Source organism: Cobetia sp. AM6 (assembly GCF_009617955.1).
In the GTDB taxonomy this organism is placed as follows: Bacteria; Pseudomonadota; Gammaproteobacteria; order Pseudomonadales; family Halomonadaceae; genus Cobetia; species Cobetia amphilecti.
The window spans coordinates 2,591,578-3,052,950 of the sequence record NZ_AP021868.1 but is presented as its reverse complement, the minus strand read 5'-3'; the positions used below and the strand labels follow the sequence as shown (position 1 = coordinate 3,052,950).

Annotated in this window: 367 protein-coding genes, 7 tRNA genes and 4 pseudogenes (2 of these 378 cut by a window edge); 225 read left to right on the top strand and 153 right to left on the bottom strand. The window is 61.2% G+C overall.

Annotation, left to right across the window (positions count from 1 at the left end; genetic code table 11):
• From CLAM6_RS12830 to CLAM6_RS12815, 4 genes are all read right to left on the bottom strand, one after another.
• Positions 1–725 carry the 5' portion of an IclR family transcriptional regulator gene (locus CLAM6_RS12830; protein ID WP_043331346.1) on the bottom strand. The gene continues 34 nt to the left of window position 1, outside the view, so 725 of the gene's 759 nt are visible here — the first part of the coding sequence; it begins with the start codon at positions 723–725; its stop codon lies beyond the left edge, outside the window.
• Between the two features lie 171 nt (positions 726–896).
• Positions 897–2,174 carry a TRAP transporter large permease gene (locus tag CLAM6_RS12825; protein WP_054555518.1) on the bottom strand — a complete coding sequence of 426 codons (1,278 nt, stop codon included), beginning with the start codon at positions 2,172–2,174 and terminating at the stop codon, positions 897–899.
• Positions 2,175–2,184: 10 nt separating this feature from the next.
• A complete protein-coding gene (locus tag CLAM6_RS12820; RefSeq protein WP_082388272.1) occupies positions 2,185–2,766 on the bottom strand; it encodes a TRAP transporter small permease in 582 nt (193 codons plus the stop codon).
• On the bottom strand, positions 2,766–3,992 hold the full coding sequence (locus CLAM6_RS12815; protein WP_172978708.1) for a TRAP transporter substrate-binding protein: 1,227 nt from the start codon (positions 3,990–3,992) through the stop codon (positions 2,766–2,768). Before CLAM6_RS12815 ends, CLAM6_RS12820 begins: the two co-directional genes overlap by 1 nt.
• A 692-nt stretch (positions 3,993–4,684) precedes the next feature.
• Between CLAM6_RS12815 and CLAM6_RS12810 the strand changes: the two genes are divergently transcribed.
• The 3 genes from CLAM6_RS12810 (at position 4,685) to trxC (ending at position 8,166) form a co-directional block, all read left to right on the top strand.
• Positions 4,685–6,328: a GMC family oxidoreductase gene (locus CLAM6_RS12810; RefSeq protein WP_153636308.1), complete on the top strand. Its 1,644-nt coding sequence runs from the start codon at positions 4,685–4,687 to the stop codon at positions 6,326–6,328.
• Between the two features lie 79 nt (positions 6,329–6,407).
• The gene (locus CLAM6_RS12805; protein WP_242007672.1) at positions 6,408–7,475 is read left to right on the top strand and encodes a YeiH family protein; all 1,068 of its coding nucleotides are present in this window, start codon (positions 6,408–6,410) and stop codon (positions 7,473–7,475) included.
• A gap of 253 nt (positions 7,476–7,728) precedes the next feature.
• Positions 7,729–8,166: a thioredoxin TrxC gene (trxC, locus tag CLAM6_RS12800; RefSeq protein WP_043331344.1), complete on the top strand. Its 438-nt coding sequence runs from the start codon at positions 7,729–7,731 to the stop codon at positions 8,164–8,166.
• A gap of 141 nt (positions 8,167–8,307) precedes the next feature.
• On the opposite strand, the gene CLAM6_RS12795 is transcribed toward trxC, so the two are convergent.
• Positions 8,308–9,129, bottom strand: a complete 822-nt coding sequence (locus CLAM6_RS12795; protein WP_153636307.1) for an SDR family oxidoreductase — start codon at positions 9,127–9,129, stop codon at positions 8,308–8,310.
• A gap of 466 nt (positions 9,130–9,595) precedes the next feature.
• Between CLAM6_RS12795 and CLAM6_RS12790 the strand changes: the two genes are divergently transcribed.
• Entirely contained in the window at positions 9,596–9,964 is a 369-nt protein-coding gene (locus CLAM6_RS12790; RefSeq protein WP_043331343.1) for a hypothetical protein, read from the top strand.
• A gap of 217 nt (positions 9,965–10,181) precedes the next feature.
• On the opposite strand, the gene CLAM6_RS12785 is transcribed toward CLAM6_RS12790, so the two are convergent.
• The 6 genes from CLAM6_RS12785 to CLAM6_RS12760 form a co-directional block, all read right to left on the bottom strand.
• Positions 10,182–10,517, bottom strand: a complete 336-nt coding sequence (locus CLAM6_RS12785) for a zinc ribbon domain-containing protein YjdM (RefSeq protein ID WP_043331342.1) — start codon at positions 10,515–10,517, stop codon at positions 10,182–10,184.
• A gap of 234 nt (positions 10,518–10,751) precedes the next feature.
• Positions 10,752–11,678, bottom strand: a complete 927-nt coding sequence (locus tag CLAM6_RS12780) for a hydroxymethylglutaryl-CoA lyase (protein ID WP_153636306.1) — start codon at positions 11,676–11,678, stop codon at positions 10,752–10,754.
• Between the two features lie 5 nt (positions 11,679–11,683).
• The gene (locus CLAM6_RS12775) at positions 11,684–13,954 is read right to left on the bottom strand and encodes an acetyl/propionyl/methylcrotonyl-CoA carboxylase subunit alpha (protein ID WP_153636305.1); all 2,271 of its coding nucleotides are present in this window, start codon (positions 13,952–13,954) and stop codon (positions 11,684–11,686) included.
• Positions 13,955–14,166: 212 nt separating this feature from the next.
• Positions 14,167–15,006 (bottom strand): enoyl-CoA hydratase-related protein, encoded by an 840-nt coding sequence (locus CLAM6_RS12770; RefSeq protein ID WP_153636304.1) that lies wholly within the window; start codon positions 15,004–15,006, stop codon positions 14,167–14,169.
• Positions 15,007–15,089: 83 nt separating this feature from the next.
• Positions 15,090–16,697 (bottom strand): carboxyl transferase domain-containing protein, encoded by a 1,608-nt coding sequence (locus tag CLAM6_RS12765; protein ID WP_153636303.1) that lies wholly within the window; start codon positions 16,695–16,697, stop codon positions 15,090–15,092.
• Between the two features lie 56 nt (positions 16,698–16,753).
• Entirely contained in the window at positions 16,754–17,923 is a 1,170-nt protein-coding gene (locus tag CLAM6_RS12760; RefSeq protein ID WP_153636302.1) for an isovaleryl-CoA dehydrogenase, read from the bottom strand.
• Positions 17,924–18,415: 492 nt separating this feature from the next.
• Here CLAM6_RS12760 and CLAM6_RS12755 point away from each other — a divergent pair, with 492 nt between their 5' ends.
• The 3 genes from CLAM6_RS12755 to CLAM6_RS17755 all read left to right on the top strand — a co-directional run bounded on the left by CLAM6_RS12755 (position 18,416) and on the right by CLAM6_RS17755 (position 21,142).
• Positions 18,416–19,156, top strand: a complete 741-nt coding sequence (locus CLAM6_RS12755; protein WP_153636301.1) for an ATP-binding cassette domain-containing protein — start codon at positions 18,416–18,418, stop codon at positions 19,154–19,156.
• Positions 19,153–20,730, top strand: coding sequence for a glycine betaine ABC transporter substrate-binding protein (locus CLAM6_RS12750; protein WP_206752248.1), 1,578 nt, complete (start codon positions 19,153–19,155; stop codon positions 20,728–20,730). The genes CLAM6_RS12755 and CLAM6_RS12750 overlap by 4 nt, the downstream gene beginning before the upstream one ends.
• Before the next feature lie 238 nt (positions 20,731–20,968).
• Positions 20,969–21,142, top strand: coding sequence for a hypothetical protein (locus CLAM6_RS17755; protein WP_165873989.1), 174 nt, complete (start codon positions 20,969–20,971; stop codon positions 21,140–21,142).
• A gap of 379 nt (positions 21,143–21,521) precedes the next feature.
• Here the strand turns inward: CLAM6_RS17755 and CLAM6_RS12745 are convergent, their stop codons facing one another.
• The 5 genes from CLAM6_RS12745 to CLAM6_RS12725 all read right to left on the bottom strand — a co-directional run bounded on the left by CLAM6_RS12745 (position 21,522) and on the right by CLAM6_RS12725 (position 26,374).
• Positions 21,522–22,826, bottom strand: coding sequence for a TRAP transporter large permease (locus CLAM6_RS12745; RefSeq protein WP_043331336.1), 1,305 nt, complete (start codon positions 22,824–22,826; stop codon positions 21,522–21,524).
• Position 22,827: 1 nt separating this feature from the next.
• A complete protein-coding gene (locus tag CLAM6_RS12740) occupies positions 22,828–23,385 on the bottom strand; it encodes a TRAP transporter small permease (protein ID WP_043331335.1) in 558 nt (185 codons plus the stop codon).
• Between the two features lie 260 nt (positions 23,386–23,645).
• Positions 23,646–24,665, bottom strand: a complete 1,020-nt coding sequence (locus CLAM6_RS12735; protein ID WP_153636299.1) for a TRAP transporter substrate-binding protein — start codon at positions 24,663–24,665, stop codon at positions 23,646–23,648.
• A gap of 224 nt (positions 24,666–24,889) precedes the next feature.
• Positions 24,890–25,801, bottom strand: a complete 912-nt coding sequence (locus CLAM6_RS12730) for a LysR family transcriptional regulator (protein WP_153636298.1) — start codon at positions 25,799–25,801, stop codon at positions 24,890–24,892.
• A gap of 132 nt (positions 25,802–25,933) precedes the next feature.
• Positions 25,934–26,374, bottom strand: a complete 441-nt coding sequence (locus tag CLAM6_RS12725; protein WP_054555510.1) for a VOC family protein — start codon at positions 26,372–26,374, stop codon at positions 25,934–25,936.
• A gap of 282 nt (positions 26,375–26,656) precedes the next feature.
• Between CLAM6_RS12725 and CLAM6_RS12720 the strand changes: the two genes are divergently transcribed.
• From CLAM6_RS12720 to CLAM6_RS12710, 3 genes are read left to right on the top strand one after another with little or no spacing between them, the layout of a single operon-like run.
• Positions 26,657–27,424, top strand: a complete 768-nt coding sequence (locus CLAM6_RS12720) for a 5-oxoprolinase subunit PxpA (protein ID WP_153636297.1) — start codon at positions 26,657–26,659, stop codon at positions 27,422–27,424.
• Positions 27,424–28,170: a 5-oxoprolinase subunit B family protein gene (locus CLAM6_RS12715; protein WP_153636296.1), complete on the top strand. Its 747-nt coding sequence runs from the start codon at positions 27,424–27,426 to the stop codon at positions 28,168–28,170. The genes CLAM6_RS12720 and CLAM6_RS12715 overlap by 1 nt, the downstream gene beginning before the upstream one ends.
• Positions 28,167–29,129 carry a biotin-dependent carboxyltransferase family protein gene (locus tag CLAM6_RS12710; protein WP_153636295.1) on the top strand — a complete coding sequence of 321 codons (963 nt, stop codon included), beginning with the start codon at positions 28,167–28,169 and terminating at the stop codon, positions 29,127–29,129. The genes CLAM6_RS12715 and CLAM6_RS12710 overlap by 4 nt, the downstream gene beginning before the upstream one ends.
• Before the next feature lie 455 nt (positions 29,130–29,584).
• Here CLAM6_RS12710 and CLAM6_RS12705 read toward each other — a convergent pair whose 3' ends face one another.
• From CLAM6_RS12705 to CLAM6_RS12695, 3 genes are all read right to left on the bottom strand, one after another.
• Entirely contained in the window at positions 29,585–30,580 is a 996-nt protein-coding gene (locus CLAM6_RS12705; RefSeq protein ID WP_153636294.1) for an SAM-dependent methyltransferase, read from the bottom strand.
• Entirely contained in the window at positions 30,577–32,274 is a 1,698-nt protein-coding gene (locus CLAM6_RS12700) for an AMP-binding protein (protein ID WP_153636944.1), read from the bottom strand. Before CLAM6_RS12700 ends, CLAM6_RS12705 begins: the two co-directional genes overlap by 4 nt.
• Positions 32,275–32,638: 364 nt before the next feature.
• Positions 32,639–33,073, bottom strand: coding sequence for a MerR family transcriptional regulator (locus CLAM6_RS12695; RefSeq protein WP_441303527.1), 435 nt, complete (start codon positions 33,071–33,073; stop codon positions 32,639–32,641).
• A gap of 401 nt (positions 33,074–33,474) precedes the next feature.
• Here CLAM6_RS12695 and CLAM6_RS12690 point away from each other — a divergent pair, with 401 nt between their 5' ends.
• From CLAM6_RS12690 to CLAM6_RS12660, 7 genes are all read left to right on the top strand, one after another.
• A complete protein-coding gene (locus CLAM6_RS12690; RefSeq protein ID WP_153636293.1) occupies positions 33,475–35,070 on the top strand; it encodes a CoA-acylating methylmalonate-semialdehyde dehydrogenase in 1,596 nt (531 codons plus the stop codon).
• A gap of 105 nt (positions 35,071–35,175) precedes the next feature.
• The gene (locus tag CLAM6_RS12685; protein ID WP_043331325.1) at positions 35,176–36,342 is read left to right on the top strand and encodes an acyl-CoA dehydrogenase family protein; all 1,167 of its coding nucleotides are present in this window, start codon (positions 35,176–35,178) and stop codon (positions 36,340–36,342) included.
• A gap of 53 nt (positions 36,343–36,395) precedes the next feature.
• Entirely contained in the window at positions 36,396–37,214 is an 819-nt protein-coding gene (locus CLAM6_RS12680) for an enoyl-CoA hydratase (RefSeq protein WP_054555504.1), read from the top strand.
• Complete coding sequence (locus CLAM6_RS12675) at positions 37,211–38,395, top strand: enoyl-CoA hydratase/isomerase family protein (protein WP_153636292.1); 1,185 nt, start codon at positions 37,211–37,213, stop codon at positions 38,393–38,395. The genes CLAM6_RS12680 and CLAM6_RS12675 overlap by 4 nt, the downstream gene beginning before the upstream one ends.
• A gap of 85 nt (positions 38,396–38,480) precedes the next feature.
• Positions 38,481–39,395: a 3-hydroxyisobutyrate dehydrogenase gene (mmsB, locus tag CLAM6_RS12670; RefSeq protein WP_153636291.1), complete on the top strand. Its 915-nt coding sequence runs from the start codon at positions 38,481–38,483 to the stop codon at positions 39,393–39,395.
• A 63-nt stretch (positions 39,396–39,458) separates the two neighbouring features.
• Positions 39,459–39,872, top strand: a complete 414-nt coding sequence (locus CLAM6_RS12665) for a rhodanese-like domain-containing protein (protein WP_054555501.1) — start codon at positions 39,459–39,461, stop codon at positions 39,870–39,872.
• A 120-nt stretch (positions 39,873–39,992) separates the two neighbouring features.
• The gene (locus CLAM6_RS12660) at positions 39,993–41,372 is read left to right on the top strand and encodes an MATE family efflux transporter (RefSeq protein WP_153636290.1); all 1,380 of its coding nucleotides are present in this window, start codon (positions 39,993–39,995) and stop codon (positions 41,370–41,372) included.
• A gap of 135 nt (positions 41,373–41,507) precedes the next feature.
• On the opposite strand, the gene ppnP is transcribed toward CLAM6_RS12660, so the two are convergent.
• Both ppnP and ppsR read right to left on the bottom strand, forming a co-directional pair.
• Positions 41,508–41,795: a pyrimidine/purine nucleoside phosphorylase gene (gene ppnP / locus CLAM6_RS12655; protein ID WP_043331318.1), complete on the bottom strand. Its 288-nt coding sequence runs from the start codon at positions 41,793–41,795 to the stop codon at positions 41,508–41,510.
• A gap of 102 nt (positions 41,796–41,897) precedes the next feature.
• Positions 41,898–42,731 carry a posphoenolpyruvate synthetase regulatory kinase/phosphorylase PpsR gene (gene ppsR / locus CLAM6_RS12650; protein ID WP_043331317.1) on the bottom strand — a complete coding sequence of 278 codons (834 nt, stop codon included), beginning with the start codon at positions 42,729–42,731 and terminating at the stop codon, positions 41,898–41,900.
• Between the two features lie 395 nt (positions 42,732–43,126).
• Between ppsR and ppsA the strand changes: the two genes are divergently transcribed.
• Both ppsA and CLAM6_RS12640 read left to right on the top strand, forming a co-directional pair.
• The gene (gene ppsA / locus CLAM6_RS12645) at positions 43,127–45,514 is read left to right on the top strand and encodes a phosphoenolpyruvate synthase (RefSeq protein ID WP_277876240.1); all 2,388 of its coding nucleotides are present in this window, start codon (positions 43,127–43,129) and stop codon (positions 45,512–45,514) included.
• A 383-nt stretch (positions 45,515–45,897) separates the two neighbouring features.
• A complete protein-coding gene (locus CLAM6_RS12640) occupies positions 45,898–47,178 on the top strand; it encodes a dicarboxylate/amino acid:cation symporter (protein ID WP_197738682.1) in 1,281 nt (426 codons plus the stop codon).
• 91 nt (positions 47,179–47,269) lie between these two features.
• Here the strand turns inward: CLAM6_RS12640 and rraA are convergent, their stop codons facing one another.
• Complete coding sequence (gene rraA / locus CLAM6_RS12635) at positions 47,270–47,770, bottom strand: ribonuclease E activity regulator RraA (RefSeq protein ID WP_043331314.1); 501 nt, start codon at positions 47,768–47,770, stop codon at positions 47,270–47,272.
• Positions 47,771–48,211: 441 nt separating this feature from the next.
• Between rraA and CLAM6_RS12630 the strand changes: the two genes are divergently transcribed.
• Positions 48,212–48,832 carry a porin family protein gene (locus tag CLAM6_RS12630; RefSeq protein ID WP_107336268.1) on the top strand — a complete coding sequence of 207 codons (621 nt, stop codon included), beginning with the start codon at positions 48,212–48,214 and terminating at the stop codon, positions 48,830–48,832.
• 159 nt (positions 48,833–48,991) lie between these two features.
• Here the strand turns inward: CLAM6_RS12630 and acnB are convergent, their stop codons facing one another.
• Positions 48,992–51,595 carry a bifunctional aconitate hydratase 2/2-methylisocitrate dehydratase gene (gene acnB / locus CLAM6_RS12625; protein WP_153636940.1) on the bottom strand — a complete coding sequence of 868 codons (2,604 nt, stop codon included), beginning with the start codon at positions 51,593–51,595 and terminating at the stop codon, positions 48,992–48,994.
• 420 nt (positions 51,596–52,015) lie between these two features.
• On the opposite strand from acnB, the gene CLAM6_RS12620 reads away from it, so the two are divergent.
• The 3 genes from CLAM6_RS12620 (at position 52,016) to CLAM6_RS12610 (ending at position 57,332) form a co-directional block, all read left to right on the top strand.
• Entirely contained in the window at positions 52,016–52,510 is a 495-nt protein-coding gene (locus CLAM6_RS12620) for a DUF1289 domain-containing protein (protein ID WP_153636289.1), read from the top strand.
• 16 nt (positions 52,511–52,526) lie between these two features.
• Positions 52,527–53,339, top strand: coding sequence for a tRNA-(ms[2]io[6]A)-hydroxylase (locus tag CLAM6_RS12615; RefSeq protein WP_153636288.1), 813 nt, complete (start codon positions 52,527–52,529; stop codon positions 53,337–53,339).
• A gap of 78 nt (positions 53,340–53,417) precedes the next feature.
• Positions 53,418–57,332 carry an AAA family ATPase gene (locus tag CLAM6_RS12610; RefSeq protein ID WP_153636287.1) on the top strand — a complete coding sequence of 1,305 codons (3,915 nt, stop codon included), beginning with the start codon at positions 53,418–53,420 and terminating at the stop codon, positions 57,330–57,332.
• A 100-nt stretch (positions 57,333–57,432) separates the two neighbouring features.
• Here the strand turns inward: CLAM6_RS12610 and CLAM6_RS12605 are convergent, their stop codons facing one another.
• Both CLAM6_RS12605 and CLAM6_RS12600 read right to left on the bottom strand, forming a co-directional pair.
• Positions 57,433–58,206 (bottom strand): UDP-2,3-diacylglucosamine diphosphatase, encoded by a 774-nt coding sequence (locus CLAM6_RS12605; RefSeq protein ID WP_153636286.1) that lies wholly within the window; start codon positions 58,204–58,206, stop codon positions 57,433–57,435.
• A gap of 152 nt (positions 58,207–58,358) precedes the next feature.
• Positions 58,359–58,853, bottom strand: a complete 495-nt coding sequence (locus tag CLAM6_RS12600) for a peptidylprolyl isomerase (protein ID WP_043331309.1) — start codon at positions 58,851–58,853, stop codon at positions 58,359–58,361.
• 238 nt (positions 58,854–59,091) lie between these two features.
• Here CLAM6_RS12600 and CLAM6_RS12595 point away from each other — a divergent pair, with 238 nt between their 5' ends.
• Complete coding sequence (locus CLAM6_RS12595) at positions 59,092–60,771, top strand: glutamine--tRNA ligase/YqeY domain fusion protein (RefSeq protein WP_043331306.1); 1,680 nt, start codon at positions 59,092–59,094, stop codon at positions 60,769–60,771.
• A 202-nt stretch (positions 60,772–60,973) separates the two neighbouring features.
• On the top strand, positions 60,974–62,356 hold the full coding sequence (cysS, locus tag CLAM6_RS12590) for a cysteine--tRNA ligase (protein ID WP_153636939.1): 1,383 nt from the start codon (positions 60,974–60,976) through the stop codon (positions 62,354–62,356).
• A gap of 119 nt (positions 62,357–62,475) precedes the next feature.
• On the opposite strand, the gene mtnN is transcribed toward cysS, so the two are convergent.
• Together mtnN and folD are read right to left on the bottom strand one after the other, a co-directional pair.
• Positions 62,476–63,186, bottom strand: a complete 711-nt coding sequence (gene mtnN, locus CLAM6_RS12585; protein ID WP_153636285.1) for a 5'-methylthioadenosine/S-adenosylhomocysteine nucleosidase — start codon at positions 63,184–63,186, stop codon at positions 62,476–62,478.
• 85 nt (positions 63,187–63,271) lie between these two features.
• A complete protein-coding gene (gene folD, locus CLAM6_RS12580; RefSeq protein ID WP_153636284.1) occupies positions 63,272–64,141 on the bottom strand; it encodes a bifunctional methylenetetrahydrofolate dehydrogenase/methenyltetrahydrofolate cyclohydrolase FolD in 870 nt (289 codons plus the stop codon).
• A 607-nt stretch (positions 64,142–64,748) separates the two neighbouring features.
• On the opposite strand from folD, the gene CLAM6_RS12575 reads away from it, so the two are divergent.
• The 10 genes from CLAM6_RS12575 (at position 64,749) to CLAM6_RS12530 (ending at position 74,268) form a co-directional block, all read left to right on the top strand.
• A tRNA-Pro gene (locus CLAM6_RS12575) sits at positions 64,749–64,825 on the top strand.
• Positions 64,826–64,911: 86 nt separating this feature from the next.
• Positions 64,912–64,988, top strand: a tRNA-Arg gene (locus tag CLAM6_RS12570).
• Positions 64,989–65,082: 94 nt separating this feature from the next.
• Positions 65,083–65,157: transfer RNA gene (locus CLAM6_RS12565), tRNA-His, on the top strand.
• Positions 65,158–65,225: 68 nt separating this feature from the next.
• Positions 65,226–65,300: transfer RNA gene (locus CLAM6_RS12560), tRNA-His, on the top strand.
• Positions 65,301–65,615: 315 nt separating this feature from the next.
• Positions 65,616–66,968: a trigger factor gene (gene tig / locus CLAM6_RS12555; RefSeq protein WP_153636283.1), complete on the top strand. Its 1,353-nt coding sequence runs from the start codon at positions 65,616–65,618 to the stop codon at positions 66,966–66,968.
• Positions 66,969–67,090: 122 nt separating this feature from the next.
• Positions 67,091–67,711, top strand: coding sequence for an ATP-dependent Clp endopeptidase proteolytic subunit ClpP (gene clpP / locus CLAM6_RS12550; protein ID WP_043331300.1), 621 nt, complete (start codon positions 67,091–67,093; stop codon positions 67,709–67,711).
• A gap of 84 nt (positions 67,712–67,795) precedes the next feature.
• Positions 67,796–69,085, top strand: coding sequence for an ATP-dependent Clp protease ATP-binding subunit ClpX (gene clpX, locus CLAM6_RS12545; protein WP_043331299.1), 1,290 nt, complete (start codon positions 67,796–67,798; stop codon positions 69,083–69,085).
• Between the two features lie 232 nt (positions 69,086–69,317).
• On the top strand, positions 69,318–71,726 hold the full coding sequence (gene lon / locus CLAM6_RS12540) for an endopeptidase La (RefSeq protein WP_107336273.1): 2,409 nt from the start codon (positions 69,318–69,320) through the stop codon (positions 71,724–71,726).
• 177 nt (positions 71,727–71,903) lie between these two features.
• The gene (locus CLAM6_RS12535; RefSeq protein WP_043331296.1) at positions 71,904–72,176 is read left to right on the top strand and encodes an HU family DNA-binding protein; all 273 of its coding nucleotides are present in this window, start codon (positions 71,904–71,906) and stop codon (positions 72,174–72,176) included.
• 277 nt (positions 72,177–72,453) lie between these two features.
• Positions 72,454–74,268 carry a SurA N-terminal domain-containing protein gene (locus tag CLAM6_RS12530; RefSeq protein ID WP_153636282.1) on the top strand — a complete coding sequence of 605 codons (1,815 nt, stop codon included), beginning with the start codon at positions 72,454–72,456 and terminating at the stop codon, positions 74,266–74,268.
• 218 nt (positions 74,269–74,486) lie between these two features.
• Here CLAM6_RS12530 and CLAM6_RS12525 read toward each other — a convergent pair whose 3' ends face one another.
• Positions 74,487–75,443: a LysR family transcriptional regulator gene (locus tag CLAM6_RS12525; protein WP_052384231.1), complete on the bottom strand. Its 957-nt coding sequence runs from the start codon at positions 75,441–75,443 to the stop codon at positions 74,487–74,489.
• A gap of 264 nt (positions 75,444–75,707) precedes the next feature.
• Here CLAM6_RS12525 and CLAM6_RS12520 point away from each other — a divergent pair, with 264 nt between their 5' ends.
• The 3 genes from CLAM6_RS12520 (at position 75,708) to CLAM6_RS12510 (ending at position 79,740) form a co-directional block, all read left to right on the top strand.
• The gene (locus CLAM6_RS12520) at positions 75,708–76,706 is read left to right on the top strand and encodes an NADP-dependent oxidoreductase (RefSeq protein ID WP_153636281.1); all 999 of its coding nucleotides are present in this window, start codon (positions 75,708–75,710) and stop codon (positions 76,704–76,706) included.
• 427 nt (positions 76,707–77,133) lie between these two features.
• Positions 77,134–78,285, top strand: coding sequence for an iron-containing alcohol dehydrogenase (locus CLAM6_RS12515; RefSeq protein ID WP_107336276.1), 1,152 nt, complete (start codon positions 77,134–77,136; stop codon positions 78,283–78,285).
• Between the two features lie 225 nt (positions 78,286–78,510).
• Positions 78,511–79,740 carry a CobW family GTP-binding protein gene (locus CLAM6_RS12510; protein ID WP_153636280.1) on the top strand — a complete coding sequence of 410 codons (1,230 nt, stop codon included), beginning with the start codon at positions 78,511–78,513 and terminating at the stop codon, positions 79,738–79,740.
• A gap of 29 nt (positions 79,741–79,769) precedes the next feature.
• On the opposite strand, the gene CLAM6_RS12505 is transcribed toward CLAM6_RS12510, so the two are convergent.
• From CLAM6_RS12505 to queC, 4 genes are read right to left on the bottom strand one after another with little or no spacing between them, the layout of a single operon-like run.
• A complete protein-coding gene (locus tag CLAM6_RS12505) occupies positions 79,770–80,057 on the bottom strand; it encodes a YkgJ family cysteine cluster protein (protein WP_153636279.1) in 288 nt (95 codons plus the stop codon).
• Positions 80,054–80,953 carry a 6-carboxytetrahydropterin synthase gene (locus CLAM6_RS12500; RefSeq protein WP_153636278.1) on the bottom strand — a complete coding sequence of 300 codons (900 nt, stop codon included), beginning with the start codon at positions 80,951–80,953 and terminating at the stop codon, positions 80,054–80,056. The genes CLAM6_RS12505 and CLAM6_RS12500 overlap by 4 nt, the downstream gene beginning before the upstream one ends.
• 8 nt (positions 80,954–80,961) lie before the next feature.
• On the bottom strand, positions 80,962–81,654 hold the full coding sequence (gene queE / locus CLAM6_RS12495; RefSeq protein WP_107336280.1) for a 7-carboxy-7-deazaguanine synthase: 693 nt from the start codon (positions 81,652–81,654) through the stop codon (positions 80,962–80,964).
• The gene (gene queC / locus CLAM6_RS12490) at positions 81,654–82,397 is read right to left on the bottom strand and encodes a 7-cyano-7-deazaguanine synthase QueC (RefSeq protein ID WP_043331289.1); all 744 of its coding nucleotides are present in this window, start codon (positions 82,395–82,397) and stop codon (positions 81,654–81,656) included. Before queC ends, queE begins: the two co-directional genes overlap by 1 nt.
• A 733-nt stretch (positions 82,398–83,130) precedes the next feature.
• On the opposite strand from queC, the gene CLAM6_RS12485 reads away from it, so the two are divergent.
• Positions 83,131–84,858, top strand: coding sequence for a putative bifunctional diguanylate cyclase/phosphodiesterase (locus CLAM6_RS12485; RefSeq protein WP_052384227.1), 1,728 nt, complete (start codon positions 83,131–83,133; stop codon positions 84,856–84,858).
• A gap of 220 nt (positions 84,859–85,078) precedes the next feature.
• Here CLAM6_RS12485 and CLAM6_RS12480 read toward each other — a convergent pair whose 3' ends face one another.
• Positions 85,079–86,041 (bottom strand): LysR family transcriptional regulator, encoded by a 963-nt coding sequence (locus tag CLAM6_RS12480; protein WP_043331288.1) that lies wholly within the window; start codon positions 86,039–86,041, stop codon positions 85,079–85,081.
• A gap of 374 nt (positions 86,042–86,415) precedes the next feature.
• On the opposite strand from CLAM6_RS12480, the gene CLAM6_RS12475 reads away from it, so the two are divergent.
• From CLAM6_RS12475 to CLAM6_RS12460, 4 genes are all read left to right on the top strand, one after another.
• Positions 86,416–87,825, top strand: a complete 1,410-nt coding sequence (locus tag CLAM6_RS12475; protein ID WP_347237560.1) for an MATE family efflux transporter — start codon at positions 86,416–86,418, stop codon at positions 87,823–87,825.
• 410 nt (positions 87,826–88,235) lie between these two features.
• A complete protein-coding gene (locus CLAM6_RS12470) occupies positions 88,236–89,495 on the top strand; it encodes a D-amino acid dehydrogenase (protein ID WP_153636276.1) in 1,260 nt (419 codons plus the stop codon).
• A 149-nt stretch (positions 89,496–89,644) separates the two neighbouring features.
• Positions 89,645–90,028: a RidA family protein gene (locus CLAM6_RS12465; RefSeq protein WP_153636275.1), complete on the top strand. Its 384-nt coding sequence runs from the start codon at positions 89,645–89,647 to the stop codon at positions 90,026–90,028.
• A 229-nt stretch (positions 90,029–90,257) separates the two neighbouring features.
• Positions 90,258–91,484: a LysR family transcriptional regulator gene (locus tag CLAM6_RS12460; RefSeq protein ID WP_153636274.1), complete on the top strand. Its 1,227-nt coding sequence runs from the start codon at positions 90,258–90,260 to the stop codon at positions 91,482–91,484.
• A gap of 134 nt (positions 91,485–91,618) precedes the next feature.
• On the opposite strand, the gene CLAM6_RS12455 is transcribed toward CLAM6_RS12460, so the two are convergent.
• The 3 genes from CLAM6_RS12455 to phhA all read right to left on the bottom strand — a co-directional run bounded on the left by CLAM6_RS12455 (position 91,619) and on the right by phhA (position 94,124).
• Positions 91,619–92,812, bottom strand: a complete 1,194-nt coding sequence (locus CLAM6_RS12455) for an amino acid aminotransferase (RefSeq protein ID WP_153636273.1) — start codon at positions 92,810–92,812, stop codon at positions 91,619–91,621.
• Between the two features lies 1 nt (position 92,813).
• Positions 92,814–93,152, bottom strand: a complete 339-nt coding sequence (locus CLAM6_RS12450; RefSeq protein ID WP_054555480.1) for a 4a-hydroxytetrahydrobiopterin dehydratase — start codon at positions 93,150–93,152, stop codon at positions 92,814–92,816.
• Positions 93,153–93,242: 90 nt separating this feature from the next.
• On the bottom strand, positions 93,243–94,124 hold the full coding sequence (phhA, locus tag CLAM6_RS12445) for a phenylalanine 4-monooxygenase (protein ID WP_153636272.1): 882 nt from the start codon (positions 94,122–94,124) through the stop codon (positions 93,243–93,245).
• Positions 94,125–94,551: 427 nt separating this feature from the next.
• Between phhA and CLAM6_RS12440 the strand changes: the two genes are divergently transcribed.
• Positions 94,552–96,105 (top strand): sigma-54-dependent transcriptional regulator, encoded by a 1,554-nt coding sequence (locus CLAM6_RS12440; protein WP_043331281.1) that lies wholly within the window; start codon positions 94,552–94,554, stop codon positions 96,103–96,105.
• A gap of 335 nt (positions 96,106–96,440) precedes the next feature.
• Positions 96,441–96,962 (top strand): MarR family winged helix-turn-helix transcriptional regulator, encoded by a 522-nt coding sequence (locus CLAM6_RS12435; protein WP_052384225.1) that lies wholly within the window; start codon positions 96,441–96,443, stop codon positions 96,960–96,962.
• Between the two features lie 164 nt (positions 96,963–97,126).
• On the opposite strand, the gene cfa is transcribed toward CLAM6_RS12435, so the two are convergent.
• Together cfa and CLAM6_RS12425 are read right to left on the bottom strand one after the other, a co-directional pair.
• Positions 97,127–98,305 (bottom strand): cyclopropane fatty acyl phospholipid synthase, encoded by a 1,179-nt coding sequence (gene cfa, locus CLAM6_RS12430; protein WP_153636271.1) that lies wholly within the window; start codon positions 98,303–98,305, stop codon positions 97,127–97,129.
• A 516-nt stretch (positions 98,306–98,821) separates the two neighbouring features.
• Complete coding sequence (locus CLAM6_RS12425; protein WP_043331278.1) at positions 98,822–99,199, bottom strand: hypothetical protein; 378 nt, start codon at positions 99,197–99,199, stop codon at positions 98,822–98,824.
• Positions 99,200–99,614: 415 nt separating this feature from the next.
• On the opposite strand from CLAM6_RS12425, the gene fdhA reads away from it, so the two are divergent.
• Positions 99,615–100,823, top strand: coding sequence for a formaldehyde dehydrogenase, glutathione-independent (gene fdhA / locus CLAM6_RS12420; RefSeq protein WP_153636270.1), 1,209 nt, complete (start codon positions 99,615–99,617; stop codon positions 100,821–100,823).
• Positions 100,824–101,054: 231 nt separating this feature from the next.
• Positions 101,055–102,293 carry an acetylornithine deacetylase gene (gene argE, locus CLAM6_RS12415; protein WP_242007671.1) on the top strand — a complete coding sequence of 413 codons (1,239 nt, stop codon included), beginning with the start codon at positions 101,055–101,057 and terminating at the stop codon, positions 102,291–102,293.
• Positions 102,294–102,335: 42 nt separating this feature from the next.
• Here argE and CLAM6_RS12410 read toward each other — a convergent pair whose 3' ends face one another.
• Positions 102,336–103,274, bottom strand: coding sequence for a LysR family transcriptional regulator ArgP (locus CLAM6_RS12410; protein WP_153636269.1), 939 nt, complete (start codon positions 103,272–103,274; stop codon positions 102,336–102,338).
• A 135-nt stretch (positions 103,275–103,409) separates the two neighbouring features.
• Here CLAM6_RS12410 and CLAM6_RS12405 point away from each other — a divergent pair, with 135 nt between their 5' ends.
• Both CLAM6_RS12405 and hppD read left to right on the top strand, forming a co-directional pair.
• A complete protein-coding gene (locus CLAM6_RS12405) occupies positions 103,410–104,015 on the top strand; it encodes a LysE/ArgO family amino acid transporter (protein WP_043331275.1) in 606 nt (201 codons plus the stop codon).
• 358 nt (positions 104,016–104,373) lie between these two features.
• Positions 104,374–105,453 carry a 4-hydroxyphenylpyruvate dioxygenase gene (gene hppD / locus CLAM6_RS12400; protein ID WP_153636268.1) on the top strand — a complete coding sequence of 360 codons (1,080 nt, stop codon included), beginning with the start codon at positions 104,374–104,376 and terminating at the stop codon, positions 105,451–105,453.
• A gap of 126 nt (positions 105,454–105,579) precedes the next feature.
• On the opposite strand, the gene CLAM6_RS12395 is transcribed toward hppD, so the two are convergent.
• On the bottom strand, positions 105,580–106,068 hold the full coding sequence (locus CLAM6_RS12395) for an Lrp/AsnC family transcriptional regulator (RefSeq protein ID WP_043331273.1): 489 nt from the start codon (positions 106,066–106,068) through the stop codon (positions 105,580–105,582).
• A 557-nt stretch (positions 106,069–106,625) separates the two neighbouring features.
• Here CLAM6_RS12395 and CLAM6_RS12390 point away from each other — a divergent pair.
• The gene (locus tag CLAM6_RS12390; protein ID WP_043331272.1) at positions 106,626–108,350 is read left to right on the top strand and encodes a 2-isopropylmalate synthase; all 1,725 of its coding nucleotides are present in this window, start codon (positions 106,626–106,628) and stop codon (positions 108,348–108,350) included.
• Between the two features lie 457 nt (positions 108,351–108,807).
• On the top strand, positions 108,808–109,998 hold the full coding sequence (gene gltS / locus CLAM6_RS12385; RefSeq protein ID WP_043331271.1) for a sodium/glutamate symporter: 1,191 nt from the start codon (positions 108,808–108,810) through the stop codon (positions 109,996–109,998).
• Between the two features lie 272 nt (positions 109,999–110,270).
• Here gltS and CLAM6_RS12380 read toward each other — a convergent pair whose 3' ends face one another.
• Complete coding sequence (locus CLAM6_RS12380; RefSeq protein WP_054555474.1) at positions 110,271–111,767, bottom strand: SLC13 family permease; 1,497 nt, start codon at positions 111,765–111,767, stop codon at positions 110,271–110,273.
• Between the two features lie 523 nt (positions 111,768–112,290).
• Between CLAM6_RS12380 and galE the strand changes: the two genes are divergently transcribed.
• The 15 genes from galE (at position 112,291) to ihfA (ending at position 129,549) form a co-directional block, all read left to right on the top strand.
• A complete protein-coding gene (gene galE / locus CLAM6_RS12375) occupies positions 112,291–113,313 on the top strand; it encodes a UDP-glucose 4-epimerase GalE (protein WP_054555473.1) in 1,023 nt (340 codons plus the stop codon).
• A 215-nt stretch (positions 113,314–113,528) separates the two neighbouring features.
• Positions 113,529–114,356, top strand: coding sequence for a 3'(2'),5'-bisphosphate nucleotidase CysQ (cysQ, locus tag CLAM6_RS12370; RefSeq protein ID WP_107336293.1), 828 nt, complete (start codon positions 113,529–113,531; stop codon positions 114,354–114,356).
• A gap of 79 nt (positions 114,357–114,435) precedes the next feature.
• On the top strand, positions 114,436–116,286 hold the full coding sequence (locus CLAM6_RS12365; RefSeq protein WP_172978707.1) for a sulfatase-like hydrolase/transferase: 1,851 nt from the start codon (positions 114,436–114,438) through the stop codon (positions 116,284–116,286).
• Position 116,287: 1 nt separating this feature from the next.
• Complete coding sequence (locus CLAM6_RS12360) at positions 116,288–117,640, top strand: UDP-glucose dehydrogenase family protein (protein ID WP_153636266.1); 1,353 nt, start codon at positions 116,288–116,290, stop codon at positions 117,638–117,640.
• Complete coding sequence (locus tag CLAM6_RS12355; RefSeq protein ID WP_153636265.1) at positions 117,637–118,770, top strand: glycosyltransferase family 4 protein; 1,134 nt, start codon at positions 117,637–117,639, stop codon at positions 118,768–118,770. The genes CLAM6_RS12360 and CLAM6_RS12355 overlap by 4 nt, the downstream gene beginning before the upstream one ends.
• A gap of 231 nt (positions 118,771–119,001) precedes the next feature.
• Positions 119,002–119,514 carry a DUF2489 domain-containing protein gene (locus CLAM6_RS12350; protein WP_082388255.1) on the top strand — a complete coding sequence of 171 codons (513 nt, stop codon included), beginning with the start codon at positions 119,002–119,004 and terminating at the stop codon, positions 119,512–119,514.
• A gap of 20 nt (positions 119,515–119,534) precedes the next feature.
• A complete protein-coding gene (locus CLAM6_RS12345; RefSeq protein ID WP_153636264.1) occupies positions 119,535–120,689 on the top strand; it encodes an amidohydrolase in 1,155 nt (384 codons plus the stop codon).
• Positions 120,690–120,966: 277 nt separating this feature from the next.
• Positions 120,967–121,842 carry an OmpA family protein gene (locus tag CLAM6_RS12340; protein ID WP_043335655.1) on the top strand — a complete coding sequence of 292 codons (876 nt, stop codon included), beginning with the start codon at positions 120,967–120,969 and terminating at the stop codon, positions 121,840–121,842.
• Positions 121,843–122,180: 338 nt separating this feature from the next.
• The gene (gene thrS / locus CLAM6_RS12335) at positions 122,181–124,079 is read left to right on the top strand and encodes a threonine--tRNA ligase (RefSeq protein WP_153636263.1); all 1,899 of its coding nucleotides are present in this window, start codon (positions 122,181–122,183) and stop codon (positions 124,077–124,079) included.
• Positions 124,080–124,113: 34 nt separating this feature from the next.
• Complete coding sequence (infC, locus tag CLAM6_RS12330; protein WP_082388253.1) at positions 124,114–124,653, top strand: translation initiation factor IF-3; 540 nt, start codon at positions 124,114–124,116, stop codon at positions 124,651–124,653.
• Between the two features lie 100 nt (positions 124,654–124,753).
• Complete coding sequence (rpmI, locus tag CLAM6_RS12325) at positions 124,754–124,948, top strand: 50S ribosomal protein L35 (protein ID WP_043335648.1); 195 nt, start codon at positions 124,754–124,756, stop codon at positions 124,946–124,948.
• 45 nt (positions 124,949–124,993) lie between these two features.
• On the top strand, positions 124,994–125,347 hold the full coding sequence (gene rplT, locus CLAM6_RS12320; protein WP_043335644.1) for a 50S ribosomal protein L20: 354 nt from the start codon (positions 124,994–124,996) through the stop codon (positions 125,345–125,347).
• Positions 125,348–125,705: 358 nt separating this feature from the next.
• Complete coding sequence (gene pheS / locus CLAM6_RS12315; RefSeq protein WP_043335643.1) at positions 125,706–126,725, top strand: phenylalanine--tRNA ligase subunit alpha; 1,020 nt, start codon at positions 125,706–125,708, stop codon at positions 126,723–126,725.
• Between the two features lie 56 nt (positions 126,726–126,781).
• Positions 126,782–129,166, top strand: coding sequence for a phenylalanine--tRNA ligase subunit beta (gene pheT, locus CLAM6_RS12310; protein WP_153636262.1), 2,385 nt, complete (start codon positions 126,782–126,784; stop codon positions 129,164–129,166).
• A gap of 26 nt (positions 129,167–129,192) precedes the next feature.
• Positions 129,193–129,549 (top strand): integration host factor subunit alpha, encoded by a 357-nt coding sequence (gene ihfA / locus CLAM6_RS12305; protein ID WP_107336300.1) that lies wholly within the window; start codon positions 129,193–129,195, stop codon positions 129,547–129,549.
• Between the two features lie 137 nt (positions 129,550–129,686).
• Here ihfA and CLAM6_RS12300 read toward each other — a convergent pair whose 3' ends face one another.
• Positions 129,687–131,081 (bottom strand): TrkH family potassium uptake protein, encoded by a 1,395-nt coding sequence (locus tag CLAM6_RS12300; RefSeq protein WP_153636261.1) that lies wholly within the window; start codon positions 131,079–131,081, stop codon positions 129,687–129,689.
• Positions 131,078–131,731: a potassium channel family protein gene (locus CLAM6_RS12295; RefSeq protein ID WP_153636260.1), complete on the bottom strand. Its 654-nt coding sequence runs from the start codon at positions 131,729–131,731 to the stop codon at positions 131,078–131,080. Before CLAM6_RS12295 ends, CLAM6_RS12300 begins: the two co-directional genes overlap by 4 nt.
• 448 nt (positions 131,732–132,179) lie before the next feature.
• On the opposite strand from CLAM6_RS12295, the gene CLAM6_RS12290 reads away from it, so the two are divergent.
• The gene (locus CLAM6_RS12290) at positions 132,180–133,643 is read left to right on the top strand and encodes a sodium-dependent transporter (protein ID WP_153636259.1); all 1,464 of its coding nucleotides are present in this window, start codon (positions 132,180–132,182) and stop codon (positions 133,641–133,643) included.
• 147 nt (positions 133,644–133,790) lie between these two features.
• Here CLAM6_RS12290 and lapB read toward each other — a convergent pair whose 3' ends face one another.
• From lapB to CLAM6_RS12275, 3 genes are all read right to left on the bottom strand, one after another.
• Positions 133,791–134,969, bottom strand: coding sequence for a lipopolysaccharide assembly protein LapB (gene lapB / locus CLAM6_RS12285; protein ID WP_043335632.1), 1,179 nt, complete (start codon positions 134,967–134,969; stop codon positions 133,791–133,793).
• Complete coding sequence (locus CLAM6_RS12280; RefSeq protein WP_054555462.1) at positions 134,970–135,275, bottom strand: lipopolysaccharide assembly protein LapA domain-containing protein; 306 nt, start codon at positions 135,273–135,275, stop codon at positions 134,970–134,972. It lies immediately after the preceding gene.
• 242 nt (positions 135,276–135,517) lie between these two features.
• Entirely contained in the window at positions 135,518–135,814 is a 297-nt protein-coding gene (locus CLAM6_RS12275; protein ID WP_043335630.1) for an integration host factor subunit beta, read from the bottom strand.
• Positions 135,815–136,083: 269 nt separating this feature from the next.
• Here CLAM6_RS12275 and CLAM6_RS12270 point away from each other — a divergent pair, with 269 nt between their 5' ends.
• On the top strand, positions 136,084–136,359 hold the full coding sequence (locus tag CLAM6_RS12270) for an FAD assembly factor SdhE (protein ID WP_043335628.1): 276 nt from the start codon (positions 136,084–136,086) through the stop codon (positions 136,357–136,359).
• Positions 136,360–136,564: 205 nt separating this feature from the next.
• The gene (locus tag CLAM6_RS12265; RefSeq protein ID WP_153636258.1) at positions 136,565–137,179 is read left to right on the top strand and encodes a hypothetical protein; all 615 of its coding nucleotides are present in this window, start codon (positions 136,565–136,567) and stop codon (positions 137,177–137,179) included.
• A 36-nt stretch (positions 137,180–137,215) separates the two neighbouring features.
• Here CLAM6_RS12265 and nadB read toward each other — a convergent pair whose 3' ends face one another.
• Entirely contained in the window at positions 137,216–138,922 is a 1,707-nt protein-coding gene (nadB, locus tag CLAM6_RS12260) for an L-aspartate oxidase (protein WP_153636257.1), read from the bottom strand.
• Positions 138,919–140,238 (bottom strand): FUSC family protein, encoded by a 1,320-nt coding sequence (locus tag CLAM6_RS12255; protein ID WP_153636256.1) that lies wholly within the window; start codon positions 140,236–140,238, stop codon positions 138,919–138,921. The genes nadB and CLAM6_RS12255 overlap by 4 nt, the downstream gene beginning before the upstream one ends.
• 571 nt (positions 140,239–140,809) lie before the next feature.
• On the opposite strand from CLAM6_RS12255, the gene CLAM6_RS12250 reads away from it, so the two are divergent.
• A complete protein-coding gene (locus CLAM6_RS12250; protein ID WP_153636255.1) occupies positions 140,810–142,201 on the top strand; it encodes a class II fumarate hydratase in 1,392 nt (463 codons plus the stop codon).
• Between the two features lie 105 nt (positions 142,202–142,306).
• On the opposite strand, the gene glpD is transcribed toward CLAM6_RS12250, so the two are convergent.
• On the bottom strand, positions 142,307–143,809 hold the full coding sequence (gene glpD / locus CLAM6_RS12245; RefSeq protein WP_153636254.1) for a glycerol-3-phosphate dehydrogenase: 1,503 nt from the start codon (positions 143,807–143,809) through the stop codon (positions 142,307–142,309).
• A 610-nt stretch (positions 143,810–144,419) separates the two neighbouring features.
• Positions 144,420–145,211: a DeoR/GlpR family transcriptional regulator gene (locus CLAM6_RS12240; protein WP_153636253.1), complete on the bottom strand. Its 792-nt coding sequence runs from the start codon at positions 145,209–145,211 to the stop codon at positions 144,420–144,422.
• A gap of 470 nt (positions 145,212–145,681) precedes the next feature.
• Here CLAM6_RS12240 and glpK point away from each other — a divergent pair, with 470 nt between their 5' ends.
• From glpK to CLAM6_RS12210, 6 genes are all read left to right on the top strand, one after another.
• Complete coding sequence (gene glpK / locus CLAM6_RS12235) at positions 145,682–147,214, top strand: glycerol kinase GlpK (protein WP_052384799.1); 1,533 nt, start codon at positions 145,682–145,684, stop codon at positions 147,212–147,214.
• A 2-nt stretch (positions 147,215–147,216) separates the two neighbouring features.
• On the top strand, positions 147,217–147,939 hold the full coding sequence (locus CLAM6_RS12230) for an MIP/aquaporin family protein (RefSeq protein WP_052384798.1): 723 nt from the start codon (positions 147,217–147,219) through the stop codon (positions 147,937–147,939).
• A 216-nt stretch (positions 147,940–148,155) separates the two neighbouring features.
• A complete protein-coding gene (locus tag CLAM6_RS12225; protein ID WP_082388956.1) occupies positions 148,156–148,878 on the top strand; it encodes an MIP/aquaporin family protein in 723 nt (240 codons plus the stop codon).
• A 347-nt stretch (positions 148,879–149,225) separates the two neighbouring features.
• Positions 149,226–149,302 (top strand) — tRNA-Val (locus tag CLAM6_RS12220).
• A 37-nt stretch (positions 149,303–149,339) separates the two neighbouring features.
• A tRNA-Val gene (locus CLAM6_RS12215) sits at positions 149,340–149,416 on the top strand.
• 50 nt (positions 149,417–149,466) lie between these two features.
• A tRNA-Val gene (locus CLAM6_RS12210) sits at positions 149,467–149,543 on the top strand.
• 84 nt (positions 149,544–149,627) lie between these two features.
• On the opposite strand, the gene CLAM6_RS12205 is transcribed toward CLAM6_RS12210, so the two are convergent.
• The 5 genes from CLAM6_RS12205 to CLAM6_RS12185 all read right to left on the bottom strand — a co-directional run bounded on the left by CLAM6_RS12205 (position 149,628) and on the right by CLAM6_RS12185 (position 154,193).
• Positions 149,628–150,677, bottom strand: coding sequence for an alpha/beta hydrolase (locus CLAM6_RS12205; protein ID WP_153636252.1), 1,050 nt, complete (start codon positions 150,675–150,677; stop codon positions 149,628–149,630).
• 164 nt (positions 150,678–150,841) lie between these two features.
• Positions 150,842–151,330 (bottom strand): GAF domain-containing protein, encoded by a 489-nt coding sequence (locus CLAM6_RS12200; protein ID WP_131432461.1) that lies wholly within the window; start codon positions 151,328–151,330, stop codon positions 150,842–150,844.
• A 206-nt stretch (positions 151,331–151,536) separates the two neighbouring features.
• Positions 151,537–152,355, bottom strand: a complete 819-nt coding sequence (locus CLAM6_RS12195; protein WP_153636936.1) for a MetQ/NlpA family ABC transporter substrate-binding protein — start codon at positions 152,353–152,355, stop codon at positions 151,537–151,539.
• Between the two features lie 160 nt (positions 152,356–152,515).
• On the bottom strand, positions 152,516–153,169 hold the full coding sequence (locus CLAM6_RS12190; protein ID WP_107336314.1) for a methionine ABC transporter permease: 654 nt from the start codon (positions 153,167–153,169) through the stop codon (positions 152,516–152,518).
• Entirely contained in the window at positions 153,150–154,193 is a 1,044-nt protein-coding gene (locus CLAM6_RS12185) for a methionine ABC transporter ATP-binding protein (RefSeq protein WP_107336315.1), read from the bottom strand. The genes CLAM6_RS12190 and CLAM6_RS12185 overlap by 20 nt, the downstream gene beginning before the upstream one ends.
• Positions 154,194–154,872: 679 nt before the next feature.
• On the opposite strand from CLAM6_RS12185, the gene CLAM6_RS12180 reads away from it, so the two are divergent.
• The 6 genes from CLAM6_RS12180 to CLAM6_RS12155 all read left to right on the top strand — a co-directional run bounded on the left by CLAM6_RS12180 (position 154,873) and on the right by CLAM6_RS12155 (position 159,722).
• Positions 154,873–155,484, top strand: coding sequence for a riboflavin synthase subunit alpha (locus CLAM6_RS12180; RefSeq protein ID WP_153636935.1), 612 nt, complete (start codon positions 154,873–154,875; stop codon positions 155,482–155,484).
• Between the two features lie 300 nt (positions 155,485–155,784).
• Positions 155,785–157,086, top strand: a complete 1,302-nt coding sequence (locus CLAM6_RS12175; RefSeq protein ID WP_153636251.1) for an NCS2 family permease — start codon at positions 155,785–155,787, stop codon at positions 157,084–157,086.
• The gene (locus CLAM6_RS12170) at positions 157,086–157,631 is read left to right on the top strand and encodes an adenine phosphoribosyltransferase (RefSeq protein WP_043335609.1); all 546 of its coding nucleotides are present in this window, start codon (positions 157,086–157,088) and stop codon (positions 157,629–157,631) included. Before CLAM6_RS12175 ends, CLAM6_RS12170 begins: the two co-directional genes overlap by 1 nt.
• 171 nt (positions 157,632–157,802) lie before the next feature.
• Complete coding sequence (gene gpt / locus CLAM6_RS12165) at positions 157,803–158,300, top strand: xanthine phosphoribosyltransferase (protein ID WP_043335607.1); 498 nt, start codon at positions 157,803–157,805, stop codon at positions 158,298–158,300.
• A gap of 1 nt (position 158,301) precedes the next feature.
• Positions 158,302–159,012, top strand: a complete 711-nt coding sequence (gene ung, locus CLAM6_RS12160; protein WP_153636250.1) for a uracil-DNA glycosylase — start codon at positions 158,302–158,304, stop codon at positions 159,010–159,012.
• 38 nt (positions 159,013–159,050) lie between these two features.
• On the top strand, positions 159,051–159,722 hold the full coding sequence (locus CLAM6_RS12155) for a glycosyltransferase family 25 protein (protein WP_153636249.1): 672 nt from the start codon (positions 159,051–159,053) through the stop codon (positions 159,720–159,722).
• 87 nt (positions 159,723–159,809) lie between these two features.
• Here CLAM6_RS12155 and CLAM6_RS12150 read toward each other — a convergent pair whose 3' ends face one another.
• Together CLAM6_RS12150 and CLAM6_RS12145 are read right to left on the bottom strand one after the other, a co-directional pair.
• Positions 159,810–160,607 carry a sulfotransferase family protein gene (locus CLAM6_RS12150; RefSeq protein ID WP_153636248.1) on the bottom strand — a complete coding sequence of 266 codons (798 nt, stop codon included), beginning with the start codon at positions 160,605–160,607 and terminating at the stop codon, positions 159,810–159,812.
• A gap of 262 nt (positions 160,608–160,869) precedes the next feature.
• Positions 160,870–161,811, bottom strand: a complete 942-nt coding sequence (locus CLAM6_RS12145; RefSeq protein ID WP_153636247.1) for a glycosyltransferase family 8 protein — start codon at positions 161,809–161,811, stop codon at positions 160,870–160,872.
• Positions 161,812–162,005: 194 nt separating this feature from the next.
• Between CLAM6_RS12145 and CLAM6_RS12140 the strand changes: the two genes are divergently transcribed.
• From CLAM6_RS12140 to CLAM6_RS12125, 4 genes are all read left to right on the top strand, one after another.
• Positions 162,006–162,578, top strand: a complete 573-nt coding sequence (locus tag CLAM6_RS12140) for a sulfotransferase family 2 domain-containing protein (RefSeq protein ID WP_172978705.1) — start codon at positions 162,006–162,008, stop codon at positions 162,576–162,578.
• A gap of 196 nt (positions 162,579–162,774) precedes the next feature.
• On the top strand, positions 162,775–163,404 hold the full coding sequence (gene upp, locus CLAM6_RS12135; RefSeq protein ID WP_043335602.1) for a uracil phosphoribosyltransferase: 630 nt from the start codon (positions 162,775–162,777) through the stop codon (positions 163,402–163,404).
• A 120-nt stretch (positions 163,405–163,524) separates the two neighbouring features.
• On the top strand, positions 163,525–164,811 hold the full coding sequence (locus CLAM6_RS12130; protein WP_153636245.1) for a uracil-xanthine permease family protein: 1,287 nt from the start codon (positions 163,525–163,527) through the stop codon (positions 164,809–164,811).
• 190 nt (positions 164,812–165,001) lie between these two features.
• Positions 165,002–166,225: a glycosyltransferase gene (locus CLAM6_RS12125; protein ID WP_242007670.1), complete on the top strand. Its 1,224-nt coding sequence runs from the start codon at positions 165,002–165,004 to the stop codon at positions 166,223–166,225.
• Between the two features lie 109 nt (positions 166,226–166,334).
• Here CLAM6_RS12125 and CLAM6_RS12120 read toward each other — a convergent pair whose 3' ends face one another.
• The 3 genes from CLAM6_RS12120 to CLAM6_RS12110 all read right to left on the bottom strand — a co-directional run bounded on the left by CLAM6_RS12120 (position 166,335) and on the right by CLAM6_RS12110 (position 171,007).
• The gene (locus CLAM6_RS12120) at positions 166,335–166,973 is read right to left on the bottom strand and encodes a helix-turn-helix domain-containing protein (protein WP_242007669.1); all 639 of its coding nucleotides are present in this window, start codon (positions 166,971–166,973) and stop codon (positions 166,335–166,337) included.
• Positions 166,974–167,156: 183 nt separating this feature from the next.
• Positions 167,157–169,433 (bottom strand): cache domain-containing protein, encoded by a 2,277-nt coding sequence (locus tag CLAM6_RS12115; protein ID WP_153636244.1) that lies wholly within the window; start codon positions 169,431–169,433, stop codon positions 167,157–167,159.
• Positions 169,430–171,007: a sigma-54-dependent transcriptional regulator gene (locus CLAM6_RS12110; RefSeq protein WP_153636243.1), complete on the bottom strand. Its 1,578-nt coding sequence runs from the start codon at positions 171,005–171,007 to the stop codon at positions 169,430–169,432. Before CLAM6_RS12110 ends, CLAM6_RS12115 begins: the two co-directional genes overlap by 4 nt.
• A gap of 600 nt (positions 171,008–171,607) precedes the next feature.
• On the opposite strand from CLAM6_RS12110, the gene CLAM6_RS12105 reads away from it, so the two are divergent.
• From CLAM6_RS12105 to CLAM6_RS12060, 10 genes are all read left to right on the top strand, one after another.
• Positions 171,608–172,531, top strand: coding sequence for a substrate-binding domain-containing protein (locus CLAM6_RS12105; RefSeq protein WP_153636242.1), 924 nt, complete (start codon positions 171,608–171,610; stop codon positions 172,529–172,531).
• 26 nt (positions 172,532–172,557) lie between these two features.
• Positions 172,558–173,232, top strand: a complete 675-nt coding sequence (locus CLAM6_RS12100) for an ABC transporter permease (RefSeq protein ID WP_197738681.1) — start codon at positions 172,558–172,560, stop codon at positions 173,230–173,232.
• Positions 173,233–173,352: 120 nt separating this feature from the next.
• Positions 173,353–174,165, top strand: a complete 813-nt coding sequence (locus CLAM6_RS12095) for an ABC transporter ATP-binding protein (RefSeq protein WP_172978704.1) — start codon at positions 173,353–173,355, stop codon at positions 174,163–174,165.
• Between the two features lie 153 nt (positions 174,166–174,318).
• Entirely contained in the window at positions 174,319–175,035 is a 717-nt protein-coding gene (gene mobA, locus CLAM6_RS12090; protein ID WP_107336326.1) for a molybdenum cofactor guanylyltransferase, read from the top strand.
• Between the two features lie 516 nt (positions 175,036–175,551).
• Positions 175,552–176,151, top strand: coding sequence for a molybdopterin-guanine dinucleotide biosynthesis protein B (mobB, locus tag CLAM6_RS12085; RefSeq protein ID WP_153636239.1), 600 nt, complete (start codon positions 175,552–175,554; stop codon positions 176,149–176,151).
• Positions 176,148–177,605 (top strand): molybdopterin molybdotransferase MoeA, encoded by a 1,458-nt coding sequence (locus tag CLAM6_RS12080; RefSeq protein ID WP_153636238.1) that lies wholly within the window; start codon positions 176,148–176,150, stop codon positions 177,603–177,605. The genes mobB and CLAM6_RS12080 overlap by 4 nt, the downstream gene beginning before the upstream one ends.
• Positions 177,606–177,768: 163 nt before the next feature.
• The gene (gene moaC, locus CLAM6_RS12075; RefSeq protein WP_153636237.1) at positions 177,769–178,617 is read left to right on the top strand and encodes a cyclic pyranopterin monophosphate synthase MoaC; all 849 of its coding nucleotides are present in this window, start codon (positions 177,769–177,771) and stop codon (positions 178,615–178,617) included.
• A gap of 1 nt (position 178,618) precedes the next feature.
• Complete coding sequence (locus CLAM6_RS17995; RefSeq protein ID WP_153636236.1) at positions 178,619–179,239, top strand: molybdenum cofactor biosynthesis protein MoaE; 621 nt, start codon at positions 178,619–178,621, stop codon at positions 179,237–179,239.
• Positions 179,236–180,225 carry a GTP 3',8-cyclase MoaA gene (moaA, locus tag CLAM6_RS12065; protein WP_153636235.1) on the top strand — a complete coding sequence of 330 codons (990 nt, stop codon included), beginning with the start codon at positions 179,236–179,238 and terminating at the stop codon, positions 180,223–180,225. Before CLAM6_RS17995 ends, moaA begins: the two co-directional genes overlap by 4 nt.
• A gap of 240 nt (positions 180,226–180,465) precedes the next feature.
• A complete protein-coding gene (locus CLAM6_RS12060; protein ID WP_043336782.1) occupies positions 180,466–180,750 on the top strand; it encodes an H-NS family histone-like protein in 285 nt (94 codons plus the stop codon).
• 209 nt (positions 180,751–180,959) lie between these two features.
• On the opposite strand, the gene CLAM6_RS12055 is transcribed toward CLAM6_RS12060, so the two are convergent.
• Positions 180,960–182,540 carry a ribonuclease J gene (locus tag CLAM6_RS12055; RefSeq protein ID WP_153636932.1) on the bottom strand — a complete coding sequence of 527 codons (1,581 nt, stop codon included), beginning with the start codon at positions 182,538–182,540 and terminating at the stop codon, positions 180,960–180,962.
• A gap of 414 nt (positions 182,541–182,954) precedes the next feature.
• On the opposite strand from CLAM6_RS12055, the gene purU reads away from it, so the two are divergent.
• On the top strand, positions 182,955–183,809 hold the full coding sequence (purU, locus tag CLAM6_RS12050) for a formyltetrahydrofolate deformylase (protein ID WP_043336780.1): 855 nt from the start codon (positions 182,955–182,957) through the stop codon (positions 183,807–183,809).
• A 117-nt stretch (positions 183,810–183,926) separates the two neighbouring features.
• Here the strand turns inward: purU and dinB are convergent, their stop codons facing one another.
• Entirely contained in the window at positions 183,927–184,985 is a 1,059-nt protein-coding gene (dinB, locus tag CLAM6_RS12045) for a DNA polymerase IV (RefSeq protein ID WP_153636234.1), read from the bottom strand.
• Positions 184,986–185,149: 164 nt separating this feature from the next.
• A complete protein-coding gene (locus CLAM6_RS12040) occupies positions 185,150–186,496 on the bottom strand; it encodes a Na+/H+ antiporter family protein (RefSeq protein WP_043336774.1) in 1,347 nt (448 codons plus the stop codon).
• A gap of 330 nt (positions 186,497–186,826) precedes the next feature.
• Between CLAM6_RS12040 and CLAM6_RS12035 the strand changes: the two genes are divergently transcribed.
• Positions 186,827–187,444, top strand: a complete 618-nt coding sequence (locus tag CLAM6_RS12035; protein ID WP_043336773.1) for a YrbL family protein — start codon at positions 186,827–186,829, stop codon at positions 187,442–187,444.
• A 170-nt stretch (positions 187,445–187,614) separates the two neighbouring features.
• Here the strand turns inward: CLAM6_RS12035 and bioA are convergent, their stop codons facing one another.
• Positions 187,615–188,925 carry an adenosylmethionine--8-amino-7-oxononanoate transaminase gene (bioA, locus tag CLAM6_RS12030; RefSeq protein ID WP_242007668.1) on the bottom strand — a complete coding sequence of 437 codons (1,311 nt, stop codon included), beginning with the start codon at positions 188,923–188,925 and terminating at the stop codon, positions 187,615–187,617.
• A 75-nt stretch (positions 188,926–189,000) separates the two neighbouring features.
• Positions 189,001–189,198, bottom strand: coding sequence for a hypothetical protein (locus CLAM6_RS12025; RefSeq protein WP_152965394.1), 198 nt, complete (start codon positions 189,196–189,198; stop codon positions 189,001–189,003).
• A 444-nt stretch (positions 189,199–189,642) separates the two neighbouring features.
• Between CLAM6_RS12025 and CLAM6_RS12020 the strand changes: the two genes are divergently transcribed.
• The gene (locus tag CLAM6_RS12020; RefSeq protein WP_043336770.1) at positions 189,643–190,026 is read left to right on the top strand and encodes a histone-like nucleoid-structuring protein, MvaT/MvaU family; all 384 of its coding nucleotides are present in this window, start codon (positions 189,643–189,645) and stop codon (positions 190,024–190,026) included.
• Positions 190,027–190,256: 230 nt separating this feature from the next.
• Here the strand turns inward: CLAM6_RS12020 and CLAM6_RS12015 are convergent, their stop codons facing one another.
• Both CLAM6_RS12015 and CLAM6_RS12010 read right to left on the bottom strand, forming a co-directional pair.
• Positions 190,257–191,081 carry an anti-sigma factor gene (locus CLAM6_RS12015; RefSeq protein ID WP_153636233.1) on the bottom strand — a complete coding sequence of 275 codons (825 nt, stop codon included), beginning with the start codon at positions 191,079–191,081 and terminating at the stop codon, positions 190,257–190,259.
• Positions 191,078–191,656, bottom strand: a complete 579-nt coding sequence (locus CLAM6_RS12010) for a sigma-70 family RNA polymerase sigma factor (protein WP_043334088.1) — start codon at positions 191,654–191,656, stop codon at positions 191,078–191,080. The genes CLAM6_RS12015 and CLAM6_RS12010 overlap by 4 nt, the downstream gene beginning before the upstream one ends.
• 324 nt (positions 191,657–191,980) lie before the next feature.
• On the opposite strand from CLAM6_RS12010, the gene CLAM6_RS12005 reads away from it, so the two are divergent.
• The 5 genes from CLAM6_RS12005 (at position 191,981) to CLAM6_RS11985 (ending at position 196,566) form a co-directional block, all read left to right on the top strand.
• Positions 191,981–192,865: an NAD(+) kinase gene (locus CLAM6_RS12005; RefSeq protein ID WP_043334090.1), complete on the top strand. Its 885-nt coding sequence runs from the start codon at positions 191,981–191,983 to the stop codon at positions 192,863–192,865.
• Between the two features lie 16 nt (positions 192,866–192,881).
• Complete coding sequence (locus CLAM6_RS12000; protein ID WP_153636232.1) at positions 192,882–193,958, top strand: metallophosphoesterase; 1,077 nt, start codon at positions 192,882–192,884, stop codon at positions 193,956–193,958.
• A 315-nt stretch (positions 193,959–194,273) separates the two neighbouring features.
• Entirely contained in the window at positions 194,274–195,179 is a 906-nt protein-coding gene (locus CLAM6_RS11995; protein ID WP_153636231.1) for a rhomboid family intramembrane serine protease, read from the top strand.
• Between the two features lie 167 nt (positions 195,180–195,346).
• Complete coding sequence (locus CLAM6_RS11990) at positions 195,347–195,622, top strand: YeaC family protein (protein ID WP_043334093.1); 276 nt, start codon at positions 195,347–195,349, stop codon at positions 195,620–195,622.
• Positions 195,610–196,566 (top strand): DUF2797 domain-containing protein, encoded by a 957-nt coding sequence (locus tag CLAM6_RS11985; RefSeq protein WP_242007667.1) that lies wholly within the window; start codon positions 195,610–195,612, stop codon positions 196,564–196,566. The genes CLAM6_RS11990 and CLAM6_RS11985 overlap by 13 nt, the downstream gene beginning before the upstream one ends.
• A 168-nt stretch (positions 196,567–196,734) precedes the next feature.
• Here the strand turns inward: CLAM6_RS11985 and CLAM6_RS11980 are convergent, their stop codons facing one another.
• A complete protein-coding gene (locus tag CLAM6_RS11980; protein WP_347237559.1) occupies positions 196,735–198,330 on the bottom strand; it encodes a RimK family protein in 1,596 nt (531 codons plus the stop codon).
• Positions 198,331–198,498: 168 nt separating this feature from the next.
• On the opposite strand from CLAM6_RS11980, the gene CLAM6_RS11975 reads away from it, so the two are divergent.
• From CLAM6_RS11975 to pepN, 6 genes are all read left to right on the top strand, one after another.
• Positions 198,499–199,140: a GNAT family N-acetyltransferase gene (locus CLAM6_RS11975; RefSeq protein WP_153636230.1), complete on the top strand. Its 642-nt coding sequence runs from the start codon at positions 198,499–198,501 to the stop codon at positions 199,138–199,140.
• Between the two features lie 78 nt (positions 199,141–199,218).
• Positions 199,219–199,707: a YajQ family cyclic di-GMP-binding protein gene (locus tag CLAM6_RS11970; protein WP_054556286.1), complete on the top strand. Its 489-nt coding sequence runs from the start codon at positions 199,219–199,221 to the stop codon at positions 199,705–199,707.
• A gap of 301 nt (positions 199,708–200,008) precedes the next feature.
• On the top strand, positions 200,009–200,851 hold the full coding sequence (locus CLAM6_RS11965) for a CvfB family protein (protein WP_153636229.1): 843 nt from the start codon (positions 200,009–200,011) through the stop codon (positions 200,849–200,851).
• 162 nt (positions 200,852–201,013) lie between these two features.
• Positions 201,014–202,225: a glycerate kinase gene (locus tag CLAM6_RS11960; RefSeq protein WP_153636228.1), complete on the top strand. Its 1,212-nt coding sequence runs from the start codon at positions 201,014–201,016 to the stop codon at positions 202,223–202,225.
• Positions 202,226–202,474: 249 nt separating this feature from the next.
• Positions 202,475–202,900, top strand: coding sequence for a YbaN family protein (locus CLAM6_RS11955; RefSeq protein ID WP_225996323.1), 426 nt, complete (start codon positions 202,475–202,477; stop codon positions 202,898–202,900).
• A gap of 99 nt (positions 202,901–202,999) precedes the next feature.
• On the top strand, positions 203,000–205,651 hold the full coding sequence (gene pepN, locus CLAM6_RS11950; RefSeq protein WP_153636227.1) for an aminopeptidase N: 2,652 nt from the start codon (positions 203,000–203,002) through the stop codon (positions 205,649–205,651).
• Between the two features lie 202 nt (positions 205,652–205,853).
• Here pepN and CLAM6_RS11945 read toward each other — a convergent pair whose 3' ends face one another.
• The 10 genes from CLAM6_RS11945 to CLAM6_RS11900 form a co-directional block, all read right to left on the bottom strand.
• Positions 205,854–206,141 (bottom strand): hypothetical protein, encoded by a 288-nt coding sequence (locus CLAM6_RS11945; protein WP_043334097.1) that lies wholly within the window; start codon positions 206,139–206,141, stop codon positions 205,854–205,856.
• Between the two features lie 61 nt (positions 206,142–206,202).
• Positions 206,203–208,410: an EAL domain-containing protein gene (locus CLAM6_RS11940; protein WP_153636226.1), complete on the bottom strand. Its 2,208-nt coding sequence runs from the start codon at positions 208,408–208,410 to the stop codon at positions 206,203–206,205.
• 233 nt (positions 208,411–208,643) lie between these two features.
• A complete protein-coding gene (nth, locus tag CLAM6_RS11935; protein WP_043334098.1) occupies positions 208,644–209,279 on the bottom strand; it encodes an endonuclease III in 636 nt (211 codons plus the stop codon).
• A 90-nt stretch (positions 209,280–209,369) separates the two neighbouring features.
• Entirely contained in the window at positions 209,370–210,080 is a 711-nt protein-coding gene (locus CLAM6_RS11930; protein ID WP_043334099.1) for an electron transport complex subunit E, read from the bottom strand.
• Positions 210,073–210,852, bottom strand: a complete 780-nt coding sequence (gene rsxG, locus CLAM6_RS11925; protein ID WP_153636225.1) for an electron transport complex subunit RsxG — start codon at positions 210,850–210,852, stop codon at positions 210,073–210,075. Before rsxG ends, CLAM6_RS11930 begins: the two co-directional genes overlap by 8 nt.
• A complete protein-coding gene (gene rsxD / locus CLAM6_RS11920) occupies positions 210,849–211,889 on the bottom strand; it encodes an electron transport complex subunit RsxD (RefSeq protein WP_153636224.1) in 1,041 nt (346 codons plus the stop codon). The genes rsxG and rsxD overlap by 4 nt, the downstream gene beginning before the upstream one ends.
• 91 nt (positions 211,890–211,980) lie before the next feature.
• The gene (gene rsxC / locus CLAM6_RS11915; RefSeq protein ID WP_242007666.1) at positions 211,981–214,947 is read right to left on the bottom strand and encodes an electron transport complex subunit RsxC; all 2,967 of its coding nucleotides are present in this window, start codon (positions 214,945–214,947) and stop codon (positions 211,981–211,983) included.
• Positions 214,947–215,585: an electron transport complex subunit RsxB gene (rsxB, locus tag CLAM6_RS11910; RefSeq protein ID WP_043334101.1), complete on the bottom strand. Its 639-nt coding sequence runs from the start codon at positions 215,583–215,585 to the stop codon at positions 214,947–214,949. The genes rsxC and rsxB overlap by 1 nt, the downstream gene beginning before the upstream one ends.
• A 1-nt stretch (position 215,586) precedes the next feature.
• Positions 215,587–216,168, bottom strand: coding sequence for an electron transport complex subunit RsxA (rsxA, locus tag CLAM6_RS11905; RefSeq protein WP_153636223.1), 582 nt, complete (start codon positions 216,166–216,168; stop codon positions 215,587–215,589).
• A 16-nt stretch (positions 216,169–216,184) separates the two neighbouring features.
• A complete protein-coding gene (locus CLAM6_RS11900) occupies positions 216,185–216,475 on the bottom strand; it encodes a hypothetical protein (RefSeq protein WP_152965392.1) in 291 nt (96 codons plus the stop codon).
• A gap of 29 nt (positions 216,476–216,504) precedes the next feature.
• Between CLAM6_RS11900 and CLAM6_RS11895 the strand changes: the two genes are divergently transcribed.
• Positions 216,505–217,011 carry a DUF3465 domain-containing protein gene (locus CLAM6_RS11895; RefSeq protein WP_043334103.1) on the top strand — a complete coding sequence of 169 codons (507 nt, stop codon included), beginning with the start codon at positions 216,505–216,507 and terminating at the stop codon, positions 217,009–217,011.
• Between the two features lie 124 nt (positions 217,012–217,135).
• On the opposite strand, the gene metG is transcribed toward CLAM6_RS11895, so the two are convergent.
• Positions 217,136–219,187 carry a methionine--tRNA ligase gene (metG, locus tag CLAM6_RS11890; RefSeq protein ID WP_153636222.1) on the bottom strand — a complete coding sequence of 684 codons (2,052 nt, stop codon included), beginning with the start codon at positions 219,185–219,187 and terminating at the stop codon, positions 217,136–217,138.
• 249 nt (positions 219,188–219,436) lie between these two features.
• Here metG and CLAM6_RS11885 point away from each other — a divergent pair, with 249 nt between their 5' ends.
• A complete protein-coding gene (locus tag CLAM6_RS11885; protein WP_052384628.1) occupies positions 219,437–219,910 on the top strand; it encodes a TerB family tellurite resistance protein in 474 nt (157 codons plus the stop codon).
• Positions 219,911–220,322: 412 nt separating this feature from the next.
• Positions 220,323–221,942, top strand: a complete 1,620-nt coding sequence (locus tag CLAM6_RS11880; RefSeq protein ID WP_242007665.1) for an alkaline phosphatase — start codon at positions 220,323–220,325, stop codon at positions 221,940–221,942.
• A 204-nt stretch (positions 221,943–222,146) separates the two neighbouring features.
• Here the strand turns inward: CLAM6_RS11880 and CLAM6_RS11875 are convergent, their stop codons facing one another.
• Positions 222,147–222,824 (bottom strand): cell wall hydrolase, encoded by a 678-nt coding sequence (locus CLAM6_RS11875; RefSeq protein WP_153636221.1) that lies wholly within the window; start codon positions 222,822–222,824, stop codon positions 222,147–222,149.
• 626 nt (positions 222,825–223,450) lie between these two features.
• Here CLAM6_RS11875 and CLAM6_RS11870 point away from each other — a divergent pair.
• The 4 genes from CLAM6_RS11870 (at position 223,451) to CLAM6_RS11855 (ending at position 228,180) form a co-directional block, all read left to right on the top strand.
• Positions 223,451–224,164 (top strand): RNA pseudouridine synthase, encoded by a 714-nt coding sequence (locus CLAM6_RS11870; RefSeq protein ID WP_172978703.1) that lies wholly within the window; start codon positions 223,451–223,453, stop codon positions 224,162–224,164.
• Positions 224,165–224,326: 162 nt separating this feature from the next.
• Complete coding sequence (gene apbC, locus CLAM6_RS11865; RefSeq protein ID WP_276315243.1) at positions 224,327–225,163, top strand: iron-sulfur cluster carrier protein ApbC; 837 nt, start codon at positions 224,327–224,329, stop codon at positions 225,161–225,163.
• A gap of 125 nt (positions 225,164–225,288) precedes the next feature.
• Entirely contained in the window at positions 225,289–225,855 is a 567-nt protein-coding gene (gene dcd / locus CLAM6_RS11860; RefSeq protein ID WP_043334107.1) for a dCTP deaminase, read from the top strand.
• A 345-nt stretch (positions 225,856–226,200) separates the two neighbouring features.
• The gene (locus CLAM6_RS11855) at positions 226,201–228,180 is read left to right on the top strand and encodes an autotransporter outer membrane beta-barrel domain-containing protein (RefSeq protein WP_153636219.1); all 1,980 of its coding nucleotides are present in this window, start codon (positions 226,201–226,203) and stop codon (positions 228,178–228,180) included.
• A gap of 165 nt (positions 228,181–228,345) precedes the next feature.
• Here CLAM6_RS11855 and purN read toward each other — a convergent pair whose 3' ends face one another.
• The gene (gene purN / locus CLAM6_RS11850) at positions 228,346–229,122 is read right to left on the bottom strand and encodes a phosphoribosylglycinamide formyltransferase (RefSeq protein WP_054556275.1); all 777 of its coding nucleotides are present in this window, start codon (positions 229,120–229,122) and stop codon (positions 228,346–228,348) included.
• Positions 229,119–230,201 (bottom strand): phosphoribosylformylglycinamidine cyclo-ligase, encoded by a 1,083-nt coding sequence (gene purM / locus CLAM6_RS11845; RefSeq protein WP_054556274.1) that lies wholly within the window; start codon positions 230,199–230,201, stop codon positions 229,119–229,121. Before purM ends, purN begins: the two co-directional genes overlap by 4 nt.
• A 312-nt stretch (positions 230,202–230,513) precedes the next feature.
• Between purM and CLAM6_RS11840 the strand changes: the two genes are divergently transcribed.
• The 3 genes from CLAM6_RS11840 to CLAM6_RS11830 all read left to right on the top strand — a co-directional run bounded on the left by CLAM6_RS11840 (position 230,514) and on the right by CLAM6_RS11830 (position 232,938).
• Positions 230,514–231,623, top strand: coding sequence for an AI-2E family transporter (locus CLAM6_RS11840; RefSeq protein WP_153636218.1), 1,110 nt, complete (start codon positions 230,514–230,516; stop codon positions 231,621–231,623).
• Between the two features lie 40 nt (positions 231,624–231,663).
• On the top strand, positions 231,664–232,362 hold the full coding sequence (gene hda / locus CLAM6_RS11835) for a DnaA regulatory inactivator Hda (protein WP_043334111.1): 699 nt from the start codon (positions 231,664–231,666) through the stop codon (positions 232,360–232,362).
• A 102-nt stretch (positions 232,363–232,464) separates the two neighbouring features.
• Positions 232,465–232,938, top strand: a complete 474-nt coding sequence (locus CLAM6_RS11830) for a phosphate-starvation-inducible protein PsiE (protein WP_153636217.1) — start codon at positions 232,465–232,467, stop codon at positions 232,936–232,938.
• Positions 232,939–233,301: 363 nt separating this feature from the next.
• Here CLAM6_RS11830 and CLAM6_RS11825 read toward each other — a convergent pair whose 3' ends face one another.
• The 3 genes from CLAM6_RS11825 to CLAM6_RS11815 all read right to left on the bottom strand — a co-directional run bounded on the left by CLAM6_RS11825 (position 233,302) and on the right by CLAM6_RS11815 (position 235,052).
• Positions 233,302–233,805, bottom strand: a complete 504-nt coding sequence (locus CLAM6_RS11825) for a DUF6602 domain-containing protein (protein WP_197738680.1) — start codon at positions 233,803–233,805, stop codon at positions 233,302–233,304.
• Between the two features lie 334 nt (positions 233,806–234,139).
• Positions 234,140–234,559 carry an SMODS domain-containing nucleotidyltransferase gene (locus CLAM6_RS11820; protein ID WP_153636216.1) on the bottom strand — a complete coding sequence of 140 codons (420 nt, stop codon included), beginning with the start codon at positions 234,557–234,559 and terminating at the stop codon, positions 234,140–234,142.
• A 49-nt stretch (positions 234,560–234,608) separates the two neighbouring features.
• Entirely contained in the window at positions 234,609–235,052 is a 444-nt protein-coding gene (locus CLAM6_RS11815; protein ID WP_153636215.1) for a secondary thiamine-phosphate synthase enzyme YjbQ, read from the bottom strand.
• Between the two features lie 323 nt (positions 235,053–235,375).
• Here CLAM6_RS11815 and CLAM6_RS11810 point away from each other — a divergent pair, with 323 nt between their 5' ends.
• Positions 235,376–235,813 carry a hypothetical protein gene (locus CLAM6_RS11810; protein ID WP_153636214.1) on the top strand — a complete coding sequence of 146 codons (438 nt, stop codon included), beginning with the start codon at positions 235,376–235,378 and terminating at the stop codon, positions 235,811–235,813.
• A 296-nt stretch (positions 235,814–236,109) separates the two neighbouring features.
• Here CLAM6_RS11810 and CLAM6_RS11805 read toward each other — a convergent pair whose 3' ends face one another.
• Positions 236,110–237,018, bottom strand: coding sequence for a LysR family transcriptional regulator (locus CLAM6_RS11805; protein WP_043334115.1), 909 nt, complete (start codon positions 237,016–237,018; stop codon positions 236,110–236,112).
• A gap of 717 nt (positions 237,019–237,735) precedes the next feature.
• Between CLAM6_RS11805 and CLAM6_RS11800 the strand changes: the two genes are divergently transcribed.
• From CLAM6_RS11800 to CLAM6_RS11790, 3 genes are all read left to right on the top strand, one after another.
• The gene (locus tag CLAM6_RS11800; protein WP_153636213.1) at positions 237,736–239,757 is read left to right on the top strand and encodes a TonB-dependent receptor domain-containing protein; all 2,022 of its coding nucleotides are present in this window, start codon (positions 237,736–237,738) and stop codon (positions 239,755–239,757) included.
• Positions 239,758–240,219: 462 nt separating this feature from the next.
• Complete coding sequence (locus tag CLAM6_RS11795; RefSeq protein WP_043334117.1) at positions 240,220–240,681, top strand: flavodoxin domain-containing protein; 462 nt, start codon at positions 240,220–240,222, stop codon at positions 240,679–240,681.
• Positions 240,682–240,750: 69 nt separating this feature from the next.
• Positions 240,751–241,167, top strand: coding sequence for a hypothetical protein (locus tag CLAM6_RS11790; RefSeq protein WP_153636212.1), 417 nt, complete (start codon positions 240,751–240,753; stop codon positions 241,165–241,167).
• A 145-nt stretch (positions 241,168–241,312) separates the two neighbouring features.
• On the opposite strand, the gene ppnN is transcribed toward CLAM6_RS11790, so the two are convergent.
• Positions 241,313–242,725: a nucleotide 5'-monophosphate nucleosidase PpnN gene (gene ppnN / locus CLAM6_RS11785; protein WP_277876238.1), complete on the bottom strand. Its 1,413-nt coding sequence runs from the start codon at positions 242,723–242,725 to the stop codon at positions 241,313–241,315.
• A gap of 16 nt (positions 242,726–242,741) precedes the next feature.
• Entirely contained in the window at positions 242,742–243,041 is a 300-nt protein-coding gene (locus CLAM6_RS11780) for a hypothetical protein (RefSeq protein ID WP_043334118.1), read from the bottom strand.
• A 307-nt stretch (positions 243,042–243,348) separates the two neighbouring features.
• Here CLAM6_RS11780 and CLAM6_RS11775 point away from each other — a divergent pair, with 307 nt between their 5' ends.
• Entirely contained in the window at positions 243,349–244,290 is a 942-nt protein-coding gene (locus CLAM6_RS11775; protein WP_043334148.1) for a LysR family transcriptional regulator, read from the top strand.
• Positions 244,291–244,629: 339 nt separating this feature from the next.
• Positions 244,630–246,366, top strand: coding sequence for an acetyl-CoA hydrolase/transferase family protein (locus CLAM6_RS11770; RefSeq protein WP_242007664.1), 1,737 nt, complete (start codon positions 244,630–244,632; stop codon positions 246,364–246,366).
• A 72-nt stretch (positions 246,367–246,438) separates the two neighbouring features.
• On the opposite strand, the gene CLAM6_RS11765 is transcribed toward CLAM6_RS11770, so the two are convergent.
• The 5 genes from CLAM6_RS11765 to CLAM6_RS11745 form a co-directional block, all read right to left on the bottom strand.
• Positions 246,439–246,768: a YkgJ family cysteine cluster protein gene (locus CLAM6_RS11765; protein WP_153636211.1), complete on the bottom strand. Its 330-nt coding sequence runs from the start codon at positions 246,766–246,768 to the stop codon at positions 246,439–246,441.
• Positions 246,769–246,847: 79 nt separating this feature from the next.
• Positions 246,848–249,334: a YjbH domain-containing protein gene (locus CLAM6_RS11760; protein ID WP_153636210.1), complete on the bottom strand. Its 2,487-nt coding sequence runs from the start codon at positions 249,332–249,334 to the stop codon at positions 246,848–246,850.
• Positions 249,335–249,433: 99 nt separating this feature from the next.
• Positions 249,434–250,330 carry a hypothetical protein gene (locus CLAM6_RS11755; protein WP_153636209.1) on the bottom strand — a complete coding sequence of 299 codons (897 nt, stop codon included), beginning with the start codon at positions 250,328–250,330 and terminating at the stop codon, positions 249,434–249,436.
• Entirely contained in the window at positions 250,324–251,112 is a 789-nt protein-coding gene (locus CLAM6_RS11750) for a YjbF family lipoprotein (protein WP_153636208.1), read from the bottom strand. The genes CLAM6_RS11755 and CLAM6_RS11750 overlap by 7 nt, the downstream gene beginning before the upstream one ends.
• Positions 251,112–251,570 (bottom strand): hypothetical protein, encoded by a 459-nt coding sequence (locus tag CLAM6_RS11745; protein ID WP_054556265.1) that lies wholly within the window; start codon positions 251,568–251,570, stop codon positions 251,112–251,114. Before CLAM6_RS11745 ends, CLAM6_RS11750 begins: the two co-directional genes overlap by 1 nt.
• A 1,451-nt stretch (positions 251,571–253,021) precedes the next feature.
• Between CLAM6_RS11745 and CLAM6_RS11740 the strand changes: the two genes are divergently transcribed.
• The 11 genes from CLAM6_RS11740 (at position 253,022) to glmS (ending at position 269,420) form a co-directional block, all read left to right on the top strand.
• Positions 253,022–254,221: a polysaccharide export protein gene (locus tag CLAM6_RS11740; RefSeq protein ID WP_107336354.1), complete on the top strand. Its 1,200-nt coding sequence runs from the start codon at positions 253,022–253,024 to the stop codon at positions 254,219–254,221.
• A 73-nt stretch (positions 254,222–254,294) separates the two neighbouring features.
• A complete protein-coding gene (locus tag CLAM6_RS11735; protein WP_153636207.1) occupies positions 254,295–256,658 on the top strand; it encodes a GNVR domain-containing protein in 2,364 nt (787 codons plus the stop codon).
• A 198-nt stretch (positions 256,659–256,856) separates the two neighbouring features.
• Entirely contained in the window at positions 256,857–258,152 is a 1,296-nt protein-coding gene (locus CLAM6_RS17990; RefSeq protein ID WP_153636206.1) for a sugar transferase, read from the top strand.
• Positions 258,153–258,154: 2 nt separating this feature from the next.
• Positions 258,155–259,222, top strand: a complete 1,068-nt coding sequence (locus CLAM6_RS11725) for an EpsG family protein (RefSeq protein WP_131432419.1) — start codon at positions 258,155–258,157, stop codon at positions 259,220–259,222.
• Positions 259,219–260,610, top strand: a complete 1,392-nt coding sequence (locus tag CLAM6_RS11720) for a hypothetical protein (RefSeq protein WP_153636205.1) — start codon at positions 259,219–259,221, stop codon at positions 260,608–260,610. Before CLAM6_RS11725 ends, CLAM6_RS11720 begins: the two co-directional genes overlap by 4 nt.
• 145 nt (positions 260,611–260,755) lie before the next feature.
• Positions 260,756–262,267, top strand: coding sequence for a polysaccharide pyruvyl transferase family protein (locus CLAM6_RS11715; protein WP_172978702.1), 1,512 nt, complete (start codon positions 260,756–260,758; stop codon positions 262,265–262,267).
• Between the two features lies 1 nt (position 262,268).
• Positions 262,269–263,543, top strand: coding sequence for a glycosyltransferase (locus tag CLAM6_RS11710; RefSeq protein WP_159055859.1), 1,275 nt, complete (start codon positions 262,269–262,271; stop codon positions 263,541–263,543).
• The gene (locus CLAM6_RS11705; RefSeq protein ID WP_043334128.1) at positions 263,536–264,291 is read left to right on the top strand and encodes a glycosyltransferase family 2 protein; all 756 of its coding nucleotides are present in this window, start codon (positions 263,536–263,538) and stop codon (positions 264,289–264,291) included. Before CLAM6_RS11710 ends, CLAM6_RS11705 begins: the two co-directional genes overlap by 8 nt.
• Positions 264,275–265,225 (top strand): glycosyltransferase family A protein, encoded by a 951-nt coding sequence (locus tag CLAM6_RS11700; RefSeq protein WP_153636202.1) that lies wholly within the window; start codon positions 264,275–264,277, stop codon positions 265,223–265,225. Before CLAM6_RS11705 ends, CLAM6_RS11700 begins: the two co-directional genes overlap by 17 nt.
• A gap of 682 nt (positions 265,226–265,907) precedes the next feature.
• Entirely contained in the window at positions 265,908–267,254 is a 1,347-nt protein-coding gene (locus tag CLAM6_RS11695) for a UDP-glucose dehydrogenase family protein (protein WP_153636201.1), read from the top strand.
• Between the two features lie 207 nt (positions 267,255–267,461).
• Complete coding sequence (gene glmS, locus CLAM6_RS11690) at positions 267,462–269,420, top strand: glutamine--fructose-6-phosphate transaminase (isomerizing) (protein WP_153636200.1); 1,959 nt, start codon at positions 267,462–267,464, stop codon at positions 269,418–269,420.
• 439 nt (positions 269,421–269,859) lie between these two features.
• On the opposite strand, the gene CLAM6_RS11685 is transcribed toward glmS, so the two are convergent.
• Entirely contained in the window at positions 269,860–270,621 is a 762-nt protein-coding gene (locus CLAM6_RS11685; protein ID WP_153636199.1) for a sulfite exporter TauE/SafE family protein, read from the bottom strand.
• Between the two features lie 699 nt (positions 270,622–271,320).
• Here CLAM6_RS11685 and CLAM6_RS11680 point away from each other — a divergent pair.
• The 16 genes from CLAM6_RS11680 (at position 271,321) to CLAM6_RS11605 (ending at position 292,805) form a co-directional block, all read left to right on the top strand.
• On the top strand, positions 271,321–272,373 hold the full coding sequence (locus CLAM6_RS11680) for a glycosyltransferase family 2 protein (protein ID WP_107336366.1): 1,053 nt from the start codon (positions 271,321–271,323) through the stop codon (positions 272,371–272,373).
• A complete protein-coding gene (locus tag CLAM6_RS11675; RefSeq protein WP_153636198.1) occupies positions 272,370–273,551 on the top strand; it encodes a glycosyltransferase family 4 protein in 1,182 nt (393 codons plus the stop codon). Before CLAM6_RS11680 ends, CLAM6_RS11675 begins: the two co-directional genes overlap by 4 nt.
• Before the next feature lie 119 nt (positions 273,552–273,670).
• Positions 273,671–274,780, top strand: a complete 1,110-nt coding sequence (locus CLAM6_RS11670; RefSeq protein WP_242007822.1) for a glycosyltransferase family 4 protein — start codon at positions 273,671–273,673, stop codon at positions 274,778–274,780.
• Between the two features lie 1,636 nt (positions 274,781–276,416).
• Positions 276,417–277,535, top strand: coding sequence for a polysaccharide export protein (locus CLAM6_RS11665; RefSeq protein WP_054556249.1), 1,119 nt, complete (start codon positions 276,417–276,419; stop codon positions 277,533–277,535).
• Between the two features lie 90 nt (positions 277,536–277,625).
• Positions 277,626–279,845, top strand: a complete 2,220-nt coding sequence (locus tag CLAM6_RS11660) for a polysaccharide biosynthesis tyrosine autokinase (protein WP_153636196.1) — start codon at positions 277,626–277,628, stop codon at positions 279,843–279,845.
• A 55-nt stretch (positions 279,846–279,900) separates the two neighbouring features.
• A complete protein-coding gene (locus CLAM6_RS11655; protein WP_225996327.1) occupies positions 279,901–281,211 on the top strand; it encodes an exopolysaccharide biosynthesis polyprenyl glycosylphosphotransferase in 1,311 nt (436 codons plus the stop codon).
• Positions 281,212–281,389: 178 nt separating this feature from the next.
• Positions 281,390–282,532, top strand: a complete 1,143-nt coding sequence (locus tag CLAM6_RS11650) for a DegT/DnrJ/EryC1/StrS family aminotransferase (protein WP_054556247.1) — start codon at positions 281,390–281,392, stop codon at positions 282,530–282,532.
• Positions 282,533–282,534: 2 nt separating this feature from the next.
• On the top strand, positions 282,535–283,374 hold the full coding sequence (locus tag CLAM6_RS11645; protein ID WP_153636195.1) for a WbqC family protein: 840 nt from the start codon (positions 282,535–282,537) through the stop codon (positions 283,372–283,374).
• Positions 283,365–284,834 carry a lipopolysaccharide biosynthesis protein gene (locus tag CLAM6_RS11640; RefSeq protein WP_153636194.1) on the top strand — a complete coding sequence of 490 codons (1,470 nt, stop codon included), beginning with the start codon at positions 283,365–283,367 and terminating at the stop codon, positions 284,832–284,834. Before CLAM6_RS11645 ends, CLAM6_RS11640 begins: the two co-directional genes overlap by 10 nt.
• The gene (locus CLAM6_RS11635) at positions 284,828–285,952 is read left to right on the top strand and encodes a glycosyltransferase family 2 protein (RefSeq protein ID WP_107336372.1); all 1,125 of its coding nucleotides are present in this window, start codon (positions 284,828–284,830) and stop codon (positions 285,950–285,952) included. The genes CLAM6_RS11640 and CLAM6_RS11635 overlap by 7 nt, the downstream gene beginning before the upstream one ends.
• 143 nt (positions 285,953–286,095) lie before the next feature.
• Positions 286,096–287,085 (top strand): phosphoribosyltransferase family protein, encoded by a 990-nt coding sequence (locus CLAM6_RS11630; RefSeq protein ID WP_131432407.1) that lies wholly within the window; start codon positions 286,096–286,098, stop codon positions 287,083–287,085.
• Between the two features lie 114 nt (positions 287,086–287,199).
• Positions 287,200–287,997, top strand: coding sequence for a glycosyltransferase family 4 protein (locus CLAM6_RS11625; RefSeq protein ID WP_153636193.1), 798 nt, complete (start codon positions 287,200–287,202; stop codon positions 287,995–287,997).
• Positions 287,998–288,005: 8 nt separating this feature from the next.
• Complete coding sequence (locus CLAM6_RS11620; RefSeq protein WP_052384903.1) at positions 288,006–289,124, top strand: hypothetical protein; 1,119 nt, start codon at positions 288,006–288,008, stop codon at positions 289,122–289,124.
• Positions 289,125–289,356: 232 nt separating this feature from the next.
• The gene (locus tag CLAM6_RS11615; RefSeq protein WP_153636192.1) at positions 289,357–290,523 is read left to right on the top strand and encodes a glycosyltransferase family 4 protein; all 1,167 of its coding nucleotides are present in this window, start codon (positions 289,357–289,359) and stop codon (positions 290,521–290,523) included.
• Between the two features lie 17 nt (positions 290,524–290,540).
• On the top strand, positions 290,541–291,020 hold the full coding sequence (locus CLAM6_RS11610; RefSeq protein ID WP_153636191.1) for a hypothetical protein: 480 nt from the start codon (positions 290,541–290,543) through the stop codon (positions 291,018–291,020).
• Between the two features lie 678 nt (positions 291,021–291,698).
• Positions 291,699–292,805 carry a glycosyltransferase family 4 protein gene (locus tag CLAM6_RS11605; RefSeq protein ID WP_153636190.1) on the top strand — a complete coding sequence of 369 codons (1,107 nt, stop codon included), beginning with the start codon at positions 291,699–291,701 and terminating at the stop codon, positions 292,803–292,805.
• Positions 292,806–292,819: 14 nt separating this feature from the next.
• On the opposite strand, the gene CLAM6_RS11600 is transcribed toward CLAM6_RS11605, so the two are convergent.
• The 3 genes from CLAM6_RS11600 to CLAM6_RS11590 all read right to left on the bottom strand — a co-directional run bounded on the left by CLAM6_RS11600 (position 292,820) and on the right by CLAM6_RS11590 (position 296,328).
• The gene (locus CLAM6_RS11600) at positions 292,820–294,076 is read right to left on the bottom strand and encodes an NAD(P)/FAD-dependent oxidoreductase (RefSeq protein WP_153636189.1); all 1,257 of its coding nucleotides are present in this window, start codon (positions 294,074–294,076) and stop codon (positions 292,820–292,822) included.
• A gap of 285 nt (positions 294,077–294,361) precedes the next feature.
• Positions 294,362–294,934: a carboxymuconolactone decarboxylase family protein gene (locus tag CLAM6_RS11595; protein ID WP_153636188.1), complete on the bottom strand. Its 573-nt coding sequence runs from the start codon at positions 294,932–294,934 to the stop codon at positions 294,362–294,364.
• Between the two features lie 65 nt (positions 294,935–294,999).
• The gene (locus CLAM6_RS11590) at positions 295,000–296,328 is read right to left on the bottom strand and encodes an aspartate aminotransferase family protein (protein ID WP_153636187.1); all 1,329 of its coding nucleotides are present in this window, start codon (positions 296,326–296,328) and stop codon (positions 295,000–295,002) included.
• A 166-nt stretch (positions 296,329–296,494) separates the two neighbouring features.
• On the opposite strand from CLAM6_RS11590, the gene CLAM6_RS11585 reads away from it, so the two are divergent.
• From CLAM6_RS11585 to eat, 4 genes are all read left to right on the top strand, one after another.
• Entirely contained in the window at positions 296,495–297,427 is a 933-nt protein-coding gene (locus tag CLAM6_RS11585; RefSeq protein WP_107336380.1) for a MurR/RpiR family transcriptional regulator, read from the top strand.
• 178 nt (positions 297,428–297,605) lie between these two features.
• Positions 297,606–299,012 (top strand): ethanolamine ammonia-lyase subunit EutB, encoded by a 1,407-nt coding sequence (locus tag CLAM6_RS11580; protein WP_153636186.1) that lies wholly within the window; start codon positions 297,606–297,608, stop codon positions 299,010–299,012.
• Positions 299,009–299,869 (top strand): ethanolamine ammonia-lyase subunit EutC, encoded by an 861-nt coding sequence (gene eutC, locus CLAM6_RS11575; protein WP_153636185.1) that lies wholly within the window; start codon positions 299,009–299,011, stop codon positions 299,867–299,869. Before CLAM6_RS11580 ends, eutC begins: the two co-directional genes overlap by 4 nt.
• 73 nt (positions 299,870–299,942) lie before the next feature.
• Positions 299,943–301,361, top strand: a complete 1,419-nt coding sequence (eat, locus tag CLAM6_RS11570) for an ethanolamine permease (protein ID WP_153636184.1) — start codon at positions 299,943–299,945, stop codon at positions 301,359–301,361.
• A 130-nt stretch (positions 301,362–301,491) separates the two neighbouring features.
• Here eat and thiE read toward each other — a convergent pair whose 3' ends face one another.
• Positions 301,492–302,115, bottom strand: coding sequence for a thiamine phosphate synthase (gene thiE, locus CLAM6_RS11565; RefSeq protein ID WP_107336383.1), 624 nt, complete (start codon positions 302,113–302,115; stop codon positions 301,492–301,494).
• The gene (gene thiM / locus CLAM6_RS11560; protein WP_153636183.1) at positions 302,105–302,944 is read right to left on the bottom strand and encodes a hydroxyethylthiazole kinase; all 840 of its coding nucleotides are present in this window, start codon (positions 302,942–302,944) and stop codon (positions 302,105–302,107) included. Before thiM ends, thiE begins: the two co-directional genes overlap by 11 nt.
• Positions 302,945–303,347: 403 nt before the next feature.
• Between thiM and CLAM6_RS11555 the strand changes: the two genes are divergently transcribed.
• Complete coding sequence (locus CLAM6_RS11555) at positions 303,348–304,433, top strand: endonuclease/exonuclease/phosphatase family protein (protein ID WP_153636182.1); 1,086 nt, start codon at positions 303,348–303,350, stop codon at positions 304,431–304,433.
• 206 nt (positions 304,434–304,639) lie between these two features.
• Here the strand turns inward: CLAM6_RS11555 and yghX are convergent, their stop codons facing one another.
• Positions 304,640–305,527: a YghX family hydrolase gene (gene yghX / locus CLAM6_RS11550; RefSeq protein WP_153636181.1), complete on the bottom strand. Its 888-nt coding sequence runs from the start codon at positions 305,525–305,527 to the stop codon at positions 304,640–304,642.
• Between the two features lie 457 nt (positions 305,528–305,984).
• Between yghX and CLAM6_RS11545 the strand changes: the two genes are divergently transcribed.
• The 6 genes from CLAM6_RS11545 to CLAM6_RS11520 all read left to right on the top strand — a co-directional run bounded on the left by CLAM6_RS11545 (position 305,985) and on the right by CLAM6_RS11520 (position 310,281).
• Complete coding sequence (locus tag CLAM6_RS11545) at positions 305,985–307,067, top strand: FecCD family ABC transporter permease (protein ID WP_153636180.1); 1,083 nt, start codon at positions 305,985–305,987, stop codon at positions 307,065–307,067.
• Positions 307,064–307,915 (top strand): ABC transporter ATP-binding protein, encoded by an 852-nt coding sequence (locus tag CLAM6_RS11540; protein ID WP_153636179.1) that lies wholly within the window; start codon positions 307,064–307,066, stop codon positions 307,913–307,915. Before CLAM6_RS11545 ends, CLAM6_RS11540 begins: the two co-directional genes overlap by 4 nt.
• A complete protein-coding gene (locus tag CLAM6_RS11535; protein ID WP_242007663.1) occupies positions 307,912–309,135 on the top strand; it encodes an ABC transporter substrate-binding protein in 1,224 nt (407 codons plus the stop codon). Before CLAM6_RS11540 ends, CLAM6_RS11535 begins: the two co-directional genes overlap by 4 nt.
• Before the next feature lie 145 nt (positions 309,136–309,280).
• Positions 309,281–309,451, top strand: a complete 171-nt coding sequence (locus tag CLAM6_RS11530) for a hypothetical protein (protein WP_153636178.1) — start codon at positions 309,281–309,283, stop codon at positions 309,449–309,451.
• A gap of 51 nt (positions 309,452–309,502) precedes the next feature.
• Positions 309,503–309,916: a Lin0512 family protein gene (locus CLAM6_RS11525; RefSeq protein ID WP_153636177.1), complete on the top strand. Its 414-nt coding sequence runs from the start codon at positions 309,503–309,505 to the stop codon at positions 309,914–309,916.
• Positions 309,913–310,281 (top strand): Lin0512 family protein, encoded by a 369-nt coding sequence (locus tag CLAM6_RS11520; protein WP_153636176.1) that lies wholly within the window; start codon positions 309,913–309,915, stop codon positions 310,279–310,281. Before CLAM6_RS11525 ends, CLAM6_RS11520 begins: the two co-directional genes overlap by 4 nt.
• A gap of 109 nt (positions 310,282–310,390) precedes the next feature.
• Here the strand turns inward: CLAM6_RS11520 and CLAM6_RS11515 are convergent, their stop codons facing one another.
• The 3 genes from CLAM6_RS11515 to CLAM6_RS11505 all read right to left on the bottom strand — a co-directional run bounded on the left by CLAM6_RS11515 (position 310,391) and on the right by CLAM6_RS11505 (position 314,330).
• Complete coding sequence (locus CLAM6_RS11515; protein ID WP_153636175.1) at positions 310,391–311,485, bottom strand: NAD(P)-dependent alcohol dehydrogenase; 1,095 nt, start codon at positions 311,483–311,485, stop codon at positions 310,391–310,393.
• A gap of 137 nt (positions 311,486–311,622) precedes the next feature.
• The gene (locus tag CLAM6_RS11510) at positions 311,623–312,651 is read right to left on the bottom strand and encodes an HlyD family secretion protein (RefSeq protein WP_153636174.1); all 1,029 of its coding nucleotides are present in this window, start codon (positions 312,649–312,651) and stop codon (positions 311,623–311,625) included.
• 86 nt (positions 312,652–312,737) lie between these two features.
• Positions 312,738–314,330 (bottom strand): MFS transporter, encoded by a 1,593-nt coding sequence (locus CLAM6_RS11505; protein ID WP_197738679.1) that lies wholly within the window; start codon positions 314,328–314,330, stop codon positions 312,738–312,740.
• Between the two features lie 118 nt (positions 314,331–314,448).
• Between CLAM6_RS11505 and CLAM6_RS11500 the strand changes: the two genes are divergently transcribed.
• Positions 314,449–315,198, top strand: a complete 750-nt coding sequence (locus CLAM6_RS11500) for an IclR family transcriptional regulator (protein ID WP_197738678.1) — start codon at positions 314,449–314,451, stop codon at positions 315,196–315,198.
• A 222-nt stretch (positions 315,199–315,420) separates the two neighbouring features.
• Here CLAM6_RS11500 and CLAM6_RS11495 read toward each other — a convergent pair whose 3' ends face one another.
• A complete protein-coding gene (locus CLAM6_RS11495) occupies positions 315,421–316,116 on the bottom strand; it encodes a haloacid dehalogenase type II (RefSeq protein ID WP_153636172.1) in 696 nt (231 codons plus the stop codon).
• 139 nt (positions 316,117–316,255) lie between these two features.
• Between CLAM6_RS11495 and CLAM6_RS11490 the strand changes: the two genes are divergently transcribed.
• Both CLAM6_RS11490 and CLAM6_RS18110 read left to right on the top strand, forming a co-directional pair.
• Positions 316,256–316,405 (top strand): hypothetical protein, encoded by a 150-nt coding sequence (locus CLAM6_RS11490; protein ID WP_153636171.1) that lies wholly within the window; start codon positions 316,256–316,258, stop codon positions 316,403–316,405.
• Positions 316,406–316,521: 116 nt separating this feature from the next.
• Positions 316,522–316,647 (top strand): hypothetical protein, encoded by a 126-nt coding sequence (locus CLAM6_RS18110; RefSeq protein WP_277876236.1) that lies wholly within the window; start codon positions 316,522–316,524, stop codon positions 316,645–316,647.
• Positions 316,648–316,994: 347 nt separating this feature from the next.
• Here the strand turns inward: CLAM6_RS18110 and CLAM6_RS11485 are convergent, their stop codons facing one another.
• A complete protein-coding gene (locus CLAM6_RS11485; RefSeq protein ID WP_043333918.1) occupies positions 316,995–317,510 on the bottom strand; it encodes a lactoylglutathione lyase family protein in 516 nt (171 codons plus the stop codon).
• Positions 317,511–317,752: 242 nt separating this feature from the next.
• Between CLAM6_RS11485 and CLAM6_RS11480 the strand changes: the two genes are divergently transcribed.
• The gene (locus CLAM6_RS11480) at positions 317,753–318,628 is read left to right on the top strand and encodes a LysR family transcriptional regulator (protein WP_153636170.1); all 876 of its coding nucleotides are present in this window, start codon (positions 317,753–317,755) and stop codon (positions 318,626–318,628) included.
• Between the two features lie 120 nt (positions 318,629–318,748).
• On the opposite strand, the gene CLAM6_RS11475 is transcribed toward CLAM6_RS11480, so the two are convergent.
• The 6 genes from CLAM6_RS11475 to CLAM6_RS11450 all read right to left on the bottom strand — a co-directional run bounded on the left by CLAM6_RS11475 (position 318,749) and on the right by CLAM6_RS11450 (position 323,419).
• A complete protein-coding gene (locus tag CLAM6_RS11475; RefSeq protein WP_153636169.1) occupies positions 318,749–319,078 on the bottom strand; it encodes a gamma-glutamylcyclotransferase family protein in 330 nt (109 codons plus the stop codon).
• Positions 319,079–319,154: 76 nt separating this feature from the next.
• Complete coding sequence (locus CLAM6_RS11470; RefSeq protein ID WP_165873978.1) at positions 319,155–320,138, bottom strand: LysR substrate-binding domain-containing protein; 984 nt, start codon at positions 320,136–320,138, stop codon at positions 319,155–319,157.
• A gap of 255 nt (positions 320,139–320,393) precedes the next feature.
• Positions 320,394–320,870 carry a GFA family protein gene (locus CLAM6_RS11465; protein ID WP_054556217.1) on the bottom strand — a complete coding sequence of 159 codons (477 nt, stop codon included), beginning with the start codon at positions 320,868–320,870 and terminating at the stop codon, positions 320,394–320,396.
• Positions 320,871–321,068: 198 nt separating this feature from the next.
• On the bottom strand, positions 321,069–321,395 hold the full coding sequence (locus tag CLAM6_RS11460) for a gamma-glutamylcyclotransferase family protein (RefSeq protein WP_054556216.1): 327 nt from the start codon (positions 321,393–321,395) through the stop codon (positions 321,069–321,071).
• Positions 321,396–321,650: 255 nt separating this feature from the next.
• Positions 321,651–322,250 (bottom strand): HD domain-containing protein, encoded by a 600-nt coding sequence (locus CLAM6_RS11455; protein ID WP_054556215.1) that lies wholly within the window; start codon positions 322,248–322,250, stop codon positions 321,651–321,653.
• Complete coding sequence (locus CLAM6_RS11450; protein WP_054556214.1) at positions 322,250–323,419, bottom strand: TauD/TfdA family dioxygenase; 1,170 nt, start codon at positions 323,417–323,419, stop codon at positions 322,250–322,252. The genes CLAM6_RS11455 and CLAM6_RS11450 overlap by 1 nt, the downstream gene beginning before the upstream one ends.
• Positions 323,420–324,023: 604 nt before the next feature.
• Between CLAM6_RS11450 and CLAM6_RS11445 the strand changes: the two genes are divergently transcribed.
• Genes CLAM6_RS11445 through CLAM6_RS11430 form a run of 4 tightly spaced genes read left to right on the top strand, consistent with a single transcriptional unit; the run spans position 324,024 to position 331,914 of the window.
• Positions 324,024–325,520: a hypothetical protein gene (locus CLAM6_RS11445; RefSeq protein ID WP_197738677.1), complete on the top strand. Its 1,497-nt coding sequence runs from the start codon at positions 324,024–324,026 to the stop codon at positions 325,518–325,520.
• Between the two features lie 2 nt (positions 325,521–325,522).
• Entirely contained in the window at positions 325,523–326,419 is an 897-nt protein-coding gene (locus CLAM6_RS11440) for a hypothetical protein (protein WP_153636167.1), read from the top strand.
• Between the two features lie 2 nt (positions 326,420–326,421).
• Positions 326,422–330,858 (top strand): hypothetical protein, encoded by a 4,437-nt coding sequence (locus tag CLAM6_RS11435; RefSeq protein ID WP_153636166.1) that lies wholly within the window; start codon positions 326,422–326,424, stop codon positions 330,856–330,858.
• A gap of 24 nt (positions 330,859–330,882) precedes the next feature.
• A complete protein-coding gene (locus tag CLAM6_RS11430) occupies positions 330,883–331,914 on the top strand; it encodes a Wadjet anti-phage system protein JetD domain-containing protein (RefSeq protein WP_153636165.1) in 1,032 nt (343 codons plus the stop codon).
• Between the two features lie 191 nt (positions 331,915–332,105).
• Here the strand turns inward: CLAM6_RS11430 and CLAM6_RS11425 are convergent, their stop codons facing one another.
• From CLAM6_RS11425 to CLAM6_RS11415, 3 genes and pseudogenes are all read right to left on the bottom strand, one after another.
• Positions 332,106–332,525, bottom strand: a complete 420-nt coding sequence (locus CLAM6_RS11425) for a helix-turn-helix domain-containing protein (protein ID WP_153636164.1) — start codon at positions 332,523–332,525, stop codon at positions 332,106–332,108.
• 16 nt (positions 332,526–332,541) lie between these two features.
• A complete protein-coding gene (locus CLAM6_RS11420; protein WP_153636163.1) occupies positions 332,542–333,375 on the bottom strand; it encodes a ParA family protein in 834 nt (277 codons plus the stop codon).
• A 54-nt stretch (positions 333,376–333,429) separates the two neighbouring features.
• A pseudogene (locus CLAM6_RS11415) lies at positions 333,430–334,017 on the bottom strand (hypothetical protein).
• 994 nt (positions 334,018–335,011) lie between these two features.
• Between CLAM6_RS11415 and CLAM6_RS11410 the strand changes: the two are divergent.
• Positions 335,012–336,153, top strand: a pseudogene (locus CLAM6_RS11410) (IS3 family transposase).
• 50 nt (positions 336,154–336,203) lie between these two features.
• Here the strand turns inward: CLAM6_RS11410 and CLAM6_RS11405 are convergent.
• From CLAM6_RS11405 to CLAM6_RS11385, 5 genes are all read right to left on the bottom strand, one after another.
• A complete protein-coding gene (locus CLAM6_RS11405) occupies positions 336,204–336,563 on the bottom strand; it encodes an RES family NAD+ phosphorylase (protein ID WP_347237558.1) in 360 nt (119 codons plus the stop codon).
• A gap of 102 nt (positions 336,564–336,665) precedes the next feature.
• The gene (gene parS, locus CLAM6_RS11400; protein WP_153636162.1) at positions 336,666–337,118 is read right to left on the bottom strand and encodes a type II RES/Xre toxin-antitoxin system antitoxin; all 453 of its coding nucleotides are present in this window, start codon (positions 337,116–337,118) and stop codon (positions 336,666–336,668) included.
• 334 nt (positions 337,119–337,452) lie between these two features.
• Positions 337,453–338,457, bottom strand: a complete 1,005-nt coding sequence (locus tag CLAM6_RS11395; RefSeq protein ID WP_153636161.1) for a methylenetetrahydrofolate reductase — start codon at positions 338,455–338,457, stop codon at positions 337,453–337,455.
• Positions 338,454–338,918, bottom strand: a complete 465-nt coding sequence (locus CLAM6_RS11390; RefSeq protein ID WP_153636160.1) for a methylenetetrahydrofolate reductase C-terminal domain-containing protein — start codon at positions 338,916–338,918, stop codon at positions 338,454–338,456. The genes CLAM6_RS11395 and CLAM6_RS11390 overlap by 4 nt, the downstream gene beginning before the upstream one ends.
• 152 nt (positions 338,919–339,070) lie before the next feature.
• Positions 339,071–339,952: a LysR family transcriptional regulator gene (locus CLAM6_RS11385; protein WP_153636159.1), complete on the bottom strand. Its 882-nt coding sequence runs from the start codon at positions 339,950–339,952 to the stop codon at positions 339,071–339,073.
• Between the two features lie 114 nt (positions 339,953–340,066).
• Between CLAM6_RS11385 and CLAM6_RS11380 the strand changes: the two genes are divergently transcribed.
• From CLAM6_RS11380 to CLAM6_RS11355, 6 genes are all read left to right on the top strand, one after another.
• Positions 340,067–341,533, top strand: a complete 1,467-nt coding sequence (locus CLAM6_RS11380; protein ID WP_153636158.1) for an aldehyde dehydrogenase family protein — start codon at positions 340,067–340,069, stop codon at positions 341,531–341,533.
• Between the two features lie 9 nt (positions 341,534–341,542).
• Positions 341,543–342,544 carry a dipeptidase gene (locus tag CLAM6_RS11375; protein WP_172978700.1) on the top strand — a complete coding sequence of 334 codons (1,002 nt, stop codon included), beginning with the start codon at positions 341,543–341,545 and terminating at the stop codon, positions 342,542–342,544.
• 119 nt (positions 342,545–342,663) lie between these two features.
• Positions 342,664–344,280, top strand: coding sequence for a BCCT family transporter (locus CLAM6_RS11370; RefSeq protein WP_153636157.1), 1,617 nt, complete (start codon positions 342,664–342,666; stop codon positions 344,278–344,280).
• 1 nt (position 344,281) lies between these two features.
• A complete protein-coding gene (locus CLAM6_RS11365) occupies positions 344,282–346,081 on the top strand; it encodes a hypothetical protein (protein WP_197738676.1) in 1,800 nt (599 codons plus the stop codon).
• The gene (locus tag CLAM6_RS11360; protein WP_077373930.1) at positions 346,078–346,866 is read left to right on the top strand and encodes a DUF3726 domain-containing protein; all 789 of its coding nucleotides are present in this window, start codon (positions 346,078–346,080) and stop codon (positions 346,864–346,866) included. The genes CLAM6_RS11365 and CLAM6_RS11360 overlap by 4 nt, the downstream gene beginning before the upstream one ends.
• A gap of 99 nt (positions 346,867–346,965) precedes the next feature.
• On the top strand, positions 346,966–347,349 hold the full coding sequence (locus CLAM6_RS11355; RefSeq protein ID WP_077373927.1) for a RidA family protein: 384 nt from the start codon (positions 346,966–346,968) through the stop codon (positions 347,347–347,349).
• Between the two features lie 167 nt (positions 347,350–347,516).
• Here the strand turns inward: CLAM6_RS11355 and CLAM6_RS11350 are convergent, their stop codons facing one another.
• From CLAM6_RS11350 to CLAM6_RS11335, 4 genes are all read right to left on the bottom strand, one after another.
• Entirely contained in the window at positions 347,517–347,729 is a 213-nt protein-coding gene (locus CLAM6_RS11350) for a DUF2474 domain-containing protein (RefSeq protein ID WP_153636156.1), read from the bottom strand.
• 11 nt (positions 347,730–347,740) lie between these two features.
• On the bottom strand, positions 347,741–348,748 hold the full coding sequence (cydB, locus tag CLAM6_RS11345; protein ID WP_153636155.1) for a cytochrome d ubiquinol oxidase subunit II: 1,008 nt from the start codon (positions 348,746–348,748) through the stop codon (positions 347,741–347,743).
• Between the two features lie 17 nt (positions 348,749–348,765).
• Positions 348,766–350,181 (bottom strand): cytochrome ubiquinol oxidase subunit I, encoded by a 1,416-nt coding sequence (locus tag CLAM6_RS11340; RefSeq protein WP_153636154.1) that lies wholly within the window; start codon positions 350,179–350,181, stop codon positions 348,766–348,768.
• A gap of 539 nt (positions 350,182–350,720) precedes the next feature.
• Positions 350,721–352,142, bottom strand: a complete 1,422-nt coding sequence (locus CLAM6_RS11335) for an aminotransferase-like domain-containing protein (RefSeq protein WP_153636153.1) — start codon at positions 352,140–352,142, stop codon at positions 350,721–350,723.
• A gap of 256 nt (positions 352,143–352,398) precedes the next feature.
• On the opposite strand from CLAM6_RS11335, the pseudogene CLAM6_RS18160 reads away from it, so the two are divergent.
• A pseudogene (locus tag CLAM6_RS18160) lies at positions 352,399–355,350 on the top strand (DEAD/DEAH box helicase); the annotation flags it as partial.
• Positions 355,327–355,920 (top strand): DEAD/DEAH box helicase, encoded by a 594-nt coding sequence (locus CLAM6_RS11325; protein ID WP_277876260.1) that lies wholly within the window; start codon positions 355,327–355,329, stop codon positions 355,918–355,920. The pseudogene CLAM6_RS18160 and the gene CLAM6_RS11325, both read left to right, overlap by 24 nt.
• A gap of 86 nt (positions 355,921–356,006) precedes the next feature.
• On the opposite strand, the gene CLAM6_RS11320 is transcribed toward CLAM6_RS11325, so the two are convergent.
• The 4 genes from CLAM6_RS11320 to CLAM6_RS11305 all read right to left on the bottom strand — a co-directional run bounded on the left by CLAM6_RS11320 (position 356,007) and on the right by CLAM6_RS11305 (position 363,067).
• Positions 356,007–358,706: a hypothetical protein gene (locus CLAM6_RS11320; RefSeq protein WP_153636150.1), complete on the bottom strand. Its 2,700-nt coding sequence runs from the start codon at positions 358,704–358,706 to the stop codon at positions 356,007–356,009.
• A complete protein-coding gene (locus CLAM6_RS11315; protein WP_153636149.1) occupies positions 358,703–361,153 on the bottom strand; it encodes a hypothetical protein in 2,451 nt (816 codons plus the stop codon). The genes CLAM6_RS11320 and CLAM6_RS11315 overlap by 4 nt, the downstream gene beginning before the upstream one ends.
• Positions 361,150–361,959 (bottom strand): hypothetical protein, encoded by an 810-nt coding sequence (locus CLAM6_RS11310; RefSeq protein ID WP_153636148.1) that lies wholly within the window; start codon positions 361,957–361,959, stop codon positions 361,150–361,152. Before CLAM6_RS11310 ends, CLAM6_RS11315 begins: the two co-directional genes overlap by 4 nt.
• A gap of 115 nt (positions 361,960–362,074) precedes the next feature.
• Positions 362,075–363,067 (bottom strand): site-specific integrase, encoded by a 993-nt coding sequence (locus tag CLAM6_RS11305; protein ID WP_242007661.1) that lies wholly within the window; start codon positions 363,065–363,067, stop codon positions 362,075–362,077.
• A gap of 649 nt (positions 363,068–363,716) precedes the next feature.
• Between CLAM6_RS11305 and urtA the strand changes: the two genes are divergently transcribed.
• The 14 genes from urtA to zigA all read left to right on the top strand — a co-directional run bounded on the left by urtA (position 363,717) and on the right by zigA (position 377,299).
• Positions 363,717–364,991: an urea ABC transporter substrate-binding protein gene (gene urtA, locus CLAM6_RS11300; RefSeq protein WP_035160076.1), complete on the top strand. Its 1,275-nt coding sequence runs from the start codon at positions 363,717–363,719 to the stop codon at positions 364,989–364,991.
• 134 nt (positions 364,992–365,125) lie between these two features.
• On the top strand, positions 365,126–366,778 hold the full coding sequence (gene urtB / locus CLAM6_RS11295; RefSeq protein WP_242007660.1) for an urea ABC transporter permease subunit UrtB: 1,653 nt from the start codon (positions 365,126–365,128) through the stop codon (positions 366,776–366,778).
• Positions 366,779–366,781: 3 nt separating this feature from the next.
• Positions 366,782–367,951, top strand: coding sequence for an urea ABC transporter permease subunit UrtC (urtC, locus tag CLAM6_RS11290; protein WP_153636147.1), 1,170 nt, complete (start codon positions 366,782–366,784; stop codon positions 367,949–367,951).
• Complete coding sequence (gene urtD / locus CLAM6_RS11285; RefSeq protein ID WP_153636146.1) at positions 367,948–368,775, top strand: urea ABC transporter ATP-binding protein UrtD; 828 nt, start codon at positions 367,948–367,950, stop codon at positions 368,773–368,775. The genes urtC and urtD overlap by 4 nt, the downstream gene beginning before the upstream one ends.
• A gap of 47 nt (positions 368,776–368,822) precedes the next feature.
• Complete coding sequence (gene urtE, locus CLAM6_RS11280; protein WP_153636918.1) at positions 368,823–369,545, top strand: urea ABC transporter ATP-binding subunit UrtE; 723 nt, start codon at positions 368,823–368,825, stop codon at positions 369,543–369,545.
• A gap of 11 nt (positions 369,546–369,556) precedes the next feature.
• Positions 369,557–370,480: an urease accessory protein UreD gene (locus CLAM6_RS11275; protein ID WP_441303495.1), complete on the top strand. Its 924-nt coding sequence runs from the start codon at positions 369,557–369,559 to the stop codon at positions 370,478–370,480.
• A gap of 41 nt (positions 370,481–370,521) precedes the next feature.
• Entirely contained in the window at positions 370,522–370,824 is a 303-nt protein-coding gene (ureA, locus tag CLAM6_RS11270; protein ID WP_024952521.1) for an urease subunit gamma, read from the top strand.
• Positions 370,825–370,835: 11 nt separating this feature from the next.
• Positions 370,836–371,165: an urease subunit beta gene (locus CLAM6_RS17845; protein WP_077375537.1), complete on the top strand. Its 330-nt coding sequence runs from the start codon at positions 370,836–370,838 to the stop codon at positions 371,163–371,165.
• 102 nt (positions 371,166–371,267) lie between these two features.
• Positions 371,268–372,971 carry an urease subunit alpha gene (gene ureC, locus CLAM6_RS11260; protein ID WP_153636144.1) on the top strand — a complete coding sequence of 568 codons (1,704 nt, stop codon included), beginning with the start codon at positions 371,268–371,270 and terminating at the stop codon, positions 372,969–372,971.
• A 48-nt stretch (positions 372,972–373,019) separates the two neighbouring features.
• Positions 373,020–373,640 carry an urease accessory protein UreE gene (gene ureE / locus CLAM6_RS11255; protein WP_153636143.1) on the top strand — a complete coding sequence of 207 codons (621 nt, stop codon included), beginning with the start codon at positions 373,020–373,022 and terminating at the stop codon, positions 373,638–373,640.
• Positions 373,630–374,331 carry an urease accessory protein UreF gene (locus CLAM6_RS11250; RefSeq protein WP_153636142.1) on the top strand — a complete coding sequence of 234 codons (702 nt, stop codon included), beginning with the start codon at positions 373,630–373,632 and terminating at the stop codon, positions 374,329–374,331. The genes ureE and CLAM6_RS11250 overlap by 11 nt, the downstream gene beginning before the upstream one ends.
• 81 nt (positions 374,332–374,412) lie before the next feature.
• The gene (ureG, locus tag CLAM6_RS11245; RefSeq protein ID WP_153636141.1) at positions 374,413–375,051 is read left to right on the top strand and encodes an urease accessory protein UreG; all 639 of its coding nucleotides are present in this window, start codon (positions 374,413–374,415) and stop codon (positions 375,049–375,051) included.
• Between the two features lie 104 nt (positions 375,052–375,155).
• Positions 375,156–375,740 (top strand): HupE/UreJ family protein, encoded by a 585-nt coding sequence (locus CLAM6_RS11240; protein ID WP_153636140.1) that lies wholly within the window; start codon positions 375,156–375,158, stop codon positions 375,738–375,740.
• Positions 375,741–376,054: 314 nt separating this feature from the next.
• Positions 376,055–377,299, top strand: coding sequence for a zinc metallochaperone GTPase ZigA (gene zigA, locus CLAM6_RS11235; protein ID WP_153636139.1), 1,245 nt, complete (start codon positions 376,055–376,057; stop codon positions 377,297–377,299).
• A 154-nt stretch (positions 377,300–377,453) separates the two neighbouring features.
• Here zigA and CLAM6_RS11230 read toward each other — a convergent pair whose 3' ends face one another.
• Together CLAM6_RS11230 and CLAM6_RS11225 are read right to left on the bottom strand one after the other, a co-directional pair.
• Positions 377,454–378,296, bottom strand: a complete 843-nt coding sequence (locus CLAM6_RS11230; RefSeq protein WP_242007659.1) for a metal ABC transporter permease — start codon at positions 378,294–378,296, stop codon at positions 377,454–377,456.
• Complete coding sequence (locus CLAM6_RS11225) at positions 378,296–379,084, bottom strand: metal ABC transporter ATP-binding protein (protein WP_153636138.1); 789 nt, start codon at positions 379,082–379,084, stop codon at positions 378,296–378,298. Before CLAM6_RS11225 ends, CLAM6_RS11230 begins: the two co-directional genes overlap by 1 nt.
• A gap of 126 nt (positions 379,085–379,210) precedes the next feature.
• Here CLAM6_RS11225 and CLAM6_RS11220 point away from each other — a divergent pair, with 126 nt between their 5' ends.
• The 7 genes from CLAM6_RS11220 (at position 379,211) to CLAM6_RS11195 (ending at position 385,146) form a co-directional block, all read left to right on the top strand.
• Complete coding sequence (locus CLAM6_RS11220) at positions 379,211–380,263, top strand: zinc ABC transporter substrate-binding protein (RefSeq protein WP_153636137.1); 1,053 nt, start codon at positions 379,211–379,213, stop codon at positions 380,261–380,263.
• Between the two features lie 92 nt (positions 380,264–380,355).
• A complete protein-coding gene (locus CLAM6_RS18105) occupies positions 380,356–380,481 on the top strand; it encodes a hypothetical protein (protein ID WP_277876234.1) in 126 nt (41 codons plus the stop codon).
• The gene (locus CLAM6_RS11215; protein WP_153636136.1) at positions 380,482–380,784 is read left to right on the top strand and encodes a nuclear transport factor 2 family protein; all 303 of its coding nucleotides are present in this window, start codon (positions 380,482–380,484) and stop codon (positions 380,782–380,784) included. It abuts the gene before it with no gap.
• A gap of 139 nt (positions 380,785–380,923) precedes the next feature.
• Positions 380,924–381,823 (top strand): GTP cyclohydrolase FolE2, encoded by a 900-nt coding sequence (gene folE2 / locus CLAM6_RS11210; protein ID WP_153636135.1) that lies wholly within the window; start codon positions 380,924–380,926, stop codon positions 381,821–381,823.
• A 447-nt stretch (positions 381,824–382,270) separates the two neighbouring features.
• Positions 382,271–383,233 (top strand): TRAP transporter substrate-binding protein, encoded by a 963-nt coding sequence (locus CLAM6_RS11205; RefSeq protein WP_242007657.1) that lies wholly within the window; start codon positions 382,271–382,273, stop codon positions 383,231–383,233.
• Positions 383,234–383,236: 3 nt separating this feature from the next.
• Complete coding sequence (locus tag CLAM6_RS11200; protein WP_197738675.1) at positions 383,237–383,866, top strand: TRAP transporter small permease; 630 nt, start codon at positions 383,237–383,239, stop codon at positions 383,864–383,866.
• Positions 383,863–385,146 carry a TRAP transporter large permease gene (locus CLAM6_RS11195; RefSeq protein WP_153636133.1) on the top strand — a complete coding sequence of 428 codons (1,284 nt, stop codon included), beginning with the start codon at positions 383,863–383,865 and terminating at the stop codon, positions 385,144–385,146. Before CLAM6_RS11200 ends, CLAM6_RS11195 begins: the two co-directional genes overlap by 4 nt.
• A gap of 174 nt (positions 385,147–385,320) precedes the next feature.
• Here the strand turns inward: CLAM6_RS11195 and CLAM6_RS11190 are convergent, their stop codons facing one another.
• On the bottom strand, positions 385,321–386,289 hold the full coding sequence (locus tag CLAM6_RS11190; protein ID WP_153636132.1) for a DMT family transporter: 969 nt from the start codon (positions 386,287–386,289) through the stop codon (positions 385,321–385,323).
• Between the two features lie 177 nt (positions 386,290–386,466).
• Between CLAM6_RS11190 and CLAM6_RS11185 the strand changes: the two genes are divergently transcribed.
• From CLAM6_RS11185 to CLAM6_RS11145, 9 genes are all read left to right on the top strand, one after another.
• The gene (locus CLAM6_RS11185) at positions 386,467–387,393 is read left to right on the top strand and encodes a LysR substrate-binding domain-containing protein (RefSeq protein ID WP_153636131.1); all 927 of its coding nucleotides are present in this window, start codon (positions 386,467–386,469) and stop codon (positions 387,391–387,393) included.
• 322 nt (positions 387,394–387,715) lie between these two features.
• Positions 387,716–389,035 carry an O-antigen ligase family protein gene (locus CLAM6_RS11180; RefSeq protein ID WP_242007656.1) on the top strand — a complete coding sequence of 440 codons (1,320 nt, stop codon included), beginning with the start codon at positions 387,716–387,718 and terminating at the stop codon, positions 389,033–389,035.
• 164 nt (positions 389,036–389,199) lie between these two features.
• A protein-coding gene (locus CLAM6_RS11175) for an IS5 family transposase (RefSeq protein WP_441303492.1) occupies positions 389,200–390,053 on the top strand; the annotation gives its coding sequence in 2 pieces (ribosomal slippage) (positions 389,200–389,560 and positions 389,560–390,053; 855 coding nt in all).
• Positions 390,054–390,783: 730 nt separating this feature from the next.
• Positions 390,784–392,229, top strand: a complete 1,446-nt coding sequence (locus CLAM6_RS11170) for a CDP-glycerol glycerophosphotransferase family protein (RefSeq protein WP_153636130.1) — start codon at positions 390,784–390,786, stop codon at positions 392,227–392,229.
• 16 nt (positions 392,230–392,245) lie between these two features.
• On the top strand, positions 392,246–393,013 hold the full coding sequence (locus tag CLAM6_RS11165) for a hypothetical protein (protein WP_153636129.1): 768 nt from the start codon (positions 392,246–392,248) through the stop codon (positions 393,011–393,013).
• 134 nt (positions 393,014–393,147) lie between these two features.
• Complete coding sequence (locus CLAM6_RS11160) at positions 393,148–395,076, top strand: CDP-glycerol glycerophosphotransferase family protein (RefSeq protein WP_153636128.1); 1,929 nt, start codon at positions 393,148–393,150, stop codon at positions 395,074–395,076.
• 89 nt (positions 395,077–395,165) lie between these two features.
• A complete protein-coding gene (locus CLAM6_RS11155) occupies positions 395,166–395,660 on the top strand; it encodes an adenylyltransferase/cytidyltransferase family protein (protein ID WP_153636127.1) in 495 nt (164 codons plus the stop codon).
• Positions 395,661–395,715: 55 nt separating this feature from the next.
• A complete protein-coding gene (locus CLAM6_RS11150; RefSeq protein ID WP_153636126.1) occupies positions 395,716–397,065 on the top strand; it encodes an undecaprenyl-phosphate glucose phosphotransferase in 1,350 nt (449 codons plus the stop codon).
• Between the two features lie 18 nt (positions 397,066–397,083).
• On the top strand, positions 397,084–398,367 hold the full coding sequence (locus CLAM6_RS11145; RefSeq protein WP_153636125.1) for a hypothetical protein: 1,284 nt from the start codon (positions 397,084–397,086) through the stop codon (positions 398,365–398,367).
• Positions 398,368–398,477: 110 nt separating this feature from the next.
• Here the strand turns inward: CLAM6_RS11145 and CLAM6_RS11140 are convergent, their stop codons facing one another.
• The 12 genes from CLAM6_RS11140 to CLAM6_RS11085 form a co-directional block, all read right to left on the bottom strand.
• Positions 398,478–400,064 (bottom strand): aldehyde dehydrogenase (NADP(+)), encoded by a 1,587-nt coding sequence (locus tag CLAM6_RS11140; RefSeq protein WP_153636124.1) that lies wholly within the window; start codon positions 400,062–400,064, stop codon positions 398,478–398,480.
• 42 nt (positions 400,065–400,106) lie between these two features.
• Positions 400,107–401,177: an amidohydrolase family protein gene (locus tag CLAM6_RS11135; protein ID WP_153636123.1), complete on the bottom strand. Its 1,071-nt coding sequence runs from the start codon at positions 401,175–401,177 to the stop codon at positions 400,107–400,109.
• A gap of 43 nt (positions 401,178–401,220) precedes the next feature.
• The gene (locus tag CLAM6_RS11130) at positions 401,221–402,156 is read right to left on the bottom strand and encodes a YncE family protein (RefSeq protein ID WP_153636122.1); all 936 of its coding nucleotides are present in this window, start codon (positions 402,154–402,156) and stop codon (positions 401,221–401,223) included.
• Between the two features lie 100 nt (positions 402,157–402,256).
• Positions 402,257–403,303, bottom strand: a complete 1,047-nt coding sequence (locus CLAM6_RS11125) for a TRAP transporter substrate-binding protein (protein WP_153636121.1) — start codon at positions 403,301–403,303, stop codon at positions 402,257–402,259.
• A gap of 146 nt (positions 403,304–403,449) precedes the next feature.
• Positions 403,450–404,730: a TRAP transporter large permease subunit gene (locus CLAM6_RS11120; RefSeq protein ID WP_153636120.1), complete on the bottom strand. Its 1,281-nt coding sequence runs from the start codon at positions 404,728–404,730 to the stop codon at positions 403,450–403,452.
• Positions 404,727–405,407: a TRAP transporter small permease gene (locus CLAM6_RS11115; protein WP_197738673.1), complete on the bottom strand. Its 681-nt coding sequence runs from the start codon at positions 405,405–405,407 to the stop codon at positions 404,727–404,729. Before CLAM6_RS11115 ends, CLAM6_RS11120 begins: the two co-directional genes overlap by 4 nt.
• A 145-nt stretch (positions 405,408–405,552) precedes the next feature.
• Positions 405,553–406,581, bottom strand: a complete 1,029-nt coding sequence (locus tag CLAM6_RS11110; RefSeq protein WP_153636119.1) for a TRAP transporter substrate-binding protein — start codon at positions 406,579–406,581, stop codon at positions 405,553–405,555.
• Between the two features lie 112 nt (positions 406,582–406,693).
• A complete protein-coding gene (locus CLAM6_RS11105; RefSeq protein WP_153636118.1) occupies positions 406,694–407,704 on the bottom strand; it encodes an amidohydrolase family protein in 1,011 nt (336 codons plus the stop codon).
• Between the two features lie 37 nt (positions 407,705–407,741).
• A complete protein-coding gene (locus CLAM6_RS11100) occupies positions 407,742–408,740 on the bottom strand; it encodes a TRAP transporter substrate-binding protein (RefSeq protein ID WP_153636117.1) in 999 nt (332 codons plus the stop codon).
• Positions 408,741–408,913: 173 nt separating this feature from the next.
• Positions 408,914–409,921, bottom strand: coding sequence for an AraD1 family protein (araD1, locus tag CLAM6_RS11095; RefSeq protein ID WP_153636116.1), 1,008 nt, complete (start codon positions 409,919–409,921; stop codon positions 408,914–408,916).
• Between the two features lie 10 nt (positions 409,922–409,931).
• Positions 409,932–411,104 carry an L-rhamnonate dehydratase gene (locus CLAM6_RS11090; protein WP_153636115.1) on the bottom strand — a complete coding sequence of 391 codons (1,173 nt, stop codon included), beginning with the start codon at positions 411,102–411,104 and terminating at the stop codon, positions 409,932–409,934.
• A 59-nt stretch (positions 411,105–411,163) separates the two neighbouring features.
• The gene (locus tag CLAM6_RS11085) at positions 411,164–412,192 is read right to left on the bottom strand and encodes a 4-hydroxythreonine-4-phosphate dehydrogenase PdxA (protein ID WP_153636114.1); all 1,029 of its coding nucleotides are present in this window, start codon (positions 412,190–412,192) and stop codon (positions 411,164–411,166) included.
• Between the two features lie 224 nt (positions 412,193–412,416).
• Between CLAM6_RS11085 and CLAM6_RS11080 the strand changes: the two genes are divergently transcribed.
• On the top strand, positions 412,417–413,145 hold the full coding sequence (locus CLAM6_RS11080; RefSeq protein WP_153636113.1) for a FadR/GntR family transcriptional regulator: 729 nt from the start codon (positions 412,417–412,419) through the stop codon (positions 413,143–413,145).
• A 94-nt stretch (positions 413,146–413,239) separates the two neighbouring features.
• On the opposite strand, the gene CLAM6_RS11075 is transcribed toward CLAM6_RS11080, so the two are convergent.
• From CLAM6_RS11075 to CLAM6_RS11055, 5 genes and pseudogenes are all read right to left on the bottom strand, one after another.
• Complete coding sequence (locus tag CLAM6_RS11075; RefSeq protein ID WP_172978696.1) at positions 413,240–413,866, bottom strand: helix-turn-helix domain-containing protein; 627 nt, start codon at positions 413,864–413,866, stop codon at positions 413,240–413,242.
• Positions 413,867–414,116: 250 nt separating this feature from the next.
• On the bottom strand, positions 414,117–414,497 hold the full coding sequence (locus CLAM6_RS11070) for a nuclear transport factor 2 family protein (protein ID WP_153636111.1): 381 nt from the start codon (positions 414,495–414,497) through the stop codon (positions 414,117–414,119).
• A gap of 145 nt (positions 414,498–414,642) precedes the next feature.
• Positions 414,643–416,019: an NAD(P)/FAD-dependent oxidoreductase gene (locus CLAM6_RS11065; RefSeq protein ID WP_153636110.1), complete on the bottom strand. Its 1,377-nt coding sequence runs from the start codon at positions 416,017–416,019 to the stop codon at positions 414,643–414,645.
• Positions 416,020–416,174: 155 nt separating this feature from the next.
• The gene (locus CLAM6_RS11060) at positions 416,175–417,848 is read right to left on the bottom strand and encodes a BCCT family transporter (protein ID WP_172978694.1); all 1,674 of its coding nucleotides are present in this window, start codon (positions 417,846–417,848) and stop codon (positions 416,175–416,177) included.
• A gap of 642 nt (positions 417,849–418,490) precedes the next feature.
• Positions 418,491–419,345 (bottom strand): annotated as a pseudogene (locus tag CLAM6_RS11055) (IS5 family transposase).
• A gap of 445 nt (positions 419,346–419,790) precedes the next feature.
• Here CLAM6_RS11055 and CLAM6_RS11050 point away from each other — a divergent pair.
• The 5 genes from CLAM6_RS11050 (at position 419,791) to CLAM6_RS11030 (ending at position 440,674) form a co-directional block, all read left to right on the top strand.
• Entirely contained in the window at positions 419,791–434,361 is a 14,571-nt protein-coding gene (locus CLAM6_RS11050) for an Ig-like domain-containing protein (protein WP_153636108.1), read from the top strand.
• Between the two features lie 64 nt (positions 434,362–434,425).
• A complete protein-coding gene (locus CLAM6_RS11045; protein WP_172978692.1) occupies positions 434,426–436,240 on the top strand; it encodes a TolC family protein in 1,815 nt (604 codons plus the stop codon).
• 90 nt (positions 436,241–436,330) lie between these two features.
• Positions 436,331–437,131 (top strand): efflux RND transporter periplasmic adaptor subunit, encoded by an 801-nt coding sequence (locus tag CLAM6_RS11040; RefSeq protein WP_153636106.1) that lies wholly within the window; start codon positions 436,331–436,333, stop codon positions 437,129–437,131.
• Between the two features lie 33 nt (positions 437,132–437,164).
• A complete protein-coding gene (locus CLAM6_RS11035) occupies positions 437,165–438,505 on the top strand; it encodes an efflux RND transporter periplasmic adaptor subunit (protein WP_153636105.1) in 1,341 nt (446 codons plus the stop codon).
• Positions 438,506–438,739: 234 nt separating this feature from the next.
• Positions 438,740–440,674: an HlyD family efflux transporter periplasmic adaptor subunit gene (locus tag CLAM6_RS11030; protein WP_172978691.1), complete on the top strand. Its 1,935-nt coding sequence runs from the start codon at positions 438,740–438,742 to the stop codon at positions 440,672–440,674.
• A gap of 16 nt (positions 440,675–440,690) precedes the next feature.
• Here CLAM6_RS11030 and CLAM6_RS11025 read toward each other — a convergent pair whose 3' ends face one another.
• Complete coding sequence (locus CLAM6_RS11025) at positions 440,691–441,773, bottom strand: NAD(P)H-dependent flavin oxidoreductase (protein WP_153636103.1); 1,083 nt, start codon at positions 441,771–441,773, stop codon at positions 440,691–440,693.
• Positions 441,774–442,054: 281 nt separating this feature from the next.
• Between CLAM6_RS11025 and CLAM6_RS11020 the strand changes: the two genes are divergently transcribed.
• Positions 442,055–443,785 (top strand): thiamine pyrophosphate-dependent enzyme, encoded by a 1,731-nt coding sequence (locus CLAM6_RS11020; protein ID WP_153636102.1) that lies wholly within the window; start codon positions 442,055–442,057, stop codon positions 443,783–443,785.
• A 225-nt stretch (positions 443,786–444,010) separates the two neighbouring features.
• On the opposite strand, the gene CLAM6_RS11015 is transcribed toward CLAM6_RS11020, so the two are convergent.
• The 5 genes from CLAM6_RS11015 to CLAM6_RS10995 form a co-directional block, all read right to left on the bottom strand.
• A complete protein-coding gene (locus CLAM6_RS11015) occupies positions 444,011–446,239 on the bottom strand; it encodes a YjbH domain-containing protein (RefSeq protein ID WP_242007655.1) in 2,229 nt (742 codons plus the stop codon).
• Positions 446,240–446,304: 65 nt separating this feature from the next.
• A complete protein-coding gene (locus CLAM6_RS11010) occupies positions 446,305–447,237 on the bottom strand; it encodes a capsule biosynthesis GfcC family protein (protein ID WP_172978690.1) in 933 nt (310 codons plus the stop codon).
• A 109-nt stretch (positions 447,238–447,346) separates the two neighbouring features.
• Positions 447,347–448,117 (bottom strand): YjbF family lipoprotein, encoded by a 771-nt coding sequence (locus tag CLAM6_RS11005; RefSeq protein ID WP_172978689.1) that lies wholly within the window; start codon positions 448,115–448,117, stop codon positions 447,347–447,349.
• Positions 448,092–449,285 carry a hypothetical protein gene (locus tag CLAM6_RS11000; RefSeq protein ID WP_153636099.1) on the bottom strand — a complete coding sequence of 398 codons (1,194 nt, stop codon included), beginning with the start codon at positions 449,283–449,285 and terminating at the stop codon, positions 448,092–448,094. Before CLAM6_RS11000 ends, CLAM6_RS11005 begins: the two co-directional genes overlap by 26 nt.
• 1,114 nt (positions 449,286–450,399) lie before the next feature.
• Positions 450,400–451,389, bottom strand: coding sequence for an IS481 family transposase (locus CLAM6_RS10995; RefSeq protein WP_153635087.1), 990 nt, complete (start codon positions 451,387–451,389; stop codon positions 450,400–450,402).
• Between the two features lie 676 nt (positions 451,390–452,065).
• Here CLAM6_RS10995 and CLAM6_RS10990 point away from each other — a divergent pair.
• From CLAM6_RS10990 to CLAM6_RS10960, 7 genes are all read left to right on the top strand, one after another.
• On the top strand, positions 452,066–453,229 hold the full coding sequence (locus CLAM6_RS10990; RefSeq protein ID WP_277876230.1) for a polysaccharide export protein: 1,164 nt from the start codon (positions 452,066–452,068) through the stop codon (positions 453,227–453,229).
• An 81-nt stretch (positions 453,230–453,310) separates the two neighbouring features.
• Positions 453,311–455,539: a polysaccharide biosynthesis tyrosine autokinase gene (locus CLAM6_RS10985; protein ID WP_242007654.1), complete on the top strand. Its 2,229-nt coding sequence runs from the start codon at positions 453,311–453,313 to the stop codon at positions 455,537–455,539.
• 49 nt (positions 455,540–455,588) lie between these two features.
• Positions 455,589–456,884 (top strand): sugar transferase, encoded by a 1,296-nt coding sequence (locus CLAM6_RS10980; protein ID WP_197738671.1) that lies wholly within the window; start codon positions 455,589–455,591, stop codon positions 456,882–456,884.
• Positions 456,885–456,926: 42 nt separating this feature from the next.
• The gene (locus CLAM6_RS10975) at positions 456,927–458,210 is read left to right on the top strand and encodes a lipopolysaccharide biosynthesis protein (RefSeq protein ID WP_153636098.1); all 1,284 of its coding nucleotides are present in this window, start codon (positions 456,927–456,929) and stop codon (positions 458,208–458,210) included.
• Between the two features lie 99 nt (positions 458,211–458,309).
• Positions 458,310–459,347 (top strand): hypothetical protein, encoded by a 1,038-nt coding sequence (locus CLAM6_RS10970; protein WP_153636097.1) that lies wholly within the window; start codon positions 458,310–458,312, stop codon positions 459,345–459,347.
• A 9-nt stretch (positions 459,348–459,356) separates the two neighbouring features.
• A complete protein-coding gene (locus CLAM6_RS10965; protein ID WP_153636096.1) occupies positions 459,357–460,595 on the top strand; it encodes a hypothetical protein in 1,239 nt (412 codons plus the stop codon).
• A 138-nt stretch (positions 460,596–460,733) separates the two neighbouring features.
• Positions 460,734–461,373 carry the 5' portion of a hypothetical protein gene (locus CLAM6_RS10960; RefSeq protein ID WP_153636095.1) on the top strand. The gene runs 596 nt beyond the window's last position, so the window shows 640 of its 1,236 coding nt (coding positions 1–640); its start codon is at positions 460,734–460,736; the stop codon falls past the right edge of the window.

Here is a 461,373-nt window from a genome sequence, read left to right as displayed (position 1 = left end):
CGCATCAGCGGCGCCCACTCCAGCAGGGAGTCGATGGAGTGGCGCAGGCGCGGCGCGTGGATCGCCAATGTCGCCTGGATCTGGCCGACCTCATCGAAGACCGGCACCGCGATGGCGACCATGCCCTGGATGAACTCCTCATCATCGGTACTCAGCTGGTTGCGCGCCACGGTGTCGAGCGCCTCTTCCAGCGTGGCACGCGAGGTCAGGGTGCAGGGCGTGTGTGCCTCGAGCGCCAGATGGGCGAGCAGGGCGCGGCGACGATGCAGCGGCATCAGCGCCAGAAACAGCTTGCCGCTCGCGGTGCAGTGCAGCGGCAGGCGTGAACCGGGCGCCAGCTGGATGCGCACTGGCCAGTTGGTTTCCACGCGGTCGTAATACATCACCTCGTGGCCATCGAGCAGCGTCAGGTTGCAGGTCTCGCCGACTTCCTTCGCCAGCCGTTCCAGCAGGACACGGCGCGGCACCTTGAGGCCCTCATTGGCCAGTGCGCCCAGCGACATGCGCCGAAAGCGCGGGCCGGGCAGCAGGTGACGGCCATCCAGATCACGGCTGATCAGCTGCTGTTCTTCCAGCTGCTTGAGCAGGCGATGGACAGTCGGCTTGGGGATGTCGAAGCGCTTCTCGAGGTCGGCAGCGCTGACGGCGTGCTGGGTGGTGACGATTTCTTCCAGCAGGCCGAGTGCGCGAAAGAGCGTCGAATTGGTGGGCGTGTCTTTGCTCATCTAGTGTCCTCATCCTGCTGTCAGGCGCATGTCACTCGGGATGACCGGGGCCGACAGGGGCAGGGTGGCAAGGCGTCAGTGCATCGATTCATCACGGCAGCGGACTCCTTGGCGAAGGCTGCCCTGATGAGACGAAGACAGCCCCTCGCGGGGCTGTCGATGAGGCTAGTGTTACAGGTTTACCAGGAACAGGGAAAGGGAAGGCACCAGGCAGATGGCCAGCCAGCAGGCGATCAGCGCGATGAAGTAGGGGATCACGTACTTGACCAGTCGGACGTAGGAAATGCCGGTGATGCTGCTGGCCACATACAGGTTGAGCCCGAAGGGTGGCGTGACGAAGCCGATGGCGGCACCGACCAGGAAGATGACCGAGAAGTGGATCGGGTCGACCCCGGCCTGCTGGGCGATGGGCGCGAGAATCGGCGCCAGGATGATCGTCACCGGCAGGCTTTCCAGAATCATGCCCGCCAGCAGGATGATCAGCATGCAGGTGCCCAGCGTCAGGTAGTAGTTGTCGATGCCGCTGAGCATCTCGCTCAGCGCCTGTCCGGCACCCAACACCGACAGCAGCTGCTGCATGACCACCGAGATGGCGATCAGCGGTGCCAGCATGCCGGCGATCTGACCCGAGCGCAGCATGATGGTCGGCAGCTTCCTGAGGCTGATCTCGCGGGTGATCAACAGCCCCGCGATCATGGTGAAGCCCACGGTGATGGCGGCGGCTTCGGTCGGTGAGAACTTGCCCGAGTAGATGCCGTAGACCACCACGCCGATGGTCGCGAAGCCCAGATAGGCCTTGCGCGCCAGCCTGGCACTGACCCCGGCCTTGAAGGGCTGCAGCTGGCCCCAGCCATTCTTGCGCGCCACCAGATAGCAGGCCCCCATCATCGCGACCACCATCAGGGCGCCCGGCACCATGCCGGCGATGAACAGGTCACTGATCGACAGGTTCATCATGAAGCCGTAGACGATGAAGATGATGCTGGGCGGAATGATGATGCCCACGGTGCCGCCGGAGGCCGCCGTGGCGGCGGCGAAGCGTTCGTCATAGCCGTTCTTGACCATCTCGGGCTGCATGATCGAACCGATGGTGGCGGTGGTGCCGGCGTTGGAGCCGGAAATCGCCGCGAACAGGCCACAGGCGCCGAGGGTCGACATGCCCATCCCGCCGCGCATCCAGCTCAGCGTCGAGTAGGCGAAGTCGGAGAGTCGCTTGGCGATGCCCGCCGCGTTGATCAGGTCCCCCGTGAGGATGAACAGTGGCAACGCCAGCAGGCCGAAGAAGCTCAGCCCCTGGAAGAGGGTGACGCCGACATTGGCCAGCGTGAAGTCGATCACCAGACTGGTGCCGACCACCCACAGGCCGATGACGAGGAAGATGGGCACGCCGAGCAGGAAGAAGGCGGTCACGCCCGCCGTGATCAGGGAGATCCAGATACCGTCTGTCATGCTGACCTCCTCAGTCCATGATGGACGGTTGCAGGTTGAAGGAATCGCCGCGGCGATAGCGCGCCCAGTCGGCGTAGAGGTTCTGCAGTACGCGATAGATGATCATCACCCACGCCAGCGGCGTGGCGAGGTAGAACCACCACTGCATGACATTGTCGGTGCCCGGCACGATGGCGTAGTTGTCATAGGCCAGCGTCACCTGGGTGGTGGTGAAGTAGATCACCATCAGCCCGAAGCCGATCCACAGCACGGCATCGAGGATCAGGCAGGCGAACTGGCCGCCGCGCGGCAGCTTCATGCGTATCTCGTTGAGGCTCAGGTGGGTGCGCTTCTTGACGTTGAGCGAGGCGCCGAACCAGGTCAGCCACAGAAACAGCAGCACGGGAATGCTGGTGCTCCAGGGGGCCTGCAGGCCGAAGAAGAAGCGCCGGATGACTTCGACGAAGATGATGCCGGCCATGCCGGAATAGGCGATCAGGATGACGACCTGTTCCAGATGGGCGTCCAGCCACAGGAAGGGACGCGCCCAGGGCGCGGCCTTCTTGAGGGCAGGTTTCTTGGTTGGTTGGCTGAAAATGGTGGTATCGCCCATTACCCCCTCCACCAGCGCTGCGGCTTGACGTTGACGGCGGCGACATCACGCGGAATCTCGCGCGCGACATCATGGATTTCCTGATAGATGTCGAGACCGCCGGACCACTTGTTGAGGCGTTCACGCCACTGCTCCCACGGCTCGGGATTGAATTCCGGCGAGCACATCTGCTCGGCGCGTGAGCGTTCGGCGTCCGACAGCGGCGCCACGCGCACGTTGTTCTCGGCGAAGACGGTGCCGGCGGCGGGGTGCTCGGTGGCACCGACGATCTCGAAGCGCCCGGCCTCGTTCATGCCCTGGGTGAAGATCTGCGCGCAGTAGGCGGACTCCATCACCTGGTCCTGCAACTCGGAACCGAGGCTGTCGAACTTGGGCAGGCTCATGCCGGTGTGTTCGGTGCCGGCGAAGAAGCGCAGGTCGACCGCCTGGGACACCACCGGTGCCATGCCGGCGTAGGCCACGGCGCTCATCCAGGTCTCGGCGCCATCCAGCAGGCCCTGACGCAGGCCATCGAGGGTCTCTTCCCAGGCGACCGGCACCGGGTTCAGGCCCAGCTGCTCCATCGCGATGCGTCCCATCTGGGTGCCGGTGACGCGATTCTTGGTGCCCTTGAGATCATCGATGCTGGTGACCAGCGGTTTGTCCTGCCACTTGAGGCCGAGCATGATGCCGCGCAGGTCACAGTGGGTGAACAGGAACTGCAGGTTGTGGCGCTGGCGCAGCGGTTCGCGCAGCAGCTGCTCACTCTTCTTGTGATAGAAGAAGTGGAACATCGAGGCGACGGTGGGGAACAGGTAGGCGAAATCGAGCACGTTCAGATACGGCGCGCTGCCCGAGGAATTCTGGGTGGAGGCCGAGTAGATATCGACGATGCCCTGCTGGGTCTTGCCGACGCAGTCCAGCTGGTTGCAGACCTCGTTGCTGCCCATGAACTCGACGCGGATGGCGCCGTTGGTGCGCTCTTCCAGGTCACGCGCGAAGAACAGCTGACCGGATTTCTGGATATCGAGATTGCGCTCATTGAAGCCCGAGGCACCGAAGCGCAGCTGGAACTTGGGCGCTGTCTTGTAGCGTTTCTGCTGCTCCTGGTCGGCGGCGCGCGCCAGCGTGGACGCGGTGAGACCTGCGCCGAGGCCGGTGGCGGCCAGCAGGGTCGAGGTCAGACCGAAGCGACCCGAGATGTCGAGGAAGTCACGGCGTGACAGCTTGCTGAGTGGCGATGGCATGGTAGTGCTCCCGGTATTGTGTTTGCTTTTGTGGTGGGATGCAGGCCTGGCGGCCGGGAAGTGATGTCGTATCACTCGCCCTGTGTTGGCGTTGTTATGGGTCTTGCAGTGCGGGGCTTGCTTCCGCTGCTTGTCTGGCAAGTCGTTCGTTGATCACTTCTTTAGCCAAGTGCTTGTTTATCCGTCCTTATTTGTTGTCTTTATTTGCCCGTCTTTATTTGTCAGACGTTTTCGCAGTGCCTGTTTAAAGTGTGTCTTTTTAGAGAGTGTCTCTTCAGAGAGTGTCTTTTCAGAGCGTGTCTCTTCAGAGAGTGCTGGAGCGCTTGTCAGACATATCCGCTATTTCTTCAAAGCCACTCCAAAGTCTCTTCAAATTCTCTCCGAAGTCTCTTCAGAGTCTCATCAAGCCCTCTTCAGGCTCTCTTCAAGCACGTCTCCAGAGCCCATGAGCCCTGCTTCTGGCCTCTCTGGTGGCTGCCATTGATGGCGGTCTGTGTCGTTCTCACTAGTTCGTCTTACATAGTTGGTCGTATAACGAGACGAAAAGTACCGTTACCAGCGTTTCAAATCTCAATGTAGGGCACTTTTTCAGCTTTGGCAAAGATATTGAGACAATACGTTTCGTATTTGACGAATCCAAATTTTGATACCATGATTATGAGACAATATGTCTCGATATGGTATATAAAATAATGAAAACAACACGTTACGCCAATGCCGACGCATCAGCCGCCTATGACTACATCGTGATCGGAGCGGGTTCAGCCGGTTGCGTGCTAGCCAATCGTCTAACCGAAGACCCCTCCATCAAGGTCTTGCTGCTGGAGGCCGGCGGCTCGGACTGGAATCCGTGGATTCATGTGCCGGTGGGCTACTTCAAGACGATGCATAACCCGGCCACCGACTGGTGCTATCTCACCGACCCTGACAAGGGCATCAATGGTCGTCGGCTGCAGTGGCCGCGGGGCAAGGTGCTGGGCGGTTCCAGCTCGCTCAATGGGCTGCTGTATATCCGTGGCCAGCACGAGGATTACGATGACTGGGCGGCCGCGGGCAATCAGGGCTGGGACTACGCGTCAGTGCTGCCGTACTTCCGCAAGTCGGAGTGTCAGGCGCGCGGCGCCAACCAATGGCACGGCACCGATGGGCCGCTGCATGTCTCTGACCTGCGCCTCAAGCGCGAGATCGCCGAGCGCTTCATCGAGGCGGCGGTGGAGGCGGGGATTCCGCTCAACCAGGACGTCAATGGCGAGCGCCAGGAAGGGGTCGGCTATTTCCAGCAGACCACCTACAAGGGCCTGCGCTGCAGCACGGCCAGGGCTTTCCTGCGCCCGGCGCTCACGCGCAGCAATCTGACGCTGGTCAAGCATGCGCACTGTCGCCGCGTGTTGCTGGAAGGCAAGCGTGCGGTGGGAGTCGAGTACGAGGTGAAGGGCACGATCCACACGGCACGCGCCGAGCGCGAGGTGCTGCTGTCCAGCGGCGCCATCGGCAGCCCGCAGATTCTGCAGTGCTCCGGTATCGGTGAGCCCGAGCATCTGGCCAGTGTCGGCGTCGAATGCCTGCACGCGCTGCCGGGGGTCGGGGAAAACCTGCAGGACCATCTGCAGGTACGGCTGGTGTTCAAGACCCAGTGCCGCACCCTCAATGACGAGGTACGTCATCCGCTCAAGAAGCTGGCGGTCGGCACCCAGTACCTCTTCACGCGTACCGGCCCGCTGACGCTGGCAGCCAGTCAGGTGTGCGCCTTTACCCAGTCGCGCGAGGGGCTGACGCGCCCCGATATCCAGTTCCACATGCAGCCGTTGAGTGCCGACAAGCCCGCCGATGGCGTGCATCCGTTCTCGGCGTTCACGTCCTCGGTGTGTCAGCTGCGCCCGCACAGTCGCGGCCAGGTGCGCATCACCAGCGCCGACGCCAGCATCTATCCTTCCATCCAGCCCAACTATCTGAGCGCCGAGGAAGACCGCCGCGTGGTGGTCGATGCCATCAAGGTAGCGCGGCGCATCGCCCAGGCAGCGCCGCTGGCCTCGGTGATCAGCGAGGAGTACGTGCCGGGCGCGCACTACCAGAGCGATGAGGAGTTGCTGGAAGCCGCGCGTCAGTTCAGCCAGACCATCTATCACCCGGCGGGCACCTGCAAGATGGGTCACGATGCGCTGGCGGTGGTGGATGACGAGCTGCGTGTCCATGGCCTGCACGGCTTGCGCGTGGTGGATGCCTCGATCATGCCGGTGATCGTGTCCGGCAATACCAATGCGCCGACCATCATGATCGCCGAGAAGGCCGCCGACATGATCAAGGCCGCCCAGGTGAACATGGCCCAGGCCAGCTAGCAGGCCTGCGTGCCTGAACGACACATCGCGGCGGGGCAGCTTGCCCGTCACCGCTTGCTGGTCTTCAAGAGGAATCCGCGTGGCCACTGACAACAGTTCATCACTGCACCACACACCCACCCCGCCCACCAGCCTGTGGCGGACCCTGGAAGGGCGCGTGCGCACCATCATGCCGGGCCTGTTGATCTGCATCATCATCGCGCTGGCGACCACCTTCATCGCCGATCATTACGGCGGCCCGACGCTGCTCTATGCGCTGCTGTTCGGCATGTCGCTGCACTTTCTCTCCGAGGAGGGGCCGTGCAAGGCGGGCATCGAGTTCGCCTCCAAGACGGTACTGCGCCTCGGCGTGGCTCTGCTGGGTGTGCGCATCACGCTGGAACAGGTCGCGAGTCTCGGCCTCGGCCCGGTGATCACGGTGGTACTCGGGGTGGTGGCGACCATCCTGTTCGGCGCGCTGCTGGCCCGCGTGATGGGGCTGGACCGCGACATGGGGCTATTGACCGGCGGCTCGGTGGCCATCTGCGGTGCCTCGGCGGCACTGGCGCTGTCGGCGGTGATGCCGCGCAACGCCACCAGCGAGCGCCACACCATCATGACCGTGGTCGGGGTGACGACCCTCTCGACCGTGGCGATGATCACCTATCCGCTGATCGTCAGGCTGCTGGGGCTGGATGATGCCGAGGCCGGCATCTTCCTCGGCGGCACCATCCATGACGTGGCTCAGGTGGTGGGCGCGGGCTACATCATTTCCGAGCACACCGGGGACGTCTCGACCTTCGTCAAGCTGCTGCGGGTGGCGATGCTGGTGCCGGCGGTGATGGTCTTCATGCTGCTGTTCCGCAATGCGCGCCAGGCCAATGGCGATGAGGGCGGCAAGGTGCCGATGTTCCCCACCTTCCTGATCGCCTTCGTGGCACTGGTGTTGATCAACAGCCTCGGCTGGGTGCCAAGCGTCGCCGTGGAAGGCTTCACCGACCTGTCGCGCTGGTGTCTGGTGGCGGCGATTGCCGCGCTGGGCGTCAAGACGTCGTTCCAGAAGCTGGCGGTGGTGGGCTGGAAGCCGGTGATCCTGATGGTGGTGGAAACCCTCTTCCTGCTGGTGCTGGTGACGCTGTGCATCAAGTTCGGGCTGGCCAGCATCTGAGCGACTCCTGGGTGTGCTAAAGCGCGAAGGGCCCCGCCGTGACTGGCGGGGCCCTTCGCGCTTGAGGGCAGGCGGTCGTTCAGGTCAGGCGAGTGTTCCAGATCAGGCGGGCTCATACAGCCAGCCAATCAGGGCGATAAGGTGGCTCAATTGCTTCCTGGCCCACGAGTCGTATGATCTGCGCTTATCGGTACGCGACTGACGGTTGTCCGTCACGTGGCGCGCCGCATCCCCATTTCTCTGGAGTCCGATCATGTCTGAATCCCTCGTGCTGGCCTGTCCGCAATGTCTCGCTCTCAATCGTGTGGCCACCGCGCGTCTGGATGACAACCCCAGCTGCGGCAAGTGCAGCGCCGCCGTGCTGCCCAAGGAGCCGCTGGAACTGACCAGCGACAACTTCGAGGCCTTGGTGGTGCGCAGTGAAATGCCGGTGGTCATCGACTTCTGGGCCAGCTGGTGCGGCCCGTGCAAGATGATGGGGCCGATCTTCAATGAGGTCGCCGCACAGATGGGCACCCGTGTGCGTTTCGCCAAGATCGACACCGAAGCCCAGCAGGCGCTGGCCGGTCGTTTCGGCATCCGCAGCATTCCGACGCTGCTGGTGATGAAGCAGGGCAAGGAGCTGGCGCGCGAATCAGGCGTGATGCAGGCCGGTCAGCTCAAGCAGTGGCTGGCACCGCACGCGGTGTGACCACGGCCCGCGCGAGACAAGTCCGCAGTTGAGCGTTCAGGGAAACCCGGACGCAGCTCAAGAACTGACAACGCCTGACGTGCAATCGCGTCAGGCGTTGTCGTCTCGGTCGGCCTTGTCGTCTCGGTCGGCGTTGTCGTATCAGTCGACGTAAACCATCTTGCGCGTCATGCCGCCATCGACGACATGATTCTGGCCGGTGATGAAGCCGGCCTTGTCCGAGATCAGGAAGGCCACCAGCGCGGCGATGTCATCGACATGGCCGACGCGCCCGACGGGATGCTGGGCATGGTCCTCGTCACTCAACGATTCGGCCTCGCCGCTTTTCTGCAGGGCGCTGACGTCGATCCAGCCTGGGCTGATGGCATTGACGCGAATCTCCGGCCCGAGGCTCATTGCCATGGCGTGGGTGAGGGCGACGATGCCGCCCTTGCTGGCGGCGTAGGCTTCGCTGTGCGGCTCGGACTGCAGGGCGCGGCTGGAGGCCAGATTGACGATGCTGCCGCCAGTCTCGCGCAGATGACGCGCCGCATGCTTGGCGGTCAGGAAGCTGCTGGTCAGGCTGGTATCCAGTACCTGATGCCAGCGCTCGAGTGACAACTCTTCGAGCTTGCCCTGGAAGGGGTCGGCGATCGCGGCATTGTTGATCACCGCGTCCAGCCGCCCGAAGGCCTCGCAGGTAGCCGCGAGGCTGGCGGCCACGGATTTCTCGTCACGCACATCCAGCGTGAAGACGCGCAATCGCTCGCCGATGTCTTCTGCGGGCTGCTCCCCCGACGGCGTTGCAGGCTCCTCTGCGAGACCGCACGCCTGTCGCTTCTTCATCTCCCGATATTGCTGGCCTGCCTCGGCATCGATATCCGCCACGGCCACGCGCCAGCCGTGGGCGAGCAGGTAGTCGCTGATGCCGCGGCCGATGCCTTGAGCACCGCCGGTGATATAGGCCACCTTGGCTGTCTTCATGTCATTCTCCTGATGAGGTGCCGGCAGGGCGATATGACGAAGCGCTTCACACATGCTTCGTCGATGGCGCGGTGTGCCCCTGCGGGCAATGATATAGGTGCGGCGGGCGCGCGAGACAAGGGCGGTACCCGCAGACACCGCGCGGCGACCATGCCTCAGCATGACAGGCCTCAGAGTCGTGATGGGGTTGGCGGGTGGCGCGGCGCCTCACGGCCTGCGTTGAGGGCTGATCCTGATGGCTGATTCTATTGGTCAGGGAGTTATCGCCTCGCGTGGCAGCTGTCAGACTGTGCATGAGTCCACGTCAGGCGTCAGGTGCGTCTGGGTGACCACGAGATATCGCCATTCGATGCGAGGGGCGAGGAACTCGACTGCCGGGCCGTTGCCCGAGTCCCCTCAAGCCGCAAGCGAGTGAATGAGCGAGCGGGTAGCCCCCGATGAAGTATCAGTCGCGCGAGGAATGAAGATGAACAAGGGGATGCAACACTGGCTGGCGATGGTGGCCGTGGCGGTGATGCTGATGGCCACAACGGGATGCGATGGCGTCAATGGCCCACGCCCTACCAGCGTGGCGACGCTGCTGGAACACTCCGAGGCCTGGCAGGGCGAGCAGGTGGCCGTGCAGGGCAGGGTGCGCAGCGAAGACGTGCCCAACCGCTATTGGCTGGAAGGCGAAGGACAGCAGCGCCTGGAACTGCTGCCACCGGAGCGCATCGGTGCCTATATCGGGCGCGAGGTCCAGGTGAGTGGCCGCTTTGAATTCGAGGTCGGCGGTCAGCGCCGCATACGCCTGTCCAAGGTCACGCCGCTCGACAAGACATCGCCTGAGGAGTGAGTGAGCACTTGCTGGGGTGGTGGGCTGGAGCGGGCTTGAGAGGACTGGAGCGTATTGGCGCGGGCCAGGGCTGGCCAGCCCGGGCTGGGCAAGACGCCTCGGCAAGCCGGAAATGACGGACTTGAAACGACAGTCCACAAACGAGAGTCCGCAAACGACGATGCCCCGTCGCGCACAGAGCGCAGGCGGGGCATCGTCGTGTCAGGCAGCAGAGCGATCAGGCTTTCTTGACGAAGATCGACTTGAGCTTCATCGGGCCGACGCCATCGATCTTGCAGTCGATGTCGTGATCACCATCCACCAGGCGGATGTTCTTGACCTTGGTGCCGACCTTGACGACGGAGGAGGTGCCCTTGATCTTCAGGTCCTTGATGACGGTGACGGTATCGCCATCGACCAGCTCGTTGCCGTTGGCATCGCGGAATACCGGGCCGGCTTCCTCGACGGCGGCTTCCTTGGACCACTCATGGGCACATTCAGGGCAGACGTACTGCATGCCGTCGTCGTAGGTGAATTCGGAATTGCAGGCCGGGCAGTTCGGGAGGGCGCTCATCACGGTGTCCTGAAAGCTGTCTCGCGCTTCACCCGCTAAGAAGTCGGGCGAAGATTCAGGCCGAGACATGGTGTTGGAAGGCGCGCATCGGGCTCAAGCGGTGCGCGAACGGCGGCAAGCCTACACCGATTCCATGACAGCGACCATCCAGTGCGGCCCTTGGTCGCAATCAGCGCGCGCCATTGCGGCCTCGCTTGGCAGCGTCTCAAACTACTGGTCTTGAGCCACCCACCCTCAACAACTCGCCATCAGCGCCTGACCGACGCGTGAGCCATTCGGTCGCCCAAGCGTGCGGCTGATCCAGTCACCGGTGCGGGCCAGCGCTGCCAGATCCACCCCCGTCTCGATGCCCATGCCCTCAAGCAGATAGAGCACATCTTCACTGGCGACATTGCCCGAGGCGCCCTTGGCGTAGGGGCAGCCGCCCAGGCCCGCCACGGAGCTGTCGATCACCGCGATACCTTCCTCCAGCACGGCGTAGAGGTTGGCGAGTGCCTGGCCGTAGGTGTCGTGGAAGTGGGCGGCGAGCTGCGCGATCGGCACCTCGCGACTGACCTGCTCCACCATGTGCTTGGCCTTGAGCGGCGTGCCGACGCCGATGGTGTCGCCCAGCGAGACTTCGTAGCAGCCCATGGCCTTGAGCTCGCGAGCGACGGCGGCCACCTCGGCGGGGGCTATCTCGCCTTCATAGGGGCAGCCGAGCACGCAGGACACATAGCCGCGCACACGCACACCGGCCTTGAGGGCGTGTTCCACCACTGGCGCAAAGCGCTCAAGCGATTCGGCGATCGAGCAGTTGATGTTGCGCTGCGAGAAGGACTCGCTGGCCGAGCCGAATACGGCCACTTCGCGCACACCACACTCAAGCGCCGCCTCAAGCCCCTTCATGTTGGGCGTGAGAGCGGAGTAAGTGGTCGCTGACTTGGCGGTTGTTGAATTGGCATGGCTATCGCGCAGCGCCAGCATGATCTCGCGGTGATCGGCCATCTGCGGCACCCATCTGGGCGAGACGAAGCTGGCGGCCTCGACATGCGTAAGGCCGCTGTCGCTCAGGCGCCGGATCAACTCAAGCTTGGTGGCAGTCGCGACCGGCACCGACTCGTTCTGCAGTCCGTCGCGTGCGCCCACCTCGACGATGCGTACCTTGCGGGGAAAGTGCATGCTGACTACTCCTTGTCCGACTCGACCTGCGCGGCCGTGAACTCGAGCAGCACATCGCCCTGGACCACGCTGTCACCGGCCGAGAAGTGGAACTGGGCGACCTCGCCATCGGCGGGGGCATTGAGGGTGTGCTCCATCTTCATTGCCTCCATCACCATCAAGGGCGTGCCCTGCGGGACAAGGCTGCCCGGCGCGACCAGCTGCGCGACCACGGTGCCATTCATCGGCGCATTCAGGGTCGCCTGGGTCTCATGGCGCGCATGGTCCACGGCGTCGGCACGCCGCCACAGCAGGCGTGATTCCCCCTGTGGAGTGCTGCCGGACTGGCTTTGCTGCGCTGACGACAGCACCAGCACTTCTCCGCCGCGCGCCGGCGCGTGGCTTGCCTGGAAGCGACGACGATAGCCATCCAGCGTCACGGCGATGGCGTTGCCTTCAAGGCGAGTGAGTCGGCCGAGATGGCTTGTGGTCTGTCTTTCTTCGCCGCAGTGAGTGGTCACTTCCAGCTGCCAGTCGCCGCGCGAATCGCTCATCGATGGCGTATCTGAGGTGTGCGTATTCATCTGGGAGGCATGTGTTACGGGGCGGCGCGCGATGATATGCGCCACCTTGTCGCTGCGCTCATCGGCATCGGTGTCAGCGGGCAGACACAGCGCCAGGCGCACCTGGTGTGGCAGGCCATTGCGCCAGCCATCGCGGCGCTCCCACGGGCTGGCGCAGAGTGCTTGGCTCCGATGTGATGTGGAGCGCGAAGGTGATGCGTGGCTGGCTTGCTCATTCAGGCGCGAGAGCGCCAGCAAGGCACTGGCCGCCAGGCTGTCGTGATCCAGCGTCGCGCTGGGGAACAGGCTGTCGTGATGGCGTTCGATGAAGCGGGTATCCAGCTCGGCGGCGCGGAAGTCAGCATGACCCGCCAGGCGGGACAGGAAGGCGCGATTGGTGGTGACGCCGCGCACTTCCAGCGCTGCCAGCGCGCGCAGCAGCGTCTTGAGGGCCTGTTCGCGAGTCGGCCCGTAGCTGATCAGCTTGGCCAGCATCGGGTCGTAATGCATCGAGACTTCATCGCCCTCGGCGACGCCGCTGTCCAGGCGTACCTGCTGGGCGCTCAGCCCGGCCCCTGCCAGATCCAGTCGGAAGCGTTCCAGCACACCGGTGGCGGGCAGGAAGTCGTTGTCCGGGTCTTCGGCGTAGAGGCGAGCCTCGAAGCTGTGGCCGGTCAACGTCAGCTCATCCTGCTGGCGCGGCAGGCGTTCGCCCCGCGCGATGCGCAGTTGCCATTCGACGAGGTCTTCGCCGGTGATCATCTCGGTCACCGGGTGCTCGACCTGCAGGCGGGTGTTCATCTCCATGAAGTAGAAGGCGCCGTGGCTTTCGCTGCCCGGCTGCGGTGCGTCGAGCAGAAACTCGATGGTGCCGGCACCGACATAGCCGATCTCGCGCGCTGCCCGCACGGCGGCCTCGCCCATCTCACGGCGCAGCGACGGCGTCAGCCCCGGTGCGGGGGCCTCTTCCAGCACCTTCTGGTGGCGACGCTGGACACTGCAATCGCGCTCGAACAGATAGACACCGCTGCCGTAGCTGTCGCAGAACACCTGGACTTCGACATGGCGCGGCTGGGTCAGGTATTTCTCGATCAGCATGCGCTCATCGCCGAAGGCGGCGCGGGATTCACGGCGACAGCTGGCCAGCGCCGCCGCAAATTCCCGCGCGCTCTCGACCACGCGCATGCCCTTGCCGCCACCGCCGGCGCAGGCCTTGATCAGCACCGGATAGCCCATGCGGTCCGCTTCAGCCTGCAGCAAATCGTCCTGCTGGTCATCGCCATGGTAGCCGGGCACCAGCGGCACATTGGCCGCCTGCATGCGCATCTTGGCGGCGGACTTGTCGCCCATGTCGGCGATCGCGCTCTGGGGCGGGCCGACGAAGATGATGCCGGCCTCGGCCAGCGCGCTGACGAAGGCGGCGTTCTCGGACAGGAAGCCATAGCCGGGATGCACGGCATCGGCACCGCTTTTGCGTGCGGCAGCGATCACCTTTTTGATATCCAGATAGCTTTCGCGGGCGCTGGCGGGGCCGAGACGCACGGCCTCGTCGGCCTCGCGCACATGCAGGGCATCGGCGTCGGCATCGGAGTAGACCGCCACTGTCTGGATGCCCATCGCGCGAGCGGTGCGCATCACGCGTACGGCGATCTCGCCCCGGTTGGCGACCAGCAGCTTGCGGATCTCGCCGCAACCGGCGGGGAGGGTCTGGTCTGTCTCGCGGTTGGCGTTCATGGCAAGCGTCCTGTGGCGAAGGTGGCAAGGGAAATCAGGAGTAGAAAAGTTCGGAAGAGGCAAGTCCGGAAGAGACAAGTCCGGAAGAAGACAGTCCGGCAGTCTCATGGCCGAGGTAGATGTCTGAGATTGATGGCCCAGATTGATGACCGAGAGTGATGACCAGCGCCGAGAGCGTCGACATGCCGTCAGCGGCTTCAGGCCTCTGGTGTTCACGAAGATTTCGACGTCTCGGTTGTTTGGTTCTCGGTCGGCACCCAGGGCGCCGGCGTGCCGGCGAAGAAGGCGGCCAGACCGGCCTGGCCCTGTTCGCTGACGCGCAGCTGGCTGATCACCTCGCAGCAGCGTTCACGGGTCGCGGCGCTGGCAGGTGCCTGAGCCACTTCGCTGAGCAGGGCCTTGGTGGCGCGACTGGCGGCAGGCGAGGTGGCGAGCAGGGTCTGCACCATCTCCGTGACGCGCGCCTCCAGCAGCTCATCGGGGCAGGTCTCGTGGACCAGGCCGATGCGCTGCGCGGTGGCGCTGTCGATCACCTCGGCGCTGAGGGCATAACGGCGCATCTGGCGTGAGCCGATGGCGCGCTGCACGTAGGGACTGATGGCAGCCGGTGCCAGGCCGATGCGCACTTCGGAAAGACAGAAGCGCGCTCGCTCGGCGGCAATCACGATGTCGCAGCAGGCCGCCAGACCGACGGCACCGCCGAAGGTGGCGCCCTGGACACGACACACGCTGGGGCAGGGCAGCTCATCGAGCAGCTGCATCAGTCGCGCAAGCTCGCGTGAGTCGGCGAGGTTATCCTCCAGCGAATACTCGACCATGCGCTGCATCCACTTGAGATCGGCGCCGGCAGAGAAGCTCTTGCCCTCGGAGGCCAGTACCACCACACGCACTTCATCGCGACTCGCCCTGGCGTGCAGGCTCTCCAGATGCTGATTCAGCTCCGCAATCAGCAGATCATCGAAGGCGTTGTGCACCTCGGGGCGCAGCAGAGTGAGGCGGGCGACACCGTGTTGATCTATCTCGAGTCGACTCGATTGGCGCGGATCTGTCATCGTGCTTTCTTCCATTCTGTTAGCTTCAAGACGACTACTTGTGTTCGGTGCAGGTCACAATCATCGTTGTAGCGCTTGACGGGTTACATGCGAAGCACACCGAAGCGACTGTCCTCGATCTCGGCATTCATGGCCGCGGCCAGTGACAGCCCCAGGATGTCGCGGGTCTGCAGCGGGTCGATCACGCCGTCATCCCACAGGCGCGCACTGGCGTAGGTCGGGTGGCCCTGGCGCTCGTACTGATCGCGTACCGGCGCCTTGAAGGCCTCTTCTTCCTCGGCGGGCCACTCGCGCCCCTCGCGGGCATGCTGGTCGCGCTTGACCTGTGCCAGCACGTTGGCGGCCTGCTCGCCGCCCATCACCGAGATGCGTGAGTTGGGCCACATGAACAGCAGGTTGGGGTCATAGGCGCGCCCGCACATGCCGTAGTTGCCCGCGCCGAAACTGCCACCGATCAGCACCGTGAACTTGGGTACCCTGGCGCAGGCCACCGCCGCGACCAGCTTGGCGCCGTGCTTGGCGATGCCTTCGTGCTCGTAGCGCGAGCCGACCATGAAGCCGGTGATGTTCTGCAGAAAGATCAGTGGAATCCGGCGCTGGGTGCACAGCTCGATGAAGTGCGCGCCCTTGAGGGCGCTTTCCGAGAACAGCACGCCATTGTTGGCGAGGATGCCGACCGGATGGCCATGCAGATGCGCGAAGCCGGTGACCAGTGTCTCGCCGTATTCGCGCTTGAACTCGTCGAAGTCCGAGTCATCCACCAGGCGGCCGATCACTTCACGTACGTCGTAGGGTTTCTTGAGGTCGGTGCCGACGATGCCGTAGAGCTCCTGCGGGTCCAGGCGTGGCGGACGCGATTCACGCAGCGCGAGCTGGCCCTTGCGTTGCCAGTTGAGGCGCGACACGGCGCGGCGAGCCAGCTGCAGGGCATGGGCGTCGTTGTCGGCCAGATGGTCGGCCACGCCGCTGATCTTGCAGTGCACCTCGGCGCCACCCAGTGCCTCGGCGCTGATGTCCTCACCGGTGGCGGCCTTCACCAGCGGCGGCCCCGCCAGGAAGATGGTGCCTTGCTCGCGCACGATGATGGACTCGTCCGCCATCGCCGGCACATAGGCGCCGCCTGCGGTACATGACCCCATCACCACGGCGATCTGCGGGATACCCTCGGCAGACAGCGTGGCCTGGTTGTAGAAGATGCGGCCGAAGTGGTCGCGGTCCGGGAAGACCTCGTCCTGGTGGGGCAGATGCGCGCCACCGGAATCGACCAGATAGAGACAGGGCAGGCGATGCTTGCGGGCGATTTCCTGAGCGCGCAGATGCTTCTTGGCCGTCATCGGGAAGTAGGTGCCGCCCTTGACGGTGGCGTCGTTGGCGACGATGACGCACTCCACGCCGCTGACGCGGCCGATGCCGGTGACCAGGCCCGCGCCGGGGACGGGGCTGTCGTAGACGTCGTGGGCCGCCAGCGCGGAGAGTTCGAGGAAGGGCGAGCCTTCATCGATCAGGTGGTCGATGCGTTCGCGCACGAACAGCTTGCCGCGCGACTCGTGACGTTCACGCGCCTTGTCACCGCCACCGGCCGCAACGGTCTCCAGCAGCTGGTGCAGGCGATCGACCTCGGCCTGCATCGCCGCTTCATTGGCGCGGAACTGGTCACTGCGCGGATTGATCAGGGAGGTCAGTATGGCCATCGAGCAAGCTCCAGCGGCGAAGGGTTGCGAAAAAGAGTAGGGGATGACGAGAGGTATCAGGCGCTCTCGTTGAACAGTTCACGCCCGATCAGCATGCGGCGGATCTCGCTGGTGCCGGCGCCGATCTCGTAAAGCTTGGCGTCTCGCAGCAGGCGTCCGGTGGCGTACTCATTGATGTAGCCGTTGCCGCCGAGCAGCTGGATGGCATCCAGCGCCATCTGGGTGGCCTTCTCGGCGCAGTAGAGAATGACGCCCGCGGCGTCCTTGCGTGAGGTCTGGCCGCGATCACAGGCGTTGGCGACCGCATATAGATAGGCGCGACAGGCATTGAGCGTGGTGTACATGTCGGCGACCTTGCCCTGCACCAGCTGGAATTCACCGATGGCCTGGCCGAACTGGCGACGCTCATGCAGGTAGGGCACCACGATGTCCATGCAGGCCTGCATGATGCCGATGGGGCCGGCGGCCAGCACGGTGCGCTCGAAATCGAGCCCGCGCATCAGCACCTTGACGCCACGATTGACCTCACCCAGCACGTTCTCGACCGGCACCTGGCAATCCTGGAAGACCAGTTCGCAGGTGTTGGAGCCGCGCATGCCGAGCTTGTCGAGCTTCTGGGCGGTGGAGAAACCGGGGAAGTCACGCTCGATGATGAAGGCGGTGATGCCCTTGGAGCCGGCGTCCGGGTCGGTCTTCGCGTAGACCACCAGAGTGTGGGCATCCGGACCGTTGGTGATCCACATCTTGTTGCCGTTGAGCACGTAGTGATCGCCGCGCAGCTCGGCCTTGAGCTGCATCGAGACCACGTCAGAGCCGGCACCGGGTTCGGACATCGCCAGCGCGCCGACATGCTCGCCACTCATCAGTTTCGGCAGATAACGTGCCTTCTGCTCGGCGGTGCCGTTGAGCTTGATCTGGTTCACGCACAGGTTGGAATGCGCACCGTAGGAGAGCGCCACCGAGGCGCTGGCGCGCGAGATCTCTTCCATCGCGATGCAGTGCGCCAGATAGCCCATGCCGCTGCCGCCGTCTTCGTCGGGCACGGTGATGCCGAGCAGCCCCATGTCGCCGAACTTCTGCCACAGGTCATCGGGGAAGACATTGCTGGCATCGATCTCGGCGGCGCGCGGGGCGATCTCGTCGCGGGCAAAGGCGTTGACCTGCTCACGCAGCAGGGTGTGTGTCTCGTCGAGTCCGAAATCCAGCGGTGAATAGAGGCTGTGCATGATCTGGCATCCTGTAGATCGGTGAAGCGCGATGAGCAAGGCCCGCCAGGGGCTGTGATGACCTGATGGCTAACGGTCTGTCACGAAGGGCTTATCAAGTCCGCCCGCTATGGGCCGCCTTGGCGTGTGATGGAAATTACTCTAGGTCAAAGTTGACGTTAACGTAAAGGTCATTATGCGACGCTTTGACCAAGGTCGCAGGGCCTGCGGCAGACGGTCAGCAGGGAGACTCGAGAAGAGGAGTGCCAGGTCGAGAAGCTCAAGTCGAGAAAATCAGCTCAGGAAACGAAATTGCTCCGGCATCGCCGAGGTGACTTGATAAGCTGAGACGCTGTAGTCACTGTTGATTGAGGAAGTCGTGAGGGCGTCAGTGGGGAGCATTCCCGTCACCTGCCTGGTGTCACCGGCACTCTTTAGTGTGCAAGTGCGCTGACTCGCCAGCGCTTTTTACCATTCCAGACTCATGCTCACCTGCCTAGAAGGACCTACTCGATGAGTGATGACACCGCCCCGGCAGTCCGCTTCAGCGGCCTGCACAAGGGCTTTGCCGGTCAGCGCCTGTTTGAAGGCATTGATCTCGAACTGCCGCGTGACCGTATCACCGCCCTGGTCGGTGCCAGCGGCTGTGGCAAATCGACCCTGCTGCAGCTGATCAACGGCTTGATCCGCCCGGATGAAGGCGAGGTGAAGGTGTTCGGCGCCGCCGTCGATTACGCCAACCTGCCAGTCATGCGTCGCCGCATCGGCTATGCCGTCCAGCAGATCGGCCTCTTTCCCCATCTCAGCGTACGCGACAACGTCGCCATTCTCGCTGACCGCGAAGGCTGGAGCGCCGAGCGCGTCAAGGCACGCATCGCGCGTCTGTTCCAGATGATGGATCTCGACATGGCGCTGCTGACCCGCTATCCCCACGAGATTTCCGGCGGTCAGGCCCAGCGCGTCGGGCTGTGTCGCGCCATGATGCTGGAGCCACCGTTGCTGCTGCTCGATGAGGCCTTCTCGGCCGTCGACCCGATCACGCGCATCGAGGTGCACGCCCAGTTCCAGCGCATGCAGCAGGAGGAGCCGCGCAGCGTGGTGATGGTCACCCACGACATGAACGAGGCGCTGAGCCTGTCCGATCACATGGTGGTGATGGCGCCCGGCGTGGTGCTGCAGGCCGCCAGCCCCGACACCATCACCACGGCGCCGGCGGATGAGCGCGTGGCCCGACTGCTGGAGGCACGCGCATGAAGACGCTGATGACGACTCCCGTCCTGCAACGCTCGCGCCGCAGGCTGTCTGGCGCGTTGATGGTCGCCGGTCTGGCGCTTGCCAGTCTGGGAGCGCTGGTGTCCAGCCCGCTTGCCAGCGCGGAAGAGCAAGCCGCGACATGGCCCGAGGACAAGCCGATCGTGGTCGGCTCCAAGGCTGACCGCGAAGGGCATCTGCTGGGCGAGATCTTCGCGCAGGTGCTGGAGGACGCCGGCTTCACGGTCGAGCGCCGTCTGGGGCTGGGTCAGACCATCATCACCTATCAGGGGCTGGCGGAAGGCGAGCTGGATGTCTATCCCGAATACACCGGCACCCTGGCCCACGCCATTCTCAAGCTGGATGACGTACCCCCGCTCGAGAAGCTCGATGAGCTGAGTCGCGAGCAGGGCCTGCGCGTGCTCGAGCCGCTGGGCTTCAACAATACCTACGCCGTCAGCATGCGCCGTGATCAGGCCGAGTCGCTGGGCATCAGTACCATCGGCGATATGGCCGATCACCCGGATCTGTCCGTCGCGATGTCGCATGAGTTCATCAAGCGTCCGGATGGCTGGCCGGGACTGGCCGCGGAATACGGGCTTTCCCAGGTGCCGCGTGGCATCGAGCATGGCATTGCCTATCAGGCGCTGCGCGAGAGCAAGATCGACGCCACCGATGCCTATTCCACCGAGGGCGACATCAAGCGCTTCGACTTCGTGCTGCTCGACGATGACAAGGGCTACTTCCCCGAGTATCTGGCGGTACCCTTCGTGAATGCCGCCTTGCCGGAAGATGCCGTCGCGGCGCTCAACCAGCTGGCGGGGAGCCTCGATGAAGACAGCATGCAGGCGCTCAACGCCCGCGTTTCCACCGATGAGCAGAGCTTCGCTCAGGTCGCCAGTCGCTTCATTCAGGAACAGGGCATCACCACCGAGCAGCGTGAAGTCAGCGGCGCCAAGTGGGACAAGCTGGGTACCAATCTGATCGAGCACCTGCAGTTGACGCTCTCGGCGCTGCTGCTGGCGTGTCTGGTCGGCCTGCCGCTGTCCTTGCTTGTCTATCGCAATCCGAAGGTCTCGCGGGTGGTGCTCTACGTCACCGGCCTGCTGCAGACCATCCCCTCCATCGCGCTGCTGGCACTGATGATTCCGCTGTTCGGCATCGGGGTGGTACCGGCGGTGATCGCGTTGTTCGTCTACTCCTTGCTGCCGATCATCCGCGCGGCGATCACCGCGTTGCTGACGGTGGACCCGCTGCTGGTCAAGGTGGCACGTGGCATGGGCCTGACGCGTCGCGAGCAGCTGCGTCACGTCATCCTGCCGCTGGCGACGCCCAATCTGCTCACCGGCATCAAGACCGCCGCCATCATCAATATCGGCACCGCGACGCTGGCAGCCTTCATCGGCGCTGGTGGTCTGGGTGAGCCGATCGTCACCGGGCTTTCGCTCAATGACTATGATCTGGTGCTTTACGGGGCGATTCCCGCGGCATTGCTGGCCATCTGCGCCGAGCTGCTGTTCGAGCTGTTCGAGCGCCTGGTGATACCGGCGCATATGCGGGGCTTGAAGTCGCGCTGAGCCGGAAAAAACGGCGTAGTACATTACACGACAATCATGTCGCAACTCTTGTACAAGGCGTGCAGTAAAAAAGGAAGGCTGCTGCGAAGGTTTAACGTTGGTCGTCGATCAGAGTAATGTGAAGGGGAAAGTAAGGGCTTGCTGACAGGGCTTGCAGACAGCGCTTGCAGACAGCGCCGGGCAATCTTGTACGGCCCAGCCTTGCAGCAGCCTCTACCCCCCTTTGAAGGAGAGATTCATGCGTATCAAAAATCTGTTTCCGATTGCACTGGTCGCCGCGACTCTGGCCCTGAGCGGTTGTGGTCTGTTCGGTCATGGCCACGGCCATGGTGGTCACGGCGGTGGCGGTGGTGGCAAAGGTCACGCGATGATCGACACCCCGGCCAGCGCACCGGCGGATCACCTGTCCTGATCTAGCCTCGCCTGTCGGTTGACGAAAAAGCCGCCCCTTTCTGCCTCACGGCAAGGAAGGGGCGGCTTTTTTGTGTTCGTTTCCGTGTGCGTGTTCGTGTGCCGATCTGAGCTGTGTGTGGCAAGGCCGTGTGTGCGAGGACGGTGCTGTCAGTCGCGATGCTTTCAGTCGCAGTGCTCTGCGAGCGGCGAGCGGCGAGCGCCGAGCAGGTGGCATAAAAAAGACCTCCCCGAGGGGAGGTCTGCAAGCACGTCACCGTATGTCTGCCGTGACGCTCGGCGCCCTTGAGGCAAGGGTCGACCGATAGAGGTGCCGACAGCTGCGGTTCCTGAGTCTGGAAGCGCTACCAGCTGCCATCCATGGCATCGGGGTCAGATGATCAGTTGTTCATGGCCTGCGGAAGATAGAGCACGATCTCCGGGAAGACGTGCATCAGCACGATGGAGAAGATCATCAGCAGGAAGAACGGCAGCGTCGCCTTGGTGATGGTGATGATGTCCTTGCCGGTCAGGCTCTGGATCACGAACAGGTTGAAGCCGACCGGCGGGGTGATCTGCGACATCTCGACCACGATGATCAGGTAGATACCGAACCAGATCAGGTCGAAACCGGCGGCTTCGATGACCGGCATGATGATGGAGGTCACCAGCAGGATCAGCGAGATGCCGTCGAGGAAGCAGCCCAGGATCAGCAGGAACAGCGTCAGTACCACCAGCAGCATGGTCGGCGACAGACCCAGGGTAGCGATGCCTTCGGCCAGCTGCATCGGAATCTGGGTGAAGCTCATCGCCGAGGACAGGAAGGAGGCACCGGCGATGATGAAGGCGATCATGCACGAGGTGCGCAGCGCCGCGAACAGCGATTCCTTGAAGGTGGCGGCGGTCATGTGGCCGTTGAGGCGCGCGATGATCAGCGACAGTACCACGCCGACCGCGGCCGCTTCGGTGGGTGACGCCAGGCCACCGTAGATGCTGCCGAGGATGCCGCCGATCAGTGCCAGCAGCGGAATCAGCTGGGCGCTGTTGCGCAGCTTGGCCATGAAGCCCATGTGCGGCTCGTCATGGCCGGCGCGGCCCTGCGGCTCTCCGACGACCTTCGACCAGATCGCCAGGTAGCCCATGAACAGGGCCAGCAGCAGCATGCCCGGCAGGACACCGGCGATGAACAGACGCGAGATGGACTGCTCGGTGACCACGCCATAGACGATCATCATGATCGACGGCGGAATCAGCAGGCCGAGGGTCGAGGCGCTGGCGAGGGTGCCGATGGCCAGATTGCTGTCGTAGCCGCGACGTTCAAGCTCCGGCAGCGTCATCTTGCCGACGGTGGCACAGGTGGCGGCGGAGGAGCCGCACACGGCGGCGAACAGACCGCTGCCGATGATGTTGGAGTGCAGCAGGCGTCCCGGCAGGCGATTGAGCCACGGTGCCAGCGCGCGGAACATGTTGTCGGCCAGCCCGGAGCGGAACAGGATCTCGCCCATCCACACGAACATCGGCAGGGCGGTCAGGTCCCAGCCGTAGCTGGCGCCCCAGAAATCGGAGGCCAGGATCGGGCCGGTCTCGAAGGTGGAGAAGAAGGTCAGCACGATCCAGCCGGTGCCGATCAGCGAGAAGGCGACCCACACGCCGCTGCCGAGCAGCAAGGCGAGGGCCAGCAGAGTGACGAGGATGAGTGTCAGCATGTCATTCGGCTCCGTCTTCGGGCTCGGGCGCCACGTAGCTTGAGGGCGCGGTGAAGGCGGTGCGCAGCGTGGCGATCAGGGTCTCGAGAATCGCCAGGCACAGCAGGCCGGTACCGGCGACCAGCACGCTCTGCGGAATCCACAGCGGCAGCGCCAGCAGGCCGGAGGAGATGTCGTGGTACTCGAGGCTCTCGCCGACCAGCAGTACCAGTTCATGGGTGATCAACACGCTCAGGCCGAGTGCGATCAGCAGCGCGAGGCTTTCGATCCACACGCGCACGGCGGCCGGCAGGCGATTGATGACCAGCGTCACGCGGATGTGAGCGTGATGCGTGAAGGTGTAGGCGAGGCTCAGGAAGGTGGCACCGACCAGCAGGAAGGCAGCCATTTCCGACACGCCGGAGATTTCGAAGCCGAGACGCTCGGCGCCGAACATCACCATGATGGCGTCGATCAGGCGCAGGAAGACTTGCAGGCTGACGAGGGTGCAGATCAGCAGCATGCAGGCCGCCGCACCCCACGCACCGAGGCGATAGAGTCTGTCGAAGAAATAGGTCATGACGGGCGCTCACAGGGAAGGTGAGGGTGGCCACGCGATGCTGCGCACAGGCTTGTCCGTGGGTCACCTGCCGGCGGACGGCAGGTGTCGGAGTCTCGAGTGGCATATCGCGTGGCGGGATAGCAACGCTGCAGCTGGGGTCAGTCAGGACATCTGCAGCGCTCAGGCAATGCTCAGACGTTGCTCAGGCAGTGCACGGTCGATGCGCTCGGCCGCATGTCCAGCATTCAGGGCCGGGCAGTCGGGCTTGCGAGCGAATCTCAGGTGTCCAGGTCTGCGCGGTAGCGCTCGAGCAGCTGCTGGCCTTCTTCACCGGCACGCGACTTCCAGTCCTGGAACAGCTTGTCACCGGCGGCCTTGAGGTCTTCTGCCAGCTTGGCGTCAGGCTCGCTGATGGTGAAGCCATTCTCGGTCAGCACCTTGGCGCTCTCGTCGGCATCGGCCTTGCTGGCTTCCCAGCCGCGGGTCTCGGCGGCCTTGGCGGCATCGAGCACGGCTTGCTGGGTGCTCTCGTCGAGACGATCGAAGGCACGCTTGTTGACGAAGACGATGTTCTTCGGCAGCCACAGCTTGGCGTCGTTGTAGTGCTTGACGTAATCCCAGGCCGACATGGACTTGCCGGTGGAGCTGGAGGTGATCATCGCGTCGACACGGCCGGTGCTGAAGGCGGTGGGGATGTCGGCTTCTTCGGTCTCGGTGGGCTTGCCGCCGACGTTCTCGACGAAGCGCTGGGTGTTGATGTTGGGCGCGCGGATACGCAGCCCCTTGAGCTGGGAGACGTCGGTCAGATCGAAGTCGGTGTAGATGCCCTGGGCCGGCCAGGCGACCGCGTACAGCGGCATCAGGCCTTCCTTGGCGAACAGCTCGGTGATGTCCGGCTTGGAGGCCTGCCAGAGGGCGAAGGCTTCTTCGTAGCTGGAGGCGACGCCCGGCAGGGTGTCCAGCTCGTAGACCGGCGATTCGTTGGAGAGAATCGACAGGAAGATCTCACCGGCCTGGACGGTGCCGCGACGCACGGAAGGCTTGATCTCGCCGTGGGAGATCAGGGAACCGCCGCTGTGCACGGTCACGGTCAGCTCGCCATCGGTGGCCTCGGTGACGTCCTCGGCGAACTGCTTGGTGTTCTTGGTGTGGAAGCTGGCATCGCCATACGGAGTGGCGAGGTTCCACTGTGCCGCGAGTGCCGAGCCACTGAAGGCCAGGGCACCCACTGTCGCCAGCCAGGCGAAGGACTTGACTGTCGGGGTCTTGCGAGTGAGGGAATCGTTGGGCTTACGCATGTCTTGTTCCTCATTATTATTGAATGTTGTCGGCAGACAATTTCATTCTTCAAGCGACGGGCCATCCCGTCCAATCGTTAATTCTGATGCGTAGTATCGATGAAATCTTTCATAGTGTCGTCGCATGAAAGCCTTTGACGATATTGTTAGACCTTGGTCTGACGCTGATCTGATGCAGGGCAGGGCGCGATCAACCCTGACTCAGCGCATGGCAGGCGGCCTGGTCAGGGATCGGAATGCGCGTGTTGCTGCGAGTAGGTCTCGGCACACTGGCGGCCGAGGCGTGCCACGCTGGCGCAGAAATCGGGATAGTTGGCATTGCGCCAGATGGCTTCATAGACCATTGGCGGCAATGGGGTCTTCAGTGGCAGGCGCACCAGTTCGCCGTGGCTGATGACATCTTCCACCGTGGCGACCGGCAGTACGCCGATGCCGAGCCCTTCGCTGCTCATGCGCAGGATGGTCATCAGGGTGCTGGTGCAGTGCACCTTGGGCTGGGTGATGCCCTGTTCCGACAGATAGCTGACCAGCTCGGTATAGGGGCGCGCCTGCTTGCTGAAGGAGATGAATGGCGTGGAGGCGAAGCGCTCGCCATCCTCGGCCAGCTGCCCGGCGAGGGTCGGCGAGGCGAACATGCCCATCTCGAAGGTGCACAGCGGGGTCTGGGTGGCGTAGGGCCCCATGGCGGCGCTGTCCATCGCGAACAGCATGTCGAGATCATTGTCGGCCAGACGCTGATGCAGGGAGGGCGAGATATCGACGGTCATTTCCAGCGTCAGCTTGGGATAGCGTTCGGCCAGCTGGCGCATGAAGGCGGGGAACCAGCTGTTGGCGATGGTCTCGATCACGCCCAGACGCAGGGTGCCTGAGAAGGCGCCTTCTTCCTGAAACAGGCGCATGGCTTCGTCGCGGCCACTGAGCAGGCGCTCGGCGTGGGCGAAGAACTCTCGCCCGCGCAGGGTGGGCTGGATGGGGCGGGTGGCGCGTTCCAGCAGGGATTCGCCGACGGTGGCTTCCAGGCGGTTGATGCGGTCCGAGATGGAGGGCTGGGTCAGGTGAAGCTTGGTCGCGCCCTTGCGGAACGAGCCAAGCCGGACCACCCAGACGAAGGCCTCGAGTTCCTTGAAGTCGAACATGGCAGATGCCCCGTGATGAATCGTGAAGACCGCCCATCTTGCCGCATGCGGCGCGGGGCGTCAGCTTTCATCACGGGGCATGGCCCGCGTCAGGCCGGGCGCGAGCTCTCCCGCTTGCGCGGGTCGCTTACGTCATTTGCGAAACAGCTGGCTCTCGCGGTCCTTGAAGGCCTTGAATTCCAGTGCATTGCCGGTGGGGTCGAGGAAGAACATCGTTGCCTGTTCGCCGGGTTCGCCCTTGAAGCGGATATGGGGCTCGATCTCGAAGGTGACGCCCTCGGCGATGAGGCGATCCGCCAGTGCCTGCCAGGCGTCCATCTCCAGTACCACGCCGAAGTGCGGCACCGGCACGCCATGGCCATCGACCGGATTGCGGTGCTGAGCGACGGCGCTTGCCGGGTCGGCCAGCGCCGGGTTCAGGTGGCAGACGAACTGGTGGCCATAGAGGTCGAAATCGACCCAGCTGTCGGACGAGCGGCCCTCGGGGCAGCCCAGAAACTCGCCATAGAAGCGGCGTGCCTCGGCGATATCGCGGACCTGGATGGCGAGGTGAAACGGGTCGCTGACGGCCATGGTGAAACTCCTGTTGTTGTTGGGGATTCGGCTGAGCAAAGAATGACTTCAGACCAGCGGTGGGCGGGGTGACAGGCCCTGAAATCACCGCTCGGCTCGCCCAAGACAGAAGCATGACGCGCTCTGTCGGGCAAGCGATACACGGCCGGTGCTTTCATGGCGCAAGATGATGAAAGATTTCACCGATATGACGAATCATAAAATACGATTGGATACCAAGGCGGCCCCTTACATAGAGTGGAGGCATAACAACACACAAGATCTGACCTGTGAGGTTCCGCTATGTCCCGCTCTGCTCCCTCCCTTCCCCTGCTCAACTGCGATATGGGCGAAAGCTTCGGCAACTGGAAGATCGGCCTGGATGAAGAGGTCATGCCCTTCGTCGACTGCGCCAATATCGCCTGTGGTTTCCACGCCTCCGACCCCAGCATCATGCGCCGCACCGTGCGTCTGGCGGTCAAGCATGACGTGCGCATCGGTGCGCACCCGGCCTATCCGGACCTGCAAGGCTTCGGCCGTCGCTCGATGGCGTGTTCGCCTGCCGAGGTCGAGGACATGCTGCTCTACCAGATCGGCGCGCTCGATGGTATCTGTCGCGCCGAGGGCACTCGCGTCCAGTACGTGAAGCCGCATGGCGCGCTCTACAACGACATGGCCGCCGACCCGACGCTGCTGCGCGCCGTCATGCAGGCCGTGGTGCGCTATGACGCCAGCCTGCCGCTGATGGTGATGGCGACCGCCAACCCCGCGCCGATGCAGGCGCTGGCCGACGAGATGGGCATCACGCTGTGGTTCGAGGCCTTCGCCGACCGCGCCTACGACTCACGCGGCCACCTGGTGTCGCGTCGTGAGCCGGGTGCCGTGCATCACGACAGCGAGGTGATCATCGCCCAGTCCGTGACATTGGCGCGTGGTGAAGCACTGACCGACAGCAGCGGCGGTGACCTGGTGCTGTCCGCCGATACGCTGTGCGTGCACGGTGACAACGCCGAGTCCGTGGCCGCGGTGCGTGCCATCCGTGAAGCCTTCGATACGTTGGCGGGTGCCTGATGGCGGGGGCTGACAGCCACGGCCGTGGCACGTCACCGCAACTGCGCCTCGAGACCGTCGGCATGGACTCGCTGATCATCCGGCTGTTCGATCGCATCGAGGAATCCAACATGGCCTGGGTGCTGGCCGCCGACAGTGCGCTGCGTGAGGCCTTCGGCGCGGCGCTGGTCGATCTGGTGCCGTCCTACACCACGCTGCTGCTGCACTACGATGTGGCCGCGCTGGAAGAAGGCGAGGCGCGTGCCCGCATTCAGGCCGCGCTGGCGGATCTCGCGCCGGGCAGTGGCCAGCAGGGCCAGCTGCATGAAGTGCCCGTCTGGTATGACGACAGTGTCGGGCCGGAGCTGGCGCCGATCGCCGCGCGGCTGGGCATCAGCGTCGAGGCGCTGATCGAGCGTCACGGGGCGCATGACTACTGCGTGTTCGCCCTCGGCTTCGCGCCCGGTTTCGCCTTCATGGGCGTGCTGGAAGAGGCGCTGACCACACCGCGCCTCAAGACGCCGCGCCAGAAGATCGCCCCCGGCAGCGTCGGCATCGCCGACCGTCAGGCCGCCATCTACCCGTCCCGTTCACCCGGCGGCTGGAACATTCTGGGCCGTACGCCCATCACGCTGTTCGGGCGCAACGAGGCCGGTGAACCGTCCAGTCGTTTCATGCCCGGTGATCGCGTGCGCTTTGTCTCCGTGAGCCGAGATGAATTCGTTCGCCTGGGCGGCGATGTCACCCCGCTGGAGGAGCGCGCATGAGCGACGTGAAGACGAAGACGACGCTGCGCGTCGAGCGCAGTGGAGCCCTGGCACTGGTGCAGGACGCTGGCCGTCTGGGCGTGCGTCATCTGGGCGTGACCCAGGGCGGCGCGGCGGACTGGGTGTCGCTGGGCTGGGCCAACTGGCTGCTGGGCAACGCCCATGATGCGCCGGGACTCGAGATCACCATGGGCGGCGGCTTGCTGCTCAAGGTCGAACAGGCCGGCACCCTGGCGCTGTGCGGCGCGGACCTGGCCGCAACTCTCGACGGCGAGGCGCTCGCGCCCGGTCAGGCCTTCGAGGTGACCAGCGGGCAGCAGCTCAAGTTCGAGCGTCCCGTTGCTGGCCTGCGCGCCTATCTGGCCTTCCCCGGTGGCCTGGATGTCGCCCCGGTGCTGGGCAGTGCCGCCAGCACGGTGCGCGACGGCCTCGGCGGGCTGGATGGCGAAGGGCGGGCACTGGCCAGCGGTGATGTGCTGACGGCTGCCAGCAATGAGCTGTCGCTGCGCGAGCTGCCGGCCTCGGCACAGGCATGGCAGCAGTCGCTGGCCGCCAGGGAAGGCGAGGCGCTGGAGTTGCCGCTGGTCGTGGGGGCGCAGATCGCCGAGTTCAGTGGCGACAGCCTCTATCGCGCCTTCAACAGCGAATGGGCGGTGGATGGGCGCGCCGATCGCATGGGCGTGCGCCTGACCGGCCCGCGTCTCGAGCGTGAAGGAGCGGGCATGGTGTCCGAGGGCATTCCGCTGGGCGCCGTGCAGGTGCCGGCCGATGGCCAGCCCATCGTATTGCTCAATGATCGCCAGACCATCGGCGGCTACCCGCGCCTTGGCGCGCTGACGCCACTGGCCTGTGCACAGCTCGGGCAATGTGTGCCGGGCACCCGGGTGCGACTGGCGGCCGTGACGCCGGGTCAGGCGCGTCGTGATCACCTCGAGGTGCTGGCCGGCTGGCAGTCGTGATGCGCCGCAGCGGAGCTTTCAGCTCGACGCCTGCAGGCCAGAGCGTCTAGATCTGAACGTGCAGACCTGAGCGACTGGATCGAAGCGTGCAGACAAAAAAAAGGGCCTCCAAGTGGAGGCCCTTTCGGTTTTCCCGTGAGGGAATCTTTGATGCTGTTGGGAGTGATTGATCAGATCACGCCCTTGATGAACAGATTCCCGGAGAAACGTTGCGCGAGCATCGGGAAACGTTGCACTGACTCGTGGGTATCGATGAAACACGAAGCAATGCGGTCATCATGTCGGGCACATTACCCTCACATGCTGACGGGTAACGAACGGCTTATCCCCCGAACGGGACTGTACTGGCAAGAATAACGGTTGAGGCAGGCGGATGCCAGTCATTTGCGAGCGCTGTTTCCTAATTTTTTCCTCGCCGCATCCCTGCGGTGAGTTCTACTGATTCATCGCGCCCTTCACTGCCGAGCAGGACGCTTGCGCAGGCGCCACAGGTGAACCTCCAGCCAGCCGGCTTCCAGGGCCAGCATCAGGTTGCGTTGCATCTGGGAAAAGGCCGGGCCGAACACCAGTTCCGGCGTCAGGCCGCGGGCGGCCAGCATGGCCGGCGAGGGCGCAGGCGCATCATCACGGTAGGCACCGGGCTGCTCGCTGGTGCTCTCGCGCATACGCCGCGCCTGCCAGCTCAGCACCTGATCAGTCAGTTCGACATGGGCATCGACCTCGAAGCCACTGCTGGCCATCGCCTCATGCAACTCCTCGCAACTGGCCAGCTGATCGCCACGCGGTGACAGCGCCCAGGGGAGTGGCAGGGCAGGGCGCTCGCCAAACGCCTGCGCCTGCACGCTGAGCACCGGCTCGTGCAGCAGGAGATAGCCATCCTGCTCGAGACAGTCATGCCACTGGGTGAGCGTGCTGACCTTGTCGCTCAGATGCACCAGCAGGTGCTGGCTGAAGAGGCGATCAAAGCGGCGGCCCGACAGTGCCGGATGCAGCTCGGGGTAGCAGGCGTCGCCCTCCAGCACGCGAATCGACTCGCGCAGTCCGGTGGCCCGGTTGAGGGCGATCGCCAGCTCGCAGAGGCTGCTCGAGAGATCCAGCGTGGTGATGTGGTGGTCCGCGCCGGTGTCACGCGACTGGCTGGCAATATGCCGTGCCAGCCCGCCGAGGCCGGCGCCGAGTTCGAGCATCGCCAGTCCCCGCGACTGGGGTTCCAGCCGGGCGAGGGCCAGCAGCTCGCGGGTGCCTGTCACGCCACCCAGATGCAGTTGGTCCAGCCCGGCCAGTGCCATGATCGGCAGTGCGCCGCTCGGGTGGGCATCGATCAGCGTCTCGAGCGCCTCGTCGAGGGCCGCATGATGGTGACTCGCCGCATAGTGGGCGACCTGCTGACGAGCGCTGCTCAGGTGGCGTGTGGCGGGGGCGTCATCCTCCTCCTCACGTGAGGTGCTCACCTGGCCAGGCCCAGTTCTTGCGTCGCGGCCTCGCGCATCTTGAACTTCTGGATCTTGCCGGTCACGGTCATCGGGAATTCCTCCACGAACTTGATGTAGCGCGGCACCTTGAAGTGAGCGATACGTCCCTGGCAGAACGCCTTGAGCGCCGGTTCATCGAGCTGCTCGCCTTCCTTGAGCTTGACCCATGCCATCACTTCCTCGCCATACCGCTCATCGGGCACGCCGATCACCTGCACGTCCGACACCGCAGTGTGGGTATAGAGGAAGTCCTCGATCTCGCGCGGATAGATGTTCTCGCCACCGCGGATGATCATGTCCTTGATACGTCCCACGATCGTCACGTAGCCGTCTTCATCCAGCGTAGCGAGGTCGCCGGTATGCATCCAGCGGCCGGCATCGATGGCCTTGGCGGTGGCCTCCGGGTTGTTCCAGTAGCCCAGCATCACGCTGTAGCCCCGCGTGCACAGCTCGCCCTTCTCGCCGACTGGCACCACGCGCCCGCTGTCAGGGTCGATGATCTTGAGCTCCAGATGCGGGTGCAGGGTGCCGACGGTGGAGACACGCTTGTCCAGCGGCGCCTCACGCGTGGTCTGCAGGCTGACCGGACTGGTCTCGGTCATGCCGTAGGCAATGGTGACCTCGCGCATGTGCATGCGCTCGATGACCTGGCGCATCACCTCGATGGGGCAGATGGAGCCGGCCATGGTACCGGTGCGCAGGCTGGTGAGGTCGAATTCGGCGAAGCGCGGGTGTTCGAGCTCGGCGATGAACATCGTCGGCACGCCGAACATCGCGGTGGCGCTCTCCTCGCTGACCGCCTGCAGGGTGGCCAGCGGATCGAAGCCCGCTTCCGGATAGACGATGGCGGCGCCGTGGGTCAGGCAGCCCAGATTGCCCATCACCATGCCGAAGCAGTGATAGAGCGGCACCGGCATCACCAGCTTGTCGTGCTCGCTGAGATTCATGCGCTCGGCGACGAAGAAGCCGTTGTTGAGGATGTTGTGATGCGAGAGGGTCGCGCCCTTGGGGGCGCCGGTGGTGCCGGAGGTGTACTGGATGTTGATCGGGTCATCGAAGGTCAGACTGGCCTGCAGCTCGCCGAGTGTCTCGACGGGGACGCTATCGGCACCGCTGAGCACATCCTGCCAGTTGAGCATGCCGGGCAGGGCATCCTCGGCCTCGAAGCAGATCAGGCGCCTGAGGTCCGGCAGCGCGCCATTGTGAATGCCATCACGGCCGCGAGCCTCCCTGGCCTCAGGGAACAGCTCCTCGAGGATCGCCACATAGTCGGACGCCTTGAAGCGGGACTGGAAGATCAGCGTCGCCGCGCCGGATTGCTTGAGGGCGTAGGCCAGTTCATGGCCGCGGTAACTCGGGTTGAGATTGACCAGCACCACGCCGATCTTGGCGGTGGCGTACTGGATCAGCGTCCATTCGGCGCGATTGGGCGCCCAGATGCCGACGCGGTCGCCACGCTCGATGCCCATCGCCAGCAGGCCGCGCGCCACGCGCTCGACCTCTGCGTGCAGTTCGGCCCAGGTGTAGCGCAGTCCCTGATGGCGACTGATCAGGGCATCGCGCTCGGGCCAGCGCGCGCAGATGCGGTCGAGGCAATCCCCGATGGTTTCTCCCATCAGTGGCGTGTCGGAGGTAGCGCTGAGATAGCTGGCTGATTGGCTTGCGTGTGCCATTTCGCTGGCAGGCTGGCGTGTGGCGATGGCGTCCTGTGACATGGTGCTTTCCTGTGTCCTTGGTTGTTATTGGTGAGGCAAGGCTTGTCAGGGGGAGCCGCCTCAGGGAGGCGGTGACGCAGTGTTGTCGTTCTTTTCGTTCTTTTCGTTTTTGTCGTCTGGTCGTGCTGTCGTCTTGTCATGAGTCGCGTGATCAGCGGGCGACGCGCTGCTCTCCGGCAGTCTGCTGTCGCCCGCACTCGCGAGGCGCTGGTCAGTTTTCGACAGACAGTTATCTACAGTCAGTCTAGTCGCTGTCACTTGTGTAGCCGGCAGTTATATAGCTGCTGCTGGCGCGAGTGGGTTCTGGCGTTGTTGATTCCAATCAGCTCTCGCTGTCGCCGGCCAGGCGGGCGAGGGCTTCGCGGGCACGTGTCTCGACGTCATCCAGCTCGCGCTGCATGGCGGTGAGATCGCGCAGCTGTCGCTCAAGGCCCTCACGCTTTTCGCTCAGGATGCCAAGCAGGCGGGTGAGCTGCTTCTCGCCACCGCCGTCGGCGGCGTCGTAGAGGTCGACCACTTCACGAATCTCGGCCAGCGAGAAGCCCAGTCGCTTGCCGCGCAGGGTCAGCTTGAGACGCACGCGGTCCTTGTCGCGATAGACGCGCGTCTGACCGCGCCGCTCCGGGTGCAGCAGACCTTCCTGCTCGTAGAAGCGGATGGTGCGCGTGGTCACGTCGAAATGGCGTGCCAGCTCGCCGATGCTCCAGGTGCACTGGGTCGGACGGATGGCGTCGCTGGTGCTGGTGGTGCTCAGCAGGGACTCCACGCCGGTATCGTGCGTCGTGCCATCAGGCGTTGCCCGGGATTTGGGGTCAGGACTTGGGGTCATCATCGTATCTGTCATGGGCGCTGCCGCTCCGGATGCTGTGCGCGCCAAGGAGAGGGGAATGCTCCTTGGCGCAGTGGGTGCCAGCGGCGTCTGGCCGTGAATTTTCTACAGACTAGCATTGTTTACGTTAACGTAAAGGGTAATAGTATTTGCAGCCAACCAAGCAGATGCTAGGTTGAATCAGATCACAGTCTCGGCTTGCCGTTTTCTGCAGGACGGCCTGGTTCTGCAGAACGTCTTAAGCTCTGCAAGGCGGCTCGCCTGACGACTTCGGCTCTGTTGACACACTGTCTTCCTCCCAATAACAACAGCCACAGGAATGCCACGCCATGTCTTCGACGTCTCTCACGCCCTCTACTGCCGCGCCCTCTACCGGTTCACTGGATCTGCTGTCACGCCTGCGCGCCGTGGTCGCCGGTGACAGCGCGCCGCTGGTGTTGCCTCAGCTGATCAATGGTCAGTTTGTCGAAAGTCGCGCCGATCAGCACCTGAGCGTCACCAACCCGGCCACCAACGGCGAGATCGCCCGCGTGCCCCTGTCACCGCTGAGTGAGCTGGATGAAGCGCTGGACCACGCCGAGCAGGCCTTCCAGCGCTGGCGCAATACGCCGGTGCCGACCCGTGCCCGCCTGATGCTCAGCTATCAGCATCTGCTCAAGCAGCATCATGACGAGCTGGCCGAGATCATCTCCCACGAGCTGGGCAAGACCTTCGAGGACGCCAAGGGCGATGTGTGGCGCGGCATCGAGGTGGTCGAGCACGCCGCCAACATTCCGAGTCTGCTGATGGGCGAGACTGTGGAGAACGTCGCCACCGGCATCGACAGCTATTCCGTGACCCAGTCGCTGGGGGTCTGCCTGGGAATCACGCCGTTCAACTTCCCCGCCATGATACCGCTGTGGATGTTCCCGCTGTCCATCGCCTGTGGCAATGCCTTCGTGCTCAAGCCGTCCGAGCAGGTGCCGCTGACCACGCTGCGCCTGGCGGAGCTGTTCATGGAAGCAGGTGCCCCCGAGGGCATCCTGACCGTGGTGCAGGGCGGGCGCGATCAGGTCAATCACCTGCTCGCCCACGAGATTCCGCGCACCGTCAGCTTCGTCGGCTCGGTACCGGTGGGTCAGCACATCTATCGCACCGCCACCGACAACCTCAAGCGCGCCCAGTGCTTCGCCGGCGCCAAGAATCACATGGTGATCATGCCGGATGCTCCGGCGGACCAGGTCGTCAACGCGCTGGTCGGTGCCAGTGTCGGCGCGGCGGGTCAGCGTTGCATGGCGATCTCGGTGGCGGTCTTCGTCGGTGATTCGAAGGCCTTGATCGAGCGGGTGCGTGATGCGCTGGCCGAGGTGCGCCCGGGCGCCTGGGATGACAAGGACGCCAGCTACGGGCCGCTGATCTCGCCGCAGGCGCTGGAGCGCGTGACTGGCTGGATCCAGCAGGGCGAGCAGGAAGGTGCCGAGCTGCTGCTGGATGGTCGCGGCGTCTCGGTGGCGGGCTATCCCGATGGCAACTGGCTGGGGCCGTGTCTGTTCTCCAGGGTGACGCCGGAGATGGTGCTCTATCGCGAGGAAATCTTCGGGCCAGTGCTGTGCTGCATGGAGGCGGCGGATCTGTCCGAGGCCATCGAGCTGATCAACAACAACCCCTACGGCAACGGCACCTCCATCTTCACGCGCTCCGGCGGCGCGGCACGGCGCTTCCAGAACGAGATCGCGGTCGGTCAGGTCGGCATCAACGTGCCGATTCCGGTGCCGCTGCCGTTCTTCTCCTTCACCGGCTGGCGCGGCAGCTTCTTCGGTGATCTGCATGCCTATGGCAAGCAGGCGGTGCGCTTCTATACCGAGACCAAGACGGTGACGGCGCGCTGGTTCGACGATGCGCCGGCCGAGGGCAATCAGCCCAACTTCTCGATCCAGATGCGCTGATGGCTCTTCAAATGCGCTGATGGCTCCTCAGATGCGCTGAGCCGCTTGGACAGGCCCGGGCGATAGACCCGGGCCGACAGAACAAGGACAACAGGAGGCAGCTGCATGAACTTTTCGCTGACCGATGACCAGCGTGCCCTCCAGGAGGGGGCGCGTGCCTTCGCGGATGCCGAGCTTGCCCCGCATGCCGCCGAGTGGGACGCCACGGCCCACTTCCCCATCGAGACACTTCGCAAGGCAGGCGAGGCCGGCTTCATGGGGCTTTACGTCCCCGAGGAGCACGGCGGCCTTGGCCTGCCACGCCTCGACAGCTCCATCATTCTCGAGCAGCTGGCGACCGGCTGCATCTCGACCACCGCCTACATCACCATCCACAACATGGTGGGCTGGATGATCGCCAGTTTCGCCACGGACAGCTGCCGCGAGCAGTGGGTGCCGGCGATGGTGGCAGGCGACAAGCTCGGCTCCTACTGCCTGACCGAGCCGGGCAGCGGCAGTGACGCCGCCAGCCTGCGCACCCGCGCCGAGCGCGAGGGCGATGACTACTATCTGAGTGGCTCCAAGATGTTCATCTCCGGTGCCGGCGCCACGGACGTGCTGGTGGTGATGGCGCGCACCGGCGAGCCGGACAGCGGCGCGGCGGGTATCTCGGCCTTCGTGGTGCCGGCCGACGCCGAGGGCATCAGCTACGGCAAGAAGGAAGACAAGATGGGCTGGAACAGCCAGCCGACCCGGCTGGTGAGTTTCGATCGCGTGCGGGTTGCGGCGGCCAATCGTCTGGGCGAGGAGGGCGAGGGCTTCCGCTTCGCGATGAAGGCGTTGGATGGCGGTCGCATCAACATCGCCACCTGCTCACTGGGTGCGGCCCAGAAGGCGCTGGAGCTGTCGCGGGATTATCTCGGCGAGCGCAAGCAGTTCGGACGTGAGCTGGCCCAGTTCCAGGCCCTGCAGTTCAAGCTGGCCGACATGGCCACTGAGCTGACCGCGGCGCGCACCCTGGTGCGGCTGGCGGCCTTCAAGCTCGATGAGGGCGACGCCGAGGCCAGCGCCCACTGTGCGATGGCCAAGCGCTTCGCCACCGACATGGGCTTCGAGGTCTGCAATCAGGCACTTCAGCTGCATGGCGGCTACGGTTATATCCGCGAGTACCCGTTGGAGCGGCTGGTGCGTGACACCCGTGTGCACCAGATTCTGGAAGGCACCAACGAGATCATGCGTCTGATCATCGCGCGCCGTCTTCTGACGCCGGGCATGATCGAGTCGCTGGCGTAACGCTGCCTCCACTTCAATTCGTCATTGGTTACCATCTTTCAGGGAGTTACATGATGTCATCCAGTCAAGGGCCATGCCTCGTTCTCGAGAAGGATCGTCATATCGCCCGGGTCACCATCAACAACCCGCCGGCCAACACCTGGACGGAAGCGTCCTTGATCGAGCTGGAGCAGCTGCTCGACGAGCTGGAGGGCGATGGCAGCGTGAGTGCGGTGGTGATCACCGGTGAGGGCGACAAGTTCTTCTCCGCCGGCGCCGACCTCAAGACCTTCGCCGATGGTGACAAGGGCGTCGCCGCCACCATGGCGCGTCGCTTCGGGCTGGCCTTCGAGCGGCTGGCCAATTTCCCGGGCGTGACGATCGCCGCCGTCAATGGCTACGCGATGGGCGGCGGGCTCGAGTGCGCGCTGGCCTGTGACATGCGTATCGTCGAGCGGCAGGCCAGGTTGGCACTGCCGGAGGCCAAGGTGGGGCTATTGCCTTGTGCGGGCGGCACCCAGCACCTGCCGTGGCTGGTCGGCGAAGGCTGGGCCAAGCGCATGATCCTGTGTGGTGAACAGGTGGATGCCGAGACCGCCGGTCGCATCGGGCTGGCGGAAGAGGTGGTCGAGACCGGCCAGAGCTTCGAGCGCGCGCTGGCGATCGCCGAGAGCGTCGCCAACCAGAGCCCGAGCGCCGTGGCACGCTGCAAGGCGTTGATCATGTCGTCGCGCCATCGCGGCATGAGCGATGGCCTGCGCATGGAGCGCGAGCTGTTCGTCGAGCTGTTCGATGACCCCAACCAGAAGGAAGGCGTGAGCGCCTTCCTCGAGAAGCGCGCCCCGCAATGGGTCTCGCGTCAGGAAGAGGTGAAGGGAGGAGGGCGCTCATGAGCCAGATAGAAGGTGTCACCGCCAAGGCCGCGACCGATGTCGAGGCGCCCGTGGTGTTCGAGACGCGTAGCGCCCGTGACGGCAAGCAGTTGGGAATCATGCGCCTGAACGCGCCGCGTTCGCTGAATGCGCTGTCGCTGGCCATGATCGAGCGCATCGAGGCACAGCTGGATGCCTGGGAGCTGGACAGCAGCATCGCCATGGTGTGGCTGGAAGGCGCCGGCGAGCGTGCGCTGTGTGCCGGTGGCGATATCGTGGCGCTCTATCAGGCGATGACCACGGCGCCTGCGAGCGAAGGCGCAGACCCCCTCGAGGCACTGGATGATTTCTTCGCCACCCGCTACTTCACCGCCGAATACCGGCTCGATCACCGCCTGCATACCTTCCCCAAGCCGCTGCTGGTGTGGGGCGGCGGCATCGTGATGGGCGGCGGCATGGGGCTGTTCGCCGGCGGCTGTGAGCGCGTGGTCACCGAGAGTTCACGACTGGCGATGCCGGAAGTCAGCATCGGTCTGTACCCGGATGTCGGTGCCAGCTGGCTGCTCAATCGACTGCCGCGTGGCATCGGAGAATATCTCGGCGCGACCGGTGCGCAGCTGAATGCCCGCGATGCGCTGGATCTTGGCCTTGCGACACGCCTGATTCCCGATGAGCAGCGCGAGGCGCTCAAGCAGGCGTTGTGCGAGGGTGAATTCGGCCGTCACCCGTCGCGTCATCTGAGCCAGGTGCTGAGCGAGTTCGAGCGTCGTGAGCTGGCACCGCCGGGGCAGGTGCTGCCGCTCTTCGATCACCTTCAGCAGCTGGTCGCCGGGCGCGAAGTGCTGAAGGCCTGCCAGCGAATCATCGATGACCCCCAGGCACGCAGTGACTGCAATGCGTGGTTGAACGCCAATCGCGAGCGCCTGCTGGCCGGCTGCCCCAGTTCACCGCATCTGGTATTTCGCATGCTGGCACGCCATCGCCACTCCTCGCTGGCGGAGGCGTTCCGCGACGAGCTGACCCTGTCGGTGCGCTGCTGCATGGGCACCGAGCTTGCCGAAGGGGTGCGCGCCCTGCTGATCGACAAGGACAAGCAGCCGCAGTGGGCCTATGCCTCGATCGCCCAGGTCTCCGAGGAATACATCGACGGCTTCTTCGCGCCGCTGTGGGAAGAGGATGAGCATCCGCTGATGGACCTCTGAGCGCGCTTTTCAGTACAGGCGGCAGGCGCAGACTTGCCGCCGGACGCCAATGACAACAAGAATCTGTTCACAAGGAAGCATTGCCATGACATCCATCGGTTTCATCGGACTCGGCAACATGGGCGGGCCCATGGCGCTCAATCTGGTCAAGGCTGGCCATGCGGTAAGGGTCTTCGATCTGGTCGAGTCGGCCATGAACGAACTGGTCGAGGCGGGCGCCACCCGCGCGGCATCTCCCGGAGAGGTCGTCGAGGGTGTCGAGGTGTTGATCAGCATGCTGCCGGCCGGTCAGCACGTGCGAAAGCTCTATCTGGGTGACAAGGAAGACGGTGCGGGTGGCCTCCTGGCCACGCTCGACCCCTCGGTGCTGGTGATCGACGCCTCGACCATCGCGCCGGATGACGCCCGTCTGGTCGCGCGTCACGCCGCCGAGCGTGGCATCACCTTCATGGATGCCCCTGTGTCCGGCGGGGTCGGTGGTGCGCGTGCCGGCACGCTGAGCTTCATCGTCGGCGGCGAGGCCGACGGCTATGCGCGTGCCGTGCCGCTGCTGGAAGTGATGGGCAAGAATCTGTTCCATGCAGGCCCGGCCGGCAGCGGTCAGGTCGCCAAGATCTGCAACAACATGCTGCTGGGCATCCTGATGAGCGGCACCGCCGAGGCGCTGGCGCTGGGGGTCAAGAACGGACTGGACCCGGCCGTGCTCTCGGAGGTGATGAAGCAGTCATCCGGCGGCAACTGGGCGCTCAACGTCTACAATCCCTGGCCCGGCGTGATGGAAGCCGCGCCGGCCTCCAATGATTATCAGGGCGGTTTCCTGGTCGATCTGATGACCAAGGATCTTGGCCTTGCCTGGGAGATGGCGCTGGGCTCGAAATCGGCGGTGCCAATGGGCTCCCAGGCGCGTAATCTGTTCGTCCAGCATGCCGCCCAGGGCGCAGGGCGTCTCGATTTCTCGAGCATCCAGCGCTTCTATCGCTGTGGCGAGGCGGATGCGTGAGCTGTCACGCAGTCAGCCGCTGACATGCACCCCGAGGACAACATCATCTGCAAGGAGCACCCCATGATTCGACCGGTCAGTGAGCTGGTGGCCGCCGCCGAGACGGAGATCGAGACCCTGTCGCCCCGCGAGCTGCGCGAGGCGCTGGAAGAGGCCCGCACCGGCGGCACGCCGCTGACGCTGGTGGACATCCGCGATGTGCGTGAGCTGGAGCGCGAAGGGCGCATCCCCGGCGCCATCCACGCGCCGCGCGGCATGCTGGAGTTCTGGGTCGACCCGGCCTCGCCCTATCACCGCGCCGACTTCGCACGCGAAGGGCGCTATGTGCTGTTCTGCGCCGGTGGGCTGCGCTCGGCGCTGGCCACCAAGTCGCTCAAGGACATGGGCTTCGGGCCGGTGGCCCATCTGGGGGGCGGCTTCGCGGCCTGGCGTGAGGCGGGCGGAGAGGTCGTCTCGCCCTTCATGCAGGGCAACTGATACAGCGCGGGGAGGCTCGGCGCGATCCGGCGTTGCCCCTCACCTGACACGCTGATGCTTTACACTGTTCGGCCCCGCTGGCGCCTCGCCGGTCGGGGTCGTTTTCTGTCCGGAGCCTGTATGTCTGACCCTGATACCCCTGCCACCCCCAGACGTGCCTCGTCTCGGCGTGGCACGCGCGATCTGGTGCGTGACCCGATCGCCTCGACGCTGGCGCGCATGACGGGGCCGGTGATCGGCGGCATCGTCACCATGATGCTGTTCAACCTGGTGGATGCCTGGTTCATCGCCCAGCTGGGCACGCCGGAGCTGGCGGCGGTGACCATGACCTTCCCGGTCACCTTCGGCGTGATCAGCATCGCCATCGGTCTGTCCATCGGCACCACCGCGGTGGTGGGGCGCCGGCTGGGGCGAGGCGAGCTCGAGACCGTCAAGGCGCGCACCACGGATTCCAGTCTGCTGGGGCTGCTGCTGGGGCTGGTGATGCTGGTGCTGGGGCTTGCCAGCATCGAGCCGCTGTTCGGGCTGCTGGGGGCCGATGATACCCTGATGCCGCATATTCGTGACTACATGCAGGTGTGGTATTTCGGCGCGCCCTTCGTGTTGCTGCCGCGTGTGCTGGGCAGCGTGCTGCGCGCCGAGGGCAATACGCTGGTGCCCTCGCTGGTGATGGCGGCGGCGGGGGTGCTCAATGCGCTGCTCGACCCGCTGCTGATCTTCGGCATCGGTGACTGGCAGGGCATGGGCGTGGCGGGCGCGGCGCTGGCCACGGTGCTGTCGTGGCTGGCGATGACGCTGGGCTTGCTGGCATTGCCACTGCTGCGCGCGCGACTCGATTTTCGTCACCTGAGCGTGACGCGGCTGGTGAAGTCATGGCGCGAGGTCGGGGCGATTGGCCTGCCTGCCGCGATGACCAGCGTGATGACGCCGATTGCCACCGCGCTGGTCACACGTATCGTCAGTCAGCATGGTCACGCGGCGGTGGCGGCGTACGGCATCGGCTCACGCATCGAGTCGCTGGCGCTGATTCTGGTGCTGGCGCTGTCCATGACGCTGTCGCCCTTCATCAGCCAGAACGACGGTGCCGGGCAGCAGAAGCGTGTATGGCGGGCCATCCACGGCGTGCTGGCCTTCATTCTCGTCTGGCAGCTGGTGGTCTGGTTGGGGCTCGGGCTTGGCGGTGAGTGGATCGCGGCGCGCTTCGCCGAGAGCCAGGAGGTCGCGGGACTGGTCAGCACCTATCTGTGGCTGATACCCGCCGCCCTCGGGGCCCAGGGCGTGATCATTCTCGCCAATTCCAGCCTCAATGCGCTGCACAAGCCGCGCCGCGCGATGATGCTCTCGCTGGTGCGTCTGTTCGCCTTGCTGGTGCCACTGGCCTGGCTGGGCGGCGCCTTGTATGGCGTGATCGGCATCTTTGCCGGGGTAGCGACAAGTTACCTGTTGATGGGCGGCATCAGTTATCTGGCGCTGCGTTCGGTCCTCAGGCAGCGCGCCTGAGACTGGTAGCGGGAGACAGTCGTCGTGACGAAAAAGCCGCCGTGACCCGAGAGGGTACGGCGGCTTTTTCATGTCTGGCTTTCAGTGCGTTAGGCGGCTGTTGCCCAGTGCCTTGGGCGGCTGTTTTCCAGTGCCTTAAGCGTCTTCGTACTTGCACAGGTAGGCGGATTCGACCGTGGTGCGCACTTCGAAGCTCTGGTTGGCTTCGACGATGAAGCTTTCACCGGCGGCGAGCTGATACCACTCTTCCGCGCCCGGCAGCAGTACCTGCATGTCGCCGCTGATCAGGGTCATGTATTCGCGTTGGCTGGTGGCGAACACGAATTCGCCGATGGCCATCACGCCGACCGTGGCAGGAAGGTCTGCGCTCTGGAAGGCGATGGAGGCCACCTGGCCGTCGAAGTAGTGGTTGGTGTTGAACATGGGAGGATTTCCTGGGTGAGTAGCGGTGTTGTTGTGGTCGATGTCTGTCGTCGTTGTCGACGTGTGTTGTTGTGTTCGACTTGTGATGATCTGGCGTCGGGATCAGCGCGGTGAGAAGCGGCGTGCCAGGCCGGTCTCGGCGATCATGCGTGTCGAGATCTCTTCGATCGAGAAGCGCGTGGTATCGATGTAGGGCACCTTGGAGCGGCGGAAGAGTGCCTCGGTCTGCTCGACTTCCTGCAGACACTGGTCGATCGAGCAGTAGCGGCTGTTGGGGCGACGCTCGGTACGGATGGCGGCCAGACGACGCGGGTCGATGGTCAGCCCGAACAGCTTGTGACGATATTGCGCCAGTGAAGCGGGCATCTTGAGGGTGCCGGACTCGTCCAGGTCATCCTCGGTCAGCGGGTAGTTGGCCGCGCGGATACCGAACTGCAGCGCCAGATACAGCGAGGTCGGGGTCTTGCCGCAGCGTGAGACGCCGATGAGGATGACGTCGGCCTTGTCGTATTGATGCGTGCGCGCGCCATCATCGTTGTCGAGGGCGAAATGCACCGAATCGATGCGATTCATGTAGACGTCGTCCTGCCCGATGGAGTGGGTCTTGCCGACGCTGTAGGACGAGTGGGTGTCCAGTTCCTCTTCCAGCGGCTTGAGGAAGGTCGAGAAGATATCGACCTTGAAGCCGGAGGATTCGGAGATGATGTCACGGATGTTCTGGTCGACGATGGTGTCGATGATGATCGGGCGCTCGCCGTCATTGGCATGCGCGCTCTCGATGGCCTTGACCAGTGCCGTCGCCTTTTCGGCCGAATCGATGTAGGGCTTGGTCACCATGCGGATGTCGGTATTCTCGAACTGGGCGAGCAGACTGCGTCCCAGTGTCTCGGCGGTGATGCCGGTGCCATCGGAAATGAAGAAGGCGGTTCGGGTCATGACGGGCACTCGTGAAGAACGAATCGAAGACACCAGCCCGCTCAGGCTGTTGTCCCGTGAAGACCCCAAGTGTCGGTGTTCACTGTCGAGCTTGCAATATCCGGCACAGGGCCAGTGGCGCGATATGAGAAATCCCGTGTTCCCGTTCTCTACAAAAGCGTCTCATGACTACATTCCTGTAGCGGCCGTTTCTGGCTTGTCGACATGTTCGCCGACGATGGCGACAGAACGTCTGAAACAGGCTCAGGGTTGTAGTCCTCCTCCACTGACTAGCCGGTTAGACCAATGGCTAATACTAGAGAGAGCTTGTTAGGGTGGCGTCATTGCTGAACGGAAGGCGGTTCATCGTCCTCCATCGGTCATTCGTTTCCATCCATTGGTACCAGGGGGTTCCCTTGTCACAGCAAGCCACATCCGAATACGTCGTCGATTTCGATCAGCTCGGCATGAACGATGTTGATCGCGTTGGCGGCAAGAACGCCTCGCTCGGTGAGATGATCTCCAATCTGGCCGATGCCGGTGTCACCGTGCCCGGCGGCTTTGCGACTACCTCCTATGCCTATCGCGAATTCCTGGCCCACGAAGGCCTCGACAAGCGTATCAATGCCGCCCTCGATGCCCTCGATGTGGACGACGTGGTCGAACTGGCGCGCGTCGGTGCCGAGATTCGTCAGTGGATCATCGACACGCCGCTGCCGCCGGCCTTCGAAGCCGAGATGGAACGTGCCTATGCCGAGCTTCAGGCCAGGCACCCGAACCTGAAGGTCGCCGTGCGCTCCTCCGCCACCGCGGAAGATCTGCCGGATGCCTCCTTCGCCGGTCAGCAGGAAACCTTCCTCAACATCGAAGGCTTCGACAACATCAAGCGTGCGGTTCACGAGGTGTTCGCATCACTGTTCAACGACCGCGCCATCTCCTACCGCGTGCACAAGGGCTTCGATCACTCACTGGTCGCGCTGTCTGCCGGCGTACAGAAGATGGTGCGTTCCGAGACGGCCGCTTCCGGCGTGATGTTCACCCTGGACACCGAATCCGGCTACCGCGACGCCGTCTTCGTCACCGGCTCCTGGGGCCTGGGCGAGACCGTGGTGCAGGGCGCGGTCAATCCTGACGAGTTCTACGTCCACAAGACCACGCTGGCCGCTGGCCGCCCGGCGGTACTGCGCCGCAACCTAGGCTCCAAGCTGATCAAGATGGTCTACACCGACCACACCAGTGCAGGGCGCTCCGTCGAGACCGTCGACGTGCCGGTGCCGGACCGTCACCGTTTCTGCATCAGCGATGCCGATGTCGAGGCTCTGGCGCGCCAGGCCATGATTATCGAGAAGCACTACCAGCGTCCGATGGATATCGAATGGGCGCGTGATGGTGACGACGGCAAGCTCTACATCGTCCAGGCGCGCCCGGAAACGGTCGTCAGCCAGGAAGAGGGCGGCAACCTCGAGCGCTTCCAGCTGCGCGAGAAGGGCCGCACTCTGGTCACCGGACGTGCCATCGGCCAGCGTATCGGCCAAGGCGCGGTGCGCGTGATCGACAACCCGGAGCAGATGGACAAGGTGCAGGTCGGCGACGTGCTGGTCACCGACATGACCGATCCGGACTGGGAGCCGGTCATGAAGCGCGCCTCCGCCATCGTCACCAACCGTGGCGGACGTACCTGCCACGCGGCGATCATCGCGCGTGAGCTGGGCATTCCGGCCGTGGTCGGCTGTGGCGACGCGACCTCGGTGCTGGCCGAAGGCCGCGAAGTGACGGTCTCCTGCGCCGAAGGCGATACCGGTCACGTCTATGACGGTATCCTCAACTTCGACCGCACAGTCACCAGCGTCAACGAGATGCCGGAGATTCCGTTCAAGATCATGATGAACGTCGGCAACCCGGACCGCGCCTTCAGCTTCTCGCGTCTGCCGAATGCCGGCGTGGGCCTGGCGCGTCTCGAGTTCATCATCAACCGCATGATCGGCGTGCACCCCAAGGCGCTGCTCGACTACGCCACCCTGCCCATCGATCTACAGCAGACCATCGATGCGCGCACCGCCGGCTACGCAAGCCCGGTCGACTTCTACGTCGACAAGCTGGTCGAGGGTATCTCCACCCTGGCGGCCGCCTTCCATCCGCAGAAGGTCATCGTGCGCATGTCGGACTTCAAGTCCAATGAGTACGAGAACCTGATCGGCGGCAAGATGTACGAGCCGGGCGAAGAGAACCCGATGCTGGGCTTCCGTGGCGCCTCGCGCTACGTGTCCGATACCTTCCGCGACTGCTTCGATCTGGAATGCCGCGCCCTCAAGCGCGTGCGTGACGAGATGGGGCTGACCAACGTCGAGATCATGGTGCCCTTCGTGCGTACCACCGGCGAGGCGGAGCATGTCATCAAGCTGCTGGGCGAGAATGGTCTGGTACGTGGCGAGAACGGCCTGCGCGTCATCATGATGTGCGAGCTGCCGACCAACGCGCTGCTGGCGGATCAGTTCCTCGAGCACTTCGATGGCTTCTCCATCGGCTCCAACGACCTGACCCAGCTGACCCTGGGACTGGATCGCGACTCCGGCATCGTCGCTCACCTCTTCGATGAGCGTAACCCGGCGGTCAAGCAGCTGATGTCGATGGCGATCCGTGCCTGCAAGGCGCAGGGCAAGTACGTCGGCATCTGTGGTCAGGGCCCGTCGGACCATCCGGAGCTGGCCAAGTGGCTGATGGAGGAGGGCATCGACAGCGTCTCCCTCAACCCGGATTCCGTGCTGGAAACCTGGTTCATGCTGGCGGACAAGGAGCTGGTGTAACCCAGGCTTCCCAGGATGGTGACCTGACGCGCTGAGGCGCAGACGGTCGTTGTCACCCAGGGCGCCCATCGCACTCAACGTGCGGTGGGCGCTTTTCGTTTCGTGCCTGAAACCTGAATGATTGGTCAGTTCAGACATTAGACCAATGGGGGGGAAAGCAGCACAAAGACGCCAGTTAGTAACAAATGGCAACAAAATGATCTCGATTGCGCGACTAAATGATTATCTTTCTACCTTATGTAAAAAAGGCAGTCATTTATAATCCCAGCCACCCCGCTGACCACAATATCCATGGTGGCAATGACGGCAGGCCTCACCGGTAGCCAGCACTGCGGTGGCACGCAACAACCGACCTTTCAGACACAATCCAAGGTAGTCGTAACGTGAAACAGTCTTTATGGAAAAACATCGGCGTCCAGGTAGTCATCGCCATGATCCTGGGTGCAGGTGTCGGGGCGTACATGGGCGAAGACGCCTCGATGTTCGCGCCACTGGGTGAGCTGTTCATTCACCTGATCAAGATGCTGGTCGTGCCGCTGATCGCGGTCTCCATCGTGTCGGGAGCCGCCAATCTGGGCGACAGCCCTTCTGCCGGCAAGATCGGTATCTCCACCTTCGCCTTCTTCATGCTGACCTCTGCCGTGGCCGTGATGCTGGCGCTGGTGATGGGGCATGTCTTCCAGCCGGGCAGCGGGGTGGACCTGGAAAGCGCCAAGGGCATGTTCTCCAATGCCTACGCTGACAAGGGCAGCGTGCCGGGCGTGATGGACACCATTCTGGGCATGGTGCCGACCAATATCTTCGGGGCACTCACCGATGCCAATATCCTGCAGATTCTGGTGTTCTGCCTGTTCCTCGGCATTGGCCTGTCCAAGACCGGTGAGCGTGGCAAGCCGCTGATCGAAGGCCTGAACACCGTCATTGAAGCCTTCGTGTGGATGATCAACGTGGTGATGCTGATCGCGCCGATCGGCGTCTTCGGCCTGATGGCGGACGCCGTCGGCACCTTCGGCTTCGATGTACTGACGCTGGTGATGAAGCTGTTCCTCGTTTACATGGGCGCCATCCTCATCTACGGCTTCGTGTTCTACCCGCTGGTGGTCAAGTTCGGCTCTGACGTGCCGCTGGGCCGCTTCATGTCCGCGATGAAGAAGCCGCAGGCCGTCGCGCTGTCCACGGCGTCCTCCATGGCGACCCTGCCGGTCAACATGGAAGTCTGCGAGAAGGAGCTGGGCCTCAAGAACGCCACCTCTGCCTTCGTGCTGCCGCTGGGCGCGACCATCAACATGAGCGGCAATGCCATCTATTACGGGCTGGTGGCGATGTTCTTCGCCCAGGTCTTCAATGTCGACCTCGGCTTCTCCGCCTACGCCGCCATCGTGTTCACCGCGACTCTGGGTGCCATCGGTCAGGCCGGCGTGCCGGGGCCGTCGTTCCTGGTGGTCGCCGTGCTGCTGGCTGCCGGTATCCCCATCGAAGGCCTGCCGTTGCTGTTCGCGCTGGATCGTATCTTCGACATGACGCGCACCGCGCTCAACATCACCGGTGACGCTGCCTGCGCCGCCGTGGTGGACCGCTTCGCGCGGGCCGATGATGCGGCTGCGGCCTCTCAGGCCAGTGCTCAAGCCGGTTCACAGACCGCTGAGCCTGCCAGCACTCGCTGAGTCCGCGACTTTGAACGCGAAACGCCCCCGCAACCTGCCTGGTTGCGGGGGCGTTTTCATTGCGGCGTGCACCGCGGCGCGAGACGGCGACTCAGGGAGTCGGCTGGGTACGGATCAGCGCTTCCTTGGCGGTGATGACGCCATTGTTGTCGGCGTAGAGATAGTCGCCCGGCACGATGGTGACGCCGGCGAAGGTGACCGGGATATCGCGCTGGCCTTCGCCGCGCTTGATGCTGGGGCGCGGGTAGCAGCCCAGTGCCTGCACGCCGAGGTTGGTGGCGTGGATCTCATCCACGTCGCGGATGCAGCCATACATGATCACGCCGGCCCAGCCACTCTTGGCGGCCTGTTCGGCGAGCATGTCGCCCAGCATGGCGCAGCGCATCGAGCCGCCGGCATCGACGACCAGGACGCGGCCTGCGCCGGGCTCCGCGACGGCTTCCTTGACCAGCGAGTTGTCCTCGAAGCACTTGATGGTCACGACTTCGCCGCCGAAGGACTCGACGCCGCCGTAGTTGATGAACAGTGGCTCGAGCACCTGCACGTCGGGGAACTCATCGCAGAGGTCGGGGGTGGAGATGGGATGCGTCATGTCGGATTCCTTGTGCTGGGCGGCCGGGGCAGGCCGCTTGAGGGACGGAGCGCTTTGATTGCTGCAATGCCACAACCCCGAGAATGCCCGATACGCCAGGGCTTTGCATCTCTACCATGGCCTGGTGGCAAAGTGGCGCCAGCGGCTCGCCAGGCTAGCTGGTGGGCAAGCGGACTGGTGGCTAGACGATTAGGTGGTCAGCCGGGCTGGTGATTAGACGAGCTGGTAGTCAGCCGGGCTGGTGATTGGCCGAGTTGGACGCAAAAGGGCAGCGGCAGGCGAATGTTGCCGGCTTGCGACGTCACAAGTAGTCAAAACGCCACTCTTGAAACACTGTTCTATATCTGCCACGATGCTCCTGCAACCCATGATAGGCGCGGTCTTGCCGTCAGTACCTGGCCGGCAGCTGCCTGTGCCGCCCATTGGATCAAGGAGCAATACATGAGCAAGTCACGTCTTCTGGCCGCCCCGTTGGCTACCGTTTCCTTCGCCGCTCTCGCTCTGGCGCTCAGTGGTCACGCTCAGGCGGCTGGCAATGCCAGCGAAGGGCTCTACATCGGTGCCGGTACCGGTTTCTCCAGCCTTGAGAACGATGATTCCGATGAGGCCGGTGACTTCATCGAATCCGGCAGCGATGACTTCGATGTCGATGATGACGACAACGTCTACAAGGCCTTCGTGGGTTATCAGTACAATCCGTACTTCGCCACTGAGGCCTTCTACACCGACCTGGGGACTGTCCAGCTCAAGGGTAATGACTTCAGCAATACCGATCTCGAGTCCAAGGCCTACGGTGTCAACGTGGTGGGTATCCTGCCCATCGGTCAGTACTTCTCGCTGTTCGCCAAGGCGGGGATGGCCAAGTGGGAAACCGATGTCGATGGCAATCTGGGCAATTCCAGCGTCGATCTGAAGGACAACGACGGCTTTGATCCGGTCTATGGCGCCGGTGCACAGGTCAACCTGGACCCGTTCCTGATCCGTGCCGAGTACGAGCGCTATGACTTCGACAGCGATTATCAGGTGGATGCCTTCACCGCCTCGGTCGGCTACAAGTTCTGAGGCAGGGCGTTTGCACCCACCGAGCTTGTCGCAGGCATGAAAAAACGGGCCGTCCTTTGAGGGGCGGCCCGTTTCGTTGTCTGGCATGACGTCAGTTGGCATGACGCCAATGCTGCTGTCAGAGGGGAGTCATGCAGGGGCGCATGACTCCCCGCCTGATCAGGCTTCCTGGGTGACCGGAATCACGTTGGAAGCGGCGTTCTGGAACTCTTCGATCTCATGGAAGTTCAGGTAGCGATAGATCTCGCCCGCCATGGCATCGAATTCGCCCATGTAGCCCTGATATTCCTCGACGGTCGGCAGACGACCGACCACGGCCGCGATGGCCGCAAGCTCGGCAGAGGCCAGGAAGACGTTGGCGCCGTCGCCCAGACGGTTCGGGAAGTTGCGCGTGGAGGTGGATACCACGGTGGACTTGGCGGCCACACGTGCCTGGTTACCCATGCACAGTGAGCAGCCCGGCATTTCCATGCGCGCGCCGGCACGGCCGTAGATGCCGTAGTAGCCTTCCTCGGTCAGCTGGTGCTGGTCCATCTTGGTCGGCGGTGCCAGCCACAGCTTGGTCTTCAGGCTACCGGCCGGCTGCTTCTCGAGCAGCTTGCCTGCGGCGCGGAAGTGACCGATGTTGGTCATGCACGAGCCGATGAAGACTTCGTCGATCTTCTGACCGGCGACGTCGGACAGCAGACGGGCATCGTCGGGGTCGTTCGGCGCACACAGTACCGGCTGGTCGATCTCGGCGAGGTCGATCTCGATGATCTCGGCGTATTCGGCGTCCTTGTCGGCACGCATCTGGCTCGGGTTGGCCAGCCACTCTTCCATGCCCGCGATACGACGCTCGATGGTACGGGCATCGCCGTAACCGTTGGCGATCATCCACTTGAGCAGGGTGATGTTGGACTTCAGGTACTCGGTCACGCTCTCGTCGGACAGCGTGATGGTACAACCGGCGGCGGAACGCTCGGCAGAGGCGTCGGAGAGCTCGAATGCCTGTTCGGCCGTCAGATCTTCCAGACCTTCGATTTCCAGAATGCGGCCAGAGAAGGCGTTCTTCTTGTTGGCCTTGTCGACGGTCAGCAGGCCCTGCTTGATGGCGTACAGCGGGATGGCGTGGACCAGGTCACGCAGGGTGATGCCCGGGCGACGTTCGCCCTTGAAGCGCACCAGGATGGATTCCGGCATGTCCAGCGGCATCACGCCAGTGGCGGCGGCGAAGGCCACCAGGCCAGAACCCGCCGGGAAGGAGATGCCCATCGGGAAGCGGGTGTGGGAATCACCACCGGTGCCGACGGTGTCCGGCAGCAGCATGCGGTTCAGCCACGAGTGGATGATGCCGTCGCCCGGACGCAGGGAGACGCCGCCGCGGTTCATGATGAAGTCGGGCAGGGTGTGGTGAGTCTCGACGTCGACCGGCTTCGGGTAGGCAGCGGTGTGGCAGAAGGACTGCATCACCAGGTCGGCCTGGAAGCCGAGACATGCCAGATCCTTCAGCTCGTCGCGGGTCATCGGGCCAGTGGTGTCCTGGGAGCCGACGGTGGTCATCTTCGGCTCGCAGTACATGCCCGGACGCACGCCTTCCAGGTTGCAGGCCTTGCCGACCATCTTCTGTGCGAGGGTGAAGCCCTTGCCGGTGTCCTTCGGCTGCTCCGGCAGGCGGAAGACGTCAGACGCCTCCAGACCCAGCTCGGTACGCGCCTTGTCGGTCAGACCGCGACCGATGATCAGCGGGATACGGCCGCCAGCACGCACTTCGTCCAGCAGGACCTGAGTCTTGAGGGAGAAGGTGGAGATGACTTCGTCGGTGTCGTGACGGCAGACCTTGCCTTCGTACGGGTAGATGTCGATGACATCGCCCATGGCCATCTTCTCGACGTCCATCTCGATGGGCAGGGCGCCGGCATCTTCCATGGTGTTGAAGAAGATCGGCGCGATCTTGTTGCCGATGCAGAAACCGCCGGCGCGCTTGTTGGGCACGAACGGAATGTCGTCGCCGAAGAACCACAGCACGGAGTTGGTGGCGGACTTGCGTGAGGAGCCGGTACCGACCACATCACCGACGTAGGCGACCGGGAAGCCCTTGGCCTTCACTTCCTCGATCTGGGCCAGCGGGCCGACGACGCCATCTTCCTGCGGGTTGATGCCTTCACGCGGGTTCTTGAGCATCGCGTTGGCGTGCAGCGGGATGTCCGGACGTGACCAGGCGTCAGGCGCCGGAGACAGGTCATCGGTGTTGGTCTCGCCCGGCACCTTGAAGACGGCCAGCGAGATCTTCTCAGCCAGCGCCGGCTTGGACAGGAACCATTCGGCGTCGGCCCAGGACTGCAGCACGGCCTGGGCGACGGCGTTGCCGGCCTTGGCGCGGTCAGCGACATCGTGGAAGGCGTCGAACATCAGCAGGGTGTGCTTGAGCTGTTCGCCGGCTTCCTTGGCCAGGCTTTCGTCGTCCAGCAGCTCGACCAGCGTGGCGATGTTGTAGCCGCCCTGCATGGTGCCGAGCAGCTTGACGGCATGTGTCTTGTCGATCAGCGGAGAAGCGGCTTCGCCACGTACGATGGCGGTCAGGAAGCCAGCCTTGACGTAAGCGGCTTCATCAACGCCCGGGGGAATGCGATTGGTGAACAGATCGAGGATGAACTCTTCTTCACCGGCCTGCGGATTCTTGAGCAGTTCGACCAGCTCGGCGGTCTGCTCGGCAGTCAGCGGCTTTGCCGGGATGCCCTGCCGGGCGCGTTCTTCAACCTGTTGACGGTAGGCTTCAAGCACGTGGGAGACCCTCATCTGTAATCGTGTCGAAATGCGCGGGCCAGTCGTCTTGAAGACGCAGGGCGGGGCACCTCGAGGCTTCTTGCGGGTAATTCAAGCGTCTTATTGCGAGCGAATCAGGCGCTACGGGGCGAATGCGAGTCTACTCAACTTTGTCGACAATGTTAAGGAGCGCCCAGTGGCGGGGGCTGAGACTTTGGTCGCCTATTGCGGCATAACATTCTGATATTTCATCTGATTGTCAGGAAATCACGCTGAGCAAACACTATGCGGCAACGCTGATGACGCGCTGATGACGCCCAGCGAGGTGCTGACAAGAGGTTCTTTGGGCACCGACGGCGCGATGCTGTCGGCTCTCAGGTACGCACGGTATGATGGGGGTTACCCCGAATCACACTTTCCGCCTCCCCCGAGGGCAACATGAGCCGTATTCTTTCTCCTTGCGTAGGTGTCTGCTCCACTACGGTCGGCGATAGCGTCTGTCGCGGCTGCCAGCGTCATGATCATGAGATCCTGGCCTGGTTCGGCTATGACAGTGACCAGCGCGCCCAGCGCATGCTGGCACTGGACGAGCTGCGCAGCCAGGTCGCCGCCCGCTGGCTGCGTGTCGCCGATGACGCCATGCTGGCCGAGCAGCTGACCCGCCATAGCATCCGTTTCCGTGCCGATCAGTCGGCGCTGTCACGCGCCGTTGAGCTGCTGCGCGTCGGGCGGACCCGCATCAAGGACCTGTCGGCGTATGGCATCGCACCACTGGCCCATGCGCGAGAACTTGAGCCCGAACAGCTTTTTGCCCATATAAACGATGAAATCATGGTGGAAGCGGCAAAGCGTGCCGATAATGATATGAACTCCGTCGTTGAGGTGTCTCCTGTCAGTCAGCAGCAGACGCAAGCGAGCGAGACAAAAGACTGACGTGACAATGAATTCAATGACCGACGTGACCGAGCGCAATGTGATTGCGCCTGAGCAGAGCAAGCAGCATGATGATGTTCATGCTGGGCGGTATGGCGCGAGTGAGGCTGGGGCGCGCGTGATCGCAGCGTCGCAGGGGCCAAGCGATGAAGATACCGATGCCTTGCTGCCGGCGTCGCTGCTGTCCTTTCTGCCCTGCAGGACGCCTCTGAGCTGGGTCGAGGCGGCGCTCGAGAATCCGGAGCTGCTGCTGATTGACCATGCACAGTGCGAGAAGAAAGCCGCCTCCACCGCCATGAGCCTGATGTACCGCTACGTGAACCGGCCACTGCTGTTGACCAAGATGTCACAGCTGGCGCGCGAAGAGCTGCTGCACTTCGAGCAGGTGGTCGGGCTGATGGAGAAGCGGGGCATCGTCTATCGGCATATCAAGGCCTCGCGCTATGCCGAAGCCCTGCGCCAGCAGGTCAGGGACGAAGACCCGCAACGCCTGGTGGACATCCTGCTGATCGGCGCCCTGATAGAGGCAAGGTCGTGTGAGCGCTTCGCGCGCCTCATCCCGTATCTGGAACCAGAGCTTGCAAAGTTCTATCGCACTTTGGTTAAGTCAGAAGGACGTCACTATGAGGATTACCTCATGTTGGCAGAGCAATACACCAATGAACCACTGGAACCCCGTCTCGCGGTGCTACGTGAAGTGGAACGAGAGCTGATCGAAACCCCCGACGCTGTCTTCCGCTTCCACAGTGGTCAGCCGAGCGCACGACGGGCAGCGCGCGCCTCGGCCAGGGTGGGTCGGGACGCGATGGATCAAGGCACGAGAGACTAAGGCAAGGATCAAGGACAGGGGATCACCGGCGCCGTGGCAGGGCTGGCGTTTCGTTCGCGACTTTGAAATGGATGACACATGACGCAGGAAACATCTGGTCAAGCTCAACTGGCACTGCTGGGACATTTCCAGCTGACGTTGGGTGATGACACGCTGACTCAGTTCAGCTACGACAAGGTCAAGGCGCTACTTCTGCATCTGCTGCTGCATGATCAGGCCGTCTCCCGTGCCGGGTTGGCGGAGTTGCTCTGGCCGGATCAGGGACTGTCCTCCGGACGGACCAACCTTCGCCACGCCTTGCACTGTCTGCGTCAGAGTCTCGGCGAAGAGGCCGACAACCTGTTGACGGTGTCGCGTCAGACCATCGCGCTCTCGCTGCCGGAGCACTGGGAACTTGATCTCGACGAGCTCAACGGCCTGCTGCTGGCACCGCCCTCCGTCGCCACCCTGGGGGAGATTCTCACCCTGTATCGTGGCGACCTGGTCGAGGAGCTCTCCTTGACCCAGTGCCCTGACTTCCAGCGCTGGATGATCAAGGTGCGTGGCGAGTGGCGTCAGCGCGTCATCCAGTTCGCCGAGCGGGTGCTGGCCACGGACGAGCCGCTGCCCGATGACGTGCTGCGCACGCTGGTCAGCCGCTTCTCCGGTTACGGCCCCTTCCATGAGCGTCTCGTGCGTCAGCTGGCCGAAGGCGGCCAGTCGGCCGCGGCCCATGAGCAGTTCAATGCCTTCCTGCAGCAGCTGGCGCTCTCCGGCCAGCAGCCGGACCCCGGCTTCCTGCAGCTGGCGCGCTACTGGTCCGATGGCAAGAGCGAGACCATGAGTGCCATGACGCCGCAGGGCGCCATCTCACGGACCCTGTCGCTGGACAGCGCGCCGCTGCGCGAAGAGGAAATCGATCACCGTCAGCTGTCGGTCATGGCCATTCGCCTGAGCGTCAAGGACAGTCATCGTGACCGCGTCTGGGCGCGTGCCTGTCTGACGCTGCAGATCGAGCTGTTGCGCTGGCTGGAGCAGCAGTGTCATCACCTGGGCGGCTTCTGGCTGCCGGGCGCCACGGGTGGTGTGGGTCTGGCATGCTTCGGCACCCACGGCCCGGCGCATCAGCTCGCCGAGCTGGTCGCGCTCTATGAGCACTGCAGCAAGGCGATCCCCGATGAGATCGCCAAGCTGTGGGACGGTGAAGGCAAACCGCCGGCCTTTTCGCTGTCGGCGGGCCTGCACTCCGGTCAGGTCATCTATCTGCCGGAGCGCCAGCTGGCCGACCCGCTGGGGCAGGTCACGCAATATTCCCTCGAGTTGATGACCGCCGCCGAAGGCAGCGAGCTGGTGATCTCCCAGGAAGCCAGTCAGCACATGCCGCCGGCACTGGACCTGCAGCCCCGCTTGACCTCGCGCCTGTTGGCCGCTGACGGTCGCGTGCGTCTGCGTGCGTTGGTGCTGGGCAGCAGTGTCGCCACCCGCGAATCCTCGCTGCCGACCTTGATCGGTCGTGAGGGCGAGCTGCGTCGTCTGCGCGATGCGCTGGCCCGCGCCAGCATCGGCCTGCGCCAGAGCGTGCTGGTCAGTGGCAACTCCGGCATGGGCAAGTCGGCCTTGATGGTCAATTTCCGTCAGCTGGAGCAGAGCCAGGATGTCGGACTGTGCTGGATGCCGACCACGCGCCTCTCGCAGCTGGAGCCCTACAGTGTCGTCACGGCGCTGATTCGCTGGCGTCTGGACGGCAATATCGATCGCGAAAGCGTAGAGCAGCTGTTCGAGTCTTCCGAGGCGTTGCAGGGCATCAGCGAGGAAGTGCGTCGCTCCTTCCATGCGGTGCTCGGCACGGCGGAAGATACTGCCGAAGACGAAGTGCTGATCCAGTCCAGCGAGACGGTCGAACGCGTCGTGCGCGTGCTGCATCTGGTGATCGAGAAGTCAGCCAGCCTGCGTCCGCTGGTGATGATGATCGATGACCTGCAGTGGCTCGACGAGCCGTCGCTCAAGGTGCTGGCTGGCCTGCAGGCGCGTCTGCCGATCAACATCGGCTTCATGCTGGCCGCGAGCCACAACGGTCGCGACAGCCTGGCGGTCAAGCTCAACTGGGACCAGCACATCGCACTGGGTCGCCTCGATCCGATGCAGGTCTCGCGCCTGCTGTCACACCTGTCACGTCGCTATCGCCTGCACCTGAGTCCGCGCATGCGCAGTCAGCTCATCGAGCGCTGCGATGGCGTGCCGCTCTACCTGCAGGAAATCTGCCGGCGTCTCGACATGGACCGCCGCGAAGGGCGTCCGGTGCAGCTCGACGAATTGCCCAAGGGCCTGATCGGTCTGCTCTCCAGTCGTATCGATCAGCTGGAAGAAGGGCGCGATGTCGCCCACACCGCCGCGGTATTGGGGCGTGTCTTCAAGCTGAGCTTCGTGCGCCAGAGCTGTGAGTTCGAGGAGGGCCGCCTCAAGCGCGCCATCGAGAACATGCAGCGCCTGGAGATCATCGAGGCCTGCAGCAGCGACAGTGAATTCGACTACCAGTTTACCCATCAGCTGATCCAGGAAGCGGCCTACCTGTCGTGTCCGCGGGATGTGCGGCGCCGGATTCACCATCAGGTGGTCGCGCTGATCGAGGACAAGTATCCCGCCTGGATCAGTCGTCACCCCGGCTACTTCGCCGTTCACCTGCGCAAGTCGCAGAACTTCAGCCGTGCCGCGCGTTACTTCGAGCTCTCGGCGCGCGAGGCGCTCAAGATCAGCGCCAACCGCACCGCGCTCAAGATGGCGGACAACGGCCTGGCCTGCCTCAAGCATGTCGATGGACAGGAAGAGCGCGAAGTCAGCCTGCTGACGGTACGTGGCCAGTCCGGCTTCGCGCTGGAAGGCCATGGCTCACGCATTGCCCACGAGAGCTTCGTGCAGGCACGCAACCTGCTCAGCAGCCCTGCGCTGGTCGAGGACGACGAGCCGGACCTCGAGCAGGCCTTCATCGTCAAATGGGGCCTGTGGGTCGGCTGCAGCGAGCGTCATGCCCACGCCGATGCCTTCGCGCTGGCCTCGGGCCTCAGCGAGCTGGCGGAAGAGCTTTCCGATGATCGCTATCGTCGCTTGGCTGACTATGCGCGTGCCCACTGCGAGTTCTGGGCCGGCCGCGTGCGTGTGGCGGGCGAGCACCTGGATGAGATCGATCCGGTCAACCATCCGATGGTGCTCGAATGGCTGCCGTTCAGCGACCACCCGCAGGTGGCGGCCTCCTGTCTGCAGAGCTGGACATCGTGCCTGCGCTGCGACTACGTGAAGGCCGAGCAGCAGGCCGAGGCGGCGATTCGCATGGCCGAGCAGATCGGTCAGCCCGGCTCGCTGGCGATGGCGCTGATGTTCTCCACCTCCCTGTATCGCCAGCTGGGTCACACCCATCTGGCGACCCAGCGCGCCGAGCGGGCCCTGGAAGTGACGCGTTCAGCGGACCTTCATCTGTGGCACATGGCCGCGCATGGCGTGCTGGGCTGGGCGCGGGCGATGAACGGCGACCGCGATGGCCTGTCCATGCTGCAGTCGAGCATGAACGAGTTCGCGGAGCTGACCGGTCGCGAGCGTCATCAGCGTCCCAACCTGTGGTACATGGACGCCGTGATGGCACTGGGCGAGCACGCTGCCGCCGAGGAATACATGGAGAAGGTGCTGCTGGTGGCACAGGAGCGCAATTCCTTCTACCTGTCAGAAGTCAGCTATCTGGTCGCGAGCCTGCGCAGTGCTCAGGGCCTGCCGCTGGAGAAGGTGCGCTCCCTGATTGAGCAGGGGCTGTCCTACTCCATCGAGCAGGAAAACACTCACCATGAGGCCATGGGGCTTGCCACCTGGCTGCGTCTTGTCGATGCCCATGATGCCGAGCGGTGTCAGCGTCTGAAGGTGTTGCTGGAAGAGCTGCCGAGCGCCGATGCCCCTGCGGTACTGGGCTGGCATCAGCTGGTGGAGATCGCCGAGGGGCGTGCGCGCCGCAAGGCGTCGTCACCGGCCTGAGCGCAGCGTCTGGCGCAGCGAACCGCCTGACACTGTGAGAGTGTAAGAAAAAGCCCCGCTGCCGTGATCGGCAGCGGGGCTTTTTGGTGTGTGCAAGCGGTCAGCCGTGGGTGATCGCATCGACCAACGGCAGCGCAAATTCACGCAGCTCCGGCCCCTGGCCACGGGCGATGATGTCGAAGGCCTGAGTCGGGCGCCAGTCGCCGAGCACGATACGGCGCGCCGGCTCGCCATCGATCTCGAGTTCATGCACCGCCGGGCGATGCGTATGGCCATGGATCAGCGTGCGCACGTCGTGCTCACGCATCTCGCGCACCACTTCCTCGGGCGTGACGTCCATGATCGCCTCGTCCTTCTCGCTGTTGGTCTCGCCGGACTGCATGCGCAGTGACTGGGCCAGCGCCAGACGCTGCTCCAGCGGCATGGCCAGAATCTGCGCCTGCCACTGAGGGTCGCGGGTCATGGCGCGGAACTTCATGTAGGCCTCGTCGCGGGTGCACATGCTGTCGCCGTGCATCAGCAGCACGCGCTCACCGTCCAGCTCGATCACGCTCGGGTCGGGCAGCAGCGTCACGCCGGCCTCGGTCGCGAAGGTCTCGCCGACCAGGAAGTCGCGATTGCCGTGCATGAAGAAGATCGCGGTGCCGCGCTCGGCGATGCGCTTGAGCGCAGCGCTCATGCTGTCGGTGAAGTCGTTGCGATAGTCATCGCCGACCCAGACCTCGAAGATGTCACCCAGCAGGAACAGACGCTCGACGGCAGGCTGGCAGGTAGCCAGACGTGCCAGATAGTCGAGGAAGCCCTGGGCGATCTCGGGCGTGTCGGGTTGCAGGTGCAGGTCGGAGATGAAGAGGGTGGTGGCAGTCGTGTTCATGGTCGGGGTCCGCGAAGGTGGGCGGTCAGCAGGGCATCGCAAGGGCGCACTGCCGTGGGAGTTCATAACGCAAACCGCCCAGCCTGGCACTCGCGATCACGAGGCAAGGCCGGGCGGCAGGCACGCCTTGCGGCGTGATCAGGCGAAATCGCTTATTCGGTGATTTCAGCGCTGGTGATGATCACGTCTTCTGCCGGCACGTCGGCGTGGCCGTCGCGACGGGTGGTCTTGACCGCTTCGATCTTCTCGACCACGTCCATGCCTTCGACGACCTTGCCGAACACGCAGTAACCCCAGCCCTGGCTGGTCTTGCTGGTGAAGTTCAGGAAGTCGTTGTCATTGACGTTGATGAAGAACTGGGCGCTGGCGGAGTGCGGGTCCATGGTGCGAGCCATGGCCACGGTGCCGCGGTCGTTCTTGAGGCCGTTGTCGGCTTCGTTCTCGATCACGCCATTGGTCGGCTTCTGGTTGAAGTCGGTGTCAAAGCCACCGCCCTGAACCATGAAACCCGGAATGACGCGGTGGAAAAGGACATTGCTGTAGTGGCCTTCACGCACGTACTGCTCGAAGTTGGCCGCGGTCTTCGGGGCCTTCTCGTGGTTGAGTTCGAGGGTGATATCGCCGTAGTTGGTGTGAAGAACGATCATGCGGGCTTCCCGGTCATCTGTCTTGCTCAAGTGTCAGGCAGGCGCGGCTTCATGGCATCGCCTGCGGGCGTCGCGCTATAATAGCGGCTTTGCATCCAGACACGAAAGCCTGAGCGGGCGGCAGGCGCGTGGATGCAGCCCCGATCATCCGTCTTGTTGTCCTTGCGCACGTTCGTTCAACCACATGACGACCCGCAATACGACGCCCAGGAACCACACAGAGGTGCAGCGAAACTTCATGAGTACCGAGACCCAGAGCGCCCCGAACTTCGTGCTTAACCAGATCCGCGAAGAACTCGAGGCCGGCCGTGCCGATAAGGTTGTCACGCGTTTCCCGCCGGAGCCCAACGGCTTCCTGCATATCGGGCACGCCAAGTCGATCTGTCTGAACTTCGGTCTGGCGCAGCAGCTCGGTGGCGATTGTCACCTGCGCTTCGATGACACCAACCCGGCCAAGGAAGAGCAGGCCTATATCGACGCCATCAAGGAAGACGTCGAATGGTTGGGCTTCGAGTGGGCCGGCAAGGTGCGCTTCGCTTCCGATTATTTCGACCAGCTCTATGCCTGGGCCCAGCACCTGGTGCGTGAAGGCAAGGCCTATGTCGATGACCTGTCGCCGGACGAGATTCGTGAATATCGTGGCACGCTGAAGGAGCCGGGTCGCCCGAGCCCTTACCGTGAGCGTAGCCCCGAGGAAAACCTCGATCTGCTCGAGCGCATGAAGAAGGGCGAATTCGGCGAGAGCGAGAAGGTGCTGCGTGCCCGCATCGACATGGCGGCGCCCAACATCAATCTGCGTGATCCGATCCTCTATCGTATCCGCCATGCCAGCCACCACCAGACCGGCGACAAGTGGAAGATCTACCCGTCCTACGATTTCACGCATGGTCAGTCCGATGCGCTGGAAGGCGTGACGCATTCCATCTGTACGCTGGAATTCGAGGACCATCGTCCGCTGTATGAGTGGTTCCTGGCCAACCTGCCGGTACCGGTCACGCCGCGTCAGATCGAGTTCGCGCGTCTGAATCTGGATTACACCGTCACTTCCAAGCGCAAGCTGAAGCTGCTGGTGGACGAAGGCGTCGTCGATGGCTGGGATGACCCGCGCATGCCGACCATCTCAGGCATGCGTCGTCGTGGCTACACGGCCGCTTCCATTCGCAAGTTCTGCGACATGATCGGCGTGAGCCGCGCGGATGGCGGCATGGTCGAGATCGGCATGCTGCACCACGCCATCCGTTCCGACCTGGAAGACAACGCACTGCGGGCCATGTGCGTGCTCAATCCGCTCAAGGTGGTGCTGACCAACCTGCCGGAAGGTCACGAGGAAGTCTTCGAGGTGCCCGGCCATCCGGCACGTGACGACATGGGCACGCGCCAGATTCCGCTGACCCGTGAGCTGTGGATCGACGCCGATGACTTCATGGAAGATGCGCCGAAGAAGTTCTTCCGTCTCGCGCCCGAGAAGGAAGTGCGTCTGCGCAACGGTTACGTCATCCGCTGTGATGAAGTGATCAAGGATGAGGCCGGCGAGATCGTCGAGCTGCGTTGCAGTGTCGATCTCGATACCCTCGGCAAGAACCCGGAAGGCCGCAAGGTCAAGGGTGTCATCCACTGGGTCAGCGCCGAGCACGCGGTGCCGGTCGAGGTGCGTCAGTACGAGAACCTGTTCCTGGAAGCCGAGCCGGACCGTGACAAGGATGTCGACTTCCTTGAGCACCTCAATCCGAACTCGCTGAGCATCGTCAAGGGCTTCGGTGAGCCGAGCCTGCGCAATGCCGCGCCGGAAACGCGTTACCAGTTCGAGCGTATCGGCTACTTCGTCGCCGACCGCCATGACTGCGTCGATGGCGCGCTGGTCTTCAACCGTACCGTCAGCCTGAAGGACGGTTGGGCCAAGGCCCAGAAGAAGGGTTGATGGCAGCCAGGCCTCCTGCGGGAGGCCTGCTGGCATGACTTTTGACCCGCTTCACGGCCCGCAGGCTGATCCTGTACCTTCGATGACGAAGCTGCATGACCGGTCTGCGGGCCGCTCCATTTCGCAAGGCTGACAGCGCACTGTCAGCAAAGTAGCCAAGGGCGATGACTGAATGATTTCACTCGAAGATGCCGCGAGCACACTGTCCATCTACAGTACCCTGAGCCGGACCAAGGCACCCTTCGTGCCATTGGAAGGCAACAAGGTGCGCATGTACGTCTGTGGCGTGACGGTCTATGACCTCTGTCACATCGGCCATGCGCGTGTGATGGTGGCCTTCGACATCATCACGCGTTACCTGCGTGCGCGTGGCTATGACGTCACCTATGTGCGCAACATCACCGATATCGACGACAAGATCCTCAAGCGTGCCGACGAGAATGGCGAAGCCTTCGAGGCGCTGACCGAGCGCATGATCCAGGCGATGCATGAAGACGAGGGGCGTCTGGGGATCCTGCGCCCTGATCGCGAGCCACGGGCGACCGCGCACATCGGCGATATCATCGCGATGACCGAGACGCTGATCGACAAGGGCTTTGCCTACGCGGCCAGCAACGGTGATGTCTACTACCGTGTGCGTCGTTTCGAGGGCTACGGCAAGCTCAACAACCGTCAGCTCGATGACATGCAGTCCGGCGCGCGCGTGGAAGTGGAAGAGGCCAAGGAAGACCCGCTCGACTTCGTGCTGTGGAAGGCCGCCAAGCCGGGCGAGGCCAGCTGGCCGTCTCCCTGGGGCGCGGGCCGTCCGGGTTGGCATATCGAGTGCTCCGCGATGTCGACCTGCTGCCTGGGCAATACCTTCGATATTCACGGCGGCGGGCCGGACCTGACCTTCCCGCACCACGAGAACGAGATCGCCCAGTCCGAAGCCGCCACTGGCCAGCAGTATGCCAACGTGTGGATGCACGCCGGCGCGGTGCGTGTCGGGCAGGACAAGATGTCCAAGTCGCTGGGCAACTTCTTCACGATTCGTGATGTGCTGGAGCAGCACAACCCGGAAGTGGTGCGTTACCTGCTGGTGGCCAGCCACTACCGCAGCGCGATCAGTTACGAGGCCAACTCGCTGGATGAAGCGCGTCGTTCGCTGGAGCGCTTCTACAATGCGCTGGAGAACGTCACGCCCGAACAAGGCGAGGTGTCAGGCGACTGGCGGGCACGCTTCGTGGCTGCCATGGATGACGACTTCAATACGGCCGGTGCGCTGTCGGTGCTGTTCGAGCTGGCTCGCGAGCTGAACCGTGCCAAGAAGGAGGCACCGCAGCAGGCGCCGGCGCTGGCCTTCGAGCTGACCGCGCTGGGCGGTCTGCTGGGACTATTCGGGCAGGACCCGGCGGTCTTCCTCAAGGGCGATACTGCCGCATTGGCGTTGTCGGAAGACGAGATCCAGGCGCAGATCGAGGCGCGTGCTGCCGCCAAGAAGGCCAAGGATTTCGCGGGTGCTGATCGTATTCGTGACGAGCTGGCCGCTCAGGGCATCATCCTCAAGGATTCCCGCGAGGGGACGACCTGGGTGCTGGAAGGCTGATGCAGTTGGCATGACGCATTGTCGCCGCGAAAATGTCACCGCGAAAAAAACCGCCGCCCCTCTCGGGGCGGCGGTTTTTCATGGCCAGTCGGGCGGGGTCGCCGTCGGGCAGCGGCTGATCAGCTGGCGAGGCGTTTGACCATGGCCTCGATCATGCGCGAGGACTGACGCGCGGCGACGTGCAGGAATTCCTCGAAGGACTGGCTGTTGTTGTCCTTGCCGGCGATGTCAGACAGCGCACGGATGACCACGAACGGCATCTCATAGACGAAGCAGGTCTGGGCGATGGCGGCGGCTTCCATCTCGGCGGCCAGCATGTCCGGGAAGCGTGAGCGAGTCAGCGCGACCAGCTCCGGGTCTGCCATGAAGATGTCGCCGGTGCAGATCAGGCCTTCACGTGCCTTGATCTCGCCCTGGGCTTCGACGCACTCACGCGCGATCTTCACCAGTGCCGGGTCTGACGGGTAGGCGGCCGGCATCTGCGGCACCTGGCCGTATTCGTAGCCGAACACCACGGCATCGACATCGTGGTGACGCACTTCGCTGGAGATGACCACGTCGCCGATCTCCAGATCAGAGGCGAAGCCCCCGGCGGAACCGGTGTTGATGATGGCGTCCGGCTGGTAGCGCTCGATCAGCTGGCAGGCGCCCACGGCGGCATTGACCTTGCCGATGCCGGACTGCAGCAGCACTATCTTGAGGCCGTGCAGCTGGCCGACGTGGAAGGTGGAGCCGGCATGTTGAGTCGTGGTGCTGTCTTCCAGCAGCTCGGCGAGGATGGCGACTTCCTCGGCCATGGCGCCGATGATGCCAAGTGTCTTGAGGGACATGGTGAAATCCTGAAGCAGGGCCTGCGGGGTATCCTGTCATGCGATGCCCCGCGGCCAGGGGAGGTGTCAGCGAGAGGGTGCGTGCTTACTTGCCGGCCAGCTGGGCATCGTGCAGCTCGGCGGCGAACAGGGTGTTCTCCAGCAGCGAGGCAACGGTCATCGGGCCGACGCCGCCCGGTACCGGCGTGATCCAGCCTGCGCGCTCCGCCGCCGGGGCGAACTCCACGTCACCGACCAGCGAGCCGTTGTCGAGGCGGTTGATGCCCACATCGATGACGATGGCGCCTTCCTTGATCCACTCACCCTTGACCAGGCCCGGCTTGCCGACGCCGACCACGACGAGGTCTGCCTGGCGGACCTTGCTCTCCAGGTCCCTGGTGAAGCGGTGGCAGACGGTGGTGGTGCAGCCGGCCAGCATCAGCTCCAGTGACATCGGGCGACCGACGATGTTGGAGGCGCCCACGATGGTGGCGTCCATGCCGCGCACCTGCAGGCCGCTCTCGGACAGCAGCGTCATGATGCCCTTGGGAGTGCAGGGGCGCATTACCGGCAGGCGCTGCGCCAGACGACCGAGGTTGTAGGGGTGGAAGCCGTCCACGTCCTTGTCGGTACGAATGCGCTCGAGAATCGGGCGTGAATCGAGATGCGCCGGCAGTGGCAGCTGCACCAGGATGCCGTCGATGCTGGTGTCGTCATTCAGCTGGTCGACCAGAGCTTCCAGTTCCTGCTGCGTGGTGTCAGCGGACAGGCGGTGCTGGGTGGAGAGAATGCCAGCCTTCTCGCAGGCGAGGTGCTTGTTGCGGACATAGACCTCGGACGCCGCGTCTTCACCGACCAGCACGACGGCAAGCCCCGGAATACGTTCACCGGCATCACGACGCGCATCGACCTGACGGCCTACCTGTTGGCGTACGCGTTCGGCAATGGCCTTGCCATCTATCAGTTGTGCTGACATCAGCGATCATTCCTTCTCGTGGGCGATAAATGCAGGAGGGACAACGATGGCCAATTTTCGCATGCCTTGCCCTCCAGTCAACGCCGAATGACGACCTTGGTCGAAAGCTGTCATGGCCGTCAGGTCTTTCACGGGCGCCCGACAGGCCAGAAGGCGGCGCCAGGAGGCAGGCGAGAGTGGGGTCATGCCATGCGGTTGTCGCCTTGACGCTCCCTCTGTAGAGGCGCAAGCAGAGGTAGAAGCAAAGAGAGAGAGACAAAGGGTGAAGCAGAGAGCGGGGTAAGGAGAAGGGTGGGGCAGATGGGAGAGGGCGGATCGCAGAGAGGCAGAAGGCGCGAAGACGATAGTCAGTCCACCGGCGGCGCTCAGCCGTCGCAAGTCATCACTGCGTCAGTGGCAGAAGCGATGACAGGTAAGGCGTCTTGTATCAGCAAGGAGAGATGTTGGGGGCTGCAGGGATGAAAGCCCGCGACATGACATTGGCATGACAGCGCGAGGGGCAAGCGAATCTTTTGGAAAGAATTCACGTAAGGGCTTGACCACAGACGAAAGTTCGGTAGAATACGCCTCGCATCGACGGGGTTCGACGGTCGGTTGAAGACGGTTTCGGGATATAGCGCAGTCTGGTAGCGCGCCTGCTTTGGGAGCAGGATGTCGGGGGTTCGAATCCCTCTATCCCGACCACTTGAATACAACGTATCGCAAGGCTTCGGTCTTCTGGAACAGTATTCAGGGCTTTGTCCGGAGGTTGACTCGCAGCATTAGTTTCTGCGCCTATAGCTCAACCGGATAGAGCAACGGCCTTCTAAGCCGTAGGTTGCAGGTTCGAGTCCTGCTGGGCGTGCCATCGAGATAGCGATTCGTTATCGAAGTGGATGTCGGAATGCTCTTCATTGAGCCTGATGACTGCGACCAGACGATGTGAAGATGTTCATGCAGTGGTGGGTGTAGCTCAGTGGTAGAGCCCCGGATTGTGACTCCGGTGGTCGTGGGTTCGAACCCCATCATCCACCCCATTGCATGTCAGCTTGAGCAGTATCAACGAGATGGAGACGGCAGGCTTTCTGTCCAACCTCCAGAAGTGGTGGGTGTAGCTCAGTGGTAGAGCCCCGGATTGTGACTCCGGTGGTCGTGGGTTCGAACCCCATCATCCACCCCACGTCTCGATGAATATCAGGATGCTGCCTGGCCCACTTGGGCGGGCGGCATGCCGCAAAAGGGGGAGAAGGCCAATGGCTTTCTCCTCCTTTTTTTTGGTTTTTTCGCACTGCTCCATGCATGACGATTCCGGGTTGCCGGGCGCTCCAGGTGCCTGTCTGGCGGGTAGGTGGAGCAGAAAATGGCCGGGGTCCTTGAATAACTTGGACCAAGGCACCATATGAAAGGGTCATATCCGCGCTTGCCAGCGCGTGGCGGGGTTTCTACAATCTTCGCCTTTATGATTCGAACGCCACCAGTGGGTAGAGGAACTTTCATGCAAGCTTCTGTCGCAACGACTTCTCCGATCGAGCGCACGGTCACCATCACGGTGCCGGCTTCTGAAGTCGACCAGGCCGTCAACGCCCGTCTTCTGGAAACCGCCAAGACCGTTCGTCTGAACGGCTTCCGCAAGGGCCACGTGCCGATGGCAGTGGTGCAACAGCGTTACGGCAAGGACGTGCGCAACGAAATCGTTGGCGAGATCATGCGCCAGCATTACGTGACCGCCGTCACCGAAAACGAACTGAACCCGGCTGGCTGGCCGAAGATCGACGCGACCGTCGATGAAGCCGGCAAGGATCTGGAGTTCGTCGCGACTCTGGAAATCTACCCGGAAATCGAACTGAAGCCGATCGAAGGCGCTGAAATCGAGCGTCCGCAGGCTGAAGTGACCGATGCCGACGTCGAAGAGATGATCGAGACCCTGCGCAAGCAGAACGCCTCCTGGACCGACGTCGAGCGCGCTGCCGCTGACGGCGACCAGGTCAAGATCGACTTTGAAGGCTTCCTCGGTGAAGAGGCCTTCGAAGGCGGCAAGGCAGAAGGCCACGAGCTGGTGCTGGGCTCCAACAGCTTCATCCCGGGCTTCGAAGAGCAGCTGGTCGGCGCTGCTGCCGGCGACGACAAGGAAATCAAGGTTTCCTTCCCGGCTGACTACCAGGCCGAGCACCTCGCCGGTCAGGAAGCGACCTTCAAGGTCAAGGTCCACGCCGTCAAGGCTCAGGAACTGCCGGAAGTGAACGAAGAGTTCATCGCCCAGTTCGGCCTGGAAGCTGCCGATGTCGAAAGCTTCAAGGTGGAAGTGAAGAAGAACATGCAGCGTGAGCTGAAGAACGCGATCGAGAATCGCGTCAAGCAGCAGGTGCTGGCCGAACTGACCAAGGCCAACGACATCCTCGTGCCGCAGGCTCTGGCCGACCAGGAAATCGACGGTCTGAAGCGTCAGGCTGCACAGCAGTTCGGTCTGGGCGAAGACTTCGACGTCTCCCAGCTGCCGGGCGAGCTGTTCCAGGACCAGGCGGTCCAGCGCGTCAAGACTGGCCTGCTGCTCAGCGAAGTCGTCAGCAGCAACGAGATGGACGTCAGCGACGAAGAGCTGAATGCTCGCGTTGAAGAAATGGCTCAGCAGTACCAGGACCCGGCTCAGGTCACCGAGTACTATGGTTCCAACGAACAGGCTCGCAACCAGCTCAAGTCCGTGCTGCTTGAAGAGAAGGCCGTTGACAAGCTGCTGGCACAGGCTCAGGTTAAGGACGTTGCCATGTCCTACCAGGAAGCCCTGCAGGCTGCACAGCAGCAGGAAGAAGCAGAAGAAGAGTCTGCTGAAGCCGAAGGCGAGCAAGCCTGAAGCTTGGTTGACCCCTAGTGCTTGCTAGACCAGGACCCGGCTACGGCCGGGTCTCTGGTCAGTGGGCGGGGTAAAGTGGCATGCTCAATGGATATCAATGTCATCGGATGAAGGAAGCCCCCATGAACGACTTCGACATCAAGAATGCTGGCGGTCTGGTTCCGATGGTTGTCGAGCAGAATGCTCGCGGCGAACGGGCCTATGACATCTATTCCCGCCTGCTGAAGGAACGGGTGATCTTCCTTGTGGGTCCGGTTGAGGATTACATGGCCAATCTGGTCGTGGCTCAGCTGTTGTTCCTCGAGTCTGAAAACCCGGACAAGGACATCCATCTGTACATCAACTCGCCGGGTGGCTCCGTGACTGCAGGGATGGCGATCTACGACACCATGCAGTTCATCAAGCCCGACGTGTCCACCGTGTGCATCGGCCAGGCAGCCAGCATGGGTGCCTTGCTGCTGGCAGGCGGTGCCGCCGGCAAGCGCTACGCGCTGCCGAATTCCCGCGTCATGATCCACCAGCCGCTGGGCGGCTATCAGGGTCAGGCCACGGATATCGAGATTCACACCAAGGAAATCCTGACCATCCGTGAGAAGCTCAATCGCATTCTCGCGCACCACACTGGCCAGGACTTCGACACCATTGCCAATGATACCGACCGTGACAACTTCATGGCGGCCAATCAGGCAGTGGAGTACGGCCTGATCGATGCCGTGCTGGAACGCCGTCCCGACGTGGAGTGATCCGCGTAAACGGCTGACCTGACGTCGGCAAACATGCATTTCCGGCGGCTCCCCGGGGAGTCGCCGCCATTGAGAGGTACGCGAATGGCTGACGGCAAAGGCAAGGACGAGAACGGCAAACTGCTGTACTGCTCCTTCTGTGGCAAGAACCAGAATGAAGTGCGCAAGCTGATCGCGGGACCTTCCGTCTACATCTGCGACGAATGTGTCGATCTGTGCAATGACATCATTCGCGAAGAGGTCCTCGAAGCCGACGCCGAAGGTGATGATGATCGCCTGCCGGCGCCGCGTGAGATTCGTTCCACTCTCGACGATTACGTGATCGGCCAGGACCGCGCCAAGCGTGTGCTGTCCGTGGCGGTGTACAACCACTACAAGCGTCTGCGTGCCGGTCAGAAGGCCGCGGATGAAGTGGAGCTGGGCAAGTCCAACATCCTGCTCATCGGCCCGACCGGTAGCGGCAAGACGTTGCTGGCCGAGACGCTGGCGCGCCTGTTGAACGTCCCGTTCACCATCGCGGATGCGACCACCCTGACCGAAGCGGGCTATGTCGGTGAGGATGTCGAGAACATCATCCAGAAGCTGCTGCAGAAATGCGATTACGATGTCGAGAAGGCCGAGCGTGGCATTGTCTACATCGATGAGATCGACAAGATCTCACGCAAGTCCGACAACCCCTCCATCACGCGTGATGTCTCGGGTGAAGGCGTGCAGCAGGCACTGCTCAAGCTGATCGAGGGCACCACTGCCTCGGTGCCGCCGCAGGGCGGTCGCAAGCACCCTCAGCAGGAATTCCTGCAGGTGAATACCGGCAACATCCTGTTCATCGTCGGCGGTGCTTTCGCCGGGCTGGACAAGGTGATCCGCGAACGCGCCGAGAAGGGTGGCATCGGCTTCAATGCCGAGGTCAAGAGCAAGCAGGACGAGAAGACCGTGGGTCGCGTGCTGGCAGACGTCGAGCCGGGTGATCTGGTCAAGTTCGGTCTCATTCCCGAGTTCGTTGGCCGCCTGCCGGTCATCGCGACATTGACTGAGCTGGACGAAGATGCCCTGGTGCAGATTCTGACCGAGCCGAAGAACTCGCTGGTCAAGCAGTACTCGCGCCTGTTCGAGATGGAAGATGTCGAGCTGGACCTGCGCGAAGATGCGCTGCGTGCCGTGGCTCGCAAGGCCATCGAGCGTCGTACCGGCGCACGTGGTCTGCGCTCGATCCTCGAGTCCGTGCTGCTCGACACCATGTATGACATCCCGTCCGAGGAGAGTGTCAGCAAGGTGGTGGTGGATGAGTCGGTGATTGCCGGCGACAGCAAGCCGCTGCTGATCTACTCCAAGAACGAAGAGAGTCAGGGCAAGGTGGCCGGCAAGGACGGCTGAAACGTCCGGGCCTGAGTCGCACCAACGGGGGGCCGCAAGGCCCCCCGTTGCGTTTGCGCTCACAAGCCATCCTTACTGTGATGCATTCGCGGGTCACGCACGGCTTCATTCAGCGTTGAGTTACCGCCAGGCGTGTCGGGATCATTGCAAAATCATGACCTTGCCCCCATGGTCTCAGTATCAAAGTGCCGTGTGAGGCGGCCCACCCACAGAATACCGAGGAACGTCTGCCATGGAGCAGAACGAAGATCAGACCCTGACACTTCCGCTGCTGCCGCTGCGGGATGTGGTGGTCTATCCCCAGATGGTGATTCCGCTGTTCGTCGGCCGGGAAAAGTCGATCCAGGCCCTCGAAGTGGCCATGGAAGGCGACAAGAAGATCCTGCTTGCGGCGCAGCGTGAAGCCAGCCAGGACGACCCGACGGCGGAAGACCTGTTCGCCATCGGCACCGTTGCCGACATCATGCAGCTGCTCAAACTCCCTGATGGCACCGTCAAGGTGCTGATCGAGGGCAGTTCGCGCGCCGATATCCAGGCGATTCGCCTGCACGACGACGGCCACAGCATCGCCGACGTCGCGCTGCGTGACAGCCAGCCGCTGTCCGAGCGAGAGCAGGAAACCCTGGTGCGCGTGCTGCTCAACCAGTTCGAGCAGTATGTGAAGCTTTCCAAGAAGGTGCCCAACGAAGTGCTGGGCAGCCTGCAGGGCATTGAAGACCCGAGCCGTCTGGTGGACACCATCAGCGCGCATCTGTCGCTGGGCATCAATGACAAGCAGGCGCTGCTCGAGATGGACAAGGTGCGTGACCGCATCGAGCACCTGATGACGCTGATCGAAGCGGAGATCGACCTGTTGCAGGTCGAGAAGCGCATTCGTACCCGCGTCAAGGAGCAGATGGAGAAGTCGCAGCGCGAGTACTACCTCAATGAGCAGATGAAGGCCATCCAGAAGGAAATGGGTGAGCTGGATGACGTGCCCAACGAGGTCGAGCAGTACGAGCGTCGCATCAAGGACGCCGGCATGCCGAAGGAGGCAGAGGAGAAGGCCACCCAGGAGCTCAACAAGCTCAAGATGATGGGGCCGACTTCTGCCGAGGCGACCGTGGTGCGCACCTACCTGGACTGGCTGTGCGACGTGCCGTGGAAGAAGCGCACGCGTGTGCGTCATGACATCGACCACGCCGCCAAGGTGCTGGACGAGGACCACTACGGTCTGGATGAGGTCAAGGAACGCATCCTCGAGTATCTCGCCGTGCAGAAGCGCGTCAAGAAGCTCAAGGGGCCGGTGCTGTGTCTGGTCGGTCCGCCGGGTGTCGGCAAGACCTCGCTGGGCAAGTCCATCGCACGTGCCACCAACCGCCAGTATACCCGTATGGCGCTGGGCGGCGTGCGCGATGAGTCCGAGATCCGCGGTCACCGCCGCACCTATATCGGGGCACTGCCGGGCAAGATCATCCAGCGCATGGCCAAGACGGGCGTGAAGAATCCGCTGGTGCTGCTCGACGAGATCGACAAGCTGGGCATGGACCACCGCGGTGATCCGGCCTCGGCGCTGCTTGAGGTGCTGGACCCGGAGCAGAACGACAAGTTCGCCGATCACTACCTCGAGCTTGATTACGATCTGTCCGAGACCCTGTTCATCTGTACGTCCAACTCGATGAACATTCCGGGCCCGCTGCGCGACCGCATGGAAATCATCCGTCTGCCGGGTTACACCGAAGACGAGAAGCTGGCCATCGCGATGCGCTACCTGGCGCCCAAGCAGCTCAAGGCCAATGGCCTGAAGCCGGGCGAGCTGACCTTCAGCGAAGCCTCCGTGCTCGAGCTGATCCGTTACTACTCGCGTGAAGCCGGTGTACGTGAACTTGAGCGCCAGCTCGCCAAGGTCTGCCGCAAGATCGTGCGTGAGCGTGTGGTCGCCGAGGCAAAGGAGGGTGCACTGTCCTCCATGCACCTCGAGGCCGAGCAGGTCGAACACTACGCGGGTGTGCGCAAGTACAGCTTCGGCCTTGCCGATGCCGAGGACCAGATCGGGCGTGTCACCGGCCTGGCCTGGACCTCCGTCGGCGGTGAGCTGCTGACCATCGAGTCTGTCGTCACGCCGGGCAAGGGCCGTGTCAGCAAGACCGGGTCACTGGGCGACGTCATGAAGGAATCGGTGAGTGCGGCCCACACCGTGGTGCGTGCGCGTGCCGAGGCCTTCGGTATCGAGGCTGAGCGCTTCGAGAAGGAAGACCTGCACATTCACGTGCCGGAAGGCGCCACGCCCAAGGACGGCCCCAGTGCGGGCGCTGCCATGGTCACCGCGATGGTATCCGCTTACTGTGGACGCCCCGTGCGCTGTGACGTGGCAATGACCGGTGAGGTCAACCTGCGCGGCGAAGTCATGCCGATCGGTGGCCTCAAGGAGAAATTGCTGGCGGCGCGACGCGGTGGTATAAAGCTTGTGCTGATTCCCGAGGAAAATCGCCGTGACCTCAAGGAGGTTCCGGACACCATCAAGGATGCACTCGATATTCGGCCGGTGCGCTGGATCGACGAAGTGCTTGAGGTGGCTCTAGCAGAAAAGTCTACTGCTGAGAAGGACGATTCTCGTTCAGACGATGCCAGTGGTCGTCAGACAATGATCAGTACACATTGACGGGATTTTTTTGGCCATGCCGCTGTCGAAACGGCGGCGTGGTGCGGTTTTGCGCGTGAGGTTGCTTGACAGTCGTTTGAGGGCGTTGCTATAAACTCCGCTTCGTCGCGATCGCGTTTAGCACCCGTAATTTTCGCGCTGATTTCTGGTAATTTTTGCAAATTCAAGGGGTGAAGAGTGAATAAATCCGAGCTGATCGAAGCCATTGCTGCATCTGCCGATATTCCGAAAGCAGCAGCTAGCCGTGCACTCGATGCGATGGTCGACACCGTCACTGATAGCCTGAAGAAGGGTGAGACCGTGGCACTGGTCGGGTTCGGCACCTTTATTGTCAAGGAACGTGCTGCACGTACTGGCCGTAACCCGCAGACTGGCGCTCCGATCGAGATCAGTGCTGCCAAGGTGCCGAGCTTCAAGGCTGGCAAGGCACTGAAAGACGCCGTCAACTGAGGTCTGCCTGCTTCGCAGGCACCCGGTGGCGCGGTACCGGTTCGGGAGTGGTCTGATGACTGCCGAACCGGCACCAGAACATCGAAGCGCATCGCCTGGCGATGCGCTTTTTTTGTGGCTGAACCCGGCCATGTCGGCAGGGCGCAAGCGTTTGATGACCCTGGCGAGTCAGTCAGTCGTGCAAAGTCACCTGCATCTGTCTGCGGCATGCGTATAATCATCAGTCACTGAGTCGCGGCCCTTGTGGCCATTCCAATCCCTGTAGTTCGAGGCCTGCATGCTGCAACGAATTCGAGACCGGTCGCATGGCTGGGTGGCCAAGACGATCGTTGGTTTCATTGTCGTCACCTTTGCCTTCTTTGGTGTTGAGTCGATCATTGGCGCCTTCACTGCCAGCAGTGACGACGTGGCCACGGTCAATGGCGATACCATCAGCCGTCAGGCGGTGGAAACCGAAGTCCAGCGTGCCATCCGTTCTGGCCAGGTAGCGCCGGAACAGGAGCGCGAAGCACGCAATCAGATCATCAACCAGATGATCGATTCCCGCCTGCTGGATCAATACGCCGAGGAAGGCGGCCTGCACATGTCCGATGCGCAGCTCGATCAACTGATCGTGAGCATTCCGGACTTCCAGGACGACAAGGGACGCTTCGATGCCGACCTGTTCCGCAATCGTCTGGCCAGCGCCGGCTACTCTCCCACCTCCTTCCGCCAGCAGCTGAGCAGCGACACCCTGCGCCAGCAGTTGACCGACGGCTTCGCCGCCAGTGCCTTCGTGCTGCCGGGCGAAGAAGAGAAGCTCAGCCAGCTGCAGCGTCAGACGCGCACCTTCCGCTATGCCACGCTGAGCAGTGCGGACCTCGATGCGCCGGTGACAGTCAGCGAAGACGAGCTCAAGGCCTGGTATGACAGCCACCAGGACAACTACCGTCGCCCGGCACAGGTCAAGCTGGCCTACGTGCTGCTGGACCAGAACGAGCTGGCCAGCGGTGGCGATATCAGCGAAGACACGCTCAAGGCCGAATATGCGGCCAAGCGTGCCGACGCGCCGCGGGAAATCGCGCACATCATGGTCGAGAAGGGTGACGATGATGCGGCGGCGCGTGCCAAGCTCGAGGGCGCACGTGACGCACTCGCCAACGGCGAAGACTTCGCCAAGGTGGCGGCCGAGGTCTCCGAAGACAGCTCCACGGCCGAGGACGGCGGTGAGCTTGGCGTGATCACCCGCGGTATCTTCGGTGAAGACTTCGATGACGCGGCCTTCGCGCTGGATGAAGGTCAGGTCTCGGATATCGTCGATACCGGCGACAGCCTGCACCTGATCAAGGTGACCGGTCTGGACATCGCGCCCTTCGAGGACATGCGTGACGAGCTGCTGACGCAAGCCCGTCAGGCCGCTTCCCGCGATACCTTCAACGAGAAGGCGCAGCAGCTGAAGGACGAGAGCTTCGCGGCGGATGATCTGGCCAGCGTCGCCGAGGATCTGGACCTGCCGCTGAAGAAGACCGACTGGGTCGCGCAGGAAAACGATGACGAACTGCTGTCCGAGCCGGGTGTGATGGCGGCAGCCTTCGGTGACGAAGTGCTGGAAGAGGGCTACAACAGTGACGTCATCGAACTGGATGACAGCCGTCGTCTGGTGCTGCGCGTTCTCGAGCAGCGTCCGGCCACCACGCTGGCGCTGGATGAGGTCAAGCAGCAGGTTCAGCGCGAAGCCAAGGCCGACAAGACTTCCAAGGCACTCGAGGCACTGGCCGAGAAGCGTCTGGAGACGCTGCGCCAGGGCGGATCACTCGAGGGGATCGACTGGCAGCAGGCTGACGACGTCAGCCGTCAGGCCAGCACCCAGCTGCCGCAGAGTCTGGTCAAGCAGGCCTTCACGCTGGCGCACCCGGAGGATGGCCAACCGGTCTATGGCAAGGCGTCGCTCAGTGGTGGCATCGCGCTGATCGCCCTGACCGAGATCGGCGAGGCCGAGCCGGGCGAGATGGACCAGTTCCTCTCGCGTCTGGCCAAGCGTCTGCGTGCTCAGGCCGCTGTCACGGGCCTGCAGGAATCTCTGCGTGAGCGTGCCGAGATCGAGCGCAACTGATCGAGCGCAAATGAGCCAGGCAACTGGCGTGGGCAGCTTTCCCTGCCAATGAGACCGTCACCCCTTGGGGTGGCGGTCTTTTTTTGGTTCAAGCCATTGGTTCAGGCCAATGGGCTCAAGCCTCAGACGCTCAGGTATCGAAGCTCAGGCCGCGAGGCTGCGTGCGGGTGTGGCGCCAGGTCACGAGCTTGGTGTCAGGTCACGAGTCATGTATCAAGTCACGAGCCCAGCCGCTGACGCAGGCGCTGGGAGAGTTCGCGGTGACGGGCCTGAATGCCCGTGGAGAGCGTCTGGCGCAGCCAGCGGTGGCCGGCGTCATGGTGCAGGCGTTCGTGCCACACCAGCCAGTAGGAGAAGCGATTGAGGGTGATGGGCAGCGGACGCAGGGCCAGCGGCAGCTGATCGAGCATGCTGATGGCCAGACAGCCCGGCACGCACAGCAGCAGGTCGCTGTGGCAGCTGACACTGAAGGCGGCCAGAAAATGAGGCTGGCGCATGACGACCTGACGACTCAGTCCCAGTTCCGCCAGCTTGAGGTCCACCGCGCCTCGCTCATCGCCACCCATGCTGATCAGTTGGTGACTGGCGGCGAGGAAGTCCTCCAGGCTCAAGGTCTCCTTCGCTGCCAGCGGATGGTCCTTGCGCATCACGCAGACGAACTGGTCATCCCCGATCTCGCGACCATGCACGCCGGCCGGCACCCTGGCGGTGGGCACGCACATCGCAAGCTCCGGCCCGCCTTCTTCCAGCTGTTGTTCGACATTGCCGCCATAGGCCTGGATATCCAGACGGATGCCGGGCGCCTGCTCGTGCAGCGGGGCGATCTGGGGCGCCACGAAGGCGTGCATGCCGTAATCGGTGGTGGCCAGCTGAAAGCGACGCTGGCTATCTTCAGGCGAGAACTCGGGCGGTGCCAGCAGGGCGCCCAGCTCCTGCAGCAGGCGGGCGAGGGGCTGCCTGAGGGCCTCCGCGCGCGCGGTGGGGCGCAGACCGCGTTGTGCGCGCACGAACAGGGGGTCATCGAAGGCCTCGCGCAGCCGGCCCAGGGTGCGGGACACCGCAGGCTGGCTCAGGTTGAGGCGCTCAGCGGCCCGCGACACGCTGCGGGTTTCCAGCAGCGCATGCAGCGCGACCAGTGTATTGAGATCATGGCGAGCAAGTTCAGCCAGATGCATGGCAAGCGGTTCCCGGTAGCGAGGCGGCCCAGTCACTGGGATGAAAGCGTGCAGTTTCAACCGCACATGATATCAGTCTCATGCATACCGGGATTCAGTTTCTGTCATTGGTGTGATATCGGGAGCGCGCGTAATCTGGAAGCACTTCGTCGCCGAGCAACGCTTGCGGCGGCCAGTCGTCACAGGGTTGAGGCCACGGGCCAGCGGCCTGATGGCGATTCTGATCACATGTCGTTTGACCAGATCATTCGCAAGGAGCATTGCATGCAGACACGCTATTACACGATCACCGACTATCCGAAAGGCACCCCGGAGCGCGATCTGTTCCAGTTGCGTGAGGAAGAGCTGAGCGAGCTCGGCGAAGGCGAGGTGCGCATTCGCAACAGCTGGCTGTCCGTGGATCCCTACATGCGTGGCCGCATGAGCGGCGTGAAGACCTATATCGACCCCTTCGAGCTCAATGAGCCACTGCAGGGCGCAGCCGTCGGTGAAGTGATCGAGTCACGTGACTCTCGCTTCAAGAGCGGCGACAAGGTACGTCACATGGGCGGCTGGCGTGATATCGCACAGCTCTCAGGTGACCAGGTCGAACCGCTGCCAAGCATCGATGTGCCGGAGCAGGCCTACCTGGGCGTGCTGGGCATGCCGGGCATGACCGCCTGGACCGGCCTCAACATCATCGCCGAGATGAAAGAGGGCGATAACGTGCTGGTCAGCGCGGCCTCCGGTGCGGTCGGCTCGCTCGCCGTCCAGCTGGCCAAGGCCAAGGGCGGCACCGTCGTCGGCATCGCCGGCAGCCAGGAAAAGCTGGATTGGCTGGAAGCGCGGGGCGTCAAGGCGGTCAGCTACAAGGGCAAGGACGCCGAGCAGCTGACGAAGGCGCTCAAGGAAGTCTGCCCGGACGGCTTCGATGTCTACTACGAGAATGTCGGCGGTGATTGCCTGGTGGCGGCGCTGAACAACCTGAATGTCGGCGCACGCATCGCCGTCTGCGGCATGATCTCCAGCTACAACGATACCGAGGCGGCGCCTGGCCCCTCGAACATCTCGATGATCCTGATCCGCCGTGCGCGCATGCAAGGCTTCATCGTCTTCGATCACTGGCAGAACTTCAGCCGCTTCCTCGAAGAGGTAGGGCCGCAGGTCGCCAAGGGCGATATCGACTACGAAGAGACGGTGGAAGAAGGGCTCGAGCAGACGCCGGACGCCTTCCTCAAGCTGTTCTCGGGTGGCAACAAGGGCAAGATGCTGGTGCGTCTCTGATCTTAGAACTGAGTGCTGAGAGCTGCGACAGTATTGCTGAAGACCCGAACACCTGAGCGCCGTGCGAATGCGCGGCGCTCAGGCAGTCACGAAAGGCTCGCTGCGGCGGGCCTTTTGCGTGGGTGGCCAGGCGTTTGTCATCACGCATTCCTGTTCATCACATATTACTGGTCATCACGCATTACTGGTCGTCAAATATCACTGGTCGTCAGTATTGGTGACTCTCACGAACCAAAGACGTGCGGCCTGCGCTCTACTTTGGTCTTGGTCACTGCTCTAGAATGCAGACCATCGTTCGTGGGCAGGTGACGTCATCGTCGCGCTTTTCTGTCATTTGCCCACATATCACTCTGTGTCAGGTGGCGCCTGACCACGGCCCTGTCACTTCATGTAGCCGTGTCGCCCCTGACTCCGCGAGGAGAGCATCATGCAGGACTTTACCTATCAGAACCCGACCCGCGTGCACTTCGGTGCCGGCCAGATCGCCAAGGTGCGTGACGAGATTCCGGCGGATGCCCGCGTGCTGGTCACCTACGGTGGCGGGTCAATCAAGCGCAACGGCGTGATGGATCAGATCGAAGCCGCACTGGAAGGCCGTCAGTGGTGGAGCTTCGGCGGCATCGAGCCGAACCCGAGCTATCACACCCTGCTCGAAGCCCTGGAAGTCATCAAGCGCGAGAAGATCGATTATCTGCTGGCGGTCGGAGGTGGCAGCGTCGCCGATGGCAGCAAGTTCCTCGCGCTCGCCGCCTGTCACGCCGGTGATCCGTGGGAGATTCTCGCCGAGGGCAAGCACCCCGAGACGGCGCTGCCGCTGGGCGTGGTGCTGACACTGCCGGCCACCGGCTCCGAGTCCAATGGCAACGCCGTGGTCACCAACTACGAGACCCACGACAAGCTGCCGATGTTCAGTGAGCTGGCCTACCCGCGCTTCGCGGTGCTGGACCCGGCCACCACCTTGACCCTGCCGGAGCGTCAGAGCGTGAATGGCGTCGTCGATGCCTTCATCCACGTCAGCGAGCAGTACCTGACCTATCCGGTCAATGCGCCGGTGCAGGACCGCTTCTCCGAGGGGCTGCTGATGACGCTGATCGAGGAAGGCCCCAAGGTGCTGAGCCAGCCGGATGATCTGGCCGTGCGCGCCAACATCATGTGGGCCGCCAACCTGGGCCTCAACGGCCTGATCGGGCGTGGCGTGCCGCAGGACTGGGCCACCCACATGATCGGTCACGAGATCACTGCACTGCACGGTGTCGATCATGGTCGCACCCTGACCATCGTGATGCCGGCGCTGTGGGAAGAGCTGTTCGAGGCCAAGCGTGCCAAGCTGGCGCAATACGGTCGCCGCGTCTGGGCGCTGGAGGGCGATGAAGAGAGCGTCGCGCGCGCCGCCATCGACAAGACCCGTGAGTTCTTCACTCGTCTGGGCGCGCCGGTGTCGTTGAGCGAAGCCGGTATCAGTGCCGACAGTATCGATCAGCTGGTCGACAATCTGACCCGTCACGGCTTCACCGCCATCGGTGAGCACGGCGATATCACGCCGGATGTGGCGCGTCGTATCCTGACCCGCGCTGCCTGATCACGCGCGTCAGTCAGGCTCGAGTGTCAGCCTCAAACCCCTCGTCACCCCTGGTGGCGAGGGGTTTTGCGTATCTCCCTCCTTGTCTCCCCCCTTGTTGCAGCTTGCCGTCCGCCAGATCGCGTCACGCCAGAAAGCCGGATTCGCTTGTCGAGACTTCGTCGCCGGCCGGTTTTTGTTACTCTATAACCTTTTGCACGCCCTTCATCTTGCGGAGATTTCAGCATGTCTGTGGCTTCACGCGGCGCCAGAAGTGGCGACGCCCCGACGGAACCAGCTCCGATTCCGGTGCATCTGATCACCGGCTTTCTGGGAACGGGCAAGAGCAGTTTCATCCAGGCATTGGTCGCGGCCAAGCCGGCGGATGAGCACTGGGCGATCCTGGTCAATGAGTTCGGGCAGGTGGGGATCGATCAGGCACTGTTTGCCGGGCGCGAGGATGTCAGCGTCAAGGGGCTGCCCGGCGGGTGTCTGTGCTGTCAGCTGGCCTTCGTGCTGCAGGCGGGGCTGGTCAGCCTGATTCATCAGACGCGTCCTGACCGTCTGATCATCGAGCCCTCGGGGCTGGGCCATCCGGCGGGGCTGATCGATGTGCTGCGCAGTGAGGGGCTGGCCTCGGCGCTTGCGCTCGAGGAAGTCATCACCCTGCTGGACCCGCGCGCACTGGACGATACCCGCACGCGCGAACACGGCACCTTCCAGGACCAGTTGACGCTGGCGGGCGGCGTGGTGCTCAGCAAGCGTGATCTGGCGACTGAGCAGCAGCTGGCGGCCGCGCATGAGTTTCTGGCGGGGATGTGGCCGCGCAAGCGCTGGGTCGGTGAACTGGGCAGAGCCGACGGCGAAAGCCAGCCGCCGCAGGCTCGCATGGCCGGTCAGAAGGTCGCACTGATCGATTGGCTGCTGTCAGCAGAACGCGCGCCTCAGCGCCAGGGCGGCGGGCACGTAAGCGCAGCGCGTGAAGACCAGCCCGAGATCAGCATGCCGTCCGCCCATCGCGCTGCACGGGATAGGGCGCGTCTGGCGGCGCAGGCCAGTGATGAGCCGTCCGCCTCAGGTGTGATGCCGCTGCCCGGCGCACCGGTGATCGAACAGGCCGAGGGGCTTGAGCATGCCAGTCTGGGCTGGCGAATCGCCGCAAGCGAGGTCTTCGACCTCGATCAGCTGACCCAGTGGCTGGATGGCCTGCCGCGTGAGTGGCGCATCAAGGGCATCTTTCATACCCAGGATGGTTGGCGCAGCTATAACCGCGCCAATGGGCGTGCCGAGCTTGCGCCGTCCAGTTGGCGCGAGGATTCGCGGCTTGAGCTGATTGCACCGCTGGGCGGGCAGGGCCAGGAGCAGGAACGGATGGTGGCTGCGTTGCCGCTTGAGGATTCCCGTCAGTTGAATGCGGCCTTGCTGGCCTGTCGCAGCGACGGCGCCGCCAGGCCCTTCAACTTCTTCGGCGAGTGAGCTGAGGCGTATGCCTCAGGGCGCGCCTTTCACGTCAGGCGTTCCCACTCGCCGATCAGGCGCAGGGCCTCTTCGCGGGAATCGCCACACAGCTCGTGATCGAAATCGAAGTCGCCGCACACCGCCGGGCGCTGCGGCGTGCCGAACAGCTTGCACAGGTTGTCGTCATCCAGCTGCACGCAGCGCACCCCCGCCGGCTTGCCATTGGGCATGCCGGGAATCGGGCTCGAGATCGAGGGGGCGATGCAGCAGCCGCCGCAACCGGCACGACAGCCGGGAGCGGCAGCATCTGCAGAAGGGGCGGCGGTCTGCGTCATGAGGTGGCGGACGTGTCTTCGTGCTCGGGAAGGACGAGCGGCTCGCGCGCCGTCTGCGGGGTATGCCGCGCGATGGCGCCCTTGTTGATGCCCTCGTAGGCTTCGACGCGGATGCTGTCACCGCTGTCGAGGGCGATCTGGCGCGCCAGCCAGTCGGCGATCCACTCGATGGTGGTCGGTGTCGGCAGCAGCCAGACCTGCTTGCGCGGCAGGCGGATGCGGAACCTGCCCTGCGGCGCTTCATAGCTGAATACCAGCTCACGTCCCGGGCGGTCGATCAGATCGCCTTCCTCGGCCAGGTAGCGGTCGTTGAGCTTCTCGGCCCATTCGGCTTCCAGCGCCGTGTCCCGCACACCATTGCGCTCGATGATCAGCGGCGAGCGATGCCCATGCGCGATACGCTGGCAGTTGCCACTGTGATGACGCAGGCCATGACTGTAGGTGTAGGCGGCGCCGTCGATGATCTCGTCTCGCAGACGCACGCGCAGCGCCTCGACGCGCGGTGGCAGGCGGCGAGTCAGCAGCTTCTCGAAGTGGTTGGCCAATACCTCGGTGGTGACCTCGGCCACCGGCAGCAGGCAGAAGGCCTGACGCGGGCCGCGCACTTCCATGGCGTAGGGCTGGGTGAAGCGCAGGCACAGTCCTTCCGGGCAGTCCGTGACGCTCACGCCTTCGGCCTGACTGGGCACGATCAGGGTGTGATCGGCGTCCTGATCGATCATGCGCTTGGCCCACGGCTTGACGTCGCCGAAGTCGAACAGCATGCCGTCATGGCCGACGGCGCCGTCCAGCTCCAGGTCCAGGTGCTGGCTGATGCCGAACAGGCCGCGGGTATTGCTCCACACCGAGGCATCCACCGCGGTGAGGGCCCTGACGAACAGGGTCTTGGGAGTCATTGCGGTCATCAATCGATACCACTGATCTTGTGAGTCTGCAGCGAGAGCTGCCACTGGGGATTGCGCATGCAGTAGCTGACGCACTGATTCATCGGCGTGTCGGACGCCAGCACCTCGCGGTAATGCTCGCGGGCCGCGGCAGGCGCGGGCAGGGCGTCGAGGGCGGCGGTATCCAGTGGCTGCAGATAGAAGTGCGCGAAGTCCAGGCTGACGAAGCGCTCCGGCAGGGCCTCCGGCTGCGGGTAGACGAGCTTGAGCTCATCGCCGCCGGTGAGGACCAGCTCGCTTGCGCCCTTGGGGCTGACACACAGCCAGTCGATGCCGGCAGGCGGCTCGACGGTGCCGTTGGTCTCCACCGCGATCTCGAAGCCGCGGGCGTGCATCGCGTCCACCAGCTCACTGTCGAGCTGCAACAGCGGCTCACCGCCAGTGAAGACCACATAGGGCGTGGCGATGCCGGTGTGCTCCGGCCACAGGCTGGCCAAAAAGTCCGCCAGCGCGTTTGCGGTGCGGAACTTGCCGCCATTCTGGCCGTTGGTGCCGACGAAATCGGTGTCGCAGAAGCGGCAGACCGAGGTGTCGCGGTCCTGCTCGCGGCCACTCCACAGATTGCAGCCGGCAAAGCGGCAGAACACGCTGGCGCGCCCTGCGCGAGCACCTTCGCCCTGCAGGGTGTAGAACGCTTCCTTTACCGTATACATCAGAGTGTGCCTGCGCCCTTGGCCGAGTCGGTCGTTTCGTAACCGAGCGGATCGCTCAGCCCATGGGCGGCGAAGGCCTCGAGACGCTCACGGCAGCTGCCGCATTCCCCGCAGGCCAGTTCGCGGCCTTCGTAGCAGGTCCAGGTCTGGGCATAATCGAGCTGCATGGCGATGCCGGCGGCAAGAATCTCGTCCTTGCTCGCGTGCAGGAAGGGCGCGCGAATCTCCACCGGCGAGAAGTTGGCGATCGCGGCGACGGCGTTCATCTTGTCGACGAATTCCGGACGGCAATCCGGGTAGAGCACGTGATCGCCACCGTGGGCACCATAGAAGCAGACCTCGGCCTCGATGTTGACGGCCTTGGCGATGGCCAGTGACAGCAGGATCATGTTGCGGTTGGGCACTACGGTCGAGGTCATGGAGGCCTCGTCGTAGTCGGCCTTGGGCATCGCCTGGTCACTGTTGGTCAGCGCGGAGTTGTCGATCAGGCCATGGATGGCGCGAATGTCGACGACTTCGTGGGCGACGCCCAGCGACTCGCAGACCTGGCGTGCGACGTCGAGCTCACGCGAGTGACGTTGGCCATAATGGAAGGAGAGGGCATGTACCTCGAAGCCTTCCTTCAGCGCCTGGTGCAGGACAGTGTAGGAGTCCATGCCACCGGAGTAGATGACGACGGCGCGGGGGCGCTCTGCAGAGGAGGCAGAAGCGGGTACAGCGGAATTCTGGACGTTGAGAGTCATGACGGAGAATTTCTTTGACCGATGGATTCGGCGCCCGGGATCCGGTCCGGGCGAAACGGGCGCCTATCCTACTCTTCCGCACGCCTTGATGCCACTCGTGTACTGGCGCGGGCCGCGGATACACCGCCTGTCGCCAGGTTCGGAAGCGGCCATGGCAGCCAAGCGTTGAGTCGGCGAGAAAATAGCCTTGGTACCCGCACCACAGGCTGGCATAGACTCGGAGTATTAGCGAAGCGTAGAGAGAGTCGTCTGCGTGCTGCACGCTTGTCCACCTAGTGCTTTCCCTGACGGCACGAACTTCGGGATGACGGGTTGAGGAGCAGGTTGAGGAGTCGGCCGAATGGCTCCGGGAGTGGCTCTCGCAATGGCGCCTGGAGCAGCGTCAAGTGACAGGCTAAGCGGGGAGGCGTCTGGCGTTCAAAAGGGCGCTCAAAAGGGCGATCAGAAGAGACAAAGTGCAGCAGTCTGGCGCCTGGTGATGTCCATGGGAGGAGTAGCATGGTCGTCCGGACATTGCCGCATTAGCCATGCGGCCCCGGGCCTTGCGGCAGCCAGCGGCGACAATGAAAGCAGGTGTAAGCAGATAAGCGCGAGAACAGCCGGAAGCGTGAATGACGTGTCATGTCCCGGCGGTGTTGTCCGCGTTGCGCCAGCCAACGGCCAGCATCACTGGCGACAGGCGGCCCTTGCGGGGCATCAAGCCATTTTCCTTATGACTGCAGGTGGAGTGAGCGTGCCTCTCGATATCTTGATCAAATTGCTGTCGTCCATCGAAGAGCCGTTGTGGATTCATGACCGCTTCGGCCAACTCGCCTGGACGTCGCCGCGCGCTCGACAGGAAGACAGGGTGCCGGAGCTGCCATCTCCGCTGCCCAAGCAGCCGGAGCCTTGTGGCATCAGCGGCCAGCCCGGCTTCTGGTTGATGGGCATCACCGGCGAGCTGGGAGAATGGCTGCTGGTGCAGAAGGCCAATCTGCCGTGGCGCATGGCGATCTTCGATGCCGAGTGTCTGGTGGCCAACACCTGTGGCTGGCAGGAGCTGTTCGGCACCGAGCGGCCGCGTCTCGAGCCGGTCAGCGAGCGGCGGGTTCGCCTCAAGGCGCCGTTCTCGGGGCTGGCGGAGGCCCGTGCGGCCGGGGTGGATGACAAGGTCTTGATCGCCCTGCGCCGCCTGCAGCCCATCAACCTGCTGTCGCGCGATCGCTTCAATGCCCAGATCGATGAACTGCTGCTGGAAGAAAGCGTCGACGGCAGCATCGATGGCGGCATCATCTACCTGTCGCTGACCCACCTGGAAATCATCAACTCGGCGCACGGTGCCGAACGCATCGATCCGCTGCTGGAGCGGGTGGCAGAAGCCATGTCCCTGCAGTATCGCGACGCCCTGGTCTGCCGCCCGCTGGGCAATGCCTTCGCGCTGTTCTTCGTCGGGGATGAGGCCAGCCTGATCGCGCGTGCCAACGAGCTGTGCGAAAGGCTGGTGATGCTGATGCGACTGGATGGCAAGGCCCTGCCGGTCACGGCGCGGGTCGGCATCAGCCTGGCGCCGCAGCACGCGCGGCGTGCCCATCGCCTGATGCACCTGGCCGAACTCGCCATGTTGCACGGGGAATACGATGACATCGATGTCTGCGGCCCCCTGCACGTGTTCTCGCCCGGCGCGCATATGCAGCACCTCAACGACTATCGCCTGACCAGTGACCTGCGCGAGCATCTCGAAGAGCTGGATCTCGCCTTCCAGCCCCAGTTCGACCTCGCCAGTGGCGAGGCCGTCGGCGTCGAGGTGCTGGTGCGCTGGGACCACCCCGAGCTCGGCACCATCGGACCGGGTCGCTTCATCCCGCTGGCGGAGCAGTATGGCTTGATCGGCACCGTCGGCGCGCGGGTGATGGACACGGCCCTCTCGGCGACGCGTGATCTGGTGACGCCCAACGGCAAGCCGCTGTCGGTGGCGATCAATGTCTCGGCTCAGGAGTTTCGTGACCCCGGCTTCCCCGAGCGCGTCTCGGAGGCTCTGGCGCGTCATGACTTCGCGCCAGAACGCCTGGAGCTTGAGATCACCGAATCCTCACGCGTGCCGGATCTCGATCGCGTCGTGGAGCGACTCACCGGCCTGATCGAACGCGGCGTGCGCCTGGCGATCGATGATTTCGGCACCGGCTTCGCGTCACTGCTCTACGTGCGCGACCTGCGCGCTTGCCGCCTCAAGGTCGATCAGCGCTTCGTCGGTAGCCTTGACCATGATGCCCGCGACCGCGCCATCGTCTCCCACGCGATCTCGCTGGCCGACAGTCTGGGCATGGAGGTGCTGGCGGAGGGCGTCGAGACCGCAGAGCAGGAGCGCCTGCTGGTCGAGATGGGTTGCCATCTGGTGCAGGGCTTCCGCTATGCACGGCCCAAGCGCCTGCCGGAGCTGGTCGAGTGGCTCAAGCGCAAGCCGTCGATCCATCCCTGCCCCTGAGTACTTTTGGAGGGCGCCTGATGAAGAGTTCTGAAGTGAAAGGCGCTTGAAATGAAAGGCGCTTGAAATGAAAGGCGCTTGAAACGAAAGGTGTCTGAAATGAAAACGCCCGCCACGCAGTGACTCTGCATGGCGGGCATTTTCATGGCGAGCATTCGGATCTGGCAGTGGCCGCGGGAGGTGACGGCGTGCGTTCAGACTCGAGAGTCGTGGCGACGTCTCACTCGCTGCAACCGCTACCGTAGCCGTACATGTTCTCGAAGCCTGGAATGCGCTGCTCCCAGACGGGCGGCGTGCCGACGACCTCCTGCAGGCAATCACTGAAGCGACGCGTCTTCTGCGGCAGGTACTGGCGGTGCGGGTAGACCAGGTGGATCGAAGGCAGTGGCTTCATCGGCACGTTGGTCAACAGCGGCACCAGCTCGCCGTTCAGGATCTCGTCCTTGATGTTGATCGCGGACACCATGCCATAGCAGGCACCCGACTTGATGGCACCGATCAGCACGTCGGCATCATTGACCTTGAGGCGCGAATCCAGCGCCACCTTTTCCTCGACACCGCTCTCGGTGCAGACGCGCAGGCGATCGAGAATGAAGCCATCGCGGGAATACACCGCTGCCGGCAGGCCAGACAGATCGGCGGGGGTCTGGGGCATGCCGTGACGCTCGATGAAGGCCGGCGAGGCACAGATCAAGTGACGGTGTGCAGCCAGCGGACGCGCGATCAGGTTGGAGTCTTCCAGCTCCGACATGCGAATGGCCAGGTCATAACCGCCGCCGATCAGATCGGTCAGGTGGTCTTCCAGGCGCACTTCCACCTGGGTATCCGGGTAGCGCTCCATGTACAGGCGCACGGCCTGGGCGACATAGGTGCGCCCGAAGTGGCTCGGGCTCGTGATCTTCAGGATGCCGCGCGGGCCATCCTGATAGGCGCCGGCCACATCGTCGGTATCTTCCAGCACTTCACGCAGACGCAGTGCGTGCTGATGGATCTCGCGCCCCGCATCCGTCAGGGCCAGCGAGCGAGTCGAGCGATTGAACAGGCGAATCTGCAGTTCTTCTTCCAGACGGCTGATCTGCTTGGAGACCACCGAGCGGTTGACCTGACGATGGTCAGCCGCCTTGGAAAAACTCTGTGCTTCTACCACATCGAGAAACAGCAACAAACGGGATGCTTTATCCACGGTCTGACCTCTCGTGATGCCATGGGGAGGGGAACACTCTGCCAGCCATCCGTGAGGCAGTCAGTGCATATAAAGCGACGGTCCAACTTCGGTAGCAGTCGATAATCGGTGACATTGCATGGGTCATCATCACGAATCCAGGTGACGGAAATCCCTGACAAGGTGAGTTTATCACGGTCACTGTTTCCTCTAATACCACGCATCAACGCGTTTCTCGCTCTTCCTGTTGCCGACAATGCATCAAAGACATGTCCCACTGAACCTATCTGGGGTCCGGCGAAATCCCTAGAATCATCCCCCCAGCGTCACGGAAGTGTTCCGACGCCTTATACCTTCATCCAACCAGCCATGCTCGACATGCTGGGAGTGAGTTCATGTCTTCTTCTATGTCCACCGACGCCTCTGCAAGATCGACCCCGCCAACGTCGGAAACGCCGACGACTCGTGAGCTGATGTCACGCCTGTGGCGCAGCACCTTGCCGATGACACTCGGCATCATGGGATTGCTGGGCTTCAACCTGGTCGATGCCGCCTTCGTCTCGCATCTGGGCACCGCGCCACTGGCCGCGCAATCCTTCACCTTCCCGCTGACCTTTCTGATCATCGGGGTGCAGGTCGGCATGGGCATCGCGATCGCCGCGATCGTCTCGCGTACCCTGGGCGCCGAGGATGAGGCGCGTGCCCGGCGTCTGGGCGGTGTGGTGCTGCTGGGATCCGGTGTGTTGATGGCACTGCTGATGCTGCTGTTGTGGGTCATCAGGGTGCCGGCCTTCGAGTTGCTGGGTGCCAATGCCACTGAAATGACGCTGATCGAGGTCTATTGGGGCCCATCGCTGATCGCCAGCTGGCTGGGGGCCATGGCCTATGTGCTCTACAGCCTGTTCCGCGCCCACGGCGATACGCGTCTACCGGGCGAGATGATGCTGCTGACCAGTGTCTTCAACCTGGTGCTGGACCCGCTGCTGATCTTCGGCGCGGGACCGCTGCCCGGCTTCGGTCTGGCGGGCGCTGCCTGGGCGACCGTACTCTCCTTCGGGGCCGGGCTTGCCATCACGGCATTCAAGCTCTCGCGTCGTGACTGGATGGAATATCGCGGTCTGTGGGCCGAATGGCAGGCCTCGCGCCGCCAGCTGGCGGGGATCGCGATACCCGCGATTCTGTGCCAGATGATGCCGGCACTCTCCGCGATGCTGGTCACCGCCATCGTCGCGGGACTGGGTCAGACGGAGGTGGCCGCCTGGGGGATCGCCTCACGCCTGGAAACCTTCTCGCTGATCGTGGTGCTGGCCCTGACCATGTCTCTGCCGCCGTGGCTGGGGCGCTGTTATGGCGCCGGCCGTTGGCAGGAAATTCGCTGCCTGATGAACCTGGCCGCCCGCGTGGTGGTGATCTGGCAGCTGGTGCTGGGCATCATCGCCGCAGTGCTGGCGACACCGCTGGCCTATGTGCTGGTGGGCAGTGACGAGGTCTCGGCGGCGCTGGCGGTCCTGCTGCCGTGGATGTTGCCCAGTTACTCCTTCCTCGGCATCTGCATGCTGGTCGTGTCGGCTGCCAACGCGCTGGGGTGGCCGCTGCGTGCCACGGTGTTGTCCTTCGTGCGTCTCTTCATCTGCTTCATGCCGGCGGTATGGCTGGGGGCACATCTGGATGGGCTGCGCGGTGTCGCCATCGGCTCGGCGATCGGCAACCTGCTGGCGGGTGTGGTGGCATGGCGCGTCTATCGTCAGGCCCTGGGCGACCGTGGCAAGTCAGTGCGTCGCCATGCCTATGTCGCGACGACCTGATCGCCCGGGCCCCCATGGCGTCCAGCACGAGCGCTCCCTTGAGATGTCAGGCGCCATTCAGAAGATTCTGCCCGGAAGGTCCTGCTGGAGACCCTGCCAGTAGACCTTGCCAGAAGCCCCGTCAGCAGTCCCGCTGAGAAGCACCGAAAGCGGCCATTCCAAAAATGGCCGCTTTTTTGTTTTTTATCACTGCCATGATGCGAAATTTACCTGCTTATTTTCTGATATAGGGTCTCATAACAGAATATTAACCGTGGTTTGCGCCTCTATACTGGATGCATTCAGGCCAAGCCACTGTGAGTCGCCTTGTCGACCGGTGCCGGCCTTCATCGTCTTTATTCGCTGCCGAGTGCGCGAATACGCCTGTCATTTGCCGTGGGGCGCGGCTTGCAGTCATGGGGTAGGCCAACATGAAGATTCTTGTACTCGGTAGCGGCGTCGTCGGTGTCACCAGTGCCTATTATCTGGCGCGTCAGGGGCATGAGGTCACGATCGTCGACCGTCAGGCCAGCCCGGCGATGGAAACCAGCTACGGCAACGCCGGTCAGGTCTCCTTCGGCTTCTCCTCGCCGTGGGCGGCGCCGGGCATTCCGCAGAAAGCCGTCAAGTGGATGTTCCAGGAGCATGCGCCGCTCAAGATCCAGCCGCGCATGGACCCGCAGATGGCCAAGTTCATGGTCAAGATGTTCGCCAACTGCAACGCCGACCGTTATGCCGTCAACAAGGAGCGCATGGTGCGTGTCTCCGAGTACAGCCGCGCCTGCATCAATGCCCTGCGCGAAGAGACCGGGCTGCGCTACGAAGACCGTCAGAAGGGGCTGTTGCAGCTGTTTCGTACCCAGGCGCAGGTCGATGCCGTGCAGAGCGACATGAAGGTGCTGGCAGGCTGTGGCGTGCGCCATCAGCTGCTGGACGCCGACGCCTGTGCCACGGTGGAGCCGGCACTGACCCGCGTACCGGGCAAGTTCATCGCCGGCCTGCACCTGCCGGATGACCAGACCGGCGATTGCCATCTGTTCACCAACCGGCTGGCGGATTACTGCCGCGACACCCTGGGCGTCAATTTCGTCTTCAATACCACCATTCAGCGCATCCAGCGCAGCGGCAGCCGCATCGAGAAGGTCATCACCGACCGTGGCGAGATGACCGCAGACAGCTACGTGATGTGTCTGGGCAGCTACTCGCCGTTCCTGGCGCGTGATCTGGATCTGGACCTGCCGATCTACCCGGTGAAGGGCTACAGCCTGACCGTGCCGATCATCAATGCCGATGCCGCACCGCAGTCCACCGTGATGGACGAGACCTTCAAGGTCGCGCTGACGCGCTTCGATGATCGCATTCGCGTCGGTGGCACCGCCGAGCTGGCCTCGTTCGATCTTTCCTTGATCGAGAAGCGCCGTGCGACCATCAACATGGTGGTGCGTGATGTGTTCCCGGAAGCCGGTGACTATGCGCGGGCGGAATTCTGGGCCGGCCTGCGTCCGATGACGCCGGATTCCACGCCGATCATCGGTGGCACCAAGTACGACAATCTGTGGTTGAACACCGGACACGGCACCCTGGGCTGGACCATGAGCTGCGGCAGTGCGAGTCTGTTGGCGGACCTGGTGGATGGTCGCAAGCCCTCCATCGATCCCAATGGTCTCAGTCTTGGTCGCTACGCTGCCTGATGCTCGGCGCAGTGTCTGTATCTGTGACAGTGTCTGTATCTGTGTAAGTGTCAGTGGCTGCGCCAGGGCACTGCCAGGCAGTGCGTACTGCCGTGTAGTCGTCTTTTTTCGAGTGTCTCTCCGTCAACTGATTGAACAAGGAATTGCGCATGACCAAGCAGATTATCTCTACCGAGTCCGCACCGGCTGCCATCGGCCCGTATTCCCAGGCGGTGCGCACGGGTAATCTGGTGTTCCTGTCCGGCCAGATCCCGCTGGACCCGGCGACCATGGAAGTAGTGGAAGGCGGTTTTGAAGTCCAGGCAGACCAGGTATTCCGCAATCTCAAGGCGGTGTGTGAAGCCTCCGGTGGCAGCCTGGATCAGCTGGTCAAGGTCAATCTGTTCCTGACCGATCTCAGCAACTTCGCCGTGGTCAACACGCTGATGGAGCAGTACTTCAGCCAGCCGTATCCGGCGCGTGCGGCCGTCGGCGTCAAGGAGCTGCCCAAGGGCGTGCTGTTTGAAGCAGAAGGTGTACTGGCACTCTCCTGATCGCTCGCCGATTGTCGGTCTGAACGAAAGACTGGCGCGATCGATGCCTTGTCCCTCACTCCCCTCGCTGATTCATCAGCGGGGGGAGTGTCGTTTCAGGGGGCGTGACGTCCTGCAGGCAGCTTGAGCGTGACATTTGGCGCCAGCATGATTAGCGTAAGGCTAAATAAGCCAGCGCCCAGCGCTGACTCTCGGAGCATCGCGGACGAACCCTTCAAGGAGCAACACCATGGCGCAGTCAGACACAGGCACCCGTGAACCCGGCATACGGCTGCGTCAGCTGGAAATGCTGTGGGCGGTGATCGAGTGTGGCTCGATGAAAGGCGGTGCCGCGCAACTGGGGATCAGCGTGCCGGTGGTCTCGCGGGGCTTGGCACAGCTCGAGCAGACGCTGGGCTATTCGTTGTTTCTGCGTGAGGGTGGCAAGCTGGTGCCGACCCCGGAAGCCGAGCGCCTGACGCCATCACTCGCCCGGATGTTCAGCGCTCAATCCGAGCTCAGGCGACTGGCCTTCGGGCCGGGCAGCGGCAAGCGTCCGCGTCTCGTGCTGGCGGTCACATCTGGTCTGGAGGCCTTCAGTGCCGGTTGGCTGACACGCATCGCGGCCAGTGAAGCCTTGAGTGAGTGGCTGCCCAGCCTGGAAGTGCTCGAGGTGTCACAGCATGATCTCGCCATCCGCGAGGGGCGGGTCGCGATGGCGGTAAGCCTGGAAGCACCGCCGGAGCCCCAGGGCGGCAAGCGTGCCAAGACGGCGGCGGCACGCGCCCGCGAGCTCAAGGCCAGCCTGCGTCAGCGTGCGCGCGAGGAGACGACACTCATCGAAGGCGATGACGACGAGGCAAAGCCTACCGCCAAGGCCGCCATGCCCGAGCTGGGGGATACGCCGGAGTTGCCGTTTGACGTCGAGGATGATGCGCACAATGCCGAAGGGACCGCTTCCCGCAGTGGGAAAAGTGAAGAGGCCAGTGACGAGGCGCAAGCCGAGGCACCGCCCGCGCTGAAGCTACCCTTGATGTTGCTGTGGCCCTCACGCTGGCCGCTGCTGGACAAGCCGCTGACCCTTGCACGCCTCAATGAACGCCCCTTCGTCGACCTGCCGGAAACCAGCAGTCAGGGGCGCTTGATTCGTGGACTGCTCAAGCGTGAGCGCGTGACGCCAGCGAGTCTGCTGGAAGTCGCCACGCCGGCCAGCGCCGGGCGTCTGGCGCGCGCGGGCAGTGCCGCCACCATCATTGATGCGCTGTCGGCGCTGCAGGTGCTCGAGGACGCCAGAGGCGACCTGATCGGCCTGCCGCTCTCGATGCGCAGCGAGCGCTATCTGGAGCTCAAGTGGCAGTTGCCGACGGCCGAGGAAGGGGAGTCGCTGCACGCGGTGCAGGCCTTGCTGGTCAGCCTGCTCGAAGAGGAGGTGGCGGCGAGTCTTGCCCGCTTGCCGCTGGCAGACGAGGAAGGCTGATGGCGCAGGCATCTGGCGGAAGCCTTGCCTCAGAGTAGAGAGCAGACCAGACAGCAAGTCAGACAACCGACCATTAAAAAACCCCGCCGATTGGCGGGGTTTTTCTTGTCTTTCACGACAGCGTTCGCTCGGGCTCAGCCCTTGACGACGGTCGCGATGGCCTTGGCCACGTAGGGCAGGTTCTCGGTGGAGAAGCCGGCCACGTTGGCACGCCCGGAGCGCACCATGTAGATGCCGAACTCGTCACGCAGGCGATCGACCTGTTCCGGCGAGAGGCCGGTGTAGGAGAACATGCCACGCTGTTCGGCGATGAAGGCGAACTGCTCATCCAGACCATACGGCTTGAGCGCCTCGACGAAGTCACGACGCAGGCCGTTGATGCGCTCACGCATCTCGGTCAGCTCGCTTTGCCACTCGCCGCGCAGGGTGTCGTCCTCGAGGATGTCGATGACCACCGCACCGCCATGCGCCGGCGGATTGGAGTAGTTCTCGCGCGCGGTGATCGCGGCCTGGGAGCGCACGTCGAGCATGCTCTCCTCGTCCTTGGCGATCAGGATCAGGCAGCCGGTGCGCTCGCAGTAGATGCCGAAGTTCTTGGAGCAGGAGCTGGTGATGATGGCTTCATCGACATTCTCGGCCAGCAGGCGCACGCCGTAGGCGTCTTCTTCCAGGCCGTCACCGAAGCCCTGGTAGGCGAAGTCGATCAGCGGCAGCAGCTTGCGCGCCTGGACGACCTCCAGCACCTGGTCCCACTGCTCGCGGCTCAGATCGAAACCGGTCGGGTTGTGGCAGCAGGCGTGCAGCAGTACCACGTCACCTTCCGGGATGGTCTTGAGCGTCGCCAGCATGCCGTCGAAGTCGAGGCGGTTGTTCTCGTCGACATACGGGTAGCTGTGGCGCGTGACGCCAGCGGCGTCGAAGATGCCCAGGTGGTTCGGCCAGGTCGGGGTGGACAGCCAGATATCACGGCCCTTGAGGTTGCTGGCGATGAAGTCCGCGGCCAGACGCAGGGCACCGGTACCGCCGGGCGCCTGGGTGGCGCTGGCGCGATTGGCGGCCAGCACCGGCGACTCGGCGCCCAGCACCATCGGCAGTACGACCTTGCCGAAGCGCGGATCACCGTGGGAGCCGATGTAGGTCTTGGTGGCCTCGTTCTCGACCAGGCGGCTCTCGGCCTGCTTGACCGCACGCATGACCGGCGTATTGCCGTTGGCATCGCGATAGACGCCCACGCCGAGGTCGACCTTCTGCGGGTTGGTGTCCTTGTTGAAGGCTTCGATCAGGCCGAGGATGGCATCCCCGGGTACACGCGCAATCTGCTCGAACATCTTATTTCGCTACCTCGTCGGTTCTGGCGGCCATGATGAAATCGTTCTTGTGCAGACCCTTCATCTCGTGGGACCACCAGGTCACGGTGACCTTGCCCCACTCGGTGAGAAGTGCCGGGTGGTGCCCGACTTCCTCGGCAATCTCGCCTACGCGATTGGTGAATGCCAGTGCCTGCTTGAAGTTGCGGAACGTGAAGCACCGTTCCAGTTGCATGATGCCATCGCGATTGAGCAACTGCCACTCGGGAATGGCGGTCTTGAGCGTCTCGATGTCGCTATCGCTGACCTTGGGCGCATCGAAGCTGCAGGCTTCACAGGACTGTCTGGCGAGTTCGGTCATGTCACTATTCTCCGGCTTGAGGAAAGAGGGGGCTGGTGAAAAGGCGTACCCCTTGGGGCAAGGGCGTCGGTGCGATCAGCGTCTGTGCGATCAACGTGGTGGGAAGCGCGGCGTCTTGAGGCCGAGAGCCATCGCCTCGTGGACCAGCGCCATGATGTCGCGACTGGCGAGCTCATGCAGATCGTCCAGTGACTCCAGGACATAGTAGAGCGGCTGCAGGATGTCGATGCGATACGGGGTGCGCAGTGCCTCGACGGCATCGAAGGGTAGATGCGCGGGGCGCTCGAGACTGTCCGCAAGCTCACCCAGGGCGTAGCGGGTCTCGCGCGGCGAGGAGATGATGCCGCCGCCGTAGAGGCGCAGGGCGCGACTGCCATCGGGTTGAGTCTCGCGCAGCATGCCGAATTCCACCGTCATCCAGTAGAGGCGGGCCAGATAGACGCGCTCTTCCTTGCTGGCGGCGAGACCAAGGCGTCCGTAGGTGGCGGTGAACTCGGCGAAGGCGGGGTGGGTGAGCATCGGGCAGTGGCCGAAGATCTCGTGGAAGATGTCCGGCTCCTGCAGGTAGTCGAGTTCTTCCGGGGAGCGGATGAAGGTGGCGACCGGGAAACGCCGCTCGGCGAGCAGCTCGAAGAAGCGCGTAAAGGGGATCAAGGCCGGCACGCGAGCGGTTCGCCAGCCGGTGGCGGCCTCGAGGACACGATCGATCTCGCCGAGCTGGGGGATGCGGTCCTCCGGCAGGGCAAGGCGCTCGAGCCCTTGCCGATACTCGCGACAGACACGCCCCTCGACCAGCGCCATCTGGCGCGCCATCAGTGTCTGCCAGGTGGCGTTTTCCTGATCGCTGTAATGGATCCGGCCCCGGGCATCCGGCTCATGGGCCACGTAGCGGGTGCCCTTGGCCTTGGTTTGCGAGCCGGGCTGAGCTTCCTGGGATGTCTGTGGCCAATGACTACCCTGCGGTGCGTTCATGCAACCTCCCCAACCAGATGGCGGCGCTGCCGAGCAGGCTGCCGTGTTGTCATTATGGCGTACATGCCAGTCCTTGCATGTCGATGACAACGCTAGGCCTTGTCGGGTGGCGTTGACCAGTGGTCAGGCGTGGCTCTGCGCCGCAGATAACGCTGCGTTGGCGCGGGTCTTGTCACATAATTGTGACACTGGAGCGGTAATCGGGCGCATCCGGTGCCATTCGGGCGTTCGTGCACTGCTGTGTCGCCGTCTTTTGTAAGGAATGCTTTACGACGTTTTTGATAACGCTTACGTTAACGTCACTCAGTCGCCCGTCGCCAAGCTGTCCGTCGCCAAGCTGTCCGTCACTCGAGCGGCGCCGCCAGGCCGGCGACACCATTTCGATGACAATGCCAACAAGAATTCCAACGACAATGCCGAGAACGCCATGCGCCTCAAACTGACCTGCCAGAATCGAATCGGGATTCTGCGCGACATCCTGGCCCCCTTTGCCGATTACGGCCTCAACGTGCTGCGCGGTGAGGTCGGCGGAGAGGCCAACAACTCCATCTATCTGCATGTGCCCAACATGCTGCGCATGCAGCTCTCGACCCTGAAGCCGACCCTCGAGGAGATCCCCGGGGTCTTCAAGGTCAGTCGCGTCAGTCTGATGCCCACCGAGCGACGCCATCTGGAGCTCAATGCACTGCTGTCATCGCTGTCAGACCCGGTGATGTCCATCGACATGGATGGGCGCGTGGTGGCGGCCAATCGCGCGGCGGGCAAGTTGCTCGGAGTGCGCATCGATGAGGTGCCGGGGCTGGCACTGACGCGTCATGTCCAGGATGTCGACCTGCCGGAACTGATCCGGCGCAACAATGCCCGCGTCAATGGCCTGCGCCTGCGGGTGGGGGAGGAGACCTTCCTCGCCGATATCGCGCCACTGCACACCGAGAACGAGGATGTCGCCTCGCTGGCGGGCGCCGTGGTCACCCTGCATCGTGCAGACCGCCTGGGCTCGCGTATCTATCAGATCCAGCGCACCGAGGTGCGTGGCTTCGAAGCGATATTCCAGGCGAGCCGTCAGCTGTCGGCGGTGGTCAAGGAGGCCCGCCGCATGGCACCGCTGGATGCGCCGCTCTTGATCGAGGGCGAGACCGGCACCGGCAAGGAGCTGCTGGCGCGTGCCTGCCACCTGGCAAGCCCTCGCGGCCAGGCCCCCTTCATGGCGCTCAATTGCGCGGGGCTGCCGGAATCGATGGCCGAGACGGAGCTGTTCGGTTACGCCCCGGGCGCCTTCGAGGGCGCACGGCCGGAGGGCAAGCTGGGCCTGCTGGAGCTGACCAGCGGCGGCACCATCTTCCTGGATGAGGTCGGCGAGATGAGTCCGCGCATGCAGGTCAAGCTGCTGCGTTTTTTGCAGGACGGCGGTTTCCGGCGCGTCGGCAGCGATGAGGAAACCTTCCTCGATGTGCGCGTGATCTGCGCCACCCAACAGGACCTGCCGGCACTGTGCAGCGAAGGGCGCTTCCGCCACGATCTTTTCCACCGCCTCAATGTGCTGTGTGTGCAGATTCCGCCGCTCAGGGAATGTCTGGATGGGCTCGAGGAGCTGGCGCGACATTTCCTCGAGCGGGCAGTGCGTCAGATCGGCGCTCGCGTGCGGGATATCTCGCCCGAGGCCATGGCGCGTCTGCAGGGCTATCACTGGCCGGGCAACGTGCGTCAGCTGGAGAACGTGCTGTTCCAGGCTGTCTCGCTGTGCGATGGCGAGGTGATCGAGGCGCAGCATTTGCGTCTGACCGGCGAGGCGCGTGATGAGGGGTTGGACAACATCGACCTCACCGGCAGCCTGGGCGATATCCATGACGAGGTCGAACGGCGCATCCTGGCGCATCTTTACCCGGAGTATCCGTCCAGCCGATTGCTGGCCAAACGCCTGGGGGTCTCACATACCACCATCGCCAACAAGCTCAAGCGTCACGGCATCGCACAGGAATGACCCGCGGCGCAGGTGATGGCGGCAGAGAAGAGACAACAGGGCGAGAGGAAAGCAGACGAGCCGCAAAAGGAGAAGGGGAAGAAGGGGAAGAAGACAAGTCAGAAGACAGAAGCGGAGAGGCGCTTAAATGCGTGTTTGAATATCGGAATTGGTGAATTGTTTTGCTCGCTAATAAAGGGTATGATTCTCATATTGTTAGCAAGCTAATATAGATGGCGTCTGATATCGGCGGCAACAGCCGCCCTGACGCCGCACCAATCAAGGCTCTCGTGGGTCTTCCGCTCAGTACCGATGAGGGGAAGTGTCATGGGAGCCTTCATGTCGAGAGATGATACATGAACGCACATTCTCCGGGGACGGATTCGACACAGGAAATCCCGTTTCACGAGCAGATCAAGCCCTCGCTGGGTGGCCAGGTCGGTCGGGTCCACCGTCTATGGCGCACCGCCATCACTAGCGCGGTGCGTAGCCTGGACATGACGGAATCGCGCTGGACGGTCATGGTTCATCTGGAAAAGCTCGGCGAGGGCTGTACCCAACAGATGCTGGCCAGTGAGCTGGGCATCGAGATGCCGTCGCTGACGCGCACCCTCAACCAGCTCGAGGCTCAGCAGCTGATCGCCCGCGTGCCACACGAGACCGACAAGCGGGCGCGTTGCCTGTGGTTCACCGAGCAAGGCCGCCAGTGCCTGACCCAGTTGACGGAGCGCATCGAGCGAGTGCGTGCCGAGCTGTACGTCGGCTTCGATGACGAAGCGCTCAATGCCTTCGCCCGCACTCTGCTCCAGTTCGAAGACAATGCCAGTGCCAGCATCGCGCGCTCCCAGGCTGAATATCAGCGGAGTCGTCAGGGGTGACATCCGATCAGCGCTTTCGGCGCTGGTTGCGGTCTGCATCGCGATGCTGCTGATCTACCTGATGCATGCGCTGCTCAATCGTTTCGCGGCGACGCGTCTGATTCGCCCCGCCGCTTGAGGCAGTCGTTCCCGGTCGAGACTGCCAGCGCCCCGCGAGCGGCAAATCAGCGTGGCGCGTCGTAGCGCCCTGCGGTGCCGTGGGTGAACACCACCTGCCACAGCTGCAGCTGGCGGGCGCGGAAGGCGCCTGCGCAGGCGCCGAGATAGTACTCGAACATGCGCTTGTCGCGCGGTGAATAGGTATCGGCCAGCTCATGCCAGTGCTGGTCGAGATTGGCGCGCCACGCCATCAATGTCGGGTCGTAGTCGGCGCCGAAGTTGTGCCAGTCCTCCATCACCAGATGCGCTTCGCTGGCGCGTACCAGCTGGCTGGCGCTGGGCAGCACGCCATTGGGGAAGATATAGCGGTTGACCCAGGGGTCGGCCGAGATATCGCTCTGGTTGGAGCCGATGGTGTGCAGCACGAAGCGTCCGCCGGGGCGCAGCAAGTGCGCGGCATGGGCAAAGTAGGTGGCGTAGTTCTTGTGGCCGACGTGTTCGAACATGCCAATCGAGGCGATGGCATCAAAGCTGCCCACCCTGCGCCGGAAGTCAGGGTCGCGATAGTCCTTGAGCAGGATTTCCACCGGTAGCCCTGCGCAATGCTCACGCGCCAGCGCGGCCTGTTCGGCGGAGATGGTGATGCCGACGACCTCCACGCCGTAATGGCGCGCGGCGTAGGCGGCAAGGCTCCCCCAGCCACAGCCGATATCCAGCAGCCGCATGCCGGGCGTGAGCCCCAGCTTGCGACACACCAGATCCAGCTTGGCCTGTTGCGCCTTGCCCAGGTTCTCCACGCTCACCGGCAGGTCTTTCCAGTAGCCGCAGCTGTAGCACAGGGTGTCATCCAGCATGCGCGTGAAGAGGTCATTGCCGAAGTCATAATGCACCTTGCCGACCACGCCGGCGCGGCGGCGGCTCTGCAGGTTGATCACCCCGGCCTGCAGGCGATAGGCGATGCGCTCGCTGGTGGTGTGGGCGCGGCTGCCCAGGCCATGTCGCAGCAGGCGACAGATCATCTCGTCGATCTGCTCACAGTCCCACCAGCCTTCCATGTAAGCCTCGCCCAGTCCCAGGCTGCCTTGCTGCAGCACCCGTCGGAAGAGGTCCGGATGGCGAACGCGAATGTCCCAGGGGTCGGGCCCGTTGAGCCTGACGCCGGAACCTGCCAGCAGATGTTCGACGGTGCGTCGATGACGGGTGTCGGGGAGTGCAACGGGGGCTAGGCGTTGTTCGATACTCATGGAAAAGCCTCCTTGACGGCGCGCGGGCGCAGAGAGTCCTGATGGGTTCGTCATGGCGTATGGCAGTGATCGACAGTCCCCGGGCGATAGGGCTGTCGAACGTCTCGCATGGCAATGCGCGAGCTTCATGCTGCGAGATGCATGCAGCGAGGTTGCAGGTACAGCGTCCGAGTCGCCACTGGCGTGCCAGCCGGGTGGCTAGTAACAACTTTCTTCACCAGGTATGCGCGGCGATCAGGAGCGGCGCTGGGACAGCTTTCGTCTCAGCATAGTCAAGAGTCGTCTAATGGGGCGGTGCAATTGACTGATTTGTGGGGCAACCGATGGTTGCGGCCTTGGAACTCAAGTGCCGCAGTGTCGGTTTCCCTGGGTTATCGCCTGGTGTCGGAACGCAAGAAAGCCGCCCCTGGGGGCGGCTTTCTGACGGATGCTGTGCTTTCGCTTTCACCGTCGTTGCGGCTTTCGCTTTCGCGTTCGATCGCGCTGTCAGGTCACGCTACCTGACGGGGGAACGCCTCAGCGGCAGCGCACGGTCCAGACGACCTTGTAGCCTTCGCCTTCATGGGTGGCGGCAGCCATTTCGGTGTCTTCATTGACGGTGCCACCTTCCAGTTGGTCATTGCCATCGGCGGCCTTGGCGGTGGCGTCGTGCGGGCCGAAGACGCGCGAGTCGAGCACATCGTACTTGTCGCGGTCCTGCTCTTCACACACCTCGAGCGCGCGTTCCTTGACCTGCGCGATGGCATCATCGCGGTCTTCATCGACGGCGCTGACTTCATAGCGCGTGTCCTGCTTCTCGATCACGCTGGTGTTGCCGCAACCGGCGATGAAGGCGGAGCCGACGAGGGCCAGGGTCATGCAGGAATTGCGCAGGGCGTTGGATGTCAGGGTCATGATCTCTCCTTGAAGTGTCTTTCAAAGCTGTCGTAAACGGGCTCGGGTCGCAATATCTGTCGTCAAGATGACGCTGACATCAGTACTGGGGGGTATGGGCGCGTGCTTCAAGTGTCGAGATGCATCGACGCTGGTTGTCGCCTGCCGCCAACAGCAGAGGCGCGGGGGCACTGGCGAGTGGGCTTGCGGGCAGCCGAAGTGACACTTTGGTCGTGAACTGTCTCATTTAGGCATGTCGATGCCTCATCTGGACAGCCAACCTGTGACAACTGACCTAGTCTGCATAAGCCCTACCGGTTGGACGCCACCGACCGAGGGCTGGTGGCCGATGCAGGAAAAGAGACGGGCGGCGCAAGCCAGCTTGTCTGCCTGTCGCCGGCCACGTGCCAAACCCCATGCCAGCCAGGAGCACGTCATGTCAGCCAATGCCAATCGCGGAGTCGTATACCAGGGAGCGGGGAAGGTGAGCGTCGAATCACTGGACTATCCGACCCTGGCGCTGGGAAATCGCAAGTGTGAACACGGGGTCATTCTCAAGGTCGTCTCGACCAATATCTGCGGCAGTGATCAGCACATGGTGCGTGGCCGCACCACGGCGCCGCAGGGCCTGGTGCTGGGCCACGAGATCACCGGCCTGGTCGTCGAGGCCGGGCGCGATGTGGAATTCATCAAGGTCGGTGACATCGTCTCGGTCCCCTTCAACATTGCCTGCGGCCGCTGCCGCAACTGCAAGGAAGGCAAGACGGGGATCTGTCTGAACGTCAATCCGGCGCGTCCCGGCGCGGCCTACGGCTATGTCGACATGGGCGGCTGGACTGGCGGTCAGACAGATTACGTCATGGTGCCCTATGCCGACTTCAACCTGCTCAAGTTCCCGGATGCCGACCAGGCGATGGAGAAGATCCGTGACCTGACGTTGCTGTCCGATATCTTCCCCACCGGCTTCCACGGCTGTGTGACCGCGGGTGTCGGGCCGGGCTCCACGGTGTATGTCGCGGGTGCCGGGCCGGTCGGGCTGGCGGCGGCCGTGTCGGCCCAGCTGCTGGGGGCGGCCTGTGTCATCGTCGGCGACATGATCCCCGAGCGTTTGCAGCAGGCCGAGAGCTTCGGCTGCGAGACCATCGATCTGCGTCAGGAAGGCTCGATGGAAGACAAGGTCGAGGTGATTCTCGGCGAGCGCGAAGTGGATTGCTTCGTTGACTGCGTCGGCTTCGAGGCGCATGGCTGTGGTTGTGACCACGGCCGCGAGCAGCCGGCCACGGTGCTCAACTCGGCGATGGCGCTGACGCGTGCCGGCGGCCAGATCGGCATTCCCGGGCTTTATGTCACCGAAGACCCGGGCGCCGAGGATGAGGCCGCCAAGGTCGGGGCGCTGTCGATGCGCTTCGGGCTGGGCTGGGCCAAGTCCCACTCGCTGCACACGGGCCAATGCCCGGTGATGAAGTATCACCGCCCGCTGATGCAGGCGATCCTGTTCGGGCGCGTCAATATCGCCGATGCGGTCAATGTGCAGGTCATCAGTCTGGAAGAAGCCCCGCAGGGCTATGCGGACTTCGATGGCGGCGCTGCCAAGAAATTCGTCATCGACCCCCACGCCATGGTGCGCAACGGCCGTGCCGCCTGATGCCATCACGGCCTGAATCCCGCCCGTAGCGGAGTTCTGCCGCCACAGACGACGCCGCCACGCCCTTTCATCGGGTGTGGCGGCGTCGTCTTTTTTGAAGCGTGCCTGCCAGTCGGATGTTGCAGCCAGGCCCTTGTTGTCGAAGAAGCGCTGCGCTATACCGGTGGGCATATGAGGCCAGCGCGCTGCGTATGGTGCTCTCCGCTCTGATGTGTCTGCACAGGAATGCCCATGTCCGCTTCAGCGTCCCCCATCGCCAATACCGCCAGCCTGATGCCGCAGCACGCCGATTTCTCCGACTGGCCCAACAGCCGCGACTGGCTGGCGCATCTGGTCAGCTTCAATACCGTGTCGCGCGAGTCGAATCTGGCGTTGATCCATTGCCTGCGCGACGCCCTGGAAGTGGTCGGCGTCAGTGCCGAGGTCATCCACAACGATGGCGGCGACAAGGCCAATCTGCTGGCGGTGATCGGGCCGGAGGTCGAGGGTGGTGTGGTGCTCTCCGGGCACACCGATGTGGTGCCGGTGGAGGGTCAGGCCTGGGACAGTGATCCCTTCACGCTGCGTGAGGCCGAGGGTCGCCTTCATGGGCGCGGTTCCGCCGACATGAAGGGCTTCATCGCCTGCTGCATGGCGGCGGTGCCGGCGCTGGTGAATGCCCAACGTGCGGGCACGCTGAAAAAGCCGGTGATTCTTGCCTTCTCCTATGACGAGGAGATCGGCTGTCTGGGGGCGCCGCGCATGATCGCACGCCTGCGTGACCGCCTGCCGCGTCCGGCGGCGGTGCTGGTGGGCGAGCCGACCATGATGGCGATCGTCGATGCCCACAAGGGCATTACCGATCTGCGCACCACGGTGACCGGCAAGCCGTCGCATTCCAGCCTGGTCTATCAGGGGGTGAGCGCCATTCATCTGGCGGCGCGCATGGTGACCTTCATCGAGGACCGCATGCAGGCGCGCATCGACTGCGGCCATCTGGACGAGCGCTTCGATGTGCCCCACGCCAGCCTGCACGTCGGGCGTATCGAGGGCGGCACGGCGGTCAACATCACCGCCGGGGAGTGCATCTTCGACTGGGAGCTGCGCCATCTGCCGGGCGAGGATGTCGAGGCGATGCTGGCGGAGATCGATGCCCACGCCGAGCGTCTGGTCGCTCCCTATCGGGAGCGGGCGCCAGAAGTGGCGATCCGCAGTGAGCGCACGGTGGAAACGGTGCCTTCACTCGGGCATGGCGATCGGGACCCGGCCATTCGCCTCTGCCAGCGTCTGCTGGGCGATGAGCGGGCCAGCGAGGCCGTGGCGTACACCACGGAGGCGGGACAGTTCCAGAGCGAAGGCTGGCCGACGGTGGTCTGCGGGCCAGGCTCCATCGGGGTCGCGCATCAGGCCAACGAGTACATCGAGCTCAGCCAGCTGGCGGCCTGTGATCGCTTCCTGGCCCAGCTGGTGCGTGAGCAACAGGGCGGCTGAGCCCCCTTTTTGCCGGGCCTGATGCACGACTGACACGTACTCTCACAGCATGCCGGGGCGGGGCGTCTCCTGCTCCGCCATCGGGCGCAATACCGTGGCACATTCCCGCAGCAGGTGATCGGTGAGCTTGTCCAGCGTGCTGCCACCGTGGCGCCAGTGATGCCAGTAAAGCGGTACATCGAGGGCATGGTTCGGCGCGATATCCACCAGCTCACCACTGGCCAGCAGATGCGCCGCCTGCTGCTCGGGAATCATGCCGTAGCCCATGCCGCTCAAGGCCAGACGCACGAAACCTTCCGACGACGGGCAGAGATGGTGAGGGAAGGGCTCATCGAAGCCCATGGTCGACAACAGCCGGTGCTGCAGGCGGTCATCACGGCCATAGACGATGGCGGGCATGCTGCGCAGAGTCTCGGCCGGCAGAATGGGCGGGATGGGATGGCCTTTCTTTGCGATATGGCGCTGCACGAAGTCCGGGCTGGCCAGCGCCCGATAACGCATGCTGCCCAGCGGGTGGGAGCGTGCACCCTGCACCGGGCGCGGCGTGGCACAGATGCAGCCCGCGACTTCTCCATCACGCATGCGCCTGAGCGCCACTTCCTGATCCTCCACCAGCATGTCCAGCAACAGGTCACGCTCGCGACAGAAACTGCCGGTGACGGTCGGCCACCAGGTGGCCAGCGAATCGGCATTGATGGCGATGCGCAGTCGCTGCTCGCTCTCGCCGAGGGCGGGAATCTGGTCGAGCAGATCATGCTCCAGCAGACGCACCTGCTGGACATGATTGAGCAGGCGCCGCCCGAGCGGCGTCGGCCCCAGGCGCGGTGTACGCACCAGTACCGGCTGCCCCAGCCGTGCCTCCAGCAACTTGATGCGCTGCGAGACCGCCGACTGCGTCAGTCCCAGTGCTCGCGCCCCGCGTTCAAAGCCCGCCTGATCGATGACGGCCGCCAGCGCCTCCAGCAGTTTATAGTCCAGCATCAGTATTCCTTATGATCCATTCCCTGAATCAATTTCCTTGATGGATTCATCCTAGCGTACTCTGCCTGCCTCAGCACTGACAGCCGTGGCAGACATCGTCAGTCACGGCAACGACACGACGAAAGGACAGGCGATATGTGGTGGTCATTCTTCAATGGGGCAGGGGTAGGCGCAGGCTTGATCATCGCCATCGGGGCGCAGAATGCCTTCGTGTTGGGACAGGGGCTCAAGCGCGAGCATCAATGGTGGGTGGCGGGGCTCTGCGCGCTGTGTGATGGCGTGCTGATCATCGCCGGCGTGCTCGGGCTGGGCGCGCTGATGCAGCAATCGCCGCTGTTGATGAGCATTGCCCGCTGGGGAGGGGTGGCGTTTCTGCTCTGGCAGGCACTCAAGGCGTTGGGGCGCATGCGCACTGGTGGCCAGCTGACGGCGAGCAACGCCCTCAAGGCCAATCTCGGCAAGGTGCTGGCGGCAACCTTGGCCGTCACGCTGCTCAATCCCCAGGTCTATCTGGATACGCTGGTGATGCTGGGCGCGATCGGCGCGCAGCAGCCGTCCCCGCAAAGTTTCATCGTCGGGGCGAGCCTGGCCTCCTTCGGCTGGTTCTTCGGTCTGGTGGCATGTGCCGGTTGGCTGGCGCCACGTCTGACCAGTCCGCGTGCCTGGCAGGTCATCGAGGCCTTCATCGCCACGATTCTGCTGTGGGTGGCCTGGCAGCTAGGCAGCGGTGCCTGGCTCTAGCGGCCAACGCAAGGCGGGCAAGAGGCAACAGCAGGCGTGACGCGCCGATAGGTGTAAAGAAAGCATGACGCAGTGTCAGGCGCTGGCGGCAGTGGGAGCGCCCCGAGTGGGCAGTGTCGAGATGGCCGTCAGCGCCATGGCAGGGTTTCGTTACATGTCTGGCGTGGGAAGAGGCCGGACACGGCACCAAAGCAGGCGCAAGGCGAATGGGCAGGGCGGCAGGCAAGGCATAGATTTCCGATAACGGAATCGGGACACGACAGGTGATGCGCGCGACGTGTTCGCCTGTCGTGAAGGATGTTGCCCGCCTTTTCTTTACCTTGCCTGCCCTGTCGGCAGCCTGACTCAGGAGCCTCTCATGAATGCACCGGCGCGTATCGAACAGCACAATCCCATCGGCACGGACGGCTTCGAGTTCGTCGAATTCACGGCCCCGGATGCGGCCGGCATCGATGCCCTGCGCAAGTTGTTCAACCAGCTCGGATTTACCGAGACCCGTCGCCATCGCTCCAAGCAGGTGTTCCTGTTTCAGCAGCACGGCATCAATGTGGTGCTCAACGCCGAGCCGAACAGCCCGGCGGCGGAATTCGCGGCGATTCACGGCCCGAGTGCCTGTGCGATGGCCTGGCGCGTGGCGGATGCCGAGCAGGCGCATCGCTACGCCCTGGCGCACGGTGCGCGCAGCGTCGAGCATCCGGTCGGGCCGGGCGAGGTGGGCATCCCGGCGGTGCAAGGCATCGGCGGTTCGGTGCTGTACTTCGTGGACCATCACCGCGAGCGCTCGATCTACGATACCGACTTCGTCGCCATCGACGGCGCAATCGAGAATGCCAACAGCGTCGGCCTGCATACGCTGGATCACCTGACCCACAATGTCGGGCGTGGCCAGATGGATGTGTGGGCCGACTTCTATGCGCGTATCGCCAACTTCCGCGAGATCCGCTATTTCGATATCGAAGGCAAGATGACCGGGCTCTTCTCGCGCGCGATGACGGCGCCCTGCGGCAAGATGCACATTCCCATCAACGAGTCAGCGGATGATGACTCCCAGATCGCGGAATTCATCCGCGAATACCATGGCGAGGGTATCCAGCATCTGGCGATGGCGACGGATGATATCCATGCCACCGTCAAGGCGCTCAAGGCCAATGGCGTCACCTTCCTGACCACGCCGGCCACCTATTATGAGAAGGTCGATGCGCGGGTGCCCAACCATGAAGAGAATGTCGAGGACCTCAAGGCATTGAATCTGCTGGTCGATGGCGCGCCGGGGGAGGGCATTCTGTTGCAGATCTTCACCGAGACGGTGATCGGACCGATCTTCTTCGAGATCATCCAGCGCAAGGGCAACGATGGCTTCGGCGAGGGCAACTTCAAGGCGCTGTTCGAATCCATCGAGGAAGACCAGATCCGCCGCGGCATCATCGGCGCCGAGTGATCCACCCATTCCGGCACGCCCTGATCAGGGCGTGATCACGATGGCATCCTCATCAACACGAAAGCCCCGCCGGTGATAGCCGGCGGGGCTTTCGTGTTGCTGAAGGCTTGATTCAGACAGTCAGGTTCAGGAGGTCGTCGGGACGCGCTGGTGATCGATCACCTGACGCAGCACGAAGCTTGAATGCACGCCGGTCACCCCCTCGATCCGCGTGATCTGCTTGAGCAGCAGGTCGTGATAGTCATCCATGTCCTTGACCACCACCTTGAGCTGGTAGTCGGCTTCCTGGCCGGTGATCAGCAGGCATTCCATCACCTGGGGCAGCGAGGCGATGGTGTCCTCGAAGTTGGTGAAGCGCTCCGGGGTGTGGCGGTCCATCGAGATATGCAGCAGCGCCATCAGGCTGAGTCCCAGCTTGCGGGCATCTATCTGGGCGCGGTAGCCGGTGATCATGCCGCTTTCTTCCAGCGCACGGACACGGCGCAGGCAGGGCGACGGGGACAGGCCAATGCGCTCCGCGAGTTCCTGATTGCTGATGCGACCCGAGTGCTGAAGCTCGTCAAGAATGCGACGGTCGAAGCGGTCCAGTGTCGGGAGAGGAATATTCTGGCTCATTTTCGCAATCCATTGGCGGTGAAGATGTGAATGGTGAAATAATCTGCTTTTAAGATGGCGATGTCATGTGGTTTTCGCAATCGTCCGCCCTGATATGCGGCATATACTGTAATCACTGCTCAGCGATGAAGACGCCCGCTCGGGTCGTGGCTGTCGCATGACACGACGCACGGCGCGAACGACAGACCTGAGCAGGATGAGCCACCGGCGCTGGCAACACGCCTCTTGCAACCGGTGAACGCGGAACGCAGTCGACTTCTGATCGAAGCGAGGCTGCCGAAACGGCTCTGGTGGTGATCCCACCGTCCTTCTCTCCGCGCTGGAGACCGTGATCCGGTCCCGGAGCTTGCGGCGGGCAGTGACGTTACGCTGCCCCCGACTTGCTTGCTTGCCCTGCTGACGGCAAGCTTTCGGATGCAAGGCCTTCACGCCTTCGTCATCTCACATTTACTCAGGCGCCCCGATTGGGACACTGTTGAGTGCGAAAGGTGCCATCGATCTCCCGTATCGGGCCTCGATTGCCGGTTTTTCGCACCCAGACCGCCAAGGACACGACCATGACTGCTGCATCCACGCCAAGTGCTGCCTTCGACCACACCAAATATCGCCCCGTGACCCCTGTTGCACTGACCGACCGCCAGTGGCCGTCGCGTACCGTGACCCAGGCGCCGCTATGGGCGAGTGTCGACCTGCGTGATGGCAATCAGGCGCTGCTCGAGCCGATGACGGTCGAGCAGAAGAAGCTGATGTGGAAGCTGCTGGTCAAGATCGGCCTCAAGGAGATCGAAGTCGGTTTCCCCTCCGCCAGTCAGCTCGATTTCGACTTCGTGCGCTGGTTGATCGAGGAAGATCAGGTCCCGGAAGGCGTCAGCATCCAGGTGCTGGTGCAGGCGCGTGAACATCTGATCGCGCGTACCTTCGAATCGCTGGTCGGTGCGCGTGATGCCGTCGTTCACGTCTACAACTCCACCTCCACCGTGCAGCGTGAGCGGGTGTTCGAGATGGACCGTGACGGCATCAAGGCCATCGCCGTCGAGGGTGCGCAGCTGGTCAAGGACTACGCCGAGCGCTATCCGGACACCAACTGGGTGTTCCAGTACTCGCCGGAGAGCTTCACCTCCACCGAGATGGATTACGCCGTCGAGGTGTGTGAGGCGGTGATGGATGTCTGGCAGCCGACGCCGGAAAAACGCTGCATCCTCAACCTGCCGGCCACGGTGGAAGTGGGCCCGGCCAATCACTTCGCCGACCAGGTCGAGTACTTCATCAAGCACCTGAGCCGTCGTGACTGCGCGATCATCTCGCTGCACACCCACAACGACCGAGGTGGCGCCGCCGCTGCCGCCGAACTTGGCCTGCTGGCCGGGGCTGACCGCATCGAAGGCACCTTGCTGGGCAACGGTGAGCGCACCGGCAACATGGACCTGATCACCCTGGCGATGAACCTCTACAGCCAGGGCATCGATCCGGAGCTGGATCTCTCCAACCCGGACGAGATCATCCAGGTCTACACCGAGTGCACCAATCTGCCGGTTCACCCGCGTCACCCGTGGGTCGGCGAGCTGGTCTACACCGCCTTCTCCGGCAGCCACCAGGACGCCATCCGCAAGTGCCTCAAGAAGCAGCAGCCTGACGAGCCGTGGCAGGTCGCCTATCTGCCCATCGACCCGCAGGATCTGGGCCGCGACTTCCAGGCGGTGATCCGCGTCAACAGTCAGTCCGGCAAGGGTGGCATGGCCTTCCTGCTCGAGCGCGATCATGGCATCAGCCTGCCGCGCTGGATGAGCCTCGAGCTTGCGCCGCACGTGCAGAAGGCCAGCGAGCAGGTCAGTGGTGAGCTGTCCAGCGACCAGATTCGCGCGATTCTCGATGCCAGCTTCAAGCGTGAAGCGCCGCTGAGTCTCAAGGGCTATCGTCTGGATCGCGAAGGGGCCGAGCAGCTCACCGCGACACTGGTCGATGACAAGGGCGAGCAGATCGCGCTGGCCGGCGAAGGCAACGGTGCCATCTCCGCCTTCATGGATGCCTGGCAGCGTCACACCGGTTCCACCGTCAGCGTGGTGGACTACGGTGAGCACGCCCTCGGCGAAGGCAGCGATGCCGTCGCGGTGGCCTTCGTGATGCTCAACCTGGATGGCAAGCGTGTCTGCGGCATGGCCGAGGATGGCGATACCGTGAGCGCATCGCTCAAGGCCGTGCTGTCGGCGGTCAATCGCGGCCTGGAAAGCAGTGCACGCAGCGAAGCGGAACGTGCCGAGGAGGCCGGTCCGGTCGCTGTCTGACGACAACACGCCTCATGCGTGACTGATCAGGGGCTTTTTTGCCTCTCTCGAGACCCTCGCTCATCAGAGCGGGGGTCTTTGCGTTTCGTGGCAGGGCAGAAGTTGCCCGGCTGGCGCTCACGCCCGCCGTTGCTGGGCTGACGCGGGCAGGCTTGCGTGGAAAATACGTGTCATGCTCGCCAGGCCGCTATAGACTTTTGTCTGATGTTGACGGCTCAGTCAACATCCGGGCTTGCACCGGTGCCCACCCTGCGTATCATCGCTGCACCCGCATAATGATAACGATCTGGTGGCAGACCGGATTCGAGAACACAACAATTCCAAGCGGTGCAAAGGCAAATCCCCTGATTGAAGAGATAATGGATGCGTCCCCATCCCTGCTCTGATCGGGCATCGCCAGTGCACCTCTCGTTCAGGAGGTCCGCTAGAACAACCCACAACTACTCATCGGTATCGCATGATTCAACTTGATGCTATCACCACCCTGTTGCTGGCGGCGCTTGTCCTCGTCGTTGGCCATCTGATCGTCGAGCGCGTGCGCGTGCTGCGCGAATTCAATATCCCCGAGCCTGTGGTCGGCGGCCTCATCGCTACCATCATCGTCACCGGCCTGCGCGGCTTGGGTTACGAGTTCCAGTTCTTCGGCGGTCTCCAGACTCCCTTCATGTTGCTGTTCTTCGGCTCCGTTGGCCTGTCGGCCGACGTTCGCATGATTCGTGCCGGCGGCAGCAAGCTGGTGCTGTTCCTCGCGCTGGTCATCGGTCTGCTCATCCTGCAGAACCTGCTGGGTGTCGGTGTTGCCAGTCTGTTCGGTCTTGATCCGGTACTGGGTCTGCTCGGCGGTTCCATCACCATGTCCGGTGGCCACGGTACCGGCGCGGCATGGGCCAACGTCTTCGCCGACGAATATGGCATCAATGGCGCGATGGAAGTCGCGATGGCCTGTGCCACCTTCGGGCTGGTGTTCGGTTCCCTGATCGGTGGGCCGACGGCGCGTTTCCTGATCAATCGCATGAAGCGCGAAGGGCAGGACATCAACGCCCAGGTCAGCGATTCCGAATATGACGAGACGGAAGTCCAGCATCCGCTGAATACGTCCAATGCCCTGAAGACACTCTTCATGCTGCTGCTCGGGGTCGTCTGTGGCCAACAGCTGCAGTCACTCACCTCGGGCACCGCCTTCTCGCTGCCGACCTTCGTGTGGGTGCTGTTCAGCTGTATCGTCATCGGCAACGTGGTGCGCGCCTTCGGCGACAAGCACCTCAATACCCACGCCGTGGATGTGCTGGGCAATATCAGCCTGTCCATCTTCCTGGCGCTGGCGCTGATGACGCTCAAGCTCTGGGATCTGGCCAATCTGGCACTGCCGATTCTGGCCATCCTGCTGGCACAGGTCGCGCTGGTGTTCCTCTACACCACCCAGGTCACCTTCCGCCTGATGGGCAAGAACTATGACGCTGCGGTACTGGTCGCGGGTAACTGTGGTTTCGGCATGGGCGCCACGCCGACGGCGATCGCCAACATGCAGGCGGTCACGCAGCACCACGGGCCGTCGCGTCTGGCCTTCATCATCGTGCCGGTGGTGGGTGGTTTCCTGATCGATATCGCCAACTCGCTGATCATCAAGGGCTTCCTCGGCTTCTTCTGAACATGACAGCAGGTGTCATGAGGAGAAGTCGCAGAATCTGCCTGGCATGAACGACAACGCCGGACTCCATTGGAGTCCGGCGTTGTCGTTTGGGGGGCTGAGGCTTGCAGGTTGCGATGTCTCAGGCTTCAAGGGCTCAGGCTTCAAGGGCTCAGGCTTCAAAGACGGTGAGAAGCTCGTCAGGCGCTTGTGTTCTCGCCCTCGTTCTCACCCTCACTTTCACCTTCGCTCGCACCTTCGCTCTCCTCCAGGCCCCGCGCCAGCACTTGCCTCTACACCCACAGTGCCACGATCAGGCCATAGGCCAGCAGCGTGACGACCACGGTACCGGCCAGGTTCAGGAAGAAGCCGGCGCGCATCATGGTCTGGATCTTGAGGTGGCCGGTGGCGAACACGATGGCGTTGGGCGGCGTCGCCACCGGCATCATGAAGGCACAGCTGGCCGCGATGGCTGCCGGCACGGTGATCAGCAGCGGATCGATGTCCAGTGACAGCGCCAGTGCCCCCAGCAGTGGCAGGAAGGCAGCTGCCGTCGCGGTATTGGAGGTGACCTCGGTGAGGAAGATGATCACCACGACCACGATGGCGACCAGGCCGATGAGCGGCAGCACGCTGAACATCGACAGCTGGCCGGCGATCCACTCGGCGAGACCCGAGCTCTTGATCACGCCGGCCAGTGCCAGACCACCCCCGAACAGCAGCAACACGCCCCAGGGCAGGTCACGTGCGTCTTCCCACACCAGCAGGCGGCGGCCGCGTGAGGTGCCGGAGGGAATGGCGAACAGGCCCACGCCAATGGCCATGGCGATGCCGGTGTCCGACAGCCAGGCAAGGCCCATCTGATTGATCAGCGGACGGAACATCCACAGCAGGGCAGCCACCAGGAAGGCGACGCCGACACGTTTCTCGGCGCTGCTCATGGCGCCCAGTGCCTTGAGCTCGCGGCTGATCATCTCGCCGCTGTCTGCCGTCTCGGACTTGAAGGAGAAGGGCGTGCGCGTCAGCCACCACCAGGTGATGGCGCACATCGCGATGGCGACCGGCAGGCCGACGACCATCCACTGGGCGAAGCCGATCTCGATGCCTTGATCACTGGACAGGTAGCCTGCCAGCAGGGCATTGGGCGGTGTGCCGATCAGGGTCGCGATACCACCGAGGCTGGCGGAGTAGGCGATGCCCAGCAGCAGGGCGGCGGCGTAGCGCTTCAATTCCGGGTCATTGCTGTCGCGCTCGTCCTGACCACTGGACATCAGGCTGACCACTGACATGCCGATGGGCAGCATCATGATGCTGGTGGCGGTGTTGGACACCCACATGCTGATGAAGCCGGTGGCGATCATGAAGCCGGCGATCTGGCGGCGCGGCGAGTGACCGGCAAGCTTCAGCGTATGCAGGGCCACGCGGCGATGCAGGTCCCAGCGCTGCATGGCGATCCCGAGCAGGAAGCCACCGAGGAACAGGTAGATGGTCGGGTTGGCATAGGCGGCGGTGGTGCTCTTGATGTCGTCGATGCCAAGCGCCGGCACCAGCACGATGGGCAGCAGCGAGGTCACCGGAATCGGCAGGGCCTCGGTGGCCCACCAGGTGGCCATCAGCAGGGCCAGGCCGACGCAGAGCCAGGCGCTGTCCGGCATGTCACCCGGTGCCGGTGTCAGCCAGGTCAGCAGCAACAGGAGGGGTCCGAGTATCAGGCCGATGCGCGCCGCGAGTGGCGCTTGTGGCGGCGTAGTGGATTGATCAGCGACGTGATCGGGAGATTGCTCAGGCATGTCGACTCCAGAGAAGCCGGTCGGCGACTGGCTTCCTCATCATGGTGGTCATCGTGTTGTTGGTATGGGTCATGGTAGGTGATGGCGAGTTGTCGTGTTGGTGTTATTCATTACATGTCGCGCATGTTCCCGCGGCCGGGGTGACGTGCACGACGTGTCATGTTGCCTGCCTTGTCGGAAAGTCGCTCGCGAGTCGATCAGCCGGGCGCTCAGGCGGCAAGGCGCGGCCATTGTCTCAGCATTGCGGCGCGGCTCAATAGCCTTCATTGCCTGTTTTGAAACTCCGGCAAGTGAAATCTTGACGCCGCGCAAGCGCGACGCTTGATCCGAGGCGCTCACACCTCGGGCCAGGCCCAGTGTGACGCCATCTTGCACGGGTCAGGTTGCTGTCTGGCGACAGACGCTGTCGTTGGCTGTGGACTTGTGAGCGCAAGGGCTGGAAGGTAGGGTTAGCAGCCATGAACAGGGCCAGCGCAGGACAACTGCGTGGCCCACTGTCGCGTTACTTTCACAAGGAAGATGATTGATGATTCTGGTCACGGGTGGTGCAGGCTACATCGGCTCTCATACGGTATTGGCGCTCATGGAGGCCGGCCATCAGGTGCTGGTGCTGGACAACCTGTCCAATGCCAGTGAAGCCTCTCTTGCGCGTGTGGCGACGCTTGCCGGGCGCGAAGTGCCGTTCGTCGAAGGGGATATCCGCAACGGCGCGCTGCTCGACAGCCTGTTCGAGCGTCACGATATCGAGGCCGTGGTCCACTTCGCCGGGCTCAAGGCGGTCGGCGAGAGCGTCGCCAAGCCGCTGGCCTACTACGACAACAACGTCAACGGCACCTTGGTGCTGTGTGACGCCATGGCGCGTGCCGGCGTCAAGCGTATCGTGTTCTCTTCCTCCGCCACCGTGTATGGCGATCCGGCCTCCACGCCGATCCGTGAAGACTTCCCGACCTCCGCGACCAACCCCTATGGCCGCTCCAAGCTGATGGTCGAGGAAGTGCTGCGCGACCTGGCCGTCGCGGATGACAGCTGGCGCATCGCGCTGCTGCGCTACTTCAACCCGGTGGGCGCCCACGAATCCGGCACCATCGGTGAAGACCCCAACGGCATTCCCAACAACCTGGTGCCGTATATCAGCCAGGTCGCCGTGGGCCGCCTCGAGGAACTGGCCGTGTTCGGTGATGACTACCCGACGCCGGATGGCACCGGGGTGCGCGACTACATCCACGTCGTCGACCTGGCCGATGGCCACCTCAAGGCGCTGGACTACCTGGCCGGTGATGCGCGGGATGGCGTTCACACCTACAACCTGGGCACCGGTACCGGCTACAGCGTGCTGGACATGGTCAAGGCATTCGAGAAGGCCAGCGGTCGTCCGGTGCCGTATCGCATTGCACCGCGTCGCGCCGGTGATATCGCCGAGTGCTGGGCAGAGCCGGACAAGGCCTTCAACGAGCTGAAGTGGAAGGCCGAGCTGGGTCTCGACCGCATGATGGCCGACAGCTGGCGTTGGCAGTCACGCAACCCCAACGGCTATCGCAGTGCCTGAAAACTGATACTGCATGGTCAGTGCGCCGAAGTTGCCCAAGCTTGAGTTGACCGAGCTTGAGTTGACCGAGCTTGAGTTGACCGAGCTTGAGTTGACGGCGCTTGTGTGAAGACCTCTCGAAGCGGTCGCGGGCAGCATCCGCGGCCGCTTTTGCGTATGATGACGGCGGGCCGAAGGGCCCGTGTCGACTCCTTCGAATTCTCTGCGAGACCCCCATGACCCAGTCTGATGTCACCCTCGATCTTGAACTGCTGACGGCCATTGAACAGCTTTGCCGTGAAGCGGGGCAGGCGATACTCGCCGTTGCCCGTGGGGGAGAGCTCGGCACGCGTGCCAAGGCGGATGACAGCCCCGTCACGGCGGCGGATATGGCGGCGCATCATGTGTTGGTCGAGGGGCTGGCCCGTCTGACGCCGCAGATTCCGGTGCTCTCGGAGGAGAGCGACAAGGCCGATATCGCGGCGCGGCGTGACTGGCAGACCTTCTGGCTGGTCGACCCGCTGGATGGCACGCGTGAATTCGTCACCGGCAGCGGCGAGTACACTGTCAACGTGGCGCTGATCCAGGGTTCGCGCAGCGTGCTAGGGGTGGTGGATGCGCCGGTGCTGGAGACGACCTGGAGCGGGCTCGCCGGTGTGGGGGCCTTCCGGGAAGACGCCACTGGGCGTGTCGCGATCACGGTCAGCCCGGAGCCTGAGGTATTGAGAGTCGTGGCGAGCAAGTCGCATCTCGATGCGCGCACGGCGGCGCTGATCGAGCGACTGACACCGGTGGAGAACGTCAGCTGTGGCAGCTCGCTCAAGTTCTGTCGCATCGCGGAAGGCAATGCGGATCTCTATCCGCGCTACGCGCCGACCAGCGAGTGGGACACCGCGGCGGCCCAGGCCGTGCTGGAAGCGGCCGGCGGCCAGGTCTTCGATGCCGAATCATTGCCCGCACAGCCGCGTCGTCTGGACTACAACGCCCGCGATACGCTGGTGAATCCCTTCTTCATCGCCTGTGGCCAAGCGGATGGTCGCTGGCGCCAGGCGCTGGACGTCTGAGGGTGGCCGGGGCTCGACGGCTCGTGCATCCATTGGCCCGCGTGAGGGCTGAAGCGCTCATGTCATGGCGAGGACGCGCATGAAGGGCCTGCTGCAGCGCCTCGTCCGTCGCCTGTTTGCGCGCAGCGATCAGGCGAGCAAACGGGCCGGGGTGATCTCCGCCATCACGCTGGCCCTGCTGGCGAGTCTGGTGCCGTTGATCTATCACGGCCTGCTCGAGGGCGGCCTGATCCTGTTCGGCAATCTGTTGCTGTGGCCGTGTCTGCTGGCGGCGCTGCATCGTCCGCGCTGGCGTTGGCCGGCGCTGGGGCTGATGGCGGCGCTGGGCGTCAATCTCTCCGCAAGCGTGGTCAGCGCCGTCTATTACGATTCCCGCTATGGGCTGGCCTTCGCGCTCAGCTCGCTGGATACCAGCCGCAGCGAATCGATGGCGATGCTGTTCAAGTTTCCGCTGGCCCTGATCGTGCCGCTGGGGTTCTTCCTGCTGGCGCTGTCGCTGGGCAATCGCTTCGGGGCGGGGCTGGCTCGCGCCCGGCTGGGCGGGCGCAGCGGAATCGCCTTCGTGCTCTGGATGCTGATGCTGCTGGTCGGTAGCTGGCAGTGGGGCCGTGCCAGCGTGCCGTTGGCCATCACGACGCTGTCGGTCTCGCCGGGCTGGAACCTGGCCACCACCTCGCATGCCTGGTGGGAGAAGGAGCGCTACAAGGCGCTGATGGCGGATGACTATGATTTCGGTGGCGTCTCGCGCAGCCCCGAGGTGTCGGATGATGCTGTCTTCGTCCTGATCATCGGCGAATCCCAGCGCCGCGATCAGCTGTCGCTGTATGGCTATTCCCGCGCCACGACGCCGAATCTCGATGCGCGTCGCGATGAGCTGGTGGTCTTCGATCAGGCCATCGCGCCGGCGCCGCAGACCGTGCTGGCGGTACCGATGCTGGCCAGTCTGACCGACCCGCGGACCTTCTCGCCGCGCTACCTGGACGCCAATCTGATCTCGCTGGCCAATCAGGCCGGCTATCATACCGAGTGGCTGTCGCGCCAGGGGCTCGATATCACTTCCGAGCGCACCTGGATCACCGCCATCGCCCAGCGTGCCGATGTCGCTCGCACCATCATGACCGACTATGACGATGGCTTGCTGGATGCACTGGATGAGGCGCTGGCGCGCGAGGTCGAGGGGCCGCGGCTGATCGTGCTACATCTCTACGGCAGCCATCCACCGGCCAGCCTGCAGTACCCGGATTCACTGCGCTATTTCCTGACCCCGGACAGCCGCTCGCCGCTGACCGATGCCTACGATGACAGCATCCGCTTCACGGATCAGGTGATCGAGGGTGTCTTCCAGCGCCTCGAGGGGCGACCCGCTGGCGTGCTCTATCTGTCGGACCACGGCCTCGAGCATGACCCGCTCAGTGACGCCTATGTGCATGGCGGTGATCGCCCCAGTCAGGCGCCGTACCGCATTCCGCTGTGGCTGTGGCAGACGGGGCAGGCGCCCAATCCCGCGCGCGAGCTGACGCGCCTGCGTTCGCACGCCGATGAGCCTTTCGCCAGTTTTGACCTGCCCTATCTGGCCAGCGACTGGCTGGGCATCCGTTTCTCCGGTGACAAGCCGTGCCTGTCGCCCTGGGCGGTCTGCTATCAGCCACGTGAACGTCATCCGGTGCTGGACCAGCTGGGACGATTGAACTTCTATGAAGCCCTGCCGTCGGACTTTCTTTCCCGACCTCTGGCGCCGGGTGCCGAAGAGCTCGAGGAAGCGGTCGAGGCGACCACCGAGCTGCTGGAGCGCCCGGAGTTCATGTCCGGGCAGGGCGCGAAACGCGACGGGCGAGCCCCGCAGCCGGATTCCCGCGTGACGCCGTCGGAGGATTCATCGGCGTTCACCTTGTCACCTGCTTCATTACCTTCAGAAACCCTCAAGGACTGACATGAAAATCACTGTCTTCGGAACAGGCTACGTAGGCCTGGTGACTGGCACCTGTCTGGCCGATGTCGGCCATGACGTGATCTGCATGGACGTTGATGCGGCCAAGATCGATGGCCTCAAGCAAGGCGAGATCCCCATCTTCGAGCCGGGGCTGGAGAGCATGGTGCTGCGCAATGTCGAGGCCGGCCGTCTCAACTTCACCACTGACGCCCGTCAGGCCGTCGAGCACGGCGTGCTGCAGTTCATCGCCGTGGGCACACCGCCGGATGAAGACGGCAGCGCCGACCTCAAGTACGTGCTTGCGGTGGCCGGCACCATCGGCGAGCACATGAATGACTACAAGGTCATCATCGACAAGTCCACCGTGCCGGTGGGTACGGCAGACCGCGTCACGGCGCGAGTCGCCGAAGTGCTTGCCGAGCGCGGCGAAAGTGTCGACTTCGATGTCTGCTCCAACCCGGAATTTCTCAAGGAAGGCGCGGCGCTGGAGGACTTCACGCGTGGCGCGCGCATCGTGGTCGGCACCGATTCCGAGAAGGTGCGTGAGCGCATGCGCGAATGCTACGCGCCCTACAACCGCAACCATGAAAAGCTGATGTTCATGGATGTGCGCGCCGCCGAGCTGACCAAGTACGCCGCCAACGCCATGCTGGCGACCAAGATCAGCTTCATGAACGAGATTTCCAACCTGGCCGAACGCCTGGGTGCGGACATCGAGGAGGTGCGTCGCGGCATCGGCAGTGACCCGCGTATCGGCTACCACTTCATCTATCCCGGTTGTGGCTATGGCGGTTCCTGCTTCCCGAAGGACGTCCAGGCACTGGCGCGTACTGCCAGTCAGGTCGGTTATGACGCCGAGCTGCTGACTGCGGTCGAGTCCGTCAACAAGCGCCAGAAGGTCACGCTGTTCGACAAGCTGTCGCGGGCTTTCGATGGCGACCTCAAGGGCAAGACCATCGCCGTCTGGGGTCTGGCCTTCAAGCCCAACACCGATGACATGCGTGACGCGCCGAGTCGCACGCTGATGGAAGCGCTGTGGGCCGCTGGTGCGACCGTGCAGGCCTATGATCCGGAGGCCATGAAGGAATGCCGCCGCATCTACGGCGAGCGCGACGACCTGGTGCTGGTCGCGGACCGTCAGCAGGCGGTCAAGGGCGCCGATGCACTGGTGGTGTGCACCGAGTGGAAGGAATTCCGCACCCTGGATGGCGAGTGGCTCAAGGCGCAGCTTGGCTTCCCGGTAGTGGTCGATGGCCGCAACCTGTTCGAGCCCGCCGCCATGAAGGCCGCTGGCCTGATGTACTACGCGGTCGGTCGCGGTGACTCCATGCGCCGCGTGCAGGAGGCGTCGTGAGCACTGGTGCAGGCAAGCTGGCCGCGATCGCCATTCGTCAGGTCGAGAAGAATACCGGTGCCAGCCGCAATGCCTTCGAGCAGGCGGATGCGTTGCGCGCGCTGGGCTATCGCGTGGTGATTCTCGCCGAGCGCGGCAAGCCTGAACTGGCTCGCTCCCACGGCGCGGAGCTGGTGCGCCTGTGGCGGTGGCCCTTCAAGGGGGCGTATCGACGTTTCTGGTTCAATCGTCGTGTTCAGGCCTGGGCCAGCCGTCATGCGCCCGACCTGCTGATCAGTCATGGTGACTGCGAAAGCCCGGATACCGTCTATCTGCACAATTGCGTGCACCTTGCCTCGCAGTGCATCCATGGCCGTGAGCTGCCTCGCGACCACGAAGTGGCGGCGATTCATGATCACGTGCTCAAGGGTGGCAAGTTCCGTCAGGTCGCGGTCAATTCGCGCATGATGGGCGAGGATCTGATGGCGCGCTACGGTATCGCGTCTGAGCGGATCGAGATCAGCTACCCGGGCTATGATCCGGAGCAATTCACGGTCGAGCGTGCGCGCGCAGGGCGCACCGCCCAGCGTGAGGCATTGGGCGTGGCCGAGGATGAGCTGCTGGTCGGTCTGGTGTCATCCGGCAACTTCACCAAGCGCAACGTGGCCGGCTTCGTGGCGATGGCGGCACTGATGGAGCAGGCCTCACCGGGCCGCTATCGCTTCCTGGTGGTAGGCAAGGATGATGCCGCGCCTTACCAGCAGCAGGCCAGGGAGGCGGGCATCGCCGAGCGCATGATCTGGCGCTCGACCATTCCCGAGGTCGAGACGCTCTATGGTGCGCTGGACCTGTTCGTGATGCCGGCCCATATCGAGGAGTTCGGGCGTGTCGCGCTGGAGGCGATGGCCTGTGGTGCGCCGGTGCTGCTCAATGCGCGGGTCGGCTCGGCCGAGTTGCTCGATGATTACCCTGAGCTGGTCATGGCGGCAGAGTCCACACCACAGCAGTGGGCCGAGCGCTGCACCCATCTGCTCGAGAGCGATACGCAAGCGCTGAGCGCTGCGCTGGCCAGTCTGGCATGCAATTACTCGCATCAAGCGCAGAATCTCAAGCTCAAGGCCAGCTTCGAGGCCTTGATGGCGGGGCGGTGAAGGTACGCGCTGACAGATTGACCGCTCGCGTGCCGGACGAAGCATGAGTGCGACAGAGAAAAGCGTGCAAGAGTGAATGACACGACTGGCCCCGTATCCCTGATGCGGGGCCTTTTGTTGACGCAAGGCGTGGGCGAGGGTGGGCTACGTGGTCATCGGTCGCAGTGCCCCGCCTTGGGTGTCGCGTGTGCAGTCCCTATACTCATGGCTTGTTTACCGCAGGAGAAAGGCATGTCCCTGACTATCAGCATCATTCTGGCCGTCATCGCGATCATCATCATCGCGGGATTGGCGTTCTATGCCCTCAAGCTGCGCCGCGAGGTCAAGGTGCGTGAGGCGCGTCGCGAGCAAGAGCTCATCCAGGCGCGCGCCAACTGTCTGGAAAGCCTCGAAGCCATCGCACGCGCCATGCAGGCCGGGCAGGTCGACATGGTGGAAGGCGGTCTGCGCTGCAAGGTGTTGATCGAGATTCTCGATACCAGTCTGGCCGAAGATGACGTGCTCTCGGTCTTCGGTGTCCTGCATGGGCGGGTCTCACACCTGCATACCCATTCGGCGCGCAAGGAGCTGTCGCCGCGTGAGCGTCTGGCCGAAGACAAGGAGCGCATCGCCGTCGAGGAAGCGCTGGCGGAGCCGCTGCAGCTGGCGGCGAGTCGCGTGCTGAGCAACATGGAGTTCTGGCATCAGCATTACCTGGGGCGCAAGCGTCCCGCTTCGCCAGCAGATCTGGGGCAGGCCGTCTGATGAGTCTTCACGAGGCAGGCATGAACACGACACTTTCCTTGCTGGGCACGCCGCTGGCCGAGCTGCGTCACGCGCTGCACCGCTCACCGGAACTCTCCGGACAGGAAGCCGCCACGGCGGCCTGCATCGCCGGCTGGATGGAGGAGGCCGGCGCCGAGGTGGTCAGCGGGCTGGGCGGGCATGGTCTGGCCGCCATCTTCCGCGGCGCCGAGCCAGGCCCGCGCGTCATGCTGCGCTGTGAGCTGGATGCGCTGCCCATCGATGAGGCGCCGCGCGGCGACTGGTCCTCCTGTCATCCGCATGTCGGGCACCTGTGCGGCCATGACGGCCACATGAGCTGGATGCTGGGCGTGGCGCAGCGCCTGGCGGCGTCTCCGGTCGCCAGGGGCGAGGTGGTGTTGCTGTTCCAGCCCGCCGAGGAAACCGGCGAAGGCGCGCGCGCCGTCGTGCGCAGCAAGGCCTTTGCCGCGCTCAAGCCGGACTATCTCTATTCGTGCCACAACTTGCCGGGGCGCCCCCTCGGGGAAGTCAGCGTGCGCGACCATGCCTTCACCTGCGCCTCACGCGGCATGATCGTGCGGCTTTCCGGGCTCTGTGCACATGCGGCCCACCCGGAAAATGGTCGCAGCCCGGCGATGGCCATGTGTCGCATCATGCAAGGCCTGTCGCGTCTGCCGTTGCAATTTGCCGATGAGACCGGACTTGCGATGGTGACCCTGATCCATGCGCGCCTGGGCGAGGTCGCGTTCGGCACCTCACCGGGCGACGCCGAGGTGATGGTCACCCTGCGCACCGAGAGCGATGACATGATGAAGGCACTGGCCGAAGCGGCGGTGTCACTGGCGCGCAGCGAGGCGGAAGAAGACCGTCTGGGCATCGACGTGGACTGGTGTGACACCTTCGATGCGACCTGGAATTCGCCTGAGGCGAACGACATGATTCGTCGCGTGGCACGACAGCAAGGGCTTGATTGCGTGGAACTTCCTCAGGCACATCGCTGGTCCGAGGACTTTGGCGTGTTGGCACGTGACTGCCATGCCGCCATGTTCACATTTGGCGCAGGTGAGGAAATGCCCGGCCTTCACCACCCCGATTACGATTTTCCTGATACGCTGTTGGCGCCCGGCGTCGAGATTTTCGAGGGGCTGGTTCGCCAGCACCTTGGAAGAGAGTAAAACAGGGGTTTTACAGCGTCGCCATTCTGATACAGTTAGTGTCAAAGTTTTTCGACGTTGCAAAAAACACTGTTTTCCTTCACCGTATGCCTGAGGATCGGTACCGTTTTCAAGGGAAACAGACCCGATCAGAGCTGGAAGGACGCACCTGCATGTGCTTTCTTCTTAAAGGAAGATTTGAATAAAATTCCTTTCATCGTAACGAGTTCGGCTCTTATACTGAGTCGATACGTAACACCCTCGTTACATATTGCGCTGTGTTAAGAAGGAGTCTTACATGAAAAGATCTACGACTGGCCTGGTTCTGGGTTCTGCATTGGTTGTTGGCCTGTCTGGCTGCGCAAGCTCTGCTTCCCAGTCTTCATCTGCTGAGAAGCCCTGGTACAGCCAGCCGTTCGTCTGCGGTCTGGCCGGTGGCCTGATCGGTGGCGGGATTGGTTACGGCGTCTCTGGCGACAGCGACGAAGACACCGGCGCTTCTCTGGGTGCTGTCGGCGGCGCGACTGCCGGCGCACTGCTGTGTGCTGACGATGCTCCGAAGTCCATGGACGACGATGGCGACGGCGTGCCGAACGACCGTGACGAATGCCCGGGGACTCCGGCAGGCGTCGCTGTTGATGCGAAAGGCTGCCCGCTGGACACCGACGGTGACGGCGTTGCTGACTACAAGGACCAGTGCCCGGGTACTCCGGCCGGCGTCACTGTTGACGCGAAAGGCTGCCCGCTCGATTCCGACGGTGACGGCGTGCCGGACTACCAGGACCAGTGCCCGAACACCCCGGCCGGCGCCAAGGTCAATGCCCTGGGCTGTGTCGCTGACCTCGTCCTGCGTGACGTGAACTTCGAGTTCGACTCCGCCAAGCTGACTGCCAACGCCGAGAAAGTGCTGAACGGTGTGGCGGCCAAGCTGGTCTCCAACGAGAACGTCCGCGTTCGCGTCGAAGGTCACACTGACTCCGTGGGTTCTGACTCCTACAACAAGCAGCTGTCCCAGAAGCGTGCTGACTCCGTGAAGGCCTACCTGGCTTCCGAAGGTGTTGGCGCCAACCGTATCCAGACTGTGGGTTACGGTGAAGAGCAGCCGGTCGCCAGCAACGATACCGCTGCAGGCCGTGCCGAAAACCGTCGTGTCGAGCTTGCTGAAGTCAAGTAAGCCGAACGCGGTAAGCTGAATCAGACGGGGCGCCTCAGGGCGCCCCGTCTGCGTTCGTGTCGTGCATGGTCTTCAGTGGCTCAAGCGTATCTTTACGACTTTTGAACGGGCTGCTAAGGTCTTGCCTCGTTCATGTTCCCGCGTTATGTGTCCACACCCTGACTGGTCGCTCGATCATCATGGGGCAGTGGGCGGCGCCCCAGGCATTGTAGGCCGGGGTCAGTAGCGTGAGGGGCGTGATCGTCATTGCCCCCATTTCGAGCCGACGTTCCGCGTTCGGCCAAATTCGCTTCACGTGACCCTTGGTAAGGGCCACCACTGAACGCAAGGAATTCTTCATGCCTATCGTTACTCTGCCTGACGGCAGCCAGCGTACCTTCGATACCCCGATTTCCGTGATGCAGCTGGCCGAGTCCATCGGCCCCGGTCTTGCCAAGGCCTGCGTGGCCGGCAAGATCAATGGCGTCGAGGTCGATGCCGCTGACATGATCACCGAAGACGCCAACGTCGCCATTCTCACGGCGCGTGATGCGGAAGGCCTGGACGTGATTCGTCACTCCTGCGCGCACCTGATCGGTCATGCCGTCAAGCAGCTCTACCCGGAGGCCAAGATGGCCATCGGCCCGGTCATCGATGACGGTTTCTATTACGACATCGACTTTGGCCGCTCGATCACCCCGGAAGATCTCGAGACCATCGAGAAGCGCATGAAGCAGCTGATCGACAGCGAGTACGATGTGGTGCGTGAGTATGTCTCGCGTGACCAGGCCATGGCCGCCTTCGAGAAGCGCGATGAGCCGTACAAGCAGGAGATCATCGAGGGCATCGGCGAAGGCGACACCATCCGCCTTTACCACCATGAAGAATACACCGACATGTGCCGCGGCCCGCACGTGCCGAATACCCGTCACCTCAAGCACTTCCAGCTGCTCAAGCTGGCCGGTGCCTACTGGCGTGGTGATTCCACCAAGCCGATGCTGACCCGCATCTATGGCACCGCCTGGCCGGACAAGAAGCAGCTCAAGGCCTACCTCAAGCGTCTCGAGGAAGCCGAGAAGCGCGATCACCGCAAGCTGGCCAAGAAGCTGGACCTCTTCCATATGCAGGAAGAAGCGCCGGGCATGGTGTTCTGGCACCCGAATGGCTGGACCATGTACCAGGTGCTCGAGCAGTACATGCGTCGTATCCAGCGTGCCAATGGCTACCAGGAGATCAAGACGCCGCAGGTGGTCGATCTTTCGCTGTGGAAGAAGTCCGGGCACTGGGGACATTACAACGAGCTGATGTTCACCACCGAGTCCGAGAAGCGTGAGTACGCGGTCAAGCCGATGAACTGCCCGTGTCACGTCCAGGTCTTCAATCAGGGCCTGAAGAGCTACCGTGACCTGCCGCTGCGTCTGGCCGAGTTCGGCTCCTGCCACCGCAACGAGCCGTCCGGCTCTCTGCATGGCCTGATGCGCGTGCGTGGCTTCACCCAGGATGACGCCCACATCTTCTGTACCGAGAATCAGGTCGAGTCCGAGGCCGAGGACTTCATCCGTCTGACGCTGGAAGTCTACCGTCAGTTCGGCTTCGAAGACGTCGAACTGAAGCTCTCCACCCGTCCGGAATCCTTCATCGGTGAGCCGGAAGCGTGGGACAAGGCCGAAGCCGGCCTGCAGGCAGCACTGGATGCGACTGGCCTGCCGTGGGAGCTGCAGCCGGGTGAGGGTGCCTTCTATGGACCAAAGATTGAATTCTCTCTGCGAGATTGTCTGAATCGTGTCTGGCAGTGTGGTACTCTACAGCTCGACTTCAATCTGCCTGAGCGTCTCAGTGCCCAGTTTGTCGATGAAAGTGGAGAGCGTCGCATGCCGGTAATGTTGCACCGCGCGATTCTCGGCTCCTTCGAGCGCTTCCTCGGCATCCTGATCGAGCACCACGCAGGCGCGATGCCATTCTGGCTCGCCCCGGAGCAGGTTGTCGTAATGAATATCACGGATTCCCAGGCAGAATATGCCAAGGATCTGGTCTCCCGCCTCGAGAAACATGACATCCGTGTCAAAGCAGACTTGAGGAACGAGAAGATCGGCTTTAAAATCCGTGAGCATACTCTGCAGAAGGTTCCTTACCTCATCGTCGTTGGCGACAAGGAAGTGGAAGCTGATGCAGTAGCTGTCAGAACCCGTTCCGGTGAAGACCTCGGCACCATGAAAGTTTCAGAATTCATGGAACGCCTGAAGGAAGAACAGGTCTGACAGTAACGAATTTCAGCCAAACGGAGACGCAACGATCAAGCGGAATAATCAGCGCGGACGCCCCCAGGAAAAGCGGGCTCCCATCAATGACCGTATTCGTGCGGACGAAGTCCGCCTCATCGACGCAGATGGCGAGCAGGTTGGCGTAGTGTCAACCAAAGATGCGCTTGTCAAGGCCGAAGAGGCAGGGCTCGACCTCGTCCAGATTTCCAATGCCGACCCCATCGTCTGCAAGATCATGGATTACGGCAAGTTTCTTTTCGACGAGAAGAAACAGAAGAATCTGCAGAAGAAGAAGCAGAAACAGATCCAGGTCAAGGAAGTCAAATTCCGTCCTGGTACCGATGAAGGCGATTATCAGGTCAAGCTACGCAACCTGACTCGCTTCATCGAAGGCGGAGACAAGGGTAAGGTAACCTTGCGCTTCCGTGGTCGCGAAATGGCGCACCAGGACATCGGCCGCAAGCTGATGGAACGGATCGCCGGCGATCTCTCGGAGCTCGTGACCGTCGAGTCCTTCCCGAAAATGGAAGGCCGTCAGATGATCATGATTCTCGCGCCGAAAAAGAAGTGATCCATAGGCAGTAAAACGGACACATCAGGGTCACGCCTGCGGGCGTGGCTCTTTTTGTCGGCCCTGGATTTTCTCAAGAAACCGAGCGGAGTTAATACTCATGCCGAAGATCAAGACTAACCGCGGCGCTGCCAAGCGCTTCAAGAAGACTGCCAACGGCTTCAAGCACAAGCAGTCCTTCCGTAGCCACATCCTGACCAAGAAGTCGACCAAGCGTAAGCGTCAGCTGCGTGGCATGAAGCAGGTTCACGCTGCAGACAAGGCGCTGATCCAGCGCATGCTGCCGAACCTGTAAGCCGTCCTTACCTCGGTCCAACTTTCTTAATATCAGGAGTACGCTATGTCCCGCGTCAAGCGTGGCGTCGTCGCACGTCGCCGTCACAAGAAGATCATGAAGCAGGCCAAGGGTTACTACGGAGCGCGTTCACGCGTCTTCCGCGTAGCCAAGCAGGCTGTCATCAAGGCCGGCCAGTACGCTTACCGTGACCGTCGTGTCCGCAAGCGTCAGTTCCGTGCCCTGTGGATCGCGCGTATCAACGCTGCGGCCCGCATCAATGGCATGTCCTACAGCCGCTTCATCGCTGGCCTGAAGAAGGCCAATATCGAGATCGACCGCAAGGTCCTCGCCGATATCGCGGTTCACGAAAAAGCTGCCTTTGCTGCCATCGTCGAGAAGGCCAAGGCTGCTCAGTAAGTGACCGGATCAGATGTCGCCCAGTCCCGGCGAGCCGCTCAGGTGGCGAGTCGGGCCGTGACTGTCGAATGCTTGCATTGGACAACTCAGGCGGTATCGAGATGACGTGTTACGTCACAGGGGAAGAGCAGCCGCTCTTCCCCTGTTTTTGTTTGGCCTGCCGTCAGAGAACCGGCGGTGGGTCAGCAGCGACATGAACGGGATTGGCCGCGTTGTGGGCCGGTCTCTGGCAAGGGCGCGATCGTCTGTGTGACTCACCGCAGGCGGAGCGCTCTCCCTGCCGACCTTCGGGTCGGCGCGACTTCCATTGGTGGCGGACATTGCCGCGCCAGTGACTCAAGCGATCGGAGCTGAACGGATGGAACATCTTTCCACCCTGGTGGACGAAGCACGCACCGCGATCCAGGCGGCCGAAGACGTCCAGACCCTCGACGAGGTACGGGTACGTTTTCTCGGCAAGAAGGGCGAGATCACCGCACTGCTCAAGGGCCTTGGCAAGCTGTCCCCCGAAGAGCGTCCCAAGGCCGGTGAGACCATCAACGAAGCCAAGCAGCTGCTGAGTGGCGAGTTGGATGCACGTCGCAATACGCTGGAAACGGCGGCGCTCAATGCGCGTCTTGCCGCCGAGCGCGTCGATGTGACCCTGCCGGGCCGTGGTGAGCCGGTAGGCGGCCTGCACCCGGTCACCCGCACGCTTGAGCGTATCGAAAGCTTCTTCTCGCACATCGGCTACGGTGTCGCTGAAGGGCCGGAAATCGAAGATGACCATCACAACTTCGAAGCACTGAACATCCCGTCGCATCACCCGGCGCGCGCGATGCATGACACCTTCTATTTCGATGCCACGCGTCTTCTGCGCACTCACACCTCACCGGTGCAGGTACGCAGCATGAAGGCCAGTGAGCCGCCGCTGCGCATCGTCTGCCCGGGCCGCGTCTATCGCTGCGACTCCGATCTGACCCACACCCCGATGTTCCATCAGGTCGAGGGTCTGCTGGTCGACGAGAATGTCAGCTTCGCCGACCTCAAGGGCACCGTCGAAGAGTTCCTGCATGCCTTCTTCGAGCGTGATGACCTGGAAGTCCGCTTCCGCCCGTCCTACTTCCCGTTCACCGAACCGTCCGCTGAAGTCGATATCCAGTGCGTGATGTGTGCCGGTGACGGCTGTCGTGTCTGCTCCCACACCGGCTGGCTCGAGGTGATGGGGTGCGGCATGGTGCATCCGGAAGTCTTCCGTCACTCCGGTATCGATAGCGAGCGCTTCCGCGGCTTCGCCTTCGGCATGGGCGTGGAGCGTCTGGCGATGCTGCGTTACGGCGTCAACGACCTGCGGTTGTTCTTCGAGAACGACCTGCGTTTCCTTCGCCAGTTCAGCTAGGCACTCATTCACGTATCGCGCCTTGAGGGCGTGAACTTACGGAACAGGACAGCAAGATGAAATTTTCCGAACAGTGGCTGCGTGAGTGGGTGTCGCCGGAACTGAACACCCAGCAGCTGGCCGATCAGGTCACCATGGCCGGTCTGGAAGTCGATGGTATCGAAGCGGTCGCCGGTGAGTTCACCGGTGTGGTCGTGGCCGAGGTCAAGGACAAGCAACCGCACCCGGAGGCCGATCGCCTCAATGTCTGCCAGGTGGATGATGGCAGTGGTGCACTGGTGCAGGTCGTCTGTGGCGCGCCGAATGTCGCCGCTGGCCAGAAGGTGCTCTTCGCTCAGGTCGGCGCCAAGCTGCCGGGCGACTTCAAGATTCGCAAGGCCAAGCTGCGCGGTGTCGAATCCCGCGGCATGATCTGTGGCGCCTCCGAGCTGGGTCTGGAAGCCGAAGCCTCCGACGGCATCATGGTGCTGGCCGCGGATGCGCCGGTGGGCCGCGATGCCCGTGACTTCCTGAATCTTGACGACAACGCCATCGAGGTCGATCTGACCCCGAACCGCGGCGACTGCCTGAGCGTCAAGGGTCTGGCGCGTGAAGTCGGCGTGCTCAATCGCCTGGCCGTCACGGCACCGAGCATCGAGCCGGTCGCCGCCCAGATCGACGATACCTTCCCGGTCACCGTCAGCGCGCCAGAGGCTTGCCCGCGTTATCTGGGGCGTGTCGTGCGTGATGTCAATGTCGCCGCGACCTCGCCGCTGTGGCTCGAGGAGCGTCTGCGTCGCAGTGGCATCCGCAGCATCGACCCCGTCGTCGACGTCACCAACTACGTGCTGCTCGAACTCGGCCAGCCGATGCACGCCTTCGATCTGGCACGCCTGAACGGCGGCATCGAAGTGCGCATGGCAGCCGCTGAAGAGCCGCTGACGCTGCTCGACGCTCAGGAAGTCGCGCTGCGTGACGACACCCTGGTCATCGCCGACGAGAAGGGTCCGCTGGCCATCGCCGGTGTGATGGGTGGCGAAGGCAGTGGCGTGAACGCCGAGACGCGCGACATCTTCTTCGAGTCGGCCTTCTTCGCGCCGTTGAGCGTCGCTGGCAAGGCGCGCAGCTACGGCCTGCACACCGACAGCTCGCATCGTTTCGAGCGTGGTGTGGACGCCCAGCTGCAGCGTGATGCCATCGAGCGCGCGACAGCCCTGCTGCTCGAGATCACCGGCGGCAAGCCGGGCCCGATCATCGAGGTCGCCAGCGACGCAGCACTGCCCAAGGCCGCCGTCGTCAGCCTGAGCGGCGCCAGTGTCGAGCGCACGCTGGGCATGGCGCTGCCGGATGACGAGATCGTCGAGATTCTCGAGCGTCTGGGCATGCAGGTCGCCGCGAATGGCGATAGCCAATGGCAGGTGACGGTGCCGAGCTGGCGTTTCGATGTCAGCATCGAGGCTGACCTGATCGAAGAGCTGGCACGCATCCACGGCTACAACAATCTGCCGGTCAGCCGTCCGAACGCGCGTCTGGCACCGGCCGTGGCCAATGAGACCACCCAGCCGCTGACCAGCCTGCGTCGTCAGCTGGTGGCGCGGGGCTATCAGGAAGCGATCAGCTACAGCTTCGTCGCCCCTGAGCTGCAGAAGACGCTGGACCCGCAAGGGGTGGCGCCGGCACTGGCCAACCCGATTTCCAGCGACATGGCCGTGATGCGCAGCTCGCTGCTGCCGGGGCTGGTCAAGGCGCTGAGCCACAACCTCAATCGTCAGCAGTCGCGCGTGCGCCTGTTCGAGACCGGGCTTGTGTTCCGCGGTGAGCTGGACTCCCTCGAGCAGACGCCGATGATCGGTGGCCTGATCACCGGCGCCCGTCTGCCGGAAGGCTGGAATGGCGGTCGTGACAAGGTCGACTTCTTCGATCTCAAGGGCGATGTCGAGGCACTGCTGGCACTGGGCGGCAATCTGGATGCCTGGCGCTTCGAAGCCGCCGAGCATCCGGCACTGCACCCGGGCCAGTGCGCTCAGCTGTTCTTCAATGGCGAGCCGGCAGGCTGGATGGGTGCCCTGCACCCGGCGGCGCGCGCCGAGCTTGGCCTGAAGGTCGAGGTGTTCGTGTTCGAGATCACGCTGGCCTCTGCCTGCGCGGGTCGTCTGCCGCGCTTCGCGCCGCTCTCCAAGTATCCGGAAGTGCGTCGCGACCTGGCCTTCGTGGTCGAAGAGGGCGTTCACGTGCAGTCGCTGCTCGACGCCATCCGCTCGCAAGCCGGTGAATGGCTGACGGACCTGCGCCTGTTTGACGTCTATCAGGGCCAGGGGGTAGCCGATGGTCACAAGTCGCTCGCCCTGGGCTTGACCTGGCAGCATCCTTCGCGCACGCTGAATGATGAGGAAATCAATCAGTTAGTCGATGCGATCGTCACCGATGGCCACACACGTTTCGGGGCGGCGCTGAGAGCATGAGTCGCCACTTGAACGAGGGAGCGGACATGGGAGCGTTGACCAAGGCGGAACTTGCCGAGCATCTGCACGCAGAACTCGGCATGTCCAAGCGCGAAGCCAAGTCGATGGTAGAGGTATTCTTCGACGAGATTCGCGGTTGCCTGCGGGAAAATGAACAGGTGAAGCTGTCCGGTTTCGGCAACTTCGATCTACGTGACAAGCGCGAACGTCCGGGGCGCAATCCCAAGACAGGCGAGGAGATTCCGATCTCCGCGCGTCGCGTGGTGACATTCCGCCCAGGTCAGAAGCTCAAGGCCCGAGTGGATGAGTACGACGGCGAGACGCACGCACATCAGCGTCTTGAAGAGCATGATGACCACGATGATCATGATGATGATCACTGAGGTCATTGCCTGACCTCACCCGCCGCTCCCTGAGCGGGTGACCATGCTCACGAAAGCCCCGACGCCCTGCGTCGGGGCTTTCGTCGTTCTGAGGCGTCGTTCTGAGGCGTCGTTTCTTGTGTTATCGCTGTGCGTCATCAGCCGATCGAGAGCTCGGTGCGCGCATAGCTGATGCCGGGGCGGCTGCGGGTCGCCAGCAGGTAGCCGAGGGCGAGTGGCCCGGTGCGTCCCAGCAGCATGGTCGCGATGATCAGCAATTGCCCGCCGGGCGAGAGCTCGGGCGTCAGGCCGTGGCTCAGGCCGACGGTGCCGAAGGCCGAGACGGTCTCGAAGGCCAGCGACAGGAATGTGTGGTCCGGGTCGGTGATGGTCAGGCCGAACAGCATGCTGAAGATCAGCAGCATCGCCGCCAGTGCCACGGCGATCGACTTGAAGACGGTGTCATCGCCGATGCGGCGGCCATGCAGGGTGGGGGAGGGCTCGCTGCGCAGAAAGGCACGTGTGGTCAGCAGCAGCACCACGAAGGTGGTCAACTTGATGCCGCTGGCCGTCGAGCCGCTGCCGCCGCCGATGAACATCAGCGCCATGGTCCACAGGGTCGAGGCTTGTGTCATCTCGGTGGAATCGATGACGCTGAACCCGGCGGTGCGCGGTGTGATGGCCATGAAGGCAGCGGCGAGCAGGCGTTCGCCGTGACTGGCCATGGCGCCCAGCGTGCCGGGGTTGCGCCATTCAAGCGCCAGTATCACCACCAGACTCAGCAGGTTGAGTGCCACGGTGGCCTCGATCACCAGGCGTGTCTGCACCGAGAAGCGTGACGGCTGCAGCAATACGCGCCAGCCATGTTGGCGGCGCCGCTCGCGCAGCTCGCCGATGACGGCAAAGCCGATACCGCCAGTCATGAACAGGATGCCGATCACGCCGCTGGTCAGGGGATTGGCCGCGTCGCGCATCAGGCTGTCCGGCCACAGGGTGAAGCCGGCATTGTTGAAGGCCGAGACCGAGTGGAAGAGGCTCAGCCACAGGCCCTCCTGCCAGCCGTACTCGGGCACCCAGTCCAACGCCAGCAAGGAGGCGCCTGCCAGCTCGAGCGTCAGCGCAAAGGCGGTGATGATCTTGAGCAGGCGGCCTATCTCGCGTGAGCTGCTGCGATTGAGCGCCTCGCGTAGCAAGCTGGTCTGATGCATCGGCAGGCGCTGGCCCAGCATCACCAGCGACAGGGCGGCGATGGTCATGAAGCCGAGACCGCCGAGCTGGATCAGTACCAGCACGACGGTCTGGCCTGCGAGGGTGAAGTCGCTGAGCGGAGTGACGGAGAGGCCGGTGACCGTGATGGCAGAGGTCGCGGTGAACAGCGCCGACAGCCAGCTCAGCCCTTGCTGGTGTATGCCGGGCAGTTTCAGCAGGCAGGCGCCTAGCATGCCGAGGCCCAGAAAGCCGCTCAGCAGAATCTCAGGCGGCGACAGATGGATGATGGGCCCGCGTGGGCTGCGGGTCAGGGGGCGGAGATAGCGCCGGTAGCGCTGCCTCATAGATGCGCTCCCAGCTTGCGCAGCGCGCTCAGTTCGCCGATCAGGACCAGATGGTCGCCGGCGGCCAGTCGCGTGTTGCCGGAGGGTTGGCGATCGAGGGTCTTGCCCTTGCGCAGCGCGATCACGCTGATGTCGTCATCGATGGGCAGCTGATCGAGCTGCTGGCAGTCATCGCCCAGTCGTGCACTGACCTCCAGCTCGACCACGAACTGGTGATCGCCGAGATGGATGAAGTCGACCATGGCATGGTAGGCGAGGCTTTCCGCCACGCGCACGCCCAGGTCGTACTCCGGATGCACGATGTGATCGACTCCCAGACGACTGAGCAGCTTGTGGTGTGCATCCGAGGTGGCCTTGACCCACAGCTCCCTGGCGCCGAGCTCCTTGGCCAGCAGCGCGCAGATCAGGCTCTGTTCCATCGAGTCGGCCAGATCGATCAAGACGGCGTCGTACTGCTCAAGCCCCAGCTCCTGCAGGGCATGTTCGTCGGTGGGGTCCGCGATCACGGCCTGATTGAGCAGGTCTGCCACGGCATTGAGGCGCTTCTCATCGGCATCCACGCCGAGCACTTCATGGTCATGGCGCCTGAGCTCCCGCGCGACGGTGCTGCCGAAATAGCCCAGTCCGATGACCGCGAATTGACGATGCATGACGACTCCTTGTCTGCGCTGCTGGGTGAGACCAGACGCTCTTTGTCCAGAAGCTCTCTGGCCAGGCACTCTCAGGCCCAGCACTCTCTAGCCCAGCACTCTCTAGCCAGAGCGTTCTGGTCGGCGTCTCTTGAATGAGCCTACTCCAGTGATGCGGGGATGTCGGGTCCTTTTGCGGCGCGGTGCGTCTCAGGCGAGGTTGCTTGTCAGGCCTGAGTGGCAGGTATCGTTTCAAATGTTACCAATTTGAAGCATCTAATGTAGAGTGATTGCCGTCGTGTGGTGATGGCGTTTTCGCAGAGGAATTCTGAGGGAATCGTGGTGATTTTCGATGGGAATCGCGGACGAACCTGCTTCATATCAGTAAAATGGTCTGTGTGAGCACCCAAGGCAGCCAGGCGTTGCGTCGATCACCACTGGCTCACAACAATAACTCGTAAGGTATTCCATGACGGCAAGACAGCAACCCAAGAATCTCTGGATCAGTCGCTGGGGCTTCATCCTTGCAGCTACCGGTTCCGCGGTAGGGCTGGGCAATATCTGGAAGTTTCCCTATATCACCGGTGAGTACGGCGGAGGCGCCTTCGTGCTGGTGTATCTGGCCTGCATTCTCGCCGTGGGCGTACCCGTGATGATGGCGGAGATCGCCTTCGGGCGGCGCGGGCGCGGCAGCCCCATCGAGGCGATTGCCAATCTGGCGCGTGAGGCGGGGGCCAGTCCGTTGTGGAAGGTCTTCGGCTGGATCGCGATGCTGGCCGGCTTCATGATCCTGTCGTTCTATGTCGTGGTGGCGGGGTGGTCGTTCAGTTACCTGTGGAAGATGGCCAGTGGCGCGTTGTCCGGACACAGCGTCGCGGAGCTGGGCGCCATCTTCGAGGCCGGCAACGCCAACCCCTGGGCGCTGGGTGGCTGGGCCACGCTGGTGACGGTGGTGACGATGCTGATCGTCGGGCGAGGGGTGCAGGAAGGCGTCGAGAAGAGCGTGCGCTGGATGATGCCGGGCATGGTGATCATGCTGCTGATCATGATCGGCTATGCCCTGACCTCGGGCAACTTCTCGGCAGGCTTCCACTTCCTGTTCGATTTCGATGTCACGCGCTTGAGCAGCGAAGGGGTGCTGGCCGCGCTGGGGCATGCCTTCTTTACCCTGTCGCTGGCCTCCGGTGCCATCCTCACCTACGGCTCCTACCTGCCGTCGGGCACCTCCATCGCCCGCACCACCTTCACGGTGGCGATCGCCGATACCCTGGTGGCACTGATGGCGGGGTTGGCGATCTTCCCGATCATCTTCGCCAATGGCATGGACCCGTCCTCCGGGCCGGGGCTGATCTTCATGAGTCTGCCGGTGGCCTTCAACCAGATGCCCTTCGGGCAGCTGTTCGGGGTGCTGTTCTTCGCCATGCTCTCGATCGCCGCCCTGACTTCTGCCATCTCGATGATCGAGGCGACCGTCGCCTGGCTGAGCGAGAACCGCAACATGAGCCGTACCAAGGCCTCGTGGCTGGCCGGCAGCGTGCTGTGGCTGGTGGCGATGTTCGCGATGCTGTCGTTCAATCTCGGCGCGGACTGGACGCTGGCCGGCAAGCACTTCTTCGACTGGCTCGATTACCTGACCTCGCGCTGGATGATGCCGATCGGTGGCATCGCCATGGCGCTGCTGGCCGGGTTCGTCTTCAAGAGCAGCATGCTGCGCGATGAGCTGAATCTGAGCGATGCCGGCTATCGTCTGTGGCTGTTCATGATTCGTTATGTCAGCCCGGTCTGCATCCTGGCGATCTTCGTCGATGCCCTGGGTGTCGCAGAGCTGTCATTCGGCGACTGGTCGTATTTCGTGGCCGTCATCCTGGCAGCCTGTCTCGTGGGCGAGCTGCTCTCGCCGCGCCTGCGCGAGCGTGCCGCCGAGCAGGGCTGATATGCTCGCTAGCATCAGTTCGATAGCGCCAGCCCGGTAGTCATGAGAGCGGCATGAAAAAGCCCCCTGCAGCGTGCTGCAGGGGGCTTTTCGTTCTGATGTCTGTGGCCTGTCTGTCTGCTGGTATCTGTGTGCCAGCTGGCGCCGTTACTCGCCTTCCAGGCCGGTGATCGGCTTGACCGTGCCCCAGTGGCGGCACTTCGGACATTGCCAGAGCAGCATCGAGGCTTCGAAGCCGCAGCGATGACAGCGATGGCGAGGACGCGCCTGGATCAGTTGCTGGGTATGACGCTTGAGCAGATTGAAACGCTCGGTCTCGCGCTCATCGGCGTCCAGCAGGTAGAGATCGAGCAGATAGTCGACGCCGCGCAGGCTGGGGTGACGATGCAGTTGCTCGCTGGCGAAGCTGGCAGCGGCCTCGACACCCTCGCGGCGCTCGATCAGTTGCGCAAGGCTGATGACTGTCGTGGTGTAGGGCGCGCGCTCGACTTCCTGATGCAGCAGGCGTACCAGGCCGCTCTCGTCATCCAGCATGCGAAAGGCGTTGCCCAGTGGCTCGAGGATGATGGGGGTGAAGCCGGTATCCTGACGTGGAATGCGCTGCAGCAGGCGGATGCACTGCTTGTAGTTGGCATGATCGAATTCGATCTCGGCCAACATCCAGTTGGCGCGTACGCATTTCTCATCGGTGGAGAGCGCCTGCTTGAGGCGCTTGCGGGCCATCGCCTGACTACCTTCGGCGATATCCAGCGCGGCCAGTTCGCAGTGCCAGTGGGCCGCCGCGCGGCGGATGCCGCCTTCCTGGCGCAGAATGGCGTGGGCGACTTCGAGTGCGGCCTCCCATTCGCGTTCCCGCTCGAGGAGGTCGATCAACAGGCGGCGGCCGGCACGCCGATGGCTGTCGTGCTGCGCTTGCTTGAGGAGGGTTTCCAGTAGCTTCTCGGCGCGGTCATAGACACCGCTGCGCATGAAGTCGCGGGCCAGTTCCAGCTGGACACGCTCGCCCTGTTCGCTATCCAGGGCAGGGCGGGCCAGCAGGTTCTGGTGAATCTTGACGGCACGATCGACTTCGCCGCGACTGCGATAGAGATTGCCCAGCGCGATGTGGGTATCGACGGTGTCGCTGTTGACTTCCAGGGCCTGAACGAAGGTTTCGATGGCACGATCAGGCTGCTCGTTGAGCAGATGATTGAGGCCGACGAAGTAGTCGCGGGACAGGGTGGCAGGAGCCGGTGCTTGTTCATCGGGGCGACGATCACGCCGCCCCAGCCAGAATCCGATGGCGATGGCCGCCATCAGCAATCCCAGCAATATCAGATCAGGCATTTATGCCACTTCCTTGATCTCCTGGATGCGCAGTTGGTCCAGTTCCTTGCGTTGCTGCTGGTTGCGACGCTGGGCACGGGTCAACAGCGTGCGCAGGCGCAGGTACATGCCCGTCATCGCGACCATGCCAAGCACGACGCCGACGGCCAGCGAGAACAGCAGCCACATGGAAAGGGACGCAGCAGGCAGCTCTACCCAGATGAGGTCGAGGGGCACGGCTTGCTGGTTGTGAACGGCAAAGAGAATACCGACCAGCAGGACGATCAGCAGGATCACGGCCAGAACGAGACCTTTTAGCCAACGCATAACGGTTTCCTTGTCATGAAATGCAGTCGTGAATCATCTGGGAGCGAGTGTATCACTGCCCATCGCGCGAGTCTTGGCGGCGACGCCGTGAGGTGGGTGGCTGTCGTCTCTGGCATGACGGCTTGAGCAGATGTCGGCCGGCGCTGAGCCAGCCGGCCCCGTCACGCCGGGTCTTCCTCTGCGGGCAGCGCTGTCAGTCAGTCGCGCCGTCGTCTTCAGCACTGTCATCAGTCGCGCTGTCGTCAATACCCCAGGGCGCGACTGGCATCGACCTGCTCGCGCAGCTCCTTGCCGGGCTTGAAGTGGGGGACGAACTTGCCATCCAGGTCCACCGGCTCACCGGTCTTGGGGTTGCGCCCCAGTCGTGGCTCACGGTAGTGCAGCGAGAAGCTGCCGAAACCGCGAATCTCGACGCGACCGCCGTGGGCCAGGGCGTCTGTCACATCATCGAGGATGATGCGAACCGCGGCCTCTACATCCTTGAGCGACAACTCAGGCTGTCGCATGGCTATCTGTTCGATCAGCTCGGACTTGGTCATCGGATCTCTCCATGCCTGCACCTTTCTCGCGAAAGGCGTTCGTGATGCGGCAGCCGGGCGACCTCTTGTCACCGGACAGGCACACGCATCCTTGTGATTGTTATCTCCTCAGCATAATGGGCAAATCCTGAGAAAACAACGCACTAGGGACATCATTGCCGATCACGGCACGGATTGCCAATTCCTGCCCGAGCAACGGGTCAACGGATGCCGCTGGCGCCCCCCTCGGGTATACTGCGCGCATTGATGTGACGACTGAGGTTCAGGCAATGGAAGATGTGATTCGCAAGCGGCTTCATTGGCATTCGCGTCGCGGCATGTGGGAGCTCGATCTGCTGCTGCTGCCGTTTCTGGAGCAGCGTTTCGACGCCTTGAGCGAAGACGACAAGGCGCTCTATGTGCAGCTGCTGGCCGAAGAGGACCAGGACCTCTTCGTGTGGCTGATGAAGCGCGACCCGTGCGGCAATGCCGAGTACCAGCGCCTGATCAACATGGTGATCGCCAATGCCGAGAATGGCGAGCGCGATCAGTTCAAGGGCCTCTAGACAGGCGTTCGCGACCCACGCCAGCCTGCGCGTCGGGCTGTTGGCGGCAAGTCTCGCCTTGTGGGTCTGGCTTGCCGAGCTGGCGACTGGCCAGTTGGTTGTCAGTACGTGGTGGACCTGTCAGTGGCAATTTCTACGCAATGCCCTGCCTTTCGAGGCGGGGCATTGTGTGTTTGAGGGGCTCGCTCAGCTGCCGGATGGTGTCATGGCGCTGCTGAGCGTGTTGGGGCTGGGCTGGCTGCTGCAGGCCGCAGAGCTGGTGTCATGGTGGCGCCAGGCTCGGCGGCGCCTCAAGGACCCCGAGGCGCGAGTCTGGCTGGCCCTGGGGGGCAGCCTCTGCGCCGATGCGGCGCTTGCCAGCGGTGGTGGCCAGGCGCCAGTGCCGGAGCATGAGGCTGAAGCCGAGACCGAAGCCAGCGACATCCCGCCTGCGTCAGAGGCACGCCATCGTCACCCGGAGATGCAGCTCTGCTGGTGGTGGGCCGATGGTGCCTCACGCAGCTGGCAGCCCGTCAACGTGCGCTGCCTGTGGTGCTCACCACGTCTGCTGGGGCTCGAGATCTCGCCGCAGGGCTTCGGACCACAGGGGGTGGGGCCACAGGGGATGGAGCTACAGGGCTTGAGAGCGCAGGACGCGGGCCAGCAGCAGCACCTGAAAACGCAGCGGGTATGGCTGTGGCCGGATAGCGCCTCCAGCGAAGACCTTCACCAGCTGCGGCTGTGGTTGCTGTGGCCGCCCTTGCCGCATGGCTTGCCGCGTCAGCCGCCGCCATTGGAGACCCTGCGGCGCGTCGCTGCCCAGGGCTGCCGCCCACGCTGAGCCTGCTCATGGGCCTTAAGCCTTCTCAAGAGCCGCTCAGATCGCGGCAGCGAAGGCCGAGAGCCGAATGACGCTATCGCGGGCACGCGGCGCCGGCATCGGGAAGTCGCGGATGAAGTGCAGGCCACGTGACTCATGGCGCTGATGGGCGCACAGCAGCAGCAGCGGTGCCAGCGTCAGGGCCTGATAGAGCGCAAGATGATCGAGCCCTGCACGCGGCGCTGAAGCTTGCCTGTGCTGCTCGGCCTCCGCCGTTTGCCCCGCCTCCAGCGAGACCCACTGCGCTATCTGCTTCAACGCCTCCCTCAGGCCGTGCTGGCTGCGCTCGATCCCCGCTTGCAGACTCATCAGCTGGCGCAAGCTGTGCAGGCGCGTGCGCGCCTCGTCGGCGCTCAGACGCATCACGCAGCGCCAGACCTGACCATTGTCTGCAAGCTGTGTGAGCAGGGTGGCGTGCTGCGGCATCAGCGAGTCGAGCGTGCTGATCAGACGTGGCTCGTCTGCGCGGCGCGGCTGCCCAAGTGCTTCACCACAGGCGCGCGCCTGCACCAGGCACTCGAGCAACGAGTTGCTGGCCATGCGATTGGCGCCGTGCAGGCCCGTGCAGGCGACTTCGCCGATGGCCCACAGCCCGGGCAGGTCGCTGGCGCCATCCAGTCCGGTGGCGATGCCGCCGCAGCTGTAGTGGGCGGCAGGGACGACGGGAATTGGTGCATGACGAATATCGATCCCGCGTGCCAGGCAGTGCTCGGCGATGGTCGGGAAGTGGTGCTCGATCGCCTCGGCCCCCAGCGCGCTGATATCCAGACAGACATGCTCGAGGCCGTGCGTGCGCATCTCGGCGAGGATGGCACGTGCCACGACATCACGCGGCGCCAGCTCCAGGCGCGGATCATGATCGGCCATGAAACGATGCCCATCCGGGCGCAGCAGCAGTCCCCCTTCACCCCGTACCGCCTCGGAGATCAAAAAGGGCGTGCCATCGGGGTCATACAGGCAGGTGGGATGAAACTGCTGGAACTCCAGGTTCATCAGGCTGGCGCCGGCGCGGGTCGCCATCGCCATGCCATCACCGACGCTGGCGCTCGGGCTGGTGGCGTGGGCGAACAGGCCGCTGGCACCGCCGGTAGCCAGTACCAGGTCATTGGCTGCCAGCCATTGGCGCTGGCCCGTACCATCCATCACCCATAGACCACTGGCGCGGCCGGCGTTGACCGCGATGTCGACGGCCAGCAGGTCTTCGAGAATCTCGATGTTCGGGTGGGCTTCGACGTGGGCGCTGAGCGTATCGAGCAGCGCTCGCCCGGTGGCGTCGGCGGCGTGGATGATGCGGCGGCGACCATGCCCGCCTTCACGGGTGAGGTGGAAGGGGTAGCTGGCGTCGGCGTCGGCCGGGGTGAAGGGCACGCCAAGCGCGATCAGCCATTCGATGGCCTCCCGCGAGTGGCCGACGGTGAAGCGCACCGCGCGCTCGTTGCACAGGCCATCGCCGGCAATCAGGGTGTCGGCGACATGGGATTCCACATCGTCCTCGGGCGCCAGCACCGCCGCGATACCGCCCTGCGCCCAGCGGCTGGCGCCCTGTGCCTCACGCGCCGGACGCAACAGCGTGACGCGGCGGGTGCGCGGGCCGGGTGGCAGGCGATTGGCGAGGCTGAGTGCCAGGGTCAAACCTGCCGCGCCGCCACCGACGATCAGCACGTCATGCTGGCTTGCGGGAGTCACTCCGGATACTGAGTTCATGTGTCTTTCCTGGCAGTCTCATTGCCGGCCGAGTCCGGCTGGCGCCTGTCGTGGCGGTCTGGCTCATCGCTGCTGTTGTCACTGATGCTGTCATCACTCGCCGGCGCTTTGCTGGCCGGCGCTTTGCCGACCGAAGAGTGATGCTCGCCAGCGCTGTTCTCGCGCCTGGTGGGGGCTGCCGTATCGCCCGGTGTCGGGTCTTCCGGCAGGAACAGGCGGCGTGCATCACTGATCAGGCCATGGCCCGGCAGTCGGCGTTGCAGGCGCTGGCTCGGCAGCCGCTCCAGCAAGGCCAGGCGCTCGCCCAGGGCTTCGGTCAGGCGTGCCAGCTCGCGATTGAGCCACAGGTAGCCTGCCGGGCTGAACAGCGCGCGGCCGTTGCGGCTCTCGACATTGCGGACATCGGCATAGCGTTGCAGGTCGAAGGGCGTCACCGTCAGTTCAATGCTCTGGCCGGTGCGCACCTGAAAGGCCAGGGTGCCAAGCGCGCGGGCCAGACGATGCTGGGCATCGCGCAGGCCATCCAGCCCCTCGATGAATTCATGCCCCTCGCGGGTGTTCCAGTGGGTTTCCTGCAGCAGTTCGATGGTCGAGATCATGCGGCGCTCGAAGGACAGGATTTCCTCGATGTCGGCACGATTGATGCGGCCTTCCTGAGCGACGGCATCGACCAGCCCGCGCTGCTTGACCAGCTGTGCCGAGGTGGCACGCACCAGCGCGAGCCCCTCATTGACGCCCTCACGCTCGGCCTTGGTATGACCGTGGTAGAGGCGTGCCAGCTTGTCGAGGTTGTCGGCCAGCAGGAAGCGGAAGACATCCGTCGCCTTCTGGGGCAGCAGCACCATGCTGACCACGATGCTGATCAGGGTGCCCAGCACCACATTGAAGACGCGCCATAGCCCGATGCCGAGATCATGATTGCCATCACCGATCACCATCAGCAGCGTGACGCAGAACAGCAGCGAGCTGTAGCCATAGCGATTGCTGAAGGTGGCGTTCAGTGCCAGGGCGATGCCGACGATGCTCCAGAAGGGCACCACGCCCGGCAGCGGCTCGGCGACCAGAATCAATATCAGGCCCCACAGGCCGCCAAGCAGGGTGCCGACCAGACGTTGCCAGCCCTTGTCGATGACACCGCCGACGTGGGGCAGGTTGCCCATGACCATCACGGTGCTGACCAATGCCCAGGAACTGTGCGGCAGGCTGAACAGCTCGATGATGGAAAAGCACAGCGTCAGGGCGACGGTCACGCGCAGGATATGCAGGCGCTGGCGGTGCAGGTAGGTGAAGTAAGGGTTGTGCGAGAACCATTTCATGATGCGATCTCCCCTCCGGCTGGCACGAGGAAGTGAGGGATGGGGCGCACCGCACACACGGCGGGTTTCAGCAGCGAAGAGGTGGACATCAGGTTCGCGGTCATTCCGTCGACAGGATTCAAGAGGCGTGGCCAAGGGGGCCATGACCATGGTGGAAGCGCTGCACAGTGTAACCGACCCCTCAAGGTCGTCCCAGAGGCTTTCAGGCCCTTGCGGCGCACTGTGACGCTGCGCCCTTGCTCTGCGAATGCTACTGATGGCGCTCAGGGCAGAGACCGGAGGGCGGTCATGAGAGCCCGCTCAAGAGAGATCGAGCAAGAGAGGGGAGGTAAGAGGAACAGGCAACGAGAGATGCGTACAGAGAGCGCGCCATCAAAGGGAAAGATCGAAAAATGGCGATTGTTATTGGTAATCACTCTCATCAAGCGGCTTGATTGGTATCCTGTACGTCCCCAAGTGATCATCAGGGGATCGAAGCTGGCGATCAGGTCATTGATCACGTTGTTGCCAGCCGCCCATCAGTGACGCCAGCCAGGTGCGACGTCATATGCAACAGCACAGGGAGACAAGCATGAGCAGCCAGACCCGCCGTGAACGCGACAGCATGGGTGAACTCGAAGTGCCGGCCAGCGCACTCTATGGCGCCCAGACTCAGCGAGCGGTCGACAACTTCCCCGTCAGTGGCCAGCCGTTGCCTGCTGCCTTCATTCGTGCCGTGGCGCGTATCAAGCTGGCCGCGGCCGAGGTCAACCGTGACCTGGAGCTGCTGGATGACGTGCGTGCCGAGGCGATCATCAAGGCGGCACGCCAGATCATCGACGGCGAGCATGCCGATCAATTCCCGGTCGATGTCTTCCAGACCGGTTCCGGCACCTCGACCAACATGAACGTCAACGAGGTGCTGACGCAGCTTGCCAATCAGCATCTGGGCGACAAGGACGTGACCGTCGGCGCCAACGACCACGTCAACATGGGGCAGTCGAGCAATGATGTCATCCCGACGGCCATTCATCTGTCCGCCGTCATCGCAGTCGCGGACACCCTGTTGCCGGCGCTGCGCCATCTGCATGAGGTGATCTCCCGCAAGGCCTCTGAAGTGGACGATGTCGTCAAGACCGGCCGCACTCACCTGATGGATGCGATGCCGATTCGCATGAGTCAGGAGCTGGGTGCCTGGCAGGCGCAGGTCGGGCAGGCCATCGAGCGCATCGAGCAGGTGCTGCCGCGCCTGGAGCGCCTCGCCCAGGGCGGCACCGCCGTCGGCAGTGGCATCAACGCGCATCCGGAATTCGCCGAGCGCATCGCCGACCGCCTCTCGCACCAGACCGGCCATGCCTTCCGTCCCGCCGAGAGCTTCTTCGCGGCGCTGTCCTCCCAGGACACGGCAGTCGAGCTCTCCGGCCATCTGCGTACCTACGCCGTGGCGATGATGAAGATCAGCAACGACCTGCGCTGGATGAATTCCGGCCCGCTGGCAGGGCTGGGCGAGATCGAGCTTGAGGCTCTGCAGCCGGGCAGCTCCATCATGCCGGGCAAGGTCAATCCGGTGATTCCCGAGGCGGCCGCCCAGGTGGCGGCGCAGGTGATGGGCAATGACGCCACCATCGGCATCGCCGGGCAGAGCGGCAACTTCCAGCTCAATGTCATGCTGCCGCTGATCGCCAACAACCTGCTGTCCTCGATCACGCTGAGTGCCAATGTCAGCCGCCTGCTGGCGGACAAGGCCATTGCCACCTTCAACGTGCGTCAGGACAACATCGAGGCACCGCTGGCCAAGAATCCGATTCTGGTCACGGCGCTCAATCCGGTGATCGGTTACAACGAGGCGGCGCGAGTGGCCAAGGTGGCCTATCAGGCCGGGCGTCCGATTCTGGATGTGGCCGAGGAAGAGACTGAGCTGTCACGCGAGGAGCTGGAGCGTCTGCTCGATCCGGCCAAGCTGACGGCGGGCGGTATCCAGTAAGTCGTCAATACATGACCTAAAATTCCGCCTGTCCCTGAACGAAAAGCCCGCCCCTCCTTGCCGGAGGGGCGGGCTTTCTTTTGCTGCTGGCTCAGCCGGTTTTCATCAGGCGGCGCGTGCCAGCAGGCGTTCCTTGAGATAGTCGCCGATGCGCGTCTTCTGCTCATCGCTCAGGCGCAGCGTCAGCTTGGTGCGGCGCCAGACGACGTCCTGCACCTCACGCGCCCATTCGTGCTCGACCAGGTAGTCGATCTCGGCGGCGCTCAGGCCTGCGCCGAAGTCCTCGCCCAGCTCCGCCTCGCTCTTCTTGCCGTCGAGGAAGTGCAGGCACAGGCTGCCGTAGCTTGAGGCGAAGCGTCGGGCGCGTGCTTCGCCGAGGAACGGGTAGTCGCGCTGCAGCTGGCGGGTGAAGGCTGCGCGGCTCTCGATGTCCCCTCCTGGCAGGGCCTTCTCGTGGGTCCACGGCTCGCCCATGCTCGGCAGCAGCGGCTTGAGGTCTTCGAGTGCCGATTCGGCCAGCTTGCGATAGGTGGTGATCTTGCCGCCGAAGATGGACAGCATCGGTGCGCCGCTGTCATCCAGATGCAGGGTGTAATCACGCGTCATCGCGGACGGGTCTGCCGACTCGTCGTCGCACAGCGGGCGCACGCCGGAGAAGGTCGAGACCACGTCCTCGCGGCTCAGCTTGCGCTTGAAGTGATGGTTGACCACCTCGAGCATGTAGTCGGTCTCATCGCTGGAGCAGGCCACCTCGGAGGGGTCGCCCTTGTAGCGCACGTCGGTGGTGCCGATCAGGCTGAAGTCTTCCTGATAGGGCAGCACGAAGACGATGCGCTTGTCCTTGTTCTGCAGGATGAAGGCGCGGTCGTCGGTGTTGATGCGCGGCACGATCAGGTGGCTGCCCTGGATCATGCGGATGCCGTAGCGCGGCGTGCGTTCGGTGGCGCCCTTGATGAAGGACTCCACCCACGGGCCTGCCGCATTCACCAGGGTGCGTGCGCGGCGGATGAAAGTCTCGCCGCTGCTGACATCTTCAAGTGTCAGCTCCCAGTGGCCCTCGACATCACGGGCGCCGACACAGCGGGTGCCCGTCATGATCTCGGCGCCTTGCTCGCGCGCCTGCAGTGCATTGGTGATGACCAGACGGGCATCATCGACCCAGCAATCCGAGTATTCGAAGCCTTGGTTGATCTCGCTGACCAGCGGGCTCTGCTCGCCGAACTTGAGGCCCTTGGAGGCTGGCAGGGTCTCGCGCTTGCCGATGTGGTCATACAGGAACAGGCCCGCGCGAATCATCCATGCCGGACGCAGATGCGGCTGGTGCGGCAGGATGAAGCGCAGCGGCCAGATGATATGCGGCGCCTTCTTGAGCAGTACCTCGCGCTCCTGCAGGGCTTCGCGCACCAGACGGAATTCGTAGTGCTCCAGGTAGCGCAGGCCGCCGTGGATCAGCTTGCTGCTGGCGGAGGAGGTCGCACTGGCGAGGTCGTTCTGCTCGCACAGGGCCACGCTCAGGCCGCGGCCGCTGGCATCGTTGGCGATACCGGCGCCATTGATGCCGCCGCCGATGATGAAGAGGTCAAGAAGTGCATCGTTGTCGCGGGACATGGGCTGCTCCTGCTCGTGCCCGGCGCTACCGGGTGGGGCGAATGAGTCTGCACCGGCAAGGTGCGCGATAATAGGTTTTCGAAAGTGAACATAGCTTAGCAAAAGTCGAACATCAAGGGGATTCTTCTGCGCTGATGGCTTTCGGAAATGATCATTTGGGCGAGTGTCTGGCAACTGAGGATTGCCTGATATTCAACCTGTTGTCTTGCCGGTGTTTTTTCTCAGTCTCTGATCATGGCGTGACATTTTCATGAAGCGCCTGGCTGTCATGTTGCCGCGCGGGCGGCGCAGGCGATGCCCGCAGTGACGGATCAAGCGTCATGACACGATATACGGAGACGAAACGGCGCCACTGGGCAGTGGACAGTCAGCAGCTGGGCAGCATTCGTGATATGCGAGGTTGCATCGGTGCAAAGGGGGCAAAAGGGGGAAAAGGGGCGAGGGGGAAGAAGGAAAGGGGCAAGAAGGAAAAGGGGGGCGAGGGATAAGGGATGAGAGCTGGGCCAGGCTGCACGACGGCGTATTGCCTGGCCCTTGATTGCGCGATGACCTGATTATGAGATGAGTCGGTTGCGAGACGACTAGTGGGCTGGGTGACGCGTCATCGAGCTCAAGCGCCACCACTCTCGTCCGGCGACTCGTCACCGGCGACATGCAGCGCGACCTCGTGCTGACGCATCAGGGTCAGGATGCTTTCCGGGGGCTGGATATCGGTGAAGAGCGCATCGAGCTGGCTCAGGTTGCCCTGGCGCACGACCGCATTGCGCTGGAACTTGGAGTGATCCGCGATCAGGAAGACCTGGCGTGAGTTGTGGATGATCGCCTGGGCGACACGCACTTCCTGATAGTCGAATTCCAGCAGCGAGCCATCTTCATCGATGCCGCTGATGCCGATAATCCCGAAGTCGACCTTGAACTGGTTGATGAAGTCGATGGTGGCCTCGCCGATGATGCCGCCATCGCGGGAACGCACCATGCCGCCGGCCACGATGACATTGAAATCCTCCTTGTGCTGGAGGATGGCCGCCACGTTCAGATTGTTGGTGATGACCTCAAGCCCGTGGTGATCACACAGCGCCTCGGCCACCATCTCGTTGCTGGTGCCGATGTTGATGAACAGCGAGGCGTGGTCAGGAATCTGCCTGGCCAGGGCGGCCGCCATGCGCCGCTTGGCGCCCAGGTTCAATGTCTTGCGGGTGCTGTAGGCGGTGCTGACGGTGCTGGACTCAAGCCCCGCGCCCCCGTGCACGCGCTTGAGCGCGCCGGCCTCGGACAGCTGATTGAGGTCGCGACGAATGGTCTGCGGCGTGACCTCGAAGTGACTGGCCAGCTGCTCGATGGAGGCATATCCCTGACGCGTGATCAGTTCGACAATGGCGCGATGGCGCTTTGGCTGCATCATCCTGCTCTCTTGTTGTCAGCGGCTGCGGAACGTGAGTTCACTTCATGTCAGCAAGTGCGCATCACGGTTGCCGTTGGGGAGTGGGGTCGTCCAGTGAGGGTACATCCTAATCCAACAGGGGGGCGTCAGTGCAATTTGACGAATGGCGTCAAGGTGTTGCGAAGCTGCAACAGGCCATGTCGGCGCAATGGACATGAGACCAAGGTACAATGATATTGATTGGTAATACGTTTGTGATAGCGCGCATTTGGCGCTAACGTTTGCAGCGATATTCGAAGACGAACATTTCGTGTTCGGTTGTGATGGTTCAAGAGGAAGTGTTCTCGCTGCGCCTGCCAAGCGCGATGAGGACAAAGCCAACCCGCTTTCTCCTGTCGCCCTCACATGATACCCGAGCCAATATAGTGAAGTACCGCAGTCTCCGCTGACGTGTACTCTCAGAAGCAGCCTCGAAGCCAAGGACAGTCATAATGTCTAGCCCCAAGCCAGAGAAAGACTCTCGCGTCGATGGACCCACGCGCATTCTCGCGATCGACCAGGGTACCACCAGCTCCCGCGCCATCCTGTTCGATCGTGAAGGGACGGTGACAGGTCTGGCCCAGGAAGAATTCCCGCAGCATTTCCCGGACAGCGGGTGGGTCGAGCACAACGTCGATGATATCTGGGGGTCGGTGAAGCGCACCGTGCGTCAGTCGCTGATCAACACCAATGTCGGCGCCGAGCAGGTGGCCGCCATCGGGATCACCAACCAGCGTGAGACCACCATCGTCTGGGACCGCGAGACCGGCGTGCCGGTCTACAACGCCATCGTCTGGCAGGACCGCCGTACCCACGAGTACTGTCGTGAGCTTTCCGATGCCGGTCATGGTGACATGATCCAGCAGAAGACCGGTCTGCTGATCGACCCGTATTTCTCCGCGACCAAGCTGCGCTGGATTCTCGAGAATGTCGAAGGCGTTCGCGCACGCGCCGAGAAGGGCGAGCTGGCCTTCGGTACCGTCGACAGCTATCTGATCTGGAAGCTGACCGCCGGCAAGCGTCACGTCACCGATGCCACCAACGCCTCGCGTACTTGCCTCTTCAACATCGTCGATCAGTGCTGGGACAGCGAGCTGCTGGAGCTGTTCGGTATCCCGGAAAGCCTGCTGCCGGAAGTGCTGGATTCCAGTGATGATTTCGGCACCACCGACCCGCAGCTGTTCGGTGCGGCGATGCCGATTCGCGGCGTGGCTGGCGATCAGCAGGCGGCGCTGGTCGGCCAGGCCTGTTTCACGCCCGGCATGAGCAAGAGCACCTACGGCACCGGCTGCTTCATGATCATGAACACCGGCGAGAAGATGGAGCTGTCCCGCAATCGTCTGCTGACCACGGTGGGCTATCGCCTCAATGGCAAGCCGACCTATGCCATGGAAGGCAGCATCTTCGTGGCGGGCGCAACCGTGCAGTGGCTGCGTGATGGCCTGAAGCTGTTCTCCGATGCCTCCGAGACCGAACCGCTGGCGCGTGCGGCCAAGGCCGACCACGGCGTCTACATGGTGCCGGCCTTCACTGGCCTGGGTGCGCCGCACTGGGATCCGCAGGCGCGTGGCGCGATTCTGGGGCTGACCCGTGGCACCGGCATCACCGATATCGTGGCAGCCGGCCTGCAGTCGGTGTGCTATCAGACGCGTGACCTGCAGGAGTGCATGCTGGATGACGTGGCCATCAACTGCGCGAATCTGCGCGTGGATGGCGGCATGGTCAGCAACAACTGGGTGATGCAGTTCCTGTCTGACATGCTGGGCGTGAAGGTGGATCGTCCGCGCGTGCTGGAAACCACGGCGCTGGGCGTCGCGTATCTGGCTGGCCTGCATATCGGCTGGTATGAAAGCCTGGATGAGATCAGCGAGCTGTGGCATTGCGAACGTACCTTCGCCCCGGAAATGGCGGAAGAGCAGCGTGAGCGCCTCTACGCCGGCTGGCTGGAAGCGGTGGAAAGAGTGAAAAGCGACGGAGGCCACTGAGCATGTGGACCGATGTCATGACAGGCGAGTTTCTCGGCTGTCTGTTCCTTATCCTGTTCGGCGGTGGCGTGGTCGCCAATGTGGTGTTGTCTGACACCAAGGGCAATGGTTCCGGCTGGATCGTGATCACCACCGGCTGGGGCTTTGCCGTGATGATCGGCGTATTCGTGGCCGTCTCGACCGGTTCGCCCCAGGCAGACCTCAATCCGGCGGTGACGCTGGCCAAGTATCTGCTCGGGGTGCATGCCACCCTCATGGATGTGGCGCGGCATGTCATCGCACAGATGCTCGGTTGTTTCGCCGGTGCCGTGATGGTGTGGCTGGCTTATCTGCCGCACTGGAAGCGCACCAGCGATGCTGGCCTCAAGCGGGCGGTGTTCTGCACGGACCCGGCAGTCGAGTGTCGTCTGGGCAACATGCTCAGCGAAGTGATCGGGACCGTGGTGCTGATCTTCGGTATCGGCGCCATCGTCGGTTCCGGCACCATCAGCGCTGGCCTGCTGCCGTATCTGGTCGGCATGCTGGTATGGGCCATCGGCCTCTCGCTGGGTGGCGCGACCGGTTATGCCATCAACCCGGCACGTGATCTGGGCCCGCGTATCGCGCACTCCTTGTTGCCGATCCACGGCAAGGGCGCCTCCGGCTGGGGGTATGCCTGGGTGCCGATCGCCGGCCCCCTGGCGGGGGCCTTGATCGCGGCCTCCATGTGGCATCTGCTGCTGTAACAAATCCTTGCCGCAATCCGCTGGAGCAGCCCCCTGCACCTGTGGCACTGTAGCCTGACTTCGCCCCGTCCCTCGACGGGGCGAAGTCATTTCGGGTCTCCGCCTTTTCTTGCCATCACCCGGCGATAGCACCACTCCATCGTCATGGGGCGCGTTCGTGCGGGCGAGAGGTGGCGGTAGACGACTGACAGGGGGCAAGTGGCGGAGGTCATCAAGATGTGGACTGACGTCATGACGGGCGAGTTTCTGGGCACTACCTTCATGATTCTGCTGGGAGGTGGCGTGGTCGCCAATGCGATGCTCAGGGGCACCAAGGGAGCGGGTTCCAGCTGGTTGATGATCAATGCCGGCTGGGGATTTGCCGTGATGGTCGGGGTGCTGGTCTCGACCTCGACAGGGTCGCCCTACGGCGATCTCAATCCGGCGGTGACGATCGCGAAATACCTGCTGGGCGTGCATACCGACGAGCTCAAGGTCGCCAGGATGATGCTGGCGGAGCTGCTCGGCTGCTTCATGGGGGCGGTACTGGTGTGGGCGGCCTATTACCCGCATTGGGAGGTGACCCGAGACCCGCTGCGCAAACGCGCGGTCTTCTGTACTGATCCGGCAGTGGCCAACAAGACGGCCAATGTCATCAGTGAAGCGATCGCGACGGTGGTGCTCATCTTCGCCATCGGCAGCATGGTTGACAGCGCGCTGATCACCGATCAGGCGCTGCCGTATCTGATCGGTGTGCTGGTCTGGGCGATCGGCCTGTCACTGGGTGGGCCGACCGGCAACGCGATGAACCCGGCGCGTGACCTGGCGCCGCGCATCGCGCATTGGGTGTTGCCGATTGCCGGCAAGGGCAGTTCGGGCTGGCAGTATGCCTGGGTGCCGATCGCCGGTCCCTTGCTGGGGGCCGTGTTGGCAGCTGTGCTGCGTCGGGTCTTCCTCTAGCAGTCGAGATGCTGCGGCCAGTCATTGTCGTGTCCGTGCGCTGCCAGCCAACCTTGTGCCATTCGGCAAGAGTGGCTGGCGGCGTAGGGCAGAACAGAACAGATCAGACCGGGTGAGTTCTTTTCAGGCCTGACCGCGATGACGTGCCTCGCTTGCGTGCCGCACGCGCGGCCGATCCGTGCCCGCTCTGTGTCCGTTCTTTTTACCTGATCATGGCAAGGCGGAATGGCGAGAAAATTTTTTATCATCAGGGGGTTGCATCAAAACGGGAGTTGCGTAGAATACGTCCTCGCTGACAGGGCAAAGCACTTCGCATCACACTGCTTCGCGTTTCAGCATGCTGACATAGGACCATAGCTCAGTTGGTTAGAGCGCCACGTTGACATCGTGGAGGTCGGCGGTTCAAATCCGCCTGGTCCTACCAGCATCGGCACTGATGGCAACATCGCGCCACTTGATTCAGGACCATAGCTCAGTTGGTTAGAGCGCCACGTTGACATCGTGGAGGTCGGCGGTTCAAATCCGCCTGGTCCTACCAAGCCGTTCCACGGTATGTTTCAAGTGTTCCTGTGTCATCTGCCACACTTCAGGACCATAGCTCAGTTGGTTAGAGCGCCACGTTGACATCGTGGAGGTCGGCGGTTCAAATCCGCCTGGTCCTACCAGATTCCAGAAAACGCCCGGCTCATCGAGTCGGGCGTTTTCGTGTGCGTGTCATGAAAATCTGCCGCGGGATTGGCGCGCGCCGCTCAGGCAAGCGTAGCGTCGAGGAATTCGCGTGCTTCCTTGAGGGCGGCATTGGCAGCGCTCAGCAGCGGGGCGAAGCCGACGAACACATGTGGCATGTCCGGCCACAGACTCAAGGTGACGGGTGAGCCGCAGTCCTGCGCCTGAGTGGCGTAGCGACGACTGTCGTCGAGCAGGATCTCCGCCTCGCCGCACTGGATCAGCGTCGGTGGTAGCTCAAACAGATTTCCCTCCAGCGGCGAGATGCGCGGGTCACTCATGTCGGTGCCGTCCTGCACATAGGCCATGCTCACGAAGGGCAGCAGGTTGGGGTCGAGGATCGGGTCCACCTCGGCCTTGCGCGACAGCGAGGCGCTGCCCCAGCTGAGGTCCGTGGCGGGCGAGAAGGCGATCACCGCATCCGGCAGCCGCTCGCCTGCGCTCTTGAGCGCATTCACGGCCGCCAACGTGAGGTTGCCGCCCGCACTGTCACCGGCCAGCAGCAGGTGGTCCTGCGGGTATTCGTCACACAGCCAGCGCCACGCGGCCAGCACGTCCTGCAGGCCGGCCGGGAAGGCGGCCTCGGGCGCGAGGCGATAATCCAGGGTGTAGGTCTCGGCGCGTGCCGCTCGCCCCAGACGGCTGGCCAGAGGACGATGGCCGGCAGGCGAGCCTGCGATCCAGCTGCCGCCATGCACATACAGCAGGCGACGCGGGCGCGCTGGTGCGTCATCGGGTGCCGGCAATACCTCACAGACACGCTCTCCCTCGCCACCCGGCACCATCGCGAGACGCGGTGTCACGCCGGTGTCGAGAATGCTGGCGTCGGCGGCGAAGTAAGCCTCAAGCAGGGTGCGCTTGGCACCAAGGTCATTGCCGGTGCGCGCCGTGAAGGCCTTGATACGCTCAAGATGCTTGATGACTCGCTCAAGGCCTGCATGCGCATCGTCATGATTTTGCAGCGAGGCCTCCGCGTGTGGGGGCGGCGAATCCGGGGAGGAGGGCGATGTAGAGGATGATGTGGAGGGCGAAGTAGAGTGCGGCGAGGGATGAGATGGCGACCGGGATGACATGTTTGGCTCCTGTCGGGGGCGAGAGCTCTTAACCTGTCATCTCGCACGGGGCTGTGCAAGGCCTGACAGGCCACAACGCAAACCGCCCGCCGTGCGAGTGGCGCGGCGGGCGGCAGAGCGTGATGCTGACGTTCAGGCTGTCTGTCAGGCGGGCGCTCAGTTTGTCAGGCAGGAACGCTGTCGAAGTCGCTGGAGGCGATGAAGATCTCGACCAGGCGCTCGATGCCGGCCTGATCCTCTTCGTCGAAGCGCTCGGGGCTCGGGCTGTCCAGGTCCAGCACACCCCACAGCACTTGCTGGCCGTCCTGCTCGATGAGCACCGGGATGACCAGCTCGCTGCGCGAGGCGGCGTCACAGGCGATATGGCCCGGGAAGGCGTGTACATCCGCGACACGCTGGGTGGTGCGCTCGGTGGCGGCGGCGCCACACACGCCCTTGGTGAAGGGAATCGGGTGGCAGGCCGGCTGACCCTGGAACGGCCCCAGGTGCAGGATCTGCGGCTGACGTTGTACATAGAAGCCTGCCCAGTTGAGGTTCTCCACCGTCATGTTGACGAAGGCGGCCGTCTGGGAGGCGTTGGTCAGCCAGTCGCGGGTATCGAGGATGGCATCCAGCTGGCGGGCCAGCAGTGAATAGTCGGGGCGAGTGGCCATGAGGGCTCCTGAGGGATAGGTAAGGTGGCGAGATGGCGCAGGAATGCGGTCGCGGGTCGCCTGTTTCAAGCGTGTCCTGCGCGTGTGTCTTCTCGTGCTGCGCCGGCTGCTGGGCGTGATGAGATGCGTGCATCCACCGGATGCAAAACGCCGACCAGTGGTCGGCGCTTTGCGTTCAGGCGTCTGTCAGTGACATGGGGTGAGGCTTACTTCCAGCCCGGCACCGCCGCGCCCTTGAACAGCTCTTCCGCCTTGGCTTCGACTTCCGGCGTCTGGTAGGCCTTGACCAGCTTCTGCACCTTCTCGCTGTCTTCATCGCCCTGACGCACGACGATCAGGTTGACGTACGGAGATTCGGCGCCTTCACGGATCAGCGCGTCTTCCGGCTTCAAGCCAGCCGGCTGGGCGAAGGTGTTGTTGATGAAGGCCAGGTCGACGTCCGGCAGGATACGCGGCAGCTGGGCAGCCTCGATTTCCTTGAACTGGTAGTCATGCGGGTTCTTGGCGACGTCGATCGGGGTCGCTTCGAGGTTGCTCTTGTCGGTCAGCTCGATCATGCCCAGGTCGTGCATCAGGATCAGGGAGCGGCCTTCGTTGGACGGATCGTTCGGCAGGGCGATGGTCGCGCCGTCCGGCAGTTCGCTGATGTCTGCGTACTTCTCGGAGTAGGCACCGATCGGGTACACGAAGGTCTTGCCGGCGCTGGCGAACTTGTAGCCACGCTCACGCACCATGGATTCCATGTACGGCTGGTGCTGGTAGGCGTTGGCGTCCAGAGAGCCATCGGCCAGAGCGGCGTTGGGAGACACGTAGTCGGTGAACTCGGTGATCTCGACGTTCAGGTCGTACTTTTCCTTGGCGATCTCGGCCGCGACCTTCATCACTTCGGTTTCCGGGCCTGCGACGGTACCCATCTTGAGGGTGTTCTCGTCGGACGCGTCGTTGCCGCAGCCTGCCAGCAGGGTGGCGCCGAGCAGGGTGGCAGCGCCGGCAAGGCGCAGCGGGGAAGAAAGCGTGGTCAGCATGTTGCGCATCGATGTTCTCCTTGTGATCCGACGTGACCGGCGGGGTCCGCGGGATGTTATGAGTGACGGCTCATGGTGATGAGCCGTCACGATACCGAAAGCCGTGTGATTTGTAGATCGAACGCCACTTCCAGATCAGTCGCTGCTCATGGAGCGACGCTTACTTGTGGTTCGACTTGCGCACCAGATGGTCGCCCAGGCTCTGGAAGCCCTGCACCATGACGACGAGGATGACCACGGTCACCAGCATCACCATCGGGTCGAAGCGGTTGTAGCCGTAGCGAATGCCGAGATCCCCCAGGCCGCCGCCACCGACGGTGCCGGCCATGGCGGAATAGCTGATCAGCGTCACCACGGTGATGGTCAGGCCATTGATGATGCCGCCGCGTGCTTCCGGTAGCAGTACCTTGGTGATGATCTGCATCGGCGTGGCGCCCATGGCCTGTGCGGCCTCGACCAGCCCGGGGCCGACTTCATTCAGCGCGCCTTCGATCAGGCGGGCGACGAAGGGAATCGAGGCGATGGTCAGCGGCACGATGGCGGCATTGGTGCCGATGGAGCTGCCCGCGATCAGGCGCGTCAGCGGGATGATCGCCACCATCAGGATGATGAACGGCACCGAGCGACCGATGTTGGTGATGATGCTCAGCACGCTGTTGAGTGCCGGGCGCGCGAGAATCTGGCCGGGGCGCGAGGTATAGAGTGCCACGCCCAGGGGAATGCCGAGTGCCGCGGAGATCAGGCCTGCCACCGCGACCATGTACAGGGTCTCGAGGGTGGAGGACAGGACGAGTTCAAGCAGTGCGGGTGACATGACCGAGCACCTCCACTTTCAGGTCGTGGGATTCGAGATAATCGAGCGCTTGCTGGGTCTGGCGGCTATCGCCCATCAGTTCGGCGATCATCAGGCCCAGGGTGCGGTCCTGGATGGATTCCACCTTGGCCTGCAGGATGCTGACATCCACCTGGCATTCACGTGCCAGACGGGAGATCAGCGGAGTGGAGACGGCGTCGCCGCTGAAGGCCAGGCGCACCACCGGGTGGGTGTGCGGGCCCGCGGTGGCTTCGAGGCGCTCGACCAGCGCGCGTGGCGGCTCAAGTTCCAGGAAGTCATTGAGGAACTCGCGGCCCAGGCGGGTCTGCGGTGCGGTGAAGAAATCGCCCACCGAGGCCACTTCCACCAGTTCACCACCGCTGATCAGGGCGACCTGATCACAGATGCTCTTGACCACTTCCATCTCGTGGGTGATCAGCAGGATCGTCAGGCCCAGCTTGGTGTTGATGTCCTTGAGCAGCTCAAGGATGGAGGCGGTGGTCTGCGGGTCGAGGGCCGAGGTGGCCTCATCACACAGCAGCACCTTGGGGCGGCTGGCCAAGGCGCGGGCGATGGCCACACGCTGTTTCTGGCCGCCGGACAGCTGGGCAGGATACTGGCCGGCCTTGTCGCTCAGGCCGGTCAGTTCCAGCAATGGCTCGACGCGCTTTCTGATCTCGTCCTTCGAGATGCCAGCCAGCTCCAGCGGCAGCGCCACATTGGCGAAGACCGTGCGTGAGGAGAGCAGATTGAAGTGCTGGAAGATCATGCCGATCTGGTGACGAGCGCTGCGCAGGGCGGACTCGTCGAGCTCGGTCAGTTCCTGGCCATCGACGACGACGCTACCGGCAGTGGGGCGTTCGAGTAGATTGACGCAGCGAATGAGGGTCGACTTGCCGGCACCGGACAGGCCGATGACACCGGTAATGGCGCCCTGAGGAACCGTGAGGCTGGCATCCTTGAGCGCGACCACGGCCTTGTCACCACTGCCGTAAGTCTTGGAGACGTTCTTGAGTGTGATCATGGGGGTCCGAGTGGTTAAGGCACCAACCGGATTGCGGGCGAAGGTCTGTAGAGGACAGAACGTTCTGCCGGCGTCTGCGCACATGGCAGACAGCGAAGAGGGGAGCGATCCAGTGGGGAGAAAAAAGACCACCCAAGACGGGTGGCCATCAACGCTGGACACACCCTTTTAGCAGAACTTGCACCCCGTGAGACCAGCTCTCGTGGTGGGCGCCCGCAATCCGGGTACAAATCGGCGCCAAACAGATTTGAGGCGCATTCTATCAGTCACCTTGGGGGTGTCAACGACTTTGGTCTTGCGCTGGGCGTTTATTCGAACTGTCGTTCGATATGGCAATTTGGCGATACGCCCTGTAAGCCATTTCTTACAAGGCTCTTGTCGTGACGCGGGTTTCAACAGGCATCGACGGCTTTCCTGTCTTGACGGTCAGTTGGGCATGAGTTGCGGCCCGCTCTGGCTACTCTGCGTTCGCGGTGGCAGTCGTGCTCATCTGTGGCGAGAGGCGGGTGGCAAAGGCGGCAACGGCGCGCACTCCCACGGCAGACAACGCCAGCATGTCGACGGCTAGTCCACCATGCTAGGATTTCGGCTGGGCATGCCGGTCATCTCGCTGCTGCATGCCGTCCCTTATTCACGGCTTCTCGACAGCAAGAAGCAGCAGTGCAAGGAAAGATCACGCATGTTCACGGGTATCGTACAAGGCATGGCGGAAGTGGTGGCCATTGAAGAACGCACTGACTTTCGCACGCATCAGGTCCGGTTGCCGGCGGGGCTGGAGGCGGGGCTGGAGCTGGGGGCCTCGGTGGCACACAACGGTTGCTGTCTGACCGTGACGGCGCTTGAGGGTCAACTGGCCAGCTTTGATCTGATGCGCGAGACGCTGCGTCTGACCAATCTGGGCGAGCTCGAGGTGGGCAGCGTCGTGAACGTGGAGCGAGCGGCACGCTTCGGCGACGAGATCGGCGGGCACTCGATGTCCGGGCACGTGATGGCGATGGTGACCATCGATGCCATCGAAGCCACTGCCGACAATCGTCGTATCTGGTTCCAGGCGCCGGCCGAGCTGATACGTTTTCTGTTCGACAAGGGCTATGTGGGACTTGACGGTGTCAGCCTGACGATCGGTGAGGTGCAGGGCACGCGCTTCTGCGTCAATCTGATTCCCGAGACGCTCGAGCGCACCCTGATGGGCGTGCGCGCTGTCGGTGATCAGGTCAACCTTGAAGTCGACCCGCAGACCCAGGCCATTGTCGAGACCGTCGAGCGGGTCATGGCCTCCCGTCTGGCATGAGGCTTGCAGGTCTGCAGCGGATCAACTCGCTGGCAGGACGCCAGAACTCGTCTGACTGGTCAGGAAATATGCCGGGAATGCTCGATTCGCTGCAGACCTTTGGGTACCATGTTGCGCCTTTCGATGCCCTGCCGCTGGCGGGGCATCGTGGTTCAGGCAGGCTGAACAGGGGAAAAGCTTCATCCGACGCCCTGTGCGGCATACCTGTCCGAGCGAGTTCGTCTTGATCTGCTGATTCTGACAATCACCGACCACTGCGCCTTGCCGGACAGGCACTGCTCAAGGATAGGGGCTACCTCAATGCTGGAACGTCTTTTCAAGCTCTCCGAGCACGGTACCAATGTGCGTACCGAAGTCATCGCAGGATTTACCTCCTTCCTCGCGATGGCCTATATCATCTTCGTGGCTCCCTCGATGCTGGCCTCCACCGGCATGGATCACGGTGCCGTGTTCGTCGCGACCTGTCTGGCGGCCGCCATCGGCTGTCTGGTCATGGGCCTTTACGCCAACTATCCGATCGCGCTGGCGCCGGGCATGGGGCTGACGGCCTTCTTCACCTATACGGTCGCCGGCCAGATGGGCGTGCCCTGGCAGGTCGCGCTGGGCGCGGTCTTCCTGTCCGGGGTGAGTTTCTTCCTGCTCTCCGCCTTCAAGATTCGCGAGTGGATCATCAATGCCATTCCCGCCTCGCTGAAGACCGGTATCGCCGCGGGCATCGGCCTGTTCATGGCGATCATCGCCCTGCAGGGCAGTGGCATCGTCGTCGACGCCCCGGGCACGCTGGTCACGCTGGGTGATCTGTCCTCGCCGGCGGCCATGTATGCATTGCTCTCGTTCTTTTTGATCGTCGCGCTGTCGTATCGGAAGGTGATCGGTGCGGTGATGATCGGCATACTGCTCGTCACTCTGCTGGCGACCCTGACCGGCAACAACGATTTCCACGGCTTTGCCTCGATGCCGCCGAGCATGCTGCCGACATTGGCGGAGCTCGATATCGCCGGCGCTTTCAACCTGGGCATGGTGTCGATCATCTTCGCCTTCCTGTTCGTCGATCTGTTCGACACCTCGGGCACGCTGATCGCCGTCTCCCAGCAGGCTGGCCTGACCAATGAACGTGGCCATCTGCCGCGCCTGGGACGGGCCTTGATGGCCGACTCCAGTGCCACCATGGTCGGCTCTGTCATGGGCACCTCGAACGTGACCAGCTACATCGAATCCGCCACCGGCGTAGCCGCCGGCGGGCGTACCGGCCTGACGGCCGTGGTCGTGGCCGGCCTGTTCCTCGTCAGCCTGTTCCTGTCGCCGCTGGCGACCTCGATTCCGGCCTTCGCCACTGCCGGTGCGCTGCTGTATGTCGCCTGCCTGATGACGGGCGGCCTGGCACGCATCGACTGGAACGACATTACTGAAGCGGCACCGGTGGTGATCGCCACCCTGGTGATGCCGCTGACCTACTCGATTGCCAACGGGATCGCGCTGGGCTTCATCAGCCACGCCGTGATCAAGCTGTTCTCCGGCCGTTATCGTGATCTGAGCCCGGGGCTGGTGATTCTCGCCATCCTGTTCGCCTGCAAATACCTGTTCCTCGACGGAGCCCTCTAATGAGCATCTACAGCGACTACATCAAGTCTGTCATCCGCACCGTGCCGGACTGGCCCCAGGAAGGCGTCAACTTCCGTGACATCACGCCGGTGCTGCAGAACTCCGCCGCGTTCCGCAAGCTGATCGACTCCTTCGTGCACCGCTATCAGGAGATGGAAATCGACGCCATCGCCGCCATCGATGCGCGTGGTTTCATCATCGGTGCTCCGCTGGCCTACGAGCTGGGCTGCAGCTTCGTGCCGGTGCGCAAGAAGGGCAAGCTGCCGTTCAAGACCATCAGCGAGACCTACTCGCTGGAATACGGTGAGTCCACCGTCGAGCTGCACTCCGATGCCTTCCGTGAAGGCGATCGCATCCTGGTGATGGATGACCTGATCGCCACTGGCGGCACCATGCTGGCGGCCTGCAAGCTGATCGAGCGCACCGGTGGTGTGGTCGTCGAGACGGCAGCCATCATCGATCTGCCGGAAATCGGCGGCTCCGCGCGCATTCGTGAAGAAGGCCACAGTGTCTTCGCGGCTTGCAGCTTCACCGAATCCGAGTAATGCCGGCTTGACGCGATGGCCCTGTCTTCTGGCAGGGCCATCGTCGTTGCTGCGGGCAGCGAATCTGAGGCCCTTGTCCGCGCTCTGGCGTGGCTGAGTGGATCTTCCCCTTGTGCGGTGGCGCGCCAGCCACCATGCTTTCCTTCTGTTTCGTCATTGCGAGTGACCCACATGTCTTCCGAACGCTACCACGACCACTTCATCGTCTCCTGGGACCAGCTGCACCGTGATGTGCGTGCGCTATGTCACGACCTCAGCGGTCGCGACTTCAAGGGCATCATCGCCATCACCCGCGGTGGCCTGATTCCGGCCGGCCTGATCGCCCGCGAGCTGGGTATCCGCCACATCGATACCGTGTGCATCAAAAGCTATCACGACCACATGGAGCAGGGTGGTCTGGAAGTGGTCAAGGGCGTCGACCACGACGGTGACGGCTGGCTGCTGGTCGATGATCTGGTCGACACCGGCAACACCGCACGTGCGGTGCGTGACATGCTGCCCAAGGCGCACTTCGTGACCGTCTATGCCAAGCCGGAAGGGCGTCCGCTGGTCGATGGCTTCATCACCGAAGTGCCGCAGAACTGCTGGATCCAGTTCCCGTGGGACATGGGCATCGCCTACGTCGAGCCGATCGCCGAGCAGCTCAAGAAGCAAGAGAGCGATAGCTGACATGCCGTTGGAGACTGCCGCGACTGGCCGCTCCGAGGTGTTGCCTGCCGATTGGCAGGCGCATCTTGGCCAAGAGTTTCAGGCTGACTACATGCAGCGCCTGCGCGACTTTCTGCGCGCCGAGAAAGATGCTGGCAAGGTCATCTATCCGCACTCCGATGACTGGTTTCGTGCCTTCTGGCTGACGCCGCTCTCCAACGTCAAGGTCGTGATCCTCGGGCAGGACCCGTATCACGGCCCGGGCCAGGCGCACGGACTGTGCTTCTCGGTACGCCCCGGCGTACGCCCGCCGCCTTCGCTGAAGAACATCTACAAGGAACTGGCCACCGATGTCGGCGTCGAACCCGTCGATCACGGCTTCCTTGAAAGCTGGGCGAAGCAGGGCGTCTTGCTGCTCAACAGCGTGCTGACCGTCGAGCAGGGCAAGGCCGCCTCGCATCAGAAGCAGGGGTGGGAGCAATTCACCGACCGCGCCATCGACGTGATCAATCAGCACTGTCAGGGTGTCGTCTTCCTGCTCTGGGGCAGTCATGCCCAGAAGAAGGCCCGTGCTGTGGACACCCAGAAGCACCTGGTGCTCCACGCGCCGCACCCATCCCCCCTCGCAGCGCACCGCGGTTTCTTCGGCTCTCGCCACTTCTCGCAAGCCAACGTCTGGCTGGAAGCGCGTGGGGAAAAGCCGATCGACTGGCAGTTGCCTACCAGTGAGTAAATATCATCCCTAGAACGTCATCACGGACGGAGCAGACCATGTCTACATTGGAAGTCGATGGAGTTTTCTGCATCAGTCTTGTCGAGCGAAAAGATCGACGTCAAATGCTGCTTGAAGAGTTTGCGCCATTAGGCCTTGATATAGAGTTCTACCTCGCTGAACGCGACTCTGAAGACCCTGAGCGAGGTTGCTATGAGTCACACCAAGCCTGTGCGGCCATGGCCATCGAACGAGGTTATGAAAGAGTCTTAATCTTGGAAGATGATGCGACGTTACTTAACTTTAAACATGAAGTGATACGTCGGGCTAATTCTTTTTTAAAACTCAAGCAGCCTGAGATTTTATATCTCGGAGGCATGCTGGGGCGTATGTGGTTGATCCCCTTTCCTAATATTGTACGTGCGCGCCTAACAGGCACACACGCATATATACTTTCACGACAAGGGTGCAAGAATCTGGTAAGGAAAAAGTTTTCTGGCACTCCGATCGATACGCATTATTGTAATGTAGTGAAGTCTTATTCAGTTTATCCAATGCTTTCGGCTCAACAGCCAGAAGATGAGGTGAAAAGCGATATCGTTGAGAATCGCGTCAAGAGAAAAGGGGGGGCTAGTGTTAAAGACAAGCGTTATTGGGATAATAATTTCTCGAAACAGCCTAGTGCACTAAAAAGAGACATCTGGCGTACCCTGTGTATGCGATGGCTGTAAATGTACAGTGATCTTTCTGTTTTATTATCCCGGATATAAATCTGCAGATTTCTGATAATCCGGGATAAGTATATCGATTAATTGAGGTTATGCTGAGTATCCTAGTTTGCTTGAAATTTCTCTCACTCTTGACATGATGTAGATCGATTGCTCGTTGCTCAATATTTTTTTCCATCCATCTCTGTTTGGTTTAATTGATTGGCTTACTTGCTCTTCACGAACCTTCATGTTTCTTTTTTGAGAGGTTTTATTGTATATTGTATCTTCTGTTTCTAGAATGCTGCTTTCATAGTCATAGCCCAAGAAACGAAGCGTAGTCTTGAGAGTCTTTTCTGGTTCTTCTGTAAGTTCTTCGTATTTTACAAATAAAACATTTTTTTTGTTCCGTAGTTCAAGTGCCTTACTATTGTCGTAGATCCACCTATCAATACAATATTCTATATCTCCAAAGCGTTTGTAAAGTGAGGCTATTGTGTCCAGAGGGTTTCGAGTCATGACGATGAATTTATTTTTTGTTAATACCTTTTGCACACGTTCATAGGAATAAATATGTTTTGGTGTTTTTTCCAGAATACAGCTGTGACCATAAAACTCGGCAAAATAATCCCACTCACGTAGAATGGCCTTGATGGATGAAAGTGAATGACGTCCCTGAGATAATACGCCAGTTTCTCTACCAATCCCGAGTATAGCTGTATGGTTGCTCAGCTTCGCAGCCATTAGCGTTGTTCCACTATGGCCGCAACCAGCTACAAAGGTAAATAATGTATCAGTTGCCAAAGGTTTGGCGAATGCTGTTGGTAATGAGTTATAAGCTCGCTTTGCGTAGTGTTCAATGTACTTGCTTGTTTTTACCTTATGTTTAACAAGGCTTTTGATAATCATCTCTTACTCGACTATGTTATAGAGGGTTAATGAAGTTATAAGTCGTTGTTGGTTTTTGCTACTACTTTCTTCTCTTCCGAATTCTAGTTTTGGCTTACAATAATTGCGAAGTAAGCTTGTTGTGGATGAAAAAAATGCTGGCCAATCCAGATGTTGTGCCGCTTCTATGTATATTGAGAACCAATGATACGCTTTTGAGCTTTTGTATAGTGATCAAGAAACGAAACTCCTCTAGTGGCGCCCCTTGAAAGAGCGCCATGATTTACCTTTGTGAATGAGCCTTGATCAAGGGCTTACTCATATTCCTTCTTTTATGATATAAAAATATTTTCTGAAGAGACAAGTAATGCTTGAGAGATTTATATAAGTTTCTTTTGGGTTTTTGTGTGTTTAACGGCCAAGGGGTTTTGGCGCGATAGAAAAAATATACGTCTCTAAGTGGATGTAATGTGTGTTTATCCCAAGGCTTGCTGTTTTTCCCCATGTAGTGGATAACATTAGGGGCCTGTATGGATTCTACAAACTCATGTTTTGGGCGATGTTGCTCTGCCAACCGCTTTTCAATGATTTTATAGGCTGGGCGCTGTGCATTCCAGGTAATGGGTAGTTTTGTCCACTGCCCTTCTATGATTTTATTTAGAGAAGACTGCTCAGGATATAGGCACAGCTCAGGATGCTTGCGTAAGAAAGATAATGCTTTTTTACCGATGTTTTTCTTTCGCCATTGATTCATATTGATAAGCATTAGGCCGCAATTGAAGTAATCTCCTTTCTGTAATCCCAGGGACTTATAAGGGGATCGACCGATGTTTTCAACAGCCGCAATAGTATAGTCATCCATCGTTACATGCTTTGTTATTTGCAGGATATCGGATACGACTACAGTATCGCAATCAATGCAGAGAATGTCAGTGATATCTTCGCTAATGACTTCGTCAAGGTATAGTCTGAAATAAATGGATAGACCATAGCGTTTGACTTCTAGGCCTTCGAACTTTTCCTCATCAAGATACACATATTCTACTGCAGCTCCCTTAGATTTTATCATCTTGTTGAGGCGGCTGATGGTTAGAGATGACAACCCTCCGTCACCGATAATAAAATTCAGCATTTGAGGAGTACGACAATTTGAAATTATCGATACGATTGTTGTCGCAAGATGAGGTGCGTAGTTTTCATCACAGGAAATAAAAATATTAAACATGGTAAGGTGCTCTGTTATTAAACCCGGGCATCATATCATGAATGCATAAGTACATTCTACCATTGGAAAGGAAATGAAATTCATTTTGCTTACATTCTTTTTCCTCGATTTGCCTCTATATTGCTGTGTCATCAATGTTTTACTAGAGAAATATTATGTGGTGTTGCGAACGGTTTCCATATCGCAGGCATTTGGTGAAAAATAAATGCATATTTATCCATATACCCAAGGTGGCTGGTACTTCTATTTTGGCTGCTTTAGGTAAGCAAAAAGATAAGGGGAGAGATCATGTGTCATGGCAAAGTTATAAAAAGTCGGATAAGAAACGCTTCAGCTCATATTACAAATTCTCGTTTGTCAGAAATCCCTACGATCGTGCCCTGTCAGCGTATCGCTATATATTAAGTGGTGGCAATCAAGGCAAGCAGGATCTCGCCATCGCCAAGGAGATGGCAGAGTATTCAGATTTTGATGATTTTGTCGCACGTGGTTTGTGGCAAGGCGCTTTTCGTAGTCACCTCCTGTTTCTCTCGCAGTCTTCTTTTGTCATGGATGGAAACGAGACCTTGATGGTGGATTTTCTGGGGCATTTCGAAACCCTGGACAAGGATTTCCAGCAGGTTGCCAACAAGCTGGGCATCAGCGGCGAGATTGCACATCGCAACAAGGGAAGTGTCGAGGCGGGGGCCGGCATGACAGCGGCGACCCGCGAGAAGCTGGCCATTCTCTATGCACAGGATTTCGTCAACTTCGGTTACACGCCTTGAATGAGTGGCAGGCGGGAGGTCGCCAGTCCATTTGCGGCGCTTCCTCCGCTGTAACCTGAAGGCGAGAGCCTTAACTTGTAAGCTTGCTTCCGCTAGAATGCGCTCAATTTACCAGCCTCCCCGCTGCTATCGTCCGAGCCGGCGGGGGTAGTGCTGCGTATCGTTTGCACCATCTTCTGTCCCAAGAGGTATTTCCATGAGCGTCCATGCCATCAATCATCCGCTGGTCCAGCACAAGCTCGGCCTGATGCGTGCAGCAGGCATCAGCACCAAGAGCTTCCGTGAGCTGGCCAGTGAGGTCGCCAAGCTGTTGACCTATGAGGCAACCCAGGACCTGGAGCTGGAAACTACCACCATTGATGCCTGGAGCGGCAACGAGCTGGATGTCCAGACCATCAAGGGCAAGAAAGTGACCATCGTCCCGATCCTGCGCGCCGGCCTGGGCATGCTGGATGGCGTGACGGACCTGATTCCCCCGGCACGCATCAGCGTCGTGGGTCTGTACCGTGATGAAGAGACGCTGGAGCCGGTACCGTATTTCGAGAAGTTCGTGTCAGATCTCGACGAGCGTCTGGCCATCGTGATCGACCCGATGCTGGCGACCGGCGGCTCCATGATTGCCACACTGGACATGCTCAAGGCCAAGGGTTGCCAGCAGATCAAGGTCATCGTGCTGGTCGCGGCGCCTGAGGGGATTGCCAAGGTGCAGGAATCCTACCCGGACATCGAGATCTACACCGCCTCCGTCGATGACCGCCTCGACGAGAACGGTTACATCGTGCCGGGTCTCGGCGATGCCGGTGACAAGATCTTCGGCACGCGCTGAGCGCCGCCAGAGATGACAACGCCCTGCGTATCTGCGCGGGGCGTTTTTGTATCTGTCTGACCTGTCTGAGCAGTCAGGATCAGGCGGTTGACTCCTCCGCCCGTGAAAAGAAGTGCTGCCATGTCGTCTTCATCACCGTCCTCTGATACCTCCTCTCCCCATGCGTCGTCTGCCCATGTCCCCTTGCCGGAACAGGAAGGGTTCTCGCTGACGACTCTCGTCACCGGTGCGCAGATGCTGTTCGTCGCCTTTGGTGCGCTGGTGCTGGTTCCGCTGCTGACCGGGCTTGATCCCAACGTCGCCCTGTTCACGGCCGGTGTCGGCACCCTGGTCTTCCAGTGCGTGACCAAGGCCAGCGTGCCGGTCTTCCTCGCCTCATCGTTTGCCTTCATTGCGCCCATCCAGAGCTCGGTCGCGAACTTCGGCATTCCTGCCACCATGGGCGGTTTGTTCGTCGCGGGCCTGGTCTATGTGCTGCTGGCGCAATGCATTCGCCTCAAGGGGGTCGGCATCGTGCATCGTCTGCTGCCGGCCGTCGTGGTCGGTCCGGTGATCATGGTCATCGGCCTGGCACTGGCACCGACGGCGGTGCAGATGGCCACCGGCGAATTCAGCGACAACATCTCGCATGCCCAGGCGCTGACATTGTCATTGGTCAGTCTTGGCGTGACGCTGGTGCTGTCGATCTTCGGGCGTGGCATGTTGCGTCTGGTACCGATCCTCGGCGGTATCCTGACGGGGTATGGGCTGGGGCTGGTGATGGGAGTGATCGATCTCTCGCCGGTGCATGCCGCTAAGTGGCTGGCGCTGCCAAGCTTCACTGCGCCGACCTTCGAATTTTCCGCCATTCTGTTCATGATTCCCGTCGCCATCGCGCCTGCCGTCGAGCACATCGGCGACATGGTGGCGATCGGCTCGGTGACACGGCGCGATTACCTGAAGAAGCCGGGACTGCATCGCACGCTGCTCGGCGACGGCCTGGCGACGTCGGCGGCGTCACTGTTCGGTGGTCCGCCCAATACCACCTATTCCGAAGTGACCGGCGCGGTCATGCTGACTCGCAACTTCAATCCGTGCGTGATGACGGTCGCGGCCTGTGTCGCAATTTCGCTGGCCTTCATCGGCAAGGTCGGCGCCGTGCTGCAGACGATCCCCACGCCAGTGATGGGCGGCATCATGTGCCTGCTGTTCGGCTCGATCGCGGTGGTCGGCATGAACACGCTGGTGCGCGCGGGGGATTCACTGACCGCACCGCGCAATCTGGTGATCGCCTCCTTGATCCTAGTGTTCGGGATCGGTGGCATGCAGGTCGGTGGTGGTCAGTTCACGCTGCAGGGCGTGAGTCTGGCCGCCATTCTGGGCATCGTGCTCAACCTGATTCTGCCGCCGGCGAAAGAGGGAGAATGATTACCATTTGATGAGTGGTGGCAGGGAACATTTCCGCGAATGACGGTTCAGATAAATGCAACTCTCCTGTGCTGAGTGACTGGCACATGTGAGTTGCATTTTTCGTTTTCCCACCAGACGCCAGCTATCGTTTTCGCATGTCTTGCACGCGACACAAAGCGGTACTGGCGGACATTCGAAGGAGTGATGCTTGCGTACCCTGGTCGTAGTGAGAAGCCTGAAAATGGGCGGCATGGAGCGAGTGGCGGTCAATCTTGCCGACAGTCTGGCCGCGAATGACCACGAGACGCATATGGTCATCTGGCGCGGTCGTGATCAGGTGCTGGAGCCGCAGGATGCCAGCGTCCAGCAGCACATCGTGCCGATTCAGCAGCGCGTCCAGCGTTCCGTCGGCGGCGCCCTGACGACACTGGCGTCACGTCTGGTGCTCAATCCCGTCATCCGCCGCTCCAATTTCGTGTGGGTCGGCAAGGCCGGTGGCGAGGAATTCGCCGTTTGGCTCAAGGAATTCGAGCAGAAACACGGCAAGGTTGACCGCATCATCTTCCGTGGCCTGGGAACCTTCGAGCAGGTGTGGGGCTTCAAGGATTCCCGTGCACGTTACGTGCTGGAAAATCGCGTCAACTTTAGCGGCCCGCAGTGGAAGCAGCGCATGTTTGCCCGCTGCCTGCTGGAGGACAAGCATCTGGTGGCGGTGTCCGAGGATGTGGCGCAAGGGGCTCGTGACATTGCTCGCCAGCATGGGGTGACGCCGGCGCATATCGAGACGATCGTCAATGCCTGTCCGATCACCCGGATCCGCGAGCAGGCCGCCATGGATGAGCCGGATATCCCGGCTGAACCCTTCATTCTCAATGTGGCGCGTCTGGTGCCGCAGAAAGATCACGCCCTGTTGCTCGAGGCTTATGCCCTGGCCAATCCGAAGGAGCCGCTGGTGATCGTGGGGGCAGGCAATTGCCGTGAAGCCCTGGAAACCCAGGCTGAAAGGCTTGGCATCGCCGAGCGGGTAATCTTCGCCGGTCAGCGTGACAACCCCTATGCCTGGATGCGTGCCGCCAAGCTATTCGTGCTCAGCTCGCGTGTCGAGGGCATGGGTATCGTGCTGATGGAGGCGCTGGCCTGCGGCACACCGGTGGTATCGGTGGATTGCCGTGGTGGAATACGCGAGATCCTCAAGGGCGAGCTGGAACACGCCATCGCGCCGCATTCCGCCGAAGGCCTCGCGCGACGCATGAACGAGTTGTTGGCAGAGGAGGGCTATCCGGTTCGCGAGGAATGGTTGGCAGATTTCTGTCCGCACACCATGGTGGAGCGTTTCCTGGCCGAGCCGGCCACCAATGATCCATGGGATGAGGCGCGCGAGCAGTCGCCTGATGCTGCGGGCCAGCCTCACTCCCGCGCTGCAAGAGGCTAGCGACGCGCTTCGCGCCCACTCGGTCGAGCTGGCTTGGGGCTTACTGGTCAAGGGCGTGCTGGCCAGGGCCGAGCTGGCAGGGCCGAGCAGCTCTCGAGCGAATGCCGGCCTAGCGACTCTGTGCGATGCATAGCCACTGGCAGTCTGGGGCCTCGGCAGCGTCGGAGGTCCCGTGGTAGGTAATTTCACCGCTGGCGGCTTGCGAAGTCTCAGGCTTGCGCCAATGCAGTTGATAGCGCTCCCCGGCATGCAGTCGCGCAGCATCACCGCATTCGAGAAGTGCCTCCTGGCAGGCCGCCGTCGCGGGGAACTCGATACACAGTGCGCCGTGCGTCACCAGCACCAGGCTGTCATGCGCGGCCTGCAGATAGGCGCTGCACCCCGGTGCGAGGCTGCCCAGCTCGATCTGGGGCTCTGGCGATGTCTGCCGGGATTGATCAATGCGTCGCAGCGTGAGTCCCGGTCCACAGCCCGCGATCGCCTCATGCTCGCTGGCACGCAGGATGCGTGGTGGTTCGACGGGTATCTCATCGCTGAAGAAGTCGCTCAGCGAGATCGGAAATACCTCGAGAATCTTGTTCAGCGAGCTGACGGAAGGGCTGACCGCGTCCTGCTCGACCTGCGAGATGGTCGAATTGGTCACCTGGGCGCGCTTGGCCAGTTCACGCTGCGAGAGGCCATGACGCGTGCGCAGTTCGCGCAGCCGCTTGCCCAGCGTGCGAGACGCTGCCATTTCCTCGTCTGCCATTTTTTCGTCGTCAGTGGGCTGATCTGCCTTGCCGGCAGTGAGAGGTTCGGGGGCAGTAGGGGAGCTATCGTGCGACATCAGTGGTGCCTGATTGAGTGAGCATGCGCGCAGGCTAGCACGCGGGTGGGAGTGCGTGGCAGTGCGCCTCGTCACGCCCGGGTGAGTTCATCAGCCGCGTGTGGCTCAAGGCGAGCGACTGCTGCCCCCGGCGCTGAGCGTCTCGAGCAGATGGCGCCCTTGATCATCCTCATGATGCCGGCGTGCGATGCACGGCAGCCACAGGCAGAAGGTGGCGCCGCCACCCGGCGTATCTTCCAGCCATAGCCTGCCTCCCAGCTGGGTGATCAAGCCCGATGAGACCGACAGGCCGATGCCCGAGCCATTGGCGCGCGTGGTGAAGAAGGGCGTGAAGATGCGCGACTTCAGGTGCTCGGGCACTCCAGCGCCGTGATCGATGACGCGTATCTCGACTCCCGCCACGGGGGCGAGCTCCGCTGTTGGCGCTGGCACTGAGGCTGACGCTGGTGCTGAGATTGACGTATCCGGACGACTGTTTGGCTCGCCGTTCATCACGGCCAGCGCTGCATCACGATCACGGCTGGTGATGCACAGCGTATCCGGCGCAGGCGCCATCTCGATGGCGTTGATCAGCAGATTGACCAGCACCTGGGTCAGTTGCGCGCGATCGGCCTCGATCAAGCGGGTCGCCGCCAACTCATGCTGCAATTGATGGCCGTGATGATCCAGCGCGTGCCTGACCAGCACCTCGACACTGTGGATCGCCTCGTCGGGATGAATCTGGCTGAGGTGAGGCGCGCCGAGTGACGGTGTCAGTGAGTTGCCGTCGCCAATGTCGTTGGAGGCGAGAGGATCGCGTGCGTACTGACGCAGGTTGTCGACCAGCGCGCGAATGCGCTCGACCTGATGGATGATGGTGGCGATTTCCTCGCGCACCGGCTCGGCCTGTTCACCGAGTATCACCTCGATCAACTCGACATGGCCGAGAATCACCGCGGCGGGGTTGTTGATCTCGTGGCCGATACCCGCCGTCAGCTCGCCCAACGCCGCCAGTTTCTCGCGGGTCAGCAGGCGCGCACGCGCTTCGCGCAGCAGGCGGACGTGCTCCTCCAGCGCCTGACTGCGTTCGCGCAGCGTGGCGGTCTGGGCGCTCAGGTCGCGAGTGCGATCCTCCACCTGGGCTTCCAGCGTCTGGGCCGCGAGCTGTATCTCGTGGCGGTGCGCTTCCAGTCGCGCCAGCATGGCGTCGAATTCCTCGGCCAGTTCATCCAGCTCATCACCGTGCCGCTGCGCCGGCCCAAGAGAGGACAGCGGACCTATGCGCAAGCCCTCCTGTGAGGGGGTATCACGCACCGCATGCACCACACGGCGAATCTGGCGGATCGGCTGCATCAGGCGCTCGATGCTGCTCCACACCAGCAACACCCCCAACAGACTGACCGCGATCAGCACCAGGCTGATATGTGTCAGTGTCTCGCGATAGAGCCGCGCGTAGGGCGCCTGCGGGTAGCCTGCGTAGATCATGCCGATCCGCTGGCCATCCAGGGAATCCAGCGGGGCATAGGCGGCCACGAACCAGTCATGAACCACGAAGGCACGATTGATATAGCGCTCGCCATTGCCGATCACCTGACGCTTCACCTCCAGCGAGGCACGCGTGCCCAGTGCACGCTCGCCGCTGGCGTCGGTGACATTGGTGGCGATGCGGACATCATCGAGAAACAGGGTGATGGTGCCGGTGCCATCTTCCGGCAGGGTGCCGGGGCCATAGAGCAGATCGCGGATCTCATCGACCAGACGCGGATCACGGTTGAGAAGGCGGCCTGCATCCAGCGCGCCCAGCAGCTTGCCCTCGCCATCGAGGATGGGCACCAGCGCCCGCAGTAGCATGCCGCGGGTTTCCTCGCGGCGGGCACTGGGTTGTGCGTAGGGCGTCTGGCGCAGCGCAAGGCGCGCACGCTCGGCAAGCGCTGGATCCAGCGTCGCCAGTGAGTCGCTGGACAGCATGTCGAGGCCATCCAGGCTTTCGCCGCGCGCCAGTTGCGGAATCAGCGCGGCGACGCCGGGCGTCTGGCGCAACTGGTCGGTGGGCAGCCAGCGCAGCCAGTCGGCATTGAGAGTGTCCCGCATGGTATCCAGGCGCGGCACCAGGCGTGGCAACAGCTGCGCGGTCTGCTCATCGGGTGCCACCAGCTGGCGCAGGTTACGACGCATCGCCTCCAGGCCATCACGCAGGCGCTGATGCTGGCTCTGCAGCGTGCGGCTGGCGACATCAAGATCGCTGCGTACGTTCATGTACAGCTGGCGGTCGGTATAGGCCGTGGTCCAGTAGGCGGTCAGGCCGACCAGCGCCAGCATCAGCGCCAGCAGTGGCGCCAGTGTCAGCAGCAGCAGCCTGCGCCGCAGCGAACCGGCGAAGTAATGGCGCAGGCGCTTGATCATGCGCTGCCGTCGGCTCCGTAGGGAGCGGCGGACGAGGTGGCGGGGGCGGGTTGATCGCTCTCAGTACCAATCTCAGTGCCACTCTCAGTGGCATTTTCAGCGCCGCTGTCCTCACTGATTTGCTGCTCGGCGCGCCAGGTGGTCAGTTTGCGATCCAGTGTCTTGCGCGAGATGCCTAGCTGGCGGGCGGCGGCTGACTTGTTGTTGGCATGTCGCTCCAGTACCGCGCACAGATGGGCCTTTTCCACCGCATCCAATGACCACTCGAGCGGATAGCCGCTGCTGGTGGCCTCTTCCTCGATGGAGGTGGTCGCGTCTCCGCTGTCATCCCATGCCGGGTGGCCAGATGCCTGTTCAGCCTGACTGTCGGCCGGCAGGGTATCGCCGGGCAGGCGGCCGAGCAGCAAGGCGCGCTCGATGACGTTCTTGAGTTCCCGCACATTGCCGGGCCAGGAATAGTGGCACAGGCGAGTGAGATCAGAATGCTGCCAGGGCACGGCGGGGAGGTTGAGCTCACGCGACAGCTGACGCGAGAAGTGCTGGGCCAGCGCCGGGATGTCTTCCGGGCGCTCGCGCAGGGCAGGCAGTGTCAGGCTCAGCACGTTGAGGCGATAGTAGAGGTCTTCGCGGAAGCGGCCCGCGGCCACTTCCGTCTCCAGCGTGCGGTGGGTGGCGGCCACGATACGCACGTCCACTGCCTGTTCCTGCTCGCCGCCGACGGGGCGCACGCGGCGCGTCTCCAGCACTCGCAACAGCTTGGCCTGCATCGCCAGGGGCATCTCGCCGATTTCATCCAGGAACAGCGTGCCGCCATCGGCGAAGCTGAACAGGCCATCACGGCCTCGATGCGCGCCGGTGAAGGCCCCCTTGAGGTGGCCGAACAGCTCGCTCTCCAACAGCTCCGGGCTGATGGCGCCGCAGTTGACCGGCACGAAGGCGCCGCGCCGACCGGACAGGCGATGCAGATCACGCGCCGCCAGCTCCTTGCCGGTGCCGGACTCCCCCAGAATCAGCACCGGCGAGGGCGCAGGGGCAACGCGCGCGATGATATGCGCCAGCTCCTGCATGGCAGGGCTCTCGCCCTTGAGGCTGGCCTCTTCCTGCTGATGGCGGGCATTGTCGCGACGGAGCAGGAAGTTTTCCCGCGTCAGCTGGCGGCGCTCAAGGCAGCGGTCCAGCGCGGCCTGCAACTGTTCGAGACGAAACGGCTTGATGATGAAATCACAGGCCCCGGCCCGCAGTGCGCGCACAGCTGTCTCGAGATCGGCGTAGGCCGTCATGAAGATGACATCGCTGACCGAAGAGGGCGCAAGCGCCTCATCCCAATCCAGGCCATCGCGCCCCGGCAGGCGAATGTCGAGCAGGATGAGGTCGAAGTGCAGGCGCGAGCGCAGGGCTTCGGCCTGCTCGACACTCTCGGCGCATTCGATCAGCGCGAAGCGCGAGGACAGTGCCTTCTCCAGATAGCGGCGCATGCCGGGCTCGTCATCGACGATCAGTACCGAGGCGGTGGGGAGGGGGTCGCTGCCGCTACGCCGGGTCTCACGGGGTGTGGAGGGGGCGTGGGCAGTCATGGCGTTCCTCGGGTCAACAGGGCAGTAATGGTCGCAGGGGAGATCATCTCTATCATGCGGGCATTGTGGCGTGCTGCTCACTGGTAATCTAGCGCTGGATGCCACATTGCTGCCTCTTTCTGCTTACGCTTGCCACAGGCCGGGCCTTGCAGCCTTGTCAGCACGCGGCGCTGGCGGGCAGGGTTGGCAGGCTGTCCCGTTGCGCTACGCAAGGCCCGGCGATGACTCGGCAATCGGGTCGTCATGGGGCAGTGATGGTCATGCCTGGAGTTATTGTCAGTATTTTCTCGGCCATTTCAGCAGCGCCATTCGCTCCAGTCGATATAGCGACGTCAGCAGGGCGAGAGGGGCGTCAGGGACGATAGGGACGACAGAAGGCGGGAGCCGGCAAGTCTGCCTGCTGGAGAAGATTCCGGTATCATCGCCGGCTGTCTTGCGTGCCAGTCCATGTATCAGCGCTGTCTGGCAAAGCCTTGAAAGCCTTTATCGGATAGTCCGTTTCGTCACCACAGCGCTTTCGGCATGTCGTTTGCAGAGTCAGCATTCACGTTGATGTCATCAAGACCGTCACGCCAGAAAAAATATTCAGGGAGCACCCCCATGCCGCAACGCCATACCTTGTCTTCTCGTCGCCTGCTGGCCACTCTCGCAGGCCTGTCATTCGGTGCGCTGAGCATTCTGCCAGCCCAGGCAGCCGACGACATCATCCGTCTGGCCACCACGACCAGCACCTACAATTCAGGCCTGCTCGATCACCTGCTGCCGGAGTATGAAGAAGCCCACGATGTCACCATTCAGGTCATCGCGGTCGGTACCGGCAAGGCGTTGCGCATGGGGCAGGATGGCGATGTGGATCTGGTGATGACTCACGCCCCGGGCGCCGAGCGCAAGTTCGTCGATGCCGGCTACGGTGTCGAACCGCATGGCGTGATGTACAACGACTTCGTGCTGCTCGGCCCCGAGGCGGACCCGGCGGCCATTGACGGCATGCAGGATGTGGACGCGGCACTGGACAAGATCGCCGGCGCCAATGCCGGCTTCATCTCGCGCGGCGATGACTCCGGCACTCACAAGAAGGAATTGGCCCTGTGGCAGAGTGCCGATGTCACCCCTGACTTCTCCGGCTACAAGGCCGTCGGCCAGGGCATGGGCAAGGTGCTGAGCATGGCCAGTGAGCTGCAGGACTACACCCTGAGTGATCGTGGTACCTGGCTTGCGATGGAAGACAAGCTCGAGCTTGAGATTCTGGTCGAGGGCGATGCGCGCCTCTTCAACCCCTATCAGGTGATTCTGGTCAATCCGGCCAATCATGACGGCCTCAATACCCGTGGTGCGCGTGAGCTGGCCGAATGGCTGATCTCCAGCGAAGGGCAGCAGGCAATCGATGATTATCGTCTCAAGGGCAAGGCGCTGTTTCATGCCAGCCACGGCGAGACCGGCTTCGATGCTCGCCAGACAGCGGACCGCGCCTCTGAGCGCGCGCCGGTGAAGGCGCAGGGCGCACAGGCTGAGCCGCGTTCGTGAGCTTGTGGCAAACCACGCAGGAGGCCATGAGCCTCCTGCTGAGCATGGATGGCGCGCTGTGGGAGATCATCGGCGTGTCGTTTCGTGTCTCGTTGATGGCGATGTTGATCGCGGTGCCACCGGCACTGTTGATCGCCTTCGTGCTGGTTCGCTGTGTCTTCCCGGGGCGCTGGCTGCTGATCTCGCTGATCAATACCCTGATGGCCGTCCCCACCGTGGTGGTGGGGCTGCTGCTGTTCATCCTGCTGTCGCGCGCTGGCCCGCTGGGCGATTGGCACCTGCTGTTCACCCAGCCGGCGATGGTGATCGGGCAGATTCTGCTCGCCCTGCCGATTCTGGTGGTGATGCTGCATGCCGCGCTGGCGGGCGTCGACAAGCGTGCCTGGGAGACGGCCTTGCAGCTGGGGGCGTCGCGCCGGGCGGCGCTGTGGCGACTGGTGATGGAGGCCCGGTTCGGCGTGATGGCGGCGTTGGTGGCCGCGTTTGGTAGAATCATCGCTGAAGTGGGTTGCGCCATGATGGTGGGTGGTAACATTGCCGGTTTCACGCGCAATATCACCACGGCCATCGCGCTGGAAACCCTCAAGGGCGAGTACGCCCAGGGGGTCGCCCTGGGCATGGTATTGCTGGTGTTGGCACTGGCGCTCAATCTGATGCTGGGGCTGTTGCGCGGTCGCGGTCAGCTGGTGGTGCAGGCGTGACCCGCGGCCTCGCCGCCAGTCACGTTCTGCTCCCGCAGTCTGCAAGCCGCCTGCCAGCCAGTTGAGACAAGCACACGCCAGCACTGATCGCGTCAGGCTGAATCGTCGTATGGAGTCATGATGTTCCCCCCTAGTTCTTCGTCCTCGTCTGTTCCCCCGGGCGACCCCTCCTGCCCGGTGGCGGGGGCTGGCTTCGCGCAAGCCGCGCCGTCTGCTGCCCAGGCACTCGCTGCCGACGCAAGCGTTGCCCCTCTGTTGCGTGTGCGCGGCCTCGAATATCGCTTGCCGCCTGCGGCGCAGGCATCCGGCGAGGGCATTGAGACGCAAGGGCGTCTGTTGTGGCATGTGGCGGCGCTGGATTGGGCGCCGACCCCGGCGTCCGGCTGGGTGCACCTCAAGGGTGACAACGGCAGCGGCAAGACCACGCTGCTGCGCGTGCTGGCCGGCATGCAGCCAGCGACTGGCGGCAAGCTTGAATGGCAGACCCGTGACGCTCATCCGGTGCGCTACCTGCACCAGCAGCCGTATCTGTTCGACACCAGTGTTGCCGGCAATCTGGTGCTGGCGGCTCGCTGGCAACCCGACAGCGGCTCTGCCGGCCAGCAGCGCGACCAGGTCGAGGAGATGCTGCGCTGGAGCGGGCTGAGCGATCAGGCCCGACAGCCCGCCCGCTCATTGTCGGGTGGCGAGCGGGCGCGACTGGCATTGGCGCGCGCCTGGTTGTCGCGTCCGCCGGTGCTGTTGCTGGATGAGCCTGCCGCCAATCTGGATCAGGCCGCCGTCGAGCAGTTGGCGCTGCGACTGGAGCAGATGTGCCAGCAGGGGTGCGCGGTGATCCTGTCCTCGCATCAGGACAATGCCTTGAGTCAGGGCTCGAGTGCGCGCTGGACGCTGAGCGCTGCCAGCCTGCACACTGAGCCCACAGCGGGCTGAGTCGTCTTCATGGGCTGAGCCTTCAGTGCAAGCACCTCAAGCTTCAGGGCTGAGAAGGCCTTGTGCATCAGCCGCTTGCACTGGATGCCCTGCCAGCGGCCCTGCTGCATGACATTACCTGCGCCTTTGCGCACTCGACCGGGATACGCCTTCATGCCGAGCTCCAATCACACCTCTGACGCCACGCCACTGCCGAGCGATGCCGAGCAGCTCAAGGCCTCGCTCACGCCCGCCAATATCACCGGGGTGGTGCTGGCCGGTGGCCAGGCGCGGCGCATGGGTGGCGTCGACAAGGGACTGGTCATGCTCAATGAGGTGCCGCTGGTGGCGCATGTGCTGGCGCGCCTGACCCCTCAGGTGGGTGAGCTGCTGATCAATGCCAATCGCTCGCACGCTGAATATGCCGCCTATGGGCATCCGCTGGTCGAAGACAGCGAGCAGGGTTACCACGGCCCCCTGATGGGCATGGCCAGTGCGCTGGCGGCAGCGCGGACGCCCTGGGTGATGATGGTGGCCTGCGATGTGCCGCACCTGCCCAATGAACTGGTCGAGACGCTGAGTGTGGCGCTGATCGACCATGCCAACGGCGATCATCTGGAAGGCTTCACTGTCGAAGGCGGTCACGCTGGTGATGCCGGGCCTGCGCTGCTGGCCGTGGCGGCAGACGAGTTCCGTTACCATCCGGTGATTTGTCTCATGCATCGTGGCCTGCTGCCCTCGCTGCAGGCGGCGCTGGCCGCTGGCGAGCGCAAGATCGACCGCTGGTTCGATCAGCACGTCTGGCTCAAGGTTCAGGCGGGCAGCGAGCAGGACTTCGCCAATCTCAATACCCTTGAAGAATGCCGTGAGATGGAAGCCGGCTCGCGCTGAGCGTGCTTCTTTCCTGACGTCCTTTGCGTGTCATCCGTTCCCGCTTGCACGCTCAGAGTGTGTCATTGTGATGCAGGTGGTCATCGCTAGGAGCGTCTCTTCAGGAGTCTGGCGGGTTATTGTCTTTGCCTGCCCGGTATTGATGGCCTTGGCGTTGCACCTCAAAAGTGTCGTGTCTGGCGGTTCTGGCGGGTGTCTTGCCACTCTGCGTCGTAGCCCCCATTGAATCCTTGCTCATATCGAGCCGTTGCCCCATTGAAATGAGCGCCGTGCGTGATCACCTTCATGGCATCCGCTCAGCCCGCATTGTCACCGTCATCTTTTCCCTTGCGGGCGCGGGAGCGCTGCGGTGAGCCCGTCGACAGGCCGCCATACGCCGGAATCATCAAGAGAACCCTCATGCCTGAGTCTTCTTCCACGACTGACCAGCGTGCTGATACCGCTGTCAGTGCTGAACATTCCTCCCCCCGCAGTGATGCTCCCACGTCGCGTGGTGATATTTCTCATGAAGTCGGGATGTCGCCCGCCTGGCAGGCACGTCTGGCGGCGTCAGCGTGTCCATTGTTGGGCATCGCGGCCTGGAGCGGCACCGGCAAGACCACGCTGCTCGAGCAGCTGCTGCCCGAGTTGAGAGCGCGCGGCCTCCGTGTCGCCGTGATCAAGCATGCGCATCATGCCTTTGATGTCGATACGCCAGGCAAGGACAGCCATCGTCTGCGAACGGCCGGTGCCGTGCCGATGCTGGTGGCGTCTGCCAAGCGCTTTGCGCTGATGATGGAGACGCCGGACCAGGCGGAGGCCGATCTGGAGCAGCTGGTGGCGCAGCTCGAGGGGCTGGAGGTGGACCTGATTCTGGTCGAGGGCTTCAAGCAGTGGCCGCTGCCCAAGCTTGAACTGTACCGCGAGGCCGTGGGCAAGCCGCTGCGAGTCCCAGAGGATCCCTGGATCCATGCGCTGGCGACACCGGCGGCGCAGCTGCCGCCTCGTGATGATGTGCCGCAGGACCTCAAGCGGCTGGATCTTGACGATCCTCAGGCGCTGGCCGCCTGGATCGCCGCCTGGCCGGTGCATTGGCGTCTGGAAGGCGGCAAGCCGCGTGGCGAGGTGGGCGCATGAGCCTGTCGTGTTTCGATCCGCGTTTCGGCGAGCGCATGCTGAGTGTCGATGAAGCCTTGAGCGTGCTGGGGGAGAGCCTGGCGGGCGTGATGCGCACGCCACGCAGCGAGCGTGTCGCCCTGGCGCAGGCGCCCGGACGTGTGCTCGCCGAGACGGTCATCTCGCCGCTGGATGTCCCGGCGCAGACCAACGCGGCGATGGACGGCATCGCGCTGGCGCGGGCTTCATTGCCAGACGCGGCGAGCGGCGAGCCCCTGAGCGATCGCGGTGAATTGAGTGATCACTGCGAGTTGAGCGTGATCGGCAGCTCGCTGGCGGGCCATCCCTGGACGGGCCGGGCGCTCGCCGCGGGGGAGGCCATGCGCATCACGACCGGTGCGGCCTTGCCGGCAGGCGCCGACACCGTCGTCATGCAGGAGCAGCTCGAGTATCGCTCCGCGCAGGGCGAGGGCGAAGGGCTGGGTGAGGGCTTGATTGAGAGCGAAGCAGGCGAGCGGGTGGTGATCGAGGGCGTGACCAGCATTCGCCGTGGCCAGAATGTGCGTCAGGCCGGAGAGGACATCGCGCGCGGCAGCCAGGTGATGGCGCCGGGCCAGTGGCTGACGCCTGCCGCCGTGGGTGTGCTGGCGTCGCTCGGACTCGCAGAGATCGCCGTCTATCGGCCACTGACGGTGGCGGTCTTCTCCACCGGTGACGAGGTCACGGCCCCCGGCGAGACACTGCCGGCCGGCGGCATCTATGACGCCAATCGCTTCAGCCTCGTGGCGCTGCTGCGCGATCAGGGCATCGAGGTGCTGGATCTTGGCATCCTGAGCGATGACGAGGCGAGCGTGACTGCTGCCCTGCGTGATGCCGCGACGCGTGCCGACATGGTCATCACCTCCGGCGGCGTGTCGGTGGGCGAGGCCGATCATGTGCGCAGCGCCCTCGCTGCCTGTGGTGAGCTCGCGCTGTGGCGCATCGCCATGCGTCCGGGTCGCCCGCTGGCGTTCGGCATGTTGCGTGCCATTCCCGCCGACGCCGAGTCGTCATCTGGCCAGGTGCCGTTCTTCGGCTTGCCGGGCAATCCGGTGGCGACCATGGTCACCTTCCTGCAGTTCGTACTGCCCGCGCTGCGTCTGTTGTCGGGCCAGCAGCGGTTGGCGATGGTTGAGGCGAAGGATGAGGCGAGCGCCTCCGCGACGACGCTGGCGCAGTGGCAAGCCCCGCGGCTGCAGTTGATCGCCGGCGAGACGCTGCGCTCACGTGCCGAGCGTGTCGACTATCATCGCGGCCAGATCGTACTGGATGACCAGGGGCGTCAGGTGGTGATGACCACGGGGCGGCAGGGCTCGGGGATTCTGACCTCGATGTTGCTGGCCGAATGCCTGATCGAGATTCCCGCCGGCTGCGCCACGCTTCACGCCGGCGAGCCGGTCATGGTGCAGTGGCTGGGCAGCCGCGGCATCGTCTAGGCGATCCCTGCGCAGTGGTCATGCCAGCTGATTCATGAAAAGATAGTCTGCTAATTTCTTGGCCAGTCCTGTTCATCAGGGCTTGCCTGCCTGCTTCTTCAGGCTTTGGTATTTCTGAGATTGCCGCCAGTCAGGCGCACCCGATACGGATACGAGACAGCTCATGAGCCTTACTCATCTCAACGCACGCGGCGAAGCCCATATGGTGGATGTTGCGGACAAGCAGGAAACCCGCCGCGAGGCGCGAGCCAGCGCACGCGTCAGCATGCTGCCTGCCACGCTCGCTCTGCTCGCCGAAGGTGGCCTGCCCAAAGGGGATGTGCTGGCGACGGCGCGTATCGCCGGTATCCAGGCGGCCAAGCGCACTCATGAGCTGATTCCGCTCTGTCATGCCTTGATGCTCTCCAAGGTGACGGTCGACTTCACGCTGGATAGCGCCAACAGCTGTGTGGAAATTCAGGTGCTGTGCCGCCTCAAAGGGCGTACCGGTGTCGAGATGGAGGCGCTGACGGCGGCCTCGGTGGCGGCATTGACGCTCTATGACATGTGCAAGGCGGTCGACAAGGGTATCGTGATCGGCGATATCCAGCTCGAGACCAAGACCGGTGGCAAGAGTGGTGACTGGCAGCGCCCGGAGGAGGCCGCCGCTGTCGAGCAGACGCCGGTTGAGCCAAGCCGGACTGGGCCAAGCCGTGCTGCGACAGCTGAGCCCATCGAAGCGGCAGCGGGACAGGCCGCTCCGGCGGTACGCGGTGATGCCACCGTGCGGGTCCTCTTCCTGGCGGAACTGCGGGAACGCCTGGACCTCGACAGCCTGGCGCTGAACCTGACGACGCTGTCCCAAGCGACGGTCGGGGGCTTGAAGCGCACCCTGGCGCTGCGTGACCCCCAGCTTGAAGCGCTCAATGACACTCGCGTGCTATGCGCCGTCAATCAGGACATGGTGCGCGATGACCACCCATTGAATGCCGGTGATGAAGTCGCCTTCTTCCCACCGGTGACGGGGGGCTGACATGACCCAGGTCGCAAACGAAGCCTCGCGGGCCTTTTCGGTCAGCATTCAGGCCGGCGATTTTGATCTGCGTGTCGAGCAGGACGTCCTGACGCGTGGGCGCGGCGACATCGGTGCCGTGGTGTCCTTCACGGGGCTGGTGCGTGATTTCAATCAGCGACCGGATGTCGTCGCGCTGACGCTGGAACACTATCCCGGCATGACGGAACGTAGCCTCGAGCGCTTGATCACAGAGGCGCGCGAGCGCTTCCCGCTCACCGGGGTGCGCATCATTCACCGTGTCGGACGGCTCGAGCCCGGCGACAATATCGTGCTGGTGCTGGTCGCCAGTGCGCATCGTCAGGCGGCCTTTGCCGGCTGTGACTTCCTGATGGACCACCTCAAGTCGCGGGCGCCTTTCTGGAAAAAGGAGCACACTGCCACGGGAGATTATTGGGTGCGGGAACGCTCGAGCGATCGCGAGGCACTCGAGCGCTGGCATCCAGAGTCCGCGGTGACAGCAGAGGGTGAAGCGCTATCCCCCCTTGCCGAGCAACACAAGGCTGATGACTCATTGGCCGAGGCCAGCGGCGAAGAGAGACAATCAGCGCTGGCAACACCCAAGTTTTCGGGAGAGTCATGATGGAAACCCTGGTCGATGATTTCGGTCGTCGCATCCGCTATGTTCGCCTGTCAGTGACGGACCGCTGTGATTTTCGCTGCGTCTATTGCATGAGCGAAGAGATGACCTTTCTGCCGCGTAACGAGGTCTTGAGCCTCGAAGAGATCGCGTTGCTGGCGCGCGCCTTCGTGGAATTGGGAGTCGATAAGATTCGCCTGACCGGCGGGGAGCCGCTGGTACGTCGTGATATCGGCAAGCTGGTCGATGAAATCGGCGCGCTCGAGGGGCTCAAGGACTTCTCGATGACCACCAACGGCGCGGGTCTTGCCAAGCACGCCGCGCAGTTGAAGGCCGCCGGCATGTCACGGCTGAATATCAGCCTTGATTCTCTGGACCCGGAGCGCTTCAAGGCGCTGACGCGTACCGGCGACCTGAACAATGTGATCGCCGGCATTCGTGCTGCGCGCGAGGAAGGCTTCCGCATCAAGCTCAATGCAGTGGTGCTGAAAGGGCGCAATGATCACGAAGTGGTGTCGCTGGTCGAATTTGCGCGTGAGGAAGGGTTGGACATCAGCTTCATCGAGGAGATGCCGCTGGGCCAAGTCTCGGATCACGGGCGTGACGAGACCTTCTGCTCCAGTGATGATGTCCAGGCGCGCATCGAGACGCGTTATCCGCTGATTCCCACGCTTGAAGACAGCCTGGGGCCGGCGCGCTATTTCCGCATGGCGGACAGCGAATCACGGGTGGGATTCATCTCACCGCACAGTCATAACTTCTGCTCGACCTGCAACCGCGTTCGCGTCACGGTAGAGGGGCGTCTGTTGCTGTGTCTTGGCAATGAGCACTCGCTTGACCTGCGTGACATCATGCGTCGCCACCCGGGTGACATCGAGCCACTCAAGGCCGCGATCATCGATGCCATGCACCTCAAGCCCGAGCGTCATCACTTCACGACGGACGGTGATGTCCAGATCGTTCGCTTCATGAACATGACGGGAGGCTGAGACCTTTTTCGTCATCAGTCGTGGCGCTCATGTGGATCGAGCCATCCCGGATAACTCACAGGCGCTGACAAGAACCCCGCTATCAAGCGGGGTTTTTGTTGGTCTATCCTATGGAAACACTGCCTTGCTTTTGACAAGGCTTGTTAGTTCATATTTAGCGCTTATACTTTGCTGCATTATCACATCCAATGCGATGACTCGCAGGGATTCCAGCTCAGTGCATATGGTGGAGGTAGCGAAATGACAGCCGATTCTCTCGAAAAGATCGCTCGTAACAAGAATGTTGCTCGTGCAGCAGCGCGTCAGCTGTCCATGGAACAACTGCACAAGCTCTCCGAGGTCATCAATGAGGTGATCGAGCAGAAAGCCGAAGAAGACGAGCAGCGCCGCGAAGAAGAAATCGCCAAGGAGCGCAAGCTTGCCGAGATTCGTGATGCGATGATCGAAGCTGGCCTTTCCGTGGATGATCTGGTCAGTGATCAGCCCAAGCGTCGTGGCCGTCCGCCGAAGAACAAGTCCGTTTGAGACCTTCGGCCTGACGCCATGGAGGTGGCTGAAGCGCTTGAGATCGAGATTGCCAGTCGGCAAGTCGGCAATCTCGCCATCACCAGTCCCTGAGCGCCTCCCAGCAGCAGAAAAGCCCGCCCGGTATTTCCCGGGCGGGCTTTTTCATGCGCTGCTTTGTGCAGGGTAGTGAGCTCAAGGCGGCCATCACTTCGATGATGGCGCGACACTCACTCCTGATTCATGGCCATGATATGCAGGAAGAGCACCGGCTCATGGCGCAGGTGGTTGCGCAGCCAGCGATTGATGCGGCCATCGAGTTGCTGCTTGAGTTCACGTTCATTGCTGGCATCCAGGCCTGCCAGGGTGTCATCCAGCCACTCGGCGAAGCTGTCTTCATCCAGGCTTGAGGTGCCGCTGATATCCAGCATCAAGCGGCCGATGCGAACCCAGCCGGCCTCCTGCAGCGTGACGGGCAACGCCAGCGAGACGCTGCCATGCCGGCCGAGACGCGCGCGGGCACGGCGGTCCATGGAATCCAGCGGGCGCACCTTGTCATGCTCGATGATGCACTCGTGCAGTGTCAGGCGTTTCTCCACCGACAGCCCCTGAGCATCGAGGCGAATCACGTCACCATTGACGGGAATCAGCGGTGCCTCGATGCCCAGGGACTGTGCCACCTGGGTGTGAGCGAGCTGGTGGCGATATTCGCCATGCACCGGCAGCAGACGTACCGGTTTCAGCCAGCCATAGAAGGTGCGCAATTCTTCCTGCGCCGGGTGCCCGGAGGCATGCAGGTCCGGGAACTGCTTCTCTTCCATGATGCCGACGCCGAGGCGTGTCAGGGCGTTGTGCAGCTTGCCGATGGCCAGCTCATTGCCGGGAATCGCCTTGGAAGAGAAGATCACGGTGTCGCCGGCGGCCAGCTCGAAGTCAGGATGGCGGGAATTGGCCAGGCGTGACAGCGCTGCGCGCGGCTCGCCCTGACTGCCGGTGGCGATCACCATGACCTCTTCCGGGGGCAGGTAGCCCAGGTCCTTCACCGGTACCAGCGGCGGGAAGTCTTCCAGATAGCCGAGACCGCGGGCGACGCGCACCATGCGCTCCATCGAGCGACCCAGCAGCGTGATGCGGCGACCATTGCGAGCGGCGGCGCGCCCCAGTGCCAGGATGCGGGCCAGGTTGCTGGCAAAGCAGGTCACGACGACGCGTCCGCGACAGCCGGCCAGCGTCTTCTCCAGTGCGCGTGCTACCTCACCTTCACTGCGCGAATGACCCGCCAGCGGCGCATTGGTGGAGTCGCCGACGACCAGATCGACCGGCGCCAGTGCCTGATAGCGCTCCGGATCCGTGGGCTCTCCGATCAGCGGCTCCGGGTCCAGCTTCCAGTCGCCGGTATGCATCACGCGATATTCCGGCGTGACGATCAGCAACGAGCAGCTTTCCGGAATGGAGTGGGTCAGTGGCAACAATCGCAGCGCGAAGGGGCCGGATTCGAAGCCTTCATCCACCTCGATGATCTGCAGGCTGGAGGTTTCCAGCTCGCGCTCGGCGAACTTGGCGCGCAGCAGGCCAGCCGCCAAGGGCGTGGCGATGATCGGGCAGCGCCATTTCGGCCACAGCCAGGCGACCGCGCCGATGTGGTCTTCGTGGCCATGGGTGATCACCAGCATCTGCGGGCTGATGCCCAGGCTTGCCAGGGACTCGATATCCGGCACCTGCAGCGGACCTTCCGGCAGGTCCTGGCGAATCATCATGCCGCAATCCACGGCAATCCAGTGATCCTGATAACCATACAGCGTCAGATTCATGCCGATCTCGCCGCAGCCACCCAGCGGTAGCAGGTGCAGCGGCGGACGTTGTCTCTGACGGACTTGAACGCGGGGTTTCAACATGGATGTCATGCCATCTATAAAATGTGGCTCAACTATACGGGAATCCCGCGAAGCGCCACAAATGGCGCTGTTGTCCGGTCGCGTCGATTCGAGAGCGGCCCAGCCGTTCGCGCGACGCCTTGAGGTGGGCCGGCGTGATGGCCGCTGATCGCAATGTCGTATTGACCATATGGACAGAATCGGGGCGCAGCACTGTTTCAGGCCGCGTGATCAGCTACAATAGCCCACCTTTGCCGAGGGGCTGCTTACGGGCGGTGTCATGATTCCTCGCGCAGGCCGGCGCTTCGCCGGCTGAACATCATTCCCGCTATCACAATGGTTGAACTTACGATGTCTCACGCCTATCGCCTGGTGGTGTCCTGCCCTGATCAGGTCGGAATTGTTGCCCGAGTTTCCACTTTCATCGCCGAGCAGGGCGGGTGGATCACCGAAGCCAATCAGCATTCTGATCTTGGTGCCGGTCGTTTCTTCATGCGCTATGAGATCAACCCCGAAACCATCGGCCTGAGCGCCGCTGAGCTCGGCAAGCGCTTCGCCCCGATCGGTGAAGAGTTCGGCATGCAGTGGCGCGTGCATGACACCGCCGCCAAGAAGCGTGTCGTGCTGATGGTCTCCAAGGACTCCCATTGCCTGGTGGACCTGCTGCATCGCTGGCAGTCCGGTGATCTGGATTGCGAGATTCCCTGCGTCATTTCCAACCACGATGACATGCGCTCGCTGGTGGAGTGGCACGGCATTCCGTTCCATCACGTGCCGGTCGACAAGAATGACAAGGCGCCGGCCTTTGCCGAGGTCGAGCGTCTGGTGGAAGAATCCCGGGCCGATTGCATCGTGCTGGCGCGCTACATGCAGATCATTCCGCCGAGTCTGTGTGAGCGCTATGCCGGTCGCCTGATCAACATCCACCACAGCTTCCTGCCTTCCTTCGTGGGCGCCAAGCCGTATCACCAGGCCTTCGGGCGTGGGGTCAAGCTGATCGGGGCGACTTGTCATTACGTGACCGAAGAACTGGATGCCGGCCCGATCATCGAGCAGGACATCCATCGCGTCACTCACTGCCATACCGCCGAGGAACTGGTGCGCATCGGCCGTGATGTCGAGCAGAAGGTGCTGGCGCGCGGCCTGCGTTGGCACCTGCAGGATCGCGTGCTGATCCACGGCAACAAGACCATCGTCTTCGCCTGAGCCTCGCATGCTCAACGCATGAGTCTGTCACCGACCTGAGGTCGTGACGAAGAAGCCGGTACCTGTTTCAGGTGCCGGCTTTTTTGTTTGCGGGATGGGGTGGGCGCCTGGCGCGAGCTAGAACAACCCCAGCTGCTGGGCGTCCTCGCGGGCCTTGAGGCGCACGCCGACGCCCAGCAGGCGGACAGGTCGATGGCCGCGTTGCCAGGCTTGCTCCATCAGCAGGGCGAAGCTGTTGGCGCTCGGCAGCGTGGTGGTCGAGGCGGGGAGCAGGCTTTCCAGCGTGGTGCTCTCGAAGTTGTTGAAGCGGATCTTGACGAACTGCTTGGCCAGTACCGGCTGGTCATGGCGGGCGTGACGGCTGGTCAGGCGTTCGAGCAGGGCGGGCAGGCGCTCGAGGCAGGCTGGCAGATCAGGCAGGTCGTGATCGAAGGTGTGCTCGACACTGATCGACTTGCGCTCACGCTCGACACGCACCGGTCGCTCATCGATGCCGTGCGCCAGTTCGTGCAGGCGGGTGCCGAACTTGCCGAAGTGCTCGGCCAGTGTCGTCAACGGCGTGGTGCGCATGTCCTCGCAGGTGGTGATGCCCAGGCGTGTCAGGCGCGCCAGCGTCGCGGGGCCGACCCCGTGCAGCTTGCCGACGGGCAGCTGGCGGATGAAGGCGTCGCTGGTCTCGGGCGTGATCACCGTCAGGCCGTCGGGCTTTTCCCAGTCACTGGCGATCTTGGCCAGAAACTTGTTGGCGGCCACGCCAAGGGAGAGGGTGATGCCGGTACGCTTGAGCGCCTCTTCCTTCAGCCAGCGCGCCATCCAGGTGGCGCTGCCCTGAAAGTCAGTCACGGCACTGACATCCAGATAGGCCTCATCCAGCGAGAGGGGCTCCACCAGGGGCGTCAGTTCATGGAAGAGTGCCTGGATCTCGGCGGAAACGGCGCGGTAGCGCTCGAAGTCCGGGGGCACCAGAATCAGCTGTGGACACAGGCGCAGCGCGCGGGCAGTCGACATCGCCGAGCGTACGCCGAAGGCACGCGCGGGATAATTGCAGGTGGCGATGACACCGCGTTGCTCGGTGCGGCCACCGATGGCGATGGGCACCTCGCGCCACTCGGGATGGCGGAGCATCTCGACGGCGGCATAGAAGCAGTCGCAGTCGGCGTGGAGGATCTTGCGCATGCGCGCATCATGCTAAAAGACTGGATGGCTGTCCAGTGGCGGTACCCATTCATTGCACCTGAGCCGGCTGCGCAACGACAACGCCCGACAGTGAGGAAGGTCCTCTCTGTCGGGCGTTGGCATGTCTGGCATCTCGCTTGGGCGCGAGACTGTCGCTCAGCGGATTACAGCGTCATCGCGGCCACCCAGCCGAACACGATCAGCGGGATGTTGTAGTGGATGAAGGTCGGCACCACGCTGTCCCAGATGTGGTCGTGCTGCTGATCGACATTCAGGCCGGCCGTCGGGCCGAGGGTCGAGTCAGAGGCCGGTGAGCCGGCATCCCCCAGCGCGGCGGCGGTGCCGATCAGCGCGACGGTGGCCAGCGGCGAGAAGCCGAATTGCAGCGCCAGCGGCACGTAGATGGCGGCAATGATCGGAATGGTCGAGAAGCTGGAGCCGATGCCGAGAGTGATGAACAGGCCGACCATCAGCATGACCAGCGCGGCCAGCGGCTTGTTGTCACCGATGATGTGGAAGGAGGCGTCAACCAGGGTCTGGATGTCGCCGGTGGCCTTCATCACGGAAGCGAAACCTGCCGCCGAGATCATGATGAAGCCGATCAGCGCCATCATGCGCATGCCGGACGTGAAGAGGTCATCCGCTTCGTTCCACTTGAACAGACCACCCAGCGAGAGGATGGCGAAGCCGACCAGGCCGCCGAGAATCATCGAGCCGGAATACAGCTGAATGCCGAGGGCGGCGATGATGGCGACGCCTGCCATGATCAGGCCGCTCTTGGACGGCGTGTGCATGGGCGTGTGGTGCGGTACGTTGCTGGACTTGATCTCGCGGGTCGCGTAGTCACGCGGCTTGCGGTAGGAGACGAACAGCGCCGTCAGCAGGCCGAGGAACATGCCGCCGACCGGAATCGCCATCGCCATCGGCACCATACCGCGGGTCACGTCGAGACCGAGCGACTGGCCGGCCTCATTGATATTGGCCAGCAGGATGTCGTTGAGGAAGATGGAGCCGAAACCGACCGGCAGCAGCATATAGGGCGCGGTCAGGCCGAAGGTCAGTGCACAGGCCACGGCGCGACGATCCAGACGCAGGCGGTTCATGGCAACCAGCAGCGGCGGAATCAGGATCGGGATGAAGGCGATGTGGACCGGAATCAGGTTCTGGGAGGAGATCGCGACCAGGGTCACGCTGCCCAGCAGGCCGTACTTGATGGCCGTCTGGCGGCGCGGCGTGCTTTCGCCATTGAGCAGGCCGATCAGGCGTGCGGCGAGCAGGTCCGGCAAACCGGAGCGAGACAGGGCGACGGCGAAGGCACCGAGGGTGGCGTAGGCCAGCGCGACCTTGGCGCCGCCGCCGACACCGTCATTGAAGGCGCCGAGCGTATCGGTCAGTGACAGACCACTGAACAGACCGCCGACCAGGGCGCCGGCGACCAGCGCGAAGACGACCGAGACGCGAGCCAACGACAGGCCGACCATGACCAGGACGGCCAGAATTACCGCATTCATGCGAGTACCTCTATGTGGGGTTGTGCCAGCTTTGGGAGTGTTGCGGACAGAGCGGGCGAACTGTGGGTGCGTGGCCACCCGATCCCGGGGCAATGCCTCGCATGACGTGTACATTCGTGACGAATGCCTTGCTGTCGCAGTGTTCCTGCGGCTTCCTCCTGAATGCCGTCAAAAACGGCGCATTATCTTACCAGAAGGGCAACGCAAGCTGAATGGCCGATGAACGTGGGTGCTGCCAAATGGCACAAGTTGGCGTGCCATGACGGCTTTTTGTAGAATGCCACGCTGCCCGGCGGCTGCAGTCGCAGGCGTTATTCAACAGGAGTGCGCATGCTGGAGCTGGAAAATGCCCGCGTCATCGGCATGGGAAATGATCGGCGTGTCTATCAGGACCCGAACGACCCCCATCGCTGCATCAAGGTCCCGCGTTACCCTGACAAGGGCAGCCGCCAGAATGAACGCGAGCAACGCTATTTCGAGGGCCTGGTCAGACGTGGCATGCGCGACTGGTCCTATGTGCCTGCCTACCACGGCAGTGTCGCCACCGCCGAGGGGCTCGGGCTGGTCTTCGACCTGATTCTCGACAGTGACGGCTCCACGTCACGCCGACTGCGCGAGGTGCATCTCGAGACCCCCGAGCGCCTGAGCGCCGAGGTGCTGGTGAGCGAGCTGGCCAATCTCTATCGCTATCTCGAGAAACGCTGGTTGATTCCGTCTGATCTCAATGATCGCAATATCGTGGTCCAGTTCAGCGACGACCAGCCGCCCAGATTGTGGCTGATCGACGGTATCTCGAATCCTGACTTCATTCCGCTGGCGACCAGTGTCGCCTGGCTGGCACGGCGCAAGGTCGCGCGTCGTTATCGTCACTTCCTCAAGAAGCTGGTCAAGGGCGGTCAGCTCTCGCCAGAGGATTATCAGGCACTCGAAGCCCGTCTGTGGGGGTGAATGCCTCTGATGGTGATAGCTTTCGAGACTGGTGGCTCTCGAGGGTGACTGCCCCTGATGGCGCTTGCCTCTGATGGCGCTTGCCTCTGATGGCAATCGCCTTTGATGAACATCGTCTTTGATGAACATCGCCAGGGGCAGTCGTGTTGTATGTCAGTGCAATCAGTGCATCAATGTTCCAGAGTCTCGAAGTAGCTGGTCATCGCATGGGTGATCTGGCCCAAGTCCTGCGGCGAGGTGATATAGGCCGGCATGGTATATAGCCAGCGACCGAAGGGGCGTAACCAGACACCCAGTTCACGGGCATGGGCCTGAGCGCCTGCCAGACTGCTGGCATCGTGCACTTCTATCACCGCAGTGGCACCCAATACGCGTATATCGCGAATGGCGGGGTGGGAGAAATTCAGCAGGGTATCGCGCAACAATTGATTGAGCTCGGCAATCTTGCCCAGATAATTCTCTTCCTCGAATACCGCGAGACTTTCCAGTGCCACCCGACAGGCCAGCGGATTGCCCATGAAGGTCGGGCCGTGCATGAAGGCGCTATTGGCATCCTCACCATCAAATGCATGGAAGATATGACTCTGGGCCAGGGTGGCGGCATGTCCCAGATATCCCCCCGTCAGTCCCTTGGAGAGCACCATGATGTCAGGAGAGACATTGGCGTGTTCACAGGCAAACATCTTGCCGGTCCGACCGAAACCGGTTGCGACTTCATCGAAGATCAATACGATTCCGAACTCATCACATAACTCGCGCGCCGCCTCGAGATAGTAGGGCGAGTACATGTTGAGGCCACCTGCCGCCTGCAAGAGAGGCTCCATCAACAATGCCGCTATCTCATGCTGGTGTGTTTCCAGGCAGGCGCGCAATGCGCTGATATCGTCTGCTACCTCGTCACGACTGGCGCTGAAACCGGCAGTCGGCGCCGGTGCGAAATGATGTCTGGGCAGGAAATCGGCGAACAAGGAGTGCATGCCTTCCTCGGGGTCACACACTGCCATGCAGCCCGCCGTATCGCCGTGATAGGCCTTCATCAATGACAGCATGCGCGTTCGTCCGCGCGTGTCATCGCGGTCTTTGCGCTGTTGCTGATATTGCACTGCCATCTTCATGGCGACTTCCATGCCCACCGAGCCGCTATCCGAGAAGAAGACATGATTCAGGCCCTCGGGGGTGACGCGCACCAGCGCATCGGCAAGCTCCTTGGCCGGTCGATGGCGAATGCCGCCCAGCATCACATGGCAGAGTTCTGCCGCTTGCTGCTGAATGGCCGCGACGAGACGCGGGTGTCCGTAGCCATGGATCATGCACCACCAGGAACATGTCGCATCCAGCAGTGTCTCACCTCCCGCCAGTGTCATGCGGGCTCCCATGCCGCCGACCACCTCCAGTGGCGCTGGCATGTCCTGCATCTGGGTATAAGGGTGCCAGAGAGAAAGTGAGTCCGTATCGCGGGTCGGCATCTGGGAAAATGGCATGGAGTGTCTCTGCGAGTGGCGGGAGAGTGGAATGGCGTGATGACGGCTCAATCTTTGTCAACTTTGACCATTCTATCAGGTTGACGGTGTTTTTGAAGTGACGCTTTCTGGAGAAAGTGTTGCATTTTGCACCACTATTAGTTCGCCACCTGCTTTAGTATGGACTTCTGTTGTTCGTTCAGGTGCATGCTTTTCGAGGTGCGCAGGCAATGACAGCTCTACATCGAAAGTCTGCAATCTGACGCCGCCACGCCAACGGGAAAGTGGTTGCATAATACTTCCTTGTGGGTTGCTGTCATGAATTGTGCATATCCCGTGAATATTGGGGGTCCAGTGATGGCGGGCCCTCAAGCCTGATATCAGGTCGTGGTAAAGACTTCTTCGTGTTGTTGCAGAGACGCTTTTGGCAGACCTGTCTTCAGTTGTGACAGGGGATAATGAAGTGCCTGGGCAGTGAGTACTGTTTTTTTGCTGGCTATTGCATTGATCGGAAAGATTGCATACTTTGGAAACATGTTATTTAAGACTTCACCTCGCAGTTGACTCGGTCTATAATCGCCCTTGATCTGGTGTGGGCGCTTAACTGTCCCGAGTGTCCTGCACAAGTCTTTATGAAAACGCGCTGTTAAACATGTACGGCAGGTGAATATCGCCGAGCCTCTTTCAGCATCGTGTTTTCGTGACTCAACTGTCTGTCCCGACATCCTGGAGATACTCATGTCCCTGTTGACTGATTTCATGCAGAAAGAGCAAGAGCTCAAGAAACTTCAAGAGCAGCTGGAAAGCCTGCGCAATGATGACCGTCTGAAGAACGAACTCGAATTCAAGGACAAGCTGGACGCGCTGATGGGCGAGTACGGCAAGTCCACTCGTGACGTCATCACCCTGCTGGACCCGAAAGCGTCCCAGGCGCCGGCTGCTGCCGCACCGGAAAGCAAGACCGGTGGCGTGCGTCGCAAGCGCAAGCTGAAGGTCTACAAGAACCCGCACACCGGTGAAGTCATCGAGACGCGTGGTGGCAACCACAAGCAGCTGAAAGAGTGGAAGGAAGAGCACGGTGCTGAAACCGTCGAATCCTGGCTTGAGCGCACTGAAAGCTGAGCACTGGCTTTATTGCCAGCTAGCTGACGCTGCCAGACATGAAAAAGCCCCGCGATTGCGGGGCTTTTTCATGTCTGGCGTTTGACTGACGCTAGACGACGGACTCCCTCTTTTGAGAAGGCCTTGAGCAGACCGATAGGGCGCTTTCCCGTGAGACTCGCTGTGAGATTACAGCGTCAGAAAGCGCCACTATCGGCAGCCGTCATGCCCGAGGGCTGTTATGAGGGCTATCAGCTATCACGCTGATTGAGGTCCACCAGGCGACCGATGGCGAGAATCTTGCCCGTCGGTTTGCCGGTCGTCGAACCGCCTTCTGGCTCCAGCGTCATCTCCAGCAGCTGGCCCGGACTCATGCTGCCGATCTGCTCGGCGCTGAGTTCGATGCCGGCAATCGGGTCGACCAGCCCCAGTGAGCGCGGCCCTTCTTGCGGGTCGGTCAGGGTCCACAGTTCGATGGCGCGATCCGTCGGGCGCTCGATGGAGACCTTCGGTGTCAGCTGCAGGCCACCGCTGGGCGTGACATTGGCCACCCAGGTCGGCGTGCCCGGATCTTCCAGTGTCTGCAGGATAGCGACCATACGTTGCGCGTCGCCGTCAGGTGTCTGGGTAGCCATCTCCGGTGACGTGCCTTCCAGCGGCGCGCTGGGAGAGAAGGGCCCCATCTGCATGACCAGCGCCAGGGCGAGACCTGCCCCCAGACCCAGTCCGAGGCCACCGCCGAGCCAGCGCAGCAGCCAGGGCGCCTTGGTTGAGGTGCTTGTCTGCTCTGCGTCATGGCGAGCGGCGTCATCGCGGGTGGCGGAGGACTGCTTGAGGCGCACCAGGCTGGCGTCGATGCGCTTCCATAGTGAGTCGGAAGGGGGCTCCGGCGGCAGGCGATCACTCACGCTCAGCCAATGTTGCTGCCAGCGCAGGGCCATGCGTGCGGCATTGTCATCGCGCTCGATCCAGGCGCGCACTTCGGCCTCGCGCTCAGGGTCCAGCAGCCCGAGGGCATGCTCACCCAGCAGCAGGTTCTGTTCTTCGGGAGATTCGGGAATCAGGGGGCTATTCATCGTGACAGGCACTCCTGCAGTAGCTTGAGACCGGCGCGGATGCGTCCCTTGATGGTGCCAAGCGGTGCGCTCAGCTTCTCGGCGATCTGTTCGTGTGTCAGTCCCTTGAAGAAGGCCAGCAGAATGGGCTCGCGTCGCGGCACTTCCAGCTCACCCAGGCAGTCGCTCAACTGGTGCGCCGTCTGGCTGTCATCGGCCGCGGTTTCCGGGTTGGCGAGCAGATCGGCCAGCGTGTCGAGTGCATCGCTGTCACCGCGAGGCGTCCGCCCCTGGGCGCGCAGTTGATCCAGGGCGCGATAGCGCAGGATGGTAAACAGCCAGGCGCGACCATTGCCGAGTTCACGGCGATACTGGCCCGCGTTGGACCACAGCTTGATGAAGGCGTCATGGACGGCATCTTCCGCTTGGTCGCGGCTGTTCAACAGGCGCATGGCGAGCGCTAGCATACGGCCCGATTCAAGATCATAGAGGCTGCGGAACGCGGCCTCGTCTCCGCGTGCACAGGCTTCTATCGCACTGGCGTGGTCAAAGCTTTCCGCGTCTGGCGGACTGACTGACGGCTTCTGTGCTGGCATGGGGCGGCCGGCTCCTTTGGCAGGGGGTCCATTGATCAGCTGACGGTAAGTGCACCGCCGGGGAATGGCAAGTTGCATGATAGAGGCCTTTGTTCGGGAAAGAATCAACGCCCGTGACGGTCGGGATGGCGGTGCGTCAATTGCGGGGGGATAGTCAGGTAACGTCCCGCTTCCCGCCTTGGATGTTCGCGTCCGGTTTTCAGACGTGTCTGGGCGTGGCGTCAGTCAGTCACTTCACATCCGATGGGAAAAGCGCGGCGCGGCTGCATTGCTGCTCGCGCGGTGAGTCCGCATAATGGCCGGCATGACAGCCTGGGAGGCGTGATGAAGCAGCAATTCAATACGATCGGCGTGATTGGCCGACTGGGCAGTGCCCAGGTGGTGGATACGCTCAAGCGCTTGATTCGCTTTCTGGATTCCCGTGGCCTGGCCATGGTGATCGAGGAACGCACTGCCACGCTGCTGCTGGACCACGGTCTTCAGGTGGCCAGCCGCCGTCAGATGGGCGAGCAGTGTGATCTGGTGATCGTGGTCGGCGGCGATGGCAGCCTGCTGGGCGCCGCGCGCGCGCTGTGCCGCAGCGGCACGCCCGTGCTCGGCGTCAATCGTGGGCGACTCGGCTTTCTGACCGACATTCGCCCCGATGAGCTCGAGGAGAAGGTGGCCGAGGTGCTGGGCGGTGACTATCTCAGCGAGCAACGCTTCCTGCTCGAGGCCGAGGTTTACCGCGAAGGCGAGCGCATCGGGGCGGCCGATGGCCTCAATGACGTGGTGCTGCACCCCGGCAAGGCGGCGCGCATGATCGAGTTCGAGCTGTTCATCGATGGCCAGTTCGTCTACTCCCAGCGCTCGGATGGCTTGATCGTCGCCACTCCGACCGGCTCGACCGCCTATGCGCTGTCCGGTGGCGGCCCCATCGTGCATCCGCGTCTCGAGGCGATCACCCTGGTGCCGATGTTCCCGCATACCCTTTCCAGTCGTCCGATCGTGATCGATGCGGCCAGCGAGATCATCCTGCATATCAGTGCCAGCAACTCGACCTATCCGCATATCAGCTGCGATGGCCAGACCCAGGTGGTGGCCAAACCCGGGGATGTGCTCAAGATCCGGCGCAAGAGTGAGCGTCTGACGCTGATTCATCCGCTGGAGCACAACTATTTCGAGATCTGTCGCACCAAGCTCGGTTGGAGCAATCGCCTCGGCGAATGACCTCAAGGCTCACAGCATGCAAGCATTCGTGGCGCCACAGGATGGCTATGACCTTATCGGCGATGTACACGGCTGCGGCGCCACTCTGGCGACGTTGCTGGAGACGCTCGGCTATCACATCGTCGATGGCGTCTATCGCCACCCGACCCGCAAGGTCATCTTTCTCGGCGATATCATCGATCGTGGTCCGCGCATCCGCCTGGCGGTGCAGCTGGCCAGCAGCATGGTCAATGCCGGCGAAGCGCTGATCGTGATGGGCAATCACGAATACAACGCCCTGGCGTATTGTCGGCGCGCACGCCCGCGTGCAGGCGGCGAGCATCGTGATTTCCTGCGCTCGCATACCTCACGTCACAACCGCATCATCCGCGAGACGCTTGACCAATATCAGCATCATCCCGATGAGTGGGACGAGGCGCTGCGCTGGTTCATGCGCATGCCGCTGTGTCTGGAGCTGCCGCCGCTGGCCCCCGGCCAGAGCGGGCTGCGCGTGGTGCACGCCTGCTGGGACGAGCCACTGGTGCGTACCTTCCTGGAGCGCTACCCCGATGGCTGCATCGATGAAGACTTTCTGCATGAGTCCATCGAGCACGACAGCTTCGCCTATCGCGTGCTGGACCGCATGACGCGCGGCGCGAATCTGCGCTTGCCGGAAGGGGTCGAGATCCACTCCGGCGATGGTTTCACGCGCCGAAGCTTCCGCACGCACTTCTGGGCACGTGAGCCCCGCACCTACGGCGATGTGGTCTTCCAGCCCGACAACCTGCCTGGCGAGCTGGAATCGCGCTGGTTGAGTGAGCAGGAGCTGGCCAATCTGCCTTACTACGGGCCAGAGCAGCCACCGCTGTTTCTCGGGCACTACTGGTGCGAGGGTTTGCCGGCGCTGCCGGCCCCCAACATCGCCTGCCTGGATTACAGTGCGGTCAAGTACGGGCGCCTGGTGGCATATCGCTTCAGTGGCGAAGCCACGCTGGATGCCGCCAACTTCGTCTGGGTACCGGTACCGCGTGAGCCCTCCCGACGCCCCGTGCCGGAAGAGCTGTCCCGCGACACCCTGTCGAACCAGTCTTTCGCCAACGGCGCCAGTCAATAGCACTGGCCATTGGCACTGCTCAATAGCACTGGTTCATGGGCACGCCCCAATAGCGCCAGTGATGCTGCTGGCGAATGACGATTGTTTTTTACAATCACAGGTCAGTGAACCAAAGCCCGATTGCGCACTCTGAGTAAGTGTTCCCTTGAATGATCCTTGCTCAGTCCGGTGCCCCCCACCGGGCTTTTTTTATGTCTGTCACAAAGGCCAGACGCCTGCGGCGCTGTGGTAGATTTTCACAGGCTGGTCTGACTTCTCCTTGTTTATCAACGTGTACTGAGTCTGTTCAGTCGCGTGTCATCTTCAGAGGCATACATGTTCAAGGTTCTGACGCTGCCCGAATCCTTCGACAGCCGCCCCCTGCGTGAAGCCCTGTGGGCCGAGAAGATCGGTCACCAGGTCACCCTGAGCCAGGCTCGCCCGACAGAGGCTACGTCTGGCGACGATGCCGAGAGCCACGAGGGCGGCCAGGAGCTGTGGCTGGCTGACCCCGAGCAGCTGCCGCGCGTCATCGCGATGCTCGAGCGCCAGTCACGTGGTGAACCGTTGCGGGACGCCTCTGCGGGCGCTGAGACGCGTGGCACCGCCAGTTCTCAGTCCGTCATCGCCCTGATGCGCCAGACGCCGTTGACCTGGCTGGTCGGTCTGGCCTGCTGCGTCACCGTGCTGTTCCAGTATGCGCTGGGCCAGGCGGCGGTATTCGAGTGGCTGGCCATCGTGCCCTTCGAGCTTGTCGGCAGTCAGCACATCGCACCCGAACCTCTGTCCGTGACGCTGGCGGGGGAGTGGTGGCGGCTCTGGTCGCCGTCATTGATGCACTTCGGGGTACTGCACCTGGTGTTCAACCTGCTGTGGCTGTGGGTGTTCGGGCGCCAGATCGAGGCCATCGATGGCGGTTGGCGCTTCGCGCTGGTCGTGGTGCTGAGCGGCGTGGCGGCCAATCTGGCCCAATACGCCACCGGTAGCGTGCTGTTCGGAGGGCTGTCGGGGATCGACTTCGCCGTGATCGGCTATGTCTTCATCGCCGCACGCCGGCGCCCCGCGCTGGGCTATCAGATGCAGCGCTCGCTGATGATCTTCATGCTGATCTATCTGGTGCTGTGCATGACGCCGCTCTCGAGTGCCATCGGCCTGGGCGCCATCGCCAACGAGGCGCATCTTGGCGGCCTGCTGACCGGTCTGCTGCTGGGCTGGCTGCTCCCCAGGCGCAGCGCAGCCTGATCGTTGGCGCTTCGGCCCCGGGGATGGCACTGCCGGAAATGACACTGCGCGAAACGACAGTGCGCGAATGACAATGCGCGAAACGACAATGCTAGAATGGCGGCCATCCCCAGTGACTCCGATGGTCCGCCCTCGGCAGTCGTGGACCCGTATCAGGAGAGTATGTGATGAGCAACATGTCCTTTGACGGCATGGTCGAGCAGATGACGCCGACCATCTACGAGAGCCTCAAGCAGTCCATGCAGCTGCGCAAATGGCCGGATGGCCGCGTGCTGACCCAGGAGCAGGTCGAGCTGTGCATGGAAGCCGTCATCAAGTACGAAGCGCACAACAACGTGCCGGCCGAGTCGCGTGTCGGCTTCATCGACAACGGCACCTGTGGGCCGCGTGATGACGACAGCGCCGCAAGCGATGAGCCGGAGCAGATCAAGTGGGTCAACTGACGCTGGATGATGCCCTGAGTGCGGATGAAACCTCTGGTAAGGCTCAGGATGCGGCGCCCATCACGCTGAGTGGCAACCTCCACAAGATGTCCATCGTGCCCGCCGGTGAGGCGCTTGCGATCGATACCTCGTTTGATGCGCCGTCGGTCACGCGCGAGCCGCTGGCGGCCAACTATGGCCTGCGTCTGGGCGAGATCACCCAGCCGCTGAATGCCTATATCGGCCACAAGGTGCGATTGAGCTTCACCGGTCAGATCCACTGCAGCCATTGCGGTCGCAAGACCAAGAAGAGCTTCGCGCAGGGGCATTGCTATCCGTGCTTTCGCAAGCTGCCGCAGTGCGATGGCTGCATCATGAAGCCGGAGACCTGCCACTACGCCGAAGGCACCTGCCGTGATCCGCAGTGGGGTGAGGAGCACTGCTTCCAGCCGCATATCGTCTATCTGGCCAATTCCTCCGGCCTCAAGGTCGGCATCACGCGCAAGACCCAGATGCCGACGCGCTGGTTCGATCAGGGCGCCATCCAGGCGCTGCCCATCGTCGAGGTGTCCAATCGCCTGCAGTCGGGGCTGGTCGAGGTGCTGTTCAAGCAGGCGCTGAACGACCGCACCAACTGGCGGGCGATGCTCAAGGGCGATGTGGCCGAGCTGGACCTGGAAGCCGAGCGGGATGCCTTGCTGGCCCAGATGTCAGAGGGCCTGGCGGCGCTGCAGGCGCATTGCGGCGAAGGCGCCATCCGGGTGCTGGACACCACGGCGCTGGCCTTCGAGTTTCCGGTGCGCACCGCACCGACCAAGGTCACCTCGTTCAACTTCGACAAGACGCCAGTGGTGGAAGGCGTACTCGAAGGGCTCAAGGGTCAGTATCTGATTCTCGACAGCGGCGTGATCAATCTGCGCAAGTTCACCGGCTATGAGATCGAGGCCCAGCTCGGCGAGCAATGAGCCACGGCTGAGCCATACCCAAGAGCACAGCAAAGAGCTCAGCACAGCACACACGACAGCGCCCACGCTCCGTCACGGAGGGTGGGCGCTGTCGTTTCAGTGCCTCTAGTTTCTAGTTTCTGGTTTCTCGCTGCTTGCTACAGGCTTGCAGACTCGGTTCGGGGCGTGTCAGCCCAGCACGGGCTGGCGGCGCGCCTGCATGCGCGCCAGAAATACCTGCATCACGCGCCGGTAGAGCTCGCGCCCCAGCACCACATCCTCGACGCCGGCATCCAGATTCGGGTTGTCGTTGACCTCGATGACCACCACGCGGTCCTCCAGCTGCTTCAAGTCGACGCCATAGAGGCCGTCGCCGATCAGGCGTGTCGCCTTCAGGGCCGCCTTGATCACGGCCGCTGGCACCTCGCTCGGGTCGACCGTCGCGAAGCCGCCGGAGCGGGTACGCGCGCCGCTGTGGTCGTAGATCTGCCAATGGCCACGTGCCATGTAGTAACGGCTGGCGAACAGCAGCTTGCCGTCGAGCACGCCGATGCGCCAGTCGAACTCGGTCGGCAGCCACTCCTGCAACAGCAGCAGGGCGGAGTCATGGAACAGCCGCTCGGCTTCGCGCACCAGTGTCTCGGGGCCATCGATCTTGACGATGCCGCGGGAGAAGGCGCCATCCGGCACCTTCATCACCAGCGGGTAGCGCATGTGCTGACCGCGCTCGGCCAGCTGGCGCAGTTCGCCCCGATGGATCAGGCGACCCTGCGGGGCACTCAGGCCGCGTGCCTTGAGAAGCTCATGCAGGAAGACCTTGTTGGTGCAGCGCAGGATCGACTGGCTGGCATCGATCACCACCAGCCCTTCGTGCTCGGCACGCTTGGCCATGCGATAGGTGTGGTGATCCAGACTGGTTGTCTCGCGGATGAACAGGCCATCGAACTCGGCCAGACGGCCTTCATCGCGCCGGGTGATCAGGCTGACATCGATGCCCAGGCGTCGTCCTTCGCGGATGAAATGCTTGAGCGCGGTACGGTTGGACGGTGGCAGCGCCTCGTCCGGGTCGACCAGCATGGCGAGATCGAAGCGGTAATGGCGGCGGGCCTTGGGCGTGCGCCACACCTTGCGCGAATGGCGATTGAGCGCCTGGGCGAAGCGGTCTTCATCCGCCGCTGCCAGGTGGTTCAGGGATTGCGGGCGCACCCGCTTGAGCACCCAATGATCGCCTCGGCCTTCAAGACGCACCTCCAGCAGCGGGCAGGGCAGGCGCTCGAACAGCTTGCGTGCGAGGCGCGCAAGCGCGGGGTCTGCGCTCTCGCCGAAGGTCAGCAGCAGGTCGAGTCGTGGCGGCTTGCCAGCCCCATGCGTCACGCCTTGTGGAGCGGGCAGGGCACCCTTGCGTGTCAGCTCCTCGAGCAGCACGCGGATGCCGCCCAGTTCCATGTCGATCAGCGACTTGCGTGACAGCTGATTGAGGGTCTCCACTGACGGCAGCGCCTTCTGGCCGCGCGCCTGGGCCAGCAACGAAACGTAATAGCCGATGCCCAGATAATCCAGTCCGCCGCACAGATTGATGACGTGGGTGGCGGGCTGCGGCGCATCGTCGGCGCGCTGGGCTGGCGTATCGCTTGAGAGTTCGGAAAGAAAGTCATGGGCGCTGATGACATCATCACTGGGATAGAAGGCGCGCCAGTCAGACACACGGTCAACCACGATACGCAGGCGGGACATTGCGAAGCCTCGCAAGGCGGGCACCGAAGCGGTGCCGAATGCGCGCATCATGAGAAACAATCCCCGTCATCGCAATAGGCTGGAAAGTGAAATAATTTCATGCAAAGAGACCAAGACAAGACGCGCCTGCATGCCCAGAATGCAGCGCATTGCTACCGCCCCGCGACACGCTGATCCTCGGACGGCGTCAGGGCGCTGACAGGCGGGAGAGCCTGCACCATGACCCCCATTCTGCGCCCGGCCATCCGGGCCGATCTCGACGCTCTGGTAGAGCTCGAGGAAGTCAGTTTCGACAGCGACTGGTTCAGTCGTCGTCAGCTGTCCCATCTGATTCTGCGTGCCCATGCCCGTACCCTGGTGATCATCCAGCCCGATGACGATGTCATCCCGACCGCACCGGCGGTAGACGATGTGATGGCCGCGCTGTGGCCAGCCGGTAGCGTCGAGCGCGATGACGCCACGCCGCTGCGCAGCGTGCTCGGCTACGGCACCGTGCTGTTTCGGCGCAATTCACGCCGGGCGCGACTCTACTCCTTCTGCCTGCATCCGGAATCGCGTGGCCGCGGCCTTGCCCAGCGCATGCTGACATCGCTTGAGCAGCTGGCTATCGCGCAGGGCTGTACGCAGTTCGATCTTGAGGTGCACACCGGCAATGGCGCGGCGATCGCGCTCTACGAGCGTCACGGCTTCGAGAAGTGTGGTCGCCTGCGCGATTACTATGCCGATGGAGCCGCCGCCTGGAAGATGCGCAAGGCATTGACGCTGGATTCACCGGTGCCGGTGGCTGAGGAACTCGCGGCCGGTGATGCCGGTGAAGCGCACCCGGGGTCGCCCCCAACGGTGAATGCCGGCGCCGCCTGAGCCAGGGGCATGGCGCGCGTGGCCCCCATGGGCTAGGATGCGCTGTTTATTCTTCATGGCTTCAAAGGAATCGCTCCCATGCCGTCATTCGATATTGTCTCCGAACTCGACAAGCACGAAGTTCAGAATGCCGTCGATCAGGCCAATCGCGAACTCGCGACGCGCTTCGATTTCAAGGGCGTGACTGCCAGCTTCGAACTCGAGAAGGAAGAGAACGTCAATCTGGAAGCCGATGCCGACTTCCAGTTGCGTCAGATGATCGAACTGCTCAAGGGCCGTCTGATCGCGCGCGGCATCGACGTGCGCTGCCTGGAAGAGAAGGACGCCGACACCGCTGGCGTGCGTGCCCGTCAGCAGCTGGTGCTGCGTCAGGGGCTGGACCAGCCGACTGCCAAGAAGATCGTCAAGGCGCTCAAGGATGCCAAGCTCAAGGTCCAGGCGCAGATTCAGGGCGAGAAGGTCCGCGTCACCGGAAAGAAGCGTGACGACCTGCAGGGCGCCATGGCACTGCTCAAGGGCGATGAGAGCCTCGAGCTGCCGCTGCAGTTCAACAACTTCCGCGATTGATCCAGCGCGCAAGTGACTGGCGATCGCCATTCTCAGCACCGTTCGCTATCGGCGTGCGGTGCTGTCTTCGTTTGATTCGCTGATTTGCGGTGTCGTGAGAGTCACTGATTCGCTTGTTCTCTGGATCAACAGATTCGCTTTGAAAGCGTCATGTCTCGTTGCTGGCGCTACGCTTGTCCAGCTCGGTGCTTCACTCGAGACGACCGGACGCGTCGCTTTCAAAGCGTTTCACCCTATTCGTACGTAATATCTGCGCCATGCGGGCCGTTTCGGCACCCGACAACGCGCAAAGAGAGGTTATATGTCTGCTCCGCTCGCTATCGGCCAGCGCAACACCCTGACGATCACCAAGCGGGTCGGCTTCGGCGTCTTCCTCGATGGTGGGGATCGCGGGGAAATCCTGCTGCCGACGCCCTTCATTCCGGCGGGGGCCGACATCGGTGACGAAGTCGAAGTCTTCGTCAGCCTGGATGATGAAGACCGCCTGCTGGCCACCACGCGCTATCCGCGTGCCATGGTCGGCGAGTTCGCCGCGCTCAAGGTGGTCGAGGTCAATGACATCGGCATCTTCCTCGACAATGGCCTGGGCAAGGACCTGCTGCTGCCCTACGGCGAGCGCAAGCGTGAGCTCAAGGCCGGCCAGTTCGCCATGGTGCACGTCGGTCTCGACAAGCACAGCGACCGCATGGTCGCCTCGATGCGTCTGGATCGCTGGCTCGACAAGACTCCGGCCACCTACGCGGTGGGCCAGGAAGTTTCCGGTCTGGTCGCTGCGCGCACCGACCTGGGCATGAAGATCATCATCGACAACGCCCATTGGGGCCTGGTGCACCACGACCGTATCTTCACGCGTCTTCGCATCGGCAATCGTCTGCGTCTGTGGGTGTTGAAGAATGACGGCAACGGCAATGTCGATCTCACGCCGCAGGCGCCGGGTCCGGCTGGCCATCAGCAGCTGGCGGACCGCATTCTGGCCGCGCTGGAAGCCAGTCAGGGCGTGCTGCCGCTGGGCGACAAGAGCGAACCGGAAGCCATCAGCGAAGCCTTCGGTGCCAGCAAGGCCAACTTCAAGCGCGCCATCGGTCACCTGAAGCGCGAAGGCAAGGTCACGCTGGCGCCCACCGAGACGCGTCTGGTCAAGTAAGTCACTGCTGTCAGCCTGTGCTGCCACTGCCACCCTCGGGAGACCGACGGGTGGCAGTTTGCGTTTCAGGCTGCCGCATGGCACCAATGACAGCGTATCATGGGGGTATCTTGTGCTGAGTTGCCCCCAATCGCTCCTTCACTTTCGACAAGGAATGTCTGCATGACTGTCTCTGCTTCTGCTGCCTCCTCCGCTTCTGCTGCCTCCGCTTCTGCTGGTTCGCCGCGTCTGTTGATTGCTCCTGACAGCTTCAAGGAAGCGCTGGCAGCCAGTGATGCCGCCGAAGCCATGGCGCGGGGTGTTCGCCGAGTATTGCCCGAGGCACAGATCGATCTCTGCCCGCTGGGGGATGGCGGCGAGGGCACGCTGGCGGCGTTGTTGGCGGCGGCCAGTGAAGCAGACCCCATCGAGGCGCGCAGCGCTCAGGTGCGTGATCCGCTCGGGCGTGAAGTCACCGCCCAGTGGGGCTGGCAGCCGGGTAGCCGCACGGCCATCGTCGAGCTGGCCGAAGCCAGTGGTCTGCATCTGGTCAGCCCTGATGAGCGCGACGCGCGGGTCGCCGATACGCACGGCGTGGGGGAGCTGCTCCTGGCGGCGCTGGACGCCGGTGCCGAGCAACTGATCGTCACGCTGGGCGGCAGCGCCACCAACGATGGCGGCAGCGGCATGCTGCGCGCGCTCGGGCTGCGTCTGCTCGACGCTGATGGCAATGAGCTGCCCGCAGGCGGCGCGGCCCTCGCGCGTCTGGCGAGCCTGGACGTCAGTGCGCTGGACCCACGTCTGGCCAACCTCAAGGTGTCTGCCGCGGTCGATGTCGACAACCCCCTGTGTGGCGCGCGCGGCGCGAGCGCCGTGTTCGGCCCACAGAAGGGCGCCGATGCCGCGGTGGTCGAGGAACTGGATGCGGCGCTGGGCCACTTCGCGCGCCTGAGCGCTGAACTGCTGGGCGCAGACCAGCAGCAGTTGGCCGGTGCAGGGGCCGCAGGCGGCATGGGCTACGCGGTGGCGGCCTGGTTGAATGGTGAGTTGCGCCCGGGCATCGAGCTGGTGATGGAGCGTCTCAACGTGAGCGAGCGCCTGGCGGGCTGTGATCTGCTGATCACCGGGGAAGGCGGCCTGGATGGCCAGAGCCTGGGCGGCAAGACCCCCATCGGTGCGGCGCGAGCCGCGCGAGCCGCCGGAGTGCCCGCCATCGTGTTGGCGGGACGACTGGCCGAGGGCTGGCAAGCCGCCCATGATGAGGGGGTCAGTGCCGTCTTCACGCTGTGTGACAGCGCCATGCCGCTTGAGCAAGCGCTGGCGCGCACCTCGGAGCTGCTGGCTGACCGCTGCGAGGCCATCATGCGTCTCTGGCAGTTGGCGCAGCGCGGCTGAACGCAGCCCGGCTGACCGCAGCTAACCCACGCCCAGCTCGACGGATTGCGGCATTGAATCCGGCCGCAGACAGCGGCCCACGGCCCCCATGGCGGGGGGCGTGGCCTTTCGCGATATCGGCAAGCCCGTTACCATGCACGCAGTTGCTATCAGGCGGATAGTCAGAAAGTACTTTTCCCATGAACGACTTGGCGTTTGACTGATAGCAGGAAGCACACGGTGTGTGACCGCAGGTGGTGAGGAACCGACATGATGATCTTTCGGCGCATGAAGCGTATCTGCTGGCTTGGCCTGGCCTGGTTGTTCTTCGGCATCGGCTTCGCTGGCATGTTTCTGCCGCTGCTGCCCACCACCGTCTTCATGCTGCTGGCGCTGGCCTGTGCCAGCCGAGGTTCACCGCGCTTTGCGCGCTATATCCGGGAACACCCCCAGATCGGGCCTACGCTGGTGGCCTGGGAGCGCGAACGCGCCATTCCGCTGCGCGCGCGCATCATGGCGGTCAGCATGCTGGCCGTCTCGATGCTGATCATCCTGTTCACCGTCTCAGTGCTGGCCGTCAAGGTCTCGCTGCTGGTCTTCCTGTCGCTGCTGGCACTCTGGCTGGCCACGCGCCCGGAGCCCAAGGGCGAGGGGGCGAACCTTGCCGTCAGTGGCGAATCCCTTCCGCGCGAATGAGCGCTTCATCGCGGGCAGGTGAGGTGTCTGCTCCCTCGCTGTCCGCTGTCTTCCTGCCGTGAGGAGTCCTCTCCCGCGGCGCTGATTGCGGAGTCTTTGATGTCACAACCTGCAGCGATTCATCTTGCCGATTATCAGGCACCCGCCTGGCGTGTGCTGGACACCCGCCTGACGTTTGATCTGGCACCGTCCGCGACCCGTGTGACGACCGTGCTGACCCTCGAGGCCAATCCCGATGCCGCCGTGGGCAGTGATGCCACGCCGCCGCTGGTGCTCAATGGCGAACATCTGACGCTTGAGTCCGTGCGTGTCGATGGGCGAGCGCTGGCCAGTGATGAATACAAGCTCGACGAGACTCACCTGACGCTGGCCGGCCTGCCGGCCAACTGTGAGCTCGAGACGGTGGTGGTGATCGACCCGGCCGCGAATACCGCGCTGGAAGGGCTTTATGTGTCCTCGGGCATGTTCTGCACCCAGTGCGAGGCCGAAGGCTTCCGTCGCATCACCTACTACCCGGACCGCCCGGACGTGATGTCGGTGTTCACCACCACCATCATCGCCGACAAGGACAGCTACCCGATCCTGCTCTCCAACGGCAACCCCATCGAGCGTGGCGAGCGCGAGGGCGGTCGTCACTTCGTCACCTGGCAGGACCCGCACCCCAAGCCGTGCTATCTGTTCGCGCTGGTGGCGGGTGACCTGGTCAAGCATGACGACAGCTTCACCACCATGAGTGGCCGTGACGTCGCTCTGGAAATCTGGGTCGAGCCGGAAAATCTCGACAAGACCCAGCACGCCATGAACTCTCTCAAGGCCTCCATGAAGTGGGACGAGGAAGTCTACGGTCGCGAATATGATCTCGACATCTTCATGATCGTCGCGGTCAACGACTTCAACATGGGCGCGATGGAGAACAAGGGCCTCAACATCTTCAACAGCGCCTGCGTGCTGGCCAACCCCGATACCACCACCGACGCCGCCTTCCAGCGCGTCGAAGGGGTGGTCGCGCATGAGTACTTCCACAACTGGTCGGGCAACCGTGTCACCTGCCGTGACTGGTTCCAGCTGTCTCTGAAGGAAGGCTTCACCGTCTATCGTGACCAGACCTTCTCCGCCGACATGAACTCGGCGCCGGTCAAGCGTATCGAAGACGTCGCCATGCTGCGTACCGCGCAGTTCGCCGAAGATGCCGGCCCCACCGCACACCCGGTGCGCCCGGCGTCCTATATCGAGATTTCCAACTTCTACACCCTGACCATCTACGAGAAGGGTTCCGAAGTGGTGCGCATGGTCGCCAACCTGCTCGGGGAAGAGGCCTTCCGCCGTGGCAGTGACCTCTACTTCGCGCGCAACGATGGCAGCGCCGCCACCATCGAGGACTTCATCAGCGCGATGAGCGAAGCCTCCGGTCGCGACTTCAGTCAGTTCATGCGCTGGTACTCCCAGGCCGGAACGCCGAACATCGCCGCCAGTGGCACCTTCGATGCCCAGGCAGGCACCTATTCCCTCACGCTGCGTCAGTCCACGCCGCCTTCACCGGGGCAGGCGGAGAAGCTGCCGCTGGTGATCCCGGTGCGCATGGGGCTGGTCGGGGCCGACGGCAGCGATCTGACGCTGACCCTCGACGGCGAAACGCTGGGCACGGAAACCGTGCTGGAGCTGACCGAAGCCGAGCAGACCTTCGTCTTCACCGGCCTTGCCGGCGATGCCGAGCCGGTGCCGTCGCTGCTGCGTGGCTTCTCGGCGCCGGTCAAGCTGGCCTTTGACTACAGCCGTGAGCAGCTGGCCTTCCTGATGCAGCACGACAGCGATGGCTTCAACCGCTGGGATGCCGGTCAGCGTCTGGCCATGGCAGCGCTTGAAGACCTGATGGCGGCCTGGCAGCGTGGCGAGCAGGAGGCCCGGTTGGATGAGCGCCTGCTGGCCGCCTATCGCTTCCTGCTCCAGAGCGAGGCTTCCGATCGTGCGGTGCTGGCCGAGATGCTGACGCTGCCCTCGGAGGCCTATATCGCCGAGCAGCAGAGTGTCGTCGATGTCGATGCCATCCACTGGGCGCGCAAGACCGCCAAGGCGCAGCTGGCCAGCGCGCTGCGCGACGATTTCGTGGCGCTCTATCACGCCAATGCGCAGCAGGGCGACTACGCGCCGACCTTCGAGCAGATGGCGCGTCGCAGCCTCAAGAATGCCGCGCTCAGCTATCTGATGAGCATCGAGGACGAGGAGGGTGTGCGTCTGGCCCAGGCCCAGCTGGCGGCGGCCCACAACATGACCGACGTGCGTGCCGCGCTGACGATGCTGGTGCACTCTTCACGCACCGACCTGGGTGACCCGGCGCTCAAGTCCTTCGCCGAGCGCTGGTCGCATGACCCGCTGGTGATGGACCAGTGGTTCTCGATCCAGGTCACGCGCCCGCAGGCCGATGTGCTGGACCGCGTGCGCTTCCTGATGGAGCACCCGGCCTTCTCGTTGACCAACCCCAACAAGGTGCGTGCCTTGATCGGCGCCTTCGCCGGCCAGAACCGCGTCAACTTCCACCGCCTCGATGGCGAAGGCTATCGTCTGCTGGCGGATGTGGTCATCGAGCTCAATCGTCTGAATCCGGAAATCGCGGCGCGCATCATCACGCCGCTGACGCGCTACAAGCGTTTCGATGCCAAGCGTCAGGACTTGATGAAGGCTGAGCTTGAGCGCATCCGTGGCGAGAAGCTCTCGAACAACCTGTATGAAGTCGTGGAGAAGGCACTGGCCTGACCCTCTGAGCTGGCCCTTGAAGACAGACGGCAGTCATCGCGCGCATGATGATGACTGCCGCTGACATGAAAAAGCCCCTGCCAATCGGCAGGGGCTTTTTCATGTCACGAGCCTGGCGCAAGTCCCGTCAGGGCATCGCCTTCAAGACCATCGCGTATACGATCATTGCGTACACGGTCATCGCTTTCAGGGTCATCGCGCGTCAGGCAATCATCCAACCCAGGAAGGTCAGGCCGATGAAGGTCATCAATAGCCCGCCGATGATGGAGCCTCTCAACAGTGACGTGATGCCCTTGAAGAGCAGGTAAAGTCCCAGAATCAATCCCAGCAGGCTGAACAGCGAAGTGCTGAGCCCTAGCTCACCAGTGAGGCCATTGAAGAATCCCGATAGGGCATCATCGAAGTTGGCGAAGAAACCGCCCAGGCCTTCGACGATGAAGCGAATGGCGGCACCCAGTTGCGTGCCGATCCAGTTGAAGAAGTCTTCCATAACGCATGATGTCCAGACAGAAAAGAGGCCCCAGTGTGCCATGAAAGACGCGGATGCGCTGTCATCCGAGCTGATACTTGGCGGTGAATGCCTCGATCGCCATTGGCTTGTCCATCAGATAGCCCTGCAGGGCATCACAGCCCATCTCCAGCAGCAGTTCGCGCTGCCTGGGGGTCTCGACGCCTTCCGCCACCACGCACATGCCCAGCTCACGCCCCAGCTGCACCATGAAGTTCACCATGCGGCGATTCATCTCGTCGTTCTCGAGATCATTGACGAAGCTGCGGTCGACCTTGAGCTCATCGAAGGGCAGGTGCTTGATGTAGGTCAGTGAGGAGAAACCGGTGCCGAAATCATCCAGAGACAGACGCAGGCCCAGCGAGCGCAGTTCGTGCATGCGTGCCACCGTGGCGGGCATGTCGGTGGCGAAGACGTTTTCGGTCAGCTCCAGCTGCAGATATTGCGGGTCAAGCGTGTGCTGGCTGAGTGCCTTGGCGACATTGCCGACGTAGTGTGTGGAGTCCAGCTGCTTGACGCTGACATTGACCGACAGATAGAGCCTGGCGAAGGCGGTGCCTTTCTGCCAATCCTCCAGCAGCTTGCAGGCCTGCTCCAGTACCCAGTCGCCGAGGCTGTCGATCAGCTGGCTCTTCTCGGCCAGCGGTATGAATTCATAGGGCGAGATATTGCCGAGCTTGGCGTGTCGCCAGCGCAACAGGCACTCGGCGCCGACCAGCTTGAGCCCCCGATCGAATTGCGGCTGCAGTTCCACGTAGAGCTCTTCATTCTCGATGGCGCGGCGCAGGTCATTTTCCAGCTGCACAGCGCGCTCAAGCTCCACGCGCATGCTGGGATCAAAGCGAACGGTCTGATTGCACCCGGCCTCCTTGGCGCGATACATCGCGATATCCGCGCGCCGGATGAGCTCCTCCGCACTCAGATGGCGATCATGGAACATGATGCTGCCCAGGCTCGCCGAGCTGTGATGTTGCAGCGGCTGCGACTGTGGGCCCAAGAGCGAATACGGCTGGTTGAGCGCCTGCTGCAGGCGCTCCATCAGCTCATCCAGTTCGCGACAGGCAGTCTGTGGATCATGGCTCAAGGGCTGTACCAGGATGACGAACTCGTCCCCGCCGAAGCGCGCCACCAGGTCGCTGTCACGCACCGTGGAGCTCAGGCGATGGGCCACCTCGATCAACAGATGGTCGCCGGTGGTATGCCCCAGCAGGTCGTTGATCTTCTTGAAGTGATCCAGATCGATGAAGATGAGCGCGCCGTGGGTGTCACGGGCGTCGGTGATGATGATGGCCTGCTGCAGGCTGTCGATCAGGGTGGCACGGTTGGCCAGCTTGGTCAGCGAGTCGAAGCGACTGTGCTGGTGCAGCAGGGCCTCTGATTCGACGATACGCGTGATATCGGTGATCGAGCCGATCATGCGTAGCGGATTGCCTTCGCTGTCCCGCTCGATGACATCGCCCTTGTCGATCACCCAGACCACGTCGCCACCGCGGGTCAGCATGCGGTGGCGGTGATAGTAGGCTGTCTTGCCCGCCATGCAGTCCTGGATGGCGATCATCGTCTCGGGCTTGTCCTCGGGGTGCAGCAGGCTTGCGAATTCTTCCAGGCTGTTGCTGAGCTCGCTCTCCGGGATGCCCAGAATCTGTGACCAGCGGCGATTGTGCGTCACGGAGCTGGTCAGGATGTTCCAGTCCCAGAAGCCTTCCAGCGAGGTGTCATAGATGTGGTCGATCTGGCGGGTCTTGCGCTCATGCTCACGGACTTCGGTGGTGATGTTGTGCGCCAGAACGGCGACCAGCGGCTGACCGTGAATGTCATGGAAGGGCTGCTTGATGGAGCGGAAATGGTTGACCTCGCCGGTGGTGCCGTCGGTGGCATCCTCGAAGACCGTCTCGCGCTCGAATCTGCTGAGCACCTGCTCCACGCTGCGCCGAAAGAAGTGGCTCTGCTCGGTATTGCCGGTGTAATGGCTGTCATCGCGCCCGATGATGTCCTCGCGCGAGGTGCCATAGAAGTCGGTCAGGGTGCGATTGGCGTAGCGAAACAGCCCCTTGGCATCCTTGATGAACAGGATGTCGGGGTGGGTGTCGACCAGGGTGCGCAGCAGGTGGTTCTCGGCTTCCAGTGCCTCGAGACGTGACGACATCTCCTGCAGGCGCGAGTGCAGGCAGCTGTCATCAGGCTGGCGGGAATCGTCGGAGCCTTCTGGGCGCGGAGAGCGGCGATCCCCGGCATCGGAAGGTGCGGTCATGGCAGGTTCCTGAGGCGACGGTCTGTGCGCTCAGTCTACGTGGCCGCTCGGTTGAATAGGCGGGGAGGCGGGGTTCATGCTCAATCAACGATCATGCATGCAGGCCACGCAGGCAGGCCACGCAGGCAGTTCACGCAGGAACGGGGCTTTCGCCAGGCGCCTGGTGATCAAGTCCCAGTCATCAAGCTGTTGCTCACAAAGTCCCAGACATCAAATCCTTGAGGCTTGAGGCGTTACAGGTCGACCTTGTCCTTGTACTCGCAGAGATCTTCGATGATGCAGCTGCCACAGCGCGGCTTGCGTGCCACGCAGGTGTAGCGGCCATGCAGGATCAGCCAGTGGTGGGCATCGACCAGGAACTCCTTGGGCACATGGCGCATCAGCTTGTGCTCGACCTCCAGCACGTTCTTGCCCGGGGCGATGCGCGTGCGGTTGGAGACACGGAAGATGTGCGTGTCCACCGCCATGGTCGGCTGACCGAAGGCGGTGTTGAGCACCACGTTGGCGGTCTTGCGGCCCACGCCGGGCAGCGCTTCCAGCGCCTCGCGGGTCTGCGGCACCTCGCCACCATGCCGTTCGATCAGCATGCGGCAGGTCTTGATGACATTCTCGGCCTTGGTGTTGAACAGGCCGATCGTCTTGATGTACTCCTTCAGGCCCTCGACGCCCAGCGCGAGGATGCTCTCCGGCGTATTGGCGACCGGATACAGCTTCGCCGTGGCCTTGTTGACGCCCACATCCGTCGCCTGCGCCGACAGCAGCACCGCGATCAAAAGCTCGAAGGGCGTTGACCAGGCAAGCTCGGTGCGTGGCTCAGGATTCTCGTTGCGCAGACGGGTGAAGATCTCGAGGCGTTTCTGGGCGTTCATGGTATCTCGGGTACGGCAGTAAGGGCTTGGGAGCAGGCGTCGTCGACACAGGCCGTCAGACAGCGGGCTGACGGCCTGTGTGAGAGGGGCTCAGGAGATGGTGCCGGTCACGCGTACACGACGCGACACCTTGGGCGCATCGGCGTTGGCTGCCTTGCGGCGCTGCTCGAGTCGCTCATCGATGGTCTTCTTGCCCGCGATGATCAGCCCCATGCAGAAGAAGGCGCCCGGTGGCAGCACCAGGAACAGGAAGGAGTAGTCCGGGAAGATCGTCAGCTGCCAGTCGGCGGCCATCGGCCCGACGAGCAGTTCCATGCCCGCAAACAGCGTGCCCTGGCCGAACAGCTCACGCATGCCACCCAGCAGTACCAGCACGGCCATGAACCCCAGCCCCATCATCAGGCCATCGGTGGCCGCCGGCAGCACGGGGTGCTTGGCGGCGAAGGCATCGGCACGCCCGAGAATCGCGCAGTTGGTGACGATCAGCGGAATGAAGATGCCGAGAATCTGATAGAGCTCATAGGTGTAGGCCTTCATCAGCAGCTCGGCACAGGTCACGAACGAGGCGATGATCATCACGAAGGCCGGCAGGCGCACTGCAGAAGGCACCAGATTGCGGATCAGCGACACCGCCACGTTGGAGCCGATCAACACCAGCAGCGTGGCAAGCCCCAGCCCGATGGCGTTGACGACGCTGGCGGTGACGGCCAGCAGCGGACACAGGCCCAGCAGCTGTACCAGCGCCGGGTTGTTGTCCCACAGGCCGTCGCGGCTGATCTTGCCAAGCGAGATATCACTCATGAGGTTCGTCTCCGCCGTGTTCAGAAGGCGCTGATGGCGTGAGCGTGCCATCAGCGGTGGGAGCTTGCGTGCCTTGCTGGGCCCTGGCGGCGCGGCGGGTCGCGGTCAGCGTCTCGCTGTCGCCGGCCAGCAGCGCCGTGCGGTGCGCCATGAAGTAGATCAATGCCTGACGAACGGCACCCACCACGGCACGCGGGGTGATGGTTGCACCGGTGAACTGGTCGAAATCACCGCCATCCTTGTTCACCTTCCACTCCACCGAGCTGAGCGTCTGGTCATCGAATTCGTGAATCCAGTCGGACTTGCGCGCTTCGATCTTGTCGCCCAGCCCCGGGGTCTCGGCGTGCTTGACGGCGCGCACTCCGGCCACGCTGCCATCGGCACGGATACCGACCAGCAGGCGGATATCGCCGCTGTAACCCTTGCCGGTCACCACCGGCAGCAGCACCGCGACGGTCTCGCCATTTCGGGTGGCGCGCCAGCCGGTATCGGCGCTCTCCAGACCCAGCACCTGGGAGGGCGGCAGGGCGAAGGCCGCGTCGAGCAGGTCATTGTCGTGCAGCGACGGCGGGATGATCTCGGCCAGCGCCGCGCTCTGGGCGGCACGCTCGTTGTCGGCGATGGTCTCGGCGGTGGTCATCTGGGTCACGGCGACGACGCCGGCGGTGACGACGGCGAAGACCGCCAGGCCCAGCGCGGCCCGCGCGATGGTGTGCTTCAGGCCCTGCGCGGCCTGGGCTTGCTGTTCGGGCTGATCAGGCGTCAGGCTCATGCCTTGTCCTCCAGCTTGATGCCGCGACGGGCCTTCTTGTGACCATAGCTGCGTGGCTGGGTGTAGTAATCGATGAACGGCACGCTGAAGTTCATCAGCAGCACCGCGAAGGCGATGGCGTCAGGGTAGGCGCCGAAGGTACGAATCAGGTAGATCAGCACGCCGATGCCGACGCCGTAATAGAGCTTGCCCTTGTTGGAGGTGGCCGCCGTGACCGGGTCCGTGGCGATGAAGAAGGCGCCGAAGATCGCCGCACCGCACAGCAGGTGGAACAGGGGGCTGGCGTGCTGCTCGCCATCCACGAAGGCGAAGATGGCGGAGATCACCGCCAGGCTGCCCAGCATCGCCACCGGGATATGCCAGGTGATCAGGCGACGCGCCAGCAGCACCAGGCCGCCGAGGCCCCAGGCGATGGCCGTCTGCTGCCAGGCCAGCAGGTTGGCGGCGGGCAGCAGGCTCGGGTCTGCCCAGAACTCGCTGCTGGAAAGCTCGCCCTTGTTGCGGAAGGCGTCCAGCGGCGTGGCCCCGGTCAGGGCGTCTGGCGTGGCGATCACACCGAAGAACTGCTGCAGGCTGTCAGCGAAGCCGAGTGCGAAGCCATCCGGGGATGACCAGCGCGACATCTCGACCGGGAAGGAGATCAGCAGCAGCGCATAGGCGACCATCGCCGGGTTGAACGGATTCTGGCCCAGGCCACCGTAGAGCTGCTTGGCGACCACGATGGCCGCGATCACGCCGGTCAGTACCAGCCACCAGGGCGCCAGCGGCGGCAGCGACACCGCCAGCAGCACGCAGGTCACCAGCGCCGAATTGTCCTTGAGGAAGAAGCTGACCGGGCGGCCACGCAGCTTGAGCAGCAGCGCCTCGAGGGCGACACCCGCCAGGCAGGCGAAGACGAGGTTGAACAGCACACCCCAGCCATAGTGCCAGCACAGCACGGCGATACCCGGCAGCGTCGCGGCCAGCACCCAGGCCATCACGCGCGAGGTGGCGGTTGGCCCGTGGGCATGGGGGGAGCTTGCATGCATCAGGCTCATGAGACGGTCAGATCCTTGCGGTAAATGGGCAATGACACGAGGCGTGCTTCAGGATGAGTCGCCATTGGCGCGGTAATTGGGCTCAGGTCACTCATTGGGCGTCCACCAGTGCCTGCACCTCGGCCAATGACTCGCGGGCGTGTTCCAGATTGCGGCGCGTGCGGTCGACCTTGGTCGCCAGGCGCTGACGGTTTTCGTCATCCGCCTCGCTCAATGCCGCCTCTGCCTTGCGGTGGGCTGCCTCGGCCGCCTTGACCGCGATGCTGACCTGCTTGTGACGCTTGGCAAGGTTCTCGGCGCGTGATGCCTCGATCTCGGCCTGTGAGAGCGTCACGTTGCTGGCCATGCTGCCGCGCCCCACAGAACCCGCGGCGGGCTTGGGCGCCTCGGGAATCAATTCTCCCGCGCCCTTGGCGGCAGGCGGCGCCTCAGTGCTGCCTGCTTGCGCGCTGTTGAGGCGCACCTCGGCGGCACGCAGGTTCTCCTGGGCCGTGGCCAGCAGGGTCTGCAGGTCCTCGATATCGCCTTCGCCACTTTCGCTGGCGCGGGCCAGGGCCTTTTCGGCCTTCTTGACCGCGATATTGGCCGCGGCGCGTGCCGTCTTGAGTGCCTTGATATCGGCGCTGGGTGCCGCAGCTGCCGGCGCAGCAGCGTTGGCAGAAGAGCCAGCCGCACCTATATCAGCGGTTTGAGCAGAGCCAGCCGCAGCGCTTGCCACAGGGCCTTTATCAGTACCTTGAGCAGCGCCAGCGGCGTCGGTCGCTGCCTTGAGGTCGTCCTCAGCCTTGGCAAGGCGTGCTTTGGCCTCGGTGACGCTGGTCTCGAGGGCGGAGATGTCGCCCTCACCGCTGTCCTGGGCGGTCTTGAGGGCCTTCTCGGCCTTCTTGACGGCGATATTGGCCGCGGCACGCGCCGTCTTGAGCGCCTTGAGGTCGGCTGCCGCGCCTGTCGCGGAAGCGCTGGCCGCCGCAGGGGCAGCTGACTCGCTGGCCTCGCTGGCAGCCTTGAGGTCGGCTTCGGCTTCGGCCTTGGCCAGTCGGGCCCTGGCATCCGTCACGCTGGTCTCGAGAGCGGAGATATCGTCTTCACCGCTGTCCTGGGCGGTCTTGAGGGCCTTCTCGGCCTTCTTGACGGCGATATTGGCCGCGGCGCGCGCCGTCTTGAGCGCCTTGAGATCGGCGGCGGGGGCAGCTGACTCGCTTGCCTCGCTGGCGGCCTTGAGGGCGCTCTCGGCGCTGGCGAGCTTGGCCTTGGCCGCGGTCACGTTGGCCTCGAGCTTGGCGATATCGCTCTCGGAGCTCTCACCGCCATCCTGAGCTGCCTTGAGGGCCTTCTCGGCCTTCTTGAGAGCGATGTTGGCCGCGGCGCGCGCTGTCTTGAAGGCCTTGATGTCGGTGGCCGGTGCCGGCTGGGAAGCGGCGGCCGCTGTGGTGGCAGGGGCGGCCGAGGCCGAAGTCGTGTCTGCGGCGGCGCTGGCATCGGCGCGGGCGGCGGCGGACTTCTGGGCCGCCTGAGCGCGCTGCTGACGCTTGGCTTCCTTCTCGGCTTCCTCGCGCGCCATGCGCGCCTGCTTGAATTCGAAGCGGTGACGCGCGCGCTCGGACTTGCGCGCCTCGTGCTGGGCGCTGCGAATCTCGCCCTTGGCGAAGCGGTAATACTGCACCAGCGGAATCTGGCTGGGGCAGACATAGGAGCAGGCGCCGCATTCGATGCAGTCCGCCAGATTGTAGAGCTCGGCCTTGTCGAACTCGCGTGCCTTGGAGAACCAGTAGAGCTGCTGCGGCAGCAGCTCGGCCGGGCAGGCCTGCTCGCACATGCCGCAACGGATGCACGGCTGCTCGACCGCCGGCGCCGGCAGTGACTCGGGAGAGGAGGCCAGCAGACAGTTGGTGGTCTTGATGATCGGCAGGGCGTCGCTCTCGAGCGTGAAGCCCATCATCGGCCCGCCCATCACCAGACGTGCGATACCCGTCGGCGCAGGCGCTGCCAGACGCAGCAGGTCTGCGATGGAGGTGCCCAGGCGCGCCTCGACATTGTGCGGGTGCTGCAGCGCCTCACCGGTCAGGGTGACGACGCGCGAGATCATCGGCTCGCCGAAGCACACTGCACGCTGCACGGCGCGCACGGTGCCCGGGTTGTGCACCACCACACCGACATCGGCGGGCAGGCCACGGCTGGGCACTTCGCGGTCCGTCAGCAGCTTGATCAGCTGCTTCTCGCCACCGGAGGGATACCTAGTCGGTACCACCACGACTTCGAGGCGTGAATCCAGCGGCGGCAGGCGCTTGTCGGCGCGGCGGGCGCGAATCGCCTGTTCCAGCGCGATGACGGCCTCGGGCTTGTTGTCCTCGATACCGATCAGGATGCACTCGGGGCCGATCAGGCTGGCGAGAATCTCGAGCCCTTCGATCAGCGCTTCCGGATGCGTGCGCATGGTCAGGTCATCGGCGGTGATGTAAGGCTCACATTCCGCCGCGTTCAGAATCAGGGTGTCGATGGCGTGGCGCTCACGCACCCGCGCCTTTACCGCCGAGGGGAAACCGGCGCCTCCCTGGCCGACCACGCCGGCATCCTGGAGACGCTGGATCAGGTCCTGGGCTTCCTGCTGACGCCAGTCGCGCCAGGCTTCCAGGCGCGCCCATTCATCGATCTCACCCTCGCGCTCGATCACGATGCACAGGTCTTCCAGGCCCGAGACGTGGGGAATCTGGCGCGGCTCGATGGCGGTGACCACGCCGGTGATGCTGGCATGCACCGGGGCGGAGATCATGCCCTGGGCGCGCGCGATCAGTTCGCCCGTCTTGACGCGCTGGCCGATCTCCACCAGTGGCTGGGCGGGCGCGCCGATATGCTGGCTGAGCGGCAGCACCACCTCACGGGGCAGCGGGGCGGCTACCAGCGGGGCGCGGTTGGAGAGCGCCTTGTGCTCCGGCGGATGGATACCGCCGTGGAAGTCGAACACGCGCGGCGCGCCCTGACCCTTCTGTGTGTGTTCCGCCTCCGCCGTGGCGGCGGAACGTGAGGAAGTCACCATGGATTTGAGTAACGACAGAACCATCAGGCGACATTCCTTGCAGATGTGGCAGTAGAATCGGCGGCATCGGTCACGATCAGGTTGCCGCTGAAGCGGGCATTGTCGCGGGTCGGGCCCGCCGGTTGCGGCCAGTGCCAGCTGCGCACGTCAGTGGCGACCGGCACCATGTCGATGCAATCGACCGGGCAGGGCTCGACACACAGGTCGCAGCCGGTGCATTCGTCGGCGATCACGGTATGCATGTGCTTGGCGGCACCGAGAATGGCATCGACAGGGCAGGCCTGGATGCACTTGGTGCAACCGATGCATTCGTCCTCGCGAATCACCGCCACCTTGGGCGTGTTGTCGCTGTCGCCATCCAGCGGCGTGGCCTCGCGGCCCAGCAGGTCGGCCAGCGAGGCGATGGTGCTCTCGCCGCCCGGTGGGCACTTGTTGATCTCGTCGCCTTCGGCGATGGCCTGGGCGTAGGGCTTGCAGCCCGGGTAACCGCACTGGCCGCACTGGGTCTGCGGCAGAAGCTGGTCGATCTGCTCGACGATGGGGTCGCCCTCGACCTTGAAGGCCACGGCGGCAAAGCCGAGCAGACCGCCGAAGACGACGGCCATGGCCACCAGTGCGACGATGGCAGAGATCAGCGTATGGTCGTTGAAGAATTCGAGCATGTCAGATCTGCACCAGTCCGGAGAAGCCGAGGAAGGCCAGCGACATCAGGCTGGCGGTGATCATCGCGATGGCCGGCCCCTGGAAGGGAAGCGGCACATCGGCGACGGCCAGGCGCTCGCGCATGGCGGCGAACAGTACCAGTACCAGCGAGAAGCCGACGGCCGCGCCGAAGCCGTAGAGCGTGGCTTCCATGAAGCTGGAATTGCGGTTCAGGGTCAGCAGCGCCACGCCGAGTACCGCACAGTTGGTGGTGATCAGCGGCAGGAAGATGCCCAGCACCTGATAGAGCAGCGGGCTGGTCTTCTTGACCACCATCTCGGTGAACTGCACCACCACGGCGATCACCATGATGAAGGCGATGGTGCGCAGGTACTCGAGTCCCAGCGGCGCGAGGATGAAGTGATAGGTCAGGTAGGCGCACATCGACGACAACGTGAGCACGAAGGTGGTGGCCAGCGACATGCCCATCGCGGACTCCAGCTTGTTGGAGACACCCATGAAGGGGCACAGGCCGAGGAACTGCACCAGTACGAAATTGTTGACCAGGATGGTGCTGATCAGGATAAGAAGGTATTCACTCATCAGGGGCGTCGCTCGGTCAGGGTGTTTCGAAGGCGCTTCCGTGCTCGCGGCATGCGTGAACCGGCACTCGCAGGCGATCAGGGCTGTTGCTGCCGCAAGCTGTCAGGAAGCTGCAGGGCAGGGGATCGTCGAGCGCGGCGGTATTATACGCAAGATGCTGCTGGCCGACAGCCTGTAGCGTGGCAAGCGAGGCGTAGTGTTGCCAGCATGAGACGACCATTGTTTCGCGTTTTGCTTGGTTCTTGAAGTAATAAAGAAGAATTCCTTTATTACTTTTATTGATTATGGCGTGATCAGAGACTTTCACGTCATCCGGGGTGGCACAAGGAGCGGGATATGCGCAGGACAGGAACACGCGGCCGTCGGCCGTTATGGGTCATCATCCTGGTGGTGGCGATGGCGGGCATCTCGCAGCTGACGGGCAATGGCAATTTCTCGCTCTCCCAGCTGTGGAATGACTTCCAGTCGCCGCAGGCCGAGGCGACGCAGGGGGAAGGCGCCTCCTCGGCAGACGAAAGCCGACTCAGGCGCGCCATCAGTGCCCAGCAGAGTGATGTGCAGGTGCGGGGCGTGGGCGAGGTGACGCGTCTGCTCAGGGATGATCTCAAGGGCAGCCGTCATCAGAAGTTCCTGATCCGGGTCGCGGGCGGCACCACCATTCTGGTGGCGCACAACATCGACCTCGCGCCACGCATCGACAGTCTTCAGGTCGGTGATCGCATCGGCTTCTACGGGGAATATGAGTGGACCGACAAGGGCGGCGTGATCCACTGGACGCATCATGATCCCGGTGGCCGCCATGTGGATGGCTGGCTGGAGCATGCCGGTCGCCGTTACGAGTAGCCCTCCCGCAGGCAGAATGTGACGCATGAACGACAACGCCCCGCCAGAGAGTCTCTGGCGGGGCGTTGTGCTGAAGAGCCCTCAGCGTGGTATCGCAAAGAGCCCTCGGCGCATCATCAGTGGATCAAGTGACGCGCTGACCCGGCTTGGCGCCGGTGTGCGGCTCCAGCAGGTAGATGCCTTCGTCGTCACCGGCGGCCAGCACCATGCCCTCTGACACGCCGAAGCGCATCTTGCGCGGCGCCAGGTTGGCGACCATCACCGTCAGACGGCCTTCCAGCGCTTCCGGCGCGTAGGCGGACTTGATGCCGGAGAACACGGTGCGGGTCTCGCCACCGATATCCAGCGTCAGCTTGAGCAGCTTGGCCGCCTTCTCGACGTGCTCCGCCTTGACGATCTTCGCCACGCGCAGGTCGGTCTTCATGAAGGTATCGAAGTCGATCTCGTCGGCGATCGGGTCGGCGTCGAGCGGGCTCGGCGCGGCCGCGGCTTCGGCCTTGGCGGTGCCGTCCTTGATCTTCTGTTCCTCGACCAGCACTTCGCGCGAGGCTTCGAGCATCTTGTCGATGCGCTCCGGCTCGACACGGGTCAGCAGCGGCTTGAACTTGTTGATCGCATGATCGGTCAGCACGCTTTCACGGCTGGCCCAGTCGAGGCTCTCGAGGTTCAGGAAGTCACGTGCCTTGTCGGTCAGCTCCGGAATCACCGGCGCCAGGTAGACCATCAGCTGGCGGAACAGGTTGATGCCCACGGAGCAGACGTCGAGCACTTCCTGCTCGCGGCCGTCTTCCTTGGCCATCGCCCACGGCGCCTTGTCGGCGATGTAGGTGTTGGCTTCATCGGCCAGCTCCATCACCTTGCGCATGGCGCGCGCGAATTCACGGGCTTCGAAGTCCGCCGCGATGCCTTCGCCAGCGGCGATGAAGCGCTCGACCAGCTCCGGCTCGGCGCAGGTCGCGGACAGCTTGCCGTCGCCGAACTTCTTGACGAAACCGGCGCAGCGGCTGGCGATGTTGACCACCTTGCCGACCAGGTCGGAATTCACGCGGGCGGTGAAGTCGTCGAGGTTGAGGTCGAGGTCATCGACGCCGGAGGTCAGCTTGGCGGCGAAGTAGTAGCGCAGGTATTCCGGGTTGAGGAACTGCGCATAGGTGTCGGCCTTGATGAAGGTGCCGCGCGACTTGGACATCTTGGCGCCATTGACGGTCACGAAACCGTGGCAGTTGACGCCGGTCGGGGTGCGCATGCCGGCACCTTCCAGCATCGCCGGCCAGAACAGGGCGTGGAAGTAGACGATGTCCTTGCCGATGAAGTGATAGATCTCGGCGTCGGAATCGGCCTTCCAGTAGCTGTCGAAGTCGATGCCCTGCTTCTCGCACAGGTTCTGGAAGCTGGCGAGGTAGCCGATCGGCGCGTCCAGCCACACGTAGAAGTACTTGCCCGGCGCGTCGGGAATCTCGAAGCCGAAGTAGGGTGCATCGCGGGAGATGTCCCACTCGGCCAGACCCGCCTCGAACCATTCCTGCAGCTTGTTGGAAATCTGGCTCTGCACGCGGCCGCTCTTGGTCCACTCCTGCAGGAACTCGGCGAAGTTCGGCAGCTTGAAGAAGTAGTGGGTGGACGTGCGCATTTCCGGCGTGGCACCGGAGATGGCCGAGATCGGATCGATCAGCTCGGCCGGCGTGTAGGCCGCGCCGCAGGCTTCACAGTTGTCACCGTACTGGTCTTCGGTCTTGCACTTCGGGCAGGTGCCCTTGATGAAGCGGTCGGCGAGGAACAGGCCCTTGACCGGATCGAACATCTGCTCGATATCGCGTGTGGCGATATGGCCGGCATCGCGCAGCGCCAGATAGATGCGCTCGCTGTGGGCGCGGTTCTCCGGCGAGTGGGTGGAGTGATAGTTGTCAAAGCCGACGCCGAACTTGGCGAAGTCGGCCTGGTGCTCGTCACTCACACGCTGGATCAGCTGCTCGGCGGTGACACCTTCCTGCTCGGCACGCAGCATGATGGCGGTGCCGTGGGCGTCATCGGCGCACACGTAATGGCATTCGTGGCCACGGCTTTTCTGGAAGCGTACCCAGATGTCGGTCTGGATGTACTCAAGCAGGTGACCCAGGTGGATCGACCCATTGGCATAGGGCAGGGCACTGGTAACCAGAATCTTGCGCGCTGACATGAGGCCTCGTCTTGACGGTAAAGGGCGCCTGCTGCGCAGTGCGCAGCCACTCGCCGGGATGACTCGTGATAAGGGGCGAACGCATCGCCCCGTCGGGATGGGCGCTACTATATCGCGAAGGTGCGGGCGGCGCGAAGGGCGCGTCGCGTCACCGGCAACGCTGGCGTGCGCAACTGCGAGGTTGCAACCCGTGCCGCTGCCCTCATGAAGGATTCAAGGACACTACATTTTCCGTTCCTGGAGGTCAGCATGCCAGCACAGCTATCCGTCGCCGGTCAGATCAATCGTCTCATCCGCCAGGTGATGATGCCCGGCAGCAACGCCCGCCCCAACGAGGAGCCCGGGCCGGAACTCGCCATGGCCGTGCTGATGTTCGAGGTGGTGCGCGCCGATGACCATCTCGATGTGCGCGAACGTGAAGCCCTGGCGCGCCAGCTGGCCGAGCGCTTCTCGCTGGGGGATGAGGAACTTGCCAGCCTGCTGACCCAGGCCGAGCAGGATGCCGAGCAGGCCACGGACCACTACCGCTTCGTCAAGCAGCTCAACGAGCACATGAGCCTCGAGGAGCGCAGCGAGCTGATCGGCATGCTCTGGGAGCTGGCCTACGCCGATGGCGAGCTGGACCCGCAGGAAGAGCATCGCATCCGCCGTCTTGCCGGCCTGCTACACGTCAGCCACAGCGAGTTCATCCGCACCAAGCTGGCGGCGCAGCCGGACACCTGATCCGTCAGGCGTCTTATATACGCTCCCCTATCCAAGCGTCCCTGCCTGGACGCCCCTGTCCAGACACCGCTATTCAGGCATCCTCAAGCAGACGCCCCCGTTGCCAATGGCAGCGGGGGCGTCGTGTTTGCGGCTTCTGGTCGCAGTGTCGGCTGTCATTGAAATGACATCTTTATGTCATCCTTTCGTCATGAATTGTCCTGTAACCGAGCCATTCATATGGACGGCTCTGCTTGCGTCGTCAATAGTGAAGCGCATGCTCCAGCTGGCACCTTGGGTGCCGCCATGTGAGCAGATCGCGATTCATTTCTGACCAACAAGCGCTCCGTTCGAGCACAGACGTACAGACTTGCACGAGTATCGTATGTGCCCGGGTAACACGGATGCCATCAATGACAAGGGAACACGGAAGATGACCATGATGATGCCTCATCAGAACCGGCAAGGACGATGGTGTCGAAAAGGGTGGGCCGTCGTTGCGCTGACGGGAAGCATGAGCTGGATGCCGCTGGCCAATGCGGCAGAGATCAAGAATGTCATTCTGATGATTGGCGATGGCATGGGGCCCCAGCAGGTTGGCATGCTGGAGACATACGCCAATCGTGCGCCAGATTCGATATATCAGGGGCGTTCGACGGCACTCTACCAGCTGGCGAAGGAAGGCGTGGTGGGCGCTTCATTGACTCACCCTGAAGATGCCGTGGTAGTGGATTCGGCCTGTTCAGCGACTCAGCTCTCGACGGGTATCTTCACCGGGGGCGAGGTGATCGGCATAGATTCAGAGGGTAATCGGGTGGAAACCGTCCTCGAGCTTGCCAAACGAGTCGGCAAGGCCACCGGATTGGTGTCCGATACGCGCCTGACCCACGCGACTCCGGCGGCCTTCGCCGCCCACCAGCCGCATCGTTCACTGGAAAATGCCATTGCCGAAGACATGCTCATGACCGGGCCGGATGTCATGCTGTCGGGAGGGTTGCGTCACTTCGTGCCACAGTCCGTCAGTGAGCCGGGGGAAAGCGCGGGCAGTGTCGAGACGCTGATGCAAGGTGCCTGGTCGCCAACTTCCAAGCGCAAGGATGAACGAAATCTGCTCCAGGAAGCTGCAGATCAAGGCTATGGGCTAGCCTTTACGCGTGATCAGATGGCCGCACTCAATGGCACCAAGGTATTGGGGCTATTCGCCAACTCGGGTATGGCGGATGGTATCAGCTATCGAGATAGCCATGATGACCCACAGCGTCAGCAGCCGACCCTGCATGAGATGACCCAGAAAGCACTGTCAATGCTGGAACAGGATGATGATGGTTTCTTTTTGATGGTCGAGGGTGGCCAGATCGACTGGGCCGCGCATTCCAATGATGCGGGCACCATGCTCAATGAGCTGATCAAGTTCGATGAGGCCGTGCAAGGTGTCTATGACTGGGCGCGAGAGCGAGACGATACAATAATCCTGGTAACGGCCGACCATGAGACGGGGGCATTCGGCTTCAGTTATTCCAGCGCCAATTTACCGGCAGCGCAGAAGAAATCAGGCCCTGCATTCGCAGATCAGGATTACGCACCCAATTTCAATTTTGGTGACTTCTCGATTCTGGACAGTCTCTATGAGCAGAAGCAGACCTATTACGAGCTGCTCAGTGATTTCGAGGCACTACCGCAAGGTGAGCGCACACCGGCGCGCTTGATGGCCGCTGTCAATGGCAATAGTGACTTCCAGATTACCGAAGCCCAGGCAGCTGAAGTACTGGTCAACAAGCTCAACCCCTATCATGTGGATGGACATAGTTACCTCGGGGTCAGCGAGGTGCCGGCAGTTCACGACTTCGACGCCTTCTTCCCCTATAACGATCGCGGCAACCTGCTGGCGCGGGCATTGGCGACACAGCAAAACACCGTCTGGGGAACTGGTACGCACACCCATACGCCAGTCAACGTCTTTGCATGGGGGCCCGCCAACGACATCTTGCCGGTCTCGTCCATCCTGCACCATTCCGAGATAGGGCAGTATCTGAAGACAGTGGTAGCGAAGTAGTCGGACTCGGCCCATTTCTGAAGATTGAGTGATGATATGACCCAGAAGGTCCCTGATGAGTGAATCATCAGGGGCCTTCTGGTTTGTCTGTTTCCTGTACGGTCTTCCCGTCACGGTCTTGTACGCGACATGGCGCTGGCGTGCGGCATGTCAGGCAACTTGCTGGTGATGGTTCTACCCGTCATGCCCTGGTGAGAGGGTGAGTCAGTTGCGATAGAACAGGTGCTGACCGATGCGCGCGGTGCGCACGAAGCGCTTGGCCCAGTAGGGCGTGGCGTAGCGGGCGTGGAAGTAGAGGGCGCCGTCGGTGACGTCTTCCAGCTGATGGTTGAGCGCCTGACGGGCCACGTCGCGTGCTTCGGCGTAGGCGGCGGGTTCGCGAATGCGGTCGGAGCGACCGTCACACCACCAGGAGAACTGGCAGCTGCCGCTTTCGCCACCCTGCTTGACCACGCCGCACAGGCTATCGGGGAAGCGGGGGTCGGCGGCGCGATTGATCACCACATTGACGATGCCCTGCATGCCGCTTCTGCCTTCGCCCTTGGCTTCCCAGTAGGCGGCGCGCGCCAGGCAGGTCAGCGGGTCGTCCACCGGACGCTGGCCGTTGGGGTCTATCGCCTTGGCGCCAGCCTTGCTGAGCAGCAGGCTCTCGGGCACATCGCTTTCGCCTTGCACCAGCAGGCTTTCCAGCCGTTCGGCCTTGACGGCTGCCTTGGCCGCGGTGGTCGGTGCGGCAGACGCGTCCGAGGCGTGCGGCGCGGAACAACCCGCGGCCAGCGTCAGGCCGAAGATCAGTACCAGATGACGAAGCGTGCGTGCACTGCTGATGGCGTAGCGCCGAGTGTGAGTCAGTGGGCGGCGCGATGTGGGAGATAAACGCATGCAAGATACCTGTGAACGTGGCCTGGGAAGCGCAGCAAGGCGGGATGGCGCGCAGGGTCAATCCGGGTTGATCGCACACCTTCGGTTGGCGAGTCACTGACGGAGACTGAAGCGTTGGCCACCGGCTTCCTCGGTAGCGACAGTCGACGCGCAAGCGCATCAGTTTGCCTGACCCTGACCTTGTATGGCCCAGAGTGAGCTTCAACGCAACTCTGACGCTTTGCCGCGCAAAGGGTTCCGCAACTGTCACCACGCGGTTGCGTAGTGATGACGATGGCGCGGGTAGCGCATCGTGCCTGCCAGCGCATGATCAGGCGTGCCAGAGGTAGCCAGATCGCTTGCGCCAGAGGGGCGGATGACCAAGCGTAGTGGATCAGATGAGCTGGCGGAGAGCGTCGAAGGATCTTGTGATGAGCATCAAATGATCTGCTGAAGCGCACTGCGCCGATTTCTGGCCACGCAGCCTAGCATCTTCAGCGCGTCTCGTCCGTGCCATCCTCGGCGCATGCCGTTATCATGGCGGGCTAGCCTTGATGACCCTGTCAGGCTGTCCCACTTCTTTTTTATCTGCGCTTCTGCGTGCTGCTGCTCTGCCTGTTGCCTGCGTCGCTGCCTCGAGAGTCCCCATGACCGAACCCGTCCGTCTTTCCAAGTTTCTGGCCCATCAGCAGGGCATCTCGCGCCGTGAGGCCGAGCATCTCATCGCCAAGGGGGTGGTACGTGTCGCGGGCGAGATCGTGGAAGCGCCTTTCTTCAAGGTCACCGATGAGGAAGTCACCGTCGATGAAGGCGCCAGCATGGCACCCATCGAGCCGCTGACCCTGGTCTGGTATCAGCCGCCGGGCACGCCGCTGCCGGACCCGCTGAGCCTGCGTGACGGCGCGCCGCGCAGTGCGCTCGACAACAGCGGTGCCGACTGGCTCAAGGTGCATTTCCTGTCCCAGCAGCCGCTGGCCGAGCTCGGCGAAGATGAATCCGGTCTCGCGGTGTGGTCACAGAACCGTGGCGTGATCCGCAAGCTGGGCGATGACCTCGACCAGCTGGAGCAGGAATACGTCGTCGAGGTGGAAGGAACACTGGATGACGAAGGCCTCAAGCGTATCGGCTTCGCGCTGTGCGCCGACATCCGCGGCCGCAAGCCCAAGGTCAGCATCAGCTGGCAGAGCGACACCCGCCTGCGCATCGCCATGAAGCGGGTGCCGGTGGGCGGTATCCGCGGCGCGGTCGAGGAGCAGGGCCTCAAGGTCATCGAGGTGCGTCGTCTGCGTCTGGGCGCGATTCTGCTCGGCCGCATGGCGCCGGGCGAGTGGCGCTTCCTGCCGGTCGACGTGCGCTTCTGAGACGTGCGCTTCTGATTTGCGCCCAGGGCCATGGCTTCCTGAGGCATGGCTTCCATGGACATGCTTCATCGGCTTGGCCCGTGTAGCGGTGGCAGGCATACTGTGCCCATCGTGTTCCACGGCTTTTTTCGCTGACAGTTCAGACGCCTGCGCGCCACATTCATCGCGCCGCGCAGGCCGTCACAGGAGTTTCAAGGTATGGAAGGTATCAAGCACATTGTCGCGGTCGCTTCCGGCAAGGGGGGCGTCGGCAAGTCCACCGTCACCGCCAATCTGGCGCTGGCATTGGCGGCGGAAGGTCTCAAGGTCGGCCTGCTGGACGCCGACATCTATGGTCCGAGTCAGGCGCAGATGTTCGGCGTGCCGACCGGCCAGCGTCCGGAGATGGCCGGTGAGCAGGTCTTCAGCCCCATCGAGGCGCATGGCATCAAGACCATGTCGATGGCCTATCTGGTCGACGTGAAGGACCCGATGGTCTGGCGTGGCCCGATGGTCGCCGGTGCCTTCCAGCAGCTGCTCAACCAGACCGCCTGGGGCGAGCTTGACGTGCTGCTGATCGACATGCCGCCGGGCACCGGTGACATCCAGCTGACCCTGTCGCAGAAGGTGCCGGTCTCCGGTGCCGTCATCGTCACCACGCCGCAGGACATCGCACTGCTGGATGCCCAGAAGGGCATCGAGATGTTCCGCAAGGTCAAGGTGCCGGTGCTGGGCGTGGTCGAGAACATGAGCACTCACACCTGCAGCCAGTGTGGCCACAGTGAAGCGGTCTTCGGCGCGGGTGGTGGTGAGCGTATCGCCGATGAGTACCAGACTCGCCTGCTGGGCCAGCTGCCGCTGACCCTGAGCATTCGCGAGAATGCCGATGGCGGTCGCCCGAGCGTGATCGCGGAGCCGGACGGCGAAGTGGCCGCGAGCTTCCGTGCCATCGCGCGTCAGGTCTCCGAGTCACTGGAAAGTGCCGGTGCGGATGAAGGCCCGAGCATCAGCTTCAGCTGAGCCCGACGCGCCAGGCGCAAGCCGCGCGTGCCGAGGTTTCCAGCGACACAGCGGGCCGGTATCATGCTGGCCCGCGTTTCATGGCGCTCACGCGTCTCTCCCCATCAGTCAGTCAGGTACGCTCGATGAGCATCAAATCCGACAAGTGGATCCGTCGCATGGCCGAAAGCCACGACATGATCGAACCCTTTGAGCCCGATCAGGTGCGCTTTCACGATGAGCGCCGTGTGATTTCCTACGGCACCTCCAGCTACGGCTACGATGTGCGCTGCTCGGATGAGTTCAAGGTCTTCACCAACATCCATTCGGCGACGGTGGACCCCAAGCACTTCGACGAGAAGAGCTTCGTGGACGTGAAGGGCGACTCCTGCGTGATTCCGCCCAACTCCTTCGCACTGGCCCGTACCATCGAGTACTTCCGCATTCCGCGTAACGTGCTGACCATCTGCCTGGGCAAGTCCACCTACGCGCGTTGCGGCATCATCGTCAACGTGACGCCGCTGGAGCCGGAGTGGGAAGGCCACGTCACCCTCGAGTTCTCCAACACCACCAACCTGCCGGCGCGTATCTACGCCAACGAAGGCGTGGCGCAGATGCTGTTCCTCGAGTCCGATGAAGTCTGTGAGACCAGCTACAAGGATCGCGGCGGCAAGTATCAGGGCCAACGTGGCGTGACACTGCCGCGTACCTGATACCTCTTGCTGCGCGCCTGGGTATTGCGTTCACGCGAGTGACCCGCACGCGGCAAGACAAGAGTGTGGCAAGCCAGGAGCGCCTCCTTCGGGAGGCGCTTTTTTGTGCCTGCTTGTGCCTGCTCGTGGTGATGTGTGCCGACGGTGGCAAGAAAGAGACGGCGGTGGCAAGAGAAACGCCGGTGGCAGGTAGCGAGAACGTGACATGCTCGCAAGGCGCTGAGTCTTAGCCTGAAGTTGAACAAAACATGTGATTCAATCACTCGTTTTATTGCCTATGCTTGTCTATAGGCCACCCCCAGAGTGGCTGCAGGACGGATACCTCCCACAAGCAAGGGGCACGCCATGCCATCGCGTTCACATCGCGCTGTATTCCCTCCGGCCAGCGGTCTGGCCCGACGTTTTACCCTCAGCGGTCTCGCCCTCGCCATCAGCACCACCTTGCTGGCGACTCCCGCGCAGGCCTATTCCAATCTCTATCTCTTCGGCGACAGTCTGAGCGATTCCGGCCAGTTCCCCGATACCACCCTGGGCGGCCTCAATAGTCTGCGTTTCACCAACCGCAGCGGCCCGGATTATGAGAACTCGGCCTATGGCAGCGTCTCGACCCAGTTGCTGGCCACGGAACTGGGGCTGGCGGCAGAGCCTTCCACCTCGGTGATCTATCAGCTGGCCGGCTTCAGTGACGGCACCAACTACGCGGTGGGCGGCTATACCACGGCGCAGATTCTGGCCTCGGTGACAGATGAGGATGGCTCCGAGGTGGTCATCCCGCCGGGCAGCACCGGCGCTGGCACGGTGCTCAGGGGCGAGGACGGCTATCTGGTCAGCACCGGCGGCAGTGCTGACCCGGACGCCCTCTATTACGTCAATGGCGGTGGCAACGACTTCCTGCAGGGCGTGATCACCTCGCCGGCCACGGCGGTCGCCTCCGCCGGCAATCTGGCCTCCGCGGTGGAGGCGCTGGCAGCGGCGGGTGCCACCACCATCATGGTTTCCAATCTGCCGGATGTCGGCAGCACTCCGGCCGGCCAGTCAGCGGGCGCGGCGCAGGCGGCGGGGACCTCTGCGCTGGTAGACGTCTTCAATGATGCGCTGGGCGCGCGACTGGCGGCGCTGGATGGTGAGGTCAACATCATCCGTCTGGATACCGTCGGCATTTTCGAAGAGGTATTGGCCTCGCCGGCCGAGTTCGGCTTCGCCAGTGACGTGTCATTGACCAAAGTCTGCTTTTCAGGAGACTGCGATGAATCTGTTTATGAACTAGGGGGAGTACAAGAAGACCCTGACAAGCTGCTGTTCAATGATGGCGTGCACCCGACCACCGCTGGTCAGGAGATTCTGGCCAACTACGCCTATGCGATGCTCGCCGCGCCCTCGGTGCTGGGGCTGGCGCCGCAGCTGGGCACGGGCGCGCTCAATGCCAGTCAGCGCAGCCTCGGCGATGAATTGCGTCCCGGTGCGCAGGACAGACGCGCCGGGGAGGGCGTGCGCGTGTTCGCCATCGGCTCGGCCAGTGGTGGCACCGGTGATGGCGAGACTTCCACTGGCCAGCAGGGCTTTGACAGCGAGCAGCGCGGAGCGGGTGTCGGCGTGATGCTGCCGCTGGACAACGCGCTCGGCCAGGCCTGGGGCGGTGTTGCGGTCAGTCAGCGCACTGCGGACTTCGATGTCGATGATGGCAGCGAGCTGGAGCTGGAAGGGCAGGTGTTCAGCCTGTTCGCGCGTCAGCAGCTGGGCAGGTTTGGCGTCCAGGCGGTGGCCAGCTACGGCGACTTCGATTACGACCTCGACCGCCATGTCGCGCTGGGCCAGTCATCGCGCACCCTGTCCGGTGAGACCGATGGCGATGGCTTCAGCGCCGAGGCGCGGCTCGATTATCGCTTCACCGCTGCCGATTCGCTGTGGTACAACGCGCCCTTCGTGGCCTACCGCCACACCGAGTCCGACATCGATGGCTACACCGAATCCGGCTCCGCCGCCAACGCCCTGAGCGTCTCGGATCAGACGCTGCGCGATCGCCGGGTCGAGGCTGGCTTCATGGCCGACCGCGCCATCGCGGAGGGTTTCGGCCTCTACGGTGAGCTGGCCTACGGCAAGCGTCTGGATGATGACGCCGACAGCGCCGAGGTGCGTCTGGCGAGCCTGCCGACCAATGCCTACCGCGCCGAGGATTTGGATCGCGGCAGCGACAACTACCTGCGTGTCGACGGTGGCTGGCGCATGCAGCTGGGCCGCAATGCCATGCTGCATCTGGGCGCCGGCATCGAGACCTGGGATGAGGTGACGGCGCGCGGGGAGGTGGGGGTGAGTTACACCTTCTGAAAGCGAAAGCCGCCGAGAGAGAAGTGAATCAGTAGAAATAAGAAGACCCCGCGACATCGGCATGTCGCGGGGTCTTCTGTTTTCAGTTCGCTGTCAGCGCGCCATCAACTTGCTATCAGCTTGCTATCAGCTCAGTTAGCCTTGCCAGCAAGGCAGCGTCACTGATCAGTCTTCTTCGCCTTCCGGCAGCTCATCGCTGAGCTCTTCTTCCACATCGGCGTGGGAGAGGCGCAGGCCACCCACCGGCAGGTTGTGGCCGTCGAGCTTGGCCACTTCACCGTCGAGCTTCAGGCGGCCTTCGAGGAACCAGCGCACCGCGATCGGGTAGATCAGGTGCTCACGCGTGTGCACGCGCTCCTTGAGGCTGGCTTCATCATCGCCTTCCAGCACGTTGGCGACGGCCTGGATCGCGACCGGACCACCGTCGAGCTCCTCGGTGACGAAGTGCACGCTGGCGCCGTGTTCCTTCTCGCCGGCTTCCAATACCTTGCGATGGGTATCAAGCCCCGGCCAGGCCGGCAGCAGTGACGGGTGAATGTTCATCAGACGCCCGAAGAAGTACTGCACGAACAGCGGCGACAGGATGCGCATGAAGCCGGCCAGCACGATGAGGTCCGGTTCATGACGCTCGATCACCTTGATCAGCGCGGCGTCATAATGCTCGCGGGACTCATACTCCTCATGCGGCAGCGCCACGGCATCGACGCCGGCGTCACGCGCACGCACCAGACCGTAGGCATCGGCCTTGTTGGAGATGACCGCGACCACGTCGCCGCCCAGCTCGTCGTGTTCCTGCGCTTCCAGCAGCGCCTGCAGATTGCTGCCGCTGCCGGAAATCAATACCACGACGCGCGGGCGAACCGGCGCATCGTCTGCCTCGAAACCGTTGCCGAAGCCGCCGAGAGTGTCACCGTTGGAGGCGTTGGTATTCGGTTCGATCATGCGGACAGATTCTCCAGCTGGACCTGCTCTTCCATGCCGTTGCGGGCGCGGATGCTGCCGAGGGTGAAGACGGTCTCGCCCTGGGCTTCCAGGTGAGCGCGCGCGGCGGTGGCGTCGGATTCAGCGACGACCACGACCATGCCGACACCGCAGTTCAGCACGCGGTGCATCTCGTGTTCTTCGACGTTGCCCTGCTGCTGCAGCCAGTCGAAGACCGCCGGACGCTTCCAGCTGGCGACGTCGATCTCGGCGGTGCAGTCTTCCGGCAGCACGCGCGGGATGTTCTCGAGCAGGCCGCCACCGGTGATGTGGGACATGGCGTGCACGGACAGGCCGCTTTCCTTGAGCAGCGACAGCAGCGGCTTGACGTAGATGCGCGTCGGCGCCATCAGGGCGTCAGCCAGCGGCTGGCCGTCGATTTCCTGCTCCAGCAGAGAGGCATCGGCGACTTCGAGAATCTTGCGGATCAGTGAGTAGCCGTTGGAGTGCGGGCCGGAGGAGGCCAGACCCAGAATCACGTCGCCTGCGCCGACCTTCTTGCCGTCGAGGATCTCGGACTTCTCGACCACACCGACGCAGAAGCCGGCCAGGTCGTAGTCGCTGCCTTCGTACATGCCCGGCATTTCAGCGGTCTCGCCGCCGACCAGCGCGCAGCCGGACTGCAGGCAGCCTTCGCCGATACCGGTGACGACGTCAGCGGCGATGTCGATGTCGAGCTTGCCGGTGGCGTAGTAATCGAGGAACTGCAGCGGCTCGGCGCCAGCGACCACCAGATCATTGACGCACATGGCGACCAGATCGATGCCGATGGTGTCGTGACGGTTGAGGTCCATGGCCAGGCGCAGCTTGGTGCCCACGCCATCGGTGCCGGTGACCAGCACGGGCTGGCGGTAGCCTGCCGGCAGTTCGCACAGGGCGCCGAAGCCACCCAGACCACCCATCACTTCCGGGCGGTGAGTGCGCTTGGCGACACCCTTGATGCGTTCGACGAGGGCGTTGCCTGCATCGATATCGACACCTGCATCCTTGTAGCTCAAGGAAGTCTTGCTGGGCGAGGAGTCCTGGGGGCGTTGCGTCATGTGAGGTTCCTGTCGGTGCGGCCTGGGCGGTGAGACACGATCGATCGCGGGAAAAGAAAGGCGGCCATTGTAGCATTGCGCTTCGCGGCTGACACTGTGCCGATTCACAAAACCGCATCAAAATGTGAAAAGGCCGCCACGCCAGTCATGGCAGGCCTTGTCGCACCTTGGGTGGCGCCGGGGGAGGCAATGTCAGACGCGTGAGCGGCGCGTGTCTTGTGGGTGACTCGGCGACAGGCAACAATGGGTGATGCGTGCGCCGTCGGCAGTCAGCCGTCACGAGTGCCCCACGGCTTGTCTCAAGGAGTGAAGATGCAGCGTAAATGGTGGTTGCTGGCCGCAGGCGTGGCCTTCCTCGGCCTGTTGGTGATGCTCGAACCGATTCTGATGCCGTTCTTCATCGGCATGATTCTCGCCTATCTGGGTGACCCGCTGGCCGACTGGCTGGAAGACAAGGGCCTGTCGCGCCATCTGGCGGTCACGCTGGTGTTCAGCGTGCTCTCGGTGGTGCTGTTGATCGCACTGCTGGTGCTGGTGCCGCTGCTCGGGCGTCAGCTGGCGCAGTTGATCAGCTTCATGCCGGTAGTCTTCAACTGGATACGCGAGACGGTGCTGCCGGAAATCCAGTCGTTCACCGGGCTGGATTTCAGCGCCGACTTCGATCAGGTCCGCTCGCTGCTGCTGGGCAACTGGAAAGAGACCGGCACCTTCGCCGCCGCGCTGCTGGGCACCGTCTCCAAGTCCGGGCTGGCGATGGCCATCTGGCTGGGCAATCTGGCGCTGATTCCCGTCGTCACCTTCTATCTGCTACTCGACTGGGACCGCATGAAGGAGAAGCTGCAGGGCCTGCTGCCGCGCCATATGGAGCCTACCGCCACGCGTCTGGCACATGACTGTGATGAGGTGCTGGGCGCCTTCCTGCGCGGGCAGCTGCTGGTGATGCTGAGTCTGGGCATCGTCTACGCCATTGGCCTGGCGATCATCGGGCTCAAGTTCGCGCTGTTGATCGGCCTGGTGGCGGGGCTTGCCAGCATCGTGCCGTATCTGGGCGTCATCGTCGGTATCCTGATCGCGGCCACGGTGGCCTTCTTCCAGTTCGGCGAGTGGTGGGCGCTGCTGGCGGTCGGTGGGGTCTTCGCGCTCGGCCAGCTGCTGGAAGGCGTGGTGCTGCAGCCGCTGCTGCTGGGCGACAAGATCGGCCTGCATCCGGTCGCGGTCATCTTCGCGGTGATGGCGGGCGGCCAGCTGTTCGGCTTTACCGGCATTCTATTGGCCCTGCCGGTGGCGGCCGTGATCATGGTGCTCTTGCGTTATCTGCATGATCGCTATAAAAACAGTACTTTATATGACCAACAGCGTGATTCTCGCCCCGCGGTGGCTGCCGATCAGTCAGCGCCGCCGGCGGCAGAGGATACCCAGTGATCGAGAGACGAGATCACGGCAACAACAATCAGCATGACGGATGGCAATGACTCAGGGACAGATGGCACTCGGCGTCGGGGTACGTGACGCCGCGACCTTCGACAACTACCACTTCACCTCGACCTCGCTGGCGGAGGCCCTCAAGGGGCAGCTTGCCGACGGCGGGGAGCCCTTCGTCTATCTGTGGGGCGGCGAGCAGAGTGGGCGTAGCCACCTGTTGCAGGCGGCCTGTCATCTGGCGGGCGAGCAGGGCAAGCGTGCCTTCTATCTGCCGCTCAATGAGCTGGGCCACTTTCCGCCGCATATGCTCGAAGGGCTGGATGAGATGGACCTGGTCGCCATTGATGATCTCGATGTGGTGATCGGTCGTCAGCGCTGGGAAGAGGCGTTGTTCCACCTCTACAACCGCCTGCGTGACGGCGGGCGGCATCTGCTGGTCAGCGCCAGCTGCGCACCGCGTCTGCTGCCCGTCATCCTGCCGGATCTCGCCTCGCGGCTCTCCTGGGGTGTCACCTTCCACCTCTCGGGGCTGGATGACGCCCAGCGCCTCGAAGCGCTCAAATTGCGTGCACGTGACCACGGCCTTGCACTGCCCGACGAAGTCGCCCGCTACATCCTGCATCGCGGGCCGCGCAGCCTGCCGGGCCTGTTCGCGGCGATGAGCGAACTCGACAACGCCTCGCTCTCCGCCCAGCGCAAGCTGACCATTCCCTTCGTCAAGCAGACGCTCGGCTGGTAGGGCAGCGCCTGCGCGGGCCCGGTGGCCCAAACTTGCCTTCATCACGACCGCGGCACCGATATTGCAGTCTCTTTCCATCATCTCTGTCTGAGGACACGCGGCATGAACAGGTTAGACAAGCATCGGGAGCGCATGCACAAGCAAGCCAACTCGATCGGCAACTTCCTGGTCGAAGGCTTTCACTATCTCGGCCTGTTCGCCATCGGCGGCGCGATTGCCATCGCCTCGGTATCGGCCTTCTTCGAGATGTTCGCCAAGGGCTCGGCCAGCGTCGATGACATCCTGCTGCTGTTCATCTATCTCGAGCTCGGCGCGATGGTCGGTATCTACTTCAAGACCAACCACCTGCCGATCCGCTTTCTGCTCTACATCGCCATCACCGCGCTGACGCGCTACCTCATCGGCGATGTCCCCCACCACAAGGCCCCCGATATCGGCCTGCTCTACCTCTGCGGCGGCATCTTCTTCCTCGCCCTCTCGGTACTCGCCGTGCGCTTCGCCTCCTACAAATACCCCTCCAGCAAAGCCATCGACCCGATGGGCGGCACGGTAGGGGACGAGGACTCGACGCGATAAGCCCGTGTTTCAGTAGCTCCTGACAACAAAAAAGGCCGCGATCACTCGCGGCTTAAATAGTATGATGATTTCTATAGTGCAACATGATTGCTTTGGTGATTTTCAAGAAGGCTCTTTACTTGTATATGTTCTTTGCGTATGCGTCCCAATCTACAGCCGGTACCGTGCCAATGTTTTGTAACTTCATGAGTAGTCTAAATATAAAATATGCCAGTGAGTTGTCAGTCTTGCATATATTGATTTTATCTGAAAAGTAATCGAAGGAGCCATGGTCTAGGGCTAGGCCGAAGTCTAAGGGGACACTGGCGTCGGGAGATTCGATAGCTGTCTTGAAGCTAGTGCTGTGAAACCCTTCCTTCCATCCTATTCTTGAAGCTGCAATCCCGCATATAATTTTTTGTGTTCTTTTGGGGGGTAGGTGCCACCTGCATGTATAATTGATACGCTAGTGCGCTCTAGTTTTCTTATTGAATAGGCTTTTTGTTTTGCGTACTCTATGTATTCTTTGTTTATCTCCGGTTTAACCTCTATTGCTGCATAAACTGCTTCTGCAGGTATAAATCTGTGATTTTGCTGATCTAAAAGTGTAGGAGTATACTGGTTGTCGTATATTACAATGTCTATTTGGTCGCTGGTTTGTCCATTGGAATCGATTATTATGGCGCTATCCACAGCGTATCTGTTTGGCAAGTAGCGAGATAACATTTCAATAAAATGTTTTTCATTAACGTCGCCTAGAACACCATTGTGCGTTATAGAAGTTGAAGACAGTTCTAGTTTTAGTTGTAATGTTTCCTGCTCCATTGAAAAAGACGATTTTAAAAAACTGCTCCCGTCTACCTTTGAGCTTGTCTTGGCTTTGTTCATATTACCAAATAATCCTGTCTAAGGTCTGTTGCTTAAAGGATAATTGTGCTTGGTTGCAAATTAGAGATTTCTCTTTATTGCTCAATTCATCCGAAATTATATTATTGGTATTGGCTGGGTCTACATATTTTTTGTTTTTAATGTGTTCAGCGATAAAGCTTAGGGTTTTAAAGAAGCTTATAGTAATGCTATCATTTCTAGAGTGCTTTAGGGCATTTATAGTGACGAGCTCTAGGTAGAATGAAGGGAAATCTAGATTATGTCGCTCACGCCAAATCTTCATTAGTTTTATTTCGTTCGTTCTATTGCTGCCTATAACGCTGTTGATATGTTTTTATATATCGGTTTTCGTCCAAGTTTTTGTTTTGCTTTTGTACAAACTGTGATCGTTGGTGTATTGGTCGTGTCTGCGAGCTGGTACTATATCTATTTTTTGGTTGTTGATCTTTACTCCGATTGAAACATTTTGAATTCTTGCTCTATACCCTGCACGGTTTAAAGTGTCATATAAGCTGTTGTATATTGTTTGTAACGTTCCAGGTGTTTTAGAAGATAAAGAAATAAAGATGTCAGCGTCAGTACCCAAGTTTATTGCGGTGCCCTTAGCTATAGAGCCAGAGTAAACTGTCTTAACTATATTTTCGTTACCCCATTGGTTTATTAGCGGCATTACTCTTTGGCTAGCCAGCTTTGCGGCATTTTCGTCTACAGCATACTTAAGGAGTAATAAGTTTAGATATTGATCATTGGTCATATAGTACCCGTTTTTGTAGTATAAATTATTGTCGTTTTGGATTTTTGTATTAATCAGAATTACTTTGACCACTTAGCGTCAGACACAGCCTGCGGCTACCGCCATGGTCGCGGTGTTCACCCAACCAGATGCCTTGCCAGGTGCCGAGGGCGAGGCGGTTGACGCCGCGGCGGGCTTCGACAGGCAGCGTGAGTTGGGTACCGAGCAGGCTGGCGAGTACGTGGGCGGGCATGTCGTCATCGCCTTCCAGTGTGTGGCGGAAGTAGGGCAGATTGCCGGGCACCAGACGGCGCAGGAAGGCGTCCATGTCGTGGCGTACGTCGGGGTCGGCGTTCTCGTTGAGCGTCAGCGAGGCGGAGGTGTGCAGCAGCTGCACATGCAGCAGGCCGACACTGACCGGTGGCATTTCGGCCAATGCCTGCTCCACCTCGTCACTGATGAGGTGAAAACCGCGCTTGCGGGCGGAGAGGGTGAGAGTGTCGCGTTGCCACATGAGAAGCCCTGCCTATCATAGATTCAGTACATGCTAAACATGGCAAGCCAGAGCATAAAAGTCCAGCTTCTAGATGTTGGGGCTCAGTAGTTAATGGGGAGTTTATTTTGTACTATTTATTAATATCAAGTCATAAAATAAAAGTTGACATGTTTTTTTTCATGTATTAGCCTAAGTTAAACTAGCTAATTTGATTTTATGCCAAGCATAACGTCACTTAGTAAAAGTATGTTTTTAGCTGAATAGTTAAGCTCAGTTTATTGCAGGTGAAAAATCCGGGTGGTGCGGCAAATAGAATCTATTAATAGTTAAAGGGTGCAGCTATGAGTATTTTTAAAAAACTATATACAGCAGATTCGGAACTCAAAAGTATTGGAATTAGAGTTGAAGAGTCTTATCGCAAAGCAGAGCGAACTAAGTCCGTTAGCAAGGGCAAAATCATTCTAGTGCTCGAAACCTTTTTAGATCTTTATAATTCTATCAGTAGCAGTGGTCACGATCGTTACTTTATTGGTAATCTTATAGGGACTGGACGTATCGAGGGTACTAGTGACGAAGTTTTTGGTACAGTGGAAAATGCAGTTCAAAGAACTAAAAGCTTTATTGAGCATTCGGAGTATATTTATGCATCGCAGTGTTCATTTTACTCAAGAAATTTAAAGGTAATTCTTGAGCAAGGATCGTTTCGTAAAAACCCACAAGAAATTATTGGTGATCGTAGGCAGAAATTACAAGAAATTTCACTTGGAAGTATAAACTAGATTTTATAAATTATTTTTCTGGGTTAAGTAAGTCAATGGTGTGGGGTTGTTTTGAGTGTTGGTTGCTGAATTGGTGCATTGGCGTTATTTGTTGTTTGCAGAATGATTGTAATTTCTAATGTCTCATTATGACGTCGCGTTGCCACATGAGGAGCCCTGCCTGTCGTTGATTCAGTACATGCTAAACATGACAAGCCAGAACGCAAAAGGCCAGCCCCTGAGGGCTGGCCTTTTTGCTGCGTGCCGCGCTGATTCAGCTCACCGCGAGAGTGAGAGCCAGCGTTGCAAAGCTTGAATCAACCGGCAGTGGTGGCGGCTTCGCTGACGGTGCGGCGGGCGGCCTTGGCGGTGACGCGCTCCGGCTCTGACTTGCCGATTTCGCGGGCGAGCCAGTCGGCGAGCATGCGCACACGGGTCGGGATCGGGCCACGCGGCAGCAGCATGCCGATCTCGACCGGCGGGATCTCGCTGCATTCCAGACGCTTGAAGGACTGGCCGTTGCGCTCGCTGAGGGTGTTGACCCAGTCGGTCGGCAGCACGGCGCGAATCAGGCCATCGGCCACGTAGTCGGTGAGGACTTCGAGGTCATCGGACTGGATGTGATTCGGGCGCGGGTCTTCCGGGTGACGCGAGAGGGAGGTGCCGGACACCAGCGGTTCCAGCTCGCCCCACGGCAGTTCTTCCGGGTTCTCGACGTGAGAGGCCGCGTAGGCCGCCTGATGCCAGTGGGTCAGCGGGCGGAAGACGTGGGTGCTGCCGGCCAGATGCGGGAAGCCGATCACCAGGTGCGGCTGATTCTCGAGAATCTCGCGACCGTTGTGCCACAGCTTCAGCTTGATATCGACGCCTTCGTGTTCCGACAGGAAGCTGGTCAGCGCGTGACCCAGGAAGTGACGACCCAGCGACGGCGTGGCGTGGATACGGATGGTACCGGTGAGGTCTGACTGGCGGTCTTCGATGGCGCGGTGCGCTTCATCATCGAGATTGGCCATCGAGCGTGCGTAACGGTAAAGGGTCTCGCCGGCTTCTGACAGGCGAATGCCACGATGACCACGCTCGACCAGGCGAGTGCCGAAACGGCCCTCAAGGGCGTCGAGGCGACGGCTGACGGTGGACTTGGGCAGGCGCAGACGTTCTGCTGCGCGGGACAGGCTGCCGAGGTCTGCGACCATCAGGAAGGTGTTGTAGGCGTCGATATCGCTCATCGAATAGGTCCGGTTGTTCAGAGGGTCGGGGTGTGCCGTCAGGGAAACACCCACCTTGTTCGGGCCAAACGGGCCCGTTGCAGCGCCAGTCGCTGCACAACGGATTGCCTGTCGATGACCGTGCCCCTCAGGCCGCAGGGGGATGCCCCGGGCAAAGACGCGCTCATCGATCAACAACCGTCACTGCCAGCCGAGCACCTCAGCGCGCGGCGACAGGTCTTGCATCTGCTGCAGATATCCTCAGGGCGAAGCCATGACAGGGCACTGCCTTGGCGTGACAGCAAGCGCCCTTAATCTGAGCACGCTAACTATATCACTCTGCTCGTAGTGTTGCATCTAAAGTCGCATGCATTGCGCAAATCCGATCTCCGCAGGATGAAACTCTGCCGTGAAGCGAGAAATTTGCGTGGGCCAGGCACTTGTCGAGGCATGTCGGCTAAGACGTCAGTGGCTGGCGATGGTTCCGTATCTGATGACAGACAGGTGATAAAAAAGTGAATTTGGTGGCTGCATGGGTGAAAAAGTGTGCAAATCGGGCCGTTTTTGGCAGTTGAGGCACAATCTGGCGCTGTGAGTGATGAGAAATGACGCGGCCTGATTGCAGAAGTTGCAGAGCGGCGTTGCAGGAAGTGTTGATGACGCAAATGTGCAAACGCGTGCATTATCTCGTTCGCAAAGAGAATCATTATTATTATTAATATTGGGAACCCTCCGCTCATGACCGATCGCCTCTCTCCGTGCGTGGCAGCCAGCGCTTCCCGCGCCACTGCATTCACTCCGCGTCCGCTGGTGGCAGCCATTGCGCTGCTGTGTGCCAGTACTGCCAATGCAGAGACGCTGCAGATGGACACGCTGCAGATCGAGGACGATCGCCTCAACGCGACCGCGGTCATCGATAGCGAAGAGATCGCGCTGCATCAGGCGCATGATCTCAAGGATGTCTTCCGTGATACGCCGTCCGTCACCGTCGGCGGCACCACCGCCTCATCCGAGATGATCTACGTGCGCGGTCTGGAAGACACCAACCTCAACATCAGCGTCGATGGTGCCAGCCAGAACGGCTATCTGTTCCACCACAGCTCCAGCTTCAACATCGAGCCGGAGCTGCTCAAGCGCGCTGAAGTCCAGGCCGGACCGGGCGCCGCGGACAACGGCCCCAACGCCCTGGGCGGCAGCATCAAGTTCGTCACCAAGGATGCCCAGGACCTGCTCGAGCCGGGTGAGACCTTCGGCGGCATGGTCAAGGGCAGCACCGAGTCCGCGGCAGATGCCGTCAAGGGCACGCTGTCCGTCTACGGTGAAGTCGCGCCGAACGCGGGCCTGCTGTTCTCGACCAGCGCACGCAACAGCGATGACTACCGCACCGGCGGCGGTGATGAAGAGGAAGGTACCGGCGGCCATCAGCGCAGCTACTTCGGCAAGTTCAGCCTGCTCGACCAGGGCGCGCACAGCCTGCGCATCAGTGCCGAGCACAACGAGGACAGCGGCATCTACTGCACGCGTCCCAACATGGAATGTCAGCTGTTCAACAACGAGAAGGTCGACACCGAGCTGAGCCGCGACACCTATACCGCCAACTATGACTATGAGCCGGGCTCGCGTCTGGTGGACGTGCACACCAACGTCTTCCACACCAAGACCGAGCTGGACCGCACCACCGTCTCCACCGGCGCTGAGCTGAACGCCGATGTCGAGAGCTACGGCGGTGATCTGAACAACACCTTCCGTTTCGGCCCCGAGGACATGAACAACCGTCTGACGCTGGGTAGCGATTATGTCTACGACGAATCCAGCACCGGCAGCTTCGACGAGAAGGCCCGTAACCTCGCGCTCTACGCCCAGCACCGCATGACGCTCGGCGCGGTGGACCTGTCCTTCGGCGCGCGTGTCGATGACTACAAGACCGAATACGCCAATGGCGAGACGCTGGATGACACCGATGTCAGCCCGAACGCGAGCCTCAACTGGCGCGTCGGCGGCGGTGTCGAGCTGTTCACCGGCTACTCCACGGCAGTACGCGGCAACAAGGGGCGTGAAGCCATCCTGGCCGACGATGGCGTCGGTGTCGGCGAGACGCTGACCGTCGAGCCGGGTCTCGAGGCCGAGACTTCGCGCAGCACCGAAGTCGGCGCGCGCTGGAAGGGCAATGACCTCCTCACCCAGCGTGACCGCGCTGGCCTGGAAGTCACCTACTTCGATACCCACTTCGACAACTACATCACCGATGAGACCGTCGGCAGCGAAACCACCATCTACAACATGGAAGGCATCGTCACCAGCAAGGGTGTCGAGGCGCGTGCCACCTACGGCATCGGCGGCTGGGACATGACGCTGGGCTACCTGACCATGGACCTGGAAGACAACCAGGGCGAGACCGTGGTCGACGACATGGGCCTGGGCAACCAGACCGGTGATCGCTGGAGCCTGGACAACCGCTACACCTTCGTTGACCCGCAGATGACGATCGGCTGGACCGTGACCGCCTACGAGCGCCTCACCGACCTGCCGGATGATCAGAGCGAGCGCGCCGGTTACGCCACGCACGATGTCTACGCCAGCTGGGTGCCGCGTGACATGCAGGACCTGACCCTGACGGCCGGTATCTACAACCTGTTCGACAAGGAATATACCGACCAGAACACCTACTTCCTGGAACCCAACGATCGTCGCGGCATCACGACGGGCGCCATCACCAGCCCGGGGCGTGACGTGCGTCTGTCAGTGGCGTACCGCTTCTGATCAGAAGGCTCTGAGCCCGCAAGTTCGCACCTGACAGGGTTTCATCGCCAGCGATCGTGATCCAGGCTCGCAACGCAGGATGCTTCACTGGCAAGACCCTCGCAGCGCCATCGTGTTCTTCACGGTGGCGCTGTTTTGTTTGCGGGGCGCACAGAAGGGGGCTGCCAGCTCCTGCTGAGTGCTGCCTGCGTCTCGCGGCCACGCTGTGCTATCGATTCATCGGACCAGGCCCGCCTGCTGACTGCGTCCCGCGGCCACGCTGTGCTAGCGATTCATCGCACCAGGCCCGCCTGCGTCCCGCAGGCGGGCTGTGCTATCGATTCATCGGACCAGGCCCGCCTGCGTCCCGCAGGCGGGCTGTGCTACCATCGCGACCAAATGTCGGAGAGCGTCTGCGCGACTCTTCGCACTGCACTCACGTTCCCGCCACTGGCGGGTGATCGTTCGAATAAGGAAGGATGCATGGCGCTTCTGAAGATTTTTGTCGGCACGATGTATGGCGGTTCACTGGATGTGGCCGAGCAGGTTCAGCCGTTGTTCGAGCAGGCCGGCTATACGGTCGAGGTGCTCGACCAGCCGACACTGGCCGACCTGACTGACGCGCGCCCTGATCTGGCGCTGTTCGTCACCTCCACCACCGGCAGTGGCGATGTGCCGGGCAATCTGACCGGCTTCCTCAATGCGCTGTCTGCTGAGTCCCCGGCGCTGGATTGGCTGCGTTATGGCCTGATCGCCCTGGGCGACAGCTCCTACGGCGAGACCTACTGTGGCGCGGGGCGTCATCTGGATGAGCGCCTGGCCGACCTGGGCGCCACGCGCCACGGCGAGCGCCTCGAGATCGACGCCATGGAAACCTTCATGGCCGACGACGCGGCGCTGCCGTGGGTCGAGAGCTGGATTCCGACCCTGCCGGCCACGGCCTGATCCTGCGGCGGTGGGCTGACCCGCCGCCTGCCTCTTCTGTTGTCCGTTCTTTCATCGAGACTGCTTCACATGCCGAAACTGAATCCTGATCATCCGCGTGCCCGCAACCTGACGCCGCAGCGCGTCTCCGTGCTGGCGGGTCTGGCGGTGGTAATGGTCGCCAATATTCCGCGTTTCCTGATCAGCGGCGAGAATACGCGTCTGATGCTGATCGTCGGCTTTGCCGTCGCCGTCAGCGCGCTGGGTATCTACATCTATCGCCAGCTGTCAGAGACCGCCAAGGCCAAGGTGCCGACGATGATGCGTCGTCTGCTGGTCTGGCTGGTGGTGGGGCTGGCGGCGATGGCGGCGTTCAACTTTGCCGCGCCGATGCTCAACCGCCCTCAGGAAGGTGCGCTTGAGGTGCTGGTCGATGGCCTGACGCTGGGTCTGCTGGCGCATGTGATCAGCATGTGGATGCAGCGCCGTCGTGATGAGGAAGGCTGAGCCTCGGTTCTTGAGGTCCTGTCAGCAAGATCTTCCCTATAAACAAGAACGCCCCGATCAGCGATGATCGGGGCGTTCTTGTGATGGCGCTCATGTGCTGGCTGATGAGGTGACGACACGCCTCAGCGTGTCATCACCGGGCCAGTTACTTGCACAGGGTGTAGCAGGGCACGTAATCGCTGCCCGGCAGCTTCATGCGGCCCTGGGCGACGAAGGAGGTGAGCAGGGCGTCGAGACGCTCCATCAGCTCGGCTTCGGCGGTCAGGCGGAAGGGGCCGTCGCGCTCGATCTCCTCGATGCCTTCCTTCTTGACGTTGCCGGCGACGATGCCCGAGAAGGCACGACGCAGGTTGGCCGCCAGTTCATGCACCGGCTGGTTGCGGTGCAGCGCCAGGCCCGACATGTTGGCATGGGTCGGCGCGAAGGGCTGCTGGAAGTGCGGGGCGATATGCAGGCGCCAGTTGTAGTAGAAGGCATCCTGATGCTGGCGACGGAATTCCGCCACCTCGTCGATGCCACCGCGCATGGTGCGTGCCACCTCGACCGGGTTGTCGATGATGATGGTGTAGCGCGAGCGCGCTTCCTCGCCCAGGGTGTAGGCGATGAACTCGTCGATCTGCTTGAAGTACTCGGCGCTGGACGCCGGGCCGGTGAAGATGACCGGGAACGGCAGCTCGCTGTTTTCCGGGTGCAGCAGAATGCCGAGCAGATAGAGAATCTCTTCGGCGGTGCCCACGCCGCCCGGGAAGACGATGATGCCATGTGCGGTACGCACGAAGGCTTCAAGGCGCTTCTCGATGTCCGGCATGATGATCAGTTCATTGACGATCGGGTTGGGCGATTCGGCGGCGATGATGCCCGGCTCCGAGATGCCCAGATAGCGGCCTTCGGTGCGACGCTGCTTGGCGTGCGCGACGTTGGCGCCCTTCATCGGGCCCTTCATGGCGCCCGGGCCACACCCGGTGCAGATGTCGAGGTCACGCAGGCCGAGGTGGTAACCCACGTCCTTGGTGTACTCGTATTCCTCGCGGTTGATGGAGTGACCGCCCCAGCAGGTGACCAGACTCGGCTCACGCGAGGACTTCAGCGCCCCGGCGTTGCGCAGGATATGGAACACCGCATTGGTGGTGCCTTCGGTGGTCGTGAGATCGAAACGCGGGGTGTTCTGGATCTCGTTGGCCACATAGACGATGTCACGCAACACGCTGGAGAGATGCTCGCGAATGCCGCGGATCATCTTGCCGTCGACGAAGGCATCGCCGGGCGCATTGTCGAGCTTGAGGCGAATGCCGCGGTCCTGCTGCAGCACCTCGATCTCGAAATTCTTGTGTGCGTTGAGCACCGCGACGCTGTCATCGGTCTGGCTGCCGCAGTTGAGCACGGCCAGCGCACAGCGGCGCAGGATGTCATGCAAGCCGTTGGAGGAGGTATCGCGCAGGCGATTGACCTCATCCTGGGAGAGCACTTCCAGGCTGCCTTCCGGCGAGATGATGGTCGAGACCAGCATGGAGCTGGCATCACGTGAATAGGTCGTCGCTTCGCTGGTGACAGAATTCATGACTGTCTTCCTTGTGTCAGGCGCCCACGGTGGTCTGGGCGCGTTTCCGGGCTTCTGCCCAGAGTTCAGCAATGCGCTCGCGGTCGTCCACGCTCATGCTGTCCTGGGCAAAGGCGTGCTGCATCCACTCTTCAAAGGTGGCGTCAAAGTCTTCCGCGACCACATCCTCGGGATCGTAATCGGCGTTTTCCAGCACCAGTTCCACCTGGGGAATCATGTACCCCAGCGGGAACAGGTCATTTTCGGCACAGTCGCTTTCCATGGCGAGCAGCGCCTTGTGAATGGCTTCGCCGCGTGCAGCCAGAGCATCAGACATCTAGAGCATCTCGTGTTTCGGGCCAGTCCGAAGATTGGCCAGGACAGGGGTAAAGCGCCGGGCCCTGGCGCGTCGCCGTGGCGTTGAACACGGCAGACGCAGCCAAGGTGGCAGCTGGCATTGTCCATGATGCTAACACGCGAGAGTGGCGGGGCGCAGCGCTGCGCATGGCGGCCAGCTCTGGTAGAATCATGTGCTTTGCGGGTCGGTGGCACCTGTGCAGACATGGCAGTTGCGTCATGCAGGTCGTCGCCGGCAACACGATGCGCCGAGTCGCGTCCCCCGTTCGTGAGTGGTCAGTGCCTTCATGTTCAACGCCCAGTATTTTCGTACCTTCATCACACTGGTGGAGACCGGCAGCTTTACCCATACCGCGCGCAAGCTGGAGATGACCCAGCCCGGCGTCAGCCAGCATATTCGCAAGCTGGAGCAGTATCTGGGCCGCTCGCTGCTCAATCGCCAAGGACGCAAGTTCTCGCTGACCGCAGCGGGGCGTCGCTGCTATGACTACTCCATCAAGCTGTTCGCCGAGCACACCCAGTTCATGCACTCGCTGGATGATGACTCCCCGGACAGCGGCGAATGTCGCGTGGCCAGTCCCTCAAGCGTCGGGCTGATGTTCTACCCGTTCACGCTGGGCTATCAGCAGCAGCACCCGGGGCTGACGGTCAGCTACAGCTTCGCCTTCAATTCCGAGATCGTGCAGGACGTGCTGGCGGGTCGTTTCGACCTGGGCATCGTCACCGAGCCGGTCAAGCATCCGGACCTGAACTTCGAGCTGTGGCATCAGGAGCCGCTGTGCCTGGTGGTGCCCGCCGACTTCGCCGGCAACAGCCTCAACGAGCTGATGGCGCTGGGCTTCATGAATTACGCCGATGGCGTCAACAATGCCAGTGCCTTGTTGCGTGAGAACTTCGCCGGTGAATTCCGCTCCATGAGCCACTTCCCGCAGCAGGGCTTCACCAACGATATCGGCATGGTGCTGGACGCCGTGGCGCGGGGTCTTGGCTTCACCGTCGTCTCGCGCACGGTGCTGGAGACCTCGCCGTGGCAACGTCAGGTGCGCGAGATGCCGCTGACCGAAGCCGTCTACGAGAACCTCTACATCGTCACACGTGACAATGCCGAGGTGCCGCGCCGCTACGAGCAGCTGCTGGGCGAATTCCGCCTGCAGCGTCGCAACACGCTCTACGGCTACGCCGATGCGCCGGAAAGCTTCGACAACATGGACTTCGACAGCATGGTGTAACGCCTCGCGTCATCATCTGCGCCTCCCGAAAGCCCGCTCTTCATGAGCGGGCTTTTTCGTGTCTCGCCGCCGCCATCTGCGCCGCGCGAGGCGTCGCCCTTTGTGCACCGCCTGGTTCCAGCCGCTGCCGCCGCCTTGCGACCAAGGCCTGATGCGGGGGCGGCGTACTGCGTGGGATGCTGAAAGCCAGCGCCAGGTGATTACAGACCTGTTTATTACAGGCCTGTTTATTACAACCCTGGCTATTTCAGGCTTGGCTATGCTGGGTCTGGTCAGCGTCTTGCCAGCGCCTTGTTTGCTCATTTCGTGGTGTCTTGCCCATCAGGAGGTTCTGCCGTCGTGTCTTCATCCGGTTCTCGCTCCAGTGTCACGCCTCATGCCCAGGCGGTCTCCGCAGAGCATGCGTCAGCCTCCACAGCTTCCGAGGCATCAGCCGCGCCTGCCGCAGCAGTTGCATCAAGCGAGGTCTTCTCGTTGCTGGCGCGCATGGAGGTCGGCGAGCTGACCCCGGAGCAGCACGCCGAGGTCGCACGTCGCTGCCGCTGGCCTGACTGGCAGTCGCGCCAGATGAGCGCCAGCCAGGCCGCCGAATTGATTCACGATGGCATGACGGTGGGCATGAGTGGCTTCACGCGGGCGGGGGAGGCCAAGGCTCTGCCGCTGGCGCTGGTCGAGAAGGCGCGCCGCGAGCCGTTCTCCATCACGCTGATGACCGGTGCCTCGCTGGGCAATGACCTCGACGGCCAGATGGCGGATGCCCACATGCTGGCGCGACGCATGCCGTTTCAGGTCGACCCGGTGCTGCGGCGTGCCATCAATGCCGGCGAAGTCATGTTCATGGACCAGCACCTGTCCGAGACGGTGGAGCTGCTGCGCAATCATCAGCTGAGCGACATGAATGTCGCGGTGATCGAGGCCAGCGCCATCACCGCCGATGGCGGCATCGTGCCGACCACCTCGGTGGGCAACTCGGCCAGCTATGCGATTCTCGCCGACAAGGTGATCATCGAGCTCAATCTCGAGTCGCCGGCGGCGCTTGAAGGGCTGCACGACATCTACATCCCGCAGATGCGCCCCAGCCGGCAGCCGATTCCAGTGATCGCGCCGGACTCGCGCATCGGCACGCCGTATATCCCGATGGATCCCGCCAGAATCGCCGCCATCGTGCTGACCCGCGGCAGTGACAGCCCCTCGACCTGCACGCCGCCGGATGAGGGCACCCAGCGCATGGCGGGCCATCTGGTCGAACTGCTCAAGCAGGAAGTCGCTCTGGGGCGTCTGACACCGGCATTGCTGCCGCTGCAGGCGGGCATCGGCAGCATGGCCAACGCGGTGATGAGTGGTCTCAAGGAAGGGCCCTTCGAGCACCTGACCATGTACTCGGAGGTGCTGCAGGATTCCACCTTCGATCTGCTGGATGCCGGCAAGCTCGATTTCGCCTCCGGCTCCTCCATCACGGTCACCGAGGAGCGTGGCCGCACGCTGTGGAAGGACCTCGAGCGCTATCGTGACCGCCTGATCCTGCGCCCGCAGGAGCTGTCCAATCATCCGGGCATCGTGCGGCGCCTCGGCGTGATCGCGGTCAATACGGCGCTGGAATTCGATATCTACGGCAACGTCAATTCCACCCATGTCTGCGGCACGCGGATGATGAATGGTATCGGCGGTTCCGGCGATTTCGCGCGCAATGCCCAGCTGTCGGTGTTCATCACCAAGTCACTGGCCAAGGGCGGTGATATCTCGAGCGTGGTGCCGTTCGCCAGCCACGTGGACCACACCGAGCACGATGTCGATATCCTGGTCACCGAGCATGGGCTGGCGGATCTGCGCGGTCTGGCGCCACGCGAGCGGGCGGTGCAGGTGATCGAGAACTGCTCGGACCCAAGCTATCGCCCTGCACTGCGCGCCTACTTCGAGGAGGCGTGCCAGCGTGGCGGCCATACGCCACATTGTCTGGAGCAGGCGCTGAGCTGGCATCGCGAGGTAGAGGTGAAGGGGCATATGCGCGCCATGCGCACGGCACCCGAGTCAAGTCTTGAAGAGGCGGCCCCGTCGCTGCCGGACGCCACTGCCTGATCGCACATCAGGCAGGGCGCTCTCAGGCAGGGTGTTTGGGAGAAACAACCAGGACGAGCGCTGGCAGGCGGCCTACTGATCGAGGCCGTTTTCCAGGCGCTCGTCTTCGCATTCGGGGCTACCCATCTCGTAATCGCGGCACAGCTGCGGGCGGCGGTCGTAGATGGTGCACATCAGCGTCTCGCGGTCGACGGCGGCACACCAGCCATCGTCGAGGCGGCGCATGACTTCGCCGCCCCATTCATCCTCGTCGATCAGGTAGTCCGGCACGCCGGTATCGGTGAGCAGGATGACCTCAAGCCGGCAGCAGCAGGCCTGGCAGTTGCTGCAGGCGATCTCGTGCTTGGCAGGTGTCGCAGCGCCGGCAGTGGCCGGCGAGACGTCGGTAATCGGAATATTCATCGGGTCAGGGTCAGCCACAGTGAGTCAGGCGCCAACATCGGCACGCTTCAGCCGGCAGTGAAACACACTCACGCACGGATTACTTGTAGACCTTGTCGATGCCTTCCCAGTAAGTCTCGGGATCACGATCGCGCGTCATGTCATACAGCTGATAGCGGCGGTTGAGGCGTGCGCCACCATCACGGGTCAGCGGTGCCCAGGCAAAGCCGGTGCTGCCCTTGCTGGAGGTGGTGAAGAAGGCATCCAGCGGGATGCTGACGTAGAGCCCCTTGTCGAAGCTACCCTCGCCGTAGTCATCGCCGGCATCGGTCAGGGTCGCCCAGGCGCCGACGCTGACCCCGTTGGAGAAGCTGCGCGACAGGTCCAGCGTCGCGCCGACATCACCGGCCAGATAGCGCCCCACTGAGCCCTTGACCAGCACATCGTGCCAGCCGGACTGCCAGTAGGCGGTGGCGTGACCGGTGGTGACCGAGTAGTCACGCAGACCGAATTGCTGGTCGAACTCGCGCTGGCGGACGCGGTTGATGTCCAGCCCCAGCGCCAGCGAGCTGTTCATCGGGCGATAGAGCAGTTCGGCACCGACCCCGGCATACATCATCTCGAGAATGCCGCCGTAGGCCTGGGCGTACCAGTCACGCCCGAATTGATGGGTGCGGTTGTACTGCAGGCTGGTGATGCCCAGGTCGGTTTCCTTGATGTATTCCCCGACGTAGGTACGCACGCGCGGTAGCTCGGAATCGGCGATGTACTCGTAGCTGTCGAAGTTGTCGGCGAGCTGATAGGTCGCCACGCCGGTGAACCAGCCATTGCGGTCGGTACGCCACAGGGCGTCCAGCTGCAGGTTGAGCTGATAGAGGTAGCCGTCGGGGCCGCCGAAGTTCTGCTTGAGGCTCGGCGAGAAGCCCCAGCTGAAGCCGAACGGCTCGCGTGCCAGCTTGACGCCATCCCCTGTCGCCTGGCGTGCCGCGTCATCGGCGCTATCGGGCGAGATGTTCTTAGGCGAGGCAGCATGGGCGGTGATGGAGTGCTCGTATTCGGCGCCGAAGCGACGGTCATTGGCGGCGGCCACGAAGGGTTGGCGCGGATGCTCATCTTCGCGCAGCGCCAGACCATTGCTGCTCAGACGATAGCGGAAGGTGGTGATCTCGGCGGGCAGGCGGTTGTGCAGCACGCGGTTGGCGCGGCCTTCGGCCTGCAGGTCATCACGGAAGCGCGTCGCCTCGGCCTCGACGATCAGGGTGTCGCCCTCGACCCGCAGCTGTGACACCTCAAGTCCGCTCTGGGCACGCAGGGTATCGGCCAGCGCGTCCCAGTCGACGTCGGCAAGACGCGGGAGATCTTCTGCCTGCGGGCCATCAGTCGCGCCCGGCTCGAGCGGGGAGTCTGCGGGCGCGCCGCCGAACGAGTCGAGTGTCAGCAGACGGCCTTGTTGATCAGTGGAGGGCTCTTGACCTACTGACGGCTCTTCATGGGCTGAGGGCTCTTCATGGGCCGACGGCTCTGCCGCCACGCCTGCCGGTTGGGCGGCGCTGGCGGCGCTGGCGGAGGGCGCTGTGCCCGAGGAGGCGTTCGCGTTGAGCGAGCGCACGCGGAAGGCTTCCGGTGTCTGGTCGTTGCGATAACGGCTGTGGGTGCTGGGGGCGACCGCTTCCGGCGTGCCGTCGTCCTTGGCCTGGGCGAGCCCGGCCAGATTGGTCGACAGCGACAGCCCGAGCATGGCGGTGTTGCCTCGCTCCCAGCCGCCATGCAGCGACAGGTTGTCATTGACCTTGACGGTCGCGCCCAGGTTGACCGGCGAGTCCTGTTCGATCTCCACCGTCAGTGGCTCGTCGGAGTAGTCGTTGCCTTCGTATTCCAGCATCAGGGTCAGCGGGTCCCAGGGCGTCTGGTATTCGATGCCGCCGAAGACGGCCGGGCTGCCGCTGAACATGCTGCCGAGCTGGAAGTCGCCGCCGTCATCGCTGGTCGAGTCGCTGCGCGTCTCGAGGCTGCTTCTCACCACTGCCAGCGGATTGCTGAAGTCGCCGCGCGTGCCCAGATAGCCCCAGCCGAGGCCCAGGCTGAAGTCGAGGTCGCCGTAGCGCTTGCTGGCGACCAGATACTCGGAGCTGAACAGGCCCGTACCGCCGAGATCTCGCAGGCCCACCGCGACTTCGGGCTGATAGCGGCCTTCCTGCAGCAGGCGGAACTTGGTGTCGAAGGATTTATCCAGGTAGTCGCGTTCCGGGGCGGCCGCGCCATAGCTGACGGTTTCCACCGAGACATAGCGAAAGCCCAGTTCCATCCAGTTGAAGGGCGCCGCATTGACGCTGAAACGCTTGTAGGGCTGGGTGCGGCTGTAGGTGAAGCTCAATTCGCCCTGGGGCGCAAAACGTGCCGTGGGCGTCTGCATCAGACCCACGCCACCGAAGTCGCTCTGGGATTCGCCGGTCGCCGCATGGGCGATCTGCGCGCCCAGCAATCCGCCCGCCATGCCGAGTGCCAGCCAGCCATTGCGTGCCAGGGCAGGGCGCTGCTCGGGGCGTGAGTGCGTAACGTGATTGGCAGGGCGAAAAGGACTCGACATGGGCGTCTCGCATGCACGCAAGCCAGGGGCTCACGTACGTGAATAAGGGATTGGGTTCGCGGTCAGGCGCAGTGTGCTGCGCCGGGGCAGCCTCGACGGCTAGCGCGGGGGTGTCGGCAGCTTCGCGGCGTCCAGCTGCCAGCTCTGGCAGGCATGGCCCGGCAGGCGGCTGGCAAGCCAGGCCGGTAGCGCCTCGTTCACCCACTGCTGCGCGGTGTCGATGCCCGGCGTGCTGATCACCACGCTGGCGCCGGGGGCAACGGGCAGGTCGGCATCGCCGCTGGTCAGACGATTCCAGCTCGCCACCGGGCGGGTCAGCACCTGGCCCTGTGGCGTCACCAGGCTGACCTCGACGGCTGGCCCGATGCCGCCGGCAGCGGCGCGCTCGTCGATCAGCGCGTCCAGGCTGAGATTCGGCGTCCACTTGCGCTCGTGAACGCCGGTGGCGTCCAGAATCACCACGCTGCGCGGCGCCTGACAGGCACCGACCACCATGCCCGGGGCGATGCGAATCGCCTGCGGGCCATCGCGCATGTCGCGGCGCGGGTCGAGCTGACCCGGCAGGCGTGCCGCCACGGCGTCAGTGTCCGGCGCGCGGCCCTGCTCGACATAGGCCTGCCAGGCCTGCAACGCCTCGGCGTAACGCGCCTGCGGGCTTTCGTCCTTCGCGCCGACGGCGTAGCGCGCCGCGATCAGTTCGAGCTCGGCGCTGACGCGGTTGGCCCGCGCGGCCATCTGCTGGCGAATCAGCGGCGTGCTGACGAAGCTGTAGCGCCAATCCAGCGCTTTTGACGGCGCCAGGCCATCCCATTGCGCCTGCAGCACCTGACTGGCCAGCGGCGTGCTCGCGGCGCTGAACGGCAGCGGGGTGTCATCGGCGCTCGACAGGGGCGCGGCCAGCAGTGTGCTCAGCCCGAGTGGCAGCAGGCGGGCGGCGCTGTTCAGACGGGCCAGTGATGACAGACGGGCCAGCGATGAGAAGACGGGGATCACCATGCCTTGGCGACCTCCCAACCGAACCGCGGGCCATCGGGCCAGGCCGTCATGTCGGCCGCCCAGACGCGATTCTCGTCGCGCCACAGGTCATTGCGCGTGGTGCTGCCGTCGTCCCAGCTCAGAATCTCGCGGCAGTGCTGCAGCGGCAGTTCTGCCAGCGGCAGCGAATAGGGGGCGGCGGCCTCGCATTCGAGTCGCGCCGTGGCCTCGTGTACCTGCATCACGGCGACGTCGTCCTGGCGCTGGCTGCCGGTGGAGGCGGCATCCTGACGCTCCAGCCGACGCGGGTAGGGGGACAGCGCACTGACACTGACCTGATAGGTCGTGCCACTGGCCATCAACCAGGCCGGACGCGCCAGAGCGCGCCCGGTAGTACTTTGCTCACGCCTGTCTGCCACATCACGCGCAAAGCCTGAAGTGGCGGACAGGACGCCATCGCGCAATTCGAGGATGCCGCGGTCGCGACTCTCGAAACGCGCGATGCGCCCATTGCCTTCCAGCGTCGCCAGAACCACCAGCGCGGTGCTGTTGGCATGCTTCAGCTTGAGGGAGGCATAGGGCAGCTCGCTGGCACGTGTGGCGTCAAACTCGTCCTTGCCCATCACGTCACCGAGCGAATTCGAGACGATCTGGGCACAGCCGGAAAGCGACACCAGGCACGCGAGGGTGCTGAAGGCCGCCAACGACCTGCTGCGCAGAGCACGGGTGACCACCGAGGTAGCCGCCGTGCCCCACGCAGGGCTTGAGAACGTGAAGCGTTGCGTCGCACGTGCTGTCTTCATCAGCGAGTCCCGGTTGAACCAGTGGTGCCGGTTGTCCCGGTGGTACCAGTCGTGCCGGTGCCGCCGCCGACGGTGCCGGTGGCCGCACCTGCAGCGACGCTGCCGCTGCTGGCGCTCGGCGTCACGCTGCCGGTGGCATTCTGGCTGGCAGTACCGGTGCCGGCTGCGCTACCTGTCGGCACAGTGCCGGTAGTGCCAGTGGTGCCGGTCGTGCCGGTCGTGCCAGTGGTGCCGGTAGTCCCGGTCGTGCCGGTGGTACCAGTAGTCCCAGTCGTGCCGGTGGTACCTGTCGTGCCGGTAGTCCCAGTCGTGCCGGTGGTGCCAGTCGTGCCGGTAGTCCCAGTCGTACCAGTCGTGCCGGTCGCACCCTGAGGCGCTTCTTCTTCCGCGATGGCATTGCCAGCGAGAAGCAGGGCACCTGTCAGGCCGATGATGGCTCCGAGATGTGTCTTGCGCATGGATAACTCTCCTTGATGAGCATTGTCGGCGGTCAGCCGACCAGGGAGGGATGTCAGACCACGATGTGATGACTCAAGGACTGAGGCATCGGCGTCGAGGCTGCCAGCAGATGCTGGCGATCATCCAACCCTGCTGCTGAAGATATCGATAGAGGAGAAGAGCGCCGTCCCTGACACCATCCCTGGCATCCTCCGTGGCGCGACCTCGTCCTGAGGTGTTCCTGTCATGACCGTATTCCCTGGTCATGCGCTTGCCGAAATTCATCGTTGCGCCTTGCTGTCTGCGCCTGACAGTCCTGTCAGGTGTCAGCCGCTGAGCGGTTGATGCAGGAAGTCCTTCTCCACACAGACACAAAGCCGATGAGTCTTGGCAAAGCGAGGCTCATGTTAACGAGAATATGTGAACTGTCTAGCGTGAAGCCTTGCGTATTATTCGCGTTGATCGCTTGAGGATTATTTATGTAAAAAAGAGTAATTGGGGTGTGGATGATTGGCGACGTGACTGTCGATGTTCCACCGGGCGCTACGCCAGACGGGGTCCGCGTGGCGACTGGAATCCTGCGCTTGAGTGTGTCGCATTGCCGACGAAATGGGGCTTGGGGTGTCTGCCATCGGCAACGCGTCTTTCGTGGAAGTGGCGACATCGAGCGTACTTTCGGCGCTACAAACCAATGTTTTTATTGGATTTTTGTAACAGAGCGCTGATTGGCGGGAGGCGTGTATCAGGTAAAATGCACGGCAGACAGGGTTTGGTCACCTTGCCAAAAACGCCACGAATGGCGTGATCCAATGCACGGCGATGCCGCGGCATTGGTGTTACTGATTCAGCGGCAGATCCTCTGGCAGCTCCATGGGTCGTGGGCTGTGGTCGAAAGAGGTGTGCCGTATTTCGGTAAAAAAACTACAGAAAGTTTGCTCTGCAATGGCGCTGAAGATATTGCCCAAATGACAGCAAGAGTGGCATGAAGGCCGCCATGCAGAGAGTGGTGTCAGAGCCGCAAGTGGAAAGCACATTGAATGCACCTGCCGTCTGAGCATCGTCGGTTGCGGTTCAGGGTCGTGTTTCGTACATCTTGAGCGATGCGCCTACATTCTGACTGGGGATGACGGCGGGATATGACAAGCCATGTGCATGATTCATATGGCGGAAATATCGCTGTAAGCGTTGCGGATCACACTGGCGCAGCGTGAATGAGGTCGCAGCAGTCAGTCGAAAAACGCAAGACGCAAGACGCAAGACGCCGAGACCGCCAGGGTCCGGTACCTAAATGCACGAGGGCCCACCCTCGGCAGCCGCGTGACAGCCAGGCAAGGCCGGCGACACGCATGACGCAGCAGGAACTGAAGACGTTATCGAATCCATCCCGGCGGCCATGTGCGGCGGGGGAAGGCGCGATGATCATGGCACTGGGGTGCCGGGTCATCGGGCCTGTCGACTCAACGGACTTCAGATGAAAAATGCACTGATAGCACGACTTCTGGGCGCCAGCTTGAGCATCGGCGCCCTCACCGGGCTCGCCGGGTGCGTCTTCGCCCCCGGTGGCAACATCGACTACGACACCAGCGCTGCGCCGGTGGACGACATCGTCGATGTGGAACCGATCACCTTTGGCCTGATCAAGGCCCAGGCGCGCGCAGACGCCGAATCACGCCAATCCAGTGGCGATGACAAGCAGCGTCGTGAGCTTGAAAAGGCGCTGGCCCAGGAGCTCAACAGCAGCACGCGCGCCAGTCTGGCACCGGACTATCAGTACCGTGTCGGCCCCGGCGACATCCTGACCATCATCGTCTATGACCATCCCGAGCTGACCTTGCCGACGGGTTCCGAGCGCAGTGCGCAGGAAGCCGGCAACGTCGTGCACGCCGATGGCACGCTGTTCTATCCCTATGTCGGTCGCGTCAAGGTCAGTGGCATGACGTTGGACCAGATTCGCCGTGATCTCGGCGAGAAGTTGCAGCCCTACCTGAATGCGCCGCAGATCGACGTCAAGGTCGCCGCCTTCCGCAGCCAGAAGGTACGGATTACCGGCGAGGTCCAGTCTCCCGGCGTGCAACCGATCAGCGATGTGCCGCTGAGCCTGCTGGACGCCATCGCGGCGGCGGGCGGTCTGTCCGAAGACGCCGATTGGCACAACGTGGTGCTCAAGCGCAATGGCGAAGAGACCACCATCTCCCTCTATGAGCTGCTGGCCGAGCGCAATGGCGCCGACGATGAGGCAGGCAATGACCGCCTGCTCAAGGATGGCGACACCCTCTACGTGCCGGATGTCGGTACCCAGAAGGTGTTCGTGATGGGCGAGGTGGACAAGTCCATCAGCCTGCCGCTGGGCAGAAGCCCGATCTCGCTGACCGATGCCATCGCGCGTGCCGGCGGCATCAAGGAAAACTCCGCCGATGCGTCGGGCATCTTCGTCATCCGTCGAGATCGTGAAGACCCCGAGAAGCTGGCCACCGTCTATCAGCTGGATGCGCGCAATTCCACGGCGCTGATTCTGGGCGCGGACTTCGGCCTCAAGCCGCAGGACGTCGTCTATGTCACCGCCGCACCGGTCTCGCGCTGGAACCGTGTGATCACCCAGCTGCTGCCGACGGTGAGTTCCATCTACTACAGCACCGAAATCCAGGACAACCTCGATACCCTCGGCCAGTAAGGCGAGGGGTCGTCAAGGCGTCCCTGCCCGGCACCGCCGTGGCCGGGCAGGACACCAGGAGAGTGACCCAACGATGTCGAACCGCAATTCCCACACCACGCGTCAGGCCTCGGCCAGCGAGTCGTCAAGCGTGCCCGCGCGCACCAGTCTTGATCTCGGCCGCATGCTGGGCCAGCTGTATGACAGCCGTCTGACGCTGGCGCTGATCACCGGCACCTTCACCGTGCTGGCGGTGCTCTACGCGCTGCTGGCCACTCCGATCTACAAGGCCGATGCGCTGGTGCAGGTCGAGGAGGGCGGCGGCAACATGAACCCGCTGCGTGATGTCTCCAGTCTGCTGCGTGGCGAGGCGCCGCCGTCCGAGTCCGAGATCCAGATCATCACCTCACGTCTGGTGCTGGGCGAGACGGTCAAGAAGGAGCAGCTGGATCTGGTGGTCAAGCCGTATCAGTACCCGCTGATCGGCACCTTCCTGCGCACCCACGAATTCGCGCGTCCGAGCTGGCTTGCCGGTTCCAGCATGGTCTGGGCCGGCGAGTCGATCGACGTGGCCAGCCTGGAAGTGCCGGCGGCCTGGGACGATGTGCCGCTGACGCTGGTGTCGTTGGGAGAGGGCGGTGAGTACGAATTGCAGTACGACGGCGATGCGCTGGGCACCGGTGTGGTCGGCGAAGCCTCGCGCTTCGATGGCCCGCTGGGCGAGGTGACGCTCAAGGTCAGCGCACTGGACGCGGCCAGGGGCGCTGAATTCACGCTGATGCATCAGTCGACCCTGGAAGCGACGAATGCGCTGCGTTCACGCTTCGCGGTGGCCGAGATGGGCAAGGAAACCGGGGTGCTGGGCCTGGCGCTGGTTGGCGAAGACCCGCTGCGCACCCAGCAGACCCTGCAGCGCATCACCGAGACCTACCAGCAGCAGAACATCGAGCGTCAGTCCGCCGAAGCCGAGAAGTCGCTCGAGTTTCTCAAGAAGCAGGTGCCGACGGTGCGTGAGCGCCTCGAAGTGGCCGAGAACCGTCTCAATGCCTATCGCGGCAAGAGCGATAGCGTGAATCTGGATCTCGAGACCAAGTCGGTGCTCGAGCAGCTGGTCAATATCGACAATCAGATCAACGAGACCCAGCTGGAAGAAGCGGAGCTGTCCGGCAAGTTCAACCCCAGTCACCCCAACTACGTGGCGCTGCGCAAGAAGCGTGCGGACCTGCAGCAGACCCGCAAGGAGCTGGAGAAGCAGGTTGGTGATCTGCCGGACACCCAGCAGGAAATCCTGCGCCTGGAGCGTGAAGTCGAGGTCAATCAGCAGATCTACGTGCAGCTGCTCAACAAGACCCAGGAAATGAACATCGCCCAGGCCAGCACCATCGGCAATATCCGCATACTGGACGAGGCCGTCGCACAGCCGCATCCGATCAGCCCGCGCAAGGCGATGATCGTGGTGATCGCGACCCTGCTGGGCGGCATGCTCGGAGTGGTCTTCGTGCTGCTGCGCTCCATGCTGCATCGCGGTATCGAGACGCCGTCGGAGCTTTCCGACCTGGGTCTCAATGTCCACGCGACCCTGCCGCTCTCCGAAGAACAGGCACGCCTCAACCGTCGTCTGGCGCGTGGCTTCAAGCGCTTCACCGGGCGTGGTGTCGCCACAGCGGCCAATGACAATGTCGCGCCGGGGCTGCTGGCGATCCGCAATCCGGCGGATCTCTCCATCGAGGGTCTGCGCGGTCTGCGCACCAGCCTGCACTTCGCGATGATGGAAGCCCCCGACAATCGCCTGATGATCTGTGGCCCGAGCCCGGGCATCGGCAAGAGCTTCGTGTCCGCCAACCTGGCCGCCGTCTGTGCCCAGGCCGGCAACCGGGTGCTGGTCATCGATGCCGACATGCGCCGTGGCCATGTCCACCAGAGCATGGCGGGTGTCCAGCACAGCGACGCCGCGCCGGGCCTGAGCGACTTCCTGCTCGGCAAGGCCGACCGCGACAGCATCGTGCGTGGCATCACTGATCCGAGTCTGGCGATGTCCGAGACCGCCTCTGCGGCGCCTGGCGAAGGGGTGGCCGCCAATGGCGCGCCGAGCAACCTGTGCTACGTGGCGCGCGGTACCTCGCCCTCCAATCCGTCGGAGCTGCTGTTGCAGTCACGCTTCAGCGACCTGCTGACGTGGGCCAGCGCCAACTTCGACATGGTCATCGTCGATACACCGCCGATCCTGGCCGTCACCGATGCCGCCATCGTCGGCAAGCAGTGCGGTGTCAGCGTGATGGTGACGCGCTTCATGCATAACTCGCCCAAGGAAATCGAAGCGGCGCTGGAGCGCTTCGCCTCCAGTGGCGTGCACGTCGATGGCGCGATTCTCAATGCCGTCGAGCGCAAGGCCACCACGACCTACAGCTACGGCTACAGCTATCACGATTATCAGTACCAGGGTGGCGCCAAGGGTTAGCGGCCACTTGCATTAGAGCCCGCGAACCCGATGTCCGAGACTGCGTGCCTCGTTGGCAGTGGGGATCGGCAGTCGAGGCGAGAGCCGAGGCAGTACGGGTGAAGCATCGGGTAGCACGCCGTCGAGCGACGGCACCAGCGGCTCCGAGCGTGATGAACGGAACCACAACACGAACGCAAGCCAAGGGGGTAACGGCATATGAATACCACGACGAACCATGCAAGCTCCGGGTTGGAAGGGCGTCAGCGCCACTCCCGCATGTACGAGCGACTGATGTTCAACTCGCTGTGTCAGGTCATCGTCGGTCTGATTCTGGCAGTGGGTGTCCCGCTGCTGCTGATCAATGGCCTGCGCCCGTGGGTCAGCGAGATGCGCATGCACAGTGTCATCGCCGCCAGCGGCGGCTTCCTGCTCGCATTGCAGGCGATTCGTCACATGTCGCGCTACCCCGGCGCCAAGGCGTTCGCCTACGTGCTGCCGGCCATCACCATCAGCTATCTGCTGGCGATGAGCGTACTGATCGCGCTGGATCTGCGCTTCAGCCGCATCGTGCTCGGCAGCTCGTGGCTGGCGGCGATGCTGATCTGCTCCATCGGCTTCTGGGCCGAGCAGCGCACCCGCATCCGCAAGCTGGCCGTGGTGCCCTTCGGTGACTATCGCAGCCTGTTCACCACCCGTGGGGCACGCTGGAACCTGATGCGCGCGCCGGATCTCGGCGAAGAGCGCTACAACGGCGTGGTCGCCGATCTGGAAGCCGACATGCCGGCAGAATGGCAGCGTTTCCTGGCCAACTGCGTGCTGCATCGCATTCCGGTCTATGACGCCAGCGAAGTCCGCGAGTCGCTGACCGGTCGTGTCGAGCTCGATCAGGTGCGTGAGAACAGCTTCGGACAGCTGGCTCCCAACAGTGAATATGAGCTGTTCAAGCGTCTGTTCGACATGCTGGCCGTGCTCGCCGTGGCACCGTTCGTGCTGCCGATCTGCCTGGTGACCGCCGTGCTGATCCGCCTCGATTCACCGGGTGGCGTGTTCTTCGTCCAGGAACGTGTCGGCCAGGGCGGTCGTCCGTATCGCATGTTCAAGTTCCGCAGCATGTGCCACGACAGCGAGAAGACCGGCGCCCAGTTCGCCCAGGCCAATGACATGCGCGTGACCCGCATCGGTCGCGTGATCCGCAAGACCCGCATCGATGAGCTGCCGCAGTTCATCAACGTGCTCAAGGGCGAGATGAGCCTGATCGGCCCGCGTCCGGAGCAGGTCAAGTTCGTGAACGAATTCGCCGAACAGATCCCGTTCTACAACTACCGTCACGTGGTGCGTCCGGGCATCACCGGCTGGGCACAGGTCACTCAGGGCTATGCCTCTGACGCCGACGAGACCCGCGAGAAGCTCGAGCACGACTTCTACTACATCAAGCGCTTCTCCGTGTGGCTCGACCTGCTGATCGTCGGCCGTACCATCAAGACCATGCTGACCGGCTTCGGGGCACGCTGAGCATGCTGACCGTCAGTGGCTATTACGTCGGCTTCATGGCCCTGCTGGTGGCAATCCTGCCGCTGGCCGCCAACGAGCGCACCCGCATGGTGGGTGCCTGGTTGGCCGGTGGGCTGTGTCTGGCGTTCATGGCATTGCGTTACGACGCAGGGTACGACTACTTCTCGTACCGCCAGATGGCCACCTGGCAGGTCGACCTGAGCTTTCTCGAGCCCGCACCTGCTGCCCTGGCACGCATGGCGCGGGCCTGGGGCGAGCCGCAGCTGTTCTTCATCATCACCGCCATCCTCTACGTGTCGTGCTTCGTCTCGGCACTGGTGATGAGCCGTCGCAATCTGGCCTGGTGCCTGCTGTTCTTCGTCTGCCTGCCGCTGATCTATCTGTCGGCCTTCGGGTTCGTGAAGCAGCACGTGGCGATTGCGCTGTTCATGCTGGCGATGGCGTGTCTGGAGCGCGGCATGCGGCTGCCCGCGCTGGTGCTGATGCTCGTCGGTACCAGCTTCCACTACACCCTGGCACTGTATCTGCCCCTGCTGGTGATCTATCCGTTGCTGCGTCGTGCCTACCCGTTCTGGCTCTACCTGGGGCTGCTGCCACTGTGTTTCGTGGCCGGGCCGCTGGCCAAGAGCATTCTCAGTGCGCTGGGCCTCTATGCGCATTATTTCGAGGATTTCTCCGGCGGTGGCGAGAAGCTCTACGTCATCTACCTGTTGATCTGCCTGGGCACCCTGGTGATGTGGAAGCATTTCCGCCTGTCATTGGACCCCTGGGCCTTCAACCTGATGTTCATCGGCGTGGCGCTCTACACCCTGTTCATCACCTACGGTGAGCATGTGGCACGTGCCAGCTATTATTTCCTGCCGTTCGCCATCTTCGTCATCTGTGACGTGATCGAGCACTTCCGCGACAAGCTGTTGCCCAGCCTGATCAGCGGCGTGCTGATGATGGCGCTGTTCTTCATGTCGCTGAAGGTGGCGGCCGGCAATCAGGACCACGATTTCTTGAACAACTACGAGTTCTATTTCCTCAGCGATGAAGCCCTGGTCGTCGGCAACGGAGGCCAGTCATGAGCGAAGCGCTGATCTTCTCGCTGTTCAATCTGATGGCGCGCGGCCTGTCCTCCGCCGCGGGCCTGCTGCTGGCGCGTGCCGTGGCACCGGAGGCCTTCGGTGAATACGCGCTGGCCCTCAACTACGCGGTATTGCTGGGTGTACTGGCGCGCATGGGCGGCAACGAGGTGTTGCTGGTCACCCGCGACGGCGCCAGCGCGTCGGCACTGCGCCGCTGGATGGGCGTCGGTATCTCGCTGTATGCCTTGCTGGCGATCGGCTTCGCTGTCGGCATCGCGCCGCTGCTGGGCCTGTCGGCCTTCATCTTCGCCTTCTGTGCGCTGCGCGCCGCGGCGGAGCAGGTCGGCCTGCAGATGATCAACTCGCGCCTGCAGCGTCAGGAGCGTTTGGGTCGCGTCAATCTGATGACGGTGCTGATCTCGCTGGCGGTGGCGATCGCGGTCGCCTGCGCCGCGGGGCCGGCGCTCTATCATCAGGGCGTCGAGCTTGTGACCGGCGCCGAGTTCAGCGCTGACCTGACCACTCCCGCCGGCATGTTCGGCCTGGCGCCGGTGCCGACCTTCGTGATGGTCAGCGCCATCGCGCTGGTCATCGTGATGGCGCTGGGCATGTGGCTGTCGCGAGATGCGCTGGCGGATGCCCGGGCCGAGGCCGACGCGGCGGCGGGCGATGAGGGCGTGGGGCAAGAGGGTGCAGGCCAGCGTTGCCTGCCGAGCAAGGCCGATTTCGCGCGCGGTCGCGGCTTTCTCTACAACAACCTGATGTCGTTCGCCTACCTGCAGGCCTGGGTGATTCTGGCCGGGCTGGCATTTGCGCCCGCTCAGGTGGCCAGTGTCTCGGTGGTGACCTCCATCGTGTTCGCGCTCTATGTGTTCCCCACCAGCCTGTATCGCTACTACCTGCCCAAGCTGACCCACGGCGATGCGCGCCTCAAGGAGTACCTGGTCATCGCCAGTGGCTTCGCGCTGCCGGTGGCGGGAGGACTGGCGCTGATCGCGCCGTGGCTGGCGGAACACTTCCTGAGCGGCGCCTACCCGCGCCTGACCCTGACGCTGCGCGCCTTCGCGCTGGTCTATCTGGTGCACGCCTTCGTCACCTGCGCCTTCACGCGTCTGGCCGCGCTGCGCCTCAACGGCAAGCGCCTGCTGTGCCAGAGCACCGGCGCCACCCTGGTGGTCGGCGGGGGCCTTGCGATCGCGGCGCTCAATCACTCGCTGGGCAACGCGTCCGGCGACACCGGCAGCCTTCTGGGCGTCGATCTCTACAGCCTCTTCCTGTGTGTGCCGGTCGCCGCCGAAGTGGTGATGCTGGCGATGGCGATCCTCTTCCAGCCATCCCTCTCCCGCGGCGGCAAGGCACACGAAGACAACGCTGCGGCGAGTGCCTGACCGGGCTTCACGAGCGCAGCAGGAATCGGAAGGTCAGCATCTGTGCCTTCCGGTTGATGACATGACGGCGATGCCGGGCATGCAGACACAGCCCTCAGGCATCGCGCGTTCGAATCGCGACATTACGGACAGAAGGACGAACAGCATGGCCAAGATATGCATGACGCACGGATGGCATGACGACAACAAGGGCGACTCCGCCATCCTGATGGGCACCATCGACTTCCTCGATCAGCTGATCGATGCCGAACAGGGCCGCAGCGATGTCTCCGGCGCCGGTGTGGCCAAGGCCGAAGGCCACCGCATCGACATCCTGCCCATCGATGATCAGGTGTTCGCCACCGAGCGCGGCCCGTTCCGCCATATTCGTCGCCGCTACCGTGAACGCGTCACCGTCGGCCAGCCGCTGATGCCGCCGATGCGTGACAAGCTGCGTTTCGTGACCTCGCTGCTTGGCCTGGGCGCCAAGATGATGTTCGGCAAGCAGGGCAGGAGTGGCAACGACATCATCGACGCCGCGGACCTGGTGGTCGTCAAGGGCGGTCATATCTTCCACAACGGCAGCTTCAAGAAGACGCTGTCCTCATGGCTGGCGCTGATCGGCTATCTGGCGCCGGTGATGCTGGCCCGCAAGGCCGGCAAGCGCGTCTTGCTGCTGGGTCACTCCTTCGGCCCGTTCAAGACCCCGGCCCAGGAGCGCTTCTTCCTGCGCACCCTGAGCGATTGCCTGGTGGTCTCGCGTGAGGAAATCACCCACGCCATGACCCAGAAGGCCGACCCGAAGCTGCCGCACGCGCTGCTGGGCACCGACATGGCCTTCGCCATGGCCCCGCGTGCCAGCGACGAGCATGCCGCGGTCAAGGCGCCGAATGGCGTGGCCTCGCCGTACGCCGTGATCACCCTGCGCGACTGGTGGGGCCTGGATCAGCAAGCCTTCGCCGAGCGTGTCGAGGTGCTGTCGCGCTCACTGCTGGAATCCCGCGAGCGTCTGGGCATCGAGCGCCTGCTGGTGGTGCCGCACGTGCTGGGCCCGACCGATATCGAGAATGACCAGCGCATCTCCCAGCTGGTGTTCGATCATCTGCAGAAGGCGTTGGCCACGGCGGGCGGGGAAGACCTCGCCACGCGTATCGAGCTGGTGCAGGGCGACCCGAGCCCGGATGCGCTGGTCGATCTCTACCGCGATGCCCAGTTCCTGGTCGGCACCCGCTTCCACTCGGTCATCTTCGCGCTGATGTCCGGCACGCCGGTCTACGCGCTGTCCTACTGCGGTCCCAAGGCGCCGGGCATCATGCGTGACTTCGGTCTCGGCGACAGCGTGCAGGACATCGAGAACTTCGACCCGGCGCGCATCGTGGCCGATATCGAACAGCTGGTCGCCGACAAGGCCTTCCCGGCGCTGGCCGAGAAGGTCATCGCCGAGAAGCTGGCGATCACCGCCGATATCACGCGTGACTTCCTGCGTCGTGCACCGGGGCGTGCCGGCGTCTGGGGCCAGCGTGAATTGAAGCTCAATGACGCTGCCTTCCCGGCACCGGTGGCCACTGCTGCGCCAGCTGCTGCCGAGGCGGCCGCTGCCGTGGCCGCGGATGCGCCTGCCGGTGACAACAGCGCGACTGCCGCTCATGACAGTGAGCCTGTCGTGCGAGGAGCCTGATATGGCACATGTCGCTCTGTTGATTCAGGACATCAGTGCCTGTGGTGGCGTCGAGAAGGTGATGCATGGTCTGGCGCGGGACCTGAGCGCCAGCCATCGGGTCACGCTGGTCTCGGTGCGCGAAGGCGAGCCCTACTGGGGGCGTCTGGAGGGTGTCGAATATCGCACCCTCGGGCTGCCCGCCACCGGCACGCGCCAGAACTTCCGCCATTGGGTGACGCACCTGCGTCGCCTGATGCTGGAGGAGCGGATCGAGGTAATGGTCAGCGGCTACTTTGCCTTCCATCTGGCGGCGCAGCTGGCGGCACGCGGCACCGGTGGCGTCGATGGCGAGGGGCGCCCGCGTCCGCGCACGCGCATCATCGCCCAGGAGCACAGCGCCTATCACCACGACCGCCGTGCCAAGCGCATCGTCAAGCAGCTGGCCTATCGCCACCTCGACGTGCTGCAGGTGCTCAATGAGGTCGATGCCGAATGCTGGCGTCGCCGCGGCCTCACGCCGACGGTGATTCCCAATTATCTGGATGACCAGCGGGCGGACGAGGCACGCAGCGGCTGCGAGCATCAGGTCGATGTGGTGATGGTCGGGCGTCTGGCGCCGATCAAGCGCCTCGATCTGGCGATTCGTGCCTTCGCGGATTCCGGCTACCGTCGCGGTCGCCTGGTGGTGGTCGGTGACGGCCCGGAGCGTGAACGCCTGCTGGCGCTGTGCAACGAACTGGGCCTGCGCGTCTTCCAAGGCGCCAACGACAGCACGGTGCCTGCCGGCACTCAGGTACTGTTCACCGGCGCGCTCAGGGACGTCTCCCACGAGCTGCGGCGTGCACGCCTGTTGCTGCTGACCTCGGAGCGCGAATGCCTGCCGATGAACGTGATCGAGGCCAAGCGTGAGGGGCTGCCGTGTCTGTCGCGCCCGGTGCGTTCCGGCCCGCTGGCGCTGATCGAGCATGGCCGCGACGGGATGCTCAGCGCGGAACCGGATGGCAGTGAAGATGCCGCCATCATCGCGGAGCTGGCCCACGAGCTGGCGCGCCTCGAGTTCGATGACGAGCTTCTGCTGCGTCTCTCAAGCGGTGCCTGGCAGAGCTTTGATCGCTACAGCGCACACGCGGTGCTGCCGCAATATCAGCGTCTGATCTCGCGTCTCGCGCCGCCGACGCCCGGCGATGCGGCGACTACCGAGCAGGCGCGTCAGGACTCATCCGCAGACACGCGCCCAGACACACACTCGCGTCGCGTTCAGCGACAGCCGCTTGAGGAGAAGGCCCATGGCTGATGTCTCCGTCATCATGCCCAACTACGGCTATGACCGCCGCCTGCACGCCGCCGTCGACTCGGTACTGGCCCAGAGCGAGCCGGTACGCGAGATCCTGATCAGCGACGATGCCTCACCGGATGGTGCCGCCAGTCGTCTGCGTGACGACTTCGCGGCGCTGGACACCGCTGGCGTCGAGATCCGCGTGCTGGAAACCGATACCAACGGTGGCCCGGGCCGGGCACGCAACCGTGCCATCGCCGAGGCCAAGGGCCGCTACATCGCCTTTCTGGATGCCGACGATGCCTGGCTGCCCGAGAAGATCGAACGTCAGATCGCCTTCATGCAGGACACCGGCGCCGGGCTTTCCTACACCGGCTACGAGATGGTCGATGAGCAGGGCGAGCACGTCTCGTACTTCGCGCCGCCCGAGCGCCTGACGCGTGACGACATGCTGCGCTCCAACTCCATCGGCTGTCTGACCGCCATCTATGACGCCGGTCGCTACGGGCGCTTCTACATGCCGACGATCCGCAAGCGTCAGGACCTGGCGCTGTGGCTGATCATCATCGGTCAGCTGGGCCCGGCGCAGGGCATGCCGGAACCGCTGGCGCGCTATACGCGTCGCGAGAGCAGCGTGTCGTCCAACAAGTTCAAGGCCGCCGCCTATCAGTGGCGTCTGTATCGTGAGGTGCTGGGGATGGATGTGATCAGCGCCAGTCGCAACTTTGTCCATTACGCGGTGAACGGTTATGCAAAACATCGTTGAACAGGATGTCGCGGCGTCCGCGACACCTTCCACCGAGTCCACGGCGGCTTCCCGCCACGCCGATGCAAGCGCGCAGCCGACCCTCGATTCGCGCCCGCGCGTGCTGGTCGGGGCACGCCAGGTGGATGACAGCGCGCGTCGTCAGGTGCCGGAGCTGACCTTCCTGATCTCGACCCTGGATGACGGCCTCTACAGCGTGCCGCGCCATGATGCGCTGCCCGGCGCGCGCTTCTTGATCGTGCATCAGCTGTCAGCCCCCGCGAGCCGCGAGCAATATCGCGAATACGCGCTGGCCAATTTCGATAGCCGTTTCGAGTACCTGGCGATCGACGGGCGGGGTCTGTCGAAGAGTCGCAACACGGCGCTGGCCGCCTGTGCCACGCGCTACGCCTATGTGCTGGATGACGACATCGAGCTGCATCCCCAGGCTGTCGCGCTGGTGATGGAAGCCTTTACCTGCACCGAAGCGGCCGCGATCAGCTTCCCCCACGTCAAGGCCTTCCCGCTGCATGAGCGAGACCCGGATCGGCCCGCGCCGCCAGTGTCCTTCAAGACCCACAGCCTGATGTCACTGGCGCGCGTGCGCTCGGTCGACATGGCGCTGGATCTCTGCCAGTTCCATGCACGCTTCGATGAGCAGTTCGGCCTGGGCACCGATCAACCCTCCGGCGAGGAGTTCATCGTGCTGAGCGATGCGCGTCGTCAGGGCGCGCGTTTGATGCGTGCCAATCTGGGCATCGTCGCCCATGCGGGGGTCACCTCCGGCAGCGATTTCTACAGCACGCCGGCCAAGGCGCGTACCAAGGGGCGCATGTTTGCCCGTGCCACCGGCAGTCGTTTCTCGCCGTTGTCATTGGCCTTTTTCCTGCGCAAGGCGCCGGTCGCCATGAAGCATGGCCATCTGGCGACGTTCGCGAAGCATTACTTTCGCTGATGGCTGCCGCGCCGCTGATGGCTCTCATTGGCTGATGGCTCTGATTTGATGATGACTCTAGCGCGAAGGCATGGCCGCCCATGAGGTGGCCATTGCCGCCCGGGTAGTCAATTGATCAAGCGGCATATCAGAGAAGTTGCGACAGGCAGGATCAGAAAGATAAGTCACAAGTTATATAGGGTCATGTTTTGGATCATATTGCGCCCGACAGGATGACTTTTCACGAAGTTGCTTTATAACAGAGCCACACTTCGGGCAGCGATGATTGCCCGTCACTGACTCAAGCGGCGCGTCTTTTTCCTGCGAGCTACCTGCAGTCTACCTGCAATCACCTGCGAGCCTTCTGGCCCGCGGGTTGGGTAACCTCGCGCCGCTGTCACGAAATATCGCTGTTCAATGGGGGTTGATCCTCTTGCACAGGACATTGTCGGCATTTCATTTTCGGCCAATGAAGGCGGGAAATTCCGCCTGCGAAGACATCTCTTGAGAGAGATTCGAGGCAGTCTCGAGGGAGTCTTGAGGGAGTCTTGAGGGAGCAGGACTTTACGGCGAAATGCCCTGGAGTCCGCCTCGATTGCCGCTGAAAAGCCGTCAGATGTGCACAGGATTCAGCCGTCATTGCCTCGTTTCACTTTGAGTATCACGACACGATCTGGCGACAAGGCCAGCAAGGATGACATCAATGAAGATCACGATTTTTGGAAGCGGTTATGTCGGTCTGGTCACGGGTACCTGCCTGGCCGACGTCGGCCACGACGTAGTGTGCATGGATGTGGACGCCGCCAAGATCGAGGGTCTCAAGCAGGGCGAGATTCCCATCTATGAGCCGGGCCTGGAAGGCATGTTGCTGCGCAACGTGGAAGCCGGTCGCCTGAGCTTCACCACCGACGCGCGTGAAGCCGTCGAGCATGGCGTGCTGCAGTTCATCGCCGTGGGCACGCCGCCGGATGAAGACGGCAGCGCCGACCTCAAGTACGTGCTGTCCGTCGCCACCACCATCGGCGAGCACATGAATGACTACAAGGTCATCATCGACAAGTCCACCGTGCCGGTGGGCACGGCAGACCGCGTCAAGGCGCGGGTCAAGGACGTGCTCAAGGACCGTGGTGCAAGCGTCGATTTCGATGTCTGCTCCAACCCGGAATTCCTCAAGGAAGGCGCGGCGCTGGACGACTTCACGCGTGGCGCGCGCATCGTGGTCGGCACCGATTCCGAAGCGGTGCGTGAGCGCATGCGCGAATGCTACGCCCCCTACAACCGCAATCATGAAAAGCTGATGTTCATGGATGTGCGTGCCGCCGAGCTGACCAAGTACGCCGCCAACGCCATGCTGGCGACCAAGATCAGCTTCATGAACGAGATCTCCAACCTGGCCGAGCGCCTGGGCGCGGACATCGAGGAAGTGCGTCGCGGCATCGGCAGTGATCCGCGTATCGGCTACCACTTCATCTATCCGGGCTGTGGTTATGGTGGCTCCTGCTTCCCGAAGGATGTCCAGGCGCTGGCACGTACTGCCAGCCAGATCGGCTATGAAGCCGAGCTGCTGACCGCCGTGGAATCCGTCAACAAGCGCCAGAAGGTCACGCTGTTCGACAAGCTGTCACGCGCCTTCGATGGCGACCTCAAGGGCAAGACCATCGCCGTCTGGGGTCTGGCCTTCAAGCCCAATACCGATGACATGCGCGATGCGCCGAGCCGCACGCTGATGGAAGCGCTGTGGGCCGCTGGCGCGACCGTGCAGGCCTATGACCCGGAAGCCATGAAGGAATGCCGCCGCATCTACGGCGAGCGCGATGAGCTGGTGCTGGTCGCGGACCGTCAGCAGGCGGTCAAGGGTGCCGATGCGCTGGTGATCTGCACCGAGTGGAAGGAATTCCGCACCCTGGATGGCGAGTGGCTGAAGTCCCAGCTCGGCTTCCCGGTGGTGGTCGATGGCCGCAACCTGTTCGAGCCCGCCGCCATGAAGGCCGCTGGCCTGATGTACTACGCGGTCGGCCGCGGTGACACCCTGCTGCTGAATCAGGCTTGAGCTTGCCGCTTGGCATCACAGCCCGGGCATCAGTGCTCAAACGTCAGTGCTCAAGCGTCAATGCTCAGCCATCAAGGCTCAAGCAGGCATTGAACGTCGCTGAAAGATTCAGCACGCGTACCTGATCTGCGTACGCACTCCCTGAAAGACATCCATTCAGTCGTGCCACGCTCCCCATGAGGGTGGCACGCAGTAGAGGAATTTCTCATGTGTGGCATCGTTGCCGGTCTGGCTCAGCGTGATATCAGCAAGATTCTGATCGAGGGGCTGCATCGCCTCGAATACCGCGGGTATGACTCCGCTGGCGTGGCGGTCATCGACCCTGCCGGAGAACTGCGCCGTGCGCGTGCCGTGGGCAAGGTGCGTGCGCTGGAAGACGAGCTGCGTGAGGCGCCGCTGTCCGGCGCCATCGGCGTGGCGCACACCCGCTGGGCGACCCACGGGCGTCCTGCCCAGCACAATGCGCACCCGCATCTTTCCAGTGAGCGGGTCGCCGTGGTGCACAACGGCATCATCGAGAACCACGAAGCGCTGCGCGGCGAGCTGGAAGGCGCCGGTTATGTCTTCACTTCCGAGACCGACACCGAGGTGGTCGCGCACCTGGTCGATCGCGAACTGTGCAGCGGTCTGGCACTGCCGGAAGCCGTCAACGCGGTCACCGCGCGTCTCGATGGCGCCTTCGCGCTGGCGGTGATGGAGCAGCGCAACCCCGAACTGCTGGTCGGTGCCCGTCAGGGCAGCCCGCTGGTGGTCGGTGTGGGGATCGATGAGCACTTCATCGCCTCCGATCCGCTGGCGCTGCTGCCGGTCACCGATCGCTTCATCTATCTCGATGAAGGTGACATGGTCGCCATCACGCCGGCGGGTATCCAGGTGCTGGAACGTACCGGCGACCGCGATGAGCTGACGCCGGTTACGCGTGAAGTGGTGCGTTACGAACACAGTGTCGAAGCCGCCGGCAAGGGCGAGTATCGCCACTTCATGATGAAGGAGATCATGGAGCAGCCGCGTGTGCTGTCGCGCACGTTGGCCGAGCGACTGGACCCGCAGGGCGTGCGTCTGGAGGCCTTCGATGTCTCGCGCCACTCCTTCCTCGCCGCCAGCGCTGGCAGCGAGAAAGGCAGCGAGAGCGGCAAGCAGGTCGTGGATGTGGCACGCCTGACACAGCTGTTCGCCGATGTGCGACAGGTACAGATCATCGCCTGTGGCACCAGCTATCACGCCGGCATGGTGGCGCGTTACTGGCTGGAAGAGGTCGCGGGCATTCCGGCTCAGGTCGAGGTGGCCTCGGAATTCCGTTATCGCGAGCGCGTCGCGGCGCCGGGGACACTGTTCCTGACCCTGTCCCAGTCCGGCGAGACCGCCGATACGCTGGCGGCGCTGCGCGACATCCAGAAGCTCAACCGTGAAGGCCCGCAGGCCGGGCACTATCTGGCAAGCCTTGCCATCTGCAACGTGGCGGGCAGCTCGCTGGTGCGTGAATCCGACCTGTCACTGCTGACCCATGCCGGGCCGGAAATCGGGGTTGCCTCCACCAAGGCCTTCACCACCCAGCTGGTAGCGCTGATGCTGACCACCCTGGCGCTGCGTCAGGCCAAGGGCGATGGTCAGACGGATGACCTGCTGAGCCGTCAGCTGCTGATGCGCCTCAAGGACCTGCCGCATGTGATCGAGCAATCCCTGGCGCTGGATGGGGAAATCGCGCAGCTGGCGGAGAAGTTCATGCATCGTCACCACACCCTGTTCCTCGGCCGTGGCAGCCAGTATCCCATCGCCATGGAAGGGGCGCTCAAGCTCAAGGAAATCTCCTACATCCACGCCGAAGCCTACGCGGCAGGTGAGCTCAAGCACGGCCCGCTGGCGTTGATTGACGAAGACATGCCGGTGGTCGCGGTCGCGCCGATGGATGACCTGATGGAGAAGCTGAAGTCCAACTTGCAGGAAGTTCGCGCCCGCGGCGGTCAGCTGTTCGTGTTCGCGGACCCGGAAGTCAGCCTCAAGGCCGGTGAAGGTGTTCACGTCGTCACCGTGCCAGGCGTCTGTCGCTTCCTCGCGCCGATCGTCTACGCGGTGCCGCTGCAGCTGCTCTCCTATCACGTCGCCGTGCTCAAGGGCACCGACGTCGATCAGCCGCGCAACCTCGCCAAGAGTGTCACGGTAGAGTGATCGACTGCGCTTGAGGCCATGAAGCAAACAAAAGGGACTGCCCATGGGCAGTCCCTTTCTTGTTGCAGGCTCTATCGAGGGCTTTTGTCGATGAGTCAGCCTCGCGCAACGCCTGCGCGCTTCACATGAGCCAGCAGACGCTGCCAGCAGCGAATCACCAGTGACTGGCGATGCGTGTCAGCGCCTGGCTCACACTCGTCATCAGAGTCTTCATCAGTCTCTTCATCAATGGATGGGCCGGAATGGCGAATGCAGAAACGCTCCCCCGACGGTGCCATCATCCAGCGTGAGCTGCCCGCAGGGAGGCATCCCGCCTGCACGTCCTCATCGAGCTTTCTGCCCGCCGCCTTGATGGCGTCAATCGTGCTCTCCGACAACTCGATGAAGCCTTCATCGCTCGCTGAATCAGCCGCGTCATGGGCTGGTGGGGGCTGAGTCATCAGATCAGGCCCTTGATGATCAGATTGACGCTCGAGACCAGCAGAATGGCATAGGCGACCTGACGCAGACGATTGTCACTCAAGGGCGGCGGGAAGCGACGCGCCAGCTCGGTGAAGAGCATCACGACGAGGGCGCCCGACAGCCCCACGAGCAGCAGCTGGGGCAGGGTGTCGCCGATACGCCCCGGGGCCGCGATGCTGAGGCCCATGCGCACGATGCCAGTGACGATGAAGACACCGAACAGCGTGCAGCGAATGGCGATCAGGGTCATCGGCTGACGATAGAGCACGACCACCAGAGGCGGGCCATTGGCCGCGAACAGCCCCCCCATCAGGCCTGACAGCACACCCGCGGTATGAAAGTGCCAGCGTGGCGATGTCGTGGCACGCGGGCCCGGTTGAGCCAGCAGGGCGAGACAGGCGATCAGAATGACGATGCCCAGCAACATGCCCAACAGTGGGGCTCTTTCACTGCCCAGCCAGACCGCCAGGAAATAGCCCACCGGCAACATTGGCAGGCTGGTGACCAGCAGGCGGCGCGCCAGGCGCGGATGGATCTCTCGCCAGTGCCCGCGCATGGCCATCCCGTTGTTGAACAGGCCCAGCAGAGTGCACAGCAATGCGGCGCTCTCGATGGGCAGCACATCGAGGGTCGCCAGCAGACCCATCACGATCAATCCGAAGGCGAAACCGGTCAGGGTCTGGATATAGCTGGCGAGTGCCAGACTCATCATGATGGCGACAAGTTGCCAAGGCTCCATGAAGTCTCCGTGTGCAAGGGGGGATAGAACAGAAAGGGCAGGGCGGCGCTGGCTTCAACATGCGCGACGCCTGGCGCTGTCAGGCAAGGGAGCTTGAGAGCGGGCGCCGTGGGCGTGCGGGGAGGCCGACCAATGTCTGCCATCATAGCCTGCATCGCGCTCTGGCAGTATGACACTCGCGCAAAGTGCTCACGTTGATGTGCGTCACATAAGGCCGCGGGCATGACGGCTTTGATCGTGCTGGCTCAATTGGCTCAGTGGGCGGGGCGTATTTCAGTAGTCACTGATTCTCAGTATCTGGCATGAGTTGCCGGAGGATTGGCGCATAAACGCTCATGATTTCGGCTTTTGGCGACAGCGCAGCTTGTTTGGGCTGGGGGGGATTATTAGTCTGTGGTCAACGGCGGGGCAGGAAGTGTCGCCATTTGCTGCCACTTTCTGCCACTTTCTGCCACTACCTTTCTCACGAGCGGACATCCCTCCAGTGTCCACTCCTCAGGGTGACGTCGTTCACCTGTCATCTTCAGTCCAGGATCAGCTCCTGTCGGATGAACGGGGCTCAAGCACTAAAATCCAAGAAATTGCGAATAAAAGTCAGTCGCAAGAACTGACCCACTCTTCAGTGCAGTGTGTGCTCTGCTTCGAGGGCGCTGGTCGGCTGTGCTGGTCAATGACAGTGAACAATAAAGAAGGCAGGGCATGGAACGCTATACAGGGAAGTCGCCTTACTTTTCCATCGTGACGCCAAATCACAATTCAGGGGATGGTCTTGCGCGCTGCATCAACAGCTTGCGTGACAACCAGGCATCCTATGAACACATCATCATTGATGATTGCTCGACGGATGATGGATTCCTGTGGGCTGAGCGACAGGCGCAGCAGCAAATGGAGCAGCAATCCTCAGTGTCCACGCCGCCCGGCGAGACGCCTGACATCCCCGGGCGGCTGGTTCTGCGCCGCAATCCTCACAACATGGGGCCGGGTGGCACGCGCAATCATGGTCTGAGCCTGGTCAGCGGCCGCTATGTGCTGTTCTGTGACGCTGATGATCATTTCGCGCCTGGCGCGCTGGATATTCTGCAGGCCCGCATCGAGGCGTTCGACTCGCCCGAGGCGGTGGTCTTCCGCTACTGCCTGCAAGGCCCCAAGGGCGATCACGACAGCCTGGCATTCTGCCAGCAGGCCGAGGAGCGCCCGCTGGCCCGGGCCTTTCGTGACTTCATGCATGACACCATCGTGTCGTCTCCCTGGGGCAAGGCGATCCGCGCCGACCTGGCCTGCTCGCTGAGCTTTCCTGACCTGCCCGTATCGCAGGATGGCCTCTATAACCTGGATCTGTTCGGACGTGCAGAGCGCGTGCTGTATCTGCCCGAGGTGCTGTATTACTTCGACAAGCGCAGTGACGGCTCTCTGACGCGCAAGCCGTTCAGCAACCAGGAGTTGGACAAGTTCCACCGCAGCTGGCGGGTCTTCGCGGAGCATTATCGCGAGCATTTCGCCGCGACGCACGGCATGGCCCTGCTGGAAATCCGCGGCCTGCGGTTCGTCGGCGTCAGCTTCATCATGCGCCAGGCGATCAACAAGACGGCGGATGATTCGCGGGTGCGCAAGGTCGTGCTCGATCAGGTGCGACAAGCGTCCTGGTCATCTCTGCGCCAGCTCTCGCTGAAGGAGCAGGCGCTGTTGATGAGCTATGCAGTGAGCCCGGCATTGTCCCGGCAACTTGTCCGCCGGAGCCAATACGCCTCATGAGCACTCATAAACATATCCTGTTCTATACCGGTGCCCAGTCACGCACCGGCGGCACCGAACGTGCCTGCGCCGATACCGCCAACATGCTGGCCGCCAGTGGCGATTATCAGGTCGAGATCCTCAGCGAATATGGCCCGGCGGAGAGTCCCTATCCGCTGCATGACGATATCGTGCACGAATCACTCTATCCCGAGCGCTCGCATCTGGGCGCCGTGCGCGGCCTGTGGCTGTTCCTGCGCCTGCTGTGGGTGGTGCTGCGCAAGCGCCCGGATGTGGTGGTGGTGGTCGAGAGCATCGGCTTCCTGCCCTTCCTGCTGCCGACGCTGCTCTGTCGCCGCACGCGCTACCTGTGCTGGGAGCACTTCAATGCCACCTCGGATCTCGGCGTTGCTCGCCGTGATACGGCGCGGCGTCTGGCGGCGCATCGCGCCGACCGCATCGTGGTGCTGTCGCATGAAGACCGCCAGTACTGGGAGCAGCTGCATCCAGCCGCACGCGAGCGACTCAGCGTGGTGCCCAACCTCAATCCGCTTGAGCATGTCGTCGCCGAGCGTCAGGCGCTTCAGAGTCGTGAGAGCAGTGCTGAGCAGGTGGTGGACTTGCGAGACGCCAGGTCGCCCAGGGTGGCGGTGGCCGTCGGCCGCCTCGAGCCGCAGAAGGGCTTCGATCTGCTGCTTGAGGCCTGGGCGGCGTTGCCTGAGGCGACCCGTGATGGCTGGGTCTTGCGCATCGTCGGCGAGGGCGCAGAGCGTGGCGCCCTGATGGCGCAGGCCGAGCGCCTGAAGATTACCCATCAGCTGCAGATGCCGGGCCAATGCCGGGACATCCGGCGCGAATACGCCGCGGCGGACCTGTTCGTACTCTCGTCGCGCTTCGAGGGCTTTGGCCTGGTGCTGGTCGAGGCGCTGAGCTGTGGCGTGCCCTGTGTCAGCTTCGCGTGTCCGGCCGGGCCGGGCGAGATCATCAAGCATGGCGTCAATGGCTATCTGGTCGCGCAGGGTGATGTGGAGGCCATGACTCGTCAGCTTGATGAGGTGCTGGGAGATGAGGCGGTGCTCGACAGGTTGCGCGCCAATGTGGATTACGGCCTGGACCGCTTCTCGCGCAATACCGTCGAGGCCAGCTGGCGCACGATGCTTGAGGGCCTGGAGGCCCCGGCGCTGTTGAAGGTGATCTGATCGGCATGTCGACCGCCTGGATGAGGGCGGTAGGCAAGACAGCCAGTGGACAGACAAGTGAGGGCAGCCGCCCTCACTTTTTTCATGAACGACAGCAGGAGGCTATCGCCGTGAGAATCATGCATGTCATCTCGACTCCCGCCTCTGGCGGCGCCGAGGTCTACGTCAAGGACCTGAGTCTGGCGATGGTGGCCGCTGGCCACAGTGTGCATATCACCTTTCTGGAAACCGCCGCGGAATGTGGCCGTGACCTCGAATACGAGCATCGCTTTCTGAGCCAGCTGAGTGCCGGCAATGTCAGCTACTCGTTTCTGGGCATCGAGACACGCCGTCGCCCGTGGCGAGGCGTGACGAGGCTGCGCAGGGAAGTGACGCGCTTCGCGCCGGATGTGGTGCACTGCCACCTGTATTACGCACTGATGTTCGCCTTTGGATTGCCGCGTCAGTTGCCGGTGATGATGACGGTGCACAGCATCGAACTGGGCGCGCCGGCCTGGATGTTCCGGCTGTTTGATCGTCGCGTGACGGCCTACGTCGGTATCTGTCGCGCCTGCACCGACAAGCTGGCGCCGATTGCGGCGCGTCCGGTGGTACAGATCGACAACGCCGTCTCCGGCGCGCGTCTCAAGGCCAGTGGTTGGCGCGAGGCGAATCAGCAGGCCCCGGTGCAGCTGGCGGCGATCGGACGTCTGACCGATGCCAAGCAATACCCCCTGATGCTGGAAAGCTGCGCCAGACTCAAGGCGCAGGGCCTGGCGTTCACGCTCAGGATCGCCGGGGAGGGCCCGCACAAGGCACAGCTGATGGCGCAGATCGAGGCGCTCGGGCTCGATGATGAGGTCAGCTTGCTGGGCAATATATCGGATGTGGCGGGGCTGCTGGCCAGCGCCGATGCCTTCATCATGTCATCCGCCTGGGAAGGGCTGCCGATCTCGCTGCTGGAGGCGACGCTCAGTGGCCTGCCGGTGCTGGTCACCGATGTCGGCGGCTGTGCCGAGGTGGTGCATCGGGTCGGCAACGGCCTGGTGGTTGATCAGCACACGCCTGAGCGCTACGCCGAGGCGTTGGGGCGACTGGTGGGGGATGCTGAATTGCGGCGTGCCTTCGCCCGCAACGCGCGCCGTTACGGGGCCAGTTACCACATCGATACCGCCCTGAGCGGGCATCTGGCGCTGTATGGCAGCCACCAACCGGCGCAGGACACCTCGGGGCTGGAGGTGACGCCCTGAGTGTCCGCAGCGGACACCCAAGTGACGGAAGGGCATGTTCAGGAAAGGCATGTTCAGGAAAGCCGGCCACGTTGCGTCGCTCATGATCGCTATTGGAAAGGCCAGGGGGGCGTCGCTGACACCCCCTGGCCTTTTCGTCTTTGGGGCGTGCCCAGGCGTGGTCGAGGCATCTGCGCAATATCTGCTAAACGTTTGCGGGGCGTATCCAGGGATCTGCGGAGCGTATGCGGGGCCCGTGCAAAGTGCAGTTGGGATTTCTCATTCTGCAAAGATGAGTCAGATGATGAGTTGTTGCTAAATTAAAGTAGTTTTATTTCGCAATATGCATTAGATGCGCTAAGGGTAATCTGTCGTCTGTCGGGTACCTGACTGCCAATGATGAGGATTAGGGGAAACAGCTTAAAGTTACCACCGCCAGTACAATCGTCTCGACGACCCGACAATTCCTTGCTGTTGAAGTCAATTGATTTATTATCAGCCCTGTTGAAGAGGGGACAGTAATGTCGCTTATTGGCGAATCAGACGTCGCCGGTAAAGCGCCAGGTTCTCTTCGCTGCGACGTGCATCATGTCAAGGCCTACCGAGGTCGTCGGGTAGGGCTGAGGCATGCAGACAGCATGCGCAGGAGTCGAGCGACACAAGCGCGATACAAGCACGAGACAAGAGCAGGCCGGGCCTCGCAGATGGGCAGTCAGGCGGATAGAGGTACCGCTCCAGCGGGCGACACCGGGTACGGCGAAATGCCTCATGAGAAGGCATCAAGTCCCGGGGTCGAGTCTGGGGTCGGGGTCATTGCCGCTGGGCGGTCAGTCAGACCCGAGCTTGCCACAGACGTACAGGATAGTGCGTCAGCTCAGGCAGAGAATGTCAGTAACACATTGTATTAAATGGATTTGATATATTGGACGTGATTGATGAAGCCGTCGGTGCCTTACGCGCCAGCGGCCGTGTCCCTTGCCTTGCGGGGCATTGGGCGGTCGCCTCATTCGAGGTCGCGCTACCTGCCAGGTCGGGCAGATGGCGCAGGCGCATCCGGGCGATCGAACGTTGCACCTCAATCATCGCACCTCTCCATGGAATGCATGCGGGCATGAATTCTCATCCCGTTCTGACGCTGCCGTGCCAGCTGACTCGCCCACGAGATCGACAGATCTCGCCTGCTTGAAGGGGCGGCACAAACCTTCCGTCGACAGTAGCTCCTGACAGGTTCAAGCAACGAGTCGCTTGAACGGAAATGTCAATAAAAGTGCAAGAAAGAAGTAATCAGTAATGTTGGTGCGATCAATCTTATAAGTATCGGTTAATCAAATGAGCCATGTTGTCTTGATTGATGAGAAAGTCGATCAATGCAATATGTTTCATGTGTTAGGTGCCTGGTAGTGAATTACTAAAATACTAATAAACGTTCCATTTCGGAGTTCGGTCATGGGCATGTGTCATGGACACATGCCTGACGTGTGTCCGGGGATATCGCAGGGGTATCGAAGGGCAGGCGTGACCACTCCATGACAGATGACATGTACGCCAACAGGGCGCCGCTATCGGCAGCAGGGGAGAACGCCAGTTCCTCGGGGCGGTAGCGTGCCGAAACAGCGCCTGGCGGTAGCGGTCAGGATCACAGGGGAAGAGACAGGATATGGATATACCGGTCAGAACGACGCTCCGGGCGTTCTCATTTGCCGCCGTGGTATTGGCGATGAGCGGGTGTGCCTTCGCGCCCGGTGGGCACATGGATTATGAAGCCGAGGTCGCGCCGCTGACCGACCAGGTGGAAGTCACGCCGATCACCCCCGGGCTGATCTCCAACTATCGCGCACGCCCCGCCCAGACCGCTCCCGCGCCGCCTGAGCTGGTCGATGACATCAAGCAGTACGTCTACCGCGTGGGCGGCGGCGACATCCTGGCCATCAACCTGAGCACGCCGCTGGACCTGGCTCAGGAAAGCGGTGTGCAGCGTCAGACGGTCGAGGCACTGACCTACATCGTCCAGCCGGATGGCACGCTGTTCTACCCCTATGTCGGGCGCATCAACATTCGCGACATGACAGTGGATGAGGTGCGCGCCGCGCTGGTCGCGGGGCTGTCCCGTTACATCACCGAGCCGCAGGTCAATGTCTCGGTGGCGCAGTTCCGCTCCAAACGCGTCTATCTGAGTGGCGCCGTGACCGAACCCGGCTTCGTGCCGGTCACGGATGTTCCGCTGACCCTGATCGATGCCATCAGTGCCAGCGGCGGGGTCACCGCACTGGCCAATACCCACAACATCACGCTGACGCGCGACGGCCAGCAGGAGCACCTGAGTCTCTATCAGCTGCTGCAGCAGGGCGACATGCGTCAGAACCGTCTGCTCAAGGATGGCGACGTGATCAATGTGCCGGTGGCGGAAGACCAGAACGTCTTCGTGCTCGGTCAGGTACTCAAGCCCGGCAACATGCCGGTGGGCAATGAACGTTTGAGCCTCACCGATGCGCTGTCGCGGGCCGGCGGGGTCGATGAGGACCGCGCCAATCCGTCAGGCGTCTTCGTGGTGCGTGAAAATTCGCCGGAGTCCGACAAGCTGGCCACGGTCTTCATTCTCGATATCTCGGATGCGACCTCGCTGATGCTGGGCGCGCGCTTCCCGCTGCAACCGCGTGATGTGGTCTACGTGACCGCCGCGCCGGTCAGCCGCTGGAACCGTGTGCTGAGCCAGCTGCTGCCGTCCGTGACCAGTACCGGGGCCTTCGTCTCGGTCATCGATGACATCGAGGATTGAGGTCATGTCCCACTCCCGCATGGCAGGTCGCGTCGCGACCTGCCGTATCACCTGCCTGCCGGGCCTGAATCGTTTACTCAAGGCGGCGTCATGAATCAGTACACCTCTCCCATGCCATCCTCTTCTGCACAGCCAGGCAAGGACACCACGCGCCGACTCGATTTCAGCACCATTCTCGCCTTGCTCTGGCATCGACGCTGGTGGCTGATCGGCAGCACGCTGCTGTTCACCCTCCTGGGCATCTATCTCGTCGGTAGCCAGCAACGCATCTACCTGGCCGATTCCCTGATCCAGATCGAGGACAAGGGCGGCAGCGCCAGCCTGCTGGGGCCGCTGGCCGGTCAGGCGACCGGCAGCGATGAGAGCAGCACCAGCGATGAGCTGGAAATTCTCGCCTCACGACTGGTGCTGGGCCAGGCCGTGGATCGCGAGCGCCTCAATATCGTGGTCTCTCCGGTGCGTTACCCGGTCATCGGTGACTGGCTCTCCAACCGCCATCTGCGCCTGCCGGCAAGCCTGGGCGGGCAGGACTACGCCTGGGGCGATGACACCCTCAAGGTCACCACGCTCGAGCTCGGCGGCCCGTGGCAACAGCAGACGCTGACCCTCGAGGCCCTGGGCGATGAGCGCTACCGCCTGCTGGATGCCGAGGGGCAGGCGATCGTCGATGGCAAGGTGGGCGAGAACGCGCTGGCGGAGGGCATCAAGGTCTTCGTGCGCGAGTTGTCAGCCGAACCCGGTGCACGTTTCACGCTGACCAGCATCTCGGACCTGAGCGCCATCAACTCGCTCAAGTCACGCTTCACCGCCGTGCGCAATGGCACCGACACCGGGGTGGTCACGCTGAGCCTGTCCGGCAGTGACCAGACCGCCATCGTCAACACCCTGGACACCATCACCAATGTCTTCCTGCAGCAGAACATCGAGCGGGAATCCGCCGAGGCGGACAATCAGCTCGGCTTTCTGGGCGACCAGATCCCGACGCTGCGTGGCCAGCTCGATGAGGCGGAATCGGCACTCAACGACTATCGCCGCCGTCGCGACTCGGTCGATCTGACCGCCGAGAGCCAGCAGGTGATGGAGAATCTCGTCGGGCTGGACAATCAGCTGACCGAGATCAAGCTGCGCCTGGCCGAGCTGTCCCGAGCCTACACCAGCGAGCACCCGGCCTATCGGGCGCTGGTGGCACGTCGTGATTCGCTCAATCAGGAGAAGGCGCGCGTGCAGAAGCAGGCCGAGCAACTGCCGGCCGCCCAGCGCGAGGCGCTCAACCTGAACCGCAATGTCACCGTCAGCCAGGAAATCTATGTCGCGCTGCTCAACAAGCGCGAGGAAGTGCGCCTCAAGAAGGCCGGCACCGTCGGCAATGTGCGCATCCTGGACCCCGCGGTGCTGCAGCCAGTGCCCATCTCGCCGAAGACGTCCCTGATGCTGGCCGTGTTCTGCATGATCGGCCTGATGCTGGGCACGCTGGCCGCGCTGCTGCGTCATGCGATGCGCAAGGGCATCGACACCGCCGAGCAGATCGAGGCGCTGGACCTGCCTGTCTACGCGACGGTGCCGCTGTCGCCGCAGCAGCACAACATGATGCGCCGCGTGCGCCTCAAGGGCGAGAAGGGCGGCCGCGAGATCTATCAGGGGGTGCTGGCCACCTCCCAACCGTCGGACATCAGTATCGAGGCCCTGCGCAGCCTGCGTACCAGCCTGCACTTCGCCCTGCTCGACAATCGCCGCAAGTCGGTGATGTTCACCGGGCCGAGTCCGGGCATCGGCAAGAGCTTCGTCAGCCTCAATCTGGCGGCGGTGAGTGCCGAGGCCGGTCAGCGCGTGCTGCTGATCGATGCCGACATGCGCCGCGGCCACCTGCATCACGCCTTCCAGCGTACCTCCGAGCAGGGCGGTCTGTCGGATGTGCTCAGCGGTGCCAGTCCGCTGGACAGCGTGCTGTATCACTCGCGCATCGACAATCTTGATTTCCTGGGCCGTGGCGTCGCGCCGCCCAACCCGTCGGAGCTGTTGATGCAGCCCAATTTCGCCGAGCTGCTGGAGCAACTCGGTGAGCGTTACGACCTGATCATCATCGACACGCCGCCGGTACTGGCCGTGACCGAAGCGCTGATCATCGGTCGTCACGTCGGCGCCAGTCTGATGGTGGCGCGCTTTGGCATGAACCAGGTGCGCGAACTCGAGCATGCACGCAAGAAACTCGAGAACAATGGCATTCACGTCAAGGGCGCCATCCTGAATGCCATCGAACCGCAAGCTGGCGACAAGCATGGCTACGGTTATTACAACTACAGCTACGCCTGACATCGTCTCGCTTGGCAGCTCTCATGACGCTTGAATCACGGAGGAGGTAAGCACGATGAGCGGTATACCCTTGTCGATGGAGCACCAGCGGCGTTACTCGCATCACTACGAGCGCTTGCTGGCCAGCAAGCGATTGCAGCTTATCTTCGGGATGCTGGTGGTGGTCATCGCGCCGGCACTGTACCAGGCAGGGTTGAACCAGCTGATGCAGGGTGACACCCACTGGTGGCTGACCAGCGATGATCAGTGGCATGCCCTGTTGGGCACCGGCGTGGCGTACACCCTGTCGGTGACGGCGGTCAATCGCCTGTCCCGCCTGCCGGGCACGCGCTCCTACCTCTATGTCGTGCCGGCGATCGTCATCTCCTATCTGACCTTGATGATGGTGCTGGGCGTGCTGGGGCTTGAGTATTCGCGTCACCAGGTCGGCCTGTCCTTCCTGCTCGCGGTGAGCCTGTGCACGGCCTACTACTACATCGACACCCGACTGCGCCGGATGCGCTTCGCGGTGGTGCCCTACGGCAAGGCACCGAGTCTGTGTACTCGCCCGGGCGTCGAGTGGCTGTCGTTGCGCGGGCCTGATCTGGTCGGCCTGCCACGTATCGACGGCGTGGTGGCGGACCTGCGCGGTGAGCTGCCCAGCGAGTGGGAGAGTTTCCTGGCCGACTGCACCATCCACCGTATTCCGGTCTATCACGCCACCCATGCCCACGAGATGATCACCGGTCGCGTGCTGCTGGATCACCTCTACGCCAACGAGTTCGGCTCGCTGACGCCGCGGGAAGACTATGAGGTCATCAAGCGCTGGATGGACTTCACCGTCGCCGCGCTCATGCTGCCGCTGCTGGCGCCGGTCATGTTGCTGACGGCGCTGGCGATCCGCCTCGACAGTCCCGGGCCGGTGATCTTCCGCCAGCCGCGCATGGGCTTTCATTGCCGCCCCTTCACCGTCTACAAGTTCCGCAGCATGTATGACGGCATGAAGGGCGCGGGCTTCACCCAGGAAGGCAGTGATCCGCGCATCACGCGAGTCGGGCGCTTCATCCGCAAGTGCCGTCTCGATGAGCTGCCCCAGCTGTTCAATGTGCTCAAGGGCGACATGAGCCTGATCGGCCCGCGCCCCGAGTCGATGAATCTGGCCGACTGGTATCGCAAGGACGTGCCGTTCTTCCACTACCGGCATGTCGTGCGCCCGGGCATCACCGGCTGGGCGCAGGTCGAGCAGGGTTACGCCGCTGAAGTGGAAGGCATGATCCGCAAGCTGGAATACGACTTCTTCTACATCAAGCACTTTTCCTTCTGGCTCGATCTGCTGGTGGTGATCCGCACCATCAAGATCGTGATCAGCGGCAACGGCTCGCGCTGAGCGGGCCTGCACTATCTGTAGACGTCTGTAGACGAGTGTCTCCGCAGGCGAGTGTGCGGCACTTCTCTGAAACGTGTAGCGAGTCGCTGTCAGAGGAACCCGGCAGCGAACGCGCTGCACCGGCACTCGTCTGCTGTCAGAGCCAACCTTCATCTGATGTACGAAAGGAGTCGATATCATGATTACGGTGACGCGTCCCTACTTCCCGGAGCGGGAGAATTTCGACCGCTATGTGGATTCCATCTTCGAGGGACGCTGGTTGACCAACCACGGCCCGCTCGAGCAGGAGCTCACTCGACGTCTGGAAACCTACCTGGGCGTCGAGAACCTGCTGCTGGTCAGCAATGGCACCCTGGCGCTGCAGATCGCCTATCGCGCGCTGGGCATCGCCCAGATGCCGGGCCAGTACGAATCGGCGGAGGTCATCACCACGCCCTTCACCTTCATCGCCACCGCCAGCAGCCTGAAGTGGGAGGGCATGCAGCCGGTCTTCACGGATATCGACCCCGACACCCTTTGTCTGGACCCGGCGCGCATCGAGTCGGCCATCACGCCACGCACCCGTGCCATCGTGCCGGTGCACGTGTTCGGCAATGCCTGTGATGTCGAGGCCATCGATGCGCTGGGCGAGGCGCATGATCTGAAGGTCATCTATGACGGTGCCCACGCCTTCGGCGTGACCTATCGCGGCAACAGCCTGCTGTCACATGGCGATGCCAGCACCCTGAGCTTCCACGCCACCAAGCTGTTCCACAGCATCGAAGGCGGCGCGATCATCTTCAAGCGCAAGGAAGACCTGGAACGCGCCCGCAAGTTGATCAACTTCGGCATCACCGGCCCGGAGTGCATCGAGGAACTGGGCATCAACGCCAAGATGAACGAATTCCAGGCGGCGATGGGGCTGTGCGTGCTGGATGAGATCGAAGGCAATCTGGAGAGCCGGGCGCTGGTCTGGCATGCCTATGCCCAGGCGCTGCGCGGCAATGTCCAGCTGCAGACCCGCCAGACCGGCGCCAGCCTGAATTACGCCTACTTCCCGATCATTCTCGAAAGCGAAAGCATGCTGCTCGAGGTGATGCAGCGTCTGCAGCAGGAAGGCTATCTGGCACGACGTTACTTCTGCCCGTCGCTGGAATCGCTGTCCTTCCTCGGGCGGCCCGCCGCCGAATTGCAGGACGAGGATGTCATCACCCCGCAGATCGTGCATTCCACCGATATCGCCAGTCGTATCCTGTGTCTGCCGCTCTACTCGGGGCTTGAGGTCAGCGAGATCCTCGGGGCGGTGCGCATCATCGTCAATCGCCACGTCAAGGCCGCCTGATCATGAACATCGCGATCATGCAGCCCTATCTGTTCCCGCATATCGGCTATTTCCAGCTGATGCATGCCTGTGACGAGTTTCTTGTCTATGACGATGTCGCCTTCATTCCGCGTGGCTATATCCATCGCAACAATGTGCTGCTGGGCGGCAAGGCGCATCGCTTCACGCTGTCGGTGCCCAAGGCGTCGCCCAACCGCTTGATCAGCGAACTCGTCTTCGGCCCGACACCGGACAGCCTGCTGACCACGCTGCATCACGCCTATGCCAAGGCACCGTATTACGCACAGGTCATGCCGCTGCTGCAGGCGGTGTTCCAGCATGAAGACCGCCGCATCGGGGCGCTGTGCAAGTACAGCTTCGAGCGGGTGTGTGACTACCTGGGGCTGGAGTGTCGCTTTCTGCTCACCAGTGAGCTTGAGCACGACCGCAGTCTCAAGGCCCAGGACCGTCTGATCGAGATGTCGCTGATGCGCGGGGCCGAGGGTTACATCAACAGCATCGGCGGCCGCAAGCTCTATCAGGCGGCGCCCTTTGCGGCCAATGGCATCAGGCTGTCATTCCTCGCCAGCCAGCCGAGTGACTACTGCCAGACACCGCTTGATTCGCGTCGCTCGGGGCGTCAGGCGGAGTTCGTCGCCGGCCTGTCGATCATCGATGTGCTGATGTGGTGCTCACCGGGCGAGGTGCGCGACAGACTCGCCGAGTACCAGCTGCTGCCGGAAGACCTGGAGCTGCTGCGCGCCGCGGGCAATGTTGCGGGTGATACGGCGTCTGTGCCGGGGCCGCTGGCGCGCGATGTCTCCGCCCACTCGCAACAGGGGGGCCACGCCTCGTGTCACTGAGCAACAAGACCGCCATCGGCATTCTGTGGAATTTCTCCGATCAGCTGTTGCGGCGTGGCATGGCCAGTCTGGTCACGCTGCTGCTGGCGCGGCTGCTGGTGCCGGAAGATTTCGGGTTGCTGGCGATGGTGCTGGTCTTTCTGACCATCGCCTCGGCCATGATGGATTCCGGTCTTCAGCAGGCCATTCTGCGCATGCCGACCCTAGGGCCGCGTGATGCCAGCACCGCCTTCTTCAGCAATATCGCCTTCGGGGTGCTGGCCTACGGCCTGCTGTATGCAAGCGCCCCCCTGATCGCCGACTTCTATGCCGAGCCACGTCTGATCGTGCTGGTGCGTATCGGCGGCATCGTGGTGCTGATCAACTCCTTCGAGGTCATTCAGGGCGCGATGCTCAACCGTGCGCTGGATTTTCGCACGCGCATGAAGGCTGGCATTCCCGGCAGCGTGGTGTCGGGCGGGGTGGCAGTGCTGCTGGGCTGGCTGGGCTTCGGGGTCTGGGCACTGGTGGGGCAGATGTTGACGGCGGCGCTGGTCACTACCGCCCTGATGTGGTGGTGGGGAAGCTGGCGGCCGCGGCTGGAATTCGACGTGGTGTCGTTCAAGGCGATGTTCCGCTTCGGCTACAAGATGTTCCTGTCACGCATGCTGGATGTGCTGTTCGTCAATCTCTATGTGCTGCTGATCGCCAAGCTGTTCTCCGCTTCGGTGGCGGGGCTGTTCTTCTTCGCCGAGCGTCTCAAGGAGCTGGTGATCAATCAGCTGGTGACGGCGGTGCAGAACGTGACCTTCCCGGCGCTGGCGAGCATCCAGGCGGATCCCGTACGCCTCAAGAGTGCCTATCGTCAGATCCTGCAGGTCATGGTCTATCTGCTGTTCCCGGCGATGCTGTTGCTGGCGGCGCTGGCCGAGCCGCTGTTCCTGACGCTGTTGCCCGAGCGGTGGCTGGCGGCGGTGCCTTATCTGCAGCTGATGTGCATCGCGGCCGTCATGTATCCCCTGAGCACGCTCAATCTCAATGTGCTCAAGGTCAAGGGGCGCTCGGACCTGTTCCTCGGGCTCGAGATCGTCAAGAAGGTATTGATCTGTGCGGTGCTGGCGGTGACCTGGCGCCATGGCGTGATGGCGATCCTGATCGGGCAGATCGTGGTGGCGGTGGTGTCCTACATCCCCAATGCCTGGTTCTCGCGGGAGTTGATCAACTACAGCATCCGCGAGCAGCTGGCCGACTTCCTGCCGGCTCTGCTGCTGGCCAGTGCGGTGGCGGGCACGACCTGGTGGGCCGTGCCTGCGCTGTTGGCCATCTGGCCGGCGCCGGTGGTGCTGGTGGTATCAGGCCTGCTGGCAGGGGCGGCCTATCTGTTGCTGTCCTGCTGGCTGCGCTTCGCGGCCTGGCAGTACGGCGCCGGCTGGATCCAGGAGCGTCTTTCACAACGGAAAGTGGGGAATACTGCATGTTAGAACTGAGTTATGCCCGGGCACTCGCGACGCCCCTCATGGATGGCACTCCGCAGTCAGGCCCCTTGCCTGTGCCGCCGGCGCCCGCCGAGGAAGCCGCCATCATGGCCGAGTGGGAGGGTGATCTCAGCGCCCCACGCGTCTCGGTGATGTGCTTCGCCTTCAATCATGGCGACTACATTCGCATGGCACTGGATGGCTTTCTGATGCAGCGCACGCGTTTTCCGTTCGAGATCGTCGTGCATGATGATGTCTCGACGGATGGCACGCGGGAAATCATCGAGGAATATGCGGCCCGTTACCCGAACATCGTGCGGCCGATCCTGCAGGACGTGAACCAGTACTCGCAACATATCTGGCCGATCACCTTCTGCATGCCGGTGATGCGTGGCGACATCATTGCCTATTGCGAAGGCGATGATTACTGGATCAAACCCGACAAGCTGGCCCGTCAGGTCGCCTTGTTCGACGCCTATCCCGAGGCGACGGTCTGCTTCCACCCGGCGCTGGAATTCAATGAAGCCACCGGCGAGCATTCGCTCATCTGCCGCTATGCCGATAGCGTGAAGAAGATCTCTGCCGAGGCGGTGATCGGGCTGCGCGGTGCCTCCATTCCGTCACCGGCCTTCAGCTTCCGACGCGTCGATGCCACCGTCGACGCGATGATGGCGTCCTATCGCGGCGCCCCGATCATGGACTTCTTCCTGCAGTCCTACATGGCACTGCAAGGCGAGACTCTCTATTACGAAGATGCTGCCTGTGTCTATCGCCGCAATGCCAAGGGTTCCTGGACATCGCAGCAGCAGGAAAGCGAGGCCGAACAGCGCTATCAGCGCGACATGATCTCGGCCATCGACGTCTTTCATGCCAATACCCGGCATATGCCGCATTCCGACAGCCTGTATATCCCGCTCTATCACTACTTCAAGCAGTACGTGATGGCGCCCGCGAGCCCCATGCAGCGCCTGGCCAACTTCCGCCAGGGGGTCGCGCTGCTCTCGCACATGGACCGCAGTCGGCTGCTGCGCCTCGTACGTCAGGATGTGATGACCAGGTTGATAGGCACTCGTCGCCGTCGTGTGACATCCGACAGCGCAGTGCAGAAGCGTAAAAGCGCCTGAATGCCCCCGGTTATCGGGGGGATGAGGGCGAGAAGAGCGTTTGATGACAGGACGTCGTCAATGACATCAAAAAAGCGCTGCAACACACAAAAGCGCGAAGGATATCGGCCTTGGGCCGTCGTGAGTCGCAAGGGGACCGCAACATGAATTATCGCAGTTACGCCGACCTGAGTTCGGATATCGCCAGACAGTTGTCGCGCCTGCAGGCCGGGAATTTCGACCTGATCGTCGGGATCCCGCGCAGTGGAATGGTGCCGGCCTACATGATCAGCGCCATGCTCAATCGGGCCTGCACGGATCTCGATACCTTCATCGCCAACGGCTCGCCCGGCAAGGGAATGACACGCAAGGTCCGGGGGGCAGCGCAGAGTGCCTGGGAAAATCAGCGTGTGCTGCTGGTCGACGACAGTTTCAACAGTGGGGCCTCGCTCAAGGCCTCCCTGGCGCGCATTCCGCAAGAATGCCCCTGTGACATCACCACCTGCGTCATCTATGCCAACCCGGCCCCGGTGGTGGGGGTGGACATGTATCTGGTCGAGCTTGAGCACCCGCGTGCCTTCCAGTGGAATCTGTTTCATCACCCGGCGCTGGCCGATAGCTGCCTGGATATCGATGGCGTGCTGTGCCTCGATCCGACGCCTGAGCAGAACGATGACGGCCCGCGCTATCGCGACTTCCTGACCAACGCGGCACCTCTGCATATCCCGACCTACCGTGTGCACTCGCTGGTCACCAACCGGCTGGAAAAATATCGTCCCGAGACGACCGCCTGGCTGGCCCGGCACGGTGTCGAGTATGACCACCTGATCATGCTCGACCTGCCCAGCAAGGAAGAGCGGCTGCGTCAGAATCGCCATTCGAGTCACAAGGCGGATTACTACCGTGACTCCGGCTGTCGCCTGTTCATCGAAAGCGAGGTGGGGCAGGCCACCAACATCACGCGCATGACCGGCAGGCCCGTCTATTGCGTGGACGCCCACCAGATGATGACCCCCGAGTGGGCCTCGATGTCAGCGCAGAAGAAGGGCCAGGTGCTGGTGTGCACGTTCAAGCGCATGGCGCGCCGGGTCGTGACCTGGTTGCCGGCGCCGCTGGCCCGCCAGGCGCGCAGTGTCTATCAGCGCCTGGCCTGAACGCACCGAAGGAAGTGGGGCTGACGTCGATCGCCATGTGCAGATGGCATGGCGATCATCGTGAATTGACTCGATCAAGCCTGGCTCAAGGCTAACACTGGCGAAGGAGTGGCAATGAAGACGCATCGGATGGCGCTTTTGGTCGTGGCACGGCAGATGACCCTCGAGACTCGCCAGATGCTGGCGTTGGCGGCGGGGCTGACGCGTCTGGGTCACGAGGTGGACCTCATCGTGCCCCAGGCCCATGAGGAGTTGATCGAAGGTCTGGCCCATGGGGTGCGGCTGGTAGAGCTGGGCGTGCACACTGAGTTGACGGGCGTGCTGGCCCTGACGCGCTATCTGGCGCGTCATCGCCCATGTGTCCTGTTGTCCAGCGGTCTGGAAGCCAATCTCAATGCGCTCAAGGCGCGCCGTCTGGATCGTTGGCGCGTGCCGGTGATTGCGCATCATGCCGTGACACCGGCCAGTGAACTGGTGGCGGCGGGCAGCAAGGCGCGGGGCCTGAGGCGCAGAATGGCGCTCAAGTATCCGCATGCGGCACTGGTGCTGGTCGAAAGCGATGAAGCCGGCTGCCAGGCACGCCACGAGGGCGGTATCGAGGCAACGCGCGTCGTGACGTTGCCGTTGGCCCCTGATGAGGAGACGGGCGCGCTGAGCGAGCATCAATTGATGCAGTGCCTGTCGCTGATGCTGTCGGCAGCCGAGGTCGAGGGCGCGTCACCCTTCTCGTCCCAAGGCTGGCAGGTCAGCAGTGGGGGTGCTGCGGCTGGCCTCGCGCAGTCCTCGCCGTCCCTCGATACCTCTGGCGTGGTGAGTCGGCAGGCCACCAGCGCTGATACCGGCGCGTCCGCGCCCCTCATGTCATCCGCCAGTCTGCAGGCCGAACTGGCCAACAGCGGCGCACGAGAATAAGTCTTTCCATGGAACACATTCTGCTCGACCTGCCCAACCTGCTCGTCTGTCTGGTACTGGTGATGGTGGGCTTTCTGCGTGGTTGGGTGACGCGCAATGTCGCGATCATCCTGAGTCTGAGCAGTGCGGTGCCGTACCTGTTGAACAATGTGCTGTTCGATGCCGAATACATGCCGGACCAGTTCCGCTACTGGGAGCAGGTATTGGCCATGCGCAGCATGGACTGGGGAGCGATGGACCACTCCCTGACCGTCTCGGTCTCGTCGGGATTTCTGGCGCTGTTGCCGTTGCCGCTGGCGGAAACCATCACCAGCCTGGGCTTCTTCAACAAGTTCCTCTATATCGGCGCGCTGATGGTGCTGATTCGCCGCGGCATCATCTCCCACGCGGTACTGCTGTTCGTGCTGTGCTACCCGAGCCTGGTGCTCTACAGCTCACTGAGCCTGCGCGATACCCTGGTCACCGGCTTCATGCTCGGCAGCTTCCTGCTGGCCATCGAACGTCGGCCGATGTGGGCGCTGATCTTCCTGTTGCCGTTATGGATCATCAAGTTCCAGAACGCTCTGATCATGCTGATCTTCCTCGGCATCTACCTCCTCTACGATGTCAGCCGTCAGGGCCTGTCGACCAAGCGATTCTGCTGGTTGCTGGTCGGGCTGGCCGCCAGTGTGCTGGTCATCTATCCGCTGGCGGTGGACCAGATCAACTTCTTCCGCGCGGCCATGTATCTGGAGGATGGCGGCAAGATCGAGGATGTAGAGGTCATTCAGGGCTTCGGGGACTTCGTGGTGACGGGGATCCAGGGCGCGCTCTATTTCCTGATCAAGCCATTGCCCTGGGAAGCCGCCAACGCGCTGCAGTTGATCCAGTCGGGAGAGAACCTGCTGGTGGTCGCCTTCCTCGTCTGGCTGACCCTCAAGTGCTGGCAGGTCCAGCGTGAGAAGACGCTCTTCTGGCTGCTGTATCTGATCGGCGCCTTCACCATCTATGGACTCGTCGTCTTCAACTACGGCACCGCGGTGCGCTATCGCTTCCCGTTCCTGGTCATCTATGTGGTGTGCATGGCGCATGACACAGGGCTGGTGCGGCTGTGGCAGCAGCAACGCCGGCCTGCGTTGCTGGACTGACCTGCTGGAACGAGTTGCTGGACTGGGTTTCTGGACCGAATTGCTGGACCGAATTGCTGGACCGAGTTGCCGGCCCGAGCCACGACGTCTTCCCTTTCGCGCTGGTGTCGCTTCTCGATCGTTTCTCTTGTCGATGGCTCCCCTTATTCAAGGTTTCTCTCCCGGATGCTTCCGGTCGCGCGGGCTCAAGCTCGCGCATGTTCTTCTTCGCATGACACGCAAGGAATGCCCCATGCCAACACGTGACGCACAGCCCTCCACGGTGGTGCTGGTCTCCAACTCGTCGTTCTTTCTCTACAACTTCCATCGCGGCGTCATCGAAGGGCTGCGTGATTCGGGCTATCGCGTGGTGTGCCTTGCGCCTACCGATGCGCATAGCGCGTACCTGGTGGACGAGCTCAGGGTCGAGCATCGTGCGCTGGGCATGGAAGGCAAGGGCACCTCGCTGATCGGTGAGGGCAAGAGCCTGCTGGCGCTGCTGGGGACATTGCTGAAACTCAAGCCGCGCTATGTTCTCAACTTCACCATCAAGGCCAATGTCTATTCGGGGCTGGCCTGTCGGCTGCTCAAGATTCCCTATACCAACAACGTCTCGGGGTTGGGCACCGCCTTCATACACGACAGCTGGCTGTTTCGTCGGGTACGGGCGCTGTATGGCTTCGCCAACCGTGGCGCGCGTTGCGTGTTCTTCGAGAACCGCGATGACCAACGCCTGTTCATGCGCCTCGGGCTGCAGAAGTCCACGCCGTCTGTCGTGCTGCCCGGCGCCGGTATCGACCCGCAACGCTTCGCCTTTGCGCCGCAACCGCAGACGCCACCGCTGACCTTCGTGATGGTCGCACGCCTGATCGGCGACAAGGGGGTGCGGGAATACGTGACGGCGGCCGAGCGTCTGCATGAGCGTTATCCGCAGGCACGCTTCTGGCTGATCGGCCCGTCGGGGATCAGCAATCGCACCGCGATCAGCGATGAGGAAATCGCTGCCTGGCGCGAGCGCGGCATATTGCACTACCTGGGCGAACAGCGGGATGTACGCCCCTTCCTGGCCGAGGCCAATGTGCTGGTGCTGCCGTCGTACCGGGAAGGCATGCCGCGCACGGTACTGGAGGCGGCCTCGATGGGGCGTCCGGCGATCGTCAGTGATGTGCCGGGCTGTCGCAGCTCGGTCAATCCCGGCGTCACGGGCTGGCTGTGCGAAGCGGCCAATGTCGAGTCTCTTGAGCAGCAGATGCAGGGCTGTCTGGACATGCCGCATGCGGCATTGATGGAGGCGGGGCAGGCGGCACGCGTGCGTATCGAGCGTGAATTTGATCAGCAGATCGTGGTGCGTGCCTATCTGGGCTGTCTGCAGCACACACTGGATATCGAGTTGCGTAAGTCAGTACTCGCTACCGCCTGAGGCGGGGCGCTAACACATTGACACCGTTGGATTTTCGTCAGGAAGATGAAGAAAATCGTTCTCGACAGTTGGGCAAATATCAGGAACTGCTGCTGGATTTAACGCGCATAATGGCCCCGCGAGTGAGAGTGACAGGCGCCTGCCTGGAGAGCTCAATCGGTCGGGACAGTGCTTCTTCTGGCAATGACACACCGCGTGTCGCTGAACAGGCCGTCTCGCTGGAACGCGATCGATCGTCATCAAAGGGAAGGATGCCCGTGAACACCATCAACAGAGAGCAGAATGTCGTCATGAGTGGATATCGTTTCTGCGCCCAATGCGGGGGCGCCAGCGTACATCGCGTAAAACGCCATTGGTGGCAGCGACTGGCCGGCAAGGCGCCGCTCTATCACTGTGAAGACTGCGGCATCATCCATCGCGTCTCGACTGAAGCCATCACTGCCAGCCGGACGAGCCAGCAGGACGCTGAATCGTCGCACCCGATGGCTGGCCGCTGATCCTGTTGTCAGGTGCCAGCATTGAGCTATCGAGCTATCGAGCTATTGAACAGAGCCTGGCGCGCCGGCATTGGATTTATCTTTTCATCACCCATGCCACGGCGCGCGTTGTACGCTCACCATGATTCAGGACAGGCGTGCTTCTCAGAAGGCGGGGGTGGACAAGACGCGTTGAGCTGGCATCTCGCATGATGCCTGGCAGTGTTCGTTCAGCGCTCAGGCCGCTTGCCACTCTCGCTTTTCGAACTCGCTTTTCGAACTCGCTTTTCGTATCAGCTCCCCGTGCCCGCTACCGCGCACGCTCCTCTTGCCGCGTTGTCTTGCTGAGGCGCTGCCTTGCTGGCGCATTTTCTTTCTAAACGTGCTGTCTTGCTGACGTACCGTCTTTCCAAAAAAATGCCTGACGCATTTTTCTTCATGAAGCGGTCAAGAGGTGCTGACCGCCGGTCGTCTTGCTGTCAGCCGTTTTGCGCAACCGTTGCTGCGCTAGCATTCTGCATTAGCGTTCTGCATTAGATCGCACCGCTTCATGTCATACCCCCTATCTCCCGCCATCGACCCTCGTCGGTGGCGGGTTTTTTCTGCGCCGCAGTTGAGCATTTCGATCAAAGCAAGGCGTTATCGCGCCTGCGGTCGGGTGCCTCGCGGCGAGCATTTCCCTGTGGAGCGCATGAGCCAATGAAGATTCTGTTTGTCGTCGGTAATCTTTCCAGCGACGGAGGCACGGAACGTGTCACATGCGAAATCGCCAGCGGACTGGCGCGCTCGGGTCACGAGGTGATGATCGCGAGTCTGTTCGGGCCAGCGACCAGCTCGTTTACTCTGGAGGACAGCATCACGACCTGTTGCCTGAATCTGAAGGAAGCCAGAGGCGGGGCCCGACGTTCTCTGGGCATCAGTTCGGCGCTGCTGAGCAAGGTCCGGCACCAACAGGCCGATGTGGTGGTGCTGGTGGATTCGATCCTGTTCGCCTTCTGTGCGCCGTGGGCCCCGTTCCAGCGCGCCCGGATCATCTGCTGGGAGCATTTCAACCTCGCCACCGATCATGGTTCACGCCTGCGTTCGGTGGGGCGCTCGACCGCCGTGCGCCTGGCCGACGCCATCGTGGTGCTCACCGAGCGGGATGCCGAAGCCTGGCGAGCGCGCTATCGCATCCGCGACAAGGTCGGCGCGATCTGGAATCCGGTGCCGCACTTCCCCAAGCCCAGCGAAGAGGGCGCCGCGTCGCGTACCGTGCTTGCCGTCGGGCGCCTGACGGAGCAGAAGGGCTTCGATGTGCTGCTGAACGCCTGGCACAAGGTCGTGTCGGTCCACCCTGACTGGCGACTGCGCATCGTCGGCTGGGGCGAGGATGAAAATGACCTCAAGGCCCAGGCCTGGACATTGGGCCTGAGTGACAGCGTCGTCTTCGTGGGCCGCACCTCACAGGTGGAAAAGGAGTATCAGCGGGCGGCACTGTACGTGATGAGTTCACGCTGGGAGGGGCTGCCGATGACCCTGCTGGAAGCGCAATCCTTCGGCTTGCCGGTGGTCTCGACAGACTGTGAAACCGGGCCTGCCGAAATCCTGGCCGGCGGCAGCGGCGTGCTGGTGGATGTCGAGGACGATGAGGCACTGGCGCGCGAGATCCGTGATCTGATCACGGATGAAGCCCGCCGCAGCGAGATGTCCCTGCTGGCACGCGACAATGCCGCGCGCTTCGATGCGGACACCCTGTGCGGCGAGTGGCAGCAGTTGCTGGAGCGCCTGACCTCCGGTCGAACCCGCATCGCGGATGCCTCGTGAATCCCCCCAGAGTGTCAAAATCGGGCCGCAGAGCAGGGCGTGATCCACTCTGGTGAGCCTTTGGCTAAACATTCGCTGACCAGGCGGCCAGTCACGCCTGCCAGTGTCACCCCGATATGCTGATGGCCAAAGGCATGGATCACGCGTGGCTCATTGGGTGACGGGCCGATCACCGGCACGGAATCGGGCAGGGTGGGGCGAAAGCCCAGCCAGCGCCGGGCCACTGGGGCGTCAATGCCCAGTACCTTGCGCACCCGGCTTTCCAGATAGTCGAAACGGGCCGGGTTGGCCGGCCCCGCAAGCGAGCTCAGCTCCACGGTGCCGGCCACGCGCAGGCGCGCACCCTCGGCGCTGCGCAGTGGCGTCATGTAGAAGGCGCTTTCCACCGGGCAGGTCGGGCGGTTGAGCGGCGAGTACTCGAGATCGAATTCGATGTGATAGCCACGCTCGGTATCCAGCGGAATCCTGTCGCCGATCTGGCGGGCCAGATGTGCCGACCAGGCCCCGGCTGCCAGCACCACTCTGTCTGCCATGAGTCGCCGGCCATCGGCGTACTCCAGCAGCATGCCGGAGGCCTGACGGCTCAGGCGGGTGACCTCGGCGCTGACGATCCGGCCTTCTTCGCGCAGCGGGGTGGCCAGGGTGTCGATGAACACCTGCGGGTCATCGAGGTGACAGGAGGAGGGGAACAGCACGCCGCCCGCGGTGTGGCCTTCCATGGCCGGTTCCAGTGCGATCAGCTCATCCGCCGTCAGCACCTGCTGATGGATGCCGAGCTGGTCGCGCAGTCGGATATCGCTCTGTGCGGCTTGCAGGTTCTCGGCCTTGCCGTAGGCATACAGACAGCCCTTGCGCTGAATCATCGCGGCAGCGGCGGGGGCATCGTCCAGCAGCGGCTGGTAGTCCGTGTAGGTATGGCTGAGCAGCTGGGCCAGCATCTCGCTATTGGCGCGAAAGCGAGTGGCGTTGCACTGGCCCATGAAGCGCATCAACCAGGGCGAGAGCCTGGGCAGGCATTTCCAGTCGATGACGAAAGGCGAGTCAGGTGACAGCAGCAGCGACGGCATGCTGCGCCAGATTTCCGGGCGGGCGATGGGCAGGCAGCCGTAATCCGCCAGGGTGCTGGCATTGCCGAAGGAGGTGCCGCTGGCGATGCCTTCGCGTTCGATCATCGTCACCTCGTGGCCGCTGCGCCGCAGCCACAAGGCGCAGGCGACACCCACGGCGCCTGCGCCGATCACCGCCACTTCCGTGTGTTCGCTATCACTCATTGATCGCTCACCTTGTGGTCATCTTGTTGTTATCGAGGTGTTGTTATCGAGGTGTTGTTATCGAGGTGTTGTTATCGAGGTGTTGCCATCCTGGCGTCGATATCGAAGCGTCGTCATCGAGGTATTCGCGCCGCAATGACGCACGCCCCGGGGGTGGCCGGGGCGCAGCAGGGGGCCTTTCGAGCATGCCTCGCGGGCGACAGCTCGGCAAGCGCGCGGTTACCGGGCGTGTCGTTCTCAAGCGTTCCGAGAATGGCGCAATCCAGGCCCTTCAAGACACGCGTTTCAAGATCGGCTCGGCTCCTCGAAGGGCAGCGGGATGTCATCACCGCGCCGGACGGCGAAGACATTCAGCGTCATCGCCACCAGGGCGTAATAACCCAGCACCCCGACCAGCTCCACCACCACGGTTTCGCCGAACATCGCGACGGCCTCGCCGTACAGGCCATCATCGACGCGCCGTTCGGCGTAGAGCGCGCGGGTGATGCGATAGACCAACCGCTCATCGTCTTGTTCAAATGCGGGTTCACGCTCCTCGCGCAGCGCCGTGATGACCTCTGGCGCGAGGCCGGCCTGCTCGGCAATCGGCGCGTGAATCTGCCACTCAGCCTGGGATTTCCACCACACCGCCGTGGTGAGAATCGCCAGCTCGCTGAGGCGCAGCTCAAGGCCGGTGGCGTAGCGGCAGAAGGCGCCGAGGCGCTGGGCATGACTGGCAAGCTCGGGGCTGTGGATCCAGGCCAGGAAGGGGCCGTCCAGATTGCCGCGCGGGCCGCTGAGAATCTCGGCCAGCACTTCGCGCTGATCCGCGCTCATGCTGGCGTCATCCAGTTCGGTCAGGCGCGATGTGATCGCCATGAAAGTCACTCCATTCAAATCCATTCAAAGATCGTGGGGTAGGCAATGCGCCTGCAGCTGAGCCGTCACAGGCTGGCAAGGGTGGTATCGATGGCACGCCCCAGCTTGGCGGTGATCTCGTCCAGATGCGACTCCTGCAGAATGAACGGCGGTGCCAGCAGGATGTGATCGCCCTGGCGACCATCGAGGGTGCCGCCCATCGGATAGCACATCAGGCCTTCGGCCATGGCGGCCTTCTTGAGTCGCGCGTGCAGCTTGAGGGAGGCGTCGAAGGGCTTTCTGGAATCGCGATCCGCGACCAGCTCCAGTCCCTGGAAGAGGCCGCGACCGCGGATGTCGCCGACATGGGCGTGATGCGCGAAGCGCTCGTTCAGGCGCGCCTTGAGCCCCTCGCCGAGGACATTGACGCGTGTGAGCAGGTCGCGGGCTTCGATGGTCTGCTGAACTGCCAGCGCTGCGGCACAGGCGGTGGCGTGGCCGATATAGGTGTGGCCGTGCTGGAAGAAGCCGGAGCCATTGGCGATGGCATCACGGATGCGCTGGCTGACCAGGGTCGCGCCGATCGGCTGGTAGCCGGCGCCCAGCCCCTTGGCGATGGTGATCAGATCCGCCGTGACACCTTCCTGCTCGGCGGCGAACAGACTGCCGGTGCGCCCCATGCCGCACATCACCTCGTCGAGAATCAGCAGCACGCCGTAGCGATCACAGACCTCGCGGATGCGTCTGAAGTAGCCGGGTACCGCGGTGACGGCGCCCAGGGTGGCACCGACCACCGGCTCGGCCACGAAGGCCATCACGTTGTCGGCGCCCAGGCGCAGGATTTCCTCTTCAAGCTCCGCGGCGAGACGAATGCCCATCGCCTCGGGCGTCTCGTCGGGCTGCTGGTCCCGATAGGCGTAGCAGGGGCTGACGTGGCTGACGTTGATCAGCAGCGGCTCGAATTGCTGACGGCGCCAGGCATTGCCGCCGGTGGCCAGCGCGCCCAGCGTGTTGCCGTGATAGCTCTGTCGCCGCGCGATCAGATGCTTGCGCTGGGGCTGGCCGATCTCGACGAAATACTGACGGGCCAGCTTTAGTGCCGCCTCGACCGCTTCCGAGCCGCCGGAGACGAAGTAGACGGAGTCGAGCCCTGCGGGAGCGCGTTCGATGAGAAAGTCGGCCAGCTGCTCCATCGGGTCGCTGGTGAAAAACGAGGTGTGCGCGTAGGCCAGTTGGCTGACCTGATCCTTGATGGCCTGCGCCACCGCCTCGTCGCTGTGCCCCAGGCATGACACGGCTGCGCCACCGCTGGCATCCAGATAACGGCGTCCCTCGCGATCGACGATGTAGGGGCCATCGCCCTTCACGGCGGTGGGATACTCCTGATTGAGGTTGCGATGCAGTACGTGGCTCATGCGGGCTCCGTGGCGGCAGGGGTGCGAACATTGAATGCAAATATGTAGTGCATTTATGGATTGTGCAATAAATAATTGCATGCGGTCGCTTGTGCCATCGGACTCGACCGGCCAGAGATGCTACCGTTGCCGCCATCTGTCCTGTCCCTTGCCAAGGAGGTATTCCATGCCCCCATCCTCCCGAGCCCCCGGGCCCGCATCCCCTGACTCGCCGCCGGAGACCCTGGAGGGGTTGAAGCAGTTGCTGGCGGCGATCGATCGTCGTGAGGTGGAGATTCGTCTCGGCGCGAGCTCCCGGCGCGTGCTGGCGGTGCTGATCGAGTCCCCGCAACGCACGGCGGTGTCTTCCATCAGCCAGCTGGCGGAGCTGACCGGCGTGAACGCCTCGACCTTCTCGCGTCTGGCCCAGCGGCTGGGCTACGAGGGCTTCAGCAGGTTTCAGGATGTCTTTCGCCAGGCGGTGACGGATGGCGAGCATTTCTACAGCCAGCAGGCCTCGCAGCTGCTGGCGCGAGACGCCGATAGCAGTGCCATGGCCCAGCTTGCGCGGCTGGGACGACAGGAGAGCGCCAACATCCTCAGCATGCTGGAGAGGGTGGACGCCGCGGCCTTCGAGGCCGCGACCACCTTGCTGGCCGAGGCGCCGCGCGTGCGCCTGCACGGCATGCGTCAGTTCAATTCCCTGGCACTGTTCATGGCCTATGGGCTGGGCATGCTGCGCCCGGACGTGGCACCGCTGGATGCCAGTCGTCAGGGTGTGGCCGATGCACTGGCCCAGCTGTCGGCCGGTGACGTGCTGGTGGTGGCCAGTTGCTTCCCCTATACCCCAAGCGTGGTGGCCTGCGCCGAGGTGGCGGTGAAGCGTGGGGTCGAGGTGATCGCGCTGACCGATTCGGCCAGCTCTCCGCTGGAGCCGCTGGCGCGCTACAGCTTCCATGTGCCCAATCACAGCCTCTTCTACAGCAACAGCATGAGCGCCTTCATGTTTCTCGCCGAAGGTCTGCTCAGCGAGGTGGCCAGCAAGCTGGGCGATGCCGGGGTGGCCTCGCTCAAGCAGCGCGAGGCGATCATCACGGAGCTGGGGGGCGCGCGCGGCTGATGCCCGCGACTCACTGCACCGAGGGGGAACGCGGTCATGCACCACAATAGTGCGGGCGCAGACCTGCGCAATGCGGCTTCAAGGCGCCTACAGGACCAAAGAGGCATGGAGGGAGATTGGCGTGATTCCTGCAGAACGACTGATATGAAATGACATCCGTCAGGGCAAGGAATTTCCCATGAGTCGCGAGTACCGTTACACCCTGGGCAGCCAGGTCCATCGTTTTGCCAATCTGGCCGAGCTGATGGCCAAGGCGACGCCCGCCCGCTCCGGAGATCGTCTTGCTGGCGTGATCGCGGAAACCGCCGAGGAGCGAGTCGTCGCTCAGCTGTGTCTGGCGGAGTTGCCCCTCAAGACCTTCCTCGAAGACGTGCTGATTCCCTACGAACAGGACGACATCACCCGCCTGATCATCGATGAGCATGATCCGGTCGCGTTCCTGCCGATCGCGCATCTCACCGTCGGCGACTTCCGCAACTGGCTGCTGAGTGACCTCGCGACCCCCGCGGTGCTGGCGCAGGTACGCGCCGGCATTACCCCCGAAATGGCCGCCGCGGTCAGCAAGTTGATGCGCAATCAGGACCTGATTCTGGTCGCGAAGAAGTGCGAGGTGGTCACCGCCTTTCGCAATACCATCGGCAAGAGCGGCCATCTCTCGACCCGCCTGCAGCCCAACCATCCCACCGATGACGTCACCGGCATCGCGGCCAGCATTCTCGATGGCCTGCTCTACGGCAACGGCGACGCCGTGATCGGCATCAACCCGGCCACCGACAACGTGGCGCAGAGTATCAAGCTGATGCGTCTGATGGATGAGGTGATCCAGAAGTACGCGATCCCCACCCAGTCCTGCGTGCTGACCCACGTCACCAATACCCTCGAGTGCATCGAGCAGGGTGCCCCGGTGGATCTTGTCTTCCAGTCCATCGGCGGCACACAGGCCACCAACGAGAGCTTCGGTGTCGAGCTCTCCGTGCTGGCGGAGGCGCAGCAGGCCGCGCTGTCGCTCAAGCGCGGCACGGTGGGCGACAACGTGATGTATTTCGAGACCGGCCAGGGCAGTGCGCTGTCCGCCGATGCCCATCACGGCCTGGACCAGCAGACCTGCGAGGCGCGCGCCTATGCGGTGGCGCGCAAGTACTCGCCGCTGCTGGTCAATACCGTGGTCGGCTTCATCGGCCCCGAGTATCTGTTCAATGGCAAGGAGATCATCCGCGCCGGCCTCGAGGACCACTTCTGCGGCAAGCTTCTGGGCCTGCCGATGGGCTGTGACATCTGCTACACCAATCATGCCGATGCCGATCAGAACGACATGGACACCCTGCTGACGCTGCTCGGGGTGGCGGGCTGCAACTTCATCATGGGCATCCCCGGCTCGGATGACATCATGCTCAATTATCAGACCACCTCCTTCCACGATGCTCTCTATGCACGGCGGGTGCTGGGCCTGGGCCCAGCGCCCGAATTCGCCGCCTGGCTCGAGGAGATGCAGATCTTCACCGATGTCGCCACCCAGGCACTGCCGAGCGAGATGCCCGACCGCTTCGCCAATTCACTGCGTCAGGTGACAGGAGGAGACGCATGAACCCTGACCAGCCCTCTGCTGACGCGGTCTCGCGCAGCCTCGAACCCGATGCCATCGTCACGCCCAATCCCTGGCAGCGGCTTGGCCAGTTCACGGATGCGCGCATCGGCCTTGGCCGTGCCGGCATCAGTCTGCCGACCAATCGTTCGCTGGAATTCCAGCTGGCGCACGCCCGCGCCCAGGACGCCGTCCACCTGCCGCTGGAGATTCCTCGACTGATCGAGGACCTCAATCAGCTCACAGCGCTCGAGAATGCTCCGCAGATCCAGCGACTGCACAGTCGCGCTGTGGATCGCACCACCTATCTGCAGCGCCCCGATTACGGCCGGCGTCTCGATGAGGCGTCGCGTCAGCAGTTGTCCGCCCTCGACGCCCAGCCTGCCGATCTGGCCATCGTGGTCGTCGATGGGCTCTCGTCTCTGGCGGTGCAGAACAATGCCGCTCCCTTCATCGCGGCACTGCTGGAGGCGCTGGCAGAAGACGGGCCGGATGCCTGGTCCTTGGCGTCGATCTGCGTGGTGGAGCAGGGGCGGGTCGCGATTGGCGATGAAGTCGGTGAGCTGCTCAATGCCCGTGCAGTGCTGGTGATGGTCGGCGAGCGTCCCGGCCTCAGCTCTCCGGACAGCCTCGGGCTCTATCTGACCTGGCAGCCGCGCGTCGGCCTGAGCGATGCCAGCCGCAACTGCATCTCCAACGTGCGCCCGGCAGGGCTCGACTTCGCGATGGCCGCCCAGCGTCTGCATTACCTGCTGCGTGAGGCACGCAAGCTCGGCCTCACCGGTGTGGGCCTCAAGGACAGAAGCGGCGAGACGGCGCTGGAAGGCGGCACCGGTATCCAGAACTTTCTGCTGTCCTGATGGGACGGCAGCGCAGCAGCGGGAAACTCCCGATCCAACAATGACAAATGCCTGAGGCATACAAGGCGGCACCATGACTCGCGACACGAATCACGACACGAATGAGCAGGACTATCTGGCCAGGCGCCAATTGAAGAAAGGGACGGCAGGCTGGGTCCTGCTGGCGGGCCTCGGGGTCTCCTACGTGATTTCCGGCGATTTCGCCGGCTGGAATTTCGGCATCGGCGAGGCGGGCTGGGGCGGTTTCGCGATCGCCGCACTGTTGATGGGCATCATGTATCTGGCGCTCGTGCTGTCGCTGGCCGAAATGTCAGCGGCCATTCCGGCCGCCGGCGGCGGTTACAGCTTCGCCCGCCAGGCGATGGGGCCGGCAGGCGGCTACCTCACCGGCCTTGCCGTGCTGATCGAATATGCGCTGGCCCCCGCGGCCATCGTCATCTTCATCGGCAGTGCGGTGGAATCGTTGCTGGGCATCAATGGCCCGATCATCTACGCCATCTTCTATCTGGTGTTCATCGGCATCCACTTGGCGGGGGTCGGCGAGGCGCTCAAGGTGATGATGGTGATCAGCGGCCTGGCCGTGTTCGCGATCATCGCCACCGCCGTCGCGCTGATCGGCGACTTCGACAGCAGTCGCCTGTTCGACATCGCACCCACCGATGCCTGGGGGGCCAGCGACTTCATGCCCAATGGCTGGTATGGCATCTGGGCGGCGCTGCCCTTCGGCATGTGGCTGTTTCTGGCCGTGGAAGGGGTGCCGCTGGCGGCGGAGGAATCGCGCAACCCGGCCCGTGATGTCCCGCGCGGCATCATCGGCGCCATGCTGTTTCTGATGTTCACCGCCGTACTGGTCGTCTTCCTGCTGGCCGGCGCCGCGGGTGCCGAGGCAATCGGCAGCAGCGCCGTGCCGTTGGTGGATGCCCTCAAGGCCACCGGCAGCGAGGGGCTGGCGACACTGGTCAATGTGCTGGCCCTGGCGGGGCTGGTGGCGTCGTTCTTCTCGATCATCTATGGCTACAGCCGTCTGGTCTTCGCGCTGTCGCGGGCCGGGTATCTGCCCAAGACGCTGTCGCTGACCAGCAAGCGCAAGGCGCCGACCTGGGCGCTGGTGGTGCCGGGCATCTTCGGGTTCCTGGTCTCGCTGACTGGCGAGGGCGATCTGATCCTGGGCATGGCGGTGGTGGGGGCGACAGTCTCCTACGCGCTGATGGCGGCCAGCCATATCCTGCTGCGCCTGCGTCAACCGGCGCTGGCGCGTCCCTATCGCACGCCGGGCGGCATCGTGACGTCCGCCATCGCGCTGGTGCTCTCGCTGATCGCGCTGACCGGGGTCTATGCCTTCGATCCGCGTGCCTTCAATTATACCTTGGTGCTGTTCGTGGTGGGCATCGCCTACTACGCCATCTTCAGCCGTCATCGGCTGGTGGCGAAGACCGCCGAGGAGGAGTTCGCGCTGGTGGCGAATGCCGAGAGTGACCTGGCGACCAGCTGATCCGCTCAATCAGTTCAGGTAGCAAAGACGACAACGCCCGCCATGGCTGACCATGGCGGGCGTTGTCGTGACTGGCGGGCTCAATTCAGCTCAGCTCATTTCAGATCAGATCAGCACAGTTCAGATCCAATCAGAAAGGATACTGCGCCAGGAATTGCTGGGCGGCTGCAGCGGGGTCTTCGGCACTGCACAGCGCCGAGACGACGGCGAGGCCGTCGGTGCCGCTGGTCATGACTTCACCGGCATTGGCCAGCGAGATGCCGCCGATGGCGACCGTCGGCAGCGGGCTTGAGCGCACGAGCTGCGTGAGCCCCTCGATGCCCAGCGGTGCGGCATGATCCGGCTTGGTCGGGGTGGCATGCACCGGGCCGAGGCCGAGGTAGTCGATGCGCTCGACATCGACGGCCTTGAGCTGCTCAAGCGTCTGGACCGACAGGCCGATCAAGGCGTCCTCACCGAGACGGCGACGCGCCTCGACCGGGTCGCCATCGCTCTGACCGATGTGCAGGCCATCGGCGCCACTGGCCAGCGCGACCTCGATGCGGTCATTGATGATCAGCGGTACCTCGTACTCGTCCAGCAGCGCCTTGAGGCGGATGGCCTGGGCGATCATCTCCTCGTCGCTGGCGTGCTTGTCGCGCAGCTGCACGACACTGACGCCGCCGCGCACGGCGGCCATCACGGTGGCTTCCAGGCCGCGCTGTGCGCACAGCGCGGGGTCGGTGACCAGGTAAAGGGATAGATCAAGTGACATCGGTCAGCTCCAGACGAGAGGCTAGCGGGGTGGAATCGGCGTCGAGAGTATACAGGGCATCCATGAAGCGTGGCACGAAGCTGCCCGGGCCTTGCGCCGACTGGCCCGCCGTCTCACCGGCCTCGGCGTAGCAGGCCAGCGCGGCGGCAGTGGCGTGCAGGGTGTCGTCATGCCCGGCGAGGGAGGCGGCGAGGAAGGCGGCGACCACGCTGCTCAGCGCGCAGCCCATGGCAGTGACGCGGCCCATCAGCGCATGACCACCCTGCACCGTGATTTGCCGCTGGCCATCGGTGACGACATCGACACGGCCGGTCATCGCCACCACGCAGTTCTGCGCGCGCGCCAGCGCGACGGCGGCCCGACTGGCGCGCTCCAGCGCACCCTCACCGTCATCGCCGCTGTCCACGCCACGACCCTGATTCATCTCACCGGCCAGCGCCAGCACTTCGGAGGCATTGGCGCGAATCACGCTGGGATGATACTCCAGCAGTGCGCGGCACGCATACTGGCGCAGGCTGGAGGCGCCGATGCCGACGGGGTCCAGCACCCAGGGTTTGCCATCGCGGTGGGCGCACATCGCGGCCAGCTGCATGGCCTCGATCCAGCTGGGTGACAGGGTGCCGATATTGATCGACAGCGCCGCACTGATGGCGGAGATCTCCTGGATTTCCTGCTGCGCATGCGCCATCAGCGGCGAGGCACCGATGGCCAGCAGGGTATTGGCGGTCGGCGTCATCGCGACGTGATTGGTGATGTTGTGCACCAGCGGCGTGGTCTGGCGCAGCTGATTCAGCAGGCTGCCGGGAGAAAGGGATGACGATGGGGTCATGGGATCTCGTGACTGGAGAAAGGAAGCATCAGCGCTCGAGAGTAAAAGCTGGCGCTGAAAGGTCAAGTGGCAGGGTCCGGCGCTGACGGTAGCGTGACGTGCTAGCTCTCTGTCATCTATCAAGAGTCGCGCAAAGGATAATAAATAATATCGTGGTTCTATAAACCTTGACGACAAGTCCATAAGATACAGTCTCTTACGGTCTTTTGTGTACGAGTCATCAGTCAAGGGTCACGCAGTGATACGGACAGGTCAGCGCGGTAGCGTCAGCAATACGAGCAGCAGTCACCTGGATTTCGCTGGCAACAGCAGCACGAGCAGCACGAGCAACAACGGCAAGCCCCCGCGCGGCCGGCAGCCGTCTGGCGGTTCTCGGCTTGAGCGCATCGCCAGAAGGGTAGTGATGGCAATGACAGTGCCCGTGCTGCTGGGCGCTGCGGCCAGCAGTCAGGCGGATGCGGTGATCGCCAGCTGGAATCTCAAGCATGCCGGCTGGAACAACGGCAAGCATCTCGAGCAGGTCGCGGCGGTGGCAAGCCATATGGACCTGATCGGCCTGCAGGAGGTGATGAAAGAGGAGGTCGTCAGCGAGCTCGAGCAGCAGCTTGAGGCGCTGACCGGCGATGAGTGGGACAGCCTGGTCAGCCATGCGGTAGGGCGCAGCACCTATACCGAACGTTACGCCTATCTGTATCGCGACAAGACGATCGCCTATCAGGGCGGGGCTACCGTCTATCTCGACCCCGAGGATGTGTTCTCGCGTGAGCCGCTGCTGGCCACCTTCGTCGAGAAGGACAGCGGGCGGGCCTTCAGCGCCGCCAACGTGCATATCGTCTATGGCGACAGCAAGGCGGATCGCGCGCCGGAAATCCGTGCGCTGGCGGATATCTACGACCTGATGAAGGAAATCTCGCCCGGCACCCCGGCGATCATCATGGGCGACTTCAACATGGCGCCGGATGAGCCTGCGTGGGGAGACCTGCGGACCCTCGGCCTGCGCCCGCTGATCACCGAGGGCGCGACGACGCTCTCCAAGACCGATGGCCGCTATGCCTCGCTCTACGACAACATCTGGTATGTGCCGAGCGAATGGCCCAGTGCCAGCGGCGAGGTGTTCCGCTTCCCGGACTATCTGGGCATCAGTCATGAGGCGGCGCGTGCCGATATCTCCGATCACGCCCCGATCTATCTGTCGGTGACCGGCGAGACATTGGCATTGCTGCCACTGGACGGCGGCCAGCCGCAGGCGGCGGGCACAGAGGTGGCCAGTCGTGCATCCAACGCCTCCAGTTCGGCGAGTCAGACCTGTATCGACCTCAACACCGCCAACGCCGATCAACTGGATCGCCTGCCCAATATCGGGCCGGCACGCGCCGCCGATATCATCCGGCAGCGTCCGTGGAGTTCCAGCGGTCAACTGACCCGCATCAGCGGCATCGGCAAGGGCACGCTCAGCGAGATCGTCGCCAGCGGCATGCTGTGCAGCTGAGTTTTTTTCAGAACGGGTCTGTTCTGACCAGGTTCGTCTGTACAGGTCAGTCTGAATAGGTCTGGTCTGAACTGATCAGGCCTGAGCCTGAAGAGACCAGTCTCGGTCTCACGCGAAAATGACGAAGCCAGCCATCACGGGGATAGCGTGATGGCTGGCTTCGTCGTCTTGAGGCGGGCAGTCCGTCTTCCTGGTGCCGTTTGAGGTCAGCTCAGATACTTCTCGAACCAGGCAAGGGTTCTGTCCCAGGCGAGCTTGGCGGCCTGTTCGTCATAGCGCGGGGTGGAGTCGTTGTGGAAGCCGTGGTGGGTGTCTGGATAGATGTAGGCCTCATAGACCTTGTCGTGTTCCTTCAGCGCGGCTTCATAGGCGGGCCAGCCGGCATTGACGCGCTCATCGTGCTCCGCATAGTGCAGCAACAGCGGGGCCTTGATGGCGGCGGCTTCCTCGGCGCGCGGCTGGCGGCCATAGAAGGGCACGGCACAGGCAAGCTCCGGATAGGCCACGGCGGCGGCATTGGAGACGCCCCCGCCGTAGCAGAAGCCGGTAATGCCGATCTTGCCGGTGGTGCGGTCCTCGCTCATCAGGTAATCGATGGCGGCGAAGAAGTCGTTCATCAGCTTTTCAGGGTCTACCTGTGCCTGCAGCTCCTTGCCCCTGGGGTCATTGCCCGGGTAGCCGCCCACCGAGCTCAGCCCGTCCGGGGCCAGCGCGATATAGCCGGCCTTGGCCACGCGGCGCGCCACGTCCTCGATATAGGGGTTGAGGCCACGATTCTCATGTACCACCACCACACCCGGCAGCGGGCCGCTGGCCTTGGCGGGCTTCACCAGATAGGCGCGCACCTCGCCGTGACCCTCGGGGGACGGGTAGGTGATGTATTCGGCGACGATGCCGGGGTCCGTGAACTCGACCTGGGAGGCCAGCGCGTAGTCGGGGCTCAAGCTTGCCAGAATCGAGGTGGCCGTCATGCCCGCAACGGCAAAGGCCGCCGCGCGATCCAGAAACTGGCGGCGAGTGATGTTGCCATGCACATATCCGTCGTACAGCTCCAGCAACTCGGGAGCAAAATCCTTTGCAGTGAGGCGGGCCATGTCAGACTCCTGGGCAAGAGAAGGGGCGAGCGAGTCTTGAACATAGCAATCCGCCATGACGCTACCAAGTTTTTGCCGGCCTGTTCACCAAGTCTGTCATTTTCCGGGTATGTCATTTGCTGTGTCAGGTATTTGCCGAGTCAGGTATTTGCCGAAGCGTGCGTGAGCCGGACGTGAGCCGGATTTGAACAGGGCAGGCGTGAGCAGGGCGGGTGTGGGAAGCACTGGTGTAGGAAGGACTGGCGGCACCGCCTGTCTGGGTTGAATGGACGTGAGCCGGGTCGCGCATGTCGCCAGTCGCGGTCGTGCGCATTGTGACTGCAGGCGTCAATCATTATCATCTGCGCATGATTCATGCTGATAGCCGAGCTGCCTGGTGGCTCCGGTGGGCCCTGATGCATGGAAGTTCACTTCCTCCTCCTAGTGGCAGACCTTGCTGGTGATTGAAAAAAGTCCGATGTCTCCCCCCGTGCACGCTCAGGCCTCAGCGCCTGAGTCGTCGCCTACGCTCGCCCAGCAATACCGGCGCTTCGCCTGGAAACGTGTGGTGATTCTCGCCGCGCTGGGCCTGGCACTGCTGTTGGCCATCCTTGGCGACATCATGACCGGCCCTGCCGATCTCGCGCTGTCTGATCTGCTGGGCGAACTCATCAATCCCGGCTCGCACGGGCCGATCAATGAAGCCATCGTCTGGCAGATTCGCCTGCCGACGGCGGTGATGGCGGCGCTGGTCGGTGCCGCTCTGGGGCTTGCGGGCGCCGAGATGCAGACCGTGCTCAACAACGCCCTGGCCAGCCCCTTCACACTGGGCGTGGGCGCCGCGGCGACGCTTGGCGCCTCGCTGGTCATCATCCTGGATGTCGCCTTGCCGGGGCTGCCGCCCAGCTACACCATCGCGCTGATGGCCTTCGTGTTCGCGGCGCTGTCGATTCTGGCCATCGATGCCGTGGCCTCGCTGTATGGCGCCAGTCGCGAGGTCATCGTGCTGTTCGGCATCGCGCTGGTCTTCGTGCTCAACGCCGTCAATGCGCTGGTGCAGTTCGTGGCCAGTCCCGATGCGTTGCAGCAGCTGGTGTTCTGGACCATGGGCAGCCTGTCGGAAGCCTCGTGGGAGCGAGTCGCGATCATCGCAAGCGTCTTGGTCGTCTGCCTGCCCTTCGCCATGCGGCGTGCCTGGGCGCTGACAGCGCTGCGTGCCGGGGAAGACCATGCGCGCAGCTTCGGCGTGCCGGTCACTCGTCTGCGCCGCACGGCGCTGCTGCGCGTCAGTCTGCTGGCGGCAGTGGCGGTGGCCTTTGTCGGCACCATCGGCTTCATCGGTCTGGTCGGGCCGCACATGGCACGTCTGGCGCTGGGGGAAGACCATCGCTTCTATCTGCCCGGCAGTGCGCTGGCGGGGGCGTTGGTACTGTCTCTGGCCGCCACGGCCAGTGAGTCGCTGGTACCCGGCCTGGTGCTGCCGGTGGGGATCGTGACCTCGTTGATCGGTATTCCCTGTTTCCTCGCCTTGCTGCTCGGTCAGCGCAGGGGGCAGGGATGAGCCATCACGTCTTTGATTCGCAAGCATCCTTGAAGATCTCGCAGCTAACCACCGGCTATCAGCGGCGCATGATCTTCGATCAACTCGATCTGCCACCGCTGCCGGCGGGCTCACTGGTCGGGGTGCTCGGGCCGAATGCGGTCGGCAAGTCGACCTTCCTCAAGGCGATTGCCGGCATGCGCCCGGCCAAGGGCGACATCCACCTCGGCGAGCTGGCGCTGTCGTCGCTGCACGGGGCGAATCGCATGCGCCATGTCGGCTACCTGCCGCAGACGCTGCCGCAGCCGACCAGTCTGGTCGCCTATGAAGCCGTGGCCAGCGCCTGTCGCGCGGCGCGTGCCGAGTTGAGCCGCGAGGCAACCGACTCGCTGGTCGAGCAGGTCTTCGCACGCCTGTCGCTGCATTCGCTGGCCTTCCGGCGCATGGACACGCTCTCCGGTGGCCAGCGTCAGATGGTCGGTCTCGCCCAGGCGCTGGTGCGTCAGCCACAACTGCTGCTGCTGGATGAGCCGACCAGCGCGCTGGACCTGCGTTGGCAGCTGGCCTTGATCGAAGGCGTGCGCGGTGTGGTGCAGGAGCAGCAGGCCATCTGCCTGATCGCGCTGCATGACATCAATCTGGCGCTGCGTTTCTGCGATCAGATCATCCTGTTCGCGCCCTCCGGCCTGCTGGCCACCGGGGCCCCGCGGGAGGTGATCACCGCCGAGCATCTGCGTGAGGCCTACGGCATCGAGGCGCGGATCGAGAGCTGCTCGCTGGGGCACCCGGTGGTACTCACCGACCGCGTCGCCGACTCGGCCCACGCCGACATTGGCCATATCACGCGCGATGCCGGAGCCAGACGATGATGGCGAGGCGCAAGACTGAGCCCAGAAGCGAGCCCAGAAGACTGGCAGGAGCCTGCCTGCTGGCACTCGCCACTGTCTTCGCTGGCGCCTTCTCGAACGCGCCGGCCAACCTTGCCCATGCCGCCGAGCCGGTCGCCAAGGGGCAGACCCAGGCCAGCTTTCCGCGTCAGGTCACGGATCTCGCCGGGCGCGAGGTGACGCTTGAGGCCTCACCGCAGCGCATCTTCCTGGCCCAGCCGCGCCAGCTGTATGCGCTGTTGACGCTGCTGGATGCGCCGCTTGAGCGTATCGTCGGCTGGGCCTACCCCCTGGCGGTGTTTGACCCGGCGATGACCGAGCGTCTCGAGACGCGTTGGCCGCAACTTGCCACGCTGCCAGCGCTGAGTCGCGCCTCGACCCCGAGCCTCGAGGGCGAAGCCCTGCTGGCGCTGACGCCGGACCTGGTGCTGTTCGATCTCTCCCAGCGTTCACGTATCGAAGGCTCGCCGCTGGCGGCGCTGCTGGACGAGGTCGGCACTCCCTATCTGTATGTCGAGTTCAATCATCATCCGCTGCAGGATGCTCCGGTCAGCGTGCGCCTGCTGGGCGAGGTGCTCGGTGTCGAGGCGCGTGCCCGCGAGGTGGATGACACCATCGCGGTGCATCTGGCGCTGATTGACGAACGTCTGGCGACGATAGCCGAACGGCCGCGCGTGCTGATCAACATCGCACCGGGCGTGAAGGTGGATTGCTGTCGTACCAATCTGCACAACGGCGTGGCGGACCTGGTCACGCGGGCCGGCGGGCGCAATCTGGCCGCTGAACTGGCGCCGGTCAGCGGTGCCACCCTCAGCAAGGAGTGGGTGCTGGCACACCCGCCCGAGGCGATTCTCAATACCGGTGGCCAGTGGGCCAAGGGCGATGGCCTGCGTGCCGGCATCGGCATCTCGGGGGAGGATATCCAGCACGATCTGGCGCGCATGGTGCAGACACTGCCCGGGTGGCAGTCACTCGATGCGGTCAAGCAGGGCCGGGTGATGGCGCTGTGGCATGGTTTCCACCAGGGCCCCTATGCCATCGTCGCGCTGGAGGCCATCGCGCGCTGGTTGCACCCCGAGACCTTTGCCGACCTCGACCCCATGGCCACCTTTGCCTACCTGATGAATGACCCGACGCTGTCGCGCAGTAGCGGTCACTTCTGGGGCCAGCTGGCGCTTGAGGCGCCTGACACGGCCCAGTGAGCTGATCGGGGCTGGTGCCTGCTGGTGCTCGGGGACGGAAGTCGTATTTTCTACTTGAGGCTTTCCTGAAACGATGGGGCGACGTTGTCATCGCCCGACGTAGTCATCGCCTGATGAAGACATCGGGCCAGCGACGGGAGGCCGCATGTCAGAGCAGGATGACCGCAAGCCCACAGCGACGGTCAGCCCGGTGCGCAGTGCGCAGCTGGTGGCAATCGTCCTGGCGCTGATCGAGCTGTTCCAGGGAGATTGGCAGGGCGCCCTGCTGCTGGGCGGGTTAGGTTGGGTGATCGGGCTTTTCAAGCATCCGCGCTGATAGGCGGCGCGAGTGGTACGTCTTTTCCGTGACAGGAAATCAGGGGGTAATGTGGCCAAGACACGCATGGTGACCCAGTTCGGCATGGGCACCTCCATTCGCAGCCAGAACTACACCGAGGCGGCGGCACGTGGCATCCGCGATGCCCTGTGGCATAACTCGCTCAACGTGGCGGACGCCTTCGGCTTCCCCAAGGAGGCGATGCTGATCGAGGTCGAGATCGGCGTGCAGCAGCCCGACAAGGTCGACAGTGACGCCCTGCTGGGCATCTTTCCCTACGGTCAGCCCAGTGTGCGCGTGGTCAAGGGCGGGCTGGACGTCGCCAAACCGGATGGCAGCGGGGTCAGCGTGATCGCCAATGTCGCCATCATCGTGTCATTCGACATGGCGGCCACCGGCGCGGCGGCCGCCGGTGCGGCGCCCACTTCTTCCACGCCCGGGCAGTCGGCAGGAGGTCAGTCATGAGCGAGCAACGCATCATTCTCGAGATGGGCACCGGCAATGACCTCTACGGCATGGACTACACCAAGGCTGCCTGCCGTGCGGTGCATGACGCCCTGCATCATTCCTCCATCGTGATGTTCCAGTCACTCGGCATCGATCACCACCAGATGCGCGTCGAGGTCACCATCGCGGTGCAGGAGCCGGACGCCGTGGATGCAGACGCGGTGGCGCGCGAGCTTCCCCGTGGGCGCGCCGAGGTGACGGTGGTGCAGGGTGGCCTCAATGTGCATGACGAGGTCAGTGGCCAGACGCATGTCATCGCCTCGGCCGCCATCGCCGCCATGCTCGATATCGACCACGACGCCTGGCAGCTGTGTCAGTCGTAGGCAATGCGCGAGCGCGCTGACTGAGGTCGTGTCGCCCAACGAAGAAAGCCCCCGTGCGTCAGTGACGCACGGGGGCTTTGCGGTTCAGACCCGGTGGCGCAGGCGCTGATTACAGCGAGCTGATGCGCAGCACCGGCTTGACGGTCAGACCTGATTTCGAATCCGCGAAGGCCTGTTCGATGTCATCGAAGTCATACATCTGGATCAGCTTGTCGAAGGGGAAGCGGCCTTCCTTGTAGTAGCCGACCAGGCGCGGGATGAAGACGCGCGGCACGGCGCCGCCTTCGATCACGCCGATCATCGACTTGCCTTCCGCCATCAGGTCGTGGTGCACGTCCAGGGTCACATCGTGGGTCAGGCCGACGATGGCAGAGGTGCCCAGCGGACGCAGTACCTGCAGGGAGCTGCGCACCAGCATCGGTACGCCGGTGGTCTCGAGGGAGAATTCGCTGCCGCCATCGGTGATGCGCTTGATCTCGCCGACCAGGTCCTCGGTCTTGCCATTGACGCTGTGGGTCGCGCCCAGCTCATGAGCCAGCTCCAGACGGCTCTCGTGCAGGTCGACCGCGATGATGTTCTTGCAGCCGGCGATTTTGGCCGCCATCACGGCACTCAGGCCCACGGCGCCACAGCCGAACACGACGAGGCTGTCACCGAAGCCCGGCTTGAGGCGATTGAGGATGGTGCCGGCGCCAGTCTGGATGCCGCAACCCAGCGGACCCAGCAGGGCGAGATCGACATCGCTGTCGACCTTGACGGCATTGCGCTCGCTGACCACGGCGTGAGTGGCGAAGGACGACTGGCCGAAGAAGGTGGCGACGTCATGGCCGTCACAGCTCAGGCGCTTGCCGCCATCATCCATTACACCGCCGAAGTTGAGCTCACCGCCGCGCTCGCAGACGGTCGGGTGTCCGGTCAGGCAGTGGCTGCAATGGCCACAGTGCGCGAAGGACAGCACCACATGGTCGCCCACTTCCATGTCGCGGACATTGTCACCGATCTGCTCGACCACACCGGCACCTTCATGGCCGAGCACGATCGGATAGGGGGCGATGCCCAGGTCGCGTGCGGCGGCATCGGTATGGCAGACCCCGGTGGCCACGACACGTACCAGAATCTCGTCTCCCTTGGGGGACGCCAGCTCGACGTCCTTGAGGTCGAAGGGCTGGCCTTGGGTGGCGGTGACGGCGGCGCGAATTTTCATGGTGATGATCCCGTTGATGATCGAGTGATGGCGTGATGGCGGTTCTTCAGAGGCGTCCCGGGGCGGCGTGTCCTCCGGGACGCTTCTCTTGACTGTTTCAGGGCTGTCTAGCCTCGTTCAGGACTGTCGCTAGTCGCTCAGGGCTGCTGGGTCGTGACATGGGCAATCACGGACATGCCGATGCGTACCTTGTCGAAGTCGGGCTGGTTCGGCTCGAACACGATCTTGACCGGCATGCGCTGGGTGATCTTGGTGAAGTTGCCGGTGGCGTTCTCGCTGGCCACGGCCGAGAAGGCGCTGCTGGAGGCCGGTGCGATGCTGTCGACATGGCCAGTGAAGGTCTTGCCCGGCAGGCTATCCAGCGTCATCTCGACCGGTTGGCCCGGCTCCATCTCGGCCATCTGGGTCTCGAGATAGTTGGCGACGACATAGGCTTCCTTGTGCGGCACGATGGCCAGCAGCGAATCACCCGGTTGCACGTAGGCACCGACACGCAGTGAGCGCTGGGTGACGATGCCGTCCTTCGGCGCACGAATGACGGTATAGCCGGTGTTCAGTTCCGCCTGCTCGAGCGCTGCACGTGAGCGTTCGACCTCGGCCAGGGCTTCCACGCGCTGGGCTTCAAGGACGCCGATCTGCTTTTCCGCCGAGCGCTGAGCCGCCTGGGCCTGCACGAGATTGGCTTCCCAGATGCCCTGCTGTTCATCGGCCTTTTCCTTGTCCTGCTGGGAGGCGGCGTTGGTCATGCGCAGGCTGCGGTAACGCTTGGCATCATTGCGCGCATAACGCAGCGAGGCCTGGGTGGACTTCACTTCGGCGATGGACTGCTGCACGACGGCGTGCTGACGCTCGATGTTGGCATCCAGGTCACCGACCGCTGCCTGCTGGGCAGCGAGATCGGCCTGGGCGGAGTGCAGGGAGGCCTGGTAATCGCGGTCATCCAGCGTGGCCAGGATCTGGCCTTCCTTGACCACTTCGTTGTCTTCCACCAGCACCTTGTCGATCTGGCCCGCGACGCGTGTGGTCACCATCACGCTATCGGCGCGCACATAGGCATTGTTGGTGGCTTCGCGACCATCGTGGCTCTTCCAGTAGAGGCCCGCGTAGGTCGCGACCAGCAGGAGTGCCAGAACGCTCAACAGTAGGGTGGTACGTGTCTTGTTCATGTCGGTGTCGTATCTCGTCGTCTATGTCGAAGAAGGGGGAAGAGGCTGAATCCTGGCTGGCGGGCAGCCGCCGGCTTTGTCTGTGTCTATGCCCCGGAGGGTTGTGCTTGAGGGGGCTGAGCCTGAGGGGGCTGAGACTGGGAGCGCTGTGCTGGCTCTGGTTGAGGTGCCGGTGCCGGCGCCGGTTGGGGCGGATAGGCGCGGATCGGCAGCACCATGACCAGTATCAGCAGCGCCACCACGAAGGGGATGATGGCGAGGTAGGCATCCGCATAGCTCATCACGGAGGCCTGCTCGGAGATGCGCGTGGTGATATCGCTTGCCGCATCGACCTGGATGAGTCCGGCGGGCTGATTGCCCTGCAGGCCGAGTGCCTCGCCCAGGCGGGTGGTGTGCAGCGCTTCACGTGTGACGAGGAAGCTTCCGTAGACCGTGGAGGCCACCACCGTGAACAGGGCGCGCAGCGAGTTGACCATCGCGGTGGCGAACGGCCCTTCCAGCGGGCTGAGCGCCCCGGTGGCATTCATCAGCAGCGGTACCACCACCATCGGCTGGCCCAGGGTGTTGAGCACCTCGATGAGATAGAAGTTGTCGCGATTCCAGTCGCTGGTGAGCTGCGAGCCCAGCAGGCAGCTGATCAGGATCAACACCAGGCCCGTGGCCATCACGTAGCGGCTGTCGACGCTCTTGCGGTTGATCAGTGTCGCCACCAGCGGTGCCAGCAGCAGCTGCGGCAGGGCCATGGTCAACATGACCGGGAACAGCTGCATGGGGCGATAGCCCTGCACTTCCCCCAGGAAGGCGGCGGGAATGGTGCCGGCGGCCAGGGTCAGGAACATGAAGGTACACAGGGTGATGATGCCGAAGGCAAAGTTGCGGCGTGCCAGCAGCTGCAGCTTGTAGAGCGGCATCGGGTGGAACCACTCATGGATCAGGAAGGTCACGAAGACCAGCCCGCCCGTGGTCAGCAGGGCGGCGATCAACGGCGAGTTGCCCCAGTCGAGTCGCTCACCCTGGGTCATGCCGGCGACCAGCGCGCACAGGGCGGTGACGCCCAGCAAGGCACCGAGCCAGTCGAACTGCTTGCAGCGTTCCAGCTTGAGCGGGTCCTGCGGCAGGCCCCAGGAAACCAGTGCGGCGGCGAGAAGGCATACCGGCGCGGTTTCCCAGAACACCAGATTCCAGTCGCCCAGGTCGCCATAGAGAGCGGCCAGCGGCGCCGACAGATAAGGGCCGAAGGTGGCCGTCATCGCATAGGCCGACAGGCCATAGAGCTTGCTGTGCCACGGCAGGAAGCGCAGCGCCGACATCATCAGCAGCGGCAGGATGCTGCCGGATGCCAGGCCCTGGGCCACGCGCAGCCCCGCCATCAGCGGGAAGCTGTCGGCCAGGGGCACCAGCAGCGAGAACAGGGCCAGTGACAGGCAGGCACCGATCGCGAAGCGGCGCAGGCTGAAGGTGACGGCCAGCCAGCCGGCGAGCAGCATCATCGAGACTTCCGCCGCGCTGTAGATCGTGGTCAGCCAGCTGCCCTCATCGTGGGAGAAGCCGAAGTGTCCGACCACATCCGTCAGGACGGTCTGCGTGACACGCTCTCCCACACCGGACATCAGTGATGCGAGCAGAATGCCCACAAGACCGAGTGCGAGTCGTAGATTGAAGGGTTGAGGAGCGGCCACTGTAGAGTTCCCGTTTTGAGGTGAAGCGCTAGACACTTTGGGTGTCTCGTTATGCGGTACACTGTACCACTTGGTGGTTTCGTTAGGCAAGTAGTTAGCTTGTTAAGGAGTTGTGTCTGTGTCCACAAGAGAAGGTAGTGGCGTGCAGGTCGTGGCCAGGGTGGCGGCGATTCTCAAGAGTCTGGAAGGCAGTGAGCAGGGCATGAGCCTGGGGGAGATCGCCGCCAGGAACGATCTGCCGCGCTCGACCGTCAAGCGGCTGGTCGATGCGCTGGCCCAGGAAGACCTGCTGGAAATCCACGGCCATGGCGGGATACGGCTTGGCTCTGCGCTGATGCGGCTGGCGCGACATAGCCAGCTCGATATCACCACGCATGCCAAGTCGTTTCTGGAGGCGTTGAGCGGCACCACCGAGGAAACGGTGGTGCTCTGCAGTCTGAGCGGCAACGAGCTGCTGATACTGCACTCGGTGTTGTCGCCGCTGCCGCTGCGGGTATCACCGATGGCCGGCAACTTCCTGTCATTGCATGCGACAGCCAGCGGCAAGGTGCTGCTGTCGCATCTCGAGGACGAGCAGGTGGAGCGCCTGTTGGGCACGGATCTCACGGCCTACACGAACAACACCCTCGCGATGCCGGCACTGCTGACGCAACTGGCCGAGGTGCGTCGCACCGGCATCGGTCATGATGAGGATGAGCATATGCAGGGAGTCGGCGCGATCGGAATCGGCCTGGAGACCAGCCAGGGCCATTACTCCGTGTCCGTGGTCGGCCCCTCGTGGCGCATCAGCGAGCGCAGGGCGGAGATTCAGGCCGCGCTACAGGCGACACGTGATGAGATGCTCAAGGCCTTTCGTTCACTCAAGTGAGCGCGTCTCGCCAAGGTGGCAAGATGCCGTGTGCGGCGGTTGATCGAACCGCGAGATAGTGGAAAAAGCGAATAGAAAGGCAGGCACAAACACGCCGCCCGTCCGAATGGGCGAGCGGCGTTTATTTACTAGGCAGCACTCAGAGACAGAGCTGAGAAACTGAGCTTGGAAAGAGAGTTTGGAAAGAGAGTCTAGAAAGAGAGCTCAGTGGCCAAAGCTCGCTCAGGCCTCTCTGGCCGCGATCAGCTGGTCCGCCAGGGTAATCAGCTCCGCGGTGATGAAGTCCGGGGTCGGCACATTCTCGGCGGGCAGCACGGCATTGTGCGGGCGCGTCAGCAGGGCGCCCTGCATGCCGGCGGCCTGGGCACCGATGGTGTCCCACACATGGCAGGCGATCATGCACATGTCGCCCAGTTCGACCTCGAGCTGCTCGGCGACATGCTGATAGGTGGCCGGCGCCGGCTTGAACTGCTTGACGCTATCGACGCTGAAGTGCTGCTCGAAGGCCTCACTGATACCGGCCTTCTCCAGCGGCGTCGGGGAGGCGCCTGCGGGGGAATTGGTCAGCGTCACCAGACGAAAACCGGCCTGCTTGAGGCGCTCAAGCGCCGGAGCGACATCGGGATGGGCCGGCATCTCGGCCATGCGCGACTTGAGCTCATCGATATCGCCATCCGCGAGTCTGATCTGATGGATGTCGGCGACCATCTTGAGGGCGCCCACGCCGAGCGCACCGAAGGGGGTGTAGCGTTGTGAGAGCGTCATGGTCTGCGAGTACAGCACCAGCTGTGCGAACCATTCGCGCAACACGCCTTCATCACCGAACACACGCCCGAACAGCGGTGACAGGGTGGTGATATCGAGCAGCGTCTCGTTGACGTCGAACACCAGTACGTTGGGGAAGGTCTTGTCGGGCATGGTGGCTCCTGAAGTGGGATGAGGGGCAGGCCAGGGCGTGAAGGGATGGCGCGCAGCCCGGATGCAAGGGACAGATGCAGGGGGGTAGTTGCAAAGGACAGGCGCAAGGGACAGTTGCAATAGGCAAGGTGCATGCAGCGTGCAGCGCATGCCTGCAGATGGCGTCGCCAGTGGCGGCAAGATCAAGCCGGCCGCTGCTGGCGTCGACGATCGCCATGTCCACGCCCTGATCGTCTGGCTTCAAGACTACCTGTTGTTGAGTGATTGCTCAAATCTGACAAGGCTGTGACAAGGCTGTGACAAGGCGCAATATTCTCGTGATCAAATGTTGTACAAAGATTGATTTTGCGCCATATTGCATCGCAGCAGGGTGAACAATCAAGAAAACGGCAGGGGCAAGGGACAATGAGCAATATCGCTATCTGGATGGGGCTTGGTCTGGCCATCACCTTCGTATTGCTGGCGTCTGGCACCTTCGACAGGTTGCTGACGCGTATCGAGCAGGAGGATTCGGCCCGCGAGACGGAATGATCCTGCGGTGCGCCGGCCCATGGCTTCACGCAAGAGCCCACCCGCAGGGGTGGGTTTTTTCATGCCTGAAATGCAGGTGGTGGCTGACGAGACAGCTCCTCAGGAGGCCTGTGCCGACAGCTCGGCAGTGCCCGGGGCTCGCCACCTCAAGCAGCGTATTGGAGGCGTTGCGTGCTTCGATGTGTACCGGCAAGAGTTGTACAGATATCACATCGCGGCTATCGGCAAGACTGGGCAAGGCAAGGCAAGGCAAAGCCGTCAGACCGCGAGGCCGTCAAGACACGCAGCACAAACAGCAAGGCCCCGCCATGGCGGGGCCTTGCTGTATCTGACGTCTGCGGCCGTGCTCAGTTCTGGTAGGCACCGGCGGCGTAGGTCATCTCATAGCTGTGGCTATAGACTTCCAGGATGTTGCCGAACGGGTCTTCCATGTAGACCATGCGGAACGGCTTCTCACCCGGGAAGTACTCGCGTACCGGCATGCGCTGCTTGCCGCCGGCGGCGACGATGCGCTCGGCCAGACCTTCGACGTCCGGGTCCTGGACGCAGAAGTGGAAGATGCCGGTCTTCCAGTACTCGAAGTTGTTTTCCGGCGTCTCGTGGTTCGGGAATTCGAAGATCTCGACACCGATACGGTCGCCGGTGGACAGGTGGGCGATGCGGAAGCTGCCCCAGCCCGGACCGAAGACATCGCTGCACATCACGCCGATGGCGGAGTCATCTTCGGTGATGGTGGTCGGCTCCATCACCACGTACCAGCCCAGCACTTCGGTGTAGAACTTGACTGCGGCTTCCACATCACCGACGGACAGGCCGATGTGGGAGAAGGTGCGCGGATACGGTGTGTTCTTTTCGTTGCTCATGAATCACCTCGATATGTGAGTCGTGAAGGAAATGGCTTGGTCACTGCCTGCGTGACGTTGGAAGCCATCTTGGGCGTCATGAGCAATAATGAAAACTACGTAGCTGTTATGATAATGATAAGACTTGCTTATGGCGGTAGGGCGCACCGTCGCAGTCTTGCTGATGCTGCCTCCCTGACGCTGCCATCCTGATTCTGTCCCCTGACTCTGCCCCCTGATTCTTCCAGCCCCCAGGAGCTTGAATGCTGCAACCCCAATGGCTACGTACCTTTCGCACCCTGGTGAGTGTCGGCAACTTCACGCGCACCGCGGAGCGGCTCGATCTGACCCAGGCCGCCGTCAGTCAGCATGTGCGCCAGCTGGAAACACGACTTGGCACGCTGTTGATTCGTCATCCGCGCAAGATCGAACTGACGCCGGCCGGCCATGCACTGCTGGATTTCGCGCGTGAGATGGAAACCGCCGAGCAGCGCCTGGCCCAGCGGCTGGCGGGCAATGAAGACAGTCATGGCGACATTCGGCTGATCACGCCGGGCAGCATTGGCCTGGCGATCTATCCGCGCTTGCTGGCGCTTCAGCAGGAGTCGCCGGGCCTCAATGTCCACCATCGCTTCGCGCCGACGCGCGAGGTGGTGGAGGCCGTGCTGGAGAATCGCTTCGAGCTGGGGATCGTCACGCTCAAGCCGGATGACCCGCGCCTGAGCGTGACGGAGTGGGCGCGTGAGCCCCTCGAACTGGTGGTGCCGGAGGGAGTCGAGATCCATGACTGGGGGGATCTCGAGACACTGGGCTTCATCGATCACCCGGATGGCCAGGACATGGCCTCGCGCCTGTTGAGTCGGCGCTTCCCGGGCAATCCGGGCATCAGGTCACTGCCGCGCAGTGGCTCCACCAACCAGATCAGCCTGATTCTGGAGCCGGTCGCCCGCGGGCTGGGCTTCAGCGTCGTGCCGCGCCATGCCCGCGAGGCCTTCCCTGATCATCAGGCCATCCGGGTGGTGCCGCCGCCTGAGGGCAGCACGGAGGTGGTCGATACCCTATGGTTGCTCACGCGAGCGGAATGGCCGCTCTCGGCGCGCGCCAGACGGGTGTTGGAGTATCTGAAGGTGTCGCTGTAGCGCGCCGAGGCATTGACGCTCAGACCTCGGCGCTCAGACCTCGACACTCAGGCAGCGACGCCGGGCATCAGCGCACTGATCAGTTTGTGGAGCAGTTCATGAAACAGTTCATGGAGCAGCTTACGGCTGGCTCAGCGCGTAGACCTGTGCCGTCAGGGTGCTGCCATCTTCCAGCGTGATCGTGGCCGGCTGGCGAAGGTATTCGCTGCCTTCGAAATCATCCAGCGCCTGCCAGTGATCGGCCAGGTTGTCGGAGGAGAAGACGTGACCGCGGATGGTGTCGCCCGCCTCATCCAGTCTCAGCCCCGGAAAGCCCATCTCAGCCCCCCAGCCAGCTGCCTCCAGGCGGCCCTTGAGGGTGCCGGGTGTCCAGCTGCCGCCAATGTCGAGCATGACGTGTTCGTTGGGGCCGCCCGGGCCGAGGGTGCCGTAGATGAATAGATGCTGCATGGGAGTCTCTGTTGTTCGTCGGGGGAGAAGCCTGTCTCGGCGGCGCGCGCCGGAAGGAGCGAGGGCTTGCGGCCGTTCACGGCTGCCTTGAGGTAGGCCCCGGAATCTCGAGGCCGGAAAATTCGCGTGTCAGCCAGCGGGTGATGGGTTGGATCACGGCGCTGTTGGGATGGCGGACACTCATGCGATAGCCGTGGCGGTCCCGCGAGATATGCGGCGTCAGGGCGATCAGCGAGCCGTTGTCGAGCAGGTCCTGGATGACGTGGCTCCAGCCCAGCGCGACGCCCTGATGATTGACGGCAGCATTGAGCGTCAGCGGGAAGTTGTTGTAGGGGAAGGCCTTGTCGAGGCGCGGCACCGGCAGCCCCGCGTGGCGACACCAGGTGGCCCAGTCCAGCCAGCGGGTATCGCGCATGTCCAGGTGCAGCAGGGTGATGCGCGACAGCGCCTCGGCATCCAGCCCCTTCTCGAGCCCATGACGTCGGGCGTAGTCCGGGGAGCAGACCGGGAAGGCGCGTTCCGCGACCACTAGCGTATCGCGATGATCGCCCGTCAGCGGCGGGCCGAAGCGGATCGCGATGTCGGCTTGCTGCATCTGCGGGTCTTCATCGCGATCGATCGGCAGCAGCGTGAAGTGACAGTCGGGGAAGTCCTGCTCCAGCCGCTCCAGGCGCGGACGCAGCCAGACATGCGCGAAACCGGCGCCCGCGGCGATGGTGATGCGCGGCGTCGGCTTGTGCACCTTGCGACGTGCTTCCGTGACGGCGCTGCATACCTTGCCAAGCCCGCCTGCCAGTTCGGCATGGAAGCTCTCGCCGTAGTGGTTGAGGATCAGTCGGCCGCCCTGGCGATCGAACAGCGGATGGCCCAGGTGCTCCTCCAGCGCGCGGATGCGCTGGGAGATGGTGGGCTGGGTGGTATCCAGCTCACTGGCGGCGGCCGTCATCGACCCCAGACGGACCGTCACGTCAAAGGCGACCAGCCCGCGCAGGGAGGGCAGGTCATCCAGAGGGCTTGCGCTTTCCAGCGGCGCTGGGGAGCTTGTCTTTCGGGCCGGCACGAGAGTCCTCACTGTGATGCGCTGTCGCGGCGCCCCTGTCGTACTGTTGTGGCCTAGATGATGGCCTGGCTGATGGCTCGGGCGATTGCCTGGATAAGGCATGAGAAGGCATCAGCCAAGGATCACCGGATACGAACAGGAGTGCCGCCTTGTATAGGCGGCACTTATACGCGACGCAGCGAATGACATCAACGCTCAGCCCGGCGGATCAGGCCATGAAGTCGCAACGGATCCTGATCGATGGCGTCGCTGAGATCAGTCGGTGTCGCGCTCGGCAATTCGCGCATGCCAGGCGGCAATGCTCTCTTCGGGATACTCGGCGTGATGAGCATCACGCGCTTCGTGCGCGACTTCCACCCAGTTGGCCTTGCTGTCGAGCATGATGTGGACATGCTCCGGCGGCACGGGCAGCGGGGTGTCGATCGCCCCCGCCTGAGGGTGGATCAGCTCCGGCCAGCGGGCATCGTAGAGCCACAGCGCACTGCCGCAGCGCTTGCAGAAGTGGCGTTCCGCCGGACTTTCGACCCCGTCGGTCACCGCGTGATAGATGGAGAGATTGTCCCGGCCTTCCACCTTCAGGGTGTTGGCATCGCCCGCCAGATTGATCGCGTAGCCACCGCTGCCCGCCGTCTTGCGACAAATCGAGCAATAGCAGCGCTGATACGGATAGGGATGCGGCGATTCGAGCTGGAATGTGACGGCCTTGCAGTGGCAGGAACCTTCAAGCTGCATGAGGAATCTCCCTTGTGATGCATGAGTGAGGACGCTGGCACTGACTGGCCATGCATCGCCCGAAGGGCAATGTTACTCCATCCGGGCGCAAGGCGGCGGGCCGTCATTCATCACTTGCCACGATCAATCCATCACTTGCCACGATCAATCCATCTCTTGCCACGAGCCAGCAATCGCTATCCGTACCGCGCGTGAGTCTCACTGCGGCAGGGCGTAGACATAGGCCTCGAGTTCACGATTGTCATCGAGAATGACGGTGGTGACGGTGCGCTGATAGATGGGGCCCTCGAAGTCATCGAGGGCATCCCAATGCTCGGGCAATTGCGCTGAGGAGAACACGTGGCCGCGTATCACCTGGCCCGTGTTGTCGACGACCAGCCCCGGGAAGTTGTGCTCATCGCCGTGATCGGTGTTTTCCAGTCGGCCGCGTAGATAGGCCGAGCTCCATTCGCCATCGATATTGGCGATGACATGTTCGTTGAGGCCGCCGGGGCCCAGTGGACCGTAGATGAAGAGATGTTCCATGCGTCTGCCTGTCGGGTTGGGGAATGGGGATGATCCGCGAGGGAAAGACGGCCGTACCGGCACCGTCTTCATTGACGCTGACGTTAGCCAATGATGATGAAGGTTGAGTGGCGAGGTTCAACCCCTTGGTGACGTGAAGCACTCAACGCAACGCCCACAAACCAGATTGCCCCCACTGGGCGGGCCAGTGAGGGCAATGGTCAAGCGGGGGGGCGGAGCAGGTCAGGCGCGTTTCTCGCCCCCGCCTTCACACGCTCAGACGCGGCTGTCGAAACCGCCGGCCGGCTCTTCGCCGATCACGTCCGGATCGAAGGGCTTGCGCGCGAAGACGCGACGCAGTGCCGGTTCGAAGTGCTCCAGCGGCGGGGTCGGGTAGTCGGGATCGAAGGCCGCCTGATCATAACGCTCGCAGAAATCCACGCACTTCTGATACCAGGGGTGGTCCTTGTAGATCTCGCGCTCGTTGCGGTCCTCGCCGTAGAAGTGACCGTAGTAGAACTTCTGGAACAGGCCATGGTGATGGATGATCCAGGTCACTTCGGCACGCACGTACGGGCGAATGATGGCGGCGGCCAGCTGCGAGTGATTGTAGGGCGCCAGCTCATCGCCGAGATCATGCAGCAGGGTGGCGACGACCAGGTCGTCATCGGCGCCATCGGCCTCGGCGCGCGCCGCCGACTGCAGGGAATGCTCCAGACGGCTGACCTTGTAGCCGCTCAGGCCATCATCGAGCTTGCGCAGGGCAAGCTTGAGGCGCTCCACCAGCCCTTCATTGAACTGGTCTTCAAGACGCTCGAGCAACGCATAGTCTTCTGCGGTGCCGTCCTTCATCTGGGTGAATGAAACCTGATCCATTACGCCATTTCCTCACGGTTTTCTTGTTGTGCCTGCTGCTGACGCTGACGCATCAGGGTAGTGGCGAAGCGCTCACGCGGGCCGTCGCTATCCATGTAGCAGCCCTGCAGGTGGCGGTGCCCCTCATTGGTGTCGAACGCCGTACGGCCATGCAGCACGCGGGTGTTGTCGAACATCATCAGCTCTCCGGATTCGAGTTGGAAGCGAATCTCGTTGGCCGGGTCCTGGAACAGCTGCCCCAGACGCTGGCGGGCCTGATGGTAGCGGCGAGTGTTTTCCAGCGACATGTGCGGCAGGTGATCGAGGCGCGGGCTGTAGTTGACGCCGATGGGCTCACCATCGGAATTCTCGCGAATCACGCAGCGACGCGTGGTCAGCTCGGTACCGGCGTCCAGGAAGCGGAAGCCGACCGGCGTGGTGCGCAGCAGTTCATAGCCTTCCGGCATCTCGGCCTTGAGCTGCTTGAGCGCATTGAGGCTGTCGACCAGCGTGGACAGGCCACCGGTGGTCTCGTTGACCAGGCAATGCAGCATCTGGATGCCCGGTACCGGATCACGATACGGGTTGTCGGTGTGCGGCCCGAGCGCCACGCTGCGGTAGGCCAGGTCATTGCCCGTCGGGCGCGAGTACACCTCGAAGTAGCTGCCGAAGTTGGTGTCCTTCACGTAGCCGAAGTGACCGGCCACTTCCAGAATGCGCTCCGGATCGGTCGGCACGTTCTGCACGATGATGTAGCCAAAGCGCAGATAGGCCTTCAATGCCTTCTGGAAGTCCTCATTGTTGCCCATCTTCTCCCAGTCGACGCGCTGCGCCTGCTGATCGATGCTCGCATCCCAGCTCTCGGGCTTGGGGAACGGCGTGATGCCCTGCAATTCATGCGCCAGCATGGTGAGGTCATACACTTCGCAATGCCCGTCACTGAAGGTGAATTCCACGTGCGTCTCGTCGACCGGGCGCGCCGCGGTCAGCTCGAGGTTGACGTCGATGGCATGCGAATCGAACAGACGCTGGGTAGTCACCTCATCGAGCTGCTCCGGGTCCTGGGTGCGCTCGCGCAGCCACAGCGGGCTGACCGGCTCCAAGCCTTCGGCGGTGATCAGGTTTAGTGACAGCGGTGACTCGCTCAGGGTCAGCGGCAGCGCGTCGGATAGGGCATTGGTCAGGGACATGCAGGCATCTCTCCATTAGCACGGTTGTATATCGTGGCCATTATGGGAGCGAGGCATGGGACCTAAGTAGGGGGTGAGTGTTATCGGAGGGTATGCATTTTTCTTATGGGGGCCGAGAAAATGGCCCGTTGTGCGTCTTGGTGAATCGATACAAGGATTCAGTGATGCTCACTTCGAGCCGTTGCAATAGGTAGATAGATAGTCCCCCTTATTTTATGTGCTTAATAAAAACAGAGGCTTACAGAAAGCCATCAACGAGAAACGCAGTTTTGTTGTCATATGGTAAGTGATTCTAGGAGTGGGCGTTCCTTGTCATCCGGCAAAAACCACCGATTTTCTAATAGTGAACAACAGGTTATGAAGACAGTGTGACCGGGAGGCCAAACCCATTGGGCTGGCCGGAATTTTCCGCGTTCAGGGGGCTGGTGAAAGAGGTTGGAATAGAGGAATTTGGTAAGCAGTGTAAGGCATCAAGGTGCGTCAGGGGAAATAAAATCGCCAGTATTGCATTATTTATTATTGCGTTATTTTCAGTTTATTGTGTGTGGTATGTATAAAAAACATCATTTCTATTGTTTTCCATGATCCGGCATGATTTGCTACGGTGATCCTCTCTAAGCTGGTGGGCGTTATGTTGCTAGAGTTTCTGGAGCAGGCTCGCAATGAATCCATGGCACGTCGTGAGCTGACCATTCAGTCTCACGCGCTGCTGGTCGTGCGGACGCTGGATTCGATCTATAGCGCCCTACAGCGCAAGTTGTTTGACGGAGTCGACTTTGACGCCCTCGCGGCCATCATGCACCTCTTCGACGCCATGCTTTACTACGCCGACCGTGAGCACCAACCGGGCATGACTCGCAAAGAAGCGGAGTGGTGCTTGGCGGAGCACCTGCAGGAGGCGTACCCGGGACAAGAAACCTCGAGCTACACGCAGGTAGCCGGCAAGATTTTCGCGGCGATCAAGGACCCTTTCCGCCTCCGGTACTACGATTTCACCGAACGCGCGCATTCCGATGAGCAGGTCGTACGCCTGATCCGCCACGACCAAGTGCTTGGCTCCGATGATATTCTCTGGTCTCTGACCGATGAGGGGATGCTGTTTTACACCCTCCGTCTGGACGAAACGCCGATAGAGCGAGCTGCGATTCTCGCTTGGCGAACGCTCAAAACCATCCGTCGAGGCGAGATCGATAAAGCGGTACAGCAAATCCAGTCAACCCAGCGGCAGTTGGAGCAATACCTGATTGGGATGCGAATGAAAGTACGCGCCGCCCAGTCGGGTGATTTGAGCACATCCTATGCGCACGATATCCGTCCCGTACTCAGCGACTCCTTTGATAAGACTCAGGAAGTGCTGGGGCATATTCAGAACACCCTGTCGACCATTACCGAAATGCTGGCTGATGGACACTCGGAATTGCACCCCGACAAGCTACACAAGCTACGCAAGGCGCAAGAGATTTTTGCCGAGGTCAGCACCTTCACACTGAGCTATCAAGATTGCTTGCACGATGTGAACAAGGATTTTGAGCGGGCTCGCCTGAAGCTAATCATTCCCAGAGACAACACCCTGTTTCGGGAGACGCTGGAACAAGGTGCACTCAAGCCCTTGCTAGCCCATGCCCCAGAGACCGCCGAACAGAGAATGGATGAGCTGGTCACGCACCTGTTGGCTCCCCGAAACCAAGATGACGGTCTGCACACCCTGCTCGACCTCGAGGCAGTGCTTAACCTGTATCTCGATCAGTTCGAGCAAGAGCTTCCACGCGAGATTCACGACCCCACCGAGCAGCCCGTTGCCATTGAAGCCACACTGCGCGGTATTCCCGACTCGGTAGTTAAGCACTGCAGCGGCTGGGTTAGCGCCCGTTTGAAGGATCGGGGGCGCGTCAGTTTTGCTGATGTGTTTGACGCCTACGCGAACGGCGAGTTGTCCGAGCTGGAGCAACAGGTCTGCTTGCTCCACATCGGCAGTTTAGCGGCCAACAGCGATCCTAACATCGAGGTGGATGTGGATGACGCCCTTATCGAAACAGCGCTCTGGCGGGCTGACAATATCAGCCTACTGACAGTCGCCCCCGCACTGCCCTTTGAGGAGTAGTCATGTACGAGATGCATCAACAGGCCAAACTCTATGCCGAGATCGCCACACAGGCGATCATGGGTTCATTGGGGTATAAGATGGGGGGGGAGCCAATTCAGCGAGCACTGGAGCTTCAGGGAGACGTTCTATTCGCTGAAATTATCCGTGGCGTCGCGGCCGGTATGAAATTGCGTTACCTCGGCATCCACGAGACATACGGAGTATTGCTGACTGCAGATGGTCGTGGCCCTTTTGCCCCCTCCCTGGGCTGGCTGAACAAACGCCTGCTGCCTGAAACCACAGCAGAGCAAATGAGCAGAGAGCGCAAGGAGCAGCGTCTCTTCGCGGGATTAACACTGATCGCGTTGCTGGCCGATATGTTTCCCAACCCCGATGCGGTTCGGGTCGAGTCCGGTCAAACCAGCGGTACCAATGCTACCTCAGTAGTAACCAAGCTCAACGACGTTGCCGACCAAGTGATCGCGCAACGCAAAGCTGAGGGGGACGATGTGGTGGACGGCATGCTCCTGGCTGCCCAGTTTGTGCAGGAAGAACGTATCCCCCGCATCCACGACGAGAAGGTGGGGCGTGTCTCCAGCATTCGCTCGCAAACGGAAATGGCAATGCGCTGGATACAGCTGCTGCAGGAGGAAGGCTTCCTGGCAGAGGACAGCAGCCTGTCAGGAGAATCCGACTGGTACCCGACCCAGAAGCTCAAACACTATCTGCGCCATACTGGCATTGAAGAGACGGTACGCTTTGTGATGAATATCGACCCCACAACAGGGAAGCCGCCGTCCGACCTTGTCGACAGTGATGCGGCGGGGTCAGCTGACAACTCGGAACCTGCAGCGGCCAAGGGCCAGCCTGATCCCGTCGAAACCGCTGAAACTCTACGCTCGGGGGAGGTCTACTAGGCATGTGGCTGATCAAACGGGTTTATATGGATGGCGCGGGCCACGAAGAGGCCTTCTACAAAGACCTTACCCTAGACTACATTGGCATGACTCATGCGGTCGATCAATCTGCTGACTCATCACGTAGCATCTCGGCCAAGAACGTAAAGGCTGTGGCCAGCACCTATCAGCAACTGGTGAACGGTGGCGGCAAGTCCACCTATATTGCATTGCTATTGTCAGTCTTTGAGCCGTCTGTCAACGACTTTACCCAGTACCTGGCCAATCGTCGCCAGAGTGAATACCACTACCGCAATTACTTCCATCAGGAGCTGTCTGTCATATTGGTGGAAATGGTCAATGAAGCCGGCCAAACCTTGCTGCTGGGACACGCCCACCAGCGCCGCGGCGATGATGTGGATCGCGTTCTGTTTATCTGTGATACGCCCGACTCCCTGCTGGACACCCCGTTTGACGAAGTGCCGTCATACTCGCGTGCCGAGTACAATCCCGAGCTGCGTCCCTATGCCAACACTCTGCATAGCTTTGAAGGTTGGCTCAATCTCAAGGCGGGTGGCAGCGGCGGTGTACACTGGCGCAAAACCCGAGTGATCAAAGAATGGCGCGCGTTTTTGCTGGAGCAGCGGATCAATATTGATCTCATCAAAACAATGGTCACCTTCAACTCAGAAGAGGGTGGGCTGACCAAGTTCATTGACTATAAAACCGAGCAGGATTTTCTCGGCGCGTTCTTCGCATGCACCATGTCCAAGGACACCACGGAGCAGTTGCGTGTTCTGGTGGCGCACGAGGTCGAGCGCCAGGGTGAGTTGGAAACGATTCGCCGCAACGAATCCTTTCTGAGGGATGTGCGATCGAACTGGCAGACGTTTCTTGAGCCGGCCAGGCAGCTGGAAAGCACTCAGGCACAGCAACGGCAGATGGCTGACAGCTTCCGCGAGGCGATGCGCGATCTCACGGCTTTTGTTGAGGGAGCGCAGATAGAGCAGGAGCAGCTCGACGATCAAGCGGAAAGCCTGCAGAAAGAGATTGACCAGATAACGTCTCACCGCGACCTACAGGGCATGCGCAAGGCCCTGCTTGAGCACGATCTCGCCCTGCATCAGTTCGACGAACAAAAAGCCAAGGTTGCTGCACTCCAAAAGGAGGCCGAGACTTGCCAGCGTCAGCTGCAGATTGCACGTACCGCTATAGACTTCAAAGCCTATGCGAAGGCCCAAGATGCGTACCGTCAGGCGGGCGAGAACCTGAAGGTGTTCCACAGTGAAAAAGAAAAGCCGCTGCAGATGATCTTCGAGCGCACCGCCGGCGAGGCGCTGGGCGTACTGGAGCTGGCGATCAGTGGTCATCGTCAGCGGGAGGCTGAGATCGCGGAGGCGCTAATAAAGATCGGCCGCGAAACCAATGCCATGGAGCAATCCCGTGAGCAGCTGCATAAGAAGCTGGGCAACTTGGAATCGGAGAGCAACCAGTGCCGGCAGGACAAGCGCAAAGGAGAAGCTCGACGGGATGTGCTGTGGAAAGAGGGCCTGATCCGCACTGGGGAAACCCCTGCGGCCGCCCAGCACCGAATGGGGTTGACCTTGCGTGATGCAGAGCAGGCCGAGGAGCAAGCCAAGATCGCCTCTGGTAAGGCAGAGCAGATACTGGCAGCGCATCAGCAGGTGGTTAATCTGGCCTTGGTAGCACAAAGCCAAGCCCAGCAGTCCCTCACCCACACAGAACAAAAGTACCAGGCGGCGGTAGACAGTGCACACGTGTTGGCCGAAGCCTGTCAGGCGCTACCTGCGCCGACCCAGCACGCCCTTTGTCTTGAGGATGGCAACTGGCACAGCGCGCAGTGCGGATCGCGGATCAGCGAGGTGTTAAAGGCGGACACCCAAACGCTGAATGGGATGAAACAGCACCTGTTGGAAGCCCAGCACCAGCTGAATGAGTTAAAACTCACGGGCCACGAACTGGTTACCAAGCAGATCCAACAGGCGCTCGAGGCGTTTTATGGTGCGGGCATTGCGCGAGATAAACTCTGGGCCTTCCCTCACTACCTAGCCTCCGCCTTCAACGACAATGCGCCGCGCATCGCTGCGGTGATCGACCGAAACCCGGGTCGCTACCTGAGCCTGGTCGCACTGGATGAAGCGACGTTCACTCAGGTCAGCACCATCAGTGCAACATTGCTCTGGAAAGGGGGACCCATTGCCATTCACCGCCTAGATGAAGCACAGGATCTCCAAGGAATGACACCTGACTCAGCACAGGTAGTTCTCTCAAACCCAGACAAGCACGGTTACAGCCAGGCAGCCTACAACGCGCGACTGCAGGATCTGGAGAACGTAGTGGCCTCTCAAGCGACCTGCGTCGAGACTGCGGAAAGTGCCCTGACTGAACTGGAGTCGTTCAAGAACGATTGGCGCCTGCACTACGATCAGCACGGCTGTCACTGGTCGAGTCTGATCGAACAGCGCAATCAAGCCCACTCTGCACTGACACACGCCGATGCCCAACTGGCGCAGGCACAGCAGCATGAGCAGAAACTACATGACGAAAAAACGAACGCTCAAGCACAATTTGAAAGTGCCCGGAAGTACCGCAACCAAACCGAAAGAGCGCACGATACACTGACTCGTTTTGTAGACACGGAATGGGCGACACGCGACGCAGCAATGGTGAAGCTGGATCAGTTGGCCGGGCAGATTCAGCGGAACAAGGAAGCTCTCGAGCGCCAAAGGGATGAACTGGCGCAGAAAAACAGGGTGGCGGAGAGCAAGCGCGCCGATAGGACACGCATCCGCATACAGCTCGGCGAGTGGAACCGCCTGCGCAACAGTGCATTCTATTCGGGGGTTACGGCGTCCGAGGGTGTCGCCGATCGGAGTCCTCAAGACGTCCATGATGCGGCCGTTCAGGCGCACAAGCAATTGCTCGAAGCCGCCCAGGGTGATCAGGTAACGGCGCTCAAGCAACAGCTGAAAGATGCTGACCAGGCGCAACGCGACGCCTTTAATCGGCTGTCGGCACATTCTGCCTACCAGATGTATCCGGACGCGATCAAATCAGAGGCCATCACTGACCTTCAGCTGATTAACGAAAGCATCGCGCAGCTCGAGGCGGAGCAGCAGCAACTCACGCAACATCAGATTATGGCGCAGGCCACTCTGCAACAACTGTCCGAGAATTGCGAGAAGACGCGAGAGCCGCTGGACGAAGGTTTTGTGTGGGAGGAGAAGCCCACCGAGATAGAAGTGATCCGGTCGTCTCTGATCGAATTCGTCGATAATCTTCATCAAACCAATCACCAGCTCAAACGCCTGCAGGAGCAGCAGAGGCTCCAGGCGAAGAAGATCGAGGATGTGAAGGAGCGGCTACAAAGCGCCAAAACAGCGCAGGCCATGATTCAGCTCATCACACCGACCTCGTCGGCAGGCCTGCCCGCCAAGATACTGAACATCGCTGAGTATGCCGATACACTGAGCACCCATTGCAAAACGTACGCGCAGCTAAAAGAAACGCTGGAGCAGCAAGATGTGCGTGTAGCCACGGTCTGGGGGCACTTCCGCAAACGGATCGAAGAAGAGTCGGCCAAGGACCCGGACAGCCGTGCCAGTCAGGAATACTTGCGACAGCTGGATTTGATCGCAACTTACCACGAGGTGCTTGGTGATCTGGAGCGCGTTGGCACGGGAATCACGCAGGTGTTTGAGGCGGTCCAGGACAGCCTGGAGCAGTTCCAGCGTTCGATTGATCTGACCGTTACCCACCTGACTGCTCACCTAGAGGGGGCGGTTAAACTACTGAAGCGTGCCAAATCAGTCAGGATTCCGGATGACTGCCCCGTGCTGCCCGGCCGACCTATTGTGAAGATGACAGACCGGCTTAATGATCTCACAACCGATCTCAGGGGATTTGCCAGCGCCCGCTTGCAAAACTGGATTGCCAAAGGCCAGATTCCCCGCGCCCCCAACCGAGACGCCCTGACGGCCGACATGGTTCAGTCGGTGTTTGGCGAAGGGGATCTGGAGGTGCGTCTGCTGAAAACGAATGCCAGTCGCCCACAATGGACCCATATTACCCGGCTGGAGGGTTCTGGAGGGCAGCGACTCACGTCCGCTTTCCTGTTATTTGTGACGGTCGGCAAGGTGCGAGAGTACGACACGGGTATTTCAAGTGCAGGCTTCTTGCTGGCTGACAACCCGCTGGGCAAATCGAATGCCGATGACCTGATGCGAATTCAGACCCAGATGGCCAAGGCCTACAACATCCAGCTTATTTACTTGACCGGCATTTCGGACGAAAATGCCCAGTCGATGTTTGATAACCATCTATTCCTGAACAAAGTGCAGAAGCTGAAGCGGCGTGATCTGGTGACTGTTGATAAAGAACGCCATACGTTGTGGGCGGCCTCCCTGGTTGCCAAGCCACAGCCCGTGACGGCCTTGTAAGGTGGGTTTGGTATGAGTGGCGTAATGACTTGGCTGTCCCGTCTGGAGTCAACCATCAACAAGCACCGTCTTTCTGCCGGCAAGGCAGCACGCACAGTGAAGGCCAAGGTGGTACTGGATGAGCTGTTGTGCACACATCGCCAAGAAGCCTTGAGCCATGACATCCCCGACCTGCTGGGTCAGGCGATTGCGCAATTGATCGAGGGTGATTGGCGAGCCCAGCCCAGGCGCGAAGCAAACTGGCAGACCTATTGGCGTGGCCTGCGCCTTCCCAACGTTTTTATTTACGAAGGTGCAGTAGCCTCCGAGACGACGGTGCCAGAAATCGCCTGGCATCCTTGGTTGGCGGAGCGTGTTACAGGGCCGTTCTCGCCGCAGGTCAAGGAGCGTTTACAGCAGCTCAATGCTTACCTGTTTCGTCAAGTCGAGTGCGGCAAGCCGCTTTTTCCGGGCACGCTCGGGCGCCGTGAGCGAGCGCTGTTGATCTTTGGTGATGAAAAAGCACTAGACTCCATGCCGCTCGGTGGCTGGAAGCATGTAGCGCTGACCTTGGCCGACCTAGGTGCCATTCGGCGAGCACCGCCGCTACCGTATGAACCATCCAGTCGCAGAGATCTTCCGGCCATCATCGTTGAAAATTCCGATGTGTATTACCGCCTATGCCAAATTAATCGTGACCAAAGACATTGGTCACTGGTGATTTATGGCGCGGGTAACAAGGTGTCAGGTCAAGCAGAGTGCGTGTCACAACTTCTTGAGGCCGAACAGGTAAAGCAACTGCTTTATTTTGGTGACCTGGATGTGGCGGGCTTAAAAATTGCCCATCAACTGCGCTGTAAGCTGCTCGATGACTACGGTATTAGTCTGAAACTGGATGAGTGGCTCTATGAGGAGCTGATCCTAAATCGCCTGGTGACACCTGAAGGAAGCGCCAACAACGAGCGGTTTGATTTTGAGTCTCTGTGCGACTGGATGCCACGCTTTGTCGTACGAGAAATGAAGACGCTAATGGCAGCCCACCAGAGACTGCCTCAAGAAGGTGTGACCTACCGTTGAGGCTGTCAAGAGTAAGCGTTCGGGAATCACCACTTCTAGTGGCACAGTGAATCTGGAACTCCTCAACGTTTCATGTGGATTGGACTTCATCCAACATGTCTCCTATGGGGCTACCGATCTGGTAAATCATCGCAATGAAATTGCTTTCGTTTCGGTAGCCGCAAGCCCAAGATATAACAGCTTGAAAGAGATCATTCATATTTGCCAGACATGCGTTGGTTAGATCCTGGTCGGCATGTCTTCTTCAGTTTGTTTGAGGGTCCATACCCTGGATTATTTCTGGTCACTGATTCTGCACTTGGTGTGGAAGAGCCTTTCCTTAGTTGCTTTATTTCATAATTAAGGTTATCTACATCATCATTGAATTTTTTAATATTGTCATAGAGTTCTCGAACATCTTCCGTAGTGTATTTGTTCTTTTCACTATTGCCTCCAAAAATAGTACAGGCTTTATTAAGTAATTCTGATTTGCATTTGTAGACGAACTCATAACTAACGTTATACATAGAAGATATTTCTTCTATAGAATATTTTTCTAACGCTAATAAAGCAATGTCTGCTTTAAATGCGGCGCTATATTTCTCATATTCGTTTCTTATGATCTTTTGCATCTGTTTAATTTAATGCCTATTTTTTGTAGGATTCCATTGTCTTGATTCTAACAGTTATTTCTTTGACAAAACTATCTATGTTTTTTTTGGCAATGTAGCTGTTAGTGATTTTGTTAAGAGGCTGTCTGGTATGTAATGATTCTTTTATTGATTTACTAAATTTAATGTTGTTTTTGAATGAGTAGTAACCGCGCTCTGTCAATGATTGTGCTAATGTTTGTATATCATCATTTTGAGATTTCTGATAACCTACGAAAACTGTACCAAGGGATGTTGCAGACTTTTCGTATTGAGAATTTATGTCTTTTATAAACTCCTCAGTGTCAATTGCACCCTGTATAGAAAATATATCCTGAGTGGCTGGAATCAGAACATAGTCTGCCATTATAATTGCTGCTTTATATTTGTTCTTTGGTCCGGCCTTAGTGTCGATTAGAATATATTTATAGTCGCCTTTTTCTGCTAGCTCACGTATTCTTTTGTAGCCTAAAGTAACGTCATGAGGCTGATTATTGTTAGTAAGAATGCTTGCATTCGGTGATCCTGATATTAAGTCAATGCTCGAGTCGTATGTTTTTATTGTCGGTAGCCTATCATTTTTTTCTAAAAGTGTTTCTGTGGCATTATCTTTCGCTAAATCAGTCCACATTTCTTCAAAGCTATCGTATTTTTCTAAGAATAGAAAACTCAAACAGCAAAGCTCATCAAGATCAACGCACAATACACGTTGAGGATCACGACCGTTACCATCAACATATGGAAGTTCTGAAAGCCTTTGAGCCATCAGCCAACAAATCGGTGTTTTCCCTACTCCACCTTTTCCATTTGCTATCGCGATTATATGTGTCATTTTAACTCTCTAGTTGTCGGGTTTCGTCTGATTGACTACAGCTTGCGAAAACAGCTACGGTAGTTCGACCTGCCACTCCTTCACTACTGCAACAGGTGTCCTGTGGTGTAGTGATTTCTGGTGAATGTGGTTGAAGCGCTTCACCATTTCATTCGTTTGGGCCCTGCCCGGCTTGGCCAATCGATATTCTATTCCATGGCTCTGACATTCCTGAGCGAATAGGTGATGCCCACGGGGCTAAGGCCGGTGCTTGGGCTTTTCGTTCTCTTCCGCGTCTTGACGCGTCAGCTGGGCAAGAGTCGGTACATCACGTCGTTTGAGCATATGCTGGAGCGCGGAACGTGACAGATTGGGATTCAGGAATTCACGAGAAACGACAAGTAGATCATCGAGTCCCAGCCGTAGTAGTTCTCGAGCGGCGATGACTATCTCTTCCTGTTCTGAGGTCAGAGTCGGCAGTAGGTTATGACGTGTGTGGGGAGGATTAAGGACATCATCACGCTGACGCCAGCGCTGGATAGATGAGACGCTGACCCCAAACTGACGAGCATGATATTTACTGGACATGCCGGCAGGAGCTACTTGGGTATCGGCAAGAATTTCTGGTGTCGTCGTCGCTTGTTTATGCAGCTTGATGTCCATAAAGCCTTTCCTGAATAAATTACCTGATGAGCTCTCGTAAGGCCAGAAAAGGATAACCTTGTTGCGAAACCCGATCATCCTGCCTCTGCAGATAGAGAACTTTTAGCACAGCCTTTTTGAGTAAACAAATGGCTTTAAGAGGTGTGATCAGAAAAAAATAGAGTTTAGAGAGTTTTGTAACGTTAGTTGAATCTTCAAAAAAAGTGCACAAAACCAATGCATTTTTGAGAAATAGTTGATTTTCTATTTTCTTTAAGTATGTTTGTTGTTATGAGATAAATTCCGTTGATAGTAATTTTTACTTCTGTATTGCCTTGAGTTTTCTTTAGGATTATGGAGAAACAGTTGTATTTTTTGCCTTGTTCTTGTTTAAAAAAGCAAGACCTTTTTTGCCAAATGTTTTCTATATATCTGAATTTAATGGTTTTTTTATTTTCCACGTAGTTTAATTATGCGGATCTGTTTTTTAGTATCTTCTAATTTAATCTTTTCTTTTTCTTTTGTATGCTGTTTTTTTTGGGCCATATGATTTTATATTTCTCGCTTTAGGCCAAAATGTTTAAGCTATTTTGTTATATGATATTTAAATTATGTTGTAGTATTTTTAATACTTTGGTATATGATCTCTCAAGCATCACTATACAGGGCATCAGAAAGAAGCGTTCAGCGACGGTGTCCGATTTGTAAAGAATTGTTTCCTGAGAAGGTTTGCATTTTTTCGCATCAGGCGGTGGACATGGTCTAGGTCATTGCGAGGCCCGCCTTTACCGATCCAAACTCGAGCACTCTTAAATTTTTGGATGAGGCGTGACAGGCATGGAGTCTGTCAGCAGTGCGGAGAGGGGATTGAGCTTAAATCTCAGGTGTTTGGCATCGAAGACGGTATGGCGAGTTTGGCGTTCGCCCTGGACGAGTAGATCCAGAGGCACCGTGAAGTGGTCCAATTGGAGCTGACACCTCGATAAGCCTCATAATGGAGGCGATGGAGGTGTTCATGATCAAGAAGATTCGACGTCGGTATTCCGATGAATTCGAGGCAGATGCGGTGAGCCTGGTGAGCGATCAGGGATATACCGTATCCGAGGCAGCCCGGCGCCTGGGAGTTGACCGTAGCCTGTTGGACCGTTGGTGCCGCAAGCAACGTCAACAGACTTCAGGCGCCTCGAGCCAACACGCGGATAATCGCGACGACGAGATCAAGATGCTCCGCGAAGAGGTTCGTAAGCTTCAGATTGAAAAGGATATTTTAATAAAGGCGGCGGCCTTCTTCGCCAAAGAATCGAGCTGAGATATCAGTTCATCGAATCGGAGAAGGCCGCCTATCCAGTGGCCTTGCTGTGTCGGGTCATGCAGGTCAGCCGGAGTGGTTTCTATGACTGGCGACGGCGTGGCCCAGATGATCATCGTCAGGCCCTTCACCGTGAGGTCAGAGAGATCCACCGCCGGAAGCGAGGCAGCTACGGCAGCCGCCGCATCGCCAAAGAGCTGCAACGCCGTGGCTACGAGGTTGGCCGTTACCAGGCCCGGAGCCTGATGCGGGAAGCCGGCGTAGAAGCAAAGCAGCGGCGCCGCTGGCGTCATACGACCGACAGTGAGCACAGCCTTCCGGTGGCGCCCAACCTGCTCAACCGTCAGTTTTTGGTGTCGGCACCGAACCGAGCCTGGGCGGCCGATATCACGGCGATCTGGACGTTGGAAGGGTGGCTCTACTTGGCGGCAGTGCTCGATCTCCACGACCGGCAACTTGTGGGTTGGGCGATGGCAGACCATATGCGCGCACAGTTGGTTCTGGACGCCTTGGAGATGGCCATAGGGTGCCGGCAGCCCAAGAGCGGATTGATCCACCACAGCGACCGCGGCAGCCAGTACGCGTCGCATGACTACCGATCCACGCTGGATCGGCACGGGTTCCAGACCTCCATAAGCCGCAAGGGAAACTGCTGGGATAATGCTGTTATGGAGCGGTTCTTCGGCTAACTGAAAAGCGAGTGGCTGGCTGACAAGCGATATGGAGCCCGCCAAGCAGCACGGCGAGATGTGATCGAATATATCGAGATGGAGTACAACAGCTGCCGACTCCACTCGACCTTGGGCTACCGAACGCCGAGGGATATTGAACTGGCTACTGCGGCTTAAAAATGTGTCCGCTCTCACTTGACCAGAACACTGACACTGAGGAGCGGGCATTACAGGCGACGATCTGGAGTGAAATCGACCTCTTCGGCACCCTGGGCCAGCGCCAGAAAAGCGGGGTGCTCTGGATTAACGAGGTAGTTCGTTTCTCGGGGCGCGACCACACTCGGAACCGCCAGAACTAGACTCGACTGTCCCTCAAGCCAGTCGTCACCGATCTCGGCTGTGGAGGGTGGCGCCGGCTCAGCTCGCCAATCTGCTGGCAGAACGTCCTCCGGGAGCTGCATTAGCACCTCCTCCCGGAATGTCACCTCCAGGAGCGCATACTCCTTCAGCAGTTGATTGTCTTCCAGGGGAACCATCGCCTCGAGCATGGCCAAGGACTCTGTGCTTGCGAGGTACACACAGACCATACCTTTGCTGTGCCAGCGCCCGCCTTACAGCCGAGCCTCTTTCCCCATCAAAGTCTGTCTTTAGCCACCTCCGCTTAACGAACCGATAACCACGCACTACAGTCATGCAAAGACGCCATGCTCAAGTCGGCCGATCAGATCTAGAACGGCTTCGGCGCCAGCAGTGGTAGCCACCATCTCGACCGGGCGATGCCCCCCAAGCCCACGAACGGGCCTGAGCAGCCATCCTTTCGCCTTCGCCTTGTCGCCCTCGAATAGGTCCGCTGCGCTCTTGTACACCTCAGCGAAACGGTACAGTCGATCGCCCTCGGCAGGTCTGAAGTAGCCAGTATCGGCACGACGCTTCAGGGTTGCCGGAGGAATGCCCACATACCGTGCCAACTCCTTGCTCTCAAGCCCGGTGGCCTCGGTGAGCTTGGTATAGACTTTGTACGAGATGCCGGCACTCAGCGCCTCATGCAGCTTGGCTCCCCGCGAAGGGAGGCCCAGAGCCTTCCAGAAGTCGTCCTTCCGAGAGGTTGATTTCGGGCGATACTCTTTGATAGCGGCTTGCATAGCTCTCTCCCGTGACTTCGTCTGATACCTCTTCAGGGTGTCAGATGATTCATTTGACACCACCTCGCACCGTTTGTCGGCTTCCTGAGGTAGTGCTGGCCGTAGGCCAAAACCTGAACCGGCATCAGACAGAAGAACACGAATGCCGCCACCAGCCTCGCCAACGCCTACGCGATATCGACGAGGGTGCCCGGGCGGATATCAATCTCTTTGTTGGTCATCACTCTGTCGTTGCTTCCTGAAGTTTGACGCTATCTGTCGTTGCTTCCTGAAGTTTGACGCTATCTGTCGTTGCTTCCTGAAGTTTGACGCTATCAATCATAGGTTAGCGGGTTTACGGCGAAGGGGTTGGGCGAGGTTCGGGTGTCCATAGCATACGCGCCCCCAGAATGCCCGCGCGCTGGATGATCTCGGGCACGAAGGCTTCCTGGCGATGCGCCATGATATGCACGCCGCTGACGCCCTCGATCTCACGCAGCTGCTGGATCATCTCGATGCAGATGTCCCGGCCCTCCGCCTTCTGATCCCGGGCTCCCTTCAAGCGTTTGAGCACGTCATCCGGGATATGCACGCCAGGAACATGGCGTCGCATCCACTCGGCGGTGCGTGCCGAGGCCAGCGGGCCGACGCCGGGCAGGATAAAGCATTTCTCCAGCAGCCCCAGATCACGGGCACGATGCATGAAGTCCTGAAAGCGCGACAGGTCGAAGCAGTACTGTGTCTGGATGAACTGGGCGCCGGCGGCAATCTTCTTGGCCAGTCGATGAGGGCGAAACGCGAAGGGCGGGGCGAAGGGGTTGGCGGCTGCGCCCAGAAATACCTGGGGCGCTGAGGTCAGTGCCCGGCCGCTGGCGAAGGTGTGCTTGTCACGCAATCCGGCGACAATCTCCAGCAGCGACAGGGAGTCGAGGTCGAACACCGGCTTGGCCTCGGGGTGATCCCCGACTTGCACGCCATCACCGGTCAGACACAGCAGGTTGCGGATGCCCAGCGCCGCGGCCCCCAATACGTCGCCCTGGATGGCGATGCGGTTTCTATCACGACACGAGATCTGCATCACCGTCTCATGGCCTTCGCGGGCCAGCAGGGCGCACATCGCTACGCTCGACATGTGGCAGTTGGCGCCCGAGCCATCGGTGGCGTTCATGGCATCCACATGACCGGCAAACAGCTGCGCGCGTGCATGCACCTCCTGCGGGTCGGCCGAGTCGGGCGGCGCCAGCTCGGCGGTGACGGCGAATTGCCCGCTCCTGAGTACCTGCTCGAGGCGACCGACGTTGCCAATGCCTTCGGCAGATGACAGTTGGGTGTTGTCGGGGATAGTGAGTCTGGAGGTCATTTCAGGCGCTCTCGACGCTCAGCGGCTTGCCGGGCCACGCGCAGCCAGGACGAGGTGCCCTGCAGGCGATGGTCCACTGGCAACTGCACGATCTGGATCGCGTCGCTGTCCTGCATCCGCTGGCTGCCTTCCCAGGCTTCCACCCAGACGCAACGCGTGTCCGGTTCGACTTCACAGTTGCCATTCTGCATGACACCGCCGCAGGGGCCGTTGCGCAGGTGCTTGGGGCAGTTCATTGAGCAGGACATGCCGGTCGAAATCAGAATGCACTGGCCACACATCTGACAGTCAAACAGCAAGCCCTTGCAGGCTTGCTCCAGCCTGGCGACAGGCTTCTCGGCGCGTGCGTAACCGACGGACTTCCACAGCGGCTGCAGTTTGATGATCACCGGCTCGACGGCCTGATAGGTGAGCTCCAGCAGTCGCGCGTGACGTGCGGCCCACAAACGAATCGAATACACGCATGCCTCCTGTCAAAACCTGGCGGGGGTAACGCCCTGGGCGTTTCAAAGCGCTATCTTCGCACGGCCGCCACCCGGGCCGACATCCCGTGGGCGACAGGGTCACCATCGAATGGCGCAGGCCACGGCTCGGGCGGCGGGACATGAAGGGCTCATTGTCCGGCGCCGAGGCTTTCTATGATGAAGCTCTCCATGGCCTGCGCCGCCGGCGACAAGCTGGCGCCCTTGCGGCGAATCAGGCCCACTTCGCGACTGACCCGCGGTTCGGCGAGTTCTATGAATCGCAGGCGCTCATATTCCTGCGGAAACGCCAGGCGGGGCAGCGTCGTGATCCCCATCCCGGCGACCAGCGTGGCTGTCAGCGAAATCATGTTGGAAATATACAAGGCATGCATTTCGAGCAGTGACTCGGCCGCCGTGCCATGCAACAGCCGCGAGGTGCCATTGCCGATCAGGGACTCTGTCTCCAGTGCTTGCCATGTCAGGGTCTGGCGCTCGGCAAAGGGGTGATCGTCACGGCAGACCACGCCGACTTCGTCATGAAACAACGGATGAAAGAGCAGTTCTTCCTCTAACCCCCACAGGCTGGTAATGCCGATGTCGACCTGGCCGCTGATGACCTGCTCGCGAACGAAATCGGCGTTGCCATCGTGGAGGCCGACCTTGATACCCGGATAGCGACTGACGAACTCGGAGAGCAGTTTCGGCATCAGTCGGCTGGCTACTGACGGCACCACTGCCATGTCCAGTTGGCCTGCCTCCTTGGCGGCGCGAGCCTGCAGCTCCCGGCTGAGGCGATCATGCTGATTGATCAGCTCCCGAAAGCGCGGCACGCAGTAGCTGCCATAGGGTGTCAGGGTCGCCTTGGCACCCTTCTCGAACAGTGCCTCCCCCAGGCGGTTTTCCAGCTCGCGGATGGCCATCGACAGGGCAGGCTGCGTGCGATGCAGATAACGAGAGGCAGCGTGAAAACCGCCGTGATCCACCACTGCCAGGACATAGCGCAGCGGCGTGATCTTCAGCTCTGCGACCATCGCGTCGATCCTCTTCAGAGTGGTAAGGGAAATTTATCATAGGGTATTTATTATTGATTATCTTTATCCCTCTGGGCCTCCTAGTCTGTTGTCACCGCGTTCAAGGAGGTTCACATGTCACACCACACCACTACCGCCACTCACGCCGCTGTTCACGATCTCTACATCGATGGTCAGTGGGTCTCAGGTCAGGGCAGCATCGCCAATCTCAATCCGTCCGATACCCGTGATGTCATCGGCCAATATGCGCAGGCCAGTGTCGATCAGGTTGCCGATGCCATCCAGGCGGCCAAGCGTGGCCAGGCACAATGGGCCCAGTCGGGTCTCGAGCAACGTTATTCCGTGTTGATGGCCATCGGCGATGAGCTGATCGCACGCAAGGCGGAGTTGGGTGAGCTGTTGGCACGTGAGGAGGGCAAGACCCTGGCGGAGGGAGTGGGTGAGGTACATCGCTCCGGGCAGTTCTTCCATTACTACGGCGCTGAAGTGCTGCGCCAGATTGATGAGCGTGCAGACTCGGTGCGTCCTGGAGTTGAGGTCGAGGTCCGTCGGGAACCCGTCGGTGTCGTCGGTGTGATCAGCCCCTGGAATTTCCCGATGGCGACAGCGGTCTGGAAGATTGCGCCTGCGCTGGCCTTCGGCAACGCGGTCGTCTTCAAACCGGCCAATCTGGTCCCTGCGAGCGCATGGGCACTGACCGACATCATTCATCGCCAGTCACTCCCGGCAGGCACTTTCAATCTGGTGATGGGCCCGGGCAGCAGCATCGGGGATGAACTGATCTCCAGCCCTGACATTCATGCCCTGTCCTTCACCGGCTCTCTGGAAGTGGGTCGTCGAGTGGCGGCGGCCACTGCCGCCAATCTGGTCAAGTGCCAGCTGGAAATGGGCTCCAAGAACGCCCTGATCGTTGCCGATGATGCCGACATGGAGCTGGCCGTCGAGGCAGCCTTCAATGGTGCCTACTCAGGCACTGGCCAGAAATGCACGGCATCTTCGCGGCTGATCGTGATGGAATCGGTCCATGACGAGTTCGTGGAAAAGCTGACTCAGCGCCTGTCTCAGGTCCGGGTCGGTCACGCATTGGAAGAGGGCGTGCACATGGGGCCGGCCGTCGATGCCAAGCAGCTTGAGTCCAACCTGTCCTGGGTGCAGCGCGCCCAGCAAGAGGGGGCAACGCTGGTCTGTGGCGGCGAGCGTGTGGAGTGCGCCACCGACGGCTACTTCATGAGCCCGGCGCTGCTGGTCAATACCACCAACGACATGGCCATCAACCGCGAGGAGATCTTCGGTCCGATCGCCTGCGTCATCAAGGTGAGCGACGCAGAAGAGGCCATCGATGTGCTCAATGACACGCACTTCGGGCTCACGGCGGGCATCATCACCAATTCCCTGAAACTGGCCAGCAGCTTCAAGGCGCGTGCCGAGACCGGCTGCGTGATGGTCAATCTGCCGACAGCAGGGACGGATTACCACGTGCCCTTCGGTGGACGCAAGGCTTCAAGCTTCGGGCCTCGTGAGCAGGGGCGATACGCGCGCGAGTTCTACACCGTCGTGAAGACCTGCTACATCAAGGCGTGAGGAGGCCCCATGTCAAAGACAATGCTGACGATCGATGGCCTGCAGTATTCCAACTGGTCACGCGAGATATTCGAGCAGATGCGAGAAGGGGGGCTGGACGCCGTACACGCCACTCTCGTGTACCACGAGACGACGCGAGAGACCTTGTCGCGTCTTGGCGAGTGGAATCGACGTTTCGAGGCCTGGCCTGATCTGATCATGCCCGTGCATGTGCCGCAGGACATCGCGGTTGCGCAAGCCAGCGGGCGTGTCGGCATCATTCTGGGGGCGCAGAACTGCTCGCCCATCGAGGACGATATCGACATGGTCGAGGTGATGCGTGACCTCGGGTTGATGATCATGCAGTTGACCTACAACAACCAGAGTCTGCTGGCCTGCGGGTGTTATGAGGCACAAGACAGCGGGATCACTCGCTTCGGACGTCAGGTGATTCGTGAGATGAATCGCGTCGGCATGGTCATCGACATGTCGCACAGCGCAGAGCGCTCCACGCTCGAGGCGATCGAGATATCCGAGCGCCCCGTGATCATTTCCCACGCCAACCCGGAAAGCTTCCATCCGGCAAAGCGCAACAAGTCCGATAAGGTGCTCAAGGCCATCGCGGAGAGTGATGGGCTGCTGGGGTTCTCGGCGTATCCCTTCCATCTGCGCAATGGCTCCGACTGTACTCTGACTGAGTACTGCGAAATGATCGCCAGAACCGCAGACCTGATGGGCATCGAGCACCTGGGAATCGGCACCGACCTGTGTCAGAACCAGCCGGTGTCCATTCTTGAGTGGATGCGCAATGGTCGCTGGTCCAAGGACATGGACTACGGCGAAGGCAGTGCCAGCAACGCTGACTGGCCGCGTCCATTGTCTTGGCTGCGAGACAGTCGTGACTTCCCCAACCTGATTGCCGGTTTGCGCAAGGTCGGCATGTCCGAGGACGAAGTGGCCGGCATCATGGGCAAGAATTGGGTCGCACTCCTCGAGCGCGCCGCGACCCGTCAGAAGACCACGCCTGCCTGATCGCCGTAACGCTATGCCATGGCACCTGTGCCGAGCCAGGAATCCTCAGGGTATCGCTCGGCAACCAACAACCATAATAAATGCCTGCCAATGACGAGAGCTCGTCAGAGGAATGCCACATGACTTCATCTCGCAAGACCACGTCGGCTGCCACGTCGGATGCGTTACCGGAAGGTCAGTACCGCTTTGGCGACCCTGTCGTACTGACCTGCAGCATCGGCTTCATTCTGCTGTTCGTCGGCCTGTCCCTGTTTGATCTTGAGGGGGTCGCGCAAGCCATCAGTGCCGGCTTTGCCTGGACTGCCAGAACACTGGGCAGCTACTTCCAGATTCTGTTGCTGCTCACCTTCTTCATTGCCCTGGGGCTGACCGCAACGCCTGCGGCCAGTGCCCGTATCGGTGGCACGCGCAGGCCTGAGCTATCCACCTTCAAGTGGGTATCGATCATCATGTGCACCTTGCTGGCGGGAGGTGGAGTCTTCTTCGCTGCCGGCGAACCGGTGTACCACTTCCTGGTGACGCCGCCTGCCTTTGATACCGAACCGGGCACTGCGAACGCCATCGCGCCTGCACTGGCGCAATCCTTCATGCACTGGGGCTTTCTTGCCTGGGCCATCCTGGGCAGCCTGACCGCCATCGTGCTGGCGCATGCCCATTACGACAAGGGTCAGCCCCTGCAGCCGAGAACGCTGCTGTATCCCGTGTTCGGCGAGAAGATCATGAAGGGCAAGCTGGGCGGCGTGGTGGATGCCATGTGCGTCATCGCCGTGGTGGCAGGAACGGTGGGCCCCATCGGCTTCCTGGCCACCCAGGTCAGTTTTGGCCTGCATGAGCTCTTTGGCGTGACCAATGACTATTCGACGCAGCTGAGCGTGCTGGTAGTGCTCGGGGTGATCTATGTGACCTCGGCCGTGACCGGCATCGACAAGGGCATCCAGATCATGTCGCGCTTCAACGTCTTCCTGGCGCTGGGTGTGGCGGCGGTGATCTTCGTCTTCGGGCCGACCCTGTTCATGGTCAATGCCTTTACTCAGGGCTTTGGCGAGTATCTGAGCTCGTTCTTCACCATGTCGACCATGACCGCACAGAGCGCTCCAGACTGGTGGATGCAGTGGTGGACCGTATTCTTCTTTGCCTGGTTCCTCGGCTATGGCCCGCTGATGGCGATCTTCGTGGCGCGCATCTCCAAGGGCAGAACCATCCGCCAGATGATCCTGACCGTTGCCGTACTGGCGCCCCTGGCGACCGCTGTCTGGTTCACGCTACTGGGCGGGGCGGGCATCTTCTATCAGTTCACCGGCGTGATCGACCTCACCGAAGCGCTCAACAACTTCCAGTTCGATGTCGCGACCCTCACCGTGGCGCAGGCATTGCCCGGCGGAACCGCAATGGCAGCTGCCATCCTGACGCTGACCACCATCTTCGTCGCCACCACGGGTGACTCGATGAGCTACGCGATCGCCGTCGTCAGTGCCGGACACGATGATCCAAGCCCGCTGGTGCGTGCCTTCTGGGGCATCAGCATGGCGTTGATGGCTGCGATACTCCTCCATATGGGCGCCGGCCAGATCAGTGCACTTCAGCAGTTCATCGTCATCACGGCCATCCCTGTCTCGCTGGTATTGCTGCCCTCATTGTGGACAGGACCCCAATCAGCCTTCGCGATGGCACGTGCGCAGGGAATCACCAGCCAGCGGTCAGCCATGCCGGCCCCGGAACACGAAGGAGAGCGTTGATATGTCGCGCAATCACCAGGGCGCACGCCTCTCATCCACCGAGCAGCGGCTTCGGCTGCGGGCACCGGACGATGTGATGCAGCTGGAGCGCCTCGGCAGCCTGCATGCTAGTCGTCTAAGTTTCGTGAGAAGTCTGGTGCGCCAGATGGCACATGAAAAATGGAAGATCACCACGACCCGCTTCGAACTGGATGCTCTCGGTCACGGTGTGGCGATCTACTGCCTGCAGACGCCCAGCAAGCGCTATCACGGCGTCATATTTTCCCAGGCGCTTGAGGATTCCGCACGCTCTGACCGCGTCATCGCCGAAGCATGGGATGTCACCTTCGGTGTCGTGGAGGGTGATGTGGATGATGCGCTTCTCGAGCAGATGGCGGCCAATGTGCCGTTGCAGGAAGCCGGACGCCAGCATCCCAGACTGCTGGTCCTGTCGCGTGCCAATCGCAGCTTGCGTAACTTCGCAAGCTTCCTGGAGGCGCTGAGTGCAGGCCAGCAACCTGATCCTGAGTGGCTGACCCGGGTCGGCTATCTGTATCGGACCACGGCCGTCTACGGCAATGGCAAGTTCGGCATCGCGGATTATGACCGCCTCAAGGACAACGCGGATTTCCATCGACCCTTTTCTGCCCAGATGCTGGGCGTCTATCTGCTGCGTCATTTCTCGATCCAGCAGATAGAGCACATGGCCCATGCCCAGGCCCCCGAGACCGCCGCACCTCTGGCAACCTCATTGAAGCGTTATCTGGGTATTGGCAACTCCACTGGCCTCGGAATGGCGCCGTTCCTGATCAATCATCCCCAGCTGGTACAGCGCTGGGTGGAAAGCCGAGAACTGGCGCTTGCCGAAGTGACGGCACAGGTGCCGGGAGAGCAGGAGCGTTCACGTCTGCTGGCTCTCCTCAAGCGCGCCGAGACCCATCTTCGCCAGACGGTCACGGATGATCACGAGCAGACCCTGCGCAACCAGGCCACGGTGGCGTCCTTGCCTGAGCTGATGACCTGGCTCGAGCTTGTGCCGCTGTCGCCGGAGCTCTGGCAGGAGTTGATCGACTGGAACCACCAGCAGCATGGGCTCGAAGCCCAGGAGCTGGTGAATACCCTCTTGCTGGAACTGTACCCGAGCATCGTCGACCGCTATGAGGACCTTATGGCGGTGGAAGAAAGCCTGGAACTGACCCCGGACATGCCGCTGGTTCACCTCAAGCAGGTAATCGAAACGCACTACGACTGGGCGTTGCGCTTCGATTTTTCACTCGCCGAGAATCGCCACTGGTTCTGGTATCGCTCGGTCGAGAAGGAGGAGCCCCGCCTGGGAGTCCGCGACACGGAGGCAGGTGCCGACAAGGAAATGAAGCTGGCGATTGCCCCGCGTGTTGCCGATACCCATGCGGCGATTAGTCAGTACCTGGAAGATCACCCTCGTGCCTTGGTGGTGGAATTCCTCATCCATTGCCCACGTCACAAGGATATCGTGCGCCGCATCCAGAGCATGGCCAACACCAGCTTTGGCGAGATACGTGCCAACCTGTGGGCGCGGGACATGAAGCCCATGCACCTGTTGCGGACCAAGCTCTCATTCTTCGGTGCCAGCCGTTTCGACCCGAAGTCTGATCGTTGGGTGCGTATCACGCTCTTCCAGGGGGCTCCGTTGGTGGAGGAACTCAACGCCGAGCCAGAGGATCCTGTCGCGTTTGATGATTGGAGCTTCCCGCTGGCACCGCAGCTTGCAAGCACGACGAGGCCAGAGATGACCGCCGATCCTCGGCAGGGCAACAGCACGACAGTGGGAGGAATGTCATGAAGGTCTCCTACAACGAGCTTCACGGACTGTGTCGCAAGGCCTTTCAGGCGATGGGGTTCGAAGACGGTGACGCCGGTGATGCCGCCGACATGGTTGCCTGGATGCAGCTCTATGAGCTGGAAGGGCTGGCGGCGCTCAATCGCGGACTGCGTTTCTTGCTGGAGGACACCGAGGAGCGTCCGCCGGAAATTGTCTATGCCGATGGAGACCTCGCAGTACTCGATAGTCACGGCCACAGCGTATTGAAGAGCTCATCGCTGGCGTTGGAACTCGGTTTCGCCAAGGCCCGTGCGCGTGGCCTCGCTGTCATCAAGATCCAGCATTGCCACAATCGGCAGCTGATCATGGGCTATCTGGCGCGTCTTGCGGGGCGTGGCATGAATGTTACCGCCTTCTGGCGCAACGCCCAGGATGTGGATGAGGCGATCGGCTGCCCCATGATCGAGCAGGTCGTGGGTTTCAGGGCCAACAGCTCGGTCCCCGAGATACGGGTCTATGCCGTGCGTGAAGTGCCAGAAGAGAATGAGCCCAATGACGGCATCACCCTGGTGATGGCCAACCATGTCGATCTGCTGCCATCCCTTCGCTCCGACTATGACGTTGACCTGCTGGCCTGTCATGAAGAGTCGAAGCTGCTTGCCTGTCGCCAACGAGCCATGCAGGAAGGGATCGAGGTGGATGACGAACTCTGGTCACGCCTGAAAGCGCTCTCGACACGTCTGCTGGTCGAGGCAACGGAAGATTCTCGCAGTGGTGCCGGCGCCGGTATCACCGACAACGACTGACCTCTCGCTTCTCAATACGCCCCAACATTCCATGATTCGCCGCTCTTGCGCCGGCGAGTCATGGAGTGCACCTATCGAAAGATATTCGAGGAATAACCCATGGTTCATCCCGTCAAGACTGATCTGTTTGCCTCTCGTGCGCCCCTGTCATGGGCGAGTGTCGGCAATGGCATCCTGTTCACTGCGCAGATTCCAATCGACGCCGCTGGCAATGTCGTGGAGGGGGGAATTGCGGCTCAGACCCGCCAGACGCTGGATAATCTGATTCATACACTGGAATGCGCCGGTGGTGACGCTTCCTCGCTGACCCAGGTGCTGATCTATGTGACTGATCGCGAGCACCTGGCGACGGTCAATGGCATCTATGCTGAGTACGTGCGTGAGCCGTATCCCAATCGGGCTGCCATCATCGTCTCCGGGTTTGCACGCGAAGAGATGCTGGTGGAGATGGTCGCCTATGCCGCACTGGAGGTTGATGTCTAAAGCCTCCGGGATGCGGGCGAGGAAGTGACCCGTCACGTTTGTGCCCTGCATTGACAGGTCATTGTGGCCCATCGGTTCATCAAGCCCTAAGGCCAACAAGAAAGACGCCGAAGCATTCGCTGCTCCGGCGTCTTTTTGTGTCTACGTGATGTCTTCTTTCGCTGCTGTCAGGGCGTAAGGCCCGCGGCCTGCATGAAGCGGCGCAGTGCCAGAGAGACGAGTCCCAGCGCGCTGACGCTGCCTCCCCAGATCACCACCAGCCAGCCGATCTTGCTGAGCCAGCTGGCTGGGCGCGCGGGCGTCCCGGATGGCTCGTCGTCGAGTCTGGTTATGGGGGCATGCAGTGGCGCTGAATGTGTCTCGCGAGTCGGGGATGTCATGTCAGCACCTCTCAATGGTAGCCATCGGTATGACGGACCTTGCCCTTGAACACGAAGTAGCTCCACGCCGTGTACACCAGGATGATCGGCAGGATGAATAGCGTGCCGACGAGGGCAAAGCCCTGGCTTTGTGGCGGAGAGGCCGCTTCCCAGATCGTCACGTGACCGGGAATGATGTCAGGCCACATGCTGATGCCGAAACCGCTGTAGCCCAGGAAGATCAGGACCAGCACCAGCAGGAAAGGCTGGGCATGATATTCAAAGGCGACAGCGCGGATCAGCGCATAACCGGCCAGCACTACCAGCACTGGCACCGGCAGGAACCAGAACAGCTGCGGCAGTGTGAACCAGCGCTCGGCGATGGCGGGGTGCGCCAGCGGAGTCCACAGACTGACGGCCGCGATCATGATCAATACCCACAGTGTCAGTGGGCGCGTCAGGGAAAACATGCGTGCCTGGAGAATGCCTTCGGTCTTCATGATCAACCAGGTGCTGCCGAGAAGCGCATAGGTGAACAGTAGCGCCACACCACAGAACAGCGGGAAGGGGGACAGCCAGTCCAGCGAACCGCCGCTAAAGTGTCCCCCATCGAAGGCGATGCCCTGGATGTAGCCTCCCAGTGCGACACCTTGACTGAAGGTGGCCAGTACAGAGCCGCCCACGAAGGCCTTGTCCCACCAATGGCGACTCGCGTCCGAGGCCTTGAAGCGGAATTCGAAGGCGACGCCGCGGAAGATGAGGCCGATCAACATGGCGACAAGAGGAATGCTTAGGGCTTCCAGCAAGACGGCGTAGGCCAGTGGGAAGGCCGCAAATAGCCCGGCCCCGCCCAGGACCAGCCATGTCTCGTTTCCATCCCACACGGGGGCCACGGTGTTCATCATCACATCGCGGTCCACCTTGTCCTCCACCCACGGAAAAAGAATGCCGATACCCAGGTCAAAGCCATCCATGATCACGTACATCATCAGGCCGAACAGGATGATGCCCGCCCAGATGACAGAAAGGTCGATACCCATAGCGTTCATCGCTCCGGTCAGTGAGTCTGGCCGTCGAGAGATTCCTCGATGGCCGATAGTGGGCGGGAAGGTGTGCGCGGCTTGCCAGGGCCGCCGCTGGGGGCGTGGCTGTCATCACCCGCAGGCCCTTTCCTGATCAGCTTGAAGAGGTAGTTGATCCCCGTGCCGAAGACGATGAAGTAGACCGTGACAAAGGCCGTCAGGCTGATGCTGAGGTGAGCGGTGCTGTGGGCAGAGACGGCATCTTCCGTTCTCATCAATCCGTAGATCACCCACGGCTGGCGGCCGACCTCGGTGGTGAACCAGCCCGCGAGTATCGCGATCAGCCCAGCCGGCCCCATGGCGACGGCCAGCCTCAGCCAGCGCCGCGAGGTGAAGAGCCTGCCCTTGCGGGCCAGATAGACACCCGAGAGGCCGAGCAGAATCATCGCAAGACCCAGGCCGACCATCAGGCGGAAGCTCCAGAACACGACGGTCGAATTGGGGCGGTCCGCGGCGGGGAAGTCCTTGAGCGCCGGTACCTGCTTGTCGATGTCATGCATCAACAGCAGGCTGCCGAGGGCCGGAATCTCGAGCGCGAAGCGCGTCTCTTCGCGCTGCATGTCGGGCACACCGAACAGGATCAACGGCGTCGGTTCCCCATGGCTGTTGTCCCAATGCCCTTCGATGGCCGCGATCTTGGCCGGTTGGTGCTTGAGCGTATTCAGGCCATGCATGTCGCCGACGAAGGCCTGCAGCGGGGCGGACACCATCAACATCAGTACCGCCATGACCAGCATCTTGCGCACTTCCGGGGTGTCGCGTTTCTTGAGCAGCAACCAGGCGGCGGAGGCTGCGACGAACAGCGAGGTGCTCAGGAAGGCGGCCAGTGCCATGTGGGCCAGGCGATAGGGGAAGGAAGGGTTGAAAACGATCGCGAACCAGTCGACCGGCACGACGATGCCATCGATGACCTCATGCCCCTGAGGGGTCTGCATCCAGCTGTTGGAGGACAGGATCCAGAACATCGAGACCAGGGTGCCGAGCGCAACCATGCAGGTCGAGAAGAAGTGCAGGCCGCGGCCGACGCGATTCCAGCCAAATAGCATCACGCCGAGGAAGCCGGCTTCGAGGAAGAAGGCGGTCAGCACTTCATAGGTCAGCAGCGGCCCGGTCACGCTGCCGGCAAAGGCCGAGAAACCGCTCCAATGCGTGCCGAACTGGTAGGCCATGACCAGTCCTGACACCACGCCCATCGCGAAGTTGACCGCGAATATCTTCGACCAGAAATGATAGAGGTTGCGGTAGACCTGTGTGCCAGTCTTCAACCACATGCCTTCCAGCACCGCCAGATAGCTGGCGAGGCCAATGGTGATGGCCGGAAAGATGATGTGAAACGAGATGGTGAAGGCGAACTGTATCCTGGCCAGGTCGATGGCCTCGGTGCCGAACATGGCAATGTCTCCTGAGTAGGCGGCAAGGGGGACGGCCCTGCCTGAATCTTCGCCGCTACTCTAGGGAGCCACCGGAAGCCATAACAGGCTCAGTTGTGCAAGAAAAAACCATATCAGTTGCGTGCCGAATTCTGATCAGTCGTTAAAGGCGCGTGAGCCAGTCAGCCGGCCAGCCAGGTGGTATGGCGAGCAGCCAACAAGGCGAGCCGGGCAGGAGGGCGCACTCTGATTGATGCCAGCACCATGATGGGATCAGGTGCTTGTCGTATCGCCCTTGGCGCCAGGCCCCGCCATGGCGGGCTCTGGCGCTTCCTGCAGGGGCACGCGTGCGGCATCAGGGATGCAATCAAGGTACGCAGCAAGGTGCGATATCCAGGCGTGGCAAGCGGCTCTCGAGCAAGTGATAGGCGCCGCGCAAGGATATCGTCGCCCCAGCGGATAACGCATGAAGACTGTGTGGCAAGGCGGCCGCAAGGGCTGCGGCATTTGCGCGCACATACTCAAGGTACTTCTCGCATCTCGTCTGAGCGGTCCGAGTTTCAGGCTGCCTTGAGCAATTCCCCCAAAGTCTGCATGGCGCGCTCTGACGCCGCGTCCCACGGGTGGCCGTAGCTCAAGCGAATGCAATGCTTGAAGCCCTGGGTGGCCGAGAAGATGGGCCCCGGTGCCAGACTGATGCCGTGGGCCAACGCCTGCTGGAACAGAGCCAGCGAGTCGATGTGCTCGGGAAGCTCGCACCACAGGAAATAACCCCCGTGGGGGTGGGTCACGCGAGTGTCTTCGGGGAAGTAGCGATCAATGGCTGCCAGCATGGCTGTCTGCTGGGTCTCGAGCGCCAGACGTAGCTTGCGCAGGTGGCGGTCGTAGCCGCCATGCTGAAGGTAGTCGGCCAGGGCCGCTTGGGCGGGCAGCGATGGCGAGATGGTCGTCATCAGCTTGAGGCGCGAAATCTCCCGGGTATGCCGCCCCGCGGATATCCAGCCCACCCGATAGCCCGGTGCCAGGCACTTGGAGAACGACCCGCAATGCATCACCAGACCTTCGACATCCAGCGCCTTGACGGGCTGCGGGGGCGACACCTCGGCACGTTGATCGAAATACAGTTCTGCGTAGACATCATCCTCCAGCATCGGTAGCTGATGACGGTAGAGCAGCGCATACAGTTGGGCCTTGCGCGCATCGCTCAGGCTGGCCCCCAGTGGATTCTGCAGGTGGCTCATGAACCAGCAGGCCTTGATGGGCAGCGACTCCAGACGATTCTCTAGCACCTCGAGATCAATCCCGTCTCGCGGGTGTACCGGAATTTCCACTGCGCGCAACTTGAGCCGCTCAAGCACCTGAAGCGTGGCATAGAAGGCCGGCGCTTCGATGGCGACAAGGTCTCCGGGCTGGGTGACACATTGAAGGCCAAGGTTGAGCGCCTCCATGGCGCCATTGGTGATCACCAGCTCCTCCGTCGGCAGCTGCATGCCGTTGACCATGTAGCGCTGAGCGATCTGCCGGCACAGGTCAGGATGGCCGGTCGTCATGTCGGAGATCACGGCATGCGACGATAGCTGGCGCAGCCCGCGCGTCATGCTGGTTGCAAGCCGCGCGAGCGGGAAGAGCTCCGGGCTCGGGAAGGCAGATCCGAAGGGGACGGTATCGTTGTCGCTCAGTGAACCCAGTACCGAGAACACCAGTTCACTGACGGCGACGTCGGAAGGGGCTTGCTGCTGCAGGGCGACATGCGGTTCATCGAGTATCCGCGAGGCATTGTCACGCACGAAATATCCCGAGCGCGGCCGCGCACTGACCAGGCCTTGATTCTCCAGAAGGTAATACGCTTGAAAGACGGTAGAGGGGCTGATGCCATGTGCCTTGCTGGCCTGCCGCACCGACGGCACTCGCTCACCCGGCGCGAGAATTCCGGTACGGATCAGGTTGGAGATCTCGGCGGCAAAGCGTTCATAACGCTTCATGGGGAGCTGTCCTGGTGGGCTTTGGAAGGGCAAGGATACCGAAATGGAGGAGGACGCTACACCAAAGAGTCTCAGGTGGCATCGCGACTGATACTTTCATTCTCATGGTGTTCGCTCACTTCTCTGGCTATCGGAGCAAGCCCCTTTGCATAGAGGTTTGCTTCGGTTCATGAGGCTTGTTAAGCCTGCCCGATGGCGGCGAATCCGTCTGGTTTACTAGTAGTCGCGTAATTTGCTCCAATATCGTCATATTTCTATGGAGAGTGCCGCTGTGGCAGCCACTGGTTTGAGTAATGCATCGTTCGCCTTGAATATCGCACTCCTTCAGCATGGATGGCGTGATGAGTTTGATGCAGGCACCTTGGAGCGTGGTCTGCGTTACGCGCGCCAGCAGCGAGTGGATGAGCAGTGGCAGGTAGAGTTGGATGAGAAGGGTGGTTTGACGCTTTCTGGCGATGTCGCGGGCAGTCTGGGCACCCCTTATCGCACGATGATCATGTTGGCTCCTGTGGGTACTCGGCACCAGATGCGAACAGCTTGTAGTTGTCCGGTGGGCAGTACCTGCAAGCACGCAGTCGCATTGATCGATACCTTCCTGAGTAGCGGCCCTTTGGGGAAAGCCCTGGAGGTTCCTGACACGCTTGAGCCCGACGAAGTGGAGCAAGCGCCGTCACTTCAGGCGGCGAAACGTGAGTGGACAATCTGGCTGCAACATCACAGTCAAGCCCCGGCGGTGCCGTCAGCCGTCCAAGTAGGTGCCAACCACCGTCTCGGGTTGTTCCTTGATGTGCAGTCCGGCCACAGGGGGCTTCCCGCGCTGACGGTGCAGCCGGTGTGGTTGAGGCCCTCCAAGAGCAAGACGCAGCTTGATCGATGGGTCTCGCCAGTGAAAGTTGAAGTCTCTCACGTGGGGGAGTTGTCACCTGTCCCTGCAATGGGATGGCAGCCGGCGCAGGAGGAGGCCATCGAGCAGTTATTGCATGGCAGCAAAGATTCGCAATGGTACTTTCCTGGGCAATCCAAAGGTTTGACGTTGAACAAGGCATTCCAGGCGAAAGCGCTCTGGTCCTTGCTGGCAAGCGATGCCTCCCCCTTGCTTTTCCATCAGAAGCAGACGGGCCCACAGCTTGGTATTGGGCCGACCTGTCGTATCGCCCCGACCTGGCAGATGGATGAGCAGGGTGTGCAGCGGCTGCAGATGTCCACGACGCCTGAAGATATCTTGTCTCCCGAGGCTATCGTGGCCAGTGTCGGCAAGTCGCTTTGTTATCTTGACCCTCAGAATAAACAGTTTGGCCCGCTGGAGGGGGATGTTGAGCTTTGGCGCCAACTCCAGCATGTTCCCGCTTTACCGCCGGAAATGAGCGAGTGGTTGACCTCTCGTCTCCAGAATGTCTCGGGGCTGGCAGCCCAGGTCCCCTCTCCGAGAACACTTGTGGAAACAACGCTCGAGGATGTGAAACCCAAGCTGAAGATCACCATGTGTGTCGCACGGGCACATCTGCCAACACGCCGCCATGTCTGGAATGAAACTCCTATTCGGTTGGGCGCTGGTGTCGTGACCCTGAGCTATGCCGGTATCGAGATACCCCCAGAGGAGGGAGAGGTGGCCCAGGGGCTGCGCGATGGGCAGCGTTTGACGATACCGCGTGATCAACAGGCGGAAATCGCGCTGATTCGCGCCATTCCGCCAGGCATGGTCACGTTGGAAGAACTCGCTGCGCACCACGATGTACCGGATGGGTTGGAGTTGCCCTCGTGGAGCTTGCTGCTGCCGATAGATAGGCAGGTGCCAGAAAATGCGGCGCAATGGAGGACATGTCTTTCTGCTCCTGAGGAATGGTGGGACATGATCCTGCAATTACGTCAGGCGGGATGTGTGGTCGAGTTCAGTGACGACTTCCCGCAAGAGCCCGAATATCTATCGCCAGACAACTGGTATGGAGCGCTCGAGCCTGCCGAGAATGGTTGGTTCGATCTTGCGTTGGGCGTTGAGGTGGAGAATGAATCCTTCAATCTGCTCCCCATTCTGCGTCAACTCATTCAGCGCGAAGACTTCCCGTTGACGCCGGAGGAGGATGAGGAAGCGGGAGCAAGCTGGGTAGTACACCTGCCGGATAATCGTCGGCTGGTGCTTCCACTTGCCAGGCTACGTGCCTGGTTGGCTCCCTTGATGGACTGGCTTCACGATAGCGAGGCACCCACAAGTGCACTGCGTGTCCCCCTGACCTCCATCGATCAGCTGGCCCCCTTGGCAGATCATGAGCGCTGGGTAGGGCGAGAGGATGTCGTTGCCCTTGCCCAACGCTTGCGTGAGCTTCCTGATAAATTGCCAGCCCCTGACGGTTTCCAGGGAGAATTGCGCGATTACCAGGCGCGAGGACTGGCCTGGTTACGATTCCTCTCGGAGTTGAGTACTGGCGGTATTCTGGCGGATGACATGGGGCTTGGAAAAACCATTCAGATCCTTGCACACGTGCTCGATGAGCGTTCGCGAGGGGGACTGCGTGGGCCTGTCATGGTGGTGGCCCCGACGAGTCTCGTCGGTAACTGGTGCGCCGAAGCGGCTCGATTTGCGCCGACACTGAGCGTGCTGGCGCTTCAGGGAGCCAAGGCCAGTCGTCGTGAGCAGATCGATACTGCTGTCGCCAATGTAGATCTTGTCATCACGACTTATCCCCTTCTGGTTCGAGATATCGAGCATCTGTGCGAGCAGCACTTCGGTATCGTGGTACTGGATGAGGCCCAAGCCATCAAGAATGCTGCCATTCAGACGGCGCGTACCGTGCGCAGGCTCAATGCTGGTCGCATGATCGCGATGACTGGAACGCCATTGGAAAACCACCTGGGTGAGTTATGGGCGCAATTGGATGTTGCTGCGCCAGGCGCCCTGGGGAGCCAGCAGTGATTTGGTCGGAATTTTCGTACCCCTATCGAGAAACATGCTGACGACGCTGTGAGTCAGCGACTCTCTCGTCGTATCTCGCCACTCATCCTCCGGCGTACCAAACAGCAAGTCCTCAATGAGTTGCCGGACAAGACTGAGACTCAGCGAGACATCACGCTGACCGGTGCACAGCGAGAGCTTTATGAGAGTCTTCGACTGACACAGCATCAACGGGTCAAGGAGGCGATCGAGACACGCGGGCTGGCGGCCTCCGGCATCGTGATGCTGGATGCCCTGTTGAAATTACGCCAGGTATGTTGTGACCCACGGCTTGTCAAACATCAAAGTGCGGCGACGGTTCAGCGCTCAGCCAAACTGGAGGCGCTAGGTGAACTGTTGCCATCATTGGTCGAGGATGGTCGGCGTATCCTCATCTTCTCGCAATTTACGGAAATGCTTGAATTGATCGGGGGGGCACTGGAGCGGGAGGGGATTTCTCACTTGACTCTCACCGGGCAGACGCCCGGGGCAGTGCGAACTGAGCGTGTGGCACAATTCCAGCGTGGGGAGGTGCCCGTATTCCTGATCAGCCTCAAGGCAGGGGGGACTGGGCTCAATCTCACGACGGCAGATACGGTCATCCACTACGACCCCTGGTGGAATCCTGCCGTAGAGGCCCAAGCCACCGGGCGTGCTCATCGAATGGGCCAGAAGAATCCGGTGTTTGTCTACAAGCTGGTTTGTGCAGGAACTGTTGAGGAACGCATTTTGGAGCTGCAGTCTCGCAAGGCGGATCTTGCCGCATCAGTACTGGAAGGGGGAAGTGGGCGTCAGGAGGAGGGCCCACTGTTTGATGAGGAGGATCTGGCCTTGTTGTTTGCTCCGGTGTGATACCGATACGGCCCCCCGTTGGGGCACGGCAAGGCGGTTGCCTGTTGGGGGGGGCTTAGAGAGGCGTTGAGTCAGGCCCTGGCACCTCATGTTATTGGGGCTACCCAGGGTGTGATCGCCTGGGTGTACTCACTGGCGCGCCGCATGGCCTGCCGGTGCAGGTATTCCAGACTATGGGCATAGTGCGTCAATGTCTGTTCCGGGGTTCGGTGGCCGATCCAGACGGCAAGTTGATACAACAACATGCCGCGATCCTGACTGTCCTGTCCGGCATAGCCTCGAACCCCCTTCAGAAAGCGTTTCAGGGGGGCTTTTTGCAGTCCCCAGGAGCCGTGCTCCTGCAAGTCGTCAAGTATGTCACGGCTCTGTGCTGCCTCAAGACGGATCAGCCACCAACTGACCGCTGCATGGCGCAACGAGTGAAAATCGATGGCACTCCCCAGCACACTTCTCATGGTGTCGATTGCCGGAGCGATCAGACCGGCATGATTGAATGCCTGACAACTCTCGTTCGGGCCGAACAACGCGATGTCAGAGAGGGCTGTCGAGGGGAAGCATCGCCGTCGATCTACCCACCATGCTGCCAACAGTTCAATATCGCCGAAGAATGTCAGAAGGTGCAGGGGAAGTACGCGCCGCGCTGAAGGCGTCTTTCCAGCGTGAATATAAACGCGGCACTCAATCTCCGGCAATGACTTCAGCAGTTCACTCAACTTTACGTGCAGGGTCTCTCTCTCATGTGGTGCGGGAGGTGAGAATCCTGCATCAGATAACGCCGTTGAGGGGGCGGCCGGGCAGTGATCCTCCAACCACTGCTCAAGCGAAAAAGTGCTCTGAGGACATTCGATGCGGATGTCCCGTAGCGTCAGGGCGCAGACCTCGCTGGCGCGCATCCCCCCGTGGAAGCCCAGTGCGATGCTGAGCCACTGCATGGTGGCATCAGGCCTTGCATCGGGGACTGCGAGAAGGTGGGTACGCACCTTTTCCATCTGTCTCAGGGTGGCGAAATGAATGCGTTTGGCACTGGGGGTCTTGTGATTGCCTGATATCGGCGGCTCCACGTCCAGCAATACTCCCATGCTGTGCATGAAGCGGATGAGCTGCCCCATATTGCCGAGAAAGCTGTGTGTCGTGCTGGCAGACCACCCCATATCGCGTGGCACGCACCAGCACATTTCCTGGGCACTGTCGTTGTCCCACTCCTGAATGTCGATCGACAAGGTGTAGTCCGCCATCGCCATTGGCAAGCTGCGAGAAAGATAGGTGTGCAGCGAACTGACGCGCAGCATGCGAGTCACGCGCAGATCATGCAGCCAATAGAGCACCATGACCGGGTAGCTATGGCGGATGCCCATGAGTCTTGTGAGACGTCTGCTTGTCTCGAGCAGCAGCGCCTCCAGACGCTTCTTGACCCTCCCGTCACTTGTCTTGCGAAGATGATCAGAGGAAATGACCCCGATCCATTGCTTGAGGATGCGCCTTGCCGACGGAAGCCAGTCGATCGGCCAGGAATCCTGGGTCATCAAGCGTTGTCCCGGAGGTTGTGTCAGTACACTTGAGTGGGGGGAAGCGTTCGTTTCTGATGCCTTGGTCGCGAAAAGATCCATGGCGCTCACCGTGTCGTCATTCGCCACGGATTCCTGCTGGTGGTTGCCGGAATCAGTCGCCATGACCGTGCTGACCGGTGGTGCCTCGAGCCGAGCGAAGTAGGAGTGGGGCTCATAAAGCCCATGCGCGCTGCTGTAGGGAATCGGATAGCGACTGAACTGGCTGACCCAGTAGCCGGGCAATCCCCCCAGGACTGCCGCATGAGGCAATGCGCTCAGCAAGGTGGTCAGCTTAAGCCTTCGGCGTTCCTCGGTTGTCATGGGCAGTGTGGTGATCAGGGAGGCCAGTTCCTGTCTCATGCGACCCTTGACGATGCGAATCCGTTCGGGAATCGAGAGGGACTGGTCTTCTGGCCTCTCGGCCAATAACCATTCGTCCCTGGCAGTGGTGGGCTTTCTGGCTCTCAATGTCTTGAGTGCAGTCGTCAGTGTCGACTCCAATGGTAGACGGTAGGCCAACAGGTGAGGCGACATGACCGGCGGCGGTGCCGCGTGAGCGGGGATCCAGACCCACTCATTGGGAGCGTTTCGATCGCTCTCGAAGTGACGACGCGTCAGGCAGGCCAATGTGACCAGAATCACCTGTTGGCCTAACCCTGCACGCACGCCGAGCTCTACGGCAGCGCGCAACAGCGGAAAGCCAGTCCCGGGTTGACGTAGCGCGCGGATGATTGGCAAGACCCTGGTCGCGCGGTCCAGAGCTTTGGCCTCCATTGGTAGCACGCTTTTGCGCCGGGCCTGTGTGGGCCACTGTGGCAGCATCGCCACGACTCCCGGGCTTTGGTTGACTTCCTCCAGAAAGCGGCCGATGACGCGGTAAGCTTCACGGGGCCTTATCGGCCGGCGATGATGCACCTTTCTCCATCGAATCAGTTCCATGACCATTGCCTTGGCTTGCGTATGGTTGAGGTACAGCATCATGCTTCCGGCCTCTGCCGGCATATCGTTGGCCGGTTGGCGCTTGGCGTGACGCTCGATCCAGTACAGCAGGTGCAGGCTTTGCTGGCGTTGCGTGCCTTTGACTCGATCAAGTCGGCGTTCCTCCCAGCGCGACCAGAGCTCTTGCATGTGGTGGGTGCTCATGAGCTTGAGGTGCAAGTCAGGGTCGAGCTTGGCCAGTGATCGGATTCCTGACGTCTCCCTTGCAGGTGCAAGGTAAAACTTCCCATCTCTGCTCATGGCAAATCCTTGAGAGGTATCACCTTGATTCGCAACTCATCGGATAACTCCCCCAAGAGGCGTTGCATCTCCGGCGGTAGGCAGATGTTGCTGGCATAGGGGGCATGGCGCTGCTGGCCGCGTTTGACATGGCCCAGCAGCATATCCAGCGTGTTCGCTTGCATTCGTCCATCGAGTGTCTGGGCGACGAAATGACGTGGCGCGTTATCGGGAAGTGCCAGCAGGGTAGCGAGTGCACTGCGTGACGCGGCTGTCAGTGACGGCGCTTGATGATGTGTGCTGATCCAGCCTCGGATGTGGGTCTGCTGGCAAGGCTTTGCGGTCAGATTGAGGCTGGCTTGGCGTCTTGACCACCATATGGCCAGTGCCTGCTCGTCTTCAGGCCATGACAGCCAGGTCCCGCCATTTCGTGGCCAGTGCTGCCGCCAGGAGGCCTGCCATGCCTGCAGGGTATCGAGATTCTGGCAAACCGGGAGAGGCAACGGGATGACCCGGCTTTCTCTGTAGAGGCCTGAATCCTTGTCAGCGATCCACAGCAGACGTCCACGCCGAGACATTTGCGTAGTGGCGCCTGGTGGACGAAGTCCTGCCGTCAGCTGGACTCCCATGAGTATGTAGCAGCACAGCGCACTGTTGAGCTCGATCAAGGCTGAGCAGTCCTCAGGTGAAGGGGTTCGGCCACGTGCAGCAATAGGAAAGTCGGAAAGACCCTCTTGGACCAGATCATGCAAGCCCTTCAGTGCCTCCCTGGCCGTGTGGAGCGAAAGTGTCATGCTCGAGCCCAAGGTCGTGCTGGCGTGTGCATTCCTGGGAGGCAAGGTCGTGTTCATCGGCGTCGCGATTCCCCACCACGCCAGCGACGTGTTCATGAGACGCTGCAGTTCACGTAGGGACGTCTTGCGGTAAGCGGCAGGGGCTGATGTCTTCAGGCTGAGCTCCCCGCGAAGCCACTCCGCTTCGACATCGGTCTTCGCCATGCCAAGAAGGTGATGACGTGCGGCTCTGGCCACGCGCAGAGCCGTGGGAGTCGTGCCAGTGTTCGTTGCCATGTGTTGCCTCAGCTGGCGGTTGAGCACTGCCAGGCTTTTGGTCAGAGGCTGAGGTGTCGCTTCGCTCAATTGATTGAGGGGTATCGCGAGGGCATCCGGTAGGCGCAGAAGCAGGGCTGAGCTTTTAGACGGTGCATGAATGACAGGGACGTAGAGTGTGCTGCTTTCGGGGACCCACTGCAGTGATTGAGTCCGCGACACCGTCGCAGTGCAGAGCAGTGCCTCCAGCTCGACGTTGGTCACACGGAGCTGACTGAGACGTTCGGGGGCAATACCTGTTGCGAGCACAAGCTGCACCAGCAGTCTGGCATCAGGCGGCAGAGGTAATGTCAGTATTCTTCGGATCTGCCCTTGAGTCGTGGCGAAATTCGACAGACTTCCCAGGCTCTGTGCGATAGAGGTTTGCTGGCGTTTGCGCGCGATCACCCTGCAATCTTCCGGTGTCAACAGGGTGTCTCCCTTGTGATGGAAGGGCGCTTCCACTTCTTCTTGTGGCTGCGAGATCTTGTCTGGTTCGAGACTGGTGTCATCGTCCTCGTTTTCGTCCGAGGGTCGTGCGGTAGCGAGTGTCTCAGGTAGTTCAGGACTGGAGGCAACCGATGAAAAGTGGCCCTTGAATGAGTCGTGAAAAAAGACGGAGCGTTGCGGGTGCCGCTTCACGTAGCGCGCGCGACGAGTCCCGATGGGCAGGTAACCGGAGAGCAGTTCCTGGGCTTGCTGCAATTGGTCATGCAGCCTTGGGTTGTCGTTTTTCAGCCATGGGATGTGTTGCCAGGCGCTGAATAACGAGAGATTGGCAGAATGATGCCACGCGACCGGGTGCTGCCAAAGTGACAGCATGTACTTCAATGCGACATGTAGGGTCGACAAATGCTGGTAATAGAGATTGCAATCGACTGAAGGCCCCGAGTGGTAGCCGGCCATGTCGCGCAAGGCAAGACGAATCAATCGGCGATTGTGCTCGATGGGGGATGGCTCGCCATTGCCTGGCAAGAGTTCGAAAGCGTGTGTTGAGGTCGTGCCATGGCGCGCGAGCTGTATTGCCTGGTTTGCGATATTGGCTCGCAACATGGAGGGAGCGAATTTATCGGGAAAGGTCAGCTGACTATGCAGTGGGTGGCTCTGACGAATCGCCTGTAATGGTCCCGGCGCAAGAGGGAGTATCCTCAGGAGTTTGTTGATGAGGTCGAGCAACTCAGGATCATTGTCATCCGCTGCCTGAATCTGAGCGGATATCCAGAGATCCGCCTGACTACATGGGGGAAGATTACAGTGAAGAAACGGCCATAAGCGCGTTTCCTCCGAAGCCGACAATACCACGTCATCGAGTTGTTCTTCCCACTGATGAAGGATGGTTTCGGGGAGCCATGTCTTGCTTTCGGGAATGTCAGGCATCATGACGAGGGGCTCTCGGACTCATCCCTCGGGTCGTCAAATAGATCGCCTATTGTTTTGAGTACATGCGACTGGCGAGTCCGTGAGAGAGCTGGCCGCGTGGTGTCGGTGGCGGGGCCCGATGCTGCTTGCCACCGAGCGGATGGAATCGGCTTGGGCGCTGGGGTAGTGAGGGGCACTGATGTTGGCGCCGCTTTTTGTGCCTCGTTGTCCTTGCTTGTCTCGTGGGAGGGTGGCTCCGAGGCTCCGCGATCAACGTCGAGACTCCGCTGGCCTTTGGGACTGTGGGCACGTTGCAGTGTGCTCTTCGCCCAGCGGCCCTGGGTCAGGATCATGAGACTCTTGATATCCAGGGTGGATTTCGATAACCCGAACACGATACGGGCCAACTTCTCTTCCAGCCCAGGCTTCTCATTGAGCTGCTTGATGAATGCACGGGCTTCCATCACGTGTGAGGTGTTGAAAAGTTCCTGAGGTAGCACCTCTGACAGATAGCGCAACACCTCCAGCTCCTCGTAGGTGAGAGATTCACGGTCCACCTCAAACACCTTGAGGGAACGGAAGTTCTCGAGAGATGACCCTCTGAGTTGTCGCTGGAGCATGCCATGGGTGAGCAGCTCGGTGTGGCCCTGGGCACCGACAAGCACGATGGGTAGGTGACTGAGCAGCAGGCCCTTGTATGAAGGGGCCTTGCCTTTGCGTGGAGGCGGAAGGGAGATGAGATCGCCAAGAGAGCGTCGTGAAAGATTCCGTATCTTGCCTGAGATGGAAAACTCAGCCTCAGGCAGGGGCGTGTAGGTATCGGTCATGAGCTCTCCCTTGCGTCTTATTAATTATCTCATCCTTATAGTAGGATAAATATCATCTCATCGGCCCCGCTGGAAGTGCTGCCGTCCTTGGCAGCGCCTTTCAGGGTGCGAGCTATCAAAAGATATCATTGCCCGGGTCATGCATGTCATCCGCCATGCGGATGTAGCGTTCGAAGGTTTTTTGGTCACGATGCCCGCTGATGCGCTTTATCTGTTGGTCGCTCTTACCACGGAGATGCGCTTCAGTGATGAAGCCGGCACGAAAGCTGTGGGTGGTAAACTTCTCTGCATTGAGGTTGGCGCGCTGTAACGCCTTCTTGAGCAGGTTGCCGAACGTGACGGGGTGCATTCTGCCGGCCCCCACTCGATCTGCCTGATCGATGGATCGGTACAGTGCGCCTCGACGAATGCCGCTCCATGCAAGCCAAGCCTCCAGTAACGTCACTGGGCAGCAACGCCCCCCCGCAGGATTGCGGGGAAGCGTCTTCTGTTCGATCCGTCCGCTTTGATTGGTTTTGCTGTGGCGCAACGTGATCACGATACCGCCATCACGCCATTCGATATCCTCTCTGTAGAGCGCGACGACCTCACTGGAGCGAAACGCCCCGTAGAAGCACAGACAGAACATGCTGGCATCACGTAGATCTCGTGGAGCATCAAGGTCCAGAGCCTTCAACAGCTGTCGCAAATGATGGAGTCGCAATGCGGGCGCTTGACGTTGCCGTCCATCACTCTTGCGATGAATCCCCTTCAATACGCCTTTCACTTCCAGGCTCAGGGTGGGAGAGGGCAGCTGCATGTAAACATGCCAGGTGCCCAGCGAGCTGGCGTGACGGGAAATCGTGGCAGGCTTGCGGCCTTTGGTATACATCTCCGCCAGATAATTAGCGACTTGCTGGGCAGTAGCGGGGAGTGAGTAGCCGGCTTTCATGAAGCCCCGGATATCTGATCGAAATGCCAGGATGGTGTTCTTTGCCATGCTGTCAGCCAGTAATCGTCTCGCGGCGCGTGACAATTGCATGTTGTCTGTCAGCTCATGGCTCTGCTCCTTGCCGAGCCATGGTGTGACTTCGCTCGGTAAACGACCCGGTTCCTTTTCAAGCGACATGCTCACCTCCTGATGATGTCAATCCATCGAAGTCAGAGGGCGTTATCCAGCATGTGGCGTTTTCACACCTGGATGCATACCGGTATGGCAATGGGATGGTCATGAAGCACCTCGGTTGATCGGTAGTGTGGGGCGTCGACGTTGTGACGCCTGTGCCTTGCGCTGTTGTTCGCAAGTCCCACCTACGCTATCGGGCTTCGTGCTTCAGGGAAGGCGATCTGCAACGGCCTGACGGCCGCACTCCTGCAGTCTGTATGCCAGAAGTCGCTGTCCTCATAGAGAGGAGAAGGGCTGTTAAAAAGGATTGATTTCGTAGAGACATCATGTGGTTGGAAAGTCTATCGAATGCGATATGCACCAGTACGCAACAACAAAACCAGTCTAAGAAGTACTGTGAAACAGAGGCTTATATAAGGTGTTTATAAAAAGCTCACCATATTGGTGCGCTTTCAGCATGAAGGAGATTTTGTTGCTCTGTTTCGGTGCGCTTGAGGTGCGCGCGCATCTCCCCACAAGCGCGATACAAGGATGATGTCTCAATAACGGGGCGCTTGATCACGGGCTGGCACATCGATTGCACTACCTCAGCCGGGACAACAAGTACAACAAGACACGAGGGAATGTCGTGAACAAGAAAATCGCTGCCGCAATGCTATCCGCCTGTGTCGGTTTCTCGCTCGCCAATGTCGCTCAGGCAGAAGAGGGGCCGATCAAGGTCGGCATCCTGCATTCACTGTCCGGCACCATGGCGATCAGTGAATCGACACTGAAAGACACCATGCTGATGCTGATCGAGAAGCAGAACGAGCAGGGCGGGCTGCTGGGACGCAAGCTGGAGCCTGTGGTTGTCGACCCGGCCTCCAACTGGCCGCTGTTCGCCGAGAAGGCGCGTGAGCTACTGGCGCAGGACAAGGTCGACGTGATCTTCGGCAACTGGACGTCCGTCTCGCGAAAGTCGGTGTTGCCGGTGGTCGAGGAGCTCAACGGCCTGCTGTTCTATCCGGTGCAGTATGAGGGCGAGGAGTCCTCGGAGAACGTCTTCTATACAGGGGCGGCGCCCAATCAGCAGGCGATTCCGGCAGTGGATTACCTGATGAACGACGTCGGCGTGGAGCGCTGGGTGCTGGCGGGCACGGATTATGTCTATCCGCGTACCACCAACAAGATCCTGGCTGCCTACCTCAAGTCAAAGGGCGTGGCGGACGCGGATGTGATGGTCAATTACACCCCCTTCGGCCATTCCAACTGGCAGTCCATCGTCTCGGACATCAAGTCCTTCGGCAGTGCCGGCAAGAAGACGGCCGTGGTGTCCACCATCAATGGCGATGCCAACGTGCCGTTCTATCGTGAGCTGGCCAACCAGGGCATCAATGCCGAGGACATCCCGGTGGTGGCCTTCTCGGTGGGCGAGCAGGAACTCTCGGGCATCGATACCGCGCCGCTGGTCGGCCACTTGGCCGCCTGGAACTACTTCATGAGCGTGGACAGCGACACCAACTACGACTTCATCGATGAGTGGATCGATTACACCGGCAAGGAAGATGCGGTCACCAATGACCCGATGGAAGCCCACTACATCGGCTTCAACATGTGGATGGAAGCCGCGCGCAAGGCCGGCAGTGTCGAGGTCGATGCGGTCAAGGACGCCATCATCGGTGTCTCGGTGCCCAACCTGACCGGCGGCTACGCCACCATGATGCCCAACCATCACATCACCAAGCCGGTGCTGATCGGCGAGATCCAAGACAACGGCCAGTTCTCCGTCGTCTGGCAGACCCCGTCCACCGTGGCAGGCGATGCCTGGTCTGACTATCTGGAAGGTTCCAAGGACCTGATCAGTGACTGGCGCAAGCCGATGGAATGCGGCAACTACAATGTCGTGACCCATTCCTGTGGGGCTCAACAGAGCGTTGCGACGCAATGATGCGTAGCACGTTTTGAGAGCGAGGCGGCGTGCAGGGGAGCCTGCATGCCGCCTCGTTGAGTGTCAGCTCCGAGGCCTCGATGCCCTCGGACACTGATGACGCCTTTGCGCGTTCACCATGGATGGCCTTCTTGATGTCTATCTCCGTTGCAACGATGTACCGCTGGTGCTGGCAGTGGATGCTGCTGGTCTGTCTTTTGTCATTCGCCCTGTTTGCCGCTGCCCAGTCCGAGCCCGCGACTGGCCAGTCTGCGCGCCTGTCCGATGGCGCTGCCCAATCTCTGTTGACCCGGCTTGCCGAGGCACGCAACCCGGCCAAGCCGGCCGTGATCGATGAGATCGCCATGAGCGGCGATGCACGTGCACGTGGCTGGCTGGAAGCCTTTTCCGCCAGCAAGCTGGCTCGCCTCAAGGACGCCGAGCGCTTCTTGATCATCGACAACAATCGCGGCCGTGAGTGGGCCGTTTCCGACGCCCTGTCGGGAGAATCGGCAGGCAAGGTCTCGCGCCGCGATCTCAAGACACTGCGCAGCAACAACTCGCTGCGTGGACATATCGATGGCGTGCTCTCGATGATCGACCTGTCTTCCCCGGATGCCGAGGTCAGACTCGCGGCGGCGCGCGGCCTGCGCGGCAGTGTCGACGAGGCCATGGCCGAGCGGCTGCCGAGCCTGATCGAGCAGGAAGGCGATGACGCTATCCGCACCACTCTGAAGGAAGCGCTCGCCATCCAGCAGCTGGAAGCCACTGGCGACCCCGCGGCGCTTAAGACGCTGTCCGGCAGCCTGAACGCCGCCGCGATCGCCGCCATCAATGGCGCCGCAGTGAGTGATGATCCGCAGCTTGCCCAGGCCGCCCAGGTGGCGCTGGCCGGTATCGAGCAGAAGCTTCAGCTCAACAGCGGACTCGAGACGCTCTACTTCGGCCTCTCGCTGGGCTCGGTACTGGTGCTGGCCGCCATCGGGCTTGCCATCACCTTCGGTGTCATGGGCGTGATCAACATGGCGCATGGCGAACTGATCATGCTGGGTGCCTACACCACCTGGGGCATGCAGCAGCTGTTGCCGGGGCAGCCGGGGCTGGCGCTGTTGCTGTCGATTCCGGCGGGCTTTCTGGTCGCGGCGGCGGTGGGCGTCATCATCGAGCGCAGCGTCATCCAGCACCTCAAGGGGCGTCCGCTGGAGACCTTGCTGGCCACCTTCGGCATCAGTCTGATCCTGCAGCAGCTGGTGCGTACCACCATCTCGCCCTTGAACCGCATCGTGGTCACGCCGGAGTGGATGAGTGGCTCGCTGATGATCAACGAGGCGCTGTCACTGACGCTCAATCGCCTCTACATCATCGGCTTCGCGTTGTTCGTGTTCGCCGGCCTGATGCTGATCATGCGCCGCACCCGTCTCGGCCTCGAAGTACGCGCGGTGACCCAGAACCGGGCCATGGCGCGTTCGATGGGCATCAAGGCGACCCGCGTCGACATCATGACCTTCGCGCTGGGCTCCGGTGTGGCCGGCCTGGCCGGTGTCGCGCTCTCCCAGATCACCAACGTCGGGCCGAACCTGGGCCAGAACTACATCATCGATTCCTTCATGGTCGTGGTGTTCGGCGGGGTCGGCAATCTGTGGGGCACGCTGGTGGCCGGCATGTCGCTTGGGCTGCTCAATCAGTTTCTCGAGCCTTGGGCGGGCGCGGTTCTCGCCAAGATCGTGGTGCTGGTCTTCATCATTCTGTTCATTCAAAAGCGCCCGCGGGGACTCTTCCCGCAGAAGGGCCGCGCCGCGGAGGGTTGATCCATGCCTGATTCACGTTCCTGGCTGGCGCGCCCCTTCACGGAGCGCTCCACCCAGATATTCCTCGCGGTGCTGACGCTGTCGGTGCTCGCCATCACGCTGCTGCATCTGCTGCTGCCCGAGGGGCATCCGCTGCATGTCAGCACCTTCACCGTCACCCTGCTTGGCAAGTACCTGTGCTATGCGTTGCTGGCGGTCGCGGTGGATCTCGTCTGGGGCTACCTGGGCATTCTCAGCCTGGGCCATGGCGCCTCCTTCGCGCTGGGCGGTTACGCCATGGGCATGTACCTGATGCGCGAGATCGGTGACCGCGGCGTCTATGGCAATCCGGAGCTGCCGGACTTCATGGTCTTCCTCAACTGGCAGGAGCTGCCGTGGTTCTGGCAGGGCTTCGACATGCCGGCCTTCGCCTTCCTGATGGTGCTGTTGGCGCCGGGGCTGCTGGCGCTGGTGTTCGGCTTCCTGGCCTTCCGCTCCCGCGTCACCGGCGTCTATCTCTCGATCATCACCCAGGCGCTGACCTTCGCCTTGATGCTGGCGTTCTTCCGCAACGAGATGGGCTTCGGTGGCAACAACGGCCTGACCGACTTCAAGGACATTCTCGGCTTCGATCTGCGTACGGATGCGGTGCGTATCGCGCTGTTCATCGCCAGTGGTGTGGCACTGGGGCTCGGCTATCTGCTGTGTCGCGGCATCGTCGGTTCCAAGCTGGGGCGTTTGAGCATCGCCTGTCGTGACGCCGAGGCGCGCACGCGCTTTCTGGGTTATCGCGTCGAACGTGTCCAGCTGTTCATCTTCGTGGTCTCGGCGATGCTGGCCGGGGTCGCGGGGGCGCTGTACGTGCCGCAGGTCGGCATCATCAATCCCGGCGAGTTCTCGCCGCTGTTCTCCATCGAGGTGGTGGTGTGGGTGGCGCTCGGTGGCCGCGCGACGCTCTACGGCGCCGTGCTGGGCGCGCTGATCGTCAATTACGCCAAGACGGTGTTCACCGGCATCATGCCGGACGCCTGGCTGTTCGCTCTCGGCGGACTGTTCGTGCTGGTCACTGTGCTGTTGCCCAAGGGCATCGCCGGACTCTTCGCCCAGCGTGGCTGGGGCAGACGCTCGCAGTCGTCCGCGGACAAGACCGAATCGGCATCCGGTTCCCGTTCCATCGAGGAGGCCACCGCATGAGCCTGTTGAAAGAAATGGCCACGCGTGACCGCGTGTTCGACTTCCTGACCCCGCGCATCTCGCCGGTGGATGTGACCCACGGGCCGATCCTCTATCTGGAGGATGTCAGTGTCAGCTTCGATGGCTTCAAGGCGATCAATGATCTCAACCTGACCATCGATGATGGTGAGCTGCGCTGCATTATCGGCCCGAACGGCGCGGGCAAGACCACGATGATGGACATCATCACCGGCAAGACGCGCCCCGACAGTGGCTCGGTATGGTTCGGCAGCCGCCACGATCTGCTGCACATGAGTGAGCCCGAGATCGCCACTCTGGGCATCGGTCGCAAGTTCCAGAAGCCCACCGTCTTCGAGGCGCTCAGCGTGTTCGAGAATCTCGAACTCGCGATGGCTACCGACAAGCGCATCTTCCCGACCCTGACCGCGCGCATGACCGGCGAGACTCGGGATCGGATCGAGGAAGTGCTGCAGACGATCCACCTCAAGGAATGGCATGCCCGCGAGGCGGGCATCCTGTCCCACGGCCAGAAGCAGTGGCTGGAGATTGGCATGCTGTTGATGCAGAAACCACGTCTGCTACTGGTCGATGAGCCGGTGGCCGGCATGACCGAGCAGGAGATGGAGCGCACCGCGGAGCTGCTGACCAGCCTGGCGGGACGCCAGTCGGTGGTGGTGGTCGAGCACGACATGGGCTTCGTGCGCTCCATCGCGCGCAAGGTCACGGTGTTGCATCAGGGCGCGGTATTGGCGGAAGGCAGCATGGATGCGGTATCGAGCGACCCGAAAGTCGTCGAAGTCTACCTGGGAGAGAGTGACGGATGACGCAAGCGCTGAACACTAAGGCACCGATGCCGAGCGGCGAGTCGCCGCTGCTGACCATCGACACGCTCAACCAGCTCTATGGGGAAAGCCACACGCTGTGGGACCTGACGCTGGAGATTCCCGTTGGGCAATGCACCTGCGTGATGGGCCGCAACGGCGTCGGCAAGACCACGCTGATGAAATGCATCATGGGCGAGGAGAGCGTCCGTGACGGTAAGCTCCTTTACCGTGCCGATGGCGATGCCAGCAGCAACGAGCCGCTTGATCTGACGCGGCGCAAACTCGAGGAGCGCGCGCGGCTGGGGGTCGGCTATGTCCCCCAGGGGCGGCAGATCTTTCCGATGATGACGGTGGAAGAGAATCTGCGCACCGGGCTTGCCGTGCGCCGGGACGGCCTGCGCCAGATTCCCGAGCGCATCTATGAGCTGTTCCCCGTGCTCAAGGAGATGCGTCATCGCCGCGGAGGTGACCTGTCTGGCGGCCAGCAGCAACAGCTCGCCATCGGCCGCGCGCTGGTGATCGAACCGCGCCTGCTGATTCTCGATGAGCCCGGTGAGGGCATCCAGCCCAATATCGTCGCCCAGATCGGCGAGGTCATCCGTCGCCTGATCAAGGAAGACGGCCTGACGGTGCTGCTGGTCGAGCAGAAGCTGCCCTTCGCGCGCAAGTACGCCGATCGCTTCGTGATCATGGATCGCGGCCGCCGGGTAGCCGAAGGCGATATCGCGGCGCTGTCCGATGAACTAATCAAGCAGCACCTGACCGTATGACGATCCGGTGCGTGATTCCCGCTGACGGCGTGACGGATGCCGCGCGCAGTGAGGCCAATGCCTCCGGCCATCGCTTCGATGATCAGCGCCAGTGGCAGGCCGCGCTGGCGCTGCGTTTCGAGGCTGACTCCCGAGACACCAGTGATAGCGGGCGCGCCATCACCCGCCTGACGCGTAGATGCCATCATGGCCCGCTGCGCGTGCAGCGCCCTTTCTATCCGGAAGGCCGCCACGGCTGCTGCCATGTCTATCTGCTGCACCCTCCCGGCGGGCTGGTCAGTGGTGATGCGCTGCATATCACGGCAGAGGTCGAGGAAGGCGCGCAGGTGCTGTTGACCACGCCGGCGGCGGCCAAGCTCTACAAGGCGGATCGCAACGGCGTGGCCTGGGGCCAGCATACGCATCTCAAGGTCGCCAACGGCGCCACTCTGGAATGGCTGCCTCAGGAGACGCTGGCCTTCAATGGCTCGCGCGGCGAGCAGACCACCACCCTCGAGCTTGAGGGCAATGCCCGTTGTCTGGGTTGGGAGGTGCTGGCACTCGGCCGCCCCGTCGGTGAGCTGCCCTTCGTCAGTGGCCATCTGGAGCAACGCTTCCGCCTGACGCGTGACGGCAAGCCAGTGTGGATCGAGCGCCAGTCGCTGGACCCTCTGCATGCGCGCTTCATGGGGCGCTGGGGGCAGGGCGGCTGCAGTGTCCAGACCACGCTGTGGGCGGTAGGGCTTGCAGATGAGGCGGCGGCCATCGAGGCCCTGCGCGAGGCGATGCCTGCCTCTCTACTATGGGCGGTGACACGCCGCGAGGGCGTGCTGCTGCTGCGCTATCTGGGCCATGAACGCAACGAGGCCTGGGTGCTGTGCCAGCAGGCATGGCAGATCTTACGCCCGCTGATGACGGGGCTTGAGGCACAGGTGCCACGTATCTGGCTGACCTGACCTCGAAAGCCCCACGCAATGACAACCACAAGAGCCACGACATGGAACTGACGCCAAGAGACAAGGACAAGCTGTTGCTGTTTACCGCAGCGCTGCTGGCCGAGCGCCGCAAGGCCAAGGGCCTCAAGCTCAACTATCCGGAATCCATCGCGTTGATCAGCGCCGAGATTCTGGAAGGCGCACGCGAAGGGTTGAGTGTGGCTGAGCTGATGGGGCGCGGGGCAGAGGTGCTGACCCGTGATGACGTGATGGAAGGCATCGCCGAGATGATTCCCGAGGTGCAGGTCGAGGCGACCTTCCCGGATGGCACCAAGCTGGTGACCGTTCACAACCCCATCGTGTGAGGTGAGCAATGATGATTCCCGGTGAATATCAGGTGGCGGATGGCGAGATCTCTCTCTGCGAGGACCGCCTGCGCACCACGCTCTCGGTCGGCAATAGCGGCGACCGACCGATCCAGATCGGCTCGCACTATCACTTTGCCGAGGCCAATCCGGCGCTGGTGTTCGATCGCGAGGCCGCCCTCGGACAGCGCCTGGACATCGCCGCCGGCACGGCGATTCGCTTCGAACCGGGGCAGACGCGTGACGTCACGCTGATTCCCTTCGCCGGCAGTCGTCATATCTATGGCTTCCGCGGCGAGGTGATGGGACAGCTCAAGGATGACGGCAGTGTCGAGCGCTGAGCGAGTGACAACCTTTCCGTCAAGGCGTCAGGCAATGGCACCGACAGGCATTTACCTTGGAGCTCATTCAGAGACTGCGGCTCAGGGATCAAGAGGCAACCCATGAAGATAACGCGACAGGCCTATGCCGACATGTACGGCCCGACCACAGGTGACCGCGTACGTCTGGGCGACACGGCACTGTGGATCGAAGTGGAAAAGGACTTCACCCACTATGGAGAAGAGGTGAAGTTCGGCGGTGGCAAGGTGATTCGCGATGGCATGGGCCAGAGTCAGTGCGCTGATGAGAGCGTGATGGATACCGTGATCACCAATGCGCTGATTCTGGACTGGTGGGGCATCGTCAAGGCAGATGTCGGTCTTAAGGCTGGGCGCATCGCGGCCATCGGCAAGGCCGGCAATCCCGACACTCAGCCTGACGTGGATATCGTGATCGGCCCGAGCACCGAGATCATCGCCGGCGAGGGCAAGATCCTCACCGCTGGCGGTGTCGATCCGCATATCCACTTCATCTGCCCCCAGCAGGTGGAAGAGGCGCTGATGAGCGGCATCACCACCATGCTGGGCGGTGGGACGGGGCCGGCCACCGGCACCAATGCCACCACCTGTACGCCGGGGCCTTGGCATATCGGCAAGATGCTGCAGGCGGTGGACAGCCTGCCGATGAACATCGGCTTTCTCGGCAAGGGCAATGCCTCGCTGCCACAGGGACTAGAGCAGCAGATTGAGGCTGGGGTGATCGGCCTCAAGCTTCATGAGGACTGGGGCACGTCGCCGGCCTCCATCGACAACTGTCTCACGGTGGCAGACGCCTATGACGTGCAGGTGGCGATCCATACCGACACCCTGAATGAATCAGGCTTCGTCGAGGATACGTTGGCGGCCTTCAAGGACCGTTGCATCCACACCTTTCACACCGAAGGCGCCGGTGGCGGCCATGCGCCGGACATCATCACCGCCTGTTCGCGGCCCAATGTGCTGCCGTCCTCCACCAACCCGACGCGTCCCTACACCGTCAACACGGTGGATGAGCATCTCGACATGCTGATGGTCTGCCACCACCTGGACCCGAGCATCCCCGAGGATGTGGCCTTCGCCGATTCGCGCATTCGCCGCGAGACCATCGCCGCCGAGGACATCCTGCATGACCTGGGTGTCATCTCGATGATGTCCTCGGATTCCCAGGCGATGGGCCGTGTGGGCGAGGTGATCTGCCGCACCTGGCAGACCGCGCACAAGATGCGCGAGCAGCGCGGCCTGCTGGCGGAGGATGCCGAACGCGGCACCGACAACTTCCGCGCCCGCCGCTATATCGCCAAGTACACCATCAACTCGGCCATCACTCACGGCATCGCCCATGAGGTCGGCTCCATCGAGGTCGGCAAGCTGGCGGATCTGGTGCTGTGGTCACCGGCGTTCTTCGGCGTCAAACCGGCCTGCATTCTCAAGGGTGGCATGATCGCCGCCGCCCCGATGGGCGACCCGAATGCCTCGATTCCCACGCCGCAGCCAGTGCATTACCGCCCGATGTTCGGCGCCTTCGGCAAGGCAGCCAGCGCCACGCGCCTGACCTTCGTCTCCCAGGCGGCACTCAAGGCCGGTGTCGGCGAGGCCCTCGGACTCGACAGCCCTTTGTCCGCCTGTCGCGACGTACGCCAGGTGCGCAAGCGTGACATGAAACTCAATGATGCCTGCCCGGAGCTCAAGGTCGACCCTGAAACCTACGAAGTCTTCGCCGACGGTGAGCTTCTGACCTGTGAGCCTGCCACCGAGCTACCCCTGGCCCAGCGCTATCACCTGTTCTGAGGGCCTGTTTCAAGAGCCTGTTCTGATTCCCTATTCGAGATTGACGCCATGATGGAACTGATACATCGCCTGCCAGACGCCAGTGGATCAGGCGACCCAGCGAGCGCTCACACCGAGGCGGAGCCTCTGGATACCTTGACTCTGCCGCTGGAGCTGCGCATCCGCGGGCGCTTGCGTGCCACCACGGACGGCGGGCGCGAGGTCGGCCTGTTTCTGGATCGCGGACCGGTGCTGCGTGACGGCGATCGGCTGGCCTCGCGCGAGGGCAAGGTGATCCGCATCCGCGCCGCGGATGAGGCGGTAGTGACTGCCCACATCGCCGCCGGGCGTCCGATGGCGGCGCTCTGCTATCACCTGGGCAATCGCCATGTGCAGCTGGCGATCGGCATGCATATGCCTGACGCTGATGCTGAAGCAAAGGGCGAAACCGGCTGGGTGCGCTTCCCGCCGGACCACGTGCTGGAAGCGCTGGCCGAGCGCCTTGGCGCGACCCTCACCCATCACGAGGCGCCCTTTGATCCTGAGCCGGGTGCCTATGCCCAGGCGGGGCAAGCGCATTCCCATGCTCACGGCCATGACCATAGCCACGATCATGGTCAGTCACATGACCATGAGCACAGCCACGGTCATTCTCACAGCCACTCTCATGAGCACACGCATGAGCACTGATGCCATGGCGGGCCTGCCGGCTCAGGAGGACCTGGCACTGCTGGGGCTCCTGCAGCTGGTGAGTCCGGCCTTGCCCATCGGCGCCTTTGCTTGGTCCCAGGGGCTGGAGAGTGCCTTTGAACTGGGGTGGGTCACTCAGGAGCAGGAGCTTGGCGAGTGGATCGACGGCGTGCTGGAAGACGGGCTCGGCCGTTGCGAACTGCCAATGTTGGTGCGTCTGCAGCAAGCATGGGCCGAAGAGGATGCGGCGGCGCTCAACGAGTGGGATGGCTGGCTCAAAGCGACACGCGAAACCGCTGAACTCAGCGATGAGGACGCGCGTCTCGGGGCGGCGCTGCTACGTCTGCTCAGAAGCCTCGAACTTGAACCGCCAGCGACGCTGATGCCCGAGACTCCGGGCTACGTCACGATGTTTGCCTGGGTGGCGCACCAGCGTGGGGTGCCACTGCGCCAGACCTTGATCGGCTTCGCCTGGGCTTGGCTGGAAAACCAGCTGGCGGTGGCCTGCAAGGCCATGCCGCTGGGGCATACCGCCGCGCAGCGCCTGACCGAGCAACTGCGTCTCCGCGTGGTGGAGGTCGTCGCACAGGCGCTTGAGCGCCTGGATGCTGAACTTGGCCCGATACTGCCGGGGCTGGCACTCGCCTCCGCACAGCACGAAACACAATATTCCCGTCTGTTCAGGAGTTAAGCGAACGCCGCCTGTCCTGAGGCGGCGGTGCCTGAACCGACCGACACGAACGCCTGATATCTCACGAGAAAGGAAGCTGTCATGAAGCATTGTCTACGCGTAGGAGTGGGTGGGCCGGTAGGCTCCGGCAAGACGGCGCTGTTGCGTCAGCTGTGTCTGGCCCTGCGCGATCACTACAACATCGGGGTGGTCACCAATGACATCTACACCCGCGAAGATGCCGATTTCCTGCTGCGCCATGAAGCGCTGGACGCGGACCGTATCCTCGGGGTCGAGACCGGCGGCTGCCCGCATACCGCGATCCGTGAAGACGCCTCGATGAATCTGGCTGCCATCGATGACCTCCAGGCGCGTCATCCGGACATGGAGCTGGTGCTGGTGGAATCCGGCGGTGACAACCTGTCCGCGACCTTCAGCCCCGAACTTTCCGACCTCACCCTCTATGTGATCGACGTCTCGGCAGGCGACAAGATTCCGCGCAAGGGCGGGCCGGGCATCACCAAGTCGGACCTTCTGATCATCAACAAGATCGACATCGCCGAGCAGGTGCATGCCTCGCTTGAGGTGATGGACCGTGACTCGCGCAAGATGCGCGGCGAGCGGCCCTTCGTGTTCGCCAACCTGTACGACGGCGTCGGCCTGGAAGAGATCATCACCTTCATTCTGGATCGCGGCATGCTGCCGGAGCGTCGCCCACAAAAACTGGCGGCACAGGCCTGACGGCGCAGCGTTTTCTGCCGCTTGCTCAGGATCCATTGTCACCCGGTAGTCGACGCACGACGGGGATCGGGTGAAATCATCATCATCTTGTTCAGGAATGACACATGAAGCGTTCTCACTCCGCACTGCTGGCCACCTCACTGTTGCTGGTGGCGACCTCGGCCTCCGCACATCCGGGCCATGATGCCCAGGGACTGATGGCCGGTTTGGCGCATCCCTTCACCGGGCTGGATCACCTGCTGGCCATGCTGGCCATCGGCATCTGGAGCGCGCGTCAGTCGCGGATCTTGACGCATTGCACGCCGCTGCTGATGGCCATCGGCATGCTGGCGGGGGCCGGTATTGCGCTTCTCAGCGGTGGACAGGCGCTGCATGCGCTGATCGCTGAGCAGGGCATCCTGCTCTCGGTGCTGGTGTCCGGTGCGCTGGTGGCATTGCTGCTGCGTCTGCCGACCCTGGCAGGTGCCGTCATGGTGGCCGGCTTCATGGCCTTCCACGGCTTCGCCCACGCGCTGGAAATGCCGGCAGCTGGCAGTGCCATGGCTTACATGGCGGGCTTCGTGGCCGCGACACTGGTCCTGGCGTTGCTGGGCCGTGTAGTGGGGCAGCGCCTGATGAGCGTGCCCACTATCGCGTCTCGTCTGGTGGGCGGGGCAGTGATGGCCTCTGCCGTGTTGATGGCGGTCTGATCGTCACCTGACATTCCTTGCGACGAGAAACGCACTGCTGATTGCAACACTCTACGCCCCGCCGGCTTGCCAGCGGGGCGTCTTCTTTTTCTCTGATGCTGATGAGACAAGGGGATAGGGCGGTTCATCAGAAAAAGGCTGACGAATAATTATGTTATAACGTATCATTTGTCGCATCTGATGATTGAGAAGCCAGAGGTCACCCACGTCCAGGCACTCACCTGACCCTGACCCTGAGCCTGACCCTGCGCCGGCAAGGATGCCGTCATGCGCGCACGACGTGGCAATGACCCAATCCATTGAGGTAGAGCCTGATGACTTCCCCCCGAATATCTCCATCGAACTCCCTGCCACAGCCCCTGCCAGTGACCGTGCTGTCCGGTTTTCTGGGCGCCGGCAAGACGACACTGTTGAATCATATTCTGGCCAACCGTGAAGGGCGGCGAGTCGCGGTGATCGTCAATGACATGAGCGAGGTCAACATCGACGCCGCCATGGTGCGTGGCGCACCCGGCACAGGCGGCGAGGTGGCGCTCAATCGCGCCGAGGAGCAGCTGGTGGAGATGAGCAATGGCTGCATCTGCTGCACGTTGCGCGAGGACCTGCTCATCGAGGTGCGCCGGCTGGCCGAGGAAGGCCGCTTCGACTGTCTGGTAATCGAATCCACCGGCATTTCCGAGCCACTACCGGTGGCGGAGACCTTTACCTTTGAAGGTGAGGATGGTCAGTGCCTCTCGGATGTCGCGCGCCTCGATACCATGGTTACGGTCGTGGATGGCGCCAACTTCCTCACCCAGTATCGCGAGGCGCAGTCTCTGGCGGAAGCGGGGGAAAGCCTTGGTGAAGACGATGAACGCAATGTCGCCGACCTGCTCGTCGATCAGATCGAGTTCTGTGATGTGCTGTTGATCAGCAAGACGGACCTGCTCGATGCCTCGCAGCTGGACGAGCTGAGCGCAGTACTGCACTCGCTCAACCCGGAGGCCGAGATTCTGCCCATGACGCAGGGCGCCGTGCCACTGGAGAAGGTGCTGGATACCGCCCGCTTCAGCTTCGATCGCGCGCAGCAGGCGCCGGGCTGGTTGAAGGAGATGCGCGGCGAGCACGTGCCGGAGACCGAGGAGTACGGCATCTCGAGCTTCTCTTACCATGCCCGTGTGCCGTTCCATCCCGAAAAATTCCACCAGTTGCTCCACGGAGACTGGTTCGGCGGCAAGCTGCTGCGCTCCAAGGGCTTTTTCTGGCTGGCCACGCGGCCGCAGTTCGCGGGTCAGTGGAATCAGGCCGGTGGCATCGCGCACTACGGGTTCGGGGGCATGTTCTGGAGGGCAGTGCCGGAGGTTGAATGGCCAGAAGACCCCGAGTACCTGGCGTCGATCTGGGAAAAGTGGCAGGAGCCGTTCGGCGACATGCGACAGGAGCTCGTCTTCATCGTTCAGAATTTGGATGAGGTGCGCATCCGCAAGGCGCTGGATGAGTGTCTGCTCGATGACGCCACGCTGCTGGCGGGCAAGGAAGCCTGGCGTGACTTGCCGGACCCGTTCCCCGCCTGGGAGTGAGTGACGGCGCCTGAGACCCTGATCTGCTGACATTCGCCAGGACACCCCGCTGATCCGCGATCAGTGGGGTGTCTTCATTGGTGGCGCGTCTATTGCGCTCCTGATCGGCTTCGCACTGAACGACCGTCGTGCTGATCAAGGCGAGAGGAGGCTGTCACTTGCCACGAGCAGGCGCTTCGCTGCTGGCCTGAGAAACGAGGCGTGAGATGCGTGCCGCGACAGTGCTCAGGGCAAACAGCAGGGTGGCGAGGCACACGATGGTCGGGCCGGTGGGGGTATCCAGCCAGTAGGCCGCCTGCAGGCCGCCGGTGCTGGAAATCCCGCCGATGATGGCTGCGGTGATCGCCATGAGTTCGGGCGTATGGCAAAAGCGACGCGCGGTGGCCGCCGGAATGATCAGCAGTGCGGTGATCAGAAGCGCACCGACCACCTTGAGGGCGACCGCGACTACCACGGCCAGCGACAGTGTCAGCACCAGCTGCTCGCGTCGTGGGTTGATGCCGCTGGCTCGCGCCAGGTCCTCGTTGAGCGTGGCGGTGAGCAATGCTGACCAGCGCCAGCGTATGAGGCCGATGACCAGCAGGCCCCCTGAGGTGATGATGGCAAGATCCATCTTGTTCACTGCCAGAATGTCACCGAACAGATAGGCCATCAGGTCGATGCGTACGCCTGGCAGGAAGGATACGGCCACCAGGCCGAAGGCGAGAGCGGAGTGCGCCATGACGCCAAGCAGGGTGTCCATGGCATAGCCGCGCCCACTGAGCAGGGTCACCAGTGTCGCCATGATCAGCGAGACGGCGAGCACGCCGACCAGAATCGAGGTGGACATCAATAGCGACAGGGCTACGCCGAGAATCGCGGCATGGGCCGTGGCATCGCCGAAATAGGCCATGCGTCGCCAGACGACGAAACAGCCCAAGGGTGCTGCTGCAAGCGCGACGGCAATACCCGCCAGTGCGGCGCGGACCATGAAATCGTCCATGAAAGCGTCGAGCATCAGTGCAGTCTCTCTGAAACGGGAGTCGTGGAAGTACGTGGCGGGACGCTGTCATCCAGCGGCGGTGCCGAGTGGCTGTGGTGATGGCTGTGTCGATGGTCATGGCGGTAGAAGACGAGGGCATCGGCGGTGTCGAGTCCGAACAGATCCTGGTAGGCCGATGAGGCCATGACACGCTCGGGCGTGCCCTGGCAGCAGACGTGCCCATGCAGACAGACGACGCGGTCCGAGGCGCGCATCACCACATGCAGCTCGTGACTGACCATCAGGACTCCGCAATCGAGGGTGTGACGGACACGGTCGATCTGACGGTAGAAGTCCGCGATGCCTCGGTGATCCAGTCCCTGAGTCGCCTCATCCAGCAGCAGGAGATCAGGGGAGTCCAGCAGTGCGCGCGCCAGCAGAACGCGCTGGAACTGGCCGCCGGAGAGGCTGGCGATCTGCTGCACCTCGGCGCCGGGGATCCCGGCCTGAAGGAGAGCGTGGGCCACGGCATCCAGCGAATGCCGATGTGGCAGGTTGAGAAAGCGCTCCACCGTCATCGGCAGTGTCGGGTCAAGGCTCAGGCGTTGGGGAACATAGCCGATCTTGAGTCCGGGCTGTCGCGTTATCTGGCCACGCGAAGGGGTGATGGCCCCGATGATGCTGCGAAGCAGCGTGGATTTTCCCGATCCATTCGGTCCTACCAGGGTAACGATTTCGCCGCGCTCCACCTGCAGGTCGACCGCTTCGAGGATGCGATGCCTGCCAAGCGTGACACAGAGATTCTTGATCGATAACAGCGACATGGAGACCTCTTGGCGCTGAAGAGTTGACGGGGAAGTGACTATTAATGTTATGTTATAACATATTGTGGCTGGTCATTGCAGCCTTCGATCTTCCTTCCGCGATATCGACTCTATTGGAGAACCGACATGCGTCATCGGTTTTTGCCTTGTCTCTCTCTGCCCCTGATGTTGGCACCTGCCGTAGCAGTGGCCGAGGTGCCCTCGGTCGCGGTGGACATTCCTCCCGTGCATTCATTGGTCTCGCGCGTCATGGGAGAGCTGGGCAGTCCCGACCTTGTCATTCAGCCGGGCGCGTCTCCGCACGGCTATTCCATGCGGACCTCCGAAGCCAGATCACTGGCTGACGCGGATATCGTGTTCTTCGTCAGTGATGACCTGACGCCCTGGCTTGCCAAGGCACGTACGTCGCTGGCGGCGGATGCCGATGCCGTCGAGCTGATGGAAGTGCCCGGTACCCTCCATCTGAACTATCGCGAGGGCGCCACCTTCGAAGCGCACCATCATGATGACGAGATGTTTTTTGAGCATGATGAAGCGCATGGCGATCACGATGTGCATCACGGTGGTGATCATGACGAGCACGGTGACCATGACGAGCATCATGATGGCGGTCACGAAGTCCATGCGGAGCACGACGAGCACCATGAGCATGCCCACGATGGCATGAATCCGCATGGCTGGCTGGACCCGATGAATGCGCATCTCTGGTTGGCGGCGATTGCTGAATCGCTGGCAGCGCAGGACCCGGAGCACGCGGCCACCTATCGCAGCAATGCCCAGGCCGGGCAGCAGGAGCTCGAGGCGATGACGGACGCATTGTCAGCACGTCTGGCGCAGGTGCAGGGCACTCGTTACATCGTCTTCCATGATGCCTACCAGTACTTCGAGCACCGCTTCGATGCTCCGGCCTCCGGTGCCATCTCGCTGGGAGATGCCTCCACGCCCAGCCCGGCTCGCATCAAGGAGATCCAGGCGCGCGTGGCGCGGGACAACATCCAGTGCGTCTTCCGTGAGCCACAGTACAACCCGGCGTTGATCGAGAGTGTCTTCGAAGGCACCGGCGTCAAGACCTCCATCGTCTTCGAGCCGCTGGGTGTCGGGCTGGAACTGGGCGAGACACTCTATCCGCAGCTGATCGAGCGCCTGGGGCAGGGCATCCTGCAGTGTGCTGACGCCTGAGCGATCACGTGACATATGGGCGGAGAGGCCGGCAGGCCCCCGTCTTTCCTTCCAAATCCTCAAGAGCCTCATCCTCAAGGGAGAGCCACAGCATGCCTCATCCGACGTCCCCTCCATTGACGGAACGTGACGCTGAATTCTGCATCAATGCCGCCACGCGCACGCTTGAGCGCTGGGCGATCGCCGTCACTCGCGGGGAAAAGGAGACGCTTCTCTAGCTGTACGCCGAGGATGCGATCCTGGTGCCGACGGTTGCGGATGACGTGCGTGAGAATCGCCAGCAGCGTCAGGCCTACTTCGATGGCTTTCTCGCCAATGAGGCACTGGCCTGCGAGCTGGGGGAGTACTCACCTCGTGTCAGCCGCAAGCTGGGGACCGTCGTGATCGGCGGGCACTACACCTTCGAGTATCGCGCCGCTGACGAGACGGTCACGATACCGGCCCGCTTTCTGTTCACCTTCGAGGAGATTCTCGGCGAGTGGAAGATCACCGGCCATCACTCCTCGCGACCGGCGGAATGATCCTGCGCTGACGTCGAATCGTCCGCGCTGTGTGCTTCACCTCTCCTGACACTCCCCACACTTCGGTTGAACTCAGTGCCTGCCTCCCCCCGGCGTGAGGGAGGCGGCAGTGATGAGAGCCGCTCTGGATATCTGACGAATGACCGCAATACTCCCCGACATTTCCCTGACCGAGCGCTCCCGCTCCCTGAGCCCCCTGGAATGGGTGGGCATGCAGGGAATCGATCTGCCCGTACTCATCGAGGAGGGCGATTATCGTCGTGAATTGCATGCCCATGTAGATGCGCAGGTCGATCTGCCGATGCCGCACACCAAGGGCATTCACATGTCGCGCCTCTACCGCCTGCTGGATGGGCTGGCGGAGGGCGAGGCGCTGACCCCGGGCAATCTGCAGGGGGTACTTGCCGCGATGGTGGCAAGCCATCATGACTGCGCCTCGCGCAATGCACGTGTCAGGCTGGAATTCGCGCTGCTGCTGAAGCGTCCGGCGCTAGTCACACCGGAGCTCTCTGGCTGGAAGTCGTATCCCGTCATGCTGGAGGCCAATCTGCAAGAGGGCAGATTCACGTTGCAGGCCAGTGTCACGGTGGGCTATTCCTCCACCTGTCCCTGCTCGGCGGCCCTGTCGCGCCAGCTGATAGAGCAGGCGTTCCTGGAGGCTCACCGCAACGACGCCACGCTGACCCCGGAGCAGGTCGCCGAGTGGCTCACCCAGCATGCCACCCTGGCCACGCCCCACAGCCAGCGCAGTGAAGCGCTGGTTCAGGTCACGCTCAAGCCTGAAGCCAAGGATCTGGGGCTGATCGGGTTGATCGATGCCATCGAGCAGGCCGTGGCGACGCCAGTCCAGACGGCCGTGAAACGCGCCGATGAGCAGGCGTTTGCGGCGCTCAATGGTCAGAATCTGATGTTCGTCGAAGACGCCGCACGCCGCTTGATCAATGGTCTGTCGATCACCGACGGCGAAGCGCATGTCCATGTGCGCCATATCGAGAGCCTTCATCCCCACGACGCCGTCGCCTGGGGGCGCCGTGACTGAGTGACGGCCAGCCGCACTCTTCTCCCCATTCCGTTGAGGCCCTGGCATCTCTGATGCGCCTGCAAGCCCTGCCGAGAATATCGGCGGGGCTTTTGGCTTTCCAGGGACTCCAGATTGACGAAAGCCTCTGATGTCGCACATGCCAGTTGCTGTTGGTGTGGTTTGCCATCCAGTCCAGATGGAGTCAGAAATGGCGAATTGTTGCGTATTTTTCTAGACAAAGGTCTATTTCTGCGGCGGAGTGATTGACCTTCGCGGCGGTGGACGACTAAGTTTTGCTTCATCTGGTATGGTTTGCAGTCCACTTTGGGAGGTGGAATGTGTTCGTGAAACCCTGAGCCTTCCTCGTCACATGCTCAGGTCCGGACCGTTCAAGCAGCAAGCCAGACCCGATACGCCCATCTCCAGAATCATAACAATCAAAGGGATTCGACAATGAAGCGAGCCATGCTTGCCGCCACACTGTTAGCCGCCGCCTTGGGTACCACAACCGCGCATGCAGAGAAGATCGTATTTGCCATCGGGGGGAGTCCCAACAGTCTGCAGGGTCAGACTGCGCAACATTTCGCCGATAGTCTGCAAGCTCGACTTGGGGATGAGCATCAAGTCGAGTACTACCACAGTGGCCAGCTGGGCGATGAGCGACAGCTGATTCAGAAGCTGCGTCTCGGCACGGTTGACCTGGCCGCGATTTCCTCGGTGATGTCATCCGTCTCGCCAAGCTTTGCACTGTTTGACATGCCGTTCATGGTCAAGGACCGCGAGCATCTCAAGCGTATTGACGATGAGATCGTGATGACGGACCTGGCCGAGGATGCCAAGGCCAAGGGCCTCAAGCTGGTATCCACCTGGGAGAACGGCTTCCGGCAGATCACCAACAATGAACACCCCGTGGTGGAGCCGGAAGATCTGGACGGACTGAAGCTGCGTACCCCGCAGAGTGAATGGCGTACCGGCATGTTCACGGCGTGGGGTGCCAATCCGACCCCGATGGCCTTCTCGGAAGTTTTCGTGGCACTCCAGACCGGGGTTGTCGATGGCCAGGAGAACCCGCTCTCCAACATCGATGGCGCCAAGTTCCAGGAGGTCCAGAAGTACCTGTCACTCTCCAATCATGTCTATTCGCCCATCTGGCTGACCAGCAGTCAGGCTGGCTGGAACAAGATGCCCGAGGACGTGAAGGCAGCGATTGCCGAAGTCTCCGCCGAGACCCAGAGCTGGGCCTTCGCCAAGGGCGCGGAGCTTGATGACAAGCTGCTGGCAAGCCTCAAGGCGGGTGGCATGGCCGTCAACGAGGTGGACCGGGATGCCTTTGTCACTGCAAGTGCGCCGGTCTATCAGGCGTTTTCCGACAAGGTCGATGGCGGCCAGGCACTGGTTGACCGGGCCATGGCACTGGCCGAGGAGTAAGTCATGAGCTCGCATTCCCATGCGGCCAAGGCAACCTTCCCCACCGAGAGTGGGGAAGGACTGACGGCCAAAGCTGACTTGACGATGCTGGATAGGATCAATCGTGTGGTAGAACGCTGCCTTGAGGTATTTACCGTCGGCCTGCTGTTGTCGCTGACGGTGATCGTGCTGGCGGCAGTGGCCTTGCGTACCTTCGGTGGCTCCTTGCCGTGGTATGACGAGGTCGCCTCGATCAATCTGGCTTGGCTCAGCTTCTATGGCGCTTGTCTCGCAGCCTTGAAGCGTTCGCATATGGGCTTTCCCGGCTTGATCACCAAGGCGCCTATCACACTGCGCAGTATGCTTTTCATTACCTCTGAGCTAATTGTGATCGGATTCTTTGCCGTGGTGGGCTGGTTCGGTTATCAGGTGTTGGACGTACTGGCCTGGGATGCCTTGATCGCCTTGCCGAGCATCGGACTGGATGTCACCCAGTCAGTGATTCCGCTCAGTGCGGCACTCTTCATTGTGTGTGAACTGCTGAGCCTGCCCCACGCATGGCGCAAGATGTGTGAAGGCGTCAACAGCGAAGAGGAAGAGATCGCGGAAGCCATCCGACTGGCCGAGGAAGACCTCAAGGAGCACCGCTCATGACGCTACTGATCATTATCGCGGCCCTGTTCGCACTGGTGCTGATTAACGTTCCCATTGCGGTCGCCATCGGCACCGTCGGGGTCGTGGGTGTAGTGATCTTCATGGGCGTGGACGCGCTGGTGAACGTGCCGCTGACGCTCTTCAATGGCGCGACCAAGTTCCCGCTGATCGCGATTCCGCTGTTCATCCTCGCCGGTGCGCTGATGAACACGTCAGGCATCTCCATGCGGCTGATCAATCTCGTCACGGCCATGGTCGGGTTCGTGCGCGGTGGTCTGGCCATGGTCAATGTCGGGGTATCGCTGTTCTTCGCCGAGATTTCCGGCTCCGCAGTGGCCGATGTGGCCGCTACGGGTTCGGTGCTAATTCCCGAGATGAAGAAGCGCAAGTACACGCCGCAGTTCTCGGCGGCGATCACGTCGTCTTCGGCGTCGCTTGCCATCATCATCCCGCCGTCGCTGTCGATGATTCTCTACGGGGCCATCGCGGACACCTCCATCGTCAAGCTGTTCGTCGCCGGTATCATTCCAGGGATTCTAGGTGGTCTGGGGCTGGCGATGCTCTGCTACTACTACGCCCGCAAGTACGACATGCCGCGTGAGGCTGCCTTCTCGCTCTCGACACTCGGCAAGGCGTTCCGCGAGGCCTTCTGGGCCCTGACGCTACCAGTCATCATTCTGGGCGGCATCTTTGGCGGCTTCGTGACTGCCACCGAAGGCGCGGGCATCGCCGTGCTGGCGGCGCTGGTAATCGGTGGGCTGGTCTATCGTGAGCTGAACCTGCAGGTGCTATATCGCGCAGTGATCGATGGCGTGACCCAGACCTCCGTCGTAATGTTGCTGGTCGCTACATCCGCGGTGCTGGGACTGTTCTTGACCGAGATGCAGCTGCCGCAACAGCTGGCCCAGGAAATCACCGCGATCACTACGGATCCGGTGGCAGTGCTAGCGTTGCTCAACATCCTGCTGCTCTTGCTTGGCATGTTCCTGCATGGTGCCGCTGCCATCATCCTGGTGGTGCCGATCGTGATGCCATTGATCCAGCAGATCGGCATCGATCCCATCCACTTCGGCTTGATCCTGACCCTCAATCTGGCCATCGGTCAGCAGACGCCGCCCGTGGCCTCGGTGCTGGCCACCTCATGCTCCATCGCCAGGACGGACATGTGGGAGACCACCAAGGTCAATCTGCCGATGATCTTCGTGCTCTTCCTGGTGCTGATGCTGGTTACCTACGTGCCGGCGATTCCCATGAGTCTTGTCGAGCACTTCTATGGTTAAGCGCTTTGGCTGAGAGCAATGGTTGAGAGGGCAGTGAGGGAGGCTGCCCGCCAGACATGCCAGGGCCGCCCTTTGAGGCGGCCCTGGCATGTCTGAAACAGGTGAGTGAAATAGGCGCGTGAAGTCCGCGGGGTATGATCATTGGCCAGGCCAGGTTTCATCAGGCGGGGGATTTCACTGCTCCGACTCAGCAATGGTTTTGTCTGGTGGTATCTGCTGAGGGCTGGACACACGCTGCTCGGCGCGCAGCGTCCACATGACACCGCCGAGTATCAACAGCATGCCCAGCACTTCATTGGTCTGCGGCCATTGCCATGCCAGCAGATACCCGTAGAGCAACGCGCAGCAGGTCTCGAAGACGATCATCTGACCGCCTACTGATACCGGCAGGCGCTGGGCCGAGGAATTCCACAGGGCATTGGCGATCCAGGAGCCCCCGACCGACATGAACAGGGCTGCAGCAGCGAAGGCCAGCCAGCGTTCAGACGTGAGCTCCAGCGGCAGTATCCGCGGTTGCAAGACGGCGACCAGCACAAGAATCATCACTGCCACGACCCCGGTCGCGATGCCTTGCAGGGTGGACCACTCTCGCGCGGAAAAACGCCGGGCCTTGAGCTGCTGGGCATTGCGCAGCGCGAACCATGCCCAGGACATTACGCCGAGCGAGCCACACAGCATGCCGAGCAGATCTTGCCAATTTCCCGCGCCCTGCAGGAAGCGAAGCAGAACAGGCACGTTCATGCAGACGATTCCCACCCCGATCAGCGTCAGGGACAGGCTCACGGACAGACGGCTCGCCTGAATATGGCGTCTCCCGATCAACATCACCGCCATCGGCACCAGTCCGTTGATCAATGCCGCAATGGCCACGCCGGCATATTGGACGGCCGCCGTCAGCAGGATGAAATACGCCACATTGCCCGTCAGCGCCAACTCCAGCAGCAAGCGGGTATCGCGCGTAGTGAGGCGAGAGGCCAGTCGGCGAGCATGGGGTAATGCGATCGCCGCGGCAAAGAGTCCGTAGAGCCCGAAACGCGCGCAGCTGATGACCACTGGATGGATGTCGCCAAGCAGTGATGGCAACACGATGACGCCTCCCCAGAGGGCGCCTGCCATGCCAGCATGGACTATTGCTTTCTTCATGATGAGTCGCCCTTGTCTTGATCAAGGGGCCACTCTAATGCGTTACTTCGTGATCAAGCAGCGACTTTACCGCATCAAATCATTCCATCAAGGAATGTGAGGCGAGAGGGCTGCCTGGAGACATTCGCGCGAGCGCAATGACGAACACAGACACAATTTCAAATACAGGGAGCCCCCATGGCAGGACGTTTTCGCCATCTTCCCTCATTGGAGGGGCTCGCGGCCTTCGAGTCCGTGAGTCGCTTGGGAAGCTTCACCCGTGCCGCCGATGAGCTGTGCCTGACCCAGAGCGCCATCAGCAAGCAGATTCGCGCGCTGGAGGCGTCACTTGGCACGCCGCTGTTCGTGCGCAAGGCGCGCGGTGTCACGCTTTCCAATGCGGGGATGCTCTACCAGCAGCACATTCTCCCGGCGTTGCAAGGGCTCGAGATGGCCGGGCAGCGCCTGCGCGCACTGCAGCACCCTGACACCGTCAGCGTGCTGGCAACGCATGCCGTCTCCCAGTACTGGCTGTTCCCCTGCCTGTTGAGCTTCAGCGCCGAGCACCCCGAGATCACCGTGCACATCCATGCCAGCAACGAGATGGATGCCAGCATGGTGCCGGACCATGATCTCGCGATCCTCTATGGCGACGGCGAATGGCCAGCGCTGGGGGCCACGCCGCTGATTCACGAAGATATCTATCCGGTGGCGCGCCCGGAGGTGATCGAGAAGCAGGGACTTTCGCTGGAAGAGCTGGCCCAGCGTCCGCTGATTCAGCTGGATTCCTCGTGGAACTGCATGGACTGGTCTCATTGGTTCGCCCATTTCGGTATTCGCTACCGCCCGCCCAAGTCCGACATCACCTTCAATCAGCTGACGCTGACCTACGCCGCCATTCAGCGAGGCGCCGGCATAGGGCTGGCGTGGGACTTCATGGCGGCGGAGGCCATTGCCAAGGGCGAGCTGGTTCGTGTCACTGACCATCGCGCGATCACAAGTCTGTCTGAGCATCTTGTCCACGACCTTCACCAACCGTTATCGGCCTCCGCGCGATTGTTCCGAGATTGGCTGATCGCGAAGGCTGGAGAGGGCGGTCCTCAAAAAGGAAAAGCAAGCCCCTAACAAGAGACACAAGCCCAGCAGCTAAACCCTATTGACGCTGCGAGTACTGGAGGTATATCCGTATCAAGAATGAGATGCACTAGTAGTTTGGCGTTAGGCTTGGTTTTGACATGATGGTAGTTGCATTGTTAACACTTCAGGTTTGTTAACACTTCAGGTTTGTTTACATTGCCGTGGTCTCTAGAATTGTGTAGAATTCTGCGTCCAGAATTGTAGGGCGACGATGAAGCCTGAAAAGATTATCAAAAGCACATTCCTCAAAGCTTTCTGATATACAAAATTCAAGCCAAGTTTTAAAGTCCCCGAGCCAAGAAGGGTTATCATGCAGCCTATAAAGAATTGGTATTCATTAGAGGATAGCCTCGAGCCCCGTTGGCTGGCTTGTATAGGCATCTTGTCATTAATTTTATATTCCTTTATGCAATTTTTGATCCCTGAAACACAGGGAGCAGCCGAAAAAGTCTTGGTACTAACGGGATTAATAGCATTTTGTTTATATGGAAAAGGAATACGCAAAACTCCACTATTATTGTTGATTGGTTTTCTTTGCTTACAATTGTTCTCGTGGACACTAGGATTGTGGCAATATCCTCAGTGGGCAATTGATGATCCTAGGCTTCAAGACCTGTCCAGGCTGTTCATTTTTATCTGTGTTGCTTGGTGGTTGAAAGGTAGTACGCGCAATACACTTATTGTGTGGGGGCTGGCTGTAACTGGAATCTTGCTAACAACATTGATCGCACCAGATGATGATGGGTGGCTGACGGGATTCACTGGTGAGAGAGTGGGATTCGGAATTCGTAACAATCAGCATGCGTCCATGTTGTTTGGTGTTTCGTTACTGGGCTTGCTTTGTTTTGCTCGTCGCTTTTGGAGTGATGGTAACGCGCGCTATCTAAGGGTAACGCTTTGGTGCTTGGCGATGGTGATGGTGATAACTGGCATTGCCGTCGGTCAGACAAGAGCCGTCTGGCTCAGTGCCACGATTGCGAGTGGCATCGGTCTGATTCTCTGGGTTATCAAGTCCGTGCTGGAGGGTAGAACAAGGCATCTGACAAAGTACCTCATTACAATTCTATTATCCATCATAATTGGGGCAGGTATATTACTCTCTACACTGGGAGACTCTCTTAATCATCGCTTTCATAAAGAGAGCAGTGTGATATCTCAGTTGGTAGATGGCGAGATTACAGAAGTTCCTTATACAAGCATCGGCATTCGTATCAATAGCTGGATTGCGGCGAGCCAATGGATTGCAGAACGTCCGATGACGGGGTGGGGGCCTGAGGGCCGTCAGTTGGTCATGTCGGAAACGACCTGGCTGCCAGATTGGGTACTGGCAAAATATGGGCACTTGCACAATTACTTCCTTGAAACCTGGGTAGAATATGGGATTGTTGGACTTATCGCGATGTCCCTATTGGCATTCTGGATTGGCCGTGCCACCTGGCTCGCATGGCGGGGTAATGCGATGCCTGATGACATTGCCTGCTTCGGTCTTATGTTCTTCATCTATTGGATGATAATCAGTAACTTTGAATCCTATAATTCATTCCCGACAGGCCTGTTTGTGCATAACCTGATCGTCGGTGGTTTGATCACGCATTATTGGCGTTGGCGTTTGAGTCACCAGACTGCGTGATCGAATCTGTAAAGAAGTATGAATAAAGCGTGTCAGAAATTCTGGTACGCTTTATTTTCGAATACAAGATTATCGAATGTCACCTAATATGAAAAAGAGGTGCGGTTTTGTACGAAAAGTCGTTTTTGATAATGTGACCCATGCACATCCAGCATAGGTGTGGTATGACAGGACGCTACGAAATCTCTGATAGCCAATGGCAGTTGATCGAAGACATTGTCTCACCGACTCAATCGATGGGCAGGCCCAGGAAAGACGACAGGCAGATGATGAACGGTATCTTTTGGGCCCTCTGCTCTGGCGCCAAGTGGCGCGACCTTCCCGAATGTTATGGCCCTTGGAGTACTGTCTACGCCAGGTTCCGACAATGGCGTGATGACGGTACCTTTGAGGCGGTCTTGTCGCGGCTTCAACTTCGGCTTCGTGAAGATGGCCTCATGGATCTCGAGACCTGGATGATCGACTCAACCGCCGTTCGTGCAACACGCGCCTCTGCTGGTGGAGGCAAAAAGGGGGATTTGAATAACCCTTAGACTATGCGTTGGGCCGGAGTCGTGGGGGCATCACGACCAAAATCCATATGATCTGTGATCGTCTTGGCTGGCCCATCGCTTTCACAATATCAGGAGGCCAAGAGTCGGATACCCGGTACTTCATTCCCACCCTGGAAAAGGTTCATCTACCGGGGAGTCTCGGTCGGCCACGAAAACGTTGCTGCTACATCGTGGCAGACAAGGGCTATGACAGTGATGAGCTGCGCCGTTACTGCGACCGCGTTCGAATCAAGCCGATCATCGTCCAGCGAAGGATGAAGCGAAAACCCCGTCCAGGCCTTCCACGGGGTTTCGATAAACCCATGTACCGTCAGCGAAATATCGTGGAGCGCTCTTTCAGTTGGCTGAAAGAGTTCCGTCGTATTGCGACGCGGTACGAGAAGTTGGCCCGTAGCTTTTATGCGATGGTATGCGTAGCTTGCATACGTCGCTGCCTACGAGCCGACTTTTCGTACAGAACCTAGAAGCTGAAATGGGATGAGTGAGTCTATGTGTCTGATACGATGCATCATTGAAATATTTATGAATAATGATCCGGGTCTCTGATTTGAGATATCTCAAACGGTCATCAGATAGACACGATCTGCTACGCATCACCATCTGGTGACATCCTCTAGACTTTCGACTTTCCTCCACTGTTGCACCGATAGATAAATACAGTGAGTGTTGAAGTAGTGCAAATGAAAGATTCAGTGAAAACATGAGCTGGGTAGTAGCATTCGATGGAAGCGATCAATTACTGACCAAGATAGAAGGCGGGAGGTTAAAGCTAAAAATATCTTATGACTGAGACGCATTACTATCGTATTGAGAGACGCTCTCATGATAAATAATTAACATGACTTGATACTTGCGAGTCTGCTCTGCCCCATCCGGTGCCGGGTGCATTTCACAAGAACAGCCCCGTTTCTGTCGATCCCTTGGTCGCTTCACGGCTACGACGCACACTAAGATGATGATTATCATATATTTTCTTGATCTAGCGCCTGTAGGAAGGTGGGCTTCATGGCCTTGTATCTAGCCAAATATGTCGAAAATATGTATAATCCATGAAACTTCTAATAAAAACCTCGCTATTTTATCAAACAGGGTACCGTGCTCTCACTACGGCGCCCTGTTTGTCGTCTGGCCTCAGGAATTGCCCCACAATCCTGGGGCGGTAGCGTGCCTAAATAAACAGAGACCCGAGACGTTATGAAAGGCATCTTGCGCAAGATAGGTAAGCATAAGTTATTGCCAGTCGTATTTTCCGTTATTTCGCTTCTGGTTGGTAGTATGGTAACCGGTTCTGTCACTTCATTCACGGTAGCCATATTTGCACTAGTATGCGGGTTGCAATTCCTGACGGGAAAATCGGCAAAGCTAGAGTATTATCTATCTAGCTTGGAAGTCAAAGTGGCTCCCAATAAAAACCCTGTTGATAAATATGGGCAGAAAATCAGTTTTGCTGGCTCACTTGTACCATTATTGACAAGTCAATTGGGTTTATATGTACTCCCTATAGTACTACTATATATCGTGACTTCGCTGATTGTCGCATGGCCGGTCATCCTCAAATTATTCAATAGAAAAAAGATAAGAGCGCATGCCGTGAAGGTGCTTGAGACAGAGCGTCCGACCGTCGCCGTATACGTAACTGGAATGAAGGGGGTCGCATATCAAATCAACCAATGGCTTCCTGTATTGGATAAGCTGGATCAGCCAGTGATTATCATACTTCGTGAGGCTGATATTTTCTCAGGGATGCTGCCTACGGATATTCTTACAGTAACGGCTAGAACACAGATCGATCTTGAGGCCATATTGGGGGGGGCTACCTCCGTAAAGAAAGTATTATATCCCGCCAATACGATGAAAAACGTGCAAGCATTGCGTTATCACCAACTGGATCATATTTTCATCAACCATGGCGAAAGTGATAAAGCCGTTAACCAAAGCAAATTGCTGATGGCCTATGATTATCTGTTTGTGGCCGGCCCTCTCTCGGAAGAGCGTTTGAGAGCAGCAGGGCTTCCGCTGAGAGAAGGGCAGGTGTTACATGTTGGACGTCCTCAAGCGGAAATGGCACTGAAATATCAAAAGGAGATAAATAGAATAAACACCATTCTGTATGCTCCTACTTGGGAAGGGCATGTCAAGAAAGTTGATTACAGCTCCATTGGAGAATTGGGTTACAAGTTATGTGAAGAAATTATAGCGCATGATGGTTTTTCACTGATCTTCAAGCCTCATCCTTATACTGGTAGTATAAGCAGTGATCATAAGTATTGGTTAAGCAAAATCCTGAAGTTGTGCGAAGATCATGGTGTTGAAGTGCTGGATGAAAATGATTCACTGCATTACGCAATGAACTCAAGCGATATCTTGGTGTGTGATATTTCAAGCGTATTGAATGAATATCTTGTTACAGGGAAACCTATCATTCTTTGTAATACCCAATCACTAGATTTTGAAAAATTGCATTCAGAGTATCCTTCTGCTGTGGCAGCTAGCCTTGTCAATTTAGAGAGCAATATTGTAGATATCATACAAATGATTGAAAGAGAAGATCCACTTCAAGCATCAAGACAGAAGGTGAGAGTCTCATCTTTGGGTGATCAGACAGATGATCCTTTGAGTATGTTTAAGTCACTATTATAGTATGGATCTTGTCGCGATGAATTTTTTCTCTCATTTCAAGAAAATGCTGGCAATATGGTTGCTGATAAATAAAGAGTCTTCCTCCTTTATCGGCGGTGCATTCTTTTTAGCAACATCCAGGCTGTTTCAACTGGCTGCTTTTTTCCTGCCATTGAAGATACTGATCCTGGTCTCATCGGATGTTAAGCCAAGCTACATACAAATATTGCCATTTGACTTTGGTTTAAACGAAGCTGTTGTAATTTTTTCCTGCTTTGTTCCTATTGTCTATATTATGTATATAGTATGTGGGGTAATAAGTCGAAGAAGCCTTGACTATAGTCAATCTGTCTTCATTGAAAATAGTGCTATCGCGTCCAAAGATAAAAAAGCTAACAAGCTTAAAAAAATGCATGGACACATCGGAAAAGCAGCATCTGAATTCGTTTTAATTTCGTTATCCATGTTGCTGGTGTTAATGGTAAGTATCTCCACTGCATTAATATTGCTATTGATGATGGTAATCACTATAGCTGCTATGTTCAAGGTGGCGATATTTATGAAAGATACTGACAGAACCAGTTACTTCAAGTTACATCGGAAACAATGCATAGAATATGCAACTTCTGCGAATTTTATATTGGTATTTATTGCAATACTGACCCAGGTGATGTATTTGGGAATGGGAGTAATCGTAGCAATTTACGTATTACTGATGTCACGAATGCTATTTCAAGCACTGCAGCGTTACTGCATAGAATTGATGTATATCGATGTTGATTTATTAGGTTCAAAGATGAGATGAAAAATTCATATCGGCGATTGTATCTCGACTGAAACTAAAGCAAAAAATGCAAATGGTTAAGCTGAATTGTGCCACCACCTTTTATAGGATGGCAATGTCATCTTTAGTATCAAGTTCACATATTGGAATAAGTAATGAATCAGGTATCCACTCCCGTTTCTACAATGGATGATATTGAAGATAATATCGTCGCGTCCCTTAATGGTAATATTTTAAGAATAAGCGATAACACTAAATTAAGATCGATTACCTTAGATTTAGATGAATTATCTGGCAGTAATAAAGTTGCTTTTAAGTTGCGTCTGAAGAAAAATGAAATAAATAGAGTGTTGTTGGTACAAGACCTGTCTGCTACTAACGAGATACTGGTTGTTTATACCACTAAACATTCAGTCATCTGCATGAGGAAGTTAAACAATGGTAGTCATCCGCTGAAGCAGTTTGTTAAAGTAAAATTTAAAATACTACATTTAAATATAAATAAGCGGAATTTTAGCTTCGCTTATATTGCTGCTATATCTAACCCATATTGTTTAAGTATTTCAAAAACTGAGATATATTTAGATGACCAAAATGTTTTCCCGATAGACGTGCCCATACATCTATCTTTCCCTAAAACAAAGCTTAAGCTATTGAAGTTAGCAAAAGTAAAAAGAATAAGTATGCAACAGCTATTGAGCGATGGAGAACCGCCTATTAATAGCCATTTGAAGATTAGGCTGGAAATAAATGAAATGGCTACTACATACTCAGCTCAAACACTAAAGATACACAAGCCAAATAATAAAAGAAATTTTTACGTACCTATATCTACGTGTTCCTATAAAGATTATGCCTTGCATATCAGGCGGACACTCAATGGAACTCCAACTTTAGTTCGTCGACTAAAATATCCAGTAGAAAACACTCGTCAGTTCAAGATACTAGAGTCTAGATTAGTAAGCTTATCTTTATATGGCGCAGGTAAGTGTGTCAAATATTTTAGCCGTAAAAACTGTAATGTTTTTTTTGAGAAATTTGCCGCTAAAGCAGAAGAAGGGACTTATGAAATATTCTGCAAGTCTATTCAAAGCAATAAGTCCAATAATATTTTTGTCATTAGCAGGGAGTCGGATGATTACTCTGGAATTCAAGGAAATCCTAAAGTAGTGGTAAAGTATTCGCCGAAATATTACTGGTACCTATATAGAGCGAATAATTTAATTTCAACCGAAGCTCCGGCGCATGTCAATTTATTGAGAAGCAATAATAAATATATAAAGAAAGCATTAATAAACACAAGTTTTGTTTTTCTGCAGCATGGCATCATATATATGAAGAATATGGGTAGGAAGGGGGCCTTTTCAAGAGGTAAAGAAGCAGAGCCAAGTTATATGGTTGTTAGTAGTGAGAAAGAAAAGCAAATTGTATCAAAGATGTTAAAATTGCCAGAAGACAGGTTGCTAAATGTAGGGTTGCCTTCTTTTGATAGTATTCAGCCCAACAGTATAAATTGTACTTCTAGAAATATAGTTACAATAATGTTGACTTGGAAGCCTTACGAAGAGCATTACAGGGATTTCTCCTCAACAAGTTATTATCAAAATACTGTTGCCATAGCTAGATCGCTAAAAAATCATCTACATAGTTCAGAAGTTAGAATTGTCGCTCATCCCAAAGTATATGAGGCAATAAGTAATACTGATCTCAAGGGACAACTATGGTCCGGGAAAATTTCTGAGGCTTTGAAGGATACAAAACTACTTATTACAGATTATTCGTCTGTATGTTATAACTCTTTCTATCGCGGTGCAGGTATTATTTTTTACCAGTCAGACATCGCTGAGTATGAGAAAGAAACTGGTACTTTAATCCCGAGCGATGATGAATATATTGGACGAAGATGTTTTTCTATAGTAGAGCTAAGATCTATTCTTGACGAGGTGATAATAGATAAAGAGATAAGCTTAGCCGACGTGAGAACTGCTGAGCACGAAGCGAGATATAAAGAAATCAATCAGTTTAGTGATGGCAACAATGTCGATAGGTTGTTTAGTGCACTTTCTTCACTCAAGATTGTTTGATGTCAAGCAGATGTGAAAAGAGCGAAAGGATATTAGCTTCCGCCTTGATGATGCCTGAAAAGGGTTAGGCTAAGATGAGGTTATATTAGATGAAGCAAAACCCAATAGATATTTCACATGAGAGTGTGAAAACGGTTATTACCTATGGCACGTTTGATATGTTCCATATTGGACACCTCAATCTTCTCAAGCGTCTCAGTGAGAGAGGTGATCGTTTGATAGTCGGTGTGTCGACTGATGAGTTCAACTTGCTGAAAGGCAAGAAGACGCTGATCCCCTACGATCAGCGTGCCAAGATCGTGGAAGCGATCGATTGTGTAGATCTCGTGATTCCTGAAAACGACTGGGAGCAAAAAGTACGCGACGTCCAGGAATATAATGTCGTCACTTTCGCAATAGGGGAAGATTGGAAAGGGGAGTTCGACTTCCTACAGGAACATTGTGAGGTGCTGTATCTGGAGCGCACCAAGGATATTTCCACGACGGATTTGAAGCGCTCACTGAAGCGGTTCTTGTCGATTCCTCATGAAGATCTCATCAAGGCTTTCGAAGTCTTGGAATTGCTCCGTAGAGATCTTGAATAATGATGATGTTACAAACGCTATGAAAGTTCAAAATCGTGTCTTGAGTGGCTATACCATGTATACCACTGAATTGGTACGCCTGGTCGATTTCTGTATTATCTTTCTGGCAGGTTTCAGTGCACACTGGTTCCATTTTGGGGGGCTGGATGTTTCCGAGAGATATGGATGGGGTATGTTGCTGGGGGGGATATTAGCTCTTCTGGTACTGCCGCATTTCAATCTCTATCGTTCGTGGAGAGGACAAGTCCGCTTCCGTCTAGTATTCCAGATCATGGCCGGATACATGATGTTGGGAGGACTGTTGGCGCTGGTCATGTTCATGACCAAGACAGGTGACAAGTTCTCTCGGCTGTGGGTTGGCTACTGGATGGTAAGTGCTACGACATACTCCATCCTGATTCGTGCGATTGCTTATCCTGTTCTCAACCATCTGCGAGCCAAGGGCAAGAACCGCAAAAGTGTCCTCTTGATTGGTGATGCCTTGACCTGTGTTGGTGCAGTGCGTCAGCTGGCCAAGATCCCGACAGCAGGTTTTGATGTAGAACGAGTCATCTTGACTGGGGGGATTGAGCATTGGGGGTGGAGCGCAATTGAGCCAGAGCGCTACCAGGCTGACCAACAGATCGTCCACCAGGAGCAGGAAGTCTGGATCTGTCTCCCATTGACGCAAGGTAACCTGGTTCGTGATATCCAGTCAGAGTTGAGCCTGACGACCTGCAATGTGCGTTACATGCCCGATATGCGTGATTTTCGCCTTATCAACCATGATGTATCAGATGTCGCCGGTCTATTCATGCTTGATCTAAGTTGCAGTCGCATGTCGCTGGGGGCAAAGCTTCTCAAGTGGATCGAGGATCGCCTGCTATCATTGATCATCGTGATTCTGCTGTCACCTTTATTGGCGCTTATCGCGCTATTGGTGAAATGTACCTCTGCGGGCCCGGTATTCTATACCCAGGAAAGGGTCGGGCTGAATGGTAAGCCCTTCAAAATGCTGAAATTCCGCTCCATGCCAGTTGATAGCGAGAAGGGTGGGGTGCAGTGGGGAAATGCCCAGGCGAAACGAACGACCCTTGTGGGCAGGTTCCTTCGCAAGACCAGTCTGGATGAGTTGCCGCAGTTCCTAAACGTGCTCAAAGGCGACATGTCTATCGTGGGGCCGCGTCCGGAACGCACGATCTTCGTCGAAAAACTTCGTCACGAAATTCCTGGTTATATGCAAAAGCATATGGTCAAGGCCGGTATCACGGGCTGGGCACAGGTCAATGGTTGGCGAGGCGATACGGACCTGGCCAAGCGAATTGAATGCGACCTGTGGTATGTGGAGCATTGGTCATTATGGCTGGACTTACGTATCATCATGCTGACTCTCTTCAAGGGCTTGATTCACAAACATGCGTACTGACACATTGGTGAAAGTGAAATGAATATCGAAGTCGAAAAATCCTATCGGCTTCTACGGTTTTTGAATAAACCACGCCACCCATTACTTCGTTATCCTTTGGCCTTGTTATCTGGCATTGGTGTGTGGATGTTGGGTGCGCCTTTGGCCGTAGCGGCAGACAGTATCAAGCTGGCATCGCGAAGCAATGGATTGAAAATCGTCGTGCGGCGCGGCATCTGGTTTGCGCATACCGGGTGGCTGCCAGTGTCGACCAGATCTGATTTCTTTTTCGATATTTCTGAAGAAATGTCTACCAAGGCGGCCGATTGCCTCATTGCCTGGTTGGCTGACAACCGGCGCATCACTGACTTTGAGCGCCATATCTGGCAGGCTGATCTGCATGGTGGGAAGCTGGAAAAAGCCGATTTCTCAGAGTGTGATAACGATCACGATACGTCTACCAGCAGTCTAGTCATCACTCCGCAAGACTCTCTCTGGCAATATGACCAATCCTTCTGCGCCAGCGTCAATCATGCATTGTCGATCATCAGCGCTACCATGGAAAATCCGACAGTAGCGCCTGTTGTGGCACATAAATTCCAGAAGTCCGCGCAGTCGTTTGACAAAAATGATGCCTATCGTACGATCAACGATTGCGATAGCTTGATGAGTAGTCTTGAGTGGCCTTGGTATGTCATCAGTGGCACGCTTCTTGGAGCCGTGAGAGAGAAGGATTTTCTGGGACATGACTACGATATTGATATCGGTGTCGACGCCAAGTACTTCGATATCAAGCAACTTCGCGATGCTGTTGCTGAATCCGATAATACCTGGTTCATAAAATCTGAAAGTTATTGTACTTTTCGGGAAGTCGTATCCGAGAGTGCAGTGAAATATTCGCGGTTGACTCAGCCGATACTTGTCAAACTCGTGCACCATACCGGCCTTGTCGCTGACCTTTTTGTTCATGTGCAAGAGGGGAACGTCGTCTGGCATGGCTCAGCTATCCATCGATGGGATAACTCGGAGTTTTCATTGACTGACTACAACTTGGGTAGTCAGGTAGTCAAAGGTGCCGAGGATGCAGATCGTTACTTGACTGAGAACTATGGCGATTGGCGCACTCCCGTGACGCGTTTCGATTGTAGCATTGATCCGCCCAATATCCGTTATTCTCGGACTGCTCGTTCAATTACGTACTTGAGCAAGGTCATTTATCGCTACCTGCTTGACGGTGATGTCGAGAAAGCAAGTCAATATCTCTCTGCATTAGAAAGCGATGGGATGCTCTTCAAGCAAGACGGTATCTATCGTTATTGCTAGAGGATCGCGAACATTCGGCTTCTCGCATCTGGGAATGCTGTATGTATCGCCTAACTCTATCAATGACAAGAATGACAGAAGCCCGCCAAATTGGCGGGCTTTTTTGCTTGTCATCGCATGACCTGACGCTCTCCATCCACCAGTCGACTGATGCCGGAGGGCGCGTCGTGCTTGAGCTCCGGTGGCAGCAGGGCTTCCGGCAGGTCCTGATAGCAGACCGGGCGCAGGAAGCGGTGAATCGCGGCGGTGCCCACCGAGGTGGTGCGGCTATCGGAGGTGGCGGGCCAGGGGCCACCGTGGACCATAGCGTCACAGACTTCGACCCCTGTCGGCCAGCCATTGACGAGGATGCGTCCGGCGCGGCGCTCCAGCACCGGCAGCAGCTGACGTGCGGCATCGTGATCGGCGTCATCCAGGTGCAGAGTGGCGGTCAGCTGGCCTTCCAGCGCGCTGCAGACCTGCTTGAGCTGAGCGAGATCATCGCATTCGATGATCAACGAGCTGGAGCCGAAGACTTCCGCCTGCATGGCCTCATTGGCCAGGAAGTCACTCGCCGGGGTGCTGAACAGCTGGGTCTGGCAGGGGCTGGCGATGGGAGAGTCGCTTTCGCCACTGGCCAGGCAGGTGATGCCGGGTTGTGAGGACAGGCTCGCCACGCCCTCGGCATAGGCCTTGTGGATGCCCGGCGTCAGCATGGTCTGCACCGGACTAGCCTTGATGGCGGGAATGGCGGCTTGCTTGAAGCGCTCCAGTGCTTCGCCCTTGACGGCCAGCACCAGCCCCGGGTTGGTGCAGAACTGGCCGGCGCCCATGTTGAGCGAGCCGACGAATGCGCTGCCCAGTGCTTCGCCGCGGGCTTCCAGTGCGGCCGGCATCAGGATGACCGGGTTGATGCTGCTCATCTCGGCATAGACTGGAATCGGCTGCGGGCGCGCCTGAGCGAGGGCCAGCAGAGCGGTGCCGCCATTGCGCGAGCCGGTAAAGCCGACCGCCTGGATCTCGGGATGCTTGACCAGCGCCTGACCGACCTCATTGCCGGGGCCGAACAGCAGCGAGAAGACACCTTCCGGCATCTCGCAACGCTTGGCGGCACGCGCCACGGCCTGACCGACCAGTTCCGAGGTACCCGGGTGAGCCGAGTGTCCCTTGACCACCACTGGGCAGCCTGCGGCCAGCGCTGAAGCGGTATCGCCACCGGCCACCGAGAAGGCCAGCGGGAAGTTGCTGGCCCCGAAGACGGCCACCGGACCCAGCGGGATCTGACGCTGGCGCAGGTCTGCACGCGGCAGGGGTGCACGTTCCGGCAGCGCAGGGTCGACGCGCACATCCTGCCACTCACCGCGGCGCAGTACCTTGGCAAACAGCTTGAGCTGCCCACAGGTGCGGCCGCGCTCACCGTTCAGGCGTGCCTCGGGCAGGCCGGTCTCCTGCATGGCGCGCTGGGTCAGGGTATCGCCCAGTGCGTCGATTTCCTCGGCGATGGTCTCGAGGAAGACGGCTCTCGCGTCGGGCGACGTGGCGCGATAGGCATCGAAGGCCTGACTGGCCAGTTGGCAGGCCTCTTCCACTGTACTCGCGTTGGCGCCCGGATAGGCAGGCTCCAGACGCTCACCCGTGGCCGGGTTGATGGCGTGGATCGCCTCGCCCTGAGCGGCGAAGCTGCGTTGTCCGATAAGCTGATGACCGTTGAGTAACATCGTGTCTTCTCCTTGATAAGTGAAGCCCTGAGGCAGGTTGAGTCAGGCCGTGGGTGTCTTATGGGTTGCAGTAAAGGTTGTAGTAGAGGGCGCAGTAGCGGTTGCGGTCGAGCTGGGGACAGCGGCAGTGTCCGTAGGCGATGCGATAGCGGCAATCGGCAGCCGATACCAGTGAATGGCGTTGTCGTGCAGTACCCTGTCGAGGGTGTTCTGGCACAGATCGGCGCTCGTCGTTTGTTCTATGGCGCTAATCACCAGCGATAGCCAGTCGCCATAGCTGACCTTGAGGCCGGAGACCGGGAAGTTGCTGGCGAACAGGCAGCGCTGGGCACCGAAGATATCCAGTACCTCACACAGCAGTTCGCGATTAGCGCCAGCATCCCAGGCATGCCAGGGCGTGCCCAATTCCGACAGCTTGACGGCGATATTGGGATTGGCGGCAAGCGCCTGCATGCCATCGCGCCACTCGGCAAGGCCTTCCGGCGTGCGATCCCATGGCAGGCCGCAGTGATTGAGAATGACGCGCAAGTCGGGGTAGTCCTGAAGGGCCGTGGCCGCCTCTTCGAGGTGCCAGGCGGGCACGCGCAGGTCCCAGCTCAGATCCCGCTCCGTGAGCAACGCCAGTCCCTCGCACCAGCGCGGATCCTGCAGACTGCCGCTGGTGTCCGCCACCGACTGGCGGGTCCGGGGCGTGGCGGCGGTGACCGGCTTGGCGCGCACGCCGCGAAACAGCGGCGAGTCACGCTGGTCGTCCAGCTGAGCGGCGCACTCGTCAGTGCCGAAGGCGGCCCAGCCGACATGCGCGCTGGGTAGCGCATGAGTGGCCTGCTGTCGGGTGATCCAGCGCGTCTCTTCCAGAGCCTGCGAGCGTGCGGCTTCGGCTTCGCAGTGCACGCTGCCCACCAGCCGGAAGCCCTCAGGCACTAGGCGCTTCAAGTCCGCGGCCACAAAGGGCCGACGGATCGCGGCGTAATCGCCGAGAAAGAAGTTCTCCACCGGTGACTCTTCCAGCCAGGGGTACGCTACCTGGCCATCCAGTGCCCAGAAGTGATGGTGCGCATCGACCAGCGGCTGGCTGTGTGAAGGCTCGTTCCTGAATGTGGTATCCGTCATGACTGGCTCATGTCCTGGTTAGAAGCATCAAGTGCCGATTGACTCAGTGGTCACGCACCAGCAAGCAGGACACGTCCGGCTCGGCGCGTGTCGCGAAGCTTCTGCGAACCTGGCCGCTCTCCAGATCCAGCACTGCGATGCGATCCCCCTTGAGTGAGACGAAGGCCTGCTCGCCATCCGGGTGGAAGCTCATCGCGATGGGAATCGCTTCAAGCTGGATGGTGCCCAGCGGCGCCAGCGCCTCATCGAACAATGACAGCGAGCTTTCCCCGTAATTGGTGGTGATCAGGCGCCCCTTGGGGTCACGGTAGATGCGGTTGGGATCTCGGCCGGTGGTCGCCGAGGTGCGTACGGTCATCGATTCGGTATCTACCGCCACGATGCTGTCGTCATCGCGGTTGCTGATGAACAAGGTACGGCCATCGGCGGACAGGCTGTTGCCCTCCGGCTTGCGGCCCGGAATCATCGCGATGGGTGCGAAAGTGGCATCGTGAGGTTTGAACTTGGTGATGGTATTGCTGAGCAGATTGATGCCGTAGGCCCAGTCGCCAGCCTTCGTGAGCGCGAACAGGTGGGTCTTGTAACCACCGGAGGACACGGCCAGATCTGGCGTGGTCTGGGCCAGGGGCGTATTGAACAGCAGCAGGGTGTTGTGGCCTTCGCTCATGGCGTAGAGGCGGTCCTGGTCATCAATGCCCAGGCCGTGGATGCGATAGTAGGGCCAGGTACTGAGCGTATTGATCAGCGTGAAGGTCTCGAGATCGACCACGAATACCGAGCAGCCGCCCTGGTCGCCGATGCAGTCGGCACCGAGGATGCCGTAGTGGCCCACGAAGGCGTAGCGGCCAGTGGAATCCACCACGAATTCATGTGGGTAGTCCGGCAGGCGCAGATGGTTGAGCTCTTCACCGCTGGTGGCATCGAACAGACTCAGGGTGTGCGCGCATTTCTGGTTGAGCAGCAGAACATCTCGGGACATGACATTTCTCCAATCAGCGAGGGCGCCGTCGGGACCTGGTTATCAAGGACTTGCGCCCTCGCTGGGTGACAGGTAAGCAAGGCGATAGAACGGATGGGCGTTATTGCGTCACGGCGGCCGTGGTTATTTGCGTGACTTGCGGTTCGGCTTTTGCATTTACATCAGCGCTGGCCTGGCTGGCGCCCTGGATGGCATCGATCCAGTCGCGACCATTGGCGGCGATATAGCTGTCCCAGGTCGGTAGCACGACCTTTTGGAAGGCGGTGGTATCGACGTCGGTCTCGATCTTCATGCCCTTGTCGGCCAGTTCAGCGAGAATCTTCTGTTCGTTCTTCGCGTTCAGTTCACGCTGATAATCACCGGCCTCGCGCGCCGCGTTTACCAGTACCTGCTGATATTCTGGTGACAGGCTTTCGAACTTGTCGTCGTTCATCACCATCAGCAGCGAGGTGTAAGCCTGGTTGGTCAGTGACAGGTAGTCCTGGACCTCATAGAAGCCCGCCGACCAGACGATGCTGATCGGGTGGTCCTGGGCATCGACCGTGCCGGTTTCCATCGCGGTGTAGAGCTCGCCCAGTGGCATCGGCACCGGATTCGCGCCCAGCAAAGAGAAGGCCTCGATCAGCGACTTGTTGGAGTTGGTGCGCATCACCAGTCCGTCGACATCCTCGGGCGTCTTGATCGGGTGCTTGGAGTTGGTCATCGCGCGGAAGCCGACCTCCCAGAAGGCCAGCCCCTTGAGGTTGTCTTCCTTGAGCAGAGCCAGGGCATCATCGCCGACCTTGCCGTCCAGCACCTGATAGGCCGTCTTGCGGTCCGGGAAGATATAGGGCAGATCGAAGGCACCCAGCGCCGGCTGAAGGCCCGCGAAGTTGGGGTTACCGGACATCTCGATATCGATGGTGCCGCTGCGCACGCCGGCGATCATCTGCTGGTCGCCCCCGAGCACACCATTGCCGAAGATGTTGACGGTGATCTCGCCATCCGTGCCTTCCTTGACCAGCTCGGCGAAGCGCTCCGCCGCCTGCTGCTGGGTATCGGTGGTCGGGGCGGCGTGGGCCAGCTTAAGCGTCATCTGGGCATGGGCAGCACTCAGAGGGGCGATCAACAGCAGGCTGGCGAGGGTCGTCTTGATCATGGGTGTCATTGAATGGCTCTCATGTTGTTCTTGTGGGCGGCTGTCTTTGTTCGCGACTGTTTTTGTTCGCGACTGGCTAAGCAAGTGGCGTGTCGTTGGCGTCTTGCCTTCTTCCTGTCTTCTTGTCTGGCTTGGTTGTCTTGCTTGTCACGGGGTCAGCCGGTCATCCAGTAAAGCGGCGCGGTGATGATCTGCGGGAAGGCGACGAACAGCAGCAGAATCACCACATAGGCAAGGGCGAAGGGCGCGACGCCACTGACCGCCTTCTCGAACTTGAGGTTGCCGACGCTGGTGATCACGTTGAGCACGTTGCCGACCGGCGGGGTGATCAGCCCGATGGCGCAGTTGAGGACGAACATGATCCCGAAGTAGACCGGGTCGATGCCGGCCAGCTTGACGATGGGCATCAGGATCGGGGTGAGCACCAGAATGGTCGGCGTCAGGTCCATCACCATGCCGACCACCAGCACGATGCCCATGATGGCGAGCATCAGGAGGCGCGGATCATCGGCGAGCGGCTGCAGTAGACCGGCCACCATCAGCGGCAGCTGGGCGATGCTGATCAGCCAGGAGGCGACCATCGCCGCGGCGACCAGGAACATCACGATGGCGGTGCTGCGGGCGGCCTGGGCGAGCACGGCGTAGAGCTGGCTGAGGTTGAGTTCGCGATAGACCACGGTGGCAACGAAGATGGCGTAGACCGCCGCGACCACACCGGCTTCGGTCGGGGTGAAGATGCCGCTCTTGATCCCGCCGATGATGATGACCGGCAGCATGATGGCCCAGAAGCTGTCCTTGAGTGCCTTAAGGCGTTCACGCCCGCTGGCCTTCTTCGTGACCACCAGATCTTCCTTGCGGGTCATGAACAGCCACATCACCACCAGGGTCACGCCCATTATCAGGCCCGGCACGATGCCGGCGAGGAACAGTTTGCCGATGGAGATGCCACCGGCGACGCCGATGATGATCAGCGGAATCGAAGGCGGGATGATCGGCGCGATGATGCCCCCGGCGGCCATCAGGCCGGAGGAGCGGCCCAACGGATAGCCCGCCTTGCGCATCATCGGCAGCAGCATGCTGGCCAGCGCCGCGGTATCGGCGACGGCGGAACCGGACAGGCTGGCCATGACGATGGCGGCGAAGATGGCGACGAAGCCGAGCCCGCCCTTGCGATGGCCCACCAGTGACATTGCCAGCGTGACGATGCGCTGGGAAAGTCCGCCGCGCGACATCACTTCGCCGGCGGTGAGGAAGAAGGGAATGGCCAGCAGGGTGTAGCTGTCGGCGCCATTGACGAGGTTCTGGGCCAGGATCTGAGAGTTGAACAGATCCAGGTGCAGCATCAGCACGATGGCACTGACCAGCAGGGCGAAGGCGATAGGGAGGCTCAGGCCGATGGCGGCCAGCAGGGAGCCGAGAAATAGCCCGATGGTCATGGCGTGTCTCCTTGCGAATCAGAGGCATGGCTTGGTGCGATGCGCGGCGTGACACCATGCAGTGCCAGTGGCGTCAGCAGACGCCAGAGCAGAATCAGTGACATCAGCACGCCCGCCATCAGGCCGGCGAGATAGAACACGCCGACCGGAATGCCGCTGATGGGAGAGAGGTTGCTCCAGTTGAGCACCGTCTGGGCATAGCTGCCCTTGAGCAGCATCAGGCAGCAGCCGAGCATCGCCAGGGTCACCAGCCGATCAAGCCCGGCGCGCAGGGGCGCAGGCAGCTTGTCGGCGAAGGTATTGACGCTCAGATGCTCCTGACGGATCAGCGCCGTGACCGCGCCCATGAAGGTGACCCACACGAACAGGAAGCGGGACAGCTCGACACTGATCGAGATGCCGCTGTTGAAGCCGTAGCGCAGCACCACATTGACGAACACCAGTACGATCATCGCCACCAGCGCCAACACCATCAGCAGAGTCAGGGTCTTCTCCAGTCCCTTGAACAGTGACGTGATGCCGATGGCAAGGCTCGAGGGAGCAGCCGTGTCCTGAGGAGCTGTCTTTACCTGCGCGGCGCCATCGACCTTGCGGGACTCGGTGTGTGTGGCAGGTTGTGCCACAGAGTGCGGTTTGATCGACATGGATAACGGCATCTCTTGGGTCAGTTTGTTCATGGTGTCATCCCCGAAGGAGGCATCTCGATGACGGTGCGGCAGCGCTGTCATTGCGCCCCTCTGGTTGCAGCGAAAAGGGCGCTGCCGCGTGTCGGTGGCTGGGACTGATGTCAGGGCTTGATGACGCAGGGGCTTATGTCAGGTGTCAGCGCGCGTCGGCCAGCGCTGCCTGGAATAGCGTCACCACCGCCGGATCCAGCGCCTGGGTGTGCTGCTGGATCACCGGTGCCAGTGCCTCGCGCATGCGTTGACGTTCACTGTCCGCCACCACGTTGACGGTCATCTTGTCCTGCAGCTCGTTCAACAATTCCTCGTTCATGGCGCGGCTCTGTTCACGCTGATAGAGCGTGGCTTCACGGGCGGCCTCGCGGACCAGTTGGCGTTGGGTGTCATCGAGTGACTGCATGAAGCCTGCCGAGGCGACCAGCACCTGGGCGTCATAGGCATGCGCGGTGCGCGAAAGATACTTCTGGACCTCGAAGAAGCGCTTGGCGTCGATCACGGTGTAGGGGTTTTCCTGACCATCCACCGTGCGGGTTTCCATGGCGGTGAACAGTTCATTGACCGACATGGGCACGGCGTTGGCATTCAGTCCATTGAAGAGGTCGATGTAGAGGGCGTTCTGCATGGTCCGGATCTTGAGGCCCTCGATGTCCTCGAGCGTCTCGATGGGACGGCGGCTGTTGGTCATGTGACGGAAGCCGTTCTCCCAGTACTCGAGTGCCACCAGCTGCTTGTCATCGAGGCTTGCGAGCATGGCACGGCCGGCCTCGCCATCCAGTACCGCATCGGCGTGTTCACTGTCATCGAACTGGAAGGGCAGGCTGACGATGTTGAAGTCAGGATTGAGGCTACTGAGCGTCGCAGTGGAGGGAGCGGTGAAATCCAGGGTCCCGGATTGCAGCATCGAGGTCATGTTGACGTCGTTTCCCAGGATGCCGTTGGAGAACACCTTGATGGTGATCTCACCGTCTGATTTTTCCTCGACCAGTTGTGCAAATTTCTTGGCGCCCAGCGTCTGCGGGTGGGCATCTGGCAGGCTGGTGCCCATGCGCGCGGTGATCTCGGCGTGAGCGGTGGTCGCGAAGGTCAACATCAGTCCCAGCGTAGTGACTGTCTTGAGCAGCGCGTTGTTGAGCAGAGTCTTGTCAGACAGGGCGTGGCGAACAAGCATGGCGAATTCCTTGCAGGTTGTTGTTATAGGGACTGTTTTTATCGGGATTGTTATACAGAGCCTGTTGTCGTGGGACGGATGTCACGGCGGTCGTTGGAGCGTCGAATGAGCGCTAGGCGCTGGTGTCCAGCGAGTAGCAGCGAACGGCGTTGTCGCAGAACAGCTTGAGGCGGTTTTCGGGACTCAATGAGCGACTGAGGTCCTTGAATGCCTGCCACAGCGTATCGAGCGAGGTCACCAGCCCATCGACCGGGAAGTTGCTGGCGAACATCACGCGGTGGACTCCGAAATGGCGCAACACGATCTCGAAGATCTCGCGGTTGTCTTCCAGCCGCCAGGGCTGGCCCGCGACGCCGAGGCCCGAGAACTTGATCATCACCTGTGGCCAGGCAGCGACCTTGGCGAGGGCCCGTGACCACTGACGCAGGGTGTCGGGATGACGATCGCCGGGCACGCCTGCATGATTGATCACCACCGGCATCTCGGGATGGCGTTGCAGCAAGGGCAGCAATTCCTCGAGGTGCCACCAGGGCACCTGCAGCTCGAAGATCAGGCCACGACGCGCGACTTCACCGACGCCATACTGATAGCGCGGGCAGCGTAGCGAACCGGGCATGGCGTGGGTGGCCAGCCTCGGGTCGTAGCGCTCCAGTGCAGCTGGCTTGTGGCGGGCCCCCTTGACCATTCCTGATGCGCAAAGTCCTTCCAGCTGATCGCCGATGTCGCTCTGATCCAGCCAGGCCTGGGCGATCATGGCATCGGGCCAGCCGCTCTCGCGGGCAGTCTCCTCGATCCAGTGCACTTCCTTGAGCGCATCGCCCCGCGCCCATTCCGCTTCCATGTAGACGCAGCCCATCAACCGGTGCGCCTTGCCCGCCGACTGAAAATGCTCGGCGGGGAGGTAGGGGCGACGAATCGCGGCATAGTCGCCGTAGCGGAAGGGGATCATCGGCTCGTCACACAGCCAGGGGTGGTAATTACGCGCCGGATCCCAGACATGCATGTGGGCATCGATGATCGGCAGCTCATTTTCTTGCTGCGTGGCCAGATAGCGCTCGCGTTGCTCGCTCAGTTCGGCAAGCGACACAGGTACTACCGGGGATTCGAGTGAGTCAGAGAGCATGGCGGGCTTCCTCTGGTGACGAGTCAGGCGAGCGTGATCAGCGCGCGAGTGCGGTGTCGATGCGATCCAACAGCTCACTGCCGTGCTTTTCGGTGAACTCGGCGCGCACCGGCTCGGCGACCTTGTCACGCATGCTGGCGGTATCGGGCTCGCGGACGACCTGCATGCCTTGCTCCTCGAGGAAGGCCAGATCGCCTTGCTCATTGTCATGATTGAGCTGGCGCTGATAGCGGGCCGCTTCCTGAGCTTCTTCCTTGATCAGTGTCTGCAGTTCGGGCGCGAGGCTGTCGAACGTCTGCTTGTTCATGATCAAGGGGGCGGCGGTGTAGGCGTGTGCGGTCAAAGACAGATGGTCCTGTACCGAATACAGGTTGGCGGAGCGAATCAGGCTGACCGGGTTCTCCTGGCCATCTACGGTGCGGGTCTCCAGCGCGGTATAGAGCTCCGCGAAGGGCATCGGAGTCGGGTTGGCCCCGAGTGCCTGGAAGGCGGCGATATGCGCCGGATTCGGGGTGGTGCGCAGGGTCAGGCCGCTGACGTCATCGGCTGTCTCGACAGCACGCCGTGAGTTGGTGAGATTGCGAAAGCCGATTTCCCAGAAGGCCAGCCCTTCGATCTGCTGCGGCTGCATGGCGGTCAGCAGGTCCTGACCGATATCGCCATCCAGTACCTGATAGGCCTGCTCACGGGTGTCGAACAGGAAGGGCAGGTCGAGCACGTTCAGCTCGCTGACCAGGCCGCTGAAGTAGGGATTGCCGGACAGCTCCAGGTCGATGGTGCCGCTGCGGACCCCGGAGATCATGGCCTGGTCATTGCCCAGCTGACCGTTGGGGAAGATCTTGACGGTCAGTTCACCGTTACTGCGTTCAGCCAGACGTTCGGCAAAGCGTTCGGCGGCCAAGTGCTGCGAGTCGGTGACCGGATGCGCATGGGCGAAGGTCAGCGAGGTGGCGGCATGTGCGGGTCCTGCCAGCAGCAGACTGGCAAGGGCGGCGGTAGTGAGTGAGGCGGCGGTGTGGCGGATCGAGATTGTCATGACGAAGCCCTTTTCTCGTTATTGTCGTGATGCTTCTTGTGCGTACAGACGCTATTGACGCAGTGCTTGCGGGTGCTACTTGTGCTGCTGGTGCTGCCGGGATCAGGGCCGTGTGCTGGCGGAATACGCCAGGCCCTGGTCCTTTTTCTACTTCCTGTGTTGATCACGAGTGTTCACAGCACCGCCATACTGGATGGCTGCTCGGCGCCGTTGTCGTGGGTCTCGAACGCGACCGGGTTGCGCAGTGCACGCCCGAAGGCCGGCAATTCGATCTCGAAGCGGTCCCCGTCCTGCACCTTGACCTGATCGGCGAAGCTCAGGGTGGCGGTACCGAAGAAGTGCACATGCAGATCGCCGGGCGCGCGGAACTGGGCGTACTTGAAGTGGTGGTGTTCCAGGTTGGCCAGGCTGTGGGCCATGTTGGCCTCCCCGGTCAGGAAGGGTTTCTCCCAAAGAGTCTGGCCGTCACGGGTGATGCGGCTGGTGCCTTCCAGGTGCTGCGGCAGTTCACCGATCAGCAGTTCAGGCCCGTAGCTACAGGCGCGCAGCTTGGAGTGGGCCAGCCACAGGTAGTTGGCGCGCTCGGTGATGTGGTCGGAGAACTCGTTGCCCACGGCGTAGCCGATACGGTGCGGCTGACCGTTGGCATCGTTCAAGTACAGGCCGACCAGCTCCGGCTCTTCACCGGCATCCTCGGCGAAAGCCGGCACGCTGATCGCGGTTTCCGGTGCCACCACGATGCTGCCGTCACCCTTGTAGAACCATTCCGGCTGCGCGCCGACCTGACCCTCGGCGGGCTTGCCACCTTCCAGGCCCATGCGGAACATGCGCATCGAGTCGGTAACGTTGGCGTCATCCTGTGCCTGAGCGGCAGCATGCATGGCATCGCGGGTATCGGCACTGCCCAGATGGGTCAGACCGGTGCCGGTGACGGTGCAGCGTGCGCGGTCAGGATGGGTGACCGGCGGCAGCAGTTCCTGACGATCGATGGCCTGCTTGTAATCGACCAGGGTGTGGGAGTAGTGCTGCTCGATCAGTGCACTGAGTCCGATACCCAACTCGATGGCGCGGGATGCCAGCTCATAGGTGCCGCCCGGGAAGTCGAGCAGACGCAGCTGGTCGCGGCTTTCGACCACGGCGACCCTTGGGCCATTGGCGGTGCGAAGTTGGACGAGTCTCATGATGGCTTCCTCACTCGATGATGTTGAACTGATCGAAGTAGTCGCTGTTCAGCTCAAGGCCCAGCCCCGGGGTCTCTTCGTCGAGGTCGATGAAGCCGTTCACCGGCTCCGGGTCGCCCTTGAAGATGTAGTAGAAGAGCTCGTTACCGATCTCGACATCATGTACCGGGAAGTACTCGCTCATCGGTGAGGCCAGTGAGGCCATGGTCAGGTGGTAGTTGTGCATCTGGCCGGCGTGTGGAATGACCGGCACGCTGAAGGACTCGGCGAGGGCGTTGATCTTGCGCGCGGCGGTGATGCCGCCGACTCGGTTGGTGTCGTACTGGATGACCGAGACGGCGCGCTTCTCGAGCAGCTGGCGGAACCCGTAATGGGTGAATTCGTGCTCGCCACCGGAGATGGGAATGCTGGTCAGCTGATTGAGTTCGGCGTAGCCATCGATGTCATCGGCGATCACCGGTTCTTCCAGCCAACGTGGCTGGAACCGTTCCAGTTTCGGCAACATGCGCTTGGCGTATTCCAGATTCCAGCCCATATAGCATTCGAGCATCAGATCGACATCCTCACCGATGACTTCGCGCACGGCGGCCACGCTATCGAGGTTGGCACGCACGCCCTCGACCCCATCACGCGGGCCGTAGCCGAAGCGCATCTTCATTGCGGTGAAGCCTTGATCCAGATAGGACTGAGCCTCTTCCTGCATGCCCTTGAGGTCGGTGCGGTAGAGCTTGGAGGCGTAGCAGGGGATCTTCTCCTTGGTACGCCCGCCCAGCAGCTTGAAGACTGGCTTGCCGACGGCCTTGCCCATGATGTCCCAGATGGCGATATCCACACCGGAGATGGCGGCCATGCCGATGCCCTTGCGGCCCCAGGCGTGGGTGGAGCGGTACATGCGTTGCCACAGGTATTCGTAGTCGAAGGGGTCCTGGCCGATGACCAGCGGCGCGAGGTACTGATCGATGATCGCCTTGGCGATGCGCGGCGCCAGTGCCACGTTGCCAAGCCCTACCAGCCCGTTGTCGGTCTCGATTTCCACCACTGTCCAGCCGTGGAAGCGGAAGGTGCCCATCGAGTCGCCCTTGTCCCACAGCTCGTCCATGGCGTTGGAGCAGAAGTGGGCGGTCGGGGGGACGGTATGGCCTTTCCATTCGAAGACGCGAGTTCTGACCTTGGTGATTTTCATCGGATTATCCTTGTTGTGGATGACGTTGGCGCGGGTATGTGAGCAAGAGTGACAAGGCGTCAGGCAGACGCGGTCTCGAGGCGCAGCGCGCGCAGATTGGTGCCCATGCGCTTGGCGATCGCGAAGGCATTGCGGGTCGGGTTCACATCTGCCTTGCCTTGGCCGGCGATATCGAAGGCGGTGCCGTGGGCTGGCGTGGTGATGGGGATGGGCAGGCCGCCCTGGACGGTGACGCCGGACTTGAAGCCCAGCAGCTTGATCGCGATCTGTCCCTGGTCGTGGTACATGGTCACGATGGCGTCGTACTCGCCATCGCGAGCCTTGAGGAAGATGGTGTCAGCCGGGAAGGGGCCTTCGACGGGGTAACCCTGCTCATTACAGCGTGCGACGGCCGGCGCGATGACGTCGATTTCCTCGCGGCCACAGGTGCCACCTTCGCCACCGTGGGGGTTGAAGGCCGCGACGGCGATGCGCGGGCGCTCGAAACCGGCCAGTTTCAGCGAGTCATGAATCAGCTGGCTGGCGGCAATGATGCGCTCCTGGGTGACGTACTCGGCGGCGTCCTTGAGTGGAATGTGCGAGGAGATGCGCGAGGTCCAGAGCGTCCCCAGGGTGTTGAACTCGCAGAAGTAGCCCTTGACCCCAAGCTTCTCGGCGAAGAAATGCAATTCATCTTCATGCCCCAGTCCGCCTTTCTTCATCGACAGCTTGTTGAGCGGCGCGAAGCAGATGGCGTCGACTTCCTCGTTCTGAGCCGCTTCCAGACAGCGCGACAGCACCGCGAGGGTCGAGGCGCCACAGGCGGCACTTTCCTCGGCCAGCGTTACCTCTTCCTGTGCCACGCTTTCCACCAGCATCAACGACAGGCCTTCATGTTCACGGGCTTTTGCAAAGCTCTCGACGCGTGGCAGCTCCGTGAAGAGTCCGGCCTGGCGCTGGCCCTGCTCCCAAAGCCACTGATCGCCGACCAGCACGCTGTGGGTTTCGGCGAATTGCTCGCGTTCCGCGACCAGGCGAGCGATCAGCTCCGGGCCGATACCGGCGGGGTCACCAAGGGTGAGGGCAATGACAGGACGTGTTGCTGACATGTGAATTCCAGCCTTGTGAGAGTTGGCGTTGTTGTAGGTTTCTTCAATCAATTCGCATTTTATGGTCTGCTGGTTGGTTTACCAGACCAGTTGAGATAAAAATTAGCCGAGCCCACGCTGATTGGTCAAGGTTTTCTCGAAAATTGCGACCATGGTCGGTTTCTGGATGCGTGATTAGCGGTTGTCGGTTATGCTGGTATGAAATATATACCAGTGGAGGCTGCATGAAGCAGACGCCTTTCGCCTTCGAGAAAGCGCTGAAGAATCAGACCAAGAAGGAAATTCTCGCTGACAAGCTCATCGAGATGATCCTGACGGGCCTGCTGCGCGATGGAGATGAGCTGCCCAGCGAGCGAGAGCTGGCACAGTTGTTTGAAGTGAGTCGTGAGACCGTGCGTGGTGGCCTGGCGCTGTTGACGGGCTATGGCCTCCTGAATGTCTCGCACGGCAGCAAGTCACGCGTCTGCGCCAGTGAGGCCGTGATCGACAGTTTCCGCAATCATCCCGCGCGTCAGCAGGGCGATGAGCTCAATAACCTGGATATTGAGAGCGTCTTCGAGAGCCGGATCGTGGTGGAATCGGCCATCGCCCGCCGCGCCGCGCGGCATATCGATGAAGCAGGGCTCAAGAAGCTGGATGCCCTGCTGGAAGCCCAGTCACAGCACTTCGACTCGCCGGTGAACTTTCAGCTCTCGGACCAGAACTTCCATCATGTCATCGCCGAATACTCGCGCAACGAGATCCTAATCCGCTATGCCGATGAACTTTATACCTACGCGCTCAACATCCGCCGCCAGGTCATGGCCGAACACGGCTCGATCAAGCGCAGCTATGAAGAGCACGTACGTATCGTCGAGGCCCTACGTGCCGGCGACCCGGACGCCGCCGAACGCGCCATGCTCTCGCATATCGACAGCGTCTATTACACGACGCGTGACAAGATGCCCCACTGAACCGGACTGAATAGAACCGGACTGAATAGAACCGGACTGAATTGAGCCAGGCTGAATGACAGGGCAGGCATCAGAGAGTCCTGATAACCAGACATCAATACTCCACTCCCGTCATTACCCAGACAATGCGGGTCTCGGTCTCGCCGGGGTTACGAATCCAGTGCGGTTTGTCCCCGGTCAGCGAGAAGCTGTCACCCGGGTTGAGCTGGAAGACCTGCTCGCCGATGGTCAGTTCCAGCTGGCCACTTTCCACATAGCCCGCTTCCTCGCCGCGCCGCTCACGCGGTGTCTCGCCGCCGCTGCCACCGGGCTGCAGACGGGTCATGATCAGGATGAGCTGACCGCTCAGGCGGGGGGAGAGCAGTTCTTCCCGTGCACCGATGGCGCTGAGATTCATGGCACGGCGCTGATCCGCACGCACGATGGTTTCCTGCTCCATGGCTGATTCACTGCCGCCAGGCTGAAAGAACCAGCTGACGCGCACACCGAGCGCATCACTCAGCGTCTGCAACACGCCGATGGGGAGGGAAGAGACCCCGCGCTCTACCTGGCTTAGATAGCCGACGGATTTTCCGACGCGCTTCGCCAGTTGGCTGAGTGTCATCTGACGGGACTTGCGCAGGTCGCGCAGCTGTCTGCCGATACGACGATCTTCCTGTTCTGCATTGCTGAGTGCGGTGCTGCCGGCTGATGCCTGTGAGGAGTCTGTGTCCGTGGTCATCCGGTTTCCTCTTGGCATTCGGAGCTATCAGTCAATGAGCCACATTTCATATGGATGAAAAGCATGAAGTGGATTTCATCAGCAAGATTATCAGCTTACGGCGTGTCGAGATAAGTCAGTGTCGTTATCAAATCGTCTTGTCGGACAAGTGCGGGTTCACATTCTGAGAGTGGCATCTGTGAGGGAAGGTGATACGCAAAAAGGCCAGTCGTCATGACTGGCCTTTTTACATGCGCGCTGTACGTGATGATCACATGGCGGGTGTAAAGGCCGGTCGCTGTTTGCGGAAGGCCTGCTTGCGGGTGATCTTGCCCTTCTCGATGGTGAAGAGGTCTACGCTGTCGGCTTCGACACGCAGACCGTCCGGCTGGGTCGCCATGAAGGTGCATTCGGAGACGACACGCTGATCGGCGAAGAAGAACTCGCCCTTGGCCCACTGCACGTCGGGCATGGTCGTCCAGGTATTCACGAAGGCATCGCGCACCGCGGCCTTGCCGACGATGCGCGTGCCGTGTGCCTCGTTGCCGGCGACGGTGTCGAAGACCACATCGTCGGCGAAGTACTCCATGACCTCATCGATGGCGTGGCGATTGAAGGCATCGAACAAGGCGGTCATCTGTTCACGGTTCATGGTGCGTCTCTCTGTTGCATGCATGCCGAACGAGGCATGTCAGCGGGAGGTACCGCGACGGGATTGGAGAGCGCCGCGGCGTGTCGGTAAGTGATAGCGGGAAGTGATAGGGGCGATCGGTGGCTGAACTTGCACGAGTCGTGGCTCAGCTCACCTTGTCCAGCACCTGGAAATACTTGTAGAGCAAGTGCTGACCCATGCGCCGGATAGGCCTCAGCGGATGGGCGGGCAGCGGTGAGTTGAATATCGGCAGGTGGCTCTCGCGCAAGGACTGACCGGCGATCAGCGCGGCAAGCTGCTTGGAGGCATAGGCCGAGAACGACACGCCATTACCGCTGTAACCTTGGGCATAGAAGATTTGCTGCTTCGGGTCCGGTTGCACAATGCGCGGCATCATGTCGTGGGAGATATCCATCCAGCCATGCGAGAACCACGGCGTTTCAATGCCTGCCAGCGCCGGGAATTTGCGCGCGATGGCCTCATGTACCACCTCCAGATGGCGCGCATTCTGTGCATCTGCACCGCTGATGGCGCTGCGCGTGCCGATCTGCAGGCGTTTCTCGGGGAGCAGACGATAGTAATAGCGCAGCTTGCGTGTATCCGTGGTCAGGATGGTCGAATGCAGACCGCAAGCCTCGATCTCATCGTCGGTCAGTGTGCGGGTCCACACCGAATTGGCCATGATCTGCATGTTGCGGTAGGCCGTCAGCGAGTGAAGATTGGGGCTGGTATAGCCTGCTGTGGCAATTCCCACCGCACGTGCCTTTACCGTGCCCCCCGGCGTCTGCAGATAGTGGATGCCGTTCTCTGTCGTCCAGTGCTGCACCGGGCTGCTGGTGTGGATTCGGGCGCCATGGCGTCGTGCAATACGCGCATAGCTGTAGGCCAGCTTGAGCGGCTGTACCGCGATGCCCTCGGGCTCCAGCATTGCCCCGTGGCTTTCCTGATCACCCATGAAGTCACGGTGCACCGTCGCGCGGTCCAGTGTTCGCGTCCGGTAGCCGAGGATGTTATTGCACAGGCGTGATTCGGCCTCGAGATGCTGCATGGCCTGTGCGCTGTGGGCGATCAGCAGATTGCCTAGCGGCTGAGGCTCGCAGTCCACTTCCGGGTCCTGGGTCAAGGACTTGAAGACCTCGAACCCCTCCAGACTGTTGGCGTGCAGCTGGCGCGCCATGTCGACGCCCCATTTCTTGACCCACTGGCTGCGGCTCAGACGCCCCCAGGCCAGATGGCCCTGACCGCCATTGCGGCTGGTGCAACCCCAGCCGATCTGGTTGGCCTCCAACACCACCGCCTTGATGCCGTGCTCACGCGCCAGGAACATCGCCGTGGCAAGGCCGGTGAAGCCGGCGCCGATCAGCACCACGTCGGCCTCCATGTCGTCAGTGACCGGGCCATCATCCTCGGGGGGCGGCCCGGCATGGTAGCGCCAGTAACTCGGCGCATAATCCACCCCTTCGCCCGGGGAGCTGTCCTTGAGAGGGTCGTAGTGAGGGTTGTAAGGCTGCTTGACAGTCATCGTGGGTCACCATCCGCTTGTTGTTGGCGATCATTGTTGTTGGTGATCGTGGTTGTCGGTGATCAATGTCATTGGCGATCAATGGCGGTGTTGGTTGCTGCGTGTTGCGCTCTGGTGGCTTGCCTGCTCGAGACGACGTGAGTCCGTCATGCCGCTCAGGTCGCGCCCGGGACGGGTTGGCTTCCCGACCCCGGGAGGGGAGGCGACGTTGGTGTGGACTTGGCAGCTGGCGTGGCGGGTGTGACAGCACTCGAGACCGCAGGCTCAGCGGCATCGGCAGGCATCTGGCTGGCCTCAAGGGCCGGTTGCATGGCCGTCGCAGGCTGTTCATGAGTCGCCTTGAGCATGCGATATACCGAGAACATGTAAGCGATGCTGACGAGGAAGAAGGGGGCGCCGACCACGATCGCCAGGCTCTTGATGGCGTTGAAGCCACCGGCGAGCTGGAAGACGATGCCGGTGACACCGATGATCACGCCCCACAGCAGGCGCATCAGGATCTTCGGATTCTCGTTGCCATTGGAGACCTGCATGGCCGAGAAGAACGAGGCGGAATCCGAGGTCGTGACGGCGAAGACGACGATGTTGAACAACACGGCAAGACTCAGCCACCAGCCTCCCGGCATGCTCTGCAGCAACAGGTAGATGCCTGACTCCGGATTGCTCTGCACGCTATCCCACAACGGCACGATCTGATTGACCTCGACATAGCCGGCCGAACCACCCCAGATGCTGAACCACACGATCGACAGCAGCATCGGCACCACCACCACGCCGAATACGAATTCCCGCAGGGTGCGGCCACGGGAGATGCGCGCGATGAAACCGCCGCAGAAGGGGATGTAGGAGATGTACCAGAGCCAGTAGAAGATCATCCACCAGCCCACCCATTCACGTTGTTCGAAACTGCCCGCGTCGGTCCAGAACTGATTGACGAATACCGAGCCGAAGTAGTCACCGAACTGCTGGGGGATCATGTTCAAAAGGTATTGCGCCGGGGCGTGGCCGAAGGCCAGCAACGCCACCAATATGGCACCAGCCATGATCATGTTGAGCAAGCTGAGGTACTTGATGCCGCGCTCGATGCCGGTCGCCGCCGACGCGACATAGGCGATGATGATCACCAGCATCACCATGGCCTGACCGAAGGCACCGAACTCGAGTCCGAACAGCACCTTCAGGGCATAGCTGATGGAGGTGACGCCCAGGCCGATCATGGTGGCATTGCCACCGATGGTGCCGATGACGCCAAGTCCGTTGGCAAGCTTGCCCCACAGGCTGCTGTTGCAGCGCTCCCCCAGAAGTCCGTAGAGGCCGGTGGCGACGGTCAGCGGCTGCCCCAGACGATAGGCCGGAAAGGCAATGGCCCAGGCGGCCACGGCAAACAGTGCCCAGCCATGCATGCCCCAGTCCATGAGAGTGTCCAGGATGGCGGTGCTTACCCCTGCCTGCTGGCCGACTTCATTGAGGTCCTGCACATGTGAGGAGGTGTAGAGGTGCGTCAGGGGCTCGGCGACGCTGAAGAACACGAAACCGATGCCCAGCCCACAGCTGAAGATCATCGAGATCCACGCCACGTAGCTGAATTCGGGGCGTGAATCATCCGGCCCGAGACGGATACCGCCGAAGGGGCTGAGCAGCAGATAGAAGCTGAAGATCAGCGTCGCAGCGACACCGAGCACGAAGCTCCAGCCGAAATTGAAGATCAGGAAGTCGCGTATGCCGGAAAGCGCTGCGCCGGTCTGCTCCGGTGCCGCCAGGGCATAGATCATGATCAGGGTGTAGATGCTGAGGACGGGCCAGAACAGCCCTTTGTCGTAATCTCCCAATAGCCTCTGAGTACTTTTAGGCGTAGGTGGGGGTTGGGGGGAAGTCATTGCTGTCTTGGATGTAACACTCACGGATGTACCTCCAGAGGCATGCCAGGTGATGCAGTACATGAATAAATGTTGTTGTGTACGTCCCCTCATCGTATGAGGTGGCTTGCATCACGCTGGATGAATTTTCTTGTTGTCGTGTCGGTCACTTGGTCGTTGTGAGATCGGATGTGACGTGGCTTGGCGCCATAGACATTGCCTGCGAGTTGTCTTGACGCTGTGATGCCTGTCATCTGTGAAAATAGACGCTGCTGAATATTCTTCAAATGAAAATTCATGGTTTTTTTTCATTTTGTGACGTATGTAGATGGCATATATGGATGACGCAGGCAAAGCCAGTGAGTTGTTGGCGGTGCCAATATGCGCCTCGGAGGGCGGGGGAGAGGGGCAAGCTGCGCTGTCGCAGCGCACTCGGCAGGAAGATGAATGAGATTTCGCTGTGAGGCCTGTCTGCAGTTTTGATGAGCAGGTCTGTAATTCTTGGATCGACAGCAGGCATGCAGAGTGGTGCTCTATGAGCGGGTCAATGACGAGTTGAATCTTTGAGATGTGCCAGAATGTTGGCCATGATGAGGCTTGCGACCGATTTCATGACTAGGTTCTGTACGAAAAGTCGGCTCGTAGGCAGCGACGTATGCAAGCTAGACATACCATCGCATAAAAGCTACGGGCCAACTTCTCGTACCGCGTCGCAATACGACGGAACTCTTTCAGCCAACTGAAAGAGCGCTCCACGATATTCCGCTTACGGTACATGGGTTTATCGAAACCGCGTGGGAGACCTGGCCGGGGTTTCCGCTTCCATCTTTCGTTGAGCGATGATCGGCTTGATTCGAACGCGGTCGCAGTAACGGCGCAGCTCATCACTGTCATAGCCCTTGTCTGCCACGATGTAGCGGCAACGTTTTCGTGGCCGACCGAGACTCCCCGGTAGGTGAACTTTTTTTAGGGTGGGCATGAAGTACCGGGTATCCGACTCTTGGCCTCCCGATAGTGTGAAAGCGATGGGCCAGCCAAGACAATCACAGATCATATGGATTTTGGTCGTGATGCCCCCACGACTCCGGCCCAAGGCATGGTCTAAGGGTTCTTCAAATCCCCCTTTTTGCCTCCACCAGCGGAGGCGCGCGTTGCACGAACGGCGGTTGAGTCGATCATCCAGGTCTCGAGATCCATCAGGCCATCTTCACGAAGCCGAAGCTGAAGCCGCGACAAGACCGCCTCAAAGGTACCGTCATCACGCCATTGTCGGAACCTGGCGTAGACAGTACTCCAAGGGCCATATCGTTCGGGAAGGTCGCGCCACTTGGCGCCAGAGCAGAGCGCCCAAAAGATACCGTTCAGCGTCTGCCTGTCGTCTTTCCTGGGCCTGCCCATCGATTGAGCCGGTGAGACAATGTCTTCGATCAACTGCCATTGGCTATCAGAGATTTCGTAGCGTCCTGTCATACCGCACCTATGCTGGATGTGCATGAGTCACATTAGCAAAAACGACTTTTCGTACAAAACCTAATCTGCGGCGTTGGCTTCACTTATCTCACTGCCGGATGAAGGTGAGCGGGCATTGCATTGGTATGGTTGTTACAACATCGGTGAAGGCTAGCCTATTTCGGTTGTGATTCTTGGCGAGTTATTGGTGGGTAATATTGAGTTATCTATTGACTTTTTGGTCAGGTGTGATGGGGCATCCTCGTGGATCTCGCGGAAGCTCTCTCGGTACTCCCACGATTAACGCGAAGGGCGTCGGCTCTCTTTTGTTTATCAGCTCTATCTTATATCATCGAAATAATGATTTTTTGGGGGAGGTCTTGATCTGGATGCTGGTTATCATCGTATGATTGAGGTAGCCCAGAATGCTGATACATCGTAGTGTCAGCCCCCCCCCTTGACGAGCATGGACCGCGAGGTTAGGAGCGATAGGATGAGTGATAACAAGACCCCCAAGAATCTACGCCCAGCATTGATTCGCTCCCTGGAGCCTCGGTTCCTGTTCGATGGTGCTGCGGTCGGTACTGCCGCTGATACTGCAACGGATCAGGATTACTCGTCCGATCACGGAACAGCTGAACATGCCCAGCAAGGCAGCATGACGGCAGAAGCCGTGGCAGCTCAATCCCAATCTCCTGCTACCAAGGCATTGCAAGCCAGTCAGGCGGCCCGGCAGCAGGATGATGCCAGCCGTGATCAGCAGTCTGATTCCAGCGACGCTACGGATGGCAATGAAAAGTCTGATGCAGCACATGAAGCTTCTCGAGCTGTTATCTTCGTCGATAGCAACGTTACCAACTATGAGTCACTTGTTGATGAGCTGGACCCCGAAGCTGAGATTGTAGTCCTCAATGGAGAGACTGACGGTGTCGAGCAGATGGCCAGCTATCTGGATGGTCAGCAAGGTATTTCAGCTGTTCACATTCTGTCTCATGGGGAAGAAGGTGAGCTGAGCCTCGGTACTGCAACGCTTGATGCGGCAAGTATGGCTGATGAATATAGCGACGAGCTGGCAACTATCGGCAGCGCCTTGACGCAAGAAGGTGACATCCTTCTTTATGCTTGTGATTTCAGTTCTGGGGATGCAGGCTTGGAGGCGGCGACTCAGCTTGCCAATCTCACGGGAGCAGATATTGCCTCATCGTCTGATGACACGGGTAGCCAAGCTCTTGGGGGGGATTGGGACCTGGAAAACCAGACGGGTGATATTGAAGCCGCTTCAATCGCCGCGACGGCTTGGGGCGGCAAGCTGGCAGATACTGTAGAGCTTGATTTCTCTGGCACTCCTGCTCTTGAAGATGGTAGCGATAAGCAAGCTGGTGCTGTTTATCGCTTCAGTAATGTAGCAGATGGGATAGATGTAATTGTTACTATTGATGCGGTGTCTGATAATACTGAAATAGTTGAGGTTGATAGCAATGAAGGGCTAAGTGAAGGCTTTGTAAGTTATATAACCTCAACCAATCCTAATGGTTACGTTGATTATACACTTGATTTTGTCGACTCTAGTACAGGTGATGCAAGTTATATAAGCTTTACCGCTACAGGTTTTGATCTCGATAATGTTGTAGAGACAATGGCATTTAGTGGGGCCAATGATTATACCACAGAGAATGGCTCTAAAGTGTCAGTGGCGGTAGATTCTGAAACTAGTGTTTTAACTGCACAAGGCTCCGGAAATAATGTGCCTACTGGTCGAGATCAAACTAATAACATGATCTCTGTAGGGTATGAGAATGTCTCTTCGTTTTCTTATAGAGCTGGTGTCTCTGGGTCGCCATCTCAACAATCAGGCCGGTTCATTGGCGCACTTTTTGAAGATGTTCAGACGGGTGTGGCAGGTGATATCAAGTATGTCTCTCCGGTAACTGTCTATCTTCCCGCTGTACGTGATGATTTTGCTGCAACCGAAGCTAATGCTCCGGTCACCTTCGACCCCTTGGCCAACGACGGCCAAGGGGGTGGAGATCTGACGGTTTCAAAAGTCAATGGAGCTGCGATTCAAGCAGGTGGTGATAGTGTCGGCGTGGAAGGCGGTAGTGTTGCCTTGTCAGCGGACGGCGAGTTGATCTTTACGCCTGATGCCGATTATGTCGGCACTTCCGATTTCGAATACACCGTAATTGATGCCAATGGTAATCAGTCCTCCGGGCAGTCTAGTGTCGCTGTCATCATGCCTTATGCAAATCAAAGTGCCTCCGATGGTGATTCATTTGCCTTGGGGACGGCCGATGTTTTTGGTGATTTGGATAATTACGATGACTTGACGTATACGGTCTCAGGTCTACCAGAAGGGCTTTCGATAGATGCTGAAACCGGGGAGATTACAGGAACCCTCACTGCTGATAGTTCCGCGAATGGTCCATACGCCATTACTGTAGTGGGCACTGATTCTCAGGGGAATCAGGTTTCGGACACTTTTGACTTGGCGGTTAATAATCCAGCACCCGTGGCCGGTGCAGATGCTGTGTCTGTGGATGAGAAAGCACCGGCCTCCGGTAATGTGCTAGCCAATGACAATGATGGGCTCAATGACACTGATGCCTTGGTTGTCAGTCAAGTGGGCGAAGATGCTGCCAATGTCGGTCAGCCGACTGCCGGTGACAACGGTGGCCAGTTCACCGTCAATGCCGATGGCAGCTATGACTTCGCGCCGGGCGCGGACTTCGATGACCTCGCGGCTGATGAGACTCGAACTACCACCATCAGTTATCAGGTCAGCGATGGCCAGGGGGGCTTCGATACCTCGACTGTGAGCGTTACTGTCAACGGTGCCAACGATGCGCCAGTGGTCAGTGCCCCGACAGATGACCTTTCAGCCAATGATGCGGATGAGATTGATATTCCTGCGGGTGATGCCTTCAGCGATGTGGATGCCAGTGATGTGCTGTCATTTACCGCTACGGGTTTGCCTGCTGGCCTAAGCATCAACCAGACGACCGGCCGTATCACGGGGACACTGGCATCGGATGCTTCGCAGAATGGTCCCTTCAATATTGTCGTCACAGCTGACGATGGTAATGGCGGCACTGTGACGGATACCATTCTGCTGGAGGTATCCAATATTTCCCCGGAGGCCAATCCGGATCAGAAAACGACAGATGAGAATGCTCTCGCCGTTGGTAATGTGCTTCTGAACGATACCAGTGGTGATAATGATGCCTTGGTGGTGAGCCAAGTGAATGGCGACTCGGCAGGTGTCGGGCAGGCTATCGCTGGCACGCAAGGCGGGGAGTTCACTGTTTCTGAAGATGGCAGTTACGCCTTCATTCCAGGAGCGGACTTCGATGACCTTGCGGTCGATGAGACCCGTACCACCACTATCAGCTACCAAGTCAGTGATGGTCAGGGCGGCGTCGACACCGCGACTCTGAGTGTCACCGTGACCGGCAGCAACGACGCACCGGTGGTCAGCACCCCGACGGCTGATGCGAGTGCCGAGGATGGTGATGCGATCGATATCCCCGCCGGTGATGCCTTCAGTGATGTGGATGACAGTGATGATCTGACCTTCACGGCCGCGGGCCTGCCGGAAGGGGTCACCATCGATCCGGATACCGGACGCATCACGGGCACCCTGACGCCGGATGCCTCGCAGAATGGTCCCTTCGAGATCACTGTCACGGCCGATGATGGCAATGGCGGCACCGTGACCGACACCTTCACGCTGACCCCGAGCAACACCGCACCGGTCGCGCAGGATGACGCTGTTACCGTCGCCGAGAAGGCGCCGGCTTCCGGCAACGTGCTGGATAACGATGTGGATGGTGGCAACGACACGGATAGCCTGAACGTCAGCCAGGTCGGCGAGGATGCCGCCAATGTCGGTCAGCCGACGGCCGGTGACAACGGTGGCCAGTTCACCGTCAATGCCGATGGCAGCTATGACTTCGCGCCGGGCGCGGACTTTGACGACCTCGCGGTCGATGAGACCCGTACCACCACCATCAGCTACCAGGTCAGTGATGGTCAGGGCGGTGTCGACACCGCGACCCTGAGTGTCACCGTGACCGGCACCAACGACGCACCGGTCGTCAGCACACCGACGGTTGATGCGAGTGCCGAAGATGGCGATGCGATCGACATCCCGGCTGGCGATGCCTTCAGTGATGTGGATGGCAGCGATGATCTGACCTTCACGGCGGCGGGCCTGCCGGAAGGGGTCACCATCGACCCGGATACCGGGCGTATCACGGGCACCCTGACGCCGGATGCCTCGCAGAATGGTCCCTTCGAGATCACTGTCACGGCCGATGATGGCAATGGCGGCACCGTGACCGACACCTTCACGCTGACCCCGAGCAACACCGCACCGGTCGCGCAGGATGACGCTGTTACCGTCGCCGAGAAGGCGCCGGCTTCCGGCAACGTGCTGGATAACGATGTGGATGGTGGCAACGACACGGATAGCCTGAACGTCAGCCAGGTCGGCGAGGATGCCGCCAATGTCGGTCAGCCGACGGCCGGTGACAACGGTGGCCAGTTCACCGTCAATGCCGATGGCAGCTATGACTTCGCGCCGGGTGCGGACTTTGACGATCTCGCGGTCGGTGAAGAACGCACCACAACGGTCAGCTACCAGGTCAGTGATGGTCAGGGCGGTGTCGACACCGCGACCCTGAGTGTCACCGTGACCGGCAGTAACGACGTACCGGTGGTCAGCACCCCGACGGCTGATGCGAGTGCCGAGGATGGTGATGCGATCGATATCCCCGCCGGTGATGCCTTCAGTGATGTGGATGACAGTGATGATCTGACCTTCACGGCCGCAGGCCTGCCGGAAGGGGTCACCATCGACCCGGATACCGGACGTATCACGGGCACCCTGACGCCGGATGCCTCGCAGAATGGTCCCTTCGAGATCACTGTCACGGCCGATGATGGCAATGGCGGCACCGTGACCGACACCTTCACGCTGACCCCGAGCAACACCGCACCGGTCGCGCAGGATGACGCTGTTACCGTCGCCGAGAAGGCGCCGGCTTCCGGCAACGTGCTGGATAACGATGTGGATGGTGGCAACGACACGGATAGCCTGAACGTCAGCCAGGTCGGCGAGGATGCCGCCAATGTCGGTCAGCCGACGGTCGGTGACAACGGTGGCCAGTTCACCGTCAATGCCGATGGCAGCTATGACTTCGCGCCGGGCGCGGACTTTGACGACCTCGCGGTCGATGAGACCCGTACCACCACCATCAGCTACCAGGTCAGTGATGGTCAGGGCGGTGTCGACACCGCGACCCTGAGTGTCACCGTGACTGGCACCAACGACGCACCGGTCGTTAGCACACCGACGGTTGATGCGAGTGCCGAAGATGGCGATGCGATCGACATCCCGGCTGGCGATGCCTTCAGTGATGTGGATGGCAGCGATGATCTGACCTTCACGGCGGCGGGCCTGCCGGAAGGGGTCACCATCGACCCGGATACCGGGCGTATCACGGGCACCCTGACACCGGATGCCTCGCAGAATGGTCCCTTCGAGATCACTGTCACGGCCGATGATGGCAATGGCGGCACCGTCATCGACACCTTCACGCTGACCCCGAGCAACACCGCACCGGTCGCGCAGGATGACGCTGCTACCGTCGCCGAGAAGGCGCCGGCCTCCGGCAACGTGCTGGATAACGATGCGGACGGTGGCAACGACACGGATACCCTGAACGTCAGCCAGGTCGGCGAGGATGCCGCCAATGTCGGTCAGCCGACGGCCGGTGACAACGGTGGCCAGTTCACCGTCAATGCCGATGGCAGCTATGACTTCGCGCCGGGTGCGGACTTCGATGGCCTCGCGGTCGATGAGACCCGTACCACCACCATCAGCTACCAGGTCAGTGATGGTCAGGGTGGCGTCGACACCGCGACCCTGAGTGTCACCGTGACCGGCACCAACGACGCACCGGTGGTCAGCACCCCGACGGCTGATGCGAGTGCCGAGGATGGTGATGCGATCGATATCCCCGCCGGTGATGCCTTCAGTGATGTGGATGACAGTGATGATCTGACCTTCACGGCCGCGGGCCTGCCGGAAGGGGTCACCATCGACCCGGATACCGGGCGTATCACGGGCACCCTGACACCGGATGCCTCCCAGAACGGTCCCTTCGAGATCACCGTCACGGCCGATGATGGCAATGGCGGCACCGTCACCGACACCTTCACGCTGACCCCGAGCAACACCGCACCGGTCGCGCAGGATGACGCTGTTACCGTCGCCGAGAAGGCGCCGGCTTCCGGCAACGTGCTGGATAACGATGTGGATGGTGGCAACGACACGGATAGCCTGAACGTCAGCCAGGTCGGCGAGGATGCCGCCAATGTCGGTCAGCCGACGGCCGGTGACAACGGTGGCCAGTTCACCGTCAATGCCGATGGCAGCTATGACTTCGCGCCGGGTGCGGACTTTGACGATCTCGCGGTCGGTGAAGAACGCACCACAACGGTCAGCTACCAGGTCAGTGATGGTCAGGGCGGTGTCGACACCGCGACCCTGAGTGTCACCGTGACCGGCAGTAACGACGTACCGGTGGTCAGCACCCCGACGGCTGATGCGAGTGCCGAGGATGGTGATGCGATCGATATCCCCGCCGGTGATGCCTTCAGTGATGTGGATGACAGTGATGATCTGACCTTCACGGCCGCAGGCCTGCCGGAAGGGGTCACCATCGACCCGGATACCGGACGTATCACGGGCACCCTGACGCCGGATGCCTCGCAGAATGGTCCCTTCGAGATCACTGTCACCGCGGATGATGGCAATGGTGGCACCGTGACCGACACCTTCACGCTGACACCGAGCAACACCGCACCGGTCGCGCAGGATGACGCCGCTACCGTCGCCGAGAAGGCGCCGGCCTCCGGCAACGTGCTGGATAACGATGCGGACGGTGGCAACGACACGGATACCCTGAACGTCAGCCAGGTCGGCGAGGATGCCGCCAATGTCGGTCAGCCGACTGCCGGTGACAACGGTGGCCAGTTCACCGTCAATGCCGATGGCAGCTATGACTTCGCGCCGGGCGCGGACTTCGATGACCTCGCGGTCGATGAGACCCGTACCACCACCATCAGCTACCAGGTCAGTGATGGTCAGGGCGGCGTGGATACCGCGACCCTGAGTGTCACCGTGACCGGCACCAACGACGCACCGGTGGTTAGCACCCCGACGGCTGATGCGAGTGCCGAGGATGGTGATGCGATCGATATCCCCGCCGGTGATGCCTTCAGTGATGTGGATGACAGTGATGGTCTGACCTTCACGGCCGCGGGCCTGCCGGAAGGGGTCACCATCGATCCGGATACCGGACGCATCACGGGCACCCTGACGCCGGATGCCTCGCAGAATGGCCCCTTCGAGATCACTGTCACCGCGGATGATGGCAATGGTGGCACCGTGACCGACACCTTCATCCTGACATCGGGCAACACCGCACCGGTCGCGCAGGATGACGCCGCTACCGTCGCCGAGAAGGCGCCGGCCTCCGGCAACGTGCTGGATAACGATGCGGACGGTGGCAACGACACGGATACCCTGAACGTCAGCCAGGTCGGCGAGGATGCCGCCAATGTCGGTCAGCCGACTGCCGGTGACAACGGTGGCCAGTTCACCGTCAATGCCGATGGCAGCTATGACTTCGCGCCGGGCGCAGACTTCGATGACCTTGCGGTCGATGAGACCCGTACCACTACCATCAGCTACCAGGTCAGTGATGGTCAGGGCGGCGTCGACACCGCGACCCTGAGTGTCACCGTGACCGGCACCAACGACGCACCGGTGGTCAGCACCCCGACGGCTGATGCGAGTGCCGAGGATGGTGATGCGATCGATATCCCCGCCGGTGATGCCTTCAGTGATGTGGATGACAGTGATGATCTGACCTTCACGGCCGCGGGCCTGCCGGAAGGGGTCACCATCGACCCGGATACCGGACGCATCACGGGCACCCTGACGCCGGATGCCTCGCAGAATGGTCCCTTCGAGATCACTGTCACCGCGGATGATGGCAATGGTGGCACCGTGACCGACACCTTCATCCTGACACCGAGCAACACCGCACCGGTCGCGCAGGATGACCAGAGGGAAACTGCCGAAAATATCGTGGCGATTGGCAATGTCCTGATGAATGACACAGATGGTGGCAATGATAGCGATGATCTCGGTGTCAGTCAGATCAATGGAAGTGCCGCCGATATTGGCCAGCCCGTCGAGGGGAATAATGGTGGCCAGTTCACCATAGGTGTTGATGGGGGCTATGCCTTCAATCCTGGTGGTGATTTCGATGACCTTGCGGTCAATGAAACCCGCACCACAACGGTCAGCTACCAGGTCAGTGATGGTCAGGGCGGTGTGGATACCGCCACTCTGAGCATCACCGTGACCGGCACCAACGTCGCACCGGTCGCTGTGGCAGATACCAATGTCACGACAGAGAACAGCTCTGTCAGTGGCGACGTCTTGCTCAATGATAGCGATGTGGATGCCAGTGACATTCTGAGCGTCAGCCAGGTCGGTGAAGATGCCGCCAATGTCGGTCAGCCGACGGCCGGTGACAACGGTGGCCAGTTCACAGTCAACGCCGATGGCAGCTATGACTTCGCGCCGGGCGCGGACTTCGATGATCTTGCGGTCGGTGAAGAACGCACCACAACGGTCAGCTATCAGGTCAGTGATGGTCAGGGCGGCGTGGATACCGCCACTCTGAGCGTCACCGTGACTGGCAGCAACGATGCACCGGTGGTCAGCACCCCGACGGCTGATGCGAGTGCCGAAGATGGCGATGCGATCGACATCCCGGCTGGCGATGCCTTCAGTGATGTGGATGGCAGCGATGATCTGACCTTCACGGCGGCGGGCCTGCCGGAAGGGGTCACCATCGACCCGGATACCGGGCGTATCACGGGCACCCTGACGCCGGATGCCTCCCAGAACGGTCCCTTCGAGATCACCGTCACGGCCGATGATGGCAATGGCGGCACCGTCACCGACACCTTCACGCTGACCCCGAGCAACACCGCACCGGTCGCGCAGGATGACGCTGTTACAGTCGCCGAGAAGGCGCCGGCTTCCGGCAACGTGCTGGATAACGATGTGGATGGTGGCAACGACACGGATACCCTGAACGTCAGCCAGGTCGGCGAGGATGCCGCCAATGTCGGCCAGCCGACGGCCGGTGACAACGGTGGCCAGTTCACCGTCAATGCCGATGGCAGCTATGACTTCGCGCCGGGTGCGGACTTTGACGATCTCGCGGTCGGTGAAGAACGCACCACAACGGTCAGCTATCAGGTCAGTGATGGTCAGGGCGGCGTGGATACCGCCACTCTGAGCGTCACCGTGACTGGCAGCAACGATGCACCGGTGGTCAGCACCCCGACGGCTGATGCGAGTGCCGAAGATGGCGATGCGATCGACATCCCGGCTGGCGATGCCTTCAGTGATGTGGATGGCAGCGATGATCTGACCTTCACGGCGGCGGGCCTGCCGGAAGGGGTCACCATCGACCCGGATACCGGGCGTATCACGGGCACCCTGACGCCGGATGCCTCCCAGAACGGTCCCTTCGAGATCACCGTCACGGCCGATGATGGCAATGGCGGCACCGTGACCGACACCTTCACGCTGACCCCGAGCAACACCGCACCGGTCGCGCAGGATGACGCTGTTACCGTCGCCGAGAAGGCGCCGGCTTCCGGCAACGTGCTGGATAACGATGTGGATGGTGGCAACGACACGGATAGCCTGAACGTCAGCCAGGTCGGCGAGGATGCCGCCAATGTCGGTCAGCCGACGGCCGGTGACAACGGTGGCCAGTTCACCGTCAATGCCGATGGCAGCTATGACTTCGCGCCGGGTGCGGACTTTGACGATCTCGCGGTCGGTGAAGAACGCACCACAACGGTCAGCTACCAGGTCAGTGATGGTCAGGGCGGTGTCGACACCGCGACCCTGAGTGTCACCGTGACTGGCACCAACGACGCACCGGTCGTCAGCACACCGACGGCTGATGCGAGTGCCGAAGATGGCGATGCGATCGATATCCCCGCCGGCGATGCCTTCAGTGATGTGGATGGCAGCGATGATCTGATCTTCACGGCGGCGGGCCTGCCGGAAGGGGTCACCATCGACCCGGATACCGGGCGTATCACGGGCACCCTGACGCCGGATGCCTCGCAGAATGGTCCCTTCGAGATCACTGTCACGGCCGATGATGGCAATGGCGGCACCGTGACCGACACCTTCATCCTGACATCAAGCAACACCGCACCGGTCGCGCAGGATGACGCCGCTACCGTCGCCGAGAAGGCGCCGGCTTCCGGCAACGTGCTGGATAACGATGTGGATGGTGGCAACGACACGGATACCCTGAACGTCAGCCAGGTCGGCGAGGATGCCGCCAATGTCGGCCAGCCGACGGCCGGTGACAACGGTGGCCAGTTCACCGTCAATGCCGATGGCAGCTATGACTTCGCGCCGGGTGCGGACTTTGACGATCTCGCGGTCGGTGAAGAACGCACCACAACGGTCAGCTACCAGGTCAGTGATGGTCAGGGCGGTGTCGACACCGCGATCCTGAGTGTCACCGTGACTGGCACCAACGACGCACCGGTCGTCAGCACACCGACGGCTGATGCGAGTGCCGAAGATGGCGATGCGATCGATATCCCCGCCGGTGATGCCTTCAGTGATGTGGATGACAGTGATGATCTGACCTTCACGGCCGCGGGCCTGCCGGACGGGGTCGCCATCGACCCGGACACTGGACGCATCACGGGCACCCTGACGCCGAATGCCTCGCAGAATGGTCCCTTCGAGATCACTGTCACCGCGGATGATGGCAATGGCGGCACCGTGACCGACACCTTCACGCTGACCCCGAGCAACACCGCACCGGTCGCGCAGGATGACGCCGCTACCGTCGCCGAGAAGGCGCCGGCTTCCGGCAACGTGCTGGATAACGATGTGGATGGTGGCAACGACACGGATAGCCTGAACGTCAGCCAGGTCGGCGAGGATGCCGCCAATGTCGGTCAGCCGACTGCCGGTGACAACGGTGGCCAGTTCACCGTCAATGCCGATGGCAGCTATGACTTCGCGCCGGGCGCGGACTTCGACGACCTCGCGGTCGATGAGACCCGTACCACCACCATCAGCTACCAGGTCAGTGATGGTCAGGGCGGTGTCGACACCGCGACCCTGAGTGTCACCGTGACCGGCACCAACGACGCACCGGTCGCTATGGCAGATACCAACGTCACGACAGAGAACAGCTCTGTCAGTGGCGACATCTTGCTCAATGATAGCGATGTGGATGCCAGTGACATTCTGAGCGTCAGCCAGGTCGGTGAAGATGCCGCCAATGTCGGTCAGCCGACGGCCGGTGACAACGGTGGCCAGTTCACCGTCAATGCCGATGGCAGCTATGACTTCGCGCCGGGTGCGGACTTTGACGATCTCGCGGTCGGTGAAGAACGCACCACAACGGTCAGCTACCAGGTCAGTGATGGTCAGGGCGGTGTCGACACCGCGACCCTGAGTGTCACCGTGACTGGCACCAACGACGCACCGGTCGTCAGCACACCGACGGCTGATGCGAGTGCCGAAGATGGCGATGCGATCGATATCCCCGCCGGTGATGCCTTCAGTGATGTGGATGACAGTGATGATCTGACCTTCACGGCCGCGGGCCTGCCGGAAGGGGTCACCATCGACCCGGATACCGGGCGTATCACGGGCACCCTGACACCGGATGCCTCCCAGAACGGTCCCTTCGAGATCACCGTCACGGCCGATGATGGCAATGGCGGCACCGTCACCGACACCTTCACGCTGACCCCGAGCAACACCGCACCGGTCGCGCAGGATGACGCTGTTACCGTCGCCGAGAAGGCGCCGGCTTCCGGCAACGTGCTGGGTAACGATGTGGATGGTGGCAACGACACGGATACCCTGAGCGTCAGCCAGGTCGGCGAGGATGCCGCCAATGTCGGTCAGCCGACGGCCGGTGACAACGGTGGCCAGTTCACCGTCAATGCCGATGGCAGCTATGACTTCGCGCCGGGCGCGGACTTTGACGACCTCGCGGTCGATGAGACCCGTACCACCACCATCAGCTACCAGGTCAGTGATGGTCAGGGCGGTGTCGACACCGCGACCCTGAGTGTCACCGTGACCGGCACCAACGACGCACCGGTCGCTATGGCAGATACCAACGTCACGACAGAGAACAGCTCTGTCAGTGGCGACGTCTTGCTCAATGATAGCGATGTGGATGCCAGTGACATTCTGAGCGTCAGCCAGGTCGGTGAAGATGCCGCCAATGTCGGTCAGCCGACGGCCGGTGACAACGGTGGCCAGTTCACCGTCAATGCCGATGGCAGCTATGACTTCGCGCCGGGTGCGGACTTTGACGATCTCGCGGTCGGTGAAGAACGCACCACAACGGTCAGCTACCAGGTCAGTGATGGTCAGGGCGGTGTCGACACCGCGACCCTGAGTGTCACCGTGACTGGCACCAACGACGCACCGGTCGTCAGCACACCGACGGCTGATGCGAGTGCCGAAGATGGCGATGCGATCGATATCCCCGCCGGTGATGCCTTCAGTGATGTGGATGACAGTGATGATCTGACCTTCACGGCCGCGGGCCTGCCGGACGGGGTCGCCATCGACCCGGACACCGGACGCATCACGGGCACCCTGACGCCGAATGCCTCGCAGAATGGTCCCTTCGAGATCACTGTCACCGCGGATGATGGCAATGGCGGCACCGTGACCGACACCTTCACGCTGACCCCGAGCAACACCGCACCGGTCGCGCAGGATGACGCCGCTACCGTCGCCGAGAAGGCGCCGGCTTCCGGCAACGTGCTGGATAACGATGTGGATGGTGGCAACGACACGGATACCCTGAACGTCAGCCAGGTCGGCGAGGATGCCGCCAATGTCGGCCAGCCGACGGCCGGTGACAACGGTGGCCAGTTCACCGTCAATGCCGATGGCAGCTATGACTTCGCGCCGGGTGCGGACTTTGACGATCTCGCGGTCGGTGAAGAACGCACCACAACGGTCAGCTACCAGGTCAGTGATGGTCAGGGCGGTGTCGACACCGCGACCCTGAGTGTCACCGTGACCGGCAGTAACGACGTACCGGTGGTCAGCACCCCGACGGCTGATGCGAGTGCCGAGGATGGTGATGCGATCGATATCCCCGCCGGTGATGCCTTCAGTGATGTGGATGACAGTGATGATCTGACCTTCACGGCCGCAGGCCTGCCGGAAGGGGTCACCATCGACCCGGATACCGGACGTATCACGGGCACCCTGACGCCGGATGCCTCGCAGAATGGTCCCTTCGAGATCACTGTCACGGCCGATGATGGCAATGGCGGCACCGTGACCGACACCTTCACGCTGACCCCGAGCAACACCGCACCGGTCGCGCAGGATGACGCTGTTACCGTCGCCGAGAAGGCGCCGGCTTCCGGCAACGTGCTGGGTAACGATGTGGATGGTGGCAACGACACGGATACCCTGAGCGTCAGCCAGGTCGGCGAGGATGCCGCCAATGTCGGCCTGCCGACGGCCGGTGACAACGGTGGCCAGTTCACCGTCAATGTCGATGGCAGCTATGACTTCGCGCCGGGTGCGGACTTCGATGACCTCGCGGTCGATGAGACCCGTACCACCACCATCAGCTACCAGGTCAGTGATGGTCAGGGCGGCGTCGACACCGCGACCCTGAGTGTCACCGTGACCGGCACTGATGATGCACCCGTGGTCGTCTCGGAAATTCCAGATCGTGCGGTCGGGAATGGTGGGGATGTCTCTATTCCGGCAGGTGAAGCATTTGCGGACACGGATGCTTCGGATGAGCTGACTTACTCGGCAACAGGCTTGCCCGACGGCTTGGTTATAGACCCGTCAACTGGCCAGATTACAGGTCAGCTGGCCCTTGATGCCTCACTGAATGCCCCTTATGCCATCACTGTCACGGCTGATGACGGTAATGGTGGGACTGTCAGTTATAGATTTACATTATCTGTCCCGAGTGAGCCTCTTGCACTGCCGAACTCCACCCAAGCCCCAAGCACCTTTGTGCCTGATAACCGCGTTACGGCTCCTTATGCCAATCAAGTACTGGACGCTGATGGACTTGGCACTGATGGGCTTGACGCTGATACAGATCAGGGGCAAGGAAGTGGCAATGACATTGGCAATCTGGATAACTTCCTTCGGGCGGGGGTTGATAATGGCCTGAACGATCTTGGCCAGTTTGGTTTGCCGGAAGCGATGACAGTTCGTTATCAGGGGACTCAGACAGATGGCTCTCCATTGCCGGGTACTCTGGCGGTGGATGGTAGTAGTGGCCAGCTCTCCGGGAAGCTGCCTCCGGGTATGGATCGTGCACGAATTACCGTGATCGGGGTCGATGAGTACGGCAATACGAAGACTCGCGAAGTGCTGGTTGATGCCGATGGCAATGTTTTGGAAGAGCACGAGGATCAAGTGCTATATCGTCGTCTCGATGTCAGCATTGACTCTCAGGGTTCGGCGGAAATTGTGCATGAAGAGAATACCGGTAACGATATGCAGATCGACCGCATGAGCTTGACCGGAACACAACTTTCGATCTTGGTGAATGATCCACGTGCAGCGGGAGTTTCTCGTTATGAAGGGTCGCTTGGAGATGGTTCCGTGTTGCCTGATGGATTGACCATTGACCCAGAGACTGGCGATATCACGGGAGATATTGCTGGACTTGAGCACTCTCTGAATGTCCGGATCGTGGCTGTTTCAGGCGATGGAACGGTGCGTATATTGTCCTTGGATATCGCTTTGCCTGCTGAAGTGGATACGGCGGGGGCACGCTGGCAGTCGCTGGACCAGCAGGCGGAAGACGCCTTGGCAGAAGTTGGCGATAATCGACAGGAAGAGAGTTTGGCTAATCGCCTTGCCCGCATGCTTCAATTGTCATGAAACACCGAAGATTAGTGTGAACAATAAGCCAGATTTCAATGATATGACTTCAGGAAAGGGACTCATGAGTCAAAAGCTACTTGCGGTATCACCTTTGGCAGCGCTGCTTCTCCTCAGTGGTTGTGCTGTGAACCCTAGCCCACTGACGATGGCGGAAATACAGCCGAAGGCAGCGGAAGACGTAAAGACGCTCAATGCCTCACAGAGTGAGGTGACCGGCCTTCTGACGCCAGAAATGGCAGTGGCTCGTGCGCTGCTCTATAACCGTGACCGTCATGTGAAGACGATGCAGACAGCGTTGCGTAGTCAGCAGTTGGATGCTGCCAACTATGACATGCTGCCATCACTGACGGCTCGAGCAGGCTATACGACTCGCAGTGAATATGAAGCAACGCAGAGCGTACCATTCGTGGATGGTGAGCCGGGGGAGCCCACCAATGACAATAGTTATAGCGTGTCTCAGGAGCGAAACCGCAAGACTTATGGCATAGATTTCACTTGGAGCATTCTGGATTTCGGACTCTCCTATGTGCGTGCCAATCAAAGTGCCGATCAGTATCTGATTTCCGTCGAGGAAGAACGCAAGGCAGTTCAGAATCTTGCTCAGGAAGTACGCACTGCTTACTGGAAATCAGTCTCTGCGGACCGCTTGCTCAGCAAGGTTGATCCGCTCATGGTACGGGTCAATGAGGCGCTGGAGCATAGTCGTGCGATTTCTCGTCAGCGTCTTTCCAGTCCTCTCGACAGTTATTCCTATGAACGCAGTCTGCTGGATGTGAAGCGTAGTCTGGACAGCCTGCGTAACGAGTTGATCGGGGCGCGAGAGAAGCTGGCCAGTCTGATGGGGCTACCGCCGACCACGTCGCTGGAGCTACCGCAATACGATACGGCGCAGCTCAAGGCACCCAAAGCCAAGCTGGACGTGGCGACCATGGAGCAGACAGCACTGCTGATGCGTCCGGAAGTACTGACCACGCATTACCGTGAGCGTATTGCACGTGATGAAGTCCGCGCATCCTTGCTCAAGATGTTCCCGGACCTGAGCTTCTCGGCGAGTTATTCCTACGATGACAACCAGTACTTGCTGTTCCAGGACTGGACTAGCGCAGGTGCCGCAGTCAGTTATGACCTTCTCAATGTCTTCCAGGCTAGTGCCAACAAGGAAGCTGCCGAGACAAGCGTCGAGATTACTCGTCAGGAACGCCTGGCCGCATCGCTTGCCGTCCTGACTCAGGTACATCTGGCGCAGTTAAAGTACATGGCCGCTAATCGTGATCTCGGGACGGCTCAGAATTATCTGCAAGTCTCACGGAACATTTCAGACCTGGTTACCCAGCAATCGCGCTCTGGCAGCATTGGCGAGCTGACTGCCATCAAGGAACAGCTCAACTCTCTGATTGCTGAGCTACGTCGTGATCTTGCCTACGCACAGATCCAGAATGCCTATGCGCGTGTTTACCAGAGCATTGGCCTTGATCCGTATCCGAAACTTGAAGGCAAGGCTGAGCCGGCGCAGCTTGCGAGTGCGCTGGTGCAGCGTCGTCAGGACTGGGATGACGGCCAGATCGGTGTCGTGGTAGAGCCGATTGCTGAGCAGTCCCCGGTACTGTCGCAAGGGGACAACGGAGGGGCACCGTCCTTCAGCTTTGATGCAAATACCTTTGCCGTCGCCGGCCCTGTGCATTACAGCTTCTCTACCCCCGCTGGGGAAGGGCTTCCGCAATGGCTGACATTCTCGCAGGCTACGCGTACTTTCACTGCTGCACCGGACGCGCCTGCTACGCCGCTGACCATCACGGTCAAGGCCGAGAATGACAAGGGTGTCTATGCTCTGGATCGCTTCGTTCTTGCGCCGGGTGATAGTCTTACTGAGGCCTAGGTTTCAGGAGCGAGCAACTCGTTGAGTGGGCGCCGTCTATCGTGGGCGGCGCTCCTTTTGTTTTGTCTGCCAGGAAAGGTGACCTCAAGCATGAAAACTCGCGATATGCGACACCGCTGCCCGCAGTCCTTGCGTAGCCTTGTGGTGCTGTCCTGCGCCACTCTTTTGATGTCGACGGTACAAGCGGCCAAGGCTGCGGATGAGGCGCAGGCGGCATTGGAACCTCAACGGGCTGTGATCGAGGCGACCGATAGAGCGACCATCAGCAGTGAAGTGAGTGGACGTATCGAATCGATGGCGTTTCGTGAAGGGGATGCTTTCACGAAGGGGCAAGTACTGGTCAAGATGGATTGTGGTCAGTATGCCGCTGAGCGTGATCGAGTGGGGGCTAGGCTTGCCAGTGCCCGTCGCAAGCTGGAGAACAATCGGCGACTTCTGGAGTTGCGCTCAGTCGGTCAGTTGGAGGTGGACCTTTCACGTTTGGCCGTCAATGAAAGTGATGCCGAATATCGGATCGCGCGGACCAATGTGAACCGCTGCGCCATCAAGGCACCTTATGACGGGCGAGTGGTCGAGCGCAAAGCAAGCGTGGGGCAAAGTGTTCAAGCTCAGGCTGAACTTCTGGCAATCGTGGGGAAGAAGCTCGAAGCGAGAGTCATCGTGCCCGCAGACTGGCTTGCTTGGTTAGAACCGGGGCGCCAGGCGCAATTGACCATCGAGGAGACTCGCGAGAACGTCGCTGCCAAGGTAACGCGAATTGGGGCCAGTGTGGACCCTGTGAGTCATACCATTCCCATCTGGGCTGAGATCGATGTCACGGCATCCCTGCGTCCAGGCATGACTGCCTCGGCAATTTTCACGCCTCCCATTGATCTCGCGCAGGAGCGGTAATGCAATGCATTGGTCAGCAAGAGAGAGTGTGAAGTGAGTGAGCCGAATCAGTTCGATACCCCGCGATTGTCTGCCCTGTTCGATGTTGAGCACCGTATCCGTCGAGCCGAGACGCTCAAGGCGCTTCGCTACGTCGCGGTCAATGAATCTCGGCAGGTGGTGGATTATCAGCAGGCAGTCATTGTAGAGCGATCAGGTGTCAAAGGCTGGCGTGTGACGGCGTTAGCCAATGTGCCGTCAGTCGATCGCAATAGCCTCTATGTCCAGTGGGTTGAGCATGTCATGGCCCACCAGCTCTCCAAGAGTGCTGAGCCGTATGTGCTCGACAGCCACGCAATGGATGATTGGGCGAAGGATACCTGGCCAGAGGTATGCCCAGGCCAGGTATTGCTGGTGCCTCTGGATACACGGGAAGGCACAGCTTCGTGGTTGCTGCTGGCTCGTGAAGAGCCCTGGACTGCAGGAGCGATGAATCTGGCTGCTCATCTTGGCGAGGTGACCGGGCATGCCGCACATGCCTTCGTGGAAGTGCGCAAGCGAGGACGATTGCGTCACTGGTTCACTTCATCACGCTTCTGGTGGGGCTCCCTTTTACTGATCCTTATGATCCTGTGCTTGCCTGTTCGTCTATCTGCGTTAGCGCCCGCCGAATTGGTCGCGAGAGCGCCTTTGGTCGTGTCAGCACCGATGGATGGTGTCGTGGACCGGGTCCTGGTTGAGCCCAATGCTCGTGTCGAGGCAGGTCAGCCGTTGGTCAAGTTGCAGGATATTGAGGCCAAGGCCAGATTCAAGGTGGCTGATCAGGCTCTCAATGTTGCGCAGGCTCGCTTTGAGCAGGCGCGACAGGAAGCCTTTCGCGATGCCAAGTCGCGTGCCAGCATGGCCGCACTTAGTGCTGAGCGTGATCTGAGGCAGGTGCAACGCAGCTATGCCGAGACTCAGCTTGGGCAAGTGGTATTAAAAGCCGACGAGGCTGGATTGGCCATCTTTGATGATCCCAACGAGTGGGCCGGGCGACCGGTGCGCACGGGGGAGCGCATCATGCAGCTGGCCGACCCTGACGAACGTAAAGTGAGTATCGAGCTGCCGGTCGAAGATGCCTTGGTGCTCTTCGAGGGCGCCCCCGTCACACTGTTTCTCGATTCGCGCCCACTGTCGCCAATAGAAGGGCAGGTAGAGCGTGTCAGCTACAAACCTGTGCTCAATGGGCGTGACCAGCTTGTCTATCACGTCTCTGCAGCCCTCGATGAGTCCCCGGATTTCTTGAGAATCGGCTTGCGCGGAACCGCGCGTGTCAGTGGTGAGCGCGTTCCTCTGGCTTATTATCTGTTCCGCCGTCCTCTGGCTGGACTGCGCCAGGCCCTGGGGGTATAGGAGATGCATACCGGAGAGATTCCGCCAAGCCATCTGCTCCCGGAGCAACCACCAGCCGCAGAGCATCCTTTGCCAGAGCTGCGAGCGGACCTTCGCTTGAATCGCAGTGCACCGGATACCGATGGCGCTCCCATGTGGACGCTGTTTGATCCTCTCCGTGGGGGGTACTTTCACCTCCACCTTGGAGGTTTGCGCCTTATCAGGTTGTGGCGACACTGTTCTACGCAGGAGGAGTTGGCGGCTCGTGCGCGTGCCGAAGGTGCTGTCGTTGAGCTGAGTGATGTGGAAGGGTTGGTGCGATTCGTCGAAGCCAATCATCTAGTGGTGGCCAAGACAGCACAGGACCATCAACGGCTTAGTGATGCCGATGCAGGTCGCAAGTCCACGGGTGTCAACTGGTTATTGCATCACTACTTGTTCTTCCGGGTGCCGCTAGTGCGGCCTGATCGTTATCTGGAAGGCCTGTTGCCTGCTGCTCGGCGATTGGTCAGCCGGCCAGCACGCATCCTTCTTCTTTGTCTCGCTTTGATTGGCGGATATTTCGTCGTGAGGCAGTGGTCTGACTTCGTTGGCACGCTGCTGAGATTCCTGTCATGGGAAGGGGTTCTTTGGTATGCACTGGCGCTGATGGTCGTCAAGTCTGCCCATGAATTGGGGCATGCCCTGGTAGCCAAGCACTATGGTTGTCGAGTCCCTACCATGGGGGTCGCGTTTCTCGTCATGTTTCCCATGCTCTATACCGATGCCACGGATACCTGGCGCTTGGAGAACGACCGTGACCGTCTGAGAGTTGCCATGGCAGGTGTCATGACAGAGCTCTCCATCGCGGTGTTGGCGACGGTCTGTTGGGGGTTTCTGCCGGAAGGGCCTTTGCGCCAGGCAGCCTTCTTCCTGGCGACTACCAGTTGGATGACGTCACTACTGGTCAACCTGAGCCCCTTCATGCGCTTTGATGGCTACCATGCGCTGAGTGACTTGTGGGGGATACGCAATCTTCAGCCACGCGCTTTTGCCATCACTCGATGGTGGTTGCGTGAAAGGTTGTTCGGCTTTGGCGAGTCGCCCCCTGAAGCCTTTACCCAGCGTCGCAGGCACTTGTTGGTGCTGTATTCCATTGGTACCTGGGTCTATCGTTTCTTTCTCTTTCTCGGTATCGCGTTGCTGGTCTATCACTTTGCTTTCAAGGTGCTGGGTATCCTGCTGTTCGTGGTCGAGATCTATTGGTTCATCCTGCGCCCTATCATGAATGAGATACGCGAAGTGAGTAGCCGTCGCATCCCGTGGAATCCCCGAACCGTACTGACCTGTATAGCAGGTTGCCTGGTGCTCGGGCTGTTGTTCATTCCTTGGCAGGGGAGGGTCACGTTGCCTGCCGTGCTTGAGGCTGATGCACATGTTGCGCTCTTTCCGCCTGAGCCGGCCAGACTCAAGCAGCAGTACGTCCTTCAGGATGAAAGTGTCCGGGCTGGACAGGTACTCTACGAACTGGAGCAGCCAGAAATCGAGATGAATCTGGCACAATCGAGGCGTCAATTGCAGGCGGTCAAGGCGCGTCTGGCGCGTCGTGCTGGTTCTGCGGAAGATCTGGCACAGCAAGGAGTATTGCGTAACCGGCTCGCTGAGCTTGAGGCGCAGATCAGTGGTCTGGAGTCACGTGCGCACTCACTGGTGATGCGTGCACCGATAGCAGGGCGTATCGATATGCCCGAAGCGCTCCACGAGGGCCAGTGGTTGGATTCGAGACAGCAATTGGCCGATCTGGTAAGTCAGCGCTCCCGAAGGGTCCACGCCTTTGTGCGTGAGCAGGACCTGGAGCGCGTGATACCCGGTAGCGAAGCGCTATTCATTCCAGATGATGGCAGTCACGACAGCGTAGCACTGCATGTGCGCAGCATTGATAATATCGGGACCGAGCGTCTGGCCTATCCCGGGCTTGCCAGTCGCTATGGTGGCCCGCTTCCAGTGGAAGAGCGCCGGCGCGGGCAGAATTCGGGTAGCCTAAGTCTTGAAGACGGAATCTATCGAGTCACAATGGTGCCAGATCACGATGCGCCAGTGCGCGACTGGCAAGTTTACGGGAAGGTATCAGTGGAAGGCCCTGCTGAAAGTCTGGCCGGCGCGATATTTCGGCATGCGGCTAGCGTGCTGATACGTGAAAGTGGGTTCTGAGCCTCGCGCGGCGCTGTCATGATGCATCATGAGTACACGCGTTCTGCCATTCATCAGCCAATACCTTCATCAGCTCTTTCGCTGGCATCGCTCTGGAAAGTGGGGCGCCCTGGCCCGCCCACTGGGCCCCGAAACCGGTCACGCCCTGCGATCTGGCGGCGGTGTTGAGCGCCTTGCCAGCAGCGTAGGTCAGAGGGTAGTCCGGTGGTGTGGGACATGATGGGTCTTCCATCAGGCTGATGAATCGATTGGCGAGAATGCGCGCGGGGCGACCCGAGACGATCGAGGTCATGCGGATATCATGCGCTGCCGGCCCTGTGAGTGCGTCCCGATAGGCGGCATCGGCGCTGGATTCCGGGCAGGCGATGAAGGCGGTGCCGAGTTGGGCTGCCACGGCACCACCCGCAAGGGCGGTGGCGATGGCCTCACCAGTCATGATGCCGCCTGCAGCAATGATCGGCAGGTGCGTGGCGTCTACCAGTTGTCTTGTCAGGGCGGCAGTGCTCAGCTGGTTATCCGCGGCTTTTGGATCAAACATGCCGCGATGACCTCCCGCTTCGAACCCTTGCGCCACGATGGCGTCCAGGCCGGCTTGCTCGATGGCGTGGGTTTCCTCCAGGTTGGTGGCTGTCGCCATCAGCCAGATGCCTGATTCCTTGAGGGCGCGGATGATGTCGCGTGAGGGCAGGCCGAAGTGAAAGCTGACCACCGGCGGGCGAGTCTCCAGCAACATTGCCTGCATGTCGGGATCATCGGCAAAGCTGGTATAGAGAGTATCGAGTCTGTCAGGCGGCGTTGCCTCGAAGGCCTGGAAGCGCGGCGACAGCCACTTTCGCCAGGCGCTCTCGCGAGCACTGTCATGTGTCGGGGCCGAGTGCACGAAGACATTGACGTTGAAGGGACTGTCGGTCAGCGCTCGCAGTTCAGTGATCATGCGGCGGGCGCCATCGGCGTTCGTAGCACCTAGCCCGATGGAGCCCAGCCCACCAGCCTTCGATACCTCGGCTGCCAGACGAGGCGTCGAGACGCCTGCCATCGGGGCCTGAATGATTGGCAACTGCAATCCCAGCCTCTCGAGTATTCCCGCTTGTTCCTGCATCGCTTTCTCCAGTGTTGCTCTCTGGTTTGCATGCATACCCTGTCTATGCATTCTATCCATTCACTCTGTCTACACATTCTGCCTGACGTGATCAGGCTGTCGTGGTTCGGTGGGCTCAGGCTCATGCTACGGCCCACGCAACGCCGTGTGCCACTTGTGCATTGTGTCCTCACCATTGCAATTCCTCGGGTCATCCCAACGTCTTGTTTACTGTTTATTCGAATGAGTGAATGCATTGCTCATCCTGACCCGAAAGTTCACCGGAAAAGGAAAGCACCTCCATGGCACTAACCCCATCTTCCTCAGCATCCGTCTCCGAGGTCATCGTCGATTCACTGCTCGAGGCCGGCGCCAAGCGTTGCTACGGCATCGTGGGTGACACCATCAACCACTTCACCGACGCCATCCGGCGATCCGAGATGGAGTGGGTGCATGTGCGGCATGAGGAGGTGGCCGGCTTCGCGGCAGGGGGCGAGTCCTTCATCAGCGGGGAGCTGACCTGCTGTGCCGGCACCTGTGGCCCGGGGAGCACCCACTTTCTCAATGGTCTGATCGAATCGCATCGCAATGGCGCACCGGTGGTGTTCATCGCCTCGCAGATCGATACCGCCGAGATGGGCGTGGGCTTCCCGCAGGATGTGGACCAGAAGGCGCTTTACTCCCAGTACAGCGTGTTCTGTGAATACCTGACCAATCCTGAGAATGCTCGCCGCATGGTGGCCATCGCGGCGCAGAAGGCGCTGGCGGAAGGTGGGGTCGCGGTGCTGATCGTCCCGGGGGATCTATTCCCGCAGAAGCCGAAGGCCTCGCTGCCCTGGCGCGCCCACCGCTTCTCGCCGGCGATCCGTCCGAGTGAGCAGGAGCTGGCCGCCGTCGCCGAGGCGCTCAATCAGCCGGGCAAGGTGTCGATCTACGCTGGGGTCGGCTGTCAGGATGCGCAGGAAGAAGTGCTGGCATTGGCACGTCGCCTCAAGGCGCCGGTGGCGTGGACGTCGCGTGCCAAGGACTTCATCGAGCCCAACAATGAACTCGAAGTCGGCATGACCGGCGTGTTCGGCCTGCAGGGCGGCTACGAGGCCGTCGCGGAATGTGACACCTTGCTGCTGCTGGGCTGCAGCTTTGCCTGGTCCCAGTTCTATCCGGACAAGGCTACCGTGATTCAGGTTGATCTCGACCCCGGCAAGATCGGTATCCGTCATCCGGTGAATCTCGGTGTCGTCGGTAGCGTCAAGGACACCTGCGACGCGCTGCTAACCCGCGTGGACCCGCGTGATGACAGTGGCTGGCTGGACAGCTGCCGCAAGAAATATCTCGAGGCACGCGACGAGGCCGCCGTCACCTCCGACGATGAGCATCTGATTCACCCGCAGGAGCTGACCCTGGCGCTGGACCGCCATGCCAGTGAGGACGCTGTCTTCACCGCCGATGGCGGCAGCCCCATGGTGTGGTGCCTGCGTCATATCCGCGCCAACGGCAAGCGCCGCACGCTGCCAAGTCTGATGCATGGCACCATGGCCAATGCCTACCCTCAGGGCATCGGCATCCAGAAGGCCTACCCTGAACGTCAGGTGATCGCCATGTGCGGTGATGGTGGTCTGTCGATGCTGATGGGGGACCTGCTGACTCTCAAGCAGGAGAAGATTCCGCTCAAGATCGTCATCTTCAACAACAGCACGCTGGGCTTCGTGGAGCTGGAGCAGAAGGTCGAGGGCATCCTGGATACCTACACCGAACTCGAGAACCCCGACTTCTCGCTGGTCGCCCAGTCCATGGGGCTGTGGGGACGGCGTGTCGAGGAGAAGCACGAGCTGGATGAGGCAGTGCAGAGCCTGCTGGCCCAGGACGGCCCCGGGGTGCTGGAGGTCAAGGTCAATCGCATGGAGCTGGTGATGCCGCCGCACATCGAAGCCGGGCAGGTCGCCTCCACCGCGCTCTACTCCGCCAAGGCGGTGCTCAATGGCCGCATGGATGATGTGGTCGACCTGGTGCGCAACAACTTCACCAAGCGCTGAGCGGATGACTTGAGCCTGTAGCTTGCAAGCTGCTCAGTTGTCTGTGCAGCGGACACGAAAGAAGGCCCCGATCCTCTGGATCGGGGCCTTCTCGTTGGTGCGGCTATTGCTCTATTGCGTCGATCAGTTCATTACGTCGATCTGTTCACTACGTAGATCAGTTCATTACATGGATCAGCTCATCACGTAGACCGCCTCGCGGCAAGGACCATCTCATGGCGTCGTTCACTTCCAGACCTGGGAAGCGAAGCCGCGCCAGTAGTCATCCATGTCGCGATAGCTGGTCATGTCATACAGGCTGAACTTGCGGTTGAGGCGAGCGCCACCATCACGGGTCAGCGGGTTCCAGGCCAGGCCGACAGTGTCGCGGCTGGAGTGCATGAAGAAGGCATCCAGCGGCAACACGATATAGAGGCCCTTGTCGAAGCTACCCTCGCCGAAGTCGTCGCCGGCATCGGTGAAGGTGGCCCAGGCACCCATGCGTGCGCCGTTGGCGAAGCCGCGTGAGACATCCAGCGTCATGCCGACATCTTCTGCCAGATAGCGGCCGAAGCTGGCCTTGGCCAACACGTCTTCATAGCCGGTGTCCCAGTAGATGCTGGCATGGCCAGTGGTGGTCGAGTAATCGCGCAGGCCGAACTGCTGATCGAACTCGCGCTGCTTGACCCAGTTCACATCGACCCCGTAGGCCAGTGGCGAGCCCAACGGGCGATAGAGCACCTCGGCGCCGACACCGGCATACATCATCTCCAGAATGCCGCCGTAGGCCATGCCGTACCAATCGCGACCGAACTGGTGAGTGCGGGTGTACTGCAGATTGTCGATACCGACGTCGGTCTCTTCGATATAGCGACCGATATAGGAGCGAACCCTGGGCAGATTGGAGTCCGAGATGTAATCGAACTTGTCGAAGTTGTCGAACAGGGTCAGCTGCGCCGAACCGGAGAGCCAGCCGTGACGATCTGTACGCCAGGCAGCGGAGCCGCGCAGATAGGCCTGATACAGATAGCCATCCGGGCCGCCGATGTTCTGGTTGAGGCCAGGCGAGAAGCCGGCACTCCAGCGATCATCAGGATTCTCGAGCAGCACCTTTTCACCGCTGTAGCGGGCCGCACCTCCGCCATCCGCATCGGTCGGCTCGGTGGCCGCCAACGCATAGACGCTGTGGGTATAGCGCAGCTGCTGGCGCGCATCGTGTCCGGCGCTGACGACATCGGCGCGGGAATGGACATCTTCGCGCGTGTCCAGGCCGCCAGAACGCAGGCGGTAGTGGAAGCTCTCGAAATAGTCATCCAGCCGGTTGTGCAGCACGCGGTTGGCACGGCCTTCGGCCTGAGCGGTGGAGCGGAAACGCGTACTCTCACCGCTCACGATCAGCGCCGTGCCCTCGCGGGACAGGCTATCGACACGAATGCCGGATTGCGCCTGGATCTCGCGGGAGAGCTCAGGCCAGCTGACCTGGTTGCGCGTTGGGGCCTCGGCATTCAGGCGCTCCGGCGGGCTATCCAGCTTGGCCTGCGAAAGCCCGGCGAGATCCACCCCGAAGTTGACGCCGAGCATCGCGGTATTGCCACGTTCCCAGCCGGCCTTGACGGTCAGGTTGTCGGTTACGCTCAGGCGGGCGCCCAGGTTGATCGGGCTGTCCTGCTCTTGATCGTTGTCCTGCGGCTCGCTCTGATAGTCATTGCCGTCAAGCTCTGCCATCAACACCAGCGGGTCCCACGGTGTCTGCCATTCCACGCCGCCAAAGATACCGACATCGCCCTTGAACAGGCTGTTGAGGGAGAACTCACCGCCCTGATCGCCGCCGGTCTCGCCGCGGCCGGGGCGGTCGTTGTAGCTGTCACGCACCCAGCCGAGCGGATTGCTGATATCACCGCGTGAGCCGAGATAGCCCCAGCCTAGGCCCAGCGTGAAGTCGAGATCATACCAGCGCTTGCTGGCCACCAGGTATTCACTGCCGAACAGGCTGGTACCGCCCATGTCACGCAGGCCGACCGCGACTTCAGGCAGATAACGGCTCTCTTCCCAAAGACGGAACTTGGCGTCGACCCCCTTGTCCAGGTAGTCGCGGTCACCGGCGATGGCTTCGCCATACAGGCGGTTGGTGACTTCCGTGTAGCGGAAGCCGACCTCCAGCCAGTCGAGCGGCTGTAGGCTGACGTTATAGCGCTGATACGGTTCGACCTGGCTATAGGAGAAGTGAATGCTGCCCGGCTTCTGCATGCGCGCGGTCGGGGTCTGCATCAGACCGACACCGCCGAAATCCGATTGCCCATGCCCCAAGCCGCTGAGACGTGTCTCGATCGGCTGCGAACCATCCAGCAGGCCGGCGTAGCTCATCGGGGCCAGCAGCAGGCCCGCAGTGAGCATGGCCAGTTGCCGGATGGCGCGCGTCAAGGGAGTGAGCCGGGCACGCGGCGGCGCCATGGAAGTGAAGTGCGAATGATCCATGCTGTCTGCTGCCATCCTTTGCCTGCCTGAGCACGAGGCATCCTGCTGTGTCATTGTCGCGTCGCTCATCGAGTCTCGCCCTGAGGGTGCGAGCCACTGTTCGTGTCATCACCGTCGTCACTGCCATCACTCTCAGCGTATTGCCGCGCTACCTGCAGATAATCGCGCTGCTGGGGTTCACCGGTGATGGCATCCACGCTGCGGCACTCCTTGCCTGGCCATTGCAGACTCAACCACTCGGGCAGGCTGCGATTGACCCAGGCGGCTGCCGCCGAGATACGCGGCATGTTGACCACGACACGGTCACCCGGCGCCAGCGTATAGGGCTGGTCATTCCAGGAGCTGATGCCGCGGACGATGATTCTCCCGCCCAGCGTGATGACGCTGGCGTGTTCCGAGTCTGCCTGCGCGCCCGGTAGGCCAGCGATGGCATCATGCAGCGTCAGGCCGGGGCGCCAGTCCAGCTGGCGCACGCCAACGGCACTCCAGAGCTGAATGCGTGTCTCTGTCTGGCATTGGCCTATCCAGTCGCCCGTCGTGAGCGGGATGTCCAGGCGCGGAAAGCGCCACAGAGCGATGGGATCGATCCGCCCGACCTGCCGTCCCTCGACCGGCGTGCGACCGATAATGCGCATCCAGTGCTTGAGCCCTTGAGCCGACAGTCGATCATCAAAGACGGCCTGCGAGCTCAATTGACGCAGCTCGAAGAACAGTCGGCGCCCTAGCTGACGTGTCCTGTCGCGTGTCTGCTGGGTGGCCACGAACGTATGCGGCCACTCGATACCGTTGGCATTGGTCAGCACGCCGAGCTGGCGCGATAGCGCCTCACTGATGGTCAGTGTCTGGGCACTGGCCTCCAGGTCTTGAGATAAGCCTGACGATGCTGCCGGAGTCTCGCTGGCCAGCGCTGCGCCAGGCAACAGGAGTACACCGCAAGTCGATGCGAGCACCGCTACGCCAAGGGCGGCCTTCAGACGTTCATGCAGATAGCGTTTCACGGCACCTCGGCGGACAAGAGAAGCGACACCACGATGGATCAGAGACACATCGCCGATTCGTGCAGGCAGGGCGACATGATCCTGGCGCTGAAAGAAAAATTCTTGGCACTTACCACCAGCCACGCGCCACCTCCCAGCTCCAGTAATTGGAATCCGGCCAGGGTTGAACATCCGCCGCCCAGATTCTTGGTGCCGCATTGGCATCAGTCGCGGAGGGATCAATCACAGCAGCAACCGCATAGCGATTGACGCTACGCGAGCCATCTTGCCAGAGGATGTTTTCCTCACACTGAGCCACTGTCTGATCACCCAACGGCAAGGCCTGCACGGAGGGGGGCGCGCATTGCCAGCTGGCCTGACCCTGGGCATAGCCCTCTATGCCATCAGCGCGTTGCCAGCGTGAGTGAATCGCGTAGCTGGGTGTGGGTTCACCCTTTTCCAGCGCTGACATCAGCGTGGCCAGTGATGCGTCGCGTCGCATGTCCAGCAGGTCGGTGTCGAAGCCGGCGGTACCGCTCAGCCAGCCATTCTCCAGACGCACGAAGGCATGATCTGCAGTTTCGAAACGTGCCAGCTCTGTCGTGCTCGAAGGCTGGCTTGCCTTCGATTCAACAGGCGTGGCGGAAGAGGACAGGGTTGCCAGTGGTGTCAACCCTGTGTGTTCTTGCTGATAGGTCGCGTCCGTTGCGTCCATGTCGTTGCGGGTCGCCGTCTCCAGAGACGCCAGCACCACCATCCCGGTGTTGCCGTCATAGCTGAAGCGCAGTGTGGCATAGGGCAGGGCGCGCGCACGCTCGGCATCGAACTGATCGCTGCCGAGTATTGCGCTGGCCGTCTGCCCCAGCTGCCCCTGCTCAAGCGCGGAGCAGCCCCCAAGCATCAAGGCGCCGGACACAAGCAAAGGGGCCGCCAGGCGGCCCCCCATCGTGATGGATGTCGGCTTCATGGTGATCAGAAGGTACCTGTGGTGCCGGTGGTGCCAGTCGTACCGGTAGACCCTGTGGTGCCAGTCGTTCCGGTCGTACCCGTTGTGCCAGTGGTACCGGTGGTGCCTGTCGTGCCCGTTGTACCGTCGCCATCACCTGGTTCGCCGCCTTCATCGGGGTCACTGCCGTCATCGGGATCGGTCGTGCCGGTAGAGCCTGTGGTACCGGTCGTGCCGGTCGTCCCGGTAGTCCCAGTCGTGCCAGTCGTGCCAGTAGTCCCAGTCGTGCCAGTAGTCCCAGTCGTGCCGTCGCCGTCACCCGGATCCGTGCCATCGTCCGGATCAGTACCGCCGTCGCCGCCGTCACCCGGATCAGTGCCGCCGTCGCCACCATCGCCCGGATCAGTGCCGCCGTCGCCACCATCGCCCGGATCAGTGCCGCCGTCGCCACCATCGCCCGGATCAGTACCGCCGTCGCCACCATCGCCCGGGTCAGTACCGCCGTCGCCACCGTCACCCGGATCAGTACCGCCGTCGCCACCATCGCCTGGATCAGTGCCGCCGTCGCCACCGTCACCCGGATCAGTACCGCCGTCGCCACCATCGCCCGGGTCAGTGCCACCGTCGCCACCATCGCCCGGATCAGTGCCGCCGTCGCCACCATCGCCCGGGTCAGTGCCGCCGTCGCCACCATCGCCCGGATCAGTACCACCGTCGCCACCATCGCCCGGATCAGTACCGCCATCGCCACCATCACCCGGATCAGTACCGCCATCGCCACCATCACCCGGATCAGTACCGCCATCGCCACCGTCACCCGGATCAGTTCCGCCGTCGCCACCATCACCCGGATCAGTTCCGCCGTCGCCACCATCGCCCGGATCAGTACCGCCGTCGCCGCCAGTGCTACCGCCACTGCTGCCGTCACCCCCAGAGGCGACAGTGGCAGCGACACCAACCGCCGCCGCCAGGCCAGCGGCGACAGCTGCAATGGTGCCAGCGGCCATGCCACCAGCGGCGCCGGCACCTGCTGCTGCACCACCAGTACTGCTGCTTCCTGTGCTGGAAGCGCCTGTGCTGGAAGGTGCCGAACCTGTCTGAGCAGGTGCTTCACTTTCGGCACGGGCTATCCCGGCAACCAAAGGGGATAAGGTCAGTCCCGCGATGACCAATGTTGTAGCAGTACGTTTCATGTGCGTTCCCTTGTCTTCCCGTGTAGGAAATTCTCACGCTCTCTGTGTTGGCACAGGCGCTGATGGTTTGTTGGTCGATTGATTCTTATCGAGAAACAATAGAAGGTGTTGGAGAATTGTCGTGCACAACGTTCTATCGCCTCGTGAGGCAGATTTCAATACGCGAATATTGTGAAAATTAACAGAGTTCACGTTGTTGGTCGACTGACATCTAACCGTAAACAACCATCGAATATGATGATCGCGTCACTACGCTTGACGGGAATGGCAGCGGGTTAACAACACTAATTGCAAAATGTGATAGCTGGTGAAAATTCAGGCGATCGGGTATGTGAGCGCTTGTGTTTGAATCCAGCCACGTGAAACTCATTGCCATGACCTGCAAGTTCTTTTCGTACTGATAAATTAGTTTTTTATGGTTTGTCTAGTCAATTACTTACTGCAAGGCTAATGCTTTGTGTAACCATATTGTTCAAGTTTTGGTGTGAATTGTAATCCGGCTGTCCTTGAACATAGCCCGTGTCGTCTTTTGGCTACGCACTGATTCATGATCTGCAAGCGTGGAATGCGGCTCCAAGCGCGCAACCGCCCGTATAATGCGCGTGTTATCAGTAACTTGGGTGGTATTTTCTCGTTTTCTCGCCATGGCGGGTGGCGGAAGAATATGAATAAAGGGTGGAACGAGAGTCCCAGAATGCAGTATCATGCGTCCCTTATTGAAAAGGCTGTGTTTCTTTTTTGCGACACAGATAGGATGAGTCACCGGTTGAATGACATGCCGTGTTGACGACACGCAGGAAGGATCTTGCGCTTGCGGTGCTGGTGTCTCTACCAAAGTCCGATAGATTCTCTCCTCAGCAGTGTCGGTTACAGGCTGTCATGGCTTGTCTGCCGTTTGATTCGTGGTGACTGGTCCCGTCCAGGCAGTATGAGTCGATAGGGTTGTACAAGTCTTATTAGACCGAAACCTGAATCCTGTACTCATTTGAACAAAAAACAAGTCCTCATCTGATAGCACTGGCGATCTACAAGACGATTGCACTGCTAGGTGTCGGGTTCCGTCTGATTGACTATAGCTTGCGTAAACAGCTCAGGTCGTTCGACCTGCCACTCCTTCATTGCTGCTATAGGCGCTTTGTGGTGTAGTGCCTTCTGAGGAATGTGGTGGTTATAGAGCCAGCAATAACGCTCGAGTGTCTGTTCTAAATCCTCACTTGAGTCATAACGCCGAGTCGCCAGAACATCGCTGATACGCCCATTGAAGCGCTCCACCATCCCGTTCGTTTGGGGTCTGCCTGGCCTGATCAATCGATGCTCAATACCATGGTTCTGACATTCCTGATCGAAAAGATGATTTCCACTGGGCTTACGTTCGCCACCCACGGTGAAGCGATCGGTAAAGGATTTACCATTGTCCGTGAGCACGGTTCGAATCGTGAAGGGAGCCTCCTCTTCCACACGCTTCATGAACGCCTGGGCGTCCTTTGCAGATTGACTTGATCTGACCTCCAGATACACCCACCGAGTGGCACGATCAATCGCGACGTAGAGATAACGCTTCTGATCTTCGTCAGGCATTTGGGGCAGGTGCTTGATATCAATGTGCACATACCCGGGCTCATAATCCTTGAAAGGCCGATGCTTGGGCTTCTCGTCCTCCTTCGCATCTTGACGCGCCAGCTTGGCGAGAGTCGGTACATCACGTCGTTTGAGCATGCGCTGAAGCGCGGAACGCGACAGATTGGGGTTCAGGAATTCCCGAGCAACGACAAGTAGATCATCGAGCCCCAAGCGAAGCAGTTCACGAGCGGCAATGACGATCTCTTCCTGTTCTGAGGTCAGAGTCGCGAGTAGGTTATGACGTGTGTGGGAGCGATCCAGGACATCATCACGATAGCGCCAGCGCTGTATAGTTGAGACGCTGACCCCGAACTGACGAGCGAGATCTTTGTTCGTCATGCTCGAAGGAGCTGCTTGGATGTCGGCACGGATTTTCGGTGTCGTCGTCGCTTGCTTATGCAGCTTGATGTCCATGAAGCTTTTCCTGAATCAATTGCTTGATGAGCTCACGAGAGGCTAACAAAGGATAGCTTCGTTGTGAAATCCGATCATCCGGCACCCTACAGCTAGGGCTTGTTGCGTCTTGTGTTTCGGGATTACTTTCCTGATTGTTAAGTATTAGCTAATTAAATTTTATGCTCGATATCTGTCCACGAGTTCAGAGCGTCGGATTTTCCTCAAGGGGAATGATCCTGCCTTGAATTCGGGTTGCCACTCGCAGCAAGGATTTCGTGCATCAGTAAAGATTGATGCCGCCAGGGAAACAGGTAGCCAGGCGCGACATAAGCTGGAAGACATCAATATCTTCACGTCAGGGCCTCAGGGATGCGCCGTCAACCACCCTGGGGCGGTAGCGTGCCCAAATTCAGGTCGCGCTCACGATAAGCGATTGGGATGGAGAGACTTGTCACAGGCCTTGCGCAATGCAGGCCAACATCAGACAGCTCTCTGGCTGTCCTCGAGATTCACCCAGCGCATCCTTTCTCTACATTCTGTCTCTTCACCCTGACTGACACGTCGGGGTTGGGCTGCTGAGCCTATTTTCGTTTGACGACTTTCGATTGACTACGTCGCGGCCTGACCACGACACCTTCTCTTTCAGGGCAGCATGAGGCTGTCCATTCCATCTTGCAGTTTTCGGGGGTTTTACATGATCAAGGTCACCATGTTTGGCAAGGGCTGTGCGCTGTCGCCGCGCCCCCGCCTGGCAATGACCACCGCGCTGTTGATTGCCGTGCTGTCTACCACGGGCTGTGCTTTCGCTCCCGGTGGCGATATGGACTATCAGGCAGAAACGGCCCCGCTGGATGATGCGCTTGAGGTCAAGCCGATCACCTTCGGCATGGTAGATGCCCTGAATGACAGTCCTGGCCAGGGCCAGCGTGACAATCCGCTGCTTGAACAGCAGCTGGCCGATTACGATTACCGCATCGGTCGCGGTGATGTGCTCAATATCATCGTCTACGATCACCCCGAACTGACCATCCCTGCCGGCTCTGAACGCAGCGCCATCGAATCCGGCAACAGCGTGCACAGCGATGGCACCATCTTTTATCCCTACATCGGGCGCGTCAAAGCGGCAGGACTGACGGTCAAGGAATTGCGCACCGTCATCGAGCGTCGCCTGTCTGGTTATATCGCGTCACCGCAGATCGATGTGCAGGTAGCGGCATTCAAGTCCCAGAAGGTCTATGTCACCGGCCAGGTGCAAACGCCGGGAATTCTGCCAATCACCAATGTGCCGCTGACAATCCTCGATGCCGTCAATCAGGCAGGCGGGCTGTCACCGCTGGCCAACTGGCACGACGTGGTACTGACGCGTGATGACAGTGATGAGCACTTCTCGCTGTATGACCTGCTGCAGAATGGCGCGCTGAGCAACAACCGTCTGCTGCGCGACGGCGATGTGCTGCACATCCCGGATGTGGGCAATCAGAAGGTCTACGTGATGGGCGAGGTGCAATTGCCGGGCAGTCTGGCGATGGGCAATTCGCGTATCTCGCTGACGGATGCCATCGCACAGTCTGGCGGTATCGATGAAGGCCAGGCAGATGCCAAGGGCATCTTCGTCGTGCGGCGTGCGGACACCAGCACTGGCAAGCTGGCGACGGTCTACCAGCTGGATGCACGTGATTCGGCGGCCTTCGTGATCGGTGCGGAATTCATGCTTCAGCCTTCGGATGTGGTCTACGTCACGGCCGCGCCGCTCAGTCGCTGGAACCGTGTCGTCAACCAATTGCTGCCGACGCTGACCGCCGTCTATCAGGTGACGCGTTCCGCCAGTGATTTCGATGACCTGCGCAGTGATGATTGATCCGCGTCATCCTCCTGTCCCCCTCTTCATTACCATCTACCACTGGTTCTCACGAGAGCCGCAGCACTCGAAGGGTGTTTCATGAATCAGACCCCGCAACATACGGTCACTGGGGCGATGCCAGCGCCTGCCACTCGCGACAACGATGACGATGCGATTGATCTGGGGCGCCTGTTCGGCATCCTGCTCGATCACAAGCAATGGATCATCGCGATCACTGGCCTCTTTGCCGTCATCGGGGTGGTCTACGCGCTATTGGCGACGCCCATCTACAAGGTGGATGCCCTGATCCAGATCGATGATGCCCCTTCGACCAATCCATTGGCTGACGTCAATTCGATTCTGGGCAAGGAGCCGCCGTCACAGTCCGAGATCGAGATCATCCGCTCGCGGATGGTACTCGGCCGCGCGGTGGACCTGCTCAACCTGGATGTCACCGTCACGCCGAAGCGACTGCCACTGCTGGGAGATTTCCTTGTGCGTCGCGGGGTGGAGCGCCCGGATTTCGCCCAGGGTTGGGCAAGTACCTGGGCAGGGGAGAGCATCAGCGTCAGTGAGATGCCTGTCGATGACGCCATGCTGGGTAGCACCATTACCCTGCGTGTCGTTGATGATGCGCATTACGAGCTGATCCAGGACGGTGAGTTGCTGGGCAAGGGGCGCATCAATCAGCTGGACAGCTTTGCCGATGGTCAGCTGAATCTGCGTGTCACTGCCTTGAATGCCGCTACAGGCGCGGAATTCGAGCTGACCCACATCAGCCGCATGCAGGCGATCGAGAATCTGCGTAACTCCTTCTCCGTCTCGGAGCAGGGCAAGGAGACCGGCATTCTCTCCTGGTCGATGACGGGCGAGCAGCCGCGTGAGCTACAGCGCACGCTGAATACCATCGCGGATATCTATTATTCACAGAATGTTCAGCGTCAGAGTGAAGAGGCGCGCAACAGTCTCGAGTTTCTCGATAACCAGGTACCCAAGGTGCGTGCCCAGCTCGATGAGGCGGAATCGCGCCTGAATGCGTTCAGGACGTCACGTGACAGTGTGGATCTCTCACTGGAGACCCAGTCAGTGCTGGAGCGCATCGTGAATCTGGAGGCCCAGGTCAATCAGCTGGAACTGACCGAAGCCGAGATCGCCAAGCGTTATACGCCTAGCCACCCCACCTACGCGGCACTGCTCGAGAAGAAGTCTCAGCTCAAGCGCGAGATGGACAAGCTGAATGCTCAGGTGAAGGACCTTCCGGAAACCCAGCAGGAAGTGTTGCGCCTGACACGTAGTGTGGAAGTGACTCAGGCCATCTATGTGCAGCTGCTGAATAAAGTGCAGGAAATGGAGATCGCCAAGGCCAGTACGGTGGGCAATGTGCGCATCCTGGACGATGCCGGTATCTTGCCGCAGCCCGTCAAGCCGAAGAAGGCCATGATCGTGGTCATCATGACACTGCTGGGTGGCATGCTGTCCGTCGGTATCATTCTGCTGCGTGCGGCGTTCCGGCGTGGCGTGGAATCGCCGGACCAGCTGGAAGCGCTGGGCCTGCCGATGTATGCCACCATCCCGCTCTCGGATGAGCAGGGCAAGCTGAGCCGCAAGGTGAAGCGCGCGACAGACAAGCATTCGCGCAAGATTCCCAACGGACTGCTGGCGGAGCGAAATCCTGCGGATCTCGCGATCGAGGCCTTGCGTGGCTTACGCACCAGCGTGCACTTCGCCATGCTGGAATCCTCATCCAACACCCTGATGATCACCGGCCCCAGCCCGGGGATCGGCAAGAGTTTCATTGCGGCCAACCTGGCGGCTGTCTGTGCCCAGGCCGGGCAACGCGTGCTGGTAGTGGATGCCGACATGCGCAAGGGACACATGCACTCTATCTTCGATGAGCGCTCCGAGTGTGGTTTGAGTGACTACCTGGCAGGCAAGAAATCACTGGAAGAGGTCATTCGCCCTGTTTCCGCACTTGAAACACTTTCCTACGTCGCGCGTGGCATTGCGCCGCCCAACCCCTCGGAGCTGCTGCTGAGTGCACGTTTCCAGGACTTCTTGGCCGCCGTCAGCGAGCGCTATGACTTGGTCATCATCGATTCTCCGCCCATCCTTGCCGTCACCGATGCCGCTGTCATCGGCAAGCATGTGGGCACGACACTGCTGGTCTCACGCTTCGAGGTGAACGCGCCCAAGGAAGTGGAAGTTTCTCTCAAGCGCCTGGCAGCTTCTGGGATTGCCGTGAAAGGTGGAATCCTCAACGCCATGGAGCGCAAGGCCGCCGGTGCCTATGGCGAGAATTATGGCTATTACAACTACAGCTATAAATGATCCCGTTGTATTCCGTCATCAGTCATATTGAATTCGAAGGGAACCAGACATGAAAGAGGTGAGCTCTACCATGGAGCATCAACGCCGCTATTCACGGCACTACGAGCGCTTGCTTGCCAGCAAGCGCCTGCAGACATTCTTTGGCGTGCTGCTGGTTGTCGTACTGCCTGCCATGTACCGCTGGGGATTCGATTTCTGGAATACCTCCACCTTGGCACAATGGAATGCGATTCTGGGCACTGCCGCCGCCTTCACCTTGTCCTTGACGCTGATCAATCGTCTTTGCCAACTGCCGGGGACACGCTCCTTCACTTACGTCATTCCGACAGTTGCGGCTTCCTATACCTTGCTCATCATCATCTGCGGTGTGCTGGAAGTCGAGGTGTCACGTCTGCAGGTCGGGATTTCCTTCGTGCTGGCCATCGTCTTCGGTGGGGCCTTCTATTATGTTGACAGCAAGGTGACCACCAAGCGCATGGCAGTGGTGCCCTTTGGTAAGGCGCCGGCGTTGTGCGACGACCACAGCAAATCAGTGTACTGGTATGCGATGAAGGAACCGACACTGGTCGGGTTCAAGCGAATCGATGCGGTTGTCGCAGATTTGCGTGCGGATCTCCCGGAAGAATGGCAACGCTTCCTCGCCGACTGCACGATTCACCGTATTCCGGTGTATCACGCCACCCAGGCCCATGAAATGATCACCGGCAAGGTATTGCTGGATCACCTCTATGCCAATGAATTCGGCTCCCTGACGCCACGTGAAGACTATGAAGTCATCAAGCGCGGCATGGATATCTGTGCGGCCTTGATTCTGATTCCGCTGTTGGCCCCTGTCATGCTGCTGACGGCACTTGCCATTCGTCTGGATAGCCCGGGCAAGGCGCTGTTCTGCCAGCCGCGTATGGGTTTCCACTGCCGTCCGTTTACGGTCTACAAGTTCCGTAGCATGTATATCGACATGAAGGGCAGTGGCTTTACCCAGGAAGGTAGTGATCCACGTATCACGCGTGTGGGCCGTTTCATTCGCAAGTGTCGCTTGGATGAACTACCGCAATTATTCAATGTCTTGAAGGGGGACATGAGCATGATTGGCCCGCGTCCAGAGTCAATGAATTTAACTGAATGGTATGAAAAAGATGTACCTTTCTTTCACTACCGGCATGTTGTTAGGCCTGGGATCACAGGTTGGGCACAAGTAGAACAAGGGTATGCAGCTGAAATTGATGGTATGGTAGAGAAGTTAGAATACGATTTTTATTACATTAAAAACTTCTCTTTTTGGCTCGATTTGCTAATATTATTAAGGACTATTAAAACGATTGTAATAGGGACTGGTAGTCGATAAAACTAAAGGTATAAGCAAACCTATTTATCTTAGGAAATTTAATTGAAGCTCATTAGTTATATAAAAAATAGTAAGTTTTTTATTAACGTCTTGATACTAGTCTCTGGAACAGCCGGAGCACAAGCTATTGGCATCTTAATATCACCAATTGTAACAAGATTATATTCACCCGAAGTATTGGGTATATTGGGTGTGTTTGTTGCAATACAGACAATATTAAATCCTATTGCTTCACTTAGTTTACCATTAGCTATAGTACTACCTAAATATGACCTCAGTGCAAGGAAAATAAGCTCCGCAGTACTGCTTTTATCTTTTTTTATTTCTTCTTTGATTCTTTGTATTGCCATAATATTCGGTGAAAAATTATCGGAAAATTTTGATTTGGGATTGGATAGAATCAGCTTGGGCTTATTATCTTTTGCTGTTTTTATAGCTTCTGTTGTAAGCTTATTATCGCAATGGATTAATAGGAGAAAAATATTTAAAATAAAGGCGAAAGCTGTTGTATGGCAGTCTGTATTTATAAATTCTACTAAAGTATTACTAGGATTGGTATATCCGGCGGCAATCTCTTTGATTGTTATATCAGTTATAGGGAATTTAATACATGCGATATATCTTTGGCTATCCATATATAATAAAAGGATCGTGGTTTTTTCACGGATACCAAATAATATAAGTGGTGTGGTTTTATACAAAAAAACAGTACGATTATACCGCGATTTTATTTTTTATAGAACTCCACAGATTGTTTTAAACTCGATATCCTTCGGAATGCCAATATTAATGCTAACTGCATTTATTGGACCTGCATCAGCTGGCTATTATTCGTTGTCAAGAACTATACTCGGGTTGCCGACAACTCTTATAGGCGAAGCAGTCACATCAGTATTCTATCCTAGAATAACTTCTGCTATACAAAATAAAGAGAGCTCAAGAGATATAATTGTCAAAGCTACATTAATCATGGCATTAGTTGGAGCTATTCCATTTGGTATAGTGATACTCTTTGGTCCTTCTTTATTTAGTACTATTTTTGGGAATAACTGGTATGTGGCTGGTGAATATGCGCAGTGGTTAGCCATATGGTCATTCTCTGGTTTTATAAATAAACCTAGTATAGCTGCTATACCAGTTTTAAAGCTACAAAGGCGATTGCTATTAATCGAGATAGTAAGTATTTTAGCTAGAGCTGTAGGTTTATTAGTAGGGTTCTATGCCTTTAATAGTGGTTTATTGTCTGTAGCTATATTTAGCACCATAAGTACGCTTTCAAACGTTGTTATAGTATTATTTGCTGTTAAAGTCTGTACTAACAAGTAGTAAAGATATATTACTATTTTTTTTATTCGATAGCTGTTAAAGAATCGATTTTAGTCTTTCATTTGACAGTTATATATCGATAAAATATAAAGGGTTTATATGAAAAACATGCTTGGTAAGAAGGCGTCTCCTACAGGAATAGTGCATGTAAGTAATTTGTCAGGGCATAGAAGATCTTATTTGGCGTTATTTTCAAATATGTTTCAATTAATCCCACAAAGCGGACCAATATTCGGATCCAAGTTCATCAGCCTATGTACAACGAAAAAACTTATTTTTGCTACTATAGACGATGACTATTTTGGGTTTACAATGGTATCGATAATTAGAGCTTTACTTGGCCTTCGTACAGTAGGTATATTTTTGAGGCCAAAGCAATGTTTTCTGGACGATAAATTAATATATAAAGTAAAAAGATTATTGTTCCAAGGGCTTGTCAAATTACCAGGCCTAACGATAACAAGCATAATACCGCACGATTTATGCCCAGAATATGTGAAAATTTCTAATAATTGGATACACGATCCACAGTTGTGGGATATTGATACTGGAATAGTAAAACCAAAAAGAGATGCTTTTTCCGATCTATTTATTCATGACGATAAAAACGTGAAAGTTTTAAGTTTTATAGGAACGGTCAACATTATAAAAGGTTTTATGTTCCTGTATAGCATGGTTAAATATGATCCTAGTCTTGCTAAGAAAATAAAAATAGTAGTAGCTGGGAAAGTGGATGTAGCTTGCCAAGATGCAGCTGAAGAATTGAAAGGCTATGGTGTCTTAATAATCGATAAGTATTTAACCGATGAAGAGATAAATGATTTATATAATATTTCTAATTTTATTTGGTGCTGCTATCATCCTAGTTACGATCAGGCTTCGGGTATATATGGCCGTTCTTTCCAAAATAATAAAAGACCAATAGTCAGGAATAAGTCATTGATCTCAAAATATAAAAAATATACTGGTACTAATGATATAGTTATTGAGTATGGTGACGATAAAGCTGCAAGTGAATTATTGATCAATGAATCTCAAAAAAAAGTCAATGATGATATTAGTAGTAATAGGATTGTAGGTGAAATAATAGGTCAATGGAAAGAAGAGTCCGTTAAATTAATTGAAGGCTCATTGTAAATGGAATACGTGAATGTAGCCATCAATAATAAACCAGCACGTAATAGTATTGACGCTATTACAAACGATTTGCCTGTTTTCATTATAACAGCATATAACCGTCCTAAAGATTTAGCCAGCTTGTTGTCGAGTTTCGAAACTGTTTGTTTTTTCAATAAAGTAAGGCCAAAACTGATTGTTTCCATTGACGGAAATAATGATGAGGTTATAAATACTGCAAATAGCTATAGTCATTTAATACATGAAATAATTATCCATGGTGATAGGCTAGGATTAAAAAATCATATATTAAGGTGTGGTGACTTAACTGATAAGTATGACACTATTGTCATGCTCGAGGATGACTTAGTACTGTCTCCAAATGTGTTCAAATATCTAGTTCAAACGATACCGTTAGCGAAATCTCAAGTTAATGTAGCGTCTATATCTTTATATAACTTTCAATATAACGACTTTGCCCCTTTTAAAAATAGTTTAGATGAAGTAAATGGGGATATCTATTATGTCAAGTCAGTTTCAAGCTGGGGACAAGTTTGGTGGAAAGAAAAATGGGATGAGTTTCGAACCTGGCTTGAAAATGAATACAATGCATCCGAATATTATAGATTGCCAGAGCGTGTAAAAAAATGGCCAGATACTTCTTGGAAAAAATTGTTCAATTTTTGGTTAACCTATAAGGATTATTATTCACTTGTTCCTAAACAGTCGTTAGCACTATGCACTGGTGGGCAAACTGGAACTAATATGTCCGGAATTATTGGTGTATCTTTTTCCAATACCAGAAATATCCTTAGTAGTTATAATGTTAGCGAGATAGATGGCTCTACTATTTTCGATTCATTTCTTGAATTAGATATACGTGACAATAGTATGGTGCTAAAAGATTTAAATATTAGGCTCTCTGATGTAGAGTTTGATTTAGCATGCGCTAAAAACAAAAAAGATATTTATAAAGAGTATGTGTTAACAAGAAGGTTCCATAAGAATAATCATTTAATCGCATCATATGATATTAATTTAGGGAATCCTTTATTGAGTGTGATGCTTGGTATTAGAGGAGAAGGTTTATATTTAGTTAGAAAAGAAGGCTTTCAAGAAAATGCTGAGGTAAAGCTAACCAATACATTCATACGCTTACAACTTCCCTGGATTAGTTCAAAACGTTTGTTAAAGTGTTCGTTTCAAGTATCGTTTAGTGCAGTATTTAAGAGTCTGGCTAGCAAGTTAACTAAGATAAATCAAGGTTAATGTATAGGAAAATATGAATCGGTATTCTGAATGGTATAAATTTATATAGCTTGATTTATGCGTCGGATGAAAACATGGCTTAGTTTTCACTGATTTATTTAATCGAATGATATTAAATTAAATGGTTGTGAATAATCTATGACGTTTAGTAGTAGTGTTAATAACAAGCGCGAGGTTAATAGGTTTTCTCAGATAGTTTCTTTTTTCATTGGGTTTCTTTTCTTTAGCCAGCTTATAAGTAGAATACAAATAGACATACTTAATTTACCAGTATTTATTTATGAACCGTTTTTTTTAATATTCGCAACATGTGCAATCTTTATATCTAATAAAAAGTTCCATTTTCAAATCGGAATAAAAAAATTAACTTGCATTGTATGGATTTGTGTTTTTTTTATAACAAATATATTAATAGGAGCTTACGAGTCTAGTTTTATTCCGTTAATTTCTTCTGCACGTCCTTTTTTTATAATAGCCTTTTCTGCTATCCTATGGCCATATGTAAAACACATTAATGAAAAAATTATTTTTTCTTTTTTAATAGGAGTGTTAATAGGTGAATTGATTGGGATAAAAGTCTCTGAAGAAGTTATGAAAGATTGGCGTGGAATAGCCCCGGTAAATGTAATAGCTTTGTATTTAACTGTTTCATTGGCAATTTGTAGTCAAAGTTGGAAGAGGATTCTACTGATAGCTATTATATTTATGCCATTAGTATTTTTATCGGGCTTTCGCTTGGTTATAGCTACAGGTATCCTATCTACAATTTTTTCTTTTA

What these genes read in the sequence shown, in the direction of transcription:
- CLAM6_RS11645 (WP_153636195.1), top strand. Translation starts at nt 282,535, where the DNA reads ATGAACATCGCGATCATGCAGCCCTATCTGTTCCCGCATATCGGCTAT.
- CLAM6_RS12185 (WP_107336315.1), bottom strand. Translation starts at nt 154,193, where the DNA reads ATGATCACACTCAAGAACGTCTCCAAGACTTACGGCAGTGGTGACAAG.
- CLAM6_RS12100 (WP_197738681.1), top strand. Translation starts at nt 172,558, where the DNA reads ATGAGCCTCCTGCTGAGCATGGATGGCGCGCTGTGGGAGATCATCGGC.
- CLAM6_RS11220 (WP_153636137.1), top strand. Translation starts at nt 379,211, where the DNA reads ATGCGTCATCGGTTTTTGCCTTGTCTCTCTCTGCCCCTGATGTTGGCA.
- CLAM6_RS12785 (WP_043331342.1), bottom strand. Translation starts at nt 10,517, where the DNA reads ATGAGCGCCCTCCCGAACTGCCCGGCCTGCAATTCCGAATTCACCTAC.
- CLAM6_RS12440 (WP_043331281.1), top strand. Translation starts at nt 94,552, where the DNA reads ATGCGCCTCAAACTGACCTGCCAGAATCGAATCGGGATTCTGCGCGAC.
- urtA (WP_035160076.1), top strand. Translation starts at nt 363,717, where the DNA reads ATGCTATCCGCCTGTGTCGGTTTCTCGCTCGCCAATGTCGCTCAGGCA.
- cfa (WP_153636271.1), bottom strand. Translation starts at nt 98,305, where the DNA reads ATGAGTATCGAACAACGCCTAGCCCCCGTTGCACTCCCCGACACCCGT.
- CLAM6_RS11870 (WP_172978703.1), top strand. Translation starts at nt 223,451, where the DNA reads ATGACCGAACCCGTCCGTCTTTCCAAGTTTCTGGCCCATCAGCAGGGC.
- CLAM6_RS11460 (WP_054556216.1), bottom strand. Translation starts at nt 321,395, where the DNA reads ATGGAACATCTCTTCATCTACGGTCCACTGGGCCCCGGCGGCCTCAAC.
- CLAM6_RS11600 (WP_153636189.1), bottom strand. Translation starts at nt 294,076, where the DNA reads ATGAGTGATAGCGAACACACGGAAGTGGCGGTGATCGGCGCAGGCGCC.
- CLAM6_RS11205 (WP_242007657.1), top strand. Translation starts at nt 382,271, where the DNA reads ATGCTTGCCGCCACACTGTTAGCCGCCGCCTTGGGTACCACAACCGCG.
- CLAM6_RS12460 (WP_153636274.1), top strand. Translation starts at nt 90,258, where the DNA reads ATGGCGCAGTCAGACACAGGCACCCGTGAACCCGGCATACGGCTGCGT.
- eat (WP_153636184.1), top strand. Translation starts at nt 299,943, where the DNA reads ATGACTCGCGACACGAATCACGACACGAATGAGCAGGACTATCTGGCC.
- CLAM6_RS11670 (WP_242007822.1), top strand. Translation starts at nt 273,671, where the DNA reads ATGCATGTCATCTCGACTCCCGCCTCTGGCGGCGCCGAGGTCTACGTC.
- CLAM6_RS10985 (WP_242007654.1), top strand. Translation starts at nt 453,311, where the DNA reads ATGAATCAGACCCCGCAACATACGGTCACTGGGGCGATGCCAGCGCCT.
- CLAM6_RS11970 (WP_054556286.1), top strand. Translation starts at nt 199,219, where the DNA reads ATGCCGTCATTCGATATTGTCTCCGAACTCGACAAGCACGAAGTTCAG.
- mobA (WP_107336326.1), top strand. Translation starts at nt 174,319, where the DNA reads ATGCCGAGCTCCAATCACACCTCTGACGCCACGCCACTGCCGAGCGAT.
- CLAM6_RS17755 (WP_165873989.1), top strand. Translation starts at nt 20,969, where the DNA reads ATGCGTATCAAAAATCTGTTTCCGATTGCACTGGTCGCCGCGACTCTG.
- dcd (WP_043334107.1), top strand. Translation starts at nt 225,289, where the DNA reads ATGAGCATCAAATCCGACAAGTGGATCCGTCGCATGGCCGAAAGCCAC.
- CLAM6_RS11075 (WP_172978696.1), bottom strand. Translation starts at nt 413,866, where the DNA reads ATGACCACGGACACAGACTCCTCACAGGCATCAGCCGGCAGCACCGCA.
- CLAM6_RS12360 (WP_153636266.1), top strand. Translation starts at nt 116,288, where the DNA reads ATGAAAATCACTGTCTTCGGAACAGGCTACGTAGGCCTGGTGACTGGC.
- CLAM6_RS10980 (WP_197738671.1), top strand. Translation starts at nt 455,589, where the DNA reads ATGAAAGAGGTGAGCTCTACCATGGAGCATCAACGCCGCTATTCACGG.
- glpK (WP_052384799.1), top strand. Translation starts at nt 145,682, where the DNA reads ATGTCTAGCCCCAAGCCAGAGAAAGACTCTCGCGTCGATGGACCCACG.
- CLAM6_RS11790 (WP_153636212.1), top strand. Translation starts at nt 240,751, where the DNA reads ATGCCGAAACTGAATCCTGATCATCCGCGTGCCCGCAACCTGACGCCG.
- pepN (WP_153636227.1), top strand. Translation starts at nt 203,000, where the DNA reads ATGTCACAACCTGCAGCGATTCATCTTGCCGATTATCAGGCACCCGCC.
- CLAM6_RS11965 (WP_153636229.1), top strand. Translation starts at nt 200,009, where the DNA reads ATGTCTGCTCCGCTCGCTATCGGCCAGCGCAACACCCTGACGATCACC.
- CLAM6_RS11940 (WP_153636226.1), bottom strand. Translation starts at nt 208,410, where the DNA reads ATGACCGCACCTTCCGATGCCGGGGATCGCCGCTCTCCGCGCCCAGAA.
- CLAM6_RS11045 (WP_172978692.1), top strand. Translation starts at nt 434,426, where the DNA reads ATGAGTCAAAAGCTACTTGCGGTATCACCTTTGGCAGCGCTGCTTCTC.
- CLAM6_RS11840 (WP_153636218.1), top strand. Translation starts at nt 230,514, where the DNA reads ATGCAGCGTAAATGGTGGTTGCTGGCCGCAGGCGTGGCCTTCCTCGGC.
- CLAM6_RS11595 (WP_153636188.1), bottom strand. Translation starts at nt 294,934, where the DNA reads ATGGCGATCACATCGCGCCTGACCGAACTGGATGACGCCAGCATGAGC.
- CLAM6_RS11545 (WP_153636180.1), top strand. Translation starts at nt 305,985, where the DNA reads ATGTCTCCCCCCGTGCACGCTCAGGCCTCAGCGCCTGAGTCGTCGCCT.
- CLAM6_RS11875 (WP_153636221.1), bottom strand. Translation starts at nt 222,824, where the DNA reads ATGCGTTTATCTCCCACATCGCGCCGCCCACTGACTCACACTCGGCGC.
- CLAM6_RS11515 (WP_153636175.1), bottom strand. Translation starts at nt 311,485, where the DNA reads ATGAAAATTCGCGCCGCCGTCACCGCCACCCAAGGCCAGCCCTTCGAC.
- CLAM6_RS11685 (WP_153636199.1), bottom strand. Translation starts at nt 270,621, where the DNA reads ATGGAGCCTTGGCAACTTGTCGCCATCATGATGAGTCTGGCACTCGCC.
- CLAM6_RS12775 (WP_153636305.1), bottom strand. Translation starts at nt 13,954, where the DNA reads ATGAACGCCAACCGCGAGACAGACCAGACCCTCCCCGCCGGTTGCGGC.
- CLAM6_RS11150 (WP_153636126.1), top strand. Translation starts at nt 395,716, where the DNA reads ATGTATACCACTGAATTGGTACGCCTGGTCGATTTCTGTATTATCTTT.
- CLAM6_RS11815 (WP_153636215.1), bottom strand. Translation starts at nt 235,052, where the DNA reads ATGTGGCAACGCGACACTCTCACCCTCTCCGCCCGCAAGCGCGGTTTT.
- CLAM6_RS11665 (WP_054556249.1), top strand. Translation starts at nt 276,417, where the DNA reads ATGGATATACCGGTCAGAACGACGCTCCGGGCGTTCTCATTTGCCGCC.
- CLAM6_RS12265 (WP_153636258.1), top strand. Translation starts at nt 136,565, where the DNA reads ATGGCGCTGCTGAGCGTGTTGGGGCTGGGCTGGCTGCTGCAGGCCGCA.
- tig (WP_153636283.1), top strand. Translation starts at nt 65,616, where the DNA reads ATGCAAGCTTCTGTCGCAACGACTTCTCCGATCGAGCGCACGGTCACC.
- CLAM6_RS11535 (WP_242007663.1), top strand. Translation starts at nt 307,912, where the DNA reads ATGATGGCGAGGCGCAAGACTGAGCCCAGAAGCGAGCCCAGAAGACTG.
- CLAM6_RS11370 (WP_153636157.1), top strand. Translation starts at nt 342,664, where the DNA reads ATGACTTCATCTCGCAAGACCACGTCGGCTGCCACGTCGGATGCGTTA.
- CLAM6_RS12450 (WP_054555480.1), bottom strand. Translation starts at nt 93,152, where the DNA reads ATGACCGAACTCGCCAGACAGTCCTGTGAAGCCTGCAGCTTCGATGCG.
- clpP (WP_043331300.1), top strand. Translation starts at nt 67,091, where the DNA reads ATGAACGACTTCGACATCAAGAATGCTGGCGGTCTGGTTCCGATGGTT.
- CLAM6_RS11350 (WP_153636156.1), bottom strand. Translation starts at nt 347,729, where the DNA reads ATGACATCCCCGACTCGCGAGACACATTCAGCGCCACTGCATGCCCCC.
- CLAM6_RS12365 (WP_172978707.1), top strand. Translation starts at nt 114,436, where the DNA reads ATGAAGGGCCTGCTGCAGCGCCTCGTCCGTCGCCTGTTTGCGCGCAGC.
- rpmI (WP_043335648.1), top strand. Translation starts at nt 124,754, where the DNA reads ATGCCGAAGATCAAGACTAACCGCGGCGCTGCCAAGCGCTTCAAGAAG.
- CLAM6_RS12665 (WP_054555501.1), top strand. Translation starts at nt 39,459, where the DNA reads ATGATTCGACCGGTCAGTGAGCTGGTGGCCGCCGCCGAGACGGAGATC.
- zigA (WP_153636139.1), top strand. Translation starts at nt 376,055, where the DNA reads ATGACTTCCCCCCGAATATCTCCATCGAACTCCCTGCCACAGCCCCTG.
- CLAM6_RS11995 (WP_153636231.1), top strand. Translation starts at nt 194,274, where the DNA reads ATGTTCAAGGTTCTGACGCTGCCCGAATCCTTCGACAGCCGCCCCCTG.
- CLAM6_RS12595 (WP_043331306.1), top strand. Translation starts at nt 59,092, where the DNA reads ATGAGTACCGAGACCCAGAGCGCCCCGAACTTCGTGCTTAACCAGATC.
- CLAM6_RS11140 (WP_153636124.1), bottom strand. Translation starts at nt 400,064, where the DNA reads ATGTTACTCAACGGTCATCAGCTTATCGGACAACGCAGCTTCGCCGCT.
- CLAM6_RS11715 (WP_172978702.1), top strand. Translation starts at nt 260,756, where the DNA reads ATGGCCAAGATATGCATGACGCACGGATGGCATGACGACAACAAGGGC.
- CLAM6_RS12155 (WP_153636249.1), top strand. Translation starts at nt 159,051, where the DNA reads ATGTCTACATTGGAAGTCGATGGAGTTTTCTGCATCAGTCTTGTCGAG.
- CLAM6_RS12780 (WP_153636306.1), bottom strand. Translation starts at nt 11,678, where the DNA reads ATGCACTTTCCCCGCAAGGTACGCATCGTCGAGGTGGGCGCACGCGAC.
- CLAM6_RS12405 (WP_043331275.1), top strand. Translation starts at nt 103,410, where the DNA reads ATGTGGTGGTCATTCTTCAATGGGGCAGGGGTAGGCGCAGGCTTGATC.
- CLAM6_RS11305 (WP_242007661.1), bottom strand. Translation starts at nt 363,067, where the DNA reads ATGTCGCTTGAAAAGGAACCGGGTCGTTTACCGAGCGAAGTCACACCA.
- ureE (WP_153636143.1), top strand. Translation starts at nt 373,020, where the DNA reads ATGATGGAACTGATACATCGCCTGCCAGACGCCAGTGGATCAGGCGAC.
- queE (WP_107336280.1), bottom strand. Translation starts at nt 81,654, where the DNA reads ATGTATACGGTAAAGGAAGCGTTCTACACCCTGCAGGGCGAAGGTGCT.
- CLAM6_RS11585 (WP_107336380.1), top strand. Translation starts at nt 296,495, where the DNA reads ATGCCCCCATCCTCCCGAGCCCCCGGGCCCGCATCCCCTGACTCGCCG.
- CLAM6_RS11625 (WP_153636193.1), top strand. Translation starts at nt 287,200, where the DNA reads ATGAAGACGCATCGGATGGCGCTTTTGGTCGTGGCACGGCAGATGACC.
- folE2 (WP_153636135.1), top strand. Translation starts at nt 380,924, where the DNA reads ATGACCGCAATACTCCCCGACATTTCCCTGACCGAGCGCTCCCGCTCC.
- CLAM6_RS12345 (WP_153636264.1), top strand. Translation starts at nt 119,535, where the DNA reads ATGAACACGACACTTTCCTTGCTGGGCACGCCGCTGGCCGAGCTGCGT.
- thiE (WP_107336383.1), bottom strand. Translation starts at nt 302,115, where the DNA reads ATGTCACTTGATCTATCCCTTTACCTGGTCACCGACCCCGCGCTGTGC.
- CLAM6_RS11830 (WP_153636217.1), top strand. Translation starts at nt 232,465, where the DNA reads ATGAACAGGTTAGACAAGCATCGGGAGCGCATGCACAAGCAAGCCAAC.
- pheT (WP_153636262.1), top strand. Translation starts at nt 126,782, where the DNA reads ATGAAATTTTCCGAACAGTGGCTGCGTGAGTGGGTGTCGCCGGAACTG.
- CLAM6_RS12710 (WP_153636295.1), top strand. Translation starts at nt 28,167, where the DNA reads ATGAGCGACGTGAAGACGAAGACGACGCTGCGCGTCGAGCGCAGTGGA.
- CLAM6_RS11615 (WP_153636192.1), top strand. Translation starts at nt 289,357, where the DNA reads ATGCCAACACGTGACGCACAGCCCTCCACGGTGGTGCTGGTCTCCAAC.
- CLAM6_RS11855 (WP_153636219.1), top strand. Translation starts at nt 226,201, where the DNA reads ATGCCATCGCGTTCACATCGCGCTGTATTCCCTCCGGCCAGCGGTCTG.
- CLAM6_RS11240 (WP_153636140.1), top strand. Translation starts at nt 375,156, where the DNA reads ATGAAGCGTTCTCACTCCGCACTGCTGGCCACCTCACTGTTGCTGGTG.
- CLAM6_RS12010 (WP_043334088.1), bottom strand. Translation starts at nt 191,656, where the DNA reads ATGCCAGCACAGAAGCCGTCAGTCAGTCCGCCAGACGCGGAAAGCTTT.
- CLAM6_RS11395 (WP_153636161.1), bottom strand. Translation starts at nt 338,457, where the DNA reads ATGACCTCCAGACTCACTATCCCCGACAACACCCAACTGTCATCTGCC.
- CLAM6_RS11355 (WP_077373927.1), top strand. Translation starts at nt 346,966, where the DNA reads ATGGTTCATCCCGTCAAGACTGATCTGTTTGCCTCTCGTGCGCCCCTG.
- CLAM6_RS12825 (WP_054555518.1), bottom strand. Translation starts at nt 2,174, where the DNA reads ATGACAGACGGTATCTGGATCTCCCTGATCACGGCGGGCGTGACCGCC.
- lon (WP_107336273.1), top strand. Translation starts at nt 69,318, where the DNA reads ATGGAGCAGAACGAAGATCAGACCCTGACACTTCCGCTGCTGCCGCTG.
- CLAM6_RS12475 (WP_347237560.1), top strand. Translation starts at nt 86,416, where the DNA reads ATGTCTTCTTCTATGTCCACCGACGCCTCTGCAAGATCGACCCCGCCA.
- CLAM6_RS12735 (WP_153636299.1), bottom strand. Translation starts at nt 24,665, where the DNA reads ATGCGTAAGCCCAACGATTCCCTCACTCGCAAGACCCCGACAGTCAAG.
- CLAM6_RS12760 (WP_153636302.1), bottom strand. Translation starts at nt 17,923, where the DNA reads ATGCACAGCCTCTATTCACCGCTGGATTTCGGACTCGACGAGACACAC.
- CLAM6_RS11555 (WP_153636182.1), top strand. Translation starts at nt 303,348, where the DNA reads ATGGCAATGACAGTGCCCGTGCTGCTGGGCGCTGCGGCCAGCAGTCAG.
- CLAM6_RS11480 (WP_153636170.1), top strand. Translation starts at nt 317,753, where the DNA reads ATGCTGCAACCCCAATGGCTACGTACCTTTCGCACCCTGGTGAGTGTC.
- CLAM6_RS11170 (WP_153636130.1), top strand. Translation starts at nt 390,784, where the DNA reads ATGAAAGGCATCTTGCGCAAGATAGGTAAGCATAAGTTATTGCCAGTC.
- rsxC (WP_242007666.1), bottom strand. Translation starts at nt 214,947, where the DNA reads ATGGTTCTGTCGTTACTCAAATCCATGGTGACTTCCTCACGTTCCGCC.
- CLAM6_RS12060 (WP_043336782.1), top strand. Translation starts at nt 180,466, where the DNA reads ATGACAGCCGATTCTCTCGAAAAGATCGCTCGTAACAAGAATGTTGCT.
- CLAM6_RS11320 (WP_153636150.1), bottom strand. Translation starts at nt 358,706, where the DNA reads ATGAGCAGAGATGGGAAGTTTTACCTTGCACCTGCAAGGGAGACGTCA.
- CLAM6_RS11135 (WP_153636123.1), bottom strand. Translation starts at nt 401,177, where the DNA reads ATGACGGATACCACATTCAGGAACGAGCCTTCACACAGCCAGCCGCTG.
- CLAM6_RS12130 (WP_153636245.1), top strand. Translation starts at nt 163,525, where the DNA reads ATGTCGTCTTCATCACCGTCCTCTGATACCTCCTCTCCCCATGCGTCG.
- thiM (WP_153636183.1), bottom strand. Translation starts at nt 302,944, where the DNA reads ATGACCCCATCGTCATCCCTTTCTCCCGGCAGCCTGCTGAATCAGCTG.
- eutC (WP_153636185.1), top strand. Translation starts at nt 299,009, where the DNA reads ATGAACCCTGACCAGCCCTCTGCTGACGCGGTCTCGCGCAGCCTCGAA.
- CLAM6_RS11335 (WP_153636153.1), bottom strand. Translation starts at nt 352,142, where the DNA reads ATGAAGCGTTATGAACGCTTTGCCGCCGAGATCTCCAACCTGATCCGT.
- CLAM6_RS12510 (WP_153636280.1), top strand. Translation starts at nt 78,511, where the DNA reads ATGTCTGTGGCTTCACGCGGCGCCAGAAGTGGCGACGCCCCGACGGAA.
- parS (WP_153636162.1), bottom strand. Translation starts at nt 337,118, where the DNA reads ATGCAAGCCGCTATCAAAGAGTATCGCCCGAAATCAACCTCTCGGAAG.
- rsxB (WP_043334101.1), bottom strand. Translation starts at nt 215,585, where the DNA reads ATGCTCGAATTCTTCAACGACCATACGCTGATCTCTGCCATCGTCGCA.
- clpX (WP_043331299.1), top strand. Translation starts at nt 67,796, where the DNA reads ATGGCTGACGGCAAAGGCAAGGACGAGAACGGCAAACTGCTGTACTGC.
- glmS (WP_153636200.1), top strand. Translation starts at nt 267,462, where the DNA reads ATGTGTGGCATCGTTGCCGGTCTGGCTCAGCGTGATATCAGCAAGATT.
- CLAM6_RS12110 (WP_153636243.1), bottom strand. Translation starts at nt 171,007, where the DNA reads ATGACTGCCCACGCCCCCTCCACACCCCGTGAGACCCGGCGTAGCGGC.
- rsxA (WP_153636223.1), bottom strand. Translation starts at nt 216,168, where the DNA reads ATGAGTGAATACCTTCTTATCCTGATCAGCACCATCCTGGTCAACAAT.
- CLAM6_RS11110 (WP_153636119.1), bottom strand. Translation starts at nt 406,581, where the DNA reads ATGCTTGTTCGCCACGCCCTGTCTGACAAGACTCTGCTCAACAACGCG.
- CLAM6_RS11200 (WP_197738675.1), top strand. Translation starts at nt 383,237, where the DNA reads ATGAGCTCGCATTCCCATGCGGCCAAGGCAACCTTCCCCACCGAGAGT.
- CLAM6_RS11420 (WP_153636163.1), bottom strand. Translation starts at nt 333,375, where the DNA reads ATGACACATATAATCGCGATAGCAAATGGAAAAGGTGGAGTAGGGAAA.
- CLAM6_RS11795 (WP_043334117.1), top strand. Translation starts at nt 240,220, where the DNA reads ATGGCGCTTCTGAAGATTTTTGTCGGCACGATGTATGGCGGTTCACTG.
- CLAM6_RS11605 (WP_153636190.1), top strand. Translation starts at nt 291,699, where the DNA reads ATGAAGATTCTGTTTGTCGTCGGTAATCTTTCCAGCGACGGAGGCACG.
- CLAM6_RS11725 (WP_131432419.1), top strand. Translation starts at nt 258,155, where the DNA reads ATGCTGACCGTCAGTGGCTATTACGTCGGCTTCATGGCCCTGCTGGTG.
- CLAM6_RS12745 (WP_043331336.1), bottom strand. Translation starts at nt 22,826, where the DNA reads ATGCTGACACTCATCCTCGTCACTCTGCTGGCCCTCGCCTTGCTGCTC.
- CLAM6_RS12390 (WP_043331272.1), top strand. Translation starts at nt 106,626, where the DNA reads ATGACTGCTGCATCCACGCCAAGTGCTGCCTTCGACCACACCAAATAT.
- queC (WP_043331289.1), bottom strand. Translation starts at nt 82,397, where the DNA reads ATGACTCTCAACGTCCAGAATTCCGCTGTACCCGCTTCTGCCTCCTCT.
- CLAM6_RS12530 (WP_153636282.1), top strand. Translation starts at nt 72,454, where the DNA reads ATGCTGCAACGAATTCGAGACCGGTCGCATGGCTGGGTGGCCAAGACG.
- hppD (WP_153636268.1), top strand. Translation starts at nt 104,374, where the DNA reads ATGAATGCACCGGCGCGTATCGAACAGCACAATCCCATCGGCACGGAC.
- CLAM6_RS12380 (WP_054555474.1), bottom strand. Translation starts at nt 111,767, where the DNA reads ATGCCTGAGCAATCTCCCGATCACGTCGCTGATCAATCCACTACGCCG.
- CLAM6_RS11675 (WP_153636198.1), top strand. Translation starts at nt 272,370, where the DNA reads ATGAGCACTCATAAACATATCCTGTTCTATACCGGTGCCCAGTCACGC.
- urtD (WP_153636146.1), top strand. Translation starts at nt 367,948, where the DNA reads ATGAGCCTGTTGAAAGAAATGGCCACGCGTGACCGCGTGTTCGACTTC.
- CLAM6_RS11750 (WP_153636208.1), bottom strand. Translation starts at nt 251,112, where the DNA reads ATGAAGACAGCACGTGCGACGCAACGCTTCACGTTCTCAAGCCCTGCG.
- mobB (WP_153636239.1), top strand. Translation starts at nt 175,552, where the DNA reads ATGTCGCCCGCCTGGCAGGCACGTCTGGCGGCGTCAGCGTGTCCATTG.
- CLAM6_RS12605 (WP_153636286.1), bottom strand. Translation starts at nt 58,206, where the DNA reads ATGAACACGACTGCCACCACCCTCTTCATCTCCGACCTGCACCTGCAA.
- CLAM6_RS11650 (WP_054556247.1), top strand. Translation starts at nt 281,390, where the DNA reads ATGATTACGGTGACGCGTCCCTACTTCCCGGAGCGGGAGAATTTCGAC.
- CLAM6_RS11955 (WP_225996323.1), top strand. Translation starts at nt 202,475, where the DNA reads ATGATGATCTTTCGGCGCATGAAGCGTATCTGCTGGCTTGGCCTGGCC.
- CLAM6_RS12240 (WP_153636253.1), bottom strand. Translation starts at nt 145,211, where the DNA reads ATGATGCAGCCAAAGCGCCATCGCGCCATTGTCGAACTGATCACGCGT.
- glpD (WP_153636254.1), bottom strand. Translation starts at nt 143,809, where the DNA reads ATGTCCCGCGACAACGATGCACTTCTTGACCTCTTCATCATCGGCGGC.
- CLAM6_RS11040 (WP_153636106.1), top strand. Translation starts at nt 436,331, where the DNA reads ATGAAAACTCGCGATATGCGACACCGCTGCCCGCAGTCCTTGCGTAGC.
- CLAM6_RS12410 (WP_153636269.1), bottom strand. Translation starts at nt 103,274, where the DNA reads ATGCTGGACTATAAACTGCTGGAGGCGCTGGCGGCCGTCATCGATCAG.
- folD (WP_153636284.1), bottom strand. Translation starts at nt 64,141, where the DNA reads ATGTCAGCACAACTGATAGATGGCAAGGCCATTGCCGAACGCGTACGC.
- CLAM6_RS11455 (WP_054556215.1), bottom strand. Translation starts at nt 322,250, where the DNA reads ATGGATCAGGTTTCATTCACCCAGATGAAGGACGGCACCGCAGAAGAC.
- dinB (WP_153636234.1), bottom strand. Translation starts at nt 184,985, where the DNA reads ATGCGCAAGATCCTCCACGCCGACTGCGACTGCTTCTATGCCGCCGTC.
- CLAM6_RS17845 (WP_077375537.1), top strand. Translation starts at nt 370,836, where the DNA reads ATGATTCCCGGTGAATATCAGGTGGCGGATGGCGAGATCTCTCTCTGC.
- CLAM6_RS12790 (WP_043331343.1), top strand. Translation starts at nt 9,596, where the DNA reads ATGAACAAGGGGATGCAACACTGGCTGGCGATGGTGGCCGTGGCGGTG.
- CLAM6_RS11385 (WP_153636159.1), bottom strand. Translation starts at nt 339,952, where the DNA reads ATGGTCGCAGAGCTGAAGATCACGCCGCTGCGCTATGTCCTGGCAGTG.
- CLAM6_RS11580 (WP_153636186.1), top strand. Translation starts at nt 297,606, where the DNA reads ATGAGTCGCGAGTACCGTTACACCCTGGGCAGCCAGGTCCATCGTTTT.
- mtnN (WP_153636285.1), bottom strand. Translation starts at nt 63,186, where the DNA reads ATGTCCCTCAAGACACTTGGCATCATCGGCGCCATGGCCGAGGAAGTC.
- CLAM6_RS11635 (WP_107336372.1), top strand. Translation starts at nt 284,828, where the DNA reads ATGTTAGAACTGAGTTATGCCCGGGCACTCGCGACGCCCCTCATGGAT.
- CLAM6_RS12750 (WP_206752248.1), top strand. Translation starts at nt 19,153, where the DNA reads ATGAAGACGCTGATGACGACTCCCGTCCTGCAACGCTCGCGCCGCAGG.
- pheS (WP_043335643.1), top strand. Translation starts at nt 125,706, where the DNA reads ATGGAACATCTTTCCACCCTGGTGGACGAAGCACGCACCGCGATCCAG.
- araD1 (WP_153636116.1), bottom strand. Translation starts at nt 409,921, where the DNA reads ATGAGACTCGTCCAACTTCGCACCGCCAATGGCCCAAGGGTCGCCGTG.
- CLAM6_RS11230 (WP_242007659.1), bottom strand. Translation starts at nt 378,296, where the DNA reads ATGCTCGACGCTTTCATGGACGATTTCATGGTCCGCGCCGCACTGGCG.
- CLAM6_RS12205 (WP_153636252.1), bottom strand. Translation starts at nt 150,677, where the DNA reads ATGTCATCCCGGTCGCCATCTCATCCCTCGCCGCACTCTACTTCGCCC.
- CLAM6_RS11165 (WP_153636129.1), top strand. Translation starts at nt 392,246, where the DNA reads ATGAATTTTTTCTCTCATTTCAAGAAAATGCTGGCAATATGGTTGCTG.
- CLAM6_RS12170 (WP_043335609.1), top strand. Translation starts at nt 157,086, where the DNA reads ATGAGCATCTACAGCGACTACATCAAGTCTGTCATCCGCACCGTGCCG.
- argE (WP_242007671.1), top strand. Translation starts at nt 101,055, where the DNA reads ATGTCCGCTTCAGCGTCCCCCATCGCCAATACCGCCAGCCTGATGCCG.
- CLAM6_RS11520 (WP_153636176.1), top strand. Translation starts at nt 309,913, where the DNA reads ATGAGCGAGCAACGCATCATTCTCGAGATGGGCACCGGCAATGACCTC.
- CLAM6_RS12715 (WP_153636296.1), top strand. Translation starts at nt 27,424, where the DNA reads ATGGCGGGGGCTGACAGCCACGGCCGTGGCACGTCACCGCAACTGCGC.
- CLAM6_RS11195 (WP_153636133.1), top strand. Translation starts at nt 383,863, where the DNA reads ATGACGCTACTGATCATTATCGCGGCCCTGTTCGCACTGGTGCTGATT.
- CLAM6_RS11250 (WP_153636142.1), top strand. Translation starts at nt 373,630, where the DNA reads ATGAGCACTGATGCCATGGCGGGCCTGCCGGCTCAGGAGGACCTGGCA.
- CLAM6_RS18105 (WP_277876234.1), top strand. Translation starts at nt 380,356, where the DNA reads ATGCCTCATCCGACGTCCCCTCCATTGACGGAACGTGACGCTGAATTC.
- CLAM6_RS12690 (WP_153636293.1), top strand. Translation starts at nt 33,475, where the DNA reads ATGTCTTCGACGTCTCTCACGCCCTCTACTGCCGCGCCCTCTACCGGT.
- ihfA (WP_107336300.1), top strand. Translation starts at nt 129,193, where the DNA reads ATGGGAGCGTTGACCAAGGCGGAACTTGCCGAGCATCTGCACGCAGAA.
- CLAM6_RS12340 (WP_043335655.1), top strand. Translation starts at nt 120,967, where the DNA reads ATGAAAAGATCTACGACTGGCCTGGTTCTGGGTTCTGCATTGGTTGTT.
- CLAM6_RS11090 (WP_153636115.1), bottom strand. Translation starts at nt 411,104, where the DNA reads ATGAAAATCACCAAGGTCAGAACTCGCGTCTTCGAATGGAAAGGCCAT.
- ureG (WP_153636141.1), top strand. Translation starts at nt 374,413, where the DNA reads ATGAAGCATTGTCTACGCGTAGGAGTGGGTGGGCCGGTAGGCTCCGGC.
- CLAM6_RS12660 (WP_153636290.1), top strand. Translation starts at nt 39,993, where the DNA reads ATGTCTGACCCTGATACCCCTGCCACCCCCAGACGTGCCTCGTCTCGG.
- ppsR (WP_043331317.1), bottom strand. Translation starts at nt 42,731, where the DNA reads ATGACCCGAACCGCCTTCTTCATTTCCGATGGCACCGGCATCACCGCC.
- CLAM6_RS12755 (WP_153636301.1), top strand. Translation starts at nt 18,416, where the DNA reads ATGAGTGATGACACCGCCCCGGCAGTCCGCTTCAGCGGCCTGCACAAG.
- purM (WP_054556274.1), bottom strand. Translation starts at nt 230,201, where the DNA reads ATGACGCAACGCCCCCAGGACTCCTCGCCCAGCAAGACTTCCTTGAGC.
- CLAM6_RS11540 (WP_153636179.1), top strand. Translation starts at nt 307,064, where the DNA reads ATGAGCCATCACGTCTTTGATTCGCAAGCATCCTTGAAGATCTCGCAG.
- rsxD (WP_153636224.1), bottom strand. Translation starts at nt 211,889, where the DNA reads ATGAGCCTGATGCATGCAAGCTCCCCCCATGCCCACGGGCCAACCGCC.
- purN (WP_054556275.1), bottom strand. Translation starts at nt 229,122, where the DNA reads ATGATCGAACCGAATACCAACGCCTCCAACGGTGACACTCTCGGCGGC.
- bioA (WP_242007668.1), bottom strand. Translation starts at nt 188,925, where the DNA reads ATGCCATTTTCCCAGATGCCGACCCGCGATACGGACTCACTTTCTCTC.
- CLAM6_RS12615 (WP_153636288.1), top strand. Translation starts at nt 52,527, where the DNA reads ATGACCGACGTGACCGAGCGCAATGTGATTGCGCCTGAGCAGAGCAAG.
- CLAM6_RS11630 (WP_131432407.1), top strand. Translation starts at nt 286,096, where the DNA reads ATGAATTATCGCAGTTACGCCGACCTGAGTTCGGATATCGCCAGACAG.
- CLAM6_RS11720 (WP_153636205.1), top strand. Translation starts at nt 259,219, where the DNA reads ATGAGCGAAGCGCTGATCTTCTCGCTGTTCAATCTGATGGCGCGCGGC.
- mmsB (WP_153636291.1), top strand. Translation starts at nt 38,481, where the DNA reads ATGACATCCATCGGTTTCATCGGACTCGGCAACATGGGCGGGCCCATG.
- yghX (WP_153636181.1), bottom strand. Translation starts at nt 305,527, where the DNA reads ATGGCCCGCCTCACTGCAAAGGATTTTGCTCCCGAGTTGCTGGAGCTG.
- CLAM6_RS12190 (WP_107336314.1), bottom strand. Translation starts at nt 153,169, where the DNA reads ATGTCACCCGCACTGCTTGAACTCGTCCTGTCCTCCACCCTCGAGACC.
- CLAM6_RS11510 (WP_153636174.1), bottom strand. Translation starts at nt 312,651, where the DNA reads ATGAACAAGACACGTACCACCCTACTGTTGAGCGTTCTGGCACTCCTG.
- CLAM6_RS11155 (WP_153636127.1), top strand. Translation starts at nt 395,166, where the DNA reads ATGAAGCAAAACCCAATAGATATTTCACATGAGAGTGTGAAAACGGTT.
- moaC (WP_153636237.1), top strand. Translation starts at nt 177,769, where the DNA reads ATGAGCCTTACTCATCTCAACGCACGCGGCGAAGCCCATATGGTGGAT.
- CLAM6_RS11930 (WP_043334099.1), bottom strand. Translation starts at nt 210,080, where the DNA reads ATGAGTGATATCTCGCTTGGCAAGATCAGCCGCGACGGCCTGTGGGAC.
- CLAM6_RS11990 (WP_043334093.1), top strand. Translation starts at nt 195,347, where the DNA reads ATGAGCAACATGTCCTTTGACGGCATGGTCGAGCAGATGACGCCGACC.
- CLAM6_RS11315 (WP_153636149.1), bottom strand. Translation starts at nt 361,153, where the DNA reads ATGATGCCTGACATTCCCGAAAGCAAGACATGGCTCCCCGAAACCATC.
- CLAM6_RS11380 (WP_153636158.1), top strand. Translation starts at nt 340,067, where the DNA reads ATGTCACACCACACCACTACCGCCACTCACGCCGCTGTTCACGATCTC.
- phhA (WP_153636272.1), bottom strand. Translation starts at nt 94,124, where the DNA reads ATGAACGCACCGCAGGGTAGTCATTGGCCACAGACATCCCAGGAAGCT.
- CLAM6_RS11885 (WP_052384628.1), top strand. Translation starts at nt 219,437, where the DNA reads ATGCCAGCACAGCTATCCGTCGCCGGTCAGATCAATCGTCTCATCCGC.
- CLAM6_RS11775 (WP_043334148.1), top strand. Translation starts at nt 243,349, where the DNA reads ATGTTCAACGCCCAGTATTTTCGTACCTTCATCACACTGGTGGAGACC.
- CLAM6_RS12720 (WP_153636297.1), top strand. Translation starts at nt 26,657, where the DNA reads ATGTCCCGCTCTGCTCCCTCCCTTCCCCTGCTCAACTGCGATATGGGC.
- CLAM6_RS12295 (WP_153636260.1), bottom strand. Translation starts at nt 131,731, where the DNA reads ATGCATCGTCAATTCGCGGTCATCGGACTGGGCTATTTCGGCAGCACC.
- CLAM6_RS11705 (WP_043334128.1), top strand. Translation starts at nt 263,536, where the DNA reads ATGGCTGATGTCTCCGTCATCATGCCCAACTACGGCTATGACCGCCGC.
- CLAM6_RS11015 (WP_242007655.1), bottom strand. Translation starts at nt 446,239, where the DNA reads ATGGATCATTCGCACTTCACTTCCATGGCGCCGCCGCGTGCCCGGCTC.
- CLAM6_RS11360 (WP_077373930.1), top strand. Translation starts at nt 346,078, where the DNA reads ATGAAGGTCTCCTACAACGAGCTTCACGGACTGTGTCGCAAGGCCTTT.
- CLAM6_RS12035 (WP_043336773.1), top strand. Translation starts at nt 186,827, where the DNA reads ATGCTGGAGCTGGAAAATGCCCGCGTCATCGGCATGGGAAATGATCGG.
- CLAM6_RS12630 (WP_107336268.1), top strand. Translation starts at nt 48,212, where the DNA reads ATGAGCAAGTCACGTCTTCTGGCCGCCCCGTTGGCTACCGTTTCCTTC.
- CLAM6_RS12015 (WP_153636233.1), bottom strand. Translation starts at nt 191,081, where the DNA reads ATGAATAGCCCCCTGATTCCCGAATCTCCCGAAGAACAGAACCTGCTG.
- moaA (WP_153636235.1), top strand. Translation starts at nt 179,236, where the DNA reads ATGATGGAAACCCTGGTCGATGATTTCGGTCGTCGCATCCGCTATGTT.
- CLAM6_RS12290 (WP_153636259.1), top strand. Translation starts at nt 132,180, where the DNA reads ATGACGGCAAGACAGCAACCCAAGAATCTCTGGATCAGTCGCTGGGGC.
- CLAM6_RS12080 (WP_153636238.1), top strand. Translation starts at nt 176,148, where the DNA reads ATGAGCCTGTCGTGTTTCGATCCGCGTTTCGGCGAGCGCATGCTGAGT.
- cydB (WP_153636155.1), bottom strand. Translation starts at nt 348,748, where the DNA reads ATGGGTATCGACCTTTCTGTCATCTGGGCGGGCATCATCCTGTTCGGC.
- hda (WP_043334111.1), top strand. Translation starts at nt 231,664, where the DNA reads ATGGCAATGACTCAGGGACAGATGGCACTCGGCGTCGGGGTACGTGAC.
- CLAM6_RS12730 (WP_153636298.1), bottom strand. Translation starts at nt 25,801, where the DNA reads ATGTTCGACTTCAAGGAACTCGAGGCCTTCGTCTGGGTGGTCCGGCTT.
- CLAM6_RS11695 (WP_153636201.1), top strand. Translation starts at nt 265,908, where the DNA reads ATGAAGATCACGATTTTTGGAAGCGGTTATGTCGGTCTGGTCACGGGT.
- CLAM6_RS11530 (WP_153636178.1), top strand. Translation starts at nt 309,281, where the DNA reads ATGTCAGAGCAGGATGACCGCAAGCCCACAGCGACGGTCAGCCCGGTG.
- CLAM6_RS11425 (WP_153636164.1), bottom strand. Translation starts at nt 332,525, where the DNA reads ATGCAAAAGATCATAAGAAACGAATATGAGAAATATAGCGCCGCATTT.
- CLAM6_RS12280 (WP_054555462.1), bottom strand. Translation starts at nt 135,275, where the DNA reads ATGCGTTGGCTAAAAGGTCTCGTTCTGGCCGTGATCCTGCTGATCGTC.
- CLAM6_RS12120 (WP_242007669.1), bottom strand. Translation starts at nt 166,973, where the DNA reads ATGGCAGACGAGGAAATGGCAGCGTCTCGCACGCTGGGCAAGCGGCTG.
- CLAM6_RS11405 (WP_347237558.1), bottom strand. Translation starts at nt 336,563, where the DNA reads ATGGTCTGTGTGTACCTCGCAAGCACAGAGTCCTTGGCCATGCTCGAG.
- CLAM6_RS12020 (WP_043336770.1), top strand. Translation starts at nt 189,643, where the DNA reads ATGTCCCTGTTGACTGATTTCATGCAGAAAGAGCAAGAGCTCAAGAAA.
- thrS (WP_153636263.1), top strand. Translation starts at nt 122,181, where the DNA reads ATGCCTATCGTTACTCTGCCTGACGGCAGCCAGCGTACCTTCGATACC.
- metG (WP_153636222.1), bottom strand. Translation starts at nt 219,187, where the DNA reads ATGTCAGCGCGCAAGATTCTGGTTACCAGTGCCCTGCCCTATGCCAAT.
- CLAM6_RS11680 (WP_107336366.1), top strand. Translation starts at nt 271,321, where the DNA reads ATGGAACGCTATACAGGGAAGTCGCCTTACTTTTCCATCGTGACGCCA.
- CLAM6_RS12600 (WP_043331309.1), bottom strand. Translation starts at nt 58,853, where the DNA reads ATGATCGTTCTTCACACCAACTACGGCGATATCACCCTCGAACTCAAC.
- CLAM6_RS12025 (WP_152965394.1), bottom strand. Translation starts at nt 189,198, where the DNA reads ATGCAACCACTTTCCCGTTGGCGTGGCGGCGTCAGATTGCAGACTTTC.
- CLAM6_RS11120 (WP_153636120.1), bottom strand. Translation starts at nt 404,730, where the DNA reads ATGACCATCGGGCTATTTCTCGGCTCCCTGCTGGCCGCCATCGGCCTG.
- CLAM6_RS11105 (WP_153636118.1), bottom strand. Translation starts at nt 407,704, where the DNA reads ATGCTCTCTGACTCACTCGAATCCCCGGTAGTACCTGTGTCGCTTGCC.
- CLAM6_RS12505 (WP_153636279.1), bottom strand. Translation starts at nt 80,057, where the DNA reads ATGACGCAGACCGCCGCCCCTTCTGCAGATGCTGCCGCTCCCGGCTGT.
- CLAM6_RS12765 (WP_153636303.1), bottom strand. Translation starts at nt 16,697, where the DNA reads ATGGCCATACTGACCTCCCTGATCAATCCGCGCAGTGACCAGTTCCGC.
- CLAM6_RS12225 (WP_082388956.1), top strand. Translation starts at nt 148,156, where the DNA reads ATGTGGACTGACGTCATGACGGGCGAGTTTCTGGGCACTACCTTCATG.
- CLAM6_RS12680 (WP_054555504.1), top strand. Translation starts at nt 36,396, where the DNA reads ATGTCATCCAGTCAAGGGCCATGCCTCGTTCTCGAGAAGGATCGTCAT.
- CLAM6_RS11365 (WP_197738676.1), top strand. Translation starts at nt 344,282, where the DNA reads ATGTCGCGCAATCACCAGGGCGCACGCCTCTCATCCACCGAGCAGCGG.
- nth (WP_043334098.1), bottom strand. Translation starts at nt 209,279, where the DNA reads ATGAACGCCCAGAAACGCCTCGAGATCTTCACCCGTCTGCGCAACGAG.
- CLAM6_RS12725 (WP_054555510.1), bottom strand. Translation starts at nt 26,374, where the DNA reads ATGGCCGTCAGCGACCCGTTTCACCTCGCCATCCAGGTCCGCGATATC.
- CLAM6_RS11310 (WP_153636148.1), bottom strand. Translation starts at nt 361,959, where the DNA reads ATGACCGATACCTACACGCCCCTGCCTGAGGCTGAGTTTTCCATCTCA.
- ppnN (WP_277876238.1), bottom strand. Translation starts at nt 242,725, where the DNA reads ATGAATTCTGTCACCAGCGAAGCGACGACCTATTCACGTGATGCCAGC.
- CLAM6_RS12620 (WP_153636289.1), top strand. Translation starts at nt 52,016, where the DNA reads ATGAGCCGTATTCTTTCTCCTTGCGTAGGTGTCTGCTCCACTACGGTC.
- CLAM6_RS11475 (WP_153636169.1), bottom strand. Translation starts at nt 319,078, where the DNA reads ATGCAGCATCTATTCATCTACGGCACCCTCGGCCCGGGCGGCCCCAAC.
- CLAM6_RS11800 (WP_153636213.1), top strand. Translation starts at nt 237,736, where the DNA reads ATGACCGATCGCCTCTCTCCGTGCGTGGCAGCCAGCGCTTCCCGCGCC.
- CLAM6_RS12685 (WP_043331325.1), top strand. Translation starts at nt 35,176, where the DNA reads ATGAACTTTTCGCTGACCGATGACCAGCGTGCCCTCCAGGAGGGGGCG.
- CLAM6_RS11660 (WP_153636196.1), top strand. Translation starts at nt 277,626, where the DNA reads ATGAATCAGTACACCTCTCCCATGCCATCCTCTTCTGCACAGCCAGGC.
- CLAM6_RS11020 (WP_153636102.1), top strand. Translation starts at nt 442,055, where the DNA reads ATGGCACTAACCCCATCTTCCTCAGCATCCGTCTCCGAGGTCATCGTC.
- urtB (WP_242007660.1), top strand. Translation starts at nt 365,126, where the DNA reads ATGTCTATCTCCGTTGCAACGATGTACCGCTGGTGCTGGCAGTGGATG.
- CLAM6_RS12175 (WP_153636251.1), top strand. Translation starts at nt 155,785, where the DNA reads ATGCTGGAACGTCTTTTCAAGCTCTCCGAGCACGGTACCAATGTGCGT.
- CLAM6_RS12675 (WP_153636292.1), top strand. Translation starts at nt 37,211, where the DNA reads ATGAGCCAGATAGAAGGTGTCACCGCCAAGGCCGCGACCGATGTCGAG.
- CLAM6_RS11655 (WP_225996327.1), top strand. Translation starts at nt 279,901, where the DNA reads ATGAGCGGTATACCCTTGTCGATGGAGCACCAGCGGCGTTACTCGCAT.
- CLAM6_RS11340 (WP_153636154.1), bottom strand. Translation starts at nt 350,181, where the DNA reads ATGTTCGGCACCGAGGCCATCGACCTGGCCAGGATACAGTTCGCCTTC.
- CLAM6_RS10995 (WP_153635087.1), bottom strand. Translation starts at nt 451,389, where the DNA reads ATGGACATCAAGCTGCATAAGCAAGCGACGACGACACCGAAAATCCGT.
- CLAM6_RS12255 (WP_153636256.1), bottom strand. Translation starts at nt 140,238, where the DNA reads ATGAAATGGTTCTCGCACAACCCTTACTTCACCTACCTGCACCGCCAG.
- CLAM6_RS12610 (WP_153636287.1), top strand. Translation starts at nt 53,418, where the DNA reads ATGACGCAGGAAACATCTGGTCAAGCTCAACTGGCACTGCTGGGACAT.
- purU (WP_043336780.1), top strand. Translation starts at nt 182,955, where the DNA reads ATGTCTCACGCCTATCGCCTGGTGGTGTCCTGCCCTGATCAGGTCGGA.
- gltS (WP_043331271.1), top strand. Translation starts at nt 108,808, where the DNA reads ATGATTCAACTTGATGCTATCACCACCCTGTTGCTGGCGGCGCTTGTC.
- CLAM6_RS12055 (WP_153636932.1), bottom strand. Translation starts at nt 182,540, where the DNA reads ATGAATCTGACGCTGTATGGTTATCAGGATCACTGGATTGCCGTGGAT.
- CLAM6_RS11180 (WP_242007656.1), top strand. Translation starts at nt 387,716, where the DNA reads ATGCAGCCTATAAAGAATTGGTATTCATTAGAGGATAGCCTCGAGCCC.
- CLAM6_RS11760 (WP_153636210.1), bottom strand. Translation starts at nt 249,334, where the DNA reads ATGTCGAGTCCTTTTCGCCCTGCCAATCACGTTACGCACTCACGCCCC.
- CLAM6_RS11960 (WP_153636228.1), top strand. Translation starts at nt 201,014, where the DNA reads ATGACTGTCTCTGCTTCTGCTGCCTCCTCCGCTTCTGCTGCCTCCGCT.
- CLAM6_RS12820 (WP_082388272.1), bottom strand. Translation starts at nt 2,766, where the DNA reads ATGGGCGATACCACCATTTTCAGCCAACCAACCAAGAAACCTGCCCTC.
- CLAM6_RS11435 (WP_153636166.1), top strand. Translation starts at nt 326,422, where the DNA reads ATGTGGCTGATCAAACGGGTTTATATGGATGGCGCGGGCCACGAAGAG.
- CLAM6_RS12040 (WP_043336774.1), bottom strand. Translation starts at nt 186,496, where the DNA reads ATGAATGCGGTAATTCTGGCCGTCCTGGTCATGGTCGGCCTGTCGTTG.
- CLAM6_RS11440 (WP_153636167.1), top strand. Translation starts at nt 325,523, where the DNA reads ATGTACGAGATGCATCAACAGGCCAAACTCTATGCCGAGATCGCCACA.
- CLAM6_RS12520 (WP_153636281.1), top strand. Translation starts at nt 75,708, where the DNA reads ATGCAGACACGCTATTACACGATCACCGACTATCCGAAAGGCACCCCG.
- CLAM6_RS11780 (WP_043334118.1), bottom strand. Translation starts at nt 243,041, where the DNA reads ATGTCTGATGCTCTGGCTGCACGCGGCGAAGCCATTCACAAGGCGCTG.
- CLAM6_RS11125 (WP_153636121.1), bottom strand. Translation starts at nt 403,303, where the DNA reads ATGACACCCATGATCAAGACGACCCTCGCCAGCCTGCTGTTGATCGCC.
- CLAM6_RS12465 (WP_153636275.1), top strand. Translation starts at nt 89,645, where the DNA reads ATGACCAAGCAGATTATCTCTACCGAGTCCGCACCGGCTGCCATCGGC.
- cysQ (WP_107336293.1), top strand. Translation starts at nt 113,529, where the DNA reads ATGACCCAGTCTGATGTCACCCTCGATCTTGAACTGCTGACGGCCATT.
- CLAM6_RS12200 (WP_131432461.1), bottom strand. Translation starts at nt 151,330, where the DNA reads ATGGCCACTCGCCCCGACTATTCACTGCTGGCCCGCCAGCTGGATGCC.
- trxC (WP_043331344.1), top strand. Translation starts at nt 7,729, where the DNA reads ATGTCTGAATCCCTCGTGCTGGCCTGTCCGCAATGTCTCGCTCTCAAT.
- CLAM6_RS11145 (WP_153636125.1), top strand. Translation starts at nt 397,084, where the DNA reads ATGAATATCGAAGTCGAAAAATCCTATCGGCTTCTACGGTTTTTGAAT.
- CLAM6_RS11070 (WP_153636111.1), bottom strand. Translation starts at nt 414,497, where the DNA reads ATGAACCGTGAACAGATGACCGCCTTGTTCGATGCCTTCAATCGCCAC.
- CLAM6_RS11590 (WP_153636187.1), bottom strand. Translation starts at nt 296,328, where the DNA reads ATGAGCCACGTACTGCATCGCAACCTCAATCAGGAGTATCCCACCGCC.
- CLAM6_RS11975 (WP_153636230.1), top strand. Translation starts at nt 198,499, where the DNA reads ATGACCCCCATTCTGCGCCCGGCCATCCGGGCCGATCTCGACGCTCTG.
- CLAM6_RS11450 (WP_054556214.1), bottom strand. Translation starts at nt 323,419, where the DNA reads ATGTCCCTGACCAATGCCCTATCCGACGCGCTGCCGCTGACCCTGAGC.
- ppnP (WP_043331318.1), bottom strand. Translation starts at nt 41,795, where the DNA reads ATGTTCAACACCAACCACTACTTCGACGGCCAGGTGGCCTCCATCGCC.
- CLAM6_RS12350 (WP_082388255.1), top strand. Translation starts at nt 119,002, where the DNA reads ATGTCCCTGACTATCAGCATCATTCTGGCCGTCATCGCGATCATCATC.
- CLAM6_RS11160 (WP_153636128.1), top strand. Translation starts at nt 393,148, where the DNA reads ATGAATCAGGTATCCACTCCCGTTTCTACAATGGATGATATTGAAGAT.
- CLAM6_RS11745 (WP_054556265.1), bottom strand. Translation starts at nt 251,570, where the DNA reads ATGCGCAAGACACATCTCGGAGCCATCATCGGCCTGACAGGTGCCCTG.
- urtC (WP_153636147.1), top strand. Translation starts at nt 366,782, where the DNA reads ATGCCTGATTCACGTTCCTGGCTGGCGCGCCCCTTCACGGAGCGCTCC.
- CLAM6_RS11980 (WP_347237559.1), bottom strand. Translation starts at nt 198,330, where the DNA reads ATGATGCGCGCATTCGGCACCGCTTCGGTGCCCGCCTTGCGAGGCTTC.
- lapB (WP_043335632.1), bottom strand. Translation starts at nt 134,969, where the DNA reads ATGCCTGATCTGATATTGCTGGGATTGCTGATGGCGGCCATCGCCATC.
- CLAM6_RS11050 (WP_153636108.1), top strand. Translation starts at nt 419,791, where the DNA reads ATGGACCGCGAGGTTAGGAGCGATAGGATGAGTGATAACAAGACCCCC.
- CLAM6_RS11620 (WP_052384903.1), top strand. Translation starts at nt 288,006, where the DNA reads ATGGAACACATTCTGCTCGACCTGCCCAACCTGCTCGTCTGTCTGGTA.
- CLAM6_RS11190 (WP_153636132.1), bottom strand. Translation starts at nt 386,289, where the DNA reads ATGAAGAAAGCAATAGTCCATGCTGGCATGGCAGGCGCCCTCTGGGGA.
- CLAM6_RS11085 (WP_153636114.1), bottom strand. Translation starts at nt 412,192, where the DNA reads ATGTCAGCAACACGTCCTGTCATTGCCCTCACCCTTGGTGACCCCGCC.
- CLAM6_RS10970 (WP_153636097.1), top strand. Translation starts at nt 458,310, where the DNA reads ATGAAAAACATGCTTGGTAAGAAGGCGTCTCCTACAGGAATAGTGCAT.
- CLAM6_RS11805 (WP_043334115.1), bottom strand. Translation starts at nt 237,018, where the DNA reads ATGAGCGATATCGACGCCTACAACACCTTCCTGATGGTCGCAGACCTC.
- CLAM6_RS12770 (WP_153636304.1), bottom strand. Translation starts at nt 15,006, where the DNA reads ATGACAGATCCGCGCCAATCGAGTCGACTCGAGATAGATCAACACGGT.
- CLAM6_RS11765 (WP_153636211.1), bottom strand. Translation starts at nt 246,768, where the DNA reads ATGAATATTCCGATTACCGACGTCTCGCCGGCCACTGCCGGCGCTGCG.
- CLAM6_RS17990 (WP_153636206.1), top strand. Translation starts at nt 256,857, where the DNA reads ATGAATACCACGACGAACCATGCAAGCTCCGGGTTGGAAGGGCGTCAG.
- CLAM6_RS11115 (WP_197738673.1), bottom strand. Translation starts at nt 405,407, where the DNA reads ATGAACAAACTGACCCAAGAGATGCCGTTATCCATGTCGATCAAACCG.
- CLAM6_RS12145 (WP_153636247.1), bottom strand. Translation starts at nt 161,811, where the DNA reads ATGTTTAATATTTTTATTTCCTGTGATGAAAACTACGCACCTCATCTT.
- CLAM6_RS12250 (WP_153636255.1), top strand. Translation starts at nt 140,810, where the DNA reads ATGAGCAGCCAGACCCGCCGTGAACGCGACAGCATGGGTGAACTCGAA.
- CLAM6_RS11485 (WP_043333918.1), bottom strand. Translation starts at nt 317,510, where the DNA reads ATGAGCAACGAAAAGAACACACCGTATCCGCGCACCTTCTCCCACATC.
- ureC (WP_153636144.1), top strand. Translation starts at nt 371,268, where the DNA reads ATGAAGATAACGCGACAGGCCTATGCCGACATGTACGGCCCGACCACA.
- CLAM6_RS11005 (WP_172978689.1), bottom strand. Translation starts at nt 448,117, where the DNA reads ATGCTTGGGGGCTGCTCCGCGCTTGAGCAGGGGCAGCTGGGGCAGACG.
- CLAM6_RS12270 (WP_043335628.1), top strand. Translation starts at nt 136,084, where the DNA reads ATGGAAGATGTGATTCGCAAGCGGCTTCATTGGCATTCGCGTCGCGGC.
- CLAM6_RS11025 (WP_153636103.1), bottom strand. Translation starts at nt 441,773, where the DNA reads ATGCAGGAACAAGCGGGAATACTCGAGAGGCTGGGATTGCAGTTGCCA.
- CLAM6_RS11945 (WP_043334097.1), bottom strand. Translation starts at nt 206,141, where the DNA reads ATGGAAGACTTCTTCAACTGGATCGGCACGCAACTGGGTGCCGCCATT.
- CLAM6_RS12525 (WP_052384231.1), bottom strand. Translation starts at nt 75,443, where the DNA reads ATGCATCTGGCTGAACTTGCTCGCCATGATCTCAATACACTGGTCGCG.
- CLAM6_RS12150 (WP_153636248.1), bottom strand. Translation starts at nt 160,607, where the DNA reads ATGATTATCAAAAGCCTTGTTAAACATAAGGTAAAAACAAGCAAGTAC.
- CLAM6_RS11710 (WP_159055859.1), top strand. Translation starts at nt 262,269, where the DNA reads ATGGCACATGTCGCTCTGTTGATTCAGGACATCAGTGCCTGTGGTGGC.
- CLAM6_RS11735 (WP_153636207.1), top strand. Translation starts at nt 254,295, where the DNA reads ATGTCGAACCGCAATTCCCACACCACGCGTCAGGCCTCGGCCAGCGAG.
- ung (WP_153636250.1), top strand. Translation starts at nt 158,302, where the DNA reads ATGCCGTTGGAGACTGCCGCGACTGGCCGCTCCGAGGTGTTGCCTGCC.
- CLAM6_RS12455 (WP_153636273.1), bottom strand. Translation starts at nt 92,812, where the DNA reads ATGTTCGAGCAGATTGCGCGTGTACCCGGGGATGCCATCCTCGGCCTG.
- CLAM6_RS11065 (WP_153636110.1), bottom strand. Translation starts at nt 416,019, where the DNA reads ATGACTGTCAAGCAGCCTTACAACCCTCACTACGACCCTCTCAAGGAC.
- CLAM6_RS12500 (WP_153636278.1), bottom strand. Translation starts at nt 80,953, where the DNA reads ATGACTCCCAAGACCCTGTTCGTCAGGGCCCTCACCGCGGTGGATGCC.
- CLAM6_RS11375 (WP_172978700.1), top strand. Translation starts at nt 341,543, where the DNA reads ATGTCAAAGACAATGCTGACGATCGATGGCCTGCAGTATTCCAACTGG.
- CLAM6_RS10990 (WP_277876230.1), top strand. Translation starts at nt 452,066, where the DNA reads ATGATCAAGGTCACCATGTTTGGCAAGGGCTGTGCGCTGTCGCCGCGC.
- upp (WP_043335602.1), top strand. Translation starts at nt 162,775, where the DNA reads ATGAGCGTCCATGCCATCAATCATCCGCTGGTCCAGCACAAGCTCGGC.
- gpt (WP_043335607.1), top strand. Translation starts at nt 157,803, where the DNA reads ATGTCTTCCGAACGCTACCACGACCACTTCATCGTCTCCTGGGACCAG.
- CLAM6_RS11430 (WP_153636165.1), top strand. Translation starts at nt 330,883, where the DNA reads ATGACTTGGCTGTCCCGTCTGGAGTCAACCATCAACAAGCACCGTCTT.
- rsxG (WP_153636225.1), bottom strand. Translation starts at nt 210,852, where the DNA reads ATGAGCCTGACGCCTGATCAGCCCGAACAGCAAGCCCAGGCCGCGCAG.
- CLAM6_RS12180 (WP_153636935.1), top strand. Translation starts at nt 154,873, where the DNA reads ATGTTCACGGGTATCGTACAAGGCATGGCGGAAGTGGTGGCCATTGAA.
- nadB (WP_153636257.1), bottom strand. Translation starts at nt 138,922, where the DNA reads ATGAACTCAGTATCCGGAGTGACTCCCGCAAGCCAGCATGACGTGCTG.
- CLAM6_RS11700 (WP_153636202.1), top strand. Translation starts at nt 264,275, where the DNA reads ATGCAAAACATCGTTGAACAGGATGTCGCGGCGTCCGCGACACCTTCC.
- ureA (WP_024952521.1), top strand. Translation starts at nt 370,522, where the DNA reads ATGGAACTGACGCCAAGAGACAAGGACAAGCTGTTGCTGTTTACCGCA.
- CLAM6_RS11810 (WP_153636214.1), top strand. Translation starts at nt 235,376, where the DNA reads ATGAGTATTTTTAAAAAACTATATACAGCAGATTCGGAACTCAAAAGT.
- CLAM6_RS11880 (WP_242007665.1), top strand. Translation starts at nt 220,323, where the DNA reads ATGACCATGATGATGCCTCATCAGAACCGGCAAGGACGATGGTGTCGA.
- CLAM6_RS11825 (WP_197738680.1), bottom strand. Translation starts at nt 233,805, where the DNA reads ATGAACAAAGCCAAGACAAGCTCAAAGGTAGACGGGAGCAGTTTTTTA.
- CLAM6_RS12470 (WP_153636276.1), top strand. Translation starts at nt 88,236, where the DNA reads ATGAAGATTCTTGTACTCGGTAGCGGCGTCGTCGGTGTCACCAGTGCC.
- CLAM6_RS11080 (WP_153636113.1), top strand. Translation starts at nt 412,417, where the DNA reads ATGAAGCAGACGCCTTTCGCCTTCGAGAAAGCGCTGAAGAATCAGACC.
- CLAM6_RS18110 (WP_277876236.1), top strand. Translation starts at nt 316,522, where the DNA reads ATGAGCAATATCGCTATCTGGATGGGGCTTGGTCTGGCCATCACCTTC.
- CLAM6_RS12700 (WP_153636944.1), bottom strand. Translation starts at nt 32,274, where the DNA reads ATGGCACACGCAAGCCAATCAGCCAGCTATCTCAGCGCTACCTCCGAC.
- CLAM6_RS11740 (WP_107336354.1), top strand. Translation starts at nt 253,022, where the DNA reads ATGAAAAATGCACTGATAGCACGACTTCTGGGCGCCAGCTTGAGCATC.
- CLAM6_RS12095 (WP_172978704.1), top strand. Translation starts at nt 173,353, where the DNA reads ATGTTCCCCCCTAGTTCTTCGTCCTCGTCTGTTCCCCCGGGCGACCCC.
- CLAM6_RS12425 (WP_043331278.1), bottom strand. Translation starts at nt 99,199, where the DNA reads ATGACCCTGACATCCAACGCCCTGCGCAATTCCTGCATGACCCTGGCC.
- CLAM6_RS12230 (WP_052384798.1), top strand. Translation starts at nt 147,217, where the DNA reads ATGTGGACCGATGTCATGACAGGCGAGTTTCTCGGCTGTCTGTTCCTT.
- CLAM6_RS12810 (WP_153636308.1), top strand. Translation starts at nt 4,685, where the DNA reads ATGAAAACAACACGTTACGCCAATGCCGACGCATCAGCCGCCTATGAC.
- CLAM6_RS12275 (WP_043335630.1), bottom strand. Translation starts at nt 135,814, where the DNA reads ATGACCAAGTCCGAGCTGATCGAACAGATAGCCATGCGACAGCCTGAG.
- CLAM6_RS12115 (WP_153636244.1), bottom strand. Translation starts at nt 169,433, where the DNA reads ATGATCAAGCGCCTGCGCCATTACTTCGCCGGTTCGCTGCGGCGCAGG.
- CLAM6_RS11130 (WP_153636122.1), bottom strand. Translation starts at nt 402,156, where the DNA reads ATGTCCCGAGATGTTCTGCTGCTCAACCAGAAATGCGCGCACACCCTG.
- CLAM6_RS12005 (WP_043334090.1), top strand. Translation starts at nt 191,981, where the DNA reads ATGAAGCAGCAATTCAATACGATCGGCGTGATTGGCCGACTGGGCAGT.
- CLAM6_RS12195 (WP_153636936.1), bottom strand. Translation starts at nt 152,355, where the DNA reads ATGCTGACCACGCTTTCTTCCCCGCTGCGCCTTGCCGGCGCTGCCACC.
- CLAM6_RS12105 (WP_153636242.1), top strand. Translation starts at nt 171,608, where the DNA reads ATGCCGCAACGCCATACCTTGTCTTCTCGTCGCCTGCTGGCCACTCTC.
- CLAM6_RS17995 (WP_153636236.1), top strand. Translation starts at nt 178,619, where the DNA reads ATGACCCAGGTCGCAAACGAAGCCTCGCGGGCCTTTTCGGTCAGCATT.
- CLAM6_RS12515 (WP_107336276.1), top strand. Translation starts at nt 77,134, where the DNA reads ATGCAGGACTTTACCTATCAGAACCCGACCCGCGTGCACTTCGGTGCC.
- rplT (WP_043335644.1), top strand. Translation starts at nt 124,994, where the DNA reads ATGTCCCGCGTCAAGCGTGGCGTCGTCGCACGTCGCCGTCACAAGAAG.
- CLAM6_RS11100 (WP_153636117.1), bottom strand. Translation starts at nt 408,740, where the DNA reads ATGACAATCTCGATCCGCCACACCGCCGCCTCACTCACTACCGCCGCC.
- CLAM6_RS11185 (WP_153636131.1), top strand. Translation starts at nt 386,467, where the DNA reads ATGGCAGGACGTTTTCGCCATCTTCCCTCATTGGAGGGGCTCGCGGCC.
- CLAM6_RS11895 (WP_043334103.1), top strand. Translation starts at nt 216,505, where the DNA reads ATGCGCAGGACAGGAACACGCGGCCGTCGGCCGTTATGGGTCATCATC.
- CLAM6_RS12000 (WP_153636232.1), top strand. Translation starts at nt 192,882, where the DNA reads ATGCAAGCATTCGTGGCGCCACAGGATGGCTATGACCTTATCGGCGAT.
- CLAM6_RS12740 (WP_043331335.1), bottom strand. Translation starts at nt 23,385, where the DNA reads ATGACCTATTTCTTCGACAGACTCTATCGCCTCGGTGCGTGGGGTGCG.
- CLAM6_RS12815 (WP_172978708.1), bottom strand. Translation starts at nt 3,992, where the DNA reads ATGCCATCGCCACTCAGCAAGCTGTCACGCCGTGACTTCCTCGACATC.
- CLAM6_RS11465 (WP_054556217.1), bottom strand. Translation starts at nt 320,870, where the DNA reads ATGCAGCTTGAAGGTTCCTGCCACTGCAAGGCCGTCACATTCCAGCTC.
- rraA (WP_043331314.1), bottom strand. Translation starts at nt 47,770, where the DNA reads ATGACGCATCCCATCTCCACCCCCGACCTCTGCGATGAGTTCCCCGAC.
- CLAM6_RS12795 (WP_153636307.1), bottom strand. Translation starts at nt 9,129, where the DNA reads ATGAAGACAGCCAAGGTGGCCTATATCACCGGCGGTGCTCAAGGCATC.
- CLAM6_RS12300 (WP_153636261.1), bottom strand. Translation starts at nt 131,081, where the DNA reads ATGAGGCAGCGCTACCGGCGCTATCTCCGCCCCCTGACCCGCAGCCCA.
- CLAM6_RS11495 (WP_153636172.1), bottom strand. Translation starts at nt 316,116, where the DNA reads ATGCCCGACAAGACCTTCCCCAACGTACTGGTGTTCGACGTCAACGAG.
- CLAM6_RS11820 (WP_153636216.1), bottom strand. Translation starts at nt 234,559, where the DNA reads ATGACCAATGATCAATATCTAAACTTATTACTCCTTAAGTATGCTGTA.
- CLAM6_RS11755 (WP_153636209.1), bottom strand. Translation starts at nt 250,330, where the DNA reads ATGGTGATCCCCGTCTTCTCATCGCTGGCCCGTCTGTCATCACTGGCC.
- CLAM6_RS11225 (WP_153636138.1), bottom strand. Translation starts at nt 379,084, where the DNA reads ATGTCGCTGTTATCGATCAAGAATCTCTGTGTCACGCTTGGCAGGCAT.
- CLAM6_RS12435 (WP_052384225.1), top strand. Translation starts at nt 96,441, where the DNA reads ATGAACGCACATTCTCCGGGGACGGATTCGACACAGGAAATCCCGTTT.
- fdhA (WP_153636270.1), top strand. Translation starts at nt 99,615, where the DNA reads ATGTCAGCCAATGCCAATCGCGGAGTCGTATACCAGGGAGCGGGGAAG.
- CLAM6_RS12395 (WP_043331273.1), bottom strand. Translation starts at nt 106,068, where the DNA reads ATGAGCCAGAATATTCCTCTCCCGACACTGGACCGCTTCGACCGTCGC.